Raw genomic sequence first — 461,373 nt, forward strand, 5'->3', positions numbered from 1 at the left:
TTGGGCTTTCCGGTATCGGCGCGATCATGCTTGATCGGTCTTACGCCTTTAAGTTGAGCCTGAAATAATGAAAAGTCATCGTCTTGCATTGTGGCCTCCACACTGGCCACTAGTGTAACCAAGGCAGCCACATTCCGGCTGCCTTCATGTGTGTTGAATGGTTAAAAATATGAAGTGCTTTAGTCAGGCTCGACTGAGTTGAGGCTTACTTGCGCTTTTTCATCAGGTGGCGAGACATGCTCAAATCGCCAGGGCTGCGTAATCGGCGGCGACACATACGCCAAACCGAAATGCTGATCCACAGCAGCAGCAGGCCAATAACCAGTATTACTGCAGAGCCCGTTGGTGAGTCATTGAGGCTGCCCAGCGCAGGCGGTCGGCCGAGCAGGGTGGCTGCTCCTGCCATGGCGAGGAGCACTCCGGCCACAGCAAACAACGCGGCTAGCGCTGAGGCGAAACGCATTCGCCAGTTACCCGTTCCTCGTGGGCGCAGGCGACGGGCATTGAAACCATCGGATTGCTTCATTCCGATTTCCTTTTGGGTATCGGCGTGTGACAGGCACAGGTTCTAGTGGTTCAGAACTTTAGCTGGATGGACTGTATCAAAAGCTGTTGCTGTTACTTGTCTCTCATTAACTCAGTAGGGCGCTGGCATCTGCAACCACGGCTGCAAAGTTGTCAGCGAGTGCAATCATTTCAACGCGGTGCATCTCGGCGCCGCTAATCACCTGGCCATCAAGGGTCGGTAAGTCCCGCGTAGCGCAGGCAGCGTCAACCATGGTGCAGCGGTAACCATAATCTTTGGTGGCACGCACTGTGCTGCTGACGCTGGAGTGGGTCATGAAGCCGCAGACAATTAAGTCCAATCGCCCCAGCGCCTGCAGGCGTTCATGCAGTTCGGTGCCTGAGAATGCGTTTGGCAGGCGCTTTTCAATAACCGGCTCACCTGCCAATGGAGCAAGCTCAGGGATGTGGTTGCCGCGCGGGCCGCGTGGATCCAAGACACCGTCAGGAATACCTAAATGCTTAACGTGCACGATGGGGGTGCCAATGGCCCGTGCTGCGTCGAGCAGTTTGGCGATCTGCGCCACCGCCTGCTCGACCTGCGGTAATTTCAGTACACCGCTGCGATACTCTTCTTGGGTGTCAATAACCAGCAGAGTCGCGGTCTTCAAGGTGGCAGGGGCATGGCTACGGCCAGTTAGCTGCAGTAGCGTTTGGGGGTGCGACATTAAAAGGCTCCTTGTTGACTCTAACGGCAATATTCATTGTCTGCCAGTCTGGCGCTGCTGTGAACCTCTTACTGCATTAACGGTTCAATGCAGCCGCAAAGTTCAGTCGCCTGCTCAGACTCATAGACTGGAAATGTTGGACAACTTGCTGCTCGTACATGGTTCTGGTGTAGCGCTGTAAATCAGGATGCTACACCTGCATTGGGTCGAATAATGGCAGTAAGCCAGCCTAAAAAGCCAGTGTTCAGCCCGCACAATTGCCTGATCAATCAGATTTCTATTGCTGTTTTGTTACTGATTAAAAAATCTGCGCTGTTCGGGCTAAGTATTCAGCTTTAATGGGCACATGCACTGCCTTCGAGTACGGGGCGATTCTTATACTGAATTTCGGCCAAGGTTGCATCAGTGGCACGCTTTTTTATTGCGCCATGCTGTATTCGCAGTGCTTTGCTATGTGCTGTTAAACTGGCGGTTCATCTTTAAAGGAGAGAGTGTGTGACTGACGTTTGCGCTGCCCAACCTACTCGTCTACGGACAATTCGTGACTACATTCGCCGAGCAGTGTCTCGTTTCCAGTCCGAGGAGCTGTTTTTTGGGCACGGTGCCGATAACGCATGGGATGAGGCGCGTCAGTTGGTGCTGGGGGCTTTGCATCTGCCGCACGAAATCGCCGACAGCTATCTTGATTGCCGTCTTGAAGATGAAGAGCATGCGCGCTTGCAAGAGCTACTTGCGCGTCGTATCGACGAGCGGGTGCCAACTGCTTATTTGCTGGGTGAAGCGTGGTTTTGTGGCTTACCTTTCCTGGTTGATGAGCGGGTTTTGGTACCGCGCTCGCCGATTGCTGAGTTGATCAACAATCGATTCAATCCTTGGCTCGCAGGCGAGCCCACACGAATTCTTGACCTGTGCACCGGTTCAGGTTGCATTGGTATTGCCTGTGCTTATGAGTTTCTCGATGCAGAAGTGATACTGGGTGATCTGTCGTTCGAGGCGCTTGAAGTCGCCAATCAGAACATTGAGCGCCACGGTATCGAAGACCGGGTATTCACTGTGCAAGGTGATGGCTTCGATGGTTTGCCGGGGCAACGCTTCGACTTGATTGTTTCCAATCCTCCCTATGTCGATGCAGAAGACTTTGCCGACATGCCTGATGAGTACAAGCACGAGCCTGCTTTGGGGCTAGCCTGCGGCAATGACGGTCTGGATCTGGTGCGACGCATGTTGGCCGAGGCGGCTGATCACCTGAACGAGAAGGGATTACTGATTGTTGAGGTCGGTAACAGTCAGGTTCACGTTGAAGCCCTTTACCCAGAAGTCGACTTCACGTGGCTGGATTTCCAGCAAGGTGGCCATGGCGTGTTTTTGTTGCCTGAAAAGCTTTGCCGCGAACATCAGGAATTGTTCCGCTCACGTTTAAACGCTTGAGGGCTAAGCAGGCCCCCGGGGGTTGGGGCCTGGCTAGTGCGTTGCAATCCAAATTAATAGGCCTGCCTGAAACACGCTAAAGGTTACCAGGCAGGCGATGGTAAAGCGCAGGCTGCCATCCTCGCGCTTGTACTGTGCAGCGCGCTCTTCCATTTTTCGCAGCTTGGTTTCTTGTTCGCTGAGTGCTTGGTCGGCGCGTTGCAGCATTGTGGCTGCTTCAAGTGTTTCGACTATTTGCACCTTTTCACTGTGCCAGTCGCTATGCAAGACACTGACGCGTGCTGCGCTATAGCTAGCTTTTAGCTGGAGCGGGTCTTGGTATTCAATGGTGAAGCCTTGGGTTTGCAAGAAGTGGTCGCGGCGGGCACGGGCGTCATCCGTTGGCGCATATTTGATGTGCAATGCACCGCCTTCGACCAAGTAGTGCGCACAATGTTGTTTTGCCCAGGCAACGCCTTGAGCGACCAGAAAACGGCCTAAGCCACGATTGATCGGCTCTAGATGCAAGCCTTTATCAGGGCCGAAGCGCAGCTCACGAGCACGATGATCAATCCATACTTCCAGCGAATTGATGTGTTTGCGCACCGCTTGATCGGGCAGGGTGATCGTCAGGCGTAGCATGCTCAGTTGCGGGCTATGTCGTTCAACACGACCTAATTGCACAAAACGCAGCGGCCGCGCGCCGGTATGGCGGTCGATCGGCAGCGCGGCGAGCCTTAGCAGGCGAAAATGTTCAGCCCCCAGTTCAGCCCAGGGGTGAGCCTTTTCTTCCGGCTCGGTAGTCGCCCCATCTGTGGGCTGCACCGTGTTTGCAGTGGTCATGTGTGGCGATCCTGTGCGCTGGTGTGATCTAAGCGTTGCGCTTGCTCAGGTGTTATCGGCCGTCTTGTAGGAAACTGGAGGGGATCAGCTACCAATGTTCTGAATAAAGTTGGTAATGTGTTCAGTCAGCATGCGTGCCAAGGGCAATTTGGGATTGTTGTACGAGGCCAGTTGCGCTTTCAGATCGAGGGGAACAATGCGCATCGCATGATTCATGCCTTCAACCAGTGCCAGCTCAGCATCAGGCTTCGCTTCCTTGAGCATCAGCGCGTCTGCGACATCAACTTGAATATCGTGATTGCCTTGAAGAATCAGTGCCGGTATCTGCAGCCGAGCAAATGCCCGCGATGGATCTTGCTGGAACAGGCTGATCAAGTAAGGTTGAACGGCTGGGCGAAACAGCACCTGCATGTCGTCAGGGATGTTATCGATAGTTTTGCCAGCTTTCAGTGCATCAAGAATATACATGCTGACTGCCAACTGCTTGGGCGGCAGGCGGTGGCTGAGTTGCTCACGCAGCACTTGGTCGATTGGCCGGGAACTGCCTGCAATTGAAATCAATGCATCTGCCCTGGCATCCGGGGCGGCCAGAGTGGCAATCAATGCGCCTTCGCTGTGCCCAATCAATACCAGCTTATTGAAGCGTTTATCGGCTTTCAGTTGACGGCTCCAGCCCACGGCATCTTCCACATAGCGCTCAACACTGAGGTTGCGCTCATCGGGGGTGGCGGGTTGGCTCTTGGCTACGCCGCGCTTGTCGTAGCGCAGGCTGGCTATTCCGTGTTTGGCCAGCGCGTAGGCAAGCTTGCGCAAGCCGTCATTATTACCGCCGCCTGGGTTGTTGCCGTCACGATCAGTCGGCCCAGAACCAGCGATTAGCAGGGCGACAGGTATCGCCTCGTTGCTTTGCGGGGCAACCAAGGTGCCAAATAATTCACCCTGACTGGTTTGCAAGCTGACAGGACGTTGAGAGATAGGCGTCGGTGCTGCATGGGCAAGGCCCGCTAATAGAGGAAGCATCAAGAGAACAACTCGCAGCATGTTGAGGGCACTGTTTAGTAAGGTTGAGGGACAGAGGAACTAGCCTGATTCTTAAATGCTTTAAGCAAGACCAATGAAGGCATCTTGGCATCAGCGAACTATTCGACGCGTATTATGCAACAAGGTTCGAGGATGAAGTGTCGCACCTGTGCAGGTATACTTGCGCGCTTCATTAATGTCCTGCTTGCCATGATAGACGTTCAGTGCCTTAGGCTTACCGCTGGCGTTGTCGCGATCAGACTCATGGTGCGGTGCAAGGTTAATAATATCGCGGAGCGTTTTGCACATGTCCGGCAATACCTACGGCAAGCTGTTCACCGTCACCAGTGCAGGCGAAAGCCACGGCCCAGCACTGGTTGCTATTGTTGATGGCTGCCCTCCGGGGCTTGAGCTTTCGCTCGAAGACATGCAGCGCGACCTTGACCGGCGCAAGCCTGGCACTAGCCGCCATACGACTCAGCGTCAGGAAGACGATGTCGTCGAAATCCTGTCTGGGGTGTTTGAAGGCAAAACCACTGGCTGTTCGATTGGCTTGTTGATTCGCAATACTGATCAGAAGTCCAAAGACTACTCCGCGATCAAAGATGTGTTCCGTCCAGCACACGCGGACTACACCTACCATCACAAGTACGGCCTGCGCGATTATCGCGGCGGTGGTCGTAGTTCGGCGCGTGAGACGGCAATGCGGGTTGCTGCCGGAGCTATCGCCAAGAAGTTTTTGGCGACTCAAGGCATTGTAATTCGGGGCTATATGAGCCAACTCGGGCCTATCCCGATTTCGTTCAAGTCTTGGGACAGCGTTGAGCAAAATGCATTTTTTTGCCCTGATCCGGACAAAGTCCCTGAACTTGAAGCCTATATGGACCAGCTGCGCCGTGATCAAGACTCCGTGGGTGCAAAAATCACCGTTGTTGCAGAAGGTGTCATGCCGGGCTTGGGTGAGCCGATTTTTGACCGCTTGGACGCTGAACTCGCACATGCATTGATGAGCATCAACGCGGTTAAAGGGGTTGAGATTGGCGCAGGTTTCGACAGCGTTGCCCAGCGTGGTACAGAGCACCGTGACGAGCTAACCCCTGAAGGATTCCTCAGCAATAACGCAGGGGGAATTCTCGGCGGGATTTCTTCGGGTCAGCCAATCATTGCGCATTTAGCGCTCAAGCCGACCTCTAGCATCACCACCCCAGGCCGCTCGATTGATATCAATGGCAATGCCGTTGATATGATCACCAAAGGCCGTCACGACCCTTGTGTCGGTATTCGCGCAACCCCGATTGCCGAAGCGATGATGGCCTTGGTTCTTATGGATCATCTGTTGCGTCACCGCGGCCAAAATGCAGGCGTCCAAGTTGCAACGCCGGTCTTGCCGCAGCTGTGAAACCCGTTGTGTACCGGCTTGAGCCAGGTGTTGCAGCAACGCAACGCCTGACTCAATCAAGTGACTGGCTCATCGCCTTGGCACATCGCTAAATGTCGGCTGCATTGCCGTATTGGCGGTTGTCCGGGTTTTACTTCTTCTACTTTTCGCTGCTCGGTGCTACGGCGCCGTTTTTGGCCTTGTATTTTGACCACCTGGGTTTTGCGCCCGCGCGAATAGGCGAGCTGATCGCGATCCCCATGTTGATGCGCTGCGCTGCACCAAATATCTGGGGCTGGTTGGGCGACTACACCGGCCAGCGTTTGGCAATTGTGCGATTCGGCGCGGTTGCGACGTTGTTTTGTTTTAGCGGTATTTTGCTCGATAAAAGCTACGCTTGGTTGGCGCTGATCATGGGCCTGCATGCTTTTTTCTGGCATGCCGTGCTGCCTCAATTCGAGGTCATCACCCTTGCGCACTTGCGAGAGCAGACTGCGCGCTACAGCCAGATTCGCCTGTGGGGCAGTATTGGGTTTATCGTGGCGGTAGTGGGGCTGGGACAGCTATTTGAGTGGGTCAGCCTCGATGCGTATCCGTGGGCATTGATCCTGGTCATGAGCGGTATCGTTTTGAGCAGCTTCTGGGTGCCTAATGCGCAGCCGCAAAACCGTCCGCATAATCCTGCTGATGGCGGCTTTATCAAGCAACTGCGGCGGCCCGGTATCGCGGCGTTTTACCTCTGCGTTTGTCTGATGCAGCTGAGTAATGGCCCGTATTACACCTTTCTGAGCCTGCACTTGGAGAACCACGGTTATAGCCGTGGTGCAATCGGCGTGTTGTGGGCGCTCGGTGTGCTCGCTGAAATTATTCTGTTTATGTTTATGGCTAAACTGCTGGTGCGCTTTTCATTGCGTAAAGTATTACTGGCCAGCTTTCTGATCACCGCTGTACGCTGGTTGTTGCTGGGTAACTATGCCGACAACTTGTGGTTGTTGCTGATTGCCCAGTTGATGCACGCGGCGACTTTTGGCAGCTTTCATGCTGCGGCGATCCATTTTGTACAGCGTAGTTTTGCTGATCGTCAGCAAGGTCAGGGTCAGTCATTTTATGCGGCGACCGCTGGAGTCGGTGGCGCATTGGGCGCACTTTACGCAGGCTACAGTTGGAATACTTTAGGCGCGGCGTGGACCTTTTCGCTCGCCAGCCTGGCAGTACTTGCTGCTGCCATCATCATTGCCACTCGTTTGCAGGAGGATCGGCCGTGAGCCTTGATCAGCAACCAGCGCAACAGCAACCAGATCAAAACCAACCAGATCAACAGCAACCCGAGCATCATTACTTGAGCCGCGAGCATCTGACCCAGCAAATTATTGATGCTGGGCGTTTTCTTTATGGCAAAGGCTGGTCGCCAGCGACCAGCAGTAATTACTCAGCACGTTTATCTGATGATAAAGCGCTGTTGACTGTGTCCGGTCGGCACAAAGGCGAGCTGGGTTTCAATGACGTGCTGGCAACAGACCTTGAGGGCAATAGCCTTGAGGAAGGTAAGAAACCGTCTGCTGAAACGCTGCTGCACACCCAACTGTATAAGTGGCGTAAGGACATCGGTGCGGTGCTGCATACGCATTCGGTTGGCGCCACGGTACTTACGCGTCTCACCGAAGGCGACACACTGCAATTTGAAGATTATGAGCTGCAGAAAGCCTTCACCGGTGTGACCACTCATCAATCAGTAGTGACCGTGCCTGTTTTCGATAATGATCAGGATATAGAGCGCTTGGCGAGCAAAGTTCGGCCTTGGCTTGAGGCCCATCCCAACTGTGTTGGCTACCTGATTCGCGGCCATGGTTTGTATACCTGGGGCGCACAAATGAGTGATGCTCTGCGCCAAATTGAAGCCCTTGAGTTTTTGTTTGAGTGCGAACTGCGGCTGCGCGCGCTGCAAAAGAATTAATTCATTGCAGGGCTGCCACACAACTGCCCTGAAGACGTACAAGGAACTCAGATTATGAGCATGCTCAGTGTTTATCACGAGTCGTCCCCCGAACTGCCAAATAAAGTGCTGACCCACCTTGAAGACATCGCCAGCACGCTAGATAGCGTCGGCGTGCGCTTTGAGCGTTGGCAGGCAAGCGCGCCACTTACTGCGGGTGCAAGTTCTGAAGAGGTAATAGCGGCGTACCGTAGCCAAATCGATCAACTCATGACCGAGCGCGGTTATGTCACGGTCGATGTCGTCAGCCTCACTGCAGATCACCCACAAAAGGCCGAGCTGCGCGCCAAGTTTCTCGACGAGCATCGTCATGGCGAAGACGAGGTGCGTTTTTTTGTTGCGGGGCGTGGCTTGTTTACCCTGCACATCGATGATTTTGTTTATGCCGTACTTTGCGAGAAAAATGATTTGATCTCGGTGCCGGCAGGCACGCGCCACTGGTTTGATATGGGGGAAAACCCATACTTCGTCGCGATCCGTTTGTTTAACAACCCTGAAGGTTGGGTGGCGCAATTTACCGGTGACAGTATCGCCAGCAATTTTCCGGGTTTGGACGACTAAGCCGGTGGCTGTTTCTTAAGTCTCACGCCGCAACTGGATATGATTTATTTCGCTCAACAGGCTAAGCCCCGCCCTTGGTTGTTGGCGTATTAGGAGCAAGCATGCCAATCAAAGCAATTCTCACCGATATCGAAGGCACGACCAGCGCCGTTAGTTTTGTCTTCGATGTGCTGTTCCCTTTTGCCGCAAAACATCTGCCAGATTTCGTTGTACAGCATGCACAAGACCCGGCTGTTGCCGAGCAATTACAGGCTGTAAGGGTTGAGGCGGGAGAGGGCGATGCTGACACGGTTCGGGTGATCGATATTCTGCTTGAGTGGATTGCTGCCGATCGTAAGGCAACCCCGTTAAAAACCTTGCAAGGCATGGTTTGGGCGCAGGGCTATGCCAGCGGCCAGCTCAAGGGGCATGTGTACCCAGACGCAGTTGAAGCATTACGCCGTTGGCATCAGGCGGGTTATGCCTTGTACGTCTATTCATCGGGTTCGATTCAAGCCCAGCAGCTGATTTTCGGTTGCTCTGAGGTGGGTGATTTGCGCCCGTTGTTTAGCGGCTACTTCGACACCACTTCCGGGCTTAAGCGCGAGGTTGGCTCCTATCAGAACATCACTCGGGCGATTGGGTTATCCGCCGATGAAATCGTTTTTCTGTCTGATATCGTTGAAGAGCTCGACGCTGCTCAGCAAGCCGGCATGCAAACCATTGGTATAGCTCGTGAGGGCGGCGAGCTGCGCGGCCATGAAACGGTTGCCAGTTTCGCGGTGATTGATCTCGACCGCTTTTAATTCATCCGCTCAACCTCAGTAGCGCCAAGCGCGTGAGCGGATCTTTTCGGGTTTAAAAACCGCTTTCGCGCAGCAGTACCGCAAATAGGTGGGTGACGCCTTCTGCCAGTAAACTACGTTTGGCGCCTTCGACCTGGATATCACCCAGGGTTTCATGCAGGCCGCTTGGGGCTTGCTCTAACTGAATCAATACATGGAACAGTGATTCGGTCGGGGTCAGGTCATTACTGTTCTGTTGGGTGCTCAGCGGGCCACCAAAGCGTGAGGCGAGCATGGGGCTGGCTAACTGATTGCTGCGCGTGCTGCCAATGGCGATTACCTTGCCCGACACTGGGGTTGGTTGCCCTTTGGCATAGAAACGCACAGCATCGCCCACACTTAGGCGGTGTACTTCATCCTGCTGGACATAGCCATCAGCCTGCCAGCGATCTGTCGCGATCAACACGCCGATGGGTTCTTTGTTGCTGATCCATTGGCCTGCCTTCCAATCTGGATTGATATCCAGCCATTCGCCATCAAAAGGCGCTTTTAATACCAGTCGGTCGATCTCAGATTGTGCCGAGCGCGCTTGCTCGTATTCCACCCAGAGCCTTTGCCGGGTTGCCGCTTGCAGCCTTAAACCTGAGCTGTCGGCTTGTAAGCCGGTGAGCTGATTTTCAATGCTACGCATGCTGGATTCACTTTGGCGCAGCTTGGAGGCGATGTCTGGCTGGTTCAGAACGGCCAGTTTGTCACCGGCACTGACCTTTCCTTTAGGGTGGATACGCTGAATGTGCGCTGGGTATGGTGAGAACACCTGTAGCTGTTGCTCAGCCCGAGCGACGCCATGAATATGGATCTGCGAGTGCCAAGGTAATGCCAGGAGAAGGGTGATACCGGCTAGGATTGAAACGAATACGTAACGTCGTTTTTGAGGGACTTCGCTGCGGTTTTGCCACCAATGTTTTAATTCTCGCCAGATCGGCATAAAGATGAACCATGAAAGCTCTACGATGAATAGGAAGATGCCCAGCAGTTTGAAAAACAGCAAGTAGACTGCGATTGCAATCCCTAGAAACAGAACTACTCGGTACAGCCAGGTGGCGAAAGCAAAGGCAATTAACGCGCGGCGCCTACCACTGCTGAAGGGCTCGGGCCATGGTTCATCCAGACCCAATATACTGCGTCGTAAAAAGATCCGTGCTTGCGCCGATGAGCGCTCATGTAGATTGGGGAAGTCGAGGATATCCGAGAGGATGAAGTAGCCGTCAAAGCGCATAAACGGGCTGACGTTCAGCGCCAGGGAGAGAATCCACCCCGTGGTCGCCAGATAGAGCAGGCCATTGCGTAGCGGCCCTGGATCGCACAGTGCCCAGCCCAATGTGGCGAGCCCAGCCAGTGACAGCTCAGTGATAATTCCTGCGCTGGCGATCGCCAGGCGTTGACTGGACTTACCCAGACGCCAGCTTTCCCCCGTATCGGTATAAAGCATCGGCCATAACACCACGAATGCCACGCCCATATGGGCGACACGCAAGCCCAGTCGTGTTGCAACCAGCGCATGGCCCATCTCATGCAAGCTTTTACCGATGATTAAGGCCATTGCGAACCCGAGCAAGCCTTCCATCGAGAATGACTCGACCACATCGTGGGTAAAGGTGTCCCACTGGTGCATGACCAACACGATGCCGGTCAGGCTGAGCAGTAAAATCGCCAGTCCTGTTTTGGCACTGAACAGCCAGCCGAGTGCGTGGTTAAGCCTGCTTAAATGGCGTTGTGGCCTGAGCAGCGGAATACGAAAGAATAGATAGTGATGCAGCCACCATTTCCAGCTCAGGCCTCTGTTGCCTTCGCTGCGTTTGCTCAGGCGATCAGTGGCTTGCATGTTTGGGCGCAGGAGTTGGTTTTGCTCAAGAAACTGGCTGAACTCCAGTACTTGTTCTGCATCGGGTTGCAGTGCGGTTTCTTGCGCTATTTGCGAACTGATCTGCTTCGGTGTTTGCCCCCAGCGTAACAGGCACTCAAACTCCAGCCAGCCAATCTGGTAATAACGATTGATCACGGTGTCTTCAATCACCCAGCTCGGTTCGCCGCTGGCGGTGGTGGCTGCTTCGCTTAGGCGCAAGTCCTCCCGCAGTGGAGGCAATGGCTGTTCGGTCGGGTCATTCATTACCAACCAGTCCAAGCCCGTACTGCAGAAAGAGGACGGCGCAGTAAGTAGTAGCCGAGCATGACATGTTCACCGTACAGCTTCGCCGTGCCGTGCAGGCCGAGGCGTGCATGCTTTGATTCACCATCAACGCTGGCCAGAAGTCGATATGCCACCACACCTTCATCAGTTGGTTTGGCTTTATAGCTGGTTTCCAATACTTGCCCTTGCAACGGACTCAGCGGATATGCAGTCAGGTACAAAGTGACAGGCGCGCCGGCTTCGAGCGCAATCGCATCAGCAACGGGTAGTTGAATGCGCATTGCCGGTGTTTTGGGGTTCGCCACTTGCAGGATTCGTTCGCCGGTTACAACCGGTTTGCCGAGCCAGTCATTAGGATCGCTGAATACGGCAACGCCCGCTGTCGGTGAGCTGACTTGGGTGCGTTGTAGCTGTGCGCGCACGGCATCAAACTCAGCCCGGCGTTGCTGAGCCCGTCCATTGAGTAAAGTGAGTTCGCTTTTGCTTTGAATATTGTCAAAAGCACGCTGACTGGCAGCCAACAGCTCGGCGTCAGCAACCGCAACTTCCTTGGCTAACACGTCTGCGCGGTTACGCAGGGTGGTTTCATCCAAAGTAAAAAGTAGGGTGCCTGCATCAACCGATTGATTAGGCCGCACATGCATTTGCGAAATAACCCCGTCGATAGGTGAACTAACGACCTGAGCCTGCTCAGAAACTATTTCCGCTGGAGCCAGTACAGTTTGCCGTACGGGGACCAATAACAAGGCGCAAAGCACCACAGCAGTGATTAGTAGCTGGCGCTTGCTGGGACGCCAGCCGAAAAACTTGTGCTGCACGGTTAATGCAGCCCAGCAATACGACCAGGTTTTCCATAGGCTATCGAGCAGTGGTACCAACGGCTCTTGCGGCGCTTGATCGAGTAGAAAAAAGACAATGCCCAAGCGCTGCTCAGTCGGGCCCACAATAGGTACGCAGAATATTCCAGTTGGCCACCACTCAGCCCAGCCTTCAGCGATGTCGGCAGGCGGGTCGAGTGTCTCGCGTGCAATCCACTGTGCGGAGTTGTCGGGTAATTGCTCGCTAAGCCAGCGGCTGGCGCGCGCTAGCCAGATTAAGTAGGGCGAGTCTTCAGTCGGTTTTGCCAGTCCGGAAACACACAGCAGCTCAAGCTTGTCGGCCCGCTGCGCCATGACCAACGCTTGCCGATATTTCAATAGCGGGTACAAGTCATTGGCCATTGAGAACGTCAGTGCGTTCAGCGTCTCAGCTTGTAACGCACGATCTCGAAGGGCGTTAAGGCTCAGCAATAATTGAGGGTGAGGGAGTCGGTCACTCATCTGCGGTTGGGAAACGGGCAATTCCACTCATTCCTACAATCAGGTCGGGGTGTTCAGCATCAAGCCGGGCCTCAAGCTCAACCGTCTGTGCCACCGCATCAACACGGGCATTGATTGCAGTGACGTGGGCAGAGTAAGTCTTGCCTGTTTCGTAAATGCTTACCTCTAGCGGCATGCCCTCGCGTAGTGTCGTCAAACGCGTTGAGGGCACATTCAAGCGAACCTTCAGCGCACCGTCACTGACCAGGTCAAGCAGCGGAGAGCCAGCGCTGACAGTTTGATAGGCCTTTACGTGAATCTTGGCGACACGCCCACTAAAGGGCGCCTTGACTACGCAGTAGCTGCTTTGTGCTTGCGCCATCAGTCGCGCGCCATCGGCTTTTTGAACTTCGGTTGACGCGATGGCAACCTCTAAGTCGCCAACAGCATCGAGTTTACGTAAGTTTTGCTTTGCGGAGAGATTCTGCTTAGCCATGGTCAACTCTGCTGCAGCGACTTTGGCGCGAGCCTGTGCCTCTTGGCAGTTGAGTTTAGCCAGTACCGCATCTTTTTTAACTTGCTTGCCGAGTGTCACATTCAGTTCGCCGAGCGTGCCGTTCATTTGGCTCGACAGTGTGGTTTCAAGATCTGCTGCGAGTAATACGCGAATAGCTGATGGATCATTTAGCCCTACTGCGGTAACAGGTGTTTCTGCGACTACTGGTGTAGCCATGATTCCTGCCAATAGTGCTGCGAGCATGACGGGTTTACGACTGCGTTGAAGCATTGGTGCTTCCTTGTGTCAGAGGAAGTAACTTCTCTTGTTCCTGTTGATCCATTTTCTTCTTCAATTCTGCAGCCAATGTCTTCACATCATAGCTTTTGACCACATCAGGCATGATATCTAAGCCCACTGAGTTATAGAGCCGACCCCATGCAGCTTGAGTGTTCGAGTAGGCGGCTTCACGCTGATAGCGCGAGAGCAGGTAGCGGCCTTCTGCGCGAATAACCTCCAGTTCTGAACCAACGGCTGTACTTTTTGCTGCGCGAGCATAGCTAAGCAAGCTTTGATCAACGCGTAGGCTTTCATTGGCGAACTCAAGTTGTTCGTGCGACAACTGATAGCGAAGGACGCCTACACGCACTTGCGTGAGGATTGCCATCGACAAGGCTAGGCGACGAGTGTCATCGGTCTTGGTCTGCGACTCTTCTGCATTATTCAGTGCAGGTAGTTGCAGCATGCGAATCAGGTTGACCGATACCTGCAGGCCGGTTTCTGACCAAGTATTGTTATAAAGGTACTTGTTCGAATCGTACTGATAGCTCCAATTGACACTGACGTTGGGCCAAAGCTGTGCTTTGGCGATTTTCAAATCATTGGCGTTGACCCGCTTTCGGTACCATTCCTCCATGATCTCTGGACGGTTTTCAAGCGCCGCTTGCTCAAGGGTTTCAATATTGGCTTTGAATTCCGGCATTTGTGGTTCGGGTTCGTCGCTGAGCACCATTTTCGAGCCAGGGGGGAGTGACATCAGCGCAGACAACTCGGCCTGGGCGAACTCCAAGTCTTGGCGACGCACACTCAGCAGGTCGATAGAGTCGATTAGGGCTCGTTGATAGGCGAGTGCTTCCTGGCGCGGCAGTAAGCCTCTATCTTCAGCGGAGCGTGCAGATGTAAGCGCGCTATGGGTGCGCTCCAATAGTTGATCGACCTCTGGCATTAAGCGCTGAGCGGCGAGGGCGCGCCAGTAAGCATTACGCACATCCTGCAGAACGTTTTGGGCAACCTTGCGACGGCGTTCCTCAGCCATCATGATCTGATCGGTCTTCTGCTGAGTGCGGTAATAGGCAACACCAAAATCCAGTAGGCTCCAACTCAGGCCGAGGCTATCAATATCGCGATAACGCTCTTCGGAGGTGGATGGACGCAAGCTCTGTTGGCGGTCTTCAATGCCGATAGAGGTACCGCCCGAATCATTGTTGCGCCCGGCGTAGCCTGCTGATGCAACCAAGCGTGGCAGCATCTCATGGCTGGACACATCGCGCAGATCGGCAGCTAACGCGCTCTCCATTAGCTTCAATCGGTAGTCGAGGTTGTATTTCAGTGCTCGCGCAACCGCTTCATAAAAGCTAATAGCGTGGGTGACCGGCTCTTGGTCCGCGTACATTCGCGCCTGATCTTCAAGAATCCGTTGCTGTTGCTCCTCGACTGTATAAGGACGAGGTTCCATGGAACTGCACGCAGTTAGCAGCGTGGCTGCGATGGCAAGGCTGAGTGTTTTAGTTGGTTGATTAAGCATTGCGATCCTTGCTCGGTCAGAGGCGTTAAAGGCAAGTAAAGCAGATATTGGCAGTAACGTAATGCTACTTGCGGCACTAATAAGTCAAACTCTGTGCAATCCAGGACGGGTAACCTTTAAGTCGTTACGCCGTGTGATTTGCACTGCTATAGGTCATTGGAATTTGCAGCATATATACTGTTGCATTCTTCAGTCCGGCCAAAGCTTGGTTGCAGCGCCTACCATCTGCTGCTGCATCTGATCCGCACCTAAATATAGTTAGCTGTCGAATCAAGTGAGGTGGTGCATACATTCCCTTCGAACGCCAAGCATCCTAGCTCAGCTCTAGCGGCCCGCATTTCGTAAGGTAGCGTTGAAGCGGGCGCGTACTAAACGCGCTCGTCATTGATACTAGTGGGAAATAAATAGCTTATTCAATCCTGGTTCGCCAGTTGATTTAAGTCATTTGAAGTTTTTGCTATTTAACCCTTGACGGCAAATCTGAGGTGCCTATAATGCGCACCTCTTCCGGCGTAGACCTCTCGGAAAACCTCTTGTAAAACAAGAAGTTAGCTTAAAAAGAGGGGTTGCAAAGCAGCGAAAGTTGTGTAGAATGCGCCGGGCTCTGAAGGGTGTTTAGTTGGCCTTTAGAGTGATCGCCACGGTGATCGAAAGCGGTAGAAAAAGAGGTGTTGACAGCGGTTTTGAACGCTGTAGAATGCGCCTCCCGCTGACGAGAAGCTGGTTTGATCGGAAGCGCAAGTGGTTGAGTAGAAACGGTTTTCTGCGGAAAAGAACTTCGAAAAACAGCTTGACAGTAAATGAGGCTGCTGTAGAATGCGCGCCTCGGTTGAGACGAAAGACTTAACCAACCGCTCTTTAACAACTGAATCAAGCAATTCGTGTGGGTGCTTGTGAGGTAAGACTGATAGTCAACAGATTATCAGCATCACAAAGCAACACTCGTTAATTCGAGAGTTACCTTACATTAATTTGTAAGTTTTGCGATTGCTGAGCCAAGTTTATAAGGTTTTCTCAAAACCTAATTGCAGTATTAAACTGAAGAGTTTGATCATGGCTCAGATTGAACGCTGGCGGCAGGCCTAACACATGCAAGTCGAGCGGTAACAGGAGGTAGCTTGCTACTTTGCTGACGAGCGGCGGACGGGTGAGTAATGCCTAGGAATCTGCCTAGTAGTGGGGGATAACGTTCGGAAACGGACGCTAATACCGCATACGTCCTACGGGAGAAAGTGGGGGATCTTCGGACCTCACGCTATTAGATGAGCCTAGGTCGGATTAGCTAGTTGGTGAGGTAATGGCTCACCAAGGCGACGATCCGTAACTGGTCTGAGAGGATGATCAGTCACACTGGAACTGAGACACGGTCCAGACTCCTACGGGAGGCAGCAGTGGGGAATATTGGACAATGGGCGAAAGCCTGATCCAGCCATGCCGCGTGTGTGAAGAAGGTCTTCGGATTGTAAAGCACTTTAAGTTGGGAGGAAGGGCAGTAAATTAATACTTTGCTGTTTTGACGTTACCGACAGAATAAGCACCGGCTAACTCTGTGCCAGCAGCCGCGGTAATACAGAGGGTGCAAGCGTTAATCGGAATTACTGGGCGTAAAGCGCGCGTAGGCGGTTTGTTAAGTTGAATGTGAAAGCCCCGGGCTCAACCTGGGAACTGCATCCAAAACTGGCAAGCTAGAGTACAGTAGAGGGTGGTGGAATTTCCTGTGTAGCGGTGAAATGCGTAGATATAGGAAGGAACACCAGTGGCGAAGGCGACCACCTGGACTGATACTGACGCTGAGGTGCGAAAGCGTGGGGAGCAAACAGGATTAGATACCCTGGTAGTCCACGCCGTAAACGATGTCAACTAGCCGTTGGATTCCTTGAGAATTTAGTGGCGCAGCTAACGCATTAAGTTGACCGCCTGGGGAGTACGGCCGCAAGGTTAAAACTCAAATGAATTGACGGGGGCCCGCACAAGCGGTGGAGCATGTGGTTTAATTCGAAGCAACGCGAAGAACCTTACCTGGCCTTGACATGCTGAGAACTTTCTAGAGATAGATTGGTGCCTTCGGGAACTCAGACACAGGTGCTGCATGGCTGTCGTCAGCTCGTGTCGTGAGATGTTGGGTTAAGTCCCGTAACGAGCGCAACCCTTGTCCTTAGTTACCAGCACGTAATGGTGGGAACTCTAAGGAGACTGCCGGTGACAAACCGGAGGAAGGTGGGGATGACGTCAAGTCATCATGGCCCTTACGGCCAGGGCTACACACGTGCTACAATGGTCGGTACAAAGGGTTGCCAAGCCGCGAGGTGGAGCTAATCCCATAAAACCGATCGTAGTCCGGATCGCAGTCTGCAACTCGACTGCGTGAAGTCGGAATCGCTAGTAATCGTGAATCAGAATGTCACGGTGAATACGTTCCCGGGCCTTGTACACACCGCCCGTCACACCATGGGAGTGGGTTGCACCAGAAGTAGCTAGTCTAACCTTCGGGGGGACGGTTACCACGGTGTGATTCATGACTGGGGTGAAGTCGTAACAAGGTAGCCGTAGGGGAACCTGCGGCTGGATCACCTCCTTAATCGACGACATCAGCTTCCTTATAAGCTCCCACACGAATTGCTTGATTCATTGCGAAAGACGATTGGGTCTGTAGCTCAGTTGGTTAGAGCGCACCCCTGATAAGGGTGAGGTCGGCAGTTCGAATCTGCCCAGACCCACCAATTGTTGAGGGGTTAGGCCTTGGATGTAAATGGGGCCATAGCTCAGCTGGGAGAGCGCCTGCCTTGCACGCAGGAGGTCAGCGGTTCGATCCCGCTTGGCTCCACCACTTTACAGATTGCTTGATTCGTTTTTGTTAGTGTTCAGAAATGAGCATTCCTACTGAAGGGTAGTTGAATGTTGATTTCTGGTCTTTGACTAGAAAGAAAATCGTTCTTTAAAAATTTGGGTATGTGATAGAAGTGACTAATTGATTACTTTCACTGGTAATTAATTTGGTCAAGGTAAAATTTGTAGTTCTCAATTGCAAATTTTCGGCGAATGTCTACTTCACGTTATAGACAATAACCAGATTGCTTGGGGTTATATGGTCAAGTGAAGAAGCGCATACGGTGGATGCCTTGGCAGTCAGAGGCGATGAAAGACGTGATAGCCTGCGAAAAGCTTCGGGGAGGTGGCAAATAACCTTTGATCCGGAGATGTCTGAATGGGGGAACCCAGCCATCATAAGATGGTTATCTTGCACTGAATACATAGGTGTAAGAGGCGAACCAGGGGAACTGAAACATCTAAGTACCCTGAGGAATAGAAATCAACCGAGATTCCCTTAGTAGTGGCGAGCGAACGGGGACTAGCCCTTAAGTTGATTAGAGATTAGCGGAACGCTCTGGAAAGTGCGGCCATAGTGGGTGATAGCCCTGTACGCGAAAATCTCTTTTCAATGAAATCGAGTAGGACGGAGCACGAGAAACTTTGTCTGAATATGGGGGGACCATCCTCCAAGGCTAAATACTACTGACTGACCGATAGTGAACTAGTACCGTGAGGGAAAGGCGAAAAGAACCCCGGAGAGGGGAGTGAAATAGATCCTGAAACCGTATGCGTACAAGCAGTGGGAGCAGACTTTGTTCTGTGACTGCGTACCTTTTGTATAATGGGTCAGCGACTTATTTTCAGTGGCAAGCTTAACCGAATAGGGGAGGCGTAGCGAAAGCGAGTCTTAATAGGGCGTTTAGTCGCTGGGAATAGACCCGAAACCGGGCGATCTATCCATGGGCAGGTTGAAGGTTGGGTAACACTAACTGGAGGACCGAACCGACTACCGTTGAAAAGTTAGCGGATGACCTGTGGATCGGAGTGAAAGGCTAATCAAGCTCGGAGATAGCTGGTTCTCCTCGAAAGCTATTTAGGTAGCGCCTCGTGTATCACTGCTGGGGGTAGAGCACTGTTTCGGCTAGGGGGTCATCCCGACTTACCAAACCGATGCAAACTCCGAATACCAGCAAGTGTCAGCACGGGAGACACACGGCGGGTGCTAACGTCCGTCGTGAAAAGGGAAACAACCCAGACCGTCAGCTAAGGTCCCAAAGTTATGGTTAAGTGGGAAACGATGTGGGAAGGCTTAGACAGCTAGGAGGTTGGCTTAGAAGCAGCCACCCTTTAAAGAAAGCGTAATAGCTCACTAGTCGAGTCGGCCTGCGCGGAAGATGTAACGGGGCTCAAACCATACACCGAAGCTACGGGTTCATCCTTTGGATGAGCGGTAGAGGAGCGTTCTGTAAGCCTGTGAAGGTGAGTTGAGAAGCTTGCTGGAGGTATCAGAAGTGCGAATGCTGACATGAGTAACGACAATGCGAGTGAAAAACTCGCACGCCGAAAGACCAAGGTTTCCTGCGCAACGTTAATCGACGCAGGGTGAGTCGGCCCCTAAGGTGAGGCAGAAATGCGTAATCGATGGGAAACGGGTTAATATTCCCGTACTTCTAATTACTGCGATGGAGGGACGGAGAAGGCTAGGCCAGCACGGCGTTGGTTGTCCGTGTTTAAGGTGGTAGGCTGGAATCTTAGGTAAATCCGGGATTCTAAGGCCGAGAACTGATGACGAGTTGTCTTTTAGACGATGAAGTGGTTGATGCCATGCTTCCAGGAAAAGCTTCTAAGCTTCAGGTAATTAGAAACCGTACCCCAAACCGACACAGGTGGTTAGGTAGAGAATACCAAGGCGCTTGAGAGAACTCGGGTGAAGGAACTAGGCAAAATGGCACCGTAACTTCGGGAGAAGGTGCGCCGGTGAGTGTGAAGGGTTTACCCCGTAAGCACATGCCGGTCGAAGATACCAGGCCGCTGCGACTGTTTATTAAAAACACAGCACTCTGCAAACACGAAAGTGGACGTATAGGGTGTGACGCCTGCCCGGTGCCGGAAGGTTAATTGATGGGGTTAGCTAACGCGAAGCTCTTGATCGAAGCCCCGGTAAACGGCGGCCGTAACTATAACGGTCCTAAGGTAGCGAAATTCCTTGTCGGGTAAGTTCCGACCTGCACGAATGGCGTAACGATGGCGGCGCTGTCTCCACCCGAGACTCAGTGAAATTGAAATCGCTGTGAAGATGCAGTGTATCCGCGGCTAGACGGAAAGACCCCGTGAACCTTTACTATAGCTTTGCACTGGACTTTGAGTTTACTTGTGTAGGATAGGTGGGAGGCTTTGAAGCGTGGACGCCAGTTCGCGTGGAGCCAACCTTGAAATACCACCCTGGTAACCTTGAGGTTCTAACTCTGGTCCGTTATCCGGATCGAGGACAGTGTATGGTGGGTAGTTTGACTGGGGCGGTCTCCTCCTAAAGAGTAACGGAGGAGTACGAAGGTGCGCTCAGACCGGTCGGAAATCGGTCGTAGAGTATAAAGGCAAAAGCGCGCTTGACTGCGAGACAGACACGTCGAGCAGGTACGAAAGTAGGTCTTAGTGATCCGGTGGTTCTGTATGGAAGGGCCATCGCTCAACGGATAAAAGGTACTCCGGGGATAACAGGCTGATACCGCCCAAGAGTTCATATCGACGGCGGTGTTTGGCACCTCGATGTCGGCTCATCACATCCTGGGGCTGAAGCCGGTCCCAAGGGTATGGCTGTTCGCCATTTAAAGTGGTACGCGAGCTGGGTTTAGAACGTCGTGAGACAGTTCGGTCCCTATCTGCCGTGGACGTTTGAGATTTGAGAGGGGCTGCTCCTAGTACGAGAGGACCGGAGTGGACGAACCTCTGGTGTTCCGGTTGTCACGCCAGTGGCATTGCCGGGTAGCTATGTTCGGAAAAGATAACCGCTGAAAGCATCTAAGCGGGAAACTTGCCTTAAGATGAGATCTCACTGGAACCTTGAGTTCCCTAAAGGGCCGTCGAAGACTACGACGTTGATAGGTGGGGTGTGTAAGCGCTGTGAGGCGTTGAGCTAACCCATACTAATTGCCCGTGAGGCTTGACCATATAACACCCAAACAATTTGCTGTTTGTGTGTCATGACAGAAGTTGATGAAACCGAAAGTTTGCACGACTACAAACATCACATACCCGATTCGAAGCAGCGTCCTAGACGAGGCTTCAAACAAATTGCTTGACGACCATAGAGCATTGGAACCACCTGATCCCATCCCGAACTCAGTAGTGAAACGATGCATCGCCGATGGTAGTGTGGGGTTTCCCCATGTGAGAGTAGGTCATCGTCAAGCGCCTATACCGAAACCCCAGATCATGTAAATGGTCTGGGGTTTCTCTTTGCGCTGAAGAAAAGTTCGGAGGGGCGGCAGCGCACAGCGTGCCCGCCTATGCTTAACGGCCTAGGTGTTAGTAGCGACACAGCCGGTGGATGGATAAAGCGTCATCCACCCTACGTGGCAGCAGTCGCCGCGACCCGCATGGTGCGCACCAAACCGCGCGCAGGCCCAAATCTCACGCATTAAAAAGCCACCTGACGGTGGCTTTTTAATTACCACGGCTAGTCGCCGCGATACTCGCAGCCACTGGTACAGGTTTCGTGGATGCGTATGCGCGATAGCTCGGGCAATAAAGGCTTTAGCTCCTGCCAAATCCACTTCGCTAGAACTTCACTGGTCGGGTTCTCAAGACCAGGAATATCATTGAGATAGTTGTGGTCAAGCTGCTCATATAGCGGCTTGAATATGGCTTTAATCTCAGAGAAATCACGAATCCAGCCGGTATACGGATCAACCTCGCCCTCGATATAAACCGCAACCTTAAAGGAGTGCCCATGTAGGCGCCCACACTTATGGCCATCAGGTACGTGAGGAAGGCGGTGCGCCGCTTCAAACATGAATTCTTTGAACAATTCCACTGGTTTACTCTCTGCAAGACATCTCTACAAACGTATTGAGCGGCGCAGTGTTGCGTGCCGCGTAACTGCGTTCATATTAACAGTTTGGATGATCTCACGGGGTATGCAGCTGGCAATCGGCGCATAGCTGGGCAGTGAGCGATTAATCAAACGCTATGATTAATCGCTGGGCACTGGATCGTCTGGATCTATTGCTGCGCTACTCAAATAGGTTGCCGCTAGCGGGTAGCGGCGGGGCGAGGATTACTCCTCGCGATTGGTGTTTACACGCGGAACTGTCCCAGTAAGGCGCTAAGTTGCGTTGCGAGTTGACCTACATGCTCACTGGCTTTATTCGATTGTTGCGCCGCAGTTGCATTCTCATGAGCGAGGCCAGCCGCTTGCGTGACGTTCTGATTGATATCGTCAACGACATGCGACTGCTCTAGAGTCGCACTGGCAATCGAGGCGTTCAGCCCAGTGATGTTTTTTAATGAGTGGGCGATCTGATCCAGGCTCACTCCTGCCAAGTTAGCTTGTTCAATTGTGAGTTGAGAAGCTTGGCTGCTTTCATTGATGACCTTCACTGCAGCTTGCGAGTTGCTTTGCAAGCGCTCGGTCATGGTTTGAATTTCAGCGGTGGACTTCTGTGTGCGCTGGGCCAGTAAGCGTACTTCATCAGCAACAACGGCAAAGCCACGACCTTGTTCGCCCGCTCGGGCAGCCTCAATCGCCGCGTTGAGCGCGAGTAGATTGGTTTGCTCGGCGATTGAGCGAATCACTTCAAGTACGCTGCCGATCTGTGTGCTTTCTTCTGCAAGGGTGTTCATCACTGTAACTGCATTGTCGATCATTGCCGACAGCTGTTCGATTTGCTGCAGGCTTGACTGGATGTTGCTCTGGCCTTGTGAGGCTTGTTGCTCGGCTGAGAGAACTTCGGACGATGCATGTTCGGCGTTTTTAGCCACGTCCTGAACAGCGTAAGTGACCTGGTTAATCGCGGTAGCCACTAATTCCATTTGCTGGGATTGCTGTTGGCTATGGTTGTGGGCGTCTGTTGCCACGTGGTCTAGCGATTGCGCGGCCTGAGTCAGCTCTGATGCTGAATCAAGGGATTGCTTGATAACTTGGCGTAGCTTGTTGGTAAATGCATTGAAGTGCTGCGCCAGGGCGGTTAGCTCGTCATTGCCGTGTGTGTCCAAGCTGCGCGTCAGATCACCTTCACCGCTGGCGATATTGGCCATGGCGCTGACGGCCTGATTCAGCGGTTTGGAAATGCTGCGGGCAATGAGAGTGACGACGAAAGTCATCAGTAGCATCAAAGTCAGGCCGATTATCAGAACGCGTGTAGCCTGCGCTGCAAACTCACTCTGCAGATCATCGACATACACACCTGAACCAATAATTAAGCCCCAGGGCTCGAACAACTGCACGTAGGAAATCTTTGGCACAGGCTCACTTGCACCGGGCTTGGGCCAGCGGTAATCGACCTGACCTGCACCTTTGGCTTTAGCAATACTGACCATTTCATTGAACAATGCTTTGCCGTCAGGGTCTTTGAAGGTCGAGAGGTTCTGACCTTCAAGTTTTGGGTTGGTGGGGTGCATGATCATGGTTGGAGTTAGATCATTGACCCAGAAGTATTCGCTTGAGTCGTAACGCAAGCCGCGGATTATTTCCAAAGCCTGTTCTTGCGCATCTTCATGCTTAAGCGTGCCTGCGGTTTCGAGCGCGTAGAAGTACTTGAGGACACCGGTCGCACTTTGGACCAGATGCTGGGTTTTTTCAGCTTTGCCCGCATACAAATCACTATGAATTTGCTTGAGCAATACGCCGCCCAAGGTCAGGAGCATGACGATTGCGACAACAAGTATCAGCCATAGGCGACGGCTGATTGGTAGGCTACGTAAGCTATTCATAGGGAAACACCTGATTGTTATTATTGGAGCCGGGCTGACTTTTTGGGCATTTTCGTATGCCATCTATGCAGATTTACGCCGAAACAGACTGAGTAAACATCAAGTAACCGGCTATAAATTGCTAATTCTCTGTTAGCATTTCGGCCCGAAACGCAGAAACCTGAGGGCTCACGGATAATTTGTCTGTGGAGATGGGCTCGTGTTGCGCAAGTCCAATTCAATAGCACCAGAAATGCTTCAATAATTTAATTTTGTGCGGTAAGTAAATCCGCGCACATTGGGAGATCGGATGGACGTGTGGTTGGCCATACAGGCATTGATATTGGGCGTTGTTGAAGGCATTACCGAGTTCTTACCCGTGTCCAGTACCGGACACCAGATCATTGTTGCAGACCTGATTGGTTTCGGCGGTGAGCGGGCAATGGCTTTCAATATCATTATCCAGCTTGGCGCTATCCTTGCCGTGGTCTGGGAATACCGGCAGAAAATTCTCGATGTAGTGGTAGGCCTGCCCAAGGAACCTCAGGCTCAACTCTTTACTCGCAACTTATTAATCGCTTTTTTTCCGGCGGTTATTCTTGGTGTGTGCTTTGCCGACTTGATCCATGAATACCTGTTTAACCCGATCACGGTCGCGTCAGCGTTGGTTGTCGGTGGTGTGATCATGCTCTGGGCAGAGCGTCGCAAGCATACTGTTCATGCTGAAACAGTCGATGATATGACGTGGAAAGATGCACTCAAGATTGGCTTCGCTCAGTGTTTGGCGATGATTCCCGGTACATCACGTTCAGGGGCGACGATCATTGGCGGCCTGTTGTTTGGGCTCTCTCGCAAGGCGGCTACTGAGTTTTCGTTCTTTCTGGCAATGCCGACCATGGTCGGTGCTGCAGTTTACTCGGGCTACAAGTATCGGGACTTGTTCCAGCCGGCTGATCTACCAGTGTTTGCAATTGGTTTTGTCACTTCGTTTATTTTCGCGATGATTGCGGTACGTGCATTGCTCAAGTTCATTGGTAATCACAGCTATGCAGTATTTGCGTGGTATCGGATTGGCTTCGGGTTGCTGATTTTGGCAACTTGGCAGTTGCATCTGATTGATTGGAGCACCGCTCAAGGCTAGTTGTCGTCGCCCACTCGGGTCTTAATGCAAATAGATCAATCGGCTGCTCAGATCATGCAGTGGCTCGGTTAGTGAGTCGTTTCGATGAGCACTGGAAGGTTATCCCATTCAGCAAACGGCACCACCCAAGAGGTGGTGCAGCGCTATCATCTCGCGTGGAAAGCTAGCGACCTTGATGCGGTGATGGCTCTGTATCACCCGCAAATCGAGTACAACGACTTCTTTCAGAACCGGGTATTTCACTTCAAACAGTTGCGTGAGTATGTACGCAGCTCAATGCCACTCGAGCCGCAGGAAGTGCTTGAGCATACTGATCGCATCCGCTTTGATGAAGATACTGCATTTATTCAATATCGGATTACGTTATGCGGTGGCTCTGGGCTGGTGTCGTTTCGCTCCAGTGAGGCCATTACTGTTCGCGACGGGTTGATCTGGAGGATCAATGAATACGCGTCGCTGATACATGAGCAACATGCCGATAACAGTAAGCCCGATAGTCGTCGTCCAGCCACGAGCCGACTTGGTTTGTCGGCGCGGCAATTAGGGATTCTGGCACTTGATCTGCAAGAGTACTTTGCCAGTGCGCAACCTTATCTGGACCCTGGTTTAAACCTGCAACAGGTTGCTGTCGAAACCGGGTATAGCCGTAATCAGATCTCTTATCTGTTGAATCAAGTACTGGGCCAAAGCTTTTACCGTTATGTGAATCACCAACGGCTTAAGCACCTATTGCTATCAATCGATCATTCACCGCGGTCAGCCAAAATTGACGACCTGGTGTTTGCGGCCGGATTCAACTCGCTCTCAGCCTTCTATACATGCTTTCGTTTGCACCTCGGTATTACGCCCAAGGCATACCTCAAATTGCCTGGCCAAGAGCAAAGTGCACTGCGAGCTCGCGTGCAAGAGAGCGCTTAACACTCTTCACCTCAGCCTGAAGCATTGCCCAGACTGCCCACCACTTCAGTATTCTTGTAGGCTTTGGATTTGGCATGGGATTACGGTCTAATCATGGAAGTACGCGGCTCAATCAAAAGCTGGAATGATGACAAGGGTTTTGGTTTTATCCGGCCAGAGCAGGGCGGCCAAGAAGTATTCGCACATATCTCAGCAATGCGTGGCGACCGCCGACCCGTTGCGGGTGACCAAGTGATGTTCATCGCCGGTAAAGATGACAAGGGGCGTTTACGCGCAGAGCACCTGCGGCTTGCCGGTGAGCTTTCAATTGATCAACCCAAGATTCGCCGTAAACCGCCTGTTCCAGCTGCACAGCGGCAAAAAAATGTGGTCAGGGAGCGCAAAGCTTCCAGCAAGCAACCACGGCGCAAACTCTCTGCACCTATTCAACACCTGGGGCTCAAAACGCTGATCTTCGCCGGGTTATCTGTATTGCCGTTACTTGGCAGTTTACAGCTGCTATTTAGCGCAGGGATTATCTGGGTGTTGCTGGCTTATCTGGTTATGAGTTTAGTCAGCTTTGTCCAGTACTGGAGTGATAAAGCCAAAGCCATGCGTGGCGCGTGGCGAACACCAGAAACTACGCTGCACTTGTTCGAGTTACTGGGTGGCTGGCCTGGTGCATTGGTCGCACAGCAATGTTTTCGGCATAAAACCCGGAAGGGCTCTTACCAGTCAGTTTTCTGGTTAATCATTATTGCCCACCAGCTGTTTTGGTTGGATTGGTGTGTGCTGGATGGTGAGTACTTCGGCGATTTTATCCGTGCCTATGCACCACGCTCATGGGGCTAATCCGCAAGCCAATCTGCTTGCGCTTTGAAAGTTTGCCGACCACCAACTGGTGTGAGCGGGTGATTAGCTCGCGCAGTTCGTTATCGCTAACCGGTAATGGGTCGCAAGGCATGCTGATCCAGCCTGCACGTGCTAGATAAGGTGCTGGACGGATTCCGGGGCGGTCGACAAAGCCGAGAAACAAGTCGTTATCAACCTTGAACGCCAGGTTGTCCCCGAGGAAGTTGATAATCGCGAACATCTTGTTTTCCGCGATCGAGAACACCTGGTTTTCGCCCCACTTGAAGTCAGTGCGGGCGCCCGGTAATTGCAGACAAAATGCAGCAATCTGTTCGCGTGTCATCTGTTTGTTCCCGTATCTGAACCCGCTTTAAGCGCTTGAGCGCTTCTCTAAACGCAACAACACCATGGTCATTAGCATTCCAGTCAGCGCCAGGCAGGCGGCAACCATAAAGATTGAGCCAAAGCCAAAATAGCCGGCAATGGCGCCCATCAGCGGGCCGGCGATACCCAGCGATAAGTCAAAGAATACTGCGTAAGCACCAAGCGCTGAACTGCGACTCGCTGCAGGAATACGTGAGATGACTTCAACCCCAAGCGCCGGATACACCAGCGATAAACCAAAGCCGGTGAGGGCGGCGCCACATAAGGTGATCCATGGGGTTGCCGCGAGCCAGATCAGCAGTAAGCCAATGCATTCGATTAGTAAACATACGGTTGCAACACGATAACCACCGCGTTTTTTGATCGTGCTGGAAAACAACAAGCGGGCAACAATAAATGCGCAGCCAAATGCACTCAGGCAATAAGCTGCGTTGCTCCAGCCACGACTGTCGTAATAAAGGGTGATAAAGGTCGCGATAGTGCCGAAGCCAATTGAGCCGAGAGCCAAAGCCACACCATTTGGCGCAACTTTCATAAATACCCGGCTAAATGCCAAGCGTGTGCCCTGAATAATAGGAGAGGGGATTTTGATTCGTGCCAGCAAAAAGGCTCCGGCGGCTAATACCATGGTCAGGCTGCCGATGCTCCAAAGGCCGATATTGGACACCATCATCACGCCTATTGGCGCCCCTAATGCGACTCCACCATAGGAGGCGATGCCGTTCCATGAGATCACGCGCGCCGTGTTTTCCGGGCCAACCCTGCCAATGCCCCAACTGATTGAGCCGGTACCGACCAAGCCTTGGGATACGCCGAGAATGACCCTGCCGACTAGCAGCAATATCAAGCTGGCCAACGGGAATGCAATTAAGTAGGTGGCGAGCAGAGTGACAGCCCCACTCACTGAGCAGCCAATCAGGCCATACAGTACGCCCTGTTTGGCGCCTAGGCGGTCGGCAATAGAGCCGGACATGGGCCGGGTTAGCAGGGTTGAAAAATACTGTGTGCCAATCACCACGCCAGCCAGTACTGAGCTATAGCCAAGGTCGTACAAGACGTAACCGGGAAGCACCGCAAGCGGCAGGCCTATGCACAAAAAACTGATAAAGGTAAAAAAGACAATGGTCAGAATCTGCAGGGTTGAGTTATCTGCTGGCGTTTGCGCGGTCGTCATTTAGCGGCCTATGTCGGCAATGGCGGCGGAAGGTCTCGGTGATTGCTCATCATACAACTGAAAACAAAGCGTGCTAACGAATATTTCAAGGTTTAGTGCGTATTGCGGTGGAGCTGGGCGTTGAAGCGATCGGCATCGCACAACCTATGGCACAGGTGTAATGTGCCCCATGTTATACGCAAACCAACCTGCCTTTTGTTATGGAGCAATACCCATGTCGCTGTCCATGTATCAAGCAAGTGTTCCGGTTTTTGTCCGTATGTTGAGCAATCTCGACGCTATTCTCGATAAGGCGTTGGTGCACGCTGAAGCTGAAGGTTTCGATCCGTCTGTATTGGTTAGTGCGCGACTTGCGCCAGATATGTTCGACATGGCGCGTCAAATTCAAATCGCCACCGATGCGGCGAAAGGCTGCGTCGCACGGCTGGCTGGAGTTGATGTACCCAGTTATGCCGACACTGAAACAAGCTTTGCGCAGCTGAAACAGCGCATTGCCAAAACGGCAGCTTTTGTTGAGTCATTCAACGCTGAACAGATCGATGGCAGCGAAGACAAAATCATCAACATCAAGCTGCCTTCGCGTGAGCTAAGTTTCAGCGGGCAGATGTTTCTGCTGCATTTCGCACTGCCAAACTTCTACTTTCACATCAGCACCTGCTACGCGATCTTGCGCCACAATGGGGTGAAGATTGGCAAGATGGACTACCTCGGCGCGGTCTGAAGTTAGTCAGCAAGCCAGTAGGGCAACCAGTCGTTTACTGGCTTGCTGCCAATATGATGAGGGCGTAGTGAATCCATTAAAGGCGCAATTGCTTGAGGCGATTGAGACGTTGCCGGGCATAGAGGTTGTGGTCTGGCGCGAGCGGTCTGACGGTTTTACAACGCTTAACTATCGGGGCAAGGAGATTGCTCATTTCCATCACGACAATGAGCTTGATCTCGCTCTGGGAAAAGAGTTGATCAAGCAGCAAGGCTTGAACTACCCGAAAGACTCGATCAAGCACCCAAAACGCTCAGCCTCATCTGCCTATATCGAACTGCGTTACAACAGCTCTAGCCAAGTGGATGAGGTGGTTCGTCTGCTAAAGCTGGCAATCACTCAACACACTCAGTAACCGCTGCCTGAGTAAGGCCGGCAGCGGGCGCTTATTAATCGCGGCGATGGACTGATTGGCCGGCAGCGAAGGTTTCTTTCACGGCGCGATCATCACCGAGAATGGTCAAGGCAAATAGCTTTTCTTCCAGCGTTTTTGCTTGCTGAATGCGGTAATCAATCAGTGGTGTGGATTTGTAGTCGAGGACGATAAAGTCGGCGTCTTTACCGCTTTCGAAGTTACCGATCTTGTCATCCAGATACAGTGCGTTGGCGCTGCCAAGCGTTGCCAGATACAAGGACTTGAATGGGTCAAGCTTGATGCCCTGTAGCTGCATGATTTTGTAGGCTTCACTCAGCGATTGCAGTTGTGAGAAGCTAGTGCCGCCACCAACGTCGGTGCCCAGGCCGACGCGTACGCCGTGGTGTTCAAGTTTCTTCAGGTCAAACAAGCCGCTACCGAGAAATAGGTTCGAGGTCGGGCAGAAGGCAACGGCCGAACCTGTTTCACTCAAACGTTTGCACTCATCGTCACACAGGTGCACACCGTGGGCGAAGACTGAGCGTGCGCCGATTAGTTTGTAGTGATCGTAGACATCCAGATAACCCTTGCGTTCTGGGAACAGAGCTTTGACCCAGTCGATTTCCTTGAGATTTTCCGACAGGTGGGTGTGCATGTATAGATCGGGAAACTCGTGGTACAGCTTACCTGCAAGTTCAAGCTGCTCTGGTGTGCTGGTCGGTGCGAAACGTGGTGTGACTGCATAATGCAGGCGGCCTTTGCCGTGCCAGCGTTGAATCAGCTCCTTGCTATCGGCATAGCCAGATTCAGCTGTGTCGGTCAGGTAGTCGGGTGCGTTACGGTCCATCAGCACCTTGCCTGCGATCATGCGCAGGTTCAGCGCTTCGCTGGCTTCGAAGAATGCATCAACCGACTGCTTGTGTACGCTAGCGAAAACCAGTGCGGTGGTGGTGCCGTTGCGCAGTAACTCCTTGAGGAATATGCCGGCGACATCAGCTGCATGGGCTTTATCTTCAAACTGGCGTTCGGTTGGAAAGGTGTATGTATTGAGCCAGTCAAGCAGCTGTTCGCCGTATGAGGCGATCATGCCTGTTTGTGGATAGTGAATATGGGTGTCGATAAATCCTGGGGTGATCAATGCATCGCGGTATTCGGTGATCTCGATGCCGTTAAGCGAGCCGAGCAAATCAGCTGCATGGCCGACCTTGACTACGCGGCCGTCTGCAACGACCAGAATACCGTCCTCAAAGTACTCATAAGATTGCTCAGTGCCTACCACGGAGGGGTCGGCAAGGCAGTGTAATATGGCGGCGCGGTAAGCTTTTGCTGGGCTGGACATAATATTCTCGGCAGTCTGTTAGTCAGCCGCTACCCGCCGGAATCACAGGCAGATAGCGTTGGAGTTAAGTGTGTTTCAAGCGTGATTACGGCGTGAGGCTGGTAATAGTTGAGCAATCGGCCCGGCGGATTTACTGTGCTTTTGCTCGCCAAAATGTGCGTTGTAGGTGGCGATGATTTCGCCGGCAATCGAAACCGCGATTTCGACGGGTAACTTACCTTTGACTTCGCCTAAGCCCATTGGGCAGCGCATGCGCTGAACGACTTCAGGGCTAAGGCCGCGATCACGCAAGCGGTGTTCAAACTTGGCACGCTTGGTTTTTGAGCCGATCAGGCCGTAATAGGCAAAGTCATCCCGCTTAAGAATTGCAGCGCTCAGCTCAAGGTCGAGTTGATGGTTGTGGGTCATGACGATGTAATAACTACCGGCTGGCATGTTATCGACTTCATCGACGACTTCATCATTGACGATTTTCTCTGCACCGGCAGGGATATGCTCTGGAAACTCCGCTTCACGTGAGTCGATCCAGCGTACTTTGCACGGTAAGCTGGCCAGCAATGGGACCAGTGCGCGCCCCACATGGCCGGCGCCAAACACAGCGATTTGCGCCTGCGGCTGGCCCATCGGCTCAAACAGCAATACCGTCGCGCCTCCGCAACATTGGCCCAAGCTTGCGCCTAGGTTGAAACGTTCGAGGCGAGTGCTCTGAGTGCCGCTTTCGAGCATCTCGCGGGCCATCTCCATCGCTTTGTATTCAAGGTGCCCGCCACCGATGGTTTGGTAAATGCGTTCAGCGGTGACCACCATTTTCGAGCCAGAGTTGCGCGGAGTAGAACCGCGCTCATCAATGATGGTGACCAGTACGCAAGGCAGACCTTGCTCTTGTAGTTCGGCGAGGGTGCTGATCCAACTCATTTTCTCAGCCTCCAGCTGTGCAAAGGTTTGGCAGGGCGTGACAAACACCAGCTAGCAACGCGTGGTTGCGGATCTGCGGCGGTTGTTGGCTCCAGCAGAAACAACGGCGGCAACGTTTGTGTTGGCGCTTTGCTTGTTTCAGTTAAATTTTCGCTGGTTATTGTCATTGTTGTTCACCATTGAGAAAACATCTAATCAAGCTGAACGGCACGCTGGCGCGCCGTTCAGTAAGCACGCTTAGACGGGTTCCACAGCTTCACGAGCAACGGATATAGCGGGTTGCAAACTCTGCTTCATCTGTTCAACACCCCAAAGCACGCGCTCAGGTGTTGCAGGCGCGTCGATATCTGGCTGCTGGCGATAGTCAGCCAAGCTGGCGACGGCATCTTTAATCGCGCACCAGACGGCAATACCCAGCATGAAGGGTGGCTCACCGACGGCTTTTGAGTGGAATACCGTGTCCTCTGGGTTTTTCCGGTTCTCGACCAGTTTTACCCGTAGATCCAGCGGCATGTCGGCGATGGCTGGAATCTTGTAACTCGCCGGACCATTGGTCATCAGCTTGCCTTTGCCATTCCAAACCAACTCTTCCATGGTCAACCAGCCCATGCCCTGAACGAAGGCACCCTCAACCTGGCCAATGTCGATTGCCGGGTTTAGCGAAGCGCCGACATCGTGAAGAATGTCGCTACGGAGCATTTTGTATTCACCGGTCAGGGTGTCGACTATTACTTCGGAGCACGCAGCACCGTAAGCAAAATAGTAGAACGGACGGCCTGCAGCTTTATTACGATCGTAGAAGATCTTCGGCGTGCGGTAGAAGCCGGTACTGGACAGTGAAACCTGAGCAAAGTAGGCCTGCTGGATCACTTGATCAAAGGCAATGAACTGATCGCGCACCCGTACTTGGCCGTTGCGGAATTCGATGTCTTCTGCGCTGACTTTATGCTCGTGCCCCAAGAAATCGACCAAACGCTGCTTGATGGTTTCAGCTGCATTTTGTGCAGCTTTACCATTAAGATCCGCGCCGCTGGATGCCGCAGTCGGCGAAGTGTTGGGCACCTTGTCGGTATTGGTCGCGGTAATCTGGATGCGTGAAATATCGACCTGAAAAACCTCAGCCACAACTTGCGCGACTTTGGTATTGAGGCCTTGGCCCATCTCTGTGCCGCCATGATTGAGATGGATGCTGCCGTCGGTATAGATATGCACCAGTGCGCCTGCCTGGTTGAGGAAGCTGGCGGTAAAGCTGATACCGAATTTCACTGGCGTCAGCGCCAAGCCTTTCTTCAACACTGGGCTTTTGGCATTGAAAGCTCGAATTTCTTCACGGCGCTTGCTGTAGTCGCTACTGGCTTCGAGCTCGCTGGTCATCTCGGCCAGCAAGTTGTGCTCTACCGTTTGGTAGTAGTGGGTAACGTTGCGATCTTCTTTGCCGTAATAGTTGAGCTTGCGCACTTCAAGTGGGTCTTTGCCCAGCGCGCGGGCAATATGATCCATCACTTGCTCGATAGCGACCATCCCTTGTGGGCCACCGAAACCACGGTAGGCGGTGTTTGAGGCGGTGTTGGTCTTGCAACGGTGGCCGTTAATGGTCGCGTTGCCGAGGAAGTAGGCGTTGTCTGAATGGAACATCGCCCGGTCAACGATAGAGCCCGACAAATCAGGTGAGTAGCCACAGTTACCGGCCAGCTCAAGCTGGATGCCGTGCAGCAAGCCGTCGTCGTCGTAACCAACGTCGTATTCGACATAGAACGGGTGGCGCTTGCCGGTCATCTGCATGTCTTCAACACGCGGCAGGCGCATTTTGGTTGGCCGGCCCGTGAGGTGAGCAACCACGGCGCATAAACATGCGGGGCCCGCTGCCTGGGTTTCCTTGCCGCCAAAACCACCGCCCATGCGGCGCATGTCGATGACGATCTTGTGCATCGCCACGCCCAGTACTTCAGCTACCAGTTTTTGTACTTCGGTGGCGTTCTGCGTTGAGGTGTAGACAATCATCCCACCGTCCTCAGTAGGCATTACTGAGGAGATCTGGGTTTCCAGGTAAAAGTGTTCTTGCCCACCGATATGCAGGCTACCTTGCAAGCGGTGCGGCGCAGTCGCCAAGGCGCCAGCAGAGTCGCCAATCTTGTGCTGATGGCTGTCGAGCACAAAGTGCTTCTTACGCAGCGCATCGACCACATCAAGCACTGGCTCAAGGTCTTCATATTCAATAACCGCCGCCATTGCTGCCTTGCGTGCGGTTTCCAGGCTGTCCGCGGCAACTGCCAGCACTACTTGGCCAACGAATTCAACTTTGCCGTCGGCGAGTAATGGGTCACCTGGAGCCACTGCGCCGATATCCAGCTGGCCGGGCACGTCTTTGCTGGTGATGGCAATGGCAACGCCGGGAATTTCGTAGCACGGCGCTGTATCGATTTTAATAATGCGCGCGTGTGCGCGGTCGCTCATGCGTGCGTAGATATGCAGCTGGTTGGGAAACTCCAAACGGTCATCGACGTAGGTGGCTTCGCCTGAAACGTGTTTGGCTGCGCTTTCGTGTTTGACGCTGCGGCCAACACCGGTAGTGAGGTCGGCACGGAACAGTTCAGCCAGTTCTGCCTGAGTTTTTTGAATGATGTGATTAGACATATGCAGTCACCCGTGTCTCAACTTCTGGAGCTTGCATTTCAAGGAAGAACTTACGCAGCAGATTTTGTGCGATAAGCAGGCGGTATTCTTTACTGGCGCGGAAATCGCTAAGTGGCGTGAAGTCTTCAGCAAGGGCTGTGCAGGCTTGTTCTATAACGCCTGGATACCACGCGGCGCCGTTGAGTACCGCTTCACAGGCGGCGGCACGTTTTGGGATCGCTGCCATACCGCCGAAGGCGATGCGCGCACTTTGCACCACGCCGTCTGCTACTTCGATATTGAAGGCTGCGCAGACCGCAGAAATATCATCGTCCAAACGCTTCGACACTTTATAGGCACGGAATGCTCGATTGGCTTGTCCCCGAGGCACGATGATCTTCTCGATAAACTCGGCTTCCTGACGAGCCGTAACCTTGTAATCAATAAAGTAGTCTTCGAGCGGTAGCGTGCGCGACTCATTGCCTTTGCGCAGCACAATCTGTGCGCCAAGGGCAATCAACAGCGGCGGGGCGTCGCCAATCGGCGAGGCATTACCGATGTTGCCGCCAAGCGTGCCCTGATTACGGATTTGCAACGAGGCAAAACGGTGCAGTAACTCACCGAAGTCCGGGTAGTCCTTGGCGAGTGCCGAGTAACAATCGCTTAACGCAGTCGCAGCGCCAATCTCAATTGTTTCAGCGTTGACCTCAATGCGTTTCATCGACTCGATGTGGCCGACGTAGATCATCACTGGCAGTTCACGGTGGAACTGGGTGACTTCAAGCGCCAAGTCAGTGCCGCCTGCAAGCAAGCGCGCTTGCGGGTTGGCGGCGTAGATATCGGCTAGATCCGCCACGGTCAGCGGCAACAGGCAGCGTTTGTCACCACTGTTGAGTTCGGCGGTTTCAAGCGGGGCGATGCTTTTCAGCAAGGCAATGGTTTGCGCTTCGGCAGTGTCGAACTGGTCTGGCTGTTTCTGGCAGCAGGCTTGTTCCGCCGCGTCGATAATAGGGCGGTAGCCGGTGCAGCGACACAGATTGCCGGCAAGTGCTTCGAGGGTTTCAGCCTTGTTGTAGCCGTTGCTGTTCTTTTGCAGGGCAAATAACGACATGACAAAACCCGGGGTACAGAAGCCGCATTGCGAGCCGTGGCAATCAACCATAGCCTGCTGCACGCTGTGCAGTTGGCCCTGATGCTTTAGGTCTTCAACGCTGATGAGTTGCTTACCGTGCAGCGAAGAAACAAAGGTCAGGCACGAGTTGAGTGTGCGATAGCGAATGCGTTCGCGACCTTCATTTATCTCAAGTTCGCCAACCACTACGGTGCAGGCACCGCAGTCTCCAGAGGCACAACCTTCTTTGGTACCGGGTTTGCCAAGGTGCTCACGCAAGTAATTGAGCACAGTGACGTTGGGGTCGAGTTGCTGCTCAGTGCGCAGCTCCCGGTTAAGTAAAAACTGGATCAAGGAAGACCTCCAGGCATTTTATTGTTGTCTTTGAGCTGCTGATTTCTGGTTTAAGGCTGGCTGAGGAGAAGTCAGCAGTGCTCCAGGCGACTCGCTTTTAACTAAATCTAGTGATTTCTGACTTTTGGGTCAACTAATATTTGACTCTTTAGTCAGCCTGTTTTCATACCGCGAGGTTATGAGTAAATCAGGCGTCGATAAATGTTCGAGAAATACTGCTGGATTTGTGCCAAACAGGATATTGCTCCGCAGGGGCGTGGGTTACTGAGTTGCAGCCGTACGTACTTGCCTCAACCCCGTAATTGCTACACGAACCGTCACTGCGGGTAGTTGGATTGGTGCGTGCAAGGCGACGCCGTTCAACTTGTATCTGCGCAAGCTGTGAGTCGGCGTCTGGCGCGGTAATACCCTGTGTTACACTTTGGCGCCTGCGAATGAGTTTCAGCACTATAAGCCAGTGGCATGTAACGACTTGGTGCAACCTCTTGGTAGTTGCGCTCAAACAGTCGTGAGTAACAGGCGCCTGTCGAATATTTGTTGCAAGCACCCTTTAGGTTTTAAGGAAAACCATGACCTTCAAGGCCCCGGATAGCCTCGCTGAGCAGATTGCGCAGCATTTGTCAGAACGTATTATTCGCGGCGAATTGCAGGCGGGTGAACGGATTCAAGAGCAGAAAGTTACCCAGTTGCTTAATGTCAGCCGAGGGGCAGTGCGTGAAGCGTTACTGATACTCGAGCGCCGCCACCTGATTATCATCCAGCCGCGACGCGGTGCTCAGGTTACCGAACTCACTGCGCATAACGTCAAAAGTCTGTATGCGCTGGTAGTTGAACTTTACGGTTTATTGGCTTGCACAGTTGCACGCGGTTGGCGCGATCAAGCCGATCTGGCGCCGTTCCTTGCCATCCAAAAGCGCCTGTCCGTTAATTACCAGCAAGGTGATATCAACGCCTTCGTAGATAACAGCTTCGACATCATGCGCGCGGCCTATGGGTTTTCCAACAATTCTTACCTGCAAGACATCGTGGAAAACCTACTGCCAGCGATCAGCCGCACCTATCAATTGGCCTTTGAGCTGCGGCGCAGTGAAATGGGGCAGTTTATCGATACTTTTACTAGGCTGTTGCAAGCGATCATCGAACGTGATGAAGATCAGGCACGCGAAGTGCTAAAAAGTTACTGCGCACATAATTCTAAACTGGTGCTGGCAGCATTAGCTGAACGCTAGGGAACGCTTTGCATGCGGCTGAAGTCGATCAAACTCGCAGGTTTCAAATCATTCGTTGACCCGACCACGGTGAACTTTCCGAGCAATATGGCGGCGGTTGTCGGGCCGAACGGCTGTGGCAAGTCGAATATTATCGACGCCGTTCGTTGGGTTATGGGCGAAAGTTCGGCGAAAAACCTTCGTGGCGAGTCGATGACCGATGTCATCTTCAACGGCTCGAACACACGCAAACCCGTGACACAGGCCTCGATCGAGCTGATTTTCGATAACTCCGACTCCACTCTCGTCGGTGAGTACGCGGGCTATGCTGAAATTTCGATTCGTCGCCGCGTAACTCGCGATAGCCAAAATACCTACTTTCTCAACGGTACAAAGTGCCGGCGGCGCGACATTACCGACATCTTTCTTGGCACGGGTCTGGGGCCGCGTAGCTATTCGATTATCGAGCAGGGCATGATCTCCAAGTTGATCGAGGCCAAGCCCGAGGACTTGCGCAACTTTATCGAAGAAGCTGCGGGTATTTCTAAATACAAGGAACGCCGTCGTGAGACGGAGAACCGGATTCGTCGCACCCATGAAAACCTTGCGCGTCTGACTGACTTGCGCGAAGAGCTGGAGCGTCAGTTGGAGCGCCTGCACCGTCAGGCCCAAGCTGCTGAGAAGTATCAGGAATACAAAGCTGAAGAACGCCAACTCAAGGCACAACTCACGGCCCTGCGCTGGCAAGCCCTGAATGAACAGGTGGGGCAGCGCGAGTCGATTATCCGTGATCAGGAAGTTGGCTTTGAGGCGCTGGTCGCAGAGCAGCGCAATGCGGATGCCAGTATTGAGCGCTTACGTGATGGCCATCATGAATTGTCTGAACAGTTCAATCTGGTGCAAGGGCGGTTTTATTCGGTGGGCGGTGATATTGCCCGTGTCGAGCAAAGTATCCAACATGGTCAGCAGCGCGTACGCCAGTTGCAGGATGATCTCAACGAAGCGGAGCGCTCACGTCAGGAAACTGAGTCGCATTTAGGGCATGACAGCACCTTGGCGGCGACCCTTGGCGAGGAGCTGGCGCAACTTGAGCCTGAGCAGGAACTGACCGCTGCTGCGGCTGAAGAGTCAGCGGCAGCGCTTGAACTGGCTGAAACCGCAATGCACGGCTGGCAAGAGCAGTGGGAAGTGTTCAATCAGCGCTCCTCTGAACCGCGCCGCGAAGCGGAGGTGCAACAGTCACGCATTCAGCAGTTGGAGCAGAGTCTTGAGCGTTTAGCTGAGCGTCAGCGCCGCCTTGGCGATGAACTAGAACAACTGGCAGCTGACCCTGAAGACGCGGCCATGCTTGAGCTGGGCGAACAAGTTGCAGTCAGCGAACTAAGCATTGAAGAGCTTCAGGCCGCCGAGGCTCAGCAGGGCGAACGCTTGCAGGTGCTGCGTGGCGAGCTGACGCAAGCTGGCCAAGCGCAACAACAGGCTCAGGGCGAACTGCAACGCTTGCAAGGTCGCCTGGCCTCGCTGGAGGCTTTACAGCAGGCAGCCTTAGAACCGGGGCAGGGCGCCGCTGAATGGCTAGGTGAGCAACAGTTGCTTAATCGCCCGCGCCTGGCTGAAGGGTTGCGGGTTGAAAGTGGCTGGGAACTGGCGGTCGAAACTGTACTCGGTGCCGATCTACAAGCGGTGCTGCTGGATGATGGCGTTAATCTGGAGCAACTGGATTTTTCAGGTTTTGAACAAGGTGATCTGCGCCTGCTAAGCCCGGCTGTAAATGGCCAGAGGGTTGCTGGCAGCCTGCTCGACAAGGTTGAGTCGGCTTTTGACTTAGAGCCATGGTTGGGCAGCGTTCGTCCGGTTGCGGACCTTGATCAAGCGCTGGCGTTGCGCGGCAGCCTTGGCAGTGGTGAAAGCCTGATCAGTCGTGACGGCTATTGGGTCGGCAAACACTTCTTGCGTGTGCGGCGTGCCAGCGAAGCCGAAAGTGGCGTGCTGGCGCGCGGGCAGGAGCTTGAGCGGCTTGGTCTCGAATGTGTTGAGCGTGAAGCGGCGCTGGGCTTACTTGAAGAGCAATTGCTTGATCTTGCTGAAAAACAGACTGAACATGAAGAACTGCGTGAGCAGCAGCGGCGCCAGTTGCAAGATCAGTCGCGGCATTTAGGTGAGCTCAAGGCGCAGCTGTCAGCGACTCAGGCCAAGGCTGAGCAGTTGTTGTTACGGCGTCAGCGGCTCGACAGCGAATTAACCGAGCTGTCTGGCCAGCGCCAGCTTGAGCAGGAGCAACTGGGTGAATCGCGCCTACAATTGCAAGAGGCGCTGGATACGATGGCGCAGGACAACGAGCAGCGCGAAGCGTTGCTCGCCAGTCGCGATCAGTTGCGTGAGCAGCTTGATCGAGTTCGCCAGGATGCGCGTCAGCACAAAGACCACGCCCACCAATTAGCCGTGCGTTTGGGTTCACTGCGCGCGCAATATGACTCTACGCGACAGGCGCTGGAACGCTTGCAGCTGCAGTCTCAGCGCCTGCATGAGCGGCGTGAGCAACTCAACCTCAACCTCGAAGAAGGCGCTGCGCCACTCGAAGAGTTACGGATCAAACTCGAAGAGTTGCTCGACCGTCGTATGGGGGTCGAGGATGAGTTGAAGTTGGCGCGCCTGACGCTTGAGGATGCTGACCGGCAGTTGCGCGATGCTGAAAAGCGTCGGACTCAGGCCGAGCAGCAGTCTCAGCTTTTACGCGGTCAGCTTGAGCAGCAGCGTATGGAGTGGCAATCGCTGACAGTGCGGCGCAAAGCCCTGCAGGACCAACTGAGCGAAGATAATTATGATCTGCATGGTGTCTTAGCAACGCTGCCGAGCGAGTCCAGTGAGAAATCATGGGAAGAAGAACTGGAGCGCATGGCTGCGCGGATTCAGCGTCTTGGACCGATTAACCTCGCCGCGATTGATGAGTATCAGCAGCAATCCGAGCGCAAGCGCTATTTGGATGCCCAGGATGCAGATTTGGTCGAAGCGCTGGAAACCCTGGAAAACGTAATTCGCAAGATTGACCGCGAAACGCGCAATCGCTTCAAGGAAACATTCGACCAGATAAATGGCGGTTTACAGGCGCTATTTCCAAAGGTTTTTGGTGGCGGCACAGCTTATTTGGAACTCACGGGCGAAGATCTACTCGATACTGGTGTAACAATCATGGCGAGGCCGCCTGGCAAGAAGAACAGTACGATTCATTTGCTCTCCGGTGGTGAGAAAGCATTGACTGCACTAGCGCTGGTTTTTGCAATCTTTCAGCTTAATCCTGCACCGTTTTGCATGCTTGATGAGGTAGATGCACCGTTGGATGATGCCAACGTTGGACGCTATGCGCGCTTGGTCAAAGAGATGTCCGAAAAAGTGCAATTCATTTACATCACTCATAACAAGATCGCCATGGAAATGGCTGATCAGCTGATGGGGGTGACGATGCATGAGCCGGGCTGTTCGCGTTTGGTTACGGTGGATGTCGAAGAGGCGTTGGCGATGGTGGATGCCTAGACATATCGGTGGGCTTAGAGGTTGGTGTTTGCGGGTGGGTTGATCAAGTTTTGAGCAAAATGTTACAGGTAGCTTGATATAAGGTGTTTTTTTCACCTTTTCATCGTTTTAGCCTACTGTTGTAGTGTGTTTTCAAACTCACCGGCAGTGTAAAGTTACCTTTCGTCGTGCTAGCTTAACGCCCACTTTTGTTACACGTGGAATATGCCAATAACAACATCGAGTTGGTGCCACGTTTTTGAGTTATCGGAGCAGAGATTGAATGCTTCCGTTGTGTATATTAATTGTCATTAGGGGTTAAGGTATTTCATGGAATTCGGTCTACGCGAGTGGCTGATCGTTATCGGCATTATTGTAATTACTGGCATCTTGTTTGATGGCTGGCGCCGGATGCGTGGCGGTAAAGGTAAGCTGAAGTTCAAGCTTGATCGGAACCTGTCCAACTTGCCGGATGAAGATAGCGATCCTGAGTTGCTGAGTCCCCCGCGTGTAATTGATAAACAGCATCAAGAGCCTTCGTTGGATGAGCATGACTTGCCGTCTATGAGTGCGCGTGAGTCGAGCCGTCGGCGCAGTAATGAGCCGCAGCAAGGTGACTTGAACCTGGATGTGGACGAGCCGGTGCCGACGCTGCTCAATCCTGTTGACGAGGACCCCAAGTCTGGTGGGGCGACAAAGGCCGCCAGTAAGGATCAAGCGCCTGTTGATGAGGTTTTGGTCATCAACGTGATTGCTCGTGATGCCAATGGTTTTAAAGGCCCGGCATTGCTGCAAAATATTCTGGAAAGCGGTTTGCGTTTCGGTGAGATGGATATTTTCCACCGCCATGAAAGCATGGCCGGTAATGGCGAAGTGTTGTTCTCCATGGCCAATGCGCTCAAACCAGGCACTTTCGATCTTGATGACATCGAAGGCTTCAGTACTCGCGCTGTGAGTTTCTTCCTGGGCCTGCCGGGGCCGCGTCATCCTAAGCAAGCTTTTGATGTAATGGTGGCAGCTGCGCGTAAACTTGCCCATGAGCTTAACGGTGAACTCAAAGATGATCAGCGCAGTGTGATGACCGCGCAAACTATCGAGCATTATCGTCAGCGTATCGTCGAGTTTGAGCGTCGTCAGCTGACCAACAAGCGTTAAGCGCAACTTACATTCGCGTGATTTCCAGAAAGCAGCTTTGGCTGCTTTCTGTGTTTCTGAGAGACCAACATGACTGACGCCGCCCAACGTATCTTGCAGCTCCGCGCCGAGCTGGATCAGCATAATTATCGTTATCACGTACTCGATGAGCCGAGTATTCCTGATGCTGAATACGACCGCCTATTTCACGAGCTCAAAGCGCTAGAGACGCAGCATCCCAACCTGGTCACCCCTGACTCGCCAACCCAGCGAGTCGGTAGCTTGGCGCTGTCGGCGTTCGGCGAGGTTAAGCATGAAGTGCCCATGCTCAGCTTGGGGAATGCCTTCGAAGAAGCAGACTTGGAGAGTTTTGATCGTCGTGTTCGTGAGGGGCTGGATCTGCCTGCGGATGACCGGTCGGCTGGTGATCTGTTCGGTTCGGTGCAAGAGGTTGAATACAGCTGTGAGCCTAAGCTGGACGGGCTTGCGGTCAGCCTTCTGTATGAAAACGGCATGCTGGTGCGTGGCGCTACGCGCGGTGACGGCAGCACGGGCGAGGATATCAGCGTCAACGTGCGTACCATTCGCAACGTGCCGCTGAAGCTGCAAGGCGAAGGTTGGCCGCAGGTGCTTGAGGTCCGTGGCGAAGTGTTTATGTCCAAAGCCGGATTTGAGGCGCTTAACGCCAGGCAAATGGAGCAGGGCGGCAAGGTTTTTGCCAATCCGCGTAATGCCGCTGCCGGCAGCTTGCGCCAGCTCGATTCGAAAATTACTGCCAGTCGCCCGCTGGAATTCTGTTGCTACGGCATCGGCCAAGTGCACGGCGATTTGCCAGAAACTCATATTGGGATCTTGCACGCGCTCAGAGATTGGGGCATGCCCATTAGCCGTGAGTTGAAGTTGGCGAAAGGCGCACAAGCGTGCCTCGATTACTACCACGACATTGGCCAGCGTCGAGCGGCGCTGGCCTACGAGATTGACGGGGTTGTGTTCAAGGTCAACAGCCTGGCCCAGCAACGCGAGCTTGGTTTCAGGGCGCGCGAGCCACGTTGGGCCATCGCTCATAAATTTCCGGCGCTAGAAGAGCTCACCGAGCTGCTTGCAGTTGAGTTTCAGGTCGGTCGTACGGGTGCTGTAACCCCTGTTGCGCGGTTAAAGCCGGTAAAAGTCGCTGGCGTTACAGTGTCGAACGCTACGCTGCACAATATGGATGAGGTTGCCCGTCTCGGCCTGATGATTGGCGACACGGTGATTATTCGTCGCGCGGGCGATGTCATTCCGCAAGTGGTGCAGGTGGTTACTGAGCGACGACCAGACTGGAGCCCTGAAGAGTCTGAGCAACGCAGCGTCAAGGTTCCAGGGCAGTGTCCGGTGTGCGGCTCTGCTGTTGAACGTACGCAATTGGTTAAGCGCAGCAAGGGTAAGGAGTCATTTACTGATGGTTCAATCTACCGCTGCGTGGGCCGTCTGGCCTGTGGCGCTCAGCTCAAGCAGGCAATTATCCACTTTGTTTCACGCCGGGCCATGGATATCGAGGGCTTGGGCGAGAAGAGCGTTGAGCAACTGGTTGATGAGGGCTTGGTTAATTCACCAGCGGATTTATACACCCTGACCTTCGAGCAGATCGTTGGGCTGGAAGGCTTTGCTGAGTTGTCGAGTAACAACCTGCTTGAGGCGATCAAGCAAAGCCGTAAGCCGACGCTGGCACGGTTTATCTATGCGCTTGGGATACCTGATGTAGGCGAAGAGACTGCCAAGCTGTTAGCGCGTGCCTTGGGCTCGCTGGTGCGCATTCGTCAAGCCTTGCCTGAAGTGTTGACCTATTTGCCTGATGTCGGTTTAGAAGTGGCGCATGAGATCCATAGTTTTTTTGCCGATGAACATAATCAGTCGGTAATCGGCCAATTAATTGCCCGGGGTATCGAGTTACAAGAAGAAGGTGATTTGCACCCTGAGTTTGCAGCAAGCACCACACTCGCCGGTTTTATCGCCAAATTGAACATCGCTTTTATTGCGGCGACAGGGGCCGAACGACTGGCCAGTAAATTCGGTTCTGTGCAGGGCATTATTGATGCCGACTGGTTGGATGTACGCCAGGTTGAGCGACTCAGCGAAAAAGCGGCTAAATCCTTGCGCGAGTTCTTTGATAACCCCGCTAACGCTCAGCATGCACTCGCTATAGAGCAACAGTTACTCGAGTTTGGCATGCACTGGCAGAGCGAAAAAAAGCAGCTCGAAGGCTTACCGCTGGCGGGGCAGACCTGGGTGCTTACCGGCAGTCTCGAAATCATGAGTAGGGATGTCGCCAAAGAAAAGCTTGAGGCGTTGGGCGCTAAAGTCGCCGGTTCGGTCTCGGCTAAAACCAGCTGCGTGGTTGCCGGCCCCGGTGCGGGCTCAAAGTTGGCAAAGGCTAATGACTTGGGCTTGAGGGTGCTGGACGAGGAGGCATTTCTGGCGGTGCTGGCCGACTACGGGGTAACCGGTTAAATCAAGTAACCGCTCAAGCATTCGGCTGAATTGACTTGAGCGGTGCATCGTGCGGCTTACCTACGGCTTAACGAGGTCTTGCCGACTCTCTGTGACGCCTAGTTGATGGCGTCAGTCAGTGCTTTGGCTGGCACGTATTTAACGACTTTCTTGGCTGCAATTTCGATGGCCTTGCCCGTTTGCGGGTTGCGCCCGGTGCGTGCTGGACGTGCAGTTACTTTCAGCTTACCAATGCCAGGAAGAGTGATTTCGTCACCGTTTTCCAGCGCATCGCTTACTATTTCGCTCAGTTGATCAAGCGCGGCACGTACAGTGGTCTTAGGGGTGTCGATGGCTTCGGCGATATCACTGATCAATTGGTCTTTGGTCATAGCCATGTTGTAGCTCCTTGATTGATTGAGGGCTCTTGTCGTGCCCGCGCAGGTTACTGCGTTTTGAGTCGCAGGTATTGTTTATAGGCTATTGCCTAAAGATAGCGACCTGTTTCTGACTCGCAGTTCGACAAGAAATTCCGTTGGGAATGCATTTCTGCGATTAATAATAATCACGCTACTTGGCCGGCATGCCTGCGCTAGACCATGCGCTGCATGGCTAGCACTTGAACTTTTCAGGCCGCTTGATCAATAAGCCGTGATGACTTGGCGTCCATTAGATGTGGACGATCTAAATCCTAGTCGCTCCATTATTCGGCGCTAGCATCAGTCTTTTGCCTGGGTTAGGCCGTGATTCATATCAACTTTTCAGCAATGAGCTGGCGCACCGATTGTGATCGGGTGTGACGCTATTGGGGGCGAGCGGTTGGGTCTGCCATTTGCCGCAGGAGACGAGCTATTTTATCGCTAAGTGCTTGAACCGGTTGTAACTTTAAATCAAGCCGGTACAATGGCGCGGCTCGCTTCTAGTGGGCAGCGTGATGGTGGTCCTGCCGGTCCCCCCGCAACGATTACCCGTGAACCTGGTCAGATCCGGAAGGAAGCAGCCACAGCGGGAACATTGTGTGCCGGGGTGTGGCTGGTGGGACCGCCTCCAATCTATAAATCCTTCAGCGTGGGGATTTATCAGCCAAATGCGCCCTTGGCGTTGCAGTATCTAACTGCTCCATCTCTATCTCTTCAATGTCTATAGCTGCATCAGAACGCGACTAATCTTTGTCATTGGTTTATTGCGATTGATCGCTGCTGCGCGCTAAAGCTGCACGCCATAAAAAAGCCCCACAATTGCGGGGCTTTTTGTTTTGGCTGGGATCATGCAATGCGATAGCTTAGAACGCTGTCCTGCTCTTTCAGGGCTTTGCGCATTTCTGCGGGGATCGAGCCTGAGCGTACGGCCAGTTCCAAGCGGATTTCTTCAAGGCTTTGCGCGAAGCTCTCGGTGTCATTGAGCTGTGCTGCGCTGAGCACGCGGCTGTAGACCGTGGTTTCGGTTTCATCAAGCAGCGAAAGCACAATGCTACCGTCTGGGCGTGGCGAGCTGAAGGTGGTGCGCAGCGGGGCAAACAGGTTCTCTACATTCGACTGAATAGTGTTATCCATTACTTTATTCCATCCTGTGCGGTGATTCAGTTAGACGCGAGTCTAGCTGCAAAGTTCGCTATTTGTCGGTTGTTTTGCAGTCATTTAGCGGTAAAAATGCTTGAAAACACTGCTAGAGCCGCGGGTTAGGCGTGTTTTTGCTACTAGGATTATTTTGCGTCATAGCACTAAAACCCGTTTCATATTCAATGAAACGGGTTCTGTTTGGCGTCAGGAGAGAGCGCTGAGAAGAGAGCGCTGAGAGCTTATGCTGCGAGTGACTCGCGGGCGCGCTCAATTACTTGCTGGAGGCGTTCGCCATTGTATTGGCCTGGGTACAGGCGCTGGCTGTGCTTGGCTATGCCAGCCTGGTTGACAATGGTGAAGCTAAAGCTGCCTTTGCGTGCAGCGAGAATGCGGCAATCAAATGGCGCAAATGCGCTGGATAGGGTGCGAATGGCATCCTGAATTTGTATATGTGTATTCATTTTTTTGGGTGTTTCCTAAAGCTACATGCGCATCATTGCGCGGATAAAGCTCCAACATCCGGCCCGGTTCAGGCTGGCGGTCTTAATGTAATCGGAGCGAAGTTGCGCGACTAAGTTCCAGTAACGATATCGTTAGCGGCGGGTTAATCGGGTCTGTACTTCGGAGGCAGGCGGGCGTTATCGCTTAAGCGTGGCAGCCTGATCAGTCAGCAGGGTGGGTCTTGGTTGAGAGCTGTGTAGCACCGTTATACGAATGCGCTCTGAACTTGAATCCAACGAGGGGGCCTTTAAGTCTTTCGACTTAGCGTCTTATGACATTGGGCTTATTTGACTTACAGCGTGGTACGAACAACGAGCATGATATCCGGCTGATCAAAAAATAGCCAGTGCTTTTATTGGTCATTTAGCTAGCCTGCATTTATAGCATTGTAGAGCAGATGCAATTTGCCCGGTGCTCCGTTAGGATTAGCTCACTTTTGCTTCCTCACGCGACGGGTTTCGATGAGTTATCAGGTTCTTGCACGCAAATGGCGTCCGCGCACATTCAGTGAAATGGTGGGGCAGACCCACGTACTCAAAGCGCTGATCAATGCTCTGGACAGCCAACGCTTACACCATGCGTATCTGTTCACTGGCACCCGTGGTGTGGGTAAAACCACAATCGCGCGGATTATTGCCAAGTGCCTGAACTGCGAAACGGGTATCAGTTCGACACCTTGCGGCACCTGCTCGATCTGTAAGGAAATCGATGAGGGGCGCTTCGTCGACCTGATTGAAGTCGATGCCGCGAGCCGTACCAAGGTTGAAGACACCCGTGAGCTGCTCGACAATGTGCAGTATTCGCCAAGCCGTGGTCGCTTTAAGGTTTACCTGATCGACGAAGTGCACATGCTTTCTTCGCACTCGTTCAATGCCTTGCTGAAAACCCTTGAAGAGCCGCCACCGCACGTTAAATTCCTGCTGGCCACCACTGATCCGCAAAAGTTGCCAGTGACAATTCTCTCGCGTTGCTTGCAGTTTTCGCTGAAGAACATGCCACCTGAGCGGGTAGTTGAACACTTAACTCATGTATTGGGTGTCGAGCAGATTCCTTTTGAGGATGACGCGCTGTGGCTGCTCGGCCGTGCAGCTGATGGCTCAATGCGTGATGCCATGAGCTTGACCGATCAAGCGATCTCGTTCGGCGAAGGCAAAGTGCTCGCCGCTGACGTGCGGGCAATGCTCGGCACACTTGATCATGGCCAGGTTTACGGGGTGCTGCATGCACTGCTTGAAGGCGATGCGCGCGGCGTGATCGATGCTGTGCGTCATCTCGCTGAGCAAGGTCCTGACTGGGCTGGCGTGCTGGCTGAGATACTCAATGTATTGCACCGCGTGGCAATTGCCCAGGCGCTGCCCGATGCAGTCGATAATGGCCAAGGCGATCGCGAACGAGTGATGGCGTTGGCGCAGGCGTTACCTGCGGAAGATATCCAGTTTTATTACCAGATGGGTTTGATCGGTCGTCGCGATTTGCCACTGGCACCGGATCCACGTAGCGGCTTTGAGATGGTGCTGCTGCGTATGCTGGCGTTCAGGCCCGCCGATACCGACGACGCGCCGAGGGTGGCGCTAAAGCCAGTAGGGATTAGCCAAGCCACTGCTAATCCCCAACCAGAATCAGTGGCTGGCGCTGCACAAGCAGCTCCGGCAGCTATTCCGGCGCCTCTTAATCCGGTAATAGAGACGCCTGCGCCTGTGACGACTCAGCCAGTAACGGCCCCTGCGGCAACAGTCGCTAGCGAGCCCGTTGCCGAGCCGGTGCCTGAACCCGCAGTAGAGGCTATAGCTGATCAGCCAGCGCCAGTGGCTGAAGTTGCGCCTGCACCGGCCCCGGTTGTTGCTGCCGCGCCTGAATCAAGTACCGCGCCTGCGGTAACCAGCTTGCCTTGGGAAGAACAAGCGAGTGAGCCACTTGTCGGCGTAGAAGCGGCTGCTGAGTTGGTTAATCCGCCGGCTGAAATCATCGAGGCAATCGAGCAGGGCGCTCAGGTGATTGCCGTGGCTGAGCCAGAAGCCGACGAAGCGGATGATGACGAGCCGCCACTGGATTATGATTACGTAGAAGTAGATGCTGACTCGATTGATTACGACTTCGACTCAGTTGAGCCTTCGCTACCGGCCGAGGCTGAACCACAACCCGCCATGCAGCCCGCAACCGGACTCGCGGCCGATTGGTTGCAGTTGTTTCCCGAGTTGGGTCTGTCGGGCATGACCGGTAGCATTGCAGCTAATTGCACGCTTATCTCGGTGGAAGGCGATAGCTGGTTGTTGCACCTTGATCCCGGCCATAGCGCGTTGTTCAATGCGACTCAGCAGCGTCGTTTGAATGATGCGCTCAATGCTCAGCAAGGCCGCGCCATCGAGCTGAAAATTGAATTGATTACCCCTGAACAGGAAACCCCTGCACAGGCCGCTGCACGCAAGCGCGCGAATCGCCAGCGTGATGCAGAAGAGTCGATCAACAGCGATTCTTATGTGCAGCAAATGATCCAGCAGTTCACCGCAGTAATCCGTGCGGAAAGTATTGAACCGATTGATACCCCAGTTAACCCCTGAATACCGAGGACAACACCATGATGAAAGGTGGCGGCATGGCCGGCTTGATGAAGCAGGCGCAGCAGATGCAAGAAAAAATGCAGAAAATGCAGGAAGAATTGGCCAATGCAGAAGTAACCGGTCAATCCGGTGCAGGCTTGGTCAGTGTTGTCATGACAGGGCGCCACGACGTCAAGCGCATCAGCCTGGATGACAGCCTGATGCAGGAAGACAAGGAAATCCTTGAAGACCTGATCGCTGCTGCTGTTAACGATGCTGTGCGTAAAGTTGAGCAGAACAGCCAGAGTAAAATGGCAGGCATGACTGACGGCATGCAACTGCCGCCAGGCTTTAAAATGCCTTTCTAAGGAACCTCTGCCTGCAGTCAAATCGTATGACTGCTTATACATCTGGGCTGATGTTTTACTGACCAGCCCAGATGTATTTCATCCTGCCGTGCTCTTCAGCTGACAGGTTTGGATGACCCTCAAATTGTTCGCTGTATTGCCCACACGAGTATTGCCATGAGCTTTAGCCCATTGATTCGTCAGTTAATCGATTCCTTGCGAGTATTGCCGGGAGTGGGGCAGAAGACTGCTCAACGTATGGCTTTGCAGTTGCTTGAGCGTGATCGCAGTGGTGCTTTGCGTTTAGCACAGACCCTGACGCAGGCGATGGAAGGTGTTGGCCACTGTCAGCAGTGCCGCACGCTCAGTGAAGAAGACATTTGCCACATCTGCCAAGACACACGGCGCGACGACACGCTGTTGTGTGTGGTCGAAGGGCCGATGGATGTTTACGCTGTCGAACAAACAGGCTTTCGCGGCCGTTACTTTGTGCTCAAGGGCCATTTGTCGCCGCTTGATGGGCTTGGGCCTGAGGCTATTGGTATCCCGCAGTTGCTCGCTCGCATTGAGCAGCAAGGCACTTTTAGTGAAGTGATTCTGGCAACCAACCCGACGGTTGAGGGTGAAGCAACCGCACACTACATCGCTCAACTGTTAGCCAATAAAGGCATGATCGCTTCGCGTATTGCTCACGGCATGCCGCTGGGCGGAGAGTTGGAGTTAGTCGATGGCGGCACCTTGGCGCACGCTCTGGCAGGGCGTCGACCGATCACTGTTTAAGCGAGCTGAGCGCACGCTAATCCTGTGCATTGCCACTCTGCCAATGCACGACAGTGCAGGGTGACTGCCAAGCCTAAGCGACTGATTGCTGCAAGCCACTGGATATTTGCTATTGAGAAGCATTACCATTAGCGTCTTCTGATAAAAGATGCCTGTGAGTGCGCGCAATGTCGGTGGTTGAGTTGTCTTCCGAGCAGTATGTACAACGTCTCTACACTGACCATAATGGTTGGCTGAATGTCTGGCTGCGCCGGCGTCTTGGTTGTGCGCATAACGCCGCGGATCTGGCGCAAGATACTTTTGTGCGCTTGCTCAGCTCACCTGAAAATCTAGCTTCGCTGCGCCAGCCACGAGCTTATCTTTCAACCATCGCCCATGGATTGGTGGTTAATTTCTGGCGTCGCCAGTCAGTTGAGCGTGCCTACCTTGATGCCTTGGCTGCGCAGCCAGAAGCATTGGCGCCTTCGCCCGAAGAACGCGAGTTGATAGTTGAAACCCTATTGGCCATCGACGCCATGCTTCTGCGTCTGCCGAGCAAGGTGCGTCAGGCGTTCCTGTTATCGCAGCTTGATGGGTTGACGTACGCTGTCATCGCCCAGCGTCTGAGTGTTTCTGAGCGCATGATTAAAAAGTATATGGCGCAAGCCATGCTGCATTGCTTGATGCTGGCGCAAGAATAGCGTGTCTGCATCAAGCGATTTCCACGTCCTTGAACAAGCCGCGCAATGGTTCGCGCTGTTAGCCAGCGAGCAGGTCAGCGACCAGCAACGCGAGGCATGGCAGCTATGGATCGCGAGTAATCCTGCGCATCAAGTCGCCTGGCACCAGGTGGAGCAGATCAGCGGTCAATTCCAGACGTTGCCTGTGGCTCAGCGCGGAGTTGTACGCAGTGCTTTGCAATCGGGCGCTCGTACCCGGCGCCAGGTACTTGCCGGTCTATTACTACTCAGCGGCGGCGCAGTGCTGAGCTTGGCGGTGTCGCGTAGAGCATTGCAGGGTTGGCTGGCTGATCAGGCCAGTACAACGGGGCAAATCAAGCAAATACGCTTGGCTGATGGCGGCCAGTTGTGGCTGAACAGCAACAGCTCAGTTGATATCACTTACGACCACCAGCAACGGCTGGTGCACCTATGGCAAGGTGAGTTGCTACTCGAAAGTGCAACTGATACTCAGCAACCCGCGCGGCCGATGTGTGTTGAAACCAGCGATGGCCGACTGCAGGCGCTGGGCACTCGTTTCAGCGTGCGCAAACGCCAGAACGGCAGCTTGCTTAGTGTCTTTGCTGGCGCGGTACGAATTACCTGTCAAAGCGGTGCGACCGAGGTGGTGCAAGCCGGAAAGCAGGTGTGGTTCGATCAACGGCAGATTGGCCGCATCAGCCCGGCATCACCTGCGCGCAATGCCTGGCAGCGCGGCATGTTGCTGGCGGATGACCGTTCGCTCGGCGACTTCATTAGCGAGCTTGCCGAGCATGTACCCGGCTATTTGGCGGTTGATCCACGGATTGCTGATCTGCGCATCGTCGGTGCCTTTGCGTTACATGACCCTGAACGCATCTATGCGGCGCTTGAGGCGAGCTTGCCGATACGGGTCAATCGGCGCTGGTCGTGGTGGGTGACTCTGGAACCGCGAACAAGTTAAAGCGCTGAATGCGGCCAGTGTTTTAGCGAATGAGAATTAATTTTATTTTTAGGTTCCCTTTTTCACGACTCGTTTGGCTTAGTTATATAACCATCTGTCAAAGGGTCATCCGATGCGTTCTACCAAGTCTCATCCAACTCGCTTGCGTCAGGCTGTGCGTTGCGCCGCACTGATGCTGCCACTTGCATTTCTGCCGCAGCTGTCCACCGCCGCGCAAGATGAGGCCGTGGATCAACACGTGCGTCAGTACAGTATTGCACCCGGTAAATTGTCTTCTGCATTGAGCCGTTTTGCCGGTGAGGCGGGGGTGATGCTGTCGGTCGATGCGCGGCTTACAGAAGGTAAGCAGACTCAGGGTTTGAACGGTGAATACGATGTTAACGAGGGGTTCAGGCGTTTGCTCGAAGGCACTGGCCTGCGCCTCAATCAGGACGCTCAAGGCGGCTACACGCTGCATGGTAATGACAGTGACGATGTCACCCAGTTGCCTGCAACAACCGTTAAAGGCTTCGCCCTGGGCAATGCGTTGGGCAACATCGATGGCTACAACGCGACCCACAGCAGTGTCGCCACCAAAACCAGCTTGCCGCTGCTGGAAACCTCGCAGTCGGTGTCGGTTGTAACCCGTGAGCAGATGGATGACCAAGGCGCACAAACCGTCGCCGAAGCGATGCGCTACACCCCCGGCGTGATGACCAATCCTTACGGCGCGACTCACCGCTACGACTATGTGGCAATGCGCGGCTTTAATGACGGTTCGGTGGACAACCTGTTCCTCGACGGGTTGAAAATGATGGGTGACAGCGGTACCTACAGCAGTCTGCAGGTTGACCCATATTTCCTTGAGCGTATCGATATTCTAAAGGGGCCATCATCAGTGCTTTATGGGCGTAGCCTGCCGGGTGGTTTGGCGGCGATGACGACCAAGAAGCCAGAGTTTCAGTCCTCGGGGCAGATCCAGGCGACTGTCGGCAGCAACAATAAGAAAGGCATTGGTTTCGACTTTACCGGACCATTGGATGACCAGCAGCGCATTGCCTATCGCCTGACTGGTTTAGTCGACAGCGGCGACACTCAATTCGACTACGCCGACGAGGAACGCTACGCCTTGATGCCCAGCGTTTCTATCGATTTCAGCGAAGATACCAATCTGACCTTGCAAGCGTATCTGCAGAAAGATCCGAACAGTGGTTACCACGGCGGCCTGCCAGCAGATGGCACGATCAACCGTCACGCTGGGCGTTATATCTCAGAGCACTTTTTTGAAGGTGAGCCGGATCAAGACAGCTTTGAGCGTGAGCAGCAGATGTTTGGCTATCAGTTCGAGCATCGCTTCAACGACACGTGGTCGGCGCGGCAAAACTTCCGCTATCAAACCTCGGATGTCAGTGCTGAGCAGGTGTATGCAGCAGGTTGGGCCAACGACAATGAACTGTATCGTGCTTACACCGGCGCCGACGAAAAGCTGCATGCCTGGATTATCGACACGATGCTCCAGGCCGAATTTAATACCGGCGCTGCGCAGCATACTGTGGTCACCGGCTTTGACTACCAACGACGCAAGACTCGCGTTGATTATACCGCCGGCAGTGCCAGCAACATTGATGCGTTCGACCCGATCTATGGCGGCACGGTGACAATCAACCCGGCTTGGTCGAGCAGCGCCACGCGCCGTCTTGAGCAAACCGGTGTGTATTTGCAGGATTTGATTGCCCTGGATAACTGGCGCTTCTCGCTGGGCATGCGTCAGGACTGGGTTAAGGTTGAATCAGAAGACGAAATCTACGGTGGCACCAGTAAAGATGAGCCCAGCCAGTTCACCGGTCGTGCTGGCGTGCTGTATCTGTTTGATAACGGTGTGGCGCCGTACATGAGTTATTCGGAGTCCTTCAATCCGAATGCCTATGCCGACCAGGACGGTAACCCGCTGGCGCCTACCGAAGGCAAGCAGTGGGAGTTTGGTTTGAAGTTCCAGCCCAATGGCACGGAAGATCTGTACACCGCAGCGCTGTTCCATATCGACCAGGAGAACCTCGCAACCAAAGCCGCGGATGAAGACTTCTATCGCCCAGTCGGCGCTGTACGTTCGCAAGGCCTTGAGCTGGAAGCCCGTCTGCAACTGACCGATGCCGTGCGCCTGCTGAGCAGCTACACCTACACCGATATTGAATACTCAAAATCGATAATCAGTACCGTCGACCCAACGCTGGATAATAAAGGCAACTCACCCACACAGGCGGCTGAGCACATGGCATCGATGTGGCTCGACTACAGCTTCCTTGTCGGTAGCCTCAATGGTTTGAAAGTTGGGGCTGGCGTGCGTTATGTCGGTGACAGCTGGGCAGATGCCGAGAACACGCTTGAGGTGCCGTCCTACACCTTGGTTGACGCATCCGTGGGTTATGACCTTGGTCAATTGGGCCTGCAAGGTGTGGATGTGCGGTTGAATGCCAACAACCTGACCAACGAAAAGTATGTAGCTTCTTGCGGTAGCCTTGACTACTGCTATTTCGGAGAAGAGCGCAACGTCACCGCGACGGTTAGTTACAACTTCTGATCCTGCTTATCCAGCGCCGGGGCTTCCGTTCCGGCGTTGGTTGGTCTGAATTACGCACGGCGTGCAGTGCTGGTTTATTTTCACGGCTCAAGCAGTTTGCTGCCGCGCTGACGATTTAGTCGGCGTTATGGCCGGTATCTCACCTTGTTTGCCTAGCAAGCGCTTGGTATGGTCGAAAGAAATGGCGAGCACTACTCATGACCAGCATGCACGACTATTTCGACGACTCCCATCGTTTGGTACGCGACACCGTCCGGCGTTTTGTTGAACGCGAAATCCTTCCGCATATCGACGCGTGGGAGGAGGCCGGTGAGTTCCCGCGTGAGCTTTATCAAAAGGCGGGTGTCGCAGGGATTCTGGGGATTGGTTACCCAGAACAGTTTGGTGGCAGTCATGAGGGAGATATATTCGCCAAAGTCGCTGCCAGCGAAGAGCTGATGCGTTCCGGCTCAGGCGGCTTGGTTGCCGGGTTAGGTTCGCTGGATATCGGTTTGCCGCCGGTGGTCAAGTGGGCCAAGCCAGCCTTGCGTGATCGCGTAGTGCCGCAGGTGCTTGCCGGTGAGAAGATCATGGCGTTGGCGGTCACCGAGCCATCTGGCGGTTCAGATGTGGCCAACCTGAAAACCCGTGCCATTCGTGACGGTGACTATTACCGCGTGACTGGCAGCAAGACCTTTATCACCAGCGGCGTTCGCGCTGACTATTACACCGTTGCGGTGCGCACCGGTGGCGATGGTTTCGGTGGGGTCAGCTTGTTGTTGATTGAGAAGGGCACCCGCGGATTTAGCGTCGGCCGTAAACTGAAGAAGATGGGGTGGTGGGCCTCGGACACAGCAGAGCTGTTTTTTGACGACTGCAGGGTGCCGGTCGAGAACCTGATTGGCTCAGAAAACATGGGTTTTGCCTGCATCATGGCTAACTTTCAGAGTGAGCGTTTGGCGTTGGCGATCATGGCCAACATGACTGCTCAGTTGGCGCTTGAAGAGTCGTTACAGTGGGCGCGCGAGCGGCAAGCGTTCGGTAAGCCGATAGGCAAATTCCAAGTGCTCAAACATCGTCTTGCTGAGATGGCCACGCAGCTGGAAGTGTCGCGAGAGTTCACCTATCGACAAGCTGCGCAAATGGCTGCGGGCAAAAGCGTGATCAAAGAAATCTCCATGGCCAAGAACTTCGCCACCGACATTGCCGACAAGATCACCTATGACGCCGTGCAGATACTCGGCGGCATGGGCTATATGCGCGAAAGCCTGGTCGAGCGGTTGTATCGCGACAATCGGATTCTTTCGATTGGCGGCGGCTCGCGTGAAATCATGAACGAAATCATCAGCAAGCAAATGGGCCTGTAACGGCTGTAGGGTGTGACAACGCGAAGCTTGTCCACCAAGTGTGCACAAAAACCTGAATATCTGCAGGTGTGTGGTAGGTGAAAAAGCAACGCCCGCCCTATGAGAGCGTCACCCGGCCATCACATTGCTGATTAGCTGGCGCTGCGCAGGCGGGCCAGGTCACGCAATGGCGGAGCACCAAACAGCCGGCTGTATTCGCGGCTGAACTGTGATGGGCTCTCGTACCCCACCTTGTAACTTGCCGCCGAGGCTTCAATCCCTTCGCAGAGCATTAGCCGTCGGGCTTCTTGTAGGCGCAATTGCTTCTGATATTGCAGTGGGCTCAGAGCCGTGACCGCTTTGAAGCGATGATGCAGGGTTGATTGACTGAGGTTAACTTCGCGCGCCAACTCCTCAATCCGCAAAGGGGCGGTGTAATTGCTATTTAGCCAATCAATGGCGCGGGAAATTCGGTGGCTTTGACTGTCGTTAATCACAATCGCATGTAACTGATGGCCTTGGTCACTGTGCAGCAAGCGATAGAAAATTTCACGCAGGATCAAGGGGGCGAGAATATTGATATCACGAGGCGTCTCCAGCAATTGCACCAAGCGAATGACTGCATCGAGTAGCGGCAGGTCTACCCGGTCGAGGTACAACCCCCGGCGTGGGCCGCTATTAGGCACGCCGATTGGGCCTGTGTCGGCAATCAGGTTACTGACCAGTGCTGGGTCGATATCAAGGCGCAGGCACAGATAAGGCTTTTCCGGCGTAGCTTGCGTGACATGTCCGGTGACCGGCAGTGGTACTGAAGCAACCAAGTAATTGAGCGGGTCGTACTGATAGATTTCATCAGCCAAACGCACCTCTTTACGGCCTTGGGCGATGATGCACAAGCTTGGCTTGTACAGCACCGGCATCGGCTGGGATGGCTGATCAGCACGGGCCAAAAATACGCCTTTTATTGCCGTTTCAATTAGCTCTGCCGCTGGCAGTAAGCGGCTTATAAGTGCTGCTAGCTGGTCTTGGCGTTGGGCAAGTAACTGGGGTGTTTGTTCGAGGCTGGTCATGGCATGTCTCTCGGTCAGTGCACAGAGCTTAGCTCGGCAGATCAGGCAATTGGTGGCTCGAGATGCACGAATGCAGGAATAGGCAAAAATTGGCTCTTAACAGGCAATTGAGGCTTACATGCCAGCGTTTTAAGATGCTTTAGCTGATCGGCGCTCATCCAGAAACTTTTAACTGTGCAGTTTTAGGCAATAACTATCCAGTAATTGGCTACCGGCAACAGTACGCGGCTGAGTAATCTTAGCTACAGGGTAATGCCCAGCTATCCAAGCGCAGCGCAAAGCTGGCGTAACATTCCAGCAGATGTGAAACCTGCACCGAACAAGCTTTTGCTGAAGTGGCATCACCCAAGCCAATCAGCATTCGCTACAGAGTATTCAAAACCGTTGGCGTGAATGAATGCCGAGGCTTTTACCCATAACCATGTGTTTGGCATATGCCGCTCAGAGCAACTTGATTTATCAGTCTGAGTAGCAGCGGTTATTACATAAATGGAGAGCGACATGACGACTTATCAGCGTGCCCTGATTCGGGCAAACAATGGCTGCGATGAGGTGCTCGGGGCATACTTGTGCGAGGCTTTTGATCATGCATCGTCTATTGCCGGTTGCACAGCCTTCACTATAGAAGCCGATCCACAGTTCAGCTCCAGTTGGCGGCTCAATGCTACCTGGGAGTCGACAGAAGCCATGCAAGCATTTATTGGCGGTGAGCAACTTGCCCAAGTCCTGAGCCATGCATTGCAACAAGGCTGGATACGTGAAATTAACTGCAACGTGCCGCACAGCCGCGCTGCAGCTTAGTAGGGTGAGCGCCTCAGGCTTGCACAACCAAGGCCTCAAGGTGGTCGATAATATCGTCTGGTTTCAACACCAAGACATCACTCTCAAGTGCATCAAGAATGACCTCGGCAGTGTTGCCGACCAAAGCACCTGAAATTCCGGTACGTGCAACTGTACCAATTACTGTCACCGCTGCTCCGAGGTTGTGCGCTGTGAGCGGGATCAGTGAGTCAGCCGGGCCTTCGGTGATGTGTAAGCGATCTTCACTGATGTCGTATTCAGCCTGAAACTCTCTGCATGCTGCACGATAGCGCGCTTCGATGGTTTCTTTGAGTTGAAATGTCGGGTCCGCAGCAGAAAGCATAGGCGTTGGGTGCGCGCTGATTACATGCAGCTTGGCATGGGCCAGACCCGCAATGTCGAAGCCATGGCTGATTATCCCAGAGTGCAGCGCCTGGTGCTCTTCATCCGAGTTACCCACATCGACGGCAGCCAGCACTATGCCGTTGGTCCAGGGGCGGTCGGTCTTGACCATCAGTACCGGGCTAGGGCAATAGCGAAGCAATTTCCAGTCGTCAGGGGTGAGGAGGGCACGCTTGAGCGGGTTGTCTGGCAGGTGTTGTTTTATGACCAAGCCACAACCTTCGGCCTGCTGCTCAGTAATAATGGTGTTGTGCAGGTTGCTACGCCAGGCTTGGTTGCTGCTCACGCTAAAGCCCTCGTCAATCATCACGTTGCTCACGTCTGCGAGTAACGCCGAGTGGTCTCCTTTATTGCTGCAAACCAGCAGGTGTAAATGAGAACCGGTGACGCCTGCAATCAACTTGGCGCGCTTCAGCGCTAGACCTTCCGGCAATTCGGGGTTGATCACAACGAGGATGCTACGGATTGCTTGCATGACTATCTCCCAGGGAATCAGCACATCTTCATCAACTATAGATGCATCCTGCGCGCTGTGTAGTTGATGCAAATCAATCTGCTGGGCTGGTTGTTTGCTGCGGCATTCGTATAATGTGCCGCCGGTATTTACGCCGGTATCGCCTTTGATTGTTGTGAATCTATGCCTCTGCTAGCCAAAATTGATTGTTTATCGCGTTCGAGCAGGCCTTTAGTGCCCGTTGCCGGGCTATCTTTGCCGTTCGTGCTTAACGCTCGGGAGCGTGTCTGTGCTGGCTGAGATCAATGAGTTTTTGGGTAGCGAAACGCCACAGGGCTGGATTGATGCCGCGCTCAACCAGCAAGAGGTGATGTTGCTGGACCACAAAAACTGTGAGTTCAAAGCCGCATCAACAGCGTTGAGCCTGATTGCCAAATACAACAATCATGCAGACTTGATCGTCTATATGTCGCGTTTGGCACGCGAAGAGCTGGTGCATCACGAGCAGGTTCTGCGCATTATCAAAAAGCGTAAAATTGCGCTGCGACCACTATCGGCTGGCCGCTATGCTTCGGGTTTACGAGCTGCAGTGCGTAATCATGAACCGGTGAAGATGGTCGATACGCTCGTCGTCGGTGCTTTTATCGAGGCGCGTAGTTGCGAGCGTTTCGCCAAGATCTATCCGCATTTGGATGAGGAGCTTGGCAAGTTTTACTACGGCTTGCTCAAGTCGGAAGCGCGGCACTACCAGCACTATCTTAAGTTTGCCTATCAGTTCGGCGAAGCGGCAGACGTTGACAAGACCATCGTACGGGTCAGAGAGATCGAGCAGCAGCTGATCGCCAGTCCTGACACCGAATTCCGCTTTCACAGTGGCGTTCCCACTGGCTTCTAAATAGCGTTAACCCCCCCTAAATCGATGCTTTCAGCTGCAAGCTTTGGCTTGCGGCTTTGTTGCGCCTAAAAAAAGTGCTACAAAATGTTTGATAATATAGCTGCCTAGGCAGTAATATCTCAGGCATTCTCTGCCTAGGCAGCTTTGTAGGTGCGCAATGAGTAATCCAACCCCGCCATTATTTCCATTTTCTGTGATGGGCCTGCTGATCGGTCGTACTGCTTTGCTGAAAGACCAGATTCTGGACCGTAACTTGGAGCCTTATTCGGTCACGGCAGCACAGTTCAAGGTGCTGATCATGATTGCCCATTTTGGGGTTGATACCCCCGCGGAGCTGTGTCGCCAACTGTCGTTAGACAGCGGAGCGATGACCCGCATGCTTGATCGACTTGAGCAGAAAGGACTGATTATTCGACGCCGTTGTGCGGCTGATCGACGCCAAGTGCGTTTAGCGCTGCCGCAAGAAGGTCAAGAATTGGCGGATTTGCTGCCGAAATTTGGTGCTGATGCGATGGATGAGTTACTCGGTGCTTTGACGCCCGAGGAGCACGCCACGCTCGAGAGAATCCTCAAGAAAGTACTGTTCAGCGCAGGAGACGTCATCACCATGCAACGTTTAGGTGACTCGCAATGAGTCGCGCATTCAAACAGCAATTTACCGTTGCACTGCTGGTGCTGAGTATGGCCGGCTGTGCCAATTACAAGGGGCTCAATACGTCGGCGACTGGCATCGATGCCAAGGAGTTGCAGGCGCAGAAATCGCTAAATGATGTCAAGGTTTCGCCCGCCGCCTGGCCCAAAACTGATTGGTGGAAAAAACTCGGCGATGCACAGCTTAATGGTCTTATTGCTGAGGCGCTGAAAGATAGCCCTGATTTACAACTTGCTGAGGCGCGTGCACATCAGGCCAGTGCTGCTGCCTATGCCGTGGATGCCTCGCGCATGCCTGAAATTGATGCGCAGGCTGGTGTCAATCGCTCACGTTTGGCCCGTGACCAGGATCCTATGGGCGAGGGCGGTCGTTACAGCACGTTGCGCACCGCAGCGATCGACTTCAATTACACCTTCGATTTATGGGGCGGTCAGCGTGCCGCATGGGAGGCTGCATTGGGTCAAGCCCGCGCTGCCGAAGTCGATCAAAAAGCTGCGCAACTGACTGTTGCCGCTGATGTTGCCCGCGCATACAACAACCTCGGCCAAGCGCATGTGCTGCATGATTTGGCTGTTGAAGACCTCAAACGCACCGAGCAAATGGTCAGCCTGGGCAAGCGGCGTATGGATGCAGGGATCGACAGTATTTATCAGTACCAGCAATCCGAGAGTCTTGCCGCCAGTTCCAAAGAGCAGCTGTTAGCGTCAGAAAAGGATCTGCAAAGTGCCAAGATCGCTTTGGCAGTTCTGCTCGGCAAGGGGCCGGACCGTGGTCAGCAAATTGCCCGCCCGGCAATTTTGCAGGCCAGTTCAGTGGCTTTGCCGAGCCAGTTGCCAGCGGAGCTGTTAGGCCGTCGTCCGGATATCGTCGCATCGCGCTGGCGAGTCGAGGCCGCCAGTAAAAGCATTGATGCGAGCAAAACACGCTTTTACCCCAACCTCAATCTGAGTGCTTCCGGCGGTGTTGAGTCGCTGTTGGGCGATGCCATGTTTGGCAATGCCAGCCGTTTCTTCTCAATAGGTCCAACTCTATCGCTGCCGCTGTTTGATGGAGGGCGTCTGCGTGCCGACTTGGATGCCCGTGATGCTGACTACGACCTGGCGGTCGCTCAGTACAACAAGAATCTGGTGCAGGCGCTGGGGCAGGTGAGTGACACGATCAACCAACTGCGGTCGATCGATCAACAGATCAGCTCACAGACCGTTGCCGCCAAGATTGCGCAGAACTCTTACGACACCGTAGCTGATCGTTATGGCTCGGGTGTTGGCAATTATCTCGACGTACTGAGCATTGAGCAGCAGTTACTGGCCGCCCAACGCCAACTGGCCAATCTCAATGCCGAACAAATCAACTTGTCGATCCTGCTGATGGAGGCGCTCGGCGGTGGTTTTCAACCCGACAGCGAGGCTCTCGATAGCACCTCGATAAACGCGCACGCCACTGCGCCGCTCACTGAATAATTAAGGGTAACTTGCCATGGCTACAGTCACTCATTCTGAATCTGCTGAAAACCAACAAGCGACTGATGCGGGCAATCAGCGTCAGCGCAAAAAATGGCTGTTTGTACTGTTCCTCGCGGTCGTTGTCGGCGGGCTGTGTTTTTGGGGGTGGTACGAGTTTTACGGGCGCTGGTATGAAAATACCGACGATGCCTACGTAAACGGTAACGTTGTTGAGATCACCCCATTGGTCACCGGTACTGTCGTCAGCATCGGTGCCGACGATGGCGACTTGGTGCATGAAGGCCAGGTGCTGATTAACTTTGACCCAAGCGATTCGTTGGTCGGGTTGCAAAGTGCTGAAGCAAATTTGGCGCGCACTGTGCGCCAGGTCCGAGGCATGTACAGCAATGTAGATGCGATGCAGGCGCAGGTACAGGCGCAAAAAACTGCCGTGCAAAAAGCTAAAAAAGACTACCAGCGCAGGCAAAATCTGGCCTCTGGCGGGGCGATCTCGCGTGAAGAACTGTCCCATGCAAGCGACGCTTTGACCTCGGCGCAAAGTGCACTGAATAACGCGCAGCAACAGCTCAACAGCACCCGGGCATTGGTCGATGACACGGTGATCTCCTCGCATCCTGATGTGCTTTCAGCGGCAGCAGATTTGCGTCAGGCCTACCTCAACAATGCGCGTAGCGCCTTGATCGCACCGGTTACCGGCTATGTTGCCAAGCGCACGGTGCAACTGGGCCAGCGGGTGCAGCCAGGCACGCCGATGATGGCTGTCGTACCGCTGAATCAATTGTGGATCGACGCCAACTTCAAAGAGACGCAGTTGAACAACATGCGTATTGGCCAGTCCGTAGAGATCAGCAGTGACCTGTACGGTGATGACGTGACCTTTCACGGCACTGTCGACAGCCTGGGCGCTGGCACCGGGAGTGCTTTTGCCTTATTGCCTGCGCAGAACGCCACGGGTAACTGGATCAAGATCGTGCAGCGAGTACCGGTGCGTATTCATATCAATAGTGATGAGTTGGCTAAACATCCGCTGCGAATTGGTTTGTCGACTGTAGTTGATGTCAATTTACACGATCAAAGCGGCCCGGTGCTGGCCCAGCAACCACCCGTCAAAGCGTCGTACAGCACCAATGTGTACAAGCTGCAACTAGCAGAGGCTGATGCCTTGATCAGCAAGTTGATCAAGGACAATAGCGAGTCCGTTGCAAAGACTGCAGTGCGCTAACTCTCTCTGGGCCTGGTCTGGGGCTAATCAGGCTGGGCCACTCTTTGTCAAAACATCTGCGCTTTAAGGAGTGGTGATGAGCTCTCAAGCTTCTTTCACGCCGCCCAGCTTGTTGCTTTGCACCATTGGTTTGTCATTGGCGACCTTTATGCAGGTTCTCGACACCACTATTGCCAACGTGGCGCTGCCGACCATTGCCGGTAACCTTGGGGTGAGCTCGGAGCAGGGAACCTGGGTTATTACCTCGTTCGCCGTCAGCAACGCGATTGCCTTGCCGCTTACCGGCTGGCTGAGCCGCCGTTATGGTGAAGTGAAGTTATTTGTCTGGGCCACATTGCTGTTCGTGCTGGCTTCATTTCTCTGCGGTATTTCCCGCTCGATGCCTGAGCTGGTGGGCTTTCGCGTGCTCCAGGGTTTAATGGCCGGGCCGCTGTACCCAATGACGCAAACCCTGTTGATTGCTGTGTATCCACCGGCGAAACGGGGGATGGCATTGGCACTGCTGGCAATGGTGACGGTGGTGGCGCCGATTGCCGGGCCGATTCTCGGCGGTTGGATCACTGACAGCTACAGCTGGCCATGGATCTTCTTTATCAATGTGCCAATCGGTTTATTTGCAGCCTTTGTCGTCACCCAGCAAATGCGTAAGCGCCCGGTGGTAATCAGCCATCAACCGATCGATTACATCGGTTTGTTGACCCTGATTATTGGTGTTGGTGCGCTACAAATCGTGCTCGACAAAGGTAATGACCTCGACTGGTTCGAGTCGAACTTTATCGTGATAGGCACCCTGGTTTCGGTGATTTCACTGGCGATATTCATTATTTGGGAGATGACTGACCGCCATCCGATCGTTAATTTGCGGTTGTTCGCTCACCGTAATTTTCGTATCGGCACAATTGTTCTGGTAGGCGGCTATGCGGGCTTTTTCGGGATTAACTTGATCCTGCCGCAGTGGCTGCAAACGCAGATGGGATACACCGCGACCTGGGCTGGGTTGGCGGTGGCGCCACTCGGTATCTTGCCGGTACTGATGTCACCGTTCGTGGGAACCTATGCGCATAAGTTTGATTTGCGGATTCTTGCCGGCATCGCATTTTTGGCGATTGGCATGAGCTGCTTTATGCGGGCCGGTTTCAACTCACAAGTTGATTTTCAGCACATCGCCTTGGTTCAGCTGTTTATGGGCATCGGTGTCGCGCTGTTCTTTATGCCGACGCTGAGTATCTTGCTGTCGGACTTGCCGCCTGACCAGATTGCCGATGGCTCGGGGCTGGCGACATTCCTGCGCAATCTGGGCGGTAGCTTTGCCGCATCGCTGACCACCTGGATCTGGATACGTCGCTCCGAAGTGCATCACGCCAACTTGAGTGAGCATATCAGTGTGTACGACCCGATAACGCGTCAGGCGCTGGATCAGCTCGGCGGGGCCAATCTGCAGTCATATGCTCAGTTGGAACAGACGTTGACCAGCCAAGCCTACATGATCTCGACCGTGGATTATTTCACCCTGATGGGTTGGATATTTATGGGCCTGATATTACTGGTATGGCTGGCCAAGCCACCCTTTGCAGCCAAGGCAGGGCCAGCGGCGGCGGGGCATTGATCAAGCTGGCTTTGCTGTTACAAAAAACGCTGCGGTTGCAGCGTTTTTTGGTTAGCTATCGAAATTAAAAGCGGCTTGATTAAAACCGTTTTCATCGACTTGCAAGGCCCAGCCTTGGCGGTCCCAGTCTCCCAGGACAATCCGTTTTGCTGATTCACCGTTAACCAGCAGTTTGTGCACGGCTGGACGATGGGTGTGCCCGTGGATCATGGTTTTGACCGCGTGTTGGGCCATGACCCGGCCGACTTCATCCGGGGTGACATCGACAATGTCACTGGCTTTCATCCGGGTTTGTGCTCGGCTTTCATTGCGCAGCTTGCGGGCAAGCTTATGGCGGGTATTCAGCGGTAAGTTTCGCAGAATCCATAAACTCAACGGGTTGCGCAGATAACGGCGCATGCGCATGTAGTTTTCGTCGCGGGTGCACAGGCTGTCGCCGTGCATCAGCAAGACGGGTTCCCCGGCCATCTCGACCACGCTGGGGTCGCTGAGCAAGGTGCAGCCAGCTTCACGACAAAAGCGCTTACCGATCATGAAGTCACGGTTGCCATGCATTAGAAAGATCGCTGTACCGCTTTCGCTCAGTTGTTTAAGCGCCTCGGCAATCGAACGTTGAAATGGGCTGATTGCATCATCGCCAACCCAGACTTCAAAGAAATCGCCAAGAATGTAGAGCGCCTCAGCCTGGCGTGCGCGAGTGCTGAGGAAATGCAGAAACGCCCGGGTAATATCCGGGCGCTCCTGTTCAAGGTGTAGATCTGAGATCAGTAGGATCACTCAACGATCTCTGCACGCTCGATGATGACGTCTTCAACCGGAACATCCTGGTGGCCAGACTTCATAGTGGTTGGCACGCCTTTGATCTTCTCGACCACGTCCATGCCGTCAGTCACTTCGCCGAACACGGTGTAGCCCCAGCCTTGCACGGTCGGAGCGGTATGGTCGAGGAAGGTGTTGTCAGCGACGTTGATGAAGAACTGAGCAGAAGCCGAGTGCGGCTCCATGGTGCGAGCCATGGCAACGGTGCCTACCTTGTTGGATACGCCGTTGTTGGCTTCGTTCTTGATGGTTGCGCGGGTCGGCTTCTGCTTCATGCCCGGCTCGAAACCGCCGCCCTGGACCATAAAGTTGCTGATCACGCGGTGAAAAACGGTGCCGTCGTAGTGACCGCTTTTTACGTATTCTTCAAAGTTGGCCACGGTTTCTGGTGCTTTATCAGCAAACAGAGTCAGGGTGATAACGCCGTGGTTAGTGTGCAGCTTGATCATGAGAGTAATCGCTCTATCGAGGTAAGCAGGAGGCCATATCAGGCTGTATTGCCAGCTATGCAGCCCTTGAAACTACTGTGCCAGGTTGTTATGGGGCGAAAAAAACGTTGCAGGGGCGCAATAAATCAACGCTGTTGCAGCCTTGTTGGCCATGTTTTTCGCGTGTTTTTGCATAAGCCCATAGGTGCCATATGCATTGTAAACGTAACTTAAGTGCTACGCAGCGCAAATGAACTGGTTTCAAGGCCTGTCAGGGGGTTGACAGCTTCGGCTATGATAGGCGCTTTGCAATTGCTGGAAAACCATCACCTCAGTCATTACCGCGCAGCGTTGGGTTATCGTTTTTTGCTGTTTTGATTCTCGATAGCGCCGATACAGGGTTGTAACGTTCGGTTTGGATACTGGTCTGGTGGTTTCAACGCATTCATTGTTTTAGTCGGCCGATGCTACGCCGCGCACCTGCATGATCAAGGACACCATGAGCAAGTTAGAGACTCCCGCCGCAACGAACTTCCTTCGCCCAATCGTCCAGGCTGACCTGGAGTCAGGTAAGCATGCGAAGGTTATTACCCGTTTTCCGCCGGAACCTAACGGTTACCTGCATATAGGTCACGCTAAATCGATCTGTCTGAACTTCGGTTTGGCCAAAGAGTTTGGCGGTGAGTGTCATTTGCGTTTTGATGACACCAACCCGGCCAAGGAAGATCAGGAATACATCGATGCGATCAAGCAGGACGTGCAATGGCTAGGCTTTCAGTGGGCTGGCGAGGAGCGTTACGCCTCCAATTATTTCGACCAGCTGCATGATTGGGCTGTTGCGCTGATCAAGTCGGGCGATGCTTTTGTCTGCGACCTGTCGCCAGAAGAGTCGCGTGCGTATCGCGGCAATCTGACTGAGCCGGGCAAGAACAGCCCGTTCCGTGATCGCTCGATTGAAGAAAACCTGGATCTGTTCGCCCGCATGAAAGCGGGTGAATTCGCTGATGGCGCGCGCTCGCTGCGGGCGAAAATTGACATGGCGGCGCCGAATATCAATCTGCGCGACCCGATTCTCTACCGCATTCGCCATGCGCATCACCACCAGACCGGTGACAAGTGGTGCATCTACCCGAGCTATGACTTCACTCACGGTCAGTCGGATGCCATCGAAGGCATTACCCATTCGATCTGTACTCTTGAGTTCGAAGACCATCGTCCGTTGTATGAATGGTTCTTGGCGCGTTTGCCTGTGCCGGCGCAGCCACGTCAGTACGAATTTGCTCGTCTCAACCTCAACTACACCATCACCAGCAAGCGCAAGCTCAAGCAGTTGGTTGATGAAGGCCATGTAAATGGTTGGGATGACCCACGTATGTCGACTCTGGTTGGCTATCGTCGTCGTGGTTACACGCCTGCATCAATGCGCAACTTCTGCGACATGATCGGGGTTAACCGTGCAGGTGGCGTGGTTGATATCGGCATGCTCGAGTTCGCCATTCGTGAGGACCTTGACGCCAATGCGGCGCGCGCGATGTGCGTGCTCCAGCCGCTAAAGGTGGTTATCACCAATTACCCTGAAAATGAAGTGCAAATCCTCAGTCTGGCACGCCATCCGAAGCAGGATATCGGCACCCGTGAGTTGCCGTTCGCGCGCGAGATATACATCGACGCTGGCGATTACGATGAGAACCCGCCAAAGGGCTACAAGCGTCTTGAACCAGGCGGCGAAGTGCGCCTGCGTGGCAGCTACGTGATTCGTGCCGATGAAGCGATCAAAGATGCCGACGGCAATGTTGTCGAGCTGCGTTGCTCGTATGATCCAGACACGCTGGGCAAGAACCCGGAAGGCCGTAAGGTCAAAGGGGTTGTGCACTGGGTTCCAGCCGATGCCAGCGTTGAGTGTGAAGTGCGTCTGTATGATCGCTTGTTCCGCTCTGCCAACCCTGAGAAAGCAGAAGAGGGCAGCAGCTTCCTCGACAATATCAACCCTGAGTCGCTGGTCGTACTCAAAGGTTGTCGTGCCGAGCCATCGCTGGCTAATGCAACGGTTGAGGACCGTTTCCAGTTTGAGCGCGAAGGTTACTTCTGTCTTGACTCGAAAGATTCCAAGCCGGATGCATTGGTGTTCAACCGCACCGTAACGCTGCGTGATTCCTGGGCTTAAACCCAGTGGGTAGTGCTGAGCGATAACCCAGTTTGCCGCAGGTGTTTATTGCGCCTGTGGCCTTGGGTTGTCACTCCTGATTTTGTGGCTGAAAGGGCCGCGTTTAAGGATTTTTTATGCTGACCATCTACAACACTCTGAGCAAAACCAAAGAAGTGCTCAAACCGTTAGAAGGCAATCATGTACGCATGTATGTCTGTGGCATGACGGTTTATGACTTCTGCCACATTGGTCATGCGCGGGTGATGGTTGCGTTTGACGTGATCGCACGCTGGCTGCGTCATCGCGGTTATGAGCTGACCTATGTGCGCAATATCACGGATATCGACGATAAGATTATTCGTCGCGCGCAAGAAAATGGCGAAGATTTTGAAGTGCTGGTCGAGCGCATGATCGCAGCCATGCATGAAGACGAGGCGCGGCTCTCGGTGCTGCGCCCAGACATCGAGCCGCGTGCCACGGGCCATATTCCCGGCATGCATGAAATGATTCAAACCCTGATCGACAAAGGCTTTGCCTACGCACCTGGCAATGGTGATGTTTACTACCGGGTCGGCAAGTTCGTCGGTTACGGCAAGTTGTCGCGCAAGAAGATCGAAGACCTGCGCATTGGTGCACGTATCGAAGTCGATGAATCGAAACAGGATCCCCTTGATTTTGTTCTGTGGAAAGGCGCCAAGCCGGGCGAGCCAAGCTGGATGTCGCCATGGGGCGCTGGTCGTCCGGGCTGGCATATCGAGTGCTCGGTGATGTCCACCTGCTGCTTGGGCGAGACATTCGACATTCACGGTGGCGGTCCCGACCTGGTCTTCCCCCACCATGAAAATGAGATCGCCCAGAGTGAGGCGGCTACCGGCAAGCTCTATGCGAATGCATGGATGCACGCGGGTGCTGTACGCGTTGATGGCGAGAAGATGTCCAAATCATTGGGCAATTTCTTCACCATTCGCGAGGTGCTGGAAAAGTATCACCCTGAAGTGGTGCGTTACTTCCTGGTGTCGAGCCAGTACCGCAGTCCGATCAACTACTCAGAAGACAGCTTGAAAGAAGCCAAAGGCGCGCTGGAACGGTTTTATCACGCACTCAAGGGATTGCCTGATGTTGCGGCTGTTGGCGGTGATGCATATGCCGAGCGTTTTGCTGACGCGATGAATGACGACTTCAATTCACCCGAAGCCTGCGCAGTATTGTTTGAAATGGTCCGCGAGATAAATCGTCTGCGCGATACCGACTTTAATGCTGCCGCAGGTTTAGCCGCTCGCTTGAAAGAGTTGGCGTCGGTGTTGGGTGTACTGCAACTTGAGCCTGAAGCGTTCTTGCAAGCGGGCGCAGAGGGCAAGGTTGACGCCGCTGAGGTTGATGCACTGATAGCGGCGCGCCTGCAAGCACGTACCGATAAGAACTGGGCTGAATCTGATCGTATCCGTGATCAGCTAACGGCCATGGGTGTTGTGCTGGAAGACGGCAAGGGCGGTACTACTTGGCGTCTAGCTGAGTAAGCATTCTCTACTGCTACAGAAAAAGCCGCTTATGCGGCTTTTTTTTGTGCCCAATTGACTCGGACAAGGGCTGCGTCCGGGTGATTTCAGCTTTGCTTTTAAATCAGTGTCACTTAAAGACAAGCTGTTGTCGTCTTATGTCAATCTTGGATCTTCAATAAAGCATTAGTCTGTGATTTGGATGGCACTGTAGCGCCTAGCGTATACGCATTGATTGTTAATGCTAACAAGCTGCTTTAAGGCTGCTCAAAGGTAAGAATTAAAGCGTTTTCTGTTGTCGAGACTTAAGTGCGGGCTAACCAGGTATCAGCTTGGTAGCTGCGCGCTCAACCGCGTCTGCAGTGCGTACTAATAATAATGATCGAAAGGGTTTAGCGATGACTTGGTTACGAATACGCCTAAAAACCATCGGCTCGGCAGCGCTGTTAGCGTTTTCTGTTTGCGCCGCCTCTTTGGTATCTGCCGCAGATAAACCCAACATTTTAGTGATCATGGGTGATGACATCGGCGTTACCAACATCAGCAAGTACAGCCACGGCATGATGGGCTATCCAACGCCCAATATCGACCGTATTGCCAACGAAGGCATGATGTTTACCGATTACTACGGTGAGCAAAGCTGTACTGCCGGCCGCTCGGCCTTCATTACTGGCCAGCATCCGGTACGGACCGGTTTGACCAAAGTGGGCATGCCTGGCTCGACAGTGGGTCTGCAAAAAGAAGACCCTACCCTGGCAGAGCTGCTAAAGCCGCTGGGTTACACAAGCGGTCAGTTTGGTAAAAACCATTTGGGTGATCGCGACGAATTCTTGCCAACTAATCACGGTTTTGATGAGTTCCTCGGCAACCTCTACCACCTCAACGCTGAAGAAGCGCCAGAGGACGAGGATTGGACGAAGAACCCGGTTATCGATAAAGCACTTCGTCCGCGCGGGATTATTCACAGCACCGCCGACGGTAAAATCGAAGACCTAGGCCCGCTGAACCGTAAGCGCATGGAAACTATTGACCAAGAGTTCCTTGATGCTTCGCTTAACTTCATGGATAAAGCGGTCAAACAAGACAAGCCGTTCTTCGTCTGGTTTAACTCAACGCGCATGCATTACTACACCCATATCAAAGAAGAAACCAAAGGCATTTCGGGCCAGGGCTTCTACAACGATGGCATGGTTGAGCATGACGGTCAGGTCGGTGAAATCCTCAAAAAGCTGGATGATCTAGGTGTCGCTAAAAACACCATCGTGATCTACACCACTGATAACGGCGTGCATTTCAACCAGTGGCCTGATGCCGGGATTACCCCGTTCCGTGGTGAGAAAAACACCAACTGGGAAGGTGGCTTCCGGGTTCCTGCAATCATTCGCTGGCCAGAACATATCAAACCGAACACCATCTCCAACGAGATCGTATCGGCGCAAGATTGGGTGCCAACGCTGATGGCGGCCGCCGGTGTACCTGACGTTAAAGAGAAATTGCTGAAGGGCTACACCGCTGGTGATAAAACTTTTAAGGTCCATCTCGATGGCTACAACCAGCTGCCATACCTTGAGGGCAAAGAGCCTAAGGGGCCGCGGACCGATTTCTACTACTTCAGTGACGACGGTAAGTTGTTGGGTGTGCGTGATGGCGATTGGAAGGTTGTTTACGCCGAGCAGCGTTCGCGCCGCTTTGATGTATGGCGCGATCCGTTCGTAGACTTGCGTGCGCCAAAGCTGTTTAACCTGCGTCGTGATCCATTTGAGCGGGCTGACACCGACTCCAACAGTTACAACGTGTGGTGGGATAAGAAAGCTCAGTCGGCAATCTTCCCAGGGCTTTTCCGTACTCAACAGTTCTTGATGACGTTCAAGGACTTCCCGCCACGTCAGCGTCCTGCCTCGTTCACAATCGACCAAATGGTTGAAAAACTGATGAACTTCGAAGGCAAATAAGCAGCCCAGAATCCCTGCGCTAGCTTGTTTATAGACACAAAAAAACCGCTTTCGAGCGGTTTTTTTGTGTTTTGGATCTGGCCTTTATACTTTCAGGCCCTGCTCGCGTAGGCGTTTGTATAGGGTGTTACGGCTTACACCAAGGCGCCGAGCAAGCTGAGAAACATTCCCAGCACAGGCCAGCAGTTTGTCACTGAGGTCAGTCTGGTCATTGAGGTCGAGCACTTCGCTTGAGTTGAAGTGATTGGCGTTCGGTGTGCTGGCAGCCAGCGCTGTTGAGTCGCTCACTGCCGATTGATAAGTGTGAAACTCTTCAAGGAAATCGTCTGGCAGATGCTCAATTTTAATCGGCAGATCGTCTGCCATTACCAGCGCGACCTGAATCACACTGCTGAGCTGGCGCAAGTTGCCGGGCCAGGGGTGAGCGTTGAATACTTCCAGCACCTCGTTACTTAGACCGGTCCATTGCTGAGGTTCTCGGTGCTGCTGCCACAGGCGTTTGAACAAGGCGGCTTTATCGCTACGCTCACGTAGTGGTGGTAACTCAAGGCTAAGTCCGTTGATGCGGTAATAAAGGTCTTGGCGAAACAACCCTTGCTCAACATCATTGCGTAAAGGACGGTTCGTCGCTGAAATCAGGCGGATATCAACTGGATAGCTTTCGCTGCTGCCCAGTGGTTGTACGCAACGCTCTTGCAGTACGCGTAATAGGCGCGCCTGAACCCGCGCAGGCATGTCGCCAATTTCATCGAGAAACAGCGTTCCTTTGTCTGCCTTGCGGATAAGCCCGCTGCTACCTTTTTGGTTGGCCCCGGTGAAGGCACCTTTCTCGTAGCCAAATAGCTCTGACTCAACCAGTTCGCTGGGAATTGCTGCGCAATTCACCGCAATAAATGCTTGTGTTGCACGGCTGCTGGTTTGATGCAGGGCTTTGACGAAGACCTCTTTGCCGACACCGGTTTCGCCATGAACCAACAAGGGAATGTCTTTCTCTATCAAGCGTTGTGCTTGCAAGATGGCTTTGTCGACTTTGGCATCGCCCAAGCTCAAATTATCCAGCCTCAAGCTGTGTTCAGCAGGCTCTGATGGGGCGTTTTTAGCCTGTGGGCGAAAGTCGCGTGCTTTAGGCGCTATCGGCTGTTCTGGGCGCGTGACCTGTGCATGGAAACGAAATCGCCCGCCAGCTTTCAAGCTAAACGGCTGTCCGGAGGGTTGGTTGAGCAGTTGCCGCAGAGGCACATCGAATAAGGATTCGATATTGACCAGTGCCAAGCTGGTGCCAAGGAGATTGTCTGCCCGACGGTTAGCCGATATCACCTGACCGCTTTCATCAAACACTACAAGTCCAGCCCAAGGGCTTTCAAGGTTATTGAGACTGGTGTTAAACGTAAGCTGGAAGTAGTGCTGTTTGAATAGATTGAGAATCAGCCGGTTTTCCACTGACTGACTCATCATCTTGACCATGCCAAGGGTGTGCGATGGCGGCAGGTAACTATCACTGGACACATCAAGCACCGCAACCACCTGGCGCTGCTCATCAAAAATAGGCGAGGCTGAACCGGTCATAAACCGATTGGCCTTGAGGTAATGCTCATCTTGTTGAATATGCACTGCTTGTGCGCAGCTTAGGGCGGTGCCGATCGCATTCGTCCCTGTTTGGCGTTCCTGCCAACTGGCCCCGGTGACAAAGCCGCGACTGTGCTCCGCGTCGAGAAAGCGTTGATCACCCCACGATTGCAACACCTGACCTTGGCTGTCTGCCAGCATTATCAAGCAGCTTGAGTTGGTCAGGATGTTGCCGTAATAGGGCAAGACTTCCTGGTGGGTTGTGACCACTAAGCTTTGGTGGCGGTCCAGCAGGGCGCTGATTTCACCCTGTACAGGTGAGCCAAAGCTGGGCGCGGTTTGATGAGTCAGGCCAAATTTACGGCAGCGTGACCAAGAATCCTCAACGATTGCTTGATGAGTCAGTGTGCGGGCAGATTCAGCCATGCTCGGCAGTTCTCCGTTGCAGCGTTTCTTATTGTTGTGGGTCTCGGTCTTTGCCGAGATATGTGAGTGTCGTTGATGACTGTTCAATGTCAACGTCTGAGTGTTCAGTTGTTCAGTTAACAGCTGTTCAAAACTGTTCAGTGCGAACCACAAGGCACATTCGGCGCCTATGAATACCCATTACTAAACAACAAGATAGAACAGAATTCTGCGAGCTGGCACGGACATCGCTTAGAGATGTGAAATGGCATAACAAAAAAAGGAATAGCCATGTCACTTACGCTGGAACATGTCAGCCGTACGGTTGATAACCAGGTTTACATCGACGATGCCTGTCTGAGTTTCGAACCCGGTTCATTCAATGTGTTACTGGGGCGTACGCTGTCTGGCAAGACCAGCCTGATGCGGCTTATGGCGGGCCTTGATCGCCCAAGCAAGGGTCGAATCCTGATGAATGGGGCGGATGTCACCGCTATTCCAGTGCGTCAGCGCAATGTGTCGATGGTTTACCAGCAGTTCATCAATTATCCGACGCTTAGCGTATTCGAGAATATCGCTTCACCATTGCGTCAGGCGCGTTGCTCGGAGGCCGAAATCGCTGAGAAGGTCCATGCCACGGCCAAGATGCTGCGGATCGAGGGCTTGCTCAAGCGCTTTCCATTGGAGCTTTCTGGAGGCCAGCAACAGCGCACTGCGATGGCCAGGGCGCTGGTTAAAGACGCATCGTTGATTCTCTTTGATGAGCCGCTGGTTAACCTCGATTACAAATTGCGCGAAGAGCTTCGCCAGGAGATGCGTGAGCTGTTTGCTGCGCGCCATACCATCGCCATCTACGCGACTACTGAGCCGAACGAAGCGCTGGCGCTTGGCGGCACAACGACTATTTTGCACGAGGGGCGGGTGATCCAGAGTGGCAACACGCCTGAGGTTTACCATTGTCCACAGCAAGTATTGGCTGCAGAGCTGTTTTCGGAACCGCCGATCAATATGCTGCCTGGACAGATTAGCGGCACCGAGGTGAGCTTCGCCGATACTGTGTATTTCCCACTGACGCCAGATCTGCAGCAGCTTGAGCAAGGTGAATACCGGTTTGGTGTGCGCCCAAGTCATATTGGTTTAATGCCTTCCAATGATGATGACCTAGAGCTTGCGGTTACGGTTGATCTTGCAGAAATAAGCGGCTCAGAGACCTTCTTGCATGTGCGCGCAGAGCAGTTCTCGTTGGTGCTGCACCTTCCTGGTGTACACGAATACGACGTTGATACACCGATTCTGATCTATATCCCCACCCATAAATTATTTGTCTTTGATGTTCAGGGCCAGCTTAAGCAGGCACCGGCACGACGTACCGGGAGGGCTGCCTGATGGCTGAGATCCGCTTGCAAAATCTTGCCCATAGCTACAGCCGCGAGCCAAAGGGCGCTGCTGACTATGCGATTCGCGAGATGAATCATGTCTGGGAGCAGGGCGGTGCTTATGCGCTGCTCGGGCCATCAGGCTGCGGTAAATCGACACTGCTCAATATCATTTCCGGGTTGCTCAGCCCTTCCCATGGCGAAGTGCTGTTTGATTCGAAAGTGGTCAATGCGCTAACCCCGGAAAAGCGCAATATCGCCCAGGTTTTCCAGTTTCCGGTGGTGTACGACACCATGACGGTGTTCGATAACCTGGCATTTCCGTTGCGCAATCAGGGGATGGCTGAGCCGCAAGTGCTGAGCAAGGTGCACGAGATTGCTGAGGTTCTGGATTTACATCCGTTGTTGACGAAAAAAGCCAGCAACCTGACCGCAGACGAAAAACAAAAGGTTTCGATGGGCCGGGGGCTGGTGCGTGATGACGTATCGGCGATTCTGTTTGATGAGCCGCTGACGGTGATTGACCCGCACTTGAAGTGGAAGCTGCGGCGTAAGCTCAAGCAGATCCATGAGCAATTCAATATCACCATGGTTTACGTCACCCATGATCAGTTGGAGGCTTCGACCTTCGCCGACAAGATTGCGGTGATGTATGGCGGTCAAATCGTCCAGTTTGGGACGCCCCGAGAATTGTTTGAGCGGCCAAGCCATACCTTTGTCGGTTATTTCATCGGCAGTCCGGGCATGAACCTGATCGAGGTTGAGCGCAGTGGAGACGGGGTCAAGTTCGCCAATACCCACCTCAATCTCAGTGCGGCGCTCAACCAGCGCCTCGATGCCCTTGATTACCAACAGCTGAAAATAGGTATCCGCCCCGAGTTTGTTCACCTTTGGGACGTGGCGAGCAGCGATATGCCAGACACTGCATCGGCGGCAGATACCGCAGGCAGCGACGCCTTCCATGCCGAAGTGGTTCACGTCGAAGACTTAGGGACTTACAAGATCCTGACCCTGAACCTGGATGGCCAGCCGCTCAAAGTGCGCTTGCAGGAGGACCAGGTCGTGCCTAAGCAGCGCGCCTCAGTCAGTTTTCCCGCGCAGTGGTTGATGGTTTACGCCGACGACTTCCTTGTGTCGGCAGACGTGCAGGGGGCTCGCCATGAAAGTGCATAACAACAAGGCCTGGTGGTTGGTGCTGCCGGTATTTTTGCTGGTGGCATTCAGCGCTGTGGTACCGATGATGACCGTGGTCAATTACTCGGTGCAGGATATTTTTGATTCATCCAGTCGATTCTTTGTGGGTGTCGACTGGTTCAAGCAGGTGCTGCGTGACTCGCGTCTGCATGATTCTCTGCTGCGCCAGTTTATTTATTCCGGATGCGTGCTGCTGATCGAAATTCCGCTGGGCATTGCGATTGCCCTGACCATGCCGACCAAGGGGCGCTGGGCGTCATTGTGCTTGATCGTGATGGCGATTCCGCTGCTGATTCCTTGGAACGTGGTGGGTACCATTTGGCAGATTTTTGGTCGCGCTGACATCGGCTTGCTCGGGTGGAGCTTGAATGCGCTGGGTATCAGTTACAACTACGCCTCCAACACCTCAGATGCGTGGGTCACTGTGCTGGTAATGGATGTCTGGCATTGGACCTCGTTAGTCGCGCTGCTGTGTTATTCCGGGCTGCGGGCGATTCCCGATGTGTATTACCAGGCCGCGCGTATCGATCGCGCGTCATCCTGGGCGGTGTTCCGCCATATCCAGCTGCCAAAGCTGAAAAGTGTGTTGCTGATCGCGGTGATGCTGCGCTTTATGGACAGCTTCATGATTTACACCGAGCCATTTGTGCTCACCGGCGGTGGCCCCGGTAATGCGACCACTTTCCTCAGTCAGACCTTGACCAAGATGGCGGTCGGCCAGTTCGACCTTGGCCCAGCCGCGGCATTCTCGCTGGTCTACTTCCTGATCATCTTGTTGGTGTCGTGGTTGTTCTACACCGCCATGACCCACACCGATAAGAACCGCTGAGGAGGCTGGCGATGATACGTAAACGTGTGGTTTTAGGGCTCTACATTCTGTTCTTGCTGGTGCCGATCTACTGGCTGGTGAACATGTCGTTCAAGAGCAATACCGAGATTCTTGGCAGCCTGACGCTCTGGCCCAACAGTTTTACGCTGGAAAACTACAAGGTGATCTTCACCGATCCGAGCTGGTATCAGGCTTACCTCAACTCACTGTATTACGTGAGCTTGAATACCGTGATCTCACTGGCAGTTGCGCTGCCGGCAGCCTATGCATTTTCCCGCTATCGTTTTCTGGGTGATAAACACCTGTTCTTCTGGCTGCTGACCAATCGCATGGCGCCGCCTGCGGTGTTTCTCTTGCCGTTTTTCCAGCTTTACTCATCGATTGGTTTGTTTGACACGCACATCGCTGTTGCCTTGGCGCACTGCCTGTTTAACGTGCCATTGGCGGTGTGGATCCTTGAGGGGTTTATGTCCGGCGTGCCCAAAGAGATTGATGAAACGGCTTATATCGACGGCTACAGTTTTCCCAAGTTCTTTGTGAAGATTTTTATTCCGTTGATTGGCTCCGGGATCGGGGTCACCGCATTTTTCTGTTTCATGTTTTCTTGGGTTGAGCTGTTGTTGGCGCGAACGCTGACATCGGTTGATGCCAAACCGATCGTTGCGGTGATGACGCGCACGGTTTCGGCCTCGGGTATCGACTGGGGCGTGCTCGCCGCAGCAGGTGTATTGACCATCTTGCCGGGCATGCTGGTGATCTGGTTCGTACGTAATCACGTCGCCAAAGGCTTTGCCTTGGGCCGGGTGTAAGGAGAAACCTATGGAGTGGATGGCTTGGACATTACCGACAGCCCTGTTTTTCTGCGGTATCGGTCTGCTGCTGGTCGGTATGACGGTCTGGGAGTTGCGTTCGCCCTGCGTTGAGCGGCGCGGTTTTTTACCGATTACCACCAGCCGTGGCGATCGTTTGTTTATAGGCCTTTTAGGCAGCGCATACCTGCATCTGATGGTGATAGGTGTGACTGACTGGAGTGTCTGGATAGCTTCGGCGCTGTCCGTTGTGTGGTTGGTTGCAGTGATGCGTTGGGGCTAACAAAGCGCGGGTAAACCGGCTTTCTATGGCTTTAGTAAATACCTTGAGATGGAGGTCTCTATGTTCGAAAATAACAACAAAACCCGACATAGCATGGCGCTGGCAGCCTTGCTGGCGTTGTCCGGACTAAGTGGTGCGGCCTGGGCCGACGCTTACGAAGATGCGGCAAAAAAATGGATGGCAAGTGAGTTCAGTCCCTCGACACTCACGCCTGAACAGCAACTGGCCGAGCTCAAGTGGTTTATCAAGGCCGCCGAGCCGTTTCGTGGCATGACCATTAACGTGGCGTCTGAAACGATCGCCACGCATGAGTATGAATCCAAAGTGCTGGCCAAGGCCTTCAGTGAAATCACTGGGATCAAATTGACTCATGACCTGATGCAAGAGGGGGACGTGGTTGAAAAACTGCAAACTCAGATGCAATCAGACAAAAACATCTATGACGGCTACATCAACGACTCTGACCTGATCGGCACACACTTTCGTTACGGCAAGGCCGTGGCGATCAGCGACATGATTGCCAACGAAGGCAAGGATTTCACCTCGCCAACCCTGGATCTTCCCGATTTTATTGGCATATCGTTCACCACCGGGCCGGATGGCAAGCTGTACCAACTGCCCGATCAACAGTTCGCCAACCTCTACTGGTTTCGCGCTGATTGGTTCGAGCGGGCTGACCTGAAAGCCAAATTCAAAGAAAAGTATGGCTATGAGTTGGGCGTGCCGGTCAATTGGTCAGCCTATGAAGACATTGCCAAGTTCTTCTCTGAAGATGTCAAAGAGATCGACGGTCAGAAAGTCTATGGCCACATGGATTACGGCAAAAAAGACCCATCGCTCGGCTGGCGATTCACCGATGCCTGGTTCTCGATGGCGGGCGGCGGCGACAAAGGATTGCCCAATGGTTTGCCGGTCGATGAGTGGGGCATTCGGGTAGACGGTTGCCGCCCAGTCGGCTCCAGCGTTGCGCGTGGCGGTGCTACCAACGCCCCGGCAGCAGTCTTTGCCACCCAGAAATACGTCGATTGGCTGCGTCAGTACGCGCCACCAGAGGCGCAGGGCATGACCTTCTCTGAAGCCGGGCCAGTGCCAGCGCAGGGTAATATCGCTCAGCAAATCTTCTGGTACACAGCCTTTACCGCTGACATGACCAAGCCTGGTTTGCCGGTGGTTAATGCTGATGGCACACCAAAGTGGCGGATGGCGCCTTCACCAAAAGGTCCGTACTGGGAAGAGGGCATGAAGCTCGGTTATCAAGACACCGGCTCTTGGACGTTCCTCAAGTCGACACCTGAAAAGCAGCGTCTGGCCGCTTGGCTATATGCGCAGTTCGTAACCTCGAAAACCGTGTCGCTGAAAAAGACCCTGGTTGGCCTGACGCCAATTCGCGAGTCGGATATTAACTCGCAGGCAATGACTGACATTGCACCGAAACTTGGCGGCCTGGTTGAGTTCTACCGCAGTCCGGCTCGTGTGCAGTGGACGCCAACCGGTACCAATGTGCCCGACTACCCGCGTCTGGCGCAGCTCTGGTGGCAGTTTATCGCTGAGGCAGCCAGTGGCGATAAAACCCCGCAAGAAGCACTGGATGGTTTGGCAGCAGCTCAGGACACCATGCTCGGGCGTCTGGAACGAGCCAATGTGCTCGGTGAATGCGGGCCTAAGCTCAACGAGGCGCGTGATCCACAGTACTGGCTGGATCAGCCGGGCGCACCAAAGCCGAAACTGGCTAATGAGAAACCTAAAGGCGAGACGGTCAACTACGCCGACCTGCTGAAATCATGGGAGCAGGCGCGTAAGTAAGCCAATGCAAGGCCGTGAGGTTAATTGAGCCTCACACAAACAAAAACGGCAGACGTTAAGCGTCTGCCGTTTTTGTTTGGCTGCCGTGCTTACTTGTGCAGATGCTCTGCCGCATGCAAGGTATTTTCCAGCAAGCCTGCGCGGGTCATTGGGCCTACGCCGCCTGGCACTGGCGTAATCCAGCCGGCGCGGGGCAGGGCAGTCTCATAGACCACATCGCCAATCAGCTTGCCGTCTTGCTGGCGGTTGATCCCGACATCAATCACGATAGCGCCGGGTTTAACCCATTCACCTTTAACCAGCCCCGGTTTGCCAGCGGCAACAACCAGCAAGTCTGCGTCACCCACGTGGCGAGCCAGGTCTTTGGTGAAACGATGAGTCACGGTGACGGTGCAGCCGGCGAGTAACAACTCCATAGCCATTGGTCGACCGACGATATTTGAGGCGCCAACCACAACTGCATGCAAGCCATACAGATCAACGCCGGTGCTTTCGAGCAGGGTCATGATGCCTTTTGGCGTGCAGGGCCGCAGTAGCGGCATACGTTGGGCCAGACGGCCAATGTTGTATGGGTGGAAGCCGTCAACGTCTTTATCTGGGCGGATGCGTTCAAGGATCAACGATGACTCAAGGTGCTCCGGCAGTGGTAGCTGAACCAAAATACCGTCGATCGCCGGGTCTTCGTTTAATTGATCAATCAGTTCCGCCAGCGCGTCTTGGCTGGTGTCAGCAGGCAGATCGTAGGCCTGCGAGATAAAACCTACTTCTTCACAGTCTTTACGTTTGTGCGAGACATAAACCTGAGAGGCTGGGTCGCTACCAACCAGGATCACTGCAAGGCCTGGCGCTCGCAGACCTTGCTGGCGCCGTTCAGCGACACGTGTGGCGAGTTGCTGGCGAATGCGGGTAGCGATCGCTTTGCCGTCAATCAGTTGTGCGGTCATTGCGCGTAGTTAACCAATAAGAGAGGGTGGAAAAAGGATGCGCATTCTCTCATGGAGCGGGCGTGAGGCAAAGGCGCTAAGCCACGAAATTCGTGTAACTCCTTTATCTCACTGATTTTTTTTGATTTTAGTGTTGACGGATATCGAAACCGCCATTAACATTCGCCCCGCTTGTCGAGCACAGCCAGTCGCTGGGTAAGACGGCAAACACACAAACTGCTTGCTTGTAAGTGTTTGTGAGGATGCCGAAAGCTTGAAGTCTGCTTGCAGATGGATAAGCGCCCGTAGCTCAGCTGGATAGAGCATCCGCCTTCTAAGCGGATGGTCGCAGGTTCGAGTCCTGCCGGGTGTACCATTTGGTATCTTTGGCTCAAGTTAGTTATATGGTGGGCGTAGCTCAGTTGGTAGAGCACAGGATTGTGACTCCTGTTGTCGTGGGTTCGATCCCCATCGTCCACCCCATATTGCTGAAGTAAGAGCCAGGCATTCATGTCTGGCTCTTACGTTTCAACCCTTGTTCTGCGGACGTGGTGGAATTGGTAGACACACTGGATTTAGGTTCCAGCGGCGCAAGCTGTGAGAGTTCGAGTCTCTCCGTCCGCACCATCTAAGGTACTGTTTCTAAAGGAAAAAATTTCTAAGGCTCTCCGAATGGGAGCGTATTGGGAACACTTTGGGAATTAGTGGCACAAAAAAGGCAGCTCAATGGAGCTGCCTTTTTCGTTTCTGGGGCTTGGTTTAAGGCTGTAGCGCACGGTCCAGCAGGCCGATCATGTCTGGCCCGTCCTTGTTGATCCATTTGCCGTAGTGCCGCCAGATCATGGCGGTAGATGTGTGGCCCATTTGATCTGCAATCCAATCGAGTGGCACAACCCCGGTGCTGAGCATCTGGCTCGCGTATGTGTGGCGGCAGTTGTTTGGGCCACGGTATCGAACGCCTACATCCTCAAGGTGTTTACTCCACCAGGTCTTGATCAGCACGTCTGAACTGGTCCAGGCCTCGTTTGTGGTGGACTTATGGAATACAAACCGTACCGTTTGTCGTTTAATCGTCTTGTTATCGCGGTCGGTGACTTCGATTTTTATTGGGTCACGCTTCGCCGTGAACCTCGCCTGAGCCTGTAAAGCCTCCAGCGCGGGCTTGAGTAGCTGTACCTCACGGGTTGAGCGGCGCGTTTTGGTCACCTTGTAGTGCCCCCGCACCTGCGAGCGTCGAAACTTTACTGTTCCGGCTTTCAGATCCACATCATCCCAAGCCAGCGCCATTGCCTCTGAAACGCGAGGGCCAGCCCAGATCATGAACTTGGCCAGGTTCAGTTCCTGCTGTTTGGTTTCGTCTCCGCTGAGAATCTTGGCAATCTCATCACGATCAAACGGGTCAGCTTCGTCCGGATCCGGCAGTCTCACGACGATGCCCTCCGATGGATCATGAGCGGTACGGTTGCGGGTGCGGTAGATCACGAACACTTGACGGAGGATGCTGACGATTTCTCGCACCGTCTTGTTGTGCAGCTTGGGCATTAACGTCTGCTGTACCCAAGTTTGTAGGTCCAGGTGATCGATTGAATCCGCCTGACTGTTACCCCAGCGTGGCCTGATATGAGTTTCGATCTTGCTTTTGTAAGTCCGGAAGCCGGAGGGAGCCATTTCGTTTCGTTTGATATCGAGCCATAGGTCGATGTAGTGGCCCAAGGTATTGGTCTTGATCTTGGGCGAGTCAGGAAAGTGGCGTGCATAACTGAATGTACCTGCCTTGATTTCGTACTTGATCATGCCTACCAGGCGTTCGGCCTGGGCGATGTTTTCAGGCGTAGCGTCACCTGGGAAAGGTTCCCGGCATCGTTCGCTCTGATAACGGAAATACACACGCACGCGGTTACCGCGCACTTCAACTCCATCGGCCATCTGCGTCCCCACGCAAAATAAAACAGCGTCAGTGTAATGGCGCTGTGAAAGCCCGGCCCGGATGCGGGACGAGAATTATCAATCGTTATTTCTTGAAGATTGACCAGGTCATGGCTGCATCTCCGGATGGCTGACACTCAGACCGACTGCGACCGGGCGCACCCAGACCGGCATATTGCTGAGCATGAAAGTTTCGCCGGCGCTGGCCAGCAACAAGGTGGTACCCATTACGTGGGCAATTGCCTCGGCTGCTGATGGTGGTACCGCGTTTCCAATCCGCTCGCGCCAAGCTTGATCGCTGAGCCCATCCAGTTCGAGTTGTTCCTCAGGTTCCACCAAGCTCTGGAGTGCTGCCAATTCCAGAGTGGTGAACGGGCGGTGCCAAGTGCCGTCGAGTGCTCGGATAACGCACGTCAGGCGCTCATTTGCTGCCGGCATGCGTGGATCTGCAACAGACCACCGGCCATTGTCTTGGCGCGCGCTGGCCGATACTGCACCGGCCTGGCCATCCCACTGCACAACACCATAGTGGCCGCCTGTCAGATATGGGTCGCCTTTAACCTTGGCCATCCCTGGGCGCGGATCTTGGACTGCAAATGCGCCCTGGCCAGTGGTGCTACCTGAGATAACAGTACGTGATATGCCATCCCACTGAGCTACGTTGTACTTAGCGTGACCGATACCAGAGTCACGAGGATCGGCGACGCTGAAAGTGCCTTGCCCTGGCGATTTAACGCCAATCACTGCGCCGCTGGTAGCATCCCAGCGACGAACGCCGTATTGCTGGTACTGCAGGGCTCCCGCTTGAGCGCGGGGATCTGCGACTGAAAACGCACCATTGGTTGGGCTTGAACGGCCAGCTACAGTACCCATTGAGTCGGCCCATTCATTCACGCCCAAGTAACCGCTATAGGCCTCGGGCACGATGATTAAGTCTCGTAGATAGCCATCCTCGATCGACAAATTATTAAGCGATCGCCAATCCTTACCGGCTTCAACCAGAGCAAGCCGCACCCAAGTTTTCCACTGTAGTGCCGGCACTCGATGCATCGGCCCAGCGGTTTCGATATCGCCGGCTAAAGGCATACGGCCGAGGATGTCGCCAACAGCTCGCAAGCTCTTTTTCTCTGGCTCGTATAGGAAGGGCGGCACCTTCTCGACGTGTCTGGCGACTAGCAGAAAGCGCTTGCGGCTTTGAGCAAGCCCACCGATTACCCCGCAGTCGTGGGTAGTTTCGGCCACTGCGTAACCGTAAAAGGCCAGCAGTTGGCCGATCTGGTCCAGCAGATGCCGGCCTCGGGTGGCCAGGCGCGGCACATTCTCAAAGACGATCAGCGGCACGGGGTTGTGCTTCCAAGCCTCACACATCAGCCAGACACAGCGAAGGGTCAGTTCATTGAGGGCCTGATACTTCGGGGTAAGACTCATCGTTTCTGATAGCAAACCGCTCGCGCCTTTGCAGGGGCTGCTGATGAATACCGCGTCGGGGTCATCGTTTTGCGCAGCGCTGCGCACATCATCAGGTGTTGCCTCACTCCAGCCGGTAGGCGGTTCTTTACCGTGAAAGCGGGTGTATTGGTCGCGGGTGAACAGATCGAGCAGGGTACCTGGTACGCCAGAGAGGCGTTCAAAATCGCGCAGGCCTGCAGGATCAACGTCTATCCTGCCCAAGCATTGCCATTGGGCCTGAATGTTGCCAACCACAGGCTTGGCTCGATTGAAGCCTTTGGCACCACCGCCCAAGCCGCAGCAGAAGTGGAAGTGCTTGAGGGTGCGCGTAAATGGATTAATGCTCACGGCGTCACCTCCGGGCACTGATAGCCAAGCTGGACACGCCAGTTGCTGTCTTGGCCTGCGTGAAGGCGTTCGCAGTAGCTGGCCAGCATGGCTTGGTGCTGGCGATACTCCATGACCGCCATGAAGCCGATTAACACGACCAAAAGTGAAAGCGAGAAGTACTTGAGAGCGCGCTCACTAGTGAGTTTTGCCAGTAATTTAGCGAGCATAACGCTTCCCCTTGGCCAGTTTTGCGGCGGCATGTTCAGCCATTCGCGCGGCCCATTCGACTGATTTGCGCTGTTGGCGTAGGCGACTGCAGGTGCTGTGCTTGCGTGTTGAGCGGGCATTGCCGCAAATGTCGCAAATGCTTGGTAGGCAAAGCCTGTGGCTTGCCATCGGCGGGCGGGTGCGCTCTGTGGTAGCCTTATCGGTGCCGCCTTTGGGTTGATGTGCTTGCATGGTGCTTCTCCTTTTGGGTCGGTTGGCGTCTGGGGGTTGCCGCCTCCAGACGCCGCTTCTTTCCGGCTTTGCCGATGTCAGTTGTATTGGGTGTGCCAGGCACGCCAAACCGTTTTGAATCCCTCCCAAATCACATCGCCGTTTTCAATGTATTGATGCACCTCTTGTTCAGGTCTGCGGTCTAGGCGCAGCACTGCCAGGCAGTCATCCCATAAGGCGCTGTCTATCCCGCGCAAATCGGTTAGTGAGAATGGATAGGCTCTGCCGTTGTAAAGGCTGAGCAGAAAGCGGGCGATCACACCGCTTTGGCCTGAGTCGCGCTGTGCTACCGGTACTAACCGCCGCAGTGCTTCGACGCCTGCAGCGCGAATGTAGGGCCGCTCAGCTTCTTCAACTGCGAGCCGGTTGAGTTCGTCCGTTATGCACTTGTTTGCTTGCATGGTGCTTCTCCTTTTTTGCGGTGTTGCCCAGGTGTTGCCGCACCTGGGCGGGTTGTTTACTTGAGCAGGCCTAGCAGCAGGTCTGGGCCAATGTTGGCGACGGCGATCAGGGCTAATAAGGCCAGTGCGCTGCATGCCAAGGTGGCCAGTTTTTCGCGCCTGCTTGGTTCGTGCTCAGGGTATTGGTCGTGCTGCATGGTGCTTCTCCTTGGGGGCGATGCCTTTGCGTTGCCGCGCTCAGACGGGGTTACTGTGCTTTGAATATCCAGCATTTGACGGTGGGTGATTTGGTGATGTTGTGGTTGTGCTTCATCGCTTGATAGCTGCGCACGGCGCTGTCTACTGCGCGGTTGGCGTCTACAAACTTGCGGCTGCGGCTTTCTTTGAGCAGGTCACGCAGTACGCCTACATCTGCCAGTTTTTGGCGGTGTTCGGCGGCGCGCTCACAGAACTCATTGAGGTTGATGGCAATGAGCTCGTCTTTTTTGCTGTGGTTGACCACTGGGCCATCAGCATCGAGGCCTTCGAGGTAGTCGTACACTTCCCAGAACTCAGCCATTTGCGGATGGTCTGCGCTGATCGAGGCTTGGCGCTCAATGGCCATGGCTATGATTTTGCGTTGCGTGCTGCTCACCTGAGCGTCTGTCAGATCAACGACTAAGCGAATGCCGTCGAGCAATGCCAGCAGTTGTGCGTGGTTTTTGATGATGCGTTCAACGCGGATGTAACCGCGCAGCGTGTTGCCGCACTTGCTACAGGCTGCTTGTTCACGCTCTGCCTGGTAATCAGTACCGCAGTTGATGCAGTTGCTGTTTAGGGTGCGCAAGCGTTGCTCATGTTCAGGGAACCGCTGCTCAAAGACCTCAAGCACCTTGGCCTCTTGTTTAACGGCCAATAGCAAAAAGTGGCTTAGCGTGTTTCCGTCGAGCATGTTCAGGCGTGCAGCTGCAGCGCGGCTCGCGGGTGTTACTTCTGGTCGCTTAAAGTGCAGCTTGCAGATGCGAGTCATGATCGCTTCGTGTGCAACTACCGCCGCGTTCTGGCTGATGGCAATGGTGCCGCGAAACGGTGGTTCATAGGTTTCATTGCCCGCTGTTTTCACGCCTTTGGTTGCGAGGGTGCCGCCGTTATAAAAGTCTTTCAGTTCATCCCATTCAAATGTTTTGGCGTGGCTTTTGTCATCGCCGTGGCGGTCGGCCTCAAGAAACACCACTGGCATGCCAGAAACTTGGCCCATTAAGCGTGAACGGCCCGCTTTGGTTGACTTCATTGGGTCGAAGCCTTCATAGCCGTCACGGCCCATCAATTTCCACAGCAAATTAAGCAGCGTCGTTTTACCTGCCCCGGCTTCGCCTGTGGCTTCCAAAAACGGGAACGATTGATATTTAACCCGAACTTGCTCAGCAAACAGCGACCCAAACCAAAAGGTGAGGGCGACCAGGCCTTGCTCTGCAAAGCAAGTCCAGAGCAGGTTTAGCCATTCTTCGTTGTAGTCTTTGTCGTTACGTTGAAGGTGAACCCGTACACCTTTCTGCAGGGTTTTTAAACGCAGCTTGCCGAACTCGAAATAGTCCTCATCATTGACTTCAAGCACTTGGCCGTCACGCACGGCAACATCGCCAAATACATAGCTTTTGTACTCTTTGCAGTAGCCCACATAGTCGATAGTTGTCACTGTTTTGATCCCGTAGAGTTGGTCTTTCATGATTTTGTCGAGCTGTAGCCCGGTGCCGGTAAACATTGCGCCCGCAGCCATGCCCAGCAGGCGCTTTTTAAATTCGCTTGCAGCGGCAAGTTGGGTGCTGGTGAAGGTGTTCTTTACGCTGGGTTCGTCGTGCGGGAAATCAACGCGCAGGTAGTACCAGGACTCATCCGTTACCTCGTTGCGTTGGTAGTAGAGCGCCTCGGGGTAGCAGTTGGCGATTTCTGCAGTGCAGCCCGATTCTTGCAGTGCCTTCTCACGCATTTGCCGGTCATTGAGCTGTTGGTCATCGTGATCTTCGCTGTCTTCCAGCGCGGTCATGGCCTTGTTGAACTTCTCCAGGTCGAGCTTGAACCAGTACAAGCGACTGTTAAAACCAAAGTGAAACTCGGCGCGTTTCTGCCATTCGTACATGATCAAAGCCTTCTCGCCGGGGCTCTCAGCAATCAACAACGCGCCGTGGTGGCGGGCTTCTTTGAGGTCAGCGGCAACGCGATCAGAGCGTTTGGCGGCATCTTCGATAAACACCCAGCGCTGATGTAGGTCGTTCCAATCGACTTTGCGGCCATTACGCTGAGGTATCTGCGCTGCCTCACAGGTAAAGCCCAGCTCGCGTGCTGCCTTTACAAATTTACGGGTGAAACGGTGGCCGCTGGGTTCGTTGTCTAATGCCCATACCAAACGTGGCAAGCGCTTGCCTGCGGCGCTGCGGTCTTTGATTAGTTGTTTGAGCGATTCATCAGGTAGGTTGCCAGAGCTCATGGCTGCAACGGCGGTAAAGCCATGGTGCTGCAGGGCCACGGCATCAAAGATGCCTTCAACAATCCACAGCTCACTAACCGCGGCTAAATCGACCTGTGGTGAGCACCACCAATGACCTTTGTAACTGGTGCCCGGTTTGAAGCGTGCTTTCTGTTTGCCAAAGCGCTCGGGGCGGTCAATAAGGCGCTCCCAATAACCGCCTTTAGGCAACGCAAAGCGCACCGTGGCGCTGCCTTCGTTAATGTCGCGGCACCAGAACTGCTCTTGTGTGAACAGCCCGTCAAGCAGCTCTAAGCGAAAGCCACGTGCAAACTCAAGGTAGGCGCGGGCTGTTGCTGTCGGGTTGTCGCTGGTTACAGGTGCGCGCTCGCTCCAATCGTTGAACAGGTCGGCGTATACGTCTTTAACATGGATCTGCGAACCGCACTTGCTGAGCCGCCCGCAATGCAGCATCCATGGTTTATCAAAGAAGCTGTACAGCTCTTTTTTGCTGCATACCGGGCAGGTGCCCTTGCGCAGATAGTTAGTGCCTGCGATATGCGTGAGGCCATAGTCGCGGTGCAGGCGGGTGAGAACTTCGGCCCTTAGTTGGTCGTGCATGATTGGCCTTGATCGGTCGATTTGAGGGCGGCTTTTAGGGCGCCGATGGTGCGTTTGTGGCCCGCAAGTGCCGGGTAGTCATCGAGAATGCGGTTAGTGCGCTGGAAGTCCGGCACTGAGCGATAGCGATCGTCATACCAGTGCTCTGCCATTGCGCGACGTAACTCGCTGCGCAGGTCAGCCAGCCACGCCTCAGCCACCGATTTGGGCAGATCAATTTGAATTGCGACGGCTGTTTGCATGACTACCTCCTCGGATTACGGGCAAAACATCCCCATACCCACAGCGTGGGCTGGGTGAAAACGGGTTTAGTGGTTGGGTGTTACGTGGCTGTAAGCAACAGCGAGAAAGCGCTCAGGCAAGATTCGGCGCGGGATTAAAGCAACGTCGCCGGTGAGGTTGTCGGTGATGAGAACAGACAACGCGTCCATGCGAGCTGTAATGGCGATGCGCTGGGCTTTGCTGCTTTTGTGCAACTGATCGAGCGCTTGTTGCACCAGTTCAGCGGCCAAGAACACCGGCACATCGAGCACTTGAATCAAGTGCTGTACGGCACGGTCAGTGAGCTTGGTATCACCGCTCAGGTGCTCGGCTTGATGGTTTTGCAAGAAGCAAAGCGCAGCGTGCTGCATGGTGCTGCGGTAGTCATTCAGTGCAATCGGTTGCTCATTCATGTTCATGCCTCCAGCAAATCAAGCTGAGTTTCGTTGTCGTTACGCATGGCTTCGCGACGTATCGACGTTGGTGCCGCTGGCAGCTGTACCTGTGGGTTTGGCATGCCTGATGGGCTCATTTGGTGGGTGATTTCAAACTGAGCCCGGAAGGTGGCGCCGCAGGCTTCATTGGTGCATTGCAGGTAAGCGGTACGCAGGCATATGTGCTGGCCTTCACTGGTGCGAATACGAATGGAACCTTTGCAGTGCGGACAAACCAGCTTATAAGTGCTCACTTTTGAGGCCTCCGGTGTAGGGTAATTACTGCATCTACCTCGGAGTGACGTGCAGCAATGTGTTGACGGTGCGCGTGGACAATTTCAGCCAGCTCTGCCTCGTCAATGACGCCATCAGCCAGAGCCTTAGCAATCAAGCTATCGACCGCGCCGCGTTTAATGGCCGTGGCCATGCCGCGTGTGTACAGGTCAAGGTTGTCCAGTTGTTCTGCATCTGCCTGCTTGACGAACACACCGCCATAAAGGCCACTCATGTAGTCGGGCAGGTGGCTGGTGTTGGTGACTTGTTCAAGCGCGTGCAGTTGGTCATCTGAAAGCGGGCGATGCCCTGTGCTTTCATAGGCTTGGTTGTCAAATTTCTTGAGCTCCAAACCGAGCAGTGCGGCCGCACCTTCACGCCCCCCGGGGTAAGCGTGAATGATGGCGCTGATGACTTTGCGGCGGCTGTCGAGGATTGGGCGGTGCATGTTCTCGTTTCTCCCTTGTGACAGCTGCACTACTGTGCAACTACGCCGTCTTTGATGCCGAGCAAAACAGCAGCTTTATGGGCCTCACCGCGCTTACCCTTTTTGGTGCCTGCTAAAACTTGATAAGTCGTTGCCGGATCAAGGCCGTGGTTGTCGGCGAAGTCTTTGATTGTGATGCCTAGCGAATCTAGCCAAGCCTTTGCTTGTGCCGGGGTGCGTGTCGCGTGCATGATTCAAATCCATTCAAAAGCGTTTAATTGACAACAGAATACCATTCGTTCGAGTGGTGTCAACAGGATTATCTATTCAAATGAGTGGAATTGGTGACCGGCTTAGAGAAGAAAGAGAGCGCCTGCGCTTATCTCAAGCTGTTTTTGGTGAGCTTGGGGGGGTTAAGGCTAATGCTCAGGGTAAGTATGAGAGTGGTGATCGTTTCCCTGGTGCGGACTACTTAGCTGCGGTCGCAGATGCTGGTGTTGATGTTTTGTATGTGGTGACAGGTACGCGTACACCGAGTGATTCTTCAAGTATCACTGCCATTGAGGCCGCGTTTGTTCATGACTATCGAGCATTATCCGAAGCAGAGCGTGACACCATTGGGCGTATGGTTAACGCTCTGGCCACGCAACCCAAAAGTAAATAATCAAAGGACTGCAAGATGAGAGTTAAAGGAGTATTGAGAAGTGCGCTGGTCGCCGTCTGCTTGGCTGCGACTACATATGCAACGGCAAATATTGAGTTGATTAGCGCCGAGGATTACGGCAAAGCATGGCCATTCACCGTAGAAGAAATGCACTTGATGTGCCTACAGGGGAGTGCGGTTGTGGTGTCTGATGTTGAGACTGGGGTTACGTATCCAGTTAATGGCGCCGCAAGTGGCAATGCCCGTCAGTTGGCTCTTGAGCCATTGGCAAATGTCTGGCGTGATGATCCTGATAATCCGGGGGCAAAGGTCAGTGTCAGTCGGGTGATTGAACAAGGACTAACACTCTGCAAGTAGAGCCATCCGTAAGACTAAAGCCCGCCGAGTGCGGGTTTTTATTTGCTGATTGCAATTGGCCATAAGCAGCATGCTAGATGGGGTTGCATATTGAAAATTGGCTGTAAGGTCAAATTTCAATATCACTAGCGGAGTATGCAAGATGAAGGAGGTTCTTGAGGCTGCAGGTACTCAACCAACGGATTCGGTTGTGCAGCCAACAATGGAAAGACTGACGGTGAATGAACGCCTGCTGCTAAAGTTTTACCGTGAGCTACAGCCGCAGGATCAAGATGTGTTGCGGCATGCGATACAGGTATTGGCTGTGAGTATGAAGCCTGAATGATTATGCGCCCCTAGCTTACGACTGGGGGCGCTCACACTTATAAATAGGGGGTAAGGTTTTTATTAAGTAAATCTACTAATTGAAGTCGTGACTCAATTAAAGAGTTTACTTTTTCTTGCCAATATCTTTTGTTGCTTGTGAATATTATCTCTAGTTCGTCAAGATAACTATCCATCTCTTCATGTATGGCAGTTGTTTCGTAGACTCTTGGCGGTAATTTTTCGTCTACGAATTGCTTGGTCATCATTCTTTTTGTTGAGGGGTTAAGTTGGTCTTTACTGCATTCTTTTAAGAATAAATTTAAGTCGTAAGTATTTGACTTTTGCGCAGCTATTAGTGTTTCGAAATCTGCGATTGTCAAATAAAGTGCGTTTTCAAGTTTTAGCGTGGAAGGTCTGTAGTTATTGTTTAGTCGTTCTTGAAGGTTTGTGTCTATATGCTCGGCTACAAATTGTCCACTTACGATCGCGTGCTCTTCGTGCGTAATAGTTGCGAGTCTAAACTGCGCATCTTTAAATTTCTCAGTTTTAGATAGCAAATTTGCACATGCACTTCCTTGCTCCAGTGCCCCGATAAAACTATTCTGTAAAGATTTTTTGAGAATCTCAGGGTCAAAAGAAGCTTTTATTATATCGTTAGGCTCAACTGCTTTGCATTCTATCAAGCCAATGTCGCCGTCGTTACCGAAAAATAGAAAATCGACAACCTTACCATTGATGCTGTTTTCTTTATAAAACTGCTTTATTTGTTCTTCGTTCCAATATTCCAATCCTGACGAGTCTAGTAGCTCGTTTATATAGCCCTCGAAAAGCTTTCCGAAATAGTTCTTAAATTTCGGTACGTTTTTCTTAAGGCGACTTGGGACAAGAGACGTAATACCGACCTCAAATATGGATGAGTTAAATACATACAGTATTTCACCACTGAGAATCATTGGCTTGTGCTTAAATGGGGTTTCTTGGAAATACTCACTTTGGGGAGAGTCATCTAGTCTGTATTTTTCCATAAATATAGATAGATGTTCTGTTTTAACCGTAGTCAGCATTAGATATGAGACGATATGGTTTGGAGGAACTTTAGGGCAGAGATTATAAATTAATGAATATAAGTTAATCTCCACTATGTGAGAGTTTTTAATGGATCTGACTATTACTAAAAGGTAAAGCGTTATTATATAAAAGCTTCGAAGGCTTAGTCCTGTATCATTTTCAAACTCTTGGCTGTAGAAGGAATCTTTTTTTGAGAAAAAATTACTTTGCCGAAATATTGATAAAAGACCTTGAGTAAAATTTTGTTGATACCAAAGTTGTTGCATGCACATCGCTCGTAACTTTAAATCTACAGATCCTTCTTCTAGGTTTGACGCAGAGAGCTGCATTTTATAAACGTCATTTGCAATGTTATAAAACTCGATGTCAGATACTATTCGTGGCCCTTCATTTCCTAATAGTGATTGCTTTACAATAAACATTGCTATCCAAGGCATTTTTTTTACAAAATCAATATTATTTGACGATTTTCCTTGAAGTTGTCTGGCTGCCGCCTCAAAAATTGACTTTTGAGTAAAGCAACTTAGTGAAGATCTAACTGATTTCAGCTTCTCCTGATATTGTTTTTCACTCAAAATGCATTCCTTTTTATAGATAGTCACATCGTATTAAATAATTAAAATATAATGATAGATTACTGAAAATTTTGCTTGTTGTCTTGACAAAATCGATTAATTGCCCGCTGTGCACTCACCTTACTTGCATACAAGTGAGTTAGACGCTTTGGTGTAGTTTGGTCACCCACTGTTATTTTTTTTTGAACGCCTGTTTTCCCCTCTCTGTACCACGCCAACACGCCGGTGTAATTGCCGGACGCCTCACTGACCAGGGCATCGTCATCGGGCAACTGCGACTCAAGTTCGAGGCTTGTGGTGTAGGCCTCACTGCTGAACGTGTGGGTGACGTTGCTGCCCACCCAAACAATGGAGCTGATATCAGGCTTGATGCCGGTGAGACTGTAGGTGAGCTCAGGGATTAGATCGGCTCGGCCTCGGGCCAATGTGTAACTGAGCGTGGCGCTGCCGCGTTGCAGGCGTTGCAATTCTGCTTTCGCGGCGCGCAAGGCGCTGTCGCGGTCGGTGTAAGTGTGGCGCAGGGTTTTGGCGTTGTCGTCGGTACCGGCAATGGCCTCCAGACGCTGGGCGCTGTTGGTTTGGTAGTAATAGGCTCTGGCGCCGCTGTAGCTGTTGCGGTCTGCTGCCAGATAGCGATGTTGATCACCATCTTTGCGAGTAAGCGCGATGTGCGGTAACGCTAAGCCGCTGGCCGAGGCGCTGGCGCCGGTGGGCAGGAACAATAAGCGGCCTGCTTTAACACTGGCGATCGCGTCGTTGTCATGTGCCAGGCGGGTGAGCAGGTTCAGGTCGCTCTCTGCGGTTTGGTCCAGGTGCGGCAAACCTATTGCGGCCAGCGCCACTTCAATCAACGGCTGCAGGGCGTATTCAGCTGCAATGGCGCTGATGATTTGCCCTAGGGTTTGCTGATGCCAGCTGCGCTCGCGCTTGCGTGCCAGGCCTTCGCGCATGTCTGCACTGCGGGCGCGGATGTTGAGTACGTCGGGTGCACCGCTGTGTTCGACTTCATCCACTGTGTAAGTGCCTTTGTCTATCAGCCCGGTGTCACTCCAGCCGAGGCATAAGCGAACAACCGCACCGCGTGGCGGGATGGCGAGCAAGCCATCGTGGTCGCTCAGGCTTATATCTAGCGTGTCGGCTTCCAACCCTCGGTTGTCGGTGAGTGTGGCGCTGATTAAGCGCGCTTTGACGCGGGCGGTGATGTCGTTGCCATCGACCACAACGCGGATGGCGGGTGTGGGGTAGCTGAGGTTTTGGCGCAGTTGGTCGGCTTGGCTGCGCAATTCGCCTATGGCTTGCTCGATCATCGCAGTATGTCGCCAATGTTGCCCAGTACACTGCCGAGTAGATCAATGCGGCCTTCATCGACACGTACCAGTTTGATTGAGAACTCAATGCGCCGGGTGGCACCGTCTTCAAAAAACAAGGTTTTGGTTTCGCTCATTGATTCGATCACATAAATGCCATAGATGCGCCCGGTGCCTTCGATCAGCGGCCATGCTTTGCCGGTGTCAGCCATGATGCGTAGGGCGTTGAGGCTGACGGTTTTACCTGCAATCTCAGGCAGCAGCACGCCGGGCAGGGTAATGGTGTCATCACCAGGGCCAAGAAATTGCCGGGCAGGGCGTGCGCCGATGCGTGAAGTGCTGTTGTGTCGCCAGTCGGTTTGGCGCTGAAACTCTTGATAGGCGAGGGTTTGCATGCCGAATACGAACATGCCGAGGCTCATCATCATCTGGTGTTATCCTCAGTCCGTGTCGAACAATGAGCTGCGCACACGCGCCGCTTTGTTGCGTTCACGCTCATCGAGCAGTTTGTTGAGCATCCTTTCTAAGCCTGCGGTGTCAGTGCCGGGCGTTGCGTGGATGTTGATTTCAATGGTGTCACCGGCAACTGTGATGGGCGTGCGTGCATTAGTTGCGGCCAGCGGTGGGCGGCTGTCTAACGCTACAGCGCTACCGGTGTTGATACCCATGGTCAGTGCACCTGCCACCGCCATTTGCTTGCCGAGGCGGTTGATGCTGGCCAGCGGGCCGCGCCCATTGTTGTCGATGCCTTGGCTGAGCCCGGCCATGGTGTGGCCACCGAGCTCAGCAAATACCTTTGATGGGCTGTGAATGCCGAGCTTGTCTTTAAACCAGCCGATGGTTGACTCACCGGCACCGGTGATAGCCGTTTTAACTTTGCCTAAGGCACCAGTAATACCGCTGACCAGGCCGTCGATCAGCATGCCGCCAAAGTCGCTGAATTTTGCCGGTAGCTCCGCGCCGAAGTAGTTCATAACGCCCGAGAAAGCACGGTAAAACAAACCTACGGGGCTGAAATTAAGAATGGTTGTGGCCATGTCTCCCAGCCCACCGCTAAAGCCTTGTTTAAGCTCGGCCCAGAGGCCTTTGAAATAGGGGCCTACGGTGTCCCAGTTGCGGTAAATCAGGTAGGCGCCACCGGCAATAGCGGTGATGGCCAGCCCAATTGGATTGAGTAGCAGCGCACGGCCAATCAGCATGATGCCCTTGGCGACTAAGGGCAAAGCGGTGCGGCCAAGGGCTTGCAGCGGCGACAACAGGCCAGCACTGCGGATGCCGAACAGCATGAGGCCATAACGCACCATAGCGAACGGGCCGAGTATGCTGGCCATGGCTAGTGTGAGGCCACCCATAACGGCCATTACCAAACCAAGGCCTGCGGCTGTTTTAACGAGTCCACTGGCTAGCTTTGGGTTTTCAGCTGCCCACTTGGTAATCCCACCAATGACACCTGTGATGGATTGCGTCAACTGCCGGAAAGGTCCGTCTTGTTGTGTTTGGATTTCAATACCTAAGTTTGACCAAGCACTGCCTAGCGCGATGATATCGCCCTTGAGGTTGTCGCCCATGACTTTCGCGGTTAGGGTCGCTTCGCCTCGGGTTTCGCGTAGCGTGCTGATGAATTTTTGCAGCTCACCGGTACCGGCTTGTTTAACTAGGACTTGCAAGCCACTGACTGCTTCTTCACCCGCAATTCCCTTGAGCAAGCCAGCGCGGTCGGCATCACCCATGTTTTTGGTTTTGTCGTAAATCTCCTGCAGAACGGTTGGCATATCACGCAGGTTGCCCTGGGCGTCTTTGGCGCTGATGCCGAGTTGGTTTAGGGCTTTAGCTGCCATCTTTGGTGGCGCCGATAGGCGGCTGATGATGGCCCGCAATGCGGTACCGCCCATGCTGCCTTGAATGCCTGCATCACCTAACTTACCGGCCATGGCCGCGACGGTTTCAATGTCTTGGCCCACGCTTGAGGCCACTGGCGCGACATATTTCATGGTTTCGCCCAGCATCTGCAGGTTGGTATTGGAGCGGGTGAAGGTGCCCACCAATACATCGCCTAAGCGGCCTGTTTCTTTGGCCTGCAAGTTGAAGCCGGTGAGGATGTTAGAGGCGATGTCTGCGGTTTGTGCGAGGTCACTGTCACCGGCTTTGGCCAGATCGAGCATACCGGGCATGGCGTCCTGAATGGCTTGCGGTTTAAAGCCTGCCATACCGAGAAAGCCTTGCGCGTTGGCGGCTTCGACAGCGGTAAATTGGGTGCTGCTGCCAAGCTGACGGGCTTGTTCACGCAGGGCTTTGAGCTCGGGTGATTGTTTATCAAGCCTAGTGAGGGCTTGCACCTTGCTCATACTGGCGTCGAACTCAACACCCGGTGCGAGCATGCGTGCGCCGCTGTAGAGAATGGCACTGCCGGTGGCCAGCCCAGCTGCACCGCTGCCAGCCATGCTACCGGCCATCTGTTGGGTGCGGCTGTATTGTTGTTGGGCGCGGGTCAGACGTTCTTGCTGGCGGGTGAGCTGCTGCATGCGCCTGCGTTGCTGCTCAAGCTGACTGTTGCTGCTGCGGATTTCCTCGCGCAAACGGCGCTCAGAATCGCCTAGCTGCCGGGTATTAACCCCCGTTTCGCGCAGGGTTGCGCGTAGCTGTTGGAGCTTTCTGCTCTGCTCAGTTTCTTGTTGGCCAAGCTGTTTAAGGGCTTGACGTGACTGTTCAAATTCTCGGCGTAATGCGCGTGACGGGTTGCTAGTTTGCGCCAGTTGACGACCCAGCAGTTGGGTACGCTTGCGCGCTGCATCGAGCTGGGTGCGGGTAGAGGTGAGCCCAGCGCGTAGTTCGCGGAACTCACCTATTTGTTTTTGAGTGGCGTTGAGAGCTTTTAACCGTGTAGTGGTGTCGCGCATGGCTTGGCCAGTGCGCTGGGCTTGCTGACTGATGCTGCGGAACGGGCCGGTTACGCGATTTAAGGCCTGCAGTGTGACTTTAAGGGTTAGATCGCGCGCCATGCATTAGCTCCCAGCGTTCTCGGGCGCGCTCGCGCCATTCAATCAGTTCGGTTAACGACATGTGGTTCATGTGCTCTGGTGCCCAGTGGAACACCAGGGCAATGTCTGCCATTGCGTCGTCTACGCCTCGGGGGAGTCCGCTTTCGCAGGCGTGCCCTTCACTTGCAAAAAAACGGCAATGGCATCCGCACATTCGGTGAGGTTGTAAACATCCATGGCGGAGACTTCTTGCTCGGTGAGACTTGGCTCGCTGATGCGCGGTACCACGCGGATAACGGCGTTGACATCGCCTTGCAACAAGTCACTCAGGCGTAGGCCGCGAAGTTCTCCAGAGCCGGGTTTGCGCAGGGTGATCGATTTGGTTTTTTGGGTGCCACGGGTAATGACATTGACCAGTTCAATGGGGGCGCTGTATTCGGGCTTGCTCATGGGTGTGGCTCCTTTGGGTATTACAGGTAATTGCGCCACGGAGGTGGCGCGCATTGTGGGTGAAGAGGGTTAAAGGCCGATGGCCTTGCGCTGTTCTGCGAGGCGATCTTCACCGTTGACCATAAACACGAAGTTGAGCAGGTCGATTTCTACTTCGGTGTTTCCGTCTACGGTGAGTTTGTAATAGCTGCAGGTGGTGGTGATTTTGTGCTCGGTTTCTTCACCCGGCTCAGAATCGCCAAAGTCGATTTCTTCATGACGGCCACGTACCACAACCTCAACGGACGAAACTTCGCCGGTGTCATCACGCTGTACCGCACCGGCCCAGCGCAATTGCGCGGCACTGGCTGAGGTAACGCCGTATTGGCGAATTGCAACCAAGTCATAGCCGCCCAGCGTCCACTCAAGCTGGATGCCGTCATCGCTGTGGCCCATGTCGGCCTTGACTGGACCGTCCATACCGGCACCGCGCCACGCTTCCATCTTGCGGGCGAGCTTGGGAAGGGTGACGGTTTTGGCAACGCCCATGTAGCTATTGGCGTCGTTAAACAGGTTCATGTTTTTAAGTTTTTTTGGCAGTGCCATGGCGGCGCTCTCCTAAATAGTTGCCGGGTGCGGTCTGTGGTTAACCGCCGATACGGCTGGCGAAGTCGACCAGGTAACGGTCGGTGATGCGCTGGCGTAGCAGCAGGTTTTCAAGTGGCGGCACTGGCGTGTAGTCGTAATCGAGGTAGAGCTTGCCTGCCTTGAGGGTGGTGGCGTCGTTGGCCGATTCGTCATACCAGCACTGGGCATCGATGATGTAGCCCTGCGACTTGAGCTCACGGAACTTGGCGTTGATGCCTTCGATGATGTCTCGCACCAGTGAGGGGTGCATCGGCTTGTCGATGGCCCATAGATGCGCCTCGGCAATGGTGTCGGCCAGCACTTGCGCCGTGCGGGTGTAGTTCTCAAAGGCGAACAGCGGATCATCGCTGCAGGTGCGTGAGCCCCAGAAGCGGAAGCCACCCTCGCGGATGAGCGTTGTGACTTCGTTTTCGTTGAGGTACCCAGCGTCTGTGGCTGGGTTTTGTAGATCCCAGAACACGTCCTTGCTGATGCCGGTAACACCGTTGACCGGAATGTTGGACAGGGTTTTGTGCCAGCCGACTTGCTCATCGAGCTTGGCACGCAGGCCCAATGCGCGGGCTACCGCTGGAGCGTTGGCAGTTGTGGCGGTCACGGTGTCGAATGACAGGAAGTCAGGCCAGATGAGCATCAACTCGCGGGCGCCAAAGTTGTCGCGGTAAGCCACAACTTCCTCTTTGGTGGCGCAATCCCAGGCGAAGGCATAAGCGAATGCACGCAGCTGTTGTGCAACTGCGACCAGCTCTGTGGTGACGGGCAGTGAATCAAGCCCAGGCACACCGAGAATACGCGGGGTAACACCCAGTTTTGTTTTGGCTGCGAGCAGGGCTTTGAGGCCGGTGAATTGGCCCGCAGGGGTGACGGTGCCGATGATGTTGGCGCTGGTTGTTGCTTCGTCTTCACCTTCCTCAACGCGCACTACGATTGTGAGCGGGCTGGCGTTGTCTGCAATGGCATCAAGGCTGGCAGCAAGTGTGCCGGTTGTACCGGCTTTGCCTATAGCGCTGAGTACATCAGTGAGCAGCACAGGGGTGTTAAGCGGAAATACTGTTTCGTCGGCATCGGCGCCAGTGCAAACCATGCCGATTACAGCGGTGGAAATTGTGCGAATGGGGCGGGTGCCCTCATTGATTTCAATGACGCGAACGCCGTGGTGATAATCGGTTGCCATGGTTGGCTGCTCCTGCGCGGCTTATGAGCGAGTTCTGAGGCTAGAGTTGCGGCTCAGATTCCTGAACCATTGAGCCTGCAGGGTGACGCGCGCGCGGGAGCGGGGCGAGCAGTTGGCGTTGTAGCGGAGGACGTTACAGCGCGCACAATAAAAAGCCCCGGCGTGCGGGGCTTGTTGAGGTGCAGCAGCAGGTTATGCGGGGCTGTTGCCTACACCCGAGATCATGGCTTCGATTGTGGCAATGGCCTCGGCGGCGATGTCCTCTGCCTGAGCGGTGTTGCCGGCTCCCATGGCTTGGCGCACTAGTTCTTTGGCTTGAAGTCGGGTTTCACGCAAACAATACAGCGCTTCAATGTACGCGGCAGACTCAGCCAGAATGCTGTCAGCAGATTGCTGTGCCGTGCGGCCATTGATTGCATAGGCTGCAACAGTGCGCGGTACTGACTCAGTAGGATAGCCAGCGTCTTTGAATGCTTGGGCTTCTGCAGCAGCACGTTCGTACTCCGTTGCGCGCAGAGGGTCGCCAGCAACGGTGAGACGGGCTAAGTCGGCTGCGGTGTCGATCTGTATGCAAAGTGACTCAGTTGTTACAGGATTGGCGATTGTAAGAATCGGCAAACCATCGTTTCCAGCCACCATCACTTTATCATTCGGTCGATTGGTGACGACCTCTGCGAATAACTCTGCAGATAATTGTCGCGCGTCTTCTGGCCAATTGCCTTTGGCTTTGTAATTTTCTTTCAGTTCACCGATATAGCAACGGTTAGTTAAAGCACTGTAGTAATGCATGCTGACACCTATTTTCCAATTGACCAGAATCGAGCACCAAGAGAGCTATTTGAACTACGTGAAATCAGAGAGCCTAGCGACTTTGGAGAGCCTCCGATTGAGGCGACAAGGCCTGTGCCTGGCGTGTATCCATGTGTTACGAATACATGTAAGTGGGCGGTGGTGTAAGTAATTGGAAGTGAGGTTTCAATATCAGCGGCGGAGTTAGTAATGTTTCCCCATTGAAATATGAATCCTCCCATCCAGGTTGGGAGGATTAGGTAGCCATTTGTTCCAAAACTTAAAATAAAACCTAAACGGATTTTTTTAGGTGTAACAGCGACATCATCTAAAATTCCAGCATCGACCTCACTCTGAGTACCTATGCGTAGAACCCCACGCAGCAAATCTGTTGCATTTGCAGACGCTGAGCGAATCGCTTGAAACACCCTAAGCGGTGTCATCTTTTTGCTGTTGTCTTCGCCAGCCTCGGCCATTGGCTGAGTGGCGATTGCATCACCGGCATCGACATAAGCGCGAGTTGCCAGTACCACGCTTGGGTCGATTTTCAGCTGCACAGCAGCAGTGCTACTCACGATCAGAATCATGCGCAAGATTTGCGTGCGTCCTGAACCTTCCGCAAGTTGCGGTTTATAACTTGGCGGGCAGTTGCTCACTGCTATCAAGTCACCAACTGCGTCATACAAACCCATTTCACGCAGCCAAAAGCCGCCTGTGTTCTCGGGTATGACCAGCTCTGCAATGATCTGGCTGTCGTTTACCGGGTCAACGCTCAGTTGGTTGAGGTCTGCGCGGTATTGCTCGTTGATGAGTGCAGTTTGCAGGCGGTCGGGGTTTGGCAGATTGCCGTTACCGTCGCCTACAGCCATGCGACTGACTTGCAGCGGGGTGCCAAGCGCAACGGCGTTGGCCAGTTTGGCCTCACCGATGGCAGTTAGGATGGCAAAGTAAGTTTGGCTCATGGGTAAACGCTCATAGTGTCGATTGAGTGCTCAGCACCACCGAGCAACAGCGCAGCGCTGCTGACTTCAATAGGGCCGGGGGAGTAGGGGTAAACGGTGACGGTTTCGCCGTCATTCATGGACGCGCCAATATAGGTGGTGCCAGTTGTTTCAAGGCTGATTGCAAGGCCGGTCAGGTGACGGCTGACGGGCTTGGCGTCATCAATCAGGCGCACAAGCTCGGTGTACATTTCTTCGGTGATGCCGGTTTCAAGTACTCCAACCACTAGTTGAAAGGTGCCGGGTTCGCCTGGTGGCGCGGTCTCCCACCACTCAAGTACTTCGATCAAGTAACCCAGCGGTTCAACTACCCGCCGTAGCGCACCGATGGTGCCTTTGTGGGCGTGGATGAAATACGCGCCTTGGATGGCTTTGCGCTTGGTTGCCACTGACCAGTTCGTGTCCCAACGGTCAACGGAGAAAGCCCAAGCCAAATACGGCAACAGATCAGCCGGGCAGGTGTTTGGGTTCCATAGGTCACGCAGCGGTATTGGTACGCGCTCGATGCTGGCCAGTGCCTGAGCCGCCGCACGTTCTAGCGCGGTGCTGTTTGAGGGCATTAGCGAGCTGTACTTGTTCATGCTTGCAGCTCAGCCATGGTTACGTTTGTGGCGGTGCAGTAAGGCGCAGCGGTAGCGCTTGCGGGAATATTTTCCCAGCCTGTCAGCTCGACATATCGCACGCCCTCAACGTGCAAAGCTGCGTCCAAGGCTGAGCGGTACACGCCCTGGTCGAGTCGGCGGCGTTGGTTGACGAACGTGGCCAGCGCGTTTCGTGCAGCTTCGAGCACAAGCTCTGATTCTGGCGTTAGGCTGTTTACAAACAGCACTGCGGTGACGCTGTACGGCACTACGGTGGCGCTTTGCACGGTTACGCGGTCTGCCACTGGGCGCACATCTTCATCATTCAAAGCCGCCGCTACAACATCGAGCAAGTCTTGATCGGCGCTGCCGTCGCCAATGGCAGATTGCACCGTGACGGTCACGTAGCAGGGCGCCGGGCTGATGGTGGTGGCGTCGGCAACCCGGCCATCTGCGCTGCGGGCGTGGAATATGTAGGCGTTGCGCGGGCCAGCGGTGCTCAGGCCTTCCAGTGCCATTTGCGTGCGCTCACGAAGGCTGTCGTCACCCTCAAGCACGGCCTCAACAGGTGGTGTTGCAGTAGGGTTTGCGGGTGTGATGATCAGCCGATTGACGTTGAAACGGGCGGCGATTTGGTCAAGGTCACTATCGGTGGCAAAAGCCAGCATGACCGCTAGTGCGGATTCATTGACGCGTTGACGCCAGATCAACTCGCGATAGGCGTTCTCTTGCAGCAGTTTGACCAGGGGTTCGGATTCCAGCTCAAGGCGCGCAGCAATATCGGCCTGTTGTTCGGCAGGGTAAAGGCTGATTAATTCTGTTTTGCGCTGGGTAAATATCACCTCAAAGTCGAGGGGCTCAACTACCTGTGGGGCCGGTAATAGTGATAGGTCTATCGGGCTGAAACTGGTCATGCGATGGCTCCCAGCACCAGAGGCACCTGCAGGGTGATTGCTTCGTTAGTGTCGATGCGGGTGCCTTCTAAATCGAGCACGGCGAAGCTGGCCTCGGTGCCTTGGCTTATTTGCACGCGGGTGAGGCTTAGCCGTGGCTCCCAGCGCATCACCGCCATGGCGGTGGCCGCATAGGCGCGTAGTTTGGTTGTGCCGTTGAAAGGCTGGTCGATAAGCTCCAATAGCTGGCTACCGTAGTCACGGCGCATCACGCGACTGCCCACCGGCGTGGTGAGAATGTCTGACACTGACTGGCGCAGGTGGTCCAGGTTGCCGATGGCGCTACCGTTATTACGATTCATACAGGCGTACCTGTTTGGGCGCTGCCTTGTGTTACGCCGGTGTGTTTGTGATTGACCAAGCTCACACCTGCGGCCACTACATCGACACTCACGGTGACTTTGCCGGTTACGTTTTGGTTGCCGGTTTGGGTGTAGTCACCTTCGTGAGTGATTGGCCCTTTAATGGATATGCCACCGAGGCTTTCCAGCTCAGTTGTGCCCTCAGCGGGCAGAATGGCGAGCAGATGATGGGCCGCGTGGTCGTACTCAATCACAGCACCATCTGGGTAAGTGGTACTGTGCTTATCAGGGCTGTTACTTGGGGCCGGGTGGTTGCTCGAGTAAATACCAACTAACACGATGCCTTGCGTGGGTTCACCGCTCGGGCTGAACACAACGCATTGTTCGCCCACAGTGACGGGTTCCCATGTGCGTGTTTCACCGGCGCGCAGGTTTAGCCACGGGAGCCAGCCGGTTGTAATGTTGCCGGTCTTGACCCTGCAGCACGGCATTTTTTGTTGTGCGGGGTCGCCATGATCAACCTCGGCAATGGTGCCAAGGCGGATCATGTTATCGAGGCGGCGAGTAATTTCGGTGAGCAAGTTCATGCCGCCATGTTCGCGGGCTTACGCGCGCGATGCACTGCGGTGGGGTTGTAGCAATATGAGTTACAGCGCGGGGCGGGCTATGCAATCACTGCAAAAAATATCAAGTGGTAAACCCTATGGCTCTTAGTACGCCAAGCTGCATAACATCTTTCAACGCAGTGAAAGCTACTAGTACTGGCGTATTCCTGTGGATACTTTTGCAAACCGATAGGGCTTTTTTACGATTCTATTTTGAGAGTTTATCAACAAGTTTTTGTGCAGATTTAGTTGACTTGGAAAATTTCACCGTCCCTTCTGAACACCCAATTATTTGGCTTTTAGCATGCTCAGGTAGGCGGTTCATATCTAGGATTACGTAGCCCGCACCTTTCTTTTTAAGAATGCCGTCAGCAATCAAATTTTCAAAATCGATTGGTGTGGCCAGAGTCTTGGCTCTCTCCAAAAGTTCCTCTTTAGTCATCACCTGATCTGTCAGATCGTTATTCATATGTTTCTCCTAAATCTAACCATTGATAGACAGCGTTTTACATTTTTAAATAGTCACTGGTCCCGTCTGCAGGAGATTAACCAATCTACTTGCATCGAGTTTTGATTACAACGAGTTCAAATATCCAACACTTGGTGTGAGTTCGGTTTAACCGTAGTGCTTTTTCGACGTCGATCAAAGTGTTGCTTTTTATGGGCGATGCCCGACCAGGTGATTAAGCAGTGAGGTGCGGATCATGTCTAGGTCATCAGTGCTTAGGCCGAGCAGCTCGCGGCGGTCATAGCGGGTGTCGGGGGATTCTTTCCCTGGGCGATCACGCAGGCCGTATTGGTGGATACGGGCAATGCGGGCTGTACGACCAAGAAAGCCAATGCCGATGGTGTTGGCGGTGCTCTGCACTTTCAAATAGCGGGCTTGGCGCAGCTTGGTGAACATTTTGCGTTTGATGCGGCCTTGCTTCTGGCGAAGCTGGGCGCGAGCTTTGCGCGGCGCGTATGCGGTCCCGTCAGGGTTACGCTGTGCGGCAATACGCAGCTGCTGGCTGCGCCGCAATTCGCGGGCAATACGGGTGTTGAGCTGGCGGCGCCCTTTGGGTTGCAATCGGCTGAGCAGCGCACCGGCCCAGTCTTCAAGTGCGCTTAGGTCATCAGCCACGGCTTGGCCCCGGTTGCGGTGTTTCGATGTCTACGCCGGTGGGCTCGGCGCTGGTCCAACTGCTGAGCACGTCACCGTTTGCAATAAGTTGCATCGGGGTGGCCGGCAAATGTTCGGTGTATTGGGGCTCTTCTGGATGGGTTATTTGCAGAGTACCGTCATCTAGGCGTTTGACGATCACCCGCTCGGTTAGCGGCAGAGTAAGTGACATATCAACTTGGTTCTCATCAATCACGTCGACTTCAAACTGAATGGCCTCTTTGCCTTTTTCAAGGTTTGTCATCAGCTCAGATTGATTGACCATTACCCACGCTAACAACGGTACAGCAACGGCGTCTGGCGAGCCGGTGTAGTCGGTGAGAATGATATTGACTGTGTAGCTGTACTCAAACGACAAGCCCGATGCTGCGGTCGAGCGTATGCGACCTTGATCGACAAATATCAGCAACCGCTCATGGTTGTTTTTGAGCTCAGGCAGGTTGGCCAGAAGGTGCGTGCGTAGGCTGTTGAGTTTATTCATGGGGTTGCTCAGTTTGCAGGCGCTGTTGGCAGGCATACACAGTGTCAACTTGAGCCGCGCAAGTGGCCCAGTCGGTTTCGATGCGCTCGATATCGGTGAGTAATGCGCCGTTACTTTGGGGGCTGGTCGGTGACAGGGTGCAAGGCGTTACCGCTGGACAGCCACTTACGATAAGCGTCGGCGCCGGTAAGGGCGGGGCGCTGCCGCAAGCGGCTAACTGGCTCAGGCAAAGGCTGAGCAGACCAATCTTTAAAGGCTTGGTTTTCACGTTTAAGCACCTCGATTTGCTGTTCACGCTCGCTAATGCCTTGGCGCAATAGGTTTTGTGTGATGCGTAGGCTGGCTTGGGCACTGCGCTCGGTTTCCAGCAGCTTGGCGAACTGTTTGCTTTTGCTGGTTTGGCGGGCGGCTTCTTGTTGCCAACTGTTTGCTAACTGGGCGCTTGCTTTTGCGCGGGTATCGGCAGACTCAATGCGTTGTTGCTGGCCCCAGATCAGCAGACCAAGCGTTGCAAGCAGGGCAATGCCCAGCAGAGCTTGGCGCAGGGTTGTCATTTGCGGTACCAGCCAGCAGCGTTCATGGCACGCTCGTCCAATGAGTGCACATCACCCAGGACGATAAGGAAGCGTTTAACGGGGTAAAGGTCCCGTAGTGCATCAACAAACTGCTGAAATTCCTCCGGACTGGTGTGAGCGGGCAAGCTGATGACGTCACCGTCGCGCAGCTCAAGTCTGCGGATATTTTCTGGCAGAGTCATGCCGCTGCCTTCTCACAGCCGCATGCTGTGTGCCGCTGATAAGCGCGTTCGAGTTTCACGTCGTACAGGTTGCGAGCGTATGCGGGGCCGTTGTAGCGCTTGGCGAACTCTGCCCACTTCTTGGCCTTGAGTGCTTTGTGCAACGCTGGATCGGCTTCGATGAAACGAACAAAGGCATCGAGCTGCTCGGCCTCGCTCTTGGCCATCTGCTCTGCAAAGTCTTGAACGCTGCTGTAGCCGAGCAACTCCCAGTGGTAGCCCATGATCTGGAACGCGCCCCAGCTGGCGGAGGAAAGGGCGCAGCTGTCATCGATCATGCGGGCACGTGCCAGGCGCTGATGTTCAGCCGTTCCGCCCGCGTAACCACCTGGCTTTGGATTGACTAAGTTGGGGTTGGTGAGCACGAGCTCATCAGCATGCTGTTTCAGTTGAGAGGCATCATCATCGGCATGCACTGGTGTGCTGAGCTGGCGGTACATGACGTGGCGCTCAAAAAGAATGGTTGGTTTGCCGTTGCTGGCGAACCCAGAGCCAAGGCTTTCCACTTCATTCACGGCATACACGCTGGCGAGGTCGACACCTAAGCGTTTAGCCGCGGCTGCCAGGTCAGCGTGACCGAGCAGCAGGACACAACTTGCGCCACTTAATGCGGCTTGGGTTTTTTGTCCGGCAACACCGTCATCGACCAGCCCGACTTTACGTTGGTACGCACGTACTGCTTTTTCTGTTTCGTCGCCGAAGTCACCATCAGTCACCAACTTTGCACCATTGGCATTGAGCTTTTTTTGCAATTGGCTGACAGCTTGTGAGCGGTCGCCATGGCGCAACTTAACAGTCATAGGTTTGGCCTCAACAGGGCGGCAAGGTTGCCGCGTGATCGATAACAAAGAATGAATAGCAGTACAGCAATTGCTGTTTGCCATAGGCTGACTGGTGGCTTGTAAAGCAAGATTTCAAGACCTGCACAGAGCAGGGCAGCGATAAGCAGGCAGGCAATTAGCGATATCCCGCGCCGAATGCGCCCTCCGTTACGTTGGAAACACAGAAGACGCATGGCTGATGCGATATAAGCAACAGCGGCTAGCAGTGGCATGAGATTGGCAAACATAATTACTGTCCTCCTCCGCGCTTGAACCAAGCCGGTAGAAAGCCTGAAAAATCTGTTTTCTGGATAAGCTCTAGGGCTTTGAGTGCTATGGGGACAACCAAGCACGCACCAACAAAACCACCGGGACCGGTTTGGGTTATAGGGGTTTGCGTGACGATTTCAGAAGCGCTCACATAGCCCACGCAAGCTGAGATAAGTAGGCCAATAATGCGTTGCCATGGCTTTATCTCGCTCTGATGCATGGCAATCAGAGCAGCCCCTATGATTGATCCGAACAGGGCATTGCCGTCGATCAAAGGCATACAGCCTGCAATACCCACGCTCGCTGCAGCGGCGCACATGACAGCACCTGTGGTTGGCTCAGACATTACGCCTCCATACAACTGTTTGGTCAGGCCCATCGGCCATGTCTATACCAACGAGCGGCAAGCGGTTGATACGGTCGACTACCTCACCCAACAACGCAGGGCTGTAGCGTTGACCGAGCGCAAAGCCAAGAGCACGGGCGCAGAACTCGCTGCAGAACATGCGTTTCGGGTCGTCAATGGCCATGGGCAGGATCTGGCTGGCCATAATTCCAAGCCAGTCATAGCCTTTGCCCTGGTGATTTTTAAACACCTCCTCGATCAGTTCTGAATGTGCCCAAGGCAATGGGATCATGTGCCAATGATCTGGGTTGAAGTCGATTCGTTTGGCGCGTACGCCACCATCCATAGCCGAGGCTGAGAGCCAGCGGCCATCGGGCATTACGAGTTCACAATGGCTATAGGCTGAGCGCGTCCAAAGTCGGATCAGGCGGTTAAATAGGGTGCCTTTGCTTTTATAGAGCGCTAAATAAATCAGTCCCATAGGTTCACCATTTGTCGTTGCTCGGCTGCGGCCGGGGCGGTGGGGAGTTTGACGCGGCTACCGTGGGGAAGGGTCGTGCCGAGTTCGGCTAAGCCGGGGTTGGCCTGCAGTACTTGCTCAACCACACCTTTGGTGCGCCCGTAATGACGCCAACACAGTTGGTCGAGGGTGTCGCCCTGCAGGGCGTATGCAATTTCCATTAGATAAGCTCGACCGTTGTGCGGCGCATACCCAGCAGGTCACTCACAGCCCAGCGGGCATCGCGTCGCAGCTCATCAATCGATGCGGTGAGTTCTTCGGCGTTTTTCTCGCCGGTGTTGGTGGTGTCGTAGCTGCGGTAACGCTCGGCCACTTCAACCGAAGTGCTGCAGTAAATGGCGCGCTGGTACTGGGCCTGCAAAATACTGGCGCCGTTGAGCTGCTCGGCTGGCACGTCTGCCAAGGTGGCATAGCCTTCGGCCTGCCAGCTGACCTTGAGCGGCTTGAGCAGGCGGTTGACGTTGATGAGTGCGCCAACGATGGCTACTTCTAGGCGCTTATTGGTCACGCTGGGATTGATGCGCTGCGCTTCACGCACGGCCTCTGCATCTATATCAGGCCAAAAGCCGTCATTACTCAGGGTGAACGCGGCGGCTGTACCACCGGCAATGAATCCACTCATTGTGGGCGAGCCCGTTGGTCAGCCTTGGATATTGCGCGGCGTAACTCTTGCCGGGTGAATTGCGGGTAATTTAAGCAAAGGTTATTAAACGATGATGCTGCATTTCGGGCGATCAAATGCCTTTCGCGGGAGCTTGCAGGCATTACCTCATTGCGGATGATTGGGCCGGTACAGACTTTGCGGTCGTATTCTTCAGCCGATATTGCATATTGCTCAGCAAGAGTAGCGAGTAGGACATCATGCGGGCTTTGCTGAAAGCTGCACAGGTACTGTCTTTTAAACTCATCCATCGTAATGCCTGCTGTGTTGAATAAGTCGGCGGTGGTCGGGGCGTCACTTTGGGAAGGAGATAACCCTTGGATCAGCCCCGAGCCGCCGGGGTGCGTGGGGACGCTCGGTTAGCTGCTTTCGTTCTCGTTTTCCAAGGTTGCAGCGTGTTTTTTCAGACAGCGCTCAACGCGGTCTAAATCTTTTTTGCCGCCGCAGTTGTTGTGCAGCTCAATGGCGCGCATCAAATGCAGCTTGGCGGTTTGCATGTTGTCGTGATCGGTTTCAGCCGGTTTGTCGTCGACCACCATGCCGCTGTAAATCTTGCCCATGGCCAGGTGTAATTTGGCTCTGGCTTGGTCGGGCATGTCTTCGCTGGCGGTCAGCTGCTCGACTTTGAGCAGCGTATCGAGCGAAAAGCTGTCGCTGCGTTTTTGCGCATTAAGTGCAGCTGTTGCGATTTCTTCTGCGATAAAGCAGCCGGTGGAGCGGGCAAAGCGGTCAGGCATTACCAATTTGTGCTTGAGAACATAGGCCGCAATCTCGAGGGCGCCTGTGTAGTCCGCAGTGTCGATGTGCCAAGTCATCATGGTGGTAATGACTTCGTCTTGAGCTCCGTTACCCGCCGCCAGAACGCCCTGAACATAGGGCAGATAAGCCGGTAGCAGCTGTTTTTTTAGCTCGACTTTGCCCTCTGTGCTCTGGACGTTTTTGAGGCGCAGACGATCCTGTGCCAACTGGCCGAGCTGTAGCTCGTAGGTGGTTGCGCCCTCCATGCTGATGGCGGGTGATGCGGCTGCGGCCTCGATGGCTGCGCGTTTGCGCAGCTGGTTGCGTTGGGCTGGTGTCAGGTGCATGGCGCGCCTCTTAGGCTTCGGTCGGTTCTGGGTAGTCGACGGCAGTAATGCCTTCAACCAGAGCTACCAGTCCGAAGTCTTCAATAACGTAGGCTTCGTTGGAAGACTGGTAATCGGCGATGCGGTCCAGCTCAGGCTCATCTTTCAGGTGACGGCGGCGTGCGCCGTTCTGGTAGTAGATGGACAGGTTGGTGAGTGTGGTGACCAGCACGGTGTTATCCGGGAAGAACGGTGCGTCGACCACTTGCAGCCCACCCAGGCGGGCGCGGCTGACGATCTCTTGCGCGGCGTTTTCTTCCTCGTTGGAGTCGGCGCCCTTTTCCACGGCGGCTAGCAGTTTGCTGTGCATAAGGTTGCGCGAAACCAGTACGCGAAGATCTGGACGGCTGCGGTGCCATGGGTCGAGCATTTGAACGGCATCGAATACCAGGCCGTCGAGGTTGGCATAGTCGCCCTCGAAGACGGTATCTACCCCAGCCACTTTGATGACTTTACGCGGGCCGATGGTGGCATTGTCGAGCACGCGGTCGGTGGCGCCGGTGCGGATCTTCTGCAGCCAGCCAATGTTGACGTCTTGCAGTAATGGGTTGCTGACACGGTCGGTGGTGACGGCAGCACTGGTGCCGTTAAAGCCGATCATGATGCGGTCGAGGGCTTGGCGCATGATGATGGCTTTGCTCAACTTGACCTGGAAGTCGGGGAACTTGGCCCAAGCATCGAGCAAGGCATAGGGGAACGCGCTGTCAAAGTTGGTTTGCTTGCAGGTGTAGGTGTCTTTGCTCAGGGCACTCCGGTTTTGCGGGCTGCGGGCAGTACCGCCGGCGGTGTCAGTGCGGCTAGCAATCGGTCCATTAACGCCAAGTAAAAGGGCTTCACCGGACTGTTCATCTACGCCAATGATGTTGATTTGCTTGAGGAAGCCATCGGACTCCTGCACCGCTACTTCGAGCTTTTGCTGGATGGATGGGTCGACGCTGAATTTTTCGTGGGCGCTGGCCACGCCGTTGAGCAAGGCGATTTGCACGGCCAGGGCGGCGAAGGCGAAGCGAGTTTCTTTACGCATGGGGGTGTTCTCCGGTGAATAGGGTTTTCGGTTGGGCCGTGGGATCAGTAAGGAGTCAGCAAGGCGCCATCACCGCCAGTTACTACTGGGCGCTGCTGTTGGTGCTGGCTTCGCGTGCCAGCCAACTGCGTTTGGAGCGCCTTGAATTCGGTGTCGAGGGTGTTGAACTTGGTGCTTAACTCAGCCGTCTTTTTCTGCTCGGCAGTCAGCAAATCGCTGAGCTCTTTGCTGTGTTGGGCGATGGCCTCAACAGCCTCACCAACGGCGGAGAACTCGTTGTCGTCTTTGGCCTGCTTGCCGCTGAGCAGGGTTTGAACCTTGCTGAACAGCGCTGCACCAATACTTGGTTTGTCTTCAATTTCTTCAAAGACCAGTTCTGCCTCCAGCGACTCGGTAAACATTGAGGTGTTGGAGAAGTGGCGGTCTTTGAATGGGCTTGAGTCTGGTTTTTGCGCCGAAAACTCCAGCACATCGGTGCCCAGGCTGGCCGGTGAGTCGGTAACGGCAAGGCCGACCATGTAAGCCTCGCCGGTGTCAGCAAAGCTGTCGTCGATTTCGATGGATGTGTAGATTTTTTGCTTGGCTTTGTTGAGCGCGATCAGGTCGGCGGTCGGTTCGATCTGGGCGAACAGGGCCAGTTTTTTCTGGCCGTTGATATCAACTTCTTCGGCTTTTACCGCGAGCACATCGCCATAGGCTTTGAATGCACCATCTGGCATCAGGCTGCGAAAGTGCTCAAGCCATACGCGGGCGCCATAGGTCGAGCGGTTGAAGTTTTTAGCGGCTTGTTCAAGCCAGCTGCGTTGAATTTTGCGTTTGTCTGATGTGGCACCTTCAACGGCGACGCGGAACCAATTGGAGCGGAATTTTTTAGCAGCTGGGTTGGTTGAACTGGCCATTCGGGCTTTCCTCAATGCGGTGTCGGCGTTCTGCCGTTGCGTTGAGGGCATGGTCGGCAGCTGAGCGCTGTCGAGCAATGTGGGGCGTTTGTACAGGGCGGGAGCTACAGATGGCGCCGCTACTTAGGCTCGCGCGAGGGCGTCAGCATCTGCGCCATGAATGCTGCCGTTGAAATTCCTATCCGCGATAACCGCCGCCAAGCAAAGTTTTTGTATTGGACGGGTTGGCGCGTCACTGAAATTGCCGAGTTTTTAGGGGAGAAAGAAAAGACCCTGCATTCATGGAAAGCCCGTGATGAGTGGGATCAGGCTGACAACGTTGAGCGCATTGGCGGGGCTTTGGAAGCGCGGCTGGTCCAACTGATTTTGAAGGAAGGCAAAACCAGCGGCGATTTCAAAGAGATTGATTTGCTGCATCGCCAGTTGGAGCGTCAAGCAAGAATTGCGCGCTATCAGAGCGGCGGTACCGAAACCGATTTAAACCCTGGCATTGCCAGGCGCAACGAAGGGCCAAAGAAGAAGCCAAAGCGTAACGAATTTGATGAGCAGATGATTGAGCTGCTCACCGAGGCGTTTGTTGAGGGCTGCTTCGATTACCAGTTGGACTGGTACCGGGCGGGCAATCAACGCACCAGGGCAATTCTCAAAAGCCGCCAGATCGGTGCGACGTATTACTTTGCGCGTGAGGCGTTTCTTGATGCCCTGGTGACCGGGCGCAATCAGATATTTTTGTCAGCCTCAAAGAATCAGGCGCACATTTTCAAGGCTTACATTCAGGCATTCGCACGTGAGGTTACCGGCGTTGAGTTGACTGGCGATCCAATCATTCTGGCCAACGGTGCCGAGCTGCACTTTCTAGGTACCAACGCCCGCACCGCTCAGGGTTACCACGGCAACTTTTATTTCGATGAGTTCTTCTGGACGTTCAAGTTTAACGAGTTGAACAAGGTCGCCAGCGGCATGGCGATGCAAAAGCAGTATCGACGCACCTATTTCTCAACGCCTTCGAGCATGGGGCATGAGGCTTACACCTTTTGGACAGGTGAGCGGCTCAACAAAGGCAAGCCAACGGCGCAACACCTGAACATCAACGTTAAGCATGAGGCGTTGCAGCAGGGGCGCTTGTGCGAGGACAAAATCTGGCGGCAAATCGTCACCATCCTCGATGCAGAGCAGGGCGGGTGCGATCTTTTTGATATTGATGAGCTGCGCCTTGAGTACAGCGGAGAGGCCTTTTCCAACCTGCTCATGTGTCAGTTTGTTGATGACGGTGCATCGATCTTCCCGCTCAACGTGCTGCAAAAATGCATGGTCGATACCTTTTACGAATGGGGCGATGACTACAAACCATTCGCGGCGCGGCCTTTTGGTGATCGAGCGGTTTGGGTTGGCTATGACCCAGCAGAGACGGGCGACTGTTCGGGCCTAGTGGTTGTGGCACCGCCACTTGTGCCAGGGGGCAAGTTTAGGGTGCTTGAACGCCACCAAATTCGCGGGATGGACTTTGCCTCACAGGCCGAAACAATCCGGCTGATCACTCAGCGCTACTGGGTGACGTATATCGGCATTGATACCACCGGCATGGGCTCTGGCGTAGCCCAGCTGGTTAAGCAGTTCTTCCCGAACGTGAAAACGTTCAGCTATTCGCCAGAAGTTAAAACCCAACTGGTTCTCAAGGCCTATGACGTGATCCACAAAGGGCGCCTTGAGTTTGATGCCGGTTGGACGGATATGGCCCAGGCCTTGATGGCTATCCGCAAAACCATGACCGCTAGCGGGCGGCAATCGACCTATACCGCTGGGCGCACAGACGCAACAGGCCACGCCGATCTGGCGTGGGCTTTATTCCACGCATTGCATAACGAGCCGCTTGAGGGGCAGACAACTGCCAACACTGGGCGGATGGAGATTTTTTGATGACTACAACAGGTACTGAGGTGGCGGTTACTGCTGCCCAAGCAGAAAAGCCAAAGGGCAGCGTGGTGTTCAGCTTTGGCGAGCCCACGTCCGTGCTGTCATCACGGGAGGTTTTTGATTATTTGGAGTGCTGGTTTAACGGACGCTGGTATGAACCGCCGCTGTCTATGGATGGTTTGGCACGTTCTGTTAAGGCCAGCGTGCATCTAGACTCTGGTTTGCGCTTTAAGCGCAATCAACTAAGCCGGTCATTCATCCCGCACAAGCTGTTGTCGCGCCAGGTCTTTAACCAGTGGGCGCTGGATTATTTAGCGCTAGGCAATAGCTATGTTGAAAAGCGCGTGTCTGTACTGGGTAACGCAATAACCCTGCAGGCGCCGCTGGCTAAGTACATGCGGGTTGGCAAAGACGATAGGTTCTTCCAAGTGCAGGGTTGTCAGCAAGAGCATGAATTTGAGGCGGGTAGTATTTTTCATCTGCGTGAGATGGATCTACACCAGGAGATTTACGGTCTGCCTGAGTGGGTGAGTGCGCTGCAGTCGGCACTGCTCAATCAGTCGGCTACGTTATTTCGACGCAAGTACTACGAAAACGGCAGTCACGCGGGCTTCATTCTTTACATGACTGACGCTGCTCAGGATCAGGCCGATATTGATGATCTGCGCACAGCGCTTAAAAACTCCAAAGGGCCGGGGAATTTCCGCAACCTATTTGTCTACGCGCCCAACGGCAAGAAAGAAGGGTTGCAAATCATCCCGGTCAGCGAAGTGGCCGCGAAAGATGAGTTCAATTCGATCAAAGACCAAACCCGCGAGGACGTTCTTGCCGCGCTGCGTATGTACCCGCAACTGATGGGCATCGTGCCAAAAAACGCCGGCGGCTTCGGTTCGCTTAAAGAAGCGGCAGAAACCTACGCCCGCCTTGAACTGGAGCCGCTGCAGGAACAGTTCAGGCAGCTTAATGACTGGATGGGGGAGGAGGTGGTGCGGTTCCTACCATTTGAGACAGAACAGGGGAATTAGTACCCCACGCAGTAAGAAAAACGAGGCGACTGGCTTGTGCGTCAACACCAGCCAGACGCTAGAACACTCGAGCTAGCCGAGTGATCCAACCAAGGCCTCGCCCCACTGCGCAGGGGGTGCGAAGCCTAAGTCAATCCGACAGTGTAAACAAGGATCACTTAATGTCTTCACCAATCATTCCGTGGATGGGTGGCAAACGCCGCATGGCTAAACACATCCTCCCTGAGTTCCCTGCACATGAGTGCTACGTTGAGCCATTCTGTGGCGGCGCAGCTATGTTCTTTATGAAGGAGCCCAGCAAAGTTGAGGTAATAAATGACTTTGATGGCGAGGTGGTAAACCTTTACCGGGTAGTGGCCCATCACCTTGATGAGCTCGTGCGCCAGTTTCGGTGGTCGTTGGTTAGCCGAACTATGTTTGAGTGGACCAACATGCAGGTTCCGCAAACCCTCACCGATATTCAGCGGGCAGCTCGGTTCTTTTATTTGCAGCAAACCTGTTTTGGGGCAAAGCCAGTTAGCCGCACGTTCGGTACCGCGACAACTACACCGCCTAGGCTGAATCTGTTGCGTATTGAGGAGAAGCTGAGTGAGGCTCATCTGCGGTTGTCACGTACAACGGTTGAGCATCTTGACTGGCAGGCTTGCATTAAACGCTACGACCGTGAGCACACGCTGTTTTACCTTGATCCGCCGTACTTAGAGACAGCGGGGTACTCGCCTGGTGAGTTTGGTGTTGAGCAGTATCAAGTGATGGCAGCTTTGGCGGGCTCGATTAAAGGTCGTATGGTTATCTCGATCAACGACCATCCGTTAATTCGCGAGGTGTTTGCGGGACTCAGGCTGAAAGAGGTGCCATTCAGGCATAACGTGGGTGGCAAGGGTGGCAAAGAAGTCACCGAACTTATCTACTTCAACTGGTAGTACCAAGCAAATAACTAAGCCGCCTTCGGGCGGCTTTTTTGTGTCTGCGCAAGCTAAGTTTCGGGCTTCAACAACTAAAAAGGCCCCAGCAAACACTAACATTTGTACGGCTTTAAGACCAGCGTTAACGGGCTGTGCACCAGTATTTGCGGGGCTTTCAGGCGATCAAGTGACGGGCGGCGCCGGTGCCAGTTGGGCAAGCAAGGATGGGGTGACAGCACCCGGCGCGCGCCGTCATCCCCCCACCTCGCCTGCGGTCTAAATAGGTCGTTTTTTCTTCACTCCTGCACAAGGCTGCGTGCGGCCTTGTGTCTGCGCTGGCGGGATTTTAGATAGCGCTGAAATACCTGCGATTCCCTGCGCCTAAAGCTGCTATTGAGCGCGTACAGGTGGCTTTGTGAGTCTTTGATTTTCGGGAGATAGCTGGGGAAAAGGTAATTTAGGTTAGGTTTGGTTTTGGCATAGCTCAAGCCCACGTGGCACTAGGGTTTGGCTAATTACCTTTGAGGGTAATTTAGGGTAATAGATAAGGTAATTTTTATGTAAGTACCTGTTTTATAAGGGATTTGTAAAAGTGGTTTCTGACCTTGCAAAAAGGTAATTGACTAACCTAAGAATTACCATTTTATTACCTTTAATATATTTGCTTAACCAATTGATTTATAAGGATTTATAGATGGTCTAATAAATAAATTACCTAAATTACCCTTTTCCCATGGGTCAACATAAAACTGCGAAACACACCGGGATAGGGCTGTCTCAGGTTCTGGTGCGCAAACGCTTGGGAACACTCTGGGAACACTCGCGCACTGATTCGCTGTCACTTGTGCCCGTAAACGCTGGGCTTTAGGCTTGCTAGGCGCTTTCGCATGAGTTCGAGTCTCTCCGTCCGCACCAATTAAGGTACTGTTTTTAAGGCGAAAGCATTTAAAAGCAGCGTTAAAAAAGGCAGCCCAAAAGGCTGCCTTTTTTCGTTTCTGGGTATTAATAGTCTGGCGGCTGCGCGTTAGTGTGCGTGGGTGAATCCAGTGCAAGGCTCGCATGCTTCGCCCCATTGATGCGGGTTGCATCCGTGGTGTGCTGGGTGGTTCTCAGTTCGCTTAAGTGATGGCGAGGGCAGAAATAGCTTTTTTCCATTGGTCAATACAAAAGGTGTATTATGCGCCCCGGCTGTGCCCTTAAGGCTATCCCTGGTGAAGCCATGGAGGCGTTTAGGGAACACAAATACGCTGATTAACAAAGCGCAATGCCCGTGTCTAAAGGCGTTGCTGCAGTGGTGGCCAGTGCATGAGCCCAAGGCTCTGCGTGCATACCATCTATTAGTTATCTCCCGTTTGCCGCCTGCATCTAGGGTGACTTCTGTAAATTGACCCTCTAGAATGCATGCCCTTGATTTGGGGCTGGAAACAGTCGGCTTATATGTCTGTGCAACGAGGATTATCAATGCAAGTTTCTGTTGAAAACACTTCCGTACTCGAGCGTCGCATGACCGTCGGCGTACCCGTCGAGCGCATCGAGACCGAAGTCAACAAGCGTCTGCAGCAGACTGCTCGTCGCGCCAAGGTCCCTGGTTTCCGCCCAGGCAAAGTACCGATGAGCGTTATTCGTCAGCGCTACGAAGATTCTGCACGCCAGGAAGCCTTGGGCGACCTGATTCAAGCGACCTTCTACGAGGCCGTTGTTGAGCAGAAGCTGAACCCAGCTGGCCAGCCTGCTGTTGAGCCTAAGTCGTTCGAAAAAGGCAAGGACCTCGAGTACGTTGCTACTTTCGAAGTTTTCCCTGAGTTCGAAGTGACTGGCCTTGACACTGTCGCTGTTGAGCGTCTGGAAGCTGACGTTGTTGATACTGACGTCGACAACATGCTGGATATCCTGCGCAAGCAGAACACCAGCTTTGAAGCTGTAGAGCGTGCCGCTGAAACTGGCGACCAGCTGACTATCGATTTCGTCGGCAAAATCGACGGCGTTGAATTCGCGGGTGGTTCGGCTAAAGCCACTCAACTGGTTCTCGGTTCTGGTCGCATGATTCCTGGCTTTGAAGACGCTCTGGTTGGCGCTAAAGCTGGCGAAGAGAAAGTCATCAACCCGACTTTCCCAGAAGATTACCAAAACCTTGATCTGGCCGGTAAAACCGCAGAATTCACCGTTAACGTAACTGCTGTTGCTGCGCCAAAGCTGCCTGAGCTGGATGACGATTTCTTCGCTCTGTTCGGTATTAAAGAAGGCGGCATCGACGGTTTCCGCGCCGAAGTTCGCAAAAATATGGAGCGCGAGCTGCGCCAGGCCATCAAATCCAAGGTTAAGAGCCAGGTGATGGACGGCTTGTTGGCTGCAAACCCAATTGAAGTGCCTAAGGCGCTGCTGTCGAGCGAAGTTGACCGTCTGCGCGTGCAGGCTGTTCAGCAGTTCGGTGGCAACATCAAGCCAGACCAACTGCCAGCCGAGCTGTTCGAAGAGCAAGCCAAGCGCCGCGTAGTGCTGGGCCTGATCGTTGCTGAGGTGGTTAAGCAGTTCGATTTGAAGCCAGATGACGCTCGCGTCAAAGAGCTGATCACTGAAATGGCTTCCGCTTACCAAGAGCCTGAGCAGGTTATTTCCTGGTACTACAAGAACGATCAGCAGATGAACGAAGTTCGTTCTGTTGTGCTCGAAGAGCAAGTTGTAGATACTGTTTTGCAGAAGGCTAATGTGACCGATAAAAAGGTCTCTTACGAAGAAGCTGTCAAGCCGGTGGAAGCTCCAAAAGCCGACTGATTTCTTTACCTCGTTCGAACACACCATAAGCCAGCCCTCGCGCTGGCTTATGCGTATTTGAAATATGACTATTTTTAGGGAGCGAGTGCAAGAAATGTCCCGCAATCCTTTTATGCAACAAATGCCTGACATTCAAGCCGCTGGCGGCCTGGTTCCTATGGTTGTCGAGCAATCGGCCCGTGGCGAACGCGCCTACGACATTTATTCACGTTTGCTCAAGGAGCGAGTGATCTTCCTGATTGGCCCAGTCGAAGACTATATGGCCAACCTGGTTGCTGCTCAGCTGTTGTTCCTTGAAGCAGAAAATCCAGATAAAGATATTCATCTGTATATCAACTCGCCAGGTGGCTCGGTGACTGCTGGTATGTCGATCTACGACACCATGCAATTCATCAAGCCTGACGTGTCGACCACCTGCATTGGTCAAGCCTGCAGCATGGGTGCGTTCTTGTTGGCTGGCGGTGCGGCAGGTAAGCGTCATTGCTTGCCGAATTCGCGGATGATGATTCACCAGCCCCTGGGTGGTTTCCAGGGGCAGGCGTCGGACATTGACATTCATGCGAAGGAAATCCTTCACATTCGTCACCGTCTGAATACCTTGCTGGCACATCACACCGGTCAAACGCTTGAAACAATTGAGCGTGACACCGAGCGCGATAACTTCATGAGCGCTGAGCGTGCGGCTGAATATGGCCTGATCGACTCCGTCATGATGAAGCGCGACATGCCAGCCTAAGCAGTTCCGATGAGGGTGGTTGGTCTAACTAACCACCTGTGGACTTGAAAAAGCCCACGTTTGCCTTCATCTTGTGTTTCAAGCCTACCGTATTGGATTGATCGAATGACTGACACCCGCAACGGCGAGGACAACGGCAAGCTGCTTTATTGCTCCTTCTGCGGCAAAAGCCAGCATGAAGTACGTAAATTGATTGCTGGTCCTTCCGTCTTTATCTGCGACGAGTGCGTCGACCTGTGCAACGACATCATCCGCGAGGAGGTGCAAGAAGCCCAGGCCGAGAGCAGTGCACACAAATTACCTGCGCCTAAAGAAATTAGCGCGATCCTTGATCAGTATGTGATCGGTCAGGAGCGTGCGAAAAAGGTTTTGGCTGTAGCGGTGTACAACCACTACAAGCGCCTTAATCAGCGCGACAAGAAAAATGACGATGTTGAGCTGGGTAAAAGCAATATTTTGCTGATCGGTCCAACTGGCTCGGGTAAAACCCTGCTGGCTGAAACCCTGGCACGCTTGCTTAATGTCCCGTTCACCATTGCTGACGCCACCACCCTGACCGAAGCTGGTTATGTCGGTGAAGACGTCGAGAACATCATTCAGAAGCTGTTGCAGAAGTGCGACTACGATGTAGAAAAGGCTCAGATGGGCATTGTCTATATCGATGAAATCGACAAGATTTCGCGCAAGTCTGACAACCCGTCAATCACCCGTGATGTATCGGGTGAGGGCGTTCAGCAGGCATTGCTGAAGCTGATTGAAGGCACCGTTGCTTCGGTTCCGCCGCAAGGTGGTCGCAAGCATCCGCAGCAAGAGTTCCTGCAGGTTGATACCCGCAGCATTCTGTTTATCTGTGGTGGTGCGTTCTCTGGTTTGGAAAAAGTGATTCAGGGCCGCTCTGAGAAAGGTGGCATCGGTTTCAACGCTCAGGTTCGCAGTAAAGACCTTGGCAAGAAAATCGGTGAATCGCTGCGCAATGTCGAGCCTGACGATTTGGTTAAATTCGGCCTGATTCCTGAGTTCGTTGGCCGCTTGCCGGTTATCGCAACATTGGACGAGCTGGATGAAGCTGCATTGATGCAGATTCTGACTGAGCCGAAAAACGCGCTGACCAAGCAATACGCCAAGCTGTTTGAGTTGGAAGGAGTTGATCTGGAGTTCCGTCCAGACGCCCTGAAGTCAGTCGCGCACAAAGCGTTGGAGCGTAAAACCGGTGCTCGTGGTTTGCGTTCTATCCTTGAGGGCATTCTGCTCGACACCATGTATGAGATTCCGTCTCAGACTGATGTCAGCAAGGTCGTCATCGACGAAAGCGTGATTGATGGCACTTCACAACCACTGTTGATCTATGAAAACAGTGAGCCGCCAGCTAAGGCTGCACCGGACGCTTAACCCGTCTGTTACATCCTGAGTGCAAAAGGGCCTGCGGGCCCTTTTTGTTTTTCAGTTGTAGCGCTTGTTTTTTCTTGGGGGTAGCCCCATCTTAGGGTTAAGGGTCATTCCCATCGTTTACGGCCGTATGGTCACTGTAGAGCCGAAATCATGAAGACAACCATCGAATTGCCTCTCTTGCCGCTGCGCGATGTCGTGGTCTATCCGCACATGGTCATCCCGCTGTTTGTAGGGCGTGAAAAATCCATAGAAGCACTCGAAGCCGCTATGTCTGGCGAAAAGCAGATCCTGCTGGTCGCACAAAAGAATCCGGCTGACGATGATCCAAATGAAGAAGGGCTCTACCGAGTTGGTACCGTTGCGACGGTGCTGCAGCTGCTCAAGCTGCCTGACGGTACCGTTAAGGTGCTGGTTGAGGGTGAGCAGCGGGGTGAAATAGAGCAATTCATCGAGGCGGAAGGCTACTTCCGTTCCGAAGTTCAGCTGCTTGACGAAGCTGAAGTTGCTGAGCGTGAGTCAGAGGTCTTCACCCGTAGTTTGTTGAGCCAGTTCGAGCAGTACGTGCAGTTGGGCAAGAAAGTCCCGGCTGAAGTGCTGTCGTCGCTTAATAGCATTGATGAGCCTAGTCGCCTGGTTGATACCATGGCTGCGCACATGGCGCTGAAAATCGAGCAGAAGCAAGAAATTCTCGAGATTACCGAGTTGCCGGCGCGTGTAGAGCACGTCTTGGCCTTGCTAGATGCCGAAGTCGACCTGTTGCAGGTTGAGAAGCGTATCCGTGGCCGGGTTAAAAAGCAGATGGAGCGCAGCCAGCGCGAGTACTACTTGAATGAGCAGATGAAGGCCATTCAGAAGGAGCTGGGTGATATTGACGAAGGCCACAACGAAATCGATGAGCTGAAAAAGCGCATTGAGACTTCAGGCATGAGTAAAGACGCGCATGCCAAGGCCACTAGCGAGCTGAACAAACTCAAGCAGATGTCGCCGATGTCCGCTGAGGCCACGGTGGTGCGCTCTTACATCGAATGGCTGACCAATGTGCCGTGGAAAGCGCAGAGCAAGGTTCGCCTTGACTTGACGCGTGCAGAATCGATTCTCGATGCGGACCACTACGGCCTGGAAGAAGTCAAAGATCGCATCCTTGAGTACCTCGCCGTGCAAAAGCGAGTGAAGAAACTCAAAGGCCCAGTGCTGTGTCTGGTTGGGCCACCAGGCGTGGGTAAAACCTCGCTGGCTGAGTCGATTGCCACTGCAACCAACCGCAAATTTGTGCGGATGGCTTTGGGTGGTGTGCGTGATGAAGCGGAAATTCGTGGTCATCGCCGTACTTATATCGGTTCTATGCCCGGTAGATTGATTCAAAAGATGACCAAGGTTGGTGTGCGTAATCCACTCTTTTTGCTCGATGAAATCGACAAAATGGGACAGGACATGCGCGGCGATCCTGCATCGGCACTGCTGGAAGTGCTCGATCCTGAGCAAAACCACAACTTCAACGATCATTACCTTGAGGTCGATTACGATCTTTCTGATGTGATGTTCCTGTGTACCGCCAACTCGATGAACATTCCGGGTCCGTTGCTGGATCGTATGGAAGTCATTCGTCTGCCTGGTTACACCGAAGATGAAAAAATTAACATTGCTATCAAATACCTAGCGCCCAAACAGACTCAGGCCAACGGCGTGAAGAAGGGTGAACTGGAGTTTGAGGTCGATGCCATTCGCGACATCGTTCGCTATTACACCCGTGAAGCGGGTGTGCGTAGCCTTGAGCGGCAGATCGCCAAAGTGTGCCGTAAAGCGGTTAAAGATCACTCCAAAGAAAAGCGTTTTAAGGTCTTGGTTACCGCTGAAAACCTCGAAGATTTCCTGGGTGTACGCAAACATCGCTATGGTTTGGCAGAGCAACAGGATCAAATTGGCCAAGTTACCGGTCTTGCGTGGACTCAAGTTGGTGGCGAATTACTGACCATTGAGGCGGCGGTTGTACCGGGTAAAGGTCAGCTGATTAAAACCGGTTCTCTGGGCGATGTGATGCTTGAATCTATCACCGCCGCACAGACAGTTGTGCGCAGTCGGGCTAAAAGTTTGGGCGTGCCTCTCGACTTCTATGAGAAGCGCGACATCCATATCCATATGCCGGAAGGGGCAACGCCGAAAGACGGCCCTAGCGCGGGTGTAGGGATGTGTACGGCGCTGGTTTCAGCGCTAACTGAGATTCCCGTGCGTGCAGACGTCGCAATGACCGGTGAAATCACCTTGCGTGGTCAGGTTTTGGCCATTGGCGGCTTGAAAGAAAAGCTGCTTGCAGCTCACCGTGGTGGCATCAAAACGGTGATTATTCCGGAAGAAAATGTGCGCGATTTGAAGGAGATTCCGGAGAACATTAAACAAGACTTGCAGATTAAACCGGTTAAATGGATTGACGAGGTCCTGCAAATTGCGCTGCAATACGCCCCGGAGCCCTTAGCTGATGCGGCTCCTGAGTTAGTTGCAAAGGATGAAACTCGCGAGTCTGATTCCAAGGAGCGAATCAGCACGCATTAGCCGGAAGGGTTCCTTGACACCATTTTAGAGCCCTTGTTATAAAGCGGCTCTAATTGGGGTTAATGAGCCCTCCAGCACTCGCTTCACGTACACTAAAAAACGAAGAAATATTCTCAACAGAAATTAAGGGGACTTAGAGTGAACAAGTCGGAACTGATCGATGCTATCGCAGCATCTGCTGATATCCCAAAAGCTGTTGCTGGCCGCGCGCTGGACGCAGTAATTGAATCTGTAACTGGCGCTCTGAAGGCTGGTGATTCTGTTGTATTGGTAGGCTTTGGTACTTTCGCAGTTAAAGAGCGTGCAGCTCGCACTGGCCGCAACCCACAGACTGGCAACCCAATCAGCATCGCGGCTGCCAAGATCCCAGGTTTCAAAGCTGGTAAAGCACTGAAAGACGCTGTTAACTAAGCGCCTTTGGGGCATTGCCCATCAGATCAGCTTCATCGCTGATCTGACAGCGGAGCGGTAGTTCAGTCGGTTAGAATACCGGCCTGTCACGCCGGGGGTCGCGGGTTCGAGTCCCGTCCGCTCCGCCAGTTACGAGAAGGCGCATCCTCGGATGCGCCTTTCTTCTATCCGGAACTTACCCACACTGCGCGGCTGATTTATCTATACAGTCGTTCTGGGGGATGCATGCTTCAGAATATTAGGGACAATTCACAAGGTTGGATTGCCAAGACCATTATCGGCATTATCGTTGCGCTGCTCGCTTTGACGGGCATCGATGCGATTTTTACCGGCACCAGTAATGGTCAGAATGCCGCCGAAGTAAATGGCGAAAAAATTACTCAAAATGAGCTTGGCCAAGCTGTTGAAATGCAGCGCCGCCAGCTTGTTCAGCAGTTGGGCAAGAACTTTGATCCCGCACTGCTTAATGAGAAATTGTTGCGTGATGCTGCGCTCAAAGGTCTGATTGAGCGCAACCTACTGTTGCAGGGTGCGACTGAGGCTAATTTCGGTTTCTCCGAAGCAGCGCTCGACCAGGTTATTTTGATGACGCCTGAGTTTAGTGTTGACGGCAAATTTAATGCGGACCGTTTTGACCAGGTGATTCGTCAGTTGGGCTACACGCGTATGCAGTTCCGTCAGATGCTCAAGCAGGAAATGGTCATCGGCCAATTACGTGCAGGCTTAGCTGCCAGCAGCTTTGTGACCGACGAAGAAGTCCAGGCATTTGCCGCGCTGGAAAAGCAGACTCGTGACTTCGCAACGCAGACGATAAAAGTTGACCCGGCAGCCGTGACGGTCAGTGATGATGACGTCAAAGCGTATTACGATGCGCAAAGCAGCCAGTTCATGAGCCCTGAGCAAGTTGTCGTGCAGTACGTTGAGCTGAAAAAAGACGCGTTCTTTGATCAGGTCGAAGTCGCTGACAAAGACTTGCAGGATGCTTACAAGACCGAAATCGCCAATCTCGCAGAACAGCGTGATGCTGCGCATATCCTGATCGAAGTTAATGACGAGGTCAGCGATGACCAAGCCAAAGCCAAGATTGAGGAAATCCAGAAACGCCTGCAAAACGGTGAAGATTTCGCTGCTTTAGCTAAAGAGCTGTCGCAAGATCCGGGTTCTGCCAACAACGGTGGTGACCTCGGTTACGCGGGCCCTGGTGTTTATGACCCTGACTTTGAGAAGGCCCTGTACGCGCTGGACAAAGATCAAGTGTCTGAACCCGTACGCAGCAGTTTCGGCTGGCACTTAATCAAGCTGCTGGGTGTGCAAGCGCCAGAAGTTCCTAGCTTCGACAGCTTGAAAGAAAAACTGGTTAACGACCTCAAGGCACAAAAAGTCGAAAGACGTTTTGTTGAGGCATCCAAGCAACTTGAAGACTCTGCATTCGAAGCTTCTGATCTGGCGCAACCAGCGCAAGAGCTAGGCCTGAAAGTTGAAACCAGTCAGCCATTTGGTCGCGAAGGCGGCGAAGGCATCCTGGCCAACCGCAAGGTCGTCGAAGCAGCTTATAGCAGCGATGTGCTCGAGGGCGGCAGCAACAGTGCGGTAATCGAGCTAGATCCAAGCACTGCGGTTGTGGTTCATGTCAAAGATCACCTCAAGCCTGAGCAACTGAAGCTTGAGGAAGTGGCCGACAGCATCCGTGAGCACCTGACTACTGTACGTGCCAGTGAAGCGGCAAAGGCCGCTGGCGAGAAGCAAATTGCTGAGCTCTCTGCTGGTGACACAGCGGCTGATCAAGCTCAGTGGGCTGTGACTGAGGCTGCCACCCGTGCTCAGGAAGGTGTTGATCCTGTCGTATTGCAGGCGCTGTTCCGCATGCCGAAACCGGCTGATGATGGTAAGTCGACCTACACTGGCGTGAGCTTGGCCAGCGGTGATTTTGTGGTCATTCGTCTGGACGGCGTGAGCAAGCAAGAGCAAGCGCTAACGGATGAAGAAAAAACCACTTACCGTCGCTTCCTCGCGTCGCGTATTGGTCAGCAAGACTTTGCGGCGTACCGTAAGCAGCTTGAAGCTAACGCGGACATTGAGCGTTTCTAACGCTTAAGCCAAAAGTCTGAAAGATAAAAAAGGCCGCTTAGCGGCCTTTTTTATTGCAGTGCGATTGAGCTGTCCGGGGCTGTTGAAGGCGGCTCGTCGCTTAATCACGGCGATAAATACCCTGCCCGGAATTGCATGAGCGATGTTATGGCTGGCGATAGTATTTGCATTGGCTTTGGGCGAAGATGATTGTCCACGCAGCAATTAGATGAGGCAGGCAATGCAGGCGGATTTTTGGCAAAGTCGCTGGGAAAACAATGAAATTGGTTTTCACGCGAAAGAGGTCAATAGTTACTTGCAGGCAAGCTGGTCTGCACTCGGTTTGCAGCCGGGAGATCAAGTATTTGTACCGTTGTGCGGTAAGTCCCTGGATTTAACCTGGTTAGCTGCGCAAGGTTTACGCGTGACGGGTGTTGAGCTGTCGCAGATTGCGGTTGAGGCTTTTTTTGCGGAACAGCAACTTGAGCCTCTGGTGAGCCAGGAAGGGGCATTCAAGGTCTATCGCGCAAAGTCGATTGAAATTTACTGCGGCGATTTTTTTCAGTTCGACGCCTCGTCACTTGAAGGCTGTAAGGGCTTTTATGATCGAGCCGCGTTAATTGCCTTGCCGCAAGATATGCGTGCTCAATATATAGAGCATCTGCAATTAATCTTGCCCGTTGGCTGCCAAGGTGTGCTGGTTACACTGATTTACGATCAAGCGAAGATGGATGGCCCGCCATTCTCGGTGACTGATGCCGAGGTTTCTCGGTTATTTGCTAGAGGCTGGCAGTGCCAGCTTCTGCGCACCGAGGATGCGTTCAACCGGCGGTTTGCCGATCGAGGGCTCGAGACGCTCGAAGAGTCGGTGTATCAACTCCGCCGTTGCTAGAGCGCAACACAGGCACCGGGCAACTTAGGTTACCTTGAATTTAGGTTGCCTTGACGGCGAGCTTGTCAAAGATTTCGGGTACCAGCGCGCTGAGACCTTCTCTGTCGAGTATTTCGCGAGGGTGTTGCTCGCCGGGGAAGCTGCTGTCGATCATGTTCAATAGCTGTAAGCCGCGATCAGTGAGGACAAAGTTCTCGCCATTGCCGCCTTCGGCTTCTGGCCGCGGGGCGATAAATTCGGCTTTAAGCAGCAAGGCTTCATAGTCACATGCCTGTGCCTTGAGCTCGTCCTCATCAATATTGCCAGCGCCCGCGCGTTGCTCTTCTTCAGCAAGCTGCACTGCGTACTTGCGCGGGTTGAAGCGTTCGTTGGCTGAGCCTTGTACGTGCTGCAGCAAGCGCTCGATAAGATCCCAGTTGTACTTCATGGTCGTACTCCTGTCTGGCGTGAGGGTCACAAGGCCGCACAAATTGCGTCCTCTATTATTGTCGACCGTAGCGCGCTGCTGATGTTCAGTTACTGGGATCAGTGGTGGTTGCTGGTTAGCGGCTATTTAAGAAGATTGAGCCATAAAAAAGCGACCCGAAGGTCGCCTTGATCTGTTGTTAGTTATTTAGCCGCGTTGACGTAGGGCTTCGATACGGACTTCAAGCGGCGGGTGGCTCATCAGTAGGCCAGCCAGACCGTTTTTCAGGCCACCATTGATACCGAAGGCGGCGAGGGTGCTTGGCATCTCGACCGGTACGCCTTGCTCGGAACGCAGCCGCTGTAGGGCTGCAATCATTGCATTGGTGCCTGCCAGTTGGGCGCCAGCCTCGTCTGCCTTGAACTCACGCTTACGCGAGAACCACATGACTATGATGCTGGCGAGAATGCCCAGAACCAGTTCAGCGAAGATAGTCGCCACAAAGTAACCGATGCCTGGGCCGTTTTCATTCTTCAGGATTGCCTTATCGACGAAGTTGCCGAAGATCCGCGCAAAGAACATCACGAAGGTGTTCACCACGCCTTGAATCAAGGCCAGTGTCACCATGTCGCCATTGGCAACGTGGCCTATCTCATGGGCCAGTACGGCTTTAACTTCGTCAGGTGAGAAGCGCTCAAGCAAGCCTTGGCTGACGGCGACTAATGCGTCGTTCTTATTCCAGCCGGTGGCGAATGCATTGGACTCATACGCCGGGAAAATGCCGACTTCAGGCATTTTGATACCCGCCTCGCGTGACAACTCTTCAACCGTTTGCATCAGCCATTGCTCGTGGCGGGTGCGCGGCTGGCTGATGATTTGCGTGCCGGTGCTCATCTTCGCCATCCACTTGGAAAGGAACAACGAAATGATCGAGCCTGCGAAACCAAATACCGCACAGAAAGCCAACAGGCTGCCGTAGTTTTGACCGGTGAAGCGATCAACTCCTAGCAGTTTCAACGTGATGCTGGCGATCAGCAACACAGCCATGTTGGTGGCTAGAAATAAGAAAATGCGTTTCATGGTTTGAAACTACTCCTCAAGGGATAGGTGTTCACGGTATGCAGGCTATATAAGGCCGCCGGGGTCAGGCTTCAACCGGGCGACTATTTCAAGCTGTTTCGTTGCCGGTGCCAAGATCGCTTGTAAAGAGCAGGCGAGCCAGGCGGGCAAGCTGTTCGCTGTTTTGTTGGGAGATGGCTTGGCGCAACTGGAATGCCAGGGTGGCGTGTACGCGGCGCACACTTGGCGGCAGTGCGGGGTCATCGCTGACCACGTGAGGAACACTGCGCGACAGGCGTAAAAAGCCTTTCTCGGTGAGTACCGCCTGATCCAGTGCGTCGTAGGCAATGCTCGACTCAAACCGAATATAGCCCTCATCAGCCAACCATAGCTGTGTGCCGAGGCAGCTTTGGTGACGTTTACTGGGTAGGCCGAATTCATCGGGCTCTTCACGTCCGATCAGATCCTCAATATACAGACCGATTTTGCGCGGAAAGGCTTGGTAAAGCATGAGCAATCCGGCGGCTGCGTCTTTATAGAAATCGTCGATTTGCAGGTCCATGAATGTCGGCGCCGATGGTTGTCAAAAGCAGGAGTGGGGTGCAGCGTTGGTTAATCCACCGCTGCAGAGTCTGTTATTGGTTGTAACCTTTGAGGAAACCACCAATACGGCCGATGGCTTGCTCCAGTTCGTCGACCCGCGGCAGGGTTACGACCCGGAAGTGATCGGGCCACGGCCAGTTGAATGCGGTGCCTTGGACGATCAGCAATTTCTCCGAGAGGAGTAGATCTAGGACGAATTTTTCATCGTTATGGATTGGGCATATTTTCGGGTCGATCTTGGGGAACGCATACAACGCGCCCATCGGCTTTACGCAGCTAACCCCTGGAATATCGTTGAGCAGCTCCCAGGTGCGGTTACGTTGTTCGAGCAGGCGGCCATTGGGCAGAACCAGATCGTTAATGCTTTGGTAGCCGCCAAGAGCTGTCTGAATGGCATGTTGGCTGGGTACGTTGGCGCACAGGCGCATGTTGGCCAGAATGTCGATACCTTCGATGTAGCTTTGGGCGCGGTGCTTAGGTCCGGAAATAGCCACCCAACCTGAGCGGAAACCCGCGATACGATAGGATTTCGACAAGCCATTGAAGGTCAGGCACAGCACATCTGGAGCCAGTGAGGCCGTACAGATGTGCTTCGCATCATCGTAGAGAATCTTGTCGTAGATTTCGTCGGAGAACAGCACCAGGTTGTGCTGGCGGGCAAGTTCTACGATGTCCATCAGGACTTCTTTGGAGTAGACCGCACCGGTTGGATTATTTGGATTGATCAACACCAGCGCCTTGGTGCTAGGCGTGATTTTCGCACGGATATCGGCAACATCAGGAAACCAACCCGCTTGCTCGTCACACAGGTAATGCACCGGCTTGCCGCCTGAGAGCGCCACAGAGGCCGTCCAGAGCGGGTAGTCAGGCGCTGGGATCAACACCTCGTCGCCGTTATTCAGCAATGCTTGCATGGCCATAACGATCAGCTCGGACACGCCGTTGCCGAGGTAGATGTCCTCGATGCCAATGCCTTCGACATTCATCTGCTGGTAATACTGCATTACTGCCTTGCGGGCGCTGAACAAGCCTTTCGAGTCGCTGTAGCCTTGCGCTGTAGGCAAGTTGCGAATGACGTCCTGGAGGATCTCTTCAGGCGCTTCAAAACCGAACGGAGCAGGGTTGCCGATGTTCAGCTTGAGAATGCGGTGGCCTTCCTCTTCAAGACGCTTGGCATGCTTGAGTACAGGGCCACGAATGTCGTAGCAGACGTTGGCGAGCTTGTTCGATTTGCTGACCTGCATGTGAAGTGATCCTGAATTAAAAAACTAATCCCACGGGCAAGGGTGGCGTAGGCGGCCGTAACAAGGCACTGGGCGACAGGGCTGGAATGATACGTTGCAGGCTGGTTTAGGCAAAGTGACGTAACCGGCTTTTTTTGTTTAAAGCGCGGGTTACGGGATGACCAGAAATTAGCGGGCTTGGCATGCATGGGTATTTGGCATGTTGAGTGAGCTGAATATCAGGCATAACTGTCATGTATTTAGATTGTGTACAATTTAATTGCGAGCTATCTTTATTTCAAATCACTGCAATATGAGCAAATACCGTGACTGACACATTATTTGATATCCCCTGTACCACTATTACGGGTGAGCAAAAGACCCTTGCCGATTTTGCAGGCAAAGCTGTTTTGGTGGTCAATACCGCCAGTAAGTGCGGGTTCACCCCGCAATACAAAGGCCTTGAGACACTTTGGCAGAATTATAAAGACCAGGGTTTAGTTATCCTGGGGTTCCCGTGTAACCAGTTCGGTAAGCAAGAGCCGGGGGATGAGGGTGAAATTTCTCAGTTTTGCGAGCTTAATTTTGGTGTGAGTTTCCCGCTGTTTAAGAAAATTGATGTCAACGGCAGTGATGCCCATCCACTGTTTGTCTCGTTAAAGCAGCGTGCCCCGGGTTTGCTTGGCAGCAAAGGCATCAAATGGAATTTCACCAAATTCCTGCTCAGTGCAGACGGCACTCAGGTTAAGCGCTTTGCTCCAACGACCAAGCCTGCAGATCTGGCTAACGAGATTGAAGCACTGCTGAAATGAAGCCTGAGTTGTCGCTGCAACTTGATGACCAGCTCTGTTTTAAGCTGTATGCCGCGTCGCGTGCTGTTGTGCGTGCATACAAGCCGATGCTCGACCAACTGGGGCTGACGTATCCGCAGTATCTGGTGATGTTGGTGCTGTGGGAGTGGCATCAAGCCGCGCCCAAGCAGCCGACGGTTAAAGCGCTGGGGGCAAGATTGTTGCTCGATTCCGGCACCTTGACGCCACTGCTGAAGCGTCTGGAGCAGCAAGGTTTGTTGATTCGCCAGCGCTCAGCCACTGATGAGCGGGCGGTGAACCTGAAGCTAACCGCGCAAGGTGTGCAGTTACGTGAACGAGTCGTGCCGCTCAAAGCGCAACTGATCTGTGAGTCAGGGGCCGACTTGAATGAACTGGACGAGTTGCGCGCTCAGGTTGGCGGGCTGCTTGAGCGTATGATGCCTATGCTCGGTTATTGAGCCCGTTTTCGAGAACGGTGATCAGTTCTTCACGGGTAAATGGCTTGGCCAGATAATCGTCCATCCCTGCGGCTTTGCAATTCTGGCGCTCCTCGCTAAGGGCGTTGGCGGTGAGCGCGATAATCGGCAGGTTTAGGTATAGACCGCTCTGGCGAATGCGCCGGCTGGCCTCGTAACCATCCATAATCGGCATATTGCAGTCCATCAGCACGATATCGATGGCGTGCTCGTTGAGTTGCTTGAGCGCATGTTCGCCATCGTTCGCGATGATCACCTTATAGCCCAGCTTGATAAGCATGCCTTTGGCGACTAATTGATTAACTGGATTGTCTTCAACTAATAGCACGCAAGCTTTGTAGTCAGTTTCGGCAGACTGTTCTGGGCGGTTTATCAGTGCCCGGGGCTGTGTGTTGAAGTGGCGTTCCAGGGCATGCCGCAATACTTTTTGCGGCAGAGGGCGTGCCAGTTGCTCAAGTGGAGCCAGTGATTTTGCCTGCTCCGGCGCTAGAAAGCTGCCATAGGCAGTGACCAGTAAGATCGGCGCCTGACAGTTAAGTCGGGTGCTGTAAAGGCACTCCGGACAGTCGCTGATGACAATGTCCGCAGTCTGTCCGAGCAGGCTGGCATCGGTGTCCAGTCGTTGATATTCAAGTCCCCAATGCGGGAGCAGAACCTTGAGCATTTCGTTAAGGCCAGAGCTGACTGACGTCAGGCTGATGACTTTGCCGTTCAAGGGTTGATAAACAGTCGGTGGGGCGGAGGCTTTAAGAGGTAAGCGAGCTGTAAACTCTGAGCCAAAACCGAGTTTTGACTGCAGGTTAAGCTGCCCCTGCATTATTTCACACAGATGGCGGCTTAACGCCAAGCCTAGGCCGGTGCCGCCGTATTGACGGGTAATGCCTGCATCAGCCTGGGCAAATGGCTCGAAGATCAATTCATAGGCGTCTTCAGTGATGCCGATACCGGTATCACGCACGATAAATTCGATGTCTGCTCCCGCAGGCCTGACACGAACGTCAACGCGCCCGAAGCGAGTGAACTTCAGGGCGTTGGATATCAAGTTGCTGATCACTTGTCCCACCCGTGTTGGGTCGCCAAACACTTCGGCTGGCAGTTCAGGATCAATTAAGCACGTTAGCTCAACACCAGGGCTGGCGTTTTGCGAGAGTAGGCTGGCTTTGTCTTCGACCAGAGCCCTGAGGTCGAATGAGATGTGCTCGAGTTGTAGCTGGCCTGACTCAAACTTTGACAGATCGAGAATATCATTGAGTAGATCGACCAGCACTTTACCGGAGTGATGGGCAATGCTCAGTTGTTGCTGTTGCTCGCTGTTGGATGGGGTGTCGAGTGCCAGCGAGAGCATGCCAAGCAACCCATTCAAAGGTGTGCGTATTTCATGGCTCATGTTGGCTAGAAATGAGGCGCGGCTATGTGCAGTCTGCAAGGCTTGTTGCTGGGCATGTTCCAGCTCGTGATTGGACTTGAGCAGGCGTGCGTTGGTTGCTTTCAGTTCTGTGGTGCGCTGTGCAACGGCACTTTCCAGTTCAAGCAGGGACTGGTTGAGGCGTTGCTCTGCATTTTTACGTTGTTTGATTTCATCATCAATGCTGATTAGCTGTTGGTTTGCCACAGCGACTAATGTGCCAATTTCATCGTGCTCATGGCCGGGCGGGCAAGGTAGTGGGGCTGCATTGGGCCTGTTGACGTTACGTGAGCTAAGCGCTTTGACGACCTCGATCAGCGGCTTGGTCAGCATGAAATAAAACAATATCAGCAGGATCAGGGAAAGCAGTAAGGTGCGGGCAAAGCCGGTCATGATTGTCAGCATCGAGCGGCGCAGAAAGTTGCTGCCAAACGCATAGGTGTCGACTTCGATACGCAGTGAACCGAGTTTTTCTTCTGGGGCGCGATCAATCAGCAGCATTCGCTCAAATTGACGGCGTGCGCCGAATAAGTAATCGCTGATAAACCGGTATTGGCTGACGCTGGCTGGGCGTGAAGCGTGAGCCATGAGGCTGCTGTCGGTAGAGATGATGCTCGCATCGATCACTGCAGGTGAGCGTAATAAACCAGCGACGAGTTCTTGAGCCAGCTCAGCATCTATATTGTAGGCAATGCGCGATGCCGGGTTATAGCTGGTATCGAGTAATGCCTGAATCTCACGGTCGATGGAGGCGTCTTCACTGACGTAATCGATACCCACCTGAATAATGCTCAGTAATGTGCCAAGAATAAACGCAACCAACACAGTAAGGCTGGCCTGTTTATAAGAAAGGCGGTGGGTTAACGATATTTGCATAATTGCTGGGCGGCCTATTAGTTACAGCGGGCAAGCATAGCTGATGTTGCAGTGGGGCTGACAGCTTGAGTTTATCTGTTATTGGTCGTGTGCCGCAGTGGCTTACATCGCAGCTTTAAATTTTTGAAATGCCGCGTCAGGCGCGTAAACTTGCTAGCCCTGTCGTATCGCTGGGGGCTTTTGGAATAGGTCGTGAGTTGAGACGGCGCATAGCGTTAAAATGCTCTCGCTTTCAAAGTGTCCCTGGGTTGATTGCGAAACAAATACCCGTCTGCAGGCAGTAATGTTAGTTGCCAAGTCCAGGAGTGTGAGTTGTGGATTCGCGGATAATAGATTTTATACAGCGTGCTGAAGGTGTATTGGCGCGCTTGGAACCGCTGTTACCGGCAGAGCCGGTAGTGATTGACTGGCAGCACAGCTTGGCGGCACGTTGGCATCGAGAAGGGCGCGGTGGTTTTTTACAGCCACTCAATGTGAGCCTCGATCTGCAGCTAACTGATCTGATCGGCGTCGATACCCAGCGTGAGCAATTGTCGCGCAACACTGCGCAATTTGTTCGCGGGTTACCGGCCAATCACGCGTTGTTGTGGGGCGCCAGGGGGACAGGCAAGTCTTCTCTGATTCGCGCCTTGCTGGCTGCCCATGCAGACAATGGTTTGCGGTTGATTGAAATTGAGCGTGATCATCTGGCGGATCTGCCGCGTGTGGTCGAGTCATTGTCGGGGCTAACGCAGCGTTTCATTTTGTTTTGCGACGATTTGTCGTTTGAAGCGGGCGAGGGTGATTATCGCATTCTCAAAAGCGTGCTTGATGGCTCATTGGAGCGCGCGCCGGATAATGTTTTGCTCTACGCGACATCGAACCGTCGCCACTTGGTGCCGGAAAAAGAAAGCGATAACCAGAATTACAAAATGGTAGACGCAGAGCTGCATCCCAGCGAGGCAGTCGAAGACAAGATTGCCTTGTCAGACCGTTTTGGCCTATGGATATCCTTCTACCCATTCACCCAGAACCACTTTTTAAGTGTCGTGCGCCATTGGGTGACGGTACAGGCTGGCGCGGCAGGTTTGCAGTGGGTCTGGGATGAGTCGTTAGAAAAAGCAGCCATTCGTTGGGCAACAGGGCGCGGTAATCGTAATGGTCGCTGTGCTTATCAATTCGCCCGTTATTGGGTTGGGCTACAACTTTTAGAGAGTGCCGATGTTTGAGTTAGAGCGCGCCGGTGAAGGCGTTGAAGAGTACCCGATGCTGGTCGCGCAACTGGAGTCTTTGCTGGCAGATGAGCGAGACTTTATTGCTAATGCAGCACAGTTTTCAGCATTTCTGTTCCAGCAAATACCTGACTTGAACTGGGCGGGCTTTTATCTGGCGCGTGACAATGAGCTGGTGCTTGGTCCGTTTCAGGGAAAGGTTGCCTGTGTACGTATCCCGTTCGGGCGCGGTGTCTGCGGCGCAGCAGCACAAACCCAGCAAACTCAGCGAATCGAAGATGTTCATGCGTTTGCCGGGCATATAGCTTGCGACAGTGCGTCGAATAGCGAGCTGGTCGTACCGCTGCTGAAGTCCGGGCGCCTAATCGGCGTGCTTGACCTCGACAGTCCGAAAGTGGGTCGCTTCACCGCTGAAGATCAAGTCGGTGTCGAGCAAATGGTTGAGGTGTTTTTACGGCTGACAGATTGCTGATTAATCCGGCGTCAGCCAACTACCCATAAGCCCGCATTTACGCGGGCTTATGGGTAGTTACGAACTAAAACGCTCAGGCCCCTGGCTGGGCCATGAGCGTGGTGTTTCAGCCGCGCTTACGCTTAGGCAGTACATCTTTAAGCTTGGCATGCATGCTGCGCAGGGTATTTTCTGTACTTTCCCAGTCGATACAGGCATCGGTAACCGATACGCCGTATTTAAGCTGTGACAAGTCTTTAGGGATCGACTGGCTGCCCCAGCCCAAGTGGCTTTCGACCATCAAGCCAACAATTGATTGATTGCCTTCGACAATCTGGTTGGCAACGTTGTCCATTACCAGCGGCTGAAGGCCTGGGTCCTTGTTGGAGTTGGCGTGGCTGCAATCGACCATGATGTTAGGCTTGATTCCAGCCTTGCTTAGCTCTTGCTCGCATATCGCAACGCTTACCGAATCATAGTTCGGCTTGCCATTACCACCGCGCAACACTACGTGGCCGTATGCATTACCCTTGGTGGTGACGATCGATACGCCGCCTTCCTGGTTGATACCGAGAAAACGGTGGGGGCTTGAAACCGATTGCAGAGCGTTGATCGCAACGGTAAGGCCGCCATCTGTACCATTCTTGAAACCGACCGCTGAAGACAAGCCCGAGGCCATTTCGCGGTGGGTTTGTGATTCAGTGGTGCGCGCGCCAATCGCTGACCAGCTAATAAGGTCTTGCAGATACTGAGGCGAAATTGGGTCGAGGGCTTCGGTTGCTGTCGGTAGGCCCATCTCGGCTAAATCGCGCAGCAGGGTACGACCAATGTGCAGGCCATCCTGGATTTTGAATGAGTCATCCAAGTACGGGTCGTTAATCAAGCCTTTCCAGCCCACGGTGGTACGTGGTTTTTCGAAATAGACGCGCATGACCAGATACAGCGTGTCAGACACTTCTGCCGCCAGTACCTTGAGGCGCTCGGCATATTCATGTGCCGCTTTAATGTCATGGATCGAGCAAGGGCCGACGACGACAAACAAACGATGGTCCTTACCATCAAGAATGTTACGTACGACTTCGCGGCCAGAGGCGACAGTGTGCAGAGCCGAGTCGGTCAGCGGAATTTCACGCTTGAGTTGCTCGGGGGTAATGAGCGTTTCGTTGGACGCAACGTTCAGGTCATCAATCGGTAAATCAGCCATCGTGCTATTCATCAGTCAGATTCGTCAGGTCACGGGTGCCGGCCGCCAGCGTTCCCCGTGTGGCGGAGCACAGCAATAATGAGCACAGCGGGGAAACAGAACCTTATCGCGTAACAGGCGGGCTCGACAATGGTTGAAAGCAATTGTGCGGCAGATTAATCACGGTTCGGCACATTAATCTGCGATTAAGGGCTTTGCAGGGGCGAAACCAGTGTCCATCAGGTGTTAACTGAGACGGGGTTGCCCATTGCGCCATTAGTTGGATCGGCGCTGCGAATAATCCCAGTATGGCTCAGCGTTATGAAGTATTTAACTTGCCAGCATTGTTTGCAGTTAAAGGTGGCAGTTTTTATGATCAATTGAATTGTCCGTTACGAGCAGGTGATCTGCGTATTGCTTTGGATACAGCTTTTTCGTATCCATCAGAGGAGTTTCCTTGATGTCCACAACACAACGTCCACGCATCGGCATTATTGGTACCGGCGCCATTGGTGGTTTTTATGGCTTGATGCTCGCAAGAGCAGGTTTCGATGTGCACTTTCTGCTGCGCAGCGAGTACTCAGCAGTCGCCACTAATGGTCTTCAGCTCAATAGTGCTGTGCACGGGCCACTGGCCCTGCATCCCGTTCAAGCCTATAAAAATGCAGAGGATATGCCGCGTTGCGATTGGTTGCTGGTGGGCGCCAAAACCAGTAGCAATGCGTCTTTAGTTCCTGCGATTACCCGTGCGGCTGCCGACGGAGCCAAGGTATTGTTGTTGCAAAATGGTTTGGCGGTTGAAGATGAGTTGCGACCTTTGCTGCCAGCCAATCTGCATTTGCTCGGTGGTTTGTGTCTGATTTGTGTGCATCGTGCAGCCGCCGGGGTCATTGAGCATCAAGCACTGGGCACGGTAAACATTGGTTATCACTCAGGTCCAGCAACGGCAGAGGAACGTCAGCAGATTACGGCTGATGGGGCCGCGATGTTCAATGTTGCGGGCGTTGACGCCATGGCCGCAACTGAGTTGGCAGAGGCACGCTGGAAAAAACTGGTGTGGAATGTGCCGTATAACGGTTTGTCCGTGTTGCTCAATGCAGGCACCACTGCGTTGATGGGCGACCTGAACAGTCGTGCCTTGATCGCTTCGATCATGGGTGAGGTCGTTGCTGGCGCCGCTGCGTGCGGCTATCAAATTCCAGCTGATTTCGCCGCGAAAATGCTTAAGGCCACAGAGCGTATGCCTGATTACTTGCCTAGCATGTACCATGATCACAAACACCGCCGACCGCTAGAGCTACACGCGATTTATGCCGCGCCGCTCGCTGCGGCAACTGCGGCTGGATGCTCAATGCCACGTATTGAAGCGTTGTACCAAGCACTGCAATTTATAGATCAACGCAATACTCAAAATTGAGGTCACTATGAGCAAGGTTCTGGGCGACAAATTGGTCCTGGCGATTTCGTCTAGCGCCTTGTTCGATCTACGTGAAAGTCACAAAGTCTATGTCGGCGAAGGCGTTGCGGCTTATCGCCAGTATCAGATTGATCATGAGGATGAAATTCTCATGCCGGGTGATGCCTTTGCGTTGGTCGAAAAACTGCTCGCGCTCAATCAAACCTTGGGGCAACAGCGGGTAGAGGTGATTCTGGTGTCGCGCAACAGTGCCGATACCGGATTGCGCGCGTTCAACTCAATTCAACATTACGGGCTGGGCATATCACGAGCTGCGTTTGTCGGCGGTCGTAGCCCTGATCCCTATTTGGCGGCGTTTGGTTGCCATCTGTTTTTATCGACCCATGCAGATGATGTCCGTAGCGCGCTACGTGCAGGTTTTGGCGCTGCGACAATCCTCTCTGGTGGTAGCCGGCGAGAAGCGAGCAATGAACTCAGGATTGCCTTTGATGGCGATGCGGTTTTGTTCTCTGATGAGTCTGAGCGGGTTTATCAGTCAGGCGGGCTTGAGGCGTTTCAAAGTCATGAGAAGCTGTCCGCCCGGGAGTTACTCGGTGGTGGGCCGTTCAAACCGTTTCTTGCGGCCTTGCACAAGTTGCAGCAAGAGTTTGCCGAAGAGTCTTGCCCTATACGCACGGCGCTGGTTACTGCACGTTCTGCGCCTGCTCACGAGCGCGTTATCCGCACCTTGCGCGAATGGAATATCCGCTTGGATGAGTCGTTTTTTCTCGGTGGCCTGGATAAATCATCGATTCTCGACACATTTGGTGCCGATGTGTTTTTTGACGACCAGGCCAGCCACTGCGAAAAGGCCCGTGAAGTTGTCGCCACCGGTCACGTGCCGCACGGCGTGAGTAACGAATTGCAGGAGTAATTCGTAAGCCTTGAGGTCGTGCTTTTATGACCTGCCCTGAACTGTGAGGCCCTTGGCACATGAGCTTACAGGCTTCCACTGATCTTATTTAAGCGCGCTTTTAAATTGACATGCTGGCGTCACTGCTAAGCTCAAGTATGACCCGTCATGCGGGTACAAGGAGCCAGCATGATCCGAACTATTCTCTATGCCACCGACCTTGGGCTCTACGCGCCGTATGTATTGCAGCATGCGTTAGCCATGACCCGAGCATTCAATGCCAGCTTGTATGTGATCCATGCTGTGGAGCCCATGGGGTTATTTGCAGAATCAGTACTTAAAACCTATCTCGATGAGGAGCATTTGAAAACGCTTCGCCATAACGGCCTGGAAACAGTGATGGCAGGAATTGAGGCGCGAGTCTTGGAAGGTTTCAAAGATGAAATAGCCGATTCTCTGGACGACCTTGCGCTGATCCGAGCTGTACGCGTGGTGCAGGGCGATCCGCCGCAGGTGATATTGACTGAAGCGCAGAAACTAGAAGTGGATTTGTTAGTCATAGGCAGTCACAGCCACGGAACAGAACTGGAGATTCCAATGGGCCGAACGGCTACACGATTACTGCAGTTAGCCGAGGTGCCAGTGTACATGGTGCCTATGTTGCAACATCGCAGCCGCGGTGATGTGGGGATTATTTTCTGAGCAAGGTTATGGGGCTGTGGGTGAACGTAGCCACGGTTGCTGCGGTTGCTAGATAACGATTAAAAACTGCAATTTTTAAAAAATCGTCTAAATTGAACGATTGAACCGTTCTTATGGTTATATAAAGCAGCCGAAATTAGCACGGCGCTTATCTGCTTTGAGGGATTGTTATGAAGCTCCAGCAATTGCGCTACATCTGGGAAGTTGCGCACCACGATCTCAACGTGTCTGCTACTGCACAGAGTTTGTACACCTCACAACCGGGTATCAGTAAGCAGATTCGTCTACTGGAGGATGAGCTGGGAGTTGAAGTCTTCGCACGCAGCGGTAAGCACCTGACTCGGGTAACGCCAGCAGGTGAGCGAATTATTACCACCGCAGGCGAAATTCTGCGCAAGGTCGAAAGCATCAAGCAGATCGCCCAGGAATTCTCCAATGAAAAGAAGGGCACGCTATCAATTGCCACCACCCATACTCAGGCACGCTATGCATTGCCCAAGGTGATCAGTGGTTTTATCAAGCAATACCCTGATGTATCTCTGCACATGCACCAGGGAACGCCGTTGCAGATCGCCGAAATGGCCGCTGATGGAACGGTTGATTTCGCCATTGCAACAGAAGGACTTGAGCTGTTCAACGACCTGGTAATGATGCCGTGCTATCGCTGGAATCGCTGCGTGATTGTGCCGCAAGGGCATCCACTCACGAAGCTGCCGAAACTAACGTTGGAAGCCTTGGCTGAGCATTCCATTGTGACCTATGTGTTTGGTTTTACCGGGCGCTCCAAGCTTGATGAGGCCTTCAGTCATCGTGGCCTGACGCCCAAGGTGGTGTTTACCGCAGCAGATGCTGACGTGATCAAAACCTACGTGCGTCTTGGTCTGGGGGTTGGGATCGTCGCAGAAATGGCGGTTGATGCGGTGCTTGATCCTGATTTGGTTGTGCTTGATGCCAGTGGGTTATTTGAGCCGAGCGTGACCAAAATTGGTTTCCGTCGAGGCACCTTCCTGCGCGGGTTCATGTGCGACTTTATCGAGAAGTTTGCCCCTCACCTGACTCGCGAAGTATTAGCCAAGGCGGTGCAGTGCCATAACAAGTCTGAGCTTGAAGAATTGTTTGAAGGCGTTGAGCTGCCGACCTATTGATTCATCAGCGACAAAAAAACCGGCAATTGCCGGTTTTTTCGTTTGAGGCTCACTTGAGCGGACTGATCAAATTTTGCTGATGATGTTGCCAGCGTGCAATCCACATTCTTTTTGCGTTGCCTCTTCCCACCACCAGCGACCTTCGCGCTCGTGTTGGTTGGGTAGGACAGGGCGGGTGCATGGCTCACAGCCGATGCTGATGAAACCGCGTTCGTGCAGCGTGTTGTATGGCAGCTCCAGTGCGCGAATGTAGTTCCACACATCCTCGCTGGACATTTGCGCCAATGGATTGAACTTGTACAGCGGGCTATCCGGCAAAGAGAAGGCACTATCAACTTCAAGCACTGCAACTTCACTGCGTGTGCTCGGGCTTTGATCACGTCGCTGTCCGGTCGCCCAGGCTTTTACGGTCGACAGCTTGCGTCGTAAAGGCGCTGTTTTACGGATGCCACAGCACTCGGAATGACCGTCTTTGTAGAAACTGAACAGGCCTTTTTCTTTGACCATGGGCTCTAGCGCGGCAGGGTCGGGCGATAGAATGTCGATGCTGATGCCGTAATGCTCACGAACCTGGTCTATGAAACGGTAGGTCTCGGGATGTAGGCGACCTGTATCGAGGCTAAAGACCTTGACACCTTTATTGATCTTCCAAGCCATATCCAGCAGCACTACATCTTCAGCACCACTGAAAGAAATCCACAGCTCGTCGCCAAAATGCTCGAAGGCGAGCTTGAGGATTTCTTGCGGTGATTTTGTGGCGTAAGTTGCCGCCGTTTCAGCTATATCAAATGGGTGACTCATCAGGGGCTGTTCCTAATTCTCATGGCGCTTGGCGCTTTGTGCCATCGATATTAACAAATCGTGGATATGCGTCTAAATAACCAACTGCCATTGTGACTGATAGTTTTGTATATATAGAGGTACGTTGCGCAGTGTTTAGGTAGCCGTTAGAGTGCCGTCTTCATATAAAAATACAGCTAGGAGTGTCCTGTGGAAATCGCTTGTCTCGACCTTGAAGGCGTACTGGTACCTGAGATATGGATCGCTTTTGCGGAGAAAACCGGTATCGAGTCGCTTAAGGCGACAACCCGCGATATTCCTGACTACGACGTGCTGATGCAGCAACGTTTGCGCATTCTGGACGAGCATGGTTTGAAGCTATCCGACATTCAGGAAGTGATTGCTACGTTGAAGCCGCTTGATGGCGCAGTTGAATTTGTCGACTGGTTGCGTGAGCGTTTTCAGGTCGTCATTCTGTCAGACACTTTCTATGAGTTCTCGCAGCCGTTGATGCGTCAATTGGGCTTTCCTACTTTGCTTTGCCATAAGCTGGTCACTGATGAAAATGATCGTGTTGTCAGCTACCAGTTGCGTCAAAAAGACCCCAAGCGCCAGTCGGTTATTGCCCTGAAAAGCCTTTACTATCGGATTATCGCAGCGGGTGATTCGTACAATGACACAACCATGCTCAGCGAAGCGCATGCCGGTATTTTGTTCCATGCTCCGGACAATGTGATCCGCGAGTTTCCGCAATTTCCAGCCGTGCACACGTTTGAAGAATTGAAACGCGAATTCCTCAAAGCATCAAATCGACAACTGAGCTTATAGGCCCTGGTTGTGATAACAACAAACTCGCTCAAGGCGAGTTTGTTGTATTGATGCAAGCGTTTATTTGAGTTGTTCAAGCGTACGCATCAGTACATTAACCTTGGTCAGCGATTCTTGATACTCAGCTTCCCACTGCGAGTCCGCAACTATTCCGCCACCGCCCCAGCAGGTGATAGTGCCGTTTTTGGCAAGCAGGCTACGAATTGTAATGGAACTGTCCATCTCGCCGCGTATATCCAGATAAAATAACGAACCGCAATAGAGTCCACGACGAGTATCTTCTAGTTCATCAATTATTTGCATTGCACGAATCTTGGGGGCACCGGTAATTGAGCCCCCTGGGAAGCTGCAGGCAATTAAGTCGAGTGGGTCTTTACCTTCCGCCAGTTGGCCAGTCACGGCGCTAACCAGGTGATGAACATTGGGATAGCTTTCAATCACAAAAAGCTCAGGCACTTGCACCGATCCAATTTTGCAGCAGCGACCAAGGTCGTTACGTAACAGATCGACGATCATCAAGTTTTCGGCTCGATCTTTAGTGCTGGCTAATAATTCGGATGCTTGTGCTGCATCTTTGTCTGGGTCGGTTTCGCGTGGGCGCGTGCCTTTGATGGGGCGGGTTTCAACCCTGCCTTGGTTTACGCGCATAAACCGTTCAGGAGACAAGCTAATAATTGCCGCATCGTCAGGCAGGGCTAGAAAACCGGCAAACGGGGTCGGGCAAACTGCGCGTAGTGCTTGATACGCAATCCATGGGTCACCTTGATACTGAGCTTGGAAACGCTGAGCAAAATTTACTTGGTAGCAGTCGCCGGTCTGAATATAGGCTTGGATTTTTCTGATTGTTTGGTGGTATTGGTCCTGACTGATGTCAGCTTTGAAGCTGCCGGTGAGTTGGAAACTCTTCGAATTCCTAGTCACGGGTGATTCGAATAGATCAATCAGTCGGCGCCGCTCATCAGGGCTTACCTGCGGATGAAATACCAGTTGCGAGGTAAGCGATAGGTGGTCTGTTATAAGAGCCCAGGCATACAAACCGACACGTGCGTCAGGCAGCTTCAAGTCATCTACGGCAAGGTCTGTGATCGTTTCCAGGCGCCTGCCGAAATCATACCCGAAGTAACCCATTAATCCTCCGGCGAAGGGTAAACAGAGGTCTTCAGGTATGTCAGCAGTGCTTAGGGTGTTGCTTGCAACACGTAGTCTCTGCAGGAAGTCTTTGGCCGATTCTGTAGGAAATGGTGACATTTCAGCCAATGGCCAAGCGCTAAGAAGGTCATAGCGTCCATGCTGTGCCACGGGTCTTCCGGCATCAAGCAGGACTGCACCAGGGGCATTTCTCAGGAGACTGAAATATGAACCAGGGTCGGCTTTGTAGGGTAAAACATGGACCTGAAAAGTTGGCATATATGGCTTTCAAACAAGCATGAATATGCATTGTAAAGCGCCAGCGCCGTGGGGCCTATAGGTGTTGCTTGGTTTGCGTGCTAACACAGAGCTGATTAGTATTAACTCAGTTCAAGGGAAATGAACGCGTATTACAACGTATAAATCACAGGGATCAGGTCATGGATGACATGAATGAAGTGCTGGATCAGCCTGCGGATTGTAATCTGCCATCAGAAATTGTTCCGGCAGCTGTTTCAGAACGTTATATCGCAAGACCCACCATTCAATCAGCGCTTTCGGCGCAACCTCTTGCACGTTTGATTTTGCTCTCAGCCCCTGCGGGCTTCGGCAAGACGCGCGAGTTGGTGTCTCTAGCAACAATAAGTGCTGACCGTGACAGCTGTGTTACATGGCTAACATTGTCTGCAGAGTCAAATACGTCGATAGGCTTTTTTCAGCTACTGTCTGATGCCTTGAATGCAACTCATGCAGGGCTAGGGGATGTATGCCCTGCACTGAGCTCCAGTGAAGCCAGTATGGACGCTGTGCGGCTTATGGAATCTGTGCTCGGAAATATCCTAAAGCTACCGAGGCCTTTGTTGCTGGTGCTGGATGATTTCCAGTTCATTACCAACCCCGATTTGCTGAGTGCTATCAACCGGCTCATCAACTATGCGCCCGATGGCTTCTCGCTGGCCATTGGTACCCGAGTGAGCCCGAAACTCAGTATGGCAACCTGGCGCGCAAAGGGGTATCTGACCGAGATTGGTGAGCGTGAGTTGCGACTAAGTGAAGACGAGACACGACTTTACTTGCAGCGCAGTGGGCATAATCTCGATGCTATGGCCTTCAGAAAAATATACAGCTACACCGAAGGATGGATCACGGGTGTACTACAGGTTAGCGAGTGGTTAAAACTAAACTCGCAAAGAGTTGAGGCACTGTTTGACTTTCAGAGTGACCAGGCTTCGATTGGCACTTACTTGTCCAGCGCCGTGTTCGATATTTTGCCAGCGGAACAACAAGACGCACTGTTAAATTTGAGCGTGGTTCAACGATTCAATGGCAGCTTGGTATCTACATTAACCAGCTGTGATGACGGACAGCAATTGCTGGAAAACTTTGAGGACTTACAGCTCTTCTTGATTCCACTTGACCGTGACCGTCAATGGTTTCGATTTCACCGCTTCTTCGCCGAGTTTCTTCGTGCACGCTTGAGGCAAAAAGATGCTGAGCGTTTTAAACAAATCCATTTTAATGCCAGCTTGTGGTTCACCAATAACCACATGCAAACTTTTGCGATTGAACATGCTTATCACGCACAAGATTTGGAGTTATTGGCAGCGTTAATTGACGGTTGTGGTCTGAGTTTGATCAATCGTGGTCAGCTTAGCCTGGTGCATAAATGGCGCCAGTACGTACCTGATGAAATTGCAGTCAAATACCCGGTGTTGGTACTTGGGGATCTGTGGACACGCGTCGTGGATCTGGGGCTGGACGAAGCAAATCGTGCGCTTGATGACCTTCTTCTACGTTGGGGGGACGGTGACCCAAAAGCACAGCTAACTGACAGTATGTTAGCTGCACTGGCAATCAAGTCTTTGATTGCTTTGCAAAAGGATGATCTGCGCTGTTGCGTCAAGCTAGCGCGCCGGGTTGAGTTTCAGCTGGGTACGCGGACTGCGTTTCTTGAAGTTGCGATGTTAGTCATAGGTGCTTTCGCCAACGTGATGATGGGATGGCACGAGGCTGCACGAAAGCTACTGACATTAGCCAATCAAAGAAACCACTTTCTTGCCGGTAATTACCTGCAAATGCACCTGATTAATGTTGAGGTGATGCTGCTAATTGAGCAGGGCAAGATCAAGCAGGCAGAACTACTTTTTGAGCGCCTCCGAGAGCGCACCATCTCCTGGTTCAACGAAAAGTCTAAAGCCTTGGTTCTGCCAAAAATTACTCAGTGCCTGATTGCCTATCAACAGGGCAGGCTTGAGGGCACGGCTGAAACGTTGAAACGCATGCTGTCAGTTGTTGACGTTATCAGCCCGGTTGATATCTGTGCACAGGGCACACTCTGTTTGGCGCACCTCCAGCACATGCATGGCAATACCAAGGAAGCCCACTCGACATTGGTATATATGCAAAATCTAGCTGCGCGGAACAAGGCTTGGCGTTTCTACGCGCAAGCAGTAGGAGATGAGATTCTGCGTATTTTGCAAGATGCAGGTGATGACCGGGTAAAGCGCGCCGAGCAGCGTTTAAAGAGCATTAATTGGACTGAGCTAGCGACCAACTACACACACATGCGCTTGAATCCGGTGCTTTGGGTTCAGGGTTTATCACGGACTCGTTTGCAGCAAACACGTGGGCACTTCAGTGAAGCACTGCATGAAATAACGCAGCTACGTGGAATGCTTCTGGATGACTGGGAGGGGCTTGAACGCATTCGTTTGGATCTTTTGGCTGCTCTTAGTTACCAGCAACTGGGATATCAAGAGCGCTCGCAGAGCTTGTTAGTTCAGTGCTTGATCGCGGCCGAGCGAGAAGATATTCGAAGCTTATTTCTGGAGGAGGGCGAGGCAATTCGAAGCATGCTCCATCAACTCGAAACCGCTGAGCGTCAACCTGCGCTGCAGGTGTTTATTCGCGGTCTCTTAACCCTCTGGCCTGGGCAATCCGCTCAATGTCTACTGGAAACTGTTGAGGAAGAGCTGACGGAGCGTGAACAGGAGGTGATCAAGCTCGCGGCACAAGGCATGTCCAACGATGAGATCGGTCGGCAACTGACGCTCGCGCTGGGTACCGTCAAGTGGCACCTGCATAACATTTACGAGAAGCTCAAAGTACGCAATCGCACCCAAGCGATTAGACGTGCTCGCGAGCTGGGGATGTTGGGATCATGAATACTCAAAATGTATTAGCTTCTCCAGATTTCAGTGTTTTGCCAAGCAAGCTTAAGCCGGAAAGTTTCGACGTAGCCAAATTAATGCCGCGCACCGCTCTGATCGATAAAATGTATAGCGCACGCGAAAAGCATTTAATGGTATTGAGCGCTCCAGCTGGCTACGGAAAAAGCGCAGTTCTAACCGAGTATCGTCAGCGGTTGCTGGCTGAAGGGGCGAAGGTTGCGTGGCTGTCTTGTGATGCGTTAGATACTGATCTAAAGCGTTTATTAAGTTATTTGTGCAAAGCAATTACCCAACAGCTTCCTGCGTTTGCAGAACCTATTATGCCAACCGTGACCGGCAACAATGCACTGCCAGATCGTCAGCTGTTGGAGTTATTTGTCAGCAACCTACAGCAAGTGGGTGACGAGCTCTATGTGATAATGGACGACTTCCATCATCTTCATGGTTGCGGTTTCGTTGGGCTTATAGCCGCGGCGCTTAACGACGTTCCAAGCCATGTTCACTTCGTGGTTAGCACACGTTTTAAGGTCGGAATGTTTTGTGCTGACTCCGTTAGCAGCAGCAACTCTTGCTGGTTTAATGTTGATGATTTGCGCTTTAGTCAGGATGAAGTGCATCAATACTATCGTGATATCAAATCCATTCAGGCCAGTGACGCAGACATTGCCAAGGTGTATGCGCAAACAGAAGGCTGGGTGACGGCCCTGCATTTAGCGTCGCTTATGATCCCTACTCTGAGTCGGCGTTTCACGCCGACAGCGAATATGCCGGGCACTGAACGCAATCTTGCGGACTACTTCAGTGAAGATGTATTGGTTGATTTGCCGCTTGAGTTACAGCGCTTTCTAAACTTTACGTCGGTGCTGGATGAGTTCAATGCTGAATTATGTAACGCATTGACAGACAGGGACGATGCGCAAAAAACCATAAAATACTTATGTGATGAGCAATTGTTCATTGTTGAAGCAACGCGCAAGGATGGTTGGTATCGCTATCACCCCTTGTTCGCAGAATACCTTCAGCGTCGATTGGAAAAAACTGAAAGCCCTACTCATTTATTGCATGCTGCAGCGCATTGGTGTGAGTCAAGGGAGCTGCCAGAAAAGGCGATTAAATATGCCGTCTATTCGCGTGATTATGCTTTTGCTGCACAATTGCTTGAGACGCATGGCTGGAAAGTTATTGCCGAGGAAAAGGTTTATCAAGTTCTCAGCTGTTTGCAGGCTATTCCGATCGAAGTTATTCAGGAGTATTGCGTTTTCCAAATATTCTTCGCATGGCAGCTAGCATTCGAGCAAAAGTACGCTGAGTCAGAGTCATTGATTGAGGAAATCAGCTCGCACTTGAAGGATGGCAGTATCGAGGAAATGCGACCTTGCTTTGTTGAGTTGCTTGCGGCCACGCAAATCATCAAAGCCCTGGTCTTGCTTTATCAAGACAAGCTCGAATGCTGCCTAAAAGTGACGGCGCATTGGCTGAAGTTGGTACCTAACTCACAGCCTTTGTTTGCTGCCTGCTTGTCATGTTTACAAGCGGCTTGCTATACGCTTCAGGGAGCCTATGCAGAGGCTTCAAAAGCAATATTTGCTGCGCGCTCGAAGCTCAGCGAATGCCACAGTGATTATCTGAACGTTGTCACGAGTCTGATTGAGGTTTGCTTGTGCACGGAGCTTGGTGAGCTACGCAAAGGGGCAGAGATCGCTGAGCGTGCACGCGAATTGACAGGTTGTTTCCTTGGCGAGCAGAGCCGCGTGGGAGGACCTCTGTGGTTGGCCTCTGCCGATATTCTTTATGAGCAGGACGTGGACAAAGACGCTTTGAATGAGATTGCGCAAGCGACCGCCTGGCGTGATGTTGTCACACCGGTTGAGCTAATAAGCCGTGGTCAGTTAGTCGTTGTGCGTAAGCGCTTTTATGAGGGGTACTGTGATCAAGCGCTGCATGAGCTTGATGAGTGGCTTCTTAGCTTGCATGCTCCAGGCTATGAGCGCGTATATGCACAGGCGATGAGCTGCAAGGTCCAGTTCTTGTTGTGGTTGCGTAGGCCCAATGAAGCCGAGCGTATTTGTCTGCAGCTTAAACAACACCTCGCAATCCTGCCTACGCAGCGTCACGCAAACGCGAGTATCAGCTTGATTTTAGCTGAGGCGCGTCTGTCGCTCTCTGAGCGACGGGCGGACAAGGCTCTGGCGGCACTTGAAGCCTGTTTGGCGGGGGATAACAGCATGCCCATGAGTGATCGAAACTTAAGGGTGTGCCTGTTACTTTCAGTGGCTTATTGGCGAAAGGGTAACACCCAGCGCTCGTTCGACTTGCTTAAAGAAGTCGTTGAAAGTGGAGTAAGCCGCGGCTATCAGCGTTTGTTTATCGACGATGCTATCTGGTTAATGCCCGTAATGGATGCATGGATTTCTGCGGATAAGTCTGCGGCCGAAGCGTGGCAGCCATTAGCCGAAATGCTTCGTGATCAATGCCGAAAATTTTCGATTGATTACCAGAAACTTGATGATAATCAAGATGTTAGCCACAGGGAGCGAGAGATTCTTCGGTTCGTGGGTGCAGGCTTATCTAACCGCGATATTGCACAAGCAGTGCATCTATCAGAAGCGACTATCAAATGGCACTTACATAACCTGTTTTCAAAAATGGGCGTGCGTAGTCGCACCCAGGCAGTACTCAAAGGTAAGAGTTTAGGGTTGTTGAGTGAGGCATAGTTGCCTTGTAATCATGTGTTGATTTGATCCTCCATCCCTTGGTTAGGGAGGCAGCAGCGGATTGCAACAGTAGGTTTAAGGCAGGACTAGATGCAACAGCATCGAGAGTTCGAGGTGACATGACTACGGAAGCAATGTCATCTCGAATAGCGACGTAGGTTGTCGTTCCTGCTGCTAGCGACAGGAGTCAATAGCAGCTTCCTTCGGGATACCAAAACCGAGAACTGTGGAGACAACAACAATGAAGTACATCAATAAACTCGCATTAGCAGCAGCTGTCCTCGTCACTCCGCTGATGGCGCAGGCAGAACTTAAAGCCATGGATGATTCTGCGCTGGCAACAGTGACCGGTCAGGATGGTATTAGTATTTCGGGTCAGTTCAACGGCAGCATTGGTAGTGTTGTATATACCGACAATGACCCATCCGGCGGCTCACTGCGTCTTGAATCAATCGCTTTTGACGGCTTTAACATTTCTGATGACGCGCCAATTCTGGTTGATGTTGTAACCACTAGCATTGGCGGTGCAGATACTGAGCAACTGCAAATTGGTTTGCCTGCAGTAACTGGCCAGTTGTCAGTAGGTGCTATCAAGGTGGGCGGCACTACGGCCGCCAGTATTGGTTCGCTTGCTGTCAGTGACATCAATATGGCCGGTACAACCGTTAAAGTTTGGGGGCACTAAGTCACTAATCCTTCTTAGCTATGAATACCTGTCAGTTTCGACTGGCAGGGTCCTTAATCTAAGAGAGGGTGAGCCCTGATGATTGAAATCCTACTTGGAAGTCTAATAACCGTTTTCGGTATTACCGAAACTGTCGATATTAAACCGCAACCAAAGGGACGGGTTAATCTTACTCAGGCAGCATTGAGCAGCAACCCGTTCAGGCAATCTGTTGAGCTAGAGCCGCTTAGTCAGATGCAGTTTAAACGCATTATTCGTCAAGCCTATGATTACAGTTGTGGTTCGGCTGCATTAACGACGCTGCTTGATTATTTTTTAGGGCAAAACTTAGAAGAACGTCAAGTTATGGAGGGACTTCTAAGATTTGGCGAGGCTGACAAGATCGCAGAGCGGCGGGGTTTCTCCTTACTTGATATGAAACGCTTTGTGTCCGCACTTGGGTACAACAGCGGAGGGTTTCGCGCAACATTCGCTGACTTGGATAACTTGGAGCATCCTGTCTTAGTGCCGATTGAATATGCTGGGTTTAAACATTTCGTTGTCGTACGTGATGTTTATGATGGGCATGTTTTTGTAGCTGATCCTGCTATAGGAAATATAAGCTTTACACGTAAACGGTTCGAAGCTGTCTGGGATAAAAATGTTTTATTCGTGATTTATCCTGGTGATAGCGGTATACGAAATGCCCTCGCGCTAGAAGATCGAGATCTGCGCATTATTGATGACCGTACTGTTTCGCTATTAGCGTTCAAAGAGTACCCATCCATCACCAAGTTTACTGATAATCAAGCGACAGAGTTAGGTTCTGGCGGAGCAATACAATACATTCGCCGAAAATAATTACTCGTCAATGTAGTGCAATTTAAGCCACGTAATAATGGAGCAGTCTAAATGAGACCTGCATTCGCGGGAACTGCATGTGCGCTATGCCTGTTTACGAGTTTTAGTGTGTGTGCAGATGACAAGTCTCTTGATAGCGCTAGAGATGCATTAAAGGCGCAAGAGGGGGACGCTGACAGTGAAAAAGCGTTGTCTGAAGTTTTTCAGGCTGCTGAAAAAAGCTATACATTACTTAAAAAAGGTGAGCGGACTCTTACTTATGGAGTCGACTACAGCTTAGTCAGAGATACGGTTATTGAAACCGTTAGAACAGGTGATAATTCATTTAGTGTTATCGGGCAGTCTGAGGCTCAGCATACCTTTACGACTTCATTTACATTTGATTATGGCGTATGGGACAACTTGACGTTCAGTATCCGCCTACCCTTCGTAGCCAAATATGATACTGAGCGAGACTTGAGCGCTTACAGCTTAGGCGATGTTTCTGCAAGCCTACGCTGGCAACCATGGAATGCGCAGCGTGGCGCTGCAGTCACAACCTTGTACGCATCAGTAGGGCTACCGACTGGTGATAGCCCTTATGACGTAAAAGTGCAAGACGATCTATCAACAGGGAATGGTAACTACAGCATTAGCGCTGGAGCAAACTTATCCTATGTAATTGACCCCGTCGTACTGTTTGGCTCGCTTGGGTATACGTACAATTTCCCAATTAAAAATATTGACCAAGTACGCGGTGGACGACTACTGAAAAGAGTTAATACCGGGTCGTCCGTATCATTCAATATGGGGTTTGCTTACTCATTATCTTATGATGTTTCTTTAGCTGCTTCGTATCAGATGGCCTATAACCTTGCTCCTAAGTTTGAGTTTGAGGATGCAGCGTTAAAAGGGCGAGAGCAGACCAGCGCGGTAATGAATTTTTCACTGGGTCTAAGAACATCCCCTGAATACATAGTAAATGTTAATGCGGGTTTTGGTTTGACAGAAGACTCTCCTGATGTACTGCTGGGGCTTTCCATGCCTCTCGATATTTCGGGCCTTAAGCCGGAATAAAGGACGAGTTGCCTATCATGAATCCTATTGTTTACCGTGTTTCTTATTTGCTATCTGTTGTTGTGGGTTTGTGGGTGGATATTGCAACGGCCCAACTTTCACAAAATCTAACCATTGGTAATCCTAAGGCAATGGCGTTAGGAAACGCGATTACTGCGGATTCGTCAGGTATTGATGCTGTGCACTACAATCCGGCAGCCTTAACCAAATTGAAAGGACGCCAGATAGCGATAAAGTTGGTGACAGGTGTTTTGGATATTCGGTCGGAGTTTAAAGCACCAGAGAATTATGGTAATAGCTTTTTTGGTTTGTCTGATGACCCTGTCGCTAATACCTCTAGTAGAACCACCACATCTACAATGTATTTTCCTGGGTTGGGTGGGGCTACGAATGTGCCTGTTCTTTTTGCGCCTCTTGCCGGTATTTCCATTACCCCGCCAGGTTCAAAGTTTACTTTTGCAAATAATATTTACGCCCCTCAGGCGCTTGGTTATTCCCGTGATGACAACGACTCTGCCCGCTATCAAGGGAAGCAAGTTGCTATTCAGCGAATTACCTATTTTTCACCTTCAGTTGCTTATCAAGTTAATGATGAACTCTCGGTTGGCCTTTCTGTGGGATTTTCACACCAAGCATTGTATTTAAATGAAGACTTCCGTGCTCCAGGTGTACTAACTGGATTTACCGGCGCAGCTCAGGATGCATTGTGCACCGTTGATGGAAACCCATTTGAGGTGTTGTTAAATATCTGTGGTGGTGACTTAGGTCCGTTCACGGACATTGCAAATATCGATCTGGATTTGCAACAGTCACTTTCACCGACGTGGAATGTTGGTTTTCTTTGGGAGCCTGTTGACTGGTTTGCTTGGGGTGCTGTCTATCAAAGCGAAGCCAAGATGAAGCTTAAAGGAAAATACAATGTTTCATACAGTGATGACTGGCAAGGGTTCTGGCAGGGCCTGGACAGCTCACTGGTTGGTGCGGTTTTCAGTACCATCACTCCTGATGGTCTATTTGACAATGAACGCGGTAACGTTTCCCTCGACTTAACTTACCCGGCACACTTCTCCACAGGCATTAAGGTAAATCCGATACCTAAATGGCAAGTAAACTTCGATGTTAAGTGGACCGATTATGCCGCGTGGAATGAGTTTGAGATTAAGTTTGACCGCGAGCTGGATATCCTCACGATTGCCAGCTTGCTGTCACCCGATAATGCGACACCTACCAGTCTGATTCTGGATCGTGGTTATAAGTCTGTGTGGAGTTGGGCGTTAGGTCTGCAGTACCAATACAATGACCGACTGACCCTGCGGATGGGGTATGAGCCTAGGCCTTCAGCTATTCCAGGCAATAAGGCGGATGTTCTTGCGCCAATCGGTGATGCAACGCTATACGGCTTGGGTGCGGGATATCAATGGGACAAAGATACGGTTATTGACGTCGGCTTTAATTACTTGGTCAGCAAGCAGAACATTCCAGCAGGATCAAGTTGCAGTATCAACTGCTCGAGCATCGATGGCCTTGTCTATAACCCCTATGCGGACCTTGATGTTGAGTCAACCGTAAAAGCTTATGTGTTTGCCTTAACCTATCGAACCACTTTTTGAGTGATGCTTTGCTATGGATTTGCATAAACCGTTACTCCTATTTTGCACGCTATGCTGGGCGTCGGAGTCGCTTGCAGGCGCTCGCTACCTCACTTGGATTGATGATCAGGGTAGGGTGCACAATACGGTGACGAGCAAGGTATTCGTTCAGCAGCAAAGGCGTGCATCAAAACAGGTTCTGATAAGTGATCATGCGAGGTTTAACGAAGCAGGCAACTCATTAGCACGTCCGGTGCCGAACGAAAGTAAGCGGCGCTACTTCACATGGGTAGACGGAGACGGCACGCTACAAAACAGTTTCTACGCCGACCGTCCATTGCTGGCAGGCGGCTCGGAAGTCATTTTGTCGACAGGTGAACTGTCTTCAGAGTATATCGATGCTGATGTGCTTGAAGGCCGCGGTTATCAGCGTGATGGCGATGATGGGCAATATTACACGTGGGTCGACGAGCTGGGACGCATGCAAAACTCTCGGGTTGCTCCGCGTGTCAGTTCAGGTGCAGTCCCAAGTCTGGCGGCAATTGAATATACCGAAGGGCGTCAAATTGAGTTTTCCAAGAAGCCTATTTTGCTACCTAGCTTAAATGGACAGCGGACTGCAGCGATGACAGAACTGTTAACAGGAAGCAGGCAGTCTCAGCAAGGGCTTTATCGTGAGTTGACGGATCGTTGTTGCACACAAATGACTGATGATGACTTCACTGAGTTATCCAGTGATGAGCCGCGTTTTGAGGAGCTCAATCGTTTTTCGCCCAGTTTTGACTTTCCAATGGGGCGTAGTTATTACGCGGCGATAAAGTTGCCCACAGCTAAAACGAGTTATGGCTTGCGCGTGCGGAGCTTCGCCAATAAACAGGTGGTATATCCTTCGCTGCTGTTTCTTGATGCGCAGAAACGGCCCACTCGCTTGGTCAGTGACGCGGTGTACCAGTTGCATGCGGAGACATGGTCTCGCTTTGCTTTCATTGAGGGCGTCGTAAAAATTCAGGCGGTTACAAATGAACGCTATGTTCTGCTGCTGACCACCGAGGAGGACAAGGCTTTAAAGACGCTTGATAACAAGCCTTTCAAGCGTCCATTTCAGGAGGTTGTGGTTGACGAAGCTGGATTACAGGCCCGTGCCCATGCGGGTGTTGGCTCCTTTGAGATTGCGGTGATTCGTTAGCCGGAAATGCGGTATCAGAAAAAAGGCCGCTGTAAGCGGCCTTTTCTCGTTCTTGAGCTGCTTAGATTTCAGTGGAAAACTTATGGCCAAATAAGCTTTGGGCGAAACGCACACGCTCTAGTGGCGTTTCCTGAATATCATCTTTCGCAAGCTCCGCAATGCGCGCTTCAACTGCGTGGGCACGCAGTGTTAGTCCCGTGTCATTGGCGATTTGAATATTCAGGCCAGGGCGTGCATTCAGTTCTAGAATTAACGGGCCCTTTTCTTGGTCGAGTACCATGTCGACACCAATGTAGCCAAGCCCACATAACTCATAGCAGTTTGCTGCGAGGCCCATAAAGCCATCCCAGTCAGGCAGTTGAACACCATCTACCGCATTGGTCGTGTCAGGGTGCTTGGTGATTTTATTGTTGAGCCAGGTACCGTTCAAGGTCAGACCTGTCGCCAAGTCGACACCAACACCAATCGCGCCCTGGTGTAGGTTTGCCTTACCGCCAGACTGTCGCGTTGGCAGCCTGAGCATTGCCATTACCGGATAGCCCTTAAGCACAATAATGCGAATGTCCGGCACGCCTTCGTAGCTAATGCTTTTAAATATCTGATCCGGAATGACTCGATACTCAATTAGCGCACGATCGCGGTGGCCACCCAGTGAGTAGAGGCCCGTCAGAATGCTTGAGATCTGATGTTCAATATCTTCATGCGAAATGATCTTGCCTGAGACCGTGCGGTAACGATCTTCAAAACGATCGGCAACCACCAAAATACCGTCGCCGCCTGCGCCTTGCGCGGGCTTGACTACGAAGTCGGTACGATTGCCGATGATTTCACCGAGCTTATCAATTTCCTTTTCCGTAGAGATTACGCCATACATCTCAGGCACATTGATGCCTGCGTCGATGGCGCGCTCTTTGGTCAGAATCTTATCGTCCACAAGCGGATACAGGTGCCGTTTGTTGTACTTCAGCACGTAGTCCGCGTTGCGGCGATTGATACCCATGATGCCTTTGGCTTCAAGGGCCTTCCAGGTTTTCCATAGACCTAGCATGGCTCAATCCTTAAGGAAGGCTTTGAAGCGGAAAAGTTCAGTCAGGCGGTAGCCGCGATAACGACCCATAGCCAGCATGAAACCTACAAAAATAAGCAGTACGGCCGGGAAGGTAAACATGAAGTAAACCAACTCAGGGACGCTCATCAGCAGGTGCGCTAATGAGGCTGCAAAGAGGGTGCCGACGCCAACTTTAAAGGCATGCGATGCGCCACGTTCTTCCCATGTAATCGACAGGCGCTCAATGGTCATGGTCAAAATCACCATTGGGAACAGGGCAACCGACAAGCCGCGCTCAAGGCCAAGTTTATGGCTGAACAGGCTGATCACTGCAATCAAAACCACCACGAACGTCAACACCACCGAAAGTCTTGGCAGCATCTGTAATTTGAGGTGTTCTAGATACGAACGTAATGACAGACCCAGCGTGGTTATCACGGTAAATAGGACGATGCCGAAGCCAAGCTGGGTTTCACGGAAGGCTAACGCAATCAGTACCGGGGTGAAGGTGCCGAGGGTCTGCAGGCCGCCGAGGTTACGCAGGATCAGAATCAGCAATACGCCGATTGGGATCATGATCATGATCTGGAAGTTGTTTTGTGTCTGCAGCGGCAAGCCATACAGCGAGTAAGACAAGAAGTCGGCATCGGTGCTTTCATCTGTCAGCTTGGCCAGGCGAATCGCATTCATTTCACTGTTGTTCAGGGCGAACGATACTTGAGCCTGTTTACCACCTTCAATCTTGATCAGGTCCTCATCGCCAGTCCACCAGACCAGTCGATCGGCAGGTAAGCCTTGCTCGCCCGTTTCAGGGTTGAAGTAAAGCCATTTATCACCATTGAAGCTGCGCAACCACAGTTCTGGTGATTGCTGGGATTCAGCCAGCAGGCGCACGGTGTGGACGCGCTCCATGGGTACGTGAGCGATAGACAATAACAACTCAATGGCTTTCGCTTTGTTAGAAGTCGAAGCATCACCGCTGAGCAACAGCTTGGCATTGTCATCGTTAACGTTGTTAACACGCTTGATGGTTTCACTGATGAAGGTTTCAACATCAGCAGAGTGTTGGCGAATTGGTGCGAGAAGGGCGTCAGCAGCGATTTTTTCTGGGCCTTCGACTGGCAAGCTATCGCGGAAGATCGGGCCTTTGGCTTTGGCTTGCTCACCGCTATAGCGCTTGGTCAGAACCAGGCGGTAGTAAATGGTTTGTTTACCGCTGGCGCGACGGGCTGACCAAGTGACCTTACGGTTGCCGTCAACACGGTTAACACTTACCCCATAGTTATTTGAGATAAAGCTTTCATTGAGACTGACGTAGTCTTGGTTCAGTGGCGGGACAAACATTTGCAGTTTGACCGGTTCTTTTGAACTGGCTTGGAATTCGATCTTGGCATCAATATTCCAAAGGTCATCAGTTTCATCTGATGTCAGTGGAATACCAAGGATAAAGATTTGGTATGCCGTTATCAGAATACCCAAGCTCACCAAGATAGTGATCAGGATTTTCAGATGCAGGGTAAGAGAGCGCATGGGCATTACTCGCCAAGGGTTACGTCAGTGGTACATGCAGGTTTCCCTGATGCGTATTTAAGGCTGGGATCTATCAGTGCATTGAAGCGCTTTAGTGCTTCAGATCCAATTAGCAGCGGGTATTGGAATGCACTTCGGTCGGTCAAGTTCACTTCGATTGTGCGTTGTGCTTGTCCCATGCACACCTCAAGCTCGATTACAGGGCGCGCGGTGTAGGTTTTTTGCTCTTCAGGATCAAAGTCGCCCGAACGTCTTTTTATCTTACTGATACGTGCCAGTGGACGTTCAATCGGGTTGTCATGGGCATCATCTATCGCTAGATAGAAACGCACCCATGCCTCACCATCACGCTTGAAACGCTTAATGTCACGGGCGCTGAGTGATGCTGTTTTAGCGCCAGTATCCAGTTTAGCCGCTACTTCTGTATTGATCTCTGACAGTTTGACGTATTCATTCAGGCCGTAAACAGTTTTATCCGCAGCAATACTTACGCTGGGAGAGAGAAGCAGGCAAAAAATCAGTGCGAAGGGCTTCAGTCTCATAAGTCCTATTCGATGGCTCGGGCATATGGGTCACAAGGGCGACTAGGCTTTGCTGTCCATGCGCCTACGATTGAGAGTAGCAGGTAGCTCATCTTAGCTTCTGCGTGCAGGGCATTCTAACATGGCCATTTTGTGCAGTAACAGGCTCTTACAGCGCTTTCTTATACTGTAACTCATTCGTTGGCATAGATATTATGGTTGTAAATTGTCGACAATGTGATTGAGCTTCATTGACGCTATAGTGCTTTAGGGGTATTTTTCAACGAATAGCCATCTTGGTGTCAACAATGTGCTCAATGTGACAGAGGTTCCTATCGCCGCTGAAGATGAAAATGAAACGCGCTCTGAGCATGTGTTTCGGCGAATTCAAGCGGCAATCGTTAAAGGTGAAATTGCGCCTGGCAGCAAGATATCCGAGCCCGAACTTGCCCGTACCTATGGCATCAGTCGTGGGCCATTACGCGAAGCTATTCATCGGTTGGAGGGCCAGCGTCTATTGGTGCGCATACCTCATGTCGGTGCGCGTGTGGTGTCGCTAAATCACGAGGAACTGATCGAGCTTTACGAGATTCGTGAGTCACTCGAAGGCATGGCCTGCAAGTTGGCCGCGCAGCGAATGACACAGCTGGAAATCGATGAGTTGCGTCAGGTGCTCGAAACCCATGAGCGCGACGAAGCGTTCCAAGCGGGCCGCGGTTACTACCAGCAAGAAGGTGATTTTGATTTTCACTATCGAATTATTCAGGGCAGTGGCAATCGCACCCTGAGTCAGTTGCTTTGCGGTGAGTTATATCAACTGGTGCGAATGTACCGGATTCAGTTTTCCTCAACGCCAAACCGGCCGCACCAAGCCTTTGCCGAGCATCATCGGATCCTTGACGCAATCTCAGACCGCGATGGTGAGCTCGCAGAGCTACTGATGCGTCGGCACATCGCCGCTTCGAAACGCAATATTGAGCGCCATTATCTGGGCGAACAAGCAACGCCTAATCAATCACCATCATCTACTTCCCGAGGTGAGTCATGAGTTCGAAAACGCCAGGTCAGCGGTTCCGCGACGCAGTTGCTGAAGAGCATCCGTTGCAGGTTATTGGTGCGATCAATGCCAATCACGCATTACTCGCCAAGCGCGCAGGCTTCAAAGCCATCTATCTTTCCGGTGGCGGTGTTGCTGCAGGTTCGCTGGGGTTGCCTGACTTGGGCATAACAGGGCTGGATGATGTATTGACCGATGTTCGGCGCATTACCGATGTCTGCGATTTACCGCTATTGGTCGATGTGGATACCGGCTTTGGCGCCTCAGCGTTCAATGTCGCGCGTACGGTCAAGTCGATGATCAAATTTGGCGCGGCGGCGATTCATATTGAAGATCAAGTCGGTGCCAAGCGTTGCGGCCATCGTCCGAATAAAGAAATTGTTTCGCAGCAAGAAATGGTTGACCGCATCAAAGCTGCAGTTGATGCGCGTACTGACGATAGTTTTGTAATCATGGCACGTACAGATGCACTGGCGGTTGAGGGGCTTGAGTCTGCACTTGATCGCGCCGCTGCTTGTGTAGAGGCGGGTGCCGACATGGTATTCCCTGAGGCCATTACTGAGCTTGAGATGTACAAGCTGTTCGCCGATAAGGTTAAGGCACCGATTCTGGCCAATATCACCGAGTTTGGTTCGACGCCTTTGTTTACCACCGACGAATTGAAATCTGCGGATGTTTCTCTGGTTTTGTACCCGCTCTCAGCATTCCGAGCGATGAACAAGGCTGCAGAAAATGTTTACAACGCGGTGCGGCGTGACGGTACGCAGAAGAATGTGATCGACACGATGCAGACCCGTATGGAGCTTTACGACCGTATTAATTATCACGCATTTGAGCAGAGTCTCGATGCATTGTTTGCTGGCAAAAAAGCCTGAGATTAAGCGGTTCGCAGGTGGCTAAACAGCTACCGCGAACGAAGTTGCAGTATCCAAAACAAATTCAAGAGGAGAGAGCAATGGCTGAAGCTAAAGTATTGAGTGGCGCGGGCCTGCGGGGCCAGGTTGCCGGTCAGACAGCCTTGTCGACAGTTGGTCAAGAGGGTGCGGGCCTGACATATCGCGGCTATGACGTGCGTGATCTGGCGGCGCATGTAGGCTTTGAAGAAGTCGCCTATCTGCTGCTTTACGGAGAGCTGCCAAGTGCCGAGCAACTGACAGCTTACAAAAGCAAACTCAAAGCTCTGCGCGACCTGCCGCAAGCCCTGAAAGAAGTGTTGGAGCGCATTCCGGCCAATGCTCATCCGATGGATGTGATGCGTACGGGCGCGTCAGTTCTCGGCACGCTTGAGCAGGAGCTGAGTTTTGATCAGCAGCAAGACAAGGCTGATCGTTTGCTGGCAATTTTCCCCGCGATCATGTGCTACTGGTATCGCTTCAGTCATGACGGTGTGCGTATTGATTGCATGACTGATCAAGACTGCCTTGGCGGCCACTTCTTGCGTTTGCTGCATGGTAAAAAACCTAGCGAGCTGCATGTGCAGGTGATGAATGTTTCATTAATTCTGTATGCCGAGCACGAATTCAATGCCTCGACCTTCACCGCTCGGGTGTGTGCTTCGACGTTGAGTGATTTGTTCTCCTGTGTCACTGCTGCAATTGGCACCTTGCGCGGCCCTTTGCACGGTGGCGCTAACGAGGCGGCGATGGAAATGATCGAGAAGTTCGCCTCTGCTGACGACGCGACGGCGGGTACGCTCGCGATGCTTGAGCGTAAAGACAAGATCATGGGCTTTGGTCACGCCATCTACAAAGACTGCGATCCGCGCAATGAAGTGATCAAGCAGTGGTCGAAAAAGCTAGCGGATGAAGTTGGGGATACTGTGCTGTACCCAGTCTCCGAAGCGATTGATAAGACCATGTGGGAGCAAAAGAAACTGTTCCCGAATGCGGATTTTTATCATGCATCTGCTTATCACTTCATGGGCATTCCAACCAAGCTGTTTACCCCGATTTTCGTATGTTCGCGAGTAACCGGCTGGGCTGCGCATGTCTTCGAGCAACGCGCCAATAATCGCATTATTCGCCCGAGTGCTGAGTACACCGGCGTTGAACAGCGCCAAGTACCGCCACTCGAACAGCGCTAAGTAGCGCGCGCAATGCCGCAAAGTTTCAACCGTGTGGGGCGTTGCGAAAACAGATCTGATGAGTTCTGACTGATGAATACTGACTATCGCAAGCCCTTGCCCGGCACTCAACTGGACTATTTCGACACCCGTGCCGCGGTTGAGGATATTAAGCCCGGTGCCTACGACAAACTGCCATACACCTCCCGTGTATTGGCAGAGAACCTGGTGCGCCGCTGTGAGCCGTCAATGCTAACTGCAGCGCTGACGCAGATTATTGAGCGCAAGCGCGACTTGGACTTTCCGTGGTTTCCGGCACGTGTTGTCTGTCACGACATTCTGGGGCAGACCGCTTTGGTCGACCTTGCAGGCTTGCGCGACGCCATCGCTGAAAAGGGTGGTGACCCATCCAAAGTTAACCCGGTGGTGCCGACGCAGCTGATTGTTGATCACTCGTTGGCGGTCGAGCACGGCGGTTTTGAGGCTGATGCTTTTGAAAAGAACCGTGCGATAGAAGACCGTCGCAACGAAGATCGCTTTCACTTCATCAACTGGACCAAGAAAGCCTTTAAAAACGTTGATGTGATTCCGCCCGGCAACGGCATCATGCATCAGATCAACTTGGAGCGGATGTCGCCGGTGGTTCACTCTCGTGACGGTGTTGCATTCCCGGATACCCTGGTTGGGACTGATAGCCACACGCCGCACGTTGATGCGCTGGGTGTAATCGCCATTGGTGTGGGCGGTCTCGAGGCCGAAAGCGTGATGCTTGGTCGTGCTTCCTATATGCGTTTGCCAGACATTATCGGCGTTGAACTGACTGGCAAGCGCCAGCCTGGGATCACGGCGACAGATATCGTATTGGCGATTACCGAGTTCCTGCGCAAAGAGAAGGTCGTTTCTGCCTATCTGGAGTTTTTCGGTGCTGGAGCCAATGCCCTTACCCTTGGCGACCGCGCAACTATTTCCAATATGACGCCTGAGTTCGGGGCGACCGCGGCCATGTTCTATATCGATGGGCAAACCATTGATTACCTGACGTTGACCGGGCGCGATAGCGAGCAGGTCAAACTGGTAGAGAATTACGCGAAAACCACAGGCTTGTGGGCTGACACCCTGACTAATGCTGAATACGAGCGCGTGCTGACATTCGATTTGTCGACTGTGGTGCGCAATATCGCCGGGCCATCTAACCCGCACCGCCGGGTGCCCACTTCCGAATTGGCTGCTCAGGGTATTAGTGGAATTGTCGAGAACGAGGAAGGGTTGATGCCGGATGGCGCGGTGATTATCGCTGCGATCACCAGCTGCACCAACACCAGTAACCCGCGTAACGTGATTGCCGCCGGTTTGATCGCACGAAATGCGAACGAGCGTGGTCTTACGCGCAAGCCTTGGGTGAAAACCTCACTGGCACCGGGTTCAAAAGCTGTTCAGCTGTACCTCGAAGAAGGCAAGTTGTTGCCCGAGCTTGAAAAGCTGGGTTTTGGCATTGTCGGTTTTGCCTGCACCACCTGCAATGGTATGAGTGGTGCGCTGGACCCAGCTATTCAAAAAGAAGTAATTGATCGCGACCTGTACGCTACAGCGGTGTTGTCTGGTAACCGTAACTTCGATGGGCGGATTCATCCGTACGCCAAACAAGCCTTCCTGGCTTCACCGCCGCTCGTGGTTGCTTATGCGATTGCCGGTACTATTCGTTTTGATATCGAAAAAGATGTGCTGGGCATCGACAAAGACGGCCAGCCAGTAACCTTGAAAGATATTTGGCCGTCGGATGAAGAAATTGACGCCGTGGTCAAGGCCAGCGTTAAGCCTGAGCAGTTTAATCAGGTCTATATTCCGATGTTTGCCATCGAAGAAGACACCGGGCCTAAGGTCAGCCCACTGTATGAGTGGCGACCACAGAGCACCTATATTCGTCGCCCTCCGTATTGGGAAGGCGCACTGGCGGGTGAGCGTTCGCTTACCGCAATGCGCCCTTTGGCAGTGTTGCCAGACAACATCACCACGGATCACCTGTCGCCATCCAACGCTATTATGCTCAACAGCGCTGCTGGCGAGTACTTGGCGAAAATGGGTTTGCCTGAGGAGGACTTCAACTCCTACGCAACCCACCGTGGAGACCACCTGACTGCTCAACGTGCAACCTTTGCCAACCCCAAGTTGATCAATGAAATGGTCACGGAAAACGGCGTGGTTAAACAAGGATCACTGGCGCGAATAGAGCCTGAAGGCACTGTCACGCGTATGTGGGAAGCGATTGAGACCTATATGCAGCGCAAGCAACCGCTGATCATCATTGCTGGCGCTGACTACGGCCAAGGCTCTTCACGTGACTGGGCAGCAAAAGGCGTACGCCTGGCAGGTGTTGAAGCCATTGCAGCTGAAGGGTTCGAGCGTATTCACCGGACCAATCTCGTTGGTATGGGTGTACTGCCGCTGGAGTTCCAGCCTGGCGTAACGCGTCACACGCTGGGAATTGATGGCACTGAAACCTATGACGTGACTGGCCAGCGCACGCCGCGCGCAACCTTGACCTTGGTGATCAACCGTAAAAATGGTGAGCGCTTGGAGGTGCCGGTGATTTGCCGTCTGGATACCGCAGAAGAGGTCTCTATCTACGAGGCTGGCGGCGTATTGCAGCGTTTTGCTCAAGATTTTCTTGAGTCGAGCGGTGCGGTGTAACCCACTTTAATTTGCCCCGGCAGCGCTGACAGGCAGCTTCGAGCAGCGCCGCCGAGGTTAATCAGGACGTATTCACATGGCTCACGCTCCCCAGGTAAAAGTAGCCGCGACCTATTATCGTGGTGGTACCAGCAAAGGCGTGTTTTTTGCGCTTGATGATTTACCCAATGACGCACAGGTACCGGGCGCCGCACGCGATGCATTACTGCTCAGGGTAATTGGCAGTCCAGACCCTTACGGCAAGCAGATTGACGGCATGGGCGGAGCGACTTCAAGTACCAGCAAGACCGTCATCGTGTCCAAGAGCAAACAACCTGAACATGATGTTGATTATTTGTTCGGCCAGGTTTCAATTGATAAGCCGTTCGTTGACTGGAGTGGTAACTGCGGCAATTTGTCGTCGGCTGTCGGTCCGTTTGCGATTCGCAGCGGCATGCTTGATCCAGAGCGGGTACCTGAAAATGGTGTCGCTATTGTGCGCATCTGGCAGGCCAATATCGGTAAAAGCATTATTGCTCATGTACCCATTACCAATGGCGAAGTGCAGGAAACCGGTGAGTTCGAACTTGATGGCGTGACCTTTCCTGCCGCGGAAGTAAAGCTCGAGTTTGTTGACCCTGCGGCGGAGGAAGAGGGCGTTAGTGGCTCAATGTTTCCGACGGGTAACCTGGTCGATGATCTTGAGGTGCCGGGCGTTGGTGTATTGCAGGCAACCATGATCAATGCCGGTATTCCGACGATTTTCATTAATGCCCAAGACATTGGTTTTACTGGCAGTGAACTGCAGGACGCGATCAATGGCGACGCTAAAATACTGGCTATGTTTGAACGCATACGAACGCATGGCGCAGTGCGTATGGGGCTGATCAAGCACACTGATGAAGCAGCCAAACGCCAGCACACGCCCAAGGTAGCCTTTGTGTCTGCGCCGGTCGATTACATAAGCTCCAGCGGCAAAGCGGTCGCTGCGCAAGATGTCGACTTGCTGGTCAGGGCGATGTCCATGGGTAAGTTGCATCACGCCATGATGGGTACCGCTGCTGTGGCAATCGGTACTGCGGCGGCAATTCCCGGCACCTTGGTCAACCTTGCGGCCGGCGGCGGTGAGCGGGTTAGCGTACGTTTCGGACATCCATCAGGGACTTTGGTCGTCGGTGCCGAAGCGAAACAGGTTGACGGACAATGGTCGGTCGCCAAGGCGATCATGAGTCGCAGTGCGCGGGTATTGATGGAGGGTTGGGTGCGAGTGCCGGGCTAGGTAAGGCAGCGCGGGAGATAATGTCAGAGTGCCGGGCATGAGTGTTGGCCCAGCACTCATGCCCGCGTGTTGGCGCTTTACTTCAGGCGCCGCTCGACACCTTTTTCGACGAGGATCTTTGCTGAAATCTCTTCGACAGAGAAGTGCGTCGAGTTGATGTAGTTGATGTTTTCACGGCGGAACAGGTTTTCGACCTCACGGACCTCAAACTCACACTGCGCGAAGCTTGCATAACGGCTATTGGGTTTGCGCTCGTTACGAATGGCGGTGAGGCGATCAGGGTCGATGGTCAGGCCAAACAGCTTTTCTTTGTATTTTTTCAGCGCATTGGGCAGTTGCAGACTCTCCATATCGTCTTCGGTCAACGGATAGTTGGCTGCTCTGATGCCGTATTGCATGGCCATATATAGGCAAGTTGGTGTTTTACCGCAGCGCGAGACACCCACCAGAATCAAATCGGCCTTGTCATAATAATGTGTGCGCGCACCGTCATCATTGTCGAGGGCAAAGTTTACCGCCTCAATGCGTTCCATGTAGTTGGAGTTGTGGCCGATGGAGTGCGATTTGCCGACAGAATAGGACGAGTGCGAACTGAGTTCTTGCTCCAGTGGTGCCAGGAACGACGAGAAGATGTCGATCATAAAACCTTCGGACTCAGCAAGAATGTCGCGGATATCACCGTTGACAATGGTGTCGAAGATAATCGGACGTACGCCGTCTTTTATCGCGGCCTGGTTGATTTGTAGTACCATTGCGCGCGCTTTTTCTGCGCTATCAATGTACGGTCGCGTTAGTTTGGTGAAGGTGATAGTTTCAAACTGCGCCAACAAGCTTTGACCCAGGGTTTCGGCAGTAATGCCGGTGCCGTCAGAGATAAAAAATGCTGTCCGTTTCATTTGCGCTGTGGGCCTTAAGCTGAGAACGTTTTTTGGCTATCATAGGCCCCGACTTGCAGGCCTTTAGTCGTTTGCATTGTTACTTATTTTCCAGGGCCAGGCCACAGTCACGCGGGTTACCCCGTGAACTTCCCCAGCCCCTTGAGCTTTTCCAACACCAGAACTGGAGAGATCACCTTGGTAGAGTACGTAGTTTCCCTCGATAAGCTCGGCGCACACGATGTTGAGCACGTAGGGGGCAAGAACGCCTCCCTTGGCGAGATGATCAGCAACCTTGCCGGCGCTGGCGTTTCGGTTCCCGGTGGTTTTGCCACGACCGCCCAAGCCTATCGCGACTTCCTTGAACTCAGCGGTCTGAATGCTCAGATCCACGCTGCGCTTGACGCCTTGGATGTCGATGACATCGCTGCACTGTCGAAGACTGGCGCGCAAATTCGTCAGTGGATCATGGATGCCGAGTTCCCCGAGCAGCTTAATAGCGAGATTCGTACTGCGTTCGCGGCAATGGCTAATGGCAATGAAAACATGGCTGTCGCGGTACGTTCCTCCGCTACCGCTGAAGACCTGCCAGACGCCTCGTTTGCCGGTCAGCAAGAAACCTTCCTGAACATCCGTGGTGTCGAAAACGTCATCCGTGCGGCCAAGGAAGTATTTGCTTCGCTGTTCAACGATCGCGCCATCGCTTACCGCGTACACCAAGGCTTTGACCACAAACTGGTCGCCTTGTCTGCCGGTGTGCAGCGCATGGTTCGCTCTGAAACCGGTACCGCCGGGGTTATGTTTACCCTTGATACCGAGTCGGGTTTCCGTGATGTGGTGTTTATTACCGGGGCTTATGGCCTCGGTGAGACTGTGGTTCAGGGCGCGGTTAACCCTGACGAGTTCTATGTTCACAAAAACACCCTTGAAGCGGGTCGTCCGGCAATTCTGCGCCGTAATCTGGGTAGCAAAGCCATCAAGATGATCTACGGCGACGAAGCCAAAGCAGGTAAGTCGGTCAAGGTTATTGATGTTGATCGCGCTGATCGTGCGCGTTTCTGCCTGAGCGATGCTGAAGTAACCGAGCTGGCCAAGCAGGCGATGATCATCGAGAAGCACTACCAGCGTCCGATGGACATTGAGTGGGCTAAAGACGGTGATGACGGCCAGTTGTATATCGTTCAGGCGCGTCCAGAGACAGTAAAAAGCCGCGCCAGCGGTAACGTGATGGAGCGTTACCTGTTGAAAGAAACCGGCACCGTGCTGGTTGAAGGTCGCGCCATCGGTCAAAAGATCGGTGCGGGTCGCGTGCGGGTCATTAAAGATGTGAGCGAAATGGACAAAGTCCAGCCCGGCGACGTGCTGGTGTCTGATATGACCGACCCGGATTGGGAGCCGGTCATGAAGCGTGCAAGCGCTATCGTCACCAACCGGGGGGGGCGCACCTGCCATGCTGCGATTATTGCGCGTGAGCTGGGTATTCCTGCTGTTGTGGGTTGTGGCAACGCCACTGACTTGCTGCAGGACGGCCAAGGCGTAACGGTTTCCTGTGCGGAAGGTGATACCGGTTTCATCTTTGAAGGTGAGCTGGGCTTCGACGTGCGTAAGAATTCGGTTGATGCTATGCCAGATCTGCCGTTCAAAATCATGATGAACGTCGGTAACCCGGATCGTGCATTTGATTTTGCCCAGCTACCAAACGCCGGTATTGGCTTGGCACGTCTTGAGTTCATCATTAACCGCATGATCGGTGTGCACCCCAAAGCGCTGCTCAACTTTGACGGCTTGCCAGCGGACATCAAAGACAGCGTTGAAAAGCGTATTGCCGGTTACGACGACCCAGTTGGTTTCTATGTAGAGAAGCTGGTTGAGGGCATCAGCACCCTGGCCGCTGCTTTCTGGCCAAAGAAAGTCATCGTGCGCTTGTCCGACTTCAAATCCAACGAGTACGCCAACCTGATCGGCGGCAAGCTTTACGAGCCAGAAGAAGAAAACCCGATGTTGGGTTTCCGCGGTGCTTCGCGTTATATCAGCGAAAATTTCCGTGACTGCTTCGAGCTTGAATGCCGCGCGCTGAAGAAAGTTCGCAATGAGATGGGCCTGACTAACGTCGAAATCATGGTGCCATTCGTGCGCACCTTGGGTGAGGCGAGCCAAGTAGTTGATCTGTTGGCGCAGAACGGCTTGAAGCGTGGCGAAGATGGTCTGAAAGTCATCATGATGTGCGAGTTGCCTTCAAATGCGATTCTGGCTGAAGAATTCCTTGAATTCTTCGACGGTTTCTCGATCGGTTCGAACGACTTGACCCAACTGACGCTGGGCCTCGATCGCGACTCAGGTATTGTTGCGCACCTGTTTGACGAGCGTAATCCGGCGGTCAAAAAGCTGCTGTCAAACGCGATTCAAGCGTGCAACAAGGCCGGTAAGTACATCGGTATCTGTGGTCAAGGCCCTTCGGATCACCCGGACTTGGCGCGCTGGTTGATGGAGCAGGGCATTGAAAGCGTTTCATTGAATCCTGATTCGGTGCTTGAAACCTGGTTCTTCCTTGCTGAAGGTCAGCAAGCCTGATCCGTCGCTAACCCTTCAAAAATCAGGGTGGGACATGGTCCCACCCTTTTTTGTGTCAGAGATAAAATGCAAAGCAGCAGTGAGTTATTTCCAGTCGCCTTGATCAGTGCCGAGTTGCGCGGTGATTTGAGTGAAGACCTGTATCGCCTGAAACCCGGTAATAGCCCTGATTCGAGCGTTGAGCTGGTTGTGACGCGGCTTGGCCGCTCAGATAACGAGCAGCGTCGTGGTGTGCCGGTGATTTTATTGCATGGCAGCTTTTCAAATAGACGATTTTGGTATTCGCCCAAGTGCATCGGGCTTGGGCCGTACCTGGCTCGTGCAGGTTTTGATGTGTGGATTGTTGAAATGCGCGGCCATGGGCTTTCGCCACGCAATCAGAATTACACTTTCAACCGGGTTAGCGATTACGCACGCTACGATTTGCCTGCTATTACCCAGTTTGTATATGAGCAAAACCCACAGCCAATTCACTGGCTAGGGCACTCGCTGGGCGGTACCACGCTCGCTGCGGCGCTGGGTGGCCAGTACCTTGATGTGTCGAAGATTGCTTCAGTGGCTTTATTTGGTAGTCAGATCAGTCGTAATTACTGGCCGCTAAAAATTCCGCCATTGGTATGGGGGGCTAAGACGCTGCTTAAACGGTTCCGCGTGCTTTCTGGTTCTCGGCTAAAGCGTGGGCCGGAAGATGAGCCAATAGGTTTAGTCCTGGAAGCGTTGCGCTGGCATGGTTTGTTTGGCCGTTTTGGCGACGGGCAGGACGATTGGTGGGCGGGCTTGGCTAAAGTGCAGTTACCGGTTTTTGCGGTCAGTGCGCAAGGCGATAAGCAAGACCCTGCATGGGCATGTCAGAAGCTCTTTGATCAGTTTGCCTCTAGCCGTAAAGAGTTTCTCTGCCTGGGCAAGGCGCAAGGTTTTAGCAGTGATTATGGCCACATTGAAATGCTGGTTAGTAAGCCTGCCCAAACAGAGGTATGGCCACTCATTAAACAATGGTTGGATCACGGTTATAGCGCTGAGACTGGGCTAAAGCTGGCGCCTGAGCAGGGTGATTCCGCGTCAGTGGTGGCTGGTTAAACCACTGGCCTGGGCTGGAACCAGCTGACTAGACGGTTTTGTACGGATTGCAGGAGTGGTCTGCTGTCCTTGACTGCGCTAGGCTGAACGCTGCGGTCAGCCAGATACGTTCGAACAGTGGCTGCAATGGTTGAATTAATTGCCTGCTGTAGCTACGGGTGACGGTTTATAACGATTTCTTAAGGGTATAGGAGCTTTCTCATGCATTACATCACTCCAGACTTGTGTGACGCGTACCCCGAGGTCGAGGTTGTCGAGCCGATGTTCAGTAATTTCGGCGGCCATGACTCGTTCGGCGGCGAGATCGTGACGGTTAAATGCTTTGAAGATAACTCGGTGGTCAAGGAACAGGTCGATCAGCCCGGTAAAGGTAAAGTCATGGTTGTCGATGGCGGTGCCTCAATGCGCCGCGCCTTGCTTGGCGACATGCTGGCTGAAAAAGCAGCCAAAAACGGCTGGGAAGGCATCATCATTTATGGCTGCGTACGTGACGTCGATGTACTTGCCCAAACGGGCCTGGGTATCCAGGCGCTGGCCAGTCATCCAATGAAGACTGACAAGCGCGGCATTGGTGACCTCAATGTGGCTGTGACCTTTGCTGGCGTGACTTTCCGACCGGGTGAATTCGTATATGCCGACAATAACGGGATTATTGTCTCGCCAACTGCGTTGCAAATACCTGAGTAAGCTCAAGTGCTGAGTCCGGCGCCAATGGGGAGGCAGGCGCTAAATCGGTTTGGTAAGGGAGTTGTGAATGCTTGAGCAAGACAATCAGCAGTGGGGCTTGGTCCATGCCTATGTACTGGACGGCAGTGGCGGAGGGCGGCCAGTCACACATGCTGAACTAGCCGACTTGGTTTTGGCTGAGTCAGAAAGCCTGTGGCTGCACTGGGATCGTAGTCACCCGGAGACGCAGAAATGGTTACGCACAGAAAGCGGGCTCAATGAGTTCGTGTGTGACTTGCTGCTAGAAGAAAACACCCGGCCACGCTTCTTGCAGCTGCCCGAAAACAAAATTCTACTGTTTCTGCGCGGGGTCAATTTGAACCCCGGTGCAGAGCCGGAAGATATGGTGTCGTTGCGTATTTTTGCTTCGGCTAAGCGTGCTATTAGCCTGCGCCTGCGCCATTTACGCGCGGTTGAGGACTTGCTCGCCGATCTTCGTTCAGGTTCAGGGCCGAAGACCTCATCGGAGCTTATTTTAGCGCTTGCCGACCACATGACGGACAAGATCGAGTCGCTGGTCAGCAATTTTGCAGAAGGCATTGATGTTCAAGAGGAGCAGATCGACAACGATCCGAGTTTTGAGCCTGATCACGACACCTTGCTGCAAATGCGCCGTCGAGCTGCTGGGTTGCGTCGGTTTCTAGCGCCACAGCGTGAGGTTTATGCGCAGCTCACTCGCAATCAGCAGCCCTGGTTTGTGAGTGACGACGCAGACTACTGGAACGAACTCAACAACCGTCTGACCCGTTACATTGAAGAGTTGGATCTAACCCGAGAGCGAATTGGCTTGGTGTTAGAGGCTGAAGATCGGCGTCTCGATGTAAAAATGAACCGCATCATGTACCGCTTCGGCATTATCACAGGGGTGTTTTTGCCGATGAGCTTCCTCACGGGCTTGCTGGGGATTAATGTCGGCGGTATTCCTGGCTCCGAGAACCCTTACGGCTTCGTCGTCGCCTGCTCGATCATGGTGGTGCTCGCGGTGGTCCAGTGGTTGTTGTTTCGTCGCCTACGCTGGGTGTGATGTGACTTGGCTTGTTGTACTTACGTCAAATTCAGCACATCTACAGAGGTGCGTGAATGCACGATCCATTTGAACAATCACTGCGCGATTTATTGAATTCGCAGTCATCACCTGATCATGATGATGATGCGGCGCTCACTCGCGTGCTGAAAACGGCTAATCGCCAAGTGGGTGCGGGGGATATGTTCGCACTCATGGGGCACTGGGTTGAGGCGTTGATGATTGCCCTGAACAAGGGCTCGGCACACGTATCCCCGGTTTCGCGCCACAAAACAACTGCTCGAACTACTGATAAGGCTGACTAAATGGAACTCGATCCTTGGACTCAAAGCCTGGTAGCGGCCATGACCGCGCTGTGGACTAAAGTCGCTGGTTTTATTCCAAACCTGTTTGTCGCGTTAATTCTGGTCCTGCTTGGCTTTGTGCTGGCCAAGCTGCTTGATACGCTGATTTCCAAGCTACTCGGCAAGGTTGGCCTTGATCGCCTGATGGCGGGCACGGGCTTGACCAAGCTGCTCAGCCGTGCGGGCTTTCAGGTGCCGGTTTCGACTCTTATCGGGCGTATTGTTTACTGGTTTATTCTGCTGATCTTTATGGTTTCGGCAGCGGAATCCCTGGGCTTAGAGCGGGTTTCCGCAACCCTTGATGTACTGGCTCTGTATCTGCCAAAAGTATTTGGCGCTGCGTTGGTGCTGGTTGTGGGGGTACTGCTGGCGCACCTGGTTAGCGGTATCGTCCGTGGTGCGGCCGACAGCGTTGGGCTTGAATATGCGCATGGCGTTGCACGTATTGCCCAGGGCTTGGTCATTATCATCAGTATTTCTGTGGCCATTGGGCAGCTTGAGGTGAAAACCGAGCTGCTCAATTACGTCATTGCAATCGTCCTGATCACTATTGGTCTGGCCGTCGCTTTGGCGCTTGGCCTGGGCAGTCGTGAGATTGCCGGGCAGATTCTTGCCGGCATTTATGTGCGTGAGTTATATCAGGTTGGGCAACATATCCAGGTCGGTGATGTCGAAGGTCAGATCGAGGAAATTGGCACGGTGAAGACTATCGTCCTAACCGATGCAGGGGACCTTGTCTCAGTGGCGAATCGTATCCTGCTTGAGCAGCGGGTGAGCAGCCGCTAAACCCTAAACTCTGCTAACCTATGTCGCCCTCCAGCAGGCTGTTCGCAGCTGATGGCGGCTTTTGACCTGACTGTCGGCCCGACTCGATTTGAATAAAGCCCAATCGTTACCTATGCGTTATGACCCCCTGGAGCTCTCTGATGAGGAGCTTGTGGTGCGCGCGCATAGTGAGTTGTTCCACATCACGCGTGCTTATGAAGAGCTCATGCGTCGTTACCAGCGCACATTATTTAACGTTTGTGCGCGTTATTTAGGGAACGAACGTGATGCGGATGATGTCTGTCAAGAAGTGATGCTCAAAGTTCTTTACGGTTTAAAGAACTTTGAGGGCAAGTCTAAGTTTAAGACTTGGCTCTACAGCATTACTTATAATGAATGTATTACCCAGTACCGCAAAGAACGACGTAAACGTCGTTTGATGGATGCATTAAGTCTCGATCCTTTGGAGGAGGCGTCAGAAGAAAAGACGCCGAAAGTAGAAGAACGAGGCGGGTTGGACCGATGGTTGGTACATGTAAATCCGATTGACCGTGAAATTTTAGTGCTACGCTTTGTCGCAGAGCTAGAGTTTCAAGAGATCGCGGATATTATGCATATGGGCCTTAGTGCAACGAAAATGCGTTACAAAAGGGCTCTTGATAAATTGCGTGAGAAATTTGCGGGCGTCGCCGAAAGTTAGTTCGGATGCAAATGTTCTTTGGCATAAAGGTAAGTTCTGATAAACTTACCAAAGTTCTACGCGTCTACCTGTGCGTAGCACAATCAATCACCAAGATGGGGATTTACGGATGAAACTGAAAAACACCTTAGGCGCAGTCATTGGCTCCTTTGTCGCTGCTTCTTCCATGGGCGTGATGGCTCAAGGTCAAGGCGCAGTCGAGGTGGAAGGCTTTGTTAACGAATACTTCACTGACTCGACTCGTAATTTTGCACACGATGAAGGCAGTCAGTATGGCGGCTCCATTGGTTACTTCCTGACCAAGGATGTCGAACTGGCTCTGGCTTATGGCGAATACCATAGCCTGAACGGTGACAAAGCCTCCGGTAACAAAGACATTAAGGGCAGCATGACTGACCTTAAAGCTTTGTACCACTTTGGTGAGCCTGGCCCAGGCCTGCGTCCTTATGTTTCTGGCGGCTTTGCCCACCAGAGCATCAGCAACGTCGATTCTGGCGGTCGTAACCACTCCACTTTCGCCACTGCTGGCGCCGGTGCTAAGTACTACTTCACTGAAATGCTCTATGCCCGTGCTGGCGTAGACGCTCTGTACAACATCGACCAAGGCGACACCGAGTGGCAAGCTGGTGTTGGTGTGGGTCTGAACTTCGGTGGTTCGAAGCCAGTTGTTGCAGCCGCTGTAGTTGAGCCAGAGCCGGCTCCAGTTGTTGAAGAACCTGCTGAAATCGTTCGCGTTGAATTGGATGTTAAGTTCGATTTCGACAAGACTCAGGTTAAAGAAGAAAGCTACGGCGATATCAAAAACCTGGCTGACTTCATGAACCAATACCCACAAACTTCTACTACTGTAGAAGGTCACACTGACTCCGTTGGTACTGACGCTTACAACCAGACTCTGTCTGAGAAGCGTGCTGACGCAGTTCGTGACGTACTGGTTAACCAGTACGGTGTTGGCGGCGAGCGTGTAAACTCTGTCGGTTACGGCGAGTCGCAGCCAGTTGCGGACAACGCATCTGCTGAAGGCCGTGCTATCAACCGTCGCGTTGAAGCTGCTGTAGAAGCTGAAGCCCAGTAATTGGTCTAAAGCTGAAATGAAAAACCCGGCCTAGGCCGGGTTTTTCTTTGCCTGCAAATTGTGTAGTGGCTAATTGCTTATTATTGGGTGCAATTAAGCAGTCAATCTATCGAGTTGCGCCGCGCTCTCACTTACCACCTCTCCAATTATCAGTATTGCCGGGCTTTTAAGTTTAAATTCACGCGCATCATCTAGCAGTTTTGTTAGTGTACTGCGTTGTTCCCGCTGCTCAGGGAGGGATGCGTTCTCAATCATCGCGACCGGCATCTCGGCGCGCATGCCCGCATCAATTAGTTGCTGGCGAATATCCGCGAGCTTGGCCACACCCATATACACCACCAGTGTCGTGCCCGAATCGGCCAGCCCTTGCCAGTTCAAGCTGCTGCCATCTTGAGTGTGAGCGGTGACCAGGCTAACTCCGCGGGCGACGCCTCGCAGCGTTAAAGGGATTGCGCAGTTAGTCGCGCCGGCCAAACCAGCAGTAATGCCGTTGACTATTTCGGCCGTTATGCCATGGGCGAGCAGCCAGTTGTATTCCTCTGTTCCACGGCCAAAGATGCACGGGTCGCCGCCTTTAAGACGAACTACGCACTTCCCTTGCCGTGCATAGCGCAGCATTAGCCGTTGGATGAAGTCTTGCGGCGTGGAGCGGCAACCGCCACGTTTGCCAACCGCAATGACTCGAGCTTGCGGGCAGTGCTCAAGGATTATTGGGTTTACCAGGTCGTCAATCATCACCACATCAGCTTCGCCCAAAGCACGAACGGCTTTAAGTGTCAGCAACTCTGGATCTCCGGGACCTGCGCCAACCAGCCAAACTTTATTGCTCATATGAACCTCACCGCAGGTTTTAATCATTCAGCTCACTGCTGCGACGGTTTTTGTCTGCAGCAATCGCTTGATTTCGGGTACGCAGGAACCGCAGCTAGTGCCGCAGCCTAACTTTTGTTTTAGCTGGTATAGGTCCAGTCCTTGCTCAATTGCAGTGCAGATGGCTTGTTGACTGACGTTCATGCAGTTGCACAGGGTTTTGTTACCTGCGCTATTGGCTGAGCGGGGTGCAGCGGATAGCGGCGCGAGCAACCAAGGCCTAAGTTGGTCGTCGGCCTTGGCCTCACTCCACATGCTTTTCAGCCAGTCTTGGGCCGTGGTTTCACCGGCTAGGCGCAAAGCAACTATTCGACCCGCATCCAGGCGTACACGTTTGCCTACGGCCCGTTCAGGATCGTCATATGCCATTACCAGTCCTGAGTCGATACTGAGTAGCTGGTCTATTGTGCTGAGTCGTTCGTTACTGGGCGCAAGGGCGTCGGCTGCGCGAATTTGCAGGGCAGGGTGGTCGGTGCCAGTGAGGGAGAAGCTGGCGTATGCGAACGCTTCAAACAAAGGCCGCAGTTGCTTGAATCGCTGCTGGATGTCGCCCTCGACCAATGCGTAGAACCTCCATGGCAACTCGATTTTATCGATCTCAACCGTCGCATGTTTAAGCTCCGGTTGTTTCGACAACGGATCGTACTCAGGCTGGGTCAATACATTGATGCCTAAACCTTTAAGAAAGCGATTGCCCCAGTGCATTGGCAGATAAGCCTGCCCTGGACCAAGGTCGTCATCGGCTTGCACGGGTACGATCAATGAGCCACGGCGACTACGCAGCGTAATCAGGTCACCATTGTTGAGTTTTCTACGGAGCATTTCGCCTGAGTTGATACTCAGCACTGCTTCTTCGACATGGCCAAACAGGCGTGCGGCGGTGCCTGTTCGGCTCATGCCATGCCAGTGATCACGTAAGCGACCGGTATTGAGGATCAGTGAATAGCTGGCATCGCGCTTTTCTAGCGGCGCGCAATAAGCCTCCGCATGAAACTTTGCCCGACCATTCGCGGTGGCAAAAACGCCGTCCTCGTATAACCGAGTTGTACCGCACTGAGCGCCTTGCGGGTATGGCCACTGTTGGGGGCCGTACTGGTCGAGAATGGCGTAGCTCAAGCCGCTGAGGTCAAGATCACGGTCTTGAGTGAGCATTTTGTATTCGTCGAACAGTTGTTCAGGCCTAGTAAAGTTGAACAAACTTGGCAAGTTGGGACGCATGAGTGCTTCAAGTTTTCGCGCGAAGTCACAGGTTATTTGCCAGTCAGCTTTTGCTTCACCGGGTGCGGCTATTGCACTGCGTACATGGCTGATTCTGCGTTCAGAGTTGGTCACGCAACCGTCTTTCTCGCCCCAGCTACTTGCAGGGAGAAGCAGGTCGGCATAAGCGCATGTTTCGGTGGTGAAGAAGGCCTCTTGCACCACTACAAACGGACATGTGGCCAGTGCTTGATGAACCCGAGTCTGATTGGGCAGTGATTGCGCAGGATTGGTGCAGGCGACCCACAGCGCTTTAATTTTGCCGCTATGCACCTGATCAAACAGCTCAATGGCACTTAAACCGGGCGTTTCAGGTAACCGATCCACACCCCAGTACTGCGCGATTTGGCTTCGATGTTGCGGATTATCTGCTTCGCGGTGACCCGGCAGTAAGTTGGCCAAACTACCGGTTTCGCGTCCACCCATTGCATTGGGTTGGCCGGTCAGGGAGAAGGGGCCTGAACCGACTTTACCAATCTGCCCGGTGGCTAAGTGAAGGTTAATCAAGGCACTGTTTTTCGCGGTTCCAGCCGTTGATTGATTGAGCCCCATGCACCACAACGAGAGAAAACTCGGGGCTTGGCCAATCAACTCTGCGCAGGCGTGTAGCTGCTCTTCTGATATCCCGCACGTATCCGCAACTGCCGCTGGATTGAAGTCGCGTACTCGCGCTTTAAGCGCATCAAAACCATCCGTGTGTTGCGCAATAAAGTCGTGGTTTATCCAACCTTTCCGCACAAGAATGTGCAAGATGCCGTGGAACAACGCGACGTCAGTGCCGGGCACGATAGCCAAATACAGATCTGCGGCGTCACAGGTATCCGTTCGCCGCGGATCGACCACGATTACCTTCATTGTCGGACGCTTTGCTTTGGCTTCTTCAAGGCGGCGAAACAGCACCGGGTGTGCATAGGCCATGTTGCTGCCAGCGATTAATATGCAGTCGCTAAGCTCTATATCTTCGTAGCTGCAAGGCGGGGCGTCCGCACCAAGGCTGCGCTTATAACCGACTACGGCGGATGACATGCATAGTCGTGAGTTACTGTCGATATTATTGGTACCAACCAGAGCGCGTGCGAGCTTGTTGAATGCGTAATAATCTTCTGTGAGCAACTGGCCCGAAATATAAAAAGCAACGCTTTGCGGGCCGTGCTCGCGTAGGGTCTCGGCAAAAACCTTGGCGGCATGATCCAGTGCATCGTCCCAGGTTGTACGGCTGCGTGGTTGAGACTTATCAAGCCGTAGTTTTGGGTACAGGCCTCGCGCATCAAGGTCGCCAGTCAGGTGCAGCGTCGCCCCTTTGCTGCATAATTTGCCATAGTTTGCCGGGTGCATCGGATCTCCCGAAACAGCGATGATCCGGTCATCATTGTGTTCGATCAAGACTCCGCAACCGACCCCGCAATAGCAGCAGGTTGAAGCCGTGATACGGGTTTTATCTGTGCAGCTCATAGCTGTGCTCCCACTCCCGGCAAATCATTGAACAGGCGCCTCGTTAGGAACTGCATGGTTCAAAGCCAGCAATACACGGTCTGCCTCGATCTTCGTCGAGTGGCTGTATATATAAGCTTGATCGGGTGCGATTGCGCTTGCAGGCCCCAGTTCGACCTGCCAGTCAGGCAGCGGGCAAGCCACCTGCGTGCCGCAGATATCCGCGCTTTCAGGCATGTTTGCTGGTTTGTCTTGACCTTGATGACCGACATTGCCAATCGCATTCTCACCAAACATTAGGTGGTCACGGGTCTGGCTGACGTTTTGCTGCTCGCGTATTTGCTGGAAATACCAGCCGCCGTCTGCGGTGTCACCATAAAGACAGGCGCCCACCAGCACGTCATTGCGAATCACCAACTTCTTGTAAACACCGCCAATGGGGTCCGATAAGGTGATGCTCTCTGTGCCTTCAGCACCGATAAACTCGCCAGCTGAAAACAGGTCGATACCGGTGACTTTCAATTTGGTTGAGATCACCGAGCCTTGATAACGTGAGTAGCCCAACTGGGCGAGGTGATTTGCGCAGACTTTTGCCTGCTCGAACAACGGCGCAACCAGGCCATAAGCAGTGCCGCGATGGTTGGCGCACTCACCAATTGCGTAGACTCTTGGGTCAAAGCTCTGCAGCGTGTCATTGACCAGAATGCCTCGATTGCACGCTATTCCAGAGGCTTCTGCTAACTGGCTGTTGGGGCGAATGCCAGCAGCCATTACTACCAGGTCTGCGGCAATCACATCGCCGTCGGAGAATTTCACCGCGCAAACCCGACCGTCACCATTATCAAGCAGCTCCGAAGTCTGCTTTGACAACATGAATTTCAGGCCACGATCTTCAAGTGATTTGCGCAGCAGCTTGCCAGCAGTGCTGTCGAGTTGGCGCTCAAGTAACGTCTCGCCTATGTGCACAACTGTGACATCCATACCGCGCAGTTTTAAGCCATTAGCCGCCTCAAGCCCGAGCAGGCCACCGCCAATCACTACGGCATGACTGTGGGTTTTTGCGGTATCCATCATCACTTGGGTATCAGCAATATCTCGATAGCCGATGACGCCTTCGAGTTTGTTGCCGGGAATCGGCAAAATGAATGGAGTGGAACCGGTCGCGATAAGCAGTCGATCGTATTCGGCAGTACTGCCGTCATCGGCGGTAACTAAGCGTTGTTTGCGATTGATCTGGGTGACTTTGCGCCCCAGTAACAGCTTGATGTTGTTGTCAGCGTACCAACTAAGGTCGTTAAGCACGATTTCATCAAAAGTCTGTTCGCCAGCAAGCACGGGTGAAAGCAGGATGCGGTTGTAGTTAGGGTGGGGCTCTGCACCGAATACCGTAATGTCGTAAAGCTCGGGGCTGAGTTTGATCAACTCTTCCAAGGTGCGAACACCTGCCATACCGTTGCCGATCATCACTAACTTGAGCTTTTTCATCCCGGTTATCTCCTGGATAAAAATCACGGAAAACAAAAAAGGCGTCCCGCTAGTTACCTAGCGAGGACGCCTTTGTCCAAGTCCCGTTCTATCGGGAAGTGCAGTCTTCTTCGTTGAAGAACGCGCTTTATTTAAATTGTGGTAATGCCTATGCAGAGTGTGTGCCAAGTACCGTTAGTAAGTGATTTGCCTTGTTTGGCTCGATAAAGGCCCTTAACTAGCAGATTTTTTGCACTGCTTTAAAGCGCCTTGCTCGCTTGCAGTGCGTACAAAGTAGGCTGATTCATTTTTCGATATGGGTCAGGAAGCCACACCGCTGGCCAGGTAGCTGAGCAGTTTTTGGTTGTTGCGTGACGCTGCTTAAACTTTATTTGTATCGCTTTTGTGTAGACACATAACGCTGTTTGAGTGCTGTAGCGCCGTATGCGAAGTCGTGTTTTGTAGTGGTTGTTTAAGCGAGGCGTGGGTTGGAATGGGCAGTGCGAGTAGAGCGATGGCGAGAAAATTGGTGGTTAGCCCAGCGAAGCGGGTATGGCTCGATGTGATCGGCATTACTGTTCCCCCTACTTTTATAATGGAGCGCTTAAAGCATCTAATGCATAAAAGCGAAGCAGAGGATTAGTATTGAGTGTCACTTTCTGCAACGCCTTTTTACGTTGCATTATGTTTATGCATTGAATGTGCCGTTATATCCAGTTAACCCGTGGAAACTTATCGCTGAATGCGCCAGGCATTTGCGCCACCTGACTTGTTTTATAGTTGAAGAATACAAAACCTGACTTGGCCATTGCGATTAAGCTTTGATCTGCTGGACGCGTGATGCGAAAAGTAATATCGCCACCGTATTTGTTGAAGTCCATAACCCCGACTTCAAACAGTAGCTGATCGCGTGCATGGGCCTCTGCGCGGTAGGTGGTTGCTAAGTCAGTGACGATGATGCCGACACCTTCCTCGCTGGCCTCCTCGATACCAAAATCAAATAAGAAGCGGGCACGGGCTTCGGAGATCATTGAGATCATCGAGTCGTTACCAAGGTGATTGGCGGCGTTGATGTCGGTTACGCGCACAGTGAGGTGGGTATTGAAGCAGAATTGATTTTCAGGAAAGGTAAGGGTCAGGCGGGCCATTTAAGTACTCATCAACAGCCACGGCTGTAGTAGGTGTAAGAAAAACCTATTGTACGGCTATGGCTGAGTGATGGGCAGTGTCATCTAAACTGCCCATGACGAATAGCTATTTACGGTGTAGGGTATTGAGCGAGTAGAACGTTACCCGGCCGCCTTCAATTGAATAACCTTCGTTGTCCTGTATATAGGCGCCGGCCTTGTAATACAGCAGTTGCCGGCTCCAGCTGCTGCTGAGTTGTTTATAGAACGAACCATTGTCGCCGCTGCTTTTCACTGTGACGCCCAAACGGCCTGTTGAAGTAATGCGCAGTTGGTAGCTGAAGCGTTCATTCAGGTCAACATTCTCGGCCAGTAAAATGTTGGTGACTGTCGAGCTGCCAGGTTGTGCGCGGTACAGTAACTCAAGCCTTCCAGTGCCATCTTTGTAGCGGTATTGCAGTTTAATCAGCGGGTCATTCTCACTTCCTGGCTGATCCTTACTATGGATTTGACCCACAATAACTTTATTTTTGCTCGGCACCACATTGACCGCGAGCACTGCACTTAAATAGTTATCAGCATCTTTGTAATACCAGTTGTGCAGCGTACCGTCGCGGTAGGTTTCCCGTAATTCGCTGCGTGGATAACTGGCATCTTCGGTACGCGAACCTGTAACAGGCACCCAAAATACGACGGTTTGATTACCGTCATTACGAAAGTATTGGCTTGAGTAACCGCTTTGTATACGGGCCGCGCTGATTTCGGTGGGGGTCGGAGGTGTTGGTATCGACAAATTCCAGGTGGAGAGATCAAACACATTAGATCCTTAGAGGGTCGCCGTTCAGTGAACAATTAATTGCCACTGTTCGGCGATCTTCATTGGGCTAGGTTCAACGCACCCGACCAACGGAGCCCAAACCTTTGTTCTAGAGAGCTTGCAGCCATACTATTGATACTAGTCGATGATTGGCAATCTGGGTCAAGCCGCTGGACGATGCTGCTTTTGATACAGGAACTCAAGCACGGCGGCACGGTACTCGTGATAGCGTGAGTCATGGGCCAAGGCCATGCGCTCTCGTGGTCTGGCCAGCTCGACATGAAGAATCTCGCCGACAGTAGCTGAAGGCCCGTTACTCATCATGACAATACGATCAGAGAGCAACACCGCTTCATCAACATCATGGGTGATCATGATAACGGTGTTGCCGAGGTCGGCATGGATCTCCATCAGTGAGTCTTGCAGATGCGCGCGGGTGAGGGCGTCGAGTGCGCCAAAGGGTTCATCCATCAACAGGATTTTCGGCTGCATAGCCAATGCGCGAGCGATACCGATGCGCTGTTTCATGCCGCCAGATATCTCGCTGGGGCGTTTGTCGCGGGCGTGAGTCATGTGTACCAGTGCTAAATTGTGCTCAATCCACTCACGCATCTCAGCTTTGCTTTTGCTGTTTTTAAACACTTGGCGTACAGCCAGTTCGATGTTCTGGTAACAGCTTAACCAAGGCAGCAGGCTGTGGTTCTGAAACACCACCGCTCGTTCCGGGCCGGGCGAGTTGACTTCACGGTTGTCGAGAATCACCCCGCCGGTAGTGGCCTGATACAGCCCGGCAACAATATTCAGCACGGTCGACTTGCCGCAGCCCGAGTGGCCAATCAGAGAAACAAACTCGCCCTTGGCGATTTTCAAGTCAACGTCTTTGAGCGCGCAAAACAGACCTTTATCAGTCGGAAAACTAATGCCAACGCCAGTCAGTTCAAGGTGTGCAGTTTTCATGGAATATCCTCAGTGTTTAGCGCAGATCAGCGTTTTTATCCCAGCTCACATATTTTTGCAGAGCGAGCATTAACCGATCTAAGGCGAAGCCGATCAGGCCAATCACAATCACGGCAACCATTATTCTGCCAAGCGAGTTTGAGCTGCCGTTTTGGAACTCGTCCCAGATGAATTTACCCAGCCCCGGGTTTTGCGCGAGCATTTCAGCGGCGATTAACACCATCCAGCCGGTTGCCAGTGACAACCGCAGGCCTGTGAAAATCATCGGAATGGCGGCCGGTAGAACAATTCGTCGTATGTGGCTCAGTGGCGACAAGCTGAGCACGCGGCTGACGTTTTGCAGGTCTTTATCCAGATTCGCCACGCCGACAATGGTGTTGATCACCGTTGGCCACAAACAGCACAAGGCAACCGTCACTGCTGAAGTCACAAATGACTTGGCAAACAACGGGTCTGCGCTGGTGTAAACCGCGCTGACAACCATGGTTACCAGCGGCAACCACGCCAGCGGTGATATGGGTTTGAATATCTGGATCAATGGATTGATTGCGTTGTACAACTGTTTGCTGAGGCCGCAGACAATTCCCAGTGGAATGGCAATCAGCGACGCGATGATAAAGCCGGTCATGACCGTATAGAGGCTGGTGATGATTTGTTTGAAGAAGGTTGGTTTGCCGGTGTAAGGGCGGATCTTGACCTCGGCGCTTGGGTTTTTGCTGAGCAGGGCTTCATTACGCACTTCTTGGCGTTGATAGAACGCAGCCTCACGTGTGGCTTCGCGCTGGTGCTCGTCGATCAGATTGCTGAACTGGCTGGCAACTTGAGCGGGGCCCGGAAAGGTTCCCAGGCTGGTATTGATACTGCCGGCAACCATCTGCCAGAACAGTAGAAAAGCAGCCAGGCCAATAATTGGCATGAGCAGATTGGGCAACCAGCGTTTAAAAGCCGCGCTTCGTGCGCTCTTCATGGTCTGGGTAATTTGCTCGGAGATGGCGGGGTTACTCATCAACTAATCCTCGGTGGATATGCATCAGCCGTAACTGATGGCTAAAGCACATTGCGCTTGGTTGTGGCGCAAGAGTTGTCATATGCACAGCGCAGCTCTCTAGAGCACAGAGTCATGCTTCAAGCCAATTTTCATCTGTTCGATATAGGCGTTTGGCTTGCGCCCGTCATAGGTCAAACCATCAATGAACTCGTTCGTTGGGGCGCGAAAGCCGCTTTCATCCGGAGTTGGAAAGTCGCTGGCTTTAGCTTTGCCCTCGGTGATCAACTCGTTTGCAGCCTGGCGATATACAGCGGGTTGATAGACTTGCTTGGCGATGTCGAAATACCAGCTGTCGGGTTTGACGTTGGCGATTTGGCCCCAGCGCCGCATTTGCGTGAGGTACCAGATGGCATCGGAATAGAACGGGTATGTGGCGTGGTAGCGAAAGAACACATTGAAATCTGGCACGCTGCGCTTGTCGCCTTTTTCGTACTCAAAGGTTCCTGTCATCGAATTGGCGATTACTTTGGCATCAGCCCCGACATATTCTGGGCGCGACAGAATTTCCACGGCTTCTTGGCGGTTGGCATTATTGTTTTCATCCAGCCACATGGCTGCACGGATTAGTGCTTTGACCATGCGCTTGTGGGTTTCTGGGTTGGCATCGGCCCATTCTTTAGATACCCCGAGCACTTTCTCCGGGTTGTTTTTCCAGATTTCATAGTCGGTGATTACCGGCACACCGATACCTTTGAACACTGCCTGCTGATTCCAGGGTTCTCCCACGCTGTAGCCGCTGATGGTGCCAGCCTCCATGGTTGAAGGCATCTGCGGCGGCGGGGTTACCGAGAGCAGGGCATCGGCACTCAATGTGCCTGAGATATCGCCTTTGGCTGGTGCGTAGTAACCCGGGTTGATCCCGCCAGCAGCGAGCCAATAACGCAGTTCGTAATTGTGAGTCGACACAGGAAAGACCATGCCCATGTTGAAGGGTTTGCCTTCAGCCTTATATTGCTCAATCACCGGCTTGAGCGCAGCGGCGCTGATGGGATGAACCGGTTTGCCATCTTCCATGGGTATGTTTTTCTTCATCTCGGCCCATACCGCATTTGAAACGGTAATGCCGTTGCCGTTGAGGTCCATGGAAAACGCGGTGACAATCTGCGCCTTGGTGCCAAAGCCGATTGTCGCGCCAAGCGGCTGACCGGCGAGCATGTGTGCACCGTCTAGCTCGCCAGTGATTACCCGGTCGAGCAATACCTTCCAGTTGGCTTGCGCTTCAAGAGTGACGTACAAGCCTTCGTCCTCGAAGTAGCCTTTCTCATAAGCGATTGCCAGCGGCGCCATATCGGTGAGCTTGATAAAACCCAGTTTGAGTTCCGCTTTCTCTGGTTCGGCAGCACTTGCTAAAGGGCTGGTCATTGTTCCGAACAGCAATAATGCTGCGCAGCAGCTACTGGCAAGGGCCTTGTTGAGTAATGAGCGCGGTGGTGTGAAATGGCGCATTGGGATTCCTCAGCTATCAGAAACGAAAAAAGACGTCTTACCTACCCGCAATGAGAATGCGTGCAGCTTTGACGTCTTTGTCTATTTCGTCTCGATCACCGCCGTTGGCGACCCGAAGACGGATGTGATGAGGTTATTGCAAGGCGCTTGCCAGACTGTGGTTTAGACCGCTAACTCATTTTGTTTTGTTAAATTAAATAGATAAAAAACAATTAGTTATTACGTATATTTAATGTCGAATATAGGTAAAGGGGCTGAGTGTAATACAGGCCAATGCAGCCCGGCGTTGGGCCACACTGGTGCGCGGTTATCTGGCAGGACATCCAGCGTGCTCAATAACAGCGCAGGCGCTCAGGTATTTCTCAGGTGCTCACTGGGGGCTTTACCCGGCTGCAAGCAGCGCTGATCAGTTGCTACTAAGCGCTTTAGCTGGCGGGACGTTTGCGCGGTTCTTCGACAAAGTCCTTAAGCCAGCGCAGGACCTCAACAGCCTCCCAGCGAGTGGGGTCGAACATCGCATAGACCAAGCCCTGATACCCGACAACATCGAGCGGGCGGTGATAGCCCGCGCGTTGGAATAGCGCTTCGATTTCTGCGAAGCAGGTGTTGAAGTGGATTCTATTGAAAGGTGTTTTACCTTCGGTGACGATCCCCTCGAGGTGGAGTTCATCAACCGTGGTGCGCACCTTTTCCAGAGGCATTCGGTTAACTGTTTGTTTTAATTGCATTACGTCCAGCATCGTTGCGCTCCTAATCAAGCCTGTGCGGTATCTGACGCAACTTCGTCAGGTTGCGTGAGTAAGGTTAATATAAAAGCACTGTACAAATAAACAGTATTCGGCGATAGTCTTTCCATCGCACTGCAAATTTCATTCATCCGCGATGGCCTGACGGTAACCACGCCCCAGTCCATTGGATACGCAAAGGGGCATCTAACAATGCAACAGATGATGATGACAGTTTTGGTATTGGTCATGCTCAGCGGGTGTGCGCAACCCTCCCTTGAGCAACCAAAAGCTAATGGCACCTATTTGGTTATCGACAATAACGATGCATGGGCTGTGGTTATTTCAGACGGCAAGCGGGTTGCGGAGCACGGCTTGGTTGTTGATGTGATCGGCATGCCAAAGCAGGGCGTTGCCGTCGCCAATAGCTACGTGATCGACACACCCAATTGCGGACGTGTGCAGTGGATGGCGCAACATGATGATGTTGCCGATGGTGCAACCAGCCTGATGGCGCTCAGTTACAACAAACAACTGACGCAGTCGGGCTGCGTGATTGGCGAGGGCTTGAGCAGTGTCTGGACCGTTCTCGACTATTCGAGCTGATCAACATTGATTCGAGGCCCGCTGTAACTGCGCAGCAACATAAGTTGCCGAGCAGTTATCAGCTGGTGGGGCTCTATTTAACGGGTCTAGTAATAGCTGCAGTGGCAGGCAGCAGACCGTCGCTTCTGAACATATGCTTGATGCCACGTAAGGCCTGACGAATACGGTCTTGGTTCTCAATCAGGGCAAAGCGTACGTGGTCATCACCGTAATCGCCAAAACCGATGCCGGGCGATACGCAGACTTTAGCTTCCGCCAGCAGTTTTTTGGCGAACTCCAAAGAGCCTAACTTGGCGTAAGGCTCTGGAATCTTGGCCCAGACGTACATTGACGCTTTAGGGTTCTCAACCATCCAGCCTAGTTCGTGCAGGCCTTTAACCATTAAGTTGCGACGTTGACGGTACTGCTCTGCAATATCACGAACACATTGTTGATCCCCCTCAAGTGCCGCGATGGCAGCCACCTGTAGTGGAGTGAAGGTGCCGTAATCGTGATAGCTCTTGATCCGCGCCAGAGCGTTTACCAGCTCTTTATTGCCAACCATGAAGCCTATCCGCCAGCCTGCCATGTTGTAGCTCTTGGACAGGGTGAAAAACTCCACGGCGACATCTTTGGCGCCGGGAACCTGCATGATAGATGGCGCCTTCCAGCCGTCATAGACGATATCGGCGTAGGCAAGGTCATGCACCACCAGCACATCGTATTGTTTGGCCAGCGCTACCACGCGCTCGAAGAAGTCCAACTCAACACACTGCGCCGTTGGGTTGGATGGAAAGCCCAAAATCATCATCTTTGGCTTGGGGATGGACTCGCGTATAGCGCGCTCCAACTCTGCAAAAAAGTCGACACCAGGCACCAACGGTACCGAACGCACCTGTGCACCGGCCAGTACGGCGCCATAAATATGGATCGGATAGCTGGGGTTTGGCACCAATACCGTATCGCCGTGATCCAGCGTCGCCAGCATCAGGTGGGCCAAACCTTCTTTGGAGCCAATGGTGACGATGGCCTCATCTTCAGGATCGATATCCACTTGGTAGCGGTCGGCATACCAACGTGAAATCGCTCGTCGCAGGCGTGGGATTCCGCGTGAGGTCGAATAACCGTGAGTGTCTTCGCGTTGAGCAACGGTACACAGTTTTTCAACGATATGCGGCGGGGTAGGACCGTCTGGATTGCCCATGCTGAAGTCAATGATGTCTTCGCCGCGGCGGCGAGCAGCCATTTTCAGTTCAGCTGTAATGTTGAAAACATAAGGCGGGAGACGATCGATGCGCGCAAAGCGGCGCTTAGCTTGTTCAGCCATGTAAACCTCGGAGTACGTAAGCGCCCGGAACCGTCCGAGCGACGCTGGCCACTGCGGTGGCCTGTTGCGAAGATAAACCGAGCAAGCCTGGGTTGTCGAGTGGCTGCGCTGCAATTACAGGCTCAGCCGGTGATTTCCTGTTTGAGTGCAATCAGCAGATCAGCGAGCAGTTCGATATCCGCATCAGTGGTGCGCCAGGATGAGATGCTTAGGCGAAAGGCAGGGCGGCCTTGCCAGATTGTCGGTCCAAACCAGACTTGCCCCGATGCTTGGGCAGCAAGGCGTATGGCTAGGGTTTGTTGGTCGTTGTCTGCCCGCACTAGTACCTGATTGAGCACCACACGGTTGAGCACCTGATACCCGGCTGCGCGTAGCCGCTCCGCCACATCACTGGCTTGACGAATGTGCTGGTCAATCATCTGACATAAGCCTGCGCGCCCCAGTGATGCGAGGGCCGCCCAGATAGGGAGGCCCCGGGCACGACGCGAGAACTCTAGCGTCAGGTTCTTTTGCGCGTCTTTTGATGCCTGAGCATAAGCCGCATCACTGTTCATGGCGGCTGCAAGCGCATTCGCATCGCGGCAGATAGCCATGGCGCCGTCGTAGGGCGTGTTCAGCCATTTATGTCCGTCGGTGGTCCAGCTGTCCGCAAGCTCGGCGCCTTCAGCAAGCTGGGCCGAGGAGGAGGCTCGTGCCCAAAGACCAAATGCACCGTCTACGTGAACCCATGCGCCTGCTGCTTTGGCTTTAGGGATAAGCGCGCAGAAGGGGTCGAACTCACCGGTATTAACTTCGCCCGCTTGAAGGCACAGGATGCACATGTCATCGAGTGGCGGCAGCTGTAGCGGGTCAATTCGGCCATGTTCGTCGACAGGCGCGATGATCAGTCGGTTCATGCCGAAACCAAGCACACGCAAGGCCTTCTTCACCGTGATGTGTACGCTGGCGGATACCACGACGCGTATCTCTGGGGAGCCGATCAAGCCATCACCGTCAAAGTCCCAGCCCTTGCGTTCCAACAGTGAGCGGCGTGCAGCGGATAGGCATGCCAGCGTGCACGCAGTGGCACTGGTGCCAAAGCCAACCGCGCTACTTGTTGGCAGACCCAGCGCTTCGAGCACCCAGCGTCCGGCGATACGCTCGATTGCATCAGCGGCCGGAGAATTGTCGAATGATGAGGCGCATTGATCCCAGGCCAGCACCATGCGTTCGGCAGCTGCGGCGGCGGGGAGGGTGGCGCCGATAACAAAACCGAAATAGCGCGCGCCGTTGGAGCTGACGGTAGCGGGTGAGGCTATCTCATCCAGGCGGCGCAGGACGGTGCTGGCGGGTTCGCCATGCTCGGCAAATGGTTGATCAAGGATGCTTAACGCAGCGATGGCTTCGCGAGTCGGGAACACTGGGCGAGCGGCCAGGCTATCGAAATAGCTCAGTGCGCGCTGGTCGGCTTCGGCAAGCAGTTGACGTTCTACAAAGCGGGTAGACATATTGGGCTCGCTGACGGCGACTGTGTACAGGGCTTTATCTTAGCCGGCCAGGTTTGGCTAACGCAGATACAACCGGTGGTTGAGGCAGCTGTACAGTTGGCTGCCAGCCAAGGTTGCGAGCAGAACAGTGAGGTTTCAAGCCGTACAGTTGGCGGCTTTGAGTGTAGATATCATCGTTGCGACGGTTACTTAGTTACCCAGCAGGTCGTGCATAGCAATGATTTGCTCGGCAACTTGCGCCAACTTTTGTTGACGGCTCATGGCTTGGCGCCGCATGAGGGTGTAGGCGGCTTCTTCATCGCAGCTTTTCATTTTCATTAACAAGCCTTTAGCCAGTTCTATCCGCTTTCGTTCAGCCAACTGTGCGTCGCGTGCATGCAATTGCGCGCGCATTGCTTGATCACTCTCAAAGCGGGCCATCGCTACATCTAAAATCGGTTGTAGGCGCTGGGCGTGGATGCCTTCCACGATGTAAGCACTGACGCCCGATTGAATGGCCTGGCGCATGACGCTCGGGTTGTGCTCGTCGGTGAACATGACAATAGGCCGTGGTTGGTCACGGCTAACCAGCACCACTTGCTCCATAACGTCACGGCTGGGCGACTCACTGTCGATGAGAATCACGTCGGGGCGTACCGCTTCAACACGGGCGGGTAGATCAATGGTTAAGCCGGATTCATCGATAACCTCAAATCCGGCCTCACTCAGCGCGGCTTTGAGTCGACCGACTTTTTTCGCGGTGTCGTTTATTAGCAGTATGCGCAACATGTTTTGGCCTCCTGCCTGTTATTGGGCGATCACAGAGCTGTCGCTCAATGCGTGAAGTGCAAAACTTCGTGCATAGCTTGCCGGGTTGCTCCCGTCCCAGCATTTGCCGTCAAGCAGGGTGCTGCTGCGCATGGCTGCTGGGACGGGGATATCCAGCGCGTTTGCAGCTTGGCTATAAATGTCGAGTTGCTGGATATCTTGCGCGACCCTCAGATAATCCGGGTCATCACGAAGCAAGCCCCAGCGGCGGAATTGGGTCATAAACCACATACCGTCAGACAAGTACGGCATGTTGACTGCGCCATCAGCATGGAAGCGCAGTGGATGCGGATCGGCCCAGGCATTACCAAGGCCGTCTTGGTAGTGGCCAAGGAATCGCGGCTCTATGGCGGATAAGGGGGCGTCAACATAATCAGCACTGCAAATCAGCTTGGCGGTGCTGCGCTTGTTTTCCGGATTTTCATCGATAAAGCGACTGGCTTCCAACACTGCCATGGTTAAGGCGCGTGCTGTATTAGGGTAAAGCTCGACGAACTCGCGGGTTACACCCAGTACCTTTTCTGGGTGATCTGGCCAAATCATCTGGCTTGTTGCTACGGTAAAGCCTTGACCTTGTTCAACCGCCATCGCTCCCCAAGGGCCGCCGGCACAGAAACCATCGATCCGCTCTGCGTTAAGGTGCGCAACCATTTGCGCAGGCGGTACGACTACCGTATTGACATCGTGGAGCGGGTGAATCCCTTGGCAGGCCAGCCAGTAAGACAACCACATGGCGTGGGTGCCGGTGGGAAAGGTTTGCGCGAAGATGAGTTTTGCACTGCTTTGATGCACGTAGGCATTTAGTGCCTCGCCATTGGTCACGCCGTTGCGCTTAAGTTGTTCCGACAGGTTGATCGCTTGGCCGTTGTGATTAAGGCCCATCAGAATCGCCATCCGGGTTGCCTGGCCACCGATACCAAGGTGCGTGCCGTATACCTGGCCATACAGCGATTGTGCGGCATCAAGTTCACGGTTTAGGAGCTTATCGCGCACGGTAGCCCAGGAGGACTGGCGCTGTAGATTGAGGGTCAAGCCATAAGGCTGGGCAAAGCCTTGAGTGGCAGCCACGATCAATGACGCCGAATCAGTCAGCGCCATAAAGCCTAGGTTCAACGTGCTCTTTTCAGGGGCGTCCGAGCCATTAACCCAATCCAGTGCATCTGCGCGGCCAATTGTTCGATCACCCATTTAGCATTCCCTGTGCAACACAAAAAAAGCGCCGTTCCAGTCTCTGCGCTTGGCAGTACCGAGACGACGCCATTGTCGATAAGCGAGCTCCCTAGTTAGAGCTGCTTGCTTGTCTGTACTTGCTATGTCCTAAGCAATCCATGTGCCAGTGGTCTCGCGCTTGCAGCTAAATTTTGGGCCAAAAAAAGCCCCGCACTAGGCGGGGCTCTTTCGATGCAAGTAACGCTTAAGCTTGAACGACCGGGATATTGGCGTTCGCAGCGGCTTCGCGGAACTCAGCGATCTGGTCGAAGCTCAGGTAGCGGTAAACATCAGCAGCCATGCTGTCGATGTCTTTCGCATAACCCATGTACTCTTCAATCGTCGGCAGTTTGCCGGTGATTGCAGCGACCGCAGCCAGTTCGGCAGAGGCCAAGTACACGTTAGCGCCATCGCCCAAACGGTTCGGGAAGTTACGCGTCGAGGTCGATACCACAGTGGAATTGGGTTCGACACGCGCCTGGTTACCCATGCACAGCGAGCAGCCCGGCATTTCCATGCGTGCGCCAGCCTTGCCGAAGATGCCGTAGTAGCCTTCTTCAGTCAGCTGGTGAGCGTCCATCTTGGTCGGCGGCGACAGCCACAGACGAGTAGGGATGCCACCTTTGACTTTATCCAGCAGCTTACCAGCAGCGCGGAAGTGACCAATGTTGGTCATGCACGAGCCGATAAACACTTCGTCGATCTTCTCACCCTGAACGCTCGACAGCAGACGAGCATCGTCTGGATCGTTTGGTGCGCAGAGAACTGGTTCTTTCAGTTCTGCCAAGTCGATTTCGATGACTTCAGCGTATTCCGCGTCAGCATCAGCGCTCATCAGTTCTGGGTTAGCCAGCCATGCTTCCATCGCTTGGGCGCGACGTTCCATGGTGCGTGCATCGCCGTAGCCTTCGCTGATCATCCAGCGCAGCAGGGTGATGTTCGACTGCAGGTATTCGGCAATTGCCTTTTCCGGCATCTTGATTGTGCAACCAGCAGCAGAGCGTTCTGCAGAGGCGTCAGACAGTTCGAACGCTTGTTCAACGGTCAGTTCGTCGAGACCTTCGATCTCAAGGATACGGCCGGAGAAGGCATTGATCTTGCCTTTCTTCTCAACAGTCAGCAGGCCTTTCTGGATCGCGTAGTAAGGGATCGCATGCACCAGGTCACGCAGGGTGATACCAGGCTGCATTTTGCCCTTGAAGCGAACCAGGATGGATTCCGGCATGTCCAGTGGCATAACACCAGTGGCCGCGGCGAAGGCAACCAGACCCGAACCGGCTGGGAACGAGATACCCATTGGGAAACGGGTGTGTGAGTCACCACCAGTACCAACAGTATCTGGCAGCAGCATACGGTTCAGCCAGCTGTGGATGATGCCGTCACCTGGACGCAGCGAAACGCCACCGCGGGTGCGGATGAAGTCAGGCAGGGTGTGGTGAGTGGTCACATCGATCGGCTTAGGGTAAGCCGCAGTGTGGCAGAACGACTGCAGAACCAAGTCAGCCGAGAAACCCAGGCACGCCAAGTCTTTCAGCTCATCACGGGTCATTGGGCCAGTGGTGTCTTGCGAGCCTACAGTGGTCATCTTCGGTTCGCAGTAGGTGCCAGGACGCACACCTTCTACGCCGCAAGCCTTACCCACCATTTTCTGCGCCAGGGTGAAGCCTTTGTCGCTGTCTGCTGGCTGCTCAGGTTTTTTGAACAGATCAGCTGGGCCAAGGCCCAGTTCAGCGCGCGCTTTGTCAGTCAGGCCACGACCTACGATCAACGGAATACGACCACCTGCACGAACTTCGTCGAGCAGTACTGGGGTTTTCAGTTCAAAGGTGGTGATGACCTCGTCAGAGCCGTGTTTGCACACTTTACCGGCGTATGGGTAAACGTCGATGACGTCGCCCATGGCGATGTTGGTCACATCAAATTCGATAGGCAGAGCGCCCGCATCTTCCATGGTGTTGTAGAAGATTGGCGCAATTTTGTTACCGAAGCAGAAACCGCCAGCGCGCTTGTTCGGCACGTAAGGGATGTCGTCGCCGAAGAACCAGAGTACCGAGTTGGTCGCGGATTTACGCGATGAACCGGTACCTACAACGTCGCCTACATAGGCAACTGGGAAGCCAGCAGCGCGGATTTCTTCGATTTGCTTCAGTGGGCCAGTTACACCCTGTTGCTCAGGTACGATGCCGTCGCGAGCCATTTTCAACATGGCCAGAGCGTGCAGCGGGATATCTGGGCGCGACCATGCATCTGGAGCAGGTGACAGGTCGTCAGTGTTGGTTTCGCCAGTTACCTTGAACACGCTCAGGCTGTATTTCTCAGCGATTGGAGCGCGCTTGGTGAACCATTCGCCGTCAGCCCAGGATTGCAGTACAGCTTTAGCGTTGGCGTTGCCAGATTTAGCTTTTTCAGCCACGTCGTGGAAAGCATCGAACATCAGCAGGGTGTGCTTCAGTTGTTCTGCAGCAACGGTACCGAGTGTGGCGTCTTCGAGCAGTTCAACCATGGTGGCAATGTTGTAACCACCTTGCATGGTGCCCAGCAGTTCAACAGCGCGCTTCTTGTCGATCAGAGGAGAAGTAGCTTCACCTTTGGCGACAGCGGATAGGAAACCAGCCTTGACATAAGCTGCTTCGTCCACACCCGGTGGTACGCGATTGGTGATCAGGTCAACGAGGAATTCTTCTTCGCCAGCAGGCGGGTTTTTCAGCAGTTCAACCAGACCTGCGGTTTGTTCGGCGTTCAGCGGCTGGGGCACGATACCCTGAGCGGCACGCTCTGCTACGTGTTTGCGATAGGCTTCAAGCACAGTTATTACCCTCATCAGTGGTCCCAAATTTCTGTCCGGGACGCATATCCAGAAAGCACCGAACCAAGCGCTATAAAGGCTTTATGGGCCAATTAGCCATGGTTTCAGGGATTTCTTCCAGAAGCTGCTTTCAAAGTTTTACGCCAGCAGGACGAGATCGATGAGGGCTGGCACCAATACTTGGATTGACCCAAGTAGGGGTGCCAACATCGTACCTGCGGGATTAACTGTGCTCGTGACGCTTTGAAAACAGCTTCCAACGGACTTTGGCGCCTATAAAAGGCCCGACGATTCTACTGGAAAGCGCGGCTAAAGTTAAGTCAAAGCCTTGATTGCGCGTGTTTGCACAAAAAATAGTCAAAAGCTGCTTAAAAACCCTGCATATGTTGTTTTAAGTGGCTTGAGAGTAGGGTAAATGGCAGTTTTGCCATGTTTTGTCTGAAGCGACTCTTTCAGGTGAACATCGATACACACAATTTTTTCCCGGGTGAACTGACCTAGACAAAGGGCTAATATGCCCACCTGTCAGTTATGTGAACGTTGTTTTGCTATGTCCAGTCAGCCGATTAAAACGCCCTGTGTTGGCCTGTGTTCCACGGTCTATGGCGACCTTGTGTGTCGTGGTTGCAAGCGCTTTCACCATGAAGTGATCGCTTGGAACGGTTATGACGAGGAGGCTAAGCAAGCTGTATGGCAACGCCTTGAGGTATTGCTGGTGCAGGTAATGGAAGGCAAGGTTGAGGTGTTTGATGCGCCGCGCTTGCGTGAACAGCTGGCGCAGCGGCAAATTCGCTTTGTGCCTAATCAATCGCCCTATTGCTGGGCTTATCAGTTGATCGCCCGAGGCGCGCGGATGATCGTCCAGCTTGAAGCCTACGGTATGGCGTTGTTGCCAGAGTTTCGCAACTGGTCGCTGCCGGAGCTGCGCGATGCGATTGATCGTGAGTTTTTCATACTTTCCGAGGCGCATTATGAGCGCTACATCGCTCCGCGCTTTCTCAGTGATGCGTTGAAGGTCGAACCGAAGCTATAACCATCTGCGCCAATAAAAAATGCCCGGTGCAGTGATGCATCGGGCATTTTAATGTCTAGCTCAGTAGTTTTTCAGAGGTTGCTTAGGCGCGGCGGCGGAACAGCGGCAATGGCTGGTCACTCGACGCTTGGTAAACTTCTGAATACTCAGCAAAGGCTTTCAGTGCGTCTTGCGGGTCTTTGTCTTCACGCAGGGCGAAGGCGTCAAAACCGCAACGTTGCAAGGCAAAAAGCTGGTCGCGCAGTACGTCACCGATTGCGCGAATTTCGCCTTTGTAGCCATAACGTGTGCGCAGCATGTAGGCCGTCGACGAGTGACGGCCGTCGGTGAAGGCCGGGAAGTTCAGGGCAATGACCTGAAAGTTGTCCAGTTGGTCGGCAATTTCTTCGATCTCTTCACCGGCTTCCAACCAAACGCCCAGGCCGCCGTCGCGGGCTTTAAGAGCGTGGGCGTGATCAGCCCATAACTCCAACGGCACGATCAGGTCGTCACAGTTGGACAGGCCTTCGAGCGTCGCGTCTTTTGGCAGCAGGTGCCAGGTTTCGTCGATAATTTGGCCGTTCTTAATTATTCGCTGCATATACGCGCTCCTTAAACGGATCGATACCGACGCGGCGGAAGGTGTCGAGGAAGCTTTCTTCATCATCACGTTTCTCAACGTAAACATTGATGATTTTCTCGATCACGCTGGCTACGTCGTCTTGGGCAAATGCTGGGCCAAGAATTTTCGCCAGGCTAGCGTCGCGGCCAGAGCTGCCGCCGAGTGAAATCTGATAGAACTCTTCACCTTTCTTATCGACGCCGAGGATGCCGATGTGGCCAACGTGGTGGTGACCGCAGGCATTCATGCAGCCGGAGATGTTGAGGTCGATTTCACCAATGTCGAACAGGTAATCGAGGTTATCGAAGCTGCGCTGAATAGCTTCGGCGATCGGAATCGACTTGGCATTGGCCAGCGAGCAGAAGTCGCCGCCCGGGCAGCAGATGATGTCAGTCAGCAGGCCAACGTTTGGCGTGGCAAAACCATACTCCCGCAGCTCGCCCCAAAGGGTGAACAGTTGAGCTTGTTCGATATCAGCCAGAATAATGTTCTGGTTATGGCTGTTACGCACTTCGCCAAAGCTATAGCGATCAGCGAGGTCAGCAACAGCATCGAGTTGCTTGTCAGTCAAATCGCCAGGGGCAACGGCGGTTGGCTTGAGTGACAGCGTGACCGCTACATAACCTGGCTTCTTGTGGGCAAAGGTATTGCGCTGACGCCAGCGGGCAAACCCTGGGTGCTCAGCATCAAGGGCGGCCAGCTCGGCCTCTTGGTCTTGCAGGGTCTTGTAGGCTGGGTCGATAAAGTGTGTGGCGACACGTTGCACTTCAGCTTCGGTCAGGGTGGTTGGGCCATCCTTGAGGTGAGCCCACTCGGCGTTGACCCGTTCAGCAAAAACTTCAGGAGTCAGTGCTTTAACCAGAATCTTGATCCGAGCCTTGTACTTATTGTCACGACGGCCGTAGCGGTTATAAACGCGCAAGATAGCGTCTAGATAGCTGATCAAGTGCTGCCACGGCAGGAACTCGTTAATGAAGCTGCCAACGATAGGGGTACGGCCCAAGCCGCCGCCCACTGAAACGCGGAAACCCAGCTCGCCTGCATCGTTGTTAACGGCTTCAAGGCCGATATCGTGCACTTCAATCGCTGCACGGTCGCTAACGGCGCCGTTTACAGCAATCTTGAATTTACGCGGCAGGTGGGCGAATTCCGGGTGGAATGTCGACCACTGACGAATGATTTCGCACCATGGGCGCGGATCAATCAATTCGTCTTTGGCAACACCGGCAAATTGGTCGGTGGTGGTATTGCGGATACAGTTGCCGCTGGTTTGGATCGCGTGCATTTGCACGGTGGACAGCTCAGCAAGTATCTCTGGGATATCTTCCAGTTCACACCAGTTGAACTGTACGTTCTGACGAGTGCTGATGTGCGCATAGCCTTTGTCGTAATCACGGGCAATGGTTGCCAGCTTACGGACTTGCTTTGAAGAGAGCAGGCCATAAGGTACCGCGATACGCAGCATTGGCGCATAACGCTGGATATACAGACCGTTTTGCAGGCGTAGCGGGCGGAATTCAGCCTCGCTCAGTTCGCCAGCCAAATAACGGGTTGTTTGATCACGGAACTGCTTAACGCGGTCCTCAATGATGGTTTGATCGTACTGGTCGTAAACGTACATGACGGGTCCTGTTATCAGGCTGCATAGCTTCTATTCATGATTATTATGATTTGCTGTCGGTAATCTAAGGTGACAGTCAATCGGTCAAACGCATTTAGCGAAAAGCACAAATAGCTATTTACAGCAAAACTGCGCGCACGGCCGCGCACTCCGACGGAGGCGTTGGAAGATACCAGTTCAGGGTTATACGCAAAAGTGATGTTTCAATATATGGAAAGAACTTAAAGCTCTAAGCCTCTGTGGATGCATAACCGCAGAGCTTGAGCAAATCGCATACCTGGTCTTTACTCAAGGGCGAATCAGGCATAATCATAATAACTGCGGGGGTGCCCATGAATGATCAAATCGAGCCGGATTCGGCCGACAGTGCTATCGATGCCAAGGCAATTTTTGTCTTGATCATTATTGCTGTGGCGACCGCTGTGTACTGGGTGAGCCATCAGTAAACAAGTTAACGTTAGTTCATAACAACGCGCTAGTTAAGAGCAATAAGCCGCGCTTTTGTGCGGCTTATTGTTCTGCGCTGTTCACGCGGATTGTCCTGCCTGGGTGCTGCGCCGTCTTACAGAGGCGGCAGCTTTTGGTCAAACGCCTGAGAAGTACAGGACCAGTTGTACGATACCTGCGATCAGCAAAACGAAACATGCCGTGAATAGCACACCCAGTATTATAAATTGACGCGGCTTACCACGACTGAAGTCGCGACTCCGGTTTTTGCCGCTTTGTACGCCAAATGCAGCGGCTAAAACGCTGTGCAGCATTTCCCAAGTAGTTAGCGGCTTATCATCTTGCTCGTCACCCATAAATGGCTCCTTGCTCATGAGTGTGGTTTTCACTGAGTTTAGCTGTTTATTGGTAAGCCAAGCGCAGAGGCTTGCGCTATGGCGTTTTGGCCGATAGCGATATTGCTTAACTGACAGCGAGCACGGGCTGGCAATCAACTGTGGTCAACACCGAGTTGGCAATAAAGCATTGATCATGGGCTTTATGGTGCAATTCGGTGAGTTGCTCGTGGGTTGGGTTTTTGTCGGCTGCAAAGGTCACGCGCGGGAACAGTGTCACTCGGGTCATGGCTATTCGGCCTTGTGCGTTCTTAGCCATTAGCCCAACTGGGTTGTCCTCATACTCATCGACTTCAAAACCCTGCTTGGCTGCAATACCTAAAAACCAAAGCATGTGGCAGCTTGATAATGAGGCGACAAACGCCTCTTCAGGGTCGACTGCAGCGGGGTCAGAATAGGGCAGTGGTACAACGTGCGGAGAAGAGGATGCAGGCACCTGTGCGCCACCATCGAACAGCCAGCTGTGGGCTCGGCTATAGCGATTATTCAAGAAGTTTTGGGTGCCGCGTTGCCACATAACTTTAGCTGTGTATTCACTCATTTGAGCTCCCTGATCTTGGCTATGGAGTGAGAGGTAAACCTTACACCATCGGCATGCGGCAGAGTTTGAGTTAGAGTGTCTAACAAGCAGGAGCAAGTCCGGTGACGCAGTATAAGGCGCTCGGCCGGCTCGGCAGGGAAGCAACGTCATGCAGGAGGCATGCGCTTGATATCACGCACCTCACCACTCGCGTTGATGGACGCATTGAGTTCGATCGTCCAAATTCAACTGTCCAAAGCACTCGCTCAATCACTTAGCGTTCTAGTGCTGGAGCTAAAAAAATGTGCGCTGAAAGCATTCTCCAATCAAGATGCGCAGGACTTCGACGAGGCCGTCGACTTTTGTGATCTTCACGGTCCAAAGTTGGTCCGTGAGTGCGTGAAGACTATTCAACGTGGCCTGTCGTTAACCCCCAGTCTTGGGCGGCAGGTACAGGCAGGCAATGAAGAGCTGGCACTGGTTGAGTATTCAAAGTTTGAAGCCCAACTGCTGGTGGACACGGTTGTGCGCAATGTTCGTGAGACCTTATCCGAGCATGAGCTGAACGCATGCGGTTGTTATAGTCAGTTTATTGGATGGCACATTGCGAATGCGGATAACCCATTTTCGCTCGACTATTTGCTTCTTGGCTGGCTGAAGGCTTTCAATCTTGAGGCATGGCCTGAGTCGGTTCGGAATGTGTTTCTAGCTCAGGTGTGTGCGCTCCTGCCGCAGTCATTGGCTGCCTATTTCAAGGCACTCTCAGCAGAGTTCGCCTTACAACAGATCTCGCCTCTTTTGTCTTCCTCAGCTTTTGCAATCAATGAAAAGCGTGATGTGGTTGGTGAGGCCAGTCGACAATCAGACCCTGAGGAAACGCTGAGCGTTATTCAGTGCTTGGTTCTTAAAAGCATATTGCACTGCCAGCCACCGGCCCATGGTTGGACAGCCAACAGTCTGTTGCAAAGTCTTGAAAGTAAAGGTTTTTACTTAAACCAACGTCAGCGTGAAGACACGCACTTGGTCAGTGGCGTGTTTCAGTCATTGCAGCAAGAGCCGGTCATGGTCGAGGGGCTAAAACCCGCACTGCAGAAGCTTTTGCTGCCCGTGCTGGACGTCACGCTTAGAGAGTCCGGGGCGCTCTCGGATGAAAACCATCCAGTGCGCGGCAGCCTTGATCGCTTGCTGCAGCTTGCAGGTGGGTGTGCGCTGCCTAACCAGTCATTAGAGGCGCGTGTAGATACTTTAATGGGCCGCTTGGTGACTAATCACCAAGGGAATAGCCATTCATTCTTGACGTTAAATACAGAGCTTGAAGAGCTGATTGAGCTTCAGCAGCGCAGTTATCGGCGGCGTATCGAACGGGTTGTACAAGTCTACCGCGGCCAAGAAACCTTGCTTGAGGCCAGGCGTGATGTCGACCAAGAGTTGAGTGAAGCACTTGGGGCGCATCCGCCAAAGCTATTGCTTCAATGGTTACAAATGGGCTGGCGTGACTTGCTAGTACATAAGCGGATACGTGCAGGCCGCGACAATATTTCGTGGCTGACGGACTTGGATCTTACTCGCAGGCTGGCAGATTACCTGCTCTCACCAACGTCAAGATGCAGCCTGGATGAAAGTTACACGCGCGAACGGGATGTCGATGATCTGGTGGCGACCATTTACTGGCAACTGGATGAGTTCGGTATCGCTAATGCAGGCGGCAAACGGATCCTGGAAAAACTACGCGAGCAGATAGTGTCGGCGCAGGTTGTCGAGTTGGGTCAACTATGTGCGCCGCATACACCGAGTTTTCAGGCTTCCCCTGAGTTACAAGATTGCATTGAGAGCCTTGAGGAAGGGGACTGGCTGCAAGATGCAGATGGCCAAGCACTGCAGTTAATTTGGCGCAGTGTAAATAAAGACCGCTATTTATTGGTCGATAACAAAGGCGCGCAAGTGAGCGACCTAGCCAACGTTGAGTTGCGTGAGCGTGTCGCTAAAGGACAGCTTCAGGTCGAGCAAAGTGGTAGCCGTAATCAAGGTGTCGTCCAGCGCACGCTGCAAGACCTTGTGGGCCGCCTGTACCGGGAAATTGCTTATACTCGCAGCCATGACGAGCTAACCGGTCTCCTCAATCGTCAGAGCTTTGCAGGGCTGGTCGCGAAAAGCTTGGCGTGCACAAGTAACACTGCCTATTTTATTGCGCAGGTCGACCAGTTTGGTGTGCTCAATAGCCATGGGGGGTTAATGGCGGGCGATGCCTGCCTTAAACATGTTGCACTGGCGCTCGAACAAGTATTGCCCAATACAGGGTCATGCGCACGCCTTGGCAGTGGCGAGTTCGCAGCAATGATTCCCGACTGTGATGAGGTTAGCGCTTACGCATTAGCTGAAACGCTACGTGTTTCCATAGCCGGGAAAACGTTCCATTGGCAGGATCAAAGCCATGCTATCAGCCTGAGTATTGGTGTCGCGCAACGCGTTGAAAGTGATGATGTGGCTAGCGTATTCAGCCATTTGTACGCAGCGTGCAACCTGGCGAAAGAGTCAGGCCGCAATCAGGTTCATCGCTTAAGCGCTTCTGCATATGATGAGCGCGTAAGGCTATCGGCGATCGCCGCTCGGGTCGACGACATCATCAAGCGTGAAGATATTTCTTTACGTGTTCAGCAAATTGCCAGAGCTGAGATTGACTCGCTTGAACTGCCTCATTACGAGCTGTTGCTGGTGATGGAGAACGAATTACCATTACATGATTTCATTGCGGCTGCCGAGCGTTATAACCGCATGGGCAAGGTCGATCGCTGGGTGCTCGTGCGCGCATTTAGCCAGCTCGAAAAAGCGCCTGACCTGTGGAGCCGCTGCTCATCGATTTCGATCAATTTATCGGGCAATAGTTTAAATGATGAGGGGTTGCTGGGTTTTATTCAGGGACTCTTCACACGCTACGCGATTGAACCTCGGCGCATTTGTTTTGAAATTACCGAAACCGCAGCTGTTGCCAGCCTGGTACGGGTTGCTAACCTGATCCGTCAGCTGCAACAGCTTGGATGTTCGTTTGCGCTTGATGATTTTGGGGTCGGCTTTTCGTCGTTCGATTACCTCAAGCGCTTGCCTGTCGATATCGTCAAGATTGATGGCAGCTTTGTACGCGAGATTACTCATTCACATAGCGACCTGGCAATGGTTCGGTCGATCAATGAAATTGCCCATGCATTGGGTCGAGTTACGGTTGCTGAGTACGTTGAGGATCAAGCGACTCGTCAGTTATTGATCGAAATAGGCGTGGATTTTGTCCAAGGCTATGGCGTGCAAATGCCGCGTAGTTTTCTTGGCTTGCTGTCCAATATATGACGACAAGCACGGCACTGTGACGAAGCACCGCGATGTATTTGTGCTATCAACGTAATAAGCGCTTTGGGCTTGTGTCGACAGATTTGCCCATGGATAGTAGGCATTCAATTTTTCGGTATTGATCGCTATGGATTCGACGCAAGTCAACTACGCAAACTTCCGTGCTGCCTGGGTCGCCCAGGCTCAAGCAAACCCTTGGGTCACGGCTGGTTTTTTTGGCGCATTGTTGGCGATTGTCTATCTGTTGGTCTCAACCGTGGTCAACACCGCAGCTGGCGAGCACGCTGAGCGTCTACGCTATGCTTTTTATGCCGGTAGTGCAGGTTTTCTGGCGACGGCTTTGGGCGCGGTATTAGCGGTAGCACTTAAGCAGATCAGCAGCCGTACACAGGACTGTATGCTCGGTTTTGCTGCTGGAATGATGCTTGCCGCGAGCTCCTTCTCGCTGATTTTACCAGGGCTGGATGCTGCAAAAGACATAACCGGCAGTAGCCTGCTCTCGGCTACAACCGTTGTTCTTGGGCTAGGTTTAGGCACGCTGCTAATGCTTGGGCTGGATCATTTTACCCCGCATGAACATGAAAGCACCGGGCCTTGCGGACCTAACTCCGAACGAATCAATCGGGTCTGGTTATTCATCTTTGCAATCACGCTGCACAATTTGCCGGAAGGCATGGCCATGGGGGTTGGCTTTGCAGGTGGCGATTTTAGCGTTGGCATACCGTTGGCCAGTGCCATTTCGATTCAAGACATACCTGAAGGCCTGGCTGTCGCCCTGGCGCTGCGCACTACTGGACTGTCGACACTCCCAGCGGCACTGATCGCAATCGCAACCGGTCTGATGGAACCCATTGGTGCATTGATTGGCGTAGGTATCTCAAGCGGTTATGCCTTGGCTTATCCGCTAAGTCTGAGCCTGGCGGCAGGCGCCATGTTGTTCGTGGTGTCCCATGAAATCATTCCGGAAACGCACCGCAATGGCCATCAAACCAGTGCCACTATGGGCTTGATGGGCGGTTTTGCGCTGATGATGTTTCTCGATACGGCCTTAGCCTGATTGCGCGCCCTGATCGAGACTCAAGCAATCACGCAGGCCATATGTATTTTGCTGAGGTAATGGCCGTTGAAGGCTATGGCCATTGGCTCAATACCAAACTGCTTAAATCCGCAGCTTTGGTACAGGGCAATTGCTGCAGGATTAGTTTCACTGACGGTCAGTTGCATTAGCTTGAGACCGTTGCGATTGCTTGCCAACAGCAGGGCTTGCTCAACTAATTGGCGAGCCAGCCCTTGGCCACGATGAGCTTCAACAACGTATAAGCCAAACAGCGTGGCTTTATGTCGGGTTTTTTCCTGGCTTTTGAAAGAGACGCCAACTACCGCACAAAGCTTGCCTTGGTCGTCGTGCGCGCCCAGAACCACTGAATGGGGTTGTGGTGCATCGCTAAGCCGAGCTTGCCACCAAGCCAATGGTTTTTTTTCACGCTCGTGTGTTGTCGAGGTGAATGCATCTGGGTGCGCGCTGTAGGCGGCAAGCATCAGCGATCGATAAGTCTGAGCATCAACTGGTTTTAGTGGGCGAATCAGCATTTGGCAGTCTGTGAGCTGAATGAAGGGCAATTAACCCATGTGTAGCAGGGCTATTCAAGCCAGTGACAATGACTGTTTATTTCCAGTGCCGGCAGCGTGCTTAACCAACTATTTAAGCTGTTTTAGGTGATGAGCAAGGTCTTGTTTCTGGGTCTCCAGTTGTTTATCGGTTAATTGACTGTTGTCGGCAACCGCTTGGAGTTGGCGCAGGATTTCAGCTTGCTGCTGTTCCTTATTGCGCAGCGCTTCAGTACGTTGAGTGATGCGCCGTAGTACGCAATAGAACACAATCAGTGCGACGACGCAGAGTATCAACAACAGAAAATAAACAGTATTTAGCGACAAACCATGCGCCTTTGAGTGCGAAGTGAACCTGTAGTTTAGCGGTTGCCAGCAGGCTTTTACGCGACTTGTAGCGCAAACAGGCTGATCCTGGGCTCAACAGTTTATTTTTAATCACGCACGCAAACAGCTATTCCCGACATATAATAGCCATTGGTTTGCTTATAGCTGCGTGGAGCGGTCGATGAAATTCATACATCAGCGTGAACATCTCAATGAAGACGATCTTGTCGTTATCGAGTGCTCACAAACCTGCAATATCCGTCTGATGAACGACGCGAATTTCCGCAGTTTTAAAAACGGTGGTCGTCATACCTATCACGGCGGTGCATTTGATAAATTCCCGGTGCGCATCACTGTGCCGAGCAGTGGCTTCTGGAACATCACCATCGACACGGTTTCGCGCAAGGCGATCAGCGTGACACGTAAGCCTACGCTCAAGCATTCGATCAAACTGGTTCGCCGTTCTGAGTCGAAATTCAGCTAAGGCTGACGATAGGTAGAAAAAAAGCCCGCATATGCGGGCTTTTTTGGGGCTGACGACTTTAGTCGTCATAACCCAGGTTAGGCGCAAGCCAGCGCTCGGTTGTGCGCAGTTCTTGCTGTTTGCGGGCGGTGTAGCTCTCGACTTGGTCTTTATCAACCTTGCCGACCGCAAAGTATTGCGCCTGCGGGTGAGCAAAATACCAGCCGCTGACTGAGGCAGCCGGGAACATTGCGTAGTGTTCGGTGAGAAAAACGCCGCTCTGCTGGTTATCGTTAAGCAGGTCGAACAAGGTGCCTTTCTCGGTATGGTCGGGGCATGCTGGATAACCTGGGGCAGGGCGGATGCCTTTGTAGGCTTCCTTGATCAATTCATCATTGCTCAACTGCTCTTCTGGATCGTATCCCCAGTAGTTTTTACGCACTTGCTGGTGCAGCCATTCTGCGCAGGCTTCAGCAAGGCGATCAGCCAGTGCCTTGACCATGATTGAGTTGTAGTCGTCGCCTTTGTCTTGATAGGCCTTGGCGACTTCTTCTGCGCCTATGCCAGCGGTGGTGATAAAACCGCCGATATAGTCCTGAATGCCGGAGTCTTTCGGTGCGACAAAATCGGCAAGCGAGAAGTTAGGTTTGCCATCGGGCTTGATGGTCTGTTGGCGCAGGTGATGCAGTTTTGCCAATGGCTGGCCGTCATCGCCGTACACCTCAAGATCATCATGATCGACCTGATTGGTCGGCCAGAAACCCAATACGGCACGAGCACTGATCAGCTTTTCATCAATCAGTTTCTTGAGCATCTCCTGGGCATCGGCAAACAGCGAGGTTGCAGCTTCGCCGACAACTTCATCCGTCAGAATGCGCGGGTACTTGCCCGCCAGATCCCAAGAGATGAAAAACGGTGTCCAGTCGATAAACTCGGCCAGTACGGCGAGGTCGATATCTTCCAGTACCTTGACCCCAGTGAAGGTCGGTACGGTTGGTTGATAGCTGGCCCAGTCAAATTGAGGCTTCTTGCTGATCGCATCGTTGTAACTCAAGCGCTCGGTACGCGCGCTGCGGTTGGCCGTGCGTTCACGGACTACCGCGTAATCTTCGCGGGTACGCTTAACGAAGTCTGGTTTCAGCTCCTTCGACAATAACTGAGTCGCTACGCCTACTGCGCGCGAGGCGTCTGTCACGTAAATCACTGCATCGTTTTGATACTTGGGTTCGATTTTCACCGCGGTGTGCGCTTTGGAGGTTGTCGCGCCTCCGATCATCAACGGTAGATTGAAGCCCTGACGCTGCATTTCACGGGCGACGTGAACCATTTCGTCGAGCGATGGAGTGATCAAGCCAGACAAGCCGATAATGTCGCACTTTTCAGCGATAGCGGTTTGCAGGATTTTCTCGGCGGGCACCATCACGCCAAGATCGACGATGTCATAACCGTTACAGCCGAGCACCACGCCAACAATGTTCTTGCCGATGTCATGAACATCGCCCTTAACCGTGGCCATCAATATCTTGCCTTTGGCCTCGGGTTTGTCGCCTTTTTCAGCTTCGATAAACGGAATCAAGTGAGCCACAGCTTGCTTCATCACACGCGCAGACTTAACCACCTGCGGTAGAAACATTTTGCCGGAGCCAAACAAGTCGCCAACGATGTTCATCCCGCTCATCAATGGGCCTTCGATCACCTCGATCGGGCGCGCGCACTGTTGGCGGAATTCTTCGGTGTCTTCAACGATAAACGCGGTGATGCCTTTAACCAGTGCATGCTCAAGGCGTTGTTGCACCGCGAAGCCACGCCACTCTTCGGTTTCAGCTTCTTTAACGCTGCCATCGCCTTTGTATTTATCAGCCAGGGCAAGCAGGGCGTCGGTGCCATTGGCCGTGCGGTTGAGCACTACATCTTCCACGGCGTCGCGCAGTTCAGTTGGGATTTGGTCGTAAATCTCCAACTGACCAGCGTTAACGATACCCATGGTCAAACCATTTTTGATCGCGTAATAGAGGAATACCGAGTGAATCGCTTCGCGAACCGGATTGTTGCCACGGAACGAGAACGACACATTGGATACGCCGCCAGAGGTCAGCGCGTAGGGCAGGTTGTCGCGGATGTAGGCGCAGGCGTTGATAAAGTCGACTGCGTAGTTGTTGTGCTCTTCAATGCCGGTGGCAATGGCGAAAATATTCGGGTCGAAGATGATGTCTTCTGCTGGAAAATCTACTTCATTGACCAAAATGTCATAGGAGCGCTTACAGATTTCTTCTTTGCGGGCCTGAGTGTCCGCCTGACCGTCTTCGTCGAAGGCCATTACCACCACGGCGGCGCCATAGCGTTTGCACAGCTTGGCGTGGTGCTTGAACTGCTCAACACCTTCTTTCATCGAGATCGAGTTAACGATGCCCTTGCCCTGAATGCACTTGAGGCCCGCTTCGATAACCTCCCACTTGGAGGAGTCGATCATGATCGGCACGCGCGAGATATCCGGCTCGCCAGCAATCAGGTTGAGGAAGGTAACCATGGCATGCTTCGAATCAAGCATGCCTTCGTCCATGTTGATATCGATCACCTGGGCGCCGGCTTCGACCTGTTGCAAGGCAACTTCGAGCGCTTCGGTGTAATTGTCTTCACGAATCAGCCGGGCGAATTTGGCCGAGCCGGTGATATTGGTACGCTCGCCGACGTTGACGAACAGCGAGCTGCGATCGATGGTGAACGGCTCAAGACCCGACAGGCGACAGGCTTTAGGGATATCAGGCAGCGCGCGGGGCGCATATTTGGCCACGGCTTCGGCAATCGCCTGAATATGGCCTGGAGTGGTGCCGCAGCAACCGCCAACGATATTCAAAAAGCCTGATGCGGCAAACTCTTCAACCACTGCCGCCATTTCAGCTGGGGTTTCGTCGTATTCACCGAAAGCATTTGGCAGGCCAGCGTTGGGGTGGGCAGAAACGTGGGTTTCAGCTTTGTTCGACAGCTCTTCAAGATAGGGGCGCAAGTCTTTAGCACCAAGCGCGCAGTTTAGCCCTACAGAAATTGGTTTGGCGTGTCGCACCGAGTTCCAGAACGCTTCGGTGGTTTGGCCCGACAAGGTGCGGCCTGAGGCGTCGGTAATGGTGCCAGAGATCATGATTGGTAATTCGACGCCAAGGTCTTCAAATACCTGCTGCACAGCGAAAATCGCGGCTTTGGCGTTGAGCGTATCGAAGATGGTTTCGATCAAAATAAGGTCGCTGCCGCCTTCAATCAGGCCGCGTGTCGCTTCTGTGTAGTTTTCAACCAATACATCGAAAGTGACGTTGCGATAGCCCGGATTGTTGACGTCTGGCGATATCGAGCACGTACGGCTGGTTGGGCCGAGTACGCCCGCAACGAACCTAGGTCGGTCCGGGGTCTCAGCGGTCTTCGCATCGGCCACCTGTCGCGCCAGGCGTGCGCCTTCAACGTTGAGCTCATAAGCTAACGACTCCATGCCGTAATCAGCTTGCGACACGCGAGTGGCGTTAAAGGTGTTGGTTTCGAGAATATCAGCGCCGGCGTCCAGATAGGCTTTTTCGATGGCGCCAATCACGTCCGGGCGGCTAAGGATCAGCAGGTCGTTGTTGCCTTTGACATCGCTTGGCCAGTCGGCAAAGCGATCACCGCGGTAATCCTCTTCTTCCAGTTTATAGCTTTGGATCATCGTACCCATACCGCCGTCGAGAATCAGAATACGATCCTTGAGGGCTTGCTGAAGAGCGAGAGTGCGGGCGCTACGATCTGACAAAGACATGGACAGAAATACCTAAGAATTACGGAATACAGAAGGGCGCGATGATAGCAAACCTGTACGCTTTTGCAGTGCATGCGGATAAACATGAATTTGATTCATAATGAAAGGCGATAGCCACGCAAAAGCCCGGAAGCTAGAATCAGCGCACAGCTCTATAAGGATGTGGAAATGCAGCATCGTTCAATTATCTCGGCATGTTTTGCCTTGGTCAGCCCATTGCTGGCGGCAGAACAAGTTTCCTATAGCAAAGATATTCAGCCGATCTTCACTAAAAATTGCGTTGCTTGCCATGCCTGCTATGACGCGCCTTGCCAGCTTAAGCTCGAAAGCGGTGAAGGGGCGGAGCGGGGTGCCAGTCAATCTCCAGTGTATGACGGCGCACGCAAAAAAGCCCAGAACCCTACGCGCTTGTTCCTTGATGCTCACACCGTGACTGAGTGGCGGAACAAGGGCTTTAACTCGGTGCTCGATCAGCAAGGTGGCCAGGCTGCATTAATGGCGCGCATGCTCAAGCTTGGGCACGAGAACAACACTTACGCCCCCAATAGCAAACTGCCCGATAAGCTTGACATCGGTATCGACCGAGCCAATCAGTGCTCCTTGCCTGGCCAATTCGACAAGTACGCCGCGAAGAATCCGGCTGCGGGCATGCCTTTCGCCGTAACTGGGTTGACTGATGAAGACTACCAAACCCTGCAGAGTTGGTTGGCCAATGGAGCCCCGGTCGATAAATTAGTACCGGTCGCCACGCCTGCGGAAATGACGCAGGTGCAGGAGTGGGAAAGTTTCTTTAACCAACATGGCGCGCGTGAGGAGTTAGTTTCGCGTTGGTTATATGAACATTTATTCCTTGCGCACTTATATTTTGACGACGGCAAAACCCGGCATTTTTTCCAAGTAGTGCGCTCACGCACCCCGAGCGGCAAACCGATTGATCCGATTGCGACGCGTCGCCCCAATGAAGATCCGGGGACTGATTTTTACTATCGCCTGGCAATGGTGCCTGATGTCATCGTGCATAAAACTCATATCACCTATGGGTTAAGCCGTAAGAAAATGGCGCATATCAAGTCGATGTTCTTCGACACGCCGTGGACCGCCGACGCCATACCTGGTTACGGTGCGCAGCGCCGGGCTAACCCGTTTGAAACCTATAAGGCAATCCCGGCTGAAGCGCGTTATCAGTTTATGCTGGATGACGCGGAGTACTTTGTCCGTACCTTTATTCGTGGTCCGGTTTGCCGTGGTCAAATTGCCACAGACGTGATTCGCGATAACTTCTGGACATTTTTCCAGGATCCCAAGCACGACCTGTACATCACCGACCCTGAGTACCGCGCAGAGGCGACACCCTTGCTGGCGATGCCGGGGCAGTTTGATGATATTGGTAGCCTGGTCGGAATGTGGGGCAATTATCACGACAAGCGCAATGAGTATGAGGAGTTGCGCAGAGACTATTACGAGGATGCACCGCTACCTAGCTGGTCAAATATCTGGTCAGGCAATGATCAGGCCTTGCTGTCGATCTTTCGCCAGTTTGACAGCGCTACGGTACGCCGTGGCTTGATCGGCGGCATTCCGCAAACGATATGGTGGATGGATTATCCGCTGTTGGAGCGTACTTATTATCAGTTGGTGGTGAATTTTGATGTGTTCGGCAACGTTGCACATCAGGCGCAAACACGCTTGTACTTTGATTTGATTCGCAACGGCGCTGAGCAGAACTTCCTGCGCTTGATGCCAGCGGATTCACGCGAAGGTATCTTGAAGGACTGGTACCGCAACAGTGGCCGCCTGAAGCTATGGCTCAACTATTACGAGGGCATCGATACCGACACCAAAACCGCGCTTTCGCTTGATCCTAAGCACCCGAAGCATGATTTTGCTAAGCAACTGTTGATGCGTGCAGGTGATTTGAATGCCGCACCTGACCCCATAAATCGCTGCTCAGACGGCCACTGCTATCAAGCGGATTCCGACCCGCAGATGCAAAATGCTGAACAAGCATTAAGTCGTCTGGCGAATAAACCCGCAGCTGGTCTCAAGGTGATCCATCAATTGCCTGAAGCGACCATGCTTCGGGTTGAGGCCACCAACGGCACGCGCAACATATACAGCCTGTTACGAAACCGCATGCACAGTAACGTTGCCTTTATTGTTGGTGAAGGGCTGCGCTATGAGCCCGGACTCGACACCTTGACTGTTTATCCCGGAGTGATGAGCAGCTACCCGAATTTTATCTTCAACGTTGCAGCGCAAGAAGTTCCTGTATTTGTCAGCGCTCTGGAGCAAGCTAAAGATGCCGAAACCTTTGAAAAGGTGGTCGATCGTTGGGGGATTCGCCGGACCCATCCAGACTTTTGGCGCTACTTCCATGACCTGACGCGCTACATCGAGGAGACCGATCCAGTGCAAGCAGGTGTATTGGATATGAATCGCTACAAAAACCTTTAGGAAACCTCTGAAAAACTACTCCGCTAGGTATTAATGTGTTGAAAAGCTACTCAAAATGCTCATTTAGGCCAACTAAAGTCGAGCGCGACCTCGGTCGCTTTTTCGCACCTTTTCGCCTTGTACTCCCGTCGCTCGCTACCTTTTTCAGAGGCTCCTTAGCAGCCGCTGCACACAATGAGCGCACAGTGGTTCTGTGCGCTCATTGTGGGGTTATTGGCTAATCCAGCCGCCTACAGCTTGATAAGGCGCTGGGACGCCTGGTACGCCTAACCAGGCAACCACTGCCTGGCGCTCTCCGCGTGGATCCTTGTGCAGCTTGGTACGCCAGTGGTTGCTGCTGGATGCGCTGACCTGTTGCAAGCTCAGAACCACAAAGTCGTGCTTGATGGTCTTGCCTGCGTTCTCACCTTTGGTGATCTGGGTGTCTATGGCAAAGCCGAGGCGGGCGACATACAGGGTAAGCCCCTTGGGTGGAGCTTGTTTAGGCTCAAACGCTACCTTGACGTTATTGTCATCCAGGGTCAGCTGTAACTTACCAACGGCCTTTTGTTGAGTAGGCAGGTGCAACGGTTCATTTTTATACCAGCCACGCCATTCGTGACCTGCTACGACAAACCCCGGCGTGTACACCGAACTGGTACGACCGCTGCGGGTATAGGCTCGTTGTCGGGCGCTGTAGTTTTTATTGGCAAACGGGTCTTGCCAGCCCAGGTAGTCCCAATAATCGACATGAAAGGCGAGAGGAATGACCTTTTTCCATAAATCAGGTGACTGAGTGAGTGATGACAGCCATTTTTCTGCAGGAGGGCAAGAACTACAACCTTGCGAGGTGTACAGTTCCAGAACGCTGGTGGGCTGTTCTTTACTGGTAAAGGTAAGTGCCGAAGCGTGAGCCACAGTGGTGGCTAAAAGCATTGCGGCGGGCAGAAGTTGCCATGACTTTTTCATCGAACGGTGTCTCCGCTAAGCCTGCATGGTGATAGATACTGGACGGATGAGACACTGTGTTGTTACAAGAGCATTTAATCCGACAAAAATAGTCGGGCTTTATCAAGTGGGCACTGTTGTCGTACACTGCACTTATGTTTGCGAGGAGTTGCCATGAGCACTATCACTATTACCGACGCTGCCCACGATTATTTAGCTGATTTGCTGAGCAAGCAGAACACAGCGGGCATCGGCATTCGCGTATTTATTACCCAACCGGGTACCCAGTATGCTGAAACCTGCATTGCTTATTGCAAGCCGGGTGAGCAGAAGCCTGAAGACACCGCGCTAGGCTTGGCCAGCTTTACTGCATGGATTGACGCAGTCAGTGAACCGTTTCTTGACGATGCAGTGGTTGATTACGCGACTGACCGCATGGGTGGCCAACTGACGATCAAAGCACCTAACGCCAAGGTGCCGATGGTTAATGAAGACAGCCCGATCAACGAGCGTATCAATTACTATCTGCAAACCGAGATCAATCCGGGTTTGGCCAGCCACGGCGGGCAAGTCAGCTTGATCGATGTGGTTGATGAAGGCATTGCCGTTTTGCAATTTGGCGGCGGCTGCCAAGGCTGTGGTCAGGCGGACCTGACGCTTAAGGAAGGCATCGAGAAAACCCTGCTTGAGCGTATTCCAGAGCTCAAGGGTGTTCGCGATGTGACCGATCACAGCAACAAGGAAAATGCTTACTACTAAGCTGCTGTTGTAGTGATCAAAGGCGCCTCGGTGGCGCCTTTTTTATTTGTGTTAAACCGCTTACGCCAGTTGCGCGCGCCGACTTGGGATTAGCATCAGGAGTACGATGACGATCAGTGGCAAAATGCTGATATTGACTGCATTCCAGCCTATTCCGCTGATCAATGCACCCGAGGCAAATGAAGCACTGGCTGCCACCGAGCCATTGCTCAGTTCCATCAAGCCTTGCGCATGACCTCGTTCAGCCGGTGTATGCCCTTGAGCGAGCAGGGTGGTTCCAGCAATTAGCATCAAGTTCCAGCCTAGGCCGAGCAAGAACGAGCTGATTAAAAACTGGTCGCGAGTGATGCCACTCACGGCAATGGCCGCGCTGATCAACAGTACGCCGCTGCCAATGACGGCTACCCGCCGACTGCCTAATGTATCGACCAGGCGCCCAGCGACAAACGCCGGCAGGAACATGCCTAGCATGTGCCATTGCATAACCAACGCGCTGGTTTCGATGGATAGACCGCAGCCGCGCATAGCTAGTGGCGTGGCATTCATCACCAAAATCATCAAGCCGTGACCAATTGCGGTCGTGGCAATTGCGGCGCGCACCACTGGTCTTCGTAACAGTTCACGCATTGTCGACCAACCGCCGGTACTTGCTATCTGCACTGTCCCCTGAGGTAACTTGCTGAGTACGCCAGCCGCGATAAGCGCCAACGCTGCCATCATCAAATAAGCACCCGTAAATGGTGTGGCTAACGCGTTTTTTGACCAAAGTGCCAGGCTCGGAGCAATCAGCGCGGCAACCACGCCGCCGCCGATCACATAGGCGCTGGCGCGACCTTTTGCCGACTCAGGTACAGCCTCCAGCGCGACAAAGCGGTAATACATAGCAGATGCCTGGTAGGCGCCGATGAGCAGTGCGCCTAAGCACAAAATGCTGAAGTCACCGAGCCAGACCCCCAAAGCACTGATCAAGCCGCCGAATACCCCGCAAGCGGCGCCAAGAAGCAGTCCCGCACGTCTTCCGTTACGTTGCATGTACAGCGACAGTGGCTGCACAGCCAACAAATTACCCAGCACCAGCAATGCCAAGGGCAAGGTCGCCAGAATGTTCAATGGCGCCAGTTGCAAGCCAATTAGAGCGGTCAAGGTGATGCCAATCATTGAGCAGCACCAATACAAGGCCTGACAAATGAATAAACGAGCAATGGTTGGTTGCGTGATCAATGCCATGTCAGTGATCTCCGCGTAATTGTTCTGAGTTCGGACAAGCCTGCTGTGCAGAGGTTTGTGGCGACTCAAGCTGTTTTTCAATTGCCCGGCGCGGGCGCGACACTAGCTCACCCGAGCAGTTGGGGCATTTAAGTTGTAAATGCCCAGCGGCGCAGTCTCGGCAAAATGTACATTCATACGAGCAGATAAATGCAGCGTCACTGTCGCCAGGCAGCTCACGGTCGCAACATTCGCAGTTTGGGCGTAATTCGAGCATAGAAAGTCCTTACCTCACGACTGTGAAGCATCATTGTGGTTCTAGGGGCGATTAGCCGGACGCTGAGCGCGGCTAAAATAGGCGGGTTAGGTAAAGCGTTGCGCGTATTCCTGCGGGCTTACCGACAAATGCTTCTGGAACGTACGCCGCAGGTTTTCTGGGTGACCAAATCCAGTGAGTCTGGACACGGTACTGATCGAAGCCTGTGCGTCTTGCAACAGGTTGCGAGCGGCCTCTAAACGGATTTTCTCGACGTATTTGCCGGGTCCGACGCCAAGCTCTTGGATAAATACCCGCGACAAGGTTCGTGGCGTCATGCAGGCTTGTGCGGCCAAAACCTCAAGGGTCAAGTCATCGCCGATTCGAGACGGAATCCAGTCGAGCAGCGCGGCTAATCGCGGTGTGCGACTTGGCTCGGGACTGAGTAGGGCGCTGAACTGTGCCTGGCCACCTGGGCGGCGCAAAAACATGACCAGTCGGCGCGCAACTGCGAGCGCCATGGCCCGGCCCAAATCGGCTTCGACCAAGGCCAGCGCCAGATCAATCCCTGCGGTGACGCCTGCGCAGGTAAACACATGGGCGTTTCCTTGTGTGTCGCGCGCATCGTAGGTGTGCAGTTGGTCGCCCAGTACTTCGACGTTTGGGTGGGTGCGGCGTAGCGTGTCAATATCTGCCCAGTGCGTGGTCGCACGACGGCCATCAAGTAAGCCAGTGGCCGCCAGAATCAGCGCTCCAGAGCACACCGAGCCGAGTCTGCGGATGTGTGGCTCGCTAGCCCGCAACCAGGCCAACAATGGCTGATTATTGATTTGCACGCGCTCGCCAATGCCGCCAGGAATGAGCAAGGTGTCGATTTGATCCGCTTGGATTTCACTGAGCGCCCGTTGCGCAATAATCTGAATCCCGGCGGAGGAGTCAACCGGGCCGGCTTCCTCTGCGAGCAATAAAGTTTGGTAGTAGTTCGGCAAACCCTGGCGCTGGCGCTCAACGTTAGCCGAGGCGAACACCTGCAATGGGCCGATTGCATCGAGGCTCATAAAGTCAGGGTAAATAAGGCAGACAATAGTCTTGAGCGCATCCATGGGGCTTTCCAATCGAAATTGGCTCAGTGAGCGATGGATGCAGTGTGCGCTCAAGGATAGCGTGGCAACAAGGACAGGAAGCCCACAGATATTGCCAAAACTCAGATCAAGTAATGTTCAGGCTCCGCTGCGCTCAAAAATGACAGAGCGCAGCGGTAACCTGGGAAGCAGCCGCTAAATTAAGCTGGCATGCTCCAAGGTGCGAGGTCGAAACCTTTGCGGCTCAACTCTTCACGAGATTCTGTGATCACCTTGGCCAGTAGCTCAGGGTTGGTGTAGATGCTGCTCGACAGCTTGGTGCGGCCTAGCAGGCGAGTACTGGTACGGTCGATGACCGTTAGCGTCAGCTCGTCAGTGCCATTTTGTGGCGACCATGCGACACATTGAAACGGTTGGAAAGCGCGGTCGACAATTAATAGTGCTTCATTGCAACGCAATTGTGCGTCCATTGGGTCAGTGACTCCTAGTTAGTCCCAAAAATGTGAAAGTCAGTAAGCGCTTGGCTTTATTGACTCTTCACAGTGTTGATGACTGTTGTTGACCTATAAGTCACATATCAGTTCTAAAAAAGGTGGATTTTTTCATTAAAAGTATGTTTGCACTGACCTGTGGCAATAAAACGCGAGATTTTTCGCTTTTTATTGCCGAATAAAGCACGGCTTAAAAAACCTGAATCAGGGCGAATCAATGGTTTATCAGACAGTCTTGAGAATCAAAGTGGGATCAACCTATCGTTCAATTGGGAGGTTTCGGTCAGCTCCAAAAACTCATCGCCCAAACGTTGGCTTTCTTGTATGGCTGTACGCCAGTAACGTTCACGCCCGGCATCGTCGCCAAGAAAACGGCTGAAGTCTTTGCGATCCGGTAGTTTGCCGTACGGAAGTTTGGCTAGATATTCGCTTGATGGCGCGAGCAGCAATACATTCTGTAATCGACCGCTGTCGCCGCGTCGCCAAGGCATGGTCTTGTCAAACCAGCCGGGAATGATCTTATCGGTGAAGTGCGGGTATAGGACGATGTCGTCGCCGCTGTAAGGCAGGTCGAGGTGGTAGTCGAGCAGGCCGCCATCGCGGTAAGTGCCAATCCCGGCCCCTGGAAGGTCACGCACGCCTTCCATCACCATGGGTATCGAGCCTGATGCCAAGAGCGCGTGACGTAGGTTGTCAGTATCGAGCGGTAAATAACGCGAAGGGAAGTCCGTCAGCGGATGCAGCGGCGGTGCGAGTCGTGTGTCATGCAGGATAATTCGCTCAAAATGACGGGCCAAGCGTGAGCGAGCTAACAGGTTATTGCCGATAACCGATGACAAGCCTAGGCCGAGCACGCCTCGATGATCATGCGCAAGCAAGCCGTGACTCTTCACCACGACGATGTTCAGTCGGTAATTAGGATTATTCAGCACTGCTGCGTCCTGGCCTTCGAGCAACTCATCGAGCATGACTCTGCAACTCTGAGAGATTTCAGCCATGGTCACGCCCTTGGCAAAACGCTGCGCGGTATACAGCTCCCCAAGGCGGCGTATGCCTTGCGCGGCATCAGGCAGACAAGCACTGACAAAGCGCCAGGAACCAATCGAGGCACCAATCAGTGAGCGTTCCCGCGGCGCTTTTGGTAGCCATTCACCGAACAAGGCAAGATCCAGCCCCTGAATCCCCAGCGCCTTTGGGCCGCCAGCTGCGCCCGGCAAAATACCTATATCTGCTGGTTGCAGGCCGTGCTCGCGAATACGCGCAATGGCTCGTGATCCCGCTTTAAGGGTTAGGGCAGGGGTTTTGATGATAATCGCGCTCATGTTCGTCTCCGTCACGCAAGGCAGCGATTATAGAGTGTATGGCGCGCAGGCCAAGTGACTTCACTGCGTGAATGGTTGACGCTAAGGCGCCTGAAAAGTCCGAGATTTCCTGCATTGGTTACCAGCCAGGTGTAGGTTTATTCAGCTTGGTTTAAGTCAAGTTGAGTAAGGTGTTCAGCATCGACTACAACCTTATCGGAGAGCGACTATGAAACGCCTTACGACTGTTAGCATGATCGCCGTGCTCGGGCTCTGTGCTGGTATGGCCAACGCCCGTGATCTTGGTCCGGATGAAGCGGTAAAATTGCGTGATGCCGGAACCGTCAAAGATTTCCAGGTACTTAATGAACAGGTGTTAAATCTGCACCCTGGTGGCCGGATTGACGAGACTGAACTGGAGCAAGAGTACGGCAAATACATTTATAAGCTCGACATTCAGGATAAAGACGGCATCAAATGGGATGTTGAACTCGACGCCAGCACTGGCAAAATGCTCAAAAACCATCAGGACGACTAATGAAGGTCCTGCTTAAAATATTCCTGCTGACAGGCTTGCTTGCCCTGACACTGTCGCAGACCGCGTATTCACGTGACCTGGATCAGGATGAAGCCTTGCGCTTACGCCGTGAAGGCGTGATACAGCCACTTGAGCAGCTTATGCGACCTGCCATGCAGCGCTATCCGAATGCTACGTTGCTGGAGGCGGAGCTTGAGAAAGAAGATGATGTACTAGTCTATGAAATTGAACTCCTGACGCAGCAAGGTCAGGTGCGGGAGTTGGAACTGGATGCCCGGGATGGGCGAATCCTGAAGGATGAGGAAGACGACTGAATGCGCCTGTTGCTGGTGGAAGACCATGTACCCTTGGCCGATGAATTACTCGCCAGTTTAACCGCACAGGGCTATGCCGTTGACTGGTTGGCGGATGGCCGCGACGCGGTTTATCAGGGGGCGAGTGAGCCTTACGACCTGATTATTCTGGATCTTGGCTTGCCCGGTCTTCCCGGTCTTGATGTATTGCAGCAATGGCGCAGCGGCGGCCTTGCAACGCCGGTACTGATTCTGACAGCTCGGGACTCTTGGTCTGATCGCATTGCGGGCTTGAAAGCGGGGGCGGACGATTACCTGAGCAAACCCTTTCACCCGGAAGAGTTGCAGCTGCGCATTCAGGCGCTGTTGCGCCGCGCCCGTGGTTTAGCCAATCAGCCGCAGCTTGAAGTGGCAGGCCTGCAACTGGATGAAGGTCGTCAAAGCGTCATCAGTCAAGGGGCTGAAATAGACCTCACCGCCGCTGAGTTTCGCTTGTTGCGCTACTTTATGATGCACCCGGGCAAGATTCTGTCGAAGAGTCACTTGGCTGATCATTTATACGACGGTGAAACAGAGCGCGACTCCAATGTGATTGAAGTTCACGTCAATCACCTGCGCCGTAAGCTCGGCCGTGAAGTGATCGAAACCCGCCGCGGTCAAGGCTACCGCTTTAGCAGTGCCAGTCATTGAGATCGATTCAACGGCGTTTGAGTCTAGGCCTTGTTACGGTTCTGGTAATCGTTGGTTTGCTGCTGGCCCAAACCTCGTTATGGGTGTTTGAGCGCAGCTTGCGCGAGCATATCGGACTCAACCTTCAAGATGAGGCGGAATCGCTAATAGTCGCCATGGTTCGCGGGCCCCAAGGCTTTCAATTGAGTGAGCAGCGTCTCAGTGCCGCCTATAAACGCCCGTATTCAGGGCTGTATTTTCGCATTGATTTCGCTGATACAACCTGGCGCTCACGCTCCTTGTGGGACAGTGAATTGCAACCGGGAGAAAAGCCTGGGCTGCAGGATGGACTGAGCGAGGGGCCGCAGGATCAACAGTTACTGACTTACCGAGGCGACTATCAACGCTTCGGCCAAAAACTGGTGATCTACGTTGCCGAGGATTACACGCCCACCTTAAAAAGCGTACGCGAAGTGCAAATGCTTGGCCTTGGCTTGGGCTTAGGCGCTCTGATTCTAATTCTGATTTTGCAGCGCAGCATCGTCCGTCGCGCCTTGCGTCCGCTGGAACACACTCGTGAGCAGATTGCCCAGTTGCAGCAAGGTCAACTCAGCGCTTTAGATAATCAAGTGCCGATTGAGCTTGAGCCGTTGGTGGAACAGATCAACCATCTTCTGGCCCACACCGAGGAAACCTTGCGTCGCTCGCGTAACGCTTTGGGTAACCTGGGCCATGCATTGAAAACACCATTGGCGGTCTTGGTTAACCTGTCGTCGCGCAACGAGTTACAGGCTCATCCCGAATTACGCAAAAAAATTGAAGAATCTCTGGAGCAAATCGAACAGCGCTTGAGTCGTGAGCTAAATAAAGCGCGGCTTGCCGGTGAGGCATTGCCTGGCGCGCACTTTGATTGCTCAGCAGAGCTGCCCGGTTTATTCAGCACGCTGCAGATGATTCATAGCCGCGGTTTACAGCTCGATTGGCAAGCACCGCCTGGCCTGCGTCTGCCGTGGGACCGTGAAGATTTACTCGAACTGCTGGGCAACTTGCTGGATAACGCCTGTAAGTGGGCGAACTCTCAGGTGCAGTTGTTGATCACGGCGAACGCTAATGGCTATCAACTTGAGATCGCTGACGATGGGCCGGGGATTACAGCAGAGCGTCGCGAAGACGTTTTGAGCCGTGGGATTCGCCTTGATGAGCAAGTCAGTGGCCATGGTTTGGGCTTGGGTATTGTCCGCGATATCGTCGATGCCTGGGGCGGTGAGATCACCCTGGGAGAAAGTCCGCTAGGCGGCTTGAATGTAAGTATCGTGCTGCCGCCACGGCACATAAGCCTACAGCACAAGTTGAGCACGGATCATGGGCCGACTGCGTAGCGTTAGCGCAGAGATACCCGCGCCAAATCATCGCCTTCGAGACATCTTCAGGTTGTTACTCGCGGCCCAAATGCAGGGATTGAAGTGTTGCCAGACACCTCGGTTATCTGTGTTTGCGGGACACAGATAGCCGCAAGCGGAGTGGGGGAGCTGGCGTTTAGACGCGGAATTGATCCATCAGCCCTTGCTGTTGGTTGGCCAGACGGTTGAGGTCTTGGCTGACCTGCGCGGACTCATCGGCCTGACTGGTGATCGACTCAGTAACATCGCGAATGGATGCGACGTTACGGTTGATTTCCTCGGCCACTGAGCTTTGCTCTTCAGCGGCACTGGCAATCTGCAGGTTCATATCAGTAATGATTCCCACAGCCTGGCTGATGCGCTGCAGTGCGGCAACCGCATGCTCGACTTGCTCAACGCTGCCTTGGGCCTGACGGTGACTGCTGTGCATGGTGCTAACCACTTCACGTGTGCCGCTTTGCAGGCCTTCAATGACCTGACGAATCTCCTCGACTGAATCCTGGGTGCGTTTAGCCAGGTTGCGCACTTCGTCGGCGACCACGGCAAAGCCGCGACCCGCTTCACCGGCCCGCGCCGCTTCAATTGCGGCGTTCAGTGCCAAAAGGTTGGTTTGCTCGGCGATGGAGCGAATCACTTCAAGCACCGAACCAATCTGATCACTGCTGGCGGCAAGCCCTTCGACTTCTTGCATGGCCACAGTCATTTCGTTGGCGAGTAATTCAATGGATGAAGTGGTTTTGTCGATCACACCGAGCCCATCACGGGTCGCATGGTCGGCACTGCGCGCAGCCTCAGCGGCTTGTGCCGCGTTTTGCGCGACATCATGCGCAGTTGCACTCATTTCCTGGAATGCGGTTGCAACTTGGTCAACCTCACGGAACTGCTGTTGCATACCGGCGCTGGTCAGGCTGGCAATCGATGCTGACTGGTCTGCGGTGGCCCGTGCGTCAACCACACTGCGCTTAACCTCAGCAATGATCGGCTGTAGTTTATCGAGGAAGCGGTTGAACCAGCTTGCCAGTTCGCCGAGCTCATCGTGTTTGGTGTAATTCAGGCGCTTGGTCAGATCGCCTTCGCCGCTGGCAATGTCTTTGAGCATGGTCGAGACGCCGATGATCGGCCGCGTTACGCCACGTGCCGTCAACCACATCAGGAGTAAGCCCAGCACCACCGCTGCTAAACCGATCAGCAGTGAAACAGTGCTGTCTTGAGTGCTTTGATCATCGAGCTGAGCTTGTAGTTTCAAGGCAGGGGCCAAGAGTACCTTTTGCGGCACCTGGATCATCACGCTCCACGGTTTAGCTTCTGGAATCGGCTTGAAGGGCTCAATAACACGAAGCATGTCGGCCTGATGCAATGCGGCGGATTTACCGGCTGTGATCAGTCCATGAATTTCGCTGCCTTGCTCAGCAAAAGCTTTGTCGAGTTCCTTGCTAAGCAGGCTCGCGTCTAAGCTGTGGCCCGCAATCAAGCCTGCCGGGCTAAAGATACTGACGTGTGCTTCACCTTCGTACAGTTCGCTGCTGGCTTGCACGCTCAGTTGCTGAAGGCTGTCGAGACTGATGTCGAGTCCGACCACGCCAATCACTTTGCCGTCGACTTGCAGCGGGAAGGCAATACTGGTCATCAGTACTTGTTTACCGGCAACCTCATCGAAGTAAGGTTCCAGTACGCAGGCTTGGGCAGTATCGCGCGGGCAGGTGTACCAAGCGTTGTACGGGTCGCCGCTTGGCCCTGTATCGGTTTTAGTGAGGTCATCCTCAGGCAAGGTTTCAGATTCGAGCTTGCCCGGTGTGGACTGTGACCAGTACAACGAAAACCGGCCTTTTTCATTGCTGCCCAACTCGGCTTGCTCAGCAAATAATTCATCTTTGCCATCGAGGGCGTTGGGTTCGAATATTAGGTATAAACCGAGAATCGCGGGGTTGGCTTCAAGGCTGGTACGAACTTGGCGGGTCAGGTCTTCACGCAGATCAAAGGCATCGAGGAAACGCTTCTCAGCTTGTTCACGAAGAAACAAAATCTGCCGCGAGAAGCCTTTACCGTACTGATATGAGTCCATGAAGTAACGCTGGATACGTATCGCTTGCAGTTCGCCACGTGACTTTAGGCGCAACTCGGCACTTTCTTTAAGCATTTCACTGCTTGATGCACTGACCAGGTTGGCGCTTTGTTTGGCTTGATAGAGCGATGCACCTACCAACAATGTCACAATCGCCACCAGGCACAAACCTGCCAGCAGAGTGATTTTTAGTTGGATTGAGAGCCGGTTGAGCATCATGCGATGTTCCTTTGTAAAAACCTTCGATACCGAACTATCGGCTAGGTCGTTTATTTCTTTATAAGAAATTCACAACGGATGTGGTTTTTATTGCACAGCGTTGTTGCGCAGAGATAAATGCCAGATCAAATCGCTGAAATGCTCGGTTTTTGGGGCGACGAGCAAGCAATAAAAAGCCCGGAATTAACCGGGCTTGAAATCGCTAAGCAACGGCTAATTACATGCCGTTGTTGAAGGCCGGGTCAGTCATGTCGATGGATTCGCGTACAGGTTTCAGGGCCTGCGCGTATTTGCCGAGGATATCGAGGCTGTAATCGATCCGAGCGCGCAGGCGCTGATCACTTTCAGATTGCGGCTCGGGCATGTTTAACACCTGCTCAACATGACGCACGATCAAATGCTCAGGCAGGTAGCACAGGCGACAGTTTTTGTAGCTTGAGGCGCGCAACTCACTGATAGGGGAGCTACCGCCAATGCCAGCTGAGACGGCAACCAACAACCCCGGCTTGTGCGCGAGCTCGGTTTTACTGGCGTAGATGAAGAAGTTTTTGATTGCCGGGCAAGCCATGCCATTCCACTCAGGCGCGACAATGATCACGGCGTCGGCAATTTGCAGTTGTTGGCTGAACATTGGCCAAGGCCCGGAATCCTCTGTAGGCCACAGTGGTAGCGGCGCAAGCCCAAGATCAATTACTTGGCTTTGGGTATCACTGGTGAGGCCCAGTTGCATTAGCCGTTTACGAAGAAAACGAGCCACTTTGCCCGATTGACTGTTATTGCGGCTGGAACCCGCGACGATTGCGATATTAAGCATGCAGTACTCCCTGTAAAAAGACGCAGGCTAGCGAGATAGTGGGTCCAACAGCAAGTATGCAAACGCCAATCACACTCGCTGATTAGGCCAACCAGATGTAGCTTGATCCGCTTTATTAGGTTTCTCGATCAAGACTGCGCCCCGAATGGCGAGAAGTTTTGACAGCCTAGAGCGCATGGGGCAGAGTACCCGGCTTTTTTTGCGGATCACCGCATACAGATGTATTTCCATGGATTTTAGTCGAGCTCTAGGGAGCAATTGATGAACGCAGTCATAGCAGCGGTCGGCATCATGCTGGTCCTCAGTTTGTGCAGGGTGCACGTGGTGGTGGCGTTGATCGTCGGCGCATTAGCCGGCGGCATGATCGGTGGCCTGGGTCTTAACGGTTCGCTCGAAGCCTTCAACAACGGGTTGGGCGGCGGTGCCACAGTCGCATTGTCATACGCGCTACTCGGTGCGTTTGCTGTGGCAATTGCCAAATCAGGCATGGCCCACGCGCTAGCCGATAAGGCTGTGACGCTGGTGGGGGCAAAGGCGGAAGGCGGTGCAGGCAGTGCTGCGTTGAAGTGGCTGCTGATTGCTTTGCTGCTGAGTGTCGCCATTGCCTCACAGAATATATTGCCGATTCATATCGCGTTTATCCCGCTGCTGGTACCGCCGCTGCTCTATGTATTGAGCAAAATGCAGCTCGACCGCCGCTTAATTGCCTGTGTGCTGACCTTTGGTTTGGTCACGCCTTATATGTTCTTGCCCGTCGGTTTTGGCGGCATATTTCTCAATGAAATCCTGTTGGCCAATGTGGCTAAAGCCGGTGTTGATGTCAGCGGGATCAGTGTGACCCATGCGATGGCGCTGCCTGCGTTGGGTATGTTCTGCGGCCTGTTAGTCGCTGTGTTTTTTAGCTATAGAAAAAAGCGTGTTTACGACCTTGAACAAGTCGAGCGAGTGGAGCGTGTCGACGTTAAGTACAACCCGCGTAGCTTGCTGGTAGCCGCTGTGGCGGTTGCTATCGCCTTCGTTGTACAGCTGTGGCTGGACTCGATGATCATTGGCGCGCTGGCCGGTTTTGTGGTGTTTTCCGTATCCGGTGTGGTGCGTTGGAAAGAAGCCGACGGCCTGTTTACTGAAGGCATGAAAATGATGGCCATGATCGGCTTCATCATGATTGCCGCCGCCGGTTTTGCCGAAGTGTTGAAGGCCACTGGTGACGTCAAACACCTGGTTGATGATGCCGCCGAGCTGATCGGTAATAACAAAGGTGTGGGGGCGCTGCTGATGCTGTTGGTCGGTTTACTGGTGACGCTGGGTATCGGCTCATCGTTTTCGACCGTACCGATTATTGCCGCGATCTTCGTGCCGCTGGGTATCCAGTTGGGTTTCAGCCCACTGGCGATTGTCTGCATCGTTGGCACCGCGGGTGCGCTCGGTGATGCGGGCTCTCCGGCATCTGACTCAACCTTGGGCCCAACCTCAGGATTAAACGTTGACGGCCAGCACAACCATATCTGGGACAGCGTAGTGCCGACATTCTTGCACTACAACCTACCGTTGTTGGTGTTCGGCTGGGTTGCGGCAATGGTCTTGTAACCGCGATCGGTAAAAGTTTAGCGACCTATAAACGCGGTGCCATGTAACAGGGCACCGCGTTTTTTTATGCTCGGTTTTTGGGGCATAACCTGCAGCCTGGATGCTTGCCGCAAAAGGGTGGTTTTGTAGGGTGTGACAACGCGAAGCTTGTCGACCAAGGTTGAGGCCTGAATTGGCGTTGGGCGTGGGCGAATTATTTAACCGGAAACAAAAATGCCAGTCAGTTGAACTGACTGGCATTTGATCTGAGCACTGGCTGTTAAAGCGCTGCGCTTACGGTCTTAACCGATGCTGAACTGCGCTAACAGGACAAGTAACGGCTGCGGGTAAACGCCGAGGAAGAATGCCAGGAAGGCAACCACCATCAGCATCACGCCGCCGGCACGTTGGCCCCAGTCGAACGGCGCGTCATGGCGATGCAGGTTAGGCTCTACCAGGAACAAGGTGACCATTACCCGCAGGTAATAGAACACACCAATCGCGCTACCGAGCACTAGCGCGCCGAGCAACCACCATTGCTGCGACTCAACACCGACGCCGATGATGTAAAACTTACCGATAAAGCCTGCGGTCAGTGGAATACCGGCCAGCGACAGCATCATAACGGTGAGTACCGCAGTCAGGTACGGGCGCCGCCAGAACAACCCACGGTACTCATACAGCGCATCGGCATCGCGGCCTTTGTACGGCGTCGACATCAGGGTGATAACACCGAACGCGCCCAGCGTAGTCAGGACATACATTGCCAGGTAAACCGCGACAGCTTCAATTGCCAAGCCATTGCTGGCAATCAGGGCGATCAGCAAGTAGCCGAAGTGAGCGATGGATGAATAACCGAGCAGTCGCTTGATGTTGTTTTGCAGCAATGCCAGCAAGTTACCGAACAGGATCGAGGCGATGGCAAGAACCGTCAGCAGCTCTGTCAGCCAACCACCGCTTGCAGCCGGTGAGACTTCGTAGAGGCGCAATAACACGGCGAACACCGCCACCTTGCTCGCGGTCGCCAGGAATGCGGCCACAGGGGCTGGTGCGCCCTCGTAGACGTCAGCTGTCCATAGGTGGAAAGGCACCAACGACAACTTGAAGCCAAGACCGACCAGCATCATGCCAAAGCCAATTTCAACCAGCAGGCTCGGTGCGCCACCGGCAACCACCGCTTGACCGATACCGGCAAAGCTCATGCTGCCAGACTCTGCATAAAGCAGCGCCATGCCGAACAACAAGAAGCCAGAGCCCGCAGCCGAGAGCACCATGTATTTGATGCCGGCTTCGAGTGAGCGCTTGTTGAAGAACGCGTAGGCGATCATCCCGTAAGTGGGAACGGACAACAGTTCAAGGCCGATAAACAGGCCCGCCAGATGCTGCGCGCTGACCAAAACCAGGCCACCTGCTGCGCTGAGCAGAATCAGCAGATACAGTTCTTCACGGTTGCCGGGATAACCTTTACCCGACTCGCCGCCTAGGTACGCATGAATCAAGGTGACGCAGGCGAGTGTCGAGGCGAGTACCAGCACCATGTAGAAACAAGCGAATTTGTCCACCATCAACAGCGGCGTTACCTGTAATGGGGCAACGCTGATAGCGGCAAAAACTGAAAGTAACGCCAGATTGAGACCGATGACCGAGATGCCAAAGGTCATGGCGTGATTACGCTTCCAGGCGATCCCCAGCATTACCACGACAATAGTCAGACTGGTGATCAGCAGCGGTAGCAGGGCGAGTAAATGTTGAGTCGTAAAGTCCATAAAACTACTTACCGAGCCTGATCAAGTTGATTAAACGCGCTGCTCATCCACTGCACCACACCGTGGGTGCTGGCGGCGGAGGTGTCGAGCACCGGCTGCGGGTAAACGCCGAGCAAAACCAGCAGGCCAGCAAGGCCCAGAACCATGGTTAACTCGCGTGCTTTCAAGCCGAGTAACGGTTCATCTGATTTGCTTGGGCCAAAGTAGGCACGATGGATCATGATCAGCGAGTAGACCGAGCCAAACACCAAGCCAGTCGCCGCAATAGAGGTGATCCAAGGTGAGCCCGGGAAGCTACCGATCAGAATCAGGAATTCGCCGACAAAGTTCCCCGTGCCTGGCATACCCAGCGCTGCGGCCGCAAAGAACAGGCTGATTGCCGGGAGCCAAGGCATGCGCCCCCAAATACCGCCCATTTGGCGCATGTCGCGAGTGCCCAGACGTTCGTACAACTGACCACAGAGAATGAACAGTGCCGCAGCTGAAAGGCCGTGGGCCATCATCTGCACCACGGCGCCTTGCATGGCAATCTCGCTACCTGAATAGATAGCAATCAGGACGAAACCCATGTGTGAAACGCTGGAGTAGGCGATCAGGCGCTTGATATCAGTCTGAGCAAACGACAGCAGCGCGCCGTAGATAATCGCAAATACACCCAGGTACATGGCGATGGGAGCGAACTCCGCCGACGCATTGGGGAATAGCGGCAGGGCAAAACGGATCAAGCCATAGGCTGCGGTTTTCAGCAGAATACCGGCAAGATCGACCGAGCCCGCTGTGGGTGCTTGCGCATGGGCATCGGGCAACCAGGAGTGGAACGGCACCACCGGGAACTTGACCGCGAAAGCGATAAAGAAGCCAAGCATCAACAGGTATTCGGTATGTGGCTCGAACTGGGTACGCAGCAAATCAGCGTAGTTGAAGGTCCAGTCACCTGTTTGTTGAAAGTGAATGAATACCAGGCTGAGAATTGCGATCAACATGACCAAGCCGCTGGCCTGGGTGTAGATGAAGAATTTGGTCGCTGCGTTGATCCGCGTCTTGCCTTCGCTGCCGCTGTGTCCCCACAAGGCAATCAGGAAGTACATCGGTACCAGCATCATCTCCCAGAAGAAGAAGAACAAGAACAGGTCAACGGCGAGGAATACGCCGACCACACCGCCGAGAATCCACATCAGGTTGAGGTGGAAGAAGCCAACTCGGTTCTGGATTTCATTCCACGAGCAGAGTACCGATAACACGCCGAGTAGACCGGTGAGTACCACCATGAGCACGGATAAACCATCCATCGCCAAATGGATGGTGATGCCCATGCGTGGGATCCACTGCATCTTAAACTCGTGTGCCCAAACGGGGTCACCGCCCGGTGCCGGGGCGAGGGTGAAGTCACCGGTGATCCACAGCCAGAGCGCCAACACAAACAGCGAGAGCATGGTAAACAGGGCGATCCAGCGTGGCAGCGTGTTGCTGTGGCGCTCGAATTGCCAGCACAAAAGGCCGCCAATAAAGGGGATAAGGATTAGCCAGGGCAGAATCATGACTGTCGGTTTTCCTTAATTCAGAAGCAGCAGGGCGAGCACGAGAACCGCGCCCCCGGCAATGGACATGGCATACCAGCGCAGGCTACCGGTGACTGAGCGACTAAGCGCCAAGTGAGCAATACGTGTGCTGCGCGGAATAATGCTGATAGCGCGATCAAACGGGTCGCGCGCCAGCAGGCGCGTGATGAGCAGGTAGGGTTTAACGAACAGCCAATCATACAGCCAGTCAAATCCCCACGCGGCAAACCACCAGGCAGACAGGAAACGTCCTGGAGCACTGCCGGCAATGGCGCTGGCAACCCGGCGCTGGCCAAGGAACAGCAGCGCTGCAAGCAATATCCCGGCGATGGCGATCAGGCCTGAAGCCAGTTCCAGGCGATGTTGAGCATCGCCTCCGGCGTGGCCAACACTCTCCGGCAATACACCGGCCAATGGTGGCGTGATCAGTGCGCCAATGAAGGTCGAGAGAACGATCAGCACCGTCAGTGGCAGCCAATGAGCAACACCCTTGCCGGCATGCGCTTCAATCTTGGGTTCACCGTGGAAGGTGATGAAGATCAGGCGGAAGGTGTAGATCGAGGTCAGGAATGCGCCAAGCAAGCCAGCATAAAGCAGGTAGCTATGGCCGCTGGCGAATGCTTCCCAAAGGATTTCATCTTTCGAGTAGAAACCTGCGGTAATCAGCGGTAAAGCAGCCAGCGCCGAGCCACCCACGATAAAGCTGGCGTAGGCCAGTGGCAGTTTCTTCCACAAACCGCCCATCTTGAAGATGTTCTGTTCGTGGTGGCAGGCATTGATCACCGCGCCCGAGGCCAGGAACAACAGGGCTTTGAAGAAGGCGTGAGTCATCAGGTGGAAGATCGCCGCATCCCAAGCGCCAATACCTAGCGCGAGGAACATGTAGCCAATTTGGCTCATGGTCGAGTAGGCGAGAATACGCTTGATATCGGTCTGCACCAGCGCCGCAAAACCGGCGAGCACCAAGGTCACACCACCGACAATGCCCACCAACTCCAGAATTTCCGGGGTCAGCAGGAACAGGCCGTGGGTCCGTGCAATCAGGTAGACACCGGCAGTTACCATGGTTGCGGCGTGAATCAGCGCAGATACAGGCGTCGGGCCAGCCATCGCATCGGCCAGCCAGGTTTGCAGCGGCAACTGCGCCGATTTACCGACCGCGCCGCCAAGTAACATCAAGGTCGCAATCCATAGCCAGCTGTCACCGGCGACATATTTCTGTGGCGCCAGAACCATTAGCTCCTGAATGTTCAACGTGCCCAGGTGCTGGAACAGGATGAACAGGCCGATGGCCATGAACACATCACCAATACGGGTGACGATAAAGGCTTTCAGCGCCGCATTGCCGTTGGCGCGGTGCTTGAAGTAGAAGCCGATCAACAGGTACGAGCACAGACCCACGCCTTCCCAACCGAAGTAGAGAAACAACAGGTTATCGCCCAGTACCAAAAACAGCATGCTGGTGATAAACAGGTTGGTGTAGGAGAAAAAGCGTGAGTAGCCTTCCTCTCCGCGCATGTACCAACTGGCAAACAGGTGAATCAGAAAGCCTACGCCGGTCACAACACCAAGCATGGTCAGCGACAGGCCATCCAGATACAGGGTGAAGCTTGGGGTAAAGCTTTCAACGCTCATCCACTGCCACAGCACCTGGGTGTAGACGCCGTCAGCCGGTGGGTTGATGTTGAACTGCAGGATGATCCAGGCCGCTGTAAGCGCGCTCAAGCCAACCGAGCCAACACCGATCAGTGCGGCGAGGTTTTCCGAGATACGCCCCCGTGAGAACGACAATGCAAGCCAACCGAGCATTGGAAACAGGCAGGTTAGAAATAATAGATTCATCCGCGCATCTCACTGGCTGCGTCGATATCAAGCGTGTTGAAGCGGCGATACAGCTGCAACAGAATGGCCAAGCCAATGCTGGCCTCGGCGGCTGCAAGGGTAATCACCAGAATAAACATCACCTGGCCATCGGCTTGAACCCAACGACTTCCCGCGACTACAAAGGCGAGGGCGGTGGCGTTCATCATCACTTCAAGGCTCATCAGCACGAACAGAATGTTGCGCCGAACCATCAGGCCAATCAGCCCGAGACTGAACAGCAGGCCCGCAAGCGCAAGGCCATGCTCCATTGGAATTGCACTCATGGCGTCACATCCTTAGCTTCATGGCGGCCTAGGTGATAAGCCGCAACCAGTGCAGCCAGCAGCAGCATCGAAGCCAGCTCAACCACCAGCAAATACGGACCGAATAGACTGATGCCGACCGCTTTCGCATCGACTATCTGGGTGCCGATAACGGCGCCAGTTGGGGAGCTGAACAGGGCGTAAAGCAACTGCGCAAGTAACAACGCAGACAAAATGGAAGGCCCAACCCAGATGCCTGGCGTCAACCATTTACGTTCTTGCTCAACGGCGGCGGGGCCGAGGTTGAGCATCATCACCACGAATACGAACAGCACCATGATCGCGCCGGCGTAGACGATGATCTCAAGCGCACCGGCAAAGGGGGCGCCGAGGGCGAAAAAGGTCATGGAGACCGCCAGTAAAGAGACGATCAGGTACAACAGGGCGTGTACCGGGTTAGTCCCGGTGATAACCCTGAACGTGGCTGCTACGGCAATGCCAGCAGCGAAATAGAAGGCGAATTCCATATGCATCCTTACGGGAGCAGGCTTTTCACGTTGATCGGCTCGGCTTCATTCTGCGCGGCACCTTTCGGCTTACCGGCGATGGCCATACCGGCAACGCGATAGAAGTTGTAGTCAGGGTTTTTACCAGGGCCAGAAATCAACAGGTCTTCTTTTTCGTAGACCAGATCCTGACGCTTGAACTCACCCATCTCAAAATCCGGAGTCAGCTGGATGGCCGTGGTCGGGCAGGCCTCTTCACATAAGCCGCAAAAAATGCAGCGCGAGAAGTTGATCCGGAAAAAGTCCGGATACCAGCGACCGTCTTCGGTTTCTGCTTTTTGCAGCGAAATGCAGCCAACGGGGCAAGCGACCGCACAGAGATTGCAGGCTACGCAACGCTCTTCGCCGTCAGGGTCGCGGGTCAGCACAATTCGGCCACGGTAACGCGGCGGCAGATAAACAGCTTCTTCCGGGTATTGCAGGGTGTCGCGCTTGCGGAAGCCGTGGCTGAAAACCATCACCATGCTACGAAGCTGGGTGTAGGTGCCGTAAACGACGTCCTTAATGTAGGTGAACATACAAAACTCCTTACTGGGCCGAGGCCAGCACTAATGCGCCGGTCACCAGCAGGTTGATCAGGGTCAGCGGTAAGCAGAACTTCCAGCTGAAAGCCATGACTTGGTCATATCGTGGGCGCGGAATAGAAGCGCGCAACAAGATGAAAATCATGATGAAGAAGCAGGTCTTGAGCGCAAACCAGATAAACGGGATCTGCGGCAGAAGGCCGAATGGACCGTGCCAGCCACCGAAGAACAGGGTGACCAGCAGTGCCGAGACGGTGACGATGGCGATGTATTCACCGACGAAGAACATGCCCCATTTCATGCCGGCGTATTCAATGTGATAACCGTCAGCCAGTTCTTGTTCTGCTTCTGGCTGGTCGAACGGGTGACGGTGCGTCACGGCGATCGCAGCAATGAAGAAGGTACAAAAGCCGAAGAACTGCGGAATGATGAACCACAGGTGCTGAGCCTGATATTCAACGATGTCACGCATGTTGAACGAGCCAACCTGGGCCACAACGCCCATCAGCGCCAAGGCCAGAAACACTTCGTATGAGACGGTTTGAGCCGAGGCTCGCAGCGCACCGAGCAGGGCAAATTTGTTATTACTCGACCAGCCAGCAAAAAGCACGGCGTAGACCGACAAACCGGCCATGGCGAAGAAAAACAAGATGCCAATATTGAGGTCAGCAACCCCCCAGTTAGGACTGATCGGGATAATCGCAAAGGCCAGCAGCATCGCGGCAAAGGCAATCATCGGCGCCAGGGTAAAAATGAATTTATCGGCGAAGGGCGGCGTCCAGTCTTCTTTGAAGAACATTTTCAGCATGTCTGCGACGATCTGGAACATGCCGAATGGACCGACGCGATTCGGACCATAGCGGTCTTGCCACCAGCCCAGCAAACGCCGCTCGATGAAGCTCAGCAAGGCACCCGTGATCACCACGGCAAGCAGGATAACCACGGCTTTGAGTACTGCAATCAGCACATCGATCAGTTCAGGCGTAAGCCAACTCATTGCGCGCTCTCCTGCAGGTTGCTGATGCTGGCGCCGGCGATAATCGCTGGAATGCCGCTTAAACCAACCGGTAAGCCCGCGAGACCAATCGCCAATTCTTCAGTTACGCGTACGGGCAAACACAGGGTTTGACCATTAATGCTGAAGTTGACCAAAGCACCATCGTTGATTGCCAGCTGATCGGCTTGATCCTTGGCCAGCGCAATGTAGGCCGCAGGAATACGCTGCTGAATAGGCTCTGCCAATGCCGAAGTTTCGTCACTGCCGAACAAATGATGCAGCGGCACAGCTTGCAAGGTGCCTTGGGCAGGGTTGAAAGCAGCGGTTGGCGCAAACCATGGCAATGCCTGACCTTTGGACTCAATCAGGCGTACGCCGGGATCGCCCGCACGAATGTGGCCGCCGACTTCATCCTGGAACTTGTTCCATGCCTGTGGTGAGTTCCAGCCTGGAGACCAGGCAAACGGCACCTGCTGGCGGTCTTCTTTGCTGCCCGAATAACCTTCCATCGAGTAGGCAAATGCAGTGTCTTTATCCTGCGGCTGACGCGGCTCGTGCACGCTGATATTGGCGCGCATTGCAGTCCGGCCGCTGTAACGCAGTGGCTCACGCGCCAGCTTTAGACCTTTGATCCGGAACGACGCGTTTGGCGCAGCCTCGGTGATGGCGGCGAGCTGCGGGCTGCTTGCTGCGCAGGCGGCAGTCACTTGGTCGAGCTGGGTCCAGTCGACTGGCTGGCCCTGACGCGTGGCGAGCAGGGCGTGGAGCCAGCGCCAACCTTCGCGGACCAGAATCTTGTCGTCGTAATAGCTCGGTTCAAAGACCTGGAAGAAGCGCTGTGCGCGACCTTCGCTGCTAACCAGTGTGCCATCGGCTTCTGCGAAGCTGGCGGCAGGCAGCACCAAATGAGCCTTCGCCACAGTTGGAGTGTGCTGATGGTCGGCAACGATGATGGTTTTAGCGGCGGCAAACGCTGCATCGACGGTAGCTGCATCGGCGCGGCGGTAGAGATCATTCTCCAGCACCACGAGAGCGTCAGCTTCCCCAGACGTCAGGGCGTTGAGTGCTGCATCGACCGACTGGGTTGCGAAGTCATCACCCATCAACAGCGCCATGCCGAGGCTATTGGCTTCTGCTACAACCATGCTGATCGAGGCGTTTTTCTCACGATTTTTCAGCGCGCTGGCGATGTTCGCCGCGGCTTCAAGCAAGGCTTTATTGCCTAACGATGTGCCAGCAACCAATAGCGGCCGCTTGGCATTGAGCAATGCATCCGCAATCTGTTGCACCAATGCGCTGGCTTCTGTTTCAAGGCCGGTCACCGCAGGGGCGCTTGGGTCGATGGCATGGGCGACGGCAAAGCCGATACGCGCCAGGTCATCGGGGGCGGCATGTACGCATTGCTCGGCGATATCGTCGAGGCGCGTCGCGGTCACGCTGGCAATAAACAGTGGGTTCATTGCGTCTTGTGCGACGTTTTGCACTGCAGCCATGTGCCAATCCTGAATTTTCATCGAGGCGGCAATTTCAGTCGCTTTGCCTTTGACCGACTGGCGTAAGGCAAGGGCTAAGCGGGCTGCGGTTTGGGTGAGGTCTTCACCCAATACGAACACCGCATCGTGGCTTTCCACATCACGCAGGTTGGCCACCGGTAGCGGGCCGTTCTGCATAATGTCGAGCACCATGGCGATATGGGACTGCTCGGCGGCAGCGATGCCTGAGTAGAAGTTTTCAGCACCCACCAATTCGCGTAGCGCGTAGTTGCTCTCAAGGCTGGCGCGCGGGGAGCCGATCCCCACAACCCGTTTACCTTTGAGTAACGCTGCGGCTTGATCAAGCGCTGAGTCGATGCCCATCTTCATTTTGCTGAGCATCATTATTGGCTGGCGCGGGCGATCTTTGCGGTTAACGTAGCCATAACCAAAGCGACCGCGGTCACAGAGGAAGTATTGGTTAATCGAGCCGTTAAAACGGTTTTCGATTCGGCGGATTTCGCCATAGCGTTCGCCTGGGCTGGTGTTGCAGCCGCTGGCGCAGCCATGACAAATGCTTGGCGAGAACTGCATATCCCACTTACGGCTGTAGCGCTCGGAGTGGGTTTTGTCGGTGAATACACCTGTCGGGCAGACTTCAGTGAGGTTGCCAGAGAACTCGCTTTCAAGGGTGCCGTCTTCAACTCGACCGAAGTAAACGTTCTCATGGGCGCCGTAGACGCCGAGATCTGTGCCGCCCGCGTAATCCTTGTAATAGCGAACACAGCGATAACAGGCGATACAGCGGTTCATTTCGTGCGCAATGAACGGGCCGAGTTCCTGATTCTGGTGCGTGCGTTTGGTGAAGCGATAACGGCGTGCGTTGTGACCGGTCATCACGGTCATGTCTTGCAGGTGGCAATGACCGCCTTCCTCGCACACCGGGCAGTCATGCGGGTGGTTGGTCATTAACCATTCAACAACGCTGGCGCGAAATTGCTTGGCTTCTTCATCGTCGATGGAGATCCAACTGTTGTCGGTCGCAGGCGTCATGCAGGACATGACCAGGCGGCCGCGCTTGTCGTTCTCATCGCTGTACTGCTTAACCGCACACTGGCGGCAGGCACCGACGCTACCAAGCGCTGGGTGCCAGCAAAAATAGGGAATGTCGAGTCCTAAGGACAGACAAGCCTGTAGCAGGTTGTCCGCACCATCGACTTCAAAATCGTTGCCGTCTACGTGGATAGTGGCCATGGTTGAGTTTCTTCTTCCCCGCCGAAGCGGGCTTGGCTAATGGAAAACGGTTTGCTCCGTGGCCAGTTTGACTTGGCCGCCAGAGCCTAAAATCGTTACGCGGGAACGAATTGCCCCGTCGTTGCCGGAATTGGTGAGCTGGAAACGCCCGCCTCGAACTCTTCTCGGAAATACTTGATTGCGCTGCCTAACGGCTCAACGGCGCCCGGTGCGTGTGCACAGAAGGTTTTGCCAGGGCCGAGGAAGTTGACCAAGCCCAATAAGGTTTCGATGTCTTCACGGGTGCCTTGGCCGCGCTCCAGTGCGCGTAAAATCTTCACGCTCCAAGGCAAGCCATCACGGCAAGGGGTACACCAGCCGCATGACTCACGGGAGAAAAACTCTTCCATATTGCGCAGCAGGGAAACCATGTTGACTGAGTCATCAACCGCCAACGCCAGCCCAGTGCCCATGCGTGTGCCGACTTTGGCGATGCCGGCTGCATACATCGGCGCATCGAGATGCTCGGGGAGCAAGAAACCGGTGCCAGCGCCGCCGGGTTGCCAGGCTTTTAAGGTGAATCCGTCACGCATGCCGCCTGCGTAGTCTTCAAACAGTTCACGGGCGGGTACGCCGAATGGCAGCTCCCACAGACCCGGGTTCTTGACCTTGCCGGAGAAGCCCATAAGCTTGGTGCCCATGTCTTCCGAGCCGGGACGGGCCAGGGTTTTGTACCAGTCAACGCCGTGGCCGATGATCGACGGCACGTTGCACAGGGTTTCAACGTTGTTCACACAGGTTGGCTTGCCCCAAACCCCGACAGCTGCAGGGAAGGGCGGTTTGGCCCGCGGGTTTGCGCGGCGGCCTTCCAGCGAGTTGATCAGTGCGGTTTCTTCACCGCAGATATAGCGACCGGCGCCGGTGTGTACGATCAGTTCAAAATCGAAGCCGCTGCCGAGGATATTCTTGCCCAACAGGCCAGCGGCTTTGGCTTCGGCAATTGCGCGATTTAGGTTGATGGCGGCGTCTACGTACTCGCCACGCAAGAAGATGTAGCCGCGATAAGCCTTCAGGGCACGGGCACTGATCAGCATGCCTTCCACCAATAGATGGGGCAGTTGTTCCATCAACATCCGGTCTTTCCAGGTGTTGGGCTCCATCTCATCAGCGTTGCACAGCAGGTAGCGAATATTCAGCGACTCATCCGCTGGCATTAGTCCCCATTTCACGCCGGTTGGGAAGCCAGCACCACCGCGACCCTTGAGGCCAGCATTTTTTACCGTTTGCACGATATCCGCCTGAGCCATCTCGCTCAGTGCTTTGCGGGCGGCGCTGTAGCCATTCTTGGCTTGGTATTCTTCAAGCCAGACCGGCTGGCCGTCATCACGCAGGCGCCAGGTCAGCGGATGGGTTTCTTCGCTGCGCTTGATCACATTGGCCGGGCCAATCGAGGTCAGCACATCGGTGCTGCGGCTGAATACGCTGCTCATGAATAAGCCTCCAGCATTTGGGCAACGCAATCGGGCTGAACATTGCCGAAAGTGTCGTCATCAACCATCACCGCAGGCGCTTTGTCACAGTTACCCAGGCAGCAAACCGGGAGCAGGGTAAAGCGGCCGTCAGCAGTGGTTTGTCCGGGCACGATGCCAAGCTGATCCTTGATGCTGTCCAACAGGTTCTCATGACCGCCAACAAAGCAGGTCATGCTGTCGCAGACGCGGATGATGTGGCGGCCCACTGGCTGACGGAAGATCTGGCTATAGAACGTCGCCACACCTTCTACGTCGCTGGCGGGAATGCCCAGTACCTGGCCAATCGCTTCACTGGCGCCATCAGGCACCCAGCCACGGTGTTTCTGCACGATCTTCAACGCTTCGATAGAGGCCGCGCGTGAGTCTTCGTAATGATGCATTTCATGTTCAATTGCTGAGCGTTCGGCATCGCTAAGGGCAAAACGGTCAGTCTGAATTAGCGTATTCATAATCAGCGGTCCACGTCGGCCATAACGAAATCGATACTGCCCAGATAGGCAATCAAGTCTGCAACCATACTGCCGCGAATCACCGATGGGATCTGCTGTAGGTGCGGAAAGCTTGGCGTACGGATACGCGTGCGATAACTCATGGTGCCGCCATCACTGGTCAGGTAATAGCTGTTGATGCCCTTGGTCGCTTCAATCATCTGGAACGACTCATTGGCGGGCATTACCGGCCCCCACGACACTTGCAGGAAGTGCGTGATCAGGGTTTCGATATCACGCAAGGTGCGCTCTTTCGGTGGCGGCGTTGTCAGCGGGTGATCCGCCTTGTACGGGCCTTCCGGCATATTGCGCATGCATTGATCGATGATCCGAATGCTTTGACGCATTTCCTCTACGCGGACCATGCAACGGTCGTAAGCATCGCCATTATTGGCCAGCGGTACTTCAAACTCGAAGTTTTCATAGCCAGAGTATGGACGCGCTTTGCGCAGGTCGAAATCCAAACCGGTTGAACGCAGGCCTGCACCGGTAACGCCCCATTCCAGCGCTTCCTTGGTGTTGTATTGGGCTACACCGATGGTGCGGCCGCGCAGAATGCTGTTTTGCAGCGCGGCTTTTTCGTATTCGTCGAGACGCTTTGGCAGCCAATCAACAAACTCTTTAACCAGCTTGTCCCAGCCGCGCGGTAAGTCATGGGCCACACCACCGATGCGATACCACGCTGGGTGCAGTCGGAAACCGGTAATGGCTTCAATGACTTTATAGGCGCGTTGACGGTCGGTGAAGGTGAAGAACACCGGGGTCATTGCCCCTACGTCTTGGATATAGGTGCCAAGGAACAGCAGGTGGCTGGTGATGCGGAAAAACTCCGCCATCATCACGCGGATAAAGTCGACGCGATCCGGGACTTTAATCCCCGCCAGTTTTTCCACCGAAAGTACGTAAGGCAGGTTGTTCATCACCCCACCGAGGTAATCAATACGGTCGGTGTAGGGGATGAAACTGTGCCAGCTCTGGCGTTCGGCCATTTTCTCGGCACCACGGTGGTGGTAGCCAATCTCGGGTACGCAGTCGACGATCTCTTCACCGTCCAGCTGCAAAATGATACGAAAAGCACCGTGCGCAGAAGGGTGGTTTGGCCCCAGATTGAGGAACATGAAGTCTTCATGCGAGCCGCCACGTTGCATGCCCCAGTCTTCAGGGCGGAAACGTGCAGCTTCCTCTTCAAGCTGTTGCTTCGCCAATGTCAGGCTGAATGGATCAAACTCAGTGGCCCGTGCTGGATAGTCTTTGCGCAGTGGGTGGCCTTCCCAGGTCGGCGGCATCATGATGCGCGTCAAGTGCGGGTGGCCAGTGAAGTGGATGCCGTAGAGGTCCCAAACTTCACGCTCATACCAATTGGCGTTAGGCCAAATACTGCTGATGCTTGGCAGATTAAGGTCGCCTTCAGACAGCGCTACCTTGATCATTATGTCGTTGTTACGTTCTATCGACATCAGGTGATAGAACACGGTGAAATCTGCCTCTGGCAGGCCGCGGCGCTGAGTGCGCAAGCGTTCATCTATGCCATGCAGGTCGTACAGCATCACGTAGGGACGCGGTAGATTGCGCAGAAATGTGAGGATGTTGGTCAGTTGATCACGGGCAACCCAAAGCACCGGCATGCCGGTCCGGGTGGTTTGTACGGTAAACGCCTCGGCACCAAATTTTGCGCTTAGCTCGCCAATGACGCTGTGGTCATCTGGCGTATATGGCGCGATGGACGGAAAGCTATCAACAGTCATGATATCGGTCACTAATCAGGGTACGGCATCAGTCAGCAGGCTTCTAAGTGAGCCTGGCTTATACGTCGTCGGGGCTGCGCAGGTTGGTTACTGCAATTCGCTCAGCGCGGCGCTGTTCTTTTTGCGAAGGCATATCAGCGCGGTATACGCCCTGATCACCGACGACCCAAGATAACGGGCGACGCTCCTTGCCGATCGACTCCTGCAGGAGCATCAGACCTTGAAGGAATGCTTCAGGACGCGGTGGACAGCCAGGGATGTACACATCGACAGGTAAGAACTTGTCGACGCCCTGAACCACCGAATAGATGTCGTACATGCCGCCAGAGTTGGCACATGAACCCATGGAAATAACCCATTTAGGTTCAAGCATTTGCTCATAAAGGCGTTGAATGACTGGCGCCATTTTAATGAAGCATGTACCAGCAATGACCATAAAGTCAGCTTGGCGGGGAGACGCACGGATAACTTCAGCGCCAAAACGTGCAACGTCGTGAGGGGCAGTGAAGGCCGTGGTCATTTCTACATAGCAGCACGACAAACCGAAGTTATACGGCCAAAGGGAGTTCTTACGCCCCCAGTTGACTGCACCATTGAGGACGTCTTCGAGTTTGCCCATGTAGATGTTTTTGTGGACCTGATCGTCCAGCAATGGATCGGCTACGGTCTCCCGCTCGCCGACCGGATATTGCTCATTAGGAGCATCCGGATCGATCCGTGTAAGGTTGTATTGCATCGCCAAAGCCTCATTGTTTTAGCTTCGCCTGTCGATCGCGACGGCTCTGCGGTGCCCAATCGAGCGCACCGATTCGCCATAGGTAGACAAGACCTGCCAACAGAATTGCTATAAATATCGTGGCTTCGATAAGTCCCGCCCAGCCGCTTTCGCGTACGGAGACTGACCAAGCAAAAAGATAGAGGGCTTCAACGTCGAAGATCACGAAGAGCATCGCGACCAAATAAAACTTTGCCGATAGGCGCAGGCGTGCAGTGCCGGTTGGCAGCATGCCTGATTCAAAGGGTTCATTTTTACTGCGTCCCCAGGCTTTGCTGCCGAGCAAGCTGGAGAGGCCAAGCATAAATGCGATGAGAGCAAAGGCACCGAGGATGAATACTGCAAACGCCCAGTTTTGGGAAAGACTAGCGACTGGGTCTGACATGCGACTCATACCTCGTATACGAAGACTTTAGTTACATTTTTCTTCGGAATGAATGTTGCCACATCGGCCTATTCAATACTAGGCGAGTATGACTATTTACGCGAAAGTGTATCCAAAATGTGCAGCACAGGTTTATTTATACGCGTCATATTAAGTCGAACTGCGTACAGATTCAAATAACCTGACCAATCGATCAGGTTTGTCTGAGTGTCTACATTAGTGAACCAATAAAAAAACCCGGCATCTCTGCCGGGTTTTAGTGTCCTCGCGCATTGAACTGCGAGAGGAGAGAACCGATTCGACTTAGCCGAACTGGTTCATTGTGTTGTCTTTACCGCCAGCTTTCAGAGCCGCTTCACCAGCGAAGTACTCTTTATGGTTGTCACCAATATCGGAGCCAGCCATGTTCTGGTGCTTGACGCAGGCGATGCCTTGGCGCAGTTCTTCACGCTGAACGCCTTTTACGTAGGCCAGCATGCCTTGGTCTGCGAAGTAACCTTTTGCCAGGTTGTCAGTAGACAGCGCAGCAGTGTGGTACGTCGGCAGAGTGATCAGGTGGTGGAAGATACCGGCCTGAGCAGAACCATCACGCTGGAAGGTACGGATCTTCTCGTCAGCAACCTGAGCAAGCTCAGTGTTGTCGTAGTCGATGCTCATCAGCTTGGACCGGTCATATGCAGACACGTCTTTGCCTTGCTCTACGAATGCATCGAATACTTGCTGACGGAAGTTCAGTGTCCAGTTGAACGATGGGCTGTTGTTGTAAACCAGCTTGGCGTTCGGGATCACCTCACGAATGCGGTTAACCATGGCAGCGATCTGGCCAACGTGTGGCTTCTCGGTTTCGATCCAGAGCATGTCGGCGCCGTTCTGCAAGGACGTGATGCAGTCCAGTACGCAGCGGTCTTCGCCTGTGCCCTTGCGGAATTGGAACAGGTTGCTCGGCAGACGCTTAGGACGCAGCAACTTGCCGCCACGATTGATTACAACGTCACCGTTGCCCAGGTCAGCAGCCGAAACCTCTTCGCAATCCAGGAACGAGTTGTACTGGTCGCCCAGGTCGCCCGGAGTCTTGGTTACTGCGATTTGCTTGGTCAGGCCAGCACCCAGGGAGTCAGTACGGGCAACGATCACGCCATCGTCAACACCCAGTTCAAGGAACGCGTAACGAACAGCGTTGATCTTGGCCAGGAAGTCTTCGTGGGGAACAGTTACTTTGCCGTCTTGGTGGCCACACTGCTTCTCATCGGAAACCTGGTTTTCGATCTGGATGCAGCAAGCGCCTGCTTCAATCATGCGCTTAGCCAGCAGGTAAGTGGCCTCTGGGTTGCCGAAACCAGCGTCGATGTCGGCAATGATTGGCACTACGTGAGTTTCGTAGTTGTCGATCTTGTCTTGGATTTCAGCTGCTTTTGCCTTGTCGCCAGCTTCGCGAGCGTTGTCTAGATCAACAAACAGCAGATCCAGTTCGCGGGCGTCAGCTTGGCGCAGGAAGGTGTACAGCTCTTCGATCAGGCCGGAAACTGCAGTTTTTTCGTGCATCGACTGATCAGGCAGTGGGCCGAAGTCGGAACGCAGTGCAGCAACCATCCAGCCTGACAGGTAGAGGTAGCGCTTGTTAGTGGTTTTCAGGTGCTTTTTGATCGAAATCAGCTTCTGCTGACCGATAAAACCATGCCAGCAACCCAGCGACTGCGTGTAGACCGAGCTGTCAGCATCGTACTCAGCCATGTCTTTGCGCATGATGGCGGCAGTGTACTTGGCGATATCAAGACCGGTTTTGAAGCGGTTCTGAGCGCGCATGCGAGCGACGGACTCAGGGTTGATAGCGCTCCAGCTGTTGCCGGCGGCTTCTTTAAGGGCCGCAACGGCTTTGATGTCGTTTTGATAAGCTGACATGGTCAATCCTTCAAAGTATGTGTTTGGTTGAGCACCGCTTTCCCACTCAGCAACTGTAGTTAACAGATACTGGTTGTGGGAGCTCACAACAGATAAAGAGAAAGTGACTAATACGGAGTTGGATCAGTCGGGGGTGTCGACCAGTGATATGACGCCAGTATCTGCTCATGAGCGGGTCATTTTTCGCCGTTTGACTCGTGGATGTCTTGGGCGATGCAGTGTCTGTTACGGTCATGCCGGTTGATAGCGCTTCCCCGTCCCTCAGGACAACTTCGTTCCAGTCGCAATCTCGTCGATCTGCCTTGTGGGCTTTTACAACACGGGCGACTCGAGCGGTAAGCCTGAGATCAACCCGGAAGCTCTTTCCAGAGCCCCTGATTAGCGGGAGCGAGGCCATAATGCATCGCTGCAAAGCGTTCGTCAAACGTTTTGTAGTGCTTTTTTAGCACTACTACATAATTTTCAGGACGACTGGTAAGTCAGCACTGGTCAGGCATTAATCGACTACATCGACCTTGACCCGCAAGGTCATATCTTCGCGCCCCTGGGTCGAGTGACGCTGCAAAAAGTCGCTGTTCTGGCTTTGGTTTTGCTCATTGACTCCACCTACCGTAATCCATTGGCCAATGGGGCCACTGACACGAGTGTCGGTGCTTTGCACGTCAATTACATCGGGACGGCTTTGGCTGACTCGGTCGCGGTTGCTGCTAAGCGAGATATGCACTTGTTCGCCAGTCACGCTGGCTGTCACGTAGAAACCACGGGTGACATTGCGGTATTCGGTGTTGTTGTAGGCCTGGCCGTAAGGTCCGGTGCCGGTTGAGGTCAGTGGCACGCTCTGGCCAACCTGAATAAGCGCTGGATAACCCTCGTTGGTTTGAACCTGCTGGACGCCACCGCCGCGGCTGTTGGTGCTGCGGTTAATTATCCGCACTTGGTCGCGGCCATTAACTTCACCGCGGCCGATTTGGATCTCGCCATTGCCTGCGCTAATGGTGCCATTGGTGCTGTAGCCGCGATCGCTTTGTACATTTGAGTCACTGGTATCGACGCTAATCAACAGGCGGCGCGGCTTGGTGTCGAGCTGATCGAGCAGGCTGCGAACTTCATCGATCTTTTCGCTGGAGGCGTTAACGATCAGCTTATTGCCGTACGGAGTGACTTTGCCTTCATTGCCAAGGGTTGACTGAACCACCGGCAATATTTCATCGGCGGTGCGGAAGTTCAGGTCGATTACTTGGGTCTCAGCCAGAAGGGTTCGGCTAAGGAAAAGTAGGGCGGCGGCCAACAGCAAGGGGCGCGCAGTCATAATAAAAAGCTCCGCAGGTCAGGATCGGTGATGCTAGTTTCCCAAGCTTGATTGAAGTGTGCTTGGCGCAGGCGAACTCGGCCAGCATCTTGATAGCTTGCATAACCGGAGAACTGGTCGGCTTCAGGTCGCAGCAGCACGCCACGATCATCGGCTAACAAGTAGCTCGAATCTTCAATTGGATAGTCGGGGTTTAGTTTGCGAATCAATAAGTTGCTGGATAAACGTCGAGACAGTGTGATCAGACGGTTGCCATCTTTAATGCTGGCATTGAGGTCTTTAACCAGAACTCGCAGGCGGTTTCTTGGGTTGGCCAGCAGAAATTCAGTGCACGCTTGTTGCACGCTGCTGTGGTGATAAAGCCAGGGTTCAAGATCCTGGCTGTAAATACACAGGCTGCGTCTGGCTTGCTGTAGCAGTGCGAGCGCGTGGGCGCGAACTTGGTCGGGGGTGTTGAAGTGCTCAAGCGGGATATGCTCGCCAAGCACAAAGGGCGCGGGCTCGCGACTCTGGTTAATGGCGGCTACTGGCTCGGGGTTATGCACAGAAAAAAGCCCCGGCGACTCAAATTCGATGTCTGGCAGCTCAAGGGCCTCTTCATCGAGTGGTTCGCGCGGGGCTGTTTCATTGACCATGTTGACCTCGAAAACCTGTTTAGGCGGCGGCTTTAAGGCTAACCGCTGCTGTATATGCAGGTTTTGGGTGGCCTATCAGTCGCTGTCACGCACCATATCGACGTGAGGAATACCGGCTTCGAGGTATTCTTCACTAATAATATTAAAGCCTAGCCTTTCATAAAACGCGCTGGCGTGCACCTGGGCGCTGAGCATTTGTCGGCGCAGTCCACGTTTTTCGGCCTCGGCAATTGCTGCTTCCATCAATGCGTCACCCACTTTTAGTCCGCGCCAGTCCTTGAGTACTGAGACGCGACCAATGTGGCCGTCATCCAGCAGGCGCGCTGTGCCGATTGGGTAATCACCCTCGCAGGCCAAAAAATGAGCGGCTTCGGCATCTTCCGAGTCCCACTCAAGCTCCGGTACGACGGACTGCTCGGCAATAAACACCGCTTCGCGGATGCGCCGAATATCAGCGTTATCTCTCTGCCAATCGGCTAGCCGAACAGTGATTTTATTCATCTGCAAACTCCAGGCTACCTTGCTTGATCAACTCCAGAACCAAGAGGCGACCTTCGTCATCCGCCAGCCATTGGCCGAGGTTTTCGATGTGCAGCGCATCGGCCGAGCAGATCAGTTTGAGCATTTCGCGCAAGCTGGCGGGTAGCATGCGGCTGTGGCCGCTGGCAAACAGGACCAAACCATCGCCGACTTCAGACCAGGCCATGCGTGCGCTTGGGTTGCGCACAATGATGGCACCAGCTTCTATCTGGTCGAGGAACTGCTCTTCGTCAATTTCGATGCCGTTGATCAGTTCTGGGTAGCGCGGCTCGGTCATGAATTGGCCGAACCAGGTCATCAGCAAGCGTTCGTCACCCATGTGTTGGTTGAGAAGCGCTTTAAGGCGGTCCAGCGAATCGTGTTGAATCTGATGTGGGTCGCTGGTCGGTTGCGCGTCAGCATCGCTGTAGCGCTCTTCATCCGGCAGGAACTGACTCAAAAAATCAGTAAAGTGGGTCAGTACTTCGGCGGCGCTAGGCGCGCGGAAGCCTACGGAATACGTCATACAATCATCCTCAGCGGTACCACAGTGGGCCAGAAGTGGCGGCAGATACAGCATGTCGCCAGGTTCAAGAACCCATTCTTCAGTGTGTGCAAATTCAGCAAGGATCTTTAGATCCGAGTGTTCGAGTAGTGGGCTATTGGAGTCGCACATCTGGCCAACTTGCCAGCGGCGCTTGCCATAGCCCTGAAGCAAAAATACGTCGTAGTTATCAAAGTGCGGGCCAACGCCACCGCCCGGTGCAGCAAAGCTGACCATGACGTCGTCGATCCGCCATTTCGGCAGAAACTTGAATGCTTCCATCAGCTCAGCGACATCCGGGACGAACTGATCAACTGCTTGAACCAGCAGGGTCCAGTCCTTTTCCGGCAATTGGCTGAAGGCATCTTCTGCAAACGGGCCGCGGCGTAGCTCCCATGGGCGCTCGCCATGCTCGATCACCAGGCGCGACTCGACTTCTTCTTCGAGGGCCAGGCCAGCAAGTTCGTCCGGCGAGATCGGGCTTTCAAAGTCGGTAAATGCCTGGCGTACCAGTAACGGCTTCTTCTGCCAGTAATCGCGGAGAAACTCACGAGGCGTTAAGCCGCCCAGCAACTGCAGTGGATTATCAGGATTCATCGCTAAGCCTATGAAATTAATGTTTAGCCTTAAATAAAAACGCCCGGCACTGCCGGGCGTTTAAACGGCTGAGTTGCTTAGATGCGCTTAGCCTGCGCGACCGCGTTGCCAATGTAGTTGGCCGGGGTGAGCTGCTTGAGCTCGGCTTTAGCTTCTGTTGGCATGTCGAGGCCGTCGATGAAGTCCATCAGTGCTGCTGGCGTGATGCCTTTGCCGCGCGTCAACTCTTTGAGCTTCTCGTACGGGTTTTCAATGGCATAGCGACGCATGACAGTCTGAATAGGCTCAGCCAGGACTTCCCAGCAGGCGTCTAGGTCTGCAGCAATTCGTTGAGAGTTCAGCTCTAACTTACTGATTCCTTTGAGGCTTGCTTCATAAGCAATAACGCTATGGGCAAAACCAACACCGAGATTACGCAGCACGGTTGAGTCGGTCAGGTCACGCTGCCAGCGTGAAACTGGCAACTTGCTGGCCAAGTGCTGAAGCAGCGCGTTGGCGATGCCGAGGTTGCCTTCGGAGTTTTCGAAGTCGATTGGGTTGACCTTGTGCGGCATGGTCGAGGAGCCGATTTCACCCGCGATAGTCTTCTGTTTGAAGTAGCCGAGTGAAATGTAGCCCCAGATGTCGCGGTCGAAGTCGATCAGAATTGTGTTGAAGCGAGCGGTCGCATCAAACAATTCGGCAATGTAGTCGTGTGGCTCGATCTGAGTGGTGTACGGGTTCCACTGCAGGCCTAGATCACCTTCGATAAACTCGCGGGCGTTAGCTTCCCAGTCGATATCCGCGTAGGCAGACAGGTGAGCGTTGTAGTTGCCCACGGCACCGTTGATCTTGCCCAGTAGCGGTACAGCCGCAATCTGGGTGATCTGGCGCTCAAGGCGGTAAACCACGTTGGCCAGTTCTTTGCCTAGCGTGGTTGGCGAGGCCGGTTGGCCGTGGGTGCGCGACAACATCGGCACATCAGCAAAGCTGACTGCAAGCTCACGGATAGCACCGGCGACCTGGCGCATCAGCGGCAGCAACACAGTGTCTCGACCTTCGCGCAGCATCAATGCGTGCGAAAGGTTGTTGATGTCTTCAGAGGTGCATGCGAAGTGGATGAACTCACTAACCTTATCCAGCTCAGGCAGCTTTGCAGCTTGCTCTTTGAGCAGGTATTCGACGGCTTTGACGTCGTGGTTGGTGGTGCGTTCGATCTCTTTAACGCGTTGAGCGTGCTCTTCAGCAAAGTTCTCAGCCAGTTCATTGAGAATGGCTTGGGCCTGCGCTGAAAACGGCGCTACTTCAGGCACACCAGGGTGCGCAGCGAGGCGCTGGAGCCAGCGTACTTCAACCATTACACGGAAACGGATCAGGCCGTATTCGCTGAAAATAGGGCGCAGAGCGCTGGTTTTACCGGCGTAGCGGCCATCAACGGGGGAAACCGCGGTGAGCGAGGAAAGCTGCATAAGAAGGCGTTCTCGGACAGTCGGGCATTGAAAAGGGCGCATATCATACATGAAAACAAGCGAATTTCCGCATTCGGCGATGGCCGTTCAGCGGTGAGTGTCTTCGTAATGCATGCACATGATTGCAGCTGATTGCTGCGAAATTATTGAATCGTTTTTAAATCAACAGGCTGCAGCGCTTATCTCATCCGCGCAGCATGGCATATAACTCGGTGAGTAATTTTTTGCGACCAAACACCAATTGCCAGCGGTGGCCGCCAAGCTGACGCCAAAGCCGCGCTGCGCGAATGCCAGTCAGTAGCAAGGCGCGGATTTTTGCGGCGTTGTCGCTTTGCTGCAAATGGCGCATGTCGCCTTGCACCTGAATGCGTTGGCGGAAGGTGCTGATGGTGTCCTGGTAGAGCGAGCCGCAGTTGGCCATGACATTTTCGTGGGTAACACCGAAGTGCTCAACTTGCTGCTGTATCTGATCTAAGCGGCTGGCCATGATCTGCAACAGGTCGTCCCGCTTGGAGAACTGCCGCTCAAGATTGAGCAGGGCCAACGCGTAACGCAGTGGCTCGCGTTGCAGGCTGGCAGGGTCACGCTCCAGAGAGCTGATCAGCGCACGATAGCCGTCACGTAGATTGAGGTCATCGCCGCCGTAAACGTCCAGTGTTTTCTCTGGATTACGCACCAGCAGGCTACCGATTAAGCAGGCGGCAACCGCTTCGCTGGATTGACCCGTGCGGGCGAGTTTGTCGACCTGTACAGCGGCTTCAAACACAGCGCCGAGGGCGACAAGTTGCTCTTGAGTCTGGTTCATCGACGTATATCCTTGCTGCTCCACGGTTGCGCAACTTCAATCACGCCTCCGCCGAGGCAGATTTCACCGTCATAAAACACCACAGATTGGCCCGGTGTCACTGCGCGTTGCGGCATGGCAAAGTTCGCCCGATAGCCGCTGGCAGTCTTTTCCAGTGTGCAGTTCTGATCACCTTGGCGATAGCGAACCTTGGCGGTTAACTCGCGTGGTTGGCTAAGGTCGACCGGATTTACCCAGTAAATGTCCGAGGCAAGCAGGGCGCTGGAAAATAACCATGGATGATCATTGCCTTGGCCGACCATCAGGACATTGCGCTCAAGGTCTTTTTGCAGCACGTACCAAGGCTCTTCACTGGCGTCTTTCAAGCCGCCAATGCCTAAACCTTGGCGCTGACCAATGGTGTGGTACATAAGCCCGTGGTGACGACCAATCACTTCACCTTCAGTGGTTTCAATGTCGCCCGGCTGAGCTGGCAGGTACTGCTTGAGGAAGTCGCTAAAGCGCCGTTCGCCAATAAAGCAGATGCCGGTTGAGTCCTTCTTCTTGGCCGTCGCCAACTGGTATTTTTCAGCGATTTCGCGAACCTGCGGTTTCTCGAGTTCACCCACTGGAAATAAGGTTTTAGCGATTTGTTCGCCACCGACTGCGTGCAGGAAGTAGCTTTGGTCTTTATTCGGGTCGAGGCCTTTGAGCAATTCGGTGCGGCCATCAATATCGCGTCGGCGCACATAATGGCCGGTGGCGATAAGGTCAGCGCCAAGCATCAGGGCGTAGTCGAGAAAGGCTTTGAACTTGATTTCACGATTACACAGGATGTCTGGGTTGGGCGTGCGACCGGCTTTGTATTCCGCTAAAAAGTGCTCGAATACATTGTCCCAGTATTCAGCGGCAAAGTTGGCGGTGTGAAGCTTGATGCCGATTTTGTCGCATACAGCTTGTGCGTCAGCCAGATCGTCCATGGCTGTGCAGTACTCGGTGCCATCGTCTTCGTCCCAGTTCTTCATGAACAGACCTTCGACCTGATAACCCTGTTCGAGCAGGAGCAGAGCGGACACAGACGAGTCGACGCCGCCGGACATACCGACGATTACGCGGGTTGTGGCTGGGTCGTAAAGTTGGGTCGTTTGCATGGCGATATCTGACATGGGGAAGTGCGCAGAAGCTCAAAAGGACGCGATTCTAGCAGGATGCGACGCTGGCGGCGACGACCAGTGTCAGTCGCGCAGCAGGCTCAGGGGAAATCGCTCGCCGGCGATGTAATCGTCAATGCAGCGCAGCACTAATTCGCTGCGCCAACGCTCAGGCTGTGCGGCCAGTTCGTCGCGAGTCAGCCATTGTGGGCCAATAATGCCATCATCCAGCGGCAGCTCGGGGTGATAGGCGATTGGTTTGGCGGCAAAGCACACGCGCTGATAGGTCACACCATTGCTCGGTGCGGTGTACAGGTAAATTCCGGTTACAGCCGTTAGCTCGACTTCCCAGCCTGTTTCCTCGAGTGTTTCGCGCAGCGCTGCGTGGTTAAGGGTTTCGTTGGCTTCAAGATGGCCGGCGGGCTGATTAAATACCTGGCGGCCTTCAGCGTGCTCTTCGACCAGCAGAAAGCGGCCGTTGTCTTCTACAACTGTGGCGACAGTGATATGCGGTTGCCAACTCATGTTCAATACCTTGTTGGTTATCTGTCGTAAAACACAACCCCCGGCACGTGGCCGGGGGTTGTGGAATTGCGTGTAACTCGCAGCAGGCTTAGATCAGAGGATCAATCGCCGCATTGAGTGTTGCGCTCGGACGCATGACCTTGCTGGTCAGTTCCGGGTTGGAGCGGTAGTAGCCAGCGATATCAACCGGCTTGCCTTGCACCTCATTGAGCTCAGCAACGATGGTTGCCTCTTGCTCAGCCAAGGTTTTGGCCAGTGGTTCGAAATGCGCAGCCAGTTCAGCGCTTTCAGTCTGTGCCGCCAGAGCTTGCGCCCAGTAAAGCGCTAGATAGAAGTGGCTGCCACGGTTGTCCAGCTCGCCAGTACGGCGCGAAGGGGATTTGCCGTTGTCGAGCAACTTACCGGTTGCAATATCCAGGGTGGTGCCAAGAATCTTGGCTTTCTGGTTGTTGCTCTTGATCCCGGTTTCTTCCAGAGAAACGGCCAGTGCGAGGAACTCGCCCAGCGAATCCCAGCGCAGGTGGTTTTCTTCAACCAGCTGCTGTACGTGCTTGGGTGCAGAGCCGCCAGCGCCCGTTTCGTACATGCCGCCGCCCGCCATCAGGGGAACGATGGAAAGCATTTTCGCTGAAGTACCCAGTTCCATAATCGGGAACAAGTCGGTCAGGTAGTCACGCAGTACGTTGCCGGTTACCGAGATGGTGTCGAGGCCACGGATCATGCGCTCCATGCTGACGCGGATTGCTTGGTTGTAATCAAGAATCAGCAATTCCAGGCCGCTGGTATCGTGATCTTTCAGGTAAGCATTCACTTTCAGCTTGAGTTGCTCATCGTGCGCGCGCTCTGGGTCGAGCCAGAAAATAGCCGGAGTATTTGAAGCGCGGGCACGGGTAACAGCCAGCTTGACCCAGTCGCGGATCGGTGCGTCTTTGGTCTGGCAGGCGCGCCAGATGTCACCGGCTTCAACTTCGTGCTGAATTTTGACAGTGCCGTCGGCAAGCACGACGCGCATGGTGCCTTCGGCTTCCATTTCGAAGGTCTTGTCGTGGGAGCCGTACTCTTCAGCTTTCTGCGCCATCAGACCAACGTTTGGCACCGAACCCATGGTGGTTGGGTCGAATGCGCCGTTGGTTTTGCAGAAATTGATCATTTCCTGATAAATGCGCGCATAGGTGCTCTCAGGCATGACAGCTTTGGTGTCTTTGAGCTTGCCGTCCTTGCCCCACATCTGACCCGAGCTGCGAATCATCGCTGGCATCGAGGCGTCGACGATTACGTCGCTTGGGATGTGCAGGTTGGTGATGCCTTTAACCGAGTCAACCATGGCCATTTCTGGGCGGTCGCTGTAGCACTCGTGCAGGTCATGGAGAATTTCTTCCTGCAGCGAAGCTGGCAGTGATTTGATTTTCTCGTAGACGCTGTTAAGACCGTTGTTCGGGTTAACGCCCAGCTCGTCAAATAGTTTGGCGTGCTTTTCGAAGGCTTGTTTGTAGTAAACGCTAACGGCATGCCCGAAAACGATCGGGTGGGAGATCTTCATCATGGTCGCCTTGACGTGCAGGGACCACATAACGCCGGTTTCTTTACAGTCTTGCAGCGTTTGCTCGAAGAAGTCGCGCAGCTTGCTTGCGCTCATGCGCATGCCGTCGAGGATTTCACCCTCTTGCAGGCTGACAACTTTTTTCAGTTCGACTTTGCCGTCCTTGCCCACGAACTCGATGCGTACATCGCCAGCTTTATCCTGGGTGAAGGACTGTTCGCTGGAGAAGAAGTCGCCGTCGCGCATGTAGTCAGCGTGAGACTGTGAAGCCATGCTCCATTTGCCCATCGAGTGCGGGTGCTTACGGGCATAGGCCTTTACGGCTGCTGGAGCGCGGCGGTCTGAGTTGCCTTCACGCAAAACAGGGTTTACCGCACTGCCCAGAACCTTGCTGTAACGAGCGAGAGCATCTTTTTCTTGTTCGGTTTGTGGGTCTTCTGGGAAATCTGGGATCTTGAAGCCCTGAGCTTGCAGTTCAGCGATGGCGCCTTTGAGTTGCGGGACCGAAGCACTGATGTTTGGCAGCTTGATGATATTGGCTTCAGGTGCGGTGGCCAGCACTGCCAATTTGGCTAAGTCGTCTTCAATTTGTTGATCGGCGCCGAGCTGATCAGCAAAGGCAGCAAGAATACGGCCAGCAAGAGAGATATCTCGGGTTTCGACATCAATGTCAGCAGAAGCGGCGAAAGCTTTGACTATAGGAAGTAGCGAATAGGTAGCGAGAGCTGGAGCTTCGTCGGTGAAGGTATAGATGATCTTCGAGCGGTTTGACATCAAGAAAACTCTCTTCTTTGCTAGGCGCGGACATGATCTCGAGATGCACCGTGTAGGCACTTCCACTCAACGGCTTGTCATGAGTCGGAATTCGAGTTGTTACCACGCAAGGTTGGTTGTACCAGTAGAGTGTTATTCGCCAGCGCTAGGATGATAGTGACTGACGTTTCGAGAGGCGGGCGTCCTGTTACGAACATGGCTCTCTCTATGACTTTAAGCTATGACTGTAAGGTCACGGCTGAGCATTATAGCACCGTGCAACGCAAACTAAGAACTTCAAACTGTAGACCAAGGTCTAGAATGCGGGCGGTAGGCGCACAGCCGTTGTGATGGGCGCTCTTTATTGCGGCCGGTTATTGTGGCCGGCGCAGCTCAGGGACGCTGGGTGCGCCTGTACGGTTGTGTTCTTGCGGGATGGCCTCGTGTCTTTTCGGCAACTCAGGTCAGGGCGCGCAGACTGATAATGTTTTTGCTGTGACGGCCAGTCCTGTCGGCCAGGTGGTTACCCTGCGAGCACACACAGGGTGCGCCTGGTTTGCGGCATCAATGCGAGTACCTGAGCTCGGATATCGTTGGATTTATGCGGTACTCAGAGCGGAGCAGCGAATGCCTGACGTGGCGAGTCCAGTCATGCGAGGGGCGAGCTATGACCGTGTGGGACCTTTAAACAAGTCACTCAAGTAAGTGATCGACGCCTGCAGGCATTGGCATTCTCGCGCAATAAAACTTCAAGTGCAGTCTCGAACCTAACATCCAACTGAATAAATTCACGGCCGATGTTCATACCTATCTATAGGTTTGTATCAATCCACTCCGAATGACAGGTGTGGCGGGCAAGGAATGTTCGTCCCGGTTGCAGGATGTTTCCTACATACTTTTTTTGCAAATACATGACCATTTTTAAATCCATCTAGTTAGCAATACCTCACTGGATAGTTTTCATTTTAAAGACATGTACCGATGTCGCGAGATGTTATCTAGGTCACGTTAAGAGGCTTCCTGTTTGTGTCACGGTAAGTTGGCTCATTTGTATTTAATTTATTTTTATTCGCTATCCAGTGGTGGGGGCAAGCATGCTTTCATAAAAAATTATTATCTCACTTGTAGTCTTTAGCTCACATGTAGTCATAAGGAAGTGACGATGCGCTTTTTTTGCTTTGGTCGTTTAGTCTTCGCTATTTCAGTCGGCGTGTGTGAATTGTTTTCGTTATCAGCTATTGCGGCTGAACCTGTTTCATATGATGCCCCTAAATTCATTGATGTAGAACGAATAACATTGCGTGATAGTGTCATACAAGCATTCGCTCACGACCCATCTATTGCTCAGATGATTTCACAGGTTGGTATTGGTCAGGCGCTGATAGATGAAGCTGAGAGCGCATGGCAGCCGCAGATCGGACTGCAGTCGGGGTTCGGTGGGGCAAAGGGCCGGTTACCCAATGAAGATGATAATTACACTGATAAAACCTACGGGGTTACATTAACGCAACTGGTCTATGACTTTGGTAAAACGCGCAATAATATCCTGCAGCAGAAGAATATTAAGCAGAGCTATATATACGCGCTACAACAAACAATGAGCGATGTTGCAAGGAAAACTGCAAAAACCTATTTGTTGATCAAGCGTTACGGTGCATTAAGGGGCGCCGCTGAAGCAGGCGTTAGGTCGCTCCGGACTGTCGAACGCATTGCCAGGGTTTGCGCCAGCAGCGGACTTAGCTCAAGCTCGGATTATCTACAGGCGCAGTCCCGTATTGCCAGTATGCAGTCACAAGTTGAACAGTTTTACACCCAGCGTGAAACGGCTGTTGCGCAACTTGAGGTGCTAACAGGGGTCCGCACAAGCACCTACTCAGTTCCACCGCTGGGGCTCAACGAACAAACAATGCAGGTCGCAGCAATTGATTTTTCAGCTATTGCCGCTGTTAAAAAGGCGATGGTCGAGTCCGACGCGGCTTCTAAGGTTATAGAGAAAAATAAAGCGGGGTATCTACCAACCATCAAACTAGAAGCGGGACGCACTCGCTATCAAAATAAAAACGACCCCTATTGGGATAATCAAATCTATTTGAATTTGGATGTTCCACTGTATACCGGCGGTGCTGTGTCCGCACGCGTAGCCCAGGCAGTGGGTGCCAAAGAGTCGGCTGAGCAAAGCATCAATAAAGTAAAGTTTGATGTGATGACCAACGCCTCGACGGCGTACTCGAATTATAAAGGCTCACAAAGCAATCGTGTCGTTAGCATTCGCCAGGTTGATATCGCTAAAAAAGCACGCGGTGTTTACTTGGATGAATACAAACTAAGCCGTCGAAGTGTTAACGATCTAATAACTGTTGAGCAAGATTTGTATCAGTCTCACCTGGCATTGCTCAGTGCTGAGTTTGATGGCTGGGATGCCGCGGTGGACTATGCATCAGCCGTTGACGGTCTTGCTGATGTGTTAGGCATACACACCGCTGAAGAAACGGAAAGTCTTCCAGGCATTTAACCCTGAATAGTTAGATGTTATGAGTTAATTGCAAAGGTGAATATTTGATATGAAAACGTCTATCGAAGTAATTGATCGCGCCACGAGTAATAACATCAACATGATTGCCGACGGCAATCTAGCCATAAGCCTGAACACACCCAGTGTTGTGTTAGTGCATGGTTCCGTTGCCGATGTGGATCGTTATGAGCGAACCGGCAATGATCTGTTGATTTATATGAAGGATGGCAGCGTTATTCGTTGTGATGGATATTTTCAAGTCGATGAGACTGAACATCATAGCGAGCTTGTTTTTCAAGATGATAACTCTGCGCTGACCCACATTAGTTTCGCGGATATGCCCGAAGTTGCCCCTGATCAGATTGTGCCGTTGCAAGCCCAAATAGAGATGCTTGATAAGGTTGATCCGTTGCTCTACGGCAGCGACGACTCGAGTGGATATGGACTGCTAGGTTTGATGGGGGCAGGGCTTGGCGGCGCCTTGGTGGGGGCAGTGCTGAATAACGATGAAGACGGTGGGTCTAACAAGGTTGTAACTATTGATAACACCCTGCCGCCTGAAACTGCGCCGCCTACTTTCATTGCAACCGACAATCAAGGTCAGCTCCAAACGCTGCTAGTCAACGGCAGCAAGACCGATGACCTTAGTCCTGTCTTTAGTGGTAGCGGTCAGGCTGGCGCAAACATTCAGATCGTAAACGTTGAGGGTGTCGTTATTGCCAGCACCCAAGTCGGGGCGGGAGGTACTTGGACAGTCACTGCTCCCGATCAAGCGCTGGGTCAGCATACCTATGAAGTCGTGCAGCAGAGTGGTGGCAACAGTCTGAGTGCGGGCACGGTCAGCTTCGATATCGTAGGCAACACTGTCGAGCTGACGATTGATCCTGTAGGCGGCGATAACCAGATCGACGAAAGCGAAGTGAGTGCGGCCCTCATCGTCAGCGGTAGTGCCACTGGTCTCGAGACTGGCACGGAAGTCATTGTGTCAATCGCAGACAAAAGCTACACCACGCAAATTATCGATGGTGGGCTTTGGAGTCTTGAGCTGCCGAGTGAGGTGGTTGCAGGCCTGCATGATGGTTTTTACACCGCTCAGGTAAGCGCTACAGACCTTGCTGGTAATGGTCACACGGCTTCCAAAGGGTTTTCCGTAGACACTTCAGCTCCAGTTGTCAGCATAAATGCCGTAGCCCTGGATGATGTGCTGAATGCTTCGGAAGTGTCGACTACGCAAACCATCAGTGGCTCAGTAATGGGGGCAGCAGCAGGTGAGACTGTTACGGTCAATGTTGGGGGCACGCAGTATCAGGGTTTGCTGGGCATCGACAACACATGGTCTGTCGATATTCCAAGCTCTATGTGGACGACCATTGGCGATGGTGCGCTGACAATCTCTGCCAGCACTGTCGATGCGGCAGGCAACACGGGCGAGGCAAGCCGTGACATATCTATTGCCGCAGGCCTGCCTGGTTTGCGTGTTGCGACCGTTTCAGGCGACGACATTATCAACGCAATCGAACATGCCCAAGACCTTACTATTTTCGGCACAAGCACGGGGCTTGTTGCCGGTCAGACTGTAACGGCCACTATCGATGGTAAGAGTTACCTGACGGCGATCAATGCGGACGGGAGTTGGCAGGTTGGTTTGCAGGCCAGTGATGTTTCGAAATATATGCAAGGCTTGCTGGTTATACATGTCAGCAGCGCTGATGCTTCGGGCAACCCTGTCGCGATCGAGCATCAGATCATGGTTGATTTGGCGGATACAGCGGTCAGTATCAACGCCGTGGCGTTGGACAATATCATCAACAGCGTCGAGCAAGCTTCTGACTTACTGCTTTCAGGTGCCACAGCGAATGTTGAAGCTGGTCAAGTTGTGGTTATCAATTTCGCGGGTCATCAATATCTAGCAACTGTTGCTGGTGACGGTGGATGGAGCGTTGTTTTACCTGCAACTGACCTGGGTGGGCTTACTGATGGTTATCGCAATCTAGAGGTTCAGGTCACCAATAGCACAGGGAGTGTTGCGCACAGCGAGCAGCTCGTTCAGGTTGATGTGACCTCACCGATACTGGTTATCGGCCCTGCTGTCAGTAGCGGCGGACTGGATTCCGCGCACGATGATTTACTGAACGCGTTGGAGGTCAATCAGGATCTTCTGGTCAGCGGCGTTACCTCTGCGCAGGTAGATCAAGCCTTGACTGTCAGCCTGAACGGTCAGAGTTATCAGACTGTTGTTGGTGGGGGCGGCGTTTGGAGCGTCACCATTCCTTCCACAAATTTCTCTTCAGCACCTGACGGCGCTCTACTAATCACAGCAACTACCACCGACAAAGCTGGTAACAGCGTGCTGCAGACTCGCGAGTTGACAGTCGATACCACCGCGCCAGTCATCACCATTAATACTGTTGCGGGCGACAATGTCATTGACGGTACAGAGCAGAAGGCCGGACAGCTTATCAGTGGCACCGCGGATACCGAGCCCGGCCAAGTTGTAGAGGTCACGTTTAACGGGCGCACTTATCAATCCGTGGTAGCCGACGGTGGCGCCTGGAGTGTGGATGTTGATGCGCGTGACTTCCTTGATACGCCTGATGGTGATTATGACATCACTGCTTCAGTGGTCGATAAAGCTGGCAATGCCGGAGCAACAAACGGTTCTGTGTACCTGCAGGCGGATGCACCCACTGTAACTATCAATAGCTTCACTGCGGACGATATCCTCAGCAAGCTTGAGCAAGGCGCCCCACAGACTCTCTCGGGTACATCATCGGTTGACGCCGGACGAGTCGTGACCGTGACGCTCAATGGCAAGGATTACAGTGCTCCAGTCCAAGGGGATCACTCATGGAGTGTGGTGCTCGGCACGGCTGATTTGGCTGCCCTGGCAGATTCGGGTGTTTATAGTATTACCGCGACAGCTACAGACAATGTCGGTAATACCGGTTCCAGCGATCACTCTTTCACAGTTGATCTCAGTGGCCCATTGATGACGCTGACTATCGACAGCATCACCGTCGACAGTGGTCCATCCAGCAGTGATTTCATTACTAATGATACCTCCTTGGCAGTCCAAGGTACGTTGGGCGCTGAGTTGGGGGCGGGCGAGCTGATGCAAATCAGCCTCGATGGCGGGGCGACGTGGATAAACCTCCATGTGTCGGGCACGACATGGACCTATGTCGACAGCAGAACGCTGGGTGATGGCACGCACGATTACACGGTTCGCCTGATCGACTCCCTCGGTAATGTTGGGGCAACAGCTAGTCAATTGGTCACTATTGATACCAATGCACCTACATCAACCATTGCCATTACCAGTATCAGCGATGACACTGGTTCGTACGTCGACTACATCACTAATGACACTAGCCTGACGGTCAACGGCACCTTATCCAGCCCTTTAGCGGTCGATGAGCTGGCGCAAATCAGCCTGGACAACGGCGCGACCTGGACAGCCTTGAGCATTGCGGGCACGACCTGGAGCCATGCTGATGATCGAACCTTAGTCGATGGCTCATACCAATACACGGTGCGCGTGATCGATGTGGCCGGCAGTATTGGCTCAACCTATACCCAAACTGTCATTGTCGACACAGCAGCGCCGGTTGCCGCAATTCACATTGACAGCATCACTGATGATACCGGTGTGTCTGCGACGGACTACATCACCAGCGATAACACGCTGGTGGTTAATGGCACCTTGAGCGCTGCGCTCAATACTGACGAAATCGCGCAGATTAGTTTGGATGGCGGCGCAGTGTGGACCGCTTTGGTGACGAGTGGCTTGGCTTGGAACTACACAGATGGCCGCACGCTATCTGACGGTGTGCACACCTATCAGGTTCGTGTCGTTGACCTTGCCGGCAACTCAGGCCCAGTTGAGCAGCAAGCGGTTACGGTTGATCGTGTGGCGCCGACTACTTCGATCAGTATTGACAGCATTAGTGATGATACCGGCTTGTCCTTGACGGATTTCATCACCCGCGACACCAGCCTCACGTTGTCCGGCACCTTAGGCAAAGCGCTGGAAAGCGATGAGCTCGTACAAATCAGCATTGATGCTGGTACGACATGGATCACCCTGACGGATGTCACCGGCACTCAATGGGGTTACATCGACTCGCGCGTGCTGACCGACGGAAATTACGATTACCAGCTACGGGTTATCGATCAAGCTGGGAACATTGGTCAAACTGCTAGCCAAACGGTTGTGGTAGACACAATTGCTCCGCTGGAACAGGCAACTATTACTGGCTACGACGATGATCAAGGGGCGCGTCAAGGCATTCAGACGACTCACAACATTACTGACGATACCGCACCGGTTCTGCAAGGTACGCTCACTGCTGAGTTGCAAGGTGGTGAAGTTCTGAAGATTTTCCAGAACGGTATTTATCTGGGTGTAGCGACGGTTAGTGGGGGCACTTGGGCCTATGCGCTCACTGGCCTGGAAAATGCCAATACATACGACTACTCGGCGGTGGTCACCGATGCAGCAGGTAACACGACAACCTCAGCTGACTATCGGTTGAATGTGGATACCAGCGTTCCGAGCAGTGTCACGTTCGAGTCTCAAATCACCTCGGATACGACTCCGGTGCTACGAGGCACGATTTTGGAGGACTTGAGTGCCAGCCAGATACTGTATATCACGGTTAATGGCATAACCTACTCGTCCAGTACTAGTTATGGTGACGGTCGGGTTGTTGTTGATACGGCAAATCGTACTTGGTACGTGCAGATACCCAGTAGCGACAACTTGGGTATCGATACTTATGACGTGATTGCCAAAGTGGTTAACGAGGACAGCAATGGCAGCCTCAGCAGCGAGACTTTCAGCGGGGCACAGGTTGTAATCGCCGAACCGGCTATCGATACGCAATGGGCTGGCGATGCGCCTGGGGAAAGGACAAATAACCAAGAAGGTCTAAGTTACAGCATTGGAGAAAACGGCCTGTGGAATATTGTTGCCAATACAGCGGTTTACAACAGCAGTGATTTAAACACCTACAGCACTGATGTTCTGGCGAAGGAAAGTGTCACTGGTAACACGGTGAACTACACCTATTTCGACTTGGATCGAGATGGCGATATGGATATTTTTGCCACGCAAACCAGCTATACACGGCCATTCCAATATTGGCAGAACGATAATGGCAGCTATACCAGCAAAACGATCGAATATGGTGCCTTGGATACCTATTACGGTGGTACGGTTGCCTATGACCGTACTGGTAATGGCTATCTTGATCTTGTGCTGGGTGATAGTAATTTAGATAGCTATTCGTCGGGCTGGTTTAACAATAACCAGGACGGAACCTTCACTCAAGATACGGTGACTCGTGGCTTAACCCCGTCCTACTCCTTTGGCGCCAGTATCTCTGGCGTGGATATCAATAACGATGGCACGGTTGATATCACGGGCCAGATGAATGGCGGCGGTGGCAGTAACGGCTACACGCTGGGAGTTATTACCAATAACGGCGATGGCACTATGGCCATCGGCCAGATCGTGAATAATGTATTCAATGATGGCGGTGGTGCCGACAATGTAGGCACTAGCATGACTTGGGCAGACTTCAACGGTGACGGTACGTTAGATCTTTACCTTAACCAACACTTCGCTGGCGCGAACAAAGCCGCAGTTTTAATCAACAACAACGGAACCCTCGACAACTTCGTTGAAGTCAACGCCGGCCCGGATGTTCGTTCACGGATTGCCTTGGCTGTTGATTGGGATCACAACGGCACCACTGATATTGCCAAGATGGGTGGCTACAACAACGGCGACACCATCCAGATGATACTCAATAACGGTAACGGCCTGAGCTGGACCAATGCCAACCTGAACTACAGCTACAGTTCTCGCCTTACCGGTGCAGCCGCCATGGATTACGACTGGGATGGTGCTGTCGACTTGATTGGCTTTACCAACAATGGTCATTCGTTTGTGGTGAAGAACACCAATGCTGTCGCCGAAGGTACTTCGATGCACCTACGGATTGTCGATCAGAACGGCATTAATGCGTTCTACGGCAACACGGTACAGCTCTTTGACAGCAGTGGTGCCCTGGTTGCCACGCAGATCCTCAATGCGCAGTCAGGGGTTGGTGTGAACGACAGCTCTGCATTACTCAACTTCTATGGGTTGAGTGCGAGTGAGACCTACTCGGTCAACTTGATCCGCATTGTCGATGGCGTGCGTTCGGATGTGACTGAAACAGTGAACAGTGGTTGGGGTGGCTTGACCACGGGTGACGCCACACACAACTACGTGCTATCTGTGGAGTCAGATAGCGACCGCAATAATGGTGTGTTTGTTGGTAGCGGATACAACGACACATTCATCGCAACCGCAGGCTCTGACACCTATAACGGTGGGGGTGGCTGGAGCTACAGCTCAGAGCACGGTACTTGGGTCGCGGCGAATGGCGGCATGGATGTTGTGGACTACCAGCTGGCGACTAACGGTGTCACGGTCGATTTAAGCTCCACAGCAACCCAGGACACTGGTTTCAACAGCGCAAAACTAGTGGATGTCGAAGGTGTATTGGGCAGTAGCTTTGACGATATCTTCACTGGCAGCGCAGGTGATAACCAGTTTCAGGGGCGTGGTGGCAATGACTTGATCAATATCGCTAACGGCGGACACGACAGCTTGATCTACAACCTGCTCAGTGCAGTTGATGCAACGGGTGGCAATGGTACTGATGCCATCGCAGGCTTTACCGTTGGGACCTGGGAAGGGACCAACGACACCGATCGCATCGATATCAATGAGCTGTTGCACAGCGCAGGTTATACAGGCACGGGCAGTGCAAGTTATGTCGATGGGGTGGCGACACTGGATACTTCTGCAGGGAACATTGAGGACTACCTCAGCGTACTGCAGAACGGCGCCAACACCGATATCCAGTTCGACCATGACGGGCTTGGCGGCGCATTTGATCCGACCACAATCGCGTCCCTAAGCGGCGTGCAAGTCGATCTGGCAACGCTGCTGGCCAATCACCAGTTGTTGGTGGCATAGCCGGAGGCTGGGAAGGGGCGCAATGCGCCCCTTTACTTCGATACGGGGTCGTTCTGACCCCGTTCATCAGAAGCGGTTAATAACCACCTGTTCTGCTGCGAGCGATACGTAGGCGTGCAGCGCAGACTGAACAAATCAATCCGCTACTCAGCAGTGAACAGAGACTGGGGTGTTTATTCCAATTCATCTGATGAGTCATTGCGATTGCCATATAGGCTATTTTTTAATGAGTCACTTAACATCAAGTCATGAGTCATGGCTGTCAGCGATGCTGATGGTGGCGAAACATTACCGTTTGGATTTTTCAGAAGAGAACGTACGGGTTGCCCTGAGTTGGGACAACGACACCTCACTGGACTTGTTGCTAGAAGACATGGGGCGCCAGCTTGGGCTTGAGTCATACATAGCTGAGTTTTCAGAAAAGTTTCTTGATCCTTGGCGCATGCCGTTTATTGTGCTGCTGCGCAAGGGTGACGTCGCTGTGCTCGAGCGCATGGATAGTGTCGGTCAGGTCTCAGTGCAGTTCAGCAATGAAGGCGGTCTCGCACTGACCATGAGCGTCAGTGAGTTGTCTGAGCACGTTGAACGCCTGGTGATATTGCGTCCGCTCACAGCCATTCCTGATATTCGGGTTGATGAATACATCAAGCCATTCAAGAAAAACTGGTTCTGGGAAATAGCGCTGCGTGATTGGCGTCGCTATGGCGAGATCATTGCGGCTTCATTGGCCGTTAATGTATTAGCGCTCGCCAGCATCATATTCTCCCTGCAAGTATATGACCGGGTTATTCCGGCACAGTCATATCCAACCTTGTGGGTATTGTTTAGCGGCGTGATTCTGGCTGTCTTCTTTGAGTTCACCTTACGCATGGTGCGCACTTATATCTCGGATTCGATAGGCAAGCGTGCAGACCTTAAAATATCCGATCGAGTGTTAGGTCATGCGCTGCGTGTGCAGAACAGTGCCAGGTCTAAATCAACGGGCTCGTTCATTTCACAGATCCGTGAGTTAGAGCAGGTTCGCGAACTGATCACTTCGACGACTATCGGCGCGGTGGCAGATTTGCCGTTCTTTTTCCTGTTCGTATTTATTCTTTGGATGATCGGCGGCCCATTGGTTTTTGTGGTGCTGGCAGCCGTTCCAATGTTGGTCATTCCTGGCTTGCTGGTGCAGAGGCCTTTCTCGAAGCTCTCCAACGATGGGATGCGCGAATCGGCCATCCGCAACGCCACGTTGGTGGAGGTTGTGGAAAGCATCGAGGATATTAAGCTGCTGCGCGCTGAGCAAAGGTTTCAAAATCAATGGAACCATAACAATGAAGTCGCCGCGAACATCAGTATGCGTCAGCGGTTTTTGACCGCCATGCTCATGACCTGGACCCAGCAAGTTACGACCCTGGTCTATGCTTCAGTGTTGTTGATTGGCTGCTACATGGTCATCCAGGGCGATTTAACCACGGGCTCACTGGTTGCCATGACACTGCTGTCATCGCGCACCATCGCACCTCTCTCACAGATTACCGGGGTGCTTTCCCGCTGGCAGCAAGCCAAGGTGGCACGTAAAGGCCTGGACGAGCTGATGAACAGGCCAATTGATCAGCCCGCCCGGGGCAAAGCGGTGCACAAGGCATCGCTGCGTGGGGCCTACCAACTGAAGGGTGTGGAGTTCCTTTACGACCCGGAAGGAAAAACTTCGGATATCAGCATTGCTGCGCTGAGTATCAAGGAAGGCGAGAAGGTGGCCGTTCTGGGTCGCAATGGCGCAGGCAAATCTACTTTGTTGCAATTGCTGTCTGGCATGCGCTTTCCCTCCCAGGGCCAACTGCTACTCGATGATATTGCGATCACTTCGCTGGACACTGCTGACTTGCGTCGAGACATGGGGTTTCTGCACCAAAACTCCCGGCTTTTTTTTGGCTCAATCCGCGAAAACCTGACCATGGGGCGGCCGCTAGCCACCGACGAAGAGATCTATCGTGCGCTGCTCATGAGCGGAGCACTGACGTTCGTACAGAAGCAGACCAAGGCCCTCGATTATATGATTCTTGAAGGTGGATATGGCCTTTCTGGAGGGCAGCGCCAGGCATTGATGCTGGCTCGTATGCTGATCACCCAACCTAATATCGTCTTGCTCGATGAGCCGACTGCAGCGATGGACGATGTGACCGAGCGAGAAGTGATTGCTCACCTGAAGGACTGGCTCGGGCCGCGCACGTTAGTCCTTGCGACGCACCGGCCAGCGCTTCTTGAGTTGGTTGACCGAGTGATTATTGTCGATAGCGGAAACATCGTGATGGATGGTGAAAAAAGCGAAATCCTCAACAAGGTGGCAAAACCTTGAACATCTATCGAGGCGGGGCGCAATGAGTACACAGTCGGCATTAAAACCCTCGATAACGATGCGACATCGGGAGCAAGCACTACCGAGTTCAAGCCTTATCATCGTGGTTGTCCTGCTGCTGTTAGGCAGCTTCTTGGCCTGGGCTTGGTATTTCAAGTTGGAGGAAGTCACTACCGGCATTGGCAAGATTGTTCCCTCTGCGCATGAGCAGACTATTCAATCGCTTGAGGGCGGGATTCTGAAAAAACTCTATGTGAGAACGGGGGACACCGTAGAGCAAGGCCAGACGTTGGCCCAACTGGATATCATCCAATCAGAATCGGCGGTACAGGAAAGTCGTGCGCAGTATATTGCAGCGCTGGCGACTACCTCGCGCCTGCGGGCGGAAGTAGACGGTATGCCGTTAACCTTTCCAGCAGAGCTTGATGATAAACCGCAACTGACAACGTCTGAGCGCCAACTTTATAGATTGCGTCGCAATAGTCTGGAAACCACCCTCACTGGACTTGATCGTGAGCTTGAGTTGGTGAGGGGTGAATTGCGCATGACCGAGCCTTATGTGGCTAGAGGGGCTGCCAGTGCTGTGGATGTGTTGCGTTTGCGCCGGCAAATCAGCGAACTGCAAAACAAGTTAACGGACACCCGCAGCCAATATTTAGTAAAGGCACGGGAGGAGTTGGCCAGAGCCAGTGCTGATGTTGCGTCACTGCGCTCGGTCATTCGCGGTCGGCAGGATGCTTTGAGTCGCTCGACCCTTACTGCACCCGTGCGTGGCATCGTCAAGGACGTAGAAGTTACCACCACCGGCGGCGTCATTCCTCCCAATGGTAAGTTGATGACTATCGTGCCCTTGGACGACAGCATTCTGGTTGAGGCGCGAATATCGCCTCGTGATATTGCCTTCATTCACCCTAAACAGAAGGCGCTAGTCAAAATTACGGCCTACGACTATTCCATCTATGGTGCGCTGAAGGGGGAGGTGACCGTCATCTCGCCCGATACAATTCAGGATGAGGTTAAGCGCGACGAGTTCTATTACCGTGTCTATATCAAGACTGACTCTGCAACGCTGGAAAATAAAGCCCATCAGAAATTCCCGATCTTCCCGGGAATGATTGCAACCGTGGACATTGCCACTGGCGAAAAGACTGTTCTCAGCTACTTGATCAAACCCTTCAATAAAACCAGGGAAGCGCTACGCGAGCGTTGATCTTTGCCGTGTTGGCAGAGCCGCTGCTGAAGATTAGTTTACGCGGATGCTCGGCTGACCCGGAGCCGCGCCCAGAGGGTTTGCAGGTTTCAGTTACAAGTTCACGTCCATGCATCCATGCCCGCGAGTGCACCAAAACCTGTAAGGTGGGTCCGAGAATTAACGAGGCGTAATGATCGCCCAGATTTACTACGCTACGCTGAAAGGCAAGCAAACGGTTCATTCACAAAAGGAGTTCAGCATGGGTTACCAAAAGATCCAGATACCGGCAGTCGGTGACAAAATTACCGTTAATGCAGATATGTCGCTTAACGTCCCGAATAATCCAGTTATTCCTTACATTGAAGGGGATGGTATCGGTGTCGATATCAGCCCAGTGATGATCAAAGTGGTCGATGCTGCAGTGGCAAAGGCTTACGACGGCAAGCGCAAGATTTCCTGGATGGAAGTTTTTGCAGGAGAGAAGGCCACCCAGGTCTACGATCAAGACACCTGGTTGCCGAAGGAAACCCTGGAGGCCGTACGTGACTATGTTGTCTCGATCAAAGGCCCGTTGACGACACCGGTAGGCGGCGGAATTCGCTCGCTAAACGTGGCGCTGCGCCAGGAACTCGATCTGTATGTCTGTCAGCGTCCAGTGCGCTGGTTCACCGGTGTGCCTAGCCCAGTGAAGAAGCCAGGCGACGTAGATATGGTGATCTTCCGCGAGAACTCCGAGGATATCTACGCTGGGGTTGAGTGGAAGGCTGGCTCACCTGAAGCGGAAAAGGTCATCAAGTTCCTGACTGAAGAAATGGGTGTGAAAAAGATCCGCTTTACCGAAAATTGCGGTATCGGCGTCAAACCCGTCTCGCAGGAAGGCACCAAGCGCTTGGTGCGTAAGGCTCTGCAGTATGCGGTGGATAACGATCGTCGTTCGGTGACCATCGTGCACAAGGGCAACATCATGAAATTCACCGAAGGTGCATTCAAGGAGTGGGGCTACGAAGTTGCCCGCGATGAATTTGGCGCTGAATTGCTTGATGGCGGCCCATGGATGCAATTCAAAAATGCGAAGTCCGGCAAGAATATCGTGGTCAAAGATGTGATTGCTGATGCGATGTTGCAACAGATTTTACTGCGTCCCGCCGAGTACGACGTCATCGCGACACTTAACCTCAATGGTGACTACCTGTCAGACGCCTTGGCGGCAGAAGTGGGTGGGATTGGTATCGCGCCGGGCGCTAACCTTTCCGACACCATCGCGATGTTCGAGGCAACGCACGGTACTGCGCCGAAGTACGCCGGTCAGGACAAGGTTAACCCGGGCTCACTGATTCTCTCTGCTGAAATGATGCTGCGGCATATGGGTTGGGTCGAAGCAGCTGATTTGTTAATCAAAGGGACTGAAGGCGCAATTGATGCCAAGACGGTGACCTATGATTTCGAGCGTTTGATGGAAGGTTCCAAGCTTATGTCTTGCTCTGAGTTTGGTGACCAAATGATTGCGCACATGTAGCTGTAATCAGCGAGCAAAAAAAAGCCGGTTACGTACCGGCTTTTTTCATGAACCCCTGCGCTTGCCGTTAGACTTCTACGGTAGTGTCGTGGGGTTGGTTGGTGGCTACTGGCGTCTCGGTACTGGCCGTGACGTTATTGATGTTGACGGCATGGAGTCCTTTGGGGCCTTGAATAATATCGAAGCTCACAGGTTGACCGGCTTTCAGCGTTTTGTAGCCGTCCATCTGAATCGCCGAATAATGGGCAAACAGGTCTTCATCGCCGCCGTCAGCCACGATAAAACCATAACCCTTAGCATTGTTGAACCACTTGACCTTACCGCTTAGCATGCTGATATCCCTCTGCAAAGGACCCCGTCTCTGGGGTATCATCCACTTTGATCACGCGCCGCCCGCTTATTCGTTCCACTCGTTTGAGGGGTATAGCGCGAAACCCCTTACACCCAGTCCGGGTATTTATTGTTTGTAACACTGATTTACCGTTAGTCAAGGTAAGGCAGTGCAGAAATAGTGACGTTCCCCATACTTTGGACTGGGGGTTATCCATTCGCCCTACAACGAACTTTTACAACCATGCATGCAAGTAGCCAGATTCGACTAACATTCAATCAGGATCAACCTGCACCACATGAGGACGATTCCGCAGGCATAGCCGTGCAGGAATCAAAGCCCGCTCTGCAGGCTCCACCAATGTACAAAGTTATCTTGTTTAATGATGACTACACGCCAATGGATTTCGTGGTAGAGGTACTGGAGACTTTTTTCAGCCTGAATCGCGAGCTGGCAACCAAAATTATGCTGACCGTCCATACAGAGGGACGGGCCGTATGCGGAGTGTTTACCCGCGATGTTGCCGAAACCAAGGCAATGCTGGTAAATCAGTACGCAAAAGAAAGCCAGCATCCACTACTCTGTGAGATCGAGAAGGACGGTTAGTACCGTTCGCTTGGGCATGAGGTGAAGCTATGTTAAATCGAGAGCTCGAAGTTACCCTCAACTTGGCATTCAAGGAGGCTCGCACAAAGCGTCATGAGTTCATGACAGTAGAGCACTTGCTACTGGCCCTGCTAGACAACGAGGCGGCGTCCAGCGTGCTGCGTGCTTGTGGCGCAAACCTGGACAAACTTCGGCATGATTTACTGGAGTTTATTGACTCCACCACGCCACTGATCCCGGTGCACGACGAAGAGCGTGAAACCCAGCCAACGTTGGGTTTTCAGCGTGTCTTGCAGCGTGCGGTTTTCCACGTCCAAAGTTCAGGCAAGCGCGAGGTCACCGGCGCCAACGTGCTCGTGGCGATTTTCAGCGAGCAAGAAAGCCAGGCTGTATTTCTGCTCAAGCAGCAAAGCGTTGCGCGCATTGATGTCGTCAACTTCATTGCACACGGCATTTCCAAAGTGCCAGGCCATGGCGGGCAGCCGGATGGCGAGCAAGAGATGGGCGATGAAGAGGGTGGTGAGTCTTCGATTTCTGGTAATCCGCTGGATTCTTTCGCCAGCAATCTCAATGAGCTAGCGCGTCAGGGCCGTATCGATCCGTTGGTCGGTCGTGAAACTGAAGTGGAGCGCGTTGCGCAGATTCTCGCGCGGCGCCGGAAAAACAACCCGCTATTGGTGGGTGAAGCGGGTGTCGGTAAAACTGCAATCGCAGAAGGGCTGGCTAAGCGCATTGTCGATAACCAGGTCCCTGACTTACTGGCTGACAGCATTGTCTACTCCTTGGATCTCGGCGCACTGTTGGCCGGCACGAAATACCGTGGCGACTTCGAGAAGCGTCTGAAAGCCTTGCTCAACGAGCTGCGTAAGCGTCCACACGCGATTCTGTTCATTGATGAGATCCACACCATCATTGGTGCTGGTGCAGCCTCTGGCGGCGTCATGGACGCTTCCAACCTGCTCAAGCCAATGCTTTCGTCGGGCGAGATCCGTTGCATTGGCTCAACCACCTTCCAAGAGTTCCGTGGCATCTTTGAGAAGGACCGGGCGTTGGCCAGGCGCTTCCAGAAAGTTGATGTGGTCGAGCCATCGGTAGACGACACCATCAGCATCTTGCGTGGCCTGCGTGCGCGTTTCGAGCAACATCACAACATTGAGTACAGTGACGAAGCGCTGCGTGCGGCGGCTGAGCTGGCTTCTCGTTATATCAATGACCGGCACATGCCGGATAAAGCTATTGATGTGATTGATGAAGCGGGTGCATATCAGCGCTTGCAGCCAATTGATAAGCGGGTGAAGCGTATCGATGTGGCTGAAGTTGAGGATATCGTCGCTAAAATTGCGCGGATTCCGCCTAAGCACGTCAGTAGCTCTGACAAGGAACTGCTGCGTAACCTTGAGCGCGACCTGAAACTGACGGTGTTCGGCCAGGAAGCGGCTATCGACTCATTGTCTACGGCGATCAAGCTTTCACGTGCAGGGCTCAAGGCCCCCGACAAGCCAGTTGGCTCTTTCCTGTTTGCAGGTCCGACAGGCGTTGGTAAGACTGAGGCTGCACGTCAGCTATCGAAGTCGTTGGGTATCGAGCTAATTCGCTTCGATATGTCCGAATACATGGAGCGTCATACCGTTTCGCGTTTGATCGGTGCGCCGCCGGGTTATGTCGGTTTTGATCAGGGTGGCTTGCTGACTGAAGCCATCACTAAAACACCACACTGTGTGTTGCTGCTCGATGAGATCGAGAAAGCGCATCCTGAAGTGTTTAACTTGCTGTTGCAGGTGATGGATCACGGCACATTGACCGATAACAACGGTCGCAAAGCCGATTTCCGTAACGTCATCTTGATCATGACGACCAACGCCGGTGCTGAAACGGCAGCGCGAGCATCGATTGGCTTTACCCATCAGGATCACTCCAGTGATGCGATGGAAGTCATCAAGAAGAGCTTCACTCCGGAGTTCCGTAACCGTCTGGACACAATCATTCAGTTCGGCCGTCTGAACACTGAAGTGATCAAGAGTATCGTCGACAAGTTCCTTACCGAACTGCAAGCACAGCTTGAGGACAAGCGCGTTATGCTTGAGGTCAGCGAGGCTGCACGGACATGGCTGGCTGTTACGGGCTATGACGCTACGATGGGTGCTCGGCCGATGGCGCGCCTGATTCAAGACAAAATCAAGCGTCCGCTTGCAGAAGAGATTCTGTTCGGCGAACTGTCAGAGCATGGTGGTGTGGTGCATGTTGACATTGAAGATGGCGAGTTGACCTTCGAGTTTGAAACAGCGGCCGAGATGGCTTAGCCGTTATAACCTGAGCGGATGCACCTTGGTGTATTCGCTCAGGCCACGCTTCGATGGTTGAAGATAAAATCGCGACAACAAAAATGCCCGGCTGATAACCGGGCATTTTTTTGTACCTGCTGTAAGCCAATAGGTTTTAACCGCGTTAAGTCGCAAGTCTCAATGTTAAAGCCGAGTAGGGGGTATTTACCGAGGTAAATAGTTCGTCTGAGTCGGGTTTAACCAGATTTGCGGGCAGCGGTTATAGGCTGTTAGCGGGCGCGGTAGGTGATGCGACCTTTGCTAAGATCGTAAGGTGTTAGCTCAACGCGCACCTTATCGCCGGTCAAAATACGAATGTAGTTTTTGCGCATCTTTCCGGAGATGTGCGCAGTTACGACGTGCCCATTTTCCAACTCCACACGAAACATGGTGTTGGGCAGGGTGTCGACGACAGTGCCTTCCATTTCGAAGCTGTCTTCTTTCGACATGCAGTAAAGCCCTCGGTATCCAATGAATGGCCCGGTGCAACTGGCGCCAGGCAAAAGCGGCGTGCATTGTGCCCGAAAACAGGTGCTTACGCCAAGTGATCCGCTGAAATAAGCTGGTGAGTGGCAGGAATTAAAGGCAAAAATACGCGAAAAGGAGGTTTAAGCTTGAGCAAGCGCAGGTGATTGCTATCACTCACCTGCGTGCTTGGTCAGGCTAGAAGGCGGTGAGGGTATGTTTATCTGCCAGCGCAAGTGAGTGTATCGCCAGCGATCTACTAACGGTTTTGTTGGGTGTCGTACTTTGTTCAGCGTTAGTCCGGGCGTTATACAAGGCTCAGCCAGCGCTGGTTGATAAACAGCTCAATCGGTCGATATTGGGTTTTGTAATTCATTTTTCTGCAGTTTTTTATCCAGTAACCCAAATACACCGCATGCAGGCCAAGCCTGACTGTCTCGGTTAGCTGCCAGAGAATCGCGAAGCGGCCGAGGCTGCGGCGCTCTTCGCTGGGTTCGTAAAAGGTGTAGACCGCAGATAAGCCATTGGGCAATACGTCAGTAACCGCGAGCGCAACCAGTCGACCGTTAAGGCGAAACTCGAAAAACCGACAAAAGGCCAGATCGCGCACCAGAAATGTCGAAAACTGCTCGCGGCTTGGCGGGTACATGTCGCCGTCGGCATGACGCTGCTCGATGTAGCGCGAATACAGCGCGTAATACTCTTCGGTGAAGGTTGGGCGTACGCCGCTTACTTGGATGTCGCTGTTGCGCTTGATGATTCGTCGCTGCTGGCGATTAGGCGCAAAGCTTGCTGCTGGAATGCGCGCAGGTACGCACGCCGTACAACCTTGGCAGTGTGGACGGTAAAGGTGGTCGCCGCTGCGCCGAAAGCCCATTTCCGATAATTCTGCATAAACCTGGCCGTCCATTGGCTGGCTAGGGTCGAGGAACAGTGTTGTCGCTTGTTCATCGGGCAGATAACTGCATGGGTGGGGCTGGGTCGCATAAAACTTCAGACGGGCCAGCTCGGTCATATTTGACTCTCGTGGAATGCCTTTAATCAGTGTAAGCCAGACAGGCTGACTCGACTAGCCGATACAAGCTTGCCAATCGATCGTGCAGGGCTGATCAAGGTGTTGGTTCAAGGTGCTGGCAAACTGTTCGCGGCTGATTGCTCTGGCGCCAAAGCTGTGCAAGTGCTGGGTTGGCATCTGGCAGTCAATCATTACAAAGCCGGCGGCTTTGAGGTGCTCGACCAACATCACGAAACCAACTTTGGACGCATTGTCGGCACGGCTAAACATCGACTCACCAAAAAAGAGCTGGCCCATTGCCAAGCCATACAAGCCGCCAACCAATTGTTGCCCCTGCCAGACCTCGACCGAGTGGGCCAGGCCGCGTGCGTGCAGTTCAAGGTAGGCGTCGCGCATGGCGCTGGTGATCCAGGTGTCATCGGCGTAAGCGCGTGGCTCAGAGCAAGCGGTAATGACTGCGGCGAAGTCTTGGTCGAAAGTGACCCGGTAGCGGTTTTGGCGCAACACTTTGCCCAAACTACGTGAAACATGCAGTTCATCAGGGAAAAGAACCGTGCGTGGGTCCGGCGACCACCAAAGAATCGGCTGGCCATCACTGAACCAAGGGAAGCAACCGTGTCGGTAAGCTTTGATCAGGCGCTCGGCGCTCAAATCACCACCCGCTGCGAGTAACCCATTGGGTTCTTGCAGGGCTTTATCGAGCGCAGGAAACTGCAGAGAATCGCGTTGTAACCAAGTCAGCATCGCATTGGCCTAGAAGAGGGTAGGGCGGTGCATATGCAACCGCCCAATACAGCTGTAAAGCATACTGTCACAGCTGTTCAGCTAGCGGCGCATCAAATATCGTCGAGGAATTTCTCGGCATCCAATGCGGCCATGCAGCCAGCGCCAGCAGAGGTAATGGCTTGGCGGTAAACGTGGTCAGCCACATCACCAGCGGCAAATACACCTTCAATGGCGGTCGCGGTGGCGTTACCTTCGCTGCCGCCTTTGATTTTCAGGTAGCCGTCATGCATCTCAAGCTGACCTTTGAAAAGGTCAGTGTTTGGCTTGTGACCAATCGCAATAAACACACCTGCAAGCGGGAGGTCATTGACCTCACCGGTTTCAGTGCTCTTGAGGCGCGCGCCGGTGACACCGGTTGCATCGCCAAGTACTTCTTCGAGCGTGGTATTCCAGTGCATGCGCATGTTGCCGTTGGCGACTTTATCGAACAGCTTGTCCTGCAGGATCTTCTCAGAACGTAGCTTGTCGCGACGGTGTACCAAGTGAACTTCTTTGGCGATGTTCGACAGATACAGCGCTTCCTCGACAGCGGTGTTGCCGCCACCGATTACTGCAACGACCTGGTTGCGGTAGAAGAAGCCGTCGCACGTTGCGCAAGCCGATACACCTTTGCCCGCGAATGCATCTTCGGATGGTAGGCCGAGGTACTGAGCGCTAGCGCCGGTGGCGATAATCAAGGCGTCACAGGTGTACGTGCCACTGTCACCTTTGAGAGTGAATGGGCGCTGCTGCAACTCAGCGGTATGGATGTGGTCGTAGACTATCTCGGTATCAAAGCGCTCAGCATGCTTTTGCATGCGTTCCATCAACGCAGGACCAGTCAGCCCTTCAACATCACCGGGCCAGTTATCGACTTCAGTGGTGGTGGTCAATTGGCCGCCAGGCTGAATGCCGGTAATGATAACCGGCTTAAGATTGGCCCTTGCCGCGTAGACCGCTGCGCTGTAGCCAGCAGGGCCAGAGCCTAGAATGATCAGACGGGAATGCTTGACTTCGGACATAGAAACACCTCATAAGCCTTTGTCACCAAAGAGAATGCATGCTCAAATTGAACTGCGCGGAAATAACTTGGCGGCTATGCTACACCGAAGCAGGCTTTAGCGGGTATCGAGGACTAACGTCTGCGACAAAACCACGCGCAAACCTGCATGGAGCATGGCGTAGCGCCGGTAAACCCGTACAATAGGTAGATAAGCCATAACACGCCATTGGCCGGATTACAGGCTAATAGCACAGGAACAGATGCGTTTTGAAGAAAACTAGCCCTACAGCCCAAATGCCCATGTGGCGCCAGCAACTGCCGTATCGACTCAAGGAAGGGGCGCTTATTGCCCTCGGAGCACTGTGCCTGTACGTCTGGATGGCCTTGCTCACCTACGACCCGAACGACCCAGGCTGGACCCACACCAGTAATGTCTCGCAGGTACAAAATGCTGCGGGTCGCGCTGGCGCATGGTCGGCCGATATCTTGTTTATGGCACTTGGCTATTTCGCTTACCTTTTCCCGCTGTTGCTTGGGGTTAAAGCCTTGCAGGTATTCCGTGCGCGGCATGAGCCTTGGCAGTGGAGCGGCTGGTTGTTTTCTTGGCGCCTGATTGGCTTGGTGTTTTTGGTGCTCTCTGGTGCGGCACTGGCCTATATTCATTTCCCTGTAGGCAACAGCATGCCTGCTTCATCCGGTGGTGCATTGGGTGAAAGCGTTGGTCAGTTGGCGGAGAACGCTTTAAACGTGCAGGGCAGCACGTTGCTGCTGATCGCTTTATTCCTCTTTGGTCTGACCATATTTACCGATTTGTCGTGGTTTAAGGTCATGGACCTGACCGGCAAAATCACCTTGGATTTGATTGAACTCATCCAAAGCCTGGCCAATCGCTGGTGGAGTGCGCGCGCTGAGCGTAAGCAGTTGCGTATCCAGTTGCGTGAGGTGGATGAGCGCGTGGCTGAAGTGGCTGCGCCTGTGGCCCGCGATCGTCGCGACCAGGTTAAAGCTAAAGAGCGCATGATCGAGCGTGAGGACTCGCTGAACAAGCACATGAGCGCCCGTGAAGGACGCCCAGCACCGATCATCACTCCGCCTTCAGCGCCTGCTGTCCCTGAGCAGAGCAAGCGCGTACAGAAAGAAAAGCAGGCGCCTTTGTTTGTCGATAGCGCGATTGAAGGTACCTTGCCGCCGATCTCATTGCTCGACGCTGCGGAAAAGGTACAAAAGCAGTTTTCACCTGAGTCGCTGGAGGCGATGTCGCGACTGGTCGAAATCAAGCTCAAAGAGTTTGGCGTTGAAGTGATAGTCGAGTCGGTTCATCCAGGTCCGGTGATTACCCGCTTCGAAATCCAGCCCGCTGCTGGGGTCAAAGTCAGTCGTATCTCCAATCTGGCTAAAGACTTGGCCCGCTCGATGGCGGTGATCAGTGTTCGTGTGGTTGAAGTCATTCCTGGCAAGACCACCGTCGGTATCGAGATTCCGAACGAAGATCGCCAGATGGTGCGCTTCTCCGAGGTGTTGTCCTCCCCGGAATACGACGATGCCAAGTCGCCAGTGACGCTTGCATTGGGTCACGACATCGGTGGCAAGCCAGTCATCACCGATTTGGCGAAGATGCCGCACTTGCTGGTTGCCGGTACCACGGGCTCCGGTAAATCGGTCGGTGTAAACGCCATGATCCTGTCAATTCTGTTCAAGTCGACGCCTGAAGAGGCGCGCTTGATCATGATTGACCCGAAAATGCTTGAGCTGTCGATCTATGAGGGCATTCCGCACTTGCTCTGCCCGGTGGTAACCGACATGAAGGAGGCTGCCAACTCGCTGCGCTGGAGCGTTGCGGAAATGGAGCGCCGCTACAAGCTGATGTCGAAGATGGGCGTGCGTAATCTCGCAGGCTTTAACCGCAAGGTTAAAGATGCAATCGAGGCGGGCACACCGATCCCGGACCCACTGTATCGCCGCGAGAACATGCAAGACGAAGCGCCACTGCTGAAGCCACTGCCAACCATTGTGGTGGTGGTCGACGAATTTGCCGACATGATGATGATCGTCGGCAAGAAGGTTGAAGAGTTGATCGCCCGTATCGCTCAGAAAGCCCGAGCTGCAGGTATTCACTTGATTCTTGCGACGCAGCGTCCATCGGTTGATGTGATCACCGGTTTGATCAAGGCCAACATCCCAACGCGTATGGCGTTCCAAGTATCGAGCAAGATCGACTCGCGGACCATTCTTGACCAGGGCGGCGCCGAGCAATTGCTGGGCCATGGTGACATGCTGTATCTGCCGCCGGGCACTGGCTTGCCGATTCGCGTACACGGTGCATTTGTGTCTGATGATGAAGTTCACCGCGTGGTTGAAGCCTGGAAGTTACGTGGCACGCCGGACTACATCGAAGAAATTCTGGCTGGCGTTGAAGAGTCTGGCAGTGGCTTTGAAGGCAGCAGCGAAGGCGGTGATGATAGCGAGGATGATCCGCTTTACGACGAGGCCGTACGCTTCGTGACCGAAAGCCGTCGGGCGTCAATCTCTGCGGTACAACGCAAGCTTAAGATTGGTTACAACCGTGCTGCTCGGATGATCGAATCAATGGAAAACGCCGGTGTCGTAACCTCAATGAGCACCAACGGTTCTCGTGAAGTTATAGCGCCAAGCCCTGTTCGCGACTGATCTGAGGCGTCTCTGAGAAACTAGCCCACGCGCTAGATTTTTCAGAGACGCCGAAACTGTGGTTAAACCGAATTTTAAGGAGTCCCATGCGCCTTTTTCGCATGTTGTTACTGAGTGTGCTGAGTCTGACCTGCCTCAATGCTGTGGCTGATGAAAGCGCTGCGGTTAAGCGCCTGACTGAACTGCTCAATCAAGCACAGACCATCACGGCTCGGTTCTCTCAACTGACCCTCGATGGCAGCGGTAGCCAGCTACAAGAAACGGCCGGTGAATTAGCCCTCAAGCGCCCTGGTTTGTTCCGCTGGCACACCGATGCGCCGCAGGAGCAGTTGCTGGTCTCAAACGGTAAAAAGGTCTGGTTGTACGATCCAGACCTGGAGCAAGTGACGATCCAGGAAATGGATCAGCGCTTGACCCATACGCCAGCGCTTTTACTTTCCGGTGATGTATCAAAAATCAGCGAAAGCTTCGCCATCAGTTACAAAGAGGCGGGCAACGTAGTTGATTTCACATTAAAACCTAAATCCAAAGACACGCTGTTCGATAACCTACGCCTGTCCTTTCGTAGTGGCGTGCTCAATGACATGCAGCTGATTGACAGCATTGGCCAGCGCACCAACATCTTGTTCCTCAATGTGAAGATGAATCAGCCAATCAAGGAAAGCGAGTTCACCTTTGAAGTGCCTGAAGGTGCAGACGTCATCCAAGAGTAAGAGGTTGTAACGCGCCCCCATGGATTTGTTTCGCAAGGCACCTGTTGCTCAACCTCTGGCCGCTCGCCTGCGCGCAGCGACGCTGGATGAGTATGTCGGTCAGGAGCACTTGCTCGCCCGTGGCAAGCCGCTGCGCGAGGCGTTGGAGCAGGGCGCGCTGCACTCGATGATTTTCTGGGGGCCGCCAGGGGTGGGCAAAACCACCTTGGCCCGTTTGTTGGCTCAGGTTTCTGATGCGCACTTTGAAACCATCTCGGCGGTGCTTTCAGGGGTTAAAGAGATTCGTCAGGCGGTCGAGGTTGCCCAGCAACACGCCGCGCAATATGGTCGGCAAACCATCCTGTTTGTCGACGAAGTCCATCGCTTCAACAAATCGCAGCAGGATGCGTTTCTGCCTTACGTTGAAGACGGCACCCTGATTTTCATTGGTGCGACCACTGAAAACCCATCGTTTGAGCTGAACAACGCATTGCTCTCGCGGGCGCGGGTTTATGTGCTCAAAAGCCTGGATGAAACCGCGTTGCGCAAGCTGGTTGATCGCGCATTGCATGACCCCAAAGGCTTGGCTGACCGTCAATTGAGCTTGCCTGACGACAGCTTCGCAATCCTGATGGCTGCCGCTGATGGCGATGGTCGACGTCTGCTTAATTTTCTTGAGAACGCCGCAGACTTGGCCGATGACGGCGGGGTGATCACCCCTGAATTGTTGCAAGACCTGCTGGGTGATAGCCGTCGACGCTTCGACAAGGGTGGCGAGGCGTTCTATGACCAGATTTCCGCACTGCATAAGTCAGTGCGCGGCTCCAGCCCAGATGGTGCCTTGTATTGGTATGCGCGCATGATCGATGGCGGTTGTGATCCGCTGTACATCGCCCGGCGCGTGGTGCGCATGGCCAGCGAAGACATTGGCAATGCTGATCCGCGTGCACTCAGCCTCTGCTTATCCGCTTGGGACGTTCAGGAGCGTCTTGGCAGCCCCGAAGGTGAGCTGGCGGTTGCCCAGGCAATTGTCTATTTGGCCTGTGCGCCCAAAAGCAACGCGGTATACAGCGCGTTCAAGGCCGCCATGCGTGATGTGGCCGAAAACGGTTCGATGGAAGTGCCGCTGCATCTGCGTAACGCGCCGACCAAGCTGATGAAGCAACTCGGTTATGGCGATGAATACCGTTACGCCCATGATGAGCCGGATGCTTATGCAGCTGGCGAAGACTACTTCCCTGAGCAACTTGAGCCGCGCCAGTATTACCAGCCGGTGCCGCGTGGCCTTGAACTGAAAATTGGCGACAAACTCAAACATTTAGCGGCGCAGGATGCGGCCAGCTCACGTAAGCGGAGAGAGTGATGATCAAGATAGTCGCAGCCGTTGCAGCAGGTGGTGCGCTGGGCAGTTCTCTACGTTTTTTAACCAGTGTTTGGGTGCAGCGTAACTGGCCGCAGCATTTTTATATGGCCACTTTTAGTGTCAATATTATCGGTTGCTTTCTGATCGGTCTGCTAAGCGGGCTATTTATGCTGCGCACCGATATTCCGCTTGAGTTACGTACCGGCATCACTGTTGGCGTACTGGGTGGCTTGACGACATTCTCATCATTTAGCTTGGAAACCCTGCGTTTGATTGAGGGCGGTCAGGCGGCGATTGCTATGGGTTATCTGGCGGCGAGTTTGATTGGTGGCTTGTTGGCTGCGTGGGCTGGGTTGTCCTTGGCGCGCATGTAAGCGGGCTTATTTGAGCGATTACCATGCTTTTTTGTCAGTGCAGTCACGCGAATGACTACTTTTTGTAGCAGATGCTTAGCACTCGGCGCCGTGAACCCTTAAACTTCACCTCATTCTGTCTCATGGCTTAGGCCATGCAATTCACACTTTTGTATTGAGATATCAGCATGCTCGACGCCAAATTGGTGCGCACCGAACTTCAAGAAGTCGCTCAGCGCCTTGCCACTCGCGGTTTTCAGCTAGATGTAGCGCGTTTTGAAGAACTTGAAGCGCAGCGCAAGACCCTGCAGACCCGTACCGAACAATTGCAAGCTGAGCGCAATGCTCGCTCCAAGTCGATTGGTCAGGCCAAGCAGCGCGGCGAAGACATTGTGCCTTTGCTGGCTGAAGTTGATCGCATGGGCAGCGAATTGGAGCAAGGTAAGCGCGAGCTGGATGCCATCCAGGTAGAGTTGGACAGCATCTTACTCAACCTGCCCAACCTGCCGCATGAGTCGGTGCCTGTTGGTGCAGACGAAGACGACAACGTTGAAGTACGCCGTTGGGGCACACCTAAAGCGTTCGACTTCACGGTTCAGGATCACGTTGCTCTGGGTGAGCAGCATGGCTGGCTGGATTTCGAAACGGCGGCAAAATTATCCGGTGCCCGTTTCGCCTTGCTGCGCGGCCCCATCGCGCGCCTGCACCGTGCTTTGGCGCAGTTCATGATCAACCTGCACACCGCCGAGCACGGCTACGAAGAGGCCTACACGCCTTATCTGGTTCAAGCTCCTGCGCTGCAGGGCACCGGCCAGTTGCCTAAGTTCGAAGAAGATCTGTTCAAGATTAGTCGCGAAGGCGAAGCGGACTTCTACCTGATCCCGACAGCTGAAGTGTCGCTGACCAACATTGTTGCCGGTGAGATCCTTGACGCTAAATTGCTGCCGATCAAGTTTGTCGCGCATACGCCATGTTTCCGCAGCGAAGCGGGCGCCTCAGGTCGCGATACACGCGGCATGATCCGCCAACACCAGTTCGATAAAGTTGAAATGGTTCAAGTGGTTGAGCCAAGCACCTCTGAGCAAGCGCTCGAAGGCCTTACTGCAAACGCGGAAAAAGTATTGCAGTTGCTTGAGCTGCCATACCGCGTGCTGTCGTTGTGCACCGGTGATATGGGCTTTAGCGCGATCAAAACCTATGACCTCGAAGTCTGGGTGCCGAGCCAAGATAAATACCGTGAGATATCTTCTTGCTCCAACTGTGGCGACTTCCAGGCACGGCGCATGCAAGCCCGTTACCGCAACCCGGAAACAGGCAAGCCTGAGCTGGTTCATACGCTCAATGGCTCTGGTCTCGCAGTTGGCCGTACATTGGTTGCAGTGCTTGAGAACTATCAGCAAGCCGACGGCAGCATCAAAGTGCCAGAAGTCCTCAAGCCTTACATGGGCGGTATCGACGTCATCGGCTGATTTGAACTCGCTAGCGGGTAATCGCTAGCTGGCTACACCGATTGCGGGTGCTGCTCTGGCATCCGCTTTAGATTTGTTGTCTGTTGAGGCCGTCATGGATTTTCTGCCCTTGTTCCACAAACTCAAGGACCGCTTGGTTTTGGTCGTTGGGGGTGGTGAAGTCGCGGTGCGTAAAGCGCGTTTGTTGGCTGATGCCGGTGCGCGGTTGCGTGTAGTCGCTCCAGATATTCGCGCCGAACTCAGCGAAATGGTCGAGGCGGGCGGTGGCGAGTTGCTGCTGCGCGGTTATCAAGCAGAAGACCTTGAAGGCGTAACCCTGATCATTGCCGCTACGGATGATGAACCGCTTAATGCGCAAATCTCGGCGCAGGCTCAAGCGCTGGGCATCCCGGTAAATGTGGTGGATGCGCCGGCATTGTGCAGTGTGATATTTCCGGCCATTGTTGATCGCTCGCCCTTGATCGTGGCGATTACCAGTGGCGGTGATGCTCCAGTGTTAGCGCGGCTGATTCGCGCCAAGATCGAAACCTGGATTCCATCGACTTACGGTCAATTGGCCGGTTTGGCGAAAAAATTTCGCGCTCAGGTTAAAGCCCTATTTCCGAATGTCCAGCAGCGCCGGGTCTTTTGGGAGGATGTGTTTCAGGGGCAGGTTGCCGAGAGTGTATTCGCAGGCAAACTGCATGAAGGTGAGCGCCTGCTGGCCGAGAAAGTCGCCGGTGCAGCACCGCAAATGCTTGGTGAAGTGTATTTGGTCGGTGCCGGCCCTGGTGATCCAGACCTGCTGACATTCCGTGCCTTGCGCTTGATGCAGCAAGCTGATGTGGTGCTCTATGACCGCTTGGTCGCACCCGCCATTATCGAGCTGTGTCGGCGCGATGCTGAACGTATCTATGTTGGCAAGCAGCGTTCTGATCACGCGGTTCCCCAAGAGCAGATAAATCAGCGGTTGGTCGATTTAGCCAAACAAGGCAAACGAGTATTGCGGCTCAAAGGTGGTGATCCGTTTATCTTTGGCCGCGGTGGCGAGGAGATCGAGGAGCTCGCGGCCAATGGCATTCCTTTTCAAGTCGTACCGGGTATCACTGCGGCCAGTGGCTGCGCGGCCTATGCCGGGATTCCATTGACGCACCGTGACCATGCTCAATCCGTGCGCTTCGTTACCGGTCATTTGAAAGATGGTAGCAGCGATTTGCCCTGGACTGAGTTAACCGCTTCGAGTCAGACGCTCGTGTTCTATATGGGCTTGGTCGGTCTGCCGGTGATTTGCCAGCAATTAATCGCCCATGGTCGTGCAGCAAGCACGCCAGCCGCGCTGATCGAGCAGGGCACAACGCAGAATCAGCGGGTCTATACCGGCACTTTGGCTGACTTGCCGCAGTTGGTTGCCGAGCATGCGGTTCGCGCTCCGACGCTGGTTATCGTCGGTGAGGTGGTGCAATTACGCGAGAAGCTGGCCTGGTTTGAGGGGGGTGAAGTTAAAGCTGCTCAGACGAAAGCCTGAGCAGCACTTCAATCGACTGGCTTTAATCTCCGCTGTAGATACCTTTGCCCGGCAGGCGCGCTCGGTCATGTGCGCGTTGTAGACCAAGAGCTGGGCCTTTAGGCACTATACCCGTTGGGTTAATGGTGCTGTGGCTGGCGTAGTAATGATGCTTGATGTGCTCGAAATCGACCGTCGGCGTAATGTTTTGCCATTGATACAATTCACGCAGCCAGTTAGATAGATTCGGATAATCCTCAATGCGCTTGAGGTTGCACTTGAAGTGCCCGTGGTATACCGAATCGAAACGAATCATTGTGGTGAACAAGCGCCAATCGGCTTCGGTCAGGTATTCGCCCGCCAGATAACGCTTGTGCCCAAGTAGCGTGTCGAGTGCGTCAAGCTCTGCAAACAGCTGATCAAAGGCTTCTTCGTAAGCGTCTTGTGTGGTGGCAAAGCCCGCGCGATAAACACCGTTATTCACGGCTGGATAGATGCGCTCATTAAGCGCGTCGATTTCGCCACGCAGTGCCTGCGGATAGAGGTCGAGTTTGTTGTCGGTCAGTTGATTGAATGCGCTGTTGAACATGCGAATGATTTCCGCAGATTCGTTGCTGACAATTCGTTGTGTTTGCTTGTCCCAAAGCACCGGCACTGTTACTCGACCGCTGTATTGTGGGTCGTCACGTGTATAGCGCTGATGCAGAAACTCCAGGCCGTCGAGTTTATCGCCGCTTGAACCGGTGGTTTTATCAAAGGTCCAGCCGTTTTCGCGCATCAACCAACTGACCACGGACACGTCAATCAACGACTCAAGGCCTTTGAGTTGGCGCAATATCAAGGTTCTATGCGCCCAAGGGCAGGCTAAACAGACATACAGGTGATAACGGCCCGCTTCAGCCTTGAAGCCGCTGTCGCCATTTGGTCCAGCACTGCCGTCGGCTGTAATCCAGTTACGGCGCTTAGCGCTCTCTCGTTCGAAGCGGCCATCGTCTTTGGTGTCGTACCACTGGTCCTGCCACTTGCCATCGACTAACAAACCCATGATCTATGTCCTTCGCTGCAAGCAAGGCAGAGTACATAGCTGCCTTGCTTGCCTTAGTGAGTGATGGTCACAGTCTAGCTTGAGTAAATCGATGAAAAGCCGCAAAAAATCTTAGATTAAGATCGATTGATTAGATGTGTTTCGGGCTTCCCAATATGTTTCTGCACGCTCAAAGGCCTGCTCACGCGTTGCGCCAAGCCCGCGCAAGGCCAAGGCTATGGTGCTGATAACCGCCATCTGCGCGTAACTGTCAGTGACTTCACCGCGCCAAAAACTAGCGAGATATTCAGGCTCAAGATTTTCTGGTTTAACGTGGCGTTGAGCTGACAGCGCGGGCCAGTCCTCATCCCAATTCAGCCCATCAGCGGTGCCATAAAGGTGGCTGGTGGCATCTGGATTGATTTCGATTTCACCGCCTTCACCCTTGATCACGATGGCGCAGTCCCCCAGTAACTGGCTGGCCTCGCGGTGCACGGCTTGATAACCCGGATGAAAAATACTCTGCAAGACGCAGCGTGCACTTAATGGATTGAGAATCCGCGTTAGTGAATGAATAGGAGAACGCAGGCCAAGGGTATTGCGCAGATCGATCATTTTTTGCAGTTGCGGCGCCCAATCGCCAAGCGGAATAAAGCCTAGCGAATGCTGCTCAAGTGCGTCATCAACCTCGGTCCATGAGCGACACAGTGGAATATCGAGTTGAGCCAGCAGTTGTTCGCTGTACAAGCGGCCCGCGGTGTGGGCGCCGCCACCGTGCATGACGATGCGTACGCCATTGGCTGCAAGTGCTTTAGCAGCTAGCAGGTACCAGGGCAGATGACGTTTTTTTCCGGCGTAGCTAGGCCAGTCGATATCCACGGCTATTTGTGGCGCATTCAGGCGTTCACGGACGGCCTGGGCAAAGCCTGCCATCTCTTCAGCGCTTTCTTCTTTGTGCCTAAGCAGCATTAAAAAGGCGCCGAGCTGGGTGTCTTCAACTTTGTCGTCAAGCAACATGCCCATCGCGTCATAGGCTTCGCTACGGGTGAGGTTGCGTGCCCCGCGTTTGCCTTTGCCGAGGATACGCACGAATTGGGCGAAAGGGTGTTCAGCAGGAGTTTGTAAATTCATAAGCAATTCGTCGGCTTAGGCAAGCCCGCCAGCTTGGCGGCAAGTTTGGCTGGGGTGCCATTAAATAATCGATTGAGCTGCAGGCTGTTGCCTTTTTCGGGGCCGAGCTTGAGGGCTACATACTTGATCAGTGGGCGATTGGCCGGCGATAGCTGAAACTCGGCGTAGAACTCACGTAGCAATTTGATTATCTGCCAGTGCTCATCAGTCAGCGTTAAGGCTTCCCGTTGCGCCAGTGCAGCCGCAACCGGCTCAGACCAGTCGCTCAGCTCGCACAGGTAACCGTCTTTATCCAAGGCAATGTTGCGACCTTCAACCGTCAACTCAGTCATACCCAGCTATTGACCTTGGCGAACTGCATGCTGAGGCGAACAAATTCAGGGTAATCAATGATTTGTGCGCGTGGAGGAGCAGTGATCGAACGTGCCGCGACATCTTCTTCAATCGCATATAGCTTGATTGTGTCAGGTATCAGTTCAAGTGCTTGCAATTGTGCGGTATCGGCAAGCAGGGCGTATACAGCATCGCCACAGAGCAGCAGGCCATCGGTTTCGCCTAGCAGCCGCAAACAGCTGCTGAGGCTGGCATCAGTGAAGGGTGAGTCTGAGAGTACGTGTAAGGTAGACATCAGATTGTAACCACTTGATCGTAGCGCTGAATAAGTGCGCGAAGTTCAGAGTCAGTCAAAACCACAGCTGGCATTGCGATTGAGTCTGGCGACATGCCGCGCTCAGCCAAGCTGCGCGCCGATACGTAGAGCGACTCGACACCAAACATCGGCAGTGCCTGCAAGTTAGCGCTCAGGTCTTTCTGTTGCAGGGTCGTGGGTTGCTGTTGCGGTTTGAGTTGCAATGCGCCGTCATCAAGAAACAGCATAGCAATAGGCAGATCGAATGCACCGCCAGCCAAGGCAATATCCAATACCTCACGGGCACCAGGCCCGGACCAAGGCGCTTGACGATTGATGATCAATAAAGACTTCACTTCAGGCGCCCCCAAAGCAGATTAAACGGTCGGCCACTTGAGCGGCTTCATGTAACTGGCCCAATCCGGACAGTTGCCAAGGCGCTTGAATCACAGCTGCTGAGCGTGAATAACGCTGCGCTTCCTCGTCATTCAGTGCGCCACGGCGCAATGCTGCGGCAATACACACCACGCCATCGAGTTGCTGTTGTGCAACGAACTCACGCCATTCTCGCGCTATATCAACTTCATCCTGGCCACTGACCACGGTGCTTGATGCGCTGAATACGCCGTCTTGATAAAAAAACAGCCGAACGATCTCGTGTCCCTCGGCAATTACGGCCTGGGCAAAGCGCAGGGCGCGGCGAGAGGAGGGTTGATGCGGCGCTGAAAACAATGCGATGGCGAATTTCATAGCAGGGCCAGTCAGTTAAATCTGCACGAATGATAAAGCGTGGCGCCTCAAGATGCTCGCTATAGAAACGAAAAAGCCCGCATAAAGCGGGCTTTTTGCAACCGCAGACGAATTAGTCGTCGCTGCCCATGATGCCGAAGATCTGCAACAAGCTGATGAACAGGTTGTAGATCGACACATACAGGCTGATGGTTGCCATGATGTAGTTGCGCTCACCACCATGGATGATTGCACTGGTCTGGAACAGGATACAAACAGATGAGAACAGCACGAAACCAGCGCTGATCGCCAGTTGCAGCCCACTAATCTGGAAGAAGAAGCTAGCAACCATCGCACCGATCAGGACAAAGAAACCAGCAGTGATGAAGCCACTGAGGAAGCTCATGTCTTTGCGGGTGGTCAGTACATAGGCGGACAAGCCAAAAAACACCAAGGCGGTCATGGCAAATGCCGAACTGACAACTTCCGCGCCGTTAGCCATGCCCATATAGCGGTTGAGGATTGGGCCCAGGGTGTATCCCATGAAACCAGTCAACGCCAGGGTCGAAACTAAACCCCAAGGCGAGTTGCGCAGTTTTGCCGTAAGGAAGAACAGGCCGTAGAAGCCTACCAATACAACAAAAATGTTGGGGTAAGCGACGTTGGCGCGCTGAGCCAAGAAAGCAACCAAGCCACTGAAAGCCAGCGTGATCGCTAACAAGCCGTATGTATTGCGTAATACGCGGCTTACTTCCTGCTGCTCGACCTGCGAGCTGTCGATTGCGTAATTTTGCTGTTGCATGGCCTCACTCCTAATAAAAAACCATTGGTTCTATAAGCGATACTGACACCGATATTAGCATTGTGTTGAAAAAAAACGCTTCAGAGAGTTTGACAGCGTGTTTCGTTCGGGTAAGATTGCCGCCCGCAGTCAGGGAGAAGTGCATTAACATGAGTTAATGTGTTGATCTTAAACAGAACTGCATATGCAATACTGGAAGCGTGGCCGAGTGGTTTAAGGCAACGGTCTTGAAAACCGTCGATGGGAAACTGTCCTAGAGTTCGAATCTCTACGCTTCCGCCATCTTTTTGTGAGAGAGCAAGCGCCAACACGGCGCTTGCTCTTTGACAGCGATTCACCACGCTAGTGATAGCGCACACGCTTAATAGGCAGGGCAGCCGCTTAAAACAATCAAATGGACCGCTGTATCATGCGGCAAGTTTAGCGAGGTGTTCCATTGATTCGAGTGCTAGTGGTTGATGATCATGACTTGGTTCGTACCGGAATCAGCAGAATGTTGGCTGATATCGACGGTCTTGCAGTAGTCGGTCAAGCTGAAAGTGGTGAAGAGTCAATTATTAAAACCCGCGAGCTCAAACCTGACGTCATCCTTATGGACGTCAAGATGCCGGGTATTGGCGGTCTGGAAGCGACGCGCAAGCTGATTCGCAGTAATCCTGACGTCAAGGTGGTTGCCGTTACCGCCTGTGAAGAAGACCCATTTCCAACGCGTTTACTGCAAGCAGGGGCTTCTGGCTACCTGACCAAGGGCGCTGCGCTGGATGAAATGGTTCAGGCCATTCGCATGGTATTTGCCGGGCAGCGTTATATCAGCCCGCAAATTGCACAGCAGCTTGCGTTGAAGTCGTTTCAGCCGCAAAGCAGCAATTCACCGTTTGATTTGCTTTCAGAGCGTGAAATTCAGGTCGCGTTAATGATTGCCGGCTGCCAAAAAGTGCAGATCATCTCGGACAAGCTGTGCTTGTCGCCGAAGACGGTCAACACCTATCGATATCGCATTTTTGAAAAGCTAGCGATTACCAGCGACGTTGAACTGGCTTTGCTGGCTGTTCGTCACGGCATGGTCGATGCATCCCAGTAACAATTCCAAAGCGTTTGATTCCAGCGCTTTTCTAGCCACGTGCAGCGGGCGTCCCGGGGTTTACCGGATGTCCGATGCCGATGGCAAGCTGCTGTATGTCGGTAAGGCCAAAAATCTCAAGAGCCGTCTTTCCAGTTACTTCCGCAAAACCGGTTTAGCGCCTAAAACGGCTGCGCTGGTGTCAAAGATTGCGCAAGTTGAAACTACAATTACCGCCAATGAGACCGAGGCGTTGCTGCTCGAGCAGACGCTTATCAAGGAGTGGCGACCGCCTTACAACATCCTCCTGCGTGACGATAAGTCCTATCCCTATGTCTTTCTCTCGGATGGCCAGTTTCCGCGGTTGAGCATTCATCGCGGCGCAAAGAAGCTTAAAGGGCGTTACTTTGGCCCGTACCCAAGCGCAGGCGCGATTCGTGAAAGTCTGGGGCTGTTGCAGAAAACCTTCCTGGTGCGCCAGTGCGAGGATAGTTACTTCAAAAACCGTACGCGGCCATGTTTGCAGTATCAAATCAAACGTTGCAAAGGGCCCTGTGTCGGCCTGGTTGAGCCTGAAGAGTACGCTGAAGACGTTCGCCACTCGGTAATGTTTCTTGAAGGGCGCAGCAATGCCCTGACTGATGAGCTGTCATCGGCGATGCAAAAGGCATCAAGTGAGTTGAATTTTGAGCGTGCAGCAGAAGTGCGCGATCAAATATCGCTGCTGCGCCGCGTGCAAGACCAGCAAAGCATGGAAGGCGGTACAGGTGATGTCGATGTGGTCGCCAGCATTGTTACGCCCGGCGGAGCCTGTGTTCATTTGATTACCGTGCGCGGCGGTCGGGTGCTTGGCAGCAAGAATTTCTTCCCGCAGGTCGCCATTGAAGAAGACAGCACGGCAGTGATGCTGGCGTTTCTGTCGCAGTATTACCTGGGCAGCCACGAGCGCGACCTGCCGACGGAGTTGATCGTCAACGTCAACAATGAAGACTATCCGACGTTAATTGCTGCGATCGAAGCGTCTCGCGGGCGCGAACTTGCAATCAGCTACCGCGTTCGGGCGACCCGTGCGCGCTGGCAACAATTGGCTGTGACCAATGCCGAGCAAGCGCTGAGTGCGCGACTGGCAAATCGTCAGCATGTCGCTGCGCGCTTTGAGGCTCTCGCTGAAGCGCTCAAGCTGGATGAGATTCCACAACGGCTTGAGTGCTTTGACATCAGCCACTCGAGCGGGGAGGCGACAGTTGCCTCGTGCGTGGTGTTTGGCCCCGAGGGTCCGCTCAAGTCGGATTACCGGCGCTACAACATTGAAGGCATTACCGGCGGTGATGACTATGCAGCCATGCATCAGGCGCTGACGCGTCGTTTCAGCAAGATCAAAGAGGGTGAAGGCAAGTTGCCTGACATCCTGTTGGTCGATGGCGGTAAAGGTCAGTTGGCAATGGCTCGTGAAGTGCTCGAGGAGTTGGCTGTACCGGAGTTGATCCTCCTTGGCGTGGCCAAAGGCACCACGCGCAAGCCTGGCTTGGAAACCCTGTATCTCAATGATGCGGCACATGAATTTACCTTGCCGGGTAACTCGCCCGCGCTGCACCTGATTCAGCAAATCCGTGATGAGTCTCACCGTTTTGCGATTACGGGTCACCGTGCGCGTCGCGGTAAAACGCGGCGTACCTCAACATTGGAGGGGGTTGCCGGAGTTGGGCCAAAGCGTCGGCGCGAACTGTTGAATCATTTCGGTGGCCTGCAAGAGTTGTCGCGTGCGAGTATTGAGGAAATCGCTAAATCCCCCGGCATTAGCAAAAAGCTTGCAGAGCTCATTTATGCGGCATTGCACAGCGAGTAGAATGCTGGCTCACCCTGAACAGTTGTGCTGATGAATATCCCCAATCTGCTTACGGTACTTCGTGTACTGCTGATTCCTGTTTTTGTATTGCTGTTCTATCTACCGTTCTCGTGGAGCTATTGGGCTGCAAGCCTGGTTTTCACCGTGGCGGCAGTGACAGATTGGCTGGACGGCTATCTGGCGCGCCTGTGGCAGCAGAGCACCCCGTTTGGTGCCTTTCTTGACCCGGTGGCCGATAAGCTAAGCGTTGCAGTGGCATTGGTGCTGCTGGTCGCGGAGCACCACAATCTGTGGCTGACCTTGGCGGCGGCAGTGATTATCTGTCGTGAAATTGTTGTCTCAGCTCTGCGCGAATGGATGGCTGAAATTGGCGCGAGAGCGCATGTGGCAGTGTCTAATTTGGGCAAGTGGAAAACTGCAGCGCAAATGGTTGCATTGGTGATTTTGCTGGCCAATCCACCGCTGATGACCGCTTGGGTGGCTTTTGGTTATGGCTTGTTAATCGTTGCGGCGATTCTCACTTTATGGTCGATGGTGCACTACTTAATGGCCGCATGGCCGCATCTCAGCCCCTCGACCGAAAAGAAATAAACTTTTTTGAATCAAGGGGTTGACGCCGGGCGCGGAACATATAGAATGGCGCCCGTCAACACGACAAGCGGGAATAGCTCAGTTGGTAGAGCACGACCTTGCCAAGGTCGGGGTCGCGAGTTCGAGTCTCGTTTCCCGCTCCAGTTTTTAACGGGCCGTTTATAGCGGCCCGTTTAGTTTCAAGGCTGAGTAGCAGAGTGGTTATGCACCGGATTGCAAATCCGTGAACGCCGGTTCGATTCCGACCTCAGCCTCCAAATAGAAAGCCCCGCAGCGTCTAGCTTGCGGGGCTTTTTTATGTCTTCGTGAATGGCTGTAGTTTCCGCAACTTTTGGGGGCCGTTTCCGTAACCCCTCGTTATTTTGTGGGGTTTACGATCTCGCCAAGGCGCCGGTAAACCCTATTTGTGATCTCCTCTTTGGTGTGCCCAAGTAGCTTGCTTGCCTCTGTGAGGCTTTCAATTTCTGTTGCTGCCTTGGGCCTGATGTCCCGAAGCTGAAACTGGCGTATTCGTTCAGCAAGGGCCAGGTCACCAGCAGCATCAGCTGCGCTTGCGGCGCGCGCTCTGGCTTCATCCCAACGATTACGCAGCATTGGCTTGCTCAGCCGCAAACCTTTCTGGTTGGTAATTAGCGTGCTGGTTTTGATGCCTGCAAGCATTCGCCGCTCGATTAGCCCCGCGATGAATGAGCCCAAGCCCGTAAGCTGGTTGCCGTCGTGCAAGCGGATGCGCAGGCGCTTACCCGTTTTGCCCTGGTCAACTTGCAAGTAATCCTCGCAGAGGTCTGTGACAACTGGTTTTAGCGCATCAGCTGGACGCTGGCCAGTCAGGTAGGCCAGATCCATTGAGTGAACCTCGATTGGCTACTAACAGGCGATGGCCCGATGTGGCGCAATAGCGAGAAAAACTCGATCTCAGGTGAGAAGGGTGAGGGCTTGTTGAGTGGTAACACTGCACAAGAGAAGGCCGTACTAGAGTTGTTTCGCAGCTTAGGTGAGGCCGATCAGCGTGTGTTGATCGACTCCATTCAAGACAAACAACGACTGACAGTTATCGAAAATAAGTTAGAGGAATTGGCTGTCGCAGTTGCCGCGCTTAACCGTTCGTCCTAATGTGTTCCTATCTGGAACGCGTCAACAGGATTGGGCGAAGAGATGGATCTACATCAAGAGTTCGAAAAAAGCCGCTTTTTTAATTCCGCCCGAATGGATCGCAGGGCGGCTGACGCTCTGTCAGGTCTGGCTGCTGGGATCGTTTCGGACGGCGTTGTGACGCTGGATGAAGCTAAGTTTCTACAGTCATGGCTAGACGCAAATTTGGTTCATCTTGATGATCCCGTGATCAACCTGCTTTACCAGCGTCTTGGTCTAATGCTCCAGGACGGTGCTCTAGATGACGACGAAGCAGCTGACCTACTAAGCATACTTCGTAAGTTCGGTGGGCTTGAGCTAGCGAAGGCTAACGCCAAGCCAACTTTTGCTGCCTCCAATGATTTGCCACTGTGTTCACCTGCACCTGCTTTAGAGTGGAGCGGGCGCGTGTTTGTGTTCACAGGAACGATGGCTTTTGGTCCTCGCAAGGAGTGCCAGAAGCTAGTTGAGGAGCGCGGCGGGCTAATTGGGGGTGGTGTAAACAAAAAAACTCACTATCTCGTGATAGGCAGTGTCGGCAATGAGCAATGGCGACACAGCAGCTACGGCCTAAAAATAATGAGAGCCGTAGAGCTCCGCGAGGCCGGTGTACCGATTGCCATTGTCAGCGAAGGGAGCTGGCAGCAGGCGATGTTTGGTTTGTGAATATTAAGAATAGTGAACTTGTTGAGAGATTTTCATAAGTTCAGAGTTTATAAAAATATAAAGCTGCAAGAAAATAAATAATAATTTATCAAAATTTATTTGATCAAAGGGGGAGAGGGTGATCACAAATCCAGCATTAGAGACGCTTCAACGTAACGCGAGGCTTTTAATAATGCCGCTATTCGCTGCAGCAGTTTATTCAAGTTATGGGCTGCTGACTTCTTCGGAACTGCCCCTTGATAAAACATTGTTATATTGGCCTGCTTATATTTCAATGTTTGTTTTACAGGTTCTGTTCGTTTCAGGGGTTGTTCAATTATGTGATTTCGCTACTTTTTATTTGTCCGCCTATATTAAAACAATACGTGCTTGTGTTGGGTTGTGCTGTCTTACTGTGGGTTTTATTCCTTTGTCTGGGATAGGAGAGGGAGATGTGGGTAATTTATTATGGCCGGTTGCATTTATAACTTTTGGGTTTCATGTGTTTAGCGATTAATTAAGTTGATTCCGGTTTGGTCATTTTTTTTAGCGTTTGGTCTTATTTTATAGGTGTAATTTGAATACAATATCTCCGTATACAATTAGAAGTTTTGATCCTCTTAAGAAAGCGGTCAAGATTGAGGATAATTATGCGAGCCTAGGGGCTGTTGGAGCTTCTGATACATATAAAATTTTTAAAGAATTTATTTTGTCAAAAGGAAATGATTTTCATATAATTAAAGAGGCAAAGCAGATTTACTGTTTTTCAAGTTTTAAGTTTAATGATGTCAAACGAACTTTTTGTGGAATTGTTAAGGTTGGTACATATGGGGCGAGAACAGATATTATTAATATCGATACTGGTAGAGTCGATTTCAAAAGGTTAGAAAAGAATGCTGAGGTGCTAAATCATTATGTCCAGTTTTATGTGCCTGTAAAACAAAATGAAGGTATTGTGCTTCTTCACAATCAACGCAATGTTGGTATTAAAACATTACTTCATGACCTGCTTCGAGAGGCATTCTCTAAAAAAACTAATCGTATTTTGCAAATGAACCCCCTTGCTTATGAGAAAGCATTTGATGAGTGGCGGAAAGCTGTAGCAAAAGAAATAAAGTTAGTTAAGTTTAAAGGTATGGGAGCTATAGAGGATCAGATCAAAAAACTCGGTCACGATGAAACAGAAAAAAATGTTATTATTAAAGCACCTCGAAAATCAAGCCTCGGAACACTAAGTGATTACTTTACTGCAGGATCAGATCAGTTTTCAGCTATCGAAATGCTTACTCCATTATGTTCTGAGGTGAAGGCGGTAGTTGAAATAGATGGGAGAAAGCGAACTTTTAAACTTGGTGGAAGTCACAGTGGGCAAGTGTGTGAAATTGATATAGATGAAGATCATGTTACAGTTATTGCTGGAAACCCTGACATGTTAGAGCTGCATAAATGGTGCACTACCCTGATGAATGAGTTTTTAGCAAGCATGTATCCCAAAATGGGAATTAAAATATGAGTAGCAAAATAAATGTCAAGGATATTGTACTTGGCCATTTTGGCACCCTAATGAAAACCGATGGGAGCTGGTCATGGGGAGACTTTATAACTTTCTGCATAGTACCTGTGTTTTTTGGTGGACTTTGCATTGCTGCAGAGTTTAGCTTGAATAAAGACATAGCATCTCTGCTTGTCAGTTTTGGAGCTATATTTACAGCTTTGTTACTTTCGGTTCTTATCTTGGTTTACGATCAAGAAAGTAAGCTTGATGAGAAGAAGGCGCGTGACATTGAATGCAAACGAGTGCCTGACGCATTTTATAGTGCAAGGAAAAAATTACTGGATGAGCTATATCTAAACCTTAGTTATTCTATATTGTGCTCCTTGGTTCTCATTGCTAGCTGTTTTGCATTTTCAGTCTCTGATACATTTGTGAAGTCTGATCAAAGTGAGCTCACGCTGGCACTTGTCTTTTCAAAACTTATATTTACTCCAGTTGCGATAGTTGTTGCAGTTAATTTATTACTGACTATTGTGATGGTGGTTAAGCGGCTTCACTGGTTGTTACGTATGAAATGATCCGTGAAAGGCTTGTTAGTTCTTAGGCTTTTGTGATATTTGTTCGATATAATTATACAGGTAGATTGCTATAATATTGATGTTCCGATGCCAGATATTCAACATGGCTTTGTCTGGACTTCGGGTCTCAACTAACCAGAGTTAAGATTCATTTGCTTCTGATTCAATTTTTCTAGAATGAAATGGGAACTACTGCTGGTTTTTCCCTGTTGCTCCATATTCCTCTGAAATGCTCTGAGCTGTCCTCCATTTCACGGTGCACTTAATAGGGGAGAATATATAGCCTAGTTTCTCGTCCGGGATTGCAATTATTGCTTTTCCTGGTTCCATATAGGCGACTTTTGCGCCGTCGATCTTTTCAATTCCGCATTTCTCTGCTTTGGTGTGAAAGCTTGCTTGAACCAGTTCTTTACGAATTTGGTTTTCTGCCCAAGGTGTTTTTAATACATATTCCATTAGGCTTAGTGGAACCAGTGCAAGCATTGCAAAGCCACAGGCTAATATGTAGCCGTTTAACGAGCTGTTAGCTTTGTTGTTTAGAGCGGGTGTTAATGAGTAAGCTTTTTCTTAGGATTATGGCCGGGGTTTTTAATGGCGGTTCCTAAAAGAGCTATCGCATATACTAACAAAGAAAATACCGCAGTAGTAATAATCCAGGCGACAGGCAGCATGATTATTGTAAGCCATGCCAAGCCCGTTGGTATTTCACTGGCTCTTATGTTGGTCAGATTGACAACAATACTTTCTGCATAGCTCGTTGCGCGTGATATGTTGACTGTAACTACTAGTGCTAGAGCTGAATTGAAAAGATAGGTGTATTTTTTGTAAGTATCTTTAACTGTTGCTGAGTTTGCAATTATTAGTATAGATAGTATTAATATTATAGTGAAAGATGTTATTCCGGTGTAAGTGGCAATTGGGCTTTGAGCGTTTACTACGGCTTTGTAAATGAATGCTGGCATTAGCACTGCAAAAACAACTGCTACTAAAATGAGGTGGCGTGATTGATTGTCGCTGTAGCGTATTTTTCTTGCGATAAAGCCAATTGATGTCTTGTTTGGGAATCCCTGCGAGATTGCAAGGTGAGAGCTCAATCCGAATAGAAATGGTATGTATAAAAAAAATAGCGCAATAAAAAACAAGCCTTCCATGTATGTATTCTCCCCGTATTGATTTTAAACTCGTTGAGGAGGGTGAAGATTTTCACCTTAATAGTAAAGCGCCACTACAAAATTTTTAGCGCTTCCAACTCAACCGCTCTTTGCGCACTAGCCTTGCTTGCATACAAGGCTGTAAGCCGCTTGGGACTGGTTTGATCACCTGTTGTGACTTTCTTCTGAACCCCTGTTTTTTCCTCCCGAAACCGTGTAAGCACACCTTTGTAGGTGGGGTTGCATCACTTGTGAGTGCGCCATCGTCAGGTAGTTGTGAGGTTAGATCGAGGCTGGTGCTGAAAGCCTCTGCGCTGAATGTGTGGGTGGCCCAGCCAGCCATTGAGCAGCTTGTTGATGATGTGTTCTAGCGCTGCGGTGTCTGTCCCTGGCGTTGCTTCAATGATGATTTAAATGGTGTAACCTGCAACGGTGATGACCGGATTATTGCTGCCAGTGGCTAGCGGTGGGCGTTGGTATAGCGCCACAGCGCTGCCTGTACCCAAGGAAATCGCTCATCCGCGCGTGAAATCAGATGCGGAGGATGTAGCGTGTAGCGGTACAGGGTAGGGGCCGCTCGAATACCCAGTCGCTGATGCTTTTACCCTTGTGCTCCCTGTGGTGCCGTCAACGATATAGTGTTTTTACACCGTATACGGCAGTGCCGTATATTGCGGTAAAGTGAACCGTTATTGACACTGAAATTTTCCAGCGTTATGCCGCCGATATTTGGGAGCAAGATGAGCGTGAACTGTTCATTAACTGGATTGCAGCCAACCTGTTAGCGGGTAATGTAGTGCCGGGTACTGGTGGTTTGCGCAAAGTGGGCTGGAGCCGAGTAGGAGTGGGTAAGCGCGGCGGGGCACGGGTGGTTTATTACAATGCGAGCAGTGAAGAAACCCTATGGCTGCTGATTGCCTATACCAAGGCAAAGTTCGATAACTTACCCAGCGCATTTCTCCTCGAACTCAAGAAAGAGGTTATTGATCATGGATAAAGAACTTGTGCAGTTTCAAGCTGACCTACTCGCGTCAGTTAAACAAATGAAAGCACGTAAGGTCGGGCGGACAACCTGTGTAGAGGTTTCTCCGTTTACCGAGGCTCGCGTCAAGGTCGGTATGACGCAAACCGCGTTTGCCGACTTGCTTGGCGTTAGTTCACGCACGCTGCAAGATTGGGAGCAGGGCCGTCGCCAACCAACTGGCGCAGCCAAAACACTTCTGCGTGTAGCCGCGCAGCACCCTGAGGCTTTGCGCGATCTAACTTAAAGGCCGATCAACAGCTGTTGTGGCCCGTAACTGCTGTGAACTTCCGCATGCCCTAGTACGGAGCGGATTCAGGCAGCCCCTTTCTGGTACAGGCCAATGGCCTTGCACGGCTCTGCAAGGCGGTCTTCACCGTTGACCAGGAACACGAAGTTGAGCAGGTCGATTTCTTTACGGGGGCTGCCAGTTCGCAGGTTGAGCGATGGCAACCAACCGATGATGATTGCGCCAGTTTGTACCCTGCAGCACGGCATTGTTAACTGTTAGCATTGCGTTCATCTAGGATACGTTCATAGAACTGAAAGTATGCAAGTAACACAGGGTAGCTGTGTAAAATGATTTTTACTGCGTCGGTAGTTCCAACTTTATCAGTGAATTTACGAACGCCTTCATCGAGGAGTCCCCAAGTGAGTTCGTAGCTGACAAACTCTTTTAAGGGAAAGGCATGACTAGGGGAACCCGGACAAATATTTTTTATAGGGTAGCCTACGCCCATCAGTACAATCTCTTCATCGAATGGTAATTCAATGAAGAGAGTGGACTTCATTACTTTATAACCTTTAACTAAGGTGGTTTCCGGTAATGGCTTAGTATCAGTTTCAAATTCAATGCCTTCATATACTGAAATAGCACACCCATGAAGTGCTAAAGGAGTGCCGTGATAGGTGGCATTCCGTAAAGCTTTGAGTATTTCAGTGTAAGTACTCCAGCCGGTAAAGTCTTTAGCAGCCCACGGCTTGCCGGTAAGTGACTTGAATTCCTTTCGCATGGCTTCAGTCAGTTGCTGGCTTTTATAAATTAATTGCTCGAACGCTTGCCGAAACCGAAGTGGGTATCGTCTGGAATTGTTGATTTCTATGTATAACCGTTTTAAATCTTCTGCTATTACTTGAGTTCTTCGAAGTTCTCGGGTCATTTTTAGTTAGCATCTAGTTGAGGAAAGAAAAGAGTTAGCTTTCCGTCCAGACTGGTAATGTAGGTCTTCTGCGAGTATGGCACTTTGTTAAGCTGTTCCTAACTCAGAGCTTGTCCTAGCAGCCAGCAGCCAGCAGCGCATACCATACCCCACATTTCCAAAGTTGACTCTTAAGTCGCGTTGAGTCGTTGGTTAATCCAATACCGAGGTTTGCTCTGTACTTTCGACTACGAGGGGACTGGTGCGTTAAGTACCCACATGAGGCAGGCAAGTAATTCGGATTCTAGCGGTTTTTGGTGCTGGGCTTGGGCAGGTTCTGCACCAAGCGCAGAACGTTGCGGATATCGTTGAGACGTAGATGATCAACTTCGGTCAAGCCATAGGACGGTTGAGAGCTTGCGGGTTGTCGTACCTTGCCATAAGTAACCGATCACTCATATAAGGATGGAACTATACTGCAAGAACAAAAATGCTTGAAAGCGGCGGCGGCGGCGGCGGCGGCGGTGGAGTCACTGGTATACCGATATTGTGCCGTGTACGCCATTGGCGTATATTCGTCTGATGATTTTTATCGAAACTCCTATTTTCACTGAAGACGTGCGCACGCTGCTTAGTGATGAGGAGTATGTACAGTTTCAACAGTACCTTGTAGCGACGCCCGAGGCTGGTGCGCTGATTACCCAGACCGGTGGGTTGCGCAAGGTGCGCTGGGCGGTACAAGGGCGAGGCAAAAGCGCGGGTGTGCGGGTTATTTACTACCACGTGACGGCTGATGCCCAAATTAGATTGATCTTGATCTACAAAAAAGGCGTGAAAGACAGCCTTAGCGCGGCGGAAAAGGCTGCGCTGAAAAAGCTAAATGAGAGGTGGATGTAATGGAGGCTAAATTATTTGACCGGCTGCTCGAAAGCATGCAGCAGATGGATGAAATTGTGCGCGGAGAGCGGGTGCCCTCCCGTGAGTTTCATATTGATGCGCTGCAGGTGAAGGAAATTCGCAAGGCCACGGGGCTGACCCAGGCTAAGTTTGCCGAAATGATTGATGTGCAGTTGGGCACTTTGCGCAATTGGGAGCAGGGCCGACGTGACCCAACAGGGCCAGCCAAAGCGTTGTTGCGGGCTATTCACAACGACCCAAAGCATGTGCTTCAGGCGCTAGCTGGCTGACTGCAACAGGGCTATCAACCCCGCTCGCCAAAATGGTGCGCGGGGTTTTTTATGTTCGATAACCGGCAATGTGTAGCAGTTGGCTGTCGCGAATCATATCAAGATCATCGCTGCTAGAACCCAACAGCTCGCGGCGGTCGTAGCGGGTGTTGAGCTGGCGGCGTTCATTGGGTTGCAGCTTATTGATCAGGGCGCCGGCCCAGCCTTCAATTGCGCTTAGGTCATCAGCCACGGTTTGGCCCTGGTTGTGGTGCTTCTATGCTTACACCTGTGGGCTCGGCAATTATTCATGACCAGATAATTTACGGTGAGTAGCTATATGGTCTGTGTGGGGTCGATCTACTGGATTGCTGGGACAGCGCAAGGCTCTTCCTGCCAAGCAGTTGTATACGCTGCCATATAGCGGCGGAAATCGACCCGTGTAATCAGCTTGGGAAGCTAGACGTTGGGGGGCAATCGTTTCCGCATCGTCGATCAAGGCCCCCATGGATAGGGGCTTAGGGGTAGGGCAGAATTTTCTTTATGCGGAAACGATTTTTAGATATGATTATGAAATACATGGTTTTTTGGCCGGATTGCAAATCCGTGAACGCCGGTTCGATTCCGACCTCAGCCTCCAAATAGAAAGCCTCGTAGATCAATGATTTACGAGGCTTTTTTATTGTGAAATAGGGGGTTGCGAGGCCAGCCTCGGCTGTATATAGTCCTCAACCACGAAATAAGCCAACACCGCCCCGATGGTGAAATTGGTAAACACAGCAGACTTAAAATCTGCCGACCGAAAGGTCTTGCCGGTTCGATTCCGGCTCGGGGCACCATCTTCAGTACAAAAAAGCCCCGTAGCGGGAATCGCTACGGGGCTTTTTTGTGGCCGCTGTTCAGGCCAGCATTTCAGCCTTTAAAACGAGGCGATTATCCGTCCGAGCGTGGCCATGGCTTCTTCACTTTGTGGCGTCCACGGATAGCCGCAGTTGAGTCGTGCACAGTTACCGAATTGACGGCTGGCGGAAAAGATCGGGCCGGGCGCCAAGCTGATGCCTTGCGCCAGAGCCAGTTTGAAGAGGCGTAATGAATCGACCTGCTTGGGAAACTCAAACCATAAAAAATAGCCGCCTGAAGGACGACTCACTCGCGTTTCCGCTGGGAAATGTCGAGCGGCGGAGGCGAGCATTGCATCCTGTTGGATTTCCAGGTTGTGCCTGAGCTTACGCAAATGCCGGTCATAGCCACCGTGCTGTAGATAATCAGCAATGGCTGCTTGCGCCGGCACCGAGGGCGATATGGTGGTCATCAGTCGCTGCCGGCTGACTTGTTGGGCGAAGCGGCCAGCCGCTACCCAACCAATGCGATAGCCCAGAGCCAAGCATTTGGAGAAAGAACCACAGTGCATCACCAAACCGTCGTCATCGTAACTTTTAACCGGGCGCGGTGGCCGTGCGGCGAAACTTAATTCAGCGTAGACATCATCCTCGATCATTGGGAGTTGATGCTGTTTAAGCAGTGCATAGAGCGCGCGCTTTTTATCATCACTCATACTGGCGCCCACCGGGTTCTGCAGGCTGCTCATGAACCAGCAGGCTTTAATCGGTAGGGTCGACAAGCTCTCAGCCAGGCAATCAAGGTCAATGCCTTCACGCGGATGAACCGGGATCTCAACCGCCTTGAGCTTGAGGCGCTCGAGCACCTGTAATGTGGCATAAAAGGCCGGTGCTTCAATCGCCACCAGGTCTCCCGGCTGGGTGACGCATTGCAGGCATAAATTTAACGCTTCCATGGCGCCATTGGTGATGACTAGCTCCTCAACCGGGAGCAATACACCGCTGAGCATGTAACGCAGTGCAATTTGCCTGCGCAAGCTGGGGTTGCCCTCGGTCATGTCAGCGATTACAGCGCCGGGTGACATTGTCCGTGCGGTTTGTGCCATTGAGCGTGCCAGGCGCGCAAGCGGAAACAGATCAGGCGAGGGGAAGGCTGAGCCAAAGGGAACAGTGTCCGGGTCTTTGAGGGAGCCCAGCACTGAAAAAACCAAGTCACTGACATCAACATCGGTGGTGGTAGCCCGCGAGTTGTTTACCTCGGGTTCAGGCAAGGGTTGCTGAGCGTGTTGGCGGACAAAATAACCAGAGCGGGCGCGCGCTTGAATCAGCCCGCGATCTTCGAGCAGGTAATACGCTTGAAATACAGTTGATGGGCTGACGCCAAAGGTTCTGCTGGCGTGACGTACGGAAGGCACGCGTTCGCCGGGCATCAGCACCGCGGTGCGAATTAGCTCTGCAATTTCATCCGCAACTTTCTCGTAGCGTTTCATTTTGTCCAGACTATCAGCGAAGGGGTCGCCATACTTTACTGCTCGCGCACCGGTCATGGGATTATTCAGCGGATGGCAGGTGAAATAAAGGTGCTGTCGGCACTGACTCGTTGATCGTGCGTCTCAATATTGCTGACCACGAATTTTAGCGGTTCGGCACTTTTGACGGCGCTTGGCTGGAGTAGAACAACGCTAACAGGCAGGTCAATAATCTCTCCAGCTGCGAGCTTAATCTGCCGCGTGCCTTGCAGCGCAAATGCCGGGCTGTGGTCGAGCGCGATCGCGTAGCGCTGTGGTTGCTGGGTTTTATTGATGATTTTTAAGGTGTAAATATTTTCGATCTGGCCTTCGCTGTTTTCACGAAACATTGAGCGGTCTTTGCTGACATCAAGCGAAAGCATTGGGCGCGTTTGCAGTGCCCAGGCAAAGCTTGCAAGCATCATCAGCAATACGGCTGCATAAGCCACCAGGCGAGGGCGAAGCAATTTCGTTTTGCCGCCATTGAGTGCGCGTTCAGAGGTGTAGCGCACCAGACCCCGCGCATAACCCATCTTGTCCATTACGTTATCGCAGGCATCGATACAGGCACCACAGCTGAGGCAGTTGAGTTGCAGGCCATCACGAATGTCGATGCCGGTTGGGCACACTTGCACGCAAACTGTACAGTCGATGCAATCGCCCAGGCCTTCAGCCTTGTAGTCGCTGTCCTTGCGTCTCGGTCCGCGCGCATCGCCGCGGGCGCTGTCATAGGTTACAACCAGCGTGTTGTCATCGAACATAACGCTCTGGAAGCGCGAGTACGGACACATATCCAAACAGACTTTTTCCCGCAGCCAGCCAGCGTTTACATAGGTCGCCGTGGTAAAGAAAAACAACCAGAACGCGGTGGAGCCATCGATATTCAACTGCAAGGTATCGACGACTAATTGGCGAATCGGCGTGAAATAGCCAACGAACGCCAGCGCTGTTGCCAGCCCAACCGTCAACCACAATGTGTGTTTAGCCACGCGCCGAAGCAGTTTATTCAGGGACCATGGCGCTGCATCCAGTTTTAGGCGTTGATTGCGCTCACCCTCGGTGAGCTTCTCTATGCGCATGAATATCCAGGTGAACACGCTTTGCGGGCAGGTGTAGCCGCACCATACACGCCCTGCATACACGGTGATAAAGAACAGCCCGAACGCGGCAATAATTAGAATCGCTGAAAGCAGAACAAAATCTTGTGGCCAGAAAGTAGCGCCGAAAATATAGAATTTTCGTTGCGCAAGGTCCCATAAAACGGCTTGGCGATCACCCCAGTTCAGCCAGGCTGTACCGAAATAGAGCAAGCACAAAAAACCGGCACCATAGAGGCGGAGATTGCGGTAAAGACCGGTAAAGCTACGGGTGTGGATAACGCCGCCAGCTTGCGCAGGGGTTATACGCACCGGAGACGTGTGGTCGATTGTGTCGATGATTGTGGCGGGGATACGGTCAGTCATAGCAAGCGCCTCTTGGGCTGTATTTCAGGCGAGGGCTATGATCGAGACAATTCTGCACTTAAAACAGACTCAGTTTTTTAAATAAAATACAGATCAGATTGATCTTTGAGATGTTTTTGAATGCGCTGTATCAGGCTTTGCAGTGCGTCTATTTGATCTAAAGCAATAATTAGTACAGGTCACATTGTTTGTTAGAAACTGACCTGTTGTTTTTTATGGGTTCTGAGTCTGGTTAGCGCAGCGATGCTGCGCCATAGTGGGTGTTTGGCTGCCAGTAATGTGTGTGCAGCTTGTTAGCTACCCAACGCATAACAAATGAGGAGAGAGCCGTGTTATTAAGAGGCCTGACTTGGTTGGTGCTGTTCCAGATTGTCGGTGTGGTTATCAACCATGCATTGCTGCCAGCACTGCCGGGGGCGATTATCGGCTTGCTGCTGTTGTTGGTATTCCTGCTGGTTCGCGGCCGGGTAGATGAGCCACTCAACACTGCCGCCAATACATTACTGCAGTATTTACCACTGCTGCTGTTAGTGCCCGCAACAGGGATTATGACCAGCAGCCATGAGTTACTTGAAAACCTGATGCCGATTGCCGGGGCGCTGGTTTTATCTCTGCTGATAACCGTTCCGTTTTGCGGTTGGTTAATGCAAACCCTTGCCCGCAGAGTTGAACGGCGTTCGGCGGATAACTCATGACGGGGGCATCGTCACAAAGCACCTGGCTGGTGGTTCAGCAACATCCACTGTTCTCAATCGGCCTGACACTGATCGCTTTTCAGCTGGCACTTGCGCTGTACCGGCGTAGTGGTTGGTTGTTGCTCCAGCCGGTACTGGTCTCCATGCTGATTGTGGTGTCCACGCTGCTGCTCTTGGGTATCGACTACAACACCTACCGCCAAGGCGCCGCACCTATCGCGTTGTTGCTAGGCCCGGCGACGGTTGCACTTGCCGTGCCCTTGTACCGCAACCTTAAGCGGATCCAACTGTTGTTCTGGCCGATAATCCTGACCATTACGGTTGGCGGTGTATTTACGTTGTTGTTAACCCTGACGATTGCCCATCTTCTGGGGGCCGATCTGCAAATATTGATGACTTTGGCAACCAAGTCGGTAACCATGCCAATTGCCATGTTGGCAGCCGATCAAATCGGCGGAATTGCAGCATTGTCGGCTGTGTTTGTGATGATTACAGGTGTAATTGGCACCGCAATCGGCCCAACTATGCTGCGCTGGGTTGGGGTTGATCATCCGGCGGCACGCGGCATGACTTACGGTATGAATGCTCATGCGATAGGCACCGCCAGAGCACTGGAAGAAGGCGAGGAGTGCGGGGCGTTCGCCGCGTTATCCATGAGCTTGCTCGGTGCTTTGACAGCTGTGTTTTTGCCGCTTTGTGCTGGCTTGCTGGTATGGCTTTACAGCAGTTGAGAGGCATGCGGCCAATGTGGCCCATGAGCAGGAAGAGAGAAGCTAGTTAGCAAAAAGCCCGCCGAAGCGGGCTTTTTGCTGATGGGGCTGATCCTTCAGCTGATTTGATAATACATCTTATGTGTGAAGATTTCGTGAAGGAATAGACAAAAAGTAAACAAACATGGAACTTTTTGCCATTACTACGCTATCAGTGGCTGACCCCATCGGCCGATGGGCATTCGACCCCTGTCATCAGGCCTTACAAGCCTTTTATTGTCATGACATCGACATTATTCGGTCACAGGCTTGCCATTGAAACTCGCTCAAATCGTCGTAACTCTTTAGGAGAAAAGACGATGCGAATTTGCGTAATCGGAGCTGGGTATGTGGGCTTGGTTTCAGCGGCGTGTTTTGCTGAGATGGGCAACCGTGTCATCTGTATAGAGCGTGACAGCGATCGTTTTAAAAAGCTCAGTCAGGGGCAGGTACCCATTTATGAGCCAGGCCTTGAGCAGATGATCAGTTGTCACTTAGATAACGGCCAGTTGAGCTTTACCCAGGATTTCGCAGAGGGTATCAATCAGGCGGAGGTGATCTTTATCGCGGTGGGAACACCAAGCGGCGAAGACGGTTCGGCTGATCTATCGCATGTGCTACATGTCGCCGATGAGCTGGGCAGGCATATTCAACAGCGCTGTTTGGTCGTCGATAAATCGACTGTTCCGGTCGGTACTGGCGAGCGTGTTGCGCAGCGTATCAACAAGCAATTGGCGGCTCGCAATAAGAAATTTCAGGTGAATGTGGCGAGCAACCCTGAATTTCTAAAAGAGGGGGCGGCGCTGGATGATTTTATGCGCCCAGACCGGGTAATCATCGGTTGCGATGATGTCCAAGACACCGAAATGCTGCGCCGCTTATACGCACCGTTTATCCGTAATCACGAACGCTTGCTGTGTATGAGCGTGCGCGCAGCCGAGTTCAGTAAATATGCGGCTAATGCATTCCTGGCCACTAAAATATCCCTGATCAATGAAATGGCTGGGCTTTGTGCACGGTTAGGCGTTGATATTGAAGAAGTGCGCCGGGGCATTGGCAGTGATAAACGTATTGGTACGCACTTTATTTATGCGGGGTGTGGGTATGGAGGCTCTTGCTTCCCGAAGGATGTCCGCGCTCTTATTCGCACCGCTGAGCAAGAGGGTATCGAACCCGGTATTTTGCGCGCGGTAGAGGCTCGCAATGCATTACAGAAGACCTTGCTGTTCCAGGCTTTGCGCGAACACTTTTCGGGGTTTATGCAAGGCCGGGTCGTGGCTATCTGGGGATTATCTTTCAAGCCCGGCACCGATGATCTACGTGAGGCGTCTAGCCTGGTGCTGATTGATGCGTTGTTGGCGGCGGGTGTGACTGTGCAAGCCTGTGACCCGGTTGCAACCGCTGCAGTGGCCGCGCGCTACCCAATGGAACTGCAACGTGGTCAGCTAAGTCTAAGTACATCACCCTATGATGCAGCGCAAGGCGCTGACGCGCTGGTTTTGGTCACTGAATGGAAGCAGTTTCGTCAGCCAGATTTCACTCGAATTCGCGGTATGATGCGCATGCCCGTGCTGTTCGATGGACGAAATATCTACGACGCCAAGCAACTTGCAGAACTGGGGTTTTTATATCGCGGCATTGGCAGACCGCAGCATGGCGGTTGTATGGTGAGTGCGGCCTGATAGACTAAAGTGCTTTCAAACAACTTCCATAGGAGTCCCATGATTAAGAAATGCTTGTTCCCTGCAGCCGGTTACGGCACACGTTTCCTCCCGGCCACCAAAGCGATGCCCAAGGAAATGTTGCCGATCGTGAACAAGCCGCTGATCCAGTACGGCGTTGAAGAGGCGCTTGATGCTGGCTTATCAGAAATTGCAATGGTTACAGGACGCGGTAAGCGTTCGCTCGAAGATCACTTCGACATTAGCTACGAGCTTGAGCACCAAATCCGCGATACCGACAAAGAAAAATATTTGGTCGGTATTCGTCGTTTGATCGATGAGTGCACTTTCTCGTACACCCGCCAAGTTGAAATGAAAGGCCTTGGCCACGCGATCCTCAGCGGCCGTCCACTGATTGGCGATGAACCATTCGCCGTGGTTCTGGCTGATGACTTGTGCCTCAATCTCGAAGGCGACGGCGTTCTTGCGCAGATGGTCAAGCTATACAACCAGTTCCGTTGCTCGATCGTCGCCATTCAGGAAGTGCCTGAAGATGAAGTGCACAAATATGGCGTAATTGCGGGTGAAATGATCCGCGACGACATCTACCGCGTAAACAGCATGGTAGAAAAACCGAAGAAAGAAGATGCACCCACCAACATGGCTATCATCGGTCGTTATATCCTGACTCCCGATATTTTCGACCTGATCGAACAAACCGAACCGGGCAAAGGGGGGGAAATTCAGATCACCGACGCGCTGATGAAACAGGCTCAAAACGGTTGTGTACTGGCCTATAAATTCAAAGGCCAGCGGTTCGATTGTGGTGGTGCAGAAGGCTATATTGAAGCCACTAACTTCTGCTTTGAACACCTTTACAAGACGGGTAAGTCTAAATAATTTGCAGCGCTCTATTGTAGATTAGCCCTGTGTAAAAAGCCTTTGTTGCTCAAGCTGCAAAGGCTTTTTTATGCTCAAGGTATTGGCATCTGTTCTGAACCCGGGCCCAACGGCTGACCGTAACTGAACTCAATGTAGTTACCACCCGGATCAACCACTCCACAGTAATAACCAACCGGATAAGGCTCATCACGCGGCTCCCAAATCAGGCAGCCTGCGGCACGTGCCTTGTTGGCGAGTGCATCGACCTGCTCACGACTTTCAACGGCGAAGCCAAAGTGCGAGTAATCGGTTGTGGCCAAGTGGCGTTTCTGGCCACCGGGCATCATGACTAAAATAAACTGGTGTTCTTTGCCGGGCTCGGCCATCCAAACGATGCGCGAACCTTTGCCTGCTCGCTGGTGGATGACGTGCATGGCGCAAAACTCGCGATAGAACTCGATGCATGGGTCCAAGTCAGGAACATGCAAGGCAATATGGGTAAGGGTCGGGCGCATATAAAACCTCCGTATGTTAAAGATAGGTGCTTGCGGCGGTTTTGCTGACATCTGGGTTATGATTGAGCCTTCATCAGGAGGATAAGCATGACTTACGATTTCGATCTGTTTGTGATCGGTGCGGGTTCCGGCGGCGTCCGTGCAGCGCGATTTTCAGCGGGCTACGGCGCCAAAGTAGCGGTTGCTGAAAGCCGTTATCTGGGAGGCACCTGCGTAAACGTAGGTTGTGTACCTAAGAAGTTGTTGGTCTATGGTGCCCATCTTGCTGATGAGTTTGAACAGGCCAAGGGCTTTGGTTGGAGTGTCGACAAGCCGTCTTTTGACTGGCCAACCCTGATCAACAACAAAAATACAGAAATCAATCGTCTTAACGGGGTTTACCGCAACCTCTTGGTCAACAGTGGCGTCACGCTGCTCGAAGGGCATGCGCGCATGCTTGATGACCATCATGTCGAGTTGGACGGCAAGCGCTATAGCGCTAAAAATATTCTGATTGCCACTGGTGGATGGCCGAGCATTCCTGAAGTTCCAGGACATGAGCACGCCATTGGTTCCAATGAAGTGTTCTTCCTCGATCAGTTGCCTAAGCGCGTTATTGTCGTCGGTGGTGGCTATATTGCGGTTGAGTTCGCGTCTATCTTCAATGGCATGGGCGCACAAACTACTCAGTTATACCGCGGCGAGCTGTTTTTGCGCGGCTTCGATGGCGCAGTGCGCAAGCATTTGCAAGAAGAGCTGACCAAGAGCGGTATCGACCTGCAGTTCAATGCTGATATCAAGCAGATTGAAAAGCAGTTGGATGGCAGTCTGTCGGTCACCTTGAATGACGGACGTACTTTAGAAACCGACTGCGTGTTCTACGCCACCGGCCGACGTCCGATGCTGGATAATCTTGGCCTTGAGAACACCTCGGTCAAGCTCAATAAAGATGGTTATATCGAAGTTGATGAACACTACAAGACCACCGCACAGTCAGTGTTTGCAATTGGCGATGTGATTGGTCGGGTGCAACTCACGCCCGTGGCTCTATCTGAAGGTATGGCCGTTGCACGTCAGCTGTTTAAGGCCGACGAATACCGCAGCGTTGATTATCAGATGATTCCAACGGCGGTGTTCAGCCTGCCGAATATCGGCACCGTCGGCATGACCGAAGAGCAAGCGCGCGAAGCGGGGCACAGTCTCAAAATCTACGAAAGCCGCTTTAAACCGATGAAGCTGTCTTTGGGTGATTCGACAGAACGTACCCTGATGAAGCTGGTGGTCGATGCAGACTCTGATCGTGTGCTCGGCTGTCACATGGTGGGGCCAGATGCGGGTGAAATCATTCAAGGCTTGGCTGTTGCGCTTAAAGCGGGCGCCACAAAAGCCATCTTCGATGACACTATTGGCGTTCATCCAACGGCGGCTGAAGAGTTCGTCACCATGCGCACACCTGTCACTGAGTAATTAATGCAATGAGCATGGCGCAGTTATTTTATGCGGCTGATCTGTTCGGGGTGGCTGTGTTTGCTATCACCGGAGCGCTGATGGCCGGGCGCAAGTCGATGGACTTGTTCGGTGTATTGGTGATCGCAATCATCACGGCCTTGGGCGGCGGCACTTTGCGTGACGTCATCCTGGGCAACCACCCGGTCAGTTGGATACGCGATGACACTTACATTCTAGTGGCGTCGATCGCTGCGGTTGGCACGGTGATTTGGGTCAGGCTGACTCAGCCTATTCACGAAAAGGGCCTGCTGATTGCCGACGCATTCGGTCTGGCGGTGTTCACCGTTTATGGCACGGAAGTGGCGCTGCAGCATGATCTTCAGCTCAGTACGGCAGTGATCATGGGAGTCATTACCGGAGTTGCTGGTGGGGTGATGCGCGACATTATCTGCAATGAGATACCGCTGATTTTCAAAAAAGAGATCTACGCGACTGCGTGCATTGCAGGCGCCTTGATGTTTATTGCGCTCAGGGAGTTGGCCACACCTCCATGGCTCGATACGGGGGTAGCCATGCTTACGGTATTGGCTACGCGTCTTGCAGCCATTCGTTGGCATTTTTCTTTGCCGAGATTCCATCTGCTGGATAGGGATTAACCGTGATTGAACGCCTCGATCATCTGGTCTTTACCGTTGCAAACATCGATAAAACAGTAGATTTCTATACGCGCGTATTGGCTATGCGGCATGAAACCTTCGGTGAGGGGAGAAGTGCATTAGTCTTCGGCCAACAGAAATTTAACCTGCATGAGCAGGGTAAAGAATTTGAGCCCAAGGCTAAGCAGCCGACGCCGGGCGCGATTGACTTGTGCTTAATTACCGACTGGCCAACCGATAAAGTATTGGCGCATCTGGCAGAGCAGGGCGTGGCGGTCACTGAAGGTCCAGTTAAACGCACAGGCGCAACTGGGCCAATTGAATCGGTCTATTTTCGCGACCCTGACGATAATTTGATCGAAGTCAGTCATTACCTCTAAGCGCAGCTTGTAAAGGTTATTCTGGCGCCTGAATCAGGCGCCAGAATCTTCATCGGCTACTCGTGATGAGGCTCGCCGACAAAGGTCAGTGAAGTGAATAATCCCTGTTCGGTAATGTCAGGATTGTTGGCGACTGGCACTACAGTCTGTGCAGAGATTACGTTTAATCCCTCATTTCTCACGATGACTTGCGCGCGACCTTGAGCGTCGGTTTCAGCGCTGACTTCATCTGGCGCACTGCGGTAATCACCAATCAGCTTGATCCCGGCTAATGGCTTGCCATTAAGTTTGACGATCACTGGCAGCGGCTTACCAGGGCCGACTGTAAGCGGGTCAACCTGCGGCACAATCACCAGCTTTAAACGATCAAGTTTCGGCAGTTTGGCGCCTTCGTGGTAGATCGCCAGGCTGTATTTAAATGTCTGTAGTGAAGCAATAGCCCCCGGCACTTTTGAGCGGCCTTGATTGATCCATTGTTTGTCTGCAGTTTGCGACCACATGCCATTATCCAGTGCCACAGCCATTACTGCCGGTGGGCTCAACGGCTGCAGGCGGGCGTGATCACTCAGCCGTTCAACGGTAACCGGAATCATTTTGCCGTTTAGGTTGTAAGCCCAGGCGCCGCTGATCTTGCTCGCTTTAAAAGCGTTATCTTCAGCTCCATGACCATAGATGACCTCTATATTGCCGCGACGTTGTTCGGTCCATAAGCCATGAGCAATGGCCTCACTGGCGAAGATCAAACCGAACAATGAAAGTGATACGGCTGTGAGTTTGCGATGCATGTGAAATCCTTAAATGGTTAGAGGTTAAGCGATAAGCTCAGGCTGAAATTGCGCGGTGCACCGGGAGCAACCCAGTAACTGCTGTAGGAGCGCTCGTAGTAGTTTTCGTCGAAAATATTATTGAGATTGAGGCCAACGGTGAGGTTGTCACTGGCTTTGTAATGCGCGAGCAAGTCGACGGTTTGATAAGCGCCAAGCTCAAAGTTGCTACCTGCTTCGCCGGAACGATCGCCGACATAGCTGTAAGCCGCACCGATATCCGAGCCGCGCAACACGCCGTCCTGAAACTCATACACAGCCAGAACACTGCCACTGCGTTTTGCCACGCCAAGCAGCGGGCTGCCGGTTGGAATATTGGCATCACCCTTGGTGACTTCTGCATCGATGTAGGCGAATGCGCCAATCACCCGTACGGCATCGCTTAACTGGCCAGCGAGCTGGATGTCCATCCCCTGGCTTCGCGCTTTACCAATCGCTCGACTCGAGTCGGTACTGGGATCGAGCGCAAGAACGTTTTCCTTTTCAATATGAAATGCCGCGATGGTTGCACTAAGGCGTTCATCGAACAGCTCGGTTTTGAAACCTACTTCATAACCAATGCCTTCCTCTGGATCGAACGCTTTGCCGCTAGCATCCAGACCGTTGTTGGGTTTGAAAGAGGTGGATGCGTTGGCAAATACGCCTACAGCAGGCGTCAGTTGATAAAGCAGGCCGGTTCTGTAAGTCATTTCATCATGGCGCTGCTTACTGGTGGCGTTAGTTGTGTAGTCGTCGATTTGTTGCTCGACGTGTTCAAAGCGAGCACCGATCAAGCCGCGAAGTTTTTCACTGAAAACAATTTGATCTTGCAGATTCAGCGCCTGGCTTTTTACCTGCTGGTAAAAGTCAGACCCGCTGCGGGTTCCGTTGGGCTTGGGTTGGCCGTATACCGGATTGTAGATATCGATGGGATAAGGTCCGCCAGCGATCGTGGTGACACGTTCATTCTTACGGTAGTTTTCGTATTCAGTGCCGATCAACAGCTCATGCTGCCAGTCGCCGATATCAAATAAACCGCGCAGCTCCAGCTGGGTGATGCTGTCATGCCAACTATTGTCACGCTCACGGTAGCGGCGGTTGACGGTGTGACCGTCAGCATTTAATGGACGCGCTTCACTGGCAAACCCCGACAGTTCACCTTGCTTGTAATGACTGGCCAAACGTACAGACCAGGTCTCGTCGAGGTGATGCTCAAGTGCCGCTTGAATCATATTGTTGTCATTGTCGACGTCGCCATCATTCGGCTCACCGAGGAAGGTTCTACGTGACAGACGGCTTTTATTACTTGTCGGAACAACAATGCCGCGATCAAAGGTTGAGCTGTGACGAACGAATTCTGTTTCGACTAAAAGCTGCGTATCTGGATCGATCTGCCAACTGAATGACGGCGCGATGAACACCCGCTCGCTGCCGACATGATCACGAAAGCTATTGTTGTCCTCGACAGCGATATTGACCCGCGACAACAGGTCGCCTTGTGGGTCAAGCGGTGTGTTGACGTCCAGAGTCGTACGGTACTGATCCCAACTGCCCGCACTGGTCTGTAGCTTGGTAAACGCTTCAGCCTGAGGTTTTTTAGTGACAATATTGACTGTGCCACCCGGATCACCACGGCCATATAAACTTGCCGCTGGGCCTTTGAGAACCTCGATGCGTTCGATATTGGCGGCATCCGGGGTGGCGGGGTAGCCACGGTTGGCACTGAAGCCATCCTTGTAGAACTCGGATGTCGCAAAGCCGCGAATGCTGTACTCGAATAAGGTCAGGCCACCAAAATCATTCTGTTTAGAAACGCCACCGGCGAAATCCAGAGCGCGTTCGACATCTGAGGTGTTCAGGTCTTGCAGCACTGTATTGGGAATCACACTAATGGACTGTGGAATATCCCTGATTGCGGTATCGGTTTTGGTGGCACTTGCAGAGCGGGTCGCCTGGTAGCCCTCAACTGGACCGGTGGCTGATTCATAATCAAATTCAGAGGTTATGGTCATTGCCTCAAGTTGCAGGCTTTCATTTTTTTCTTCAGCGAAGCTGGCATCGCTGAGCAATCCAATAGTTAACCCGGCCATACAGGCAATTTTGCGCGCCATTACATCTCATCCTTATGCAAGATGTAACAGTATAACGTCACCTTTTAAAATTCATACCATTGGCTCGACGTTACTAAATGTTTCTATGGCGTTAAGCGTTCGCTCTAACTCAGGCTCTAAAGCCAGAATTAGATGGAAAAGGAAGGTTCAATAAGCTGCAGTTTTAGCTGGAGAGTAGGTTGGAGAGCAGGCTAAAGATGGCGATGAAAAGTATTGTTGCGTACCGAGTAATAGTAATTTGCTGAATCGCTAGTTTTTCGCTTTATAGCGGCTTATTACAATGACTGCATGTTCACACGGATCATCGTATGAGGGTCAAAAATGAAACCGTATCTGATATTTGGCAGCACGTTATGTGCATTTACTCTGCTTTTCTCGCAGCTTAGCCAAGCAGAGGAATCTGCAAGTTTTGTTGCTCGTAATGAACAAGTACAGCAGCAAGCGAATGACACTGCCCAGCGCGAGGCGCTAGCCAAGCATTCCCGGGCGGTCAGCAAACAGCAGTCTGATACCACTAAAGACAGCTGAAAATTGGTTACCTCCAGACGTTGATAGTTAATCCTTCCGCTCCTTTATCAACGTCTTCCTTGGCCGCTCATTTAGAGCGGTTTTTTTTGCCACAAACATGCTGATGTAAAGGCTGATCGATCAGGTTGAGTGCCAGCGACTGCTTAATGGCTGAAGTGGCGGGTAGCAGCGAAGCGATTGAGCAGTCGATGCAAGACAAACACGGTCAATAAGGTCAGCAACACAGCAATGCAAACTGAGCTTAAGCGGTACAGCGTTGCATACATGATGTCGTGATCAGGGGTGAGCGACTGGCCGAATAAAATTGCCAGTGTCGTGAGTGCGCCGAAGCCAATGCCCGGCACACCATTTTCGAGCATATGCCAGCGCGCGCAAAACATTGCCGCAATCCATACCAGTAGCACCACCAGTGGCAAAACGTCGTAATGGTTGTAAAGCAGAAGCATGATCAGCAAGGCAATCGCACACCCCAATAATGTGCCGACAGCACGCACTCGCCCCGCAAAATGCACGCCTTTCCAATGCATCGGAAATAAAACCAGAATGCTGGCAACTTGAGCGGACAGCGAGTCATGCAGATTGAGGCCTTGGAACACGATAAAAGAAAGTGTCGCGACCGTAGCACCGAGCAGCGCTTCATGGCGGCGACTCGGCACGTCTTTGCTAGCGACTTGGCGCGGCGCTCTTGGCTCAGTGTCGGGAAACAGATAAAACATCAATCCGGCAATTGCAGCTGCCTGACAAATTGCCCAGCTGTTGTACCAGATCATGTCGTTAACATCGGTTTGCGGATAGCTGGCGAAATTTAGTTGGATCGATAGAAACACAGCGCCGAGTGCGCCAAACAAAAAAAACGGCCCTTTGGTCATCAGCGCAAACCGATAATAAAACAGAGCAAATACCAGCGGCACCATAAGCAAGGGACGGCCCCCGAACAGGCCGTAAAGCACGGCGACCTCGAGATTGACGACTATTCCTTGGGCGAAGAACTGGCGAAGTAGATGGGCGTTGAGCCTGGGCACCAAACCCAGCAACAGCATCGGGTAAACGCAGAAGAACGAGCCATATTCCAGGTTGAGCAATTTGCACATCAGCAGGGCTAAAGTTCCGCCTGTGGCAATACGCAGGCATTGGCGCAGATCATTATTGCTCAGCGGCCGATGGCCGTTCAGCTGTGACCCCGTAGTCGCTGCATTAATAGACATAATGCAGCCAGCTAATCAGGCGGATTTGCAGTGCAGCGATGGCTGCGACAAAAGCATTGTCCAGCGGGATCAACTGAACCGTGGCCTTGGCACCGGTGGGTAAGGTGAAAGGCAATCCTTCATCAAGCTGCAGATGCACGCGTTGGCGCTGCGCATCTCGCACCCAGCGCTCTGAGTGTACGGGCGCCGCCAACTGGCCATTGGCTTCGATCTGACCTTCGCGCACACCTGCATCAAAATGGCTGACCTTTGCAGTGAAGCGCTCGCCTGGACGCGCGTCGAACACCACGATAGCCGGTGTTTGTGTGTCTACATAACGCAGTGCCTTTTCACGGAAATCAGCAATTATGTCCACGCTGTCCTCAACCATTGCGGCCACAGGCGTTCCTGCGGCAACGTAGGTTCCCGGGGTCAATTGCAGGTTGCTGATCACGCCGCTGCGCTCTGCTCGCACTTGTGTGTATTCAAGGTTTAAGCGAGCGCGGTGCAGGGCATTAAGAGCTTGGCGGACACGTAAATTATCCTGGTCGTTAGTGCCGCGGCGCGCTTGCAGTTCGACGCATCTGGCTTGAGCCGCACTGACCGAAGCTACAGCCGCAAGGCGCTGGGCTTCGAGTGTGTCATAGACCTGGCGTGAGACTAGCTGGCGACCGATCAGGCTACGCATGCGCTTGGCCTGCGCGGCCAGGTCGCTCGACTTGGCTTTGGCGGCACTGACTTCAGCCTGTGCGGCCTTGAGCTGTGCATCCAGCTCTATATTGTCCTGCTGTGCTTGCTCAACGGCGAGCTTGGCCTGCTGAACCGCAAGTTCAAAGGGTTGAGGATCAAGGCGAAACAGTAACTGCCCCGGTTGCACATGTTGGTTGTTGGTAATTGCCAGCTCACTGACTTGTCCGGACACGCGCGGAGCGATCTTCAGCACTGAACGGGTAAGCTGTGCTTGCGGTGTTAAAGGCATACTCAGATCAGCGGTCAGAAAGTAAATAAAGCAGCAGGCCAAGGCCGCGATAGCGATTTGAACCCAGCGGGCAAATCGTTGATCTGGAGTCATTCGTAACCTCGATAGAACCAATAAGGTGGGGCACAGACGCAGGGACTGATGAGGTCCTGCCGAGCAAATGACCTAGTATATTTCCTATGTTTTCATGTAAAAATAAGCGAAATGCGCAAAGCACAATTACGCAGTAGGTAATAGTGATGGATGTTTTTCAGGCAATGCGTGTGTTTGCCCGGGTGGTCGATTCAGGTAGCTTCACCGCTGCAGCGCAGGCGCTCGACCTCTCAACCGCTCAGGTATCGCGATTAGTTTCTGAGCTTGAGAATCATCTGCAAGCACGCTTGCTGCAACGCACTACGCGGCGCTTGCACTTGACCGAAGTAGGCAGTCGCTACCTTGAGCGTTGCCGGCAGATACTTAACGAGATGGATGATGCCAACGCCGAGGCCAGCGGCGCGCATTTAAAGCCACGCGGGCGACTCAAAGTGCATTCAATCACCGGGCTCGGCACGCAGCTATTGGCGCCGCTAGCCGCGCGCTATTGCCAGCTATTCCCGGACGTGAACATCGATATGACCCTTTCCCAGCATCATCCGGATCTAATAGATGATGGCCAGGATGTGGTGTTCACCATGGCGCGTGAGTTGCCTGATTCTGAACTGGTGGCGCAGTTGCTTGGAAGTAACTACAGCGTGGTCTGTGCGGCGCCGTCTTACCTTGAGCAACACGGCATTCCAAAGTCCTTGGATGACCTTGCTGAACATCGTTGTTTACGCTTGATTGATCCGGTGTTCGGCGACAGTTGGACCTTCAATGACAACGGCGTTGAGCGGGCTATCAGCCTCGGCGAAACATTTCAGGTCAATGTTGCTGAGGCAATGGCGCAGACGGCGGCAGCGGGGCTGGGCATCTGTCTGTTGCCGGATCTTGTCGCCGCTAAAGCTTTTCAGCAGGGCAAGCTAGTGCGCATTTTGGTCGAGCACCAGTTGCATGAGCGTGGCGTGTACGCGCTGTATCCCTCACGGCGTTTTCTCGATGCCAAAGTGCGAACCTGGGTCGAGTTTCTCAAAGACGAAATACCCGTAGCCTTTGCCAATAACCGAGCGGTGGTAGAAAACCCTCAATATTGGGCGTAGTTCTCCACCACCTTGTGGGTGCGCATTTATTTGATGCGCATCATCACCAGTGCTACGACGACACCAAGGGCTGCGATTATCGTTGCGATCACGCCCAATGACTGCAAGCCAAACTGGCTAATACCGAACCCACCGATAATGGCGCCGAAGCCGATGCCTGCATTTGCCGCAGATATATTCAGGGTCGCAGCAAGCGCCTGAGCCTTTGCACCTGCCTGCATTACCCGAACCTGACATATCGGAAACAACGCGGTGTAGGCGATTCCCCACGCAATCATGGCGAGAATCAGCACCCAGTACTCAGCAGCAAAGGCTATCGCCACGAGCATGCCTGCACCCAGTAGCAGCAGAAACAAAACCATAGCCCCAAGAGGCGTGCGGTCGACCAAGCTACCGCCCAAATAGTTGCCGATCATGCCGACAGCGCCGAAGCCCATCAGCCACCAGCCCACCTGACTTGCAGGTACGCCAGCCAGACGTTGGAGAACATCGGCCAGATAGGTGTAAGCGGTAAACATCGCGGTAAATGTCAGCACGGACAGCAGCACGTGAGCAAGGAACCGCGGGTTACGCAGGATCTGAGTTTGTTTTTCAGTCGGATGTTTGTCCGGCGAGGAGGGTAGCTTCGGCATCACCAGGTGCATCAGCACGGCGACCAGCAAACAAATACCCGCAAGAACCCAGAAACTTCCGCGCCAACCGAGAGTATCTGCCGCCACAGTGCCCAACGGCACACCGAAAACCAAAGCTGCACTAATCCCTAAGTAAACTTTAGCCACAGCCTTGCCGGATTTGCCGGCCCCCGCTAATTGACCAGCGGTTTCACTGGCAGTGCCCCAAAAGACCGGCAGGGCCAGCGCAGGAATAAAGCGGGCCAGGGCCAGTACCCAGATGTTGATCGCCACAGCTGCAAGCACGTTGGATGCGGCAAACACCAACAGAATGATGCTGAATAGTTTCTTGCGCTCAACATGGGCTAATTTAGCCGTTAACACTGGGCCGAAGAGCATCACAGTGAAGGCGAACAGTGTGACCACCTGACCGGCCAAAGTGATGGATATATCCAGATCGTTAGCCAATGAGGGGAGTAAACCGACAATCAAAAACTCGGTGGTGACAATGATAAAGGCGGCAATCGCCATGATCAGGATTTGCACGCCTGTACGCGACGGGATTGCGGATGTTTGTGCGGCGTCTGCCACTGCTAAGGACTGCATCAACTAACTCCAACTCTGGGGGATACGGAAAGAGACGCTGAACATTGTTGAAGCGCTAAACGCTGCATGCAGGCAATGCCTCTATCGGAAGCCATATAGCTTATTGGAGAATTTTGCGTATATTTAAGGCGTTAATTACCAAGTGTTTTGAATTAAATTCATCAATCGAGACGTTAATGTTTTCATCAGAAAGACTTAAGGGCATCGATGTGTTTGTCAGCGTGGCTGATCTTGGTAGCTTTACTGCTGCGGCAGAGCGTCTGAATCTAAGTAGTTCTGCGGTGAGTAAAAGTGTCGCGCGGCTTGAGGGACGACTCGGCGTGCGTCTGTTCCAGCGCACCATTCGGCGTTTGTCGCTGACAGAAGCGGGAGAAACGTTCTACCGCACCTGTATCGCAGTGCTGACTGATCTTGAAGAGGTCGAGTTGGCATTGACCTCTGAGCATCTGAAACCGCAGGGCAGGGTACGGATTGATTTACCCGCTTCTTACGGGCGTTTGCATGTATTGCCCTTGATCCTCGATTTCGTTAAGCAGCATCCAGGCTTGCATCCGCACGTGTCATTCTCCGACCGCTTTGTCGATCCGGCGCAGGAAGGCATCGATATTGTCGTACGCATCGGTGGCTCAGATGCATGGGCGGCAAATTTGGGGCATCGCTTTTTTGGCGCTCAACGACTGATCTTTTGTGCATCACCCAGCTATTTGAGGGCACACGGCACACCGCAGTCTGCACAGGATCTACAGCACCATCAGTGTGTCGGGTATGGGCAGAACGATGGCTTGGTCGGCCCTTGGTTTTTCAAAGGACGACAGGCTGGCGATATGGAACGTCGGGTGATGAGTGCGCATATTGCTGTCGGTGATGGCGAAGGCGAGGTGATGGCTGCGCTTGCCGGGCTCGGTATTGCACAGTTACCGACGTGGTTAACCCAGCGCCACTTAGATGCTGGCACCTTGGTCGAAGTGCTACCGCAACTGGCCACGGACGGTTTGCCAATGAATCTGGTGTGGCTGAAAAGTCGTGAAAATCTGCCCAAGGTGCATGCGCTTCTTGAGTACCTGAGCGCCAGACTCGAGCCGTCAGGCAGCGCGCGTTAGTTGTAGTCGTTTGGCCCGATGTTAGTCTTCAGTCCTGCGGGGGGGTCGAGCGGTAATCGGCAGCGGTCAACTTTCCACCACGTAGGTAGAAGTTTGCGTATGGCTGGCTGATTAAAACGATCATCAATCAGATACACAACGCCTTGATCCTGCACCGTGCGAATAACCCGGCCAGCCGCCTGCACGACTTTTTGCAGGCCCGGATAAAGATAGGTGTAGCCGTATCCCTTGTTGCTACCAAACATCGCATCCATGCGCAGCTTTACCTGTTCATTGACTGGGTTGGTTTGCGGCAAACCCAACGTCGCGATAAATGCGCCAATCAACTGGTCGCCGGGCAAATCGATACCCTCGCCAAATGCTCCACCCAGGACGGCAAAGCCGACGCCACGACTGTGGCTGGTAAATCGATCAAGAAACGCCTGACGCTCGCTTTCATCCATTTTCCGGGACTGCTGCCAGACCGGGATATGTGGATGTGCTTGGCGCAACTCATCGACGGCAGCCTGGAGGTAACTGTAACTGCTGAAAAAGGCCAAATAGTTGCCGGGTTTTTCGGCGTATTGGCGGGCGATCAGTGCCGCGATCGGCCCCAGTGAGTAATCGCGGTGGGCAAAGCGCGTGGACAAATTACTGACGGCTTGAACCTGGAGTTGCTCAGCGCTGAACGGTGAGTCCACATCAATCGATGGCGTTTTTTCAGGCAGCCCGAGCAGGTCAGCGTAATAGTTGGCCGGGCTCAATGTTGCGGAAAACAAGGTGCAACTGTGTGCATCCTCGAAGCGTGGAGCCAGAAATGGCGCGGGGACGATGTTGCGAATACACAGGGTCGAAACTGATTTGCCAGAGCTGTCATCGCGGCTGATATCGAACAGAGAGTGTGGGCCAAAGGCTTCGGCCAGCCGGCAGAACAACATGGCATCCAAATAAAAATGCAGCAGTTCTGTGGCATTGCCGGCGGGTTGTTCACTGAGGTGATCGGTTAGCGTGCTGACGGCTTTTTGCAACGCCATCACAAACAAGTCTGGCGCGGTGGGATAGACCTGATACGCGACCTGTTGCTCAAGTTCTAATTGTCGCCAGTGCCGGCTGATACGCTCAAGCGGGGCCTTCATCACCTTAGGCGCGATCAACCGCAGGGCTTCAAAACGTTGTTGGTTGAGCTCTGCGGTGTACATACCTCGGGCGCGGTCAATCAGGTTGTGCGCCTCATCAACCAGCAGTGTAATGCGCCATTCGTTGAGCAGGGTCAGGCCATACAGCAAGCCGCCCATGTCAAAGTAGTAGTTGTAATCGCAGACTACAACATCAGCCCATCGACACAATTCCTGACTCAGGTAATATGGGCAGACCTGATGCTCCAGAGCAATTTTGCGTACGTTCTGATGATTGAGCCACTGGCTGTCGAGCGCAGCTTTGCGCGCATCCGGCAGGCGATCATAAAAACCTTTGGCCAACGGGCAAGAGTCGCCGTGGCAGGCTTTGTCTGGATGTTCACAGGCTTTATCTCGGGCAACATGCTCAAGCACGCGCAGCGGCATGGCGGTTTCCTGGCTGCGTAAGGTATGCAGCGCATCCAGGGCCAGGCGCCTGCCCGGTGTTTTTGCGGTAACAAAGAACAGGCGATCAAGCTTTTGCTCGGGAAAGGCCTTGAGTTGCGGAAACAAGGTGCCAAGGGTTTTGCCGATACCAGTGGTTGCTTGTGCCATTAAGCAGTGGCCATCACGTGCGGCCCGATAAACTGTATTAGCCAGTTGGCGTTGGCCGTTGCGAAATTCGGCATGGGGGAATTTCAGGCGCAGCAAAGACTCATCGCGGCGCAGGCGATGAGCACGCTCGTATTCGGCCCAGTGGATGTAGCGGCTGCATTGCAGGTTGAAAAACTGCTGCAGCTCTTCTGCACTGACGGTCAGGTGAAACGCCGTCTCATGCTGAGTCAGTACATTGAAATAAACCACTGCCAAGTTGATTTCAGGCAGCTCGCGCTCGGCGCACAGCAGCCAACCATAAACTTTTGCCTGAGCCCAATGCAGTAAACGGTGGTTCTCGGGAATACGGCTGATATCGCCACGGTGTGTTTTGATTTCTTCAAGCAGGTTCTGGTCCGGGTCGTAACCATCGGCGCGACCACGCACCAATAACCCGTGGTATTCGCCGCTCAGCGTCAGTTCTGGGCAATAACCGGGGCCTCGCCTGGCAAGCACAATTGCATGACCGGTCATACCTTCTTGCGCGGTGGGTGAAGGCGTAAAGCGCAAGTCCAGATCACCGACCTTGGCCGTGAACTCGCACAGTGCGCGGACAGCAACCTGATAATTCAAGCGTCAGCCCATTGCACATAACAGACATCCACTGGCATGTCGTGCTCGGCGCAAAACGCCAGCCAGCGGCGTTGGTTGTCTTGTAAACGGTCGCCGGGGCCTTTGACTTCAATCATGCGGTAGCGCTGTTGCGCAGGCCAGAACTGGATCAAGTCAGGCATGCCCGCACGATTGGCCTTGATATCAATCAACAAACGTTTGAACCAGGCCAAAAGGTGCGATGGAGGCAGGCATTCAAGGGCTTGTTCCAATAGGGATTGATCAAGTGCGGACCAAAATACGAAAGGCGACTGAATGCCGAATTTGTCGGTGTAGTTTTGCCGGATCACATCCTTGTAAGCCGACGAGTCCAGCAGCTCAAGGCTGTGTGCGAATAACGCCTTGCGCTGCGGATAAAAGTCGCTACTGAGCAGATCAACCGGCCCAGTCTGAAATGGATGGAAAAACGCACCCGGCACCGGAGCGAAAATAGCTTGCCAGCAGAGCAGCCCGAACAAGCTGCAGATCAGGCTGTTTTCGACGTAATGCACGGGTGCGTCAGGCTGAGTCAGGTGCTGAACTACTGCAAACTCGACACGCTCAAACTCAGGTTTAGGTAAAACCAGATCAATCCGCGCAGGGCTGACAGGCTTGGCTTTACCTGGTAATGGCCGGCCTAGCTGGCGAGCAAGACGCGTCAAAGCACGCTCTGCTGCCTGCGCTTCAGCATCATTCTCCGGTGCTTGCATGGCTTCGATGCTGAGGTCATAAGCCTGCTGATGAAGCCCAAGTCGTTCCAGCACCCGGATTTTTCGTAAGCGAGCACCGACATAGCGACAGTCGGCATAGAACGCCAGCGCGCTTTCTAGCTGTGCTTCGCGCTCTAATTGTTGGCCCATACGGAACAGTAACTTATGGCGCCGCGCCGCAAGAAAGGCACTGTCGCAGACTAAAGAACTCATCTGCTGCAGGACGTGCTCAATGGGTTCACCTGCCTCGAATTGCTCACGACAATCCTGCAATCGCAGGTAGCAATCAATATCTGAGCGTTGGCGAAAGGCTCGTGAGTCATCGGTCAGCTCGACCCGCTCGTAACGGAAGATACCTAGCTCTGCGAGGACAAATTCGGACCACTCCTGGCGCAGGTTGCCGAAGAATATCAAGCGCAGGCGCTCACACATATTGTCGATGGTCAGCGACAATATTTGCTCATCGCTGGTAGGGCACCACGTGGCAAAGTCACGTGGTTCAAGCTGTTCATCCGTAAGCAGTTCAAACAGCTGGGTCTTGCTCATGGATCGTTTAAGCGGGATGTTGTCGCCCAGATGTTGGAGGATTTCATCCTTGCGCAGCAGCTTGAACAACTCGTCCAGACTGAGCGCAGCGTCATGTTCTATCCAGCCAGCGCCCAGCAGTGGCTCGGCAGCCGAACGGCTGCAATCGATCTCGTCATAGCTCAGTTTGTCGAGTCGGAAATGCCTGCCTTTGCGCATGATCATGCGCACCAATAAGGCTTGCGACTGAGTGTTCATGGCTAAGAACTGCTCAATAAACTGAGACTCCGACGCATCCAACAGATCCGCATAGCGCTGTTGTAGCCAGCTCAGCGCCTGATGAAAGTTAGACAGGTAATAGAATCGGGGATCGAGTTGCGACTGCATGGACGTGCCAGTTTGCTTGCATGAATGAGTAGCCATGCACAGTGGGCTGAGGAGGGCGCGTTAACCCTTGCTTGGATTATGCGTGCTCGCTCGCGTTAATTTCGATCAGTTTAACTTAGGCTGTTCGTTTATACAGTATTATTGCGCAGAACCTCTCAGATTGTAAGTTCAACCTGTTCGGGCCTGAAGTCTGTGCCGTGATGCAGTTTTAAGTGGACTCGCGCTATGCGCAAGCACCTGCAAGGCAGTCACTCTTCGACTGCCTTGCAGGTGCTAGGGGCTTAATGCTCGCCGGATTCAGACAACGCTGCTTTTACCAATGGGTGCAGTGTGTTGTCGCTATGTTCAACCTGCAAAGCACTTAACTCATTGCGCATGGCCGGGGTCCAGAAACTTTGCAGGTGCAGGCGGACGCTGCGCGCTGCCTGAACGGTGTCTGCTTCATGGGCGAAGAATTGAGCAATTTGATTGGCCATTTTAATCAGGCTTTCACTGCTCATTTACCCACTCCAGCTTTATCTACAAGGCGACGCTGTTTGAGTAAACGATGTTGTTCATCACTGAACGCTTGATAACGCTTTTGCCATTCGGATGGATGATAAACGCGCGACACTTCGACTGCTGTGACCTTGTACTCCGGGCAGTTAGTGGCCCAGTCAGAGTTGTCGGTAGTGATCACATTGGCGCCTGATTCCGGAAAATGGAAGGTGGTGTAAACCACACCGGGTGCGACCCGTTCGCTGACTTTGGCGCGCAACACGGTTTGCCCGGCACGGCTGCCAATCCCAACCCAGTCATTGTCGTTAATACCACGGCTCTCGGCATCACTTGGATGAATTTCCAGGCGATCCTCTTCGTGCCAGGCAACATTATCAGTTCGTCGGGTCTGAGCGCCGACGTTGTATTGGCTAAGAATCCGGCCGGTGGTCAGCAGGAGTGGATAGCGGCTGTTGACCTTCTCGTCAGTAGGCACGTAACCGGTGAGCATAAAGCGTCCCTTGCCGCGCACAAACTGGTCGATATGCATGGTCGGCGTACCGTTTGGCGTCTCGTCGGTGCATGGCCATTGCAGGCTGCCCTGACGATCGAGTTCGGCATAACTTACTCGGGAGAATGTCGGTGTCAGACGCGCAATCTCGTCCATGATTTGAGCCGGGTGCGAATACTCCATCGAGTAGCCCAAGGCATTGGCCAATGCCATTGTCGCTTGCCAGTCAGCCTTGCCTGCCAGTGGCTCCATGACTTTGCGGACCCGATTTATCCGGCGTTCGGCGTTGGTGAAGGTGCCATCTTTCTCAAGAAACGAACTGCCCGGCAAGAATACATGAGCGAATTTAGCCGTCTCATTGAGGAAGATGTCCTGCACGATAATGCATTCCATCGACGACAGAGCCGCTGTCACATGTTGGGTATTGGGGTCGCTCTGAGCGATGTCCTCACCTTGGCAGTAAAGCGCCTTGAACGTGCCGTCCAGCGCCGCTTCAAACATGTTCGGGATACGCAGCCCTGGGTCAGGTAACAGGGTTACATTCCAGGCCTGTTCGAACTCATGGCGTACTGTCTCGTTGGAAACATGCCGATAACCCGGCAACTCGTGAGGGAAGGAACCCATATCACAGGAACCTTGTACGTTGTTCTGTCCACGCAGCGGGTTAACCCCAACGCCTTCGCGGCCGATGTTGCCGGTGACCATTGCCAGGTTGGCGATACCCATGACCGCCGTACTGCCTTGGCTGTGTTCGGTGATGCCCAGGCCGTAATAGATCGCCGCGTTGCCTCCCGTCGCGTAGAGGCGTGCTGCGGCGCGTATTTGCTCAGCGGGTACACCACAAACCGGCCCCAAGACCTCCGGTGCGTGTTCCGCTGAGCTGACAAAATCGCGCCAGCGAGCAAAATCTGCATCCTCGCAGCGTTCTTCAATGAAGCGCTGGTTGAGCAGTCCTTCGGTGACGATCACATGGGCAAGCGCATTAAGCATGGCCACGTTAGTGCCGGGGCGCAGTTGCAAATGCAATTCAGCGCGGGCGTGGGCCGAGTCGACTAAATCGATGCGCCGCGGATCAATCACAATCAAGCGTGCGCCTTGGCGTAAGCGGCGCTTGAGTTGGGATGCGAATACGGGGTGAGCATCGGTAGGGTTAGCGCCCATCACCAGAATGACGTCAGCCTGCATCACTGAGTCGAAATCCTGGGTACCGGCTGACTCACCCAACGTTTGCTTTAAACCATAACCGGTGGGTGAATGGCAGACGCGGGCGCAGGTATCGACATTGTTATTGCCAAAAGCAGCGCGAACCAGTTTCTGCACCAGATAGGTTTCTTCATTGGTGCAGCGGCTAGAGGTGATGCCGCCGATTGAATCACGCCCGTATTTGAGCTGTATGCGGCGTAATTCGCTAGCCGCGTAGTTGACGGCTTCATCCCAACTGACTTCCTGCCAAGGATCGTCAATATGCTTACGGATCATCGGTTTAGTAATGCGGTCTGGATGGGTTGCATAACCCCAGGCGAAGCGCCCTTTTACGCAAGAATGGCCGTGGTTGGCGTGGCCGTTTTTGTCCGGAACCATGCGCACCAGTTGATCTCCTTTCATTTCTGCGCGGAACGAGCAGCCTACACCGCAATAGGCGCAGGTGGTAATGACGCTGCGTTCAGGTTGACCCAACTCCACCACGCTTTTTTCCATCAGCGTGGCGGTTGGGCAAGCTTGTACGCAGGCACCGCATGAAACACATTCAGACTCGAGAAAATTATCGCCACCTGCCGCAGCCACTCGTGATTCAAAGCCACGCCCGCTGATGGTCAAGGCGAAGGTGCCTTGCGTCTCTTCGCAAGCACGCACGCAACGGTTGCAGACAATGCACTTGCTCGGGTCGTAATCGAAGTAAGGGTTGGAAACGTCTTTGGCTTCATCCAGGTGATTCGCCCCTTCGTAACCATAACGCACCTCGCGCAAGCCAACTTGGCCAGCGACCGTTTGCAACTCGCAGTTGCCGTTGGCCGAGCAGGTCAGGCAATCCAGCGGATGGTCGGAGATGTACAGTTCCATCACGTTACGGCGCAGGGTGGCGAGTTTGCTGGTTTGCGAGCGTACGACCATGCCTTCAGTGACCGGTGTCGTGCATGAAGCGGGGTAACCGCGCATACCTTCAATTTCCACCAGGCACATGCGGCAGGAACCAAAGGCTTCAAGACTGTCGGTGGCGCAGAGTTTGGGGATTTGCGTGCCAAGTAGCGCCGCAGCGCGCATCACCGAAGTGCCAGCGGGTACGCGGATCTCGCGACCGTCGATGGTTAAGCTGACTTGTGTATGGCTTTGGCGCTCAGGCGTGCCAAGGTCGATATCACTTTTGGGATCGAAGAGGGTGATCATTGGGCGGCCTCCGTGGTGGCCATGCCGAAGTCGGCGGGGAAGTGCTTGAGTGCGCTGGTCACGGGGTATGACGTCATCCCGCCGAGTGCGCAAAGCGAGCCGTATTGAAGTGTGTCGCACAGATCCCATAACAGCTGAGCCTGTTCGTCACGGGCGGCTGGAGCGGTGCTGGCGATTAGGCGGTCCACCACTTCTACACCACGGGTCGAACCGATCCGGCATGGGGTGCATTTGCCGCAAGATTCCTCGGCACAAAACTGCAGTGCAAACCTGGCCATATGCGCCATATTCAGGCTTTCGTCAGCCACCACAACGCCACCGTGACCGAGCATGGCACCGATACTGGCCAAGGCTTCATAGTCCAGCGGTGTGTCGAACTGCGTAGGGGGTATCCAGGCACCTAATGGCCCGCCAACCTGCGCGGCCTTTAATGGCCGACCGCTGGCTGTGCCACCGCCGTAGCCTTCAATAAGCTCGCGCAAGCTAAGACCAAAAGCGCGTTCTACCAAACCGCCGTAGCGCACGTTTCCAGCCAGTTGGAAGGGCATGGTGCCCAATGAGCGACCCATGCCAAAGTCGCGATAAAACTGCGCGCCACGGGCCATTATCACTGGCACAGAGGTCAGGGTCAGCACGTTGTGGACGAGCGTTGGTAGGCCAAACAAACCCTCGAGAGCCGGCAGCGGAGGCTTGGGGCGAACCGTGCCGCGTCTACCTTCAAGCGACTCAAGCAGGGCGGTTTCTTCACCGCAGATGTAGGCACCTGCGCCGACGCGTACTTCAATGTCAAAGTGCCGTCCGCTGGTGCAGATATCGTTGCCCAGGTAGCCTGCCTGACGAGCGATTTCCAGAGCATTGTTAAGGGTGTCAATTGCATCCGGGTACTCCGAGCGCACATAGATATAACCTTTGCTCGCGCCAACGGCGAGGCCGGCAATGGTCATGCCTTCAATCAACAGGAATGGATCGCCTTCCATCAACATGCGATCGGCAAAGGTGCCCGAGTCGCCTTCGTCGGCGTTGCAGACGATGTATTTCTGCTCAGCTTTAGCATCGCGCACCGTCCGCCATTTGATTCCAGCGGGGAAGGCGGCGCCGCCCCGACCGCGCAGACCTGAATCAAGTACAGCAGTCACCACATCGGCGCCATCCATCTTGATCGCTTGAGCCAGCCCCTTGAAACCGTCATGAGCCAAGTAGTCGTCCAGTGACAGCGGGCGAGTAATACCCGCGCGGGCGAATAGCAGGCGTTGCTGGCTTTTCAGATAGGCAATGTCTTCAACCAGGCCTAGCGCCTGCGGATGGCTGCTTGGGTCAGCCGTTAGAGCATCGAGCAGACCGGGCACATCTGCACAAGTGATTGGGCCGAAACCGAGACGCCCATTGGCGCTTTCAGCTTCTAACAGGGGTTCGAGCCAGTAAAGGCCGCGTGAGCTGGTGCGCTGCAACTCGATCGCCAGTCCACGGCGCTCTGCCTCTTGAGTCAGAGCGTTGGCCACTTCATCGGCGCCGACGGCGCGGGCAAGTGAGTCGCAGGGGATGAATAGCTTCAGCATGCACCATCCTCCAAGCAGCGGTTGACCAGGTCATCCAGGCGCTCTGGTGTTAGGCGAGCATGCAATCGGCCGTCTATTTCTATGGCGGGCGAGCAGGCACAGGCACCTAAGCAATACACCGTCTGCAAACTGACCTGACCGTCGGCACTGCTGCCGTTCTCATTGAGCGACAGTCGCTCACCCAGTTGCGCGGCTAAACTTTCAGCCCCCATGCTCTGGCATGACTCGGCTCGGCACAGCCTCAAGGTGTGACGCGCGGGCGGCGTGGTACGGAAGTCGTGATAAAAGCTGATTACGCCCTGGACTTCAGCCTTACTGAGGTTAAGCGCCTGGGCGATATTGGCAACAGCGTTACTCGGAATGTACCCCGCGCCCTGTTGAATCGCATGGAGGATCGGCAACAGGCCGCCCGGGGTGTCTTTCTCGCGGCCCAATACGCTGTTAATCAGGGGCAGGTGCAACGCTTCATCAGGCATACAAAGGTACCTTGGCATCACGAACAGGACTAACTTACAGGTTAGACGTTCGGAGTCATTGGCCACGGCGAACCGACCATTGCACGGCACTTTGGTCTAAAGGATCGCCATCTATGTTCTTCGGCCAAGCGTCTTCAATGCACTTGGTCCGAGATTGGCTTTAAGCTTGCCATTGCCACTGGCTGGAGATAGCGCCTGAGCGACTTTTCACATCCTGAAACCGACTTGGTTGCATTGACGCATTTGTTCGACGCGAGCACTGCCAGCACTTGAACGACGCTACACAGACCTCAGATCGCTGGATCTGAACGGGTTACCAACGCTGCGCCGGGAGTCCCGGCACAGTAAAGCCATTTAGAGAATGCTTAGTGGGTATTCAATAAAGGCACGGATTTCGTTCAGATCTGGGCCCAGGTTGTTACTGGCGCGATAGATGGAGTTGCGCACACGGAGCGATAGGTCTTTGGCCGGGCCGTTTTGCAGCACGTAGCTGAGCTGGTTGAAAATTTCGCGCTCTGTGCTGTCACTGTCTGTGGTGCTGTAAATATTGTCACCGCGCACGTAGGCAAACTTGTATTGCAGTCCGGGTACACCGTATTTCGAGAAATCCAATTCATAGCTGGCTTGCCATGAGTTTTCATCTCTGTTGTCGAAGTCGGAATAGTAGGAGTTTTTCAGGTAAATGGCGTTGCCACCATCACCATAGTCGTAGGCGTAACCGGCATCACCCGAACTGCGTTGATGTGCGATGGTGAATGCGTGGGCACCGATGCTGTATTTGGCTGCCAAGCTCCAGATGGTGTTGCGGTCGTTATTGCCATCACCGCCGGAGTTTTGTGCGGCCACTGAGCCGTCATCGTATGTGGTGTGATAGAGGTTGAAGTCGAAATTCAATGCTTGTTCTGTGGCTAACGGGATGTTGTAGTTGAGGTTGACGTAGGTCTTGCGAAACTCGTCCTCAACATCGGAGTAGTAAAGTGACGAACTCAAATCGTCTGTGAAGACGTAGCTACCACCAACGACATCGATGCTTTTCAAGCGATTAGGGTCACGCGATGCGTCGGCCATAGGACTGTCACCGGTGAAACGTCCCGCATTTAGCTCCAGGCCTTCAATCTCATTGCTCGTCACCAGCGTGCCAGTAAAGGATTGCGGCAGCAGGCGGCTATCGTCATATGCCAGTACAGGCAGGGAAGGGAACTGATTACCGTACTTGATCAGGGTATTCGAGAAGCGCACCTTGATCGCTGCACCTCCTTGAGAAATATCGTCCACAGGACGACCATCGCTGTCTGTATCAAACATAGAGCCGACGTTACGGCCGCGACCGCTATCGAGTTTGATACCCAAGAGACCAAAGGCATCTACGCCAACCCCTACTGTTCCTTGGGTAAAACCTGATTCAAAGGTGCCGATGAAGCCTTGACCCCAGGTCTTGGCGTCATTCACTCCGTCGTTGAAATCCCGGTTCAAATAGGTGTTTCGCAGTAAAACATTCAAGCTACTGTCTTCGACAAAGCCCTGTGCTTTCGATTGCTCGCTGGCGTAAACGGTGGTTGCGCTCATCGCGCTGCATGCACAAGCGATTGTTATTAGTTTCCTACTGAACATAGTCGCTCCTAGCGATTTTCTAATCGTTGTTTACAGCTAACAGACAGCGCTGCTGCCTTACATCTGACAGGCATCGTTAAGCGCTTAAGGCAGGGGGCGTTAATGATGGAACATTTTCATATCAGTGACGCTCGTTACGGCGGCAAACAAATAGTGCCCATACTAAAGTTTAGCTATCCGGCCTGAATGCCTTTGCTATCAGTTTCGATGTTGCAGCACAGGTCAACTATTCAATGCGGGAGGGCGATTTTTGCGGGATATAGGCTCCATTAGATGGCGTATCTGCTGGCTCGTGCCTAAAGATGGTGTGAGAAACACACTCTAGAGTAAGTGTGCTTTATCTATTTATAGCCTGTGGAAAATTGCCTTGAATTCAAATTATTAGAGCAGGTTCTGAAGTTTTATCGCTAATCGCTAACGGCAGCCCTAGCGATTATGTTTGCCCGCAACATAAGGCATCACGCTGCATTGAATGTAGATTTATCTCAATGGTTTCACAGATGGATTCCATCTGGATCTGGTGCTCGCTGTTGTGAAACGGGCTTTGTAAATCGGTGCCGATTTGTTCGATTGCCAGCAACATAAAGCCCACCACCGTTGAGGCCACTGGAGTAAACCAACCCAAGGACTCCACCAACCCTATCGGCACGATCACGCAGAACAGCGAAATAAACAGCCGGGGGAAATACACATACGGATAGGGCAGCGGCGTGTTGGCAATTCGCTCCATGCCGCCTTGGCTGTTAGACAGGTCAACCAAGGTCGATTCCAGCCGTGCCAAGCGAATACTATCCAGACGTCCGGCCTTGTACTCCTTGGCGAGTAGGGCAGCGGAGCCGTTAAGGATGTCGTTGGCAAAATTGTTGGTGGTGCCGCAGCGTGCAAACTCTGCACAGGGGATAAATGCCTTCACCTCATTCGGGCATGGATTGCCTCGCAAGTGGGCTGCCAAGCAATTCACATAGGCAACATGACGGCGCAGCAAAGTCGATTTTGTCGGATTGACCCCATCACTTGGGTCATCCAGAAGTGTCAGTACTTGGCGGGCAAAGCTGCGCGAGCTGTTAACCATCGCCCCCCACAAAGTCCGTGCTTCCCACCAGCGGTTGTAGGCGCTGCTGTTACGAAAGCTGATCAACACCACCAATGCAGACCCTAATAATGTCAGGGGCATCAGTGGCAGCTTGATCTTGTTTTCGAGATACAACATGAAGTCAACAGTGACTGCGATATCCCACATTAATAACCAAAAAAGCGACCAACCTACATAGCCAAGGGTCTTGATGATCAGGCGATATTTTTTGACGATGGCAGCTTTCAAGCGGAAACCTCACCTAAGCGTTAGGCATCAATCCAATGCTCTAGCTCGGACTCTTCAAGCGAGGCAATGGTTCGGCTGATGACTTTATCTTTAGTGTGCAGCCGCATTCAAACCAACTAAATATTGGAACCTTCATCTCCATCCCCAATGGATGATTTTAGGTATTGCCCTGTGCCTGCCTGACCAAACCGCAGAGCCAGCCCGCAACCGCCTGTTCATCCTTGGTAACAACTTTTTACAGTTGTTGAGCCTGCAGAACTATTCTTGATTGCAAACGCTCTCATTTTTTAGGCGTGATCACTTACTGAAGAGCAACGAAACTGCGGTGATAATTCCACGATGGAGGAATACCCCATGTCGGACAAAACCTGTTCTTGTCCAAACTGTGAATGTGAAGTTGATGCAAATGCTCTGTCCCGGGATGGGCTCGCATACTGTTGTGCAGCCTGTGCTTCAGGTCACGCTCAAGGGGTGCAATGTAGAAAACCAAGCTGCACCTGCGGCGATAACCCAGAGCAATCAGAGGCTGAAGAGCAATAGTATTGGCAGCGAGCAGCCTGCATTTGCGCAAGCCTCACACCACTAACCAGAGCGAGATGGCGAATGGATGTTGCTGAACGTATTTTGCTTACGCTGCAAGAGGAGTTTTCAGACCTTGGCGAAGTGGAACGTCTAACCAGAACTGCTCTACGTCTGTTATTGGCAATAGTGCTGGGTGGCGTGCTCGGTTATGAGCGTGAGGTCACTGGCAAAGCTGCGGGCGTGCGTACTCATATGCTGGTGTGTATTGGTTCCGCTGTTTTCGTCATGTCACTGGAGCAAGAGGGCGCAGGCCACGATGCAATGAGTCGAATTATTCAGGGCATAGCCTCCGGAATAGGCTTTCTTTGCGCAGGGACCATACTTAAGGGCAGCAATATTTCGGATGTCAAAGGTCTGACCACCGCCGCCGGGCTATGGTCGGCTGCCGCGATAGGCGTAACTATCGGGCTAGGGCTTGAAGCCACAGCCATACTGGCAACCTTGATGACGGTATTGGTGCTGCATGTAGTACCTATATGGCTCGAACCGAAGAACAACGCATAACAACAGCAGGCTCTGGAGGCGTTGCCTAGGCTGGGTGATCGAGTTCAAGCTGCGTGACGTCAACTAATGGCGTAACCGGTGCATACAGATTTGGCGATCTGAACAGGTAGCGGCTTGAGTGCTTGAGAAGTAAGACTGCGCCAGATTGCCCGGCGCAGTTTTAGCTGTATCAGAGAATGCTGAGTGGGTATTCGATGAAGGCACGAACCTCATTCAGATCAGGTCCAACATCGTTGCTGGCGCGATAAATCGAGTTGCGAAGACGGAAGGAGAGATCCTTAGCCGGACCATCCTGAAGCACGTAGCTGACCTGGTTGAAGATTTCACGTTCAGTGCCATCGCTATCGGTGCCGGTATCGATGTTGTCACCGCGCACGTATGCAAACTTATACCGCAGCCCCGGAACGCCGTACTCGGCAAAGTCCAACTCATAGCTTGCTTGCCACGAGTTTTCATCCTTGAGGTTGAAGTCGGAGTAGTAGGAGTTAGCCAAGTAAATAGTACTGCCGCCATCACCGTAATCGTAAGCGTATCCAGCATCGCCGGAACTGCGCTGGTGAGCCAGGATGAAGGCGTGGGCGCCGATACTGTACTTGGTCGCCAGGCTCCAGATAGTGTTGCGATCGTTGTCACCGTCACCGCCGAAATCCGCTGCGGCTATTGAGCCGTCATCGTACTTGGTGTGGTAAAGGTTGAAATCAAAATTCAGCGCCTGCTCAGCGGCTATCGAGATGTTGTAGTTGAGGTTGGCGTAGGATTTTTCGAACTCGTCTTCAACATCAGAGTAATACAAAGAGGTCGAAACATTGTCTGTCAGGGCGTAAGAACCACCGACCACATCGATGCTTTTCAAGCGATTAGGGTCACGCGATGCGTCAGCCATAGGACTGTCAGCGGTGAAACGTCCAGCATTTAGTTCCAGGCCTTCAATCTCATTGCTCGTCACCAGCGTGCCGGTAAAGGATTGCGGCAGCAGGCGGCTATCGTCATATGCCAGCACAGGCAGAGAAGGGAACTGATTACCGTACTTGATCACGGTATTCGAAAAGCGCACCTTGATCGCTGCGCCCCCTTGGGAAATATCATCCACGGGACGACCATCGCTGTCTGTATCAAACATAGCGCCGTAGTTACGACCGCGGCCACTGTCGAGCTTAATCCCCAGTAGGCCAAAGGCATCAACACCAACGCCGACGGTTCCCTGGGTAAAGCCTGACTCAAAGGTGCCGATGAAACCCTGGCCCCAGGTCTTGGCATCTTTCACGCCGTCTTTGTAATCCCGGTTGAAATAGGTGTTTCGCAGTAAGACGTTGAGGCTACTGTCTTCGACAAACCCATTGGACTCGGACTGCTGGCTTGCATAGACGCCAGTGGTGCTGGCTGCGGTGCAGGCGCAAGCGATTGCAATTAGGTTTCTTTTGAACATGTCTGCTCCTAGCAATTTTCTAATAGTTTTTTACACGAGGCGGCGCACAGTAACGACCCCAAAAGGATCGATCCCGCAGGCTGCATAAAGACAGGAGTTAGAAATTTAATGACTCAATTATTATTGATAGTCGTTGGCTGGCGACGGGCAATAAATATCACTGTTTATAGGGGCGTTCTATTCGATAGGTGTGATGATTACTATCAGTGACAATAATGTCTGTAAGGGGGCCTATTTTAGTAATCTAAACGGGATGAATATATGGGTCTGCGACACTTTGCATCAGTGTTGCAGATCACCCACTTCATCAATCTTTGGTTTTTTAACCGCCTTTTAGGCGGTTTTTTTTGTGCAAAATTATCATTTACAATGATCTGCTTGTGTGCAGTGCCTGGTCCGGTTTTTTTGCTCAGGATACCTATGCTAGACATGTCACACACCGTGTGCTGTTCTATATTGAGAAGGCGCCGTTCGCTAACACTTCTACTACAGGTAGAGGTGCAGGTACCGGTGAATAAGGATTAACCAAAGTAACGCTGCTAGATATTAGTTGTGTTGATGTAAGTTTTCTGCATTGGCGAAATAAAATTTCTCGCACAATTATATTTTTGAAAGCACTTACAGCCTGAGTCCAGAAATAGATTCAATACGTACTGCAGTAATCGGTCTACTAATGCTGCCATGCCGAACCAATAAGTCGCCTATAGTCAAACAGGTATTTTAAATCAGTTCGGCAGATTCTATTTCAACGACCCTTGTATTCAAGTTACGCTGTAGTTTTAGTGATACTGAGTGTATTGAGTAACCGGCGCGGATTTTGCAATTATCACCAATGCTTGTATTAACAACTGGCTCATTCGGGTGGGTTCCAGTTTGTCTGAGATGCTGTTGTATATCAAAACCACCGCTCATTACTTTCCGGCACTATTAGTTTGGTTTGACAGGGTAAAACGATCGTTTTACCCTGTGAAGTATGGATATAAAAACTAAGCTGCTCTCCACCGCAGAATCCCTTTTCGACCGGCATGGCTTTAACGCCACTGGAATGGATCGGCTCACCAATGCTGCCGAGATGTCGAGCAGAACCCTCTACAAACATGCGAGTAGTAAGAATTCACTTATCGCCCAGGTGCTCAAGGAGCGGGACAGTCGCTTCTTGCGGCGCTTGGAAGTGCACAGCATTAATGCGCTATTTGATGCGCTCGAAGACTGGATGAGGGTAGAAAGTTGCCGGGGGTGTCTGTTCCTGCGCGCTTATGGTGAAACCGGTGGTGATACATCGGAAATCGCCGAAGTAGTGTTAGCTCACAAGGACGGGCTTAGGGAGAAAATTCAGGAAATTGTCAGGACAGAAACCGGCGGGGTTGATGACAGGGCGCTGGCCGAGCAAATTCTTATTCTATTCGAAGGCGCTACCGCGGTAGCTGTCTATCGCGGTGCAGGGGTTGTGGCGACAGCGCGTGACGCAGCTGTCGCACTGCTAGAAAAGGCACGGTCATGAACCCGAGCGTGTACCTCGGTGCGATGGGCTTCGGTCTGATCGCTGTCTGTTACGGCTTAGCCCGCTTCACCTTCGGGTTGTTCTTGCCGCAAATCGACGCCGATCTATCCTTGTCACCGACATTGAGCGGATTGATATCTGGCGGGTCTTTTCTGGGTTATTGCATCGCCATTATCCTGTCTGCACATTTAACCGAGCGGTTCGGTGCGCGTGCCGTCGCAATCGGTGCAGCGCTAGTCGCGGCGATTGGCATGCTCGGCATTGCAACGGCACCTTCTCCGCTTTGGCTCGCATGTGCCGTGATGCTGGCGGGGTCAAGCACCGGCTTGGCTTCACCGCCGATGGCAGCCGCAGTGGCCGCTGTCGTCGAACTAGAGCGACAGGAAGCTACCAACACGATAATTAATTCCGGTACGGGTGCGGGTGTGGTGCTCTCGGGACCGGTAGCATTGGTAATGGGAGGGCAATGGCGATTAGCTTTCGCAGCCTTTGCCGCACTCGCCTTTTGCATGGCGATTGCTGCGGCACTGAGCGTGCCTAGCAGGACCAAAACGGCCATGAAAAGCGCTACTGGTTTACCGCCATTCAATAGTGCGCTTAAGCGGCTGATCATCGCATCGTTCCTGATGGGCGCTTCCAGCACTGCTATCTGGTCATTCGGCAGCCAACTTGTCACGCTACGTTTAGGCTGGAGCAATTCCGGCGCGGGGCTGCTCTGGATTGCGATCGGAGCGTCCGGCATTCTCGGAGCGGGAGCAGGGGCCCTCGTCAAACAGTTTGGAATTGACCGAGTGCATTGGACGTTCTTGGCGGCAATGGCGACAGGCATCCTTCTTGTCGGGACAGCAAGCACCACGCCAGTCCTGACGTTAAGTGGTGGAGTCCTCTTCGGTGCGGCCTACATCATGCTTACAGGTGTATATCTGGTTTGGGGTGTCTCGGCGTTACCCGACCGGCCTGCAACGGGGCTGATGATCGGTTTTCTTTCCATTGCTATCGGGCAGACCGCAGGCGCGCCGATTTTCGGGCTTTTAATGGACAGTCTTACGATCGACTCCGCCGTTTTGGTGTTTGCATGCCTCGCCTTCGCAGCAGGACTGGCACGAAGAGGAGAAGTGAGCCTCAAGCTTGCCTAAGCTCAGCAGCCGCACCGCTCAATCGGTATAAATCATATAATCCGCACGGTCATGAGGATTATTGTCTTTACTAGTTACAAACCAAAGAAAACCTCACGATCGTGTGGAATTCTTGAAAATCGTCATCCATTTGACTAAAATCCACATAAGCGTGTGGATTTTTCTTGTCTGCCTGCATTGAATATGAAGGCTACGGCCAAAGGTTCTTCAAATGAAAGTTGACATCGAATCTCCTGAGCAAGTTGGCGAACTCATACGAGCAAGCCGCAAAGCCATGCAAATCCGCCAGGACGATGCGGCAGGCATTATCGGTGTGTCGGAAAACTTTCTCGGGAAAGTTGAGCGGGGCGCTGAAACAGTACAGTGGGGCAAGTTGTTCCAAGTGATGCAGGGGCTTGGTCTGTCTGTAACGATCGAGGTGCCGGAGAACTTCGCTGACGACATCCGAAAGGTGCTCGCAGACACGCAGAAGAAGGCAGCCACACAAAACAACGCTGCCCAATCCGCAACTTCTGCCCAGACCACTAAGGCGAAATAATGGAACGCTCACTCAATGCCTGGATCAACCAGACGCTTGTGGGCACTCTGCGCGAAAGTAATGGTTTATGGGCCTTCTGCTACAGCGAGCAGTGGTTGACTGACCCATTAGCGCACCCTTTGTGTCCGTTGCTCCCCCTACAGAGCGAAGAACACTACGATGGCGCTACGACTCGCCCGGTGCAGTGGTATTTCGATAATTTGCTGCCAGAGGAGGGGCAACGGCAGCTGATTGCCAAAGCCGCACGTGTTGCGATCGAGGATGCCTTCGCCTTGTTGCAGCATTTCGGAGCTGAGTCAGCTGGCTCTTTGACGCTCCTGCCGCCCGGACAAAAGCCTGGACCTGGGAGCATAGCGGCGCTGTCCGATGCTGAACTGTCGAAGCGCATTATGGCGATGCCAAGGATTCCTCTGGCCGAGCAAGCAGCGAAGAAAATGTCTCTGGCAGGAGCTCAACACAAGGTGGCTGTCATCTACCGGGATGGCCAGATATTCGAGCCGACCGGTAGTGAACCATCGACCCACATACTCAAGCCTGACCACCCTGACGATGCATGGCCACACAGCGTAATCAACGAATGGTTCGTGATGAAATTGGCCGAGCGGGTTGGGCTGCCTGTACCACGCGTGGATCGCTTGTATGTGCCGCAGCCGGTTTATCTCATCGAGCGGTTTGACCGCGTTGAAAATGAGCATGGATGGTCCCGCCTTCACTGTATCGATGCATGTCAGTTGACGGGGTTGTCCAGAGAGTTCAAATACAGAGCCGGTAGCATGGAACGCATTACAGGCTTGGCCGACCATTGCAGGCCAGCAGCGCTGGCTAGATTGCGCCTCTTCCAGTGGTTGATCTTTAACGTGCTGGTGGGCAATGAAGATGCACACCTGAAAAACCTCAGTTTCCTGCTCTCAGCAAAGAACGTGCATTTGTCCCCGTTCTACGACTTGTTGTGCACAGCGGTGTACGGCACGCGCGCTTTTGAGAAAGATCAGTGGCCAGTTCAATCTGAAATGGCTTGGCCAATTAATGGAACTCAGCGTCTGTTAGATATCTCCACGCCACTACTAATTTCCGCGGGCGAAACCATGGGGATCAAGCCAACGACTGCGCGTGACAACATCCTAAAGCTAGTAGACCGTGTGCGTGTAGAAGCACCGAAGCTGTTGGATGAAGTGATGCAACAGAATGAGCAACTGCTGCAGGATAGGCCGGAGCTTGGGGCTACGTTAGCAGGTGAAGTTCGGCTATTGCGAAGTATTAACTCAATCATCATCAACGAGATGACGGCGCAGCTTATGCGTTAGACCACAATTTAGAAGTAGGCCCGTCACGGCGGTGACACTTCGCAATAAATCAGCAGCCCCTTATGTCGGCAACCAAGTTGGTGATGCAAAAACACGTCTTGCCGGTGCCGCTAAGGTTATAGAAGCTGAATTGAGCAACAGAGTTTTCAAACATATAGGGTTATGCGTCTGAACGACATGCCCAATTATCCCACTGAGTAAGTCATTCAACGATAAGATTTGGGTCAGCCATTTAGAGAAATTTGCCAGTTCCTGCACGACGATTTCATGGCCCATGTTGTAGAAATGTGTTTCATGGGCGACCTCGGAAAATGCTTGTCACGCAGGGTCTGCAGCGCCTTGATAGGGTTGCAAGGGGCCAGACGAGAACAGATAGCTGTCCATCGACAAAATGCCATAACTCACACCGCCCTCCAGCACGCGGGTGTTGTAGTTTTCACCAGCCGCGCCGAGAGCGATGAGCAATGGTAAGAAATGCTCATCCGTCGGATGGGCACGTTCAGCTGACGGAGCGTGCTGTTTGTAGTCCAGTAATAACTCGGTGTTTCCTGCTTGCAGCGTCTTGGCTGTCCAGGCTGCGAACGCCTTGACGTAGTCTGCGTCGTGGCTGGATGCACCACGGAACTCATACAGGTTATGGGTCAGGCTGCCGGAGGCCACGATCAGTACATTCATTTCCCGTAGCGGCTTGAGCGCTTGGCCCAGCTTCAATGCCTGGTGGGTGTCGAGGCTTGCGGGCATCGACACCTGAACCACGGGGATGTCGGCGTTAGGCGCCAGATAGAGCAAAGGTACCCAGGCGCCGTGATCCAGACCTCGACTGTCATCCAGTCGGGATTGCCAGCCAGCGTCCTGCAGCATCTCGACGATGTGTGCGGCCAGGGCCGGTGCGCCGGGTGCCGGGTACTGCAGCTGGTACAGCGCGTCGGGAAACCCGCCGAAGTCGTGAATGGTTATTGGGGCGGTGCTCGCTGTAACGCTGACCTCTCCGCGGGTCATCCAGTGCGGGGAAAGGATAACGATGGCATCAGGTCGTGGCAGTTCACGGCCGAGCTCGGCCAGGCGTGGGCCAGCCTGACCGGGTTCGATGGCAAACATCGGAGCACCATGAGACACAAATAACAGAGGGAACGGAGTGTTCATGATGTGTGACTCCTCGGTTTAATGATTGCTTGTTCAGCCAGTCGTTCAGCCCGACGGGAACAGCCGATGCATGTGAGATTGCAAGAAAGTATCAAACCTTATCGAGTGCGTCGCCAAACAGTTTGCCAGCGCCAACCCAATCCGAAGCGGCTACTCCGAAACGCTTTTGCCGCGTCGGACGTTGATGGTCAACGGGATGCGGTATCGGCGAAGGCGGGCACTGTGTTTACGGCAAGGCGTAAGCCATCACGTAGTCGCCGCGATCGGGCGACTGGCGCGCACCACCGGCAGTGATGACGATGTACTGCTTGCCGGTCTTTGGCGAGACATAGGTCATTGGACCGCCCTGACTGCCAACTGGCAGGCGCGCCTTCCAGACTTCTTCGCCATTACCGCTGTTGAAGGCGCGCAGGTAGAAGTCCTGTGTGCCAGCTATAAAGATCAAGCCACCTTGAGTCGACAGGGTGCCGCCGAGGGTTGGCAGACCGACCTTGATCGGCAGGTGCATGCGGATGCCCAGCGGTCCTGTGTCTTCAACGGTGCCGACTGGAACTTGCCAGGCGATCTTCTGTGTCTTCATGTCGATGGCGGTCAGCGTGCCGAACGGTGGGGCTTGGCAAGGAATGCCAGCCACCGACAGGAAGCGGTTCTTGTTGACCGCATAAGGTGTGCCTTTGAGCGGCACGGCACCCATCCCGGTGTTCAACGCTTCACCACCGGAAGTGGCCTGACCTTTATTCTGCGACGGGATCATCTGAATCCACAGGCCCAGGCGCATGTCGTTGACAAAGATGAAGCCGTGCACCGGATCGGTGGAAATACTGCCCCAGTTCATGCCACCCAGCGAACCTGGGAAGCTCAGCGATTTATCGGTGCCCGGCGCGGTGTACAAACCCTCGTAACGCATGCTCTTGAAGTCGATGCGGCATAGCAATTGATCATACGGGGTAGCGCCCCACATGTCTGATTCACTCAGGTGCTGGGCACCGATCTGCGGCATGCCGACCGATTTTGGCTGAGTTGGTGAGTACGGTTCGTTAGGTATGTTGGCTGCCTTGACCGGCACTTCATCGACTTGGGTCAGCGGTATGCCAGTGGCGCGGTCGAGCACGTAGATCTGCCCGGCCTTGGTGCCGATAACCAGCGCCGGTATGGTTTTTCCGTCCTTGGTGAAGTCGATCAAGCTCGGCTGCATCGGCAGGTCGAAATCCCAGAGATCATTGTGAACGGTCTGGTAGACCCACTTTTCTTCACCGCTAGTGGCGTCAAGAGCCAGAATAGAGGCACCGTAGGTGTGGTCCAGCTTGCTGCGCTCGACGCCATAAATATCGGTGGAAGAACTGCCCATCGGCAGGAAGACCGTGTTTGTCGCCGGGTCGTAGGACATAGGCGCCCAGCTGTTCGGCGTGCTGCGCACATAAGTGCTGCCGTCGGCTGGTGCTTTGCGATCTTGCGGGTTGCCCGGATCGAATGCCCAACGCATGGCACCGGTGATCACATCGAACCCACGAATCACACCACCCGGCATGTCGCTTTGAACGTTATCGGCCACTCGACCGCCGACTACTACAGTGGTGCCGGCCATCAGCGGTGCAGAAGACAACTGATAGTAGCTGTCCGGCACATCACCCAGACCAGCCTTCAGGTCGACCTGGCCGTTGTTGCCAAAACCTTGGCAGAACTCACCGGTGTCCGCATCGACCGCGATCAGGCGGGCATCAATGGTGTTGGTCAGCAAACGGTGCTGACAATTCGCGGCCGGTTCGAGTTTGGCCTCGATGATTGTCGAATTGCTCGGTTGAGCGATGTTCTTCGTGGCGTCGAAATAAGCCATGCCACGGCAACGCTGCCAGACTTTGGACTGGGCGTTGATCGGGGTTTTCCATAGCTCCTTTCCGCTGTCGGCATCCAGAGCGATGAGGTTGTTGTGCGGGGTGCAGATGAACACCTTGTTACCGACCTGCAGAGGGGTGAGCTGGTCTTCAGCGCCATTGCCATCGCTCTCAGCGACGTCACCGGTGCGGTACGTCCACGCCACCTGCAGCTTATCGACGTTGCTGCGATTGATCTGATCCAGCGCAGCAAAACGGCTGCCACCTTCGGTATTACCGTAGTGAGCCCAATCCTTTTGAGCCTTGGCTGGATCAACGGGCGTAAGACCAGGGCCTGTGCCCGTGGCGGCGACAGTCGGGTGTGCGACGAACATGTTGCCTGCGGCGACAGCCAGCGCAATTGCCAACACAGCAGCGATGTAATAGGCGCCGCGACCTGGGACGCCACCGTTGGCACGCTTGAGCAATGGGTAGACCAGCGTGACCGCAAGGCCAACTGCGCCGAACATGAACACGCGTGAGAACAGTGGCCAGAACTCCAGACCTGCATCGCTTACAGCCCAGATCGCTGTGCCCACCAGAAACGCAGCAAACAACCAGGCACCGGCGCGCTCAAAGCGAGCGATCAGCAGACCGGAAGCGGCCATTACCAGGCCACCTATCAAGAAATACCAGGAACCTCCCAGGCTGATCAGTTTCACCCCGCCAGCAGCCAATGCTAAGCCGAGCAGGGCGATGATCACTCCCAGCCCGACCAGAATGAATTTTGATATGCCCGAGAGGCGTTGACTCTGCTTCACGTTAAATGTCCCGTTGAAATGATGGGTGCATTATATGTATAGCTAACTATCTAGTTGAATCATAAATTCAGAACATTCATTCAATTCAGGCACGAGGGCAGTTAGCGAAAAAGCCAGGATTATTATCCTCAAGGTTAGCAGGTTAGGGCGGGGCCGCCGTGCAGCATCACCATGGGTATCAGCAACCTCTCGAAGGTGCGCCGATCGCATAATCATCCCAATATCAGGCAGTAATCCAATAATAAGCGGCGGTGCTTTGCGACAGTAAGCGGGCGTTTCACGAACCCTTCTTACGTGTAAAAGGTGAGCACAATGCAGAACCCAAAGCTTGAAGTCCTGACCCCCAGCAACTCTCAGCTGATCTTCATCGACCAACAGCCGCAAATGGCTTTCGGTGTGCAGAGCATTGATCGACAAACCTTGAAGAACAACACCGTGGGCCTGGCGAAGGCGGCGCGAATCTTTGGCGTGCCTACTATTATCACCACCGTCGAAACCGAAAGTTTTTCGGGGCATACCTATCCCGAACTGCTTGAGGTATTCCCCGATGCGCCGATCCTTGAGCGCACCTCGATGAACTCTTGGGATGACCAGAAAGTACGCGATGCACTCAAGCGTAATGGACGCAATAAGGTGATCGTTTCGGGTCTTTGGACAGAAGTGTGTAACACCACGTTCGCACTCTCGGCGATGCACGATGCCGGATACGAAATCTATATGGTCGCTGACGCCTCTGGCGGCACCAGCCAGGCGGCCCACGATTACTCAATGCAGCGGATGATCCAGGCGGGTGTGGTGCCAGTCACCTGGCAACAAGTGTTGCTGGAGTGGCAGCGCGACTGGAAAAACCGCGACACCTACGACGAAGTCATGGCCGTGGCCAAAGAGCATTCCGGTGCCTACGGCATGGGCATCGATTATGCCTACACCATGGTGCACAAAGCAGAGGAGCGGGTGAAGCACGGCCCCACGCTGGAACCGGTTCACGCTGAGATCTAGACCGCTATGGGGCGGTTCTGGCCGCCCTGATTCTGGAGTTTCCCATCATGGCCCAGCAGTTACCCGACATTTTAACGCTGGTCGTCCGCCACTGTGTACGGCCCGCGCAGCTTACCGCTTATGAAGCCTGGCTACGCCGCATCATAGGTGTCGCGGATCAGTTCGAAGGTCACTTGGGCGTGAACGTAATGCGTAGCCAAAGCGCAGGATTGACGCGCTTCACCATCGTATTGCGGTTTAGCGGTGCCCAGCGATTGCAGGCATGGCTCGAATCGTATGAGCGTAAACAACTGATCAATGAGGCGCAGCCGTTATTGGTTGAGGGGGACCAGACAGAAGTAAGTGCCGCGAATGAGTTCTGGTTCACCCCAGCTGAGTCAAATAACCAGCCGCCGCGCTGGAAGCAGGCCTGCGTGACATTTTTAGTGATTTTGCCGCTCAGTCTGTTGGTGCCTCTGGCCTGGGGGCCGGTATTCGCGAACGTACCTTGGCTGAGTAGCTACTTTGCCAGCGGCCTGGTGATCACAGCCACCATCGTTCTGCTCGTGGTTTACATTTTTATGCCCATGGTCACCGGCTGGTTTGCTGGCTGGCTACAAGGTGACGATGACGGAGCCATATCATGACAGATAAATCAACGGACCAAGGCCGGCGGAAATTTATCGCGGCCGGGTCAATGATCGGCGCTGCCGGGGCCTTGATGTCGACGTTTCCGTTTGCAGCGGCTGCAGGCTCGACGGCCTCAACTATCCCAGGAGGCAACATGACTGCTGACATCATTTTCTTCAATGGCGATCTGCACACGGTTGATCGAGAAAAACCGCGGGCCACAGCCGTGGCGATCAAGGATGGCAAGTTTGTTGCCGTCGGCAGCGATGCCGAGGCGATGGCATTTCGTAACGACGTGACCCAGCTTGTTGATCTACAGGGGCGTACGGTGATCCCTGGGTTAAACGACTCGCACATCCATCTGATCCGAGGCGGCCTTAATTACAACCTTGAGTTGCGCTGGGAAGGGGTGCCTTCGTTGGCTGATGCGCTGCGTATGCTCAAAACTCAGGCAGACCGTACACCGGCGCCGCAGTGGGTGCGGGTGGTAGGCGGATGGAATGAATTCCAGTTTGCCGAACGCAGAATGCCGACGCTCGATGAACTTAACCAGGCTGCACCGGATACACCGGTATTTGTTCTGCATCTGTATGACAGGGCTTTATTGAACCGTGCCGCGTTACGGGTGGTTGGGTATACGCGCAACACGCCTAATCCTCCGGGTGGTGAAATTCAGCGAGACGCCAATGGCGAACCGACCGGGATGTTGGTCGCGCGACCTAATGCAATGATTCTCTACTCAACGCTGGCAAAAGGTCCGACGCTGCCTCTCGAATATCAAGTCAACTCCACGCGCCAGTTCATGCGCGAGTTGAATCGGCTGGGCGTGACAAGTGCTATCGATGCGGGTGGTGGCTTCCAGAATTATCCGGATGATTACCAGGTGGTGCGCGAACTCGCACAGAACGATCAGCTTACTGTGCGTATTGCCTATAACCTGTTCACGCAGAAGCCCAAGGAGGAGCTGGAAGACTTTAAAAGCTGGACCAAGCAAGTCAAGCCTGGGGATGGCGACGATTTTTTCCGCCACAACGGTGCCGGCGAAATGTTGGTGTTCTCTGCGGCAGATTTCGAAGACTTTCTTGAGCCGCGTCCGGATCTGGCGCCGCAAATGGAGCAGGAACTTGAACCAGTGGTGCGTCATTTGGTTGAGCATCGCTGGCCGTTCCGCTTGCATGCAACTTATGACGAATCCATTTCGCGCATGCTGGATGTGTTTGAACGGGTCAACCAGGATATCCCCTTTAACGGTTTGCCGTGGTTTTTCGACCACGCTGAAACAATAACGCCGCGGAACATCGAGCGTGCGCGCGCGTTGGGTGGGGGCATTGCGATTCAGGATCGCATGGCATTCCAGGGCGAGTATTTTGTTGACCGCTACGGCAGCAAGGCGGCCGAGAAGACGCCGCCGATTCAGCGAATGCTGGCCGAGGGCGTACCAGTTGGGGCGGGTACCGATGCAACGCGGGTATCCAGTTACAACCCATGGACCTCACTTTACTGGTTGGTCAGCGGTAAGACAGTGGGAGGTATGGAGCTTTATCCCGAAGGCTTGTCTCGCGCGGTAGCCCTTGATCTCTTTACCCATGGTAGCGCTTGGTTCTCTTCAGAGCAGGGCAAGAAAGGTCAGTTGAAAGTCGGCCAGTTGGCAGATCTGATCGCGCTCAACGCAGATTTTTTCAGTGTCGAGGAAGAAAAGATCAAACAGATGGAGTCGGTGTTGACCGTGGTCGGAGGCAAAGTTGTGTATGCCACCGGGGAGTTCGGGCCACTGTCTCCGGGTGAGATACCGGTTATGCCGGATTGGTCTCCCGTGGCGCTAGTGCCCGGGCATTGGAAACCTAGCGCTCCACTGCAGGCAAGCGTTCATCATTGCTCGGGGCCTTGTGCTGTTCACGCACATCAGCATGACCGAGTGAGAACCTCATCAGTCCCGACCAGTGATTATCAGGGGTTCTGGGGCGCTTTTGGATGTTCCTGCTTTGCGTTCTGAGACCGTGACATCGGACCCTGCTGCATCGGCCTGGAGCCCGCTGCGCCATTCCACCTTTCGCTGGCTATGGATCGCGAGCATCGCATCAAACATCGGTACCTGGATGCACGAAGTGGGTGCCGGGTGGTTGATGACGAGCCTTTCAGCAAATCCGATTGCGGTCGCTTTGGTACAAGTGGCCGGAGCAGCGCCAATGTTCCTCCTGGCGCTGCCTTCCGGTGCATTGGCGGATGTGATAGACAAACGGCGCTACCTGCTTGCAGTCCAGCTCTGGATGGCGGCTACGGCGCTCACGCTGACGCTATTGACGGCGGCGGGATTGGTGACGGTGCCCCTGCTGTTGGCCATGACTGCCTGCATGGGTATCGGCACAGCATTGATGATGCCCGCTTGGTCGGCACTTACCCCTGAGTTGGTCGACAAGGCAGAGCTGCCCGCTGCGATAGCGCTGTCCAGTGTCGGGATTAACGTCGCTCGGGCAATTGGTCCGGCCATTGCCGGGGTACTGGTCAGCCTCAGCGGCCCGTGGCTTACCTTTGCGTTGAATGCAGTATCTTTTTTGGCGGTAATGGCAGTGCTTTTCTTCTGGAAAAGACAAGTCGAACCCTCTGTGCTGCCGGCGGAACGTCTTGTAGGTGCCATGCGCGCTGGATTGGTATTCAGTCTTGAGTCGCCCCCGTTAAAACGGGCTCTGGCTCGAACGTTCGCGTTCTTCCTGGGCGCCAGTGCAGGAATGGCTCTGCTTCCTTTGCTGGTGCGGGGCGAGATGCAGGGCAGCGCCATGGACTTTGGGCTTTTGCTTGGCAGCGTTGGGGTTGGCGCCTTGGCAGGGGCGGCGGCATTACCAGCGATTCGCTCCCGCATCAGCAGCCATTTGCTGGTCATTGTCGCCAGCCTGATTTACGCCGGGGTGTTGGCTGCGCTGGCATTGCTACGTGACCTGATCTGGTTGGTGCCGATCATGGCGTGCAGCGGTGCGGCCTGGATTGCTGTGCTATCGAGCTTGCAGATAGCGGTCCAGACCGCGGTGCCTTCCTGGGTCAGGGCGCGAGTACTCTCGGTTTATATTCTCGTATTCTTCGGCAGCATGGCGGCAGGCGGAGTTCTGTGGGGCGCCGTCGCTAGCCATTACGATATAGGGTTCGCCTTGCTTTGCGCCAGTGCCACTCTGATTGCTGGAATACTCGTAACGCTGCGCCTGACGTTGCCGGTGACCGAGGCTGAAGACATAACGCCTTCGCTACATTGGCCAATGCCCAGCCCCCCAAAGGAAGAGGGCAACGACCGAGGGCCGGTGATGGTGACGTTGGAGTATTCCATCAATCTTGCAGATGCAGAGCCGTTCACGCGTGCCATGCAAGAGGTCCGGGCGATGCGCAGGCGTAGCGGGGCGCTGACCTGGGGATTGGTGCAGAACACCGAAAACCCTGATAACTGGTTGGAGTTCTTTATTGATGGCTCCTGGCTGGAGCACATGCGTCATCATGGACGTGTCACCAAGGCGGATCAGCGCATTGAATCAGCTGCGCGACGCTTTCAGCAGCCGGGCGTGGAGCTTGTGATAAAGCACCACCTCATGTACGTAGCGCGTCGCTGATTACTGGCCGTGGGTTACCAGGTCTGTTTTATTCAGGGCGATTGGTTGGTTCCAGCGGTCTGGGAAAAATTCGAGCGCCATTTCAAGGCCTGTGGCTACACCTGTTGTGTGCTGTCGTTACCCGCCCAAGGCGAGCAAGGTTGGTACCGGGTTCTGCACGCTAAGGATGCAAGATCATCGCCCCTTAAAGGTCTAGTGGACTTTTACGCTGACCAGATTGCAGCCCTCCCGGCACCGCCTGTGCTGATTGGCCATGCGCTGGGTGGGCTGATCGTTCAGCTGTTGCTGGACCGTGGTCTGGGTGTGGCTGGCATCGCGATAGCTCCGCGTCCACCTCAGTGCGTTTTCCCTGGCATTCTTTCGCTGCTGCAAATATTAACTGCAAGAACTGAGCGACTGCATGGCATGCGCTTTATGCGCATGGCGCCTGCACAATTCTCCCGCCGCATAGGGTATCCGGCATCCCGGCGGACACCCGGCCCGCTATATGAACAGCTGGTGAGTAGAGTCCCGCAAAAACTGATGGTGACAGTCGCATTCGGTGTGGGTAGCAGACTGCTCTTTAACCACGAACGCGGCCCCTTATTACTGATTTCCGCTGGTGATGATCGTATGGTTGCCAGTTCTGTAGTTTTGGCCAACTATCTTTATCAGAGACGGTCATTAGCGCCGACTGATTTCATCTCGTTTCCCGGCTACGGTCACCTGCTCATAACGCAGCCGGGTTGGGAGCAGGTCGCGGATCGAATCATTGAATGGCTTCAGCGTCAGTTGGGCTGGTTTTAATGCCGCCCACAGGCGTAGTACTCAATACAAGGCGCGTGCTAGCACGTGCCGTAGGTGCATTCCTTGCGAAAATATGTGGTTGTACTGCTGAGCCTTGTGCTCGGTTGCCTTGCATGCTCAAGCGTAGCGGCGCGCATCTCGAATGAAATGGATCATCGCCGCTGGACTGCCAGCGACCGCGCGCCAAGCGCTGTGGGCGCGCTTGCGCAAACTGCTGATGGCTATCTTTGGCTGGGAACGCATGATTCCTTATATCGCTTCGATGGCTTCGAGTTCGAGAAATTCACGTCTGCAGACGGTGAACCGCTCGGCGTGGTCTCGGCGCTTCTGAGTACCAGCAATGGTCTGTGGGTAGGTTTTCGTGCCGGTGGAGCTCGTTTGATCAGCGCAAACGGCGTGCTGCAACCGCTTGATCCAGGCCTTCCTGATGGAGTGGTATACAGCATGGCCGAGGACCAGCAAGGGCAGGTTTGGGTCGCGGCGGATGATGGTCTCGCCCGGCATGACGGGACGGGTTGGCATCTGGTTGGCAAGGATGCGGGCTTTCCAGACCTCCATGCCCGGGCGGTGCACGTCGATGCAGATGGCTATGTATGGGCGGCAAGCAAGGAGCAATTATATGTGCTTCCCCCAGGTGCCCATGTATTCATACCGGTCAGCATCAAAATTCAATCGGTCAGCAAAATAACATCAACCCCTGAAGGCGATATATGGATAACTGATCGTGCCAAGGACCATGTACTGCAACTGAAAAAAACAGGGTATGCCGAGGTTGAATTCAAAGAGATACCGGCATCCCGCGCGGTGAGCGTTGTTGTGGATGATCAGGGAAATGCTTGGCTGGGGACACTCGCATCCGGCGTGCACTACTTGCCAGTCGGAGAGACGCCGAAGGCTGCCGAGGGTAAAAATGCAGTTAACTCATACACCGCTCTCGACGGGCTCAGTTCTAATAATGTATTGGCCCAGCTCATCGACCGTGATGGCACCCTATGGGTGGGTACGGATGCAGGCCTGGATCGACTCACGCGTAAAACACTGTCTCCGTTAGTTTTGCCCGGCGGGGTAGGTGGTCACGCGTTGGCGGTGGGTAGTGATGGTTGGTTATGGGTCGGCTCTGACAATGGTCAGCTAATTGGCCTGCGGGGCAACAGTCAGTCCATCTTTGAGTTGGACATGCCGATCACTACGCTAGTAAACAGTCAGGAACACGGCTTGTTGATTGGCGGGCACCGGGGGATTTTTTCGCTTTCAAACGACGGGCCGCGGCGCATCGCAACGTTACCTGTCGAATCCGCTCGTGAAGCTGCCGTCAGGGCCATGACGGTCGGTAAGAATGGCGATATATGGGTCTCAATCAATCGAGTGGGGCTTTTCGTCTGGGCTGATCAGCAATGGCGACGCATTGAGCCGGTCAGCGATTCCGGACGGCAGGTGATGCCTGTCACTGCTTCCCGAGACCTGGCGGGCAAACTGTGGTTCGGCTACCGGGATAATCTTCTGGTGTCCGTTGACGAGCAGAAGATCACACGCTGGAGCGAGCAGGAAGGCCTGGACATCGGCCATGTCACGGCGATGCTGCATTTGCCTGGACGCACCTGGGTAGGTGGTCAGCATGGTTTGGCGTATCTCAAGGATGGACGCTTTCACCGTCTGGATCTGCCAGCGGCCGGGCCCTTTCAGAATATCTACGGGCTCATCGCCGTACCTGCTGAGAAAAACGCAGGAGAATCCGGGATGGATCTCTGGGTGCAGAGTCGCAGTGGCATCTTCAAGCTGCCTGCTGCGGAGATCGAGCGGGTAATAGCGGGCGGTGACACTCTTCTGTACAGCTCGCACGACCAAATTGGCCGACTGCCCATGGATCCATTCAAAGTATTGCCATTGCCCACTGCGGTCCACACGGGAGAAGGCTTGCTGTGGTTTACCACCGGAAGCGGGGTTGTGCGTATTGATTCATACCAGCCAAGGGGCATGGCACAACCACCTGCAGTGAGGATCAAGGCGCTGACAGCTGATGGAATTGATTTTGATATCTCCGCCGCGTCAGTTCGGTTATCAGAGGCGCCGGAAAAGTTGGTTATTACGTATTCCGCATTGAGTCTTGCCTCAACAAAGACCATGCGCTTTCAATATCGGCTGAATGGCCATGACACAGAATGGGTCGATGCAGGGAGCTCCCGGCAGGCGGTTTTTTCACATCTACGAACGGGTGATTACCAATTCCAGGTTCGTGCGCTTGGCGAGAATGGGCATATAAATCCCCCTGTCGCGACTTTAACCATCATCGTTCCCCAGGTTTTCTATCTACGCCCAGAGTTTTTACTGATATTTTCAGTAGCGCTGCTGACGCTTGTGTTCTGGATGTCGCGCATTTATACGCAACGGGAAAAGGCGGCTCTTAGGACCCGCCTTGAGGAGCGCTTTCAGGAGCGCGAGCGTATTGCGCGCGAGCTGCATGACACCTTGTTACAAAGCGTTCAAGGAATGATGCTCAGTTTCCAGGCGGTCGCGGACAGTCTGCCTGAGGGGGGCCGTGCTCGCAATTCAATGGAACGGGCGCTGGACCGGGCCGAGCAAGTGATTGCTGAGGGCCGCGACCGAATCACAGGTTTGCGTGGCCAAATGGCGCCAGTTGAAGATTTAGCCGTTGCGTTTCAAGCGTTGAAGCTGGAAGCCAACGTTCCTTTCTCTGCAACCTACCACGTTATCAACGACGGGGAACCGCTGGCGCTTCGCTGCGAAGTTCGTGATGCTTTTTACCAGGTGGGCAGAGAAGCGGTTTGCAATTCGCTTCACCATGCGCGGGCTACTCGGATTACCGTTACCTTCACATACGCGCCGGGTACGTTCGAGATGCTTGTTGTCGATGATGGAGTCGGCATTGATCCGCTCTATCAGCGAATGCACGGGCGGCCTGAACACGGCGGACTGAGAGGCATGTACGAACGCGCCAGCAGAATTGATGCAACCCTGACGATGGTTAGCAATCCCCTGAACGGCACCCGCATTACGCTCTCACTGCCTGGCGCCGCTGCCTATGAAAACTCAGTTGGCAGTAAACAGAATCGCTCGAGCAGGGCAGGATAAACCTATGGTAGATCACAAGAGCCCCATCACCGTGTTGATAGTGGACGACCATCCGCTGATACGGGAGGGTATTGAAGCTGTAGTGGGTGGTTACGACGATATCACCGTGGTGGGGGAGGCCTGTAACGGGCTTGAGGCAATCCGGCTATACCGAATAACACAACCAGATGTCACGCTTATGGATGTACAGATGCCTGAGCTAAACGGAATTGGCGCAATCAGCTCCATCATGTCTGAGTTCCCGCAAGCTCGAATTGCTGTGCTCACGACCTACCGAGGGGATGTCAGGGCGTTACAAGCTATCAAGGCGGGGGCGCGTGGCTATCTTTTGAAAAGTACGTTGCGCCACGAACTGATTGAAACCATACGCGACCTGGCCGCCGGCAAGCGCCGTTTCCCTCCGGAAATCGCGGCGGAACTGGCGGCTCACATGGACCAGAACGGCCTCACTAATAGAGAGATTCAGGTGCTGCAATATGTCGCCGAAGGCTTGTCGAATAAGGAAACAGCCCTTGCGCTGGCAATAGGTGAAGACACGGTGAAAGGGCATCTCCGAAATATGATGGATAAGCTGGGCGCTCATAACCGGACTCACGCGGTGACTATCGGTATCCAGCGAGGGATTATCGATCTTCCGCAATAACCCCCCCTTTTAGTGTTGGTTCATCCCAACTCGTTTGGGGCTGTGCGAGGCCCCGGCATAACGCCATCCTGTGCTACTCATGGCGGCGAGTTAAGCGCGCCACCAAGATTTGATCCCGGCCTAGGAGCGTTAGCTATGAACGGGAATACCAGCGCAAATTACGTATTGAGCAACACCGCCTCTCGTAGTCTCAACGACCAGAAACAAACGAGACAGCTGCTGACGTTGCTGACGGAGGCGGAGCGAGCCATGCAACGTGATCCAGACATCGCATCGACTTATCTTAGTCAGGCAATTGAATTGCTGGCAGTCGACAGTCAAAGCGGACCTATGCCGCATAAAAGCAGGGGTGGGTTGGCTCGATGGCAAATCTCCCGTGTAGACGGATACATAAATGAGCATGTCGACCATTGCATACGAACAACTGAACTGGCTTCGTTACTGAGTCTGAGCACCAGTCATTTTTCGCATGCGTTCAAACAGACCACCGGCATGACCCCACTAATGTATGTGACCGCCGCGCGAGTGGAGGCAGCACGGCAATACATGCTGTGTTCAGCGCATTCCTTAAGTGACATTGCGCTTAGCCATGGATTTTACGACCAGTCGCATTTTTGCCGAGTATTCAGGCGCGAAACCGGCTTGTCGCCACAAACCTGGCGGAAGCTGCATGCCGTACCGTCTCACTCGCCGCGTTGGGTCGAATAGCGACGGTCTATTGATCGTCGTTCTGCATACCAGAGACGGATTTAACGTAGAAAAGGGTGTTGAGTAAGCGGTCGAGGCGGTGAGCCCGATGGTGACAACCTCAAATGTGGTGCCACACTCTAAATATGGAGAAAACCAAATGAGCTCTGTCACTGACAATCGCGCAGAACATCGCTTTGAACTGCAAATCGAAGGTAATTCAAGCGAGATCGCCGCAGCCTATTACCTGATTAAGGGTGACCGCATCATCCTCACTCATACCGAAGTGCCGCAACAACTATCCGGAAAAGGGATTGGCTCGCAGCTCGCACGCGGCGTCTTTGATGCAATACGAACGAGTAGTCTCAAGGCTGTTTTACGTTGCCCATTCATGGGAGCCTACTATGCACGTCATCCCGAATATTCCGACATCGTTGCCGACAAGAGCTGAACAGGAGCCTCAAAATGATTGAAATGATTATTGAACAGCGGCGTCGCAACCTCGGCGGCGGCATGGAAGTGGGTCGTGTGCTGCCCTTCGCAAAGCAACGCATGGTTGGTCCCTTCATCTTTTTCGATCATATGGGGCCGCTCGATATCGCGGCAGGCGTCGATCGTAGCATCGACGTTCGCCCGCATCCGCACATCGGTCTATCCACCGTGACCTACCTGTTTTCTGGCGAGGTAATGCACCGTGACAGTCTTGGCTACGAACAGCCGATTCGGCCGCAGGAGGTCAACTGGATGACAGCGGGGCGCGGCATTACGCACAGTGAGCGGTTCGAGCACGCCCGCGCGCATGGCGATCACCTGCATGGCATCCAGGCTTGGGTCGCGTTGCCGACCGAGCAGGAGGAGATCGCGCCGTCTTTCTCACATCATGCCGGCCTCGATTTGCCACAGTGGAACGATGCCGGTGTGGTCGGGCAGCTCATCGCCGGTAGCGCCTATGGTTTAACTGCCAGCGCTGAAATCCATTCACCGCTTTTCTACGCGCATCTCGACATGGCGCCAGGGGCGACCGCCGAAATTCCTGGCGGACACAAGGAACGCGCACTCTACATCGCAACTGGCGCGGTGGAGCTGAATGGTACGCGCTACGAGAGCGGGAGGATGCTGGTGCTCGACTCGGCTGCCTCGCGCGTGCGCGCCTTGGAACACTCTAACGTTATGGTACTTGGCGGTGAGCCCATCGGCGAACGGTTCCTTTATTGGAACTTCGTTTCATCCTCGAAGGATCGGCTCGCTCAGGCGGCTTCGGACTGGCAGGCCGGAAGAATGAAACTACCCGATGCAGACGATGCAGAGTTCATTCCACTACCGGACGACAAGGGAATGGGATGATTGCAGACGCTTCAGATTTTATTTGGGACAAGCCATTGACCTGTTGACGGTGGCGACCAACCGGGCTGTTTTGTTCGCGCAGGGTCAGCTTGTCCAGCATTATCCGCTTGATTTCACTAGACTCACCCTGCCTCAGCGTGGCGAATCAGTAGGCTGCTCATCTTAGAACTCGTTCTGCAGGGCTTTGTAGCCGCGCACCAAGTCGATATTGGTGCGCGCTACGTCTTCGGAAAACTCGGTAGCCGAGACGCTGACTTTGGGCAGTTGACTCAAGTCTGTGCGTGGGCCGATGCGTTGGGTCGAGGTGACATGGAAGCCGGCTGGCAAGTCACAGCCATCAACCACGGCGTTGTGTCGGACCACACAACCATCGCCAACGCTGCAGTTGAACACCACGCTATTGAAGCCGATAAACACCCGATCGCCCACGCTGCAGGGGCCATGAATGATTGAGCGGTGGGCGATGGAGGTGTGCTCGCCGATGGTCACCGCCGCGCCGGACTTGGAGTGGATCACCACGCCGTCCTGAATATTGGAATTGGCACCGATGACGATCGGTTGCATATCACCGTTCTCGTCCACTTCGTCGGCGCGAATTACCGCATAGGGGCCGACGAACACGTTGTCATGGATGATCACCTTGCCGCAGATGATTGCAGTTTTATCAACATAGGCGGACTCAGCAATGACCGGCAGATGGCCAGATGGGTTTTTGCGGATCATGGGTTTTACTCTGTAGGTGGGTGCGCGGTGGTACCGGGGCGTAAACGCCTGGATGCCAAGGGTGACAGCGGCCCAGACGACGCAAGACCAGCCCGCCGCCGCGCAGGACGCAATGGCTGTTGATGGCTTCGATGGCATAGAGTGAGCCGCTCGGGTGGAAACGGCAGCGCGGCCCCAGTGGTGGGCTGATCAGGTACTGAGATAAGGCGTACCAGGCTAATCAACAGGCGTTTCATTCGTTTCATTGCGCCACGCTGATCACGCATACCCGCTCGTCGCGAATGGCGTTGTAGAAACAATTGGGCCGCCCGGTATGGCAGGCAGGCCCCAGTTGCTCGACCTTGAGCAGCAGGGCATCACCATCACAATCCAGACGTGCTTCGATCAGCCGCTGATGATTGCCGCTGCTTTCGCCTTTGCGCCACAGTTGCTGGCGTGAGCGCGACCAGTAGCAGACTTGACGCGTGGCCAAGGTTTCTTCCAGCGCAGGTCGGCTTATCCACGCCAGCATAAGCACGTCACCTGTGTCGTACTGCTGGGCGATGGCGGCTATCAAACCGTCAGCATTCCAAGGGATAGCGTCCAGCACGGCAGCCAGAGGTCGGCTGTCGCCGATCCCTGCCTGCTCTAATTCAAGCCACAAACTCATGGTTTGAGCGCGGCCATCAGCGTGTCGAGGTTGTGCCTGAACATGCCTAGATAAGTGTTGGCTGGAGGCTGGCTGGCCAAGGCATCCGAGTACAGGGTTCCACCCACAGTAGCGCCGGCCTCTTCGGCAATCTGCTGGATCAATCGTGGATCTCGGATATTTTCCACGAACACCGCGCGTACACCTTCGCGGCGTAATTGGCGGATCAGCGCCGCCACTTCAGCAGCCGAAGGCTCGTCATTGGTGGAAAGGCCCTGCGGTGCAATAAACTTCAATTCCCAGGACTGGCCCAAATAATTGAAAGCATCGTGACTGGTCACCACTTTGCGCTGGCTGACAGGGAGCGTGGCAAATCTGCTGTTGGCTTCCTTGAGCAGTGCGTGCAATCGTTTCAGATAAGCATCGCGGCGGTTTGCATATTCCTGGGCATGATCTGGATCGACCTGGCTCAGGGCTTTGGCGATGTTATTTACATAGATTTCGGCGTTACTCAGGCTCTGCCAAGCGTGTGGATCAGGGACCTGCTCGCCTTCCTCATCCAGCATCAACGGCATGACTCCAGCACTGGCGTCGATACGTTTACCGCTTGGCTCAGTGCTGGCCAGCAGGCGCTCCAGCCAGGGTTCGAAGCCCAAACCGTTGGCAATGATCAAATCGGCCTTGAGCAGGGCCTTGGCATTGTCAGGGCTGGGTTCGTATATATGTGCATCGGCGTCAGCACCGACAAAGTTGGTCAGCTCAATCCGCTCACCACCGATCTCATGAGCCAGATCGGCGAGGATGCTGAAACTGGTCACCACTTGAATCTTCTCTGCAGCGCTTAGCGAGAGTGGTAACAACAGGGTTATGGCGAAAAGCAGGTTACGCATGATGAATACCTTAAAACTAGTTGTGGGGAAGGGGGGAGGAAGAGTGCAGCAGACCGTGAACCGGGCCCAACACGACTGAAATCACATAGATTGAGCCGGCCAACAACACAATGCAGGGGCCGCTGGGTAAATTGGCGTAATAGGACAGAAGCAGACCCAGCCACACGCACGTCGCGCCAAAGAACGCAGAGAGCAGCAATAGAACCGGTAATTGACGACTCCAGAAGCGCGTTGCGGCGGCGGGTAGCATCATTAAACCGACGACCATCAATGCACCGATCGCTTGGAAACCAATGACCAGGTTGAGTACCACAAGGGTCAGAAACACCCCATGGGCCAGTGGCCCAAAGCGGCTGATACTGCGCAGGAATAGGGGGTCGAGGCTGTCCAGGGAGAGGGCGCGATAGATCAGGAACAGCAGTGTCAGGCTCAGCAATGCTGTACCGAGCATGCCTTTTAAAGTGGTTGTGTCCACCGCCAATGCTGAACCGAACAGTAGGTGCAGCAGATCCAGTTTGCGCCCGGCCAAACCGAGCAAAAGCACGCCGCTGGCAAGGGATATCGGATAGAGCGCCGCCAGACTGGCGTCTTCGCGTAAGCCGGTGCGGCGACTGACCCACGCCGCTAGCCCGGCCATGCCCAGGCCTGCGGCGAGACCGCCCAGAGTCAGTGCCGGCAGACTTAACCCGAACAACCAGAACGCAAGTGCTGTACCGGGCAGGATGCCGTGGGCGATGGCGTCACCGATCAGACTCATGCGTCGCAAAATCAGGAAAACGCCCAGCGGCCCAGCACTGCAGGCCAGCGCCATACCTCCGAACAGGGCCCTGCGCATGAACGCGAACTCAGTAAAGGGCGTCCACAGCAACTCCAGGCTCAAACAACCTGCTCCAGTGCCTGGCGATTGCCGATGAACTGGCTGATTGGCGCGTAAATACAACCACTGCGCAAAACCAATAAGGCGTGGTCAAGTTTCTCACTGAGGGTGGCGAGGCTATGACTGACCAGTACTAGGGTTCTGCCTTGATTTTGCCAGCGCTCGATATGCTGCCAGAGCAGCTGTTGCCCAAGCTCATCCAACGCCGCTTCGGGTTCATCGAGCAGCAATACTTGAGCATCGGTCAGGCTCAGGCGCGCCAGTAGAGCTCGTTGCAGCTCGCCGCCAGACAAGGCCTGCAGGCTATGTTTTTCCAGCCCAAGCAAACCCCAGTCGAGCAAGGTTTGCTGCAGACGAGCTTGGCGTTCGCCACGACTCATGCGACTGCGCCAGAAACCGGCGCTGACCAGGTCAGCCAAGCGCATGGGGAATTGTCGATCCAGCACCTGCTGCTGTGGCAAGTAGGTGACGCCGCCCAGTATTGGTACGCTTACGTCGACTCGCCCACGCAGAGGGCGATTCAGCCCTGCGATCACTTTGAGTAGGCTGCTTTTGCCCGAGCCGTTGTTGCCAATAACTGCGGTTAGGCTGCCAGTAGGCAGTCGTAAATCAAGAGGCGGGGTAAGGGGGAGGCCGCTAGCCCCCCATTGCAATCCATGGCACTGGATCATCGCTGTGACTTCCAGTTCCACTCGCTTTCGGCAACCGCGTCATGGGCATGCAGACTTTCCATGTGCACAACACGCACATGGAAGCCCAGCAAACCAACTTCCTCCAGCAGCGCCAGATGAATACGCCGGGCGGCATCCTCACAAAACATGCTGTTTTGTCCGTTGGCCAAGGCAAATGCCTGCTCATCAATACGCTTCACCGCTGTCTGTAGTGAAGTACCCAGAGCGGCTTCCGCACGCTCCAGTAGTGCCCGCAAAGGCAGCTCGATATGCCCCGGCGCGAGTCGTACCGTTAACGTGGCCACACTGCGTTGGCTGTGCGGAGTTGCCACGATGCCGTGCGAGCTTCCCAGCCATTCGTATAGCTGCGCATGCTGCAACTCCTTGCCTGCAAAGTCTTCATTGAACTGTTTTTGTATCAACTGCCGTGCAAGAGCCGCTGAGCAAGGACATGTTGAGGAATAGCCGATCTCCAGCTTCAGTGTCATGCAAGAGTCTTGAGCGTCGCGACTCGCATACACTTCGAAGGGGTAGGCTTTCCAGCCGCCCAGTTGGCTTAGCAATGCCGGACGCTTGAACAGCGCATCACCCTTTAATCGCAAGGAGGCGCTCTTTGACAAGTCGCAATGGCTATCGAGGAAATGGTCGAGCACCTCATCAAGCAGAGGTGCAGTCAGCTCCTGCTGCTCAAGTCTTTCCAGTGCCAAGTACAGACGCGACATATGGATACCCCGAGCGTCCGGTGTGTCGAGACTGACGCCAGCATCTATGAAGGTGCGAACTTGCTGTTCAGCGAGTCGAACCGGCAAGGCTATTCCCTGCATACCAACCCATTTCAGGGGGACACCTTGATCGGAGCGGGTCTGGCTTGCGATATCAGGTAGTACGAGGGCATTCATGGAGAGTACAACCTTTCATAATGTTATAACGTAACAATATTACAAATCCTACCGACCTTTGGCAACCGCAACGGCATCAACAAACACAACTTACTGCGCCTGATAACGCTTTCGACTCACGCTAGGCGCTGCGCTTGGCACGTGTAGAAGTGTGCTAAACGGGAGATCAGCCAAGAGCAAGCGATCCGGTCAATTTTTGAGTGATCGATCGCCTGCCTATCTGGATAGGTTTCGGCTGGTTCACTCGCATCCTGCCACCCAGCTTTGCAGATTTGTTCGTTATGGCGATGCCAGATAAGAGAGCGGGTTAACCAGACTTGCCCGCTAAGCTAGGTAAAACATTTGGCACAAGAATCTGTGAAAGGACTTCAGGCTCTTTTGCACCTGGCGCATACCACAAGTAGAGGGGTACCCCTGAGCGGCCATGCTGTTCCAAAAAAGCGGTGATGGCTGGGTCACCATTGGTCCAGTCGCCTTTCATTGTGATCACACCGGCCTGCTCAAATGCCTGTTGAGTGCTGGGTGTATCGATTGCTCGCTGTTCGTTTATCTGACAAGTCACACACCAGTCTGCGGAAAAGTAGACGAAGATGGCTTGTTCTTGTTGCCGCAGCTCGGCCAAGTGCTCCGCGTCGAAGTCAAGTGTGCGTGTATGGCGTGAACTTGCGAGCGCATTAATCGGCGCCGCATGCTCCGCAAAAGAGCCAGGAATGACGACGCTTCCCGCCAATGCGAGCAGGGCAGCTAGCCCTGCTGGAAGCCAGCTCAACCGCTTGCCGTTGCGTTGGCGCAGGCCGGTGAACCAAAGTCCTATCGCCAGCAACATGACCAAAGCAAGACTCGCAATCATGCCGTTGTTACTGAGTTGGCGACCAAGCACCCAGGCCAAGGCAAGGGCGGTCAGGAACATGGGGATGGCCATGATATGCCGGAAGCTTGCAAGCCATGGACCAGGACGCGGAAGGAGACGACGAAGCGCTGGCACGGAACCCAGCAGCAAAAAAGGCAGGGCAATGCCCAGACCCAGACCCGCAAAGACCATCAGCGCGGCAGCCGTAGGGAGTACCAGGGCTGCGCCAAGGGCTGTGGCCATAAAGGGGCCGGAGCAGGGGGTTGCAACGAAGGCTGCAAGCACGCCTGTCCAGAATGCCCCGGTCATACCATCTTGGTCAGCCAGTTTGGTACCGGCATTGATGGAGCCCAACTCAAAAAGGCCTGCCAAGTTAAAGCCGATGGCTGCAGTCAACAGTGTAAGCACCACAATGACCCGTGGATCTTGCAGCTGGAATGCCCAGCCAAGTTGAGTGCCTGCAGCGCGCAGAGCAATAATCGTCGCGCCCAGTATCAGGCAAACGATAACCACACCGGCGGTATAAGCTAACGCCTCCCGCCGGGCTTCGCGTTGACCACCGGACAGACGCGTAAGGCTAAGTACTTTAAGGCTGAGGATCGGGAAAACGCAGGGCATGATATTGAGCAGAACTCCGCCCAGTATGGCGCCGAGAAATGCTGTCAGTAATATGGAAAAGTTTTGAGGTTCGTTTTCGTTTGCCGTTGGCGCATCAGCACTGTGACCCACCAATGCCAAGGCGGTACCGTTGCCCAGTGACAGTAGCGCCTCAAACTCGTCAGGGAGACCGTCTGCTTGCGAGGATTTAGCCAGTTGAGTTTCAACGATCAAGGTATCGTCTTGACGCCTAAAAATCTGCTCCGACGCAGGATCCACTACTTTGTCAGTCGCGACAAACAAGTGTGGATCGTTTAGTTCCACGCTTGCTGGCAAGGGAATACTTAGGCGTAGCCGAGTATCGTCGGTAATCACAAAACTGGCTTGCGAGCCAAGCGGTCTGGGTAGTTCACGCCGCCACTCATCGAAGCGCGCTTTGCGTTCAGATGTAATATGGGCGTCGCCTGCGACCAGAGTAATGGCAAGCGATGCTTTCTCCGGAATGCAGGCATCAGCGCGGCAAGCGAGATAGTTGAAATCAGCGGTGATCGGCAGGGAAGTTCCCAATGGTACCGAGGCATCTATTTCAACGGGTAGCAATAGCGCATAAGGATGCTCGTAAACATGATTCATCAGATCGCCGATCATTAGCGTCTGCGGAACCGGATAGGCGGCCTTGCCCACGCTGACACCTTCCGGCAATTGCCAATTGAATTGCGGTGACAGGCCAATGCTGCCCGGCTGTTTCCAATACCCATGCCAACCAGACTGTGGTTCCATGAAAACGGCTAATGTGCTGGTTGTACCGGCTGCGGGTTGATCCGTTTCCGCGATCAAGGTGCTCTTAATCAGTACCTCGCCTGAGGTGCCAGCAAACTCCTGGGCAGCGCCGACCTGGGGAGTCAATAAAGCCAGGCAAAAGAGGACGAAATAGCGGCAAGGCAATGGGGGCATCGGCTATCAGCCCGCGTGAGGCAGGCTGCTCCATTAGAAGGTGTGCCGCGCCGTTGCTTGCGCGGAATGGCTATGGTTTATTGGCTGATGCGTTCGACGGCTTCGGCTAATGCGGTATCTTGTGGCCCAAGTTTTTCGGCTACCTTGCCGTCAGCATCAATTAACACAACGCTTGGTATCTGCCGGATACCGAAGGTACGGTGCAGGTCGCCCTCGGCGTCGAGCAATACGGGAATAGCTGTCTCGGTGGTATCAAGATAGCTTTCGACATCTGAGTCCTTGGTCCAAAGGCCAGAAATAATGCCTACCCACTGCACGTTTTGGTCATTACTCAGCTGGTTTACGGTTTCGCGCACGCGGCGGCATGCGGTGGAGGTGTCTGGTTGGCTCTCGGCAAGATATGACTCACACCAGGTGGCAAAAAACACCATACCCAGCGGCTTATCTGTAGTCGCTCGAGTCAGGTCGATGGTATTGCCGGCACGTGTAGTGACTGCAAGATCAGGAACCGCATCACCCACCGTTAAGGCGTTGGAATCAATATTCTCGACTGAGGCTCCTTCGGTCGTTGCTGAGCTTGGGGCAGCGGGCTTCAGCAATGCCTGTAACGCCTGTTCCAATGCTTGATCGTCACGATGACCAATGTGGGTAATATGGCCACTGCGATCAATCAGTACATGCTGCGGGGTAACGCGTAGATTCAGTGCTTCGGCCAGTGTTCCGTCATCTACCGTTATAGGCATGGTCAGGCCCATTTCCTTGCGATACACACGTGCAGACTCTTCGGTGTCAGCGTAACCGGTGTTCACGGCGATTACCTGAATATCATCACCATGCGCTTCTTGAAATGCCTGGAACCCCGGCATCTGCTGACGACAGGGTACACACCAGGTTGCCCAGAATTTTATGTACACCGGTTTGACGCCATACAGTGCGCTGAGATCAATGGTGTCACCATCCAGCGTAGTAATGCTCAGCTCGGGGCCAGGTTGACCAATTAGCGACTCGCCAGCCGCTTTGGCACGCTGCTCACCATCTGCGTCCTGATCATAGGCTTGATCGGCTTTTTGTTGATCGCTGGCCTCGGTCGCTTGTACCGAACCAATGTAGCCGGCCAAAACTGCGAGCAGTAACGTAACTGAAAGCCTCGTGTTTGTGATCCGCATTAACTTTATCCTTTGGGCAAATTGTTCTGGATTGGCACAATAGTTCTGAGCTAACTCAAAGAACTAGCCAAAGATTTAGACCGAAAAAGTAGGGTATATAGTGATTGTGAAGGACGCCATGGTCTAAAAAGAAGCACCAAGACTGGTAGGTTTCTATGTACCATGGATCAATGAATACACTTCGTTTTTCACTTGATCGTCAAGGTGAGCAATCTCTGTCAGAGCAGATACGTTCCAGCATCGCTGAGGCCATTCGCCAGGGACATTTGTATGAGGGCGCGCGACTGCCTTCATGGCGTGATCTTGCGGCACAGCTGGGCGTTTCGCGGGGCACTATTAAAACGGCTTATGATCGGCTGAGTGATGATCAGCTAGTCATTTCGAAAGGGGCTGCCGGCACCTTCGTTAGCTTCGTTCTACCAGCGGCACCCAAAGTGGTTGCCGGAGCCTCCCGCCTGCCATTGCCAGATATCTATCAGGATGTGGACAGTGCACCCAAACTTTTTCAAGTGGGCGTGCCTGCGCAAGAAGGTTTTCCATTTAAACATTGGTCACGCATCGTACTGCGCTGTTCGCGGCAGGCGGTGGCCGAGCCTCTGCGTTATCCAGACCCGCGCGGAGAGCTGGTATTGCGCAAAGAAATTGCTGCCTATTTGGCCGTGGCCCGTGGACTGCTTTGTTCTGCAGACCAAATTATAATCACTAATGGTTATGCGGGAGCGTTGGGCCTGGCATTGCACATGCTGCGGTTAGATTCAGAGCAAGTGTGGATTGAGGATCCCGGTTATCCACTGACTCGGCACGCCTTGTCGCTGGCAGGATATACCCCGGTTCCTGTACAAGTGGATGACCAAGGAATTTGTGTGGAGCAGGGGATAGCGCTGGCAGCGGATGCTCGATTGGCGATTGTGACACCCAGCCAGCAAGCACCGTTGGGTGTACAACTATCGCTGGCTCGGCGCCAAGCACTACTCGCATGGGCTAAAGCAAATGCTGGCTGGATCATCGAAGATGATTATCTAAGCGAGCTGCAGCTAAGCGGCCAGGCAACACCGGCGTTGGCCTCGCTGGATCGTGAGGGAAGGGTGATTCACATCGGCACTTTCAGTAAAACCATCAGCCCACGATTGCGGCTCGGTTTTATGGTGGTACCTATGAGATTGTCGGAGCGTGCTGGGGATACGGCTGCCGCATTGTCGCCAGCGTCTGCTTTGTCTAGCCAGCTAGCCGTTGCGGAGTTTCTGCGCGATGGTCATTACTTGCGCCATATTCGGAGAATGAAACGCTTGTACATACAGCGCCGGGACGCGCTGCTTGCGCTCATGGGCACGTCGGTTTCATTGAATAATATGGCTGGCTTGTCACTGTTACTGACCTTGGCTGATGATGCTGACGACGTTCACCTTGCCGAGGCTGCCAAGGCGTTTGGCTTGGCACCGGCGCCGCTGTCGCCCTGGTACGCCACGCAAATCAATGCGCGAAAAGGATTACTTTTAGGCGTGACGAATCTATCGAGCCCTGAACTCGAAGAGGGTTATCAGCAGTTGGCAGCGCTTGTCGCTCCCCATCGCCAATATCAATGACAACGACTCAGAGCTGAAAACACGAAGGGCGTCAGGAGCGGGTTTGTCATTGTTTGTTCGTCTGCACTTTCGGGTTCGGTCTGAGTGCCTCGACAAATGACTATGGCAATCCGCTTGCGGTGGCCATTATTGAGGCCAGGCAAGTGCGTGTCCTCAGCCGCTCTACTGGCGGCGCAGTGCTGACCTTACGCGACATCTTGCGACATCACTGAATTCAGTTCTGGGACGACTTGGATATGGCTGGCATGCAGATAGTTTGCCGTCCTGCCTCCAAGGTGCTAGGCATGATTTTGTCGGCGCTCTAAGAACCGATGATTGAAGCGATCCGGCATGACGGTTCCAAGCATCATTAGAACGCAGTGTGTAAAAACTGATTGCTTGCATGAGTGTCGGAGCGACAACCAAGCTGCTAGCCTCATGCAGGCAAGTCAAACTATCCAGTTGATTTTAAAAAATAAAATGCGGGGCGCTTAGACTCTGTTGTCTATTTTATCCAGTCAAAAAAGCCCCAGTGAGTCTTCAACCGGGGCGCTTGAGATTTAAGACTTAAGGTCAGTTGGATTTGACATCGAAACGGTCCAAGTTCATGACTTTGGTCCACGCTTTGGCGAAGTCCTTGACGAACTTTTCCTTGGCATCGTTCGCTGCGTAGAACTCTGATACAGCGCGCAATTCGGAGTTGGAACCGAATACCAAGTCAACTGGAGTTGCTGTCCACTCAACCTTGCCAGTCTTACGGTCTGCACCTTGGTAAATGCCGTCTTTTGATGTCTTCGACCAGACTGTTGACATGTCAATCAAGTTGACGAAGAAGTCGTTAGACAATGTCCCTGGATGAGCTGTGAGTACACCATTTTTACTGCCGTCTGCATTCGCCCCTAATACGCGCATGCCTCCAACCAATACTGTCATTTCTGGCACTGTTAGTGTTAGCAGATTGGCCTTGTCGACCAGCATTTCTGTTGGCGATAGGCGAGCATCTTTACGGTAGTAGTTACGGAAACCGTCAGCTTTCGGCTCAAGTGCCGTAAATGAATTTACGTCAGTTTTATCTTGGGTGGTGTCCATACGGCCTAGCGTTACTGGTACGTCAATGCTGTACCCGCCTTTTTTCGCCGCTGACTCAATGGCCGCAGACCCTGCAATCACGATAATGTCGGCGAGCGAAACCTGTTTGCCTCCTTTCAGGCTGGCGTTGAAGTCTTTTTGTACGGCTTCCAACGTGGTGATGACTGTTGCTAACTCAACGGGGTTGTTAGCGCTCCAGTCTTTCTCTGGCGCAAGGCGTATGCGTGCACCGTTCGCACCGCCCCGCATGTCAGAGCCTCGGAATGAAGAGGCTGATGCCCAAGCAGTACGCACCAGTTCACCAGTGCTCAAGCCCGAGTCGAGCACTTTGGCTTTGAGGGTTTCGAGCTCTTGGGTGTTGATTAACTTATGGTCGAGTTTAGGAATCGGGTCTTGCCAGATTAGATCTTCCTTCGGTACATCGGCGCCTAAGTAACGAGTGCGCGGACCGAGGTCACGGTGGGTCAGTTTGAACCAGGCTTTGGCAAAGGCCAGCTCGAACTCTTTCGGCTTCTCTAAGAACCTATGAGCGATCTTTTCGTAAATAGGGTCAAAGCGTAAAGCAAGATCTGTGGTGAACATAATAGGTGGATGGCGCTTATCTTTGATGTGGGCATCAGGCACCAGCGAGGCGGCCGATGGGTCGGAGGGTGTCCACTGGATTGCACCTGCGGGACTCTTGGACTGAACCCAGGTCCAGCCGAAAAGGTTGACCAAATATTGGTTAGTGAATGTTGTCGGGTTTGAAGTCCATGCGCCTTCTAAGCCGCTGGTGATGGTGTCTTCAGCGTTACCTTTGCCACAGCTGTTTTTCCAACCCAAACCTTGTTGTTCGGTTGGCGCGCTGGTCGGGTCTGCACCTAGGCAGTCCTTGGGCTTGTGTGCTCCGTGAGCTTTACCGAAGGTGTGGCCGCCAGCAATCAGGGCAACGGTTTCTTCATCGTTCATGCCCATACGGCCAAAGGTGTCGCGAATATCACGGGCTGCGGCGAGCGGGTCGGGTTTACCGTTTGGGCCTTCTGGGTTTACGTAGATTAGGCCCATTTGTGTGGCCGCGAGTGGTTTTTCCAATTTGCGGTCGTCGTGGTAGCGCTTATCACCGAGCCACGTGTTTTCTGGCCCCCAATAAACCAAATCGGGCTCCCAGTCATCTGCACGACCGCCGCCGAAACCGTAGGTTTTCATACCCATCGACTCCATGGCTACTGTACCTGTCAGTACGATCAGATCCCCCCAAGAAATTTTGGCTCCGTACTTTTCCTTAATCGGCCACAACAGACGGCGTGCCTTGTCGAGACTAACGTTGTCCGGCCAGTTGTTTAACGGGTCAAAACGCTGCTGTGCGCCATCAGACCCGCCGCGTCCATCTAGCGCGCGATATGTACCAGCATTATGCCAGGCCATGCGGATAAAGAATGGGCCATAGTTGCCATAGTCAGCCGGCCACCAATCTTGTGACTGGGTCAGAGTTGCTGCGATATCTTTTTTTACTGTCTCTAGGTCAAGGCTGTTGAACGCCTTGGCATAGTTGAAGTCTGCACCTGCTGGATTGGAAGAGGCGTTGTGCGCCCGCAATAAGGACAGATCAAGACGGTTGGGCCACCAGTCAGTGTTGGACTTTTGTTCGTGCCTGCTCGCCAGGGAGGCGGCGCCAGTGTTATCAGCGTGTACGACCGGAGAAAAACTAACTATGAGTGCGATCGCCAAGGGCAGTTTTTTTATGCGCATGGGGTGCTTCCTTACAAAGAGAAGTAGACGAGTTAGGCGACATCAAAACTTAAGCCTATCTAGAACTTTAAGTGCCCCCAAGTTTCCAGACAATTCAGGTTGTCAATGGCAGCGATTGAACATTTAATTTGGCGCTCGCCCTGATGGTCTCAGCGCCTGATATAACCCCCGTGCGTCTTAGGCATGGCATGTCAAGGGTGCCACATTGATGGCTTGATCTAATGCCTTCAAATTTGCCAAGGCTTGGTTCCTGCAGGGGCCGTGCGCTTTAGGGTGGCGGCTAGCAGTTCAAACTCCTGTGCTCGCGGATGTGAGTTGCGCCAGACCAGTCCAATGCGGCGCTGCTCATCACCACGAAGAGGCTTTATGCTTAAATGATTGGTGTCAGCAAGATTGGCCGCCAATGCTGGCAGTAGGGTACAACCGCGTCCGGCAGCAACTAAATGTTGCAGCGTTTCGAGGCTGGTGGCGCGGCAGTCTGTAGAGTTGTCACTTTGAGCATCATTTTGGCCGCAAACGGCTAATGCTTGGCCGCGCAGACAGTGACCGTCAGTAAGTAACAGTAACTCAAGCTCACTTAATGCCTCAACTGCTACATCATTATGGCTGGCCAAGGCGTGCTCCTTCGGCAGCGCTACCCAGAACGGTTCATCAAACAACACACGCAGATCGTAAGCTTGCGGATCAAGCTGATGCGGTAAGCCTTGGACGACGGCTTCACAGCGCATGCAGCCTATAGACCCTGACATCGTTTGTTTCAGGGGACGTGGCAGTGCCAATAGAGCTGTGTCAATGGACTGATCGTTCAGGTGTTCGCATAAATCGGCAGTTAACCTTTCCTGTATCACTAACTGCAGTTTCGGATGAGCAGACTCAATTGAGCGCAGTAAATGCGGCAGATAATAAGGGGCCAGCGTCGGGATCACACCCAATGTAATCACACCTTCTAATGGATTGCGGTGCGCCCGCGTTAGCCCAAGAATGATGTCTGCTTGCGTTACTATACGTCGTGCGCGTTCGACGATTTTCTCGCCGGTGGGGGTCAGCGAGAATTGTTTGCTATGACGGTCTACCAACACTTGCCCTAGATAGTCTTCCAATTTACGCAACTGAGTCGACATCGTAGATTGAGTGACGTAGCAGGCTTCAGCAGCGCGTCCGAAGTGACGATGATCTGCCAGTGCGACGAGATAGCGTAGTTCGCGTAAAGTCATGAGTAGCTCTTTAGAGAGGAGTGAGTCTGTTGAGCACCAAGCAGTGGTCATTGATGCCTGCGGCTTTGTGGTCGATAAACAGACCCTCTCGATCCCGTGATTTAACAGGGGTAAACGAACTTCGGCAAAGCACACTTTTGATTGGTTGTGGAATAGCCTGATCATAGGCTTTACACCTAAGCTCAGCATAAGTTCTGACGACGAGTTTGAAATGAATCTCACAACCTCATATCCACATAGCTTATACGGCTTTGTGTAAGTAAGGCTCGAGTTGCGGGAATATGACGCAGTGATTGCAGCGGTAACTGGGGAGGGGATCGCTGACCACTACACACTCTTCAGGCATGTGATACAGAGAAGCGGGTGAGCCGGTACTGCAGCTCAGCTCAACGGACTTGCTAGCTACAGAGGTCACCGAGACCCTGCCGCTGGGTGGACCATCGAACTCCTGAAACGCTCACATTGCAAAGCTATCAGCGCGTTTTTGAGTGTCGACTGAGCCAGATGAGGGGTTCCAAGCGGTCGATTGACTAGCCCAAGATCACGAATCATGTCTTAGGGGGCTCATGCACATCTATGACATGATTTGTCATTTAACATAATATACATTATGCGAAGCCTTAGCATTCATCATGTGGCCTGCCAAGGCCGTCAAATCCCTCAGACCACGACTGCTCAAAACGCTCTTTGCAGTCATCACACCAATCAGAGCCGTCTGACTGGCTGTCACACTCACAGGAACGCCAACCATCTGCGGGAGCTTCAATAACAACACCGTCAGGCGCAATAAGCTCAGTCATCGTGTGGCGCCTGAGGATCAATGATCAGGAAAATAACGCCACCTACAAAAATAAAAACACCCAAGCAACTACCAATGACCTGCATAGCATCTAGGAACTCAATCATTGCTCAAACCTCGCTAAGGGCATTAACAAGCTGCTCCTGCTCGCGCCATTTCCATACGACAACATGTGCCGTGTAATGCTGCAGGTTTTCTTTAAGCGGATTCATAGAAATTATTTTGGCTTGTAGTTCTGTTTTAGTCATTTGCTGTAGATCCAAAAAGCTATGGCTAACGGAATTGCCGGTATCAGCATAGGAACCATCAAAACCTTGGCGATTAGAGCAATGATCTCAATCATTTGATCACCATAAATGGCCGGGTTTGCCAGAGTTTACAACGGTTAGACGTGTTGCTGGTGGCACGTACTCAGCGGGCTTAAGGCTACGCGCTGGCGGCGCTGTTGCAACTGCCTCAGTCGATGGTTCTGGACTGCAAACGTTAGCGTAAACGCTCACCCAATCGCTAAGGTCAGTCGTTGAAACCAGCTTGACTTGACAGTTATCAATTGGAAAAACGTCCACGCCTTTGCGCCGAATATTGTCCACTGAAACGACTACGCCGTCTGGCGATCGCAGCAAATAAGCCTGTTTTTCACCTAAGCGAAAATGACCATCGATGCGCCAATCGGCATATCTGTCATGTACAGGCCGCTCAGGCTTGGCAGGCGCTTCGTCAGACTGTGATTCATCCTGATCAGCATCAGGCAGCACCTCGACAGCAGCAGTCGCAACAGGCAAAGGCTCAGCCGGAATCACAACAGGATCGCGAAAGTAGATCGCAGCAGCAATGCCCGCGGCGAAAAATGCGCCCGCAACTATTGGACGGCTAAATTGCTTCCAGTGGATTTTTGTCAGCCTCATGATTTTGTTCCAAGTGAGTGGCAAACGATAACGCCCGATCACGTACCAGGGCGCGAGCAGCTGGTAAGTCGAATGCGGATAAAAGTCAGAGAACGCCTGTTTGGTGTCGTAACAGTCGTACAGGTCAAAACCCCAGTACCACCAGCGATCAACAATCAAAGACGTAGGTAAATCACCGTAGCGAACAGAGGCAACATGCAGCTTGGGAAGCCGCAGAGGATCGCCAGTAATGATCTTCCAAATGATCGAAATCCCGGGTATCGACATCTTGTCCAGACGGCGGCAATAGACAACATGCTCAGCCAGTGCGAGCTTGGCTTGCTTGTCCACGATGGCGATATTTTGGACGATAAAAATAACGTCCCAGCCTTTTTTACGAGCATGCAAAAACCAGTTAATGACCTGCTGGCGTTCTTTATCAGCCCACTGGCGCGAGTTGAACCAAGTGCCGCATTCATCAAGAACAAGCAGACCATTTTTAGATTCATCGTAGGACGGATTACCGATGCCAATTGCATCTAGGTCATCAATACCGGGCTTATCAGGAAGACGGTAAACAACCGCCCTCCTCGACTTCTCGCCAAACATCTTTTCAAGCCGAATATCAAGATTAGTTGCCACCTTACAGCCAGCGTGCAACTTGTCTTTAATACGGCCTACAGCTGCAAGTGTTTTGCCTGAGCCAAGCTTGCCAGTTACAAAGTAAACGGCCATTAGAGATTCAACCTAAATTGAAGAACTCGCGTATTCCAATCGTAAACCCAACGCGCAATACGGGCAGTTAAATAAGCACCCATACAAGTGACAAAGTTATTAGGAACGATAATCCTAAAAGCCATACCAACTTCGGCAGGCGCAACATAATTAAGGCCTTGAAGAAGACCCCAAATTACAGAAAAGAATGTTCCAAAGAGAACTAGAGAACCAGCGGCAAAAGCAGCCGTTAATGCAAACTTCTTCGTAAAAAAACGAACAAAGAAACTTAAGAGCGCTGCAAATAAACCACCTAAAACAGTAGCCAGCCAAGGAATACCAGCAACAACTAAAGGAATAGCCATAATCAGTCCTCATTCTTACGAGTAAGTATATTAAAAATACCCATGCAAGTAGTTACATAAACCAACCAACCAAGAATCCGCTTCATGCGCTCTAACTTGTCACAACTAGCAGATACAGTTTTACCAGTGCCATTCCAAAAAACAACATCACCACTACAGCCTGTCGAATAGCCAAACAGACCAAGCATGTAATCACCAGCGTCATCTAATTTAGACCGCTCAGTAAACATGCCATTAGGGTCACTAAAATCAGAAACAACTTCGGCGGCAGCTGCGTCAAGCTTTTCAAGTTCTTTATCGCCGAAATCTACACTTTCTTTGTAATAAGTATTAGTTGGCTGATCTTGCAAAAGACCATCAGGAAGTTTTAGTTCTATTTCAGATTGACCAGTAACATTACCGGCAGCATCTTTAGTGATAATTGAACCTTTAGCAGTACCGTCAGAAGAACCGCCTTTACCCTGCCCGCTCTCACCACCATCATCACCGGGTTTAGAGCCGTCGCTAACCGTCACACAGGCAAAGCCGCCGGTTTCCTGATTGACCGAATAGCTGCCCGCTGGGCATGTTTCAGGCTTGTAATTAGCAGGTACACAAGTCGCATTCATCTCAGCGCCAGTACCAGCAAAGCCGGGGGTTTCGCCCTCTTTGCAGCCACCAGAATCACCGGGCTTAGGCAGGCAAACGGTTTGCCCGCCAACAGTGCCGGATTGACCGCTTGGGCAACTGGGATCAGCACCGGGTTTAGGAATACAAACCTGCTTGCCGTTAACAGCGCCAAACTGGCCGCCGGGACAGCTAGGGTCATCCTGACTAGGCTTAGGAAGGCAAACATATTCAAGGCTATCACCAGAACCAACACCGCCTAGCTGAGTGCCGTCAGGGCAGCGTGCACGGCCATTACAGAACGGAGTTGTCTCGTTGTAATACCCAACAAAATCAGGACTATCCTTGGTGCACTCACCGTCAGCAGGCGCAAAACACATACGAAAACCGGCGACGTTTGAGAGCACTCCGTCACCATCACAAACGCAGTCTTGAGTATCAGGATTCCAGTTACTGGCGCTCGGGCAATTTTCGTCCTCAGGCCACTTGCAAGACTCGGTTTCGAAGTCATAAAACTGCCCTTCAGCACAGATGCTCTGACAAGTCATGGTTGCTGGATCAGGGGTTGATCCCGCTGGACACTCAAGCACGCATTCGCCAGTCACATCATCACGCACTGAATCACCAGGGCAAGCAACTGGAGCATCGCAGGCACCAGTTTGAGAGTTATAAATAGTCCCAACAGGACATGAGTCACCACCTCGATTTCCCGTATAACGATAACTGTCAATCCCTGCATTCTGATGGCCATAACATCCATAACTGGTTTCGGAAACAGCTACATAGCCAAAAGCCCAAGGCTGACCACCGGGGTAAGTAGATGTTACATGTGCTAAATATTGAGTACAGGCAGCTTCAGGAGTAGAAGCCTGCCCCACCGGGAAACTACCAACAGATGGATAAGACCAATAATAATCAGCAGCAAAAGTGATAGAGGAAGTTAATGCGAATACAAAAAAAAGAATTACTGATAAGGGCCGCTTAACAGTGCGGCTACAAATCGGCGCTTTGTGATATGCAAAAAATAGGAAGGATGTAACGAGTTTAACGATGGAATAAATCATAAGCGACCCTCGGCCAGTCCCGGGCTGCGCCCACAACTAGCCGAGGGGCGCTTATAACAGCACAAGCATTAGGCCTGTCGAGCACCTTGCTTAACTTTGCGAATGACAAAGATACCGATAAGAACCGCACCGACAATCGGCCAAACGAGATCTTCAACTTGCGTCCAAGCCTCGCCCATATCAGTAAACATTGTCGTAATTACAGTTGGCATGGTGTAAGCAGCATGCGCCGAAGCAGATGCAACAAGACCACCAATAACAACAGCACCCGAAGCCAACGCACGTTGTGCATTTTGAAACTTGAGGAACTCAAGACGTTTTTTCATATGGAATCCACCGCTTTACGAACCATCAATAATTTAAGGCCCAGTGAATAACCTGTGACCCATGAAACAAGGTAAGCACTAAAGAGATAAACCCAGTACGTAGTATCTTGATCAATCATCTTTGTTGCCCACCTATAAAACCCAGCCCGAAAGTAACAACCGAGCCGAGTGTTATGGCGACCCAAAAAAACAGGTCTGCCAAATCTTGCAAAGTAAGTTCGCCAGACATGGTTTAAATAACCTCTGGCAGAGATTAACCAGCCGCCTGAATAGGCTTGGCAATCTGCATATTGACCGGCTTGCGGTCGCCAGACAGCCAGAAGTCAAAGCCAGCTTTGCCAGCGTTTGAAGCCCAAGCGCCAACACGAACAGGCACAGTAATTGGCTTGCCTTTGAGTGCGTCGTAAGGGTGCTGAGCGCCCTTCTCAAGGTCAGATTTAGAGAGCTTGATGCTCACTGTTTTGGTTTCTGGAATGCCAAACTGATTGAGGTCTTCAACCTCGATCAAAATCAGGTGATCAGTGAACGAATTGCCGCTGTAAGTGCGTTCGTTTGCTTTGTAGCCATGGCACAGACCTGTAATTAACAACATTTGATGTTCCTCTCTGACGTCAGTATCGGGCGGTCGCCCATTGGTTCTAGCGGTTCGGATGCGATGAAACAGTCATCGCAAACACGAAATTCATAGGCCGGCAAAAGGTCTGGAGCGCATGCAGGTTCGTTCCAAATCTGGCCTAAGTACTCAGAGCAAAAGTCACAGAAACAACGGCCTTGAACGATCATCACGCAGCCTCAACCGACGGCTCGACATACCAGTCCGGGCGCTGTGTGCTGAAATCGATCTGGAGCAGCTGGAGTACCGGCACAACGTTGCGAACGTTGTCGTGGTCTTTAAGGTTTTGCAGCATGGCTTTGGAAACCCCTACTGACTCGATGTCACGGACATGGTCGTAGAAGGTCCGGCGGGCCATTGATTTCATGGTTTCTTCCCAGCCGTAATCGCGAATGCTGCGAAAGGTACGAAAGAGGTTTCGAGCATATGCATCACTGGATTTACCAGGCGTAAACAGCCCCGGAATGATGCTACCTGTGGACTTATCGGCCCGGGCTTTAGTCCACTTGCCCTTCCCTACTTTGGTGAACTTTTCAATCAGTGCGGCCAGCACTTTTTCGTCATCTATACGTTTCATCGTCATACCCTCAAAGGCCGCGAACAATTCAGCAGTTACAGCGGTGTAACACTCTTGGATAAAGCACCTGCCCTCGCCTTGCAGATACTCTTGGTAGTCACACAACGCCCACAGATTGGTCGGAAGATTCCGGCGCTCTAGCCAGCGATGCATAACGGTTGCTTCGATGCGAAGCAAAAGGCGGGCGTACTCTTTGAGCCGCTCATCTTGGAGAACTTTCAAGGTGCGCGAGGCCGACAAAACCGACATAGGCACACGCTTGTTACGTCGATAAATCTTGAACTCACGCACATGGGCGTTATCAAGGTCGTGACGGCGTTCCGGATCGCCCTTGGCACCTGCCGCAGACTTGAGAACCTTCTGAATTTCCAAAAGGAATTCAGGGCCTTTCAGATAGGCTTTGATCTTGCGCAAACGCCCGTCTTTAGCGCCCCAGTAAGCCGTTGTTTGGTAGTCGTCGCCCCGGTTGCGAGTCTGGCCATTGCTGACCCCACGCATGAACTGAATGACCTGTAACGCTGTCGGTTCATTCGGCATACGTGCCGAGTAAGTGCAATCGAGTCCGTAAACCTCAATGGCTTGCAGGTTTAGACGGCGGTAAAGCATTGGATAGGTGCCAGCCAACCACTTGAGCATCACCTCAGCACCAAGGCGAATGGATGTAGGCCCAAAAACGTTATGGCCTTGCAACAACTTGGCAGGACTGGCCTTTAATTCAACACCGGGCGCTAAGCGTTTACTGAAACTCTGGTGAAAAACCTTAAACGCCATTGGCGTATAGCTCGACGGTAAGGACTCCCATGCATGCGACAAGTCTTCACAGTCAAAACCCTGACCATCACACCGGCGAGAGATCCCGCCAGCAGCACGCATCTGAACACCCAACGACTCCAGATCAACGACATGAAACGGCTTATCAGCCGTACCGATCTCATTGATCGACAGATCGTCAAAAGGGATGAACATATGGATTCGATCAAGCATAGGATGCATGCACACACATAACATTTGAATCAAATGTAGACGTGCACATGCACACACGTCAACACTTATAACGTGCACACATGAATATATGTAGAGGTGTAATCAATGAGCAGAGACATGCCAACAAACATTCGACTGAGCCAATCAGAGCAAGAAACCCTGAGAAAAAAGGCTGTTGACATCAACAAAGAGCTGGTCAAAAGAGGCATGCAGCCACTTAAAGATTCAGAGCTTGTTCACGCCTTTTTAGAGAAGGCGATTAGCAATCTTGAAGTCACTGCATCAGGGGCGATAAGGGTTGTTTTCGATGATTGAAGCTGATCAAAAAATAGTCGATTAATGCGACTGTCGCACAAGAGTCCACCATTCGATACGGTGGACTCACACCCCAACCGGTGCCCGGTCGCGGCGCCCAAAAAAAAGCACGGCTGTCGCCCTTCGCCCCTCCGGGCCGATCGCAAATGTGCGGGTGTACCGAGTCGTTTGAGCCTATGGCCACGGAGAGCTAAAAGCGGGTTGGACAATGATGAGTGGATCTTTGCCCTAGAGGTCGAGGATCTGCCTGCAAAGGCTTTGTAGGGCTGCTAGGCGGCTATCAAGCTCGGACGACTCCCGGTCGATATCCGAGAGCCTAGAACGCATCTGGCGGGATTCTGCGACCACTCGCGGGTAGTCCTGCAGGACGTAACAGACAGCATCCAGTTCATCGCGTGAAGGCGAATAAAGCTGGGCGTCTTTGACTAAGTAGGCGGGAATTTTGAGGGTAACGGTCATTAGTCTGTGATCTCTAGGCGGTGCTGGAGGACAAGTCCAGTCCTTTACCGGGCCAGCAGCGCTACCGGCTACCGTACCTAGAAACGCAGATCACAGGCTAATGATCGCTAGTGAGCATCGCATAATCGAGATTATATGAAATTCGTCGCGGATCGAGAGATTTTCCGCACCAAATTTCACATCAATCTCAGTCCATTATGCGAAGCCTTAGCATTCATCATGTGGCCTGCCAAGGCCGTCAAATCCCTCAGACCACGACTGCTCAAAACGCTCTTTGCAGTCATCACACCAATCAGAGCCGTCTGACTGGCTGTCACACTCACAGGAACGCCAACCATCTGCGGGAGCTTCAATAACAACACCGTCAGGCGCAATAAGCTCAGTCATCGTGTGGCGCCTGAGGATCAATGATCAGGAAAATAACGCCACCTACAAAAATAAAAACACCCAAGCAACTACCAATGACCTGCATAGCATCTAGGAACTCAATCATTGCTCAAACCTCGCTAAGGGCATTAACAAGCTGCTCCTGCTCGCGCCATTTCCATACGACAACATGTGCCGTGTAATGCTGCAGGTTTTCTTTAAGCGGATTCATAGAAATTATTTTGGCTTGTAGTTCTGTTTTAGTCATTTGCTGTAGATCCAAAAAGCTATGGCTAACGGAATTGCCGGTATCAGCATAGGAACCATCAAAACCTTGGCGATTAGAGCAATGATCTCAATCATTTGATCACCATAAATGGCCGGGTTTGCCAGAGTTTACAACGGTTAGACGTGTTGCTGGTGGCACGTACTCAGCGGGCTTAAGGCTACGCGCTGGCGGCGCTGTTGCAACTGCCTCAGTCGATGGTTCTGGACTGCAAACGTTAGCGTAAACGCTCACCCAATCGCTAAGGTCAGTCGTTGAAACCAGCTTGACTTGACAGTTATCAATTGGAAAAACGTCCACGCCTTTGCGCCGAATATTGTCCACTGAAACGACTACGCCGTCTGGCGATCGCAGCAAATAAGCCTGTTTTTCACCTAAGCGAAAATGACCATCGATGCGCCAATCGGCATATCTGTCATGTACAGGCCGCTCAGGCTTGGCAGGCGCTTCGTCAGACTGTGATTCATCCTGATCAGCATCAGGCAGCACCTCGACAGCAGCAGTCGCAACAGGCAAAGGCTCAGCCGGAATCACAACAGGATCGCGAAAGTAGATCGCAGCAGCAATGCCCGCGGCGAAAAATGCGCCCGCAACTATTGGACGGCTAAATTGCTTCCAGTGGATTTTTGTCAGCCTCATGATTTTGTTCCAAGTGAGTGGCAAACGATAACGCCCGATCACGTACCAGGGCGCGAGCAGCTGGTAAGTCGAATGCGGATAAAAGTCAGAGAACGCCTGTTTGGTGTCGTAACAGTCGTACAGGTCAAAACCCCAGTACCACCAGCGATCAACAATCAAAGACGTAGGTAAATCACCGTAGCGAACAGAGGCAACATGCAGCTTGGGAAGCCGCAGAGGATCGCCAGTAATGATCTTCCAAATGATCGAAATCCCGGGTATCGACATCTTGTCCAGACGGCGGCAATAGACAACATGCTCAGCCAGTGCGAGCTTGGCTTGCTTGTCCACGATGGCGATATTTTGGACGATAAAAATAACGTCCCAGCCTTTTTTACGAGCATGCAAAAACCAGTTAATGACCTGCTGGCGTTCTTTATCAGCCCACTGGCGCGAGTTGAACCAAGTGCCGCATTCATCAAGAACAAGCAGACCATTTTTAGATTCATCGTAGGACGGATTACCGATGCCAATTGCATCTAGGTCATCAATACCGGGCTTATCAGGAAGACGGTAAACAACCGCCCTCCTCGACTTCTCGCCAAACATCTTTTCAAGCCGAATATCAAGATTAGTTGCCACCTTACAGCCAGCGTGCAACTTGTCTTTAATACGGCCTACAGCTGCAAGTGTTTTGCCTGAGCCAAGCTTGCCAGTTACAAAGTAAACGGCCATTAGAGATTCAACCTAAATTGAAGAACTCGCGTATTCCAATCGTAAACCCAACGCGCAATACGGGCAGTTAAATAAGCACCCATACAAGTGACAAAGTTATTAGGAACGATAATCCTAAAAGCCATACCAACTTCGGCAGGCGCAACATAATTAAGGCCTTGAAGAAGACCCCAAATTACAGAAAAGAATGTTCCAAAGAGAACTAGAGAACCAGCGGCAAAAGCAGCCGTTAATGCAAACTTCTTCGTAAAAAAACGAACAAAGAAACTTAAGAGCGCTGCAAATAAACCACCTAAAACAGTAGCCAGCCAAGGAATACCAGCAACAACTAAAGGAATAGCCATAATCAGTCCTCATTCTTACGAGTAAGTATATTAAAAATACCCATGCAAGTAGTTACATAAACCAACCAACCAAGAATCCGCTTCATGCGCTCTAACTTGTCACAACTAGCAGATACAGTTTTACCAGTGCCATTCCAAAAAACAACATCACCACTACAGCCTGTCGAATAGCCAAACAGACCAAGCATGTAATCACCAGCGTCATCTAATTTAGACCGCTCAGTAAACATGCCATTAGGGTCACTAAAATCAGAAACAACTTCGGCGGCAGCTGCGTCAAGCTTTTCAAGTTCTTTATCGCCGAAATCTACACTTTCTTTGTAATAAGTATTAGTTGGCTGATCTTGCAAAAGACCATCAGGAAGTTTTAGTTCTATTTCAGATTGACCAGTAACATTACCGGCAGCATCTTTAGTGATAATTGAACCTTTAGCAGTACCGTCAGAAGAACCGCCTTTACCCTGCCCGCTCTCACCACCATCATCACCGGGTTTAGAGCCGTCGCTAACCGTCACACAGGCAAAGCCGCCGGTTTCCTGATTGACCGAATAGCTGCCCGCTGGGCATGTTTCAGGCTTGTAATTAGCAGGTACACAAGTCGCATTCATCTCAGCGCCAGTACCAGCAAAGCCGGGGGTTTCGCCCTCTTTGCAGCCACCAGAATCACCGGGCTTAGGCAGGCAAACGGTTTGCCCGCCAACAGTGCCGGATTGACCGCTTGGGCAACTGGGATCAGCACCGGGTTTAGGAATACAAACCTGCTTGCCGTTAACAGCGCCAAACTGGCCGCCGGGACAGCTAGGGTCATCCTGACTAGGCTTAGGAAGGCAAACATATTCAAGGCTATCACCAGAACCAACACCGCCTAGCTGAGTGCCGTCAGGGCAGCGTGCACGGCCATTACAGAACGGAGTTGTCTCGTTGTAATACCCAACAAAATCAGGACTATCCTTGGTGCACTCACCGTCAGCAGGCGCAAAACACATACGAAAACCGGCGACGTTTGAGAGCACTCCGTCACCATCACAAACGCAGTCTTGAGTATCAGGATTCCAGTTACTGGCGCTCGGGCAATTTTCGTCCTCAGGCCACTTGCAAGACTCGGTTTCGAAGTCATAAAACTGCCCTTCAGCACAGATGCTCTGACAAGTCATGGTTGCTGGATCAGGGGTTGATCCCGCTGGACACTCAAGCACGCATTCGCCAGTCACATCATCACGCACTGAATCACCAGGGCAAGCAACTGGAGCATCGCAGGCACCAGTTTGAGAGTTATAAATAGTCCCAACAGGACATGAGTCACCACCTCGATTTCCCGTATAACGATAACTGTCAATCCCTGCATTCTGATGGCCATAACATCCATAACTGGTTTCGGAAACAGCTACATAGCCAAAAGCCCAAGGCTGACCACCGGGGTAAGTAGATGTTACATGTGCTAAATATTGAGTACAGGCAGCTTCAGGAGTAGAAGCCTGCCCCACCGGGAAACTACCAACAGATGGATAAGACCAATAATAATCAGCAGCAAAAGTGATAGAGGAAGTTAATGCGAATACAAAAAAAAGAATTACTGATAAGGGCCGCTTAACAGTGCGGCTACAAATCGGCGCTTTGTGATATGCAAAAAATAGGAAGGATGTAACGAGTTTAACGATGGAATAAATCATAAGCGACCCTCGGCCAGTCCCGGGCTGCGCCCACAACTAGCCGAGGGGCGCTTATAACAGCACAAGCATTAGGCCTGTCGAGCACCTTGCTTAACTTTGCGAATGACAAAGATACCGATAAGAACCGCACCGACAATCGGCCAAACGAGATCTTCAACTTGCGTCCAAGCCTCGCCCATATCAGTAAACATTGTCGTAATTACAGTTGGCATGGTGTAAGCAGCATGCGCCGAAGCAGATGCAACAAGACCACCAATAACAACAGCACCCGAAGCCAACGCACGTTGTGCATTTTGAAACTTGAGGAACTCAAGACGTTTTTTCATATGGAATCCACCGCTTTACGAACCATCAATAATTTAAGGCCCAGTGAATAACCTGTGACCCATGAAACAAGGTAAGCACTAAAGAGATAAACCCAGTACGTAGTATCTTGATCAATCATCTTTGTTGCCCACCTATAAAACCCAGCCCGAAAGTAACAACCGAGCCGAGTGTTATGGCGACCCAAAAAAACAGGTCTGCCAAATCTTGCAAAGTAAGTTCGCCAGACATGGTTTAAATAACCTCTGGCAGAGATTAACCAGCCGCCTGAATAGGCTTGGCAATCTGCATATTGACCGGCTTGCGGTCGCCAGACAGCCAGAAGTCAAAGCCAGCTTTGCCAGCGTTTGAAGCCCAAGCGCCAACACGAACAGGCACAGTAATTGGCTTGCCTTTGAGTGCGTCGTAAGGGTGCTGAGCGCCCTTCTCAAGGTCAGATTTAGAGAGCTTGATGCTCACTGTTTTGGTTTCTGGAATGCCAAACTGATTGAGGTCTTCAACCTCGATCAAAATCAGGTGATCAGTGAACGAATTGCCGCTGTAAGTGCGTTCGTTTGCTTTGTAGCCATGGCACAGACCTGTAATTAACAACATTTGATGTTCCTCTCTGACGTCAGTATCGGGCGGTCGCCCATTGGTTCTAGCGGTTCGGATGCGATGAAACAGTCATCGCAAACACGAAATTCATAGGCCGGCAAAAGGTCTGGAGCGCATGCAGGTTCGTTCCAAATCTGGCCTAAGTACTCAGAGCAAAAGTCACAGAAACAACGGCCTTGAACGATCATCACGCAGCCTCAACCGACGGCTCGACATACCAGTCCGGGCGCTGTGTGCTGAAATCGATCTGGAGCAGCTGGAGTACCGGCACAACGTTGCGAACGTTGTCGTGGTCTTTAAGGTTTTGCAGCATGGCTTTGGAAACCCCTACTGACTCGATGTCACGGACATGGTCGTAGAAGGTCCGGCGGGCCATTGATTTCATGGTTTCTTCCCAGCCGTAATCGCGAATGCTGCGAAAGGTACGAAAGAGGTTTCGAGCATATGCATCACTGGATTTACCAGGCGTAAACAGCCCCGGAATGATGCTACCTGTGGACTTATCGGCCCGGGCTTTAGTCCACTTGCCCTTCCCTACTTTGGTGAACTTTTCAATCAGTGCGGCCAGCACTTTTTCGTCATCTATACGTTTCATCGTCATACCCTCAAAGGCCGCGAACAATTCAGCAGTTACAGCGGTGTAACACTCTTGGATAAAGCACCTGCCCTCGCCTTGCAGATACTCTTGGTAGTCACACAACGCCCACAGATTGGTCGGAAGATTCCGGCGCTCTAGCCAGCGATGCATAACGGTTGCTTCGATGCGAAGCAAAAGGCGGGCGTACTCTTTGAGCCGCTCATCTTGGAGAACTTTCAAGGTGCGCGAGGCCGACAAAACCGACATAGGCACACGCTTGTTACGTCGATAAATCTTGAACTCACGCACATGGGCGTTATCAAGGTCGTGACGGCGTTCCGGATCGCCCTTGGCACCTGCCGCAGACTTGAGAACCTTCTGAATTTCCAAAAGGAATTCAGGGCCTTTCAGATAGGCTTTGATCTTGCGCAAACGCCCGTCTTTAGCGCCCCAGTAAGCCGTTGTTTGGTAGTCGTCGCCCCGGTTGCGAGTCTGGCCATTGCTGACCCCACGCATGAACTGAATGACCTGTAACGCTGTCGGTTCATTCGGCATACGTGCCGAGTAAGTGCAATCGAGTCCGTAAACCTCAATGGCTTGCAGGTTTAGACGGCGGTAAAGCATTGGATAGGTGCCAGCCAACCACTTGAGCATCACCTCAGCACCAAGGCGAATGGATGTAGGCCCAAAAACGTTATGGCCTTGCAACAACTTGGCAGGACTGGCCTTTAATTCAACACCGGGCGCTAAGCGTTTACTGAAACTCTGGTGAAAAACCTTAAACGCCATTGGCGTATAGCTCGACGGTAAGGACTCCCATGCATGCGACAAGTCTTCACAGTCAAAACCCTGACCATCACACCGGCGAGAGATCCCGCCAGCAGCACGCATCTGAACACCCAACGACTCCAGATCAACGACATGAAACGGCTTATCAGCCGTACCGATCTCATTGATCGACAGATCGTCAAAAGGGATGAACATATGGATTCGATCAAGCATAGGATGCATGCACACACATAACATTTGAATCAAATGTAGACGTGCACATGCACACACGTCAACACTTATAACGTGCACACATGAATATATGTAGAGGTGTAATCAATGAGCAGAGACATGCCAACAAACATTCGACTGAGCCAATCAGAGCAAGAAACCCTGAGAAAAAAGGCTGTTGACATCAACAAAGAGCTGGTCAAAAGAGGCATGCAGCCACTTAAAGATTCAGAGCTTGTTCACGCCTTTTTAGAGAAGGCGATTAGCAATCTTGAAGTCACTGCATCAGGGGCGATAAGGGTTGTTTTCGATGATTGAAGCTGATCAAAAAATAGTCGATTAATGCGACTGTCGCACAAGAGTCCACCATTCGATACGGTGGACTCACACCCCAACCGGTGCCCGGTCGCGGCGCCCAAAAAAAAGCACGGCTGTCGCCCTTCGCCCCTCCGGGCCGATCGCAAATGTGCGGGTGTACCGAGTCGTTTGAGCCTATGGCCACGGAGAGCTAAAAGCGGGTTGGACAATGATGAGTGGATCTTTGCCCTAGAGGTCGAGGATCTGCCTGCAAAGGCTTTGTAGGGCTGCTAGGCGGCTATCAAGCTCGGACGACTCCCGGTCGATATCCGAGAGCCTAGAACGCATCTGGCGGGATTCTGCGACCACTCGCGGGTAGTCCTGCAGGACGTAACAGACAGCATCCAGTTCATCGCGTGAAGGCGAATAAAGCTGGGCGTCTTTGACTAAGTAGGCGGGAATTTTGAGGGTAACGGTCATTAGTCTGTGATCTCTAGGCGGTGCTGGAGGACAAGTCCAGTCCTTTACCGGGCCAGCAGCGCTACCGGCTACCGTACCTAGAAACGCAGATCACAGGCTAATGATCGCTAGTGAGCATCGCATAATCGAGATTATATGAAATTCGTCGCGGATCGAGAGATTTTCCGCACCAAATTTCACATCAATCTCAGTCCATTACGCGAAGTCTTTGGTATTTGCCACAAGGTCAATGCTCGTATTCAATCACTAGCGCTATCTCTGCACAGCAATCACACATCCAATTAGCCACACCGAGCAGCTCTTCAATGCTGTTGAGCTGCTTGCAGCATGATGGACAAATGTAAAGGTCAGTCATCGTGTGGCCTACCGAGGTCGTAAAAGCCCTCAGACCACGACCGCTCAAAACGCTCTTTTCAGTCATCACACCAATCAGAGCCATTGGATTGACTGTCACACTCACAAGAACGCCAACCATCTGCGGGAGCTTCAATAACAACACCATCAGGCACGATAAGCTCAGTCATTGCGTCACCTGCACTAAAAAACAGATAGCAAAGAACATCCAGATGCAAACGCTAATGACAAAAAATTCTGGTGGCCAATCGCGATGAATCTTTATACAGAAAGCACCTTGTAGAGCAAATAAGAAAGACAACAAGCGATTTGCTTGAGCTTCAATATCTTTAAAGTGCGCTTCTGCGGGTGGACAGCGCCTGAGAAATCATCTTGCAGTCATTCATATCCATAGCAACTTGACCTTTGGCAGCAGGAAACAGCGGCATCATGCCTCGGACGCCAGGCGGGACGTCACCCCTGCTCGGCGTAGGGTCAGCACCTCCAAGACGCTGACGCCCAGGATCCCAATCAGTACCAGCAGTGCTCCGCACACGAACCACAGGTCCAGCGCATCATTGAGCACCACCACACCCAGGGCGACGCCTGCCACAGGCGTCAACAGCTGCAGCACAGACAGCCGTGACGCAAGGTATTTGGTCAACAGCCAGTACCAGCCCAAGAACGTCCCCAGCACTAGGACCAAGGTCTGGAAGGTTAGGTTTGCGACCACCGCGCCATCGATTTCAAACGTTGAGTGCCCCATGAAAAAGGTCAGCGGAAATATCAGCAGCGTCGCGATACTCACCTGGTAGAAAAGAGTTTTCTCCGGCCGCGCACCGGCCAGCGTCGACGTACGTACCGCGATAGTGGTGGCTCCCCAGGCTGCTCCAGACAGCAGCCCAAGCCCGTCCCCCAGTAACGTGTTGCCTTGAGCACCTTCGCCCCGGCCCATGAAAGTAATGACGATGCCTAGGAACGCCAGCACCACGAAACACCACTGGCTACCACTGAGTTGCTCCTCCTCGTGCAGAAAATGCAGACCGAAACTCGCAAACAACGGGCCGGTATACAGAAACACGGTGATATGGCTGGCGCTGCTGTACCGCAGGCCCTCAGCAATGAAGATCGATTCCAGCGCTACCAGGATTCCGACCACGACGCCTGCTCCGACTGTCTTGTCACGGAACAGCCCGGCGCCCTCGCGGTACCACAGGTAGCCGCCCAGGATCAGCGCAGAAATGGCATATCGAATGGTCAGTTGCATCAATGGGTCGAGCTGCGGTGCGGCAAGCTTGATCAAGACCTGCTGCCCACCCCATAACAGGCACAGGACCATCATCGTGGACACGGAAAAAACATCGAGGGGTTTACGTGCGTCGAGCATAGTCATTGACCCTGAGCCACAGTATTGAAAACTTGGGTTCAAGGCTATGCGCATCGCTTCTGGCAAGTAATCGATCTTTTGCTAAGGTGCTTGCATGAAACTCAACCTGGAAAAACCTCGCCGCCTCCCCTCCCTCAGCGCCTTGCGTGCTTTTGAAGCAGCGTCTCGCTGTCGCACGCTCACCGAAGCCGCACAGGAGTTGTGCGTGACAGTGGGCGCGGTGAGCCGGCAGATCCGCCAATTGGAGGACAACCTGGGGCTCAGCCTGTTTCATCGCACCGCCAACGGCGTGACACTCAATGAGCCGGGGCAACTCCTGGCCCGTGACGTGTCCAAGGCGTTTTCGCTGTTACTCAAGGCCACTCAGGACGTGCGCCCGCAAGCGGGCACCAGTATCGTATTGACCTGCACGGTTTCCATCACCAGTCACTGGCTGAGCAAGCGCCTGCCGGACATCACTGCCGGTGGCGCTATTGCGTTGACGATCGACCCAAGTTCCGAAGTGCGCAACCTCGACCATGGCGATGCCGACCTGGCGATTCGTTATAGCCCTCGCGAGCTTGCGTTGACGAACTCGGCGTTACTGCTGCAGGACTGCTATTTTCCAGTCTGCAGCCCGGCCTACCTGAGCAGCCTGGGCGCTATCGACGAACCGATAGACCTAGTGGGCGCACGGTTGGTCCAGTCGCCCTGGTACTACCAAGAGCGCTTGGGCAACGCCACCTGGGACGACTGGTTCACGGCGGTTGCCAAGCGCCACACTCAGACCACTGCGGCGTTATCGTTCAGCGGAGTGGGCTACGCCATGCATGAAGTAACGCAGAATGGCGGAGTGATGATCGGCAGCTCTGCGCTGCTGCAGGACGAATTGGCCAGCGGGCGCCTGACGGCAGTGTTCGGCGACCGCCATCAACTCACCTCGCCCTACGAATACAGGCTGGTCTGGACGCAATCGGCGCACCAATCGCGCGACCAGCAGCACCTGATCAATGGCTTGCTGCGCGCCGCCGGGCAACCGCCGGCATTCCCACCCGTGGCAGCTTACGCACCAGGGTAGGCACCACTGCGCCATAACCTGCTTCAGGCTTTCGCCGCTGCGCTGAGCCATACGCTCCAGGGTCGCCTGGGTGCGTGGCGTCAGGGATTCGGGCAAGGCCTCCTTCAGGCGTTTCTTTTCAGTTGGGCAAGGTAACGGTCCACTTCCCCGGACAACCAATGGGAGAACTCGCGCTGCTTGTCTTCCGAACTTTCTCTGGGCGGCCACACCAGCCAATAGGGATAGGTATACGGCGCACTGATGTCGCACAACTGAACCAGCTCTCCCCGCTCGACGGCGTCATGCACTAGGCTTCGCCGTTCTAGCGTGATGCCCTGCCCCAGGCGGACCGCCTCCAATACCAGGTTGGAGTCATTGCTGCACAACCCCTTGCGTTCGTTGCCCATCTCGACGCCCGCCGCGTCGCACCAGGGTAACCAGGATTCGGTGTTGTAGATGATCTTGCTTTCAATGACCTGTTGCGGGGTCTGCGGCAAGCGTCCGCCATTGAAGTGAGGGGCAGCGACGACGACGATTTCATCATGGAACAACAGCTTCTGTTCTACGCCCTCCCAATCGCCCTTGCCCATGCGGATGCCGATATCCACCGATTCCTGGTGCAGGTTGGAGATCGTCAGACTGGCTTGCAGCCGAATGCTGATATGGGGGTAAAGCTGCTGAAAACCCGGTAGGCGCGGTAACAGCCAGGACCGGCCGAACGACGGCAATACCGCCACCACCAGCTCGCCCATCTTGGGCTGTGCCTGGATCAATCGCGTGGCCTCGGCGATATCTCCCAGGGCTTTGCGGATCTGTAGCGCATACAGTCGCCCATCCTCACTCACACGCAAGCCACGCCCTTCCCGGACGAACAGGGTCAACCCCACAATTTCCTCCAACACCTTGATCTGCTGGCTGATCGCTGAATGAGTTACGTGCAATTCCTTGGCCGCCAGGGTGACGCTTCCCAGCCTGGAGGTGGCCTCGAAACTGCGCAGGCAGGTCAATGGAGGAAATGCACTCATGTAAGTTTAACTAACCGGTTCTGGTAAAAATTATCGATATTGTAAGGGTTTCCCTCGCTATAAAGTAACCTCTATTTAACAATCCTATCAGCCGCAGGGGGTTTCCCATTACACCGTCAACTCGCGAACCGCGGAGCGTCTCCGATGAAAACCACGATCATGGAACAGAACGTCTCGACTGCCCGCATCAACCAGGCACTACAGGCATTGCTGACGCAAATGGCCTTGGACCGACATTCGCTGAAATGGCTGGTGACCAAGGATCAACTACTCTCTTTCTGGCTGGAGCAGCAGGCCTATGTCGTCGCGCTGAAGAGGCGCCATTGGATTACCTCCTAAGGATCTGACGTGCGCCTGGAACAGGGGTGTTTCACCTGCCTTGCCCCGAGCCTGATCCTATTTGGAGGGTGAGGGAGAAATAGAGCTGTTCGTGGCCCCCCGTGACAGAGGCCGAAACCGGCTCCCCCGGGTTGCTGTTGAATCTGCGTAAGTACCTCAAACACCCTCACTGCACTTTGAAAATTACCCTGACGTAAATGGAGGCTTCATGAAACTGATCGGCATGCTGGACTCGCCCTACGTGCGCCGCGTAGCAATTTCCCTGGATCTGTACGGAGTCGACTTTGAGCATCAGTCGCTCTCGGTATTCAGCACCTACGACGAATTTGCCAGGATCAATCCGGTCGTGAAGGCCCCCAGTCTGGTGCTGGATGACTCAGCCGTGCTGATGGACTCAAGCCTGATCCTCGATTACTTCGAAGCGTTGGCGCCAGTCGACAAGAAGTTGTTACCACAGCAGGCCAGCGCGCGCGCCCAGGACTTGCAATTGATCGGCCTCGCCCTGGCCGCCTGTGAAAAAACCGTACAGATTGTCTACGAGCATAATCTGCGCCCCGCAGAAAAACTCCACGAACCCTGGCTCGACCGGGTTACCGGCCAATTACTGGCGGCCTACTCCGCCCTGGAAAAGTGCCTAGCCCACGGCGCTGACGAAGCGCTGACCCAAGGTGCCATAACCACCGCAGTGGCCTGGTCCTTCAGCCAGTTCACCGTTGCTTCAGTGGTCAACGCCGAGACCTTCCCGCATCTGCAGCGCCATGCCAAGCGACTTGAAGAACACCCGGCCTTCAAGCGATACCCCATCGAATAAGTCGCCTGCCACGTACGGCGAGCCGGCACCCACCGGCTCTTCGCTCTGCGCCCAAGTGATAGTCAATCCAATGGTCCGGCTCGGAGTCCTGCAGAAAGAGATGCTTACACAAAAGACTGTAGTATTCGCGTGGCGCGGTGCCTAGGATATTGATGGCGGCATTGGATCGCGCCGAGTCTCCCCAAACCTCATACCTCCGCAAAGGGCCGTTTTGGTTCGATAGCCTGCGTATTGTTGCCGTCGACCAATGCCCCCGTGCTTGCTGTCGCTGGCCCCGGACACGGCCAGCGGCAGCGACGAACGATTAGCGAGACTGACCAAGCACATCGGCAGCACCACAACGGCCGCGCCATGTAGCCCCCAGTGCTTCCACTGCTAGGAATGCCACGCCTCCAAGCACGAAGCACATGATTCCGGCAGAAAGGATGCGGTCGTAGGGCCAACGATCAAGCAACCGCTTCAGGCCTGACTTACGCACTGTGAGTTGGACGGACGCTTAGCCGATTTAGCCTAAAGACGTTACTTGCAACGCTAACGATTACTCAGGCGCTTCTGGATCTACTGGAATCGAGGCGGGGATTTGCCATGAAGTTTTTTTGCCATCCTGACTGTCGAAAACGCGACGGGCCTTTCGGAAGGCCTCGACATTTTCGACTACCCAAGTCCAGATAGGGGACATACGGATCAACAGTTCCATGCCCAGCGGCGTCAGCTCGTACTCAACACGGGGCGGAATTTCATCGAACTCCCGCCGAACCACTAGACCATCCCGCTCTAGGCCGCGTAGCGTCTTAGTCAACATTCGCTGAGTCACACCAGCCATCTGCCTTTTTATCTCGGCGTGGCGCATTTTTCCGTACACACCTAAGGCATGCAGGATGCCCAATGACCAGCGGCTACCTGCGTGGGCGAGGACTTCCCGCCTAACCCCATCATCATCTTCTCTAAGCGTTTGGCAGATAGCTTCTGCTTGGCTAAGAGCTTCATGATCGGTCATTTCACCCCCTAGTATCACACATGTGCCTTCTTACGAGCGCTGCTGAATTGTGCAAGCATTCGCTCATCTTACAGACAACAGGTCTCAGGAGAAATCATGACCGAAGTGACCCAGCTTTCCCCCCAATCAATTCTAGTTCTAGGCGCCGGTGAACTTGGTCTTCCGGTTTTGCGCAATCTTACGCGGGTGGCAAAGCGTACGCCCGGCTCCAAAATCAGCGTTCTGCTCAGGGATTCGACCATCAACACTCAGGTGCCTGAGAAAAAGGTAGAAATCGATGAGCTTCGTAGTCTGGGCATCCAAATGGTCGCCGCAGACCTAGTGAATGACTCAATCGATCAGCTTGCTGAAGTGTTCGCACGGTTTGATACCGTAATAGGTTGCGCAGGCATGGTCGCGGGTAGAGAAACCCCTATGAAGTTGGCTACAGCCGCTCTCAAGTCCGGCGTGAAGCGCTACTTCCCATGGCAATTTGGCGTCGATTTTGAGGTGATCGGTCGGGGCAGTCCCCAGGATCTATTCGATGCTCAGCTCGATGTGCGCGAGTTGCTTCGTTCCCAAGACAAAACTGAATGGGTAATCATCTCGACGGGTATGTTCACCAGCTTTCTTTTCGAGCCTGTATTTGAGGTAGTCGACTTCGAAAACGACACAGTGAACGCCCTAGGCAGTCTTGAGAACAGCGTGACGCTCACGACACCAGACGACATTGGTACTCTGACAGCGGAAATCGTTTTCTTTGAACCTCGCTTCCGCAATCAAATCGTCTACCTTTCTGGCGACACTGTGACGTATGGGCAGGTTGCGAGCATCCTTGAACGGGTTCTGGGACGCCCATTCAAACGTAACGTGTGGGCTGTTCCCTACCTAATCCAGGAATTGGAAAAAGACCCCACTCATCACATCAAAAAGTACCGCGCTGTGTTCGCACAAGGTAGAGGAGTGGCGTGGCCTAAAGCTGCCACTTTCAACGAGCAGCAGTCGATTCAGGTCACCACCGCCGAGCAATGGGCTCGGGAAAATCTTGCAGACAATTGAACGCAGAAGCGCGTAGCTGAATGATCCTGCGCCTGGGAATTACCTGCTGAGAAGCTCCTTGACCTGATGGTGGACGTTGATGACCAAGGCTGAAAGGTGGAGCGCGGAATTCATAATCCGATGCAAAGCCGTTTATTTATCGTACTCGTACGATCTGCCGACGTTTGAGGCGCTCTGAAACGACGAGCTGATGGATCGTTTTTCCGCGGACTTAATCACTCAAAAGTACTTGCGCTGGTGCGGGAACGCTTCGACAGCCACTACGGTTCTCTGGATGCGTTCGACTATCCAGTGACCCACACCGATGCCCAGGCGTTGTGGGAATACTTTCTGAATTTTGGCCTGGCCGGGTTCGGCGATTATCAGGATGCGATGGCCAGCGGCGAACCGTTTCTGTTTGCGGAAGTGCAGTGCTCTGCTGTTAGGCTAGCGGCCCACACGATTTTGATGGATGTAGGCTGGAGCGACACATGACGGTGAAAAGCTTGAAAATGCTCTCGGTCGGCGAGGTTGCCCGGCGTGCCGGGGTGGCTGTTTCTGCGCTGCACTTTTACGAAAAGAAAGGTCTGATAGCCAGCGTCCGCACCAGTGGAAATCAGCGCCAGTTTCCGGCGCACGTGCTCAGATACGTCGCCGTGATCAAGGTCGCGCAGCGAGCAGGCATCCCACTGAAAGAGATCAAGCAGGTGCTCGATGCTTACCCGTCGGACAGCAAACTAGCGGCCGGCCAATGGCGCGATATTTCGTCGCGCTGGCGAGACAACCTCAATGACCGCATCGTCATTCTCACGCGCCTTCGCGACGAGCTGGATGGCTGCATCGGCTGCGGTTGTCTGTCGCTGGAAGACTGTCCGCTGCGAAATCCTGGCGACAAGTTTGGCGAGTACGGCCCGGGGGCTGGGCTGCTGGAACGTGATTAAGCGGCAGGCACTGTTTCGACAAAAAAAGGCTTGACCTCAATATAAGTTGAGGTCTGAAGATGCGACTTCATTCAATTGGAGAGTCCGTTATGCCTTCCGACATGTCTTCGTCCGTGTTCACCCTATCCAACCCTGCCGGCCTTTACGATCCGACGGATAACGCCTATTCGCACGTAGCTCAAGTGCCCCTTAACGCGCGGATCGTGCACCTCGCCGGCCAGGGTGGACAGGACCGGGAGGGCTATCTTGCGCCTGGCTTTACGGAGCAGGTTCGGCAAACAATCGCCAATATAGAGATCGGCCTTGTGTCGGCCGGCGCTACGCTCGATGACGTGTATAAACTCACCCTACTGGTGGTCGATCACTCTGAGTCGCGCCTCGCCGAATGGGCTGCCGAGGCCAAGCGAGCCTGGGGCCCGCACCTGCCCACCTGCACACTGATCGCAGTTCCGCGGTTGGCGCTGGACGGCATGCTGGTGGAGGTTGAGGCGATTGCCGCACTGCCGGCGGCATAGCAGCCCTTACGAGCTGCCGTTCATAAACACTAAGCGATATGCAGAGTCTTGCTTGTGGTCGTTTCCAGCGCCTGGTCCAAAGCCTGCTGGAAACGTTCCACCAACAAATCGATTTCCGCAGCCTGAATCAGTAACGGCGGCAAGAAACGCACCACAGCACCATGGCGTCCACCCAGTTCCAGAATGATCCCCAGACGCAAGCACTGTTGCTGTATGGCTGCGGCCAGTGCCGAGTCCGCTGGCGGTACACGATTGCCATCGGTAGCGCCGACTATTTCCACACCCACCATTAAGCCGCGGCCACGCACATCACCGATGCATGGATAGTCAGTCTGCAATTGTCGAAGCTGGTTCATCAGACGTTCACCCATGGCGGCAGCATGGGCTGGCAGATTCTCGTTGATAATGTGGCGCAAGGTTGCTGTGCCAGCAGCCATAGCCATTTGATTGCCACGGAATGTGCCTGCATGGGCACCCGGTTTCCAGCTATCCAGTTCCTCGCGGTAAACCAGCACGGATAACGGCAATCCACCGCCAAGCGCCTTGGACAGCACCAGAATATCGGGCTCGATATTGGCCTGTTCGAAAGCAAACAGGCTGCCGGTGCGCCCCAGGCCTGTCTGCACCTCATCGATGATCAACGTCACCCCGTACTTGCGGGTCAGATTGCGTAACCCCTGTAGCCAGCGTACCGGAGCAGGGATTACCCCGCCCTCCCCCTGAACCACCTCTACCACTACGGCGGCAGGTGGCAGCACACCGGATTCCGGGTCACTCAGCAGCTGCTCTATATAATGCAACCCTGCGTCTATCCCGGCTTCACCGCCCAAGCCAAAGGGGCAGCGATAATCATAGGGATAAGGCAAAAACTGAACTTCCGCCATCGCCGCACCCAAGGCCAGCTTAGGCCCGAGATTACCCATCAGGCTCAGCGCGCCATGGGTCATGCCGTGATAACCGCCGGAGAAGGACAATATTGGGTTGCGTCCGGTGGCGGTGCGAGCCAACTTGAGCGCCGCCTCTATGCCATCGGCCCCGGTCGGACCGCAGAACTGGATGCGTGCGTGTCGGGCAAAACTGGCAGGCAGTGCAGCGAATAACTCTTCGACGAAGCTATCCTTGACCGGCGTAGTCAGGTCCAGCGTATGCAGAGGCAAGCCAGAATCCAGAGTCTGGCGCATGGCAGCTATGGCCTTTGGATGATTGTGCCCGAGCGCCAGGGTCCCGGCACCGGCCAAGCAATCCATAAACAACTGCCCTTGGGTGTCTTGTACATAGAGCCCATGAGCTTCCTTTAACGCCAGAGGGATTCGTCGCGGGTATGAGCGCGCGTTGGATTCGCGGGCAGTTTGACGCTGCAAATAGGCGTTGGTGTTTAGCTCACGCGGGCCTTGTTGACGAAAGTGCTCAAGGTTAAAAGTAGCGCTGGACGGGGGCAGGTTCTGAATAGATTCCACGATAAGTTTCCCTTGGGAGTGACAAATGTCTGGGTAATAGGGTTCTTGGCCTCACACAGCCGCATGCCGGGACCTGTGTGGTGGGCAGAGTTGGCGCTGAATCAGGTCCAGCAGTTCAGCCTCACGCTCGAATAGATAGAAGTGCCCGCCCGCAAACAGTTGGGTCTGACAGTCCGCCCGGGTTTCGTGAGCCCAAGCATCGAGCAGTGGCAAGGGCACGTTGGCATCGTCGCGGCCGGCCAGCACGTTGATTGGGCATGCTAGCGGTGGCCCGGGGCGATAGCTGTAGTTCTCGCAGAGGGCGAAATCGGCGCGAATGATCGGCAGGAATAACTCAAGCCATTCAGGGCTTTCGCACAGTTCTTGAGGTATGCCATTCATGTTACGGATATGCTCAAGAAAGGCCGCATCCGGTAGATCGGACAGACGCTCGCGCCAGCCTTGGGTCGAGGGTGCGGTGCGCGCGGAAACCAGCAATGCGCTGGGTGACAAGCCGCGTTTTTGCAGGATTCGTGCGGTTTCGAAGGCCAACAGAGCGCCCATGCTGTGGCCGAAGAAGGCAAAATGCTCAGGCCCCTCCTCTGCATTCTCTATCGCTTGCGCCAACATGCCGACCATTGCGTCTAGCGAAGCGGCCTGAGGCTCGCCGAAACGTGCCCCGCGGCCCGGCAACTTGATCAGGGCCAGCTCAATGTCCGTCGGCAACTGAGCCCGCCAATGCTGAAACACCGTATGTCCGGCCCCGGCATAGGGGAAACAATACAGCCGCAGTGTGGCCGCAGTTTTGCCGCGCAGAAGAGAAAACCAAGGACTAGGTGAAGTTGACATCAATTCTGCCCTTGCTTCTGCCGAGCCTTACTGTCCAACTTGGGCAACTCTTTGCAATACGCCCGGATGGAGTACTGCTCGTGGCTAACCCATACCAGAATAGGATTGCAGAAACTGTTGCAAAGCATTTTGCGTCCTTAATCTGGCAGGCAGTTGAGAGTTAGCCAGAGCGTGTTTCTAATCTAAACATAATTTAATGCGAATGATAATACCTATCATTCGTTTTGAGTGGCAATTTCCACCCGCTCCACTTGGCGAATCGCGTTAGAAGCAAGCTTGGTACGCAGGCAACGAGTATTACTAAGGGCGGGCAATTCAGTGGAATTGACCACTAACCTGCCGACAGATTGGTTACAGCCTGTGATGGGATCGAATGATCTACAACTGAGGAAGCAACTGCCATGGCAGCACGGTGCTGAGACACTGGTCCGGGAGCGGATCAAGCGCGAAGTCATGTGCTCTGCTACATCGAGATGACTACTGCGGGGAAGTTGGTTTGATTGAGCTTGAAGGCTGTCTGAATAACCCAGAGGTTCAGACCTGCGTGAAGCAGGACGCGGGGAAGTTGCTTCCCCGCGTCCATGATTTTACATGTCGTAACGCAGAATCAGCCCCAGCGTTCGCGGTGCGCCGGCATCAAGGATGTCGCCACTGCGATTATTGGTGATGTATTCCTTGTCGAAGACGTTCTTCACGTAGCCCGATACTGCGACGTTCTTGGTGACTTTGTACTCGGCGTTGAAATTGGCCAGCCAATAGTTGTCGCTCTTGCGTTCACCCGTGACCTCACCCGCGTCGTTGAACTCGTACTCCGACGGAGCTGTACTCTGATAGACGACATCGGTGTTCAGGGTCACGCGATCATTCCAGCGATAGGTAGCGCCCATTGTCATCTTGTACTTAGGCGAAAACAGGAAGTCCTCGCCGCTCATGTCGCGGCCGTCGCTGGTGACAAAGTCCTTGTATTCGCCATCGGTGACAGAGGCACCGGCGTTCAGGGTCAACTGTTCGCCAAAGTCTTTTTCGACAGAGACTTCCAGGCCCTTGATATCACTGCGACCAGCGTTAAATACGTCGAGATACTCAGTTTGTGGATTGAGCACGCTGACCTGCTGATCTTTCCACTCGGTGTAGTACATGTTGGCCCGGGTACGCAGGGTTTGATTCATGAACGAACCCCGGTAGGACAACTCGTAGTTGGTGGTGTATTCCGGGTCGTAGGCTTCGTGACCGCTACCGGCGCGAACGTTGACGCCACCGCCACGATAGCCCCGCTGTACCATGAACCCCAGGTACTGATGGGCAGCTAACTCATAATCAAGTCCGAGTTTTGGCAGCACGGCATCAGCTGTTTGTTTGTCTTTGCCAGGCTCGGAGAAGTCATCTTGCTTGACGTTAGTGTCGTTGGTCTCGTGGTCGTAGCGCAGGCCGGTGATCAAGGTCCAGCGCGGAACAAAGGTCCAGTTAACTTCACCGAACACAGCCTTGTTTTCGATCGTGGTATCGCCCTTGACGACGCCGAACAATCTTTCACCAAAGTACAAGCGATCATGGAAATCGTTGGTGTTGTGGCCGTAATAGATACCAGCAAAGCTCTTCACCGTGTCGCCGTCGTAGTTCAGACGCAGTTCCTGACTGAACAGGTTGCCATCCTGTTGGCGCAATACGAACTGGTTGGCGTCGGACGACTGGTCGAAGTCGAGGCGGGCGTCGTAGTCTGAATCGGTATTGGCCGTGAGGCTGGTAATGGACCAGCTATTATCAAGGCGATAATCAACCTTGGCGCTGAAGGTGTCCTGCTTGAGTTTGTCGTAAGCCTCAGTGTCTGAGTCGATTTTGTAATAACGGACCCTGTCACCCTGGCGAATGACCGAATTGTCGCCCTTGCGGCTTTCACCGTGAGCGTAGGTCAGCAGCACGTCGGTATCATCGTTCGGCAGGATCAACAACTTGCCACGGGTGTTTGCGGCACGAGTCTTGTTGGCATCATCGCCATTAAACAGGTTCTCGATGTAACCATCGCCTTCCTGGTAATCGATGGCGATACGGCCAGCGATCTTGCCGTCAACGATCGAGCCGCCACCGGCAACCGCCCCGCCGCGTTCATTGTAATTCCCGGCGTTGGCTTGCGCGGAAAAGCTTGGCTCAAAGGTTGGATTCTTGGTCTGGATAACCACCGCGCCCGCCAAGGAGTTACGGCCTTGGGTGGTGGACTGCGGGCCGAGGAAAACTTCGACTTGCTCGACATCCCACAGCGGTACGGGGCTGAGGGTCAGGGTACGGTTTGGCTGAACGGCGCCGTCGACGAACACCGAAACCGCACCGTTTAGAGCAGCCGGGCCCTGGTCGTCGAAACCAGACACAGGTACGCCACGGATACCCCAGTTTTCATTACCAGACTGGTTGTAGACGCCCGGTGTGCGAGCGAACACATCGACCAAGTCATGGTCTTGCTTCTCGCGCAGTTGTTGTTCGGTAAAAACCGCAACGCTCGACTGGGTTTGCTCCAGAGTGCGGTTGATTTTTTCACCTGTCACGGTGATTGGGGCAAGCTCCACTGAGCTCGCCTGCTCGGCCGCCCACACGCTGCTATTAGCCAGACACACTGCCGACCCCACGGCCAGTGCGATTGTATTTTTCTTGAAGTTCACGCCCCGCTCTCCTTTGGCAAATATTAGTGTTTTTTTCTATTGTCCCGAACAACGCCGCTGTCCCCAGCCTGCGGGAGTGTATTCCGAAAACAAAAAGCGAACAATATTGATAATTAATCTCATTTGTAATAAATATGCTGCCGTAGTTAAGCGAGAATACATATCAGTCGTAATTATCGTAGCGACCTCTGCCAGATTTTCCAGGTTTGCCAACGCCACAGCGTCTGGCTGCAGTAAGACCAAAAGGATGCACTAGGATGACTTCAACTGAACACCTGAACGGGCTTTCCGAACCCTTACCCAATACGCTAGGGACTGGCCACGAGCTGACGCTGCCGGTGCTGATACAGGCAACTCCGGGACAGTCTGTTCAGGATATAGATGTGTCGATTCGCAGCACCTTAGACCAGGCACTGGCCACCGTTGGCGGTGTGTTGTTTCGCGGCTTTAACGTCCCAACCCCCATCGACTTCAAACGTTTTGCTGCCAGCTTCGGCGCCCCGCTGGCCAGCTATGAATTTGGCTCCACGCCTCGCAGCAAAGTCTTCGCCGGGGTGTACAGCTCCACCGAATACCCGGCCCATCAATTCATCCCCTTACACAACGAGCAGGCCTATACCCGGCCCTGGCCGTCGCGCATCTGGTTCCACTGCATCAAGGCCAGTGAAACCGGCGGCGAAACGCCGATTGCCGACAGCCGCTTGATCTATCAACGCATGCCCAGCGACATACGCGAATTGTTCGCCAGCCGCGAGTTGCTCTATGTACGCAACTACAGCGGCGCGCTGGATCTGCCTTGGCAGAAAGTGTTCAACACCGAAGACCGTGCTCAGGTCGAACGTTACTGCCGGGATAACGACATCGAGTGGCAATGGAAAGATGACGGTGAGCTGCGCACCCGTCAGCGCTGTGCCGCCGTATTGCAGCACCCTGAAACGGGTGAATGGGTCTGGTTCAACCAGGCGCATCTGTTCCACGTATCAGCTATCGAGCCCAGTGTGCGCGCCAGTCTGCTGGCGGCCGTAGGTGAAGAAAATCTGCCGCGTCACGTGTATTTCGGCGATGGCTCGCCCATCCCTGATGAGGTCCTCGACAGCGTGCGCGAAGTGTATCGCCAGACCGCCATCAGTTTTCCCTGGCAGCCCGGCGACATCCTGATGCTCGACAATCGACTGGTCGCACACGGCCGTAATCCTTACACCGGTGACCGTAAAGTCATCGTTGCCATGGCGTGAATTGCAAATGTTCTCTTTTAAACATTGGATCGAAGTGCTGGAAAGCAATGCCCGAAATTTTGGGCAGCGCCCTGCCCTGCATTTTTTGCCTGACGGCGTCGAGATTGGCCAGTCACTTACCTTTGCCCAGCTGCACGAGCAGAGCCAATCCCTGGCGGCAGCGCTGCAAGCACGCTACGCACCGGGCGATCGCGTGCTGTTGATGCTGCCCAGTAGCCTCGACTACGCCCGCGCCTTCTGCGCTTGTTTGTATGCCGGGCTGATCGCTGTGCCGCTGTTTCCACCGCCATCGCGTAAACCGCGTCACCTTGATCGTGTGCGCAAGGTTGTGGTCGACGCCGAGCCGGCACTGATCCTTGCTCCGTCCGATCACTGCCAGAACTTGCTGGAACTGGTCGAACACCAGGTTGAAGTGTTGACGGTCGAAGGTCTCGGCACACCGCCGGCCAGTGCCTGGGTGCGGCCGAATGTCGACGCCGCGACAGTCGCTTTCCTGCAATACACCTCTGGCTCCACCGGCACTCCCAAGGGTGTCGAAGTGCGGCAACGCAACCTGATCGCAAATGTCGAATTGATGCGCCAGGCCTATGGATTTGACGAACATGGCGGCATGGTCAACTGGCTGCCGCTGTACCACGACATGGGCCTGATCGGTGGTTTGCTGGCACCGCTGTATAGCGGAATGCCTTGCTACCTGATGGCCTCGCAGACCTTTGTCAACGCGCCATCCACCTGGCTGCAGGCCTTGAGCCGTTACCGCGCCACCGCCAGTTTCGCCCCCAATTTCGCCTACGCCCTGTGCAATCGAGTAGTCAGCGATAACCTGATCGCCCAACTTGACCTCAGCGCCTGGCAGCATGCGATCAACGGCGCCGAACCTATTCACCCCGGCACCCTGGAAACCTTCGCCCAGCGCTTTGCCGCCTGCGGCCTCAATCCGTTGGCGATCAGCCCCGGTTATGGCCAGGCCGAAGCCACCTTGTGTGTCAGCGCCACGCCCGCCGACGCCGTGCCCGTGGTGCTGCGCTTGGACAAGGCTGTACTCGAAACCGGCCGCGTCGCCTTGGCGACACGCGAAGCCCCGGCAGTGGAGTTTGTTGCCTGCGGTTATCCGCAAGCCCTGCACGACATCGCCATCGTCAACCCCGACACTCATGAGCGTTGCGCTGCTGACTGCATCGGCGAAGTCTGGTTAAACGGGCCGAGCAACGCTGAAGCCTACTGGAAAAACCCGGAAGCCAGTCGCGAGGCATTTGAAGCGCGCATTGTTGGTGAGCCCGGACATTACCTGCGTTCCGGCGACTTGGGCTTCATGCACGAGGGGCAGGTGGTTATTTGTGGTCGGCTCAAGGACCTGCTGATCCTTAATGGGCGCAACCTCTACCCGCACGACATTGAATTCGCCATTACCGATGCCGAGCCAGGTATCCGTACCGGGCGCATCGCCGCTTTCTCAGAGATGGACCCGCTACTGGGCCGCGAAAAGCTGGTGATTGTCGCCGAACCCCAACGTAAATTCGTCGATTCGGCGCGTCATCCGGCGCTGTTTGCCTCGATGCAAAATGCCGTTCGAGAAGCAGCCGAGTGTGGCATCGATCAGATTGTGTTAGTGGAAGCTGGCACCATTCCGATGACCACCAGCGGCAAGATCGCCCGCCAGGGCGCCCGCAAGCAGTTGGCCGCCGGCACCTTGTCTATCATTGCCCAGCACGGCGGCCAAACCTCGGACATCGGCGAGAATCTCAACCATACGCAGCTTTTCGAGTCTGTTGCCGATGCTTCTATTTCCGCCCTGCCCGCTTGCCGCCAATGGCTGGAGCAGACTCTGCGCGTGGTCAATCCGTATCTGGCGGTCGACTTCAACCAGAGTCTGATCGGCATGGGCCTGGACTCCATCAGCATCGCCGACTTCGCCGCGCGCTTGTACAAGGATCTGGGCTGGAACCTGAACAGCCAACGTCTGTTCGGCGAGCAAACTCTGGCGGTCTGGGCGCAGGACCTGCTGGACTTCCTCAGTGAGCACGCGTCGAGCGCTGAGACCAGCCTTGCGGAACGTTGCCATACCAGCCAAGCGCAAGGCCGTCAGTCATTTGCTCAAAGCCGCCTGTGGTTCCTGCGCCAACTAAACCCCGACGACACCCAGCACAACCTGGTGTTGCACCTCAGCCTGCAAGGCACGCTGAATACCGAAACCCTTGCGTTGCGCCTGAATTCGCTGGTAAATCGTCATAGCGCACTGCGCACCGTCTACAACGACAGTGTTGACGGCCCGCAACAACGGATTTTGCCGACGGATGCTGTGGCGCTGAACTGGCACGACCTGCGCGATCAACCCGCAGCGCTGCAACAACAGACGCTCACTGATTGTCTGGCCCACGAACACGCAACACCGATTGATCTGAAGCACGGGCCGCTGCTGCGCGCGCAATTGCTCAGCCGCGACGGTGAACAGCACGATCTGCTCCTCAGTCTGCATCACATCGCCTTCGACGGGCGTTCGGCACAACTGCTGCTGGCGGAACTGGCCGGTACATCCACTGCCGAGTTGCCGGTGCAATACTTGGACTTCGCCCTTTGGGAAGCCGAACACTGGAGCGACGAACGCATCGCTGCGGAACAAGACTTCTGGTGCGAACATCTGGCGACAGTGCCACAAAGCCTCGAACTGGGTGGCCGTGGGCTGGGTCATGGCGAGCACAGCCTGAACTTCACGCTGCCCCAGACCAACTGCGAATCTCTGGCGGCACTGGCCCGTGAGCAAGGCATGACCTTGTTTATGCTGTTGCTGGCCTGTTATCAACTGGTGCTCAAGCAATTGGGCGGGCAGCAACAGTTTCTGCTGGGCACCGATGTCAGCGGTCGTCCATTGGCCGAGCACAACGACGTCATTGGTTTCTTCGTCAACCAATTAACCTTGCCCTGCGACCTGCGCGGCGATCCGACTTTGGCTGGTTTCCTCAAGCAAGTCCGCGATCAGGCGCGTCTGGCCTACGCCCACCAAGACTTGCCGTTCGATCTGGTGGTTTCAGCATTGGCGCCGCAACGACGCCCCGGTCACTCGCCACTGTTTCAGGTCAAGCTCAATTACCAGCCTTCCCGAGTAACGCCGACCGCTATCGCCGGTGCACGCATGAGCACTTTGAAAGTGGCGCAGGCGCCGGGTGATTTCCATTTGGTGCTTGATCTGGTTCACGGCAGTGAAGGCATCGACGCGACACTCAAGTTCCGCGCTGAGTACTTCGATCAGGACCGTGCCCTGCGCCTGCAACATCTGTGGTCACGCCTGTTGGACGAGAGCCACAACCTGCTGGACCAGTCGTTATCAGCACTGGCTGAGCGGCTCGATACCTGGGACCAGAGCTTCCAGCGTGAACACCAGCAGTCCCGGGCTGTGGCCGGTCGCAGTCAGATGCTGCAGACCAAACGCCGCTCCTTGAGCCTTTAACCAAGTTGGATACCTTTATGTCTATCGTGCCCCCAACTTCTCGCGCTCTCGGCGGCGTGCGTCGTAAAGCCATGAACGTCTCACAACAGTTGGTCAGCGAGCGGCTGCTCAGTCCGGACCATGCTCTGCCGTTAGTGATCGAACCCGCCGTCAGCGGTGTCGATCTGGCGGCTTGGGCGGCCGGAGAGCGGGAAAACCTGGAGAGCAAATTACTGCAATACGGCGCCTTGCTGTTTCGCGGGTTCTCGGTGCAGTCGGTCGAACAGTTCGACCAGGTGATCGCCGCACTCTCCCCCGGCGCACTGGAATATATGTTTCGTGCCTCCCCGCGCACCCGTGTCGGCGGCAACATCTACACCTCGACCGATTACCCGGCCGATCAGATGATTTTTCCGCACAACGAACATTCGTACTCACCACGCTTTCCATTGCGGTTGTTCTTCTACTGCCAGACTCCATCCGAGACCGGTGGCGAAACCCCGATCGGTTCGACCCGCACCGTCAAGGCAAGGATCAGCCCGGAAATCGAAGCCCGTTTCCGTGAAAAAGGCGTGCTGTACGTACGCAACTACGGCGACGGTTTTGGCTTGCCGTGGCAGAGCGTGTTCCAGTCCGAAGACCGTGACGAAGTACAAGACTACTGCGCCAGTGTCGGCATCGAAGTGGAATGGAAAGCAAACAACCGCCTGCGAACCCGCCAACGCGGGCCCGCCGTGGTACGCCATCCGCGTACTGGCGAAGAAGTCTGGTTCAACCATGCCACCTTCTTCCACATCAGCACCCTGCCACCCGCCATCCGCGACTCCTTGCAAAGCAACTTCAGCAATCTTGACCTGCCCACCAACACTTTCTATGGCGACGGCGAAGAGATCGAGCCGCAAGTGTTGGAGTCGTTACGGGCCGCTTACCTCGACTCGCTGGTGCGGTTTAGCTGGCAACAGGGCGATGTGCTGTTTATCGACAATATGCTCGCGGTGCACGGCCGTGAACCCTTCACCGGCAAGCGCGCCATCCTCACCGGCATGGCTGAAGCCCTGCTGCAGGGTGACGTTGCTGTTTGATCTTTCGATGGGTGCCTCCAGCCAGACAGCCAAGGCCCGACTGATTCCAGTCAGTGGATTCGTGTCTCTGGTCACACCCAGGTTTACTCACAATTTGCAGTCGAGTTGAAAATGAACGGACTCCAAGGTTTTCGTATTTCGCCGCAACAGGCGTCGGTATATCAGCACATCAGCGGTAGTACCGCGCATCCATTGAGCTGCCGTTTGCAGTGGTCGTGTTCCAAGCTCGTGTCGGCCGATGTCCTCAGCCAACGCCTGTCCGACCTGAGCGCTGCCAGTGAAATCCTGCGCACCCGGCTGGTGCCCGTACCGGGGCTGCGCTTTCCGGTGCAGGTAATCGACGAATCCGTTGATCTGCCCATCGTCATGCTCGACTTGCGCTCCCTTGACCCTACCGAGCAGGCCGCTGAGCTGACCCGCCTTGGCGAACAGCCCCGTGACTGGACACTGCCGCTGACTGTGACGCTGGTACAGCTGTCTGACGAGCAGTCGGTGCTGGATCTGGCCGGTGCCAGCAGTCACTTCGACCTGAATAGCCTGAAACTGCTGGCCCGGGCATTGTTGCAGGACAGCTGCCCTGAGCTGACCGAGGCGTTGCAATACGCCGACTACGCCGAGTGGCGCTGGAACCTGACAGAAGACGAACCCAACCATCCGGGCGTGACGTTCTGGAAGCCGCTGGCGGAGAGCGAACAACCGATCTTGCAGTTGTCGCTGGAGTCCGTCTCGGGCAACGGGTTTGTTCCTGAGCGTGTGGATCTGACCCTTCCCGCTCACCTCGCGCGTCACCCGGCTCTGACCTCAGACCTGATGCTGACGGCCTGGGCAGCCTTGCTTGCGCGCCTCGCTGGTCAACAGCAGGTTGCTCTGACGGTGATTGACGAAAATCGTGGCCCGGAACTGGAAAACGCACTGGGTCTGTTTGAACAGTGCCTGCCGGTTCGTTTTGACCTGGATACGCAAGCGACGCTGCTGGAGCAAAGCAAAGCTGTCGCCGCCAGCCTCGAGCGCAGCGTAGGTTGGCAGGATTACTACACCCATGATCTCAATGGCGGCTATGCATTCGCCTGGCGTCAGCTTGATGCTCAGGAACGTTATGCCAGCGCCGTGTTGAATCCGCTGAAAGCCTGCCTGAATGTGCAGCAGGCAGCGGATGGCGTTCGGGCCCATGTGATTTATGACAGTCATACCTTGAGCAGCAATGCCGCAGCCTGTCTCGGCGAACAATGGCTACAACTGCTGCAAGGCGCATTGAGCGAGCCGCAACACAGCTGGGCACAACTGCCTTTGGCCGGTCCGCTTCAATTGCAAAGCATCGAAGCCGAAGCGGCGATGCCCGTCACCGAACCCGTGACCTTGGTTGAACTGATCGACCGTCAGGTACGACAACAGCCGGATGCCATCGCCCTGAGCGACAAGGATAGCGACCTGAGCTATGCGGGGATTGATGCCTGTTCCAGCCGTCTGGCCCATCAATTGGTGGCTGCCGGTATCGGTCCCGGTGTGCCGGTGGGCATACTATTTGCCCGTGGCAACGCCGCCGTGGTCGCCATGCTCGCGGTATTGAAAGCCGGTGGCGCATACGTTCCGGTTGATCCGAGCTATCCAGCGGAGCGTCGTGCCTACATGTTGGCCGACAGCGCTATCGCACACATTGTGGTCAGCGCCGAACTGGCCGACAGCGTTCCCGCCAGCCTGAAACGCTTCGTCCTTGACGACCTGAGCGCGACCGATACCCACGACCTGCCACCTTTGGCATGGCCGAGTGCAGATGATCTGGCCTATTTGATCTACACCTCAGGTTCTACCGGCGCACCGAAAGCCGTGGAAATCAGCCACGCTGCCCTGAGTTTTTCGACCCAGGTGCGCATGGCCTCCTACGCCACGCCAGTACAGGCTTATCTGCTGCTGTCGTCATTTGCCTTTGACAGCTCGGTAGCGGGGATTTTCTGGACCTTGGCCCAAGGTGGACGCCTGGTATTACCGGCCCCAGGTGAAGAACTGGAAATGCCAAGATTGGCCCAACTGATCGTCCAGCACCGGGTCAGCCATGGCCTGTCGTTGCCCTCCTTGTATCAAGCCCTGCTCGACCCACTGCAACGCACCGCCGGTGCCGACAGCCTTGAATGCTGGATCGTTGCCGGTGAAGCCTGTCCGCCGTCGTTGATCGCCCAGCACAGCCAGACCTTGCCTAACGTGCGATTAGTCAATGAATACGGTCCGACCGAGGCCACCGTCTGGGCTACTTATGAAGTGCTCGAGCCGAATCGCACCCTGAGCATTGGTCGGCCGATTGCTGGTATGGACTTGCGGGTATTGAACGAGCACGCGGTAACCTGCGGTGTCGGTGAGCCGGGAGAAATCGTTCTCGCTGGCCCAACCCTGGCCCGTGGCTATCGCAACAAACCCGAAGAAACCGCCAACGCTTTTGTCACCCTCGCTGATGGCACCCGCGCCTACCGCACCGGCGACCTCGCCTGCTGGCTGGCGGACGGCCGCCTGGCGTTCCTTGGCCGCAAGGATCATCAGGTCAAACTACGCGGCTACCGCATCGAACTCGGCGAAATCGAGCGACAACTGTGCAGCCACAGCGACGTGCGTGAAGCCGCGGTGATCGTTCAGGAACACGCCGCTGGCAAGCGCTTGTTGGCTTACGTTCTGGCGGCCCACGGCTACGCGCCGAACTCGGAAGCGATCAAACGTTTCCTCGGCGAGCGCCTGCCGTCATACATGGTGCCAACTCAGGTGCTGACTCTGGCGAGCTTTCCACGTACGCCCAACGGCAAGCTCGACCTGAACCAGTTGCCTGACCCGGACCAGCTCGACGCAAGCGCTCATGTGGTTCCACGCAACGCCATGGAAAGCACCCTGCAGTCGATTGTCGCCAAAGTCCTGAAACTGCCTTCTGTAAGCGTCACCGAGAGTTTCTTTGCCATCGGTGGCGACTCGATTCTAAGCCTGCAAGTGGTCGCCCAGGCTCACGAGCAAGGCATCGCGCTGTCCGCCAAACATGTATTCGAACGCCAGACCATTGCAGGCATGGCCGAGGTTGCGCAGCCCCTGATCGCCGACACCGCACAGCCAGAGGTCCAGAGCAGCGAATTCAGCGCCTCGGGCCTGTCCGAAGATGAAATGCAGGCGCTGCTGGCGGAACTCGATGAGTCCGAATTTTGACCGCACTCCCAACTCGCCGCGCCGTCGCCCCTTTTTTTGCAGGACGCTTTAAATGACTCACGACAAAACCAGCAGCAACCCGATCGAAGACGTTTACCCGCTGTCACCGTTGCAGCAAGGGATGCTGTTCCATTCCCTGCTGCATGAAGATTCCGGCGTGTACCTGATGCAGGATCGCTACCGCATTGGGGGCGCTATCGACGAAGTTGCGTTCCTTGAGTCCTGGCGCCAGGTGGTGGCGCTGCACCCTTCCCTGCGCGCCAGTTTTCAGTGGAAAACCCAGAAGCAGCCGGTGCAAGTGATCCACCGCGAGGTCAAGGTGCCGCTGGACACCCTTGATTTGCGCGGCCTCGCTCCAGACCAACAGGAGGCGCGGATCCGCACCTTGCTGGCCGATGAGCAAAAAGTCGGTTTCAACCTGTCCAAACCTCCACTGATTCGCTTCCGGCTGGTGCGCTTGGCCGATGAGTCTTACGAGTTCATCCGCAGCTTCCATCACATACTGATGGACGCCTGGTGCATCTCGCTGGTGACCGTGGACTTCCTCAAAGTTTATGAAGCGCTATGCAACGACCGCACCCCGCAGCTCAAGAGCCCGCGCCCGTTCCGTGATTACATTCAGTGGCTGCAACGTCAGGATGCGAACAAGGCTGAACAGTTCTGGCGCGCTCAGTTACAGGGGCTCAATGCGCCTACGCCGTTGACAGTGGACAACGGCGTAACCCGCGACCGTTATACCGACGCCGTGCTGGTGGACGACCGACTGATTCACCTGAGTGAACAGGAAACCCAAGCGCTAGCTGCATTCTGCCGTAGCAAGCGAATCACACCGAATACCTTCTTCCAAGGCGCTTGGTCGCTGCTGTTGTCGCGTTACAGCGGTCAACGGGACGTGCTGTTCGGTGTCACCGTGGCCGGTCGCCCGGCGGAACTGACCGGGGTGGCGGAGATGATCGGCTTGTTCATCAATACCCTGCCGTTGCGGGTGACGGTCGATCCCGAGGCGACGCTTGGCCAATGGCTAAATGCCCTGCAAGGGCTGAACCTCGACATGCGTGATTATGAACACACGCCGCTGACCGACATTCAGGGCTGGAGCGATTTCCCCCGCGGCGAAACCCTGTTCGACAGCATCCTGGTATTCGAAAACGCACCCATCGACGAACAGATTCTCGAGGGCGGTTTCCAGTTCAGCCTTGATGGCATGGATCATAGCGTGCACACCCACTACGGTCTGACTGTGGTGATCCTGCCCGGCGAACAACTGGGCATTCGCGTGTCTTACGACCGCGAACGCTTCGACGCTGCGACCGTGCAACGCCTGCTCGGTCACCTCGCCAGTCTGGTGCGCGACATGCTCGCCGCGCCGGACGCCACGTTGGGCAGTTTCGAACTGCTGACAGGCGACGAGCGTCAACAACTGCTGGGCGATTGGGCCGTCAACTCGCAGGCATTTCCACTGGAGCAAAGCTACGCGCAGCTGTTTGCCGCACAGGTGGCTCAACGCGGCGATCAACAGGTCGCGATCTGCAATGCTGAGTCGCTGACGTACGCCGAACTGGATCGCCGCGCCACGCGTCTGGCCCATGCTCTGCGCGAGGCCGGAGCCGGTGAAGATCAGTTGGTCGCGCTGTTGGCGCCTCGAGGTCTGGCGCTGCTGACCATGATGATCGCCGTGTTCAAGACTGGCGCTGCGATGCTGCCGCTGGAAGTCAACCACCCACCGGAACGTCTGCGGGAAATCCTTAAACTGTCCCGCGCACCGCTGCTGGTGGCCAGTGAAGATTGCAGCGCCCTGCTCGATCAACTGTTGAGCGACCTCGACCATGCACCTGACGCCCTGTTCGCCGAAGCCTGCTGGCAAACCAGCAATGACGCGCCGCTGCCGTTGCTCGGTGGTCCGGATAGCCTGGCCTATGTGCTGTTCACCTCGGGTTCGACCGGTACGCCCAAGGGTGTGATGATCGAACAACGCGGCATGCTCAATAATATCTTCGGCAAGGTACCTGCTCTGGGTCTGAACGCCGACAGCCGGATTGCACAAACTGCGTCGGTGGCCTTCGATATTTCAGTGTGGCAGTTTCTCGCAGCGCCGATCCTCGGTGCTACCGTGCAGATCCTGCCGGACGAGATAGCCCACGATCCACAACGCCTGCTGCAGGTGCTGGTCAGCGAGCGCCTGAGCGTGCTGGAAATTGTCCCGAGCCTGATGCGCACGCTGCTCGCGCTGTGCCCGTGCGACTTACAACTGCCTGACCTGCGCTGGGTGATGCCTACCGGTGAAGCCCTGCCACCGACCGTGGCCCGTGACTGGTTTGCGCGCTTCCCCGACATCCCCCTGATGAACGCCTACGGCCCCGCCGAATGTGCCGACGACGTAGCGTTCCAGCCAATTTTTGCTGCGCCGGATACCGACGTCAGCCACATGCCCATCGGCCAGCCGACAGCCAATAATCGCCTGTATGTGCTGGACGAAGCCTTGCGCCCACTGCCGATCGGTGTGGCCGGGGAAATCTGTGTCGGAGGTGTCGGTGTCGGCCGTGGCTACCTGCACGACCCACAGCGCAGCGCCGACGCCTTCATCGATCATCCGCAACTCGACGGTCGTATCTACCGTACTGGCGACTTGGGCCGTTGGCGCGCCGATGGCGTGATCGAATACCTCGGTCGCCGCGATCAGCAGGTCAAGCTACGCGGCCACCGCATCGAACTGACCGAAATCGAACATCGACTGGCGCAGCACCCAAGCGTGCGCGAGGCGGCGGTGTTGCTGCGGGAAAACCACGTCGGCGAAGCCTGGCTGGTGGCTTACTGCTCGGCTTACGACGAAAGCCTGAGCCACGACGACCTGAGCGGCCAACTGCGTGAGCATCTGCGCGGGCAATTGCCGCCGTACATGGTCCCAGCGGCGTTCGTTTGCCTGGAGCGCTTGCCACTGAATGCCAACGGCAAGGTCGACCGCAAGGCCCTGGCTGCCCAGAAACTCAACTGGCAAGCTGAGACACAGCAAAGCATCGCCCCGCGCACTGAACTGGAAGCGGTTGTGGCTAAAGTCTGGGCCGATGTTCTGGGCCGCGACAGCGTCGGTGTGGAAGACAACTTCTTTACCCTGGGCGGTCACTCGCTGCTGGCCACGCAAATTGTGGCGCGGCTACGGACACACTTCAAACTCGACTTGCCGTTGCGGGTGCTCTTCGAACAACCGACCGTGGCGTTACTGGCGCTGGCGATTGCCTCACGTCAGGCACAAGCCGCTGCGCCGCAATCCGACAAGGTTCTGGCCCTCAAAGCCCAGTCGCGTCCAGCACAGTTACCGCTGTCGTTCTCGCAACAACGCTTGTGGTTCATCGAGCAGCTGACACCGGGCACCACGCTGTTCAACATCCCGTTCGCCTTGCGTTTGAAAGGCGATCTCAATGTTCAGGCGCTACACGCCAGCCTCAACGACCTGCTGGCGCGCCATGAAATCCTCCGCACCGGGATCCGTGACGCAGAGGGTGTGCCTTGCCAGCACATCAGCGACTCGCTGAGCATTGATTTGCCGTTCGATGACTTGTCAGGCCTGGCAACCACCGCCCGCGAAGGTGCGCAGTTCAGTGTCTTGCAAGACACCTTCACGCAACCCTTCGATCTCAGCACGCCACCGTTATTACGAGCGCGCTTGCTGCGTCTGGCGCCAGACGAGCACGTGCTAGGCATCGCCCTGCATCACCTGGTCTCAGACGCTTGGTCGGCGACTATCGCCCTGCGCGAACTGGCGCAGGGTTATGAAGCCCGATGCACAGGTGCAGCGGCCAAACTGCCGGCCTTGCCGGTGCAATACGCTGACTTCGCCCTGTGGCAGCGCGAACACCTGCAAGGTGTTGAGCTCAAGCGCCAACTCGACTACTGGACCCAAACGCTGGATCGCAGCAACAGTGACAGCAGCCCCTTGCTCGCGCTGCCCACCGACCTTGCGCGGCCTTCGGTGCAAAGCTATCGCGCCGGGATCGTGCAGCGCGAACTGAGCCCCGAACTCAGCGCCCGGGTGCAAGCTTTTGCCAGTCGTCTGGGCACCACGCCATTTACGGTGTTGTTCGCTGGCTTCGCCGTGCTTATGCACCGTTTGAGCGGCGACGCCACTGTTTTGATCGGCACCCCGGTCACTCATCGTGAACAACCGGGTACCGAAGGCTTGCTCGGCATTTTGCTGAATAACCTGGCGATCCGCGCCGACTTCGAACCGCAAGCTGATTTCACCGCGCTTGTGGGTCAGGTGGCAAAGCGTCTGCGTGAAGGCCTGCAACATCAGGATCTGCCATTCGAACAATTGGTCGACAGCCTGCAACTGCCGCGCAGCCTCAGCCACGCGCCGCTGTATCAGGTGATGGTCGCCCAGCAGTTGGCGATGGAGTCGCGTTTGCGCTTCCCGGGCCTGGAATTTGAAGCCCTCGACACGCCACTCAAACAATCCGAATGCGACCTGGACTTGCACGTGCTGTGTCCCGCCAATGCGCCGATTCAACTGGAGCTGATGTACGCGCTCGACCTGTTTGTTGCTGACAGCGCGCAGCAAACTCTGGCTCGCCTTGAGCACTTGCTGGAATACATGCTCGCCGAGCCGCAGCGTCCGGTAGCGACCTTGCCGTTGCTGATGGCGGCGGAATGGCAACGCACCGTGGTCGAGTGGAATCGCACCGAGATGGAGGTGCCGCAACACCTGACCTTCGCCCAATTGTTTGAACAGCAGGCCGAGCGCACCCCGGACCGTGACGCGTTGTGCTTCGAAGGTCGCAGCCTGAGCTATGGAGAATTGAATCGCCGGGCCAACCAGGTCGCACATTACCTGCGCAGTCGCGGGGTGGTGGCCAATAGTCCAGTGGCCCTTTGTGTTGAACGCTCGCTGGAATTACTGGTGGGTTTGCTGGGCATCCTCAAATCCGGCGGAGCCTATGTGCCGCTGGACCCGACTTACCCGGTGGATCGTCTGGCGTACATGCTCGAAGATGCGCAACCAGCGCTGTTCCTTGGCCAGCGAGGCTTGCTGGAGGAGCTTGGCATCCATTTGCCACGCCTGCGTCTGGACAGCGATGCCGCGCTGTTTGCCGATCAGCCGGACAACAACCTTGCACCACTGGCCGGGCCGGATGATCTGGCCTACATCATGTACACCTCAGGCTCTACCGGTAAACCCAAAGGCACACTGGTAACCAACGGGTCGGTGGTTAACCTGGCCTGGGCGCGCATTCATGGCCTGTACCGGCACTATACCGACCAGCCAATGCGCGCCAGTTTCAACTACTCGTTCGCCTTCGACAGCTCGGTGGCGGAACTCATCCTGCTGCTCGACGGCCACAGTCTGTACCTGACGCCGGAAGCGGTGCGCTACGACCCCGAGGCCCTGGCGCAATTCTTCAGCGACACCCAGCTGGATGCGTTCGAATGTACCCCGGCGCAGCTCAAGGCCCTGCTTGAAAGTGACGGCGTGTGCAATGGCGAAACGTATCTGCCGCGTTTTGTACTGTTCGGTGGCGATGCCGTGGACGCACAGCTCTGGCAGCGGCTGCCGTCGATTGCTGGCAGCCGCTTCTTTAACACTTACGGGCCGACCGAGTGCACGGTCGATGCAACAGGTTGTGCGGTAGATGATTTCCCTGCGCGGCCGATCATTGGCCGCCCCATCGCCAACGTGCGTACCTACGTTCTGGATCCGTTCCTCAACCCGCTGCCGGTTGGCGTTCCGGGGGAACTGCACATTGGCGGCGCTGGCGTGACCTTGGGTTATCTAAACCGTGCCGAACAGACCGCGAAGGTGTTTATCGAAGACCCGTTCTCGCCGCTGCAAGGTGCGCGGATGTATAAGTCCGGCGATCTGGTGCGCTGGTTGCCCGACGGCCAGCTCGAATACCTCGGGCGTATGGATCATCAGGTGAAAATCCGTGGTTTCCGGGTCGAGTTGGGCGAAATAGAAGCGCTGATCGGCGCTCAGCCCGGCGTTCGCCAAGCGGTAGTGCTGGCCCGTGAAGACGTTCCCGGCGACAAGCGCTTGGTGGCTTACGTCACCTGCGACGCCAAAGCCGATATTGACGCCTGGCGCAAGGCAATCGGCGCCGCCCTGCCCGACTACATGGTGCCGTCGGCGTTTGTGCTGCTCGATGAGCTGCCGCTGACGGATAACGGCAAACTCAATCGCAAGACCTTGCCCGCACCGGACATTCAAAGCGCACCCGATGCCCAGAACCCGCCGCGTACAGGCGCCGAACAGCAGCTCGCCGCACTCTGGTCCGAGCTGCTCAAGGTGCCACTGGCGCAAATCGGTCGCGACAGCCACTTTTTCTACCTCGGCGGTCACTCGCTGCTGGCTGCGGTGTTGTTTGCCCGTTTGCGTCAACAGTTCGCAACCGTGCCAGCATTGCGGACGGTGTTCGAACAGCCGACGCTGGAAGCCCTGGCCGCGCTGCTCGGTAATCCCCTGCAGACAGCCGTTGCGACATTCGTCCCGGCGGATCGCCCAGCACGGCTGCCGCTGTCGTTCGAACAGCAACGTCTGTGGTTTCTTGAACAACTGAGTGCCGGTGGCGGCGAATACAACGTGGTCAGCGCCGTGCAACTGGACGGTGAACTCAACCCCCAAGCCCTGAAGACGGCCCTGAACAATGTAGTTCAACGCCACGAAATTCTGCGCAGCCGCATCCAGCGCGATGCCGACGGAGAATTGGTGTTGATGATTGAACCCCAGGTCGATATCAATCTGCCGGTGACAGTCCTGCAGGCGACCAGCGACGGGCACTGGCAGCAACTGACCGACCAGGCGATTCACCAAGAAACCGGACGCCGTTTCGATCTCACCGGCCAGGTACCCGTTCGGGCCGGGCTGATACAACGCAGCGGCAGCGCGCAATCGCTACTGCTGCTCACCGTGCATCACAGTGCCACTGATGATGCCTCCAGCCAGAACCTGCTCGATGAGCTGCGACAGCTCTATACCGCCCAGCTCCAGGGCACCCCAGCAACGCTGCCTGAGCTGGCCCTGCAATATCCCGACTACGCCCTTTGGCAGCGCGAGCCCAGCCAACAAACGGCGTTCAGCAGCCAGTTGGAATACTGGCGCAACCAACTCGAAGACGGCGACTACCTGCTCGATCTGCCGACTGCACAGGGTCGTCTGAACCCGCTCGACCCGGCTGCAGGCTCGGTGCAACTGCAACTGCCGCCCGCGCTGGTGGAACGCCTACGGCAATTTGCCCAGCAACGCGGTGCAAGCCTGTACATGCTGATGCTCGGTGCGGCGCAGTTACTCCTGGGGCGCTACGCCAATCAACGCGATGTGCGGATTGGCAGCCCGGTGGCCCAGCGTCCATTTGCTGAGCTGCAACCGCTGATCGGTTGCTTCGTCAATACTCTGGTCATCCGTGCCGACCTTGATCCAGCGCTGGATTTCGAAGGCTTGCTGAACCAGGTGCGCAATCGCGTGCTGGATGCCCAGCAGCATCAGGATGTGCCATTCGATCAGGTCGTGGAGCACCTTAAGCCTTCGCGCAGCCTCGGTCAGACTCCACTGTTCCAAGTGTTGTTCGCCATGCAGAACGCCGATACGTCGAGCCAGCACTGGCCGCAGTTGCAGGTCAGCGAGCGGGCAGTAACCGCCCAATCAACCAAGTACGACCTTAACTGGGAAGTACATGATGGCGAGGTGCTGTCGGTGTTGCTGGAATACCGCGCCGCGCTGTTCAGTGAAACCACTGCACGGCTCTGGTTAGAACAATGGCAGCAACTGCTCGAAGCTTTACTCGACGCGCCCCAGACCCGCCTCGGGGATTGGACACCGTTACCCGCTGCAGAGCGTCAACTCCAACTGGTCCAGTGGAATGCTACCGAGCACCACTACCCCGGCCCGACCAACCTGCATACGGCCCTGAACCAGCAAGCGGCTTTAAGCCCTGACTCCACGGCGCTGGTGTTTGAAGACCAACGCCTGAGTTACGCCGAGCTGGATCAACGTGCGCAACAGCTGGCCCGCGCCCTACGCGGTGCAGGTATCGGTCGCGAGTCGATCGTGCCGCTGTGCATGGAGCGCTCGGTAGAGATGGTCGTCGCCCTGCTCGGTATTGTGCATGCCGGTGCGGCCTGGTTACCGTTGGACCCTGAGTTGCCTGCCGCGCGTTTGGCATTTTTGATCGAAGATGCCGATGCACAAGTCACCCTGACCCAAGCGCAGTGGCTGGCGAAGCTGCCAGCCGGACACACCACCTGGACGCTTGATTCATTACCTGAAGCGTCAGCAGCTGAACCGCTGAGTGTCGCGGCTAATGACTTGGCCTATGTGCTTTACACGTCCGGTTCCACCGGCCAGCCAAAAGGCGTGATGAACGAGCACGGCGCCTTGATGAATCGTCTGCACTGGATGCAGGACGCTTTCCCGATTGGTCCGAACGACCGCGTCCTGCAAAAGACGCCGTACAGCTTCGACGTTTCGGTGTGGGAATTCTTCTGGCCGCTGATCACCGGTGCAACGCTGGTGGTCGCTCGTCCCGATGGTCATCGCGACCCAGCTTATCTCAGCCAGTTGATCCAGCAGGAACAGGTCACCACCCTGCATTTTGTGCCCTCGATGCTGCGCGCCTTTGTCGAAGAACCGAGCCTCAGCGACTGCCACAGTCTGCGTCAGGTATTCGCCAGCGGCGAAGCGCTGCCGGTTGATCTGGTGAAGCGTTTTATGGGCCAACACCCGGCGGCGCTGATCAATCTCTACGGCCCGACCGAAGCGGCCATTGATGTATCGGTGTGGCGCTGCTCGAAAGACGATCTAAGCGTGCCGATCGGTAAACCAATCGCTAACCTGCGTCTGTACATTCTTGATGAAAGCATGCAGCCATTGCCAATCGGTAGCATCGGCGAGCTGTATATCGGCGGTGTCGGCGTGGCCCGTGGCTACCTGAATCGGCCTGAGTTGACCGAAGAACGCTTTGTTGCCAGCCCATTTGTTGAGGGTGATCGCCTGTACCGCACCGGCGACCGTTGCCGCTTCCTCGCTGATGGCAATATCGAATATCTGGGGCGTCTTGATCATCAGGTCAAGCTGCGTGGCCAGCGCATTGAGCTGGGCGAAATCGACGCAGCACTGCTGGCACAGGCGGGTGTTCGCGAGGCTGCAACCTTGTTGCTCGATCAGCGTCTGGTCTGTTTCTGGTGCGGTGAAGCTGATGAAGCCGTCATTCGCACAAAACTGAACGACAGTTTGCCTTCCCACATGCACCCCAACTTCTTGGTACAGCTCGACAGCCTGCCGCTCAATAGCAACGGCAAGCTCGACCGCAAAGCCCTGGCCGCCACACCGCTGCCAGAAAGCCAAGGCACTCAGTCGCACATTGCACCGCGCAATGCCACGGAAACGCTGCTCTGTGAGTTGTTCAGCGAACTGCTTGAATGCTCATCCGTGGGTATTGAAGATCACTTCTTTGAGCTTGGTGGCCACTCCTTGCTGGCGACTCGACTGGTCGCACGAGTGCGTGAACGTCTAGGCGCAACGCTGCCTTTGTCACTGGTCTTCGCCCAACCAACAGTGAAGGCGCTGGCCGGTCATCTGCAATCGGCAACTCCGGGTGAGTCGATCACCCCGCAACCGCGTCCGGCGCAATTGCCGCTGGGGCTGGCTCAGCGTCGGTTCTGGATGCTCAGCCGTTTGGTGCCGGAGTCCCGCGAGTACCACATGCCGTTCGCACTGACCTTGCGTGGCGAGCTGCAGGTTGAGGTCTTGCGTGAAGCGTTTGCACAGGTCAGCCAGCGGCATCTGGTGCTACGCAGCCGTATTGTCGAAGTCGCGGGCGAGCCGCAGTTGTTGATCGACGACAATGGGCCGGAACTGGTGCTCACTTCAGTGGCGACACAGGACTGGACAACAGCTTGCGCCGAAGCCCGAAGCAACTTGATGGCGCCGTTCGATCTGGCCGCCGCCGCGCCTTGGCGGGCGCACTTGCTGCAACGCCAGAACAGCGACGAAAACCTGTTGCTGATATGCCTGCACCACAGCGCCACTGACGGTTGGGCCATGCAGTTGCTTATCGACGAGCTGACTCAGGCCTACACCGCCGGTTTGCACGGGCAATTGCCCGCCTGGACGCCGCTGCAGATTGACTACGTCGATTTCGCTCTGTGGCAACAACAGCCGGATACCCAGGCGCGACGTAACGACAGCCTGGATTACTGGAAAAGCCATCTGGGTCAGGACAACTACCAACTTGACCTACCCCTCGACCGTCCTCGCGGCGCCGAGGCCGATCGTAGCGCCGGGCAGTTGACCCTGCAGCTTGGCACCCAACGCGCTGAAGCCATCCGCCAGTTCGCCCGGCAGCGCGGCACCACCGCCTACGTGGTACTGGCCACGGCGCTGAGTGCGCTGTTGGCCCGATACAGCGGTCAGCGGGAGATTCGCTTCGGTACCCCGGCGGACCAGCGTGACCAAGCGCAATCGCAGACGCTGTTGGCCTGCCTGGTCAATACCCTGGTGATTCGCAGCGATGTCGACCAACAGGCTCCTGCGCAACAGTTGCTCGCCAGCCTTGAGGCCGACCTGCGCGCGGCCCAGGCCCACGCCGATCTACCGTTCGCGACCCTGGTCAGCGCAGTCGCACAGCAGCGCGACCTGAACCGTACGCCGCTGTTCCAAGTGCTGTTTTCCCTCAACTATGGCCGCATGGAAAGTAGCCAATGGCCGGGGCTGAAACTCGAAGAGCAGATGCTGCCGGTTATCGACGCCAAGTTCGAACAGAGCTGGGAAGTTCAGGACGACGGCAGCGACATGACGCTGGTTCTGGAGTACCAATCGGCGCTGTACGAGCCACACACCATGCAGCGCTGGAGCAGCCAATGGTGCTCCTTGCTGGATGCATTGGTGGCCACGCCACAGCGCAAACTGGTCGAGCTGTTCCCGCAACAACAGGATCAGCAGCAACTGGCTCACTGGAACTCAACCGAACGCCAGTACCCCGGCCCGACCAACCTGCATACGGCCCTGAACCAGCAAGCGGCTTTAAGCCCTAACTCTCCGGCTCTGGTGTTTGAAGACCAACGCCTGAGTTACGCCGAGCTGGATCAACGCGCGCAACAGGTTGCCCGTGCCCTACGCGGCGCAGGTATCGGTCGCGAGTCGATCGTGCCGCTGTGCATGGAGCGCTCGGTAGAGATGGTCGTCGCCCTGCTCGGCATCGTCCATGCTGGTGCAGCCTGGTTACCGTTGGACCCTGAGTTGCCTGCCGCGCGTTTGGCATTTTTGATCGAAGACGCCGATGCAAAAGTCACCCTGACCCAAGCGCAGTGGCTGGTGAAGCTGCCAGCCGGACACACCACCTGGACGCTTGATTCATTACCAGAGGCGGAGGTCGGTGAACCTCTAAGTGTTGCGGCCAATGACTTGGCCTATGTGCTTTATACCTCCGGTTCCACCGGCCAGCCAAAAGGCGTGATGAACGAGCACGGCGCCTTGATGAATCGTCTGCATTGGATGCAGGACGCTTTCCCGATTGGTCCGAACGACCGCGTCCTGCAAAAGACGCCGTACAGTTTCGATGTCTCGGTGTGGGAATTCTTCTGGCCGTTGATCACCGGTGCAACTCTGGTGATGGCACGTCCCGACGGGCATCGCGACCCGGCTTACCTCAGCCAGTTGATCCAGCAGGAACAGGTCACCACCCTGCACTTCGTGCCCTCGATGCTGCGCGCCTTTGTCGAGGAACCGAGCCTTGCCGACTGCCACAGTCTGCGTCAGGTGTTTGCCAGCGGTGAAGCGCTGCCAGTTGATCTGGTGAAGCGTTTTATGGGCCAACATCCGGCGGCGCTGATCAATCTCTACGGCCCGACCGAAGCGGCCATCGACGTTTCAGTGTGGCGCTGCTCGAAAGACGATCTAAGCGTGCCAATCGGCAAGCCAATCGCCAACCTGCGCCTGTACATCCTTGATGAGAGCATGCAGCCGCTGCCAATCGGCAGCATCGGTGAGCTGTATATCGGCGGTGTCGGCGTGGCTCGTGGCTACCTGAAACGTCCGGAGCTGACCCAAGAACGTTTCCTTGCCAGTTCCTTTATTGAGGGTGATCGCCTGTACCGCACCGGCGACCGTTGCCGCTTCCTTGCTGATGGCAATATCGAATATCTGGGACGTCTTGATCATCAGGTGAAACTACGCGGTCAGCGTATTGAGCTTGGGGAAATCGACGCAGCGCTGCTCAACTTACCGGCAATCACCGGGGCTTGCACATTGGTCATCGATAACCGGTTAGTGGCGTTCTACAGCAGCAGTACGCCGCAGCCGGAGTTAGGCGCATTGCTTACCGCCCAGTTGCCCGCGTACATGGTGCCAGCGGTGTGGGTCGAAGTACCGGCCTTGCCTCTGACCACCAACGGCAAGATAGACCGCAAAGCCTTGGCGAGCCTGCCATTGCCGCAAACCCAGAATGACTATGCTGCACCGCGCAATACTCTGGAAAGCCTGCTTTGCCAGTTGTTTGGCGAACTGCTCGGCGAAGCCTTGACCGGTGGCCGCGAGGTCGGCACCTCGGACAGTTTCTTCGCCTTGGGCGGCGATTCTATTCTCGGTCTGAAGCTGATCTCCCGCCTGCGCGAACAGGGTTATTCGCTCACCCCAAGAGACCTGTTCCGTTCGCCGACTCCGGCGGCACTGGCGCAGCTAGCCAGTCCGTTGTTGTCCCTTGCCGAACAGGGTGAAGTCAGCGGTGCGATGCCGCTGATGCCGTTGCATCAGTGGTTCTTCGACCAACAACAACCGCAGGCCGCGTACTGGAACCAGTCGGTGCTGGCCGACAGCAATCATCCTTTGCAACCTGCCTTGGTGCAGGCCACGCTGGATCGGTTGATCGCCCACCACGACGCCTTGCGCCTGCGTTTCACCGAGGTCGATGGGCAATGGCAAGCGCACATCGCGCAAGTATCGCCAGCGCAATTGACCTGTTGCGACCACCCCAAGCAGTTGCTGCAGGTCGCGCAAAGTCTGGATATTCAACAGGGCCCGCTGTTTGCAGCCGCGCTGCTTGAAGGCCAACCGCAACGTCTGTACCTGGTGGCGCATCACTTGGTGATCGACGCGGTGTCCTGGACACCATTGCTGGAAGATTTCCAGCAGCTTTATCAAGGCCTGGAGCGTGGTGAGAACCCTAGCCTACCCGCCAAGACCACCTCTTACCGCCAATGGGCCGAGCATATGCATGCGCACGCCGACAAGGTCAGAGCCGAACAGCGCTATTGGGCGGACCAAACGCCAGTTAACCCTGCATCGCTGGCCACAGTCGCCGAGCGCCAGACGCTGCCCGCCCGTTGGGATGCAACACGCACCCATCAGTGGCTGACTGAGTCGCACGCGGCCTATCGCACGCAACCGGAAGAACTGCTGATCGCAGCCCTCGCCGCCACCCTGGCTGAAGCTGAAAGCCGCGTCGACATCGTGGTGGATCTGGAGCGCCATGGTCGCGATGCGCCGTTCGACGGGCTGGACGTCAGCCGCACCGTTGGCTGGTTCACCACTCTGTATCCGTTACGCGTGAACTCCAGCGGCGACCTCGGCGATAAGGTGCGCAATGCCAAACAAGCCTTGCGCGCCGTACCGGGCCTAGGCCTTGGTCACGGGTTGTTGCGCCAACGTGGTGATTTACCCGCGGGTCGTGGAGATGTGCTGTTCAACTATCTGGGGCATGAACAAACGCCTGAGGGCTGGTTGCGTGCAAGCAGTCTGACCCCTCCGCCAGATGCAGCCCAGGTCAACCGGGTAACCCATGGCCGTGAAGTGGTGGCGTGGCTGGAGGACGGCGCGTTGCATGTCGAATGGCACAGCGTGACCCCAAACGCCGACAGCTGCTTACCCGGCCGTCTGCTGGAGCACTTGCAGGCACTGGTCGAGCATTGCCTCGATCCACAGGCGGGAGCGCTGATGCCAGCTGATTTCCCTCTGGCCAAGGCGCTGAATCAGAAGTCCCTGGACAAACTGTTGAGCAAGCTCAAGACCAAACCGAATTCGCAAAGCTAGCGAGCGACGAGCACCTGCATGGTCAGTGTCTGGCCATCGCGGTGCCCTGAATCGCGCTCACTACGTTTTCCAAGCCTTTGAAATGGATCCGCAAAAAATGAACAACATCGAAGACATCTACTCGCTTTCGCCCACCCAGCATGGCCTGCTGTTCCACAGCGTGGTTGAGCCCGATTCGCGGGTGTATTACCAGCAGTTGAGCCTGGAAATGAATGGTCCTCTGCACTTGAGCGCGTTTCGCGGCGCCTGGCAGGCATTGATCCAGCGCCACGCTGTATTGCGCAGCGCCTTTCTCTGGGAAGACCTGGACGACGCCTATCAGGTGGTACAACAAGAAGTGGCATTGCCCCTGACCGAACTGGACTGGCAAGACCGCGCCGAGCCGCAGGCCGCGCTCGAACAGTTGGCGCTGGAGCAACGGGCGCAACCCCTTGAGTTGAATGAATCACCGCTAATGCGCGTCTGCCTAGTGCGTTTGGCCCCCGAACGCTGGCACCTGGTCTGGACCTTCCATCACATACTTATGGACGGCTGGAGCGTAAGCATCGCCGTTCAGGAATGGCTGGCTCTGTACTACGAACAAGCCCATTCACGCCCCGCCAACCTGCCAACGACCCGCCCTTACCGGGACTACATCGCCTGGCTGGCGGAACAGGACATGACTGCCACCGAAGGCTTCTGGCGCGATCAGTTGCAAGAGGTCAGCGAGCCGACCCCGCTGCCCAACTTTGCCGTACGCCAAGCAGCACCGGCCGGGGCGCCCTTCGCCGAACGTGAAAGCCTGCTGACGGCCAGCGAAACCGAGCAGTTATCTCACTTCGCCCGCCAAAACGACCTGACCATCAACACGCTGATCCAAGGCGCCTGGGCACTGCTGCTCGGCCAACATGCCGGGCGTGACGATGTGGTCTATGGCGTCACTGTCGCCGGTCGTCCCGAGAATCTGGCGGCGGTGGATAACACCGTGGGGCTGTTCATCAATACCCTGCCGTTGCGCGTGCAATGGGCTGACGGACCAACGCTGGTGAACTGGTTGCAACAGTTGCAGCAAACCAACAGCGACTTGCGTCATCACGCTTACCTGCCGCTGGGCAAACTCAAGTCGATGACAAGCATTGCCGCTGAACAGGCGCTGTTCGACTCGATTCTGGTGTTCGAGAACTTCCCGGTCACTGACGCGCTCAACCAGGACACTGGCGGCCTTAGCTTCAAGGCACCGAGCAGCGACCAGCAGGCCGATGGCATCACCCTCACCCAAGGCCGCAACCATTTCCCGCTGTCGTTGATCGTGGTGCCGGACAAGCAGTTGCACTACCTGATCAGCTACAACCGCGCACGCTTCAGCGATGCCGAGATCGCGGTATTGTCAGCACAGTTGCGCGACATCCTGTTGGCGATGACGGCGCAAGCACAATGCCCGGTTGGTGAGTTGCAGTGGCTCAGTCCTGAGGAGCATCAACGCCTGCTCATACAAGGGCGCGGAACGCAGTTGCCGGTGCCTCAGGTCTGCCTGCATCAGCGTTTCGAGCAACACGCTGCGGCTAATCCCGAACACCTGGCGATCCGTGATTGCAAAGTGGCGCTCACCTACGGGGAACTGGACCAGCAGGCTAACCGCCTCAGCCAATACCTGCGCGCCCAAGGCATCGGCCATGACAGCGTGGTGGCCCTTGCCCTGGAACGCAGCACTGAGTTTGTGATTGCCCTACTGGCGACCTTAAAGGCCGGCGCGGCCTATCTACCGCTGGATATCAAACAGCCCGCCGGGCGTTTGGCCGATGTCCTGGATGACAGTCGCGCCGCGCTGCTGATCGGTGCCGCGCCATCGCCACTGCTCAAGGGCCTGGCCGAACACACGTCTGCACTCTGGCTGACGGAACAGGCGCAGGTCATCGCCACGCAGCCAGACACCCCGCCCGCGGTGGCGCACAGCCCAAGCGATGCCGCCTATGTGATCTACACCTCGGGCTCAACCGGCACCCCCAAAGGCGTGGTGGTCGAGCATCAATCCATCGTTGATTACCTGACAGCGGTGCAGACCGTCCTCAATCCGCCGTCGACAGCTCGTTATGGCTTGCTGTCCAGCGTCGCGGCAGACCTGGGTCACACCCAACTGTTCGGTGCCCTGTGCAGCGGCGCGAGCCTATTGTTGGTGGATGAAGAAGTCGGTTTCAGCCCGCTGGCACTGGCCGACCTCTTCGACCAGCACCCGCTGGATGTGCTGAAAATAACCCCAAGCCATCTGGCCGGGTTACTGCAGGCACTTCCCGATGCACGCCTGTTGCCTCGTGCCCTGCTGGTCTTTGGTGGCGACGCCCTTAGCCCGGCGTTGCTGGAACAGGTCAACCGCCTTGCGCCGGGGCTCAGGGTGCTCAACCACTACGGGCCGAGCGAAGCGACGGTTGGTGCGATTGCCAGCGAACTGAGCGCAGGCCTGCGCAGCATTGCCCTTGGTCGACCGCTGCCCAACCGGCAACTGCGGGTGGTCGACGTTAATGGTCATCCGGTGCCAACCGGAGTATCAGGCGAACTGTTGATCGAGGGTGCTCTGGCCCGGGGCTACCTGCACCGGCCTGATCTGACTGCCGAACGCTTCCAGCTTGATGATAACCAGCAACGCTGGTACCGAACCGGTGACCGCGTGCGCTGGCAGGTGGACGGCCAGCTGGCGTTTATCGGCCGGGTCGACAGTCAGGTCAAGATCCGTGGCAATCGCCTGGAACTGGGCGAAGTCGAAGCCCAGATCAAGCGCCTGTCGCCGCTGATTGAACAGGCTCTGGTACGCGCCGTGGAACTGGATGGCAACCTGCGATTGGTGGCCTATCTGGTCGCCAGCCAGTCGCTTTCGGCCACCAAACTGCGTAACGACCTCAGCGCACGCGTGCCGGACTACATGGTGCCTGCGCACTTCATCACGCTTGACGAACTGCCCCTCAACCGCAACGGCAAGGTCGATGCTCAGCGTCTGCCGATACCGCAACAGCCAACCGACGACAGCACCACTCACGTGGCGCCGCGCAATGAAGTCGAGACACTGCTGGCGGACATCTGGCAGGAAGTTCTAAAGCGTGAACGGATTGGCGTGCACGACAACTTTTTCGCCCTCGGGGGCGATTCGATTCTCAACTTGCAAATCATCGCCCGTGCCAACCAGCAAGGACTCAAGCTCACGCCGAGTCAGCTATTCGAAAACCGCACCATCGCCGATATCGCACGGGTTCTGGGTGCTGACGCCAGTCACGCAGTGGCAGAAAACGCTGCCGACGGCTATGACCTGCCATTGGGAGCCGGTCAACTGGCGCGCTTACAACAAGGTTCGCTGGACGCCACATGGCGTTGTGTGGCGCTTAGCCAAGTGATTGATAGCCAACTGCTGAGCCAGGCCATTGCTGCCTTGCAACAGCACCACCAGGCGTTGCGTCTGGCGCTCAAGGCACTGCCGGATGGCGAATGGCAGCAGCAGGTACTGGTCGCTCCAGCGGGCCCGGTGGTTAGCCGTCAGAGCCTCGTAGATCTCAGCTATTCACGTTTGCAGACCGTGGCTCAGGCGGGTGTTGACGGCCTTGATCTGGAACGCGGGCAAACACTGCATGCTTGCCTGTTGGAGCATGACGGCAAGCACCATCTGCTGCTGGCCGCTCACCCACTGAGTCTTGACGAAGCATCGTGGCCGCTGTTGCTCACCGACCTCAATCTGGCGTTGGGGCAACTGCTGTATCAGCGCCCCGTGCGGCTGTCCTATGCGGGCGGCGACTTCACCCAGTGGACACGCCACCAGCACAGCTATGCCCAGGGCGATACGCTGGACGATGTCTGGGAACACTGGCTGCAATATGCAGGCATGGACACCGTGCAATTGCCTGACAGTCAACAGCCAATCAGCCTGGTTGAAGAAAAGCTTTCAGCCAGCACCTCACGTGACCTCAAGCGCTTGGGCGAAGTGTTGCATCTGGACTGGAACAGCCTGCTGGCCAGCGCTGTGGTAGAACAGTGCCAAGCACAGTGCGGTGCAGGCCTGGTTGCGCTGAATATTCAAGGCGCACGCCCGGCGACAGAGCAACTGCCTGTGGGCGCACCGATTGCCGTGGCCGATCTTGACCCGGCCCGCATCGTCGGCCCTTTGCAGCTGGCGGTTCCCTTCTTCCTCCAACCTGAAGGCGACAGCCTGCTGCAACGTTTGCAGGCACTGGCCGTGCAACTGCGTGCCTACCCGCAACATGGCGCCGACTATGGTGTCCTGCGTTACCTCTCGGACAACACTTACTTGCAGGAGCCGCTGGGCGACCTGCCGAGTGCCTCGGTCACCATTCGCTGGCTGGGTAACCGCGACAGCCATCGCGAACAACACGGCATCCTGGCGCAGGTCGAGGCCGCGAGCCAGCCGACAGCCCCTGCTTGCCCACTGACGCTGGATGCCCATTGGCAGGACGGTCGCCTGTATCTGCGCAGCGAAGGCACACTTGCCGCCAGCTGGATGCCTCGCCTCGTACAACAGCTGACCGAGCTGGCCGGGCTCCTTGCCGAACCCGAGCTGCGTCCTGCCAGTCAGGCCTTCCCGCTTTGCCACAAGCAGGCGGCAACCCTGGCCGCTGAACCGCTGGACTGGTCGAACATCGAAGATGTCTACCCTTTGTCATCCATGCAACAGGGCATGCTGCTGCACACCCTGCTGCAACCCCACAGCGGCATCTACCTGATGCAACAACGCTACAGTTGGGACGGCGTGCTGCAACGCCCAGCCATGGAAGCCGCCTGGCAACTGTTCCTTGAGCGCCATCCGATGATGCGCACCGCCTTCTGGTGGCAGGACGACCATGAGCCGCTGCAATGTGTCTACCGTAAAACCGCCCCGGCGTTCGACTGGCAAGACCTGCGCCACCTCGATGAAGAGCAACAGCGGCTGGCGATGGATCAGGCCCTGGAAGCGCAACGCCTGCAAGGTTTCGACATGGCCTGCGCGCCCTTGACCCACCTGCGGGTGTTCCAACTCGACGAGCGCCGCTTCGCCGTGGTGCGCAGCTTCCACCACATCCTGACTGACGCCTGGTGCTTCGGCCTGCTGATGGAAGATTTACTGGCGATCTACCAAGCCATCGTGCGCCAGGAGCCTGTGGCCCGACCACTGTTCCGTTCGTTCCGTGGTTACATGAGCTGGCTGGAGCGCCATGACATGGCCGCAGCTCACGCTTTCTGGCAGGCGGAAATGGCAGGTTTCAGCGAACCGACGCCACTGCATGTTGACAGCCCGCTGAACCGCCCAGAACAGGCTCCGGAACAGGTCGGCGATCTCGACCAGACCCTGAGCATCAGTCAGACCCAGCGTTTGCAGCAGCTGTGCCAAACCTATCAGCTGACGCCTAACACCTGGATTCAGGGTGCCTGGGCGTTGCTGCTGTCGCGATACAGCGGTAACCGCGATGTGCTGTTCGGCGTCACCGTGGCCGGTCGCCCCACTGATCTGGCGGGCGTGGAAGAGATGGTTGGGTTGTTCATCAACAGCCTGCCCCTGCGCATCGATGTCGATCCGCAAGCAATGGTGGCCGACTGGTTGCAGTCGCTGCTGTCGCACAATGCACAATTACGCGAACACGAAAGCGCGTCGCTGGTGGATATCCAGCGCTGCAGTGATGTACCGCGCGGCCAGCAGTTGTTCGACAGCCTGGTGGTATTCGAAAACGCCCCGCTGGATATCAGCAGTGTGCAATTGGACGCCTTCAGCATCGACATCTATGAAGATCGGGTGCACACCAATTTCCCGATGACGGTGGTGCTCTATCCTGGCGACCGCCTGGGGATTCGCTTGTCTTACGACAACCAGCGTTTCACCCGCGATACCGTGCAGCGGATGCTCGGGCATCTGGTGCAATTGCTGTCCGCCATGCTCGATCAACCGCAGGCCCAACTGGGTAGCCTGCACATGCTCCCGAAAATGGAGCGTCAGGCGTTGCAGGTCGAATGGAACAACAGCGCCGTCGACTTCCCGCTGGAACGGGGCTACGCCTCGCTATTCGCCGATCAGGTACGCAACCGCGCCCAACACATCGCCGCCGTGTGCCAAGGGCAATCCCTGACCTACGCCGAACTGGATCGACGCGCCAATAACATTGCTCACGCGTTGCAAGCAGCCGGTGCGGGTCCTGAAACATTGGTGGCGCTATTTGCCGATCGTGGCCTGCCCTTGCTGGCCATGATGATCGCCACCCTCAAGGTCGGCGCCGCCTTCCAGGCGCTGGATACCCAGCAACCGGCCACCCGTCTGGCAGAGCTGCTTGATCTGGGTGAAGCCCCGCTGTTGCTGGTTTGCGAGCACGCAGCCTCGACGCTGGACAACGTACTGCCACAGATGCACAAGCAGCCCAACTGCCTGAATGTCCAAGCGCTGTGGCAAGGCAGCGAGCAACCGCCAGTTACCTACTCGCATAACCCTGATCAACTGGCCTATGTGATCTTCACTTCGGGTTCCACCGGTACGCCCAAGGGGGTTATGGTCGAGCACCGTGGGATGCTCAACAACATGTTCGGTAAAGTGCCGAGCCTGGGTTTGAGCGAAGGCGACCGTATTGCCCAGACCGCTTCGGCGGCGTTCGATATCTGTGTGTGGCAGTTCCTCGCCGCACCGTTGTTTGGCGCCACCGTGCACATACTGCCCGACGCTCAGGCGCATGATCCGCTGGCCTTGCTTGATGTTGTCGAGGAACAGCGTTTGACGCTGCTGGAAACGGTGCCTGCACTGATTCGCGGCATGCTCCAGGAAAGTCGTCCGCAACATAGTCTGGCCAGCCTGCGCTGGCTGTTGCCCACTGGCGAGGCGCTGCCACCGGCGCTGGCGCGAGACTGGCTCGCACGCTTCCCGTCCACCCCGATGATGAACGCCTATGGCCCAGCCGAGTGCTCGGACGATGTTGCGTTCCATCCGATCACCCAGCCACCGGCCGATGACTGCCTGCACATGCCTATCGGCCGTCCGACCGCCAACAACCAGGTATTCGTTCTCGACTCGGCGCTACGGGTGGTGCCTGTCGGGGTTCCCGGCGAATTGTGCATCGGCGGGGTCGGTGTGGGTCGCGGTTACCTGCGCGACTCAGAACGCACCCGCGAGGCCTTTGTTCCTCACCCGTTCCAGCCGCAAGCACGGTTGTATCGCAGCGGTGACATTGGCCGCATGCGCGCAGATGGTGTGATCGAATACCTTGGGCGTCGCGACCAGCAAGTGAAAATCCGCGGTTATCGCATCGAGTTGGGCGAAATCGAAAACCGTTTGATGCAGCACCCGGCAATCGACAGTGCCGCAGTATTGGCGCTGCCGGATGCACGTGGCACCTTGCAACTGGTGGCCTGGTATGTGCTCGACAGCACTACCAACCTGGGCGGCGAGCCCGCGCAACAGGTACTGGCCGCTTACTTGAGCACACAATTGGCAAGCTATATGGTGCCGGCCCGTTGGCTGGAGCTTGAACAGTTGCCGCTGAACGCCAACGGCAAGGTCGACCGTCGCGCCCTAACCGCCATCGGCATCCCTCAAACCGAGCAGGATCAGGAGTTGTGTGTGGCACCGCGCACTGCCACTGAACAGGTATTGGCTGAGCTCTGGAAAGAAATCCTAGGACTGGACAAGGTTGGCGTGCACGACGATTTCTTCGCCATCGGCGGCCATTCGTTGCTGGCGACCCAAGTACTGTCACGTATCCGTCGTCGGCTGGAGGTCAACCTGCCACTGCGTATCCTGTTCGAACGCGGCACCCTGGAACAGCTGGCCGAAGCGGTTGATCGACAGCGCGACGTGCAGATCGAGGCCGACGGCGAGGTCAACATCACCCTGACCCCACGCAACCAACCGCTGCCGCTGTCTTACAGCCAGCAACGGCTGTGGTTCCTCGATCGATTCGAAGGCCCGAGCGCGGCCTACAACATGAGCACTGTCGTCAGATTACGCGGCGTGCTGAACATCGCGGCGCTGCAAGCGGCGTTGCAGCAGGTACTGGAGCGTCACGAATCGTTGCGTACCGCCTTTCACCTCAATGGCGACCAGCCGTGCCAGGTGATCAGCCCGGCACCGGTGGTTGACCTGACGCCAACCGAGCTGACCGATGTCGATGGCGAGGAGCAGGCACAACGCCTTCAGCGCCTGATCGATGAAGAGTCTGCCCGCCCGTTCGACTTGCAACAGGCACCTATGTTGCGCGCCAGTTTGTTGCGTCTAGGCACGGATGATCACGTGTTGCAGTTGGTGCTGCATCACATCGCGACCGACGCCTGGTCCATGGGTATTCTGATGCAGGAGCTGATCAGCGGGTATCAAGCCTTCACTCAGGGTGCTACACCGGCCTTCGCGCCGCTGCCCGTTCAGTATGCGGACTACGCCTTCTGGCAACGCAGCGAAGCACAACAACGTCAGCTGGCACGTGCCATCGACTACTGGCGTCGCCAGCTCGACGGCGCTCCGACCTTGATCGCACTGCCGCTGGATAACCCAAGGCCGACACGTCCCGACTATCAAGGTGCTGCGCTTGAGCAACGCTTCACTCCGGCTCAGGCTCAGACCCTCAAAACCTACGCACAGCAGCAACGGGCGACGCTGTTCATGGTCTTGCTCAATGCCTTCAACAGCCTGTTGCAGCGCGCCACCGGCAGCCACGACTTTATCGTCGGCACCGACTTGGCCAACCGCGAACACCCGGCCGTGGAAAACCTCATCGGTTTCTTCGTCAATGTGTTGCCGATACGTGCACGCCTGACCGAGGGCGAACACTTTGCCGTACGCCTGCAACGCTTGCGTGATGACTGCCTGTCAGCCTTCCAACACCAGCAAGTACCGTTCGACAAGCTAGTCGAGGAGCTGCAGCCGCCGCGCACGCCGGGGGTCAATCCGTTGGTTCAGGTGCTATTCGTCATGCAGAACACACCGGGTTCCACCGCCAGCCTGCCGGGCCTTGAAGTAGAGGAACACCTGATGCAGGGCCAGCAGAGCAGCAAGTTCGACCTGGCCGTGTTTGTCGAGGAGAACGAGGATCAAAGTCTGAGCGTGCGCTGGGTCTATCGCACAAGCGTGTTGAGCGCGTCCACCATCACCCTGCTTGAGCAAGGCTTCGCGGGCTTGCTGGAGCGCCTCCTTGTGGCACCCGAGCAAGCATTGGACGATTGGTCATGGCAACTGCCGGGTAGCAACGACAGCGCCGCCGTCTCCCAGCCTGACTCGTCGGGCAACGATGTGGCGGCCCGCAGCGCACGCAAAATGTCCAAGTTGAGCAAACTCAAGCAAACCCGTGCCACCGCCGTAAGTCAGGTGGCGCACGAACAGGTACGCACCCGCACCCTGGGTGATGGGCGAACGTTGCCGCTGGTAATCGAGCCGCTGCTTGGCGAGCTGGACCCTGTGCACTGGGCGCTGCAAGCCCGTGAATGGATCAATCAACAACTGCTCAGCCACGGCGGTTTGCTGTTCCGCGGGTTTAACCTGCCTGATGCCGCCGCCTTCGAGCAGTTCGCCCAAGCCATCGAACCTGACCTTTACGGGGCTTATGGCGACCTGCCGAAAAACACCTCCGGCAAGAACATCTACCATTCCACGCCATACCCGGAACAGCACATGATTCTCTTCCACAATGAGAGCTCGCACTTGCCGCAGTGGCCACGCAAACAGTGGTTCTATTGTGAAACGCCAGCACCGCGTGGCGGCTGCACGCCGATCGTCGATTGCCGGCAGGTGCTGACGCGGTTGCCCGAGGACATCGTCGCTCGTCTCAAGGCTCAGGGCCTGCTTTATGTACGGCACTTCACCGACAAGCTGGACGTGCGCTGGCAGGACTTTTTCAAGACCGAGCAACGAGACGAAGTCGAGCGCCAATGCCAGAACTCAGGCATGCAATGGGAGTGGCTGGGCACCGATAACCTACGCATTGCCCAGCGTTGCCCGGCGATCATCGAACATCCGGAGACCGGAGAATTGTCATTTTTCAATCAAGTGCAACTGCACCACTCGGCGTGCCTGGAACCTGAGGTGCGCAGCAACCTGATCAACCTGTTCGGTTTGGGCAACCTGCCACGCAACGTGTATTACGGCGATGGCAGCGTGATCGAAGACCAGGTAATGGAAGTGATCGGCGCCGCCTACGAGAACTGCGCAGTGCGCTTCGACTGGCACAAGGGCGACATGGTGATGCTCGACAACATGCTGGTGGCCCACGCCCGGGACCCATTTGAGGGCGAGCGTAAGATCTGTGTCGCCATGGGCCAGATGATGAATCGCGAACAACTGGCGAGCAGCCGGCCAGCAGCACAACCGTTGCCAGACATGGAGGTGCCGGTATGACTGTGTACGAAAAACCTGAAGAAGCTTTCGCACTCTCGCCACAGCAGCGCAGCCAGTGGTTGGCGGGGCTGGCACCCGTGCGTCTGGAACTGGAAATTAACGGTACGCTGACGCTGGAACGCCTGCACCAACGGCTCGCCGCCCTGACCGCTTGCCACGAGGCCTTGCGCTTGCGTGTGCGGCCGGAATCGGGATTGTTGATGCCGTTGCAGGTTGTTGAACCCGCGACTGCAACCAACGCGGTCGACGTTGAGGTGCAGTCGCTGGCTGCTGATCTGCACCGGGTGACGCTGCAATTGCCTGCACTGAGCGCCGATCGCGGCACCTTGCTGCGCCTGGCGCAGGCACTGGGCGCAGCAGAGGCACCCGTGGTCGACGATGAGGCCATGACCTACACTCAATACAGTGCCTGGCTCTACGAATTGCAGGCCGATGAAGACGCCGAACACGGCCGCAGGTTCTGGGCTAGCCAGGCTCTGGCCGAACCGGTCGGCAGCGAGTTGCTCTACCGGCAGGTGCGCACCGACCAGCCCGATTCCCCGGCAACCACCAGCCTGATCACCAGCACGCAATTAAGCGCTGCTTTGGACGGTTATTGCCAGCGCCACACAGCCTCAGCCGAACAGGTATTGATGAGTGCTTGGGCCGTGCTGTTGCAGCGCCTGAGCACCGGCGACAATTCAGCTCTGACATTGAATTGGGTTCATGATTGCCGCGACGATTATGAAGAACTTGCAGACTGCTGGGGATTGTTCGCCAAGCCCCTGCCCTTGCGCTGGCAAGCTGGTTGCGACAGTACCTTTGCCCAAGTGTTGGCGAATACCCAGACGCTCTGCGAGCAAGCCAGCGAATGGCAAGAGTATTGTGGTGTCAGCACCGCCTTGCCGGTCAGCGCTACGCATTACGGCTTCCAATGGGGAGCTCAGCTGCCGGACCAGCTCGACATGCTTGGCAGCATCGCATCGACGCTCAAAGTGCTGACTGTTCACGCCATTCCCCCAGGCATGGAACTGCTTCTCGTCGCTGAAGCGATTGGTTGCGAAGATAACGCCAGCGGCTATCGCCTGAACCTGTGCCACATGCCGAGCCGCTACAGCGAACAAGCGGCCTTGATCCTGCTGGAGCAGTTTCAGTCGCTGCTGCTCGATGCCCTGACTAGCCCAGACAAGAGGCTGGCTGATCTGTCGTTGCAGGCGCCGAGTTTCACAGCGGCACTGGCCGCTCTTCAGCCCCCACTTGAAACCACAGCGCAGCCTTTTATCAGTGTGCCCACGCGCTTCAGCCAGTGTGCCGAACAATTTGCCGACCACGTGGCGCTGCGCGATCAGAACCAATACCTGAGCTACGCCGAACTGCACAGCCGCAGTAATCAACTGGCGCATTACCTGCGGACCCAAGGTGTAGGCCGCGAAGACCGCGTGGCGTTGTACCTGGATCGATCGGCGCAGATGGTGCTTGCAATGCTCGCGGTACTTAAAAGCGGCGCGGCGTTTGTACCGCTGGATGTTCAACAGCCTGCGCAGCGCTCACTGGCAATCCTGCAACAGGCGAAGCCGCTCTTTATACTCAGCGGTGCAGCTGGCAGCGGCCCGACGCTACCCTCGGTCGGCAGCCTTGACCTGCGTGATGTAGCTTCATGGCAGCAGAGCCCAATGACCGCCGTGGACATCGAAATCCAGCCGCAAGACGCAGCCTATGTGCTGTTTACCTCTGGCAGTACAGGTACGCCAAAGGGCGTAATCGTTGAGCACGGCCAACTTGCCAGCTACGTCTACAGTGTGTCCGGGCGGCTGCAACTGTTGGCGGGCGAACGCAGTGCGGTGGTCACCTCACTGGCGGCAGACCTGGGCTACACACTGCTGTTCCCAGCGCTACTCAGCGGTGGCGAGTTGCACCTTCTGGACAAAACAACAGCCATGGACGCCAAGGCTTGGGCGGACTGGCAGACACAGTATCCAATTGATCACCTGAAAGTCGTGCCGTCGCTGCTCGACGCTTGGTTAAACCACGGCCAAGGCGCCGCCGTGTTGCCACGCAAACAGTTGATCCTCGGTGGCGAGACTTGCTCGCAACGCCTGTTGCAAAGCATTCGCGATCTTGCACCGAGCTTGATGACCTTCAATCATTACGGGCCTACCGAAACCACTGTTGGGGTGGTAATGCACAAGGCTGATCCGGCCTGTGACTATCGCCGCTTGCCCCTGAGTGATCGCCTCGAAGGCATGCGCCTGTATCTGCTCGATGACCAGCAAGCGCTGGCCGCCCCTGGGCAAAACGCCGAACTCTATATTGCCGGTCCGCAACTGGCGCGCGGCTATCTGGATGCACAACAGGACGCTGAACGCTTTATCGAACTTGCGCAACTGCCTGGCGAACGCCTCTATCGCACCGGCGATATGGCGCGTTACCGACATGACGCCAGCCTTGAAATCACTGGCCGTGCCGACCGGCAGGTAAAAATCCGTGGTTTTCGTGTGGAACTCGACGAGATCCAGGCACAGTTGGCCAGTCTCTCCGGCGTTGCTCAGGCGGCGGTTGAATGCGTGCCAAGGGGCGAACTCGGCCAACAGCTATTTGCCTTTCTGACCCTGATGCCCGGACATTCGATTACTGTTGCTCAACTTCATGGTCAGGCTCAGGACCGCCTACCGGATTACATGCTGCCAACCCTGCGCATCGTCGAAGCGCTGCCGCTGATGGGCAACGGTAAGCTCGACCGCAAAACCTTGCAGCAATGGGCTGACAAAGTGCTCGATACAGTCGGCAGCACCCTACCGCGTACACCACTTGAAGCGCTGCTGGCCGAGGTATGGGCACAGGTGCTGGGGCTGGAACGGGTGGGTATCGACGATGATTTCTTCGCCCTGGGCGGCCATTCGCTGGCGGCGGTGACACTGGCCAGTCGGCTGCAAACGGCGCTATCGGCACCGGTGACGGTCAATGCCGTGTTTACCGCGCCCAGCGTTTCAGCGTTTGCGGCGCTGGTACAGGCGCAGCTCAAACTCTCGCCGCTGGTAAGATTGTCGGCCCCCGATGCTGTTGCGGTGAACAATGCCAACCTGTTCTGTTTCCACCCCTCCACGGGCCATGTGCAGGACTACCGCACGCTACCGGCGCTACTGCCAGCGTGGAGTCTGTGGGGCTTGCAAGCAGCTTATCTGGCCGAAGACAGCGCCACACTCGGCGGCGATATCGAAAGCCTGTGCTCGATTTATGTCGAACATTTGCGTCAACAGCAACCTCACGGTCCGTATTATCTGCTGGGCTTCTCGCTGGGCGGACTGCTGGCAATTACCGCTGCCGCGCAGCTGGAAAGTCAGGGCGAACAGGTAGCCTTTCTCGGCATCATCGACTCGCAATACCAGCGCCAGGCGCAAGAAGATAGTGTCGAGGCACTGCTGGAATCGGCGGCGCAAGCCCTGACCCCGGACAGCCAGACCCTGTTGCGCCAGTTGCCACAGCCAGCCTTGTCGGCCTTGGTGGAACAACTGAATGTCTTGCCTCCCTCGGCACGTCTGCCGGAGCTGGTCCAGTGGGCTCGCCAGCAAGGCCTGCAACTGGATGGCGACAGTTGGGAGCACCTACAGACACGGCTGCGCTACCAGCAACATACGCAGCATCTGCTGGCGACTTTCCAGCCTCCGCGGTTAAGCTGTCCGGTGCATGTCTGGTGGGCCAGCGACACTCTGGCCGAGACTGATTTCGCTGACCCGAATTGGCAACGCCTGAGCAGCGGGCCCTTGACTCGTGAAGTTATTCAAGCACAACACCTGACCATCCTTGACCAACCTGATTTGCAGCAGCAACTGGTTGCGCGCCTTGAGGCCATAGCTACTGACGGAGCAGCTTGAAATGAATTTGTTATTACTCATGGCCAAGCGTTCATGGCGCGCGCTATTGATCGCAACCCTGACGGGCCTGATATGCGGGCTAGCGGCGGCGGGCCTGATCGCCAACATTAACCACAGCCTGGAGGTGTTTGATCAGTTACGTCCAGCCGATGGCCTCTACTTTGCCGGGCTTGTAGTGCTGGTAGCCATCTCGCGGGTGATCGCCGATATCAGCCTGCTACGCCTTGGACAGGGTGCTGTCCACGATATGCGTCTGCACCTGAGCACCAAATTGATTGAGACTCCTTTCGCGCAGTTACAGCGTTTAGGTAAACACCGGCTGTTGGCCATGCTGACTGACGACACGCAGACCATCAGTCAGGCAGTAGAGTTGGTGCCGATTTTACTGGTCAACGTGGGGATCATCGCCGCCTGCCTGGGCTATCTGGGCTGGCTAAGCCTGCCGCTGCTCGGTTTGACGCTGCTGCTGATTGTCTTGGGCAGCCTCAGTTTCAATTGGCCGCAACGTCGGGCGCTGACGTCGATCTCGCGTGCGCGCGAGCTCAAGGATCAGCTGTTCGATCAATACCGCCTGCTCACCGATGGCAGCAAGGAACTGCAGCTTAACCACCCGCGTCGGCAACACTTCTTCACTCGTCTGCTAATTCCGGTGAGCCAGCAATACCGCCGGGATTTTGTCCGTGGCATGAGCATCTATGCCTTGGTGCTTAATTGGGGCAATGCCATTTTCTACATGCTGATCGGCATAGTGCTGTTTGCCGCGCCGCACTTTATCGACCTAGGCGTCAGCCTGGTCACCGGTTACATCCTGACCATCCTTTACATGATTACCCCGCTGTCGGAGCTGATGAACGCACTGCCAACCCTGGGTCGGGCCAGCGTCGCGCTGAACAAGATTCGCGCCCTGGAAGGCGAAATGCAGGCCAACAGCGAGACAGTGGAGTCGATCCCTGCGACTCAGGTTCGCAGTCTGGTGTGCCGGCAAGTGACCCATACCTACTACCGCGAGCGCGAGGATGGTCATTTCACGCTGGGCCCAATCGACCTCACCCTCAATGCGGGTGAGGCGGTGTTCATAACCGGCGGCAACGGCAGTGGCAAAACCACCCTCGCCTTGTTACTGACCGGCCTTTACCCCCCGGAAAGCGGCGACATAATGCTCGACGAACAAGTGTCCTCAGCCAACGACAATCACCAATACCGACAGCACTTCTCGGCGATATTTACCGACTTTTGCCTGTTCGAAAACCTGCTCAATGGCGACGATCCGCAACTCGTGCAGCAAGCACAGGACTACCTGGTGCATCTGCAATTGGACCACAAGGTGCGAATTGAGAATGGCCAACTGACAACCTTGGCGCTGTCCACTGGGCAACGCAAACGCCTGGCCTTGCTCAGCGCCTACCTGGAAGACCGCCCCTGCTATCTGTTCGATGAATGGGCCGCCGACCAGGACCCGGTGTTCAAGCACTTTTTCTACACCAGAATCCTGCCGGACCTGCGTGAGCGCGACAAACTGGTGATTGTCATCTCCCATGACGATGCGTACTTCAATCTGGCAGACCGACTGATTCGTATCGAACACGGAACACTTAGCGAAATCATACCGCAGGCTCACGCAAAGGCTGCGCCCCTGACCGAGGCGTGTTCATAAAAGAGAGGCGCTCAACCGTCCTGATAGATGAAGTGCAGGTAACTTACCTGCTCTTCCACAGGTAGACGATGCAGCTTCGGACACGACTCACACAGCACTGGCGGCTGGCCCTCAACAGGCGCGTGCAACTGGTAATGCAGGCAGCAATGCCGACGTAACGGCAGACAGGGGCAAATCTGCGGCGCAGGTGACTCGACCATGCGTTGCAGGCCCCGTAATTTCAGGCGCCCGCCGTTCACCGTCGCCTGCTCCAGCCAGCGGTGCGCCTCGGCGAATCCGTCTCTGGACAAATCGGCATCCATTCTCGCGAAGGCTCCATCCCAAATGGCAACCATGTTGCCCCACAGGATTTTCGGGGCTAGCCCACCGGCGGCGGCCAGCGTGGTGAAAAGTGGTGCCAGATGTTGGTGGATCAGCCGCGACCAATAGTCTGCACGGTCTTCGGGGGCCAAGGCCGGTAGTCGGGTTTCCAATTCCAGCGCGAGGGGTTGCCCCTCATCGTGCAGCAATAAAGCCTCTTCGCTCCAGAAATCGATCGCACAATCACGCGTGAGAACACAGGCCAAAGTGGCCGGAAGGACAATGCTCATATAGTTCATTGACCACTGCGAAACCACTGCCGCGCGGTTAACTCCGGGATAAAGCAGAGCGAACTGGGTCAGCAATGGTTGCAGCGTGTCGGGATCGGCAACCCGGTTCAATGCAATGGAAGACTGCACTCCAGAAGCATGCCGGATAACCCGTTGTATCGGCGGCCAAGCCTGGTTCAGCCATTCTGGAAATTCGATATTGGGGCTCCCGTGACTTTCACTATTGAATGCAAACGATTAGCATTGTCGAATCCTATCCTTCCGCCCGTGCAAACTCAACGTCGTCAGCGACCGGACTCCCCAATTTCAAATGCATACACTCCGCAGTTTCTGGCGTCTTTCACGGCCTTTCTGGGTATCTGAACAAAAGTACCCGGCCCTGATGCTGCTTTTGGCCACCGTGTTGATGAACCTGTGCCTGGTGGGAGTCAATATCCTCAACAACTTCTGGAACCTGCACTTCTATAACGCATTGCAGGCTATGGATTATCCCGGTTTTCTCCTGGGCTGCGTGCAATTCATTCTGCTGCAAATTGGCTTGGCAACCTTTACCGTGGCGGCGTTTCACTTCCAGCAAAAATTGACATTGCGCTGGCGGCGTTGGGCCACCCGCAACATGCTTGAGCAATGGCTGGGCGACCAGCGCTATCAGAAATTGAAGCTGACCGAGACCGACGTCGACAACCCCGATCAGCGGATTGCCGAAGACATTGACCTGTTCATCATTAAGTCGCTCAAGTTAAGCCTGGGTCTCATGACGTCATTGGTGTCGCTGTTTTCCTTCCTGCATATCCTCTGGCAGGCTTCCAGTCTGGTCAGCGTACCGTTCGCCGGTGAGTTCTTGGTCATTCCGGGTTTGCTGGTATGGGTCGCCTTGGTTTACGCCCTATTGGGCACAGGACTCGCATTCTGGCTAGGCCGCGCATTGCCCCGTCTGAATTTCATCCAACAGCGGCGTGAGGCCGACTTTCGATTCTCCTTGATGCGCTTGCGGGAAAACGCCGACTCGGTTGCCCAGTATCAAGGCGAAAAGCTGGAGAACGCTCGTTTCAACCAACGCCTGGAGGCGGCGTTGGAGAACTTCTGGGAATTGGTGAAAAAACAAAAGCTGATCATGGGCTATTCAACCTTCTACTTGCGTAGCGCCACGGTTATTCCGATGTTTATCATGGCGCCGCAATTCTTTGCTGGCGCCTTTCCCCTCGGCCGCCTGACTCAGATAAGTTCCGCCTTCGGTGAAGTACACGGGGCTATTGCCTACTTGGTGGAAGTGTTCCCGGAGTTGACCGAGTGGAAATCAGTGATCGACCGGTTAATCGGTTTCCAGAAGCGGCTGGATAACGTCAAGGTGGAATCGGGAGTCATCCATAAGCAGCAACTCAAAGGATTGCATATCAAGGATTTAGACATCTGGTTGCCAAACGGCCGCCCTTTACTTAACGGCTTCAATCTTTCACTAGAACCTGGCGACAGCCTGCTGATCAGCGCACCTTCCGGCTATGGCAAGTCAACACTCATACGTGCGGCCACTGGGCTTTGGCCCCATGCTTCGGGTTCGACCCATTATGACCGGGAGCGTGCGCTCACACTCCCGCAAAAACCTTACCTGCCACTGGGGAGTCTGCGCGAAGCGCTCTGGTATCCAAACCCTCCACAACGCGAAGAAGATACCGCTCTGGGCTTGGCCATGCAGCAAATTGGCTTGCAGCACCTGACCGACCAATTGGATCAGGAACGAGACTGGGCGCAAACCCTGAGCATCGGCGAACAACAACGCTGTGCCTTCGTAAGGGCATTGATGGCTCGCCCCGCGGTGTTATTCCTTGACGAGAGCAGTTCTGCATTGGATGCAGCGAACGAAGAACGCTGCTATCAGTTGCTCAAGCAAACACTGCCTGAAACCATCCTGATCAGCATCGGCCACAATGCCTCACTGGAGCGCTTCCACTGCCAAGTCCTTGAACTGCAAAGCGAAGCCCAACCAGAGCAACGAAAGGTAAAGCAACCGGTATAAGCCCCCGGGGCCTGTATAGATAGTCAGGCCGCGGAGAGTGTCCTGCCCCGCTACCTTGGATGACGGCTTAGACCCTCCCATAATTTGAGTTGGGTCGCGTAAGTAAACATGGCACCAACAGTCTTTGAATTCCGAGTCGCGACGGCGCTCGCTCTTACATTTGATACAAAGATGATGCCTCTCGGCGCATTGGTGTGCACTGCCGTGATGCTGACACCCTGCGCCACTGATTGTTACCCGCCCGCTCTGAGGTTCTGACCCTCCTCGCATCTCACGAATAAAAAAGTTACAAAATCATGCAGCGTTGTGTCTATGCGGGCTGCAGGTGAGGTGCGCAAGAAGCCGCGCTCTTGATACCTGTTACTTTCGCGCACGATATATTTCGTGCATAAGCGATTGGTCCAAGTATAAAGAAAGGATGCGCTATGGAATACAACACAGAGGATGGCCAACGCTTGGCCACCGAGTTCATAAAAAAGCTAGCTGAACGCCCCCTGAAAGCCACTTACGATCTCGCCACTCTAGGCGCCAAAACCCGATTTGGCGGTGAGGTCGTTACAGCCAGCACGACCATAGAAATCAAAGAGCATCAAATTGCATGCGTAGGGGATCTAGTGCGTTACCCGGACGGAACCCAAAGCACGATCGTCTCCGGTGCAGGTATTGCGCTGTCTTATAAAGATCGTCCGGTGGCGATTGTCGGCAGCGCGACCGACAACGGCGACACCATCATCAACAGCTTGCAATGCGCCTTACAGATTCGTGAGTACGCCGACGATGACGGTATCCCCGGCCTGCTCCAGCCGGGCTATCGCGTGATAAGACCAAGCTAACCAGAGTTGCAAGGCATCATTTAGCCAAGACATCTCTCTAATGCAAGGATTCGCACATGAGAGGAAAACCCGCCGCCCGCGTTACTGACCCTACAACATGCCCGTCGTCAGGACACGGTACCAACCCCATAGTCGAAGGTTCTCCTGACGTCATTTTTGATGGCCTGTCCGCAGCACGACAAGGCGATGCTTCTGAGTGTGGAAGCCCAATCACTTCCGCTGTTTCATCAACGGTGTTTATCAATGGTAAGCCTGCAGCCACTTTGGGCAGCGTTGGGGCTCATGGGAATATGATTATTGGCGGTTCTGGAACTGTCATCATCGGTGATGTGGTTACTCACGCTCCCGTTTCTCCTGTAACCCAGAGTAATACAGCCCCTTATTCAGGGCGTTTCCAGCTTATTGACCAAGAAACAGGCAAACCCGTTGCTGGGCGCAAGGTTAAGGTTTGGTCCAGTGGTGGCTGGACTGCTTTCGACACCACGGATACCGAAGGCATGACATCGTGGGTCAAGCACGATGCATCCGAATCCATTCACATTGACCTGGTACAGGAAGGCGAAGCATGAGCGATCAGCCCAGCCTTGCTCAGGGAGGCATGAGCCCTGAAGGTAAAATCAACCCTGTTGACCTTTTGAAACCCAAACTCGACCCGAAGGATAAGAAGGTGTTGTGCTCGGCGATCTGCTATTGCAGTACCACGCCTAATGTCAGTCAGGATGGTAAGAACCTTAAACAGGCCTGTGTGGCTCAGCGCCTTGGCGAGTTGGACGAGATTCTTCAAGGACGTAGCCCATACAAACCCGAGGTCAGTTACGACATGACCAAGAACCCACCGCAGCCGATCCTCGACAGCCAGACCGGCATCAATTCCCATGGTTGGATTCCTGGCTGGATCAGAAAATACTGGGATGAAGACCCGGAGCATCCGCCATTCAAACCGGGCCGAGGTTTGATTCGTCGGCCAGACGTTGTAATCGTTAACGACCCCCAAAAGCCGCCAACTCAGGACAATATCAAGCAGGTGATTGAGATGAAATTTCCGCCTGATCAACCAGATAATAAGCAGGCCAAAGCATACGGAAAAATTGCTGGCAACAAAAACAAAGTTGTCGAGATGAAGTCTACCGAGTGCGACTGTAGTCAGGAAAATCAGCAGTCTAAGGTACCCGTTGAAGAACTAGGTTGGGCTGCTGCTGCCGTAAGTGCGGCGATGTATTTTCTGACCCGTGGCCGTACCCCTCGACCAATGATTCCAGCCTATTGATACGGAGAAGAGTTTATGGACTCAGAATTTAATCTGGCTGATGAATTGGCCAAGCAACCTCAGATTTTGGAGATGCTCGGTAATCTTTTGATGAAAGGCGGGCGTGAGGACTATATAGGTGCCGTGCTCTGTCTGCGCGGCACACTCTACTTCAAGGAAGCTCATACCCCGTTGGTGCGCGAGGCGCTTTGTCAGTGTTTCGACGAGTTTAAACGCATAGCTGAGCCTCATCTTACTTGGCTGTGGCGCGAGGAGCCGCCGGAGGGAAAGCCTTTGACCGCTTACGCTGACGCCAAACCTCTGCGCGAGATGCTTGGCAACATGGATGAGAATTACCCGCTAACTTTCTACTACACCAGCGGCAAGAAATCCAACGACGCCAGTGCTTGGTTCTTCGAGATATTTGCTCAAGCAGCTTGGGAGTCGAAGATAGGAGATGACCTAAGTGTTCTGGAGTTCTCTATTCCTCTTTTATATCAGGAACAGAACCCGCTAAATTTCTTATGTTTGTTCCTTGACTTTGCCCGCAGGCTAGCTCCTGAGCAAGGATATGCAGGACATGCTTTCAATCTTTCAGTAACCAACAGAGACGACAACGAACCAACTGAAGCTTTTATGGCGGCACGTATGCCGAGTTTAGATGTTGGAACGGCTGGTCTGCTTACTAATACTCCTGAGTTCCAGCCAACCAAGATCAAAACTGTGAGTTGGCTAACTGTACTCGATCAGCCACGACTAGATTTAGCGGGTGGTCTGGATACATTACGTGCACAACTGCCGGCCAGTCATTTCGCCTTTTATGAGTACGGCGCTGGTGTAGTTATTCAGGCCGGTGCTTATCCGTCAGGGGGGGATGGTGAAGACCCGAAACCGGCGGCTTATGTGTTGCTGAACCATGTGCTCAAAAGCATCCGCTACGAAACTGTGGGATCACTGCATGGTGGCTCTCATGATGGTGAGTTGCGGTTGGTTGGTTGGTCGGCGGATCAGTGGCTCAAGCGTTTGGATGTGGATGACGCTGATATACCCGCATGGCGTGCCAAGTTGCTTAGCAATGAGCCGCATCTGGATGCCACGAATACCCTGCCGGAGCGTTTATGAGCGAGCGGCAACGGTTTTCCCTAACTGACCATGAAACCGATCTTCCAAAGGCCAACTATCAGGTGCACCTGCGTGCCGAGGATGGATGGGAGACCATAGTCACGTCGGATGAGCACGGGCTGACGCCTTGGGTCGAATACCCGCTACCGCTTTCCTGCTTTCTGCCAAATGGTCCATCCGATACTGCTCTGCGGACAGCGGCGCAGTTGGCGGATCAACTGCTTAAATGCCTGAAGATTGGTCATAGACAGTCCGTGCGAGTGTGTACGGACTAAGCCTGAATGGCTTAAATGCACTTTCTGCTTCGTTGCTCCCCGCCCCCAACTCCCCGGGTAACAGCACACTTGCCTCAGCGCTGCCTGGCAAGTGCTCAGTTATAGTCGATGGTCACAATAGCTTGGGCCTGTACGCTGCCTGAAACGACTGGAACGTCCGTCTGCACATACTCGGCGCTAAATGGCAGGCTTATAAGGATTTGGCTCGTCTCCAGGTTGCGCAGGGGAAACTCACTACCACCCTGATCGAACATCTGGCTCGGTGCCAGGCGCACCGGGTTACCTTGGTGCAGCAAGCGCACGCCAAGGCCGCTGGCGGTCGAGCTTTCCAGTAGTTTTATGGCATCGCTGGAGTTACCAAGATCAGTGATGTCGCTGATATTGAAGCGCGCGTCAGCGTCGGCATCGCACTGAAAGTCCAGCGTAAAAGGCGTAGAACCAGCGGCGCTGCCCACACCGTTGAATGCCGACCGGGCCACCTTGGGTAACTGCACCTGCGTATCGGGGTTGCTTAGGCTGCAGGTCTGGGTGATCACATCAGCGTTGACTATAATATCCAGTGTGCTACCTACATCGTTGCGGTTCGCCCACTCGGTGCCGTTGCAACCCAGGTACATACGGATGTTTAGGCTTCCTGATGTCAAGTCATTGGAGGTCTTGACCATTCGGAAGTGTATGGGAACGCTCTGGTCACCGGTGCGTATCGCCACACCGGTGTCATGTCGGGAAGTCTTATCCAAAGGCAGCGGCTGCCCACCGCCGTCGAGGAACTGATAACCAACACCGCTTGGCATTCCCGCGTAGGTATAGACACCGGGAACCATGGTTTCCATCGGTAATGCGCCCCCTACCGGGCTTAAAGCAAAGCCCCCGCCGCCAGCACAGTAAGCTTGGTTATCGTCCCAGGCGTCAGTACAATGAATATTAACCACCGTTGAAGCATCCGAACCAGGAATCACAGCACCCACCGGCAGGTTCCTGGTGACCTCCGTATCCAGGGTGCCACTCCATGGCAGTTGAGCCGAACTGCAATTGTTGTGGGTACCAGCCAAAGCTGGCTTTGCCGGCAGCAAGGTAAGGGACAACATCAAACATATTGCCAGAAAAAATATGCTCCGCGTCATCGTATATCCTTTTAAGCAATAGCCAAATACTCAGCTGAGGTGGGTGTCGGACGGGCTAAACGTATGCTTGCTCCAATCGCCAGTTTCTTAGTTATAGTCGATGGTCACAATAGCCTGAGCCTGTACGCTGCCTGCAACGACTGGAACTACCGTCTGCACATATTCGGCGCTAAACGGCAAGCTTATAAGCCTTTGGCTCGTTTCCAGGTTGCGCAGGGGAAACTCACTGCCACCCTGATCGAATACCTGGCTCGGTGCCAGGCGCACCGGGTTACCCTGGTGCAGCAAGCGCACGCCGAGGCCGCTGGCGGACGAGCTTTCCAGTAGTTTTATGGCATCGCTGGAGTTACCAAGGTCCGTGATGTCGCTGATATTGAAGCGCGCGTCAGCGTCGGCATCGCACTGAAAGTCCAGCGTAAAAGGCGTAGAACCTGCGGAGCTGCCCACACCATTGAATGCGGACCGGGCCACCTTGGGTAGCTGTACCTGAGTGTCGGGGGTGCTCATGCTGCAGGTTTGAGTGATCACCACAGAATTGACCGCTATATCTAGTGTACTGGTGGATGGGCCGAGGTTCGCCCACTCATTGCCGTTGCAACTCAGGTACACGCTAAAGTTGAAGCTACCTGATGACAAATCATTAGAGACCTTGACCATTCTGAAGTGTATTGGGACGCTCTGGTCACCGGTTCGTATCGCCACACCGGTGTCATGCCGAGAGTTCGCGTCCAAAGGCAGCGGCTGTCCACCACCATCGAGGAACTGGTAACCAATACCGCTTGGCATACCTGCGTAGGTATAGACGCCGGGAATACTAGTCGCCATTGGTAATCCGCCCGCAACTTGGCTTAAAGCCCAACCAGAGCCTCCGTTACAGAAGGCCTGGTCATTGTCCCAGTCGCTATTACAATTAATGTTGACCTGCGTCGAGGCATCCGACCCCGGAATGACCTCACCCACCGGCAGGCTCGCAGTGACCTCGGTATTCAAGGGGCCACTCCAAGGGAGCTGGGCTGAACTGCAGTTGTTAGTGGTAGCGGCCAAAGCCGGCTTTACTGGCAACAAGGTAAGAGACAACACCAACCCTATGGCCATGAAAAATACGTTTCGCATGATGTTGTATCCCTTATCAGCAAGAACTAAATACCTGCTGGGGTGAGTGTTGGACGGACTAAGCCTATGCTTGCTGCCCCTGTCGCCAGTTTCCTAGTTGTAGTCAATCGTAACAATGGCCTGAGCCTGTACGCTGCCTGCAACGACTGGAACTACCGTCTGCACATATTCGGCGCTAAATGGCAGGCTTATAAGGCTTTGGCTCGTCTCCAGGTTGCGCAGGGGAAACTCACTGCCACCCTGATCGAATATCTGGCTCGGTGCCAGACGCACCGGGTTACCCTGGTGCAGCAGGCGCACGCCGAGGCCGCTGGCGGACGAGCTTTCCAGTAGTTTTAGGGCATCGCTGGAGTTACCAAGGTCGGTGATGTCGCTGATATGGAAGCGCGCATCGGCGTCGGCATCACACTGAAAGTCCAGCGTAAAAGGCGTAGAGCCTGCGGAGCTGCCCACACCATTGAATGCGGACCGGGCCACCTTGGGCAACTGCACCTGAGTATCGGGAGTGGTCATGCTGCAGGTCTGGGTGATAACCGTCGCATTAACCATCAGACTCACAGTACTGTTGGATTCATTGATATTTGCGAACTCAGTACCCACGCACCCCATAACCATTGGAATATTAAAGCTCCCTGATGAAAGATCACCGAATATCCTGACCATGCGAAATCTTAGGAGCACAGTCTGTTCGCCGGTTTTTATTTGCACACCGGTGTCATGTCGTCCTGTCGCACCCAGAGGAATTGGGCTCCCTCCTGCGTCGAGGAATTGATAACCAATGCCGCTGGGCATACCCGAGAAGGTATAAACACCAGGAACACTGGTTTCCATGCCTGTCAGACTTGATGGATGAATATTCCAGCCACCGCCCCCGGTGCAAAAGGCTTGATTATCGTCCCAGGCGGCGGTGCAAGTGATATTGATCACCAATGAAGCATCCGAACCAGGAATAACCTCACCCTCGGGCAAGTTCGCGGTGACCTCGGTATCCAAGGCGGTACTCCAAGGCAACTGAGGCGAGCTGCAGTTGTCGGTGTTACCTGCCAAAGCCGGCTTTGTTGGCAACAAGGTAAGAGACAACACCAAGCCTATGGCCATGAAAAATACGTTTCTGTGCCGCTGCATCGAGTGCCTCTAATCAGTAATAGGTAAACACCCAATCCGGGTGAACATTAAAGTTCTCCTAACGCAATAAAACGCTCAAGAGCCAGAGCAAAACTAATACGGCAAGGCAAACATCTTCGACGCCGTGCCCAAAGACGCTTACATGCACTCATCCGTCAGATACCGTCAGCATTTGACGGGAATTACCTAAGTTACTCAACGCATAACGCATTAATGATAGGTAATGGTAAACATCAGAGCTGTATTGGCCGTACCAGTGGTGACCGTAGAGCTGGTTTGGCAATACCGAGCAGCGAAGGGAATCAATAGTTGGCCACGCTGCTATTGTCGTACTCAGCCAATTGACTTCACTGGTAGGAAAAGGTAATAGTGGCCAAGGCCGTAAGGTTGCCGGGAGTGATTACCTCTTGCGTCTGGACATAACGCACATCAAATGGCACCACATAACTGGATTCGCCTGTACCGAAGTACCACTGATTCACTGTTCCTGCTTGCGATGACTCTGGCCCGAGCGGAACGGGAGTGCCTTCTCCGCTTCGGAAAACCTGAATCCCTACGCCAGAAACACTTGAGTCTGGCGTCAAGGTCAAGGTGTCACTGGTGTTTGCGGGGTTCACACCGTCGCTCACGACCGCATAAAGGCTAATGTCTGGCGAACACTCCAATCCAAGCGTGAAAGATGCACTTGGCGACGCTGTTGAACCGATACCGGAAAAGTCCCGTGAGCCAACAGCAGGCAGTGAAACTGTTTGTGAGGCACCAGTGGTCACGCTACAACCAACGGTGTAGACGCTAAGCGTTTGCGCTTGCACATACACAGGGGTAACAGTCGCAGAAATGACGTTCCCTGACTCTCTGCTACGTACCGCCCAATACGCCAGCAATGACTCAGGCAGTGCGTATTGCCCGGGCTTGGGATTGCCATAGACAACGAGTTTGATCTGGTAATGCGAAGCTGTATTGGTGTAAGCCACATTAGGATAGATAACAGTTACCTCACCCATAACAGGGCGAAAATCCGTAACATTTGCCTTGGATCGAATGATGTAGCCGACCCCATCCACAACTGTTTGATAAATATCATAAGTCCCATAGGAGTCTGAGTAGCTGGCTCCCGGAACCTTGGGGCTTGATGACCAGACAATGCTATCAACCCCACGTCCACGATCATTGCATGTGTCCCACTCAATGTTGCCGCCGTAATAGGTCGATTGCAGAGAAGCAGTCCATGGCAAAGACTGGTTTGTACTGGGATCGTGTGCAGAAACAGGCGCATTCTCCGAGCCAATCTGGTAATCAGGGTATGGCAAATGAATACCGGATGGCCCTCGGCAGGATCCCCACACCAAGGGTGATGACATCGTTAGAGCGATAAACAGAACACCGACAATTTTATTCATGGTTTCTCATATCGTTAAGAAAAGGTGTGCACGCAACTCGACATAAGTGCCAACCGACTGCCTAGACAAATCGCAGCTCGAAACACAGTTCACGTCCCCTGCGCACAACTCGCCTCCACCTGTTGGTAAGGATTGTCGCTTGCTTCGTCGGTCGGCTCCTGATAGTTCAACTGGCAGGACTCCTCGGACGACTGGCCCCAAACCACTTTCAACCCCTTGTGTTCACCACGCAAGAAGATCAATCCGCCCTGCCCGACCATCGCAACCGGTTTGTCCTCGGCATCGACCACGCTCGCACCGAAAGGCACCTTGTCGTTCTGCAACCGAAGCAGCAGCGGCTTGCCATTGATGGTTGCGTAATCAAGACGCACCACTGCGCCACGGCGAGGTACTGCGTTCTGCGAAGTAGTCTGTAATTCTACATCGACCGGCAAGCCACGCGGGCTGATGCCGACAGGGTTGTGACGATAAGGTGTCAGGCCTGCTTTGAGCGCCTCGCCATCGCCATCAAGCTTGTTGCCCTGGCCACTGGTTAGCTCTGCGCCTGGAGCACCCTCTGCTACCAATAGAGCCATGGTTTCGCCACGTTCTGGGCTAAACACGAAGCCGCCCGAATGCGCTACCACGGTACCGGTGGCTGAGCCGGAGTACTGCTTGTAGTCTTCACCCTGACTGTAGCTGCCGCCGAGTTGGGTCACTGAAGTGCGGTAATTGAGGTTGCCGCCGTAGGTGTTAGTGCTCTCGCTATCGGTTTCCGAACGACTGGCGTATACACCGTAGCTCGCTTCACCATACTCACCGGCCGAACCAGACAGGTTGCTACGTATCGAGCTGTTACTGTCGTCGTCAAACGTAGCGGTGGTGGTCAGCATCGGCCGACGTGCCCCCGAACCCAGCGGGATGCTGGCGCTCAGCATGTAGGTATCGTTGTTCTCTCCGTCCTGCACCTCGCGGCTGGCCGTAAGGTTCATATAACCCCAGCTAAACCCTTTGCCGTAGCCGAGCTGAAAGGTAGTGCTGTCGGCCTGTTCGCCCCAGTAATTACGGGTCAGGCCAGTGAAGTTGAAGTCGCCGAGATCGCCCAGTGGCTGACTGATGCTGACCTGAAAGCGATTACGTTCGCGCAAGGATGCCGAATCGGCGTTCTCGCGCAGGCGAGCGAAGTCGCCGAAGCTGAGAAATTCTTCGCTTGAGAAGCGATAGGCTGCCAGTGAAAAATTGGTACGAGTAGAGTCCAGCAGCTTGCTGTAGCTGATCCGGTAACTTTGCCCGGTCAGGTCGCCGCCGAGCGCATCGTCATCCGTGCCGGTGGTCGGCAGGCCTTTGGCACGGGACAAGGTGGCATCAACCCCCACAGCACCAAGTGGTGTGGCGAAGGCCGCCCCCACTAGAGCCGAACTGTAGTCCTCGCCAATGATACCGCCGCCGTATGCTGTCAGTTTGTTGCTGATACCCCGGCGATAGGTAGCCTGAGTGAACCAAGGCTCATCTTCCAGGTTGTCATCGCGGTAGTTGCCCGAGACTATATTGAAGCGCGAGGAGCCTGGACGCAGCATCTGCACCACTGCGGTGAAGGGCACGATAAAGCTTTTCTCACGACCGTCCGCCTCAGTGACAGTCACCTCAAGGTCACCGGCATAGCCAGTGGCGTAGAGATCGTCGATGACGAAGGCGCCCGGTGCCACGCTGGTCTCATAGACCACATTACCGTTCTGGCTGATGGTGACCTTGGCGTTGGTCTCCGCTGTGCCGCGGACAATTGGTGCGAAGCCGCGTTCGCTCTCCGGGAGCATGCTGTCGTCACTGGCAAGCTGTATACCAGTAAAGGGAATACTGTCGAAATCGCTGCCTGGGGTGAAGTATTCGCCGAGGGTCAGTTGCGACTGCAGCATATCGACGTCAGTTTGCGCATAACTGTTTTGCGAATTGTACTCGCCCGGACCATCATCACTGTCGCGATAGTTGCCATTATGGCGCAAGCGCCAACCAGATACGTTGAACCCGGCGTTGATGTTGACACTATAGTCAGTGGTGGTGTCAGCTCCATCGCGCTCATTGCGAAATACGTTGCCGTGGTAGCCGAGGATCGCCGCGGTGATACCTTCATCCCATTCTGTAGGGTCGACATAACCGCGCTTGACGCGCCCGGCATAGGCTTGGGGAATGCCCAGAGTACCGCTTAGCTCGGCCACATCCATACTGAAGGTAGCACCTGGAATCAGCGCCTGAGCCTCGATGCAATCGCTGGCCAGAACTTGCGCAACCTGCTCCTGGTCGGGCAACTGTTCAAGCCTGGCGCCCCAACGGCGGGCGTCTGCGGCAGAAAAGCAAAAGTGCTGTGTACCTTCCGCGTCAATTACCCGTACGGCCTGACGGATGCGTTCCTTACCGTTGAGGGTAATGTCCAACGTATAAGTGCCGGGAACGACGATACCCGCCTTGGCAAAACGCGAAAGATCAATGTCCTGCCCCATCCCACGCAGGAAACCGCTATCAAAAACCGGGCTGGTTGCCACTTCCACAGGGTCAATTGCAGCCGGAGTCTTGGCGGCTGAAAATATGCCGAGCACTGTGCATATAATCTGTGCGAGAGGTGTGAGGCGCAGCTTTCTATCGGCCGCGGTAAACCCACCCGTTGCATTTCTGCACCGGAAAGCATTCATATTGATGTCCTACAGGAGTTCCTGGTGAGCCCGGGCAGGAGGGTTTTACCCTCCTGCCCGGGGATAGCTGACTTCGTCAAGTGTCGCCAAACGGCGAAACGAAAACCCTTGCGTTAGGGCTTCAGCTCATATGCCCGTTCTCGACTGGCACCGAAATCATCGAGCCAGTTCACCTGGACCTTTCCACCAGAAACCGGGCCGCTCAGGCCAGGAAGAGGAAAATCTTGCGTCGCATGCGGCGCTACCATGCCGCCGCTGTCGAGGCTGTATTTCTTGTCAGCATTCAGTGCTACATGAGCAAAGCTGACATGAAAGTCCGAGTCATTGCGCGCTTGCAATGCATAACCTGCACCGGCGCGAACCACTGTCCAACTCAGCTTATCAACTGCATCTTGCAACTTGCCTTGGAGTCCTTCAGGGCGGTAAAACAGCTTGAGTCGTGTCCGAAAGGCCAACTGCATGACATTGCGATCTGCCGTACCTTCGGCTCTGGGTGGAACCTCCAGCACATTGAGCCAAAACACTGACTCTTGATCCTTTGGCAGCTCACCACCAACACGGACAATACGTAGCGTCTGCCCTTTGTTAGCTTCAACCCGTACTAACGGTGGCAGCACGACAAAAGGTAACTGCTCAGCACCTGGCTGTACCGAAGGATCACCTGCATCAAGCCATGCCTGCACCAATGCTGGTTTATTGGCGGTGTTAGTTAAGCGTACGTTGATCTCGCGATCAGCGGCCGGATAGATAAAGCGCGTCCCTGCGATCTGGACCCCAGCCTGCACCATTAATGGGGCAATCAGCAGCCCCGCAAGCAAGCAGGATGAAATTCTTCTCAGAGCACTACGCATACCAACCTCCTCCTCAATACCCCGACCGCGGATCACTCCGCGGCCAAGTAACTGGTTACTGATAATCCAGGCTGTAAACCAGTTGAGTCTCTACCTGACCAGCAGTTGCAGTGCCTGTGGCGACATACTGCACGCCGTACTGCAGATCCGCAGTACCAACACCTGCTGTATCAGTAAAGGCCACATATTGGTTGTTAGTGTTGGTGATCAGATCTATACCGGTGCCGTTGGCATCGGTCACCTGCACCTGCACACCCTCTGCAGGGGTGACGCTGGCAGTGTTGATCAAATAGCCAGTGCCCTGGTCAACGTTCAATGCTTCAAAATAGGCACGCACACTACCAGTAGCTGGGCAGCCACTCAGCGACAAATTTACTGAAGTGGCACCAGCGGTGTCACCCGGGTTAGCCAGAGCAGTTTTGGATACGGACGGCAGAACGACAGTGGCGTCGCCTGTAGCACCGTTAACAGCGACATCACAGGAAGAGTCAACGACTTCACCGGTGATAGTAATAGTGCCATCTGCGGCATAGGCGCCAGTAGTGCTCAGCAGGCCGACGCCGAAAAGGCCTACAAATGCTGCGGAAAGCGTTTTCATGTATTGCTCCAGTAAAAAATTTTCAAGTAAGCTCCGGCACCATCCTCGGCAGGAGAGGCGCGCATATTACTTTGCCACTACCCACTTGAATGTAGCACTGCTCCCTTATGCCTGTAGGATCATTCCTAGCTGCACCAAACTCGGCTCTGCTTCTCGTTTGCAGCTAAAATATTGGCAGCGCGATCCTACAAACCTCCTTCCATTCTGTCGGTGATTTTCATGCGCGCAGCCATGATCAACAGACGTGGTAACTAGCACACCATCCATTGCTCAACTGTCTTAAGGAGAATCTGCATGCAGGCACGGCACCCTGCTGGATATCCTGACGTTGCACGGAAAGCAGATCATGCAAACCCACAATACTTGCAGCCGCAAGGTATCGGATTAAGTGCATGTTGATGTGGCAACCGAGCGCTCCGCAGCCGCGTGCAGCGTAGGCCAGCAGATTGGTTCTGCCTAGGCTGCACCGCCGGTGGGAATACCACGCCAACCGGTTTGACATAAACATCTAATGCCGGTTTCTTGCGCTCGACTGGCTCAGGTTACTGGGCTGCCAAGTCTGTGAAACAAAAAACCGCTAGCGACTACTCGCTAACGGTTTTAAACCTGTTGCCAATTGAACAACGGATTAACTCAGCTTCGCCCCTCAGTCGAGAGTGATTTAATAAAGCCGACCATTAGCAGCAGCATGATGGCCATGAACGGTAGTCCCATCGCCACAGCCCCTGCCTGAATACCCTTCAGTGCGGTATCGCCACCGATAACGAATAACGTAATCGTGACCAGTGCCACCATCAACAACCACAGAATCCGCTGCCCTGCATGAGTATCAGGTTCGCCACCAGCGGCCAGGTTATCAACCACCAACGCACCAGAATCCATTGAGGTGACCATAAATATCACCAGTAGCACGACCACGAGCATGGAGGTAATCGTCGACATGGGCAGGACTTCCAAGAACTGGAATAACGCCATATTAATGTCCACCAGCCCGGCCACAAGCGCGCCCTGTCCTGCTGTAATCTGATTAATGGCGCTAAGACCAAAAGCGGCGAACCAGAATACAGTCGCAATAGTTGGGAATACCATCGCCACACAGACCAACTGACGCAGCGTACGGCCACGTGAAACCCGTGCGATGAACACCCCTACAATTGGCCCCCAGGTGCACCACCAAGCCCAATAAAAGACGGTCCAGCCTTGAAACCAGTCTTGATCCGGGCGGTTGACCCAGTTAGCCAACGGGCCAAAGTATTCGACGTAATCGACCGCAGTGGTGACCACTGAGGAGAGAAAGGTCCCCACACCAACGGCGACAGCGACCAATACAAATAGAGCCAGCGCCAAAAGCATATTGATGTTGCTTAACAGCTTCACCCCAGCATGCATACCTCTCCACAATGAGAGAGCTGCAAGGCCGGTTACCGTGAAGATAAACAACAATTGAAAACTGAAGGAGTTGGCGACACCCAGCACATGGGTAATCCCGGCCGTCGCTTGCATAGCACCCAAACCCAGCGAAGTGGCCAGGCCAAATACGGTAAGCACCACAGTAAAGATGTCGACGATTTGTCCGGGTAAGCCTTTATAGGCATCGCCAATCAGCGGTTTCAAGCCAGAACTGAGTGAAAAAGGCATGCCTTTATTAAACGCAAAGTAGCCAATAACCAAGGCACTGGTGAGATAAATCGCCCACGGATGAAGCCCCCAATGGAACATGGTTGCACCCATTGCGGCATGCGCAGCATCAGGGGTGTTTTTAACCACGTTTAACGGCGTTTTCCACCATTCAGTGTATTGCGCCACGGGTTCGGCAACGCCCCAGTAAAGTAAACCCACGCCCATGCCCGCGGCGAACATCATGGAGAACCATGACAGTATGCTGAATTCAGGTTTTGCATCCTCGCCACCCAAGCGAATTTTCCCGTAAGGCGATACGGCAACACCGGCACAAAACAACACGGCCATATTGCCCATAATCATAATGAACCAATCACAGTTTATTAGAATCCAGCCTTTGATTGACTCCAGGGTCTGGCCAAACGCAACAGGGTCATAAAGCGCTATCAACACCAGTGCTAGCACGATAAAAAATGATGCCGGGAAAATTACGCGGTGGAAGTTCAATCCCATGATGCGCATATTAAATGCGGGAGGATGTGCACCTTCTGCAGCTATTTCTTTCATTACAGGGCCTCGCTATTATTTTTGTATTTAAATCGATTCTGCAGCGTGTTTCGTCATTGCCAAATCACTACAAGGCTTGCGCTGGAATGTGATATTCAGTCAGGTTAATCAGCTAGACAAACCATTTTATCTGGTGGATTTATGACTTTTTGTCACTGATATTTTTCTTATCGTCAACCTGAGTTAGCTGCCGTTAAACTATTGAAAAACCAGTTCCTTACGTGGTTCTGTTCGGGTCACTGATGGCTCATGCCAACGCGCTTTACCAAGCGTCAACATGGGTCAAATTTTGCAAAAACATGGAGGTTTCAACGCGCGGTATCAGTTGAAGAATGCCCACCCTGCTCAAACAAGCCCATGGCGTTGCTTCCAGTCACCTGGATGCACCACATAACCGAACAATGCATGACCGCCATAGACCAGCTCAGTGCCTTCCGGAATCCACAACATCTGGCCTGGACTGACGCGATACAGTTGACCATTGGCCTGCAGCTCGAAGCAGCCTTCTATGACAAAAATCACTTCATCATAGAGCAGCGTCCAAGCCACTTCAGCGCCCTCCCAACGAGCAAAGCCGATGCCTATATTGGGTGAAATCTCATTGCTAACTGCACGCGCAACAAATGCCTGTCCATTACTGTCGGCGGCGTTGCGCAAGGTAAAGTCGAGATCATGATGATCGATCAACAGCACCGGGCCTTTACCCGAAGTTTTCACGCTGGACGTTGCGCTACTCATATTTCACTCCGACTATTGAATGCAGCTAAACGAATCCGTGAGCGCACGCCTATGCCCAGGAATGGTTCAGGTGGATTGAGTGATGGCATGCCGGTAACCGCTTGAATATCACGCAACTGGCTTGAGTCCGCACCGATTGCCAGATCTGCTAATAAAGTTCCAGAAATGGTGCCCCATGCAGCGCCTACACCATTGTCGCAAGCGGAGGCAAAAACGCCGTCCTGCAACTCGCCAAAGAAATTAGTGAAGTTGCGAGAAATGGCATACACCCCGCCCCAGGTATGGGTAAACGGCACAGCAGCCAGTTGCGGAAAACGCGCCAAAAATGCCTTGCGATGATCGGCTGCGACCTGTTGGCGCATGGCATCGCTGGTGCTACGACCGTACTTGGGTACGTGCTTATAGGTGTTGCGAATAATCAACCGGCGGTCTTGGGTCATGCGTACTGTGGTACCCGCATGATCAGCTGGGGTCAGGCCCCAATCCAGTTGGCCACCATACGCTGCGAGCTCGGCGTCTGTGAGTGGCCGCGTCCAGCTGGCGAACGTCATCACTGGCAGCAGTCGATTGCGCAGGAAACCGAATTCCTGAGTAAAAATACTGGTGCCCAACAACAGCTTTGGCGTGGTGATGTTCCCCTGTGTGCCATGCAGAATCCAGCCGCCGTTGGCATCACGCTCAAGCCGTTGAATCGGTGACTCTTCAAGTAACTCGACATTGTCAGGCAGACTGCGAGCCAGCCCATTCACCAGCGCTGCTGGCTGCATCAAGTAGCAGCCCGGGGTGAAGATGGCCTGGCTGTAGTGTTGACTGCCAATAACCTTGGACAAGCGCTCACGGTCAACCCACTCAAAAGGCTCACCGAGGTCTTTCATCAAGCTTGCAAAGTGCTCAAGGTAAGCCTGCCCGCGCTGGCCCACTGCACCTTGGTATTTGCCCGCGTGTGACCATTGGCAATCAATTTCATGCAGGTTTACCAGCCCTTGTAGCTGGCTGATAGCCGCGCGATTAAGTGCTAGCAAGCGCTGCTTGTGCGCCGGGTCAGGATGTTCAAGCGCAAACTTGTGCGGCAGATCAATCACAAAACCCGAGTTTCGCCCTGAAGCGCCATACCCCACACGCTGGGCATCGACCAAAACTATACGAGCTTGCGGCAGTTGCTCAGCGAGTCGCCTGGCGGCGGCGAGGCCAGCAAAGCCTGCGCCGATAATGGCGTAATCCGCCCGCTGTTGGCCCTGCAAGCGCTTGGCCGCTGGCACATCATGCAAAGCGCTGTACCAGCCGCAGCTTGAGTCGTCCAACGGCAAATTAACCTTTTTATTAGTCATGATGTGTCTCTCAGGCTACGTCTTGTTGCGCGGTTTCACACGATTGCAGCCAGCTACTGCGTTGCACTTGTGCCTGGCGTCCAAGTAGGACAAAACCGTGCAATTTTCCCGCAGCACAATAGAACCCTGCGCTCAGCCCATCATCAGTCGGTGTACAGCGCCATTCACCTTGAATACCGATTGCCGGAGGCAGCAGGCAAAGTGGCGCCGCTGGTGTTTTCACCATGACCGGCATCAGTGGGTAGTCAGCCGAACACAGTTGCCCAAGCAAGGTTTTACTCAGCGCTTGAATGCCCTGATTGATAGGCGCCAGATACGGCAATAACTGCCCGTCGATTTCAATGCAATCGCCCAAGGCGTAAATACCCGGAATTGAAGTCTGCAAATTCGCATCGACTTGGATGCCGCGATCAGTCGCTATACCCGCGCTGTTTGCCAGTGCCAGATTGGGCCGTAGGCCAACAGCCGACAACACCAGGTCTGCTTGCAGCGTTTCACCGCCGGTTAGCTGTAGTTGATACCTATGCTCCAGCCGATCAACTTGCGCCACTGAATTTTGCAGGTACCAATTGACGCCCTGCTCACTCAACGCCGATTGTAAATGTTGCCCGGCTTGTGCCGGTAACAAGCGCTCCATCGGCCACTGCCCCAGGCCAATAACACTGACCTGATAACCATTACTGGCTAGATCATTGGCGAACTCACAACCAATCAGGCCATCACCCACAATCGCCACATGCTTAACCCCGTCCAGACGCTGGCGAAAGGCTTGGTAGTCATGCAAGTTGTTGACACTGAGCAAGGCATCGCTATCACCCGCGATCGGCAAACGAATCGGTGCAGCGCCACTGGCCAATACCAACTGGCCGTATTCCATTTCACCAAAACTGGTGTGCAGCACACGCTTAACGCTGTCGATACGCTCGACCCGGCAATGTGGGTAGATGCGGATATTCAGGCGTTTTTCCAGCGCCAATGGCGTCTCACCCGCGAGTGCTTCAGCGGTTTTCCCTTGGGTTAAACCAATCGATAGTGCAGGCTTAGAATACAAATGCCCGGACTCTTGAGTGAGCAAACGAATTTCAATGTGCGCATCTGCCCGACGCAGAGCCTGAGCCAAACCGTAACCGGCATAGCCGCTGCCGATGATCACGATTGGCTGGCGCGGTTGTACGCTTACTTCTGGTTTAACAACTGGCTTCGTGGCCGTTGCTGGAGTTGCCGTTACTGGAGTTGCTACAGCGATGATCGGCTCGTCAATTTCGAGCATCTCGAAATCACTTTTACCGACGCCACACTCTGGGCAAATCCAGTCTTCTGGTACATCTTCCCAGCGAGTTCCGGCAGCAATTCCATCTTTAGGCCAGCCTTCAGCTTCGTCGTAGATCAAGCCGCAAACCACACATAGCCACTTTTTCATGATTGCCTCCACTACTCGTCAGTAACACGGATGGCTACGTTTTTAGTTCGTACGTAGCTGTACAGTGCTTCCTGACCTTTCTCACGCCCAAAACCTGAAAGGCCGACACCACCAAATGGCGTTTCAATACCACCGGCGTACCATTCATTTACGAACACTTGGCCTGCCTTCAAGCGGCGTGTGCAGCGCATGGCACGGCTAATATCCTGGGTGAAGACACCGGCAACCAGCCCGAAGTCCGTGCCATTGGCTATGCGTAACGCATCCTCTTCAGTATCAAACGGGATTATTGCCAGCACCGGGCCGAAGACTTCGACTTGAGCAATGCTCATTTGCGGGGTGACATCGCGTATCACCGTTGGGCGCATAAAGTGCCCGGCACGATCATTAAAAGACTCACCACCGGTAGCAATAACCGCACCTTCGTCAGCAGCGTTGCGGCACAGTTGCTCGATACCCACAAGCTGCCCGGCACTGATGACTGGCGTCAGGTCAGGGTTCTGTTCACCAATACCCACACTCAAGCCTTCGGCCATTTGTACGACCGAGGCAACGATTTCATCGTAGATTTCACGCTGCACGAGCAGCCGTGACAGCGCTGAGCAAACCTGACCGGCATTGAAGAAAATACCGTTTTTGACACTGCTCAATACTTGTTGGCGATCGGCATCAGTAAACACCAGTGCGGCCGATTTACCGCCCAACTCCATCACACTGGGTGTAGCGTTTTCAGCTGCTGCACGCAGGATTGATTGCCCGGTTGGAACTGAGCCGGTGAATACGATCTGGTCAACCTGCTTGCTGCTCACAAGGTAGGAGCCCACTTCACGGCCGCGACCGCAAATCAGGTTTACCGCGCCTTTAGGCAGCCCGACTTTGGCAATTGCACGTATTAGCACGCACATACTGAGCGGCGATAGTTCTGGCGACTTGATCACCACCGCGTTCCCAGCAGCCAAGGCCGGTGCCAGCGAACGTGCACAAATGGATACGGGAAAATTCCAAGGCACGATCTGCGCTGATACACCCATTGGATCGTATTGGGTGAAATCCATATAGCCGTTACCCAGTGGAATCGAGGTGCCTTCAATTTTGTCGGCCATCCCAGCGTAATACTCAAAATAGCGCGCAGCTTCGGTGAACTCATCACGCGCATCATTCAAGCTTTTGCCGTTTTCCTGGCAGAGCACCCATGCGCCCTCTTCGGCAACCGCACGAATCTCAGCCGCAATCTGTAGCAACCAGGTCACCCGCTGAGCGGGGCGCACCCGGCTCAACTCGTTGCTGTCAGCGCAACGCCGCGCCGCATCGAGTGCGCGCTGAGCGTCAGCCACAGAAGCTTGAGCGATAGTTGCCAGAGGCTCGCCATTGGCAGGCTGATTAACCTTAAGGTGGTTAGCGCTGTCGACCCATTCACCGTCGATATAGTTGAGCCAGTGAGCAGCAATCTTGGTCATGTCTGTCTCCTCAGGCGGACTTGTCGGTTTCTAGGAAATGGCGAGCGGCCCAGGTATGGAAAAAATGGGTCGGGATATCCATTTCAGGCGAGAAGGCACCGCCTTTGTAGCCTGGCGAATGACGACCTTTTTGCATGCCTTCTACCGAGCTGATGTCTTCGGCGAACACCACTTTCCACGATTCCAGAATTGAATTGCGGCACGCAGCGTACTCATCGTTAAGCGCCTCATCCCCCACATAGAACACACGCAAATGTTCGAGGGTTCGCCCCGGCGCTACAGGCTCCAGTTGCATGGCGAAAGCATGGTCGGCCTGAATACCCAGCAGTACGTTCGGGAAGAACGCTACATACTCGGCATTGCGTAAGCGGTCCTGCGGCCAGCTCGGGAACTTCGGCATATGCGTGCCAGCCACATCGGACAGGTTGTAGGCATAACTGCCTTGACCGGCGAAGTTATCGCCAAACATGATGTTGTAGTGGTCTTCAAGGCGCGAATAAGTGTTCAGGCTGGGGTGAACCCAAGGCAGGTGATAAGCCTCGCAGTAATTCTCAACGGCGAGTTTCCAATTGCAGTTGATATCCAGGGTTGTGGCATCAAAACCTGGACGGCGACGCAGCAGGCCCATACCTTCTTCGCCAATGAACTGGGTCCAGCGTTCAGTCAACGGTGCAAGCATTTCTTCCAGCGGCTGTGCGTCACCCGATAAATTGATGAACACCATATCCATCCAAACCGCGCTGCGCAGCGCTTTCAGACCATGCTTTTCGCAGGCAAAACGCTCATCCTTGTGCTTGTCGATACCGCCCACGTGCGGGGTTCCACGCAGCGCACCATTCAAGTCGTATGTCCAAGAGTGGTAAGGACAACGAATAACACCCTGTACAACGCCTTCTTCTTCCACCAACTTCATGCCGCGGTGGCTGCACACGTTGTGGAATACCTGAACCACCCCTTCACGATTACGCATCAACAGCAAAGGCAGGCCCATGAAGTCAACTGGCTTCACCGCTCCCTTTTGCGCCAAGTCACTGGCGAAGCCGATACATGCCCAGGTTTTGCCCATGACCTCATCACGCTCAAGCTCGAAATAGCGCTGCTCGGTGTAGAACTCATTGCCGAGTCCGGTGGCTTGATGAATAGGGTTGAGGACACTTTCCAGTTGCTGGACGGGAATACGTTGAGAGATGGAATTGTTCATTGTTTTTCTCCCCTGCTGGGCACGTTAGATCATGTTCGGCAGGCATATAAGCCACACTCCGTTGACCGCGAGTTTCGAGAAAAACAGGGATTAGCGACAAACGATTTTTTACATCATGACTTATTACTTTTAATCATTAATAGTTGTAGCGAGAACCTATAACTTGCTTTCTAGCCAATTTATAATTTTATATATGATTAAAAGTCATTAATTGAAGAGTAAAACTAACAGCTAAACATGACGCTTGAAACTTGCCTGGAAAGAAAGTGCGCTCAAGGTAAGCGCACAGGGAATAACTAACCGTGTGACATAACTAATCGTGTGTTCGCTCAGGCGCCGGACTCAGGATCACTTATAGCAATCGGCAATTGAGAAATTAACCATGAACGAAATTGCTTAACACTCTGGCGCGTTGATGCCCGGTTGTTCGGCTCGAGCAAACAAAATTGGCCTTCAGTCATCAAGGTCGACTCAACGGGACGCACCAAGGCCCCGGTCTGCAAATGGTTGTCGACCAGGTTCGACCAGGCCAAAGCGATGCCTTGCCCGCCGATGGCTGACTGCAGCAACATTGAATAGCTGTTGATATTGATCCGATGGCGCGGCTGAACCATTTTTGTACCCAGTCGGGTAAACCACTCAGACCAACCAATCCAATCTCGTTGTGGGTCTTCCAGCCACAACAGCGTGCAGGATGAAAACTGCTCAACACTCTCCAACTCAGGATGCTTGGCCAAATAAGCCGGGCTGCAAACCGGGAACACTTCCTCGGTAAACAAGGGGGTTACTTGCATGTTTTTCGGTGAGGTACGGCAATAGTAAAGCGCCAGGTCGCAATCCAGCCGCGAGTAATCTTTGACGTGATCGTAGGCGATGATGCGTAAATCAATATCTTCGTTATCGCGCTGGAACTCAGCGACTTTCGGCAGTAACCACAGTGAAGCCATCGCCGTGCTGGTTGCCACCGTGACTTGCTGCGAACCTTTCCAGTGGCGTATTTCGCCTGTGGCGCTGGCGAGCTGAATCAAGGTTTCACGCACGACTTCGTAATACTGATTACCTGTCGGCGTAAGGTTCATGGCTCGGGTCGTACGCTCAAATAACGCCTTGCCCAAATAATCTTCAAGCAATCTAACTTGGCGACTAATCGCCCCTTGGGTCACATTGAGTTCATGTGCAGCAAGGGTGAAGCTCAAATTACGCGCAGCACTCTCAAAAGCAACCAGGCTATTCAACGGTGGCAATGGATTAATTTTCATCAGGCAACCACTTGTTCTTATGTTTGTAGCCCATCTGACTTCAGTTGAAGCGTGATTTGATAAAGCAATACTCTGCTAGCCTGGCTCAAGTATCTGCAGGCACAGATACTTGTTTTCGAGAGCTAAGCAGGCTTTATCAACACGCCATCAATAAAGTGACTGATGAGTCGTTTATCGCAAGCATGGCTTTTTACGCCATCCTTCAGCGGCTCCGCCAGTCTTTTTTTATGCAGGTGCCGCATGCTGACCAGTGGCCAGTAACTAAGGAGTGACTGTGGTTTGGCATTAGACCAGTGGGCTTACTGTTAAGCGTTTATTCTGGCCTCAACCTCTGCTGCCGGGTTCTTTTCTGAATCCGTGCTGCTCTCCTGCCCGGCTCAGCGACAAACCCACCAGGACCCCACGTCCAAATGAAAGTGGTTGCGATGTGCAGCGTTATAATCCGGGCTCAGCACCACGTTGAACGCATCACAGGCGCCGTCGCGTGCCAAGCGCAGGAAGCGCGCATCTTCACCCTCTCCCGACCAATCCTTGAGTACGCTAATGCGTCGGCCATCAGCCAAACGAAAGCCTGCGATATCCAATGCGTCAGCACTTGCGTGTTGACTAAGAGCTCCGCTTTTGCGGTTGTATATATTGCGGCAGGCGAAGCTGCCGAGATGGTCGATTTGGCTGACTGGCTGTCCATAAACCGCCTTTGCAGCAGGCTGTAAGCCGTGGCGCTCAAATAAGGCAAAGGCCACCGCAAGAGGACAACTGGCCAGGAAGCTGCTGCTCAAACCCACATCGCCGCCCTGAATCCGCACAACATTTTGCAGCGGACAACGAGCATCTGCGGGGCTGTCTTGCTGCTTCACAACCCGCAGACCGGAACCGCTCAGGACCCGCTCACAGAGCTGAGGATCATCGCGCAGCCGCATCAGTTTGAAGCGGGTCAGCCAATTCGGCTTGGCGCGCACATCCAGCGGTGCCCATGGATTCCAGGCATTCGACAGCGGTATCCAGCCTTGCCTGATTCCGACAAGCACCCCAGAAACCAGCAAAGCTAACAACAAAAGCACCTTCACAAACCGCACGACAACTCCTGACTATGAGCCGTTGGACTGGACAGCCACAAACACTACTGCGTCGTGTTCGACACCTTTCTGCACAGAACCATGATCAAGACTGCTATGCCAAAACACACAAGTATATACCTGCATATGCCAGCGACCTCGCCCATTATCTGAGCAGTCCGACTCTGATCACCGGCACGCTTGTATCCATCCGACAGTGGGAACCAACGGCCCTTTGTCGGGCTCTCTTGCGTTAAGCGCCGTGCGGCAATCCCTTACCACTGCGAATCTGGAGAAAAGTCATGACACGTGGAAGCAAAGACAAGTACACCGAAAAGCAAAAGCGCAAAGCCGAGCACATAGAAGACAGTTACAAGGAAAAAGGCGTACCAGAGGACGAGGCGCAAGCACGGGCCTGGGCTACGGTAAACAAGCAATCTGGAGGGGGTAACAAAACTGGCGGCTCTGGTCAGCAGACCGACCCACCTAGCAAACAGGCGGCACGCCAATCATCCGCACGTCGCGCCGTTGCCACACGCAAAGGCACGCCCCGTCCCGGACAGCGACTGGACAGGATGACCAAGACCGAGCTTATGGATTTGGCGCGCAAGCGCAACCTGACGGGTCGCTCGACGATGCGCAAACAGCAACTGCTAGACGCATTGCGCGAGAGTAAGTAAGCGCATCAGCAAGGGCTTTGGGGCGGCTCGATATTAAGCCCAAGGGTATATCGGCAGGTGCAGTAAGCAGCATGAAATTGACTGATTACTCAGCGCCCTACTTTCATCGCCGCGTTTCAATTTTTACTAGTTTGCCATCAATAAACTTCAGGTATCGAGACGCGCCGTTATCAGGGCCGTATACCCAGTTTTCAATGGTGACTGAATTGTTTTGCGGTAGGCCGTTAGCCCCAATCACTGGTGGGATTGTCTGGCTTGACGCAGGCTCGCCGCATTTATCCAGAACGACTAAAGTGCTGTCGCCTTCACTGATAATCCCATTGGAACAACGCATTGATGCGTAAGCGCTGGTATTGATGACTGCGAGCACCGCAGTCACAAGCAAAGTCACAGCATTACGAGTTAGTTGCATATTTGCCTATTAACCTTCAGAGGTAGCTGCTCCACTTATAAATCAAGTCTAGCAGCCCTCCTCACGCCTGTTACATGACCTAGTTCATGCCCAGCCAGTTTGGCAGCGCCATTGAAACGGCTGGGATGTAGGTAATCACCATCAGGAAGCCTAGCAGCAGCATCAGCCAAGGCCATGCGGCGCGGATCACCTGATGCAACGGCATACCGGTCACCGCCGAAGTCACGAACAGGTTCAGACCCACCGGCGGGGTTATCAATCCGATCTCCATGTTGACCACCATGATGATGCCCAGGTGGATCGGGTCGATGCCCAGTTGCACGGCAATCGGGAACAGGATCGGTGCCAGAATCAGGATGATGGCCGACGGCTCCATGAACGCACCGGCGATCAGCAGCACGATGTTGACCACCAGCAAGAACTGCCAAGGCTGCAAGCCAGCTTCAATCACCCAGGCGGTGATGGTCTGCGGGATTTGCTCGGTCGTCAGTACGTGAGCAAACAGCATGGCGTTGGCGATGATGAACATCAGCATGATGGTCAGCTTGCCCGAGTCGAGCAGCACTTTCGGGCAGTCGCGGAAAGTCAGGTCTTTATAGACAAACAGCGCGACAAAACCGGCGTACACCGCGGCCACCGCAGCGGCTTCAGTCGGGGTGAACATACCCGAGTAGATACCGCCGAGAATAACCACCATCAGCAGCAGGCCCCAAATCGCTTTACGTGCGGCGGTGAGGAACTCGCGGAAGGTTGCACGTGGCTGTGCAGGCAGGTTCATTTTGCGCGCGACGATGTAGATCGCCAGCATCAACGCAAAGCCCAGCAGCAGGCCCGGAACAACCCCAGCCATAAACAGCTTGCCGACCGATTGTTCAGTCGCCGCTGCGTAGACAACCATGACGATTGAAGGCGGAATCAAGATGCCCAGCGTACCGGCGTTACACACGATACCGGCGCCGAACGCTTGCGGATAACCCGAGCGCACCATGCCCGCGATGGCAATCGAACCCACGGCGGCAACGGTGGCCGGCGATGAGCCCGACAGCGCGGCAAACAGCATGCAAGCCATTACCGCCGAGATCGCCAGACCGCCACGGATGTGACCGACGCAGGCGTTGGCAAAGTCGATCAGACGCTTGGCCACGCCACCGGTGGTCATAAACGCACCGGAAAGCAGGAAGAACGGAATCGCCAGCAGTGTGTAATGCTCGGACGTTTCAAACAGTTTGATCGCCAGCGAACGGACCGAGTCCGGGCTGAACAACATGATCGTCACGGAACCTGCAAGGCCCAGCGATACCGCAATCGGCACGCCGATAAACATCAGCACAAAGAGTGCGACGAAGAGGAACAGAATGGTCATTGGTTATGCTCCCCGTGCTCTTTCAGTTTCAATGCATCTGCTGCTTCATCAGCCAAGCCCAGGCCAGTTTGCTTGTTGCTCAGAATGCGCACGAAAATTTCCAGAAAACGGATAAACACCATGGCGTAGCCAAATGGCACGATGGCGGTGATGTGCCATTGCTGGATGCCGTAATGGCCAAGGTCTTCAGCACCGATGCCCGCAGTGAACAGGGTTTTGACCCAGTCAAAGCTGCCAACCGCGATCATTCCGGCGTAAGTCAGGCAGGCAACGCAAGCGATCAGGCCAATGACTCGCTGAATTGGACGTGGGGCCAGCTTGACCAGCGCATCCACACCGATATGCCCTGCAGTGCGGACACCGTAGGCCAAACCGAAAAATATTAACCAGGCAAACAGCGCCTTGGTCAGGGCAATACTCCAGGTCATGGACTGCGCCATGTCGAGGATGTGGTCACCGATCCAAAACAAGGTTTCGCTACCGCCTTCCCACTTGTCAGCCCAGCTGTAGAAGAAGGTGTAGAGGTTGTTAAGGATTACGTAGGTAAAGGTTACTAGCGTCATCGACCCTAATAGAAAGGCTATGAAGCCTTCTTCGAAGTGGTCCCAAACGCGCCTTAGGGCGCCCATTAGAAGTCTCCTGAACGAGTTTTTATTGGTTTGATCCATAAGGAAAGCGGGACTCTACCCCAGCAGTCTGAAGCTCGACATTCACCATTTCTGCACGCTGGTTTCGCTGCAGCCTAAGGCTGATTCGATGAGGTGGTTAAATAGGCAACGCACGGGATCAAACAGTCGCTGTAAACACTAATGAGCGGGACAGCACAGCGCTTAAAACAGCTGGTAAATGTTCACTCAGAACACCTAACCACCATTTTTGCTTGATTTGCCTTTCACTCATTAAGCTGTTGCAGGGATGTAAAGCAGGCCTCTGGCCAGGCACCCGGCTGGACTTAACGCTGATAGTGGGGGCATTAAGATGAGCCGAGTTATCGGGGTAAGCCAGAAGCCTGAAACTGGAGTGTGACCACCCAGACGGTGGCCACAAGAGGCTATTAGTTAGCTTGATTTGCTGCTTTAGCCGCTTCGATTACATCAGCACCGATCTGCGCTTCAAACTTCTTCCACGCAGGGCTGACCGCGTCACGCCAGGCGTTGCGCTGTTCAGGTGTCAGGGTAATCAATTCAACTTTGCCTGAGTCAAGGATCGCCTGCTTGGCTTGCTCGTTGACCTCAGCTGCTTGCTTGTTCACTTCAGTCGTTACTTCAGCAACGATTTCTTCAAGCTGGCTACGGATATCGGTTGGCAGACTATTCCAGAACTTGGTGTTGGTAATCAGTACGTAGTTACCAATGGCATGATCCGACTCGATCATGTACTTCTGAACTTCGTAGAACTTTTGGCTGTAGATATTCGACCACGGATTGTCCTGGGCGTTGACTACGCCAGTCTGCAGGCCTTGATAAATCTCAGCGAAAGACATTTTACGAGGCACTGCACGCAATGCACTGTATTGCGCGGCTTGTAAATCAGAAGGCTGCACCCGGAACTTCAAGCCGCGAGCATCGGACGGTTTGATCAACGGCTTGTTGGCGGTCAGCTGGCGCATACCATTGAGCCAGAATGCCAAGCCAGTGATGCCTTTGTCTTCCATCGACTTGAGCATCGCCTTGCCCTTGTCAGAGTTCTGGAAGCGCTGAGCAGCGGCCATGTTGTCAAACAGGAACATCATGTCAAACAGCTGCAATTGTTTGGTGTATTGCTCAAGTTTTGATGGCGCTGGCGCAAGCATCTGCACCTCATTAAGCATCAGGGCTTCCATCTCCTTACCATCGCCATACAGCGATGAGTTGGAGTAGACCTGCACTTCAACTTTGCCAGCCAGGCGCTCATCAACCATTTTCTTGAACAGCAGTGCGCCTTTGCCCTTCGGGGTGTTATCAGCAGTAATGTGCGAGAACTTGATCAGGATGGGATCCGCAGCCTGGGCAGTCAGGGCTCCCGCCAGCGCAAAACCGGTGAGCATGCCCAGCAGGACACGACGTACAGATGGATACTTCATGGGGTGAGCTCCTATTATTTTTGTCTGAGCGTTGAAACGACAGATACCCTGCAACAGGCGCTCAGCGCTTCACCGACACCCGAACTCTATCGCGCGCTTTTCCCAACTGAAATTCACATTTAAGCAATAAGGCCTTCGGCATTCACGAAGGCAAACGCAAGTCGCTAACACGTGACTCACTGCTTACCAGATGTTCGAGCATCTGTTTTGCCGTCACCGAAAGCGCATCAATACTGCGCACCGCAATCTTGATTTCGCGCCGTGCCCAGTCATCGGTGAGGTTAACCATCTGTACATTCAAGGCTGGCAGATATGTACGCACGGCAATCTCAGGTAACACGCCGATGCCCATGCCTGTGTGGATCATCCGGCATATCGCCTCAAAGCTGCGCACCTGAATACGCAAACGCAAAGAGGCGCCAAGATGATGTACCGAATGCTGCAGCAGACTGTGCAGCGAAGCATCCTGTTGCAGGCCAATAAAGTCATAACCCACGGTTTCACGCAGGGCTACCGAACTGCGTGTAGCCAGTGGATGATCATGCGGTGTCACCAGTACTAACTGATCATGGCGGTAGGTGAACACCTGCAAATCGTCAGCGGGTACATGCCCGGCAAAAATGCCAATGTCGGTCAGCCCCTCGCGGACTGCACGGATAGCTTCACTGCTGACCCGCTCTTCCAGATCAATTTTCACCTCTGGATGCAACTGGGTGAACGTGCTCAAGTCTTCGGGTAGAAATTCAATAACCGCAGACGTATTGGCGTGAATACGCACATGGCCTTTAACTCCGTCACTGAACTCGCTGAGGTCTGCGTTCAACTGTTCAAGGTTATCCATAACGGTGCGCGCATGGTGCAGCAATGCATGCCCGGCCGGAGTCAATTCAACGCCCTTTGGCTGGCGATAAAGCAAGTTGATACCCAGTTGGCTCTCAAGATCACTCACCCGTTTACTGACCGCAGCCAATGCGAGATGCTCACGCTCGGCGGCCTTGGTCAGGCTGCGTTCATCGGCAATCGCGATAAACACTTTGAGTGTTGTGAAGTCGATACGGCGCATGGCGTCTGTCCTCTGCCAGTTTTTGAGAAAAGCCTGGCGCTTGATGCAAAACTCGAAGGGGTTCGTTACCCAATACAGACAAGGCTCTCACAGATTAGCTTCGTAGAATACGAAGTCAGGCTTGATAATTGATCAATTGTTCTCGAATCGGGGTTGAGTAATTCTGCAACCATAGAGAACAAAGCACCCCGCTAGAGGCACAACAATGACAGATCAAAACGTGACCAACATGGCGCTGCAAGGGTTGAAAGTGGTTGAGATGGGCCAGCTGATTGCTGGTCCGTTCGCCAGCAAACTACTCGGCGAGTTTGGCGCGCAAGTGGTCAAGATCGAACCACCGAAGGTCGGTGACCCGCTGCGCAAATGGCGCAAGATTAAAGATGGCACCTCACTCTGGTGGCATGTGCAGTCGCGTAATAAGCAGTCACTGACACTGAA

At 53.9% G+C, this 461,373-nt stretch carries 383 protein-coding genes, 10 tRNA genes, 3 rRNA genes, 1 other RNA gene and 8 pseudogenes (2 of these 405 cut by a window edge); 181 read left to right on the plus strand and 224 right to left on the minus strand.

Translation table 11 applies throughout. From position 1 onward, the window contains the following. The 3 genes from B9K09_RS09570 to B9K09_RS09580 all read right to left on the minus strand — a co-directional run. Nucleotides 1–89 carry the beginning of a Smr/MutS family protein gene (locus tag B9K09_RS09570; protein ID WP_087516594.1) on the minus strand. It extends 472 nt beyond the left edge of the window, so the window shows 89 of its 561 coding nt (coding positions 1–89); it begins with the start codon at nt 87–89; the stop codon falls past the left edge of the window. 116 nt (nt 90–205) lie between these two features. Then, entirely contained in the window at nt 206–526 is a 321-nt protein-coding gene (locus B9K09_RS09575) for a hypothetical protein (RefSeq protein WP_087516595.1), read from the minus strand. Nucleotides 527–632: 106 nt separating this feature from the next. Beyond that, on the minus strand, nt 633–1,232 hold the full coding sequence (locus B9K09_RS09580) for a cysteine hydrolase family protein (protein WP_087516596.1): 600 nt from the start codon (nt 1,230–1,232) through the stop codon (nt 633–635). A gap of 495 nt (nt 1,233–1,727) precedes the next feature. Between B9K09_RS09580 and prmB the strand changes: the two genes are divergently transcribed. After that, nucleotides 1,728–2,660, plus strand: coding sequence for a 50S ribosomal protein L3 N(5)-glutamine methyltransferase (gene prmB, locus B9K09_RS09585; RefSeq protein WP_087516597.1), 933 nt, complete (start codon nt 1,728–1,730; stop codon nt 2,658–2,660). A 33-nt stretch (nt 2,661–2,693) separates the two neighbouring features. Here prmB and B9K09_RS09590 read toward each other — a convergent pair whose 3' ends face one another. Then, complete coding sequence (locus tag B9K09_RS09590; RefSeq protein ID WP_087516598.1) at nt 2,694–3,482, minus strand: hypothetical protein; 789 nt, start codon at nt 3,480–3,482, stop codon at nt 2,694–2,696. An 84-nt stretch (nt 3,483–3,566) separates the two neighbouring features. Next, on the minus strand, nt 3,567–4,523 hold the full coding sequence (locus tag B9K09_RS09595) for an alpha/beta hydrolase (RefSeq protein WP_087516599.1): 957 nt from the start codon (nt 4,521–4,523) through the stop codon (nt 3,567–3,569). A 286-nt stretch (nt 4,524–4,809) separates the two neighbouring features. Between B9K09_RS09595 and aroC the strand changes: the two genes are divergently transcribed. The 5 genes from aroC to mtnC all read left to right on the plus strand — a co-directional run bounded on the left by aroC (nt 4,810) and on the right by mtnC (nt 9,219). After that, entirely contained in the window at nt 4,810–5,901 is a 1,092-nt protein-coding gene (aroC, locus tag B9K09_RS09600) for a chorismate synthase (protein ID WP_087516600.1), read from the plus strand. Nucleotides 5,902–5,993: 92 nt separating this feature from the next. Continuing rightward, on the plus strand, nt 5,994–7,145 hold the full coding sequence (locus tag B9K09_RS09605; protein ID WP_087516601.1) for an MFS transporter: 1,152 nt from the start codon (nt 5,994–5,996) through the stop codon (nt 7,143–7,145). A 74-nt stretch (nt 7,146–7,219) separates the two neighbouring features. Next, nucleotides 7,220–7,834: a methylthioribulose 1-phosphate dehydratase gene (locus B9K09_RS09610; RefSeq protein ID WP_087519056.1), complete on the plus strand. Its 615-nt coding sequence runs from the start codon at nt 7,220–7,222 to the stop codon at nt 7,832–7,834. A 54-nt stretch (nt 7,835–7,888) separates the two neighbouring features. Further along, nucleotides 7,889–8,434, plus strand: coding sequence for an acireductone dioxygenase (locus B9K09_RS09615; RefSeq protein ID WP_087516602.1), 546 nt, complete (start codon nt 7,889–7,891; stop codon nt 8,432–8,434). Nucleotides 8,435–8,535: 101 nt separating this feature from the next. Further along, nucleotides 8,536–9,219, plus strand: a complete 684-nt coding sequence (gene mtnC, locus B9K09_RS09620) for an acireductone synthase (RefSeq protein WP_087516603.1) — start codon at nt 8,536–8,538, stop codon at nt 9,217–9,219. Between the two features lie 52 nt (nt 9,220–9,271). On the opposite strand, the gene B9K09_RS09625 is transcribed toward mtnC, so the two are convergent. The 4 genes from B9K09_RS09625 to B9K09_RS09640 are packed head-to-tail and all read right to left on the minus strand — an operon-like array spanning nt 9,272 to nt 14,918. After that, nucleotides 9,272–11,368, minus strand: coding sequence for an HlyD family efflux transporter periplasmic adaptor subunit (locus B9K09_RS09625; protein WP_087516604.1), 2,097 nt, complete (start codon nt 11,366–11,368; stop codon nt 9,272–9,274). Further along, on the minus strand, nt 11,368–12,708 hold the full coding sequence (locus B9K09_RS09630; RefSeq protein ID WP_087516605.1) for an efflux RND transporter periplasmic adaptor subunit: 1,341 nt from the start codon (nt 12,706–12,708) through the stop codon (nt 11,368–11,370). Before B9K09_RS09630 ends, B9K09_RS09625 begins: the two co-directional genes overlap by 1 nt. After that, nucleotides 12,701–13,474: an efflux RND transporter periplasmic adaptor subunit gene (locus B9K09_RS09635; protein WP_157699340.1), complete on the minus strand. Its 774-nt coding sequence runs from the start codon at nt 13,472–13,474 to the stop codon at nt 12,701–12,703. Before B9K09_RS09635 ends, B9K09_RS09630 begins: the two co-directional genes overlap by 8 nt. Beyond that, nucleotides 13,455–14,918, minus strand: coding sequence for a TolC family protein (locus B9K09_RS09640; RefSeq protein WP_371917440.1), 1,464 nt, complete (start codon nt 14,916–14,918; stop codon nt 13,455–13,457). Before B9K09_RS09640 ends, B9K09_RS09635 begins: the two co-directional genes overlap by 20 nt. Nucleotides 14,919–16,022: 1,104 nt before the next feature. Between B9K09_RS09640 and B9K09_RS09650 the strand changes: the two genes are divergently transcribed. The 5 genes from B9K09_RS09650 (at nt 16,023) to rrf (ending at nt 21,208) form a co-directional block, all read left to right on the plus strand. After that, a 16S ribosomal RNA gene (locus B9K09_RS09650) occupies nt 16,023–17,565 on the plus strand. Between the two features lie 65 nt (nt 17,566–17,630). Then, a tRNA-Ile gene (locus B9K09_RS09655) sits at nt 17,631–17,707 on the plus strand. A gap of 31 nt (nt 17,708–17,738) precedes the next feature. Continuing rightward, nucleotides 17,739–17,814 (plus strand) — tRNA-Ala (locus B9K09_RS09660). 260 nt (nt 17,815–18,074) lie between these two features. Continuing rightward, nucleotides 18,075–20,966, plus strand: a 23S ribosomal RNA gene (locus B9K09_RS09665). 126 nt (nt 20,967–21,092) lie between these two features. Then, nucleotides 21,093–21,208: ribosomal RNA gene (gene rrf, locus B9K09_RS09670) — 5S ribosomal RNA — on the plus strand. Together the 16S, 23S and 5S rRNA genes with 2 tRNA genes alongside form the textbook arrangement of a ribosomal RNA operon. A 266-nt stretch (nt 21,209–21,474) precedes the next feature. Here the strand turns inward: rrf and queD are convergent. After that, nucleotides 21,475–21,831, minus strand: a complete 357-nt coding sequence (queD, locus tag B9K09_RS09675) for a 6-carboxytetrahydropterin synthase QueD (protein ID WP_087516607.1) — start codon at nt 21,829–21,831, stop codon at nt 21,475–21,477. Between the two features lie 263 nt (nt 21,832–22,094). Next, nucleotides 22,095–23,729, minus strand: coding sequence for a methyl-accepting chemotaxis protein (locus tag B9K09_RS09680; protein ID WP_087516608.1), 1,635 nt, complete (start codon nt 23,727–23,729; stop codon nt 22,095–22,097). 289 nt (nt 23,730–24,018) lie between these two features. Between B9K09_RS09680 and B9K09_RS09685 the strand changes: the two genes are divergently transcribed. The 3 genes from B9K09_RS09685 to B9K09_RS09695 all read left to right on the plus strand — a co-directional run bounded on the left by B9K09_RS09685 (nt 24,019) and on the right by B9K09_RS09695 (nt 26,598). Further along, on the plus strand, nt 24,019–24,849 hold the full coding sequence (locus tag B9K09_RS09685) for an undecaprenyl-diphosphate phosphatase (protein WP_087516609.1): 831 nt from the start codon (nt 24,019–24,021) through the stop codon (nt 24,847–24,849). A gap of 84 nt (nt 24,850–24,933) precedes the next feature. Next, nucleotides 24,934–25,767, plus strand: coding sequence for an AraC family transcriptional regulator (locus B9K09_RS09690; protein WP_087516610.1), 834 nt, complete (start codon nt 24,934–24,936; stop codon nt 25,765–25,767). A 93-nt stretch (nt 25,768–25,860) separates the two neighbouring features. Continuing rightward, nucleotides 25,861–26,598 (plus strand): DUF1294 domain-containing protein, encoded by a 738-nt coding sequence (locus B9K09_RS09695; protein WP_087516611.1) that lies wholly within the window; start codon nt 25,861–25,863, stop codon nt 26,596–26,598. Here B9K09_RS09695 and B9K09_RS09700 read toward each other — a convergent pair. Both B9K09_RS09700 and B9K09_RS09705 read right to left on the minus strand, forming a co-directional pair. After that, the gene (locus tag B9K09_RS09700; RefSeq protein ID WP_087516612.1) at nt 26,564–26,941 is read right to left on the minus strand and encodes an MmcQ/YjbR family DNA-binding protein; all 378 of its coding nucleotides are present in this window, start codon (nt 26,939–26,941) and stop codon (nt 26,564–26,566) included. The genes B9K09_RS09695 and B9K09_RS09700 overlap by 35 nt on opposite strands. A 27-nt stretch (nt 26,942–26,968) precedes the next feature. Continuing rightward, complete coding sequence (locus B9K09_RS09705) at nt 26,969–28,156, minus strand: MFS transporter (RefSeq protein ID WP_087516613.1); 1,188 nt, start codon at nt 28,154–28,156, stop codon at nt 26,969–26,971. Nucleotides 28,157–28,370: 214 nt separating this feature from the next. On the opposite strand from B9K09_RS09705, the gene B9K09_RS09710 reads away from it, so the two are divergent. Together B9K09_RS09710 and B9K09_RS09715 are read left to right on the plus strand one after the other, a co-directional pair. Next, complete coding sequence (locus tag B9K09_RS09710) at nt 28,371–28,877, plus strand: DUF1993 family protein (protein ID WP_087516614.1); 507 nt, start codon at nt 28,371–28,373, stop codon at nt 28,875–28,877. Between the two features lie 67 nt (nt 28,878–28,944). Next, a complete protein-coding gene (locus B9K09_RS09715; RefSeq protein WP_087516615.1) occupies nt 28,945–29,271 on the plus strand; it encodes a luciferase family protein in 327 nt (108 codons plus the stop codon). A 34-nt stretch (nt 29,272–29,305) separates the two neighbouring features. Here B9K09_RS09715 and guaD read toward each other — a convergent pair whose 3' ends face one another. The 4 genes from guaD to xdhA form a co-directional block, all read right to left on the minus strand. Continuing rightward, nucleotides 29,306–30,610 carry a guanine deaminase gene (guaD, locus tag B9K09_RS09720; protein WP_087516616.1) on the minus strand — a complete coding sequence of 435 codons (1,305 nt, stop codon included), beginning with the start codon at nt 30,608–30,610 and terminating at the stop codon, nt 29,306–29,308. A 75-nt stretch (nt 30,611–30,685) separates the two neighbouring features. Continuing rightward, the gene (gene xdhC, locus B9K09_RS09725) at nt 30,686–31,525 is read right to left on the minus strand and encodes a xanthine dehydrogenase accessory protein XdhC (protein WP_087516617.1); all 840 of its coding nucleotides are present in this window, start codon (nt 31,523–31,525) and stop codon (nt 30,686–30,688) included. Between the two features lie 237 nt (nt 31,526–31,762). Then, a complete protein-coding gene (gene xdhB / locus B9K09_RS09735) occupies nt 31,763–34,159 on the minus strand; it encodes a xanthine dehydrogenase molybdopterin binding subunit (RefSeq protein ID WP_087516619.1) in 2,397 nt (798 codons plus the stop codon). Next, nucleotides 34,152–35,603 carry a xanthine dehydrogenase small subunit gene (xdhA, locus tag B9K09_RS09740; protein WP_087516620.1) on the minus strand — a complete coding sequence of 484 codons (1,452 nt, stop codon included), beginning with the start codon at nt 35,601–35,603 and terminating at the stop codon, nt 34,152–34,154. The genes xdhB and xdhA overlap by 8 nt, the downstream gene beginning before the upstream one ends. A 569-nt stretch (nt 35,604–36,172) precedes the next feature. Between xdhA and B9K09_RS09745 the strand changes: the two genes are divergently transcribed. From B9K09_RS09745 to ligA, 4 genes are all read left to right on the plus strand, one after another. Further along, nucleotides 36,173–36,832, plus strand: coding sequence for a GntR family transcriptional regulator (locus B9K09_RS09745; protein WP_087516621.1), 660 nt, complete (start codon nt 36,173–36,175; stop codon nt 36,830–36,832). Between the two features lie 12 nt (nt 36,833–36,844). Continuing rightward, nucleotides 36,845–40,342 carry a chromosome segregation protein SMC gene (smc, locus tag B9K09_RS09750; RefSeq protein ID WP_087516622.1) on the plus strand — a complete coding sequence of 1,166 codons (3,498 nt, stop codon included), beginning with the start codon at nt 36,845–36,847 and terminating at the stop codon, nt 40,340–40,342. Nucleotides 40,343–40,651: 309 nt separating this feature from the next. Continuing rightward, complete coding sequence (gene zipA / locus B9K09_RS09755) at nt 40,652–41,476, plus strand: cell division protein ZipA (RefSeq protein WP_087516623.1); 825 nt, start codon at nt 40,652–40,654, stop codon at nt 41,474–41,476. 69 nt (nt 41,477–41,545) lie between these two features. After that, nucleotides 41,546–43,942, plus strand: coding sequence for an NAD-dependent DNA ligase LigA (gene ligA, locus B9K09_RS09760; protein ID WP_087516624.1), 2,397 nt, complete (start codon nt 41,546–41,548; stop codon nt 43,940–43,942). A 98-nt stretch (nt 43,943–44,040) separates the two neighbouring features. On the opposite strand, the gene B9K09_RS09765 is transcribed toward ligA, so the two are convergent. Beyond that, nucleotides 44,041–44,319 carry an HU family DNA-binding protein gene (locus B9K09_RS09765; protein ID WP_010490267.1) on the minus strand — a complete coding sequence of 93 codons (279 nt, stop codon included), beginning with the start codon at nt 44,317–44,319 and terminating at the stop codon, nt 44,041–44,043. A 546-nt stretch (nt 44,320–44,865) separates the two neighbouring features. On the opposite strand from B9K09_RS09765, the gene ffs reads away from it, so the two are divergent. Continuing rightward, an RNA gene (ffs, locus tag B9K09_RS09770) (signal recognition particle sRNA small type) lies at nt 44,866–44,962 on the plus strand. A 224-nt stretch (nt 44,963–45,186) separates the two neighbouring features. Here ffs and B9K09_RS09775 read toward each other — a convergent pair. Next, nucleotides 45,187–45,474 carry a DUF3509 domain-containing protein gene (locus B9K09_RS09775; RefSeq protein WP_087516625.1) on the minus strand — a complete coding sequence of 96 codons (288 nt, stop codon included), beginning with the start codon at nt 45,472–45,474 and terminating at the stop codon, nt 45,187–45,189. A 245-nt stretch (nt 45,475–45,719) separates the two neighbouring features. Further along, on the minus strand, nt 45,720–45,941 hold the full coding sequence (locus B9K09_RS09780; protein WP_087516626.1) for a hypothetical protein: 222 nt from the start codon (nt 45,939–45,941) through the stop codon (nt 45,720–45,722). 501 nt (nt 45,942–46,442) lie between these two features. Here B9K09_RS09780 and dnaX point away from each other — a divergent pair. The 7 genes from dnaX (at nt 46,443) to B9K09_RS09815 (ending at nt 55,189) form a co-directional block, all read left to right on the plus strand. Next, the gene (gene dnaX / locus B9K09_RS09785) at nt 46,443–48,539 is read left to right on the plus strand and encodes a DNA polymerase III subunit gamma/tau (protein ID WP_087516627.1); all 2,097 of its coding nucleotides are present in this window, start codon (nt 46,443–46,445) and stop codon (nt 48,537–48,539) included. 20 nt (nt 48,540–48,559) lie between these two features. Then, entirely contained in the window at nt 48,560–48,886 is a 327-nt protein-coding gene (locus B9K09_RS09790; protein WP_010490263.1) for a YbaB/EbfC family nucleoid-associated protein, read from the plus strand. Between the two features lie 156 nt (nt 48,887–49,042). Continuing rightward, on the plus strand, nt 49,043–49,645 hold the full coding sequence (recR, locus tag B9K09_RS09795) for a recombination mediator RecR (protein WP_087516628.1): 603 nt from the start codon (nt 49,043–49,045) through the stop codon (nt 49,643–49,645). Between the two features lie 167 nt (nt 49,646–49,812). Beyond that, nucleotides 49,813–50,325 carry a sigma-70 family RNA polymerase sigma factor gene (locus B9K09_RS09800; RefSeq protein WP_087516629.1) on the plus strand — a complete coding sequence of 171 codons (513 nt, stop codon included), beginning with the start codon at nt 49,813–49,815 and terminating at the stop codon, nt 50,323–50,325. A 1-nt stretch (nt 50,326) separates the two neighbouring features. Next, nucleotides 50,327–51,286 (plus strand): FecR domain-containing protein, encoded by a 960-nt coding sequence (locus tag B9K09_RS09805; RefSeq protein ID WP_087516630.1) that lies wholly within the window; start codon nt 50,327–50,329, stop codon nt 51,284–51,286. A gap of 112 nt (nt 51,287–51,398) precedes the next feature. Continuing rightward, nucleotides 51,399–53,843: a TonB-dependent siderophore receptor gene (locus B9K09_RS09810; protein WP_087516631.1), complete on the plus strand. Its 2,445-nt coding sequence runs from the start codon at nt 51,399–51,401 to the stop codon at nt 53,841–53,843. A gap of 197 nt (nt 53,844–54,040) precedes the next feature. Next, nucleotides 54,041–55,189: an acyl-CoA dehydrogenase family protein gene (locus B9K09_RS09815; protein ID WP_087516632.1), complete on the plus strand. Its 1,149-nt coding sequence runs from the start codon at nt 54,041–54,043 to the stop codon at nt 55,187–55,189. A gap of 131 nt (nt 55,190–55,320) precedes the next feature. On the opposite strand, the gene B9K09_RS09820 is transcribed toward B9K09_RS09815, so the two are convergent. After that, entirely contained in the window at nt 55,321–56,238 is a 918-nt protein-coding gene (locus tag B9K09_RS09820) for an AraC family transcriptional regulator (RefSeq protein WP_087516633.1), read from the minus strand. 501 nt (nt 56,239–56,739) lie between these two features. Between B9K09_RS09820 and B9K09_RS09825 the strand changes: the two genes are divergently transcribed. Next, a complete protein-coding gene (locus B9K09_RS09825; protein WP_087516634.1) occupies nt 56,740–57,039 on the plus strand; it encodes a hypothetical protein in 300 nt (99 codons plus the stop codon). 13 nt (nt 57,040–57,052) lie between these two features. Here B9K09_RS09825 and B9K09_RS09830 read toward each other — a convergent pair whose 3' ends face one another. Next, the gene (locus B9K09_RS09830) at nt 57,053–57,916 is read right to left on the minus strand and encodes a universal stress protein (RefSeq protein WP_087516635.1); all 864 of its coding nucleotides are present in this window, start codon (nt 57,914–57,916) and stop codon (nt 57,053–57,055) included. A gap of 268 nt (nt 57,917–58,184) precedes the next feature. Between B9K09_RS09830 and B9K09_RS09835 the strand changes: the two genes are divergently transcribed. The 5 genes from B9K09_RS09835 to B9K09_RS09855 all read left to right on the plus strand — a co-directional run bounded on the left by B9K09_RS09835 (nt 58,185) and on the right by B9K09_RS09855 (nt 63,733). Further along, nucleotides 58,185–58,790 (plus strand): tRNA-(ms[2]io[6]A)-hydroxylase, encoded by a 606-nt coding sequence (locus B9K09_RS09835; RefSeq protein WP_087516636.1) that lies wholly within the window; start codon nt 58,185–58,187, stop codon nt 58,788–58,790. Between the two features lie 157 nt (nt 58,791–58,947). Next, the gene (locus tag B9K09_RS09840; RefSeq protein WP_087516637.1) at nt 58,948–59,424 is read left to right on the plus strand and encodes a MarR family winged helix-turn-helix transcriptional regulator; all 477 of its coding nucleotides are present in this window, start codon (nt 58,948–58,950) and stop codon (nt 59,422–59,424) included. Continuing rightward, nucleotides 59,421–60,902 carry an efflux transporter outer membrane subunit gene (locus tag B9K09_RS09845; protein ID WP_087516638.1) on the plus strand — a complete coding sequence of 494 codons (1,482 nt, stop codon included), beginning with the start codon at nt 59,421–59,423 and terminating at the stop codon, nt 60,900–60,902. The genes B9K09_RS09840 and B9K09_RS09845 overlap by 4 nt, the downstream gene beginning before the upstream one ends. A 16-nt stretch (nt 60,903–60,918) precedes the next feature. Continuing rightward, the gene (locus B9K09_RS09850; RefSeq protein WP_087516639.1) at nt 60,919–62,127 is read left to right on the plus strand and encodes an efflux RND transporter periplasmic adaptor subunit; all 1,209 of its coding nucleotides are present in this window, start codon (nt 60,919–60,921) and stop codon (nt 62,125–62,127) included. A 76-nt stretch (nt 62,128–62,203) separates the two neighbouring features. After that, the gene (locus B9K09_RS09855; RefSeq protein WP_087516640.1) at nt 62,204–63,733 is read left to right on the plus strand and encodes a DHA2 family efflux MFS transporter permease subunit; all 1,530 of its coding nucleotides are present in this window, start codon (nt 62,204–62,206) and stop codon (nt 63,731–63,733) included. A gap of 51 nt (nt 63,734–63,784) precedes the next feature. Here the strand turns inward: B9K09_RS09855 and lpxH are convergent, their stop codons facing one another. Together lpxH and B9K09_RS09865 are read right to left on the minus strand one after the other, a co-directional pair. Beyond that, nucleotides 63,785–64,510, minus strand: coding sequence for a UDP-2,3-diacylglucosamine diphosphatase (gene lpxH, locus B9K09_RS09860; protein WP_087516641.1), 726 nt, complete (start codon nt 64,508–64,510; stop codon nt 63,785–63,787). Beyond that, nucleotides 64,507–65,001: a peptidylprolyl isomerase gene (locus tag B9K09_RS09865; RefSeq protein ID WP_087516642.1), complete on the minus strand. Its 495-nt coding sequence runs from the start codon at nt 64,999–65,001 to the stop codon at nt 64,507–64,509. Before B9K09_RS09865 ends, lpxH begins: the two co-directional genes overlap by 4 nt. Before the next feature lie 478 nt (nt 65,002–65,479). On the opposite strand from B9K09_RS09865, the gene B9K09_RS09870 reads away from it, so the two are divergent. From B9K09_RS09870 to B9K09_RS09880, 3 genes are all read left to right on the plus strand, one after another. Continuing rightward, nucleotides 65,480–67,144, plus strand: a complete 1,665-nt coding sequence (locus B9K09_RS09870; RefSeq protein WP_087519058.1) for a glutamine--tRNA ligase/YqeY domain fusion protein — start codon at nt 65,480–65,482, stop codon at nt 67,142–67,144. 116 nt (nt 67,145–67,260) lie between these two features. Beyond that, on the plus strand, nt 67,261–68,643 hold the full coding sequence (cysS, locus tag B9K09_RS09875; RefSeq protein WP_087516643.1) for a cysteine--tRNA ligase: 1,383 nt from the start codon (nt 67,261–67,263) through the stop codon (nt 68,641–68,643). 377 nt (nt 68,644–69,020) lie between these two features. Then, nucleotides 69,021–70,574 (plus strand): arylsulfatase, encoded by a 1,554-nt coding sequence (locus B9K09_RS09880; RefSeq protein ID WP_087516644.1) that lies wholly within the window; start codon nt 69,021–69,023, stop codon nt 70,572–70,574. Nucleotides 70,575–70,658: 84 nt separating this feature from the next. On the opposite strand, the gene B9K09_RS09885 is transcribed toward B9K09_RS09880, so the two are convergent. Then, a complete protein-coding gene (locus tag B9K09_RS09885; protein ID WP_087519059.1) occupies nt 70,659–72,566 on the minus strand; it encodes a sigma-54-dependent Fis family transcriptional regulator in 1,908 nt (635 codons plus the stop codon). A gap of 270 nt (nt 72,567–72,836) precedes the next feature. Here B9K09_RS09885 and B9K09_RS09890 point away from each other — a divergent pair, with 270 nt between their 5' ends. The 6 genes from B9K09_RS09890 to B9K09_RS09915 are packed head-to-tail and all read left to right on the plus strand — an operon-like array spanning nt 72,837 to nt 78,839. Next, nucleotides 72,837–73,931, plus strand: coding sequence for an ABC transporter ATP-binding protein (locus B9K09_RS09890; protein ID WP_087516645.1), 1,095 nt, complete (start codon nt 72,837–72,839; stop codon nt 73,929–73,931). Beyond that, a complete protein-coding gene (locus B9K09_RS09895) occupies nt 73,931–75,094 on the plus strand; it encodes an ABC transporter ATP-binding protein (protein WP_087516646.1) in 1,164 nt (387 codons plus the stop codon). Before B9K09_RS09890 ends, B9K09_RS09895 begins: the two co-directional genes overlap by 1 nt. Beyond that, complete coding sequence (locus B9K09_RS09900) at nt 75,081–75,944, plus strand: carbohydrate ABC transporter permease (protein WP_087516647.1); 864 nt, start codon at nt 75,081–75,083, stop codon at nt 75,942–75,944. Before B9K09_RS09895 ends, B9K09_RS09900 begins: the two co-directional genes overlap by 14 nt. A gap of 11 nt (nt 75,945–75,955) precedes the next feature. Continuing rightward, nucleotides 75,956–76,753 carry a carbohydrate ABC transporter permease gene (locus B9K09_RS09905; RefSeq protein ID WP_087516648.1) on the plus strand — a complete coding sequence of 266 codons (798 nt, stop codon included), beginning with the start codon at nt 75,956–75,958 and terminating at the stop codon, nt 76,751–76,753. Between the two features lie 10 nt (nt 76,754–76,763). Continuing rightward, nucleotides 76,764–77,036 (plus strand): DUF2160 domain-containing protein, encoded by a 273-nt coding sequence (locus tag B9K09_RS09910; RefSeq protein WP_087516649.1) that lies wholly within the window; start codon nt 76,764–76,766, stop codon nt 77,034–77,036. 60 nt (nt 77,037–77,096) lie between these two features. Then, nucleotides 77,097–78,839 (plus strand): ABC transporter substrate-binding protein, encoded by a 1,743-nt coding sequence (locus tag B9K09_RS09915; RefSeq protein WP_087516650.1) that lies wholly within the window; start codon nt 77,097–77,099, stop codon nt 78,837–78,839. A gap of 89 nt (nt 78,840–78,928) precedes the next feature. On the opposite strand, the gene folD is transcribed toward B9K09_RS09915, so the two are convergent. Next, nucleotides 78,929–79,783, minus strand: coding sequence for a bifunctional methylenetetrahydrofolate dehydrogenase/methenyltetrahydrofolate cyclohydrolase FolD (gene folD / locus B9K09_RS09920; protein ID WP_087516651.1), 855 nt, complete (start codon nt 79,781–79,783; stop codon nt 78,929–78,931). Nucleotides 79,784–80,061: 278 nt separating this feature from the next. On the opposite strand from folD, the gene B9K09_RS09925 reads away from it, so the two are divergent. From B9K09_RS09925 to B9K09_RS09935, 3 genes are all read left to right on the plus strand, one after another. After that, nucleotides 80,062–80,138, plus strand: a tRNA-Arg gene (locus tag B9K09_RS09925). A 31-nt stretch (nt 80,139–80,169) separates the two neighbouring features. Then, a tRNA-His gene (locus B9K09_RS09930) sits at nt 80,170–80,245 on the plus strand. A gap of 59 nt (nt 80,246–80,304) precedes the next feature. Continuing rightward, nucleotides 80,305–80,389: transfer RNA gene (locus B9K09_RS09935), tRNA-Leu, on the plus strand. Nucleotides 80,390–80,521: 132 nt separating this feature from the next. On the opposite strand, the gene B9K09_RS09940 is transcribed toward B9K09_RS09935, so the two are convergent. The 12 genes from B9K09_RS09940 to B9K09_RS09990 all read right to left on the minus strand — a co-directional run bounded on the left by B9K09_RS09940 (nt 80,522) and on the right by B9K09_RS09990 (nt 89,076). Then, nucleotides 80,522–81,688 carry an Arm DNA-binding domain-containing protein gene (locus tag B9K09_RS09940; protein WP_087516652.1) on the minus strand — a complete coding sequence of 389 codons (1,167 nt, stop codon included), beginning with the start codon at nt 81,686–81,688 and terminating at the stop codon, nt 80,522–80,524. Nucleotides 81,689–81,796: 108 nt separating this feature from the next. Beyond that, complete coding sequence (locus B9K09_RS09945) at nt 81,797–83,485, minus strand: DNA cytosine methyltransferase (RefSeq protein ID WP_256574283.1); 1,689 nt, start codon at nt 83,483–83,485, stop codon at nt 81,797–81,799. Further along, nucleotides 83,482–83,694, minus strand: coding sequence for a hypothetical protein (locus tag B9K09_RS09950; RefSeq protein ID WP_087516653.1), 213 nt, complete (start codon nt 83,692–83,694; stop codon nt 83,482–83,484). Before B9K09_RS09950 ends, B9K09_RS09945 begins: the two co-directional genes overlap by 4 nt. After that, on the minus strand, nt 83,684–83,926 hold the full coding sequence (locus B9K09_RS09955) for a hypothetical protein (protein WP_087516654.1): 243 nt from the start codon (nt 83,924–83,926) through the stop codon (nt 83,684–83,686). Before B9K09_RS09955 ends, B9K09_RS09950 begins: the two co-directional genes overlap by 11 nt. 77 nt (nt 83,927–84,003) lie before the next feature. Continuing rightward, a complete protein-coding gene (locus B9K09_RS09960; RefSeq protein WP_087516655.1) occupies nt 84,004–84,366 on the minus strand; it encodes a hypothetical protein in 363 nt (120 codons plus the stop codon). A gap of 56 nt (nt 84,367–84,422) precedes the next feature. Beyond that, complete coding sequence (locus B9K09_RS22675; protein ID WP_177408657.1) at nt 84,423–84,563, minus strand: hypothetical protein; 141 nt, start codon at nt 84,561–84,563, stop codon at nt 84,423–84,425. Nucleotides 84,564–84,613: 50 nt separating this feature from the next. Further along, nucleotides 84,614–87,430: a toprim domain-containing protein gene (locus tag B9K09_RS09965; RefSeq protein WP_087516656.1), complete on the minus strand. Its 2,817-nt coding sequence runs from the start codon at nt 87,428–87,430 to the stop codon at nt 84,614–84,616. Continuing rightward, on the minus strand, nt 87,415–87,672 hold the full coding sequence (locus B9K09_RS09970; RefSeq protein ID WP_087516657.1) for a hypothetical protein: 258 nt from the start codon (nt 87,670–87,672) through the stop codon (nt 87,415–87,417). The genes B9K09_RS09965 and B9K09_RS09970 overlap by 16 nt, the downstream gene beginning before the upstream one ends. 66 nt (nt 87,673–87,738) lie before the next feature. Next, nucleotides 87,739–88,104, minus strand: a complete 366-nt coding sequence (locus B9K09_RS09975) for a hypothetical protein (protein WP_087516658.1) — start codon at nt 88,102–88,104, stop codon at nt 87,739–87,741. Between the two features lie 2 nt (nt 88,105–88,106). Further along, nucleotides 88,107–88,379 (minus strand): ogr/Delta-like zinc finger family protein, encoded by a 273-nt coding sequence (locus tag B9K09_RS09980; RefSeq protein ID WP_087516659.1) that lies wholly within the window; start codon nt 88,377–88,379, stop codon nt 88,107–88,109. Next, nucleotides 88,376–88,846: a YmfL family putative regulatory protein gene (locus tag B9K09_RS09985; RefSeq protein WP_087516660.1), complete on the minus strand. Its 471-nt coding sequence runs from the start codon at nt 88,844–88,846 to the stop codon at nt 88,376–88,378. Before B9K09_RS09985 ends, B9K09_RS09980 begins: the two co-directional genes overlap by 4 nt. Nucleotides 88,847–88,875: 29 nt before the next feature. Continuing rightward, nucleotides 88,876–89,076, minus strand: coding sequence for a DNA-binding protein (locus B9K09_RS09990; RefSeq protein WP_087516661.1), 201 nt, complete (start codon nt 89,074–89,076; stop codon nt 88,876–88,878). Nucleotides 89,077–89,156: 80 nt separating this feature from the next. Between B9K09_RS09990 and B9K09_RS09995 the strand changes: the two genes are divergently transcribed. From B9K09_RS09995 to B9K09_RS10005, 3 genes are all read left to right on the plus strand, one after another. Beyond that, on the plus strand, nt 89,157–89,489 hold the full coding sequence (locus tag B9K09_RS09995; RefSeq protein WP_087516662.1) for a helix-turn-helix domain-containing protein: 333 nt from the start codon (nt 89,157–89,159) through the stop codon (nt 89,487–89,489). Nucleotides 89,490–89,504: 15 nt separating this feature from the next. Then, nucleotides 89,505–89,846 (plus strand): DUF2511 domain-containing protein, encoded by a 342-nt coding sequence (locus B9K09_RS10000; protein ID WP_087516663.1) that lies wholly within the window; start codon nt 89,505–89,507, stop codon nt 89,844–89,846. A 142-nt stretch (nt 89,847–89,988) separates the two neighbouring features. Then, nucleotides 89,989–90,171 (plus strand): hypothetical protein, encoded by a 183-nt coding sequence (locus B9K09_RS10005; protein WP_087516664.1) that lies wholly within the window; start codon nt 89,989–89,991, stop codon nt 90,169–90,171. A gap of 37 nt (nt 90,172–90,208) precedes the next feature. Here the strand turns inward: B9K09_RS10005 and B9K09_RS10010 are convergent, their stop codons facing one another. The 29 genes and pseudogenes from B9K09_RS10010 to B9K09_RS10150 form a co-directional block, all read right to left on the minus strand. Next, nucleotides 90,209–91,795 (minus strand): hypothetical protein, encoded by a 1,587-nt coding sequence (locus B9K09_RS10010; protein ID WP_087516665.1) that lies wholly within the window; start codon nt 91,793–91,795, stop codon nt 90,209–90,211. Between the two features lie 59 nt (nt 91,796–91,854). After that, entirely contained in the window at nt 91,855–93,102 is a 1,248-nt protein-coding gene (locus tag B9K09_RS10015) for a phage late control D family protein (protein ID WP_087516666.1), read from the minus strand. Continuing rightward, nucleotides 93,099–93,530 (minus strand): phage tail protein, encoded by a 432-nt coding sequence (locus B9K09_RS10020; RefSeq protein WP_087516667.1) that lies wholly within the window; start codon nt 93,528–93,530, stop codon nt 93,099–93,101. The genes B9K09_RS10015 and B9K09_RS10020 overlap by 4 nt, the downstream gene beginning before the upstream one ends. A 12-nt stretch (nt 93,531–93,542) precedes the next feature. Further along, nucleotides 93,543–96,101 (minus strand): phage tail tape measure protein, encoded by a 2,559-nt coding sequence (locus B9K09_RS10025; RefSeq protein ID WP_087516668.1) that lies wholly within the window; start codon nt 96,099–96,101, stop codon nt 93,543–93,545. Beyond that, entirely contained in the window at nt 96,079–96,294 is a 216-nt protein-coding gene (locus B9K09_RS22940) for a GpE family phage tail protein (protein ID WP_371917441.1), read from the minus strand. Before B9K09_RS22940 ends, B9K09_RS10025 begins: the two co-directional genes overlap by 23 nt. After that, nucleotides 96,222–96,530, minus strand: coding sequence for a phage tail assembly protein (locus B9K09_RS10035; protein ID WP_087516670.1), 309 nt, complete (start codon nt 96,528–96,530; stop codon nt 96,222–96,224). Before B9K09_RS10035 ends, B9K09_RS22940 begins: the two co-directional genes overlap by 73 nt. A 69-nt stretch (nt 96,531–96,599) precedes the next feature. Beyond that, nucleotides 96,600–97,115 carry a phage major tail tube protein gene (locus B9K09_RS10040; protein WP_087516671.1) on the minus strand — a complete coding sequence of 172 codons (516 nt, stop codon included), beginning with the start codon at nt 97,113–97,115 and terminating at the stop codon, nt 96,600–96,602. 40 nt (nt 97,116–97,155) lie between these two features. Then, the gene (locus B9K09_RS10045) at nt 97,156–98,328 is read right to left on the minus strand and encodes a phage tail sheath protein (RefSeq protein ID WP_087516672.1); all 1,173 of its coding nucleotides are present in this window, start codon (nt 98,326–98,328) and stop codon (nt 97,156–97,158) included. Between the two features lie 192 nt (nt 98,329–98,520). Continuing rightward, nucleotides 98,521–99,117, minus strand: a complete 597-nt coding sequence (locus tag B9K09_RS10050) for a hypothetical protein (RefSeq protein WP_087516673.1) — start codon at nt 99,115–99,117, stop codon at nt 98,521–98,523. A 503-nt stretch (nt 99,118–99,620) separates the two neighbouring features. Beyond that, nucleotides 99,621–100,079, minus strand: a pseudogene (locus B9K09_RS22800) (phage tail protein); the annotation flags it as partial. Continuing rightward, entirely contained in the window at nt 100,076–100,699 is a 624-nt protein-coding gene (locus B9K09_RS10060; protein ID WP_087516675.1) for a phage tail protein I, read from the minus strand. The gene B9K09_RS10060 and the pseudogene B9K09_RS22800, both read right to left, overlap by 4 nt. Beyond that, nucleotides 100,696–101,613 carry a baseplate J/gp47 family protein gene (locus B9K09_RS10065; RefSeq protein WP_087516676.1) on the minus strand — a complete coding sequence of 306 codons (918 nt, stop codon included), beginning with the start codon at nt 101,611–101,613 and terminating at the stop codon, nt 100,696–100,698. Before B9K09_RS10065 ends, B9K09_RS10060 begins: the two co-directional genes overlap by 4 nt. Beyond that, nucleotides 101,610–101,954, minus strand: coding sequence for a GPW/gp25 family protein (locus B9K09_RS10070; protein WP_087516677.1), 345 nt, complete (start codon nt 101,952–101,954; stop codon nt 101,610–101,612). Before B9K09_RS10070 ends, B9K09_RS10065 begins: the two co-directional genes overlap by 4 nt. Next, nucleotides 101,951–102,541 (minus strand): phage baseplate assembly protein V, encoded by a 591-nt coding sequence (locus B9K09_RS10075; RefSeq protein WP_087516678.1) that lies wholly within the window; start codon nt 102,539–102,541, stop codon nt 101,951–101,953. The genes B9K09_RS10070 and B9K09_RS10075 overlap by 4 nt, the downstream gene beginning before the upstream one ends. Before the next feature lie 226 nt (nt 102,542–102,767). Continuing rightward, entirely contained in the window at nt 102,768–103,028 is a 261-nt protein-coding gene (locus tag B9K09_RS10080; protein ID WP_087516679.1) for a hypothetical protein, read from the minus strand. Nucleotides 103,029–103,217: 189 nt separating this feature from the next. Then, nucleotides 103,218–103,682: a phage virion morphogenesis protein gene (locus B9K09_RS10085; protein WP_087516680.1), complete on the minus strand. Its 465-nt coding sequence runs from the start codon at nt 103,680–103,682 to the stop codon at nt 103,218–103,220. Beyond that, nucleotides 103,675–104,202 (minus strand): phage tail protein, encoded by a 528-nt coding sequence (locus B9K09_RS10090; RefSeq protein ID WP_087516681.1) that lies wholly within the window; start codon nt 104,200–104,202, stop codon nt 103,675–103,677. The genes B9K09_RS10085 and B9K09_RS10090 overlap by 8 nt, the downstream gene beginning before the upstream one ends. After that, nucleotides 104,195–104,398 (minus strand): annotated as a pseudogene (lysC, locus tag B9K09_RS22715) (Rz1-like lysis system protein LysC); the annotation flags it as partial. The gene B9K09_RS10090 and the pseudogene lysC, both read right to left, overlap by 8 nt. After that, on the minus strand, nt 104,313–104,756 hold the full coding sequence (lysB, locus tag B9K09_RS10095; protein WP_087516682.1) for an Rz-like lysis system protein LysB: 444 nt from the start codon (nt 104,754–104,756) through the stop codon (nt 104,313–104,315). The gene lysB and the pseudogene lysC, both read right to left, overlap by 86 nt. Next, complete coding sequence (locus B9K09_RS10100; protein ID WP_087516683.1) at nt 104,753–104,959, minus strand: hypothetical protein; 207 nt, start codon at nt 104,957–104,959, stop codon at nt 104,753–104,755. Before B9K09_RS10100 ends, lysB begins: the two co-directional genes overlap by 4 nt. After that, nucleotides 104,956–105,798, minus strand: coding sequence for an N-acetylmuramidase family protein (locus tag B9K09_RS10105; RefSeq protein ID WP_087516684.1), 843 nt, complete (start codon nt 105,796–105,798; stop codon nt 104,956–104,958). The genes B9K09_RS10100 and B9K09_RS10105 overlap by 4 nt, the downstream gene beginning before the upstream one ends. Next, a complete protein-coding gene (locus B9K09_RS10110) occupies nt 105,795–106,067 on the minus strand; it encodes a phage holin family protein (protein ID WP_087516685.1) in 273 nt (90 codons plus the stop codon). Before B9K09_RS10110 ends, B9K09_RS10105 begins: the two co-directional genes overlap by 4 nt. Nucleotides 106,068–106,069: 2 nt before the next feature. Continuing rightward, on the minus strand, nt 106,070–106,435 hold the full coding sequence (locus B9K09_RS10115; RefSeq protein WP_157699341.1) for a putative holin: 366 nt from the start codon (nt 106,433–106,435) through the stop codon (nt 106,070–106,072). Then, on the minus strand, nt 106,428–106,916 hold the full coding sequence (locus tag B9K09_RS10120; protein WP_177408658.1) for a hypothetical protein: 489 nt from the start codon (nt 106,914–106,916) through the stop codon (nt 106,428–106,430). Before B9K09_RS10120 ends, B9K09_RS10115 begins: the two co-directional genes overlap by 8 nt. Then, the gene (locus B9K09_RS10125; protein ID WP_087516687.1) at nt 106,907–107,116 is read right to left on the minus strand and encodes a tail protein X; all 210 of its coding nucleotides are present in this window, start codon (nt 107,114–107,116) and stop codon (nt 106,907–106,909) included. The genes B9K09_RS10120 and B9K09_RS10125 overlap by 10 nt, the downstream gene beginning before the upstream one ends. Further along, nucleotides 107,116–107,577, minus strand: coding sequence for a head completion/stabilization protein (locus tag B9K09_RS10130; RefSeq protein WP_087516688.1), 462 nt, complete (start codon nt 107,575–107,577; stop codon nt 107,116–107,118). Before B9K09_RS10130 ends, B9K09_RS10125 begins: the two co-directional genes overlap by 1 nt. A gap of 398 nt (nt 107,578–107,975) precedes the next feature. After that, complete coding sequence (gene gpM, locus B9K09_RS10140; protein ID WP_087516690.1) at nt 107,976–108,701, minus strand: phage terminase small subunit; 726 nt, start codon at nt 108,699–108,701, stop codon at nt 107,976–107,978. 10 nt (nt 108,702–108,711) lie between these two features. Continuing rightward, nucleotides 108,712–109,764, minus strand: a complete 1,053-nt coding sequence (locus B9K09_RS10145; RefSeq protein ID WP_087516691.1) for a phage major capsid protein, P2 family — start codon at nt 109,762–109,764, stop codon at nt 108,712–108,714. A gap of 44 nt (nt 109,765–109,808) precedes the next feature. Beyond that, nucleotides 109,809–110,663: a GPO family capsid scaffolding protein gene (locus B9K09_RS10150; protein WP_087516692.1), complete on the minus strand. Its 855-nt coding sequence runs from the start codon at nt 110,661–110,663 to the stop codon at nt 109,809–109,811. 156 nt (nt 110,664–110,819) lie between these two features. On the opposite strand from B9K09_RS10150, the gene B9K09_RS10155 reads away from it, so the two are divergent. The 11 genes and pseudogenes from B9K09_RS10155 (at nt 110,820) to B9K09_RS10205 (ending at nt 125,321) form a co-directional block, all read left to right on the plus strand. After that, nucleotides 110,820–112,580 carry a terminase ATPase subunit family protein gene (locus B9K09_RS10155; RefSeq protein ID WP_087516693.1) on the plus strand — a complete coding sequence of 587 codons (1,761 nt, stop codon included), beginning with the start codon at nt 110,820–110,822 and terminating at the stop codon, nt 112,578–112,580. Beyond that, on the plus strand, nt 112,580–113,602 hold the full coding sequence (locus B9K09_RS10160; protein ID WP_087516694.1) for a phage portal protein: 1,023 nt from the start codon (nt 112,580–112,582) through the stop codon (nt 113,600–113,602). The genes B9K09_RS10155 and B9K09_RS10160 overlap by 1 nt, the downstream gene beginning before the upstream one ends. Nucleotides 113,603–113,763: 161 nt before the next feature. After that, complete coding sequence (locus tag B9K09_RS10165; RefSeq protein WP_087516695.1) at nt 113,764–114,525, plus strand: DNA adenine methylase; 762 nt, start codon at nt 113,764–113,766, stop codon at nt 114,523–114,525. 1,443 nt (nt 114,526–115,968) lie between these two features. Next, the gene (gene tig, locus B9K09_RS10170; protein WP_087516696.1) at nt 115,969–117,279 is read left to right on the plus strand and encodes a trigger factor; all 1,311 of its coding nucleotides are present in this window, start codon (nt 115,969–115,971) and stop codon (nt 117,277–117,279) included. A gap of 94 nt (nt 117,280–117,373) precedes the next feature. Beyond that, nucleotides 117,374–118,015 carry an ATP-dependent Clp endopeptidase proteolytic subunit ClpP gene (clpP, locus tag B9K09_RS10175; RefSeq protein ID WP_087516697.1) on the plus strand — a complete coding sequence of 214 codons (642 nt, stop codon included), beginning with the start codon at nt 117,374–117,376 and terminating at the stop codon, nt 118,013–118,015. A gap of 105 nt (nt 118,016–118,120) precedes the next feature. After that, on the plus strand, nt 118,121–119,404 hold the full coding sequence (gene clpX, locus B9K09_RS10180; RefSeq protein WP_087516698.1) for an ATP-dependent Clp protease ATP-binding subunit ClpX: 1,284 nt from the start codon (nt 118,121–118,123) through the stop codon (nt 119,402–119,404). A 150-nt stretch (nt 119,405–119,554) separates the two neighbouring features. Further along, nucleotides 119,555–121,951 carry an endopeptidase La gene (gene lon / locus B9K09_RS10185; protein ID WP_087516699.1) on the plus strand — a complete coding sequence of 799 codons (2,397 nt, stop codon included), beginning with the start codon at nt 119,555–119,557 and terminating at the stop codon, nt 121,949–121,951. 114 nt (nt 121,952–122,065) lie between these two features. Next, nucleotides 122,066–122,362, plus strand: a pseudogene (locus tag B9K09_RS10190) (HU family DNA-binding protein); the annotation flags it as partial. 51 nt (nt 122,363–122,413) lie between these two features. Then, a tRNA-Asp gene (locus B9K09_RS10195) sits at nt 122,414–122,490 on the plus strand. A gap of 97 nt (nt 122,491–122,587) precedes the next feature. Continuing rightward, nucleotides 122,588–124,450 (plus strand): SurA N-terminal domain-containing protein, encoded by a 1,863-nt coding sequence (locus B9K09_RS10200; protein ID WP_087516700.1) that lies wholly within the window; start codon nt 122,588–122,590, stop codon nt 124,448–124,450. Nucleotides 124,451–124,670: 220 nt separating this feature from the next. Beyond that, nucleotides 124,671–125,321, plus strand: a complete 651-nt coding sequence (locus B9K09_RS10205; protein WP_087516701.1) for a thiopurine S-methyltransferase — start codon at nt 124,671–124,673, stop codon at nt 125,319–125,321. 40 nt (nt 125,322–125,361) lie between these two features. Here the strand turns inward: B9K09_RS10205 and B9K09_RS10210 are convergent, their stop codons facing one another. The 4 genes from B9K09_RS10210 to B9K09_RS10225 all read right to left on the minus strand — a co-directional run bounded on the left by B9K09_RS10210 (nt 125,362) and on the right by B9K09_RS10225 (nt 128,633). Then, nucleotides 125,362–125,748 carry a transcriptional regulator gene (locus B9K09_RS10210; protein WP_087516702.1) on the minus strand — a complete coding sequence of 129 codons (387 nt, stop codon included), beginning with the start codon at nt 125,746–125,748 and terminating at the stop codon, nt 125,362–125,364. A 186-nt stretch (nt 125,749–125,934) separates the two neighbouring features. Beyond that, the gene (htpX, locus tag B9K09_RS10215; RefSeq protein WP_087516703.1) at nt 125,935–126,807 is read right to left on the minus strand and encodes a protease HtpX; all 873 of its coding nucleotides are present in this window, start codon (nt 126,805–126,807) and stop codon (nt 125,935–125,937) included. Between the two features lie 88 nt (nt 126,808–126,895). After that, nucleotides 126,896–127,348, minus strand: coding sequence for a hypothetical protein (locus B9K09_RS10220; RefSeq protein WP_087516704.1), 453 nt, complete (start codon nt 127,346–127,348; stop codon nt 126,896–126,898). 73 nt (nt 127,349–127,421) lie between these two features. Next, nucleotides 127,422–128,633 (minus strand): pyridoxal phosphate-dependent aminotransferase, encoded by a 1,212-nt coding sequence (locus B9K09_RS10225; RefSeq protein ID WP_087516705.1) that lies wholly within the window; start codon nt 128,631–128,633, stop codon nt 127,422–127,424. Nucleotides 128,634–128,938: 305 nt separating this feature from the next. On the opposite strand from B9K09_RS10225, the gene B9K09_RS10230 reads away from it, so the two are divergent. Both B9K09_RS10230 and B9K09_RS10235 read left to right on the plus strand, forming a co-directional pair. Next, the gene (locus B9K09_RS10230) at nt 128,939–129,424 is read left to right on the plus strand and encodes a glutathione peroxidase (protein WP_087516706.1); all 486 of its coding nucleotides are present in this window, start codon (nt 128,939–128,941) and stop codon (nt 129,422–129,424) included. Continuing rightward, on the plus strand, nt 129,421–129,882 hold the full coding sequence (locus B9K09_RS10235) for a MarR family winged helix-turn-helix transcriptional regulator (RefSeq protein ID WP_087516707.1): 462 nt from the start codon (nt 129,421–129,423) through the stop codon (nt 129,880–129,882). Before B9K09_RS10230 ends, B9K09_RS10235 begins: the two co-directional genes overlap by 4 nt. Here the strand turns inward: B9K09_RS10235 and B9K09_RS10240 are convergent. Continuing rightward, nucleotides 129,866–132,181: a response regulator gene (locus tag B9K09_RS10240; RefSeq protein WP_087516708.1), complete on the minus strand. Its 2,316-nt coding sequence runs from the start codon at nt 132,179–132,181 to the stop codon at nt 129,866–129,868. The genes B9K09_RS10235 and B9K09_RS10240 overlap by 17 nt on opposite strands. Nucleotides 132,182–132,495: 314 nt before the next feature. Between B9K09_RS10240 and B9K09_RS10245 the strand changes: the two genes are divergently transcribed. Both B9K09_RS10245 and B9K09_RS10250 read left to right on the plus strand, forming a co-directional pair. Beyond that, a complete protein-coding gene (locus B9K09_RS10245) occupies nt 132,496–133,389 on the plus strand; it encodes an ATP-binding protein (RefSeq protein ID WP_087516709.1) in 894 nt (297 codons plus the stop codon). Then, nucleotides 133,382–133,864: a GAF domain-containing protein gene (locus B9K09_RS10250; protein WP_087516710.1), complete on the plus strand. Its 483-nt coding sequence runs from the start codon at nt 133,382–133,384 to the stop codon at nt 133,862–133,864. The genes B9K09_RS10245 and B9K09_RS10250 overlap by 8 nt, the downstream gene beginning before the upstream one ends. A 106-nt stretch (nt 133,865–133,970) precedes the next feature. Here B9K09_RS10250 and B9K09_RS10255 read toward each other — a convergent pair whose 3' ends face one another. Continuing rightward, the gene (locus tag B9K09_RS10255) at nt 133,971–135,047 is read right to left on the minus strand and encodes a 3-deoxy-7-phosphoheptulonate synthase (RefSeq protein WP_177408719.1); all 1,077 of its coding nucleotides are present in this window, start codon (nt 135,045–135,047) and stop codon (nt 133,971–133,973) included. 439 nt (nt 135,048–135,486) lie between these two features. Between B9K09_RS10255 and B9K09_RS10260 the strand changes: the two genes are divergently transcribed. The 4 genes from B9K09_RS10260 (at nt 135,487) to cysB (ending at nt 139,182) form a co-directional block, all read left to right on the plus strand. Next, on the plus strand, nt 135,487–136,443 hold the full coding sequence (locus B9K09_RS10260) for a putative 2-dehydropantoate 2-reductase (protein WP_087516712.1): 957 nt from the start codon (nt 135,487–135,489) through the stop codon (nt 136,441–136,443). 7 nt (nt 136,444–136,450) lie between these two features. Continuing rightward, a complete protein-coding gene (locus B9K09_RS10265; RefSeq protein ID WP_087516713.1) occupies nt 136,451–137,356 on the plus strand; it encodes a 5'-nucleotidase in 906 nt (301 codons plus the stop codon). Nucleotides 137,357–137,524: 168 nt separating this feature from the next. Next, the gene (locus B9K09_RS10270) at nt 137,525–138,037 is read left to right on the plus strand and encodes a universal stress protein (RefSeq protein WP_087516714.1); all 513 of its coding nucleotides are present in this window, start codon (nt 137,525–137,527) and stop codon (nt 138,035–138,037) included. A 170-nt stretch (nt 138,038–138,207) separates the two neighbouring features. Then, a complete protein-coding gene (gene cysB, locus B9K09_RS10275) occupies nt 138,208–139,182 on the plus strand; it encodes an HTH-type transcriptional regulator CysB (RefSeq protein WP_087516715.1) in 975 nt (324 codons plus the stop codon). Between the two features lie 66 nt (nt 139,183–139,248). Here the strand turns inward: cysB and B9K09_RS10280 are convergent, their stop codons facing one another. Next, nucleotides 139,249–139,983: a phosphoadenylyl-sulfate reductase gene (locus tag B9K09_RS10280; protein WP_087516716.1), complete on the minus strand. Its 735-nt coding sequence runs from the start codon at nt 139,981–139,983 to the stop codon at nt 139,249–139,251. A gap of 189 nt (nt 139,984–140,172) precedes the next feature. Here B9K09_RS10280 and thrH point away from each other — a divergent pair, with 189 nt between their 5' ends. Then, nucleotides 140,173–140,790, plus strand: coding sequence for a bifunctional phosphoserine phosphatase/homoserine phosphotransferase ThrH (gene thrH, locus B9K09_RS10285; protein WP_087516717.1), 618 nt, complete (start codon nt 140,173–140,175; stop codon nt 140,788–140,790). Nucleotides 140,791–140,850: 60 nt separating this feature from the next. Here thrH and pabB read toward each other — a convergent pair whose 3' ends face one another. Continuing rightward, the gene (pabB, locus tag B9K09_RS10290) at nt 140,851–142,197 is read right to left on the minus strand and encodes an aminodeoxychorismate synthase component I (RefSeq protein ID WP_087516718.1); all 1,347 of its coding nucleotides are present in this window, start codon (nt 142,195–142,197) and stop codon (nt 140,851–140,853) included. A gap of 170 nt (nt 142,198–142,367) precedes the next feature. Between pabB and B9K09_RS10295 the strand changes: the two genes are divergently transcribed. The 7 genes from B9K09_RS10295 (at nt 142,368) to B9K09_RS10325 (ending at nt 153,158) form a co-directional block, all read left to right on the plus strand. After that, on the plus strand, nt 142,368–145,082 hold the full coding sequence (locus B9K09_RS10295; RefSeq protein WP_371917455.1) for a LuxR C-terminal-related transcriptional regulator: 2,715 nt from the start codon (nt 142,368–142,370) through the stop codon (nt 145,080–145,082). Further along, the gene (locus B9K09_RS10300; RefSeq protein ID WP_087516719.1) at nt 145,079–147,802 is read left to right on the plus strand and encodes a LuxR C-terminal-related transcriptional regulator; all 2,724 of its coding nucleotides are present in this window, start codon (nt 145,079–145,081) and stop codon (nt 147,800–147,802) included. The genes B9K09_RS10295 and B9K09_RS10300 overlap by 4 nt, the downstream gene beginning before the upstream one ends. A gap of 241 nt (nt 147,803–148,043) precedes the next feature. Next, the gene (locus tag B9K09_RS10305; protein ID WP_087516720.1) at nt 148,044–148,487 is read left to right on the plus strand and encodes a DUF6160 family protein; all 444 of its coding nucleotides are present in this window, start codon (nt 148,044–148,046) and stop codon (nt 148,485–148,487) included. A gap of 78 nt (nt 148,488–148,565) precedes the next feature. Next, complete coding sequence (locus B9K09_RS10310) at nt 148,566–149,327, plus strand: C39 family peptidase (RefSeq protein ID WP_087516721.1); 762 nt, start codon at nt 148,566–148,568, stop codon at nt 149,325–149,327. A gap of 51 nt (nt 149,328–149,378) precedes the next feature. Beyond that, on the plus strand, nt 149,379–150,383 hold the full coding sequence (locus B9K09_RS10315; RefSeq protein ID WP_087516722.1) for a flagellar protein FilC: 1,005 nt from the start codon (nt 149,379–149,381) through the stop codon (nt 150,381–150,383). Between the two features lie 17 nt (nt 150,384–150,400). Then, nucleotides 150,401–151,993 (plus strand): outer membrane protein transport protein, encoded by a 1,593-nt coding sequence (locus B9K09_RS10320; RefSeq protein ID WP_087516723.1) that lies wholly within the window; start codon nt 150,401–150,403, stop codon nt 151,991–151,993. A 13-nt stretch (nt 151,994–152,006) separates the two neighbouring features. Then, nucleotides 152,007–153,158: a MalM family protein gene (locus tag B9K09_RS10325; protein ID WP_087516724.1), complete on the plus strand. Its 1,152-nt coding sequence runs from the start codon at nt 152,007–152,009 to the stop codon at nt 153,156–153,158. A gap of 61 nt (nt 153,159–153,219) precedes the next feature. Here the strand turns inward: B9K09_RS10325 and B9K09_RS10330 are convergent, their stop codons facing one another. The 3 genes from B9K09_RS10330 to B9K09_RS10340 are packed head-to-tail and all read right to left on the minus strand — an operon-like array spanning nt 153,220 to nt 156,278. After that, on the minus strand, nt 153,220–154,206 hold the full coding sequence (locus B9K09_RS10330; RefSeq protein WP_087516725.1) for an alpha-L-glutamate ligase-like protein: 987 nt from the start codon (nt 154,204–154,206) through the stop codon (nt 153,220–153,222). A 3-nt stretch (nt 154,207–154,209) separates the two neighbouring features. Continuing rightward, on the minus strand, nt 154,210–155,736 hold the full coding sequence (locus tag B9K09_RS10335) for an inactive transglutaminase family protein (protein WP_087519062.1): 1,527 nt from the start codon (nt 155,734–155,736) through the stop codon (nt 154,210–154,212). A 5-nt stretch (nt 155,737–155,741) separates the two neighbouring features. Further along, nucleotides 155,742–156,278 (minus strand): ATP-dependent zinc protease, encoded by a 537-nt coding sequence (locus B9K09_RS10340; protein ID WP_087516726.1) that lies wholly within the window; start codon nt 156,276–156,278, stop codon nt 155,742–155,744. Between the two features lie 289 nt (nt 156,279–156,567). On the opposite strand from B9K09_RS10340, the gene B9K09_RS10345 reads away from it, so the two are divergent. The 5 genes from B9K09_RS10345 to prpF all read left to right on the plus strand — a co-directional run bounded on the left by B9K09_RS10345 (nt 156,568) and on the right by prpF (nt 163,322). Beyond that, nucleotides 156,568–157,305 (plus strand): GntR family transcriptional regulator, encoded by a 738-nt coding sequence (locus B9K09_RS10345; protein ID WP_087516727.1) that lies wholly within the window; start codon nt 156,568–156,570, stop codon nt 157,303–157,305. Then, entirely contained in the window at nt 157,302–158,189 is an 888-nt protein-coding gene (prpB, locus tag B9K09_RS10350) for a methylisocitrate lyase (RefSeq protein ID WP_087516728.1), read from the plus strand. Before B9K09_RS10345 ends, prpB begins: the two co-directional genes overlap by 4 nt. Before the next feature lie 80 nt (nt 158,190–158,269). Further along, nucleotides 158,270–159,397, plus strand: a complete 1,128-nt coding sequence (prpC, locus tag B9K09_RS10355; RefSeq protein WP_087516729.1) for a 2-methylcitrate synthase — start codon at nt 158,270–158,272, stop codon at nt 159,395–159,397. A 72-nt stretch (nt 159,398–159,469) separates the two neighbouring features. Then, complete coding sequence (gene acnD / locus B9K09_RS10360) at nt 159,470–162,064, plus strand: Fe/S-dependent 2-methylisocitrate dehydratase AcnD (RefSeq protein WP_087516730.1); 2,595 nt, start codon at nt 159,470–159,472, stop codon at nt 162,062–162,064. Between the two features lie 76 nt (nt 162,065–162,140). Then, nucleotides 162,141–163,322 carry a 2-methylaconitate cis-trans isomerase PrpF gene (gene prpF / locus B9K09_RS10365; protein WP_087516731.1) on the plus strand — a complete coding sequence of 394 codons (1,182 nt, stop codon included), beginning with the start codon at nt 162,141–162,143 and terminating at the stop codon, nt 163,320–163,322. A 77-nt stretch (nt 163,323–163,399) separates the two neighbouring features. Here prpF and B9K09_RS10370 read toward each other — a convergent pair whose 3' ends face one another. Beyond that, the gene (locus B9K09_RS10370; protein ID WP_087516732.1) at nt 163,400–164,218 is read right to left on the minus strand and encodes a pyruvate, water dikinase regulatory protein; all 819 of its coding nucleotides are present in this window, start codon (nt 164,216–164,218) and stop codon (nt 163,400–163,402) included. 177 nt (nt 164,219–164,395) lie between these two features. Here B9K09_RS10370 and ppsA point away from each other — a divergent pair, with 177 nt between their 5' ends. The 8 genes from ppsA to B9K09_RS10410 all read left to right on the plus strand — a co-directional run bounded on the left by ppsA (nt 164,396) and on the right by B9K09_RS10410 (nt 172,479). Continuing rightward, nucleotides 164,396–166,768 (plus strand): phosphoenolpyruvate synthase, encoded by a 2,373-nt coding sequence (gene ppsA / locus B9K09_RS10375; RefSeq protein WP_087516733.1) that lies wholly within the window; start codon nt 164,396–164,398, stop codon nt 166,766–166,768. Between the two features lie 66 nt (nt 166,769–166,834). Beyond that, nucleotides 166,835–167,845, plus strand: a complete 1,011-nt coding sequence (locus B9K09_RS10380; protein WP_087516734.1) for an alpha/beta fold hydrolase — start codon at nt 166,835–166,837, stop codon at nt 167,843–167,845. Nucleotides 167,846–168,046: 201 nt separating this feature from the next. Then, complete coding sequence (rraA, locus tag B9K09_RS10385) at nt 168,047–168,532, plus strand: ribonuclease E activity regulator RraA (protein ID WP_087516735.1); 486 nt, start codon at nt 168,047–168,049, stop codon at nt 168,530–168,532. A gap of 67 nt (nt 168,533–168,599) precedes the next feature. Continuing rightward, nucleotides 168,600–169,595 carry a zinc transporter ZntB gene (locus B9K09_RS10390; RefSeq protein ID WP_087516736.1) on the plus strand — a complete coding sequence of 332 codons (996 nt, stop codon included), beginning with the start codon at nt 168,600–168,602 and terminating at the stop codon, nt 169,593–169,595. Between the two features lie 56 nt (nt 169,596–169,651). Next, nucleotides 169,652–169,900 carry a CrfX protein gene (locus B9K09_RS10395; RefSeq protein ID WP_087516737.1) on the plus strand — a complete coding sequence of 83 codons (249 nt, stop codon included), beginning with the start codon at nt 169,652–169,654 and terminating at the stop codon, nt 169,898–169,900. After that, entirely contained in the window at nt 169,901–170,725 is an 825-nt protein-coding gene (locus B9K09_RS10400) for a mechanosensitive ion channel domain-containing protein (protein ID WP_087516738.1), read from the plus strand. An 88-nt stretch (nt 170,726–170,813) separates the two neighbouring features. Further along, nucleotides 170,814–171,404, plus strand: coding sequence for an RNA polymerase sigma factor SigX (gene sigX / locus B9K09_RS10405; protein ID WP_177408660.1), 591 nt, complete (start codon nt 170,814–170,816; stop codon nt 171,402–171,404). 109 nt (nt 171,405–171,513) lie between these two features. Then, complete coding sequence (locus tag B9K09_RS10410; protein WP_087516740.1) at nt 171,514–172,479, plus strand: OmpA family protein; 966 nt, start codon at nt 171,514–171,516, stop codon at nt 172,477–172,479. A 93-nt stretch (nt 172,480–172,572) separates the two neighbouring features. Here the strand turns inward: B9K09_RS10410 and cobA are convergent, their stop codons facing one another. The 9 genes and pseudogenes from cobA to B9K09_RS10460 all read right to left on the minus strand — a co-directional run bounded on the left by cobA (nt 172,573) and on the right by B9K09_RS10460 (nt 183,636). Next, nucleotides 172,573–173,310: a uroporphyrinogen-III C-methyltransferase gene (cobA, locus tag B9K09_RS10415; RefSeq protein WP_087519063.1), complete on the minus strand. Its 738-nt coding sequence runs from the start codon at nt 173,308–173,310 to the stop codon at nt 172,573–172,575. 27 nt (nt 173,311–173,337) lie between these two features. Then, nucleotides 173,338–176,058 carry a nitrate reductase gene (locus B9K09_RS10420; protein WP_087516741.1) on the minus strand — a complete coding sequence of 907 codons (2,721 nt, stop codon included), beginning with the start codon at nt 176,056–176,058 and terminating at the stop codon, nt 173,338–173,340. Nucleotides 176,059–176,232: 174 nt separating this feature from the next. Beyond that, nucleotides 176,233–177,522: pseudogene (locus B9K09_RS10425) on the minus strand (NAD(P)/FAD-dependent oxidoreductase); the annotation flags it as partial. 686 nt (nt 177,523–178,208) lie between these two features. Then, a complete protein-coding gene (locus tag B9K09_RS10430) occupies nt 178,209–178,649 on the minus strand; it encodes a thioesterase family protein (RefSeq protein WP_087516742.1) in 441 nt (146 codons plus the stop codon). A 106-nt stretch (nt 178,650–178,755) separates the two neighbouring features. Beyond that, nucleotides 178,756–179,445 (minus strand): polysaccharide lyase family 7 protein, encoded by a 690-nt coding sequence (locus tag B9K09_RS10435; RefSeq protein WP_087516743.1) that lies wholly within the window; start codon nt 179,443–179,445, stop codon nt 178,756–178,758. 162 nt (nt 179,446–179,607) lie between these two features. After that, nucleotides 179,608–180,402 (minus strand): ABC transporter ATP-binding protein, encoded by a 795-nt coding sequence (locus tag B9K09_RS10440; protein ID WP_087516744.1) that lies wholly within the window; start codon nt 180,400–180,402, stop codon nt 179,608–179,610. 16 nt (nt 180,403–180,418) lie between these two features. Continuing rightward, entirely contained in the window at nt 180,419–181,408 is a 990-nt protein-coding gene (locus B9K09_RS10445) for an ABC transporter permease (protein ID WP_087516745.1), read from the minus strand. Nucleotides 181,409–181,507: 99 nt separating this feature from the next. Beyond that, entirely contained in the window at nt 181,508–182,896 is a 1,389-nt protein-coding gene (locus B9K09_RS10450) for a CmpA/NrtA family ABC transporter substrate-binding protein (RefSeq protein WP_087516746.1), read from the minus strand. Nucleotides 182,897–183,321: 425 nt separating this feature from the next. Continuing rightward, entirely contained in the window at nt 183,322–183,636 is a 315-nt protein-coding gene (locus B9K09_RS10460; RefSeq protein ID WP_087516748.1) for a transcriptional regulator, read from the minus strand. Between the two features lie 198 nt (nt 183,637–183,834). On the opposite strand from B9K09_RS10460, the gene B9K09_RS10465 reads away from it, so the two are divergent. After that, complete coding sequence (locus B9K09_RS10465) at nt 183,835–184,227, plus strand: hypothetical protein (protein ID WP_087516749.1); 393 nt, start codon at nt 183,835–183,837, stop codon at nt 184,225–184,227. Between the two features lie 73 nt (nt 184,228–184,300). On the opposite strand, the gene alaC is transcribed toward B9K09_RS10465, so the two are convergent. The 5 genes from alaC to acnB all read right to left on the minus strand — a co-directional run bounded on the left by alaC (nt 184,301) and on the right by acnB (nt 191,842). Further along, on the minus strand, nt 184,301–185,533 hold the full coding sequence (gene alaC, locus B9K09_RS10470) for an alanine transaminase (RefSeq protein WP_087516750.1): 1,233 nt from the start codon (nt 185,531–185,533) through the stop codon (nt 184,301–184,303). A 122-nt stretch (nt 185,534–185,655) separates the two neighbouring features. Further along, nucleotides 185,656–187,020 (minus strand): pyridoxal-dependent decarboxylase, encoded by a 1,365-nt coding sequence (locus B9K09_RS10475; protein WP_087516751.1) that lies wholly within the window; start codon nt 187,018–187,020, stop codon nt 185,656–185,658. 189 nt (nt 187,021–187,209) lie between these two features. Then, entirely contained in the window at nt 187,210–187,788 is a 579-nt protein-coding gene (locus B9K09_RS10480) for an ANTAR domain-containing response regulator (RefSeq protein ID WP_087516752.1), read from the minus strand. Between the two features lie 18 nt (nt 187,789–187,806). Continuing rightward, the gene (locus B9K09_RS10485) at nt 187,807–189,015 is read right to left on the minus strand and encodes a CmpA/NrtA family ABC transporter substrate-binding protein (RefSeq protein WP_087516753.1); all 1,209 of its coding nucleotides are present in this window, start codon (nt 189,013–189,015) and stop codon (nt 187,807–187,809) included. A gap of 226 nt (nt 189,016–189,241) precedes the next feature. Continuing rightward, nucleotides 189,242–191,842 carry a bifunctional aconitate hydratase 2/2-methylisocitrate dehydratase gene (gene acnB, locus B9K09_RS10490; protein WP_087516754.1) on the minus strand — a complete coding sequence of 867 codons (2,601 nt, stop codon included), beginning with the start codon at nt 191,840–191,842 and terminating at the stop codon, nt 189,242–189,244. A gap of 550 nt (nt 191,843–192,392) precedes the next feature. Here acnB and B9K09_RS10495 point away from each other — a divergent pair. Then, a complete protein-coding gene (locus tag B9K09_RS10495; RefSeq protein WP_087516755.1) occupies nt 192,393–192,875 on the plus strand; it encodes a DUF1289 domain-containing protein in 483 nt (160 codons plus the stop codon). 82 nt (nt 192,876–192,957) lie between these two features. Here the strand turns inward: B9K09_RS10495 and B9K09_RS10500 are convergent, their stop codons facing one another. The 4 genes from B9K09_RS10500 to B9K09_RS10515 form a co-directional block, all read right to left on the minus strand. Continuing rightward, entirely contained in the window at nt 192,958–193,455 is a 498-nt protein-coding gene (locus B9K09_RS10500; protein ID WP_087516756.1) for a DUF934 domain-containing protein, read from the minus strand. Beyond that, nucleotides 193,439–195,097 (minus strand): nitrite/sulfite reductase, encoded by a 1,659-nt coding sequence (locus tag B9K09_RS10505; protein WP_087516757.1) that lies wholly within the window; start codon nt 195,095–195,097, stop codon nt 193,439–193,441. Before B9K09_RS10505 ends, B9K09_RS10500 begins: the two co-directional genes overlap by 17 nt. A 584-nt stretch (nt 195,098–195,681) precedes the next feature. Beyond that, nucleotides 195,682–195,900, minus strand: a complete 219-nt coding sequence (locus B9K09_RS10510; RefSeq protein ID WP_087516758.1) for a DUF2970 domain-containing protein — start codon at nt 195,898–195,900, stop codon at nt 195,682–195,684. Between the two features lie 106 nt (nt 195,901–196,006). After that, complete coding sequence (locus B9K09_RS10515; protein ID WP_087516759.1) at nt 196,007–196,480, minus strand: OsmC family protein; 474 nt, start codon at nt 196,478–196,480, stop codon at nt 196,007–196,009. 159 nt (nt 196,481–196,639) lie between these two features. Between B9K09_RS10515 and B9K09_RS10520 the strand changes: the two genes are divergently transcribed. Next, entirely contained in the window at nt 196,640–199,798 is a 3,159-nt protein-coding gene (locus B9K09_RS10520; protein ID WP_087516760.1) for a DUF1631 family protein, read from the plus strand. Between the two features lie 127 nt (nt 199,799–199,925). Continuing rightward, complete coding sequence (locus B9K09_RS10525; protein ID WP_087516761.1) at nt 199,926–200,855, plus strand: ZIP family metal transporter; 930 nt, start codon at nt 199,926–199,928, stop codon at nt 200,853–200,855. A 20-nt stretch (nt 200,856–200,875) separates the two neighbouring features. Here the strand turns inward: B9K09_RS10525 and B9K09_RS10530 are convergent, their stop codons facing one another. After that, nucleotides 200,876–201,388 (minus strand): GNAT family N-acetyltransferase, encoded by a 513-nt coding sequence (locus B9K09_RS10530; protein WP_087516762.1) that lies wholly within the window; start codon nt 201,386–201,388, stop codon nt 200,876–200,878. A gap of 108 nt (nt 201,389–201,496) precedes the next feature. After that, nucleotides 201,497–201,733, minus strand: coding sequence for a hypothetical protein (locus B9K09_RS10535; protein WP_087516763.1), 237 nt, complete (start codon nt 201,731–201,733; stop codon nt 201,497–201,499). Nucleotides 201,734–201,914: 181 nt separating this feature from the next. Here B9K09_RS10535 and B9K09_RS10540 point away from each other — a divergent pair, with 181 nt between their 5' ends. Continuing rightward, nucleotides 201,915–202,217, plus strand: coding sequence for a DUF1883 domain-containing protein (locus tag B9K09_RS10540; RefSeq protein ID WP_087516764.1), 303 nt, complete (start codon nt 201,915–201,917; stop codon nt 202,215–202,217). A gap of 58 nt (nt 202,218–202,275) precedes the next feature. On the opposite strand, the gene metH is transcribed toward B9K09_RS10540, so the two are convergent. Further along, nucleotides 202,276–205,980 carry a methionine synthase gene (metH, locus tag B9K09_RS10545; RefSeq protein WP_177408720.1) on the minus strand — a complete coding sequence of 1,235 codons (3,705 nt, stop codon included), beginning with the start codon at nt 205,978–205,980 and terminating at the stop codon, nt 202,276–202,278. Nucleotides 205,981–206,142: 162 nt separating this feature from the next. Here metH and B9K09_RS10550 point away from each other — a divergent pair, with 162 nt between their 5' ends. After that, complete coding sequence (locus B9K09_RS10550) at nt 206,143–208,428, plus strand: fatty acid cis/trans isomerase (RefSeq protein ID WP_087516765.1); 2,286 nt, start codon at nt 206,143–206,145, stop codon at nt 208,426–208,428. Between the two features lie 210 nt (nt 208,429–208,638). Here the strand turns inward: B9K09_RS10550 and B9K09_RS10555 are convergent, their stop codons facing one another. Beyond that, nucleotides 208,639–209,376 (minus strand): thioredoxin family protein, encoded by a 738-nt coding sequence (locus B9K09_RS10555; RefSeq protein WP_087516766.1) that lies wholly within the window; start codon nt 209,374–209,376, stop codon nt 208,639–208,641. A gap of 153 nt (nt 209,377–209,529) precedes the next feature. Here B9K09_RS10555 and nfuA point away from each other — a divergent pair, with 153 nt between their 5' ends. Continuing rightward, nucleotides 209,530–210,114 carry a Fe-S biogenesis protein NfuA gene (nfuA, locus tag B9K09_RS10560; protein ID WP_087516767.1) on the plus strand — a complete coding sequence of 195 codons (585 nt, stop codon included), beginning with the start codon at nt 209,530–209,532 and terminating at the stop codon, nt 210,112–210,114. A gap of 60 nt (nt 210,115–210,174) precedes the next feature. Here nfuA and B9K09_RS10565 read toward each other — a convergent pair whose 3' ends face one another. From B9K09_RS10565 to B9K09_RS10585, 5 genes are all read right to left on the minus strand, one after another. Next, a complete protein-coding gene (locus B9K09_RS10565; RefSeq protein ID WP_087516768.1) occupies nt 210,175–211,341 on the minus strand; it encodes an MFS transporter in 1,167 nt (388 codons plus the stop codon). A 1-nt stretch (nt 211,342) separates the two neighbouring features. Further along, complete coding sequence (locus B9K09_RS10570; RefSeq protein WP_087516769.1) at nt 211,343–211,597, minus strand: DUF1272 domain-containing protein; 255 nt, start codon at nt 211,595–211,597, stop codon at nt 211,343–211,345. An 86-nt stretch (nt 211,598–211,683) separates the two neighbouring features. Next, nucleotides 211,684–212,679, minus strand: a complete 996-nt coding sequence (locus tag B9K09_RS10575) for a GlxA family transcriptional regulator (protein WP_087516770.1) — start codon at nt 212,677–212,679, stop codon at nt 211,684–211,686. Between the two features lie 179 nt (nt 212,680–212,858). Next, entirely contained in the window at nt 212,859–213,128 is a 270-nt protein-coding gene (locus tag B9K09_RS10580; RefSeq protein WP_087516771.1) for a hypothetical protein, read from the minus strand. A gap of 263 nt (nt 213,129–213,391) precedes the next feature. Further along, entirely contained in the window at nt 213,392–214,471 is a 1,080-nt protein-coding gene (locus B9K09_RS10585) for a patatin-like phospholipase family protein (RefSeq protein ID WP_087516772.1), read from the minus strand. 208 nt (nt 214,472–214,679) lie between these two features. On the opposite strand from B9K09_RS10585, the gene B9K09_RS10590 reads away from it, so the two are divergent. The 4 genes from B9K09_RS10590 to B9K09_RS10605 are packed head-to-tail and all read left to right on the plus strand — an operon-like array spanning nt 214,680 to nt 217,329. Continuing rightward, the gene (locus B9K09_RS10590) at nt 214,680–214,988 is read left to right on the plus strand and encodes a PepSY domain-containing protein (protein ID WP_087516773.1); all 309 of its coding nucleotides are present in this window, start codon (nt 214,680–214,682) and stop codon (nt 214,986–214,988) included. Further along, nucleotides 214,988–215,302, plus strand: a complete 315-nt coding sequence (locus tag B9K09_RS10595; protein ID WP_157699342.1) for a PepSY domain-containing protein — start codon at nt 214,988–214,990, stop codon at nt 215,300–215,302. The genes B9K09_RS10590 and B9K09_RS10595 overlap by 1 nt, the downstream gene beginning before the upstream one ends. Continuing rightward, nucleotides 215,303–215,971 carry a response regulator transcription factor gene (locus B9K09_RS10600; protein ID WP_087516774.1) on the plus strand — a complete coding sequence of 223 codons (669 nt, stop codon included), beginning with the start codon at nt 215,303–215,305 and terminating at the stop codon, nt 215,969–215,971. Beyond that, nucleotides 215,968–217,329, plus strand: coding sequence for a sensor histidine kinase (locus tag B9K09_RS10605; RefSeq protein ID WP_087516775.1), 1,362 nt, complete (start codon nt 215,968–215,970; stop codon nt 217,327–217,329). The genes B9K09_RS10600 and B9K09_RS10605 overlap by 4 nt, the downstream gene beginning before the upstream one ends. Nucleotides 217,330–217,486: 157 nt before the next feature. Here B9K09_RS10605 and B9K09_RS22945 read toward each other — a convergent pair whose 3' ends face one another. From B9K09_RS22945 to B9K09_RS10615, 3 genes and pseudogenes are all read right to left on the minus strand, one after another. Continuing rightward, nucleotides 217,487–218,242: a methyl-accepting chemotaxis protein gene (locus B9K09_RS22945; RefSeq protein ID WP_371917456.1), complete on the minus strand. Its 756-nt coding sequence runs from the start codon at nt 218,240–218,242 to the stop codon at nt 217,487–217,489. A gap of 102 nt (nt 218,243–218,344) precedes the next feature. After that, nucleotides 218,345–219,631: pseudogene (locus tag B9K09_RS22950) on the minus strand (HAMP domain-containing protein); the annotation flags it as partial. A gap of 217 nt (nt 219,632–219,848) precedes the next feature. Beyond that, complete coding sequence (locus tag B9K09_RS10615; protein ID WP_087516777.1) at nt 219,849–220,445, minus strand: NADPH-dependent FMN reductase; 597 nt, start codon at nt 220,443–220,445, stop codon at nt 219,849–219,851. A gap of 261 nt (nt 220,446–220,706) precedes the next feature. Between B9K09_RS10615 and B9K09_RS10620 the strand changes: the two genes are divergently transcribed. After that, nucleotides 220,707–222,032, plus strand: a complete 1,326-nt coding sequence (locus B9K09_RS10620; protein WP_087516778.1) for a Na+/H+ antiporter family protein — start codon at nt 220,707–220,709, stop codon at nt 222,030–222,032. Between the two features lie 281 nt (nt 222,033–222,313). Here the strand turns inward: B9K09_RS10620 and nuoN are convergent, their stop codons facing one another. The 23 genes from nuoN to B9K09_RS10735 all read right to left on the minus strand — a co-directional run bounded on the left by nuoN (nt 222,314) and on the right by B9K09_RS10735 (nt 248,904). Beyond that, nucleotides 222,314–223,777 (minus strand): NADH-quinone oxidoreductase subunit NuoN, encoded by a 1,464-nt coding sequence (gene nuoN, locus B9K09_RS10625; RefSeq protein WP_087516779.1) that lies wholly within the window; start codon nt 223,775–223,777, stop codon nt 222,314–222,316. A gap of 8 nt (nt 223,778–223,785) precedes the next feature. Continuing rightward, nucleotides 223,786–225,315 carry an NADH-quinone oxidoreductase subunit M gene (nuoM, locus tag B9K09_RS10630; RefSeq protein ID WP_087516780.1) on the minus strand — a complete coding sequence of 510 codons (1,530 nt, stop codon included), beginning with the start codon at nt 225,313–225,315 and terminating at the stop codon, nt 223,786–223,788. A gap of 15 nt (nt 225,316–225,330) precedes the next feature. Beyond that, a complete protein-coding gene (gene nuoL, locus B9K09_RS10635) occupies nt 225,331–227,178 on the minus strand; it encodes an NADH-quinone oxidoreductase subunit L (RefSeq protein ID WP_087516781.1) in 1,848 nt (615 codons plus the stop codon). Beyond that, nucleotides 227,175–227,483, minus strand: coding sequence for an NADH-quinone oxidoreductase subunit NuoK (gene nuoK, locus B9K09_RS10640; RefSeq protein WP_087516782.1), 309 nt, complete (start codon nt 227,481–227,483; stop codon nt 227,175–227,177). The genes nuoL and nuoK overlap by 4 nt, the downstream gene beginning before the upstream one ends. Further along, a complete protein-coding gene (nuoJ, locus tag B9K09_RS10645; protein WP_087516783.1) occupies nt 227,480–227,989 on the minus strand; it encodes an NADH-quinone oxidoreductase subunit J in 510 nt (169 codons plus the stop codon). Before nuoJ ends, nuoK begins: the two co-directional genes overlap by 4 nt. Before the next feature lie 8 nt (nt 227,990–227,997). Then, nucleotides 227,998–228,546, minus strand: a complete 549-nt coding sequence (gene nuoI, locus B9K09_RS10650) for an NADH-quinone oxidoreductase subunit NuoI (protein WP_087516784.1) — start codon at nt 228,544–228,546, stop codon at nt 227,998–228,000. 10 nt (nt 228,547–228,556) lie between these two features. After that, the gene (nuoH, locus tag B9K09_RS10655; RefSeq protein WP_087516785.1) at nt 228,557–229,549 is read right to left on the minus strand and encodes an NADH-quinone oxidoreductase subunit NuoH; all 993 of its coding nucleotides are present in this window, start codon (nt 229,547–229,549) and stop codon (nt 228,557–228,559) included. Beyond that, the gene (gene nuoG, locus B9K09_RS10660) at nt 229,546–232,275 is read right to left on the minus strand and encodes an NADH-quinone oxidoreductase subunit NuoG (protein WP_087516786.1); all 2,730 of its coding nucleotides are present in this window, start codon (nt 232,273–232,275) and stop codon (nt 229,546–229,548) included. The genes nuoH and nuoG overlap by 4 nt, the downstream gene beginning before the upstream one ends. A gap of 95 nt (nt 232,276–232,370) precedes the next feature. Further along, complete coding sequence (gene nuoF, locus B9K09_RS10665; RefSeq protein ID WP_087516787.1) at nt 232,371–233,744, minus strand: NADH-quinone oxidoreductase subunit NuoF; 1,374 nt, start codon at nt 233,742–233,744, stop codon at nt 232,371–232,373. Continuing rightward, nucleotides 233,741–234,235: an NADH-quinone oxidoreductase subunit NuoE gene (gene nuoE / locus B9K09_RS10670; protein ID WP_087516788.1), complete on the minus strand. Its 495-nt coding sequence runs from the start codon at nt 234,233–234,235 to the stop codon at nt 233,741–233,743. Before nuoE ends, nuoF begins: the two co-directional genes overlap by 4 nt. A 2-nt stretch (nt 234,236–234,237) precedes the next feature. Next, nucleotides 234,238–236,019 (minus strand): NADH-quinone oxidoreductase subunit C/D, encoded by a 1,782-nt coding sequence (gene nuoC / locus B9K09_RS10675; protein WP_087519066.1) that lies wholly within the window; start codon nt 236,017–236,019, stop codon nt 234,238–234,240. A gap of 58 nt (nt 236,020–236,077) precedes the next feature. Continuing rightward, a complete protein-coding gene (locus B9K09_RS10680) occupies nt 236,078–236,755 on the minus strand; it encodes an NADH-quinone oxidoreductase subunit B family protein (RefSeq protein ID WP_087516789.1) in 678 nt (225 codons plus the stop codon). 10 nt (nt 236,756–236,765) lie between these two features. After that, complete coding sequence (locus B9K09_RS10685; RefSeq protein WP_087516790.1) at nt 236,766–237,179, minus strand: NADH-quinone oxidoreductase subunit A; 414 nt, start codon at nt 237,177–237,179, stop codon at nt 236,766–236,768. A gap of 303 nt (nt 237,180–237,482) precedes the next feature. Then, nucleotides 237,483–239,078 (minus strand): isocitrate lyase, encoded by a 1,596-nt coding sequence (locus tag B9K09_RS10690; RefSeq protein ID WP_087516791.1) that lies wholly within the window; start codon nt 239,076–239,078, stop codon nt 237,483–237,485. A gap of 496 nt (nt 239,079–239,574) precedes the next feature. Then, entirely contained in the window at nt 239,575–240,387 is an 813-nt protein-coding gene (locus tag B9K09_RS10695; protein WP_087516792.1) for a secretin N-terminal domain-containing protein, read from the minus strand. Then, nucleotides 240,384–241,022, minus strand: a complete 639-nt coding sequence (locus tag B9K09_RS10700; protein ID WP_087516793.1) for a histone acetyltransferase HPA2 — start codon at nt 241,020–241,022, stop codon at nt 240,384–240,386. Before B9K09_RS10700 ends, B9K09_RS10695 begins: the two co-directional genes overlap by 4 nt. Before the next feature lie 75 nt (nt 241,023–241,097). After that, the gene (locus tag B9K09_RS10705) at nt 241,098–241,523 is read right to left on the minus strand and encodes a GNAT family N-acetyltransferase (RefSeq protein ID WP_087516794.1); all 426 of its coding nucleotides are present in this window, start codon (nt 241,521–241,523) and stop codon (nt 241,098–241,100) included. Next, nucleotides 241,516–242,682: a cupin domain-containing protein gene (locus tag B9K09_RS10710; RefSeq protein ID WP_087516795.1), complete on the minus strand. Its 1,167-nt coding sequence runs from the start codon at nt 242,680–242,682 to the stop codon at nt 241,516–241,518. The genes B9K09_RS10705 and B9K09_RS10710 overlap by 8 nt, the downstream gene beginning before the upstream one ends. Nucleotides 242,683–242,759: 77 nt before the next feature. Beyond that, complete coding sequence (purB, locus tag B9K09_RS10715) at nt 242,760–244,130, minus strand: adenylosuccinate lyase (protein WP_087516796.1); 1,371 nt, start codon at nt 244,128–244,130, stop codon at nt 242,760–242,762. A gap of 184 nt (nt 244,131–244,314) precedes the next feature. Further along, the gene (gene hflD, locus B9K09_RS10720) at nt 244,315–244,935 is read right to left on the minus strand and encodes a high frequency lysogenization protein HflD (RefSeq protein WP_087516797.1); all 621 of its coding nucleotides are present in this window, start codon (nt 244,933–244,935) and stop codon (nt 244,315–244,317) included. Beyond that, the gene (mnmA, locus tag B9K09_RS10725; RefSeq protein WP_087519067.1) at nt 244,932–246,065 is read right to left on the minus strand and encodes a tRNA 2-thiouridine(34) synthase MnmA; all 1,134 of its coding nucleotides are present in this window, start codon (nt 246,063–246,065) and stop codon (nt 244,932–244,934) included. The genes hflD and mnmA overlap by 4 nt, the downstream gene beginning before the upstream one ends. Nucleotides 246,066–246,149: 84 nt before the next feature. Further along, entirely contained in the window at nt 246,150–246,590 is a 441-nt protein-coding gene (locus tag B9K09_RS10730) for an NUDIX hydrolase (RefSeq protein WP_087516798.1), read from the minus strand. 88 nt (nt 246,591–246,678) lie between these two features. Further along, nucleotides 246,679–248,904 (minus strand): NADP-dependent isocitrate dehydrogenase, encoded by a 2,226-nt coding sequence (locus B9K09_RS10735; protein WP_087516799.1) that lies wholly within the window; start codon nt 248,902–248,904, stop codon nt 246,679–246,681. Between the two features lie 1,141 nt (nt 248,905–250,045). On the opposite strand from B9K09_RS10735, the gene B9K09_RS10740 reads away from it, so the two are divergent. The 5 genes from B9K09_RS10740 to icd all read left to right on the plus strand — a co-directional run bounded on the left by B9K09_RS10740 (nt 250,046) and on the right by icd (nt 263,477). Continuing rightward, entirely contained in the window at nt 250,046–251,395 is a 1,350-nt protein-coding gene (locus tag B9K09_RS10740) for a TolC family outer membrane protein (protein WP_087516800.1), read from the plus strand. A gap of 49 nt (nt 251,396–251,444) precedes the next feature. Continuing rightward, the gene (locus B9K09_RS10745; protein ID WP_087516801.1) at nt 251,445–258,428 is read left to right on the plus strand and encodes an Ig-like domain-containing protein; all 6,984 of its coding nucleotides are present in this window, start codon (nt 251,445–251,447) and stop codon (nt 258,426–258,428) included. Between the two features lie 226 nt (nt 258,429–258,654). Further along, nucleotides 258,655–260,769, plus strand: coding sequence for a type I secretion system permease/ATPase (locus B9K09_RS10750; RefSeq protein ID WP_218191992.1), 2,115 nt, complete (start codon nt 258,655–258,657; stop codon nt 260,767–260,769). Between the two features lie 22 nt (nt 260,770–260,791). Beyond that, nucleotides 260,792–261,979 carry an HlyD family type I secretion periplasmic adaptor subunit gene (locus B9K09_RS10755; RefSeq protein ID WP_087516803.1) on the plus strand — a complete coding sequence of 396 codons (1,188 nt, stop codon included), beginning with the start codon at nt 260,792–260,794 and terminating at the stop codon, nt 261,977–261,979. 241 nt (nt 261,980–262,220) lie between these two features. Beyond that, the gene (icd, locus tag B9K09_RS10760) at nt 262,221–263,477 is read left to right on the plus strand and encodes an NADP-dependent isocitrate dehydrogenase (RefSeq protein ID WP_087519068.1); all 1,257 of its coding nucleotides are present in this window, start codon (nt 262,221–262,223) and stop codon (nt 263,475–263,477) included. 67 nt (nt 263,478–263,544) lie between these two features. Here the strand turns inward: icd and cspD are convergent, their stop codons facing one another. Then, a complete protein-coding gene (gene cspD, locus B9K09_RS10765) occupies nt 263,545–263,808 on the minus strand; it encodes a cold shock domain-containing protein CspD (RefSeq protein WP_087516804.1) in 264 nt (87 codons plus the stop codon). A 243-nt stretch (nt 263,809–264,051) separates the two neighbouring features. On the opposite strand from cspD, the gene clpS reads away from it, so the two are divergent. After that, nucleotides 264,052–264,414: an ATP-dependent Clp protease adapter ClpS gene (clpS, locus tag B9K09_RS10770; protein WP_087516805.1), complete on the plus strand. Its 363-nt coding sequence runs from the start codon at nt 264,052–264,054 to the stop codon at nt 264,412–264,414. Between the two features lie 29 nt (nt 264,415–264,443). Then, nucleotides 264,444–266,714 carry an ATP-dependent Clp protease ATP-binding subunit ClpA gene (gene clpA, locus B9K09_RS10775; RefSeq protein ID WP_087516806.1) on the plus strand — a complete coding sequence of 757 codons (2,271 nt, stop codon included), beginning with the start codon at nt 264,444–264,446 and terminating at the stop codon, nt 266,712–266,714. A gap of 251 nt (nt 266,715–266,965) precedes the next feature. Here clpA and infA read toward each other — a convergent pair whose 3' ends face one another. The 4 genes from infA to trxB form a co-directional block, all read right to left on the minus strand. Then, entirely contained in the window at nt 266,966–267,184 is a 219-nt protein-coding gene (gene infA, locus B9K09_RS10780) for a translation initiation factor IF-1 (RefSeq protein ID WP_002553999.1), read from the minus strand. A gap of 323 nt (nt 267,185–267,507) precedes the next feature. Continuing rightward, nucleotides 267,508–268,215, minus strand: a complete 708-nt coding sequence (locus B9K09_RS10785; protein ID WP_087516807.1) for an arginyltransferase — start codon at nt 268,213–268,215, stop codon at nt 267,508–267,510. 54 nt (nt 268,216–268,269) lie between these two features. Further along, nucleotides 268,270–268,959 carry a leucyl/phenylalanyl-tRNA--protein transferase gene (gene aat / locus B9K09_RS10790; protein WP_087516808.1) on the minus strand — a complete coding sequence of 230 codons (690 nt, stop codon included), beginning with the start codon at nt 268,957–268,959 and terminating at the stop codon, nt 268,270–268,272. A gap of 92 nt (nt 268,960–269,051) precedes the next feature. After that, nucleotides 269,052–270,002, minus strand: a complete 951-nt coding sequence (trxB, locus tag B9K09_RS10795; protein WP_087516809.1) for a thioredoxin-disulfide reductase — start codon at nt 270,000–270,002, stop codon at nt 269,052–269,054. 275 nt (nt 270,003–270,277) lie between these two features. Here trxB and ftsK point away from each other — a divergent pair, with 275 nt between their 5' ends. The 6 genes from ftsK (at nt 270,278) to cysG (ending at nt 278,031) form a co-directional block, all read left to right on the plus strand. Next, complete coding sequence (ftsK, locus tag B9K09_RS10800; protein WP_177408722.1) at nt 270,278–272,650, plus strand: DNA translocase FtsK; 2,373 nt, start codon at nt 270,278–270,280, stop codon at nt 272,648–272,650. A gap of 86 nt (nt 272,651–272,736) precedes the next feature. Then, nucleotides 272,737–273,363, plus strand: coding sequence for an outer membrane lipoprotein chaperone LolA (gene lolA, locus B9K09_RS10805; protein ID WP_087516810.1), 627 nt, complete (start codon nt 272,737–272,739; stop codon nt 273,361–273,363). A 19-nt stretch (nt 273,364–273,382) separates the two neighbouring features. After that, nucleotides 273,383–274,705 carry a replication-associated recombination protein A gene (locus B9K09_RS10810; RefSeq protein WP_087516811.1) on the plus strand — a complete coding sequence of 441 codons (1,323 nt, stop codon included), beginning with the start codon at nt 273,383–273,385 and terminating at the stop codon, nt 274,703–274,705. After that, a complete protein-coding gene (gene crcB, locus B9K09_RS10815) occupies nt 274,705–275,079 on the plus strand; it encodes a fluoride efflux transporter CrcB (RefSeq protein WP_087516812.1) in 375 nt (124 codons plus the stop codon). The genes B9K09_RS10810 and crcB overlap by 1 nt, the downstream gene beginning before the upstream one ends. A gap of 167 nt (nt 275,080–275,246) precedes the next feature. Next, nucleotides 275,247–276,527, plus strand: coding sequence for a serine--tRNA ligase (gene serS / locus B9K09_RS10820; protein ID WP_087516813.1), 1,281 nt, complete (start codon nt 275,247–275,249; stop codon nt 276,525–276,527). A gap of 94 nt (nt 276,528–276,621) precedes the next feature. Further along, nucleotides 276,622–278,031 (plus strand): siroheme synthase CysG, encoded by a 1,410-nt coding sequence (gene cysG, locus B9K09_RS10825; RefSeq protein ID WP_087516814.1) that lies wholly within the window; start codon nt 276,622–276,624, stop codon nt 278,029–278,031. A gap of 22 nt (nt 278,032–278,053) precedes the next feature. Here the strand turns inward: cysG and B9K09_RS10830 are convergent, their stop codons facing one another. The 7 genes from B9K09_RS10830 to B9K09_RS10860 form a co-directional block, all read right to left on the minus strand. Next, the gene (locus B9K09_RS10830; RefSeq protein ID WP_087516815.1) at nt 278,054–279,055 is read right to left on the minus strand and encodes a glutathione S-transferase family protein; all 1,002 of its coding nucleotides are present in this window, start codon (nt 279,053–279,055) and stop codon (nt 278,054–278,056) included. Between the two features lie 111 nt (nt 279,056–279,166). After that, on the minus strand, nt 279,167–280,165 hold the full coding sequence (locus B9K09_RS10835; protein WP_087516816.1) for a glycosyl transferase family protein: 999 nt from the start codon (nt 280,163–280,165) through the stop codon (nt 279,167–279,169). Continuing rightward, nucleotides 280,162–280,497 (minus strand): TusE/DsrC/DsvC family sulfur relay protein, encoded by a 336-nt coding sequence (locus B9K09_RS10840; protein ID WP_087516817.1) that lies wholly within the window; start codon nt 280,495–280,497, stop codon nt 280,162–280,164. Before B9K09_RS10840 ends, B9K09_RS10835 begins: the two co-directional genes overlap by 4 nt. Next, nucleotides 280,494–280,793, minus strand: coding sequence for a sulfurtransferase complex subunit TusB (gene tusB / locus B9K09_RS10845; protein WP_087516818.1), 300 nt, complete (start codon nt 280,791–280,793; stop codon nt 280,494–280,496). Before tusB ends, B9K09_RS10840 begins: the two co-directional genes overlap by 4 nt. Further along, complete coding sequence (tusC, locus tag B9K09_RS10850) at nt 280,793–281,149, minus strand: sulfurtransferase complex subunit TusC (protein ID WP_087516819.1); 357 nt, start codon at nt 281,147–281,149, stop codon at nt 280,793–280,795. The genes tusB and tusC overlap by 1 nt, the downstream gene beginning before the upstream one ends. 1 nt (nt 281,150) lies before the next feature. Continuing rightward, nucleotides 281,151–281,543, minus strand: a complete 393-nt coding sequence (tusD, locus tag B9K09_RS10855) for a sulfurtransferase complex subunit TusD (RefSeq protein WP_087516820.1) — start codon at nt 281,541–281,543, stop codon at nt 281,151–281,153. Nucleotides 281,544–281,655: 112 nt separating this feature from the next. Further along, nucleotides 281,656–282,324, minus strand: a complete 669-nt coding sequence (locus B9K09_RS10860; protein WP_087516821.1) for a Bax inhibitor-1/YccA family protein — start codon at nt 282,322–282,324, stop codon at nt 281,656–281,658. 194 nt (nt 282,325–282,518) lie between these two features. On the opposite strand from B9K09_RS10860, the gene B9K09_RS10865 reads away from it, so the two are divergent. The 6 genes from B9K09_RS10865 to B9K09_RS10890 all read left to right on the plus strand — a co-directional run bounded on the left by B9K09_RS10865 (nt 282,519) and on the right by B9K09_RS10890 (nt 286,078). Beyond that, nucleotides 282,519–282,606: transfer RNA gene (locus tag B9K09_RS10865), tRNA-Ser, on the plus strand. Between the two features lie 154 nt (nt 282,607–282,760). Beyond that, nucleotides 282,761–283,405 (plus strand): UvrY/SirA/GacA family response regulator transcription factor, encoded by a 645-nt coding sequence (gene uvrY / locus B9K09_RS10870; protein WP_087516822.1) that lies wholly within the window; start codon nt 282,761–282,763, stop codon nt 283,403–283,405. Continuing rightward, a complete protein-coding gene (uvrC, locus tag B9K09_RS10875; protein WP_087516823.1) occupies nt 283,392–285,230 on the plus strand; it encodes an excinuclease ABC subunit UvrC in 1,839 nt (612 codons plus the stop codon). The genes uvrY and uvrC overlap by 14 nt, the downstream gene beginning before the upstream one ends. Before the next feature lie 30 nt (nt 285,231–285,260). Next, entirely contained in the window at nt 285,261–285,821 is a 561-nt protein-coding gene (pgsA, locus tag B9K09_RS10880) for a CDP-diacylglycerol--glycerol-3-phosphate 3-phosphatidyltransferase (RefSeq protein ID WP_087516824.1), read from the plus strand. A 67-nt stretch (nt 285,822–285,888) separates the two neighbouring features. Then, nucleotides 285,889–285,964 (plus strand) — tRNA-Gly (locus B9K09_RS10885). 40 nt (nt 285,965–286,004) lie between these two features. After that, a tRNA-Cys gene (locus B9K09_RS10890) sits at nt 286,005–286,078 on the plus strand. Nucleotides 286,079–286,178: 100 nt separating this feature from the next. Here the strand turns inward: B9K09_RS10890 and B9K09_RS10895 are convergent. Further along, nucleotides 286,179–286,670, minus strand: a pseudogene (locus B9K09_RS10895) (integrase); the annotation flags it as partial. A gap of 36 nt (nt 286,671–286,706) precedes the next feature. On the opposite strand from B9K09_RS10895, the gene B9K09_RS10900 reads away from it, so the two are divergent. The 5 genes from B9K09_RS10900 (at nt 286,707) to B9K09_RS10915 (ending at nt 289,670) form a co-directional block, all read left to right on the plus strand. Beyond that, entirely contained in the window at nt 286,707–286,934 is a 228-nt protein-coding gene (locus tag B9K09_RS10900) for a hypothetical protein (protein WP_087516826.1), read from the plus strand. Nucleotides 286,935–286,976: 42 nt separating this feature from the next. Continuing rightward, the gene (locus B9K09_RS10905) at nt 286,977–287,618 is read left to right on the plus strand and encodes a BRCT domain-containing protein (protein ID WP_087516827.1); all 642 of its coding nucleotides are present in this window, start codon (nt 286,977–286,979) and stop codon (nt 287,616–287,618) included. Nucleotides 287,619–287,736: 118 nt separating this feature from the next. After that, complete coding sequence (locus B9K09_RS22560; protein ID WP_157699343.1) at nt 287,737–288,114, plus strand: hypothetical protein; 378 nt, start codon at nt 287,737–287,739, stop codon at nt 288,112–288,114. Between the two features lie 60 nt (nt 288,115–288,174). After that, entirely contained in the window at nt 288,175–289,110 is a 936-nt protein-coding gene (locus B9K09_RS10910; protein WP_087516828.1) for a hypothetical protein, read from the plus strand. After that, nucleotides 289,107–289,670, plus strand: a complete 564-nt coding sequence (locus B9K09_RS10915) for a hypothetical protein (RefSeq protein ID WP_087516829.1) — start codon at nt 289,107–289,109, stop codon at nt 289,668–289,670. Before B9K09_RS10910 ends, B9K09_RS10915 begins: the two co-directional genes overlap by 4 nt. A gap of 189 nt (nt 289,671–289,859) precedes the next feature. Here the strand turns inward: B9K09_RS10915 and B9K09_RS10920 are convergent, their stop codons facing one another. Together B9K09_RS10920 and B9K09_RS10925 are read right to left on the minus strand one after the other, a co-directional pair. Beyond that, nucleotides 289,860–290,153 carry a hypothetical protein gene (locus tag B9K09_RS10920; protein WP_087516830.1) on the minus strand — a complete coding sequence of 98 codons (294 nt, stop codon included), beginning with the start codon at nt 290,151–290,153 and terminating at the stop codon, nt 289,860–289,862. A gap of 65 nt (nt 290,154–290,218) precedes the next feature. Continuing rightward, nucleotides 290,219–290,821 (minus strand): hypothetical protein, encoded by a 603-nt coding sequence (locus B9K09_RS10925; RefSeq protein ID WP_087516831.1) that lies wholly within the window; start codon nt 290,819–290,821, stop codon nt 290,219–290,221. 796 nt (nt 290,822–291,617) lie between these two features. Between B9K09_RS10925 and B9K09_RS10930 the strand changes: the two genes are divergently transcribed. Together B9K09_RS10930 and B9K09_RS10935 are read left to right on the plus strand one after the other, a co-directional pair. Further along, nucleotides 291,618–291,818, plus strand: coding sequence for a hypothetical protein (locus tag B9K09_RS10930; RefSeq protein ID WP_256574288.1), 201 nt, complete (start codon nt 291,618–291,620; stop codon nt 291,816–291,818). Continuing rightward, the gene (locus B9K09_RS10935) at nt 291,811–292,089 is read left to right on the plus strand and encodes a DNA-binding transcriptional regulator (protein WP_087516833.1); all 279 of its coding nucleotides are present in this window, start codon (nt 291,811–291,813) and stop codon (nt 292,087–292,089) included. Before B9K09_RS10930 ends, B9K09_RS10935 begins: the two co-directional genes overlap by 8 nt. A 68-nt stretch (nt 292,090–292,157) precedes the next feature. Here B9K09_RS10935 and B9K09_RS10940 read toward each other — a convergent pair whose 3' ends face one another. Both B9K09_RS10940 and B9K09_RS10945 read right to left on the minus strand, forming a co-directional pair. Further along, nucleotides 292,158–292,340, minus strand: coding sequence for a hypothetical protein (locus B9K09_RS10940; RefSeq protein WP_087516834.1), 183 nt, complete (start codon nt 292,338–292,340; stop codon nt 292,158–292,160). Between the two features lie 2 nt (nt 292,341–292,342). Next, complete coding sequence (locus B9K09_RS10945) at nt 292,343–293,002, minus strand: hypothetical protein (RefSeq protein ID WP_157699344.1); 660 nt, start codon at nt 293,000–293,002, stop codon at nt 292,343–292,345. 561 nt (nt 293,003–293,563) lie between these two features. Here B9K09_RS10945 and B9K09_RS10950 point away from each other — a divergent pair. Further along, nucleotides 293,564–293,878, plus strand: a complete 315-nt coding sequence (locus B9K09_RS10950) for a type II toxin-antitoxin system RelE/ParE family toxin (RefSeq protein WP_087516836.1) — start codon at nt 293,564–293,566, stop codon at nt 293,876–293,878. After that, nucleotides 293,878–294,168, plus strand: a complete 291-nt coding sequence (locus tag B9K09_RS10955; RefSeq protein ID WP_087516837.1) for a DNA-binding transcriptional regulator — start codon at nt 293,878–293,880, stop codon at nt 294,166–294,168. The genes B9K09_RS10950 and B9K09_RS10955 overlap by 1 nt, the downstream gene beginning before the upstream one ends. 49 nt (nt 294,169–294,217) lie before the next feature. Here B9K09_RS10955 and B9K09_RS22680 read toward each other — a convergent pair whose 3' ends face one another. Continuing rightward, on the minus strand, nt 294,218–294,400 hold the full coding sequence (locus B9K09_RS22680) for a hypothetical protein (protein ID WP_087516838.1): 183 nt from the start codon (nt 294,398–294,400) through the stop codon (nt 294,218–294,220). A 499-nt stretch (nt 294,401–294,899) separates the two neighbouring features. Here B9K09_RS22680 and B9K09_RS10965 point away from each other — a divergent pair. Next, nucleotides 294,900–294,986: transfer RNA gene (locus tag B9K09_RS10965), tRNA-Leu, on the plus strand. A gap of 80 nt (nt 294,987–295,066) precedes the next feature. Here B9K09_RS10965 and mapR read toward each other — a convergent pair. Continuing rightward, a complete protein-coding gene (mapR, locus tag B9K09_RS10970) occupies nt 295,067–296,476 on the minus strand; it encodes a GntR family transcriptional regulator MpaR (protein ID WP_087519070.1) in 1,410 nt (469 codons plus the stop codon). 65 nt (nt 296,477–296,541) lie between these two features. Continuing rightward, nucleotides 296,542–297,957, minus strand: a complete 1,416-nt coding sequence (ccoG, locus tag B9K09_RS10975) for a cytochrome c oxidase accessory protein CcoG (RefSeq protein WP_087516839.1) — start codon at nt 297,955–297,957, stop codon at nt 296,542–296,544. A 329-nt stretch (nt 297,958–298,286) separates the two neighbouring features. Between ccoG and B9K09_RS10980 the strand changes: the two genes are divergently transcribed. From B9K09_RS10980 to galU, 4 genes are all read left to right on the plus strand, one after another. Continuing rightward, nucleotides 298,287–298,652 carry a CidA/LrgA family protein gene (locus B9K09_RS10980; protein WP_087516840.1) on the plus strand — a complete coding sequence of 122 codons (366 nt, stop codon included), beginning with the start codon at nt 298,287–298,289 and terminating at the stop codon, nt 298,650–298,652. Continuing rightward, nucleotides 298,649–299,383 carry an LrgB family protein gene (locus B9K09_RS10985; protein ID WP_087516841.1) on the plus strand — a complete coding sequence of 245 codons (735 nt, stop codon included), beginning with the start codon at nt 298,649–298,651 and terminating at the stop codon, nt 299,381–299,383. Before B9K09_RS10980 ends, B9K09_RS10985 begins: the two co-directional genes overlap by 4 nt. 338 nt (nt 299,384–299,721) lie before the next feature. Then, the gene (locus B9K09_RS10990) at nt 299,722–301,083 is read left to right on the plus strand and encodes a UDP-glucose/GDP-mannose dehydrogenase family protein (protein WP_087516842.1); all 1,362 of its coding nucleotides are present in this window, start codon (nt 299,722–299,724) and stop codon (nt 301,081–301,083) included. A 39-nt stretch (nt 301,084–301,122) separates the two neighbouring features. After that, a complete protein-coding gene (galU, locus tag B9K09_RS10995; protein ID WP_087516843.1) occupies nt 301,123–301,962 on the plus strand; it encodes a UTP--glucose-1-phosphate uridylyltransferase GalU in 840 nt (279 codons plus the stop codon). Nucleotides 301,963–302,036: 74 nt separating this feature from the next. Here galU and B9K09_RS11000 read toward each other — a convergent pair whose 3' ends face one another. Beyond that, the gene (locus tag B9K09_RS11000) at nt 302,037–302,459 is read right to left on the minus strand and encodes a VOC family protein (RefSeq protein WP_087516844.1); all 423 of its coding nucleotides are present in this window, start codon (nt 302,457–302,459) and stop codon (nt 302,037–302,039) included. An 87-nt stretch (nt 302,460–302,546) separates the two neighbouring features. On the opposite strand from B9K09_RS11000, the gene gorA reads away from it, so the two are divergent. From gorA to B9K09_RS11015, 3 genes are read left to right on the plus strand one after another with little or no spacing between them, the layout of a single operon-like run. Further along, complete coding sequence (gorA, locus tag B9K09_RS11005) at nt 302,547–303,905, plus strand: glutathione-disulfide reductase (RefSeq protein ID WP_087516845.1); 1,359 nt, start codon at nt 302,547–302,549, stop codon at nt 303,903–303,905. A gap of 14 nt (nt 303,906–303,919) precedes the next feature. Further along, nucleotides 303,920–304,543: a trimeric intracellular cation channel family protein gene (locus B9K09_RS11010; RefSeq protein ID WP_087519071.1), complete on the plus strand. Its 624-nt coding sequence runs from the start codon at nt 303,920–303,922 to the stop codon at nt 304,541–304,543. A gap of 2 nt (nt 304,544–304,545) precedes the next feature. After that, nucleotides 304,546–304,923: a VOC family protein gene (locus B9K09_RS11015; protein WP_087516846.1), complete on the plus strand. Its 378-nt coding sequence runs from the start codon at nt 304,546–304,548 to the stop codon at nt 304,921–304,923. A 56-nt stretch (nt 304,924–304,979) separates the two neighbouring features. Here the strand turns inward: B9K09_RS11015 and B9K09_RS11020 are convergent, their stop codons facing one another. Both B9K09_RS11020 and B9K09_RS11025 read right to left on the minus strand, forming a co-directional pair. Continuing rightward, the gene (locus B9K09_RS11020) at nt 304,980–305,708 is read right to left on the minus strand and encodes a DUF4198 domain-containing protein (protein ID WP_087516847.1); all 729 of its coding nucleotides are present in this window, start codon (nt 305,706–305,708) and stop codon (nt 304,980–304,982) included. A 17-nt stretch (nt 305,709–305,725) separates the two neighbouring features. Next, nucleotides 305,726–307,837, minus strand: coding sequence for a TonB-dependent siderophore receptor (locus tag B9K09_RS11025; RefSeq protein WP_087516848.1), 2,112 nt, complete (start codon nt 307,835–307,837; stop codon nt 305,726–305,728). 321 nt (nt 307,838–308,158) lie between these two features. On the opposite strand from B9K09_RS11025, the gene B9K09_RS11030 reads away from it, so the two are divergent. Further along, the gene (locus tag B9K09_RS11030; RefSeq protein ID WP_087516849.1) at nt 308,159–308,365 is read left to right on the plus strand and encodes a hypothetical protein; all 207 of its coding nucleotides are present in this window, start codon (nt 308,159–308,161) and stop codon (nt 308,363–308,365) included. Nucleotides 308,366–308,508: 143 nt separating this feature from the next. On the opposite strand, the gene B9K09_RS11035 is transcribed toward B9K09_RS11030, so the two are convergent. Both B9K09_RS11035 and B9K09_RS11040 read right to left on the minus strand, forming a co-directional pair. Beyond that, complete coding sequence (locus B9K09_RS11035; RefSeq protein ID WP_087516850.1) at nt 308,509–309,570, minus strand: DUF2955 domain-containing protein; 1,062 nt, start codon at nt 309,568–309,570, stop codon at nt 308,509–308,511. Then, nucleotides 309,560–310,621, minus strand: coding sequence for an HlyD family secretion protein (locus B9K09_RS11040; protein ID WP_087516851.1), 1,062 nt, complete (start codon nt 310,619–310,621; stop codon nt 309,560–309,562). Before B9K09_RS11040 ends, B9K09_RS11035 begins: the two co-directional genes overlap by 11 nt. A 146-nt stretch (nt 310,622–310,767) precedes the next feature. Here B9K09_RS11040 and B9K09_RS11045 point away from each other — a divergent pair, with 146 nt between their 5' ends. Further along, complete coding sequence (locus B9K09_RS11045; protein WP_087516852.1) at nt 310,768–311,703, plus strand: LysR family transcriptional regulator; 936 nt, start codon at nt 310,768–310,770, stop codon at nt 311,701–311,703. A 26-nt stretch (nt 311,704–311,729) separates the two neighbouring features. Here B9K09_RS11045 and B9K09_RS11050 read toward each other — a convergent pair whose 3' ends face one another. Next, nucleotides 311,730–312,920, minus strand: coding sequence for an MFS transporter (locus B9K09_RS11050; RefSeq protein ID WP_087516853.1), 1,191 nt, complete (start codon nt 312,918–312,920; stop codon nt 311,730–311,732). Nucleotides 312,921–313,096: 176 nt separating this feature from the next. Between B9K09_RS11050 and B9K09_RS11055 the strand changes: the two genes are divergently transcribed. Further along, nucleotides 313,097–314,020 (plus strand): LysR family transcriptional regulator, encoded by a 924-nt coding sequence (locus B9K09_RS11055; RefSeq protein ID WP_087516854.1) that lies wholly within the window; start codon nt 313,097–313,099, stop codon nt 314,018–314,020. Here the strand turns inward: B9K09_RS11055 and B9K09_RS11060 are convergent. The 8 genes from B9K09_RS11060 to B9K09_RS11095 form a co-directional block, all read right to left on the minus strand. Beyond that, a complete protein-coding gene (locus B9K09_RS11060) occupies nt 314,017–316,341 on the minus strand; it encodes an ATP-dependent DNA helicase (RefSeq protein ID WP_087516855.1) in 2,325 nt (774 codons plus the stop codon). The genes B9K09_RS11055 and B9K09_RS11060 overlap by 4 nt on opposite strands. Beyond that, a complete protein-coding gene (locus B9K09_RS11065) occupies nt 316,338–317,981 on the minus strand; it encodes a VRR-NUC domain-containing protein (RefSeq protein WP_087516856.1) in 1,644 nt (547 codons plus the stop codon). The genes B9K09_RS11060 and B9K09_RS11065 overlap by 4 nt, the downstream gene beginning before the upstream one ends. Nucleotides 317,982–318,262: 281 nt before the next feature. Then, complete coding sequence (locus tag B9K09_RS11070) at nt 318,263–318,481, minus strand: formate dehydrogenase subunit delta (protein ID WP_087516857.1); 219 nt, start codon at nt 318,479–318,481, stop codon at nt 318,263–318,265. Further along, entirely contained in the window at nt 318,478–321,354 is a 2,877-nt protein-coding gene (fdhF, locus tag B9K09_RS11075; protein ID WP_087516858.1) for a formate dehydrogenase subunit alpha, read from the minus strand. The genes B9K09_RS11070 and fdhF overlap by 4 nt, the downstream gene beginning before the upstream one ends. After that, on the minus strand, nt 321,351–322,910 hold the full coding sequence (locus B9K09_RS11080) for an NADH-quinone oxidoreductase subunit NuoF (RefSeq protein ID WP_087516859.1): 1,560 nt from the start codon (nt 322,908–322,910) through the stop codon (nt 321,351–321,353). Before B9K09_RS11080 ends, fdhF begins: the two co-directional genes overlap by 4 nt. Further along, nucleotides 322,904–323,386, minus strand: coding sequence for a formate dehydrogenase subunit gamma (locus B9K09_RS11085; RefSeq protein ID WP_087516860.1), 483 nt, complete (start codon nt 323,384–323,386; stop codon nt 322,904–322,906). Before B9K09_RS11085 ends, B9K09_RS11080 begins: the two co-directional genes overlap by 7 nt. A gap of 354 nt (nt 323,387–323,740) precedes the next feature. Next, entirely contained in the window at nt 323,741–324,997 is a 1,257-nt protein-coding gene (locus tag B9K09_RS11090) for an OprD family porin (protein WP_087516861.1), read from the minus strand. 433 nt (nt 324,998–325,430) lie between these two features. Next, the gene (locus B9K09_RS11095) at nt 325,431–326,318 is read right to left on the minus strand and encodes a bestrophin family protein (RefSeq protein WP_087516862.1); all 888 of its coding nucleotides are present in this window, start codon (nt 326,316–326,318) and stop codon (nt 325,431–325,433) included. 354 nt (nt 326,319–326,672) lie between these two features. On the opposite strand from B9K09_RS11095, the gene B9K09_RS11100 reads away from it, so the two are divergent. Together B9K09_RS11100 and B9K09_RS11105 are read left to right on the plus strand one after the other, a co-directional pair. Next, nucleotides 326,673–326,858 carry a hypothetical protein gene (locus B9K09_RS11100; protein WP_087516863.1) on the plus strand — a complete coding sequence of 62 codons (186 nt, stop codon included), beginning with the start codon at nt 326,673–326,675 and terminating at the stop codon, nt 326,856–326,858. A gap of 63 nt (nt 326,859–326,921) precedes the next feature. Next, the gene (locus B9K09_RS11105; protein ID WP_087516864.1) at nt 326,922–327,404 is read left to right on the plus strand and encodes an MgtC/SapB family protein; all 483 of its coding nucleotides are present in this window, start codon (nt 326,922–326,924) and stop codon (nt 327,402–327,404) included. A gap of 169 nt (nt 327,405–327,573) precedes the next feature. On the opposite strand, the gene B9K09_RS11110 is transcribed toward B9K09_RS11105, so the two are convergent. Then, entirely contained in the window at nt 327,574–328,830 is a 1,257-nt protein-coding gene (locus B9K09_RS11110; protein WP_087516865.1) for an OprD family porin, read from the minus strand. 973 nt (nt 328,831–329,803) lie between these two features. Here B9K09_RS11110 and B9K09_RS11115 point away from each other — a divergent pair. From B9K09_RS11115 to B9K09_RS11130, 4 genes are all read left to right on the plus strand, one after another. Then, nucleotides 329,804–330,331 (plus strand): TetR/AcrR family transcriptional regulator, encoded by a 528-nt coding sequence (locus tag B9K09_RS11115; RefSeq protein ID WP_087516866.1) that lies wholly within the window; start codon nt 329,804–329,806, stop codon nt 330,329–330,331. Then, nucleotides 330,328–331,467: an MFS transporter gene (locus B9K09_RS11120; protein WP_087516867.1), complete on the plus strand. Its 1,140-nt coding sequence runs from the start codon at nt 330,328–330,330 to the stop codon at nt 331,465–331,467. The genes B9K09_RS11115 and B9K09_RS11120 overlap by 4 nt, the downstream gene beginning before the upstream one ends. A 211-nt stretch (nt 331,468–331,678) precedes the next feature. After that, complete coding sequence (locus tag B9K09_RS11125) at nt 331,679–332,005, plus strand: helix-turn-helix domain-containing protein (protein WP_087516868.1); 327 nt, start codon at nt 331,679–331,681, stop codon at nt 332,003–332,005. Beyond that, nucleotides 332,005–333,309, plus strand: a complete 1,305-nt coding sequence (locus B9K09_RS11130; protein ID WP_087516869.1) for a HipA domain-containing protein — start codon at nt 332,005–332,007, stop codon at nt 333,307–333,309. The genes B9K09_RS11125 and B9K09_RS11130 overlap by 1 nt, the downstream gene beginning before the upstream one ends. A 318-nt stretch (nt 333,310–333,627) precedes the next feature. Here B9K09_RS11130 and B9K09_RS11140 read toward each other — a convergent pair whose 3' ends face one another. Next, nucleotides 333,628–334,452, minus strand: a complete 825-nt coding sequence (locus B9K09_RS11140; protein ID WP_087516871.1) for a class III extradiol ring-cleavage dioxygenase — start codon at nt 334,450–334,452, stop codon at nt 333,628–333,630. A gap of 226 nt (nt 334,453–334,678) precedes the next feature. Beyond that, nucleotides 334,679–337,084 carry a glucose/quinate/shikimate family membrane-bound PQQ-dependent dehydrogenase gene (locus B9K09_RS11145; RefSeq protein WP_087516872.1) on the minus strand — a complete coding sequence of 802 codons (2,406 nt, stop codon included), beginning with the start codon at nt 337,082–337,084 and terminating at the stop codon, nt 334,679–334,681. 312 nt (nt 337,085–337,396) lie between these two features. On the opposite strand from B9K09_RS11145, the gene B9K09_RS11150 reads away from it, so the two are divergent. The 10 genes from B9K09_RS11150 to B9K09_RS11195 all read left to right on the plus strand — a co-directional run bounded on the left by B9K09_RS11150 (nt 337,397) and on the right by B9K09_RS11195 (nt 348,832). After that, a complete protein-coding gene (locus B9K09_RS11150) occupies nt 337,397–338,083 on the plus strand; it encodes a hydrolase (protein ID WP_087516873.1) in 687 nt (228 codons plus the stop codon). Between the two features lie 47 nt (nt 338,084–338,130). Next, nucleotides 338,131–338,709: an antibiotic biosynthesis monooxygenase gene (locus tag B9K09_RS11155; RefSeq protein WP_087516874.1), complete on the plus strand. Its 579-nt coding sequence runs from the start codon at nt 338,131–338,133 to the stop codon at nt 338,707–338,709. A gap of 137 nt (nt 338,710–338,846) precedes the next feature. Beyond that, nucleotides 338,847–340,685, plus strand: coding sequence for an amidohydrolase (locus B9K09_RS11160; RefSeq protein ID WP_177408724.1), 1,839 nt, complete (start codon nt 338,847–338,849; stop codon nt 340,683–340,685). After that, complete coding sequence (locus B9K09_RS11165; RefSeq protein ID WP_256574290.1) at nt 340,675–342,282, plus strand: MFS transporter; 1,608 nt, start codon at nt 340,675–340,677, stop codon at nt 342,280–342,282. Before B9K09_RS11160 ends, B9K09_RS11165 begins: the two co-directional genes overlap by 11 nt. Nucleotides 342,283–342,291: 9 nt before the next feature. After that, nucleotides 342,292–343,068, plus strand: coding sequence for an alpha/beta hydrolase (locus tag B9K09_RS11170; RefSeq protein ID WP_157699345.1), 777 nt, complete (start codon nt 342,292–342,294; stop codon nt 343,066–343,068). A gap of 63 nt (nt 343,069–343,131) precedes the next feature. Continuing rightward, on the plus strand, nt 343,132–346,158 hold the full coding sequence (locus B9K09_RS11175) for a two-component regulator propeller domain-containing protein (protein ID WP_157699346.1): 3,027 nt from the start codon (nt 343,132–343,134) through the stop codon (nt 346,156–346,158). A 4-nt stretch (nt 346,159–346,162) separates the two neighbouring features. Further along, on the plus strand, nt 346,163–346,801 hold the full coding sequence (locus B9K09_RS11180; protein WP_087516878.1) for a response regulator transcription factor: 639 nt from the start codon (nt 346,163–346,165) through the stop codon (nt 346,799–346,801). A 330-nt stretch (nt 346,802–347,131) separates the two neighbouring features. Continuing rightward, nucleotides 347,132–347,509, plus strand: a complete 378-nt coding sequence (locus B9K09_RS11185) for a helix-turn-helix domain-containing protein (protein ID WP_256574312.1) — start codon at nt 347,132–347,134, stop codon at nt 347,507–347,509. Nucleotides 347,510–347,648: 139 nt separating this feature from the next. Further along, a complete protein-coding gene (locus B9K09_RS11190; protein ID WP_087516880.1) occupies nt 347,649–347,939 on the plus strand; it encodes a GNAT family N-acetyltransferase in 291 nt (96 codons plus the stop codon). Nucleotides 347,940–347,953: 14 nt separating this feature from the next. Further along, a complete protein-coding gene (locus tag B9K09_RS11195; RefSeq protein WP_087516881.1) occupies nt 347,954–348,832 on the plus strand; it encodes a pirin family protein in 879 nt (292 codons plus the stop codon). Nucleotides 348,833–348,994: 162 nt separating this feature from the next. Here B9K09_RS11195 and B9K09_RS11200 read toward each other — a convergent pair whose 3' ends face one another. From B9K09_RS11200 to B9K09_RS11240, 9 genes are all read right to left on the minus strand, one after another. Then, entirely contained in the window at nt 348,995–349,555 is a 561-nt protein-coding gene (locus B9K09_RS11200) for a carbonate dehydratase (RefSeq protein WP_087516882.1), read from the minus strand. Continuing rightward, on the minus strand, nt 349,512–349,748 hold the full coding sequence (gene yidD, locus B9K09_RS11205) for a membrane protein insertion efficiency factor YidD (protein WP_218192002.1): 237 nt from the start codon (nt 349,746–349,748) through the stop codon (nt 349,512–349,514). The genes B9K09_RS11200 and yidD overlap by 44 nt, the downstream gene beginning before the upstream one ends. Nucleotides 349,749–349,796: 48 nt before the next feature. Next, on the minus strand, nt 349,797–350,204 hold the full coding sequence (gene hisI, locus B9K09_RS11210; RefSeq protein WP_087516883.1) for a phosphoribosyl-AMP cyclohydrolase: 408 nt from the start codon (nt 350,202–350,204) through the stop codon (nt 349,797–349,799). Further along, the gene (locus B9K09_RS11215) at nt 350,201–351,073 is read right to left on the minus strand and encodes a metal ABC transporter substrate-binding protein (protein WP_087516884.1); all 873 of its coding nucleotides are present in this window, start codon (nt 351,071–351,073) and stop codon (nt 350,201–350,203) included. Before B9K09_RS11215 ends, hisI begins: the two co-directional genes overlap by 4 nt. A 16-nt stretch (nt 351,074–351,089) precedes the next feature. Continuing rightward, nucleotides 351,090–351,908, minus strand: a complete 819-nt coding sequence (locus tag B9K09_RS11220) for a metal ABC transporter permease (RefSeq protein ID WP_087519073.1) — start codon at nt 351,906–351,908, stop codon at nt 351,090–351,092. Nucleotides 351,909–351,949: 41 nt separating this feature from the next. Then, a complete protein-coding gene (locus B9K09_RS11225; RefSeq protein WP_087516885.1) occupies nt 351,950–352,621 on the minus strand; it encodes a metal ABC transporter ATP-binding protein in 672 nt (223 codons plus the stop codon). Then, nucleotides 352,618–353,520, minus strand: coding sequence for a GTP cyclohydrolase FolE2 (folE2, locus tag B9K09_RS11230; protein ID WP_087516886.1), 903 nt, complete (start codon nt 353,518–353,520; stop codon nt 352,618–352,620). Before folE2 ends, B9K09_RS11225 begins: the two co-directional genes overlap by 4 nt. A 307-nt stretch (nt 353,521–353,827) precedes the next feature. Next, nucleotides 353,828–355,921: a protein-disulfide reductase DsbD gene (locus B9K09_RS11235; RefSeq protein WP_087516887.1), complete on the minus strand. Its 2,094-nt coding sequence runs from the start codon at nt 355,919–355,921 to the stop codon at nt 353,828–353,830. A gap of 77 nt (nt 355,922–355,998) precedes the next feature. Next, nucleotides 355,999–357,087, minus strand: a complete 1,089-nt coding sequence (locus B9K09_RS11240; RefSeq protein WP_087516888.1) for a thioredoxin family protein — start codon at nt 357,085–357,087, stop codon at nt 355,999–356,001. A gap of 170 nt (nt 357,088–357,257) precedes the next feature. Here B9K09_RS11240 and B9K09_RS11245 point away from each other — a divergent pair, with 170 nt between their 5' ends. Then, the gene (locus tag B9K09_RS11245) at nt 357,258–358,670 is read left to right on the plus strand and encodes a PLP-dependent aminotransferase family protein (RefSeq protein ID WP_087516889.1); all 1,413 of its coding nucleotides are present in this window, start codon (nt 357,258–357,260) and stop codon (nt 358,668–358,670) included. Nucleotides 358,671–359,222: 552 nt separating this feature from the next. On the opposite strand, the gene katG is transcribed toward B9K09_RS11245, so the two are convergent. From katG to B9K09_RS11290, 9 genes are all read right to left on the minus strand, one after another. Beyond that, nucleotides 359,223–361,466, minus strand: a complete 2,244-nt coding sequence (katG, locus tag B9K09_RS11250; RefSeq protein WP_087516890.1) for a catalase/peroxidase HPI — start codon at nt 361,464–361,466, stop codon at nt 359,223–359,225. Between the two features lie 227 nt (nt 361,467–361,693). After that, entirely contained in the window at nt 361,694–362,902 is a 1,209-nt protein-coding gene (locus tag B9K09_RS11255) for a LysR substrate-binding domain-containing protein (protein WP_218191993.1), read from the minus strand. A gap of 687 nt (nt 362,903–363,589) precedes the next feature. After that, nucleotides 363,590–363,727: a hypothetical protein gene (locus tag B9K09_RS22570; protein ID WP_157699347.1), complete on the minus strand. Its 138-nt coding sequence runs from the start codon at nt 363,725–363,727 to the stop codon at nt 363,590–363,592. Between the two features lie 99 nt (nt 363,728–363,826). Next, a complete protein-coding gene (locus B9K09_RS11265) occupies nt 363,827–365,098 on the minus strand; it encodes a zonular occludens toxin domain-containing protein (RefSeq protein ID WP_087516893.1) in 1,272 nt (423 codons plus the stop codon). Further along, on the minus strand, nt 365,098–365,442 hold the full coding sequence (locus tag B9K09_RS11270; protein ID WP_087516894.1) for a DUF5455 family protein: 345 nt from the start codon (nt 365,440–365,442) through the stop codon (nt 365,098–365,100). The genes B9K09_RS11265 and B9K09_RS11270 overlap by 1 nt, the downstream gene beginning before the upstream one ends. A 2-nt stretch (nt 365,443–365,444) precedes the next feature. Continuing rightward, nucleotides 365,445–367,112, minus strand: a complete 1,668-nt coding sequence (locus B9K09_RS11275; protein WP_157699348.1) for a hypothetical protein — start codon at nt 367,110–367,112, stop codon at nt 365,445–365,447. Between the two features lie 68 nt (nt 367,113–367,180). After that, nucleotides 367,181–367,438 carry a major coat protein gene (locus B9K09_RS11280; protein ID WP_087516896.1) on the minus strand — a complete coding sequence of 86 codons (258 nt, stop codon included), beginning with the start codon at nt 367,436–367,438 and terminating at the stop codon, nt 367,181–367,183. A 253-nt stretch (nt 367,439–367,691) separates the two neighbouring features. Further along, nucleotides 367,692–368,030 carry a DNA-binding protein gene (locus tag B9K09_RS11285; protein WP_087516897.1) on the minus strand — a complete coding sequence of 113 codons (339 nt, stop codon included), beginning with the start codon at nt 368,028–368,030 and terminating at the stop codon, nt 367,692–367,694. A 190-nt stretch (nt 368,031–368,220) separates the two neighbouring features. Further along, nucleotides 368,221–369,612 (minus strand): phage/plasmid replication protein, II/X family, encoded by a 1,392-nt coding sequence (locus B9K09_RS11290; RefSeq protein WP_087516898.1) that lies wholly within the window; start codon nt 369,610–369,612, stop codon nt 368,221–368,223. A gap of 117 nt (nt 369,613–369,729) precedes the next feature. On the opposite strand from B9K09_RS11290, the gene B9K09_RS11295 reads away from it, so the two are divergent. Next, nucleotides 369,730–369,927, plus strand: coding sequence for a hypothetical protein (locus B9K09_RS11295; RefSeq protein WP_087516899.1), 198 nt, complete (start codon nt 369,730–369,732; stop codon nt 369,925–369,927). A gap of 228 nt (nt 369,928–370,155) precedes the next feature. On the opposite strand, the gene B9K09_RS11300 is transcribed toward B9K09_RS11295, so the two are convergent. From B9K09_RS11300 to B9K09_RS11335, 8 genes are all read right to left on the minus strand, one after another. Beyond that, complete coding sequence (locus B9K09_RS11300) at nt 370,156–370,386, minus strand: hypothetical protein (RefSeq protein ID WP_087516900.1); 231 nt, start codon at nt 370,384–370,386, stop codon at nt 370,156–370,158. Between the two features lie 496 nt (nt 370,387–370,882). Beyond that, nucleotides 370,883–371,020 carry a hypothetical protein gene (locus tag B9K09_RS22575; RefSeq protein ID WP_157699347.1) on the minus strand — a complete coding sequence of 46 codons (138 nt, stop codon included), beginning with the start codon at nt 371,018–371,020 and terminating at the stop codon, nt 370,883–370,885. A 99-nt stretch (nt 371,021–371,119) separates the two neighbouring features. Next, nucleotides 371,120–372,391, minus strand: coding sequence for a zonular occludens toxin domain-containing protein (locus B9K09_RS11310; protein WP_087516893.1), 1,272 nt, complete (start codon nt 372,389–372,391; stop codon nt 371,120–371,122). Then, nucleotides 372,391–372,735: a DUF5455 family protein gene (locus B9K09_RS11315; protein ID WP_087516894.1), complete on the minus strand. Its 345-nt coding sequence runs from the start codon at nt 372,733–372,735 to the stop codon at nt 372,391–372,393. Before B9K09_RS11315 ends, B9K09_RS11310 begins: the two co-directional genes overlap by 1 nt. Nucleotides 372,736–372,737: 2 nt before the next feature. Beyond that, a complete protein-coding gene (locus B9K09_RS11320; protein WP_157699348.1) occupies nt 372,738–374,405 on the minus strand; it encodes a hypothetical protein in 1,668 nt (555 codons plus the stop codon). Between the two features lie 68 nt (nt 374,406–374,473). After that, nucleotides 374,474–374,731: a major coat protein gene (locus B9K09_RS11325; RefSeq protein ID WP_087516896.1), complete on the minus strand. Its 258-nt coding sequence runs from the start codon at nt 374,729–374,731 to the stop codon at nt 374,474–374,476. 253 nt (nt 374,732–374,984) lie between these two features. Beyond that, nucleotides 374,985–375,323 carry a DNA-binding protein gene (locus B9K09_RS11330; RefSeq protein WP_087516897.1) on the minus strand — a complete coding sequence of 113 codons (339 nt, stop codon included), beginning with the start codon at nt 375,321–375,323 and terminating at the stop codon, nt 374,985–374,987. A 190-nt stretch (nt 375,324–375,513) separates the two neighbouring features. Continuing rightward, on the minus strand, nt 375,514–376,905 hold the full coding sequence (locus tag B9K09_RS11335) for a phage/plasmid replication protein, II/X family (protein ID WP_087516898.1): 1,392 nt from the start codon (nt 376,903–376,905) through the stop codon (nt 375,514–375,516). Between the two features lie 117 nt (nt 376,906–377,022). On the opposite strand from B9K09_RS11335, the gene B9K09_RS11340 reads away from it, so the two are divergent. Further along, complete coding sequence (locus B9K09_RS11340) at nt 377,023–377,220, plus strand: hypothetical protein (RefSeq protein WP_087516899.1); 198 nt, start codon at nt 377,023–377,025, stop codon at nt 377,218–377,220. Nucleotides 377,221–377,448: 228 nt separating this feature from the next. On the opposite strand, the gene B9K09_RS11345 is transcribed toward B9K09_RS11340, so the two are convergent. Further along, nucleotides 377,449–377,679, minus strand: coding sequence for a hypothetical protein (locus B9K09_RS11345; protein ID WP_087516900.1), 231 nt, complete (start codon nt 377,677–377,679; stop codon nt 377,449–377,451). A 781-nt stretch (nt 377,680–378,460) separates the two neighbouring features. After that, nucleotides 378,461–379,399, minus strand: a complete 939-nt coding sequence (locus B9K09_RS11355; protein WP_087519074.1) for a DMT family transporter — start codon at nt 379,397–379,399, stop codon at nt 378,461–378,463. Nucleotides 379,400–379,493: 94 nt separating this feature from the next. On the opposite strand from B9K09_RS11355, the gene B9K09_RS11360 reads away from it, so the two are divergent. After that, the gene (locus B9K09_RS11360; protein ID WP_087516902.1) at nt 379,494–380,456 is read left to right on the plus strand and encodes a LysR family transcriptional regulator; all 963 of its coding nucleotides are present in this window, start codon (nt 379,494–379,496) and stop codon (nt 380,454–380,456) included. A gap of 104 nt (nt 380,457–380,560) precedes the next feature. Here B9K09_RS11360 and B9K09_RS11365 read toward each other — a convergent pair whose 3' ends face one another. Next, on the minus strand, nt 380,561–381,460 hold the full coding sequence (locus tag B9K09_RS11365; protein WP_087516903.1) for a LysR substrate-binding domain-containing protein: 900 nt from the start codon (nt 381,458–381,460) through the stop codon (nt 380,561–380,563). A 144-nt stretch (nt 381,461–381,604) separates the two neighbouring features. On the opposite strand from B9K09_RS11365, the gene B9K09_RS11370 reads away from it, so the two are divergent. Together B9K09_RS11370 and B9K09_RS11375 are read left to right on the plus strand one after the other, a co-directional pair. Further along, nucleotides 381,605–381,799: a hypothetical protein gene (locus B9K09_RS11370; protein ID WP_087516904.1), complete on the plus strand. Its 195-nt coding sequence runs from the start codon at nt 381,605–381,607 to the stop codon at nt 381,797–381,799. Nucleotides 381,800–382,007: 208 nt separating this feature from the next. After that, the gene (locus B9K09_RS11375; RefSeq protein WP_087516905.1) at nt 382,008–382,610 is read left to right on the plus strand and encodes a glutathione S-transferase; all 603 of its coding nucleotides are present in this window, start codon (nt 382,008–382,010) and stop codon (nt 382,608–382,610) included. A 538-nt stretch (nt 382,611–383,148) separates the two neighbouring features. On the opposite strand, the gene B9K09_RS11380 is transcribed toward B9K09_RS11375, so the two are convergent. Further along, a complete protein-coding gene (locus B9K09_RS11380) occupies nt 383,149–383,607 on the minus strand; it encodes a helix-turn-helix domain-containing protein (protein ID WP_087516906.1) in 459 nt (152 codons plus the stop codon). A 96-nt stretch (nt 383,608–383,703) separates the two neighbouring features. Here B9K09_RS11380 and B9K09_RS11385 point away from each other — a divergent pair, with 96 nt between their 5' ends. The 4 genes and pseudogenes from B9K09_RS11385 (at nt 383,704) to B9K09_RS11400 (ending at nt 386,080) form a co-directional block, all read left to right on the plus strand. Next, on the plus strand, nt 383,704–384,645 hold the full coding sequence (locus B9K09_RS11385) for an aromatic alcohol reductase (protein WP_087516907.1): 942 nt from the start codon (nt 383,704–383,706) through the stop codon (nt 384,643–384,645). A 196-nt stretch (nt 384,646–384,841) separates the two neighbouring features. After that, nucleotides 384,842–385,044, plus strand: a pseudogene (locus B9K09_RS11390) (cryptochrome/photolyase family protein); the annotation flags it as partial. A 71-nt stretch (nt 385,045–385,115) separates the two neighbouring features. Continuing rightward, on the plus strand, nt 385,116–385,565 hold the full coding sequence (gene soxR / locus B9K09_RS11395) for a redox-sensitive transcriptional activator SoxR (protein ID WP_087516908.1): 450 nt from the start codon (nt 385,116–385,118) through the stop codon (nt 385,563–385,565). Nucleotides 385,566–385,654: 89 nt separating this feature from the next. Then, nucleotides 385,655–386,080 (plus strand): RidA family protein, encoded by a 426-nt coding sequence (locus tag B9K09_RS11400; protein WP_256574292.1) that lies wholly within the window; start codon nt 385,655–385,657, stop codon nt 386,078–386,080. Between the two features lie 29 nt (nt 386,081–386,109). On the opposite strand, the gene B9K09_RS11405 is transcribed toward B9K09_RS11400, so the two are convergent. The 3 genes from B9K09_RS11405 to B9K09_RS11415 all read right to left on the minus strand — a co-directional run bounded on the left by B9K09_RS11405 (nt 386,110) and on the right by B9K09_RS11415 (nt 391,016). Further along, the gene (locus tag B9K09_RS11405) at nt 386,110–387,519 is read right to left on the minus strand and encodes a diaminobutyrate--2-oxoglutarate transaminase (protein WP_371917457.1); all 1,410 of its coding nucleotides are present in this window, start codon (nt 387,517–387,519) and stop codon (nt 386,110–386,112) included. Nucleotides 387,520–387,588: 69 nt separating this feature from the next. Continuing rightward, nucleotides 387,589–388,365: a thioesterase II family protein gene (locus B9K09_RS11410; protein ID WP_087516910.1), complete on the minus strand. Its 777-nt coding sequence runs from the start codon at nt 388,363–388,365 to the stop codon at nt 387,589–387,591. A gap of 587 nt (nt 388,366–388,952) precedes the next feature. After that, on the minus strand, nt 388,953–391,016 hold the full coding sequence (locus B9K09_RS11415; protein WP_087516911.1) for a TonB-dependent receptor: 2,064 nt from the start codon (nt 391,014–391,016) through the stop codon (nt 388,953–388,955). Between the two features lie 257 nt (nt 391,017–391,273). On the opposite strand from B9K09_RS11415, the gene B9K09_RS11420 reads away from it, so the two are divergent. From B9K09_RS11420 to B9K09_RS11455, 8 genes are all read left to right on the plus strand, one after another. Then, nucleotides 391,274–392,251: a TauD/TfdA family dioxygenase gene (locus tag B9K09_RS11420; protein WP_087516912.1), complete on the plus strand. Its 978-nt coding sequence runs from the start codon at nt 391,274–391,276 to the stop codon at nt 392,249–392,251. Between the two features lie 7 nt (nt 392,252–392,258). Continuing rightward, complete coding sequence (locus B9K09_RS11425; protein ID WP_087516913.1) at nt 392,259–395,696, plus strand: condensation domain-containing protein; 3,438 nt, start codon at nt 392,259–392,261, stop codon at nt 395,694–395,696. 17 nt (nt 395,697–395,713) lie between these two features. Next, the gene (locus tag B9K09_RS11430; RefSeq protein ID WP_087516914.1) at nt 395,714–396,757 is read left to right on the plus strand and encodes a TauD/TfdA family dioxygenase; all 1,044 of its coding nucleotides are present in this window, start codon (nt 395,714–395,716) and stop codon (nt 396,755–396,757) included. Nucleotides 396,758–396,868: 111 nt separating this feature from the next. Continuing rightward, nucleotides 396,869–399,931, plus strand: coding sequence for an amino acid adenylation domain-containing protein (locus B9K09_RS11435; RefSeq protein ID WP_087516915.1), 3,063 nt, complete (start codon nt 396,869–396,871; stop codon nt 399,929–399,931). Nucleotides 399,932–399,983: 52 nt separating this feature from the next. Continuing rightward, nucleotides 399,984–413,942: a non-ribosomal peptide synthetase gene (locus B9K09_RS11440; RefSeq protein ID WP_087516916.1), complete on the plus strand. Its 13,959-nt coding sequence runs from the start codon at nt 399,984–399,986 to the stop codon at nt 413,940–413,942. Nucleotides 413,943–414,039: 97 nt separating this feature from the next. Beyond that, the gene (locus B9K09_RS11445) at nt 414,040–424,251 is read left to right on the plus strand and encodes a non-ribosomal peptide synthetase (protein ID WP_087519076.1); all 10,212 of its coding nucleotides are present in this window, start codon (nt 414,040–414,042) and stop codon (nt 424,249–424,251) included. Beyond that, complete coding sequence (locus tag B9K09_RS11450) at nt 424,248–428,102, plus strand: non-ribosomal peptide synthetase (protein WP_087516917.1); 3,855 nt, start codon at nt 424,248–424,250, stop codon at nt 428,100–428,102. Before B9K09_RS11445 ends, B9K09_RS11450 begins: the two co-directional genes overlap by 4 nt. Nucleotide 428,103: 1 nt before the next feature. After that, nucleotides 428,104–429,756 carry a cyclic peptide export ABC transporter gene (locus B9K09_RS11455; RefSeq protein WP_087516918.1) on the plus strand — a complete coding sequence of 551 codons (1,653 nt, stop codon included), beginning with the start codon at nt 428,104–428,106 and terminating at the stop codon, nt 429,754–429,756. Between the two features lie 11 nt (nt 429,757–429,767). Here the strand turns inward: B9K09_RS11455 and fhuF are convergent, their stop codons facing one another. Then, nucleotides 429,768–430,457, minus strand: coding sequence for a siderophore-iron reductase FhuF (gene fhuF / locus B9K09_RS11460; RefSeq protein ID WP_087516919.1), 690 nt, complete (start codon nt 430,455–430,457; stop codon nt 429,768–429,770). 199 nt (nt 430,458–430,656) lie between these two features. Between fhuF and B9K09_RS11465 the strand changes: the two genes are divergently transcribed. The 5 genes from B9K09_RS11465 to B9K09_RS11485 all read left to right on the plus strand — a co-directional run bounded on the left by B9K09_RS11465 (nt 430,657) and on the right by B9K09_RS11485 (nt 435,561). After that, nucleotides 430,657–432,360 (plus strand): ABC transporter ATP-binding protein/permease, encoded by a 1,704-nt coding sequence (locus tag B9K09_RS11465; RefSeq protein WP_087516920.1) that lies wholly within the window; start codon nt 430,657–430,659, stop codon nt 432,358–432,360. A 425-nt stretch (nt 432,361–432,785) separates the two neighbouring features. After that, nucleotides 432,786–433,193: a PAAR domain-containing protein gene (locus B9K09_RS11470; RefSeq protein WP_087516921.1), complete on the plus strand. Its 408-nt coding sequence runs from the start codon at nt 432,786–432,788 to the stop codon at nt 433,191–433,193. Between the two features lie 56 nt (nt 433,194–433,249). After that, on the plus strand, nt 433,250–433,762 hold the full coding sequence (locus B9K09_RS11475; RefSeq protein WP_087516922.1) for a PAAR domain-containing protein: 513 nt from the start codon (nt 433,250–433,252) through the stop codon (nt 433,760–433,762). Continuing rightward, on the plus strand, nt 433,759–434,460 hold the full coding sequence (locus tag B9K09_RS11480; RefSeq protein ID WP_087516923.1) for a VRR-NUC domain-containing protein: 702 nt from the start codon (nt 433,759–433,761) through the stop codon (nt 434,458–434,460). Before B9K09_RS11475 ends, B9K09_RS11480 begins: the two co-directional genes overlap by 4 nt. 15 nt (nt 434,461–434,475) lie before the next feature. Further along, nucleotides 434,476–435,561 carry a DUF3396 domain-containing protein gene (locus B9K09_RS11485; RefSeq protein WP_087516924.1) on the plus strand — a complete coding sequence of 362 codons (1,086 nt, stop codon included), beginning with the start codon at nt 434,476–434,478 and terminating at the stop codon, nt 435,559–435,561. A 370-nt stretch (nt 435,562–435,931) separates the two neighbouring features. Here the strand turns inward: B9K09_RS11485 and B9K09_RS11495 are convergent, their stop codons facing one another. The 16 genes and pseudogenes from B9K09_RS11495 to B9K09_RS11565 form a co-directional block, all read right to left on the minus strand. Next, complete coding sequence (locus tag B9K09_RS11495; RefSeq protein WP_157699349.1) at nt 435,932–436,804, minus strand: fimbrial protein; 873 nt, start codon at nt 436,802–436,804, stop codon at nt 435,932–435,934. Between the two features lie 243 nt (nt 436,805–437,047). Continuing rightward, entirely contained in the window at nt 437,048–438,073 is a 1,026-nt protein-coding gene (locus B9K09_RS11500; RefSeq protein WP_087516927.1) for a fimbrial protein, read from the minus strand. A gap of 93 nt (nt 438,074–438,166) precedes the next feature. Further along, nucleotides 438,167–439,198: a fimbrial protein gene (locus B9K09_RS11505; protein ID WP_087516928.1), complete on the minus strand. Its 1,032-nt coding sequence runs from the start codon at nt 439,196–439,198 to the stop codon at nt 438,167–438,169. A gap of 347 nt (nt 439,199–439,545) precedes the next feature. Next, nucleotides 439,546–440,598, minus strand: coding sequence for a fimbrial protein (locus B9K09_RS11510; protein WP_087516929.1), 1,053 nt, complete (start codon nt 440,596–440,598; stop codon nt 439,546–439,548). Between the two features lie 89 nt (nt 440,599–440,687). Beyond that, a complete protein-coding gene (locus B9K09_RS11515; protein ID WP_256574004.1) occupies nt 440,688–443,168 on the minus strand; it encodes a fimbria/pilus outer membrane usher protein in 2,481 nt (826 codons plus the stop codon). 206 nt (nt 443,169–443,374) lie between these two features. Continuing rightward, complete coding sequence (locus B9K09_RS11520; protein WP_087516930.1) at nt 443,375–444,112, minus strand: molecular chaperone; 738 nt, start codon at nt 444,110–444,112, stop codon at nt 443,375–443,377. 55 nt (nt 444,113–444,167) lie between these two features. Then, nucleotides 444,168–444,710 (minus strand): fimbrial protein, encoded by a 543-nt coding sequence (locus B9K09_RS11525; RefSeq protein WP_087516931.1) that lies wholly within the window; start codon nt 444,708–444,710, stop codon nt 444,168–444,170. Between the two features lie 633 nt (nt 444,711–445,343). Beyond that, nucleotides 445,344–446,897 (minus strand): BCCT family transporter, encoded by a 1,554-nt coding sequence (locus B9K09_RS11530; protein ID WP_087516932.1) that lies wholly within the window; start codon nt 446,895–446,897, stop codon nt 445,344–445,346. A gap of 345 nt (nt 446,898–447,242) precedes the next feature. Further along, on the minus strand, nt 447,243–447,635 hold the full coding sequence (locus tag B9K09_RS11535; RefSeq protein WP_087516933.1) for an ethanolamine utilization protein EutQ: 393 nt from the start codon (nt 447,633–447,635) through the stop codon (nt 447,243–447,245). After that, nucleotides 447,632–448,963, minus strand: a complete 1,332-nt coding sequence (locus tag B9K09_RS11540) for an FAD-binding oxidoreductase (RefSeq protein ID WP_087516934.1) — start codon at nt 448,961–448,963, stop codon at nt 447,632–447,634. The genes B9K09_RS11535 and B9K09_RS11540 overlap by 4 nt, the downstream gene beginning before the upstream one ends. Nucleotides 448,964–448,973: 10 nt before the next feature. Further along, on the minus strand, nt 448,974–450,233 hold the full coding sequence (locus B9K09_RS11545; RefSeq protein WP_256574313.1) for an FAD-dependent oxidoreductase: 1,260 nt from the start codon (nt 450,231–450,233) through the stop codon (nt 448,974–448,976). Next, nucleotides 450,222–450,383, minus strand: a pseudogene (locus B9K09_RS22810) (rubredoxin); the annotation flags it as partial. The pseudogene B9K09_RS22810 and the gene B9K09_RS11545, both read right to left, overlap by 12 nt. A gap of 11 nt (nt 450,384–450,394) precedes the next feature. Beyond that, entirely contained in the window at nt 450,395–451,840 is a 1,446-nt protein-coding gene (locus B9K09_RS11550) for an aldehyde dehydrogenase family protein (RefSeq protein WP_087516936.1), read from the minus strand. A gap of 10 nt (nt 451,841–451,850) precedes the next feature. Then, the gene (locus B9K09_RS11555; RefSeq protein WP_087516937.1) at nt 451,851–453,041 is read right to left on the minus strand and encodes an aromatic ring-hydroxylating dioxygenase subunit alpha; all 1,191 of its coding nucleotides are present in this window, start codon (nt 453,039–453,041) and stop codon (nt 451,851–451,853) included. A gap of 329 nt (nt 453,042–453,370) precedes the next feature. Further along, nucleotides 453,371–454,300, minus strand: a complete 930-nt coding sequence (locus B9K09_RS11560; protein ID WP_087516938.1) for a LysR substrate-binding domain-containing protein — start codon at nt 454,298–454,300, stop codon at nt 453,371–453,373. Nucleotides 454,301–454,677: 377 nt separating this feature from the next. Further along, on the minus strand, nt 454,678–455,376 hold the full coding sequence (locus B9K09_RS11565; RefSeq protein ID WP_087516939.1) for an extensin family protein: 699 nt from the start codon (nt 455,374–455,376) through the stop codon (nt 454,678–454,680). A gap of 281 nt (nt 455,377–455,657) precedes the next feature. Between B9K09_RS11565 and B9K09_RS11570 the strand changes: the two genes are divergently transcribed. Further along, nucleotides 455,658–456,035, plus strand: a complete 378-nt coding sequence (locus tag B9K09_RS11570) for a Rho termination factor N-terminal domain-containing protein (protein ID WP_087516940.1) — start codon at nt 455,658–455,660, stop codon at nt 456,033–456,035. Between the two features lie 103 nt (nt 456,036–456,138). Here B9K09_RS11570 and B9K09_RS11575 read toward each other — a convergent pair whose 3' ends face one another. From B9K09_RS11575 to B9K09_RS11595, 5 genes are all read right to left on the minus strand, one after another. Further along, nucleotides 456,139–456,447: a DUF2845 domain-containing protein gene (locus B9K09_RS11575; protein ID WP_087516941.1), complete on the minus strand. Its 309-nt coding sequence runs from the start codon at nt 456,445–456,447 to the stop codon at nt 456,139–456,141. Between the two features lie 79 nt (nt 456,448–456,526). Beyond that, the gene (dctM, locus tag B9K09_RS11580) at nt 456,527–457,810 is read right to left on the minus strand and encodes a C4-dicarboxylate TRAP transporter large permease protein DctM (protein ID WP_087516942.1); all 1,284 of its coding nucleotides are present in this window, start codon (nt 457,808–457,810) and stop codon (nt 456,527–456,529) included. Next, complete coding sequence (locus B9K09_RS11585; protein WP_087516943.1) at nt 457,807–458,439, minus strand: TRAP transporter small permease; 633 nt, start codon at nt 458,437–458,439, stop codon at nt 457,807–457,809. Before B9K09_RS11585 ends, dctM begins: the two co-directional genes overlap by 4 nt. Before the next feature lie 425 nt (nt 458,440–458,864). Continuing rightward, complete coding sequence (locus B9K09_RS11590; RefSeq protein ID WP_157699350.1) at nt 458,865–459,872, minus strand: TRAP transporter substrate-binding protein; 1,008 nt, start codon at nt 459,870–459,872, stop codon at nt 458,865–458,867. A 142-nt stretch (nt 459,873–460,014) separates the two neighbouring features. Further along, the gene (locus B9K09_RS11595) at nt 460,015–460,935 is read right to left on the minus strand and encodes a LysR family transcriptional regulator (protein ID WP_087516944.1); all 921 of its coding nucleotides are present in this window, start codon (nt 460,933–460,935) and stop codon (nt 460,015–460,017) included. 205 nt (nt 460,936–461,140) lie between these two features. Here B9K09_RS11595 and B9K09_RS11600 point away from each other — a divergent pair, with 205 nt between their 5' ends. Continuing rightward, a protein-coding gene (locus B9K09_RS11600; protein ID WP_087516945.1) for a CaiB/BaiF CoA-transferase family protein crosses the window boundary here: on the plus strand, nt 461,141–461,373 show its 5' end (the start). It continues 970 nt past the right edge of the window; 233 of the gene's 1,203 nt are visible here — the first part of the coding sequence; it begins with the start codon at nt 461,141–461,143; the stop codon falls past the right edge of the window.

Source organism: Pseudomonas sp. M30-35 (assembly GCF_002163625.1).
In the GTDB taxonomy this organism is placed as follows: domain Bacteria; phylum Pseudomonadota; class Gammaproteobacteria; order Pseudomonadales; family Pseudomonadaceae; genus Aquipseudomonas.

Excerpts from the sequence above, each read along its gene's own strand:
- B9K09_RS09575 (WP_087516595.1), bottom strand. The coding sequence starts at position 526 with ATGAAGCAATCCGATGGTTTCAATGCCCGTCGCCTGCGCCCACGAGGA.
- B9K09_RS09580 (WP_087516596.1), bottom strand. The coding sequence starts at position 1,232 with ATGTCGCACCCCCAAACGCTACTGCAGCTAACTGGCCGTAGCCATGCC.
- B9K09_RS09590 (WP_087516598.1), bottom strand. The coding sequence starts at position 3,482 with ATGACCACTGCAAACACGGTGCAGCCCACAGATGGGGCGACTACCGAG.
- B9K09_RS09595 (WP_087516599.1), bottom strand. The coding sequence starts at position 4,523 with ATGCTGCGAGTTGTTCTCTTGATGCTTCCTCTATTAGCGGGCCTTGCC.
- aroC (WP_087516600.1), top strand. The coding sequence starts at position 4,810 with ATGTCCGGCAATACCTACGGCAAGCTGTTCACCGTCACCAGTGCAGGC.
- B9K09_RS09605 (WP_087516601.1), top strand. The coding sequence starts at position 5,994 with ATGTCGGCTGCATTGCCGTATTGGCGGTTGTCCGGGTTTTACTTCTTC.
- B9K09_RS09615 (WP_087516602.1), top strand. The coding sequence starts at position 7,889 with ATGAGCATGCTCAGTGTTTATCACGAGTCGTCCCCCGAACTGCCAAAT.
- mtnC (WP_087516603.1), top strand. The coding sequence starts at position 8,536 with ATGCCAATCAAAGCAATTCTCACCGATATCGAAGGCACGACCAGCGCC.
- B9K09_RS09625 (WP_087516604.1), bottom strand. The coding sequence starts at position 11,368 with ATGAATGACCCGACCGAACAGCCATTGCCTCCACTGCGGGAGGACTTG.
- B9K09_RS09630 (WP_087516605.1), bottom strand. The coding sequence starts at position 12,708 with ATGAGTGACCGACTCCCTCACCCTCAATTATTGCTGAGCCTTAACGCC.
- B9K09_RS09635 (WP_157699340.1), bottom strand. The coding sequence starts at position 13,474 with ATGCTTCAACGCAGTCGTAAACCCGTCATGCTCGCAGCACTATTGGCA.
- B9K09_RS09640 (WP_371917440.1), bottom strand. The coding sequence starts at position 14,918 with ATGGAACCTCGTCCTTATACAGTCGAGGAGCAACAGCAACGGATTCTT.
- B9K09_RS09680 (WP_087516608.1), bottom strand. The coding sequence starts at position 23,729 with ATGAATAGCTTACGTAGCCTACCAATCAGCCGTCGCCTATGGCTGATA.
- B9K09_RS09685 (WP_087516609.1), top strand. The coding sequence starts at position 24,019 with ATGGACGTGTGGTTGGCCATACAGGCATTGATATTGGGCGTTGTTGAA.
- B9K09_RS09690 (WP_087516610.1), top strand. The coding sequence starts at position 24,934 with ATGAGCACTGGAAGGTTATCCCATTCAGCAAACGGCACCACCCAAGAG.
- B9K09_RS09695 (WP_087516611.1), top strand. The coding sequence starts at position 25,861 with ATGGAAGTACGCGGCTCAATCAAAAGCTGGAATGATGACAAGGGTTTT.
- B9K09_RS09700 (WP_087516612.1), bottom strand. The coding sequence starts at position 26,941 with ATGACACGCGAACAGATTGCTGCATTTTGTCTGCAATTACCGGGCGCC.
- B9K09_RS09705 (WP_087516613.1), bottom strand. The coding sequence starts at position 28,156 with ATGACGACCGCGCAAACGCCAGCAGATAACTCAACCCTGCAGATTCTG.
- B9K09_RS09710 (WP_087516614.1), top strand. The coding sequence starts at position 28,371 with ATGTCGCTGTCCATGTATCAAGCAAGTGTTCCGGTTTTTGTCCGTATG.
- guaD (WP_087516616.1), bottom strand. The coding sequence starts at position 30,610 with ATGTCCAGCCCAGCAAAAGCTTACCGCGCCGCCATATTACACTGCCTT.
- xdhC (WP_087516617.1), bottom strand. The coding sequence starts at position 31,525 with ATGAGTTGGATCAGCACCCTCGCCGAACTACAAGAGCAAGGTCTGCCT.
- xdhB (WP_087516619.1), bottom strand. The coding sequence starts at position 34,159 with ATGTCTAATCACATCATTCAAAAAACTCAGGCAGAACTGGCTGAACTG.
- B9K09_RS09745 (WP_087516621.1), top strand. The coding sequence starts at position 36,173 with ATGACCTTCAAGGCCCCGGATAGCCTCGCTGAGCAGATTGCGCAGCAT.
- smc (WP_087516622.1), top strand. The coding sequence starts at position 36,845 with ATGCGGCTGAAGTCGATCAAACTCGCAGGTTTCAAATCATTCGTTGAC.
- zipA (WP_087516623.1), top strand. The coding sequence starts at position 40,652 with ATGGAATTCGGTCTACGCGAGTGGCTGATCGTTATCGGCATTATTGTA.
- ligA (WP_087516624.1), top strand. The coding sequence starts at position 41,546 with ATGACTGACGCCGCCCAACGTATCTTGCAGCTCCGCGCCGAGCTGGAT.
- B9K09_RS09765 (WP_010490267.1), bottom strand. The coding sequence starts at position 44,319 with ATGGCTATGACCAAAGACCAATTGATCAGTGATATCGCCGAAGCCATC.
- B9K09_RS09775 (WP_087516625.1), bottom strand. The coding sequence starts at position 45,474 with ATGGATAACACTATTCAGTCGAATGTAGAGAACCTGTTTGCCCCGCTG.
- B9K09_RS09780 (WP_087516626.1), bottom strand. The coding sequence starts at position 45,941 with ATGAATACACATATACAAATTCAGGATGCCATTCGCACCCTATCCAGC.
- dnaX (WP_087516627.1), top strand. The coding sequence starts at position 46,443 with ATGAGTTATCAGGTTCTTGCACGCAAATGGCGTCCGCGCACATTCAGT.
- B9K09_RS09790 (WP_010490263.1), top strand. The coding sequence starts at position 48,560 with ATGAAAGGTGGCGGCATGGCCGGCTTGATGAAGCAGGCGCAGCAGATG.
- recR (WP_087516628.1), top strand. The coding sequence starts at position 49,043 with ATGAGCTTTAGCCCATTGATTCGTCAGTTAATCGATTCCTTGCGAGTA.
- B9K09_RS09800 (WP_087516629.1), top strand. The coding sequence starts at position 49,813 with ATGTCGGTGGTTGAGTTGTCTTCCGAGCAGTATGTACAACGTCTCTAC.
- B9K09_RS09810 (WP_087516631.1), top strand. The coding sequence starts at position 51,399 with ATGCGTTCTACCAAGTCTCATCCAACTCGCTTGCGTCAGGCTGTGCGT.
- B9K09_RS09815 (WP_087516632.1), top strand. The coding sequence starts at position 54,041 with ATGACCAGCATGCACGACTATTTCGACGACTCCCATCGTTTGGTACGC.
- B9K09_RS09820 (WP_087516633.1), bottom strand. The coding sequence starts at position 56,238 with ATGACCAGCCTCGAACAAACACCCCAGTTACTTGCCCAACGCCAAGAC.
- B9K09_RS09825 (WP_087516634.1), top strand. The coding sequence starts at position 56,740 with ATGACGACTTATCAGCGTGCCCTGATTCGGGCAAACAATGGCTGCGAT.
- B9K09_RS09830 (WP_087516635.1), bottom strand. The coding sequence starts at position 57,916 with ATGCAAGCAATCCGTAGCATCCTCGTTGTGATCAACCCCGAATTGCCG.
- B9K09_RS09840 (WP_087516637.1), top strand. The coding sequence starts at position 58,948 with ATGAGTAATCCAACCCCGCCATTATTTCCATTTTCTGTGATGGGCCTG.
- B9K09_RS09845 (WP_087516638.1), top strand. The coding sequence starts at position 59,421 with ATGAGTCGCGCATTCAAACAGCAATTTACCGTTGCACTGCTGGTGCTG.
- B9K09_RS09850 (WP_087516639.1), top strand. The coding sequence starts at position 60,919 with ATGGCTACAGTCACTCATTCTGAATCTGCTGAAAACCAACAAGCGACT.
- B9K09_RS09855 (WP_087516640.1), top strand. The coding sequence starts at position 62,204 with ATGAGCTCTCAAGCTTCTTTCACGCCGCCCAGCTTGTTGCTTTGCACC.
- B9K09_RS09865 (WP_087516642.1), bottom strand. The coding sequence starts at position 65,001 with ATGATCAAGCTGCACACTAACCACGGCGTTATCACCCTGACTCTGTTT.
- B9K09_RS09870 (WP_087519058.1), top strand. The coding sequence starts at position 65,480 with ATGAGCAAGTTAGAGACTCCCGCCGCAACGAACTTCCTTCGCCCAATC.
- cysS (WP_087516643.1), top strand. The coding sequence starts at position 67,261 with ATGCTGACCATCTACAACACTCTGAGCAAAACCAAAGAAGTGCTCAAA.
- B9K09_RS09880 (WP_087516644.1), top strand. The coding sequence starts at position 69,021 with ATGACTTGGTTACGAATACGCCTAAAAACCATCGGCTCGGCAGCGCTG.
- B9K09_RS09885 (WP_087519059.1), bottom strand. The coding sequence starts at position 72,566 with ATGGCTGAATCTGCCCGCACACTGACTCATCAAGCAATCGTTGAGGAT.
- B9K09_RS09890 (WP_087516645.1), top strand. The coding sequence starts at position 72,837 with ATGTCACTTACGCTGGAACATGTCAGCCGTACGGTTGATAACCAGGTT.
- B9K09_RS09895 (WP_087516646.1), top strand. The coding sequence starts at position 73,931 with ATGGCTGAGATCCGCTTGCAAAATCTTGCCCATAGCTACAGCCGCGAG.
- B9K09_RS09900 (WP_087516647.1), top strand. The coding sequence starts at position 75,081 with ATGAAAGTGCATAACAACAAGGCCTGGTGGTTGGTGCTGCCGGTATTT.
- B9K09_RS09905 (WP_087516648.1), top strand. The coding sequence starts at position 75,956 with ATGATACGTAAACGTGTGGTTTTAGGGCTCTACATTCTGTTCTTGCTG.
- B9K09_RS09910 (WP_087516649.1), top strand. The coding sequence starts at position 76,764 with ATGGAGTGGATGGCTTGGACATTACCGACAGCCCTGTTTTTCTGCGGT.
- B9K09_RS09915 (WP_087516650.1), top strand. The coding sequence starts at position 77,097 with ATGTTCGAAAATAACAACAAAACCCGACATAGCATGGCGCTGGCAGCC.
- folD (WP_087516651.1), bottom strand. The coding sequence starts at position 79,783 with ATGACCGCACAACTGATTGACGGCAAAGCGATCGCTACCCGCATTCGC.
- B9K09_RS09940 (WP_087516652.1), bottom strand. The coding sequence starts at position 81,688 with ATGGCCGATGGAGTTGAAGTGCGCGGTAACCGCGTGCGTGTGTATTTC.
- B9K09_RS09950 (WP_087516653.1), bottom strand. The coding sequence starts at position 83,694 with ATGCTCGCTAAATTACTGGCAAAACTCACTAGTGAGCGCGCTCTCAAG.
- B9K09_RS09955 (WP_087516654.1), bottom strand. The coding sequence starts at position 83,926 with ATGCAAGCACATCAACCCAAAGGCGGCACCGATAAGGCTACCACAGAG.
- B9K09_RS09960 (WP_087516655.1), bottom strand. The coding sequence starts at position 84,366 with ATGCAAGCAAACAAGTGCATAACGGACGAACTCAACCGGCTCGCAGTT.
- B9K09_RS22675 (WP_177408657.1), bottom strand. The coding sequence starts at position 84,563 with ATGCAGCACGACCAATACCCTGAGCACGAACCAAGCAGGCGCGAAAAA.
- B9K09_RS09965 (WP_087516656.1), bottom strand. The coding sequence starts at position 87,430 with ATGCACGACCAACTAAGGGCCGAAGTTCTCACCCGCCTGCACCGCGAC.
- B9K09_RS09970 (WP_087516657.1), bottom strand. The coding sequence starts at position 87,672 with ATGCAAACAGCCGTCGCAATTCAAATTGATCTGCCCAAATCGGTGGCT.
- B9K09_RS09975 (WP_087516658.1), bottom strand. The coding sequence starts at position 88,104 with ATGAATGAGCAACCGATTGCACTGAATGACTACCGCAGCACCATGCAG.
- B9K09_RS09985 (WP_087516660.1), bottom strand. The coding sequence starts at position 88,846 with ATGCACCGCCCAATCCTCGACAGCCGCCGCAAAGTCATCAGCGCCATC.
- B9K09_RS09990 (WP_087516661.1), bottom strand. The coding sequence starts at position 89,076 with ATGCACGCGACACGCACCCCGGCACAAGCAAAGGCTTGGCTAGATTCG.
- B9K09_RS09995 (WP_087516662.1), top strand. The coding sequence starts at position 89,157 with ATGAGTGGAATTGGTGACCGGCTTAGAGAAGAAAGAGAGCGCCTGCGC.
- B9K09_RS10000 (WP_087516663.1), top strand. The coding sequence starts at position 89,505 with ATGAGAGTTAAAGGAGTATTGAGAAGTGCGCTGGTCGCCGTCTGCTTG.
- B9K09_RS10005 (WP_087516664.1), top strand. The coding sequence starts at position 89,989 with ATGAAGGAGGTTCTTGAGGCTGCAGGTACTCAACCAACGGATTCGGTT.
- B9K09_RS10015 (WP_087516666.1), bottom strand. The coding sequence starts at position 93,102 with ATGATCGAGCAAGCCATAGGCGAATTGCGCAGCCAAGCCGACCAACTG.
- B9K09_RS10020 (WP_087516667.1), bottom strand. The coding sequence starts at position 93,530 with ATGATGATGAGCCTCGGCATGTTCGTATTCGGCATGCAAACCCTCGCC.
- B9K09_RS10025 (WP_087516668.1), bottom strand. The coding sequence starts at position 96,101 with ATGGCGCGCGATCTAACCCTTAAAGTCACACTGCAGGCCTTAAATCGC.
- B9K09_RS22940 (WP_371917441.1), bottom strand. The coding sequence starts at position 96,294 with ATGTGCGGATGCCATTGCCGTTTTTTTGCAAGTGAAGGGCACGCCTGC.
- B9K09_RS10035 (WP_087516670.1), bottom strand. The coding sequence starts at position 96,530 with ATGAGCAAGCCCGAATACAGCGCCCCCATTGAACTGGTCAATGTCATT.
- B9K09_RS10040 (WP_087516671.1), bottom strand. The coding sequence starts at position 97,115 with ATGGCACTGCCAAAAAAACTTAAAAACATGAACCTGTTTAACGACGCC.
- B9K09_RS10045 (WP_087516672.1), bottom strand. The coding sequence starts at position 98,328 with ATGGCAACCGATTATCACCACGGCGTTCGCGTCATTGAAATCAATGAG.
- B9K09_RS10050 (WP_087516673.1), bottom strand. The coding sequence starts at position 99,117 with ATGCATTACTACAGTGCTTTAACTAACCGTTGCTATATCGGTGAACTG.
- B9K09_RS10060 (WP_087516675.1), bottom strand. The coding sequence starts at position 100,699 with ATGAACAAGTACAGCTCGCTAATGCCCTCAAACAGCACCGCGCTAGAA.
- B9K09_RS10065 (WP_087516676.1), bottom strand. The coding sequence starts at position 101,613 with ATGACCAGTTTCAGCCCGATAGACCTATCACTATTACCGGCCCCACAG.
- B9K09_RS10070 (WP_087516677.1), bottom strand. The coding sequence starts at position 101,954 with ATGAATCGTAATAACGGTAGCGCCATCGGCAACCTGGACCACCTGCGC.
- B9K09_RS10075 (WP_087516678.1), bottom strand. The coding sequence starts at position 102,541 with ATGAACTTGCTCACCGAAATTACTCGCCGCCTCGATAACATGATCCGC.
- B9K09_RS10080 (WP_087516679.1), bottom strand. The coding sequence starts at position 103,028 with ATGAATAACGATCTGACAGATCAGGTGATGACTAAAGAGGAACTTTTG.
- B9K09_RS10090 (WP_087516681.1), bottom strand. The coding sequence starts at position 104,202 with ATGAATAAACTCAACAGCCTACGCACGCACCTTCTGGCCAACCTGCCT.
- lysB (WP_087516682.1), bottom strand. The coding sequence starts at position 104,756 with ATGACAACCCTGCGCCAAGCTCTGCTGGGCATTGCCCTGCTTGCAACG.
- B9K09_RS10100 (WP_087516683.1), bottom strand. The coding sequence starts at position 104,959 with ATGACTCTGCCAGAAAATATCCGCAGACTTGAGCTGCGCGACGGTGAC.
- B9K09_RS10105 (WP_087516684.1), bottom strand. The coding sequence starts at position 105,798 with ATGACTGTTAAGTTGCGCCATGGCGACCGCTCACAAGCTGTCAGCCAA.
- B9K09_RS10110 (WP_087516685.1), bottom strand. The coding sequence starts at position 106,067 with ATGTTTGCCAATCTCATGCCACTGCTAGCCGCTGTTGCTTATATCGCA.
- B9K09_RS10115 (WP_157699341.1), bottom strand. The coding sequence starts at position 106,435 with ATGTCTGAGCCAACCACAGGTGCTGTCATGTGCGCCGCTGCAGCGAGC.
- B9K09_RS10120 (WP_177408658.1), bottom strand. The coding sequence starts at position 106,916 with ATGGGACTGATTTATTTAGCGCTCTATAAAAGCAAAGGCACCCTATTT.
- B9K09_RS10125 (WP_087516687.1), bottom strand. The coding sequence starts at position 107,116 with ATGGAAATTGCATACGCCCTGCAGGGCGACACCCTCGACCAACTGTGT.
- B9K09_RS10130 (WP_087516688.1), bottom strand. The coding sequence starts at position 107,577 with ATGAGTGGATTCATTGCCGGTGGTACAGCCGCCGCGTTCACCCTGAGT.
- gpM (WP_087516690.1), bottom strand. The coding sequence starts at position 108,701 with ATGCACCTGACACCAGCCCAACGCAACCAGCTGCGCAAACGCGCAGCC.
- B9K09_RS10145 (WP_087516691.1), bottom strand. The coding sequence starts at position 109,764 with ATGCGTAAAGAAACTCGCTTCGCCTTCGCCGCCCTGGCCGTGCAAATC.
- B9K09_RS10150 (WP_087516692.1), bottom strand. The coding sequence starts at position 110,663 with ATGGCCAGTTCAACCAACCCAGCTGCTAAAAAATTCCGCTCCAATTGG.
- B9K09_RS10155 (WP_087516693.1), top strand. The coding sequence starts at position 110,820 with ATGAATGCTGCCGTTGAAATTCCTATCCGCGATAACCGCCGCCAAGCA.
- B9K09_RS10160 (WP_087516694.1), top strand. The coding sequence starts at position 112,580 with ATGACTACAACAGGTACTGAGGTGGCGGTTACTGCTGCCCAAGCAGAA.
- B9K09_RS10165 (WP_087516695.1), top strand. The coding sequence starts at position 113,764 with ATGTCTTCACCAATCATTCCGTGGATGGGTGGCAAACGCCGCATGGCT.
- tig (WP_087516696.1), top strand. The coding sequence starts at position 115,969 with ATGCAAGTTTCTGTTGAAAACACTTCCGTACTCGAGCGTCGCATGACC.
- clpP (WP_087516697.1), top strand. The coding sequence starts at position 117,374 with ATGTCCCGCAATCCTTTTATGCAACAAATGCCTGACATTCAAGCCGCT.
- clpX (WP_087516698.1), top strand. The coding sequence starts at position 118,121 with ATGACTGACACCCGCAACGGCGAGGACAACGGCAAGCTGCTTTATTGC.
- lon (WP_087516699.1), top strand. The coding sequence starts at position 119,555 with ATGAAGACAACCATCGAATTGCCTCTCTTGCCGCTGCGCGATGTCGTG.
- B9K09_RS10200 (WP_087516700.1), top strand. The coding sequence starts at position 122,588 with ATGCTTCAGAATATTAGGGACAATTCACAAGGTTGGATTGCCAAGACC.
- B9K09_RS10205 (WP_087516701.1), top strand. The coding sequence starts at position 124,671 with ATGCAGGCGGATTTTTGGCAAAGTCGCTGGGAAAACAATGAAATTGGT.
- B9K09_RS10210 (WP_087516702.1), bottom strand. The coding sequence starts at position 125,748 with ATGAAGTACAACTGGGATCTTATCGAGCGCTTGCTGCAGCACGTACAA.
- htpX (WP_087516703.1), bottom strand. The coding sequence starts at position 126,807 with ATGAAACGCATTTTCTTATTTCTAGCCACCAACATGGCTGTGTTGCTG.
- B9K09_RS10220 (WP_087516704.1), bottom strand. The coding sequence starts at position 127,348 with ATGGACCTGCAAATCGACGATTTCTATAAAGACGCAGCCGCCGGATTG.
- B9K09_RS10225 (WP_087516705.1), bottom strand. The coding sequence starts at position 128,633 with ATGCAGGTCAGCAAATCGAACAAGCTCGCCAACGTCTGCTACGACATT.
- B9K09_RS10235 (WP_087516707.1), top strand. The coding sequence starts at position 129,421 with ATGAAGCCTGAGTTGTCGCTGCAACTTGATGACCAGCTCTGTTTTAAG.
- B9K09_RS10240 (WP_087516708.1), bottom strand. The coding sequence starts at position 132,181 with ATGCAAATATCGTTAACCCACCGCCTTTCTTATAAACAGGCCAGCCTT.
- B9K09_RS10250 (WP_087516710.1), top strand. The coding sequence starts at position 133,382 with ATGTTTGAGTTAGAGCGCGCCGGTGAAGGCGTTGAAGAGTACCCGATG.
- B9K09_RS10255 (WP_177408719.1), bottom strand. The coding sequence starts at position 135,047 with ATGGCTGATTTACCGATTGATGACCTGAACGTTGCGTCCAACGAAACG.
- B9K09_RS10260 (WP_087516712.1), top strand. The coding sequence starts at position 135,487 with ATGTCCACAACACAACGTCCACGCATCGGCATTATTGGTACCGGCGCC.
- B9K09_RS10265 (WP_087516713.1), top strand. The coding sequence starts at position 136,451 with ATGAGCAAGGTTCTGGGCGACAAATTGGTCCTGGCGATTTCGTCTAGC.
- B9K09_RS10270 (WP_087516714.1), top strand. The coding sequence starts at position 137,525 with ATGATCCGAACTATTCTCTATGCCACCGACCTTGGGCTCTACGCGCCG.
- cysB (WP_087516715.1), top strand. The coding sequence starts at position 138,208 with ATGAAGCTCCAGCAATTGCGCTACATCTGGGAAGTTGCGCACCACGAT.
- B9K09_RS10280 (WP_087516716.1), bottom strand. The coding sequence starts at position 139,983 with ATGAGTCACCCATTTGATATAGCTGAAACGGCGGCAACTTACGCCACA.
- pabB (WP_087516718.1), bottom strand. The coding sequence starts at position 142,197 with ATGCCAACTTTTCAGGTCCATGTTTTACCCTACAAAGCCGACCCTGGT.
- B9K09_RS10295 (WP_371917455.1), top strand. The coding sequence starts at position 142,368 with ATGAATGAAGTGCTGGATCAGCCTGCGGATTGTAATCTGCCATCAGAA.
- B9K09_RS10300 (WP_087516719.1), top strand. The coding sequence starts at position 145,079 with ATGAATACTCAAAATGTATTAGCTTCTCCAGATTTCAGTGTTTTGCCA.
- B9K09_RS10305 (WP_087516720.1), top strand. The coding sequence starts at position 148,044 with ATGAAGTACATCAATAAACTCGCATTAGCAGCAGCTGTCCTCGTCACT.
- B9K09_RS10310 (WP_087516721.1), top strand. The coding sequence starts at position 148,566 with ATGATTGAAATCCTACTTGGAAGTCTAATAACCGTTTTCGGTATTACC.
- B9K09_RS10315 (WP_087516722.1), top strand. The coding sequence starts at position 149,379 with ATGAGACCTGCATTCGCGGGAACTGCATGTGCGCTATGCCTGTTTACG.
- B9K09_RS10320 (WP_087516723.1), top strand. The coding sequence starts at position 150,401 with ATGAATCCTATTGTTTACCGTGTTTCTTATTTGCTATCTGTTGTTGTG.
- B9K09_RS10325 (WP_087516724.1), top strand. The coding sequence starts at position 152,007 with ATGGATTTGCATAAACCGTTACTCCTATTTTGCACGCTATGCTGGGCG.
- B9K09_RS10330 (WP_087516725.1), bottom strand. The coding sequence starts at position 154,206 with ATGCTAGGTCTATGGAAAACCTGGAAGGCCCTTGAAGCCAAAGGCATC.
- B9K09_RS10335 (WP_087519062.1), bottom strand. The coding sequence starts at position 155,736 with ATGCGCTCTCTTACCCTGCATCTGAAAATCCTGATCACTATCTTGGTG.
- B9K09_RS10340 (WP_087516726.1), bottom strand. The coding sequence starts at position 156,278 with ATGAGACTGAAGCCCTTCGCACTGATTTTTTGCCTGCTTCTCTCTCCC.
- prpB (WP_087516728.1), top strand. The coding sequence starts at position 157,302 with ATGAGTTCGAAAACGCCAGGTCAGCGGTTCCGCGACGCAGTTGCTGAA.
- prpC (WP_087516729.1), top strand. The coding sequence starts at position 158,270 with ATGGCTGAAGCTAAAGTATTGAGTGGCGCGGGCCTGCGGGGCCAGGTT.
- acnD (WP_087516730.1), top strand. The coding sequence starts at position 159,470 with ATGAATACTGACTATCGCAAGCCCTTGCCCGGCACTCAACTGGACTAT.
- prpF (WP_087516731.1), top strand. The coding sequence starts at position 162,141 with ATGGCTCACGCTCCCCAGGTAAAAGTAGCCGCGACCTATTATCGTGGT.
- B9K09_RS10370 (WP_087516732.1), bottom strand. The coding sequence starts at position 164,218 with ATGAAACGGACAGCATTTTTTATCTCTGACGGCACCGGCATTACTGCC.
- B9K09_RS10380 (WP_087516734.1), top strand. The coding sequence starts at position 166,835 with ATGCAAAGCAGCAGTGAGTTATTTCCAGTCGCCTTGATCAGTGCCGAG.
- rraA (WP_087516735.1), top strand. The coding sequence starts at position 168,047 with ATGCATTACATCACTCCAGACTTGTGTGACGCGTACCCCGAGGTCGAG.
- B9K09_RS10390 (WP_087516736.1), top strand. The coding sequence starts at position 168,600 with ATGCTTGAGCAAGACAATCAGCAGTGGGGCTTGGTCCATGCCTATGTA.
- B9K09_RS10395 (WP_087516737.1), top strand. The coding sequence starts at position 169,652 with ATGCACGATCCATTTGAACAATCACTGCGCGATTTATTGAATTCGCAG.
- B9K09_RS10400 (WP_087516738.1), top strand. The coding sequence starts at position 169,901 with ATGGAACTCGATCCTTGGACTCAAAGCCTGGTAGCGGCCATGACCGCG.
- B9K09_RS10410 (WP_087516740.1), top strand. The coding sequence starts at position 171,514 with ATGAAACTGAAAAACACCTTAGGCGCAGTCATTGGCTCCTTTGTCGCT.
- cobA (WP_087519063.1), bottom strand. The coding sequence starts at position 173,310 with ATGAGCAATAAAGTTTGGCTGGTTGGCGCAGGTCCCGGAGATCCAGAG.
- B9K09_RS10420 (WP_087516741.1), bottom strand. The coding sequence starts at position 176,058 with ATGAGCTGCACAGATAAAACCCGTATCACGGCTTCAACCTGCTGCTAT.
- B9K09_RS10430 (WP_087516742.1), bottom strand. The coding sequence starts at position 178,649 with ATGGCCCGCCTGACCCTTACCTTTCCTGAAAATCAATTCTGCTTCAAT.
- B9K09_RS10440 (WP_087516744.1), bottom strand. The coding sequence starts at position 180,402 with ATGAAAACTGCACACCTTGAACTGACTGGCGTTGGCATTAGTTTTCCG.
- B9K09_RS10445 (WP_087516745.1), bottom strand. The coding sequence starts at position 181,408 with ATGAGTAACCCCGCCATCTCCGAGCAAATTACCCAGACCATGAAGAGC.
- B9K09_RS10450 (WP_087516746.1), bottom strand. The coding sequence starts at position 182,896 with ATGCGCCATTTCACACCACCGCGCTCATTACTCAACAAGGCCCTTGCC.
- B9K09_RS10460 (WP_087516748.1), bottom strand. The coding sequence starts at position 183,636 with ATGCTGGACGTAATGCAATTAAAACAAACAGTTAACCGAATGCCTCTG.
- B9K09_RS10465 (WP_087516749.1), top strand. The coding sequence starts at position 183,835 with ATGCAACAGATGATGATGACAGTTTTGGTATTGGTCATGCTCAGCGGG.
- alaC (WP_087516750.1), bottom strand. The coding sequence starts at position 185,533 with ATGGCTGAACAAGCTAAGCGCCGCTTTGCGCGCATCGATCGTCTCCCG.
- B9K09_RS10475 (WP_087516751.1), bottom strand. The coding sequence starts at position 187,020 with ATGTCTACCCGCTTTGTAGAACGTCAACTGCTTGCCGAAGCCGACCAG.
- B9K09_RS10480 (WP_087516752.1), bottom strand. The coding sequence starts at position 187,788 with ATGTTGCGCATACTGCTAATAAACGACACCGCGAAAAAAGTCGGTCGA.
- B9K09_RS10485 (WP_087516753.1), bottom strand. The coding sequence starts at position 189,015 with ATGGGTGATCGAACAATTGGCCGCGCAGATGCACTGGATTGGGTTAAT.
- B9K09_RS10495 (WP_087516755.1), top strand. The coding sequence starts at position 192,393 with ATGTCCAGTCAGCCGATTAAAACGCCCTGTGTTGGCCTGTGTTCCACG.
- B9K09_RS10500 (WP_087516756.1), bottom strand. The coding sequence starts at position 193,455 with ATGCAGCGAATAATTAAGAACGGCCAAATTATCGACGAAACCTGGCAC.
- B9K09_RS10505 (WP_087516757.1), bottom strand. The coding sequence starts at position 195,097 with ATGTACGTTTACGACCAGTACGATCAAACCATCATTGAGGACCGCGTT.
- B9K09_RS10510 (WP_087516758.1), bottom strand. The coding sequence starts at position 195,900 with ATGGGTGACGAGCAAGATGATAAGCCGCTAACTACTTGGGAAATGCTG.
- B9K09_RS10515 (WP_087516759.1), bottom strand. The coding sequence starts at position 196,480 with ATGAGTGAATACACAGCTAAAGTTATGTGGCAACGCGGCACCCAAAAC.
- B9K09_RS10520 (WP_087516760.1), top strand. The coding sequence starts at position 196,640 with ATGCGCTTGATATCACGCACCTCACCACTCGCGTTGATGGACGCATTG.
- B9K09_RS10525 (WP_087516761.1), top strand. The coding sequence starts at position 199,926 with ATGGATTCGACGCAAGTCAACTACGCAAACTTCCGTGCTGCCTGGGTC.
- B9K09_RS10530 (WP_087516762.1), bottom strand. The coding sequence starts at position 201,388 with ATGCTGATTCGCCCACTAAAACCAGTTGATGCTCAGACTTATCGATCG.
- B9K09_RS10540 (WP_087516764.1), top strand. The coding sequence starts at position 201,915 with ATGAAATTCATACATCAGCGTGAACATCTCAATGAAGACGATCTTGTC.
- B9K09_RS10550 (WP_087516765.1), top strand. The coding sequence starts at position 206,143 with ATGCAGCATCGTTCAATTATCTCGGCATGTTTTGCCTTGGTCAGCCCA.
- B9K09_RS10555 (WP_087516766.1), bottom strand. The coding sequence starts at position 209,376 with ATGAAAAAGTCATGGCAACTTCTGCCCGCCGCAATGCTTTTAGCCACC.
- nfuA (WP_087516767.1), top strand. The coding sequence starts at position 209,530 with ATGAGCACTATCACTATTACCGACGCTGCCCACGATTATTTAGCTGAT.
- B9K09_RS10565 (WP_087516768.1), bottom strand. The coding sequence starts at position 211,341 with ATGGCATTGATCACGCAACCAACCATTGCTCGTTTATTCATTTGTCAG.
- B9K09_RS10570 (WP_087516769.1), bottom strand. The coding sequence starts at position 211,597 with ATGCTCGAATTACGCCCAAACTGCGAATGTTGCGACCGTGAGCTGCCT.
- B9K09_RS10575 (WP_087516770.1), bottom strand. The coding sequence starts at position 212,679 with ATGGATGCGCTCAAGACTATTGTCTGCCTTATTTACCCTGACTTTATG.
- B9K09_RS10580 (WP_087516771.1), bottom strand. The coding sequence starts at position 213,128 with ATGGACGCACAATTGCGTTGCAATGAAGCACTATTAATTGTCGACCGC.
- B9K09_RS10585 (WP_087516772.1), bottom strand. The coding sequence starts at position 214,471 with ATGAGCGCGATTATCATCAAAACCCCTGCCCTAACCCTTAAAGCGGGA.
- B9K09_RS10590 (WP_087516773.1), top strand. The coding sequence starts at position 214,680 with ATGAAACGCCTTACGACTGTTAGCATGATCGCCGTGCTCGGGCTCTGT.
- B9K09_RS10595 (WP_157699342.1), top strand. The coding sequence starts at position 214,988 with ATGAAGGTCCTGCTTAAAATATTCCTGCTGACAGGCTTGCTTGCCCTG.
- B9K09_RS10600 (WP_087516774.1), top strand. The coding sequence starts at position 215,303 with ATGCGCCTGTTGCTGGTGGAAGACCATGTACCCTTGGCCGATGAATTA.
- B9K09_RS22945 (WP_371917456.1), bottom strand. The coding sequence starts at position 218,242 with ATGCAACAGCAGTTCCGTGAGGTTGACCAAGTTGCAACCGCATTCCAG.
- B9K09_RS10615 (WP_087516777.1), bottom strand. The coding sequence starts at position 220,445 with ATGCTTAATATCGCAATCGTCGCGGGTTCCAGCCGCAATAACAGTCAA.
- B9K09_RS10620 (WP_087516778.1), top strand. The coding sequence starts at position 220,707 with ATGAACGCAGTCATAGCAGCGGTCGGCATCATGCTGGTCCTCAGTTTG.
- nuoN (WP_087516779.1), bottom strand. The coding sequence starts at position 223,777 with ATGGACTTTACGACTCAACATTTACTCGCCCTGCTACCGCTGCTGATC.
- nuoM (WP_087516780.1), bottom strand. The coding sequence starts at position 225,315 with ATGATTCTGCCCTGGCTAATCCTTATCCCCTTTATTGGCGGCCTTTTG.
- nuoL (WP_087516781.1), bottom strand. The coding sequence starts at position 227,178 with ATGAATCTATTATTTCTAACCTGCCTGTTTCCAATGCTCGGTTGGCTT.
- nuoK (WP_087516782.1), bottom strand. The coding sequence starts at position 227,483 with ATGAGTGCAATTCCAATGGAGCATGGCCTTGCGCTTGCGGGCCTGCTG.
- nuoJ (WP_087516783.1), bottom strand. The coding sequence starts at position 227,989 with ATGGAATTCGCCTTCTATTTCGCTGCTGGCATTGCCGTAGCAGCCACG.
- nuoI (WP_087516784.1), bottom strand. The coding sequence starts at position 228,546 with ATGTTCACCTACATTAAGGACGTCGTTTACGGCACCTACACCCAGCTT.
- nuoH (WP_087516785.1), bottom strand. The coding sequence starts at position 229,549 with ATGAGTTGGCTTACGCCTGAACTGATCGATGTGCTGATTGCAGTACTC.
- nuoG (WP_087516786.1), bottom strand. The coding sequence starts at position 232,275 with ATGGCCACTATCCACGTAGACGGCAACGATTTTGAAGTCGATGGTGCG.
- nuoF (WP_087516787.1), bottom strand. The coding sequence starts at position 233,744 with ATGAGCAGCGTATTCAGCCGCAGCACCGATGTGCTGACCTCGATTGGC.
- nuoE (WP_087516788.1), bottom strand. The coding sequence starts at position 234,235 with ATGAATACGCTAATTCAGACTGACCGTTTTGCCCTTAGCGATGCCGAA.
- nuoC (WP_087519066.1), bottom strand. The coding sequence starts at position 236,019 with ATGACTGTTGATAGCTTTCCGTCCATCGCGCCATATACGCCAGATGAC.
- B9K09_RS10680 (WP_087516789.1), bottom strand. The coding sequence starts at position 236,755 with ATGCAATACAACCTTACACGGATCGATCCGGATGCTCCTAATGAGCAA.
- B9K09_RS10685 (WP_087516790.1), bottom strand. The coding sequence starts at position 237,179 with ATGTCAGACCCAGTCGCTAGTCTTTCCCAAAACTGGGCGTTTGCAGTA.
- B9K09_RS10690 (WP_087516791.1), bottom strand. The coding sequence starts at position 239,078 with ATGTCAGCTTATCAAAACGACATCAAAGCCGTTGCGGCCCTTAAAGAA.
- B9K09_RS10695 (WP_087516792.1), bottom strand. The coding sequence starts at position 240,387 with ATGACTGCGCGCCCCTTGCTGTTGGCCGCCGCCCTACTTTTCCTTAGC.
- B9K09_RS10700 (WP_087516793.1), bottom strand. The coding sequence starts at position 241,022 with ATGGTCAATGAAACAGCCCCGCGCGAACCACTCGATGAAGAGGCCCTT.
- B9K09_RS10705 (WP_087516794.1), bottom strand. The coding sequence starts at position 241,523 with ATGAATAAAATCACTGTTCGGCTAGCCGATTGGCAGAGAGATAACGCT.
- B9K09_RS10710 (WP_087516795.1), bottom strand. The coding sequence starts at position 242,682 with ATGAATCCTGATAATCCACTGCAGTTGCTGGGCGGCTTAACGCCTCGT.
- purB (WP_087516796.1), bottom strand. The coding sequence starts at position 244,130 with ATGCAGCTTTCCTCGCTCACCGCGGTTTCCCCCGTTGATGGCCGCTAC.
- hflD (WP_087516797.1), bottom strand. The coding sequence starts at position 244,935 with ATGAACCAGACTCAAGAGCAACTTGTCGCCCTCGGCGCTGTGTTTGAA.
- mnmA (WP_087519067.1), bottom strand. The coding sequence starts at position 246,065 with ATGCAAACGACCCAACTTTACGACCCAGCCACAACCCGCGTAATCGTC.
- B9K09_RS10730 (WP_087516798.1), bottom strand. The coding sequence starts at position 246,590 with ATGAGTTGGCAACCGCATATCACTGTCGCCACAGTTGTAGAAGACAAC.
- B9K09_RS10735 (WP_087516799.1), bottom strand. The coding sequence starts at position 248,904 with ATGTCAAACCGCTCGAAGATCATCTATACCTTCACCGACGAAGCTCCA.
- B9K09_RS10740 (WP_087516800.1), top strand. The coding sequence starts at position 250,046 with ATGCGCTTTTTTTGCTTTGGTCGTTTAGTCTTCGCTATTTCAGTCGGC.
- B9K09_RS10745 (WP_087516801.1), top strand. The coding sequence starts at position 251,445 with ATGAAAACGTCTATCGAAGTAATTGATCGCGCCACGAGTAATAACATC.
- B9K09_RS10750 (WP_218191992.1), top strand. The coding sequence starts at position 258,655 with ATGAGTCACTTAACATCAAGTCATGAGTCATGGCTGTCAGCGATGCTG.
- B9K09_RS10755 (WP_087516803.1), top strand. The coding sequence starts at position 260,792 with ATGAGTACACAGTCGGCATTAAAACCCTCGATAACGATGCGACATCGG.
- icd (WP_087519068.1), top strand. The coding sequence starts at position 262,221 with ATGGGTTACCAAAAGATCCAGATACCGGCAGTCGGTGACAAAATTACC.
- cspD (WP_087516804.1), bottom strand. The coding sequence starts at position 263,808 with ATGCTAAGCGGTAAGGTCAAGTGGTTCAACAATGCTAAGGGTTATGGT.
- clpS (WP_087516805.1), top strand. The coding sequence starts at position 264,052 with ATGCATGCAAGTAGCCAGATTCGACTAACATTCAATCAGGATCAACCT.
- clpA (WP_087516806.1), top strand. The coding sequence starts at position 264,444 with ATGTTAAATCGAGAGCTCGAAGTTACCCTCAACTTGGCATTCAAGGAG.
- infA (WP_002553999.1), bottom strand. The coding sequence starts at position 267,184 with ATGTCGAAAGAAGACAGCTTCGAAATGGAAGGCACTGTCGTCGACACC.
- B9K09_RS10785 (WP_087516807.1), bottom strand. The coding sequence starts at position 268,215 with ATGACCGAGCTGGCCCGTCTGAAGTTTTATGCGACCCAGCCCCACCCA.
- aat (WP_087516808.1), bottom strand. The coding sequence starts at position 268,959 with ATGCTGACTTGGTTACAACGCGATTCTCTGCAGTTTCCTGCGCTCGAT.
- trxB (WP_087516809.1), bottom strand. The coding sequence starts at position 270,002 with ATGTCCGAAGTCAAGCATTCCCGTCTGATCATTCTAGGCTCTGGCCCT.
- ftsK (WP_177408722.1), top strand. The coding sequence starts at position 270,278 with ATGCCCATGTGGCGCCAGCAACTGCCGTATCGACTCAAGGAAGGGGCG.
- lolA (WP_087516810.1), top strand. The coding sequence starts at position 272,737 with ATGCGCCTTTTTCGCATGTTGTTACTGAGTGTGCTGAGTCTGACCTGC.
- B9K09_RS10810 (WP_087516811.1), top strand. The coding sequence starts at position 273,383 with ATGGATTTGTTTCGCAAGGCACCTGTTGCTCAACCTCTGGCCGCTCGC.
- crcB (WP_087516812.1), top strand. The coding sequence starts at position 274,705 with ATGATCAAGATAGTCGCAGCCGTTGCAGCAGGTGGTGCGCTGGGCAGT.
- serS (WP_087516813.1), top strand. The coding sequence starts at position 275,247 with ATGCTCGACGCCAAATTGGTGCGCACCGAACTTCAAGAAGTCGCTCAG.
- cysG (WP_087516814.1), top strand. The coding sequence starts at position 276,622 with ATGGATTTTCTGCCCTTGTTCCACAAACTCAAGGACCGCTTGGTTTTG.
- B9K09_RS10830 (WP_087516815.1), bottom strand. The coding sequence starts at position 279,055 with ATGGGTTTGTTAGTCGATGGCAAGTGGCAGGACCAGTGGTACGACACC.
- B9K09_RS10835 (WP_087516816.1), bottom strand. The coding sequence starts at position 280,165 with ATGAATTTACAAACTCCTGCTGAACACCCTTTCGCCCAATTCGTGCGT.
- B9K09_RS10840 (WP_087516817.1), bottom strand. The coding sequence starts at position 280,497 with ATGACTGAGTTGACGGTTGAAGGTCGCAACATTGCCTTGGATAAAGAC.
- tusB (WP_087516818.1), bottom strand. The coding sequence starts at position 280,793 with ATGTCTACCTTACACGTACTCTCAGACTCACCCTTCACTGATGCCAGC.
- tusD (WP_087516820.1), bottom strand. The coding sequence starts at position 281,543 with ATGAAATTCGCCATCGCATTGTTTTCAGCGCCGCATCAACCCTCCTCT.
- B9K09_RS10860 (WP_087516821.1), bottom strand. The coding sequence starts at position 282,324 with ATGCAACAGCAAAATTACGCAATCGACAGCTCGCAGGTCGAGCAGCAG.
- uvrC (WP_087516823.1), top strand. The coding sequence starts at position 283,392 with ATGCATCCCAGTAACAATTCCAAAGCGTTTGATTCCAGCGCTTTTCTA.
- pgsA (WP_087516824.1), top strand. The coding sequence starts at position 285,261 with ATGAATATCCCCAATCTGCTTACGGTACTTCGTGTACTGCTGATTCCT.
- B9K09_RS10900 (WP_087516826.1), top strand. The coding sequence starts at position 286,707 with ATGTGGCGCAATAGCGAGAAAAACTCGATCTCAGGTGAGAAGGGTGAG.
- B9K09_RS10905 (WP_087516827.1), top strand. The coding sequence starts at position 286,977 with ATGGATCTACATCAAGAGTTCGAAAAAAGCCGCTTTTTTAATTCCGCC.
- B9K09_RS10915 (WP_087516829.1), top strand. The coding sequence starts at position 289,107 with ATGAGTAGCAAAATAAATGTCAAGGATATTGTACTTGGCCATTTTGGC.
- B9K09_RS10920 (WP_087516830.1), bottom strand. The coding sequence starts at position 290,153 with ATGCTTGCACTGGTTCCACTAAGCCTAATGGAATATGTATTAAAAACA.
- B9K09_RS10925 (WP_087516831.1), bottom strand. The coding sequence starts at position 290,821 with ATGGAAGGCTTGTTTTTTATTGCGCTATTTTTTTTATACATACCATTT.
- B9K09_RS10935 (WP_087516833.1), top strand. The coding sequence starts at position 291,811 with ATGGATAAAGAACTTGTGCAGTTTCAAGCTGACCTACTCGCGTCAGTT.
- B9K09_RS10940 (WP_087516834.1), bottom strand. The coding sequence starts at position 292,340 with ATGCCGTGCTGCAGGGTACAAACTGGCGCAATCATCATCGGTTGGTTG.
- B9K09_RS10945 (WP_157699344.1), bottom strand. The coding sequence starts at position 293,002 with ATGACCCGAGAACTTCGAAGAACTCAAGTAATAGCAGAAGATTTAAAA.
- B9K09_RS10950 (WP_087516836.1), top strand. The coding sequence starts at position 293,564 with ATGATTTTTATCGAAACTCCTATTTTCACTGAAGACGTGCGCACGCTG.
- B9K09_RS10955 (WP_087516837.1), top strand. The coding sequence starts at position 293,878 with ATGGAGGCTAAATTATTTGACCGGCTGCTCGAAAGCATGCAGCAGATG.
- mapR (WP_087519070.1), bottom strand. The coding sequence starts at position 296,476 with ATGAAACGCTACGAGAAAGTTGCGGATGAAATTGCAGAGCTAATTCGC.
- ccoG (WP_087516839.1), bottom strand. The coding sequence starts at position 297,957 with ATGACTGACCGTATCCCCGCCACAATCATCGACACAATCGACCACACG.
- B9K09_RS10985 (WP_087516841.1), top strand. The coding sequence starts at position 298,649 with ATGACGGGGGCATCGTCACAAAGCACCTGGCTGGTGGTTCAGCAACAT.
- B9K09_RS10990 (WP_087516842.1), top strand. The coding sequence starts at position 299,722 with ATGCGAATTTGCGTAATCGGAGCTGGGTATGTGGGCTTGGTTTCAGCG.
- galU (WP_087516843.1), top strand. The coding sequence starts at position 301,123 with ATGATTAAGAAATGCTTGTTCCCTGCAGCCGGTTACGGCACACGTTTC.
- B9K09_RS11000 (WP_087516844.1), bottom strand. The coding sequence starts at position 302,459 with ATGCGCCCGACCCTTACCCATATTGCCTTGCATGTTCCTGACTTGGAC.
- gorA (WP_087516845.1), top strand. The coding sequence starts at position 302,547 with ATGACTTACGATTTCGATCTGTTTGTGATCGGTGCGGGTTCCGGCGGC.
- B9K09_RS11010 (WP_087519071.1), top strand. The coding sequence starts at position 303,920 with ATGGCGCAGTTATTTTATGCGGCTGATCTGTTCGGGGTGGCTGTGTTT.
- B9K09_RS11020 (WP_087516847.1), bottom strand. The coding sequence starts at position 305,708 with ATGCATCGCAAACTCACAGCCGTATCACTTTCATTGTTCGGTTTGATC.
- B9K09_RS11025 (WP_087516848.1), bottom strand. The coding sequence starts at position 307,837 with ATGGCGCGCAAAATTGCCTGTATGGCCGGGTTAACTATTGGATTGCTC.
- B9K09_RS11030 (WP_087516849.1), top strand. The coding sequence starts at position 308,159 with ATGAAACCGTATCTGATATTTGGCAGCACGTTATGTGCATTTACTCTG.
- B9K09_RS11035 (WP_087516850.1), bottom strand. The coding sequence starts at position 309,570 with ATGTCTATTAATGCAGCGACTACGGGGTCACAGCTGAACGGCCATCGG.
- B9K09_RS11040 (WP_087516851.1), bottom strand. The coding sequence starts at position 310,621 with ATGACTCCAGATCAACGATTTGCCCGCTGGGTTCAAATCGCTATCGCG.
- B9K09_RS11045 (WP_087516852.1), top strand. The coding sequence starts at position 310,768 with ATGGATGTTTTTCAGGCAATGCGTGTGTTTGCCCGGGTGGTCGATTCA.
- B9K09_RS11050 (WP_087516853.1), bottom strand. The coding sequence starts at position 312,920 with ATGCAGTCCTTAGCAGTGGCAGACGCCGCACAAACATCCGCAATCCCG.
- B9K09_RS11055 (WP_087516854.1), top strand. The coding sequence starts at position 313,097 with ATGTTTTCATCAGAAAGACTTAAGGGCATCGATGTGTTTGTCAGCGTG.
- B9K09_RS11065 (WP_087516856.1), bottom strand. The coding sequence starts at position 317,981 with ATGCAGTCGCAACTCGATCCCCGATTCTATTACCTGTCTAACTTTCAT.
- B9K09_RS11070 (WP_087516857.1), bottom strand. The coding sequence starts at position 318,481 with ATGAGCAGTGAAAGCCTGATTAAAATGGCCAATCAAATTGCTCAATTC.
- fdhF (WP_087516858.1), bottom strand. The coding sequence starts at position 321,354 with ATGATCACCCTCTTCGATCCCAAAAGTGATATCGACCTTGGCACGCCT.
- B9K09_RS11080 (WP_087516859.1), bottom strand. The coding sequence starts at position 322,910 with ATGCTGAAGCTATTCATCCCCTGCGACTCACTTGCCCGCGCCGTCGGC.
- B9K09_RS11085 (WP_087516860.1), bottom strand. The coding sequence starts at position 323,386 with ATGCCTGATGAAGCGTTGCACCTGCCCCTGATTAACAGCGTATTGGGC.
- B9K09_RS11090 (WP_087516861.1), bottom strand. The coding sequence starts at position 324,997 with ATGTTCAGTAGGAAACTAATAACAATCGCTTGTGCATGCAGCGCGATG.
- B9K09_RS11100 (WP_087516863.1), top strand. The coding sequence starts at position 326,673 with ATGTCGGACAAAACCTGTTCTTGTCCAAACTGTGAATGTGAAGTTGAT.
- B9K09_RS11105 (WP_087516864.1), top strand. The coding sequence starts at position 326,922 with ATGGATGTTGCTGAACGTATTTTGCTTACGCTGCAAGAGGAGTTTTCA.
- B9K09_RS11110 (WP_087516865.1), bottom strand. The coding sequence starts at position 328,830 with ATGTTCAAAAGAAACCTAATTGCAATCGCTTGCGCCTGCACCGCAGCC.
- B9K09_RS11115 (WP_087516866.1), top strand. The coding sequence starts at position 329,804 with ATGGATATAAAAACTAAGCTGCTCTCCACCGCAGAATCCCTTTTCGAC.
- B9K09_RS11120 (WP_087516867.1), top strand. The coding sequence starts at position 330,328 with ATGAACCCGAGCGTGTACCTCGGTGCGATGGGCTTCGGTCTGATCGCT.
- B9K09_RS11125 (WP_087516868.1), top strand. The coding sequence starts at position 331,679 with ATGAAAGTTGACATCGAATCTCCTGAGCAAGTTGGCGAACTCATACGA.
- B9K09_RS11130 (WP_087516869.1), top strand. The coding sequence starts at position 332,005 with ATGGAACGCTCACTCAATGCCTGGATCAACCAGACGCTTGTGGGCACT.
- B9K09_RS11140 (WP_087516871.1), bottom strand. The coding sequence starts at position 334,452 with ATGAACACTCCGTTCCCTCTGTTATTTGTGTCTCATGGTGCTCCGATG.
- B9K09_RS11150 (WP_087516873.1), top strand. The coding sequence starts at position 337,397 with ATGCAGAACCCAAAGCTTGAAGTCCTGACCCCCAGCAACTCTCAGCTG.
- B9K09_RS11155 (WP_087516874.1), top strand. The coding sequence starts at position 338,131 with ATGGCCCAGCAGTTACCCGACATTTTAACGCTGGTCGTCCGCCACTGT.
- B9K09_RS11160 (WP_177408724.1), top strand. The coding sequence starts at position 338,847 with ATGACTGCTGACATCATTTTCTTCAATGGCGATCTGCACACGGTTGAT.
- B9K09_RS11180 (WP_087516878.1), top strand. The coding sequence starts at position 346,163 with ATGGTAGATCACAAGAGCCCCATCACCGTGTTGATAGTGGACGACCAT.
- B9K09_RS11185 (WP_256574312.1), top strand. The coding sequence starts at position 347,132 with ATGCCGCATAAAAGCAGGGGTGGGTTGGCTCGATGGCAAATCTCCCGT.
- B9K09_RS11190 (WP_087516880.1), top strand. The coding sequence starts at position 347,649 with ATGAGCTCTGTCACTGACAATCGCGCAGAACATCGCTTTGAACTGCAA.
- B9K09_RS11195 (WP_087516881.1), top strand. The coding sequence starts at position 347,954 with ATGATTGAAATGATTATTGAACAGCGGCGTCGCAACCTCGGCGGCGGC.
- B9K09_RS11200 (WP_087516882.1), bottom strand. The coding sequence starts at position 349,555 with ATGATCCGCAAAAACCCATCTGGCCATCTGCCGGTCATTGCTGAGTCC.
- hisI (WP_087516883.1), bottom strand. The coding sequence starts at position 350,204 with ATGAGTTTGTGGCTTGAATTAGAGCAGGCAGGGATCGGCGACAGCCGA.
- B9K09_RS11215 (WP_087516884.1), bottom strand. The coding sequence starts at position 351,073 with ATGCGTAACCTGCTTTTCGCCATAACCCTGTTGTTACCACTCTCGCTA.
- B9K09_RS11220 (WP_087519073.1), bottom strand. The coding sequence starts at position 351,908 with ATGCGCAGGGCCCTGTTCGGAGGTATGGCGCTGGCCTGCAGTGCTGGG.
- B9K09_RS11225 (WP_087516885.1), bottom strand. The coding sequence starts at position 352,621 with ATGATCCAGTGCCATGGATTGCAATGGGGGGCTAGCGGCCTCCCCCTT.
- folE2 (WP_087516886.1), bottom strand. The coding sequence starts at position 353,520 with ATGAATGCCCTCGTACTACCTGATATCGCAAGCCAGACCCGCTCCGAT.
- B9K09_RS11235 (WP_087516887.1), bottom strand. The coding sequence starts at position 355,921 with ATGCCCCCATTGCCTTGCCGCTATTTCGTCCTCTTTTGCCTGGCTTTA.
- B9K09_RS11240 (WP_087516888.1), bottom strand. The coding sequence starts at position 357,087 with ATGCGGATCACAAACACGAGGCTTTCAGTTACGTTACTGCTCGCAGTT.
- B9K09_RS11245 (WP_087516889.1), top strand. The coding sequence starts at position 357,258 with ATGAATACACTTCGTTTTTCACTTGATCGTCAAGGTGAGCAATCTCTG.
- katG (WP_087516890.1), bottom strand. The coding sequence starts at position 361,466 with ATGCGCATAAAAAAACTGCCCTTGGCGATCGCACTCATAGTTAGTTTT.
- B9K09_RS22570 (WP_157699347.1), bottom strand. The coding sequence starts at position 363,727 with ATGACTAAAACAGAACTACAAGCCAAAATAATTTCTATGAATCCGCTT.
- B9K09_RS11265 (WP_087516893.1), bottom strand. The coding sequence starts at position 365,098 with ATGGCCGTTTACTTTGTAACTGGCAAGCTTGGCTCAGGCAAAACACTT.
- B9K09_RS11270 (WP_087516894.1), bottom strand. The coding sequence starts at position 365,442 with ATGGCTATTCCTTTAGTTGTTGCTGGTATTCCTTGGCTGGCTACTGTT.
- B9K09_RS11275 (WP_157699348.1), bottom strand. The coding sequence starts at position 367,112 with ATGATTTATTCCATCGTTAAACTCGTTACATCCTTCCTATTTTTTGCA.
- B9K09_RS11280 (WP_087516896.1), bottom strand. The coding sequence starts at position 367,438 with ATGAAAAAACGTCTTGAGTTCCTCAAGTTTCAAAATGCACAACGTGCG.
- B9K09_RS11285 (WP_087516897.1), bottom strand. The coding sequence starts at position 368,030 with ATGTTGTTAATTACAGGTCTGTGCCATGGCTACAAAGCAAACGAACGC.
- B9K09_RS11290 (WP_087516898.1), bottom strand. The coding sequence starts at position 369,612 with ATGCTTGATCGAATCCATATGTTCATCCCTTTTGACGATCTGTCGATC.
- B9K09_RS11295 (WP_087516899.1), top strand. The coding sequence starts at position 369,730 with ATGCCAACAAACATTCGACTGAGCCAATCAGAGCAAGAAACCCTGAGA.
- B9K09_RS11300 (WP_087516900.1), bottom strand. The coding sequence starts at position 370,386 with ATGACCGTTACCCTCAAAATTCCCGCCTACTTAGTCAAAGACGCCCAG.
- B9K09_RS22575 (WP_157699347.1), bottom strand. The coding sequence starts at position 371,020 with ATGACTAAAACAGAACTACAAGCCAAAATAATTTCTATGAATCCGCTT.
- B9K09_RS11310 (WP_087516893.1), bottom strand. The coding sequence starts at position 372,391 with ATGGCCGTTTACTTTGTAACTGGCAAGCTTGGCTCAGGCAAAACACTT.
- B9K09_RS11315 (WP_087516894.1), bottom strand. The coding sequence starts at position 372,735 with ATGGCTATTCCTTTAGTTGTTGCTGGTATTCCTTGGCTGGCTACTGTT.
- B9K09_RS11320 (WP_157699348.1), bottom strand. The coding sequence starts at position 374,405 with ATGATTTATTCCATCGTTAAACTCGTTACATCCTTCCTATTTTTTGCA.
- B9K09_RS11325 (WP_087516896.1), bottom strand. The coding sequence starts at position 374,731 with ATGAAAAAACGTCTTGAGTTCCTCAAGTTTCAAAATGCACAACGTGCG.
- B9K09_RS11330 (WP_087516897.1), bottom strand. The coding sequence starts at position 375,323 with ATGTTGTTAATTACAGGTCTGTGCCATGGCTACAAAGCAAACGAACGC.
- B9K09_RS11335 (WP_087516898.1), bottom strand. The coding sequence starts at position 376,905 with ATGCTTGATCGAATCCATATGTTCATCCCTTTTGACGATCTGTCGATC.
- B9K09_RS11340 (WP_087516899.1), top strand. The coding sequence starts at position 377,023 with ATGCCAACAAACATTCGACTGAGCCAATCAGAGCAAGAAACCCTGAGA.
- B9K09_RS11345 (WP_087516900.1), bottom strand. The coding sequence starts at position 377,679 with ATGACCGTTACCCTCAAAATTCCCGCCTACTTAGTCAAAGACGCCCAG.
- B9K09_RS11355 (WP_087519074.1), bottom strand. The coding sequence starts at position 379,399 with ATGCTCGACGCACGTAAACCCCTCGATGTTTTTTCCGTGTCCACGATG.
- B9K09_RS11360 (WP_087516902.1), top strand. The coding sequence starts at position 379,494 with ATGAAACTCAACCTGGAAAAACCTCGCCGCCTCCCCTCCCTCAGCGCC.
- B9K09_RS11365 (WP_087516903.1), bottom strand. The coding sequence starts at position 381,460 with ATGAGTGCATTTCCTCCATTGACCTGCCTGCGCAGTTTCGAGGCCACC.
- B9K09_RS11370 (WP_087516904.1), top strand. The coding sequence starts at position 381,605 with ATGAAAACCACGATCATGGAACAGAACGTCTCGACTGCCCGCATCAAC.
- B9K09_RS11375 (WP_087516905.1), top strand. The coding sequence starts at position 382,008 with ATGAAACTGATCGGCATGCTGGACTCGCCCTACGTGCGCCGCGTAGCA.
- B9K09_RS11380 (WP_087516906.1), bottom strand. The coding sequence starts at position 383,607 with ATGACCGATCATGAAGCTCTTAGCCAAGCAGAAGCTATCTGCCAAACG.
- B9K09_RS11385 (WP_087516907.1), top strand. The coding sequence starts at position 383,704 with ATGACCGAAGTGACCCAGCTTTCCCCCCAATCAATTCTAGTTCTAGGC.
- soxR (WP_087516908.1), top strand. The coding sequence starts at position 385,116 with ATGACGGTGAAAAGCTTGAAAATGCTCTCGGTCGGCGAGGTTGCCCGG.
- B9K09_RS11400 (WP_256574292.1), top strand. The coding sequence starts at position 385,655 with ATGCCTTCCGACATGTCTTCGTCCGTGTTCACCCTATCCAACCCTGCC.
- B9K09_RS11410 (WP_087516910.1), bottom strand. The coding sequence starts at position 388,365 with ATGTCAACTTCACCTAGTCCTTGGTTTTCTCTTCTGCGCGGCAAAACT.
- B9K09_RS11420 (WP_087516912.1), top strand. The coding sequence starts at position 391,274 with ATGACTTCAACTGAACACCTGAACGGGCTTTCCGAACCCTTACCCAAT.
- B9K09_RS11425 (WP_087516913.1), top strand. The coding sequence starts at position 392,259 with ATGTTCTCTTTTAAACATTGGATCGAAGTGCTGGAAAGCAATGCCCGA.
- B9K09_RS11430 (WP_087516914.1), top strand. The coding sequence starts at position 395,714 with ATGTCTATCGTGCCCCCAACTTCTCGCGCTCTCGGCGGCGTGCGTCGT.
- B9K09_RS11435 (WP_087516915.1), top strand. The coding sequence starts at position 396,869 with ATGAACGGACTCCAAGGTTTTCGTATTTCGCCGCAACAGGCGTCGGTA.
- B9K09_RS11440 (WP_087516916.1), top strand. The coding sequence starts at position 399,984 with ATGACTCACGACAAAACCAGCAGCAACCCGATCGAAGACGTTTACCCG.
- B9K09_RS11445 (WP_087519076.1), top strand. The coding sequence starts at position 414,040 with ATGAACAACATCGAAGACATCTACTCGCTTTCGCCCACCCAGCATGGC.
- B9K09_RS11450 (WP_087516917.1), top strand. The coding sequence starts at position 424,248 with ATGACTGTGTACGAAAAACCTGAAGAAGCTTTCGCACTCTCGCCACAG.
- B9K09_RS11455 (WP_087516918.1), top strand. The coding sequence starts at position 428,104 with ATGAATTTGTTATTACTCATGGCCAAGCGTTCATGGCGCGCGCTATTG.
- B9K09_RS11465 (WP_087516920.1), top strand. The coding sequence starts at position 430,657 with ATGCATACACTCCGCAGTTTCTGGCGTCTTTCACGGCCTTTCTGGGTA.
- B9K09_RS11470 (WP_087516921.1), top strand. The coding sequence starts at position 432,786 with ATGGAATACAACACAGAGGATGGCCAACGCTTGGCCACCGAGTTCATA.
- B9K09_RS11475 (WP_087516922.1), top strand. The coding sequence starts at position 433,250 with ATGAGAGGAAAACCCGCCGCCCGCGTTACTGACCCTACAACATGCCCG.
- B9K09_RS11480 (WP_087516923.1), top strand. The coding sequence starts at position 433,759 with ATGAGCGATCAGCCCAGCCTTGCTCAGGGAGGCATGAGCCCTGAAGGT.
- B9K09_RS11485 (WP_087516924.1), top strand. The coding sequence starts at position 434,476 with ATGGACTCAGAATTTAATCTGGCTGATGAATTGGCCAAGCAACCTCAG.
- B9K09_RS11500 (WP_087516927.1), bottom strand. The coding sequence starts at position 438,073 with ATGCGAAACGTATTTTTCATGGCCATAGGGTTGGTGTTGTCTCTTACC.
- B9K09_RS11505 (WP_087516928.1), bottom strand. The coding sequence starts at position 439,198 with ATGCAGCGGCACAGAAACGTATTTTTCATGGCCATAGGCTTGGTGTTG.
- B9K09_RS11510 (WP_087516929.1), bottom strand. The coding sequence starts at position 440,598 with ATGAATAAAATTGTCGGTGTTCTGTTTATCGCTCTAACGATGTCATCA.
- B9K09_RS11520 (WP_087516930.1), bottom strand. The coding sequence starts at position 444,112 with ATGCGTAGTGCTCTGAGAAGAATTTCATCCTGCTTGCTTGCGGGGCTG.
- B9K09_RS11525 (WP_087516931.1), bottom strand. The coding sequence starts at position 444,710 with ATGAAAACGCTTTCCGCAGCATTTGTAGGCCTTTTCGGCGTCGGCCTG.
- B9K09_RS11530 (WP_087516932.1), bottom strand. The coding sequence starts at position 446,897 with ATGAAAGAAATAGCTGCAGAAGGTGCACATCCTCCCGCATTTAATATG.
- B9K09_RS11535 (WP_087516933.1), bottom strand. The coding sequence starts at position 447,635 with ATGAGTAGCGCAACGTCCAGCGTGAAAACTTCGGGTAAAGGCCCGGTG.
- B9K09_RS11540 (WP_087516934.1), bottom strand. The coding sequence starts at position 448,963 with ATGACTAATAAAAAGGTTAATTTGCCGTTGGACGACTCAAGCTGCGGC.
- B9K09_RS11545 (WP_256574313.1), bottom strand. The coding sequence starts at position 450,233 with ATGCTCGAAATTGACGAGCCGATCATCGCTGTAGCAACTCCAGTAACG.
- B9K09_RS11550 (WP_087516936.1), bottom strand. The coding sequence starts at position 451,840 with ATGACCAAGATTGCTGCTCACTGGCTCAACTATATCGACGGTGAATGG.
- B9K09_RS11555 (WP_087516937.1), bottom strand. The coding sequence starts at position 453,041 with ATGAACAATTCCATCTCTCAACGTATTCCCGTCCAGCAACTGGAAAGT.
- B9K09_RS11560 (WP_087516938.1), bottom strand. The coding sequence starts at position 454,300 with ATGAAAATTAATCCATTGCCACCGTTGAATAGCCTGGTTGCTTTTGAG.
- B9K09_RS11570 (WP_087516940.1), top strand. The coding sequence starts at position 455,658 with ATGACACGTGGAAGCAAAGACAAGTACACCGAAAAGCAAAAGCGCAAA.
- B9K09_RS11575 (WP_087516941.1), bottom strand. The coding sequence starts at position 456,447 with ATGCAACTAACTCGTAATGCTGTGACTTTGCTTGTGACTGCGGTGCTC.
- dctM (WP_087516942.1), bottom strand. The coding sequence starts at position 457,810 with ATGACCATTCTGTTCCTCTTCGTCGCACTCTTTGTGCTGATGTTTATC.
- B9K09_RS11585 (WP_087516943.1), bottom strand. The coding sequence starts at position 458,439 with ATGGGCGCCCTAAGGCGCGTTTGGGACCACTTCGAAGAAGGCTTCATA.
- B9K09_RS11590 (WP_157699350.1), bottom strand. The coding sequence starts at position 459,872 with ATGAAGTATCCATCTGTACGTCGTGTCCTGCTGGGCATGCTCACCGGT.
- B9K09_RS11595 (WP_087516944.1), bottom strand. The coding sequence starts at position 460,935 with ATGCGCCGTATCGACTTCACAACACTCAAAGTGTTTATCGCGATTGCC.